The sequence below is a fragment of the Billgrantia sp. C5P2 genome, assembly GCF_051062895.2.
Window position 1 is genome coordinate 785167 of record NZ_CM128542.1, and the last position, 457861, is coordinate 1243027.

Genomic DNA, 457861 nt, shown 5'->3' on the forward strand with positions numbered 1-457861 from the left:
GGGAAGACAGCACTGACCGTGACCGGCACGTAGTCGATCGTTGCGTCGTGTCGGGCGGCGATTTCGCCGAGGCGGGCATGGCCGAGGTAGGTCCAGGGCGATACCGGGCTGAAGTAGTAGGTGATGCGCTTGGGCATGAGGGGCTCCTCTTATCCGCGTCGTACGGTTTTCAGAGGCTAGCTCGCCCGGGGCAAGGTGTCCCGTTTTTGTGTCCAAGGCAGCACGTCGCGACTGCACGCGGCACGGTGGCGCGAATACCAAGCTCTCAGTCGTTTTGACTACGTCTTTACACTCATGAAAGCACTATGGTCAGCCTTTGGTTCATCCTTCCTATAAAAAGAACGAGTCCCCTTCATGCGCTTACGATTCCGCTCCCTTCGACTGCTCGTCGTCGCCCTGGCCGGTGCTTGCCTTCTGGCCGTGACGGCCGCGCTGGTCGGCTATTCGCTGGTGTCCGCTTCGCGCACCCAGGACGTGGTGGCCGAACACACCCAGTCCCTGCTCGAGAGTGGCATCGACGAACGGCTCTCCTCGCTGGCCAACGCCGAAGCCGAGCGCATCCGCAACGAACTGGACCGGGCGCTGACCCTGGCCAGCCAATTGGCCCATACCAACGCTCTCATGGGCATACCGGGTGAGGATGGTCGCCCCCAGCTTCGTCTGAGCCGCAAGGAACTCTCCCAACTGGTGCGTCACACGGTGGTCGAGAATACCGAGCTGCTGGATGCCTATATCGGCTGGGAGCCCAACGCCTTCGGTGCCGATGCCAGATATGCCGACACCGGGTTTGCCGAGGGCAGCGGGCGCTTCCGCCCCTGGTGGGTCCGGGAGGCCGATGGCAGCATGCGGCTGGGCGTTCTCACCGAGGAGAACATGGAGAGCGAGGCACCGCTGGGCAACGGCATGCGCCGGGGCGAATACTATCTCTGCCCGCGCGATACCCTGGCGCCCTGCATCATCGACCCGGCAGCCTACGACTATGCCGGGGTCATGCGCATGGTCACCTCCTTCAACGTGCCGATCGTCGTGGAGGGTGAGTTTCGCGGCATCGCCGGCGTCGACATGTCGGTGGATTTCACCCAGGAGTTCCTGACCCAGGCCAACCAGGGGCTGTATGACGGCGCCGGTGAGATGGCGCTGATTGCCTCACTGGGCAGCGTGGCGGCCTATACCGCCGATGACGGCTCCCTGGGCGAAGCGGCCGGGCAGGTGATGGGCGATGCGGTACAGCAGCGCATTCTCGAGGCCCAGCACAGCGGGGAAATGCAGCGCATAGAGGATGCCGACGGCATGCTCGAACTCTACTTGCCCTTCAGCGTCAGCGACGACCAGGCCCCCTGGGTGCTGCTCACCCGCCTGCCGCGGGAGGTGGTGCTGGCCGAGTTGGGTGCCCTGCAGCGTACCCTGGGCGACCAGCGTCGCCAGCATTTGTGGGGCATGGGGCTGGTGGGGCTGCTGGTCGCCGGCCTCGGCCTGGTGGCGATATGGCTGGTGGGCGGTGGCATCGCCAGGCCGTTGCGGGAACTGGCCGGACGTATGCGCCAGATCGCCTCCGGCGACGGTGATCTTACCCAGCGTCTGCCGGTCGAGGGGCGCGACGAGAGCGCCGAGCTGGCCATTCAGTTCAATGCTTTCGCCGACAAGATCCATGACGTGTTGCTCGAGGTGCGCGTAAGCAGCGAGGCGGTGCGTGTTGCAGCCACCGAGATCGCCAGCGGCGGCCAGGATCTGTCGCGACGTACCGATACTGCCGCCGCCAGTTTGCAGCAGACCTCGGCTTCGATGGAGGAGATTACCAGTACCGTGGAGCACACCGCCGAGTCCGCACGTGAGGCCAATGCGCTGTCGCAGTCGGCCTCCGAGGTTGCCGCTCGCGGTGGCGAAGTGGTGTCTCGGGTGGTGTCCACCATGGATGAGATCAACGGCGCCTCGCGCCAGATCGCCGAGATCGTCACGGTGATGGATAGCATCGCCTTCCAGACCAACCTGCTGGCGCTCAACGCTTCGGTGGAGGCGGCCCGAGCCGGCGAGCAGGGGCGCGGCTTCGCCGTGGTGGCCGGTGAAGTGCGCCAGTTGGCCAGCCGCTCGGCGGCGGCCGCGCGCGAGGTAAAGGCCCTGATCGACGCTTCGGAGACCAAGGTACGCAGCGGCTCCGACTTGGTCACTCAGGCCGGCGCGACCATGGACGAGATCGTCACCAGCGTTTCCCGGGTGAGCGATGTGCTCCAGCAGATCAGTGCGGCCACCGGCGAGCAGAGCGACGGCATCGGCCAGGTCAATGTGGCGGTCGCCGAGCTGGACCGCATGACCCAGGAGAATGCCGCCCTGGTCGAAGAGTCGAGTGCCGCAGCCGAGCGGCTCGAGGAGCAGTCGCTGCGCCTGGCCGAGGTGGTGGGCGCCTTCACCCTGGCCGAGACGACCAGACCTCCGCTCCGGTCCCCTATCGCCTTGGCGGCAGCGACAGCCTCGCGGATCGAAGAGGATGCCTGTTATCGATAAGCCTCAGCCCAGCACCTTGCCTTCGCGCCAGTAGCCCATGCTGCTGACGTAGCGCTTGGGCAGCCCGCACTCGTTGACCAGATAACGGCGAATGCCGAGCGCCACCTTGCTCTCGGCGGCGATCCAGGCGTAGAAGGGAGCGCCATCGTCGGCCGTCGCGGCTTCCCAGAGCAGCTCGTCACCGGGCTCCTCATGGACATCGGCATTGGCGTCGACACTCTCGGGCTTGCCGCCGAGGCTTGCGACTTCAGCGCGCAGGTCGATGTCGCGCACGGCGCACAGCAGCCGCTCGCCGTGTGCGCAGCCGGGTGTGGCGTCGCGCGGCAGCCAACTGACCTTGGCCGTCGAAGGAAGCGCCTGGGTATCGTCGCCCAGCGGCACCTCGATCAGTGCTTCCACCTGCGGACGATCGGCACGCACGGCGAGTTCCTCCAGAATGCCGGCCGCCGCCGGCAGGGCGGTTTCGTCGGCCACCACCAGGATGCGCTTCACGCCGCGCGGCGGCTTCCACTCGTAGCCCACGCCGGCGCTCTCCACATCGGCGACCGGGGCGGTCATGGCCAGGCGATCGCCCGGCTGGGCGCGCATGGCCCAACGTGAGGCGGGGCCCTCGTCACCGTGCAGCACGAACTCGACGTCCACTTCGCCACGTTCGGCGCGCAGCTCGCGAATGGTGTAGGTGCGCATCGGCGGGCGCAGGGCTTCCGGCAGGGCGCGATAGGCGGCGTACCAGCCATCGGGCTCGCCAGCGACGCAATCGAACAGGGCCTCAAGGCTGCTTTGGGCTTCGGGAAAGAACAGCTTGATGCGCTGATCCGGTGCGTAGGTGGCCATGCGCGATACATCGGGGCCGGTGAAGGTGAACCTGACCAGCGAAGGGCTGACCTGGGTGCGGCGGGAAAGGGTGATGTCGAAGACTTGGTAGCTCTGCTTGGCCATGGTGCCGTGACTCCACGTAAGATGGCAGCAGGCTATCATTCACGATAATCATTCTCAATACAATTGCGCCGCTGGGTGCAGCCGAGGCGCGGCCGGCTTTATGCCGGCCGGCCGTGCCTGGTGTGGCCAACGTGTGGTCAGCGATAGGTGTCCTGATAGCGCTTGCGCAGCTCGTTCTTCTGCACCTTGCCCATGGTGTTGCGCGGCAGGGTCTCGGCGAAGAACACCCGCTTGGGCTGCTTGTACTTCGCCAGCCGCCCCTCGAGGTGGTCGAGCACCTGCTTTTCCTCGAGCGCGGCGCCCGGCTCCGGCACCACCACGGCGGTCACGCCTTCACCGAAGTCGGCGTGCGGCAGGCCGATCACCGCCGATTCCACCACGCCTTCCAGCTCGTCGATGACCTGTTCGACCTCCTTGGGGTAGACGTTGTAGCCGCCGGAGATCACCAGGTCCTTGTCGCGACCGACGATGTGCACGTAGCCCTGATCGTCGGTCATGGCCAGGTCGCCGGTGACGAAGAAGCCGTCTTCGAGGAGTTCCTCGCGGGTCTTCTCGGGCATGCGCCAGTAGCCGATGAAGACGTTGGGGCCGCGGATCTCGAGCATGCCGATCTCGCCCTGGGGCACCGGCTCGTGGGTCTCGCGGTCGGTGATGCGGTACTCCACTCCCGGCAGCGGCATGCCCACGGTGCCGGCACGGCGCTCGCCGTCGTAGGGGTTGGAGAGGTTCATGTTGGTCTCGGTCATGCCGTAGCGTTCGAGGATGGCGTGCCCCGTCTTTGCCGCAAAGGCCTGGTGGGTCTCGGCGGTGAGCGGGGCGGAGCCGGAGACGAACAGGCGCATGCTGGCGGTTGCCTCGGGAGTGAGGCGCTCGTCCTGGACCAGGCGAGTGTAGAAGGTCGGCACGCCCATCAGCACCGTGCCGAGGGGTAATTCCTCGAAGATCACGTCGGCGTCGAACTTGGGCAAGAACAGCATGCTCGAGCCGGCCATCAGGGTAACGTTGCAGCCGACGAACAGCCCGTGGGTATGGAAGATCGGCAGCGCGTGGATCAGACGGTCCTGAGCCGTGAAGCGCCAGGCTTCCTTCAGGGTGGCGGCGTTGGAGCCCAGGTTGCGGTGGGTCAGCATGGCGCCCTTGGAGCGCCCGGTGGTGCCCGAGGTATAAAGAATCGCGGCCAGGTCGTCGTCCTCGCGCGGTTCGATGCCCGCATACGAGGTGGCCTGTTCGGCCAGTGTCATCAGGCTGCCGTCGGCCTCGGTGCCGAGCGTCTTCACTGCCGGGCAACCGCTCTCGCCGGCCACTTGACGGGCCTCTTCCAGGGCGGCCGGGCGACACACGAACAGTGCCGGCTCGGCGTCGGTCAGGAAGTAGCGGATCTCGTCGGCGGTGTAGCCGGTATTGAGCGGCAGGTAGACGCCACCCATGCGCAGGCAAGCGAGGTAGAGCAGGATCGCCTCGGGGCTCTTGTCGACCTGCACTGCGACCCGGTCGCCGGGGGCCACGCCCAGCTCGACCAGGGCGCCGGCCAGGCGGGCGCTGGCGTCCAGGGTATCGCGATAGGAGTAGCGGCGGCCTTCGCGGGTAGTGATGAAATCGGCTTCGCCGCGGTCGCGCATGCGGACGGCGAAGGTTTCGAAGAGGTTGTGACTCATTTGGCAGGCTCTCCCTTGGCCATCTTCCGGGCGCGGCGGTTGAGGTCGCGGACCTCGTTGGAACAGACCACGGTGGCGTTGGCGGTGTAGTTTTCATGGTTGCGCTCGATGTCGTCGAGCACGTAGAGATAGTTGACCATGAGGCCGGCGGCCTGCTTCAAACCCTTGGGCGAGATATCGCCGAGCCAGTTGATGCGATGCAGCTCGGCGCCGTTGCCCAGATGGAAGCGTGCCACCGGGTTGAGCGGCAGGCCACGGGCATTCTTCTCCTCGACCAGATAGCGGGCCGCCAGCGGCTTGATTACGGCTTTGAGGCGTTCGCTTTGGGCGGGGTCGAGATGCCAGTCGGGGATGTCGAGCTCATGCAGTACCTGGCTCAGCTCGTCGGGCAGCGCGTCGTCGTCGCGCTGTTCGGCGAGCCAGTGAGCGAAGCCCGGCACCGGCGAGAGCGTGACGAAGTGCTTGAGCTGCGGCAGCTCCAGCTTGAGTTCCTGCACCACCTGCTTGATCAGGAAGTTGCCGAAGGAGATGCCGCGCAGGCCGGTCTGGCAGTTGCTGATGCCGAAGAAGGCAGCGGCATCGGCGGCTTCGGGGTCGTCGATGCTGCGCTCGCCGGCACTCTCTCCCGACAAGATGGGCTGGATGCGGTCGGGCAGGCCCCTGCACAGCGCGACCTCGACGAAGATCAGCGGCTCGTCGCCGATGGCGGGGTGGAAGAAGGCGAAGCAGCGACGGTCGCGGGCGTCGAGGCGTCGGCGCAGGTCGTCCCAGTCGCGGATCTCGTGCACCGCCTCGTAGCGAATGATCTTCTCCAGGATCGAGGCCGGGGTGTTCCAGTCGATGCGCTTGAGCATCAAGAAGCCGCGATTGAACCAGGAACCGAACAGGTGGGAAAAGTCGGCGTCGATGGCGTCGAGCTCCTGCCGGTCGTCGCCGTCCCTGTCGCGTAACCGGGCCAGCAGCCCTTCGCGCATGCGCACCAGCTCGTAGGTACCGTTGCTGGCCAGGTTGAGGCGTCGGAACAGCTCCTGGCGGCGTGGTTCGCAGGCGTCGAACAGGGTATGCAGGCTGGGGTTGTCGCGCCGCTCGCGATAGGCCTCGTAGGCCTCGTCAATGCGCGCCGGGTCGGCGGCGAATTCGCTGGCCAGGCCTTCGAAGAAGCGGGTGCGCTCGTCTTCCGTCAGCCGGTTATACATGGACAGCGCGCGGCTGGCCAGGCTGATGCTCGAGGCCTCGCCGTCGCTTTCCAGCAGCGCCCGGCAGGCCGCCAGCATCTGTGCGTGGTTGGGCGCGCTGAGCTCGCCCTGCCGGCGCCAGAGCCGGGCATCGCGCTGGGTGATGCTGTTGAACAGCTCCTGCAGGAAGGTCATGTTCATGATTCCACTCTCAGTCAGCCCATGATCAGGTTAGGCAGCCACAGGGCAATGCCCGGGAAGAAGCACAGCAGCAAGATACCGAGCACCATGCACAGGGCGTAGGGCAGGCTGCCCATGAGGATGTCGCGCAGCGAGATGTCCGGCGCGATGCCCTTGATGATGAACAGGTTCAAGCCCACCGGCGGGGTGATCAGGCCGATCTCCAGGTTGATGGTCAGGATCACCGCGAACCAGTAGGGGTCGAAATTGGCGGCCAGGATGATCGGCAGCAGGATCGGCGCGGTCATCACGATCACCGCCACCGGCGGCAGGAAGAAGCCGGCGACCAGCAGGAACAGGTTGATCACGCCCATCAGCACCCAGCGGTTGACCTCCAGCTCGGCGATGGCACCGGCCACGGTCTGGGTGATGAACAGCGAGGAGAGGGCATAGGCGAACACCTCGGCGCAGGCGATCACCAGCATGATCATCACGCTCTCGCGCAGCGAGTCGCGCATGATCAGCTTGATCGGCCCCACCTGCCACATGCGGTAGATGATCACGGCCAGCGCCAGGCACAGGAAGGCGCCGACACCGGCGGCCTCGGAGGGCGTGGCCACGCCGCCATAAAGGGCGAACAGTATGCCGCCGACTACCGCCAGGAAGGGCAGCACGCGCACCAGTGCCTTGAGGTTGGCGTCGACGTTGGCCTTGACGGTCTCCTTCATCTGGCCGGCGGCCTGCGCCAGCGGGTTGGCGTAACCTCCGGCCAGCCTGCAGGCGATCATCGTCCAGGCCATGAACAGCCCGGCCAGCATGAAGCCCGGTACCACCCCGGCGATGAACAGCCGCCCGATCGAGGTCTCGGTGGAGATGCCGTAGATGATCATGGTCACCGAGGGCGGGATGAGGATGCCCAGGGTGCCGCCGGCGGCGATGCAGCCCGCCGCGACGCCATCGGGGTAGCCGCGGGTGCGCATCTCGGGGATGCCCATCTTGCCGATGGCGGCACAGGTGGCCGGCGACGAGCCGGAGAGTGCGGAGAAAATGGTACAGGCACCGATGTTGGACACGGCGAGCCCGCCCGGCAGCCGGCCCATCCACAGGTCCAGCGAACGGTAGAGGTCGCGTCCGGTGGGCGACGAGGCCACCGCGGCGCCCATCAGGATGAACATGGGGATGGCGACGAAGCCGAACTCGGCGATGCGGTCGAAGAAGGTCTCGCCGAAATAGATGAGCTCGGGCAGGCCGCGGTCGTAGATCAATGCCAGCAATGAAACGCCGCCCAGGGCGAAGGCGATGGGCGTGCCGATCGCCATCAACACGATCAGGGCGACGGCGACGATTATCCCCAGCGTAGTCGGATCCATGCTCAGCCCTCCCCGCGCAGAATTTCAGCCACGTACTGCAGTGACAGCTGTGTGGTGCCAACGGCCATCGGCACCAGGCCGGGCCACAGCGGCGGGTTCCACACCGTGCCGGTGGTCCAGCCGCCCTCCCAGGCTTCCCAGACGTAGAACCAGGAGGCGGAGGCCAGGGCCGCGCAGAAAGCGAGGCCGCACAGGGCCGCGGCCAGCCGCATCAGCCGACGCGCGATGCCGCCCAGGGCGTCCGGCAGGATGGTGATCGCCACGTGGCCACCGGTCATCAGCACGTAGGGACTGCCCAGCAGCATGGCGGCGGTGACCGCAAGCACGGTGAACTCGGTCTGCCAGCTTGTGCTCATGCCGAGCACATAGCGCACGAACACCATCTGGCAGATCACGGTGACCCCGGCAATGAACAGGATGCCTGCCACATAGGCCAGCAGGCGTGAGAGTCGATCCATCAGGCCGATATAGGCGCCGACGACGCCGAAGCGTTGAGCAAGGGGCTGAGAGTGGGCCATGGCCATGCAGTCCTCCCGGGGGTCGAAATGGGGGGCCACCCGTTGCGGGTGGCCCGGCTCACGCAGGGAAGGGCTGGGCGTCACTCGACGGCCAGGGCCGCGTCGATGATCGCCTGGCCATTGGGCACGCTCTCGGCGAAGTTCTTGTAGGAGGTCTGGCGGGCGATCTCGAGCCAGGCGTCGTAGTCCTCCTTGCTCATGCGCACCACCTCGACGCCGTTCTCCTCATAGACCTTCACCATCTCCTGGTCGATGGCGGCGGCTTCGGCGGCGAAGAACTCCTCCGCGGCCTGGCCGGCCTCGGTCAGCGCCTGCTGCTGCTCTTCGTTGAGCTTTTGCCAGGTCTGTTCGGAGATCAGGATCGGCTCGTACATGAACCACAGCGCAAAGTCGCCTGGCTCGGTCAGGCAGTCGACCTGCTCGTAGAGGCGGAAGGAGATGAACGACATTGATGAGGTGTTGGCGGCGTCCAGTACGCCGGTCTGCATGGCGGTATAGACCTCAGAGGAGGGCATCGAGGCGATCGACGCGCCGGCCTCCTCCAGCATCTGCTCGAAGGCCGGGCCGGCGGCGCGCAGGTTTTGCCCCTGCACGGTGTCCGGCGAGGTGATGCACTGCTCGCTGGAGGCGAAGCCGCCCGAGAGCCAGGCGTCGGCCAGCACGCGCGCGCCGCCCTCCTGGATCACCTCCTTGATCATCTCCATGAATTCGGAGTCGTTGAGGCGCTGGGCGTGCTCATGGTTGCGCACCAGCCCCGGCATCAGTGTGGCGGAGAACTCAGGGTGGCGGCCGCTGGCGTAGTCGAGCGGCAGCGAGGTGATGTCGAGTCGCCCACGGGTCAGGGCGCTCCACTGCTCGTTGGCCTTGAACAGGGACTGGCCCGGGTGGACCTGGATCTCGAGGCCAACATCGGCCTCGGCTACCTGGCGGGCCATCATCTGCACCATCTCGTCGCGCACGTCGCCCTGGCCACCGGGGAACTGGTGCGAGGCGCGCAGCACGGTATTGGCGGAAGCGGCGCTACTGACGGCGAGGGCCAGTGCCAGGGCAGCGAGGGGTAGGGTATGGCGTTGCATATGGCGTCTCCACGAGGTTGTTGTTGTGTGCTTTCATGCTTGTGATGTTTATCAGCGACGCTGATGTATACTTCAATAGCTGTTGCGTATACTGATGTCAAATTCGTTACAGTGAATAGAAGGCCGACGCTAGCGGTCGATATCGAGGGAGGTATGCCCATGGCCAACGCCAAGCGCTCCAATGCGCAGCGACTGCGCGACTCGCTGGAGAACGCCATCATCAACGGGCGATTGGCGCCCGGCGAACGGCTCGACCCCGAGGCGCTGGGCCGCGAATTCAATGTCTCGCGCACGCCGGTGCGCGAGGCGATCCAGCAGCTCGTGGCCAGCGGGCTGGTCACGGTGATGCCGAAGAAGGGCACCTTCGTGGCGCGGGTGGGCATCAACCAGTTGATCGAAATGTTCGAAGTCATGGCCGAGCTGGAGGGTATGTGCGGACGCCTGGCTGCGCGGCGCATCAGCGACACGGAGCTCGCCGAGCTGCGCGGTGCGCTGGAGCGCTGCGAGGCCGCCGCCCTGGCCGGTGACACCGACGAGTACTACTACGAGAACGAAGCCTTCCACGACTGCATCTATCGCGCCAGCCACAACGGCTTCCTGCTCGGCGAGGCCCGCCAGCTCAAGCAACGGCTCAAGCCGTATCGTCGCCTGCAGCTCAAGGTGCGCCAGCGCATGCACAGTTCACTGCGTGAGCATCGGACCGTGGTGGCGGCCATCGAAGCCGGCGATCCGGCGGCGGCGGAGCATGCCCTGCGCGACCATGTGCTGATCCAGGGCGAGCGCTTCAGCGACTTCGTGGCCAGCATTCGCGAGTTCGAGAATCCCGCGACTGCCACCGGTTAGGGGTGCCAGCGGCGTACGAGAGGCGCCGCGCTCGATTTTCGACCTCTGCACGCCTAAAGTGACGGGCAGGAACGCCAGTGGAGCCGCCATGTTTCCCCCTTTCACTCTTCGCTATGCCCGCCTGCCGGAGCGCTTCTTCGAGCGCTTCGAACCGGTGCCCGTGCGTGAGCCGCACCTGGTCGCCTTCAATCGGCCACTGGCCGAGGCGCTCGGCTTCGAACTTTCCGCCTTCGATGCCGAAGAGGCGGCGGTATGGTTCTCCGGCAACGTAGTGCCGCGCGGCTCGGAGCCGCTGGCCCAGGCCTATGCCGGGCACCAGTTCGGTGGCTTCGTCCCGCGACTGGGCGACGGCCGTGCCGTATTGCTGGGCGAGGTGACCGACTGCGACGGCCGGCTGCGCGACATCCAGCTCAAGGGCGCGGGGCGCACGCCGTTCTCGCGCGGCGGCGACGGTCGTGCACCGCTGGGCCCGGTGCTGCGCGAGTACCTGGTCAGCGAGGCGATGCATGCCTTGGGCATTCCCACCACCCGGGCGCTTGCCGCGGTGACTACCGGTGAACGGGTGGTGCGCGGCATCCCCGAGCCGGGGGCCATCCTCACCCGCGTAGCCGCCAGCCACATCCGCGTGGGTACCTTCCAGTATTTCGCCGCTCGCGGCGACTTCGAGGGCGTGCGTGAACTGGCCGATCACGTCATCGAGCGGCACTATCCCGAACTCACTGAACGTGAGGGTGGCGAGCGCTACTTGGGGCTGCTGGAGGCGGTACAGGCGCGCCAGGCGGCCCTGGTCGCCAAGTGGATGGGCGTCGGCTTCATCCACGGCGTGATGAATACCGACAATACCTCGGTCTCGGGCGAGACCATCGACTTCGGGCCCTGCGCCTTCATGGAACAGTACGAGCCGCAGATGGTGTTCAGCTCCATCGACGAGGGCGGGCGCTACGCTTACGCCAACCAGCCGTGGATCGCCCAGTGGAACCTGGCGCGCCTGGCCGAGACCCTGCTGCCGCTGATCGACGAGGATAGCGACCGCGCGGTGAAGCAGGCCACCGAGCTGCTGCATCGTTACCCTGAGCAGCATGAGGCGGAATGGCTCGATGTGATGCGCGCCAAACTCGGCCTGCATCAGGCGCAGCCCGAGGACAAGACGCTGATAGAGGCGTTGTTGGCGTCCATGCATCGCGGCCGCGCCGACTTCACCCTGGCCTTTCGCCGCCTGGCGGATGCCGCCGAGAACGCCGAGGCGGAGGCTTCGCTGGTGGCCCTGTTCGAACGCCCCGAGGAGATCGCCGGCTGGCTCGAGGAGTGGCGCCAGCGGCTCGCCCAGGAGCCGCTGCCCGAAGGTGAGCGAACGCGCCAGATGCGTCTGGCCAACCCGGCCTTCATCCCGCGCAACCACCGCGTGCAGCAGGCGCTCACCGCGGCCATGGACGAAAACGACTTCGGCCCCTTCGAGACGCTGCTCGATGTCGTCACCCACCCCTTCGACGATCAACCCGGGAGAGAGGAGTACACGCGCCCGGCCGAACCCACCGAACGGGTCTTCCGCACTTTCTGCGGGACTTGATCGTTCAGCTCTCGCCGTGAAGGTCGTCTAGCGTGCGGGCCAGTCGCCTGGCGGCCGACGCCTCGGCTTCCCCCTGGCGCATCACCAGGTACCAGTTGAGATAGAGCCCCCGCTCTGTCAGGGCGACCGAGGCCAGCTCACCCTGCGCCAAGTGCGGTGCGAGCGTCCAGGCCGGCAGGATGCTCACACCCAGGCCGCCGCGCACCAAGGCCAGTACAGCGTCGGTCACGCCGGCGCTGATCACCCGTGCTGGTAGTACGCCGGCGGGGCTGAACAGCTGCTCGTACTCGCGCCCCTTCTCCGGGGTGGTGTGGTAGGCGACGTAGGGTTCGGCGGCCACCTCCTCGGCGCTGGCCCAGTCACGCTGGGCCAGGGCGTGGCCCCGGGGCACGACCAGGCGCAATTCGTCGCGGCGCAGCGAGACGGCCTCGAACCCTGTGGGCGGATGACTGCCGGCGACCAGGACCAGGTCCACATGACCCTGTCGCAGCGCCCGGCAGGGATCCAGCGAGACATCCGGCACGACTTCCACGCCGATACTCGGATGGCTTGCAGCAAAGGTGGCCAGGCAGCCGGGCAGCCAGTGGTAGCCGCCACATGCCTCGACTCCCAGACGCACTACCTCTTCGATGCCGACGGCCAAGCGCTGGATGTCCTGCTCGGTGCGCTCCAGTTCGGCCAGCACGCCGCGGGCGGCATGCAGCAGCCGCCTGCCCGCCTGCGTCGGGTTCAGCCGACGCTGGCCGCGGGTGAACAGTGCGGCCCCCAGCAGGCGCTCCGCCTCCTTGAGCCGGTGGCTGAGTGCCGATTGGGTCAAGCCGAGCTGCACGGCGGCATCGGACATGCTGCCGGCATCGGCGATGGCCACCATCATCTGCATCTGGCGAGTGCTGAGTCGCGTCGTCATATTATTTTATTTCATGGAAAGATGTCTTTTTATCAAATTTCAATGTCGCCAGCACCTTCGTACACTTACGGAAAGACGACGGTGGAGAATGACCATGGCCAAGCGGAAGGAAGAGCCGGCTCGCAGCGCCAGCGTGGATCTCTCGCAAGAGCAGGTGCACTGGGACCAGCCGATGAGCTACGGCGACTATCTGCAGCTGGGGCCACTGCTGTCGGCACAGCAACCGGGCACCGAAGAACATGACGAGATGCTGTTCATCGTCATCCATCAAGTCTCGGAGCTGTGGCTCAAGCAGTGCCTGCACGAGGCCCATGCGGCTGCCGCCCACATTGCTACCGATCGGCTGCGCCCTGCGTTCAAGATGCTCACGCGCGTGGCGCGGATCCAGGCGCAGATGATCAGTGCCTGGGAGGTGCTGGTGACCCTGACGCCGGCGGATTACGCGCGCTTTCGCGACAGCCTGGGGCAAAGCTCCGGTTTGCAGTCGTACCAGTACCGCGAGCTGGAGTTCCTGCTCGGCAACAAGAATGCCGCCATGGTCGAGGTTCACCGCCGTCATCCGGACCGCTACCAGCGACTCAGCGAGGTGCTGCATGCGCCGAGCCTCTACGACATCAGCCTGCAGCTGCTGGCTCGGCGCGGCTTCGAACTTCCCGCTTCGGTCGTCGAACGCGACTGGTCGGAGCCCTACCGGCCCTGCGAAGAGGTGGAGCAGGCCTGGGCGGCGATCTACCGCGACACCGAGCATCACTGGGAACTCTACGAACTGGCCGAGAAGCTGGTCGACACCGAGTACCACTTCCATCAGTGGCGCTTCAGCCACCTCAAGACCGTGGAGCGCATCATCGGCCAGAAGCCCGGTACCGGCGGTACCGGCGGGGTCTCCTTTCTGGCCAAGGCGCTGGACCTGCAGTTCTTCCCCGAGCTGTGGTCGGTGCGTACCACCCTCGAGGAGGGCGCCTCATGAGCCGGCTCTACGACATCTCCCAGCCGCTGCGGGCCGACATGCCGGTGTGGCCCGGTGACACGCCTTTCGCCCATGAGCCGACCTGGGTGCTCGGCGAGCAGTGTCCGGTCAACGTCTCGCGGCTGGTGCTTTCCACCCACACCGGCACCCATGCCGACGCGCCGAGCCACTATGCCGCCGAGGGACAGGCCATCGATGCGGTAGACCTGGCGAAATACATCGGCCCCTGCGTGCTGCTCGACGTGCGCCATGCCGGGCCGAGAGTCGAGCCCGAGCACCTGCTGCCTGAGCTGCCGTCTCGGGTCGAACGGGTACTGCTGCGCACCTGGGCGCGCTTTCCTCATGAGGAATGGCGCAGCGACTTCACCACGCTCGCGCCGGAGAGCATCGACCTGCTGGCCGAGCGCGGCGCCCGGCTGATCGGCGTGGACGCTCCCTCGCTCGACCCCGAGGTGGACAGCGCGCTGCTGGCGCACTGGCGCGTGCACCATCACGCCATGGCGATTCTCGAAGGGCTGGTGCTGGACGCGGTGCCGCCCGGTCACTACGAGCTGATCGCCGTGCCGCTCAAGCTGGCCGGGGCCGACGCCTCGCCGGTGCGTGCCATGCTGCGTGAGCTGGATTGACCCCGCCACCTTCCCCTTTTTCGATTATCGGAGCGCACCATGCCCGTGACCCTCGACGAGGTTCGTGAACTGGATCGCCAGGACCCGCTGGCCCCCTTTAAGGCCTGCTTCGCCCTGCCTGCCGGAACGATCTATCTCGACGGCAACTCCCTGGGGGCTCAGCCGAGCGCTGCGGTGGAAGCCGTCAATGGCCTGATGACACAGTGGCGCGATTCGCTGATCCAGGGCTGGAACCAGGGCTGGTTCGATGCCCCGGAGCGGCTTGGCGATCGGCTGGCGCCGCTGCTGGGGGGCGCACCGGGAGAGGTGCTGGTCACCGACACCATCACCCACAATATCTTCAAGCTGCTGGGCTATATCACCGAAGGGCAGGGAAGGGCACGGCCGGTAATCCTCAGCGAAGGGGGTAACTTTCCCACCGACGGCTACATCGCCCAGGGCTTCTGCCGCTTCGGTGGCTTCGAGCATCGGGTACTGCCGGAAGGCGAAGCGCTGGATGCGTATCTCGACGACCGGGTGGCGGTGGTGGTGCTCAGCCACGTGCACTACCGCACCGGCCGGCTGCGCGAGATGGCGGCAATCACTCGGCAGGTGCATGCCAGCGGCGCCGAGGTCATCTGGGACCTGGCCCACTCGGCCGGGGCACTGCCCGTCGAGCTGGCGGCCTGCGGGGTACGTTACGCTGTGGGCTGCACCTACAAGTACCTAAATGGCGGCCCCGGTGCGCCGGCCTTTCTCTATGTGCGCCGCGACTGCCAAGCGCTGGGCTGGCAGCCGCTCTCAGGTTGGCTGGGCCACGCTGCCCCCTTCGCCTTCGAGGCCGACTACGCGCCGGCGCCGGGCATCTCGCGGTTCCGTACCGGCACTCACTCGCCGCTGGCCTATGCGGCGCTGGAAGCGTCCCTTGCACTGTGGCAGGAGGTTGACCTCGCCCAACTGCGGCGCAAGAGCCAACGGCTGATCGAACTCTTCCGCGAGTCGCTTGGCGACTGTCTGGATGAACACGGTATCAGCGATATCACCCCGGACGAGACGCAGCGCGGCAGTCAGGTGGGGTTGGTGGCCCCGGACAATGGCTATGCCATCGTCCGGGCGCTGATCGCGCGGGGCGTGATCGGCGATTACCGCGAGCCGGGGCTGATGCGCTTCGGTTTTGCGCCGCTCTACCTGAGCCATGAGGACGTCTGGCAGGCGGCCCGGCACCTGCGCGAGGTGCTGGCGGAAGGCGAGTATCTGGCGCCGCGCTTTCAGCAGCGCGGGGCGGTGACGTGAGGGCTAGTTGATCATTCCGGGCAGCCAGGTCGCGATGCCGGGGAACACGATCAGGATGGCGACCAGCAGCATCGAGCAGAGTATGTACGGAATGGCGGCTGCGTAGATCTCGCGCATGGTGGTCCCCGAGGGCGCCACGCCCTTCATCACGAACAGCAGCAGCCCCAGCGGTGGCGTGGAAAAGCTGATCTCCAGCGCCAGCAGCATGATGATGCCGAACCAAATGGGATCGAAGCCGAGCACCTGGGCCAGCGGGAAGAAGAACGGCACCGTCAGCATCATGATCGAGATCTGCTCCATGAAGGTGCCGAGCACCAGCAATACCGCGAACATGGCCAGCAGCATCAGGATCGGCGCCAGGTCGAAGCTGGTGGCCCATTGGATCAACCCGCTCGAGGCGCCGGAGAAGGCCAGCAGCTGGCTGAAGGTGGCCGAGCCGAACACGATCAGGTAGGCCATCAGCGTGACCTTCAGCGCACCGATCACCGAGAGCTTGAACGCTTCCCAGGTCATGCAGCGAAAGATCACCGCCAGTACGATAGCGCCGAGGGCGCCGAACGCTGCCGCTTCCGAGGGCGTGGCGAAGCCCATCAGCATCAACGCCACGATGAATACCATCACGCTGATCATCGGCAGGATGTCGGTGAGTACCAGCAGCAGCTTCTGGCCGAGCGGCACCGGCTCGAGCTCGTAGTTGGGCGCCGCACTCGGGTCGAGCCGAGTCTGGATCCAGATCGTGGCCATGTAGAGTCCCGCCAGCACCAGGCCGGGCATGATGCCGGCGATCAGCAGGGCGCCGATATCGACCTTGGCCAGGGTGGCCAACAGCACCGCCAGCGCCGAGGGCGGAATGATGATGGCCAGCCCCCCGGTGCCCAGAATCGGGCCGATGGCCATGCGCTTGTGGTAGCCGCGACGCTCCATCTCCGGTACCAGCAGCGAGCCCATCAGGGCGGTGGAGCCCATCGACGAACCGCTCAGGGTGGAAAACCCGGTGCCGCCCACCACGGTGACGTAGGAGAGCCGCCCGGGTACCTTGCCCATCAGTTGATCGATGGCATTGAACATGCGCATGCCCAGGCCGGTGCGGAAGAACAGCTCACCCATCAGCAGGAACAACGGGATTGGCACCAGGTTGAAGCTGGAGAGCGCGCCGAAGCCGTTGTTGAGCAACTGAATGAGCCCATTCTGGCCGCCCATGAAGTGCCAGGCACCTATGACATTGGCGGCGAGGAAGGCCAGCGCGATTGGCGTGCCGATGGTCATGAAGCCGAGAATCAGGGCCAGCAGAAAGGCCAGGGCCAGATACCATTCCATTATTCCTTGATCCCCGCTTCGCCGCTGTGAAGGATGTCCCGCCCGATCACGAAGCGGGCGAATTCGATGGCCATCATGAAGAAGCACACCGGGTAGGCGATGGTGAGGATCCACTTGGGCACGAAGAAGGCGCGCACGTCGTAGTCGTTGCGCACAAGATTCATCGACACCAGGTCATAGCCCTTCCACGCCAGTACCACGCAAACCGCCACGCACAGCAGGGCGACCAGGCGGCTCAGGAACTGCAGTGCCATCGGCGGCAGGATCGAGGTCAGCAGCTCGATATGCACGTGGCCCTTGTGTCGGACCAGCCAGGGTGCGCCCAGCAGGGTCAGGTAGAACATGGCGTACTCGGTGGAGAGAAAGAACCATGCTGAGGGCTGCAGGCCCAGGTTGCGGATCACCACGGAGAGCACGATGGCGACCATCAGCCACACCAGCATGATGGCGGCGGCGAGGGCCATGCCGTTTAGTAGCAGCAGATAAGCTCGACTCGCGTAACGCATTAGGGGTACCTGGACGCGAAGGAGGGGGCGAAGCATCAGGGGGCCGACCGCCTGGCAGTCGGCCCGCTTTGCTTACAGGTCGTTGAACTTCTCGATCAATTCATCATAGTGCTCGAGACCCATGGGATGGCGCTCCATTTGACGGCGCATGCGTTCCCAGGTGGCTTCGCGGGCAGCCTCGGAGAAGCGCTCGCCGGCCTCGCCTTCCAGGCGGAAAACCTGCATGCCGTCGGCTTCCAGCTCGGCCTGCTGCTCCTCGGCCAGTACCTCGAAGCGCTCGGCGCTGGCGCGCTCGTGTTCGATGGCCACTTCCTGCAGGATCTCGCGCGCTTCCTCGCTCAGGCCGTTCCAACTGTCCAGATTGACGATCACGCCCATGTCGGTGGAGAAGAAGTCGGGATCGATGCGGTAGTTGAGGAAGCGGTCCCAGTTGAGGTCCTTCAGGCCGATCTGGGTCCAGCCTGTGGCGTTGACCACGTTGCGCTCCAGTGCCGAGTAGACGTCGGTGGTCGGCAGGCTGATCGGCTGGGCACCGAGGTAGTCCTGGAAGAAGGCGTCATACACCGGGTTGCTGCGCAAGGTCATGCCCGAAACGCTGAGATTGCCTTCATCGTCCAGCTGCGGTTCGTTGATGGTGTAGAGGTTGTAGCTCACACCGCTGTCGAACCAGCCCAGGTAGTAGACGCCCATCTTGTCCTGGTGGATCTGGTTGAGCAGGTCGATGCCGCCGTTCTCGCGGGCGAAGATGGCATCGGTATTGGATGCCACCATGGCGTCGCGCTCGGGCACGGTGCCGGCGTAGAAGCTCGCCGCGGTGTAGGCCATGTCGACCACCCCGTTGCGCACGGCGTCCGGCTGCTCGGAGAGTCCGATCACCTCGGGGCCACCGCGCACGTCGATCTGTACCACGCCTTCGCCGCGCTCGTTCACCTTGTCGACGAACTCGAGGAAGCTCTGGGTATAGATCAGTGACGGCGGAAAAGCGTGAACGGCGCTGATGCGCTCCACGGCCAGGGCATGGCCTGAAGCCAACAGGGTGGCCAGGCCGAGGGAAGCGATGAAAGGCTTGTTCATGGTTGTTCTCCTTGTGACAGCGGGTAGTCGTGTTGTGGCTTGTTATGAGCCCCTTGGAGCGGGAGGCGGGCCTCAGCCCCGTGAGATGACCTCCGGTGGCGTGGTGTCGAGCCAGGGGCGTTGGCTGGCATAGTCAGCGGCGAAGCGCCGTATCGTCTCCGCATGCTGCCGGGTCATGTCGATATCGTCCCAGCCGTTGAGCAGCTTGGTGCGCCAGGTCGGGGCGATGGTGAAGGCCACGCTCAGTACGCCGGCTTCGATGCGCTGCGCCTCCAGGTCGACGCGCAGCGGGCCGGGCGTATCGCCAAGGGCCGCGAGCAGGACTTCGGCGTCCTCCTCGCTGACCGTGGCGGGCAGCAGTCCGTTGTTGACCGCATTGGAGGCAAAGATGTCGCCGAAGCTCGGCGCAATCACGCAGCGAAAGCCGAAGTCCACCAGTGCATAGACGGCGGCCTCCCGCGACGAGCCTCCGCCGAAGTTGCGCCGTGCCACCAGCGTTTTCGCTTGCTCCGCCAGTGGGTGGTTGAGGATGAAATCTTCAAGCGGCCGGCCGCTATCGTCATGGCGCAGGTCGTGGAGCAGGAACTGACCGTAGCCGACGCTGCGCGGCTCCTTCATGAAGCGGGCCGGGATCAGCTGATCGGTGTCCACGTTGGTCAGCGGCAGCGGACAGGCTATGGCGTCGAGAATCTTGATCGGTTCCATCACATGGCTCCTGTCACAGCTCGCGCACGTCGGCCAGGCGGCCGGCGACGGCCGCCGCGGCGACCATGACCGGCGACATCAGGTGGGTCCTGGCGCCCGGTCCCTGGCGACCCTTGAAGTTGCGATTGGTGGTTGAGGCGCAGCGTTCGCCGGCCGGCACCAGGTCGCCGTTCATGCCCACGCACATGGAGCAGCCGGATTCGCGCCACTCCAGCCCCGCATCACGAAAGACGACGTCCAATCCTTCGGCTTCGGCCTGCCGTTTCACCTGGGTGGAACCGGGCGAGACGATGCCCGGCACCTTGCTGCGGCGGCCGCGCAGCACCTCGGCGGCGGCTCGCAGATCTTCCAGGCGAGCGTTGGTACAGGATCCGATGAAGACCCGATCGATGACGATGTCGGTCAGCTTCTGGCCGGGCTCGAGGCCCATGTAGTCGAGACTGTCGCGTATCTGGCGGGCCTTTCCGGCGTCGGTTTGCTCGGCTGGCTTTGGCACTCGGGCATCGATGGGCAGTGCCTCCTCCGGCGAGACGCCCCAGGTCACGGTGGGGGCGATCTCGGTAGCGTCCAGCGTCACTTCATGGTCGAAGTGGGCACCCTCGTCGCTCTTCAGCGTGTGCCAGTAGGCCAGCGCCTGCTCCCAGCGCTCACCCCGAGGGGCAAAGGGGCGGCCGCGCAGGTAGGCGAAAGTGGTGTCGTCGGGGGCGACCATGCCGCAGCGGGCGCCGCCTTCGATAGAGAGGTTGCACAGCGTAAGGCGCGCTTCCATGGAGAGGGTGCGGATGGTGTTGCCGGTGTATTCGATGGCGTAGCCGCGGGCGCCATCGGCACCCAGCCGGGCGATCCAGGTGAGGGCGATGTCCTTGGCGCCGATGCCCGAAGGCAGCTCGCCCTCGACGGTCAGGCGCATCTTCTTCGGGCGACTCTGCCATAGGGTCTGTGTCGCCAGTACATGGGCGACTTCCGAGGCGCCGATGCCGAAGGCGATGCTGCCGAAGGCGCCATGGGTGGAGGTGTGGCTGTCGCCGCACACCATCAGCAACCCGGGCTGGGTCAGACCCTGCTCTGGGCCGAGCACGTGAACGATGCCCTGGCGCGGGTCGTCGAGGCCGAACAGGGTGATGCCATGCTCGTGGGTATTATCCGCGAGCTGCTCGATCATGCCGCGCACCTTGGTATCGCCGATGGCGTCGAGGCGGCGGGTCAGGGTCGGCACGTAGTGATCGGCGATGCCGAAGGTCAGGTCGGGGCGAGCCACAGACAGGGAGCGCTCGCGCAGCTTGTTGAAGGCGTGAAAGGAACCTTCGTGCACGAAGTGCCGATCGATCCACAGCAGGCTCTGGCCGCTCTCGTCGCGGAGGATCTCGTGGGCATCCCACACCTTGTCGAACAGGGTTGTTGGCATCGTCATGTCGGTCGCTTACCGAGGCTGCATCACCCGAGGACGCCGCAGCATTCCTCGTATCGTCTTGATACAACTATCTCAGGCTGATGAACAGGTCAAATGTATTTTATTGTCTTTTTTATATGTACTAAAAATAGGACAAATGTTCATGCCTATCTCGCACCGGCTCATGCCTCCTGGCTTTCCGTCTCCCGGTGGTGCGGCTCTGGGGGCATCGGTTCCCAGTAGCGGGCCGCCTCGTCGCCGGTGCGATTGAGGTCAATCTGGATGCGGTAGCGATCGGGGCGGTAGAGCGCGTCGAGGTGTTCCACGCCGCGCCCCTCTTCGTCGTACACCACGCGGGTCAGGGCGATCAGCGGTGAGCCCACCGAGACGTCGAGCGCCTCGGCCACCTCATGGGTGGCCAGGGTCGCCGAGATGGTCTGGGCCGCATGATCGACCTTCACGCCGCTGCGCTCTAGCAGGGCGAACAGCGGGGTCTGCGACAGGTCCGCCTCGTTGTAGTGCAGGGCGATGTATTCCGGCACGTGAGTCACCAGGTAGGAGAACGGCTTGTCGTCCGCCATGCGCACACGGATCGAACGCTGCACGCGCTCGCCGTCGCGCAGCCCCAGGCTCTCGCGTACCGGCTCCGGCGGCTTGACGTAGCAGAACTCCAGCAGCCGTACCCGCGAGGCCTTGCTCATCTTGACCATGTTGGGCATCAGGTTGGCGACGCTGGCGGTCATCACCGTGGCGTCCAACGGCTGCTCCAGTACCACGGTGCCGAGCCCCGGCTTGCGTGCCACCAGCCCCGCTTCGTCAAGCGCCTGCATGGCGCGCCTGACCGTGACCCGTGATACGCCGTACTGCTCCGCCAGCTTCAGCTCGCCTGGCAGCTTGCGCCCTGGCGCCAACCGGCCGCTGAGGATTGCATCCTTGAGCAGCAGGTAGATGCGATGGGACTTGGTGCCGCCCACGGAGTTCGCATGCGTATCGTTCATGGTGAGTCCTTGGTCTTGTTGCTAATCATGGTGAGGCGCTTGACGCGATGCATGAAGTAGACATAGAAATGTATTATGCATAGGACAGGTTTGTGTGCCATGCAATTCGAAGAATAGCGTCAAACAACGACAAAGGCTTCCTTGGAGACCCCTATGTCTGCCGACATGCCTGCTGCGAGACTCGAGGAGGTCGTGCGTGACTTTCTCGCAGCCATGGAAGCGCGCGATCTCGAGCGCGCCGAAGCCCTGCTCGACGAGAAATTCACCATGGTCTTTCCCGGCAGTGGCGAGATGCATTGCCTTGAAGAATTGGTGGCCTGGGCCGCTAGCCGCTATCGCTTCGTGCGCAAGCGCATCGCCGGCTTCGACAGCTTCGCCGAGGGCGAGCATGCGACGGTGGTGTGCCACGGTGAACTCGACGGCGAATGGCCCGACGGGACACCTTTTGCCGGCGTGCGTTTCATCGATCGCTTCGAGCTGCGCTGCGGCAGGATCGTCCGGCAACAGGTCTGGAACGACCTGGCGCTGGTCCGGCGCTGAATCAGGTGTCACGCCGATTTTTCTTATTTCAATCGTTACCGAGGATCCCCAACGCCATGACTCTTCCTGCCATCGATCTGAAGGCCAGGCTGCACTCCCCTGAGATCGTCGTGGCGCCAGGCGTCTACGATGCCCTGAGCGCTTCGCTTGCCGCCGATGCCGGCTTCGACACCGTCTATCTCTCCGGAGCCAGCATCGCCTATACCCAGCTTGGACGCCCCGACATCGGCCTGGTCAGCGTGAGCGAGGTCAACGACGTGATGTCGCACATCCGCGAGCGTACCGAGCTGTCGGTGGTGGTCGATTGTGACACTGGTTTCGGCAACGCCATGAACGTGATGCGTAGCGTGCGCATGCTGGAGCGCGCCGGTGCCAACGCCGTTCAGCTCGAAGACCAGACCTATCCCAAGCGCTGCGGTCACCTGCGCGGCAAGACGCTGGTACCCGAGGACGAGATGGTGGGAAAGCTCAAGGCCGCGCTGGATGCTCGCGAAAGCGACTCGACCCTGATCATCGGCCGCACCGACGCGGTGGCGGTGGAAGGCACCGAACGAGCCATCGAGCGCGCCCACGCCTACCGCGACGCCGGCGTCGACCTGCTGTTCATCGAAGGCATTCGCAGCGACGATGATATCGCCAGCATCATGGCCGAGTTCCGCGGCAAAATCCCGATCATGGCCAACATGGTGGAGGGGGGCGACACGCCGCTGCAGAACGCCCAGGCGCTGCAGCGACTGGGCTTCTCTCTGGTGATCTTTCCCGGCGCCCTGGTGCGAGCCTTCACCCACATGGCGGGGCAGTTCTTCGACACCCTGCGCCGCGACGGCACCACCGATGCGTTCCGCGAGCGCATGCTCGACTTCGGCCAGCTCAACGAAGTGCTCGGCACCCGGGCCATGCTCGAGCTGGGCGAGAAGTACGACGGCCGCTGAGGCATGGAAGAATGCCTGGCAGCACGACAATTACAGCGACTGAGGAAGCGCTGATTTATGTCGCGAGCGAAGAGAGGCTGGTTGCCGCCGGAGCGCAAGAACCGGAGTTTACGCGGTGTAAATGAGGATTTTGACCGGGCTGGCGCACCAGCACCGCCGACAGCCAGGATATCAAGCGCAGCAATAAATCAGTGTTTCCCAAAGGAGAGCGCGCATGATCACGACTGATAAAACCGCCAAGGAGATTTTCTTCGAGGTGATGGCCAACCCCCAGCGCGTGCCGTTCGGCTTCGGCAACAAGGCGGTACTGGTCAACGTCGATCCGCAGAAGGCCTACACCCGCACCGACCTCTACAAGACCGCCTACGAAACCGACCCCAGCCAGCTCGACTACGTGAATCAGCTGGCACGTGGCTTCCGCCGGCTCGGCTGGCCGGTGGTGTGGACCCACGTGGCCTTTCTCGATTCCGCCGAGGATGCCGGCGTGTGGGGCACGCGTACCGATACTCCCGACTCGCTGCAGAACATCAAGTACGGCTCCGACCGCGCCGCCTTCGACGAGCGGGTCGAGATCGAGCAGGGTGACGTCGTCTACACCAAGCGCATGCCCTCGGCCTTCTTCGAAACGCCGCTGCAGTCGCTGTTGGTATGGCACAAGGTCGACACCGTGATCGTCACCGGTGGCTCCACCTCCGGCTGCATCCGCGCCACCGCGGTGGACAGCCTGTCGCGAGGTTATCGCACCATCGTCCCGATGGAGTGCGTGGCCGACAAACACGAGAGCTACCACTACGCCAACCTCACCGACCTGCACCTGAAGTACGCCGACGTGCTGAACGTGGCCGAGGTGCTGGCCTGGCTCGAGACGCGTGCGGCCGAGCAGGCCTGAGCCGCGAGGAGGCTGACATGAAGGCTGAGATGAAAGAGCGATTGGACGCCTACGACTACTGGCCCTACGAGGACCGACCCAGGATCACCTGGCCGAACGGGGCCCGAGTCGCGTTCTGGGTGGCCCCCAACATCGAATACTACGAACTCGATCCGCCGGCCAACCCGCAGCGCAAGCCGTGGCCCACGCCGCACCCTTCGGTGCCGGGCTTCAGCATTCGCGACTACGGCAACCGGGTCGGACACCAGCGCCAGATGGCGCTGCTCGACAAGTACGGCATTCGCGGTTCGGTATCGCTGTCGGTGGCGCTGTGCGAGCACCACCCCGAGATCATCGAGATGTGCCGCGAGCGCGACTGGGAATTCTTCAGCCACGGTATCTACAACACCCGCTACACCTACGGCCTGAGCGAGGAACAGGAGCGGGAGATGATCCGCGACGGAATCGAGACGATCCATCGCCACACCGGGCAGAAGTGCGCCGGCTACCTGGCGCCGGCGCTGTCCCACTCGGAGCATACCCTGGACCTGTTCGCCGAGGTGGGCCAAGAGCTGTTCGGCGAGGAGGGTGGCATCTACACCTGCGATCTGTTCCACGACGACCAGCCCACCCCGATCCGCCTGCGTTCGGGGCGTCGCTTCATCTCCATGCCCTATTCGCTGGAGATGAACGATACCATCGTCTATGCGGTGAACAAGGTGGAGCCGCGCCACTACCTGACCATGCTCAAGCGCCACTTTGACCGGCTCTACGCCGAGGGCGCGGAGTCGGGCACGGTGATGTGCATTCCGACCCACAACTACCAGATCAGCTGCCCGCACCGCATCAAGGCCTTCGAGGAGGCGCTGGAGTACATCACCGGTCACAGCGACGTATGGGTCGCCACCGGCCGCGAGATCGCCCAGCACTATCTTTCTCACCACTACGATGACGCCCTGCATGACATCGACGCCAAGGCCGCCGCGGCAGGGAGGAGCTGAGCCATGTCCCTCGAACCGGAATACCTGCACTACCCTTGGCGGCGCCACGGCTACGACCACGAGCGCTACGCCTGGTCGATGCTCGGTGATCGCCGGCCGATCCGCTGGCCCGGAGACAAGCCGCTGGCGGTATGGATCAACGTCGCGCTGCAGTTCTACCCGCTCAACCAGCGTGGCGTACCGTTCAAGGTGCCCAACGGCATGACCATGCCCTACCCGGACCTGCGTCACTACTCGCTGCGCGATTACGGTAACCGGGTCGGCATCTACCGCATGCTCGCGGCATTCGAACAACGCGGCATTCGTCCCACCTGGGCGATCAACGCTCAGCTCGCCGAGCAAACTCCCTACCTGCTGCAGCGCCTCAAGGCCTACGGCGGCGAGTTCCTGTGCCATGGCTGGAACATGGATCACCTGCACTACGGCGGCCAGGATCGTGACGAGGAGGCGGAGATCGTGCGCCGCTCGGTGACGATCCTTCGCGAGCTGACCGGGCAACCCGTTCGCGGCTGGCTGAGTCCGGCCAAGCACCAGAGCTGGAACACCCCTGAGCTGCTCGCCGAGAACGGTATCGAGTACTGCTGCGACTGGGTCAACGACGATCTGCCTTACCCCTTCTCCACCTCGCAGGGTGCGCTCACCATGATGCCGCTCTCCACCGAGGTCGAGGATCAATTCGTGATGTGTCAAAACCTGCACTCGGAGGAGAGCTGGGCGACTCAGGTAACGGACGCCTTCGACTATCTGCTGCGGGAGGGACGGGAGCAGGGCGGCCGACTGCTGGCGCTTAACCTGCACCCCTGGCTCGTGGGCCAGCCCCATCGCATCGGCTGCCTGGAGGCGGTACTCGACCATATCGTGGGGCATGCCGAAGTGTGGCAGGCCCCGGCGGGTGAGATTCTCGACGCCTACCGGGCTCAGACCATCAATGACTGAGGAGAGACGTCATGCCTATCGTGGCCTTTGGTAGCGGTGAGGCGTTCGAGGCGCATGTGCCGCTGGTGATCGTCGGGGCGGGCGCTTGCGGCCTGGTGGCGGCGCTTGCTGCCAAGGGGGCCGGCATGGACTCGGTAGTGCTGGAGCGCGATGCGCTGCCGCGGGGCAGCACCTCCATGTCGCAGGGGTTCATTCCGGCGGCGGGGACGCGCTTCCAGAAAGAGGCGAGTGTCGAAGACAGCCCGGAACTGATGGCCGAGGACATACAGCGCAAGAACGGCCACCAGGCTGACCCCGCTATCGTTCGCGCCCTGACCGAAGCCTCGGCCGGCGTGGTGGAGTGGCTGGCCGACGCTCACGGCGTGCCTTTCGACCTGGTGGAGGGCTTTCTTTACCCCGGCCACAGCCGCATGCGCATGCACGCCACCCCGCGGCGTACCGGAGAGGAGCTGATGGGCAGCCTGCTCAACGCGGTGGAGGCGGCGGGCATCGACCTGCTCACCGAAGCCCAGGTGGTGGATCTGCACGTGGACGACGCCGGCCGAATGCATGGCGTGACCCTCGAGCGCCCCGACGGCAGCCGGGAGACTATCGGCTGCGACGCACTGATCCTTGCCTGCAACGGCTACGGCGGAAATCCCGAGCTGGTGGCGCGTCACTTGCCGACCTTGAAGGATGCCCTCTACTTCGGCCATGAGGGCAACCAGGGCGACGCCTTGCTGTGGGGAGAGGCGATGGGCGCCAGCCTCAAGGACCTGGGCGCCTGTCAGGGGCACGGTTCGCTGGCGATGCCACACCAGACTCTGATCACCTGGGCGGTGATGATGCGTGGCGGGGTGCAGATCAACCGCGAAGGGCGACGCTTCTCCAACGAGCACGGCGGCTACTCGGAGCAGGCGGCCAAGGTACTCGCCCAACCGGGCGGGCTGGTCTGGAACCTGTTCGACCGGCGCATCCACCAGGCAGCGCTTGAATTCGAGGACTACCGTAATGCCCACATTGCCGGGGCGGTGCGCACCTTCGACAGCCTCGAGGCCATGGCAACGGTGCTGGCCCTGCCGCTGGAGGTCTTGCGCGAAACCTTCTCCGAAATGCACGCCCTGGCCGAGAGCGGTGAGGCAGACGACTTCGGGCGGAGTTTCAAGGCCGCGGATCTGTTGGAGGCGCCCTTTCACGCGATCAAAGTCACCGGCGCGCTGTTCCATACCCAGGGTGGGCTCGAGGTGGACACCCAGGCTCGGGTAGTACGGCGTGACGGCGCTACATTCCCCAACCTGTTTGCCGCCGGCGGCGCGGCGCGGGGTGTCTCCGGCTCGGGGGATAGTGGCTACCTTTCGGGCAATGGCTTGCTGAGTGCGGTGGTGCTGGGAGCTATCGCGGGTCGAGAGGCCGCTCGCCAGCTCGGCTGCGACTCTGCCGCCTGAGCGGAAGCCCAGGGCGTGGAGTAGGCTACTGATCGCCGGCCTCCGCCATCGCGACCAGTCGGACCATAGCGATTGCGGCTGACCGACTGAGCTCAGAGAGCGGGGCTCCGCATGTTTACGAGCCACTTGAAAAACATGGCATGATTTTACAATGTCGTGAATGACATTTTTTTACCGACTTGTTAATAAAGATAACGTTAATGGACCGTTAAGCTGCCACTCTATCGCTACACAGAGAAACAGGCCTTGCCTGAATCATGTATCGAAGAGAGGGCAGCTTGCCACAAGGTACGACTCGCGGCGCGCCATGGCGTCGCCTGAATACGTTGCAGAAGCGCTTGCTGGTTGGGTTGGTCATGACCTGGCTTGTCATCGTCGGGCTGCTATTGTTCGTTGCCTGGGGCAGTGGTCAGAGATTGCTGCACGAAGCCAACCTGTCTCACCTGGGGTATCAGGCGGAAATATTGAGTCGTGAATTACGCGATCGCCTGAATTTACGCTTTACCGCACTGGAGAGACTCTCTTCGCAACTTGCCGGTGTCCCGGGCGAGGAGGCCTCGCTTCTTCTACAGCATAATCCCAGCCTGCTGGCCTATTTCGAAGGCATCATCGTCAGCAATGCCGATGGCGAGCTTATCGCCGATCTGCCCGAGGTGCCGGGGCGCGTTGGCTTCGACATATCCGACACTGAATACTTCGATATGGTGAGCAATTCCCCCTGGCCTTATGTCAGCCGTCCCTTCTTTGGTCGGACCAGCCACCAGCCCTTGGTGATGCTACTGGTGCCTCGCCTGAATGACCAAGGGGAATTCGATGGAGTCGTCGGTGGGCTCCTGAACTTCGCCCATGGCCAGTTTTTCAACAGCATATCCTCGCTGACCTTTGAGCATAGTGGCCACGTAGCCATCTTCACCACCGACGGCGAGCCACTGTTCGTGCCTGGGTCCATAAGCCGATTCGTCGGATCCTTGCAGCGCCTCGACCCTCCGGATTTTCAGCTCGCCTTGGACGGGTGGCAGGGCGAGACACTCCATGAGTTGGATGGCGAGGCCGTGCTGGTGGGCTACCGCCAGGTGTGGGAAGCAGGCTGGGTGGTGGCCATGACAATGCCGCGCGAGTCGATGCTGGTGCCCTTTGAGGGCTTCCTGGAGCGGCTTTGGTGGACCTGGCTGGTGGCTGCACTGGTGCTGCTGGTCGTCATTCGCTGGCTGGTTGGGCACCAGCTCAAGCCGCTTCATCGGCTCGAACGGCAGATAGGAGAGATCGGCTCCGGTGCTCGGCACCAGTTGGAGCTCTCGACCAGCCTGAGGGAGCTGACACAAATCTCCCGTGCCTTCAACGGACTGGAGCAGGAGCGCAAGAAGGCCTTGCAGCACTCGAAGAACCGAGAGGCCTTTCTGGATGCCGTACTCGGCTCGACCCCAGTCGGTATGTTCGTTGCCGATCAAAAAGGCGACCTCATCTACCTCAACCCGGCCCTTTCGGCAATGTTGGGGCTTCGGGCCGATGCCTCGACAAATGATCTTTGGCAGCTCATTCATGAGAATGATCGCGAGGATGCTCACGACATGTGGCGGCATGCCATGAACCTGGGAAAGGAGTTCCTGCGCCAACTTCGGATGAGAGATGGCAAGGGCGCTTTGCTATGGGTCGAAATCCATGCCAGTCGGGTGCAGGGGGACGGCGATTCGCTGGGTATCGTGGGCACGATCAAGGACATCACCGAGCGGCAACACCAAGAAGCCTTGCAACGCTGGGAGGCCGAACATGACCCGCTTACAGGCCTGCTCAACCGCCGAGGTTATCAACGGCGTCTCGAAGACGCGATGGCTGATTTCACCAAACTCGGCACGCCTTCTGCAGTGATTCTCTTCGATCTGGATCGCTTTAAACCGGTAAATGACGAGGGTGGGCACGCGCTTGGCGATGAGCTGCTGCGCCGCGTGGCGCAGGTACTGGTATGGGAGGTGCGGCGCAGCGACCATGTCGCCAGGCAAGGGGGAGATGAGTTCGGCCTGCTGCTGCCGAGCTGCACGCTCAGCCAGGCCGTGACAATTGCCGAGTCACTGCGCGTTGCCATTAGCCAAGTCAGCGTCAGCCATGAAGGCAACGAGTACTTCGTGACGGCGAGCATCGGCCTCACCGCGTTCAATGAAGGGGATGAAAATCTCGATTCGATTCTGGCGCGGGCCGATGCCGCAAGTTACGACGCCAAGAAGCAAGGGCGCGACAAGGTCGTCGTGCACGACGGCGATGCCTCTGAAGGCCGCATATCGACCCCGACTGGCAGTAACGCGGCGGAATCAACCGAGAGAGGTGGGGAGCGTTAATCTGTCCGCCTCGCCCATCAACAGAGCACGATTGAGCTCCAGCGCCTCGCGCAGAAAGTCCCATAGTAGCCGCACCCGTGCCAGGCGGCGCTGCTCCTGGCGCGCGGTGATCCAGAACTGGCGCACGATCTCCACCTCGCCATTCAGCACGCTCTCGAGCCGGTCGCCGGTTTCGGCCATGAAGCAGGGCAGTACGGCGAGCCCGGCCCCCTGCAGGGTGGCGGCGTGCTGGGTGGTCACGCTGGTGCTGCGAATCGAGAAGTGCGGCGCCGTACCGACCACCGCGGGGTCGAGCAGCGGGTCGAGATAGCTCAACTGTTCGCTGAAGATCAGGTCGTCGACGTAGCCGATCAGTCGGTGTTGCCCTAGGTCGGAAAGTTTGGCAGGGCGGCCGTGGCGCTGAAAGTATCTCTGGCTGCCGTAGAGCCTTAGCCGGTAATCGCACAGCCGCGAGATGACCAGCCCCTGGCTCGCAGGGCGCTCCACGGTGATGGCGAGATCCGCCTCGTGGCGGCTCAGGTTGACCACCCGGGGCAGAGCCAGCAGATCCAGGGTTATGCCGGGATGACGCTCGCAGAAAGCCGAGAGCAGCGGGGCGATGACCCAGGTGCCGAATCCCTCGGTCACGCCCAGGCGGATCTGGCCGCCGAGCTGGCGATTCTGGTCGGAGAGGTTCTCACCCGCTTCGAAGGCGTGGCGGGCCATCTCCTCGGCGTGGGCCAACAGTTGCTGGCCGGCTTCGGTCAGGTGGTAGCCGTGGGTGCTACGCTCGAAGAGTTGGGTATTGAGTTTCTGCTCGAAGCGGCGGGTGCGCCGCGACAGGGTGGAGTGGTCCAGGCCCAGGCGCCGGGCGGCATCGGTGAGCCGCTGGCTGCGTGCCACTTCGAGAAAGATCTGGATGTCCTGCCAGTCGAGCATGGGGCCACTCTATAAGCGAGGCTGGTTGTGCATTCTTGCACAAATCTTGTGAAGAAGTACGCATTGTCATGCCTGTGGGCCTCTCTATAGACTCGAATTCATCAAGGTTCGTGTAAATCTACACATAAAGTCTAAGCCCGACTCAGCCTTATAACGACGACAAGCACGACAGGAGAATACCCGCCATGTCCGTTCGCGAAATTTCCATGTACATCGACGGCCAGGCCGTCCCGTCTCAGAGCCAGGAGTGGCGCGACGTCGTCAACCCGGCCACCCAGGAAGTGGTGGCGCGGGTGCCGTTCTGCACCGCCGAGGAGGTCGACCGCGCCGTGGCCAGCGCCAAGGAGGCGTTCAAGACCTGGCGCAAGACGCCGCTGTCCAAGCGCATGCGTATCATGCTCACGCTGCAGGCACTGATCCGCGAGCACACTGAGGAACTCGCTGCGCTGATCACCGAAGAGCACGGCAAGACCCTGCCCGACGCCGCCGGCGAAGTGGGGCGTGGTCTGGAAGTGGTGGAGCATGCCTGCTCGATCACCTCGCTGCAGTTGGGCGAGCTGGCCGAGAACGCCGCCAACGAGGTCGACGTCTACACCCTCAACCAGCCGCTGGGCGTGGGTGCTGGCATCACCGCCTTCAACTTCCCGATCATGCTGCCGTGCTTCATGTTCCCGCTGGCCATCGCCAGCGGCAATACCTTCGTGCTCAAGCCCTCCGAGCAGGACCCGAGCTCCACCATGCGCCTGGTCGAGCTGGCCCACGAGGCCGGCGTGCCGGCCGGCGTACTCAATGTGGTGCACGGCGGCCCCGACGTGGCCAACCAGATCTGCGACCATCCCGACATCAAGGCGCTCTCCTTCATCGGCTCCACCCATGTCGGCACGCACATCTACCGCCGTGCCTCCGAGGCTGGCAAACGCGTGCAGTCGATGATGGGCGCCAAGAACCACTGCGTGGTGATGCCCGACGCCAACCGCAGCCAGGCCATCAACAACCTGCTGGGCTCCGCCTTCGGTGCCGCCGGCCAGCGCTGCATGGCCAACTCGGTGGTGGTGCTGGTGGGCGAAGCCAATAAGTGGCTCGACGACATCGTCGAGGGCGCACGCAACATGAAGGTGGGCCCGGGCACCCAGCGCGACGCCGACCTCGGCCCGCTGGTTTCGCCTGCCGCCAAGGAGCGCGTGGAGCGCCTGATCGACGTCGGCGAGAAGGAGGGCGCCAGGCTGCTGGTCGACGGCCGCGGCTATCAGGTGGAAGGCTACCCGGACGGCAATTTCGTCGGCGCCACGGTGTTCGCCGACGTCAAGCCGGAGATGACCATCTACCGCGAGGAGATCTTCGGCCCGGTGCTGTGCGTGGTGAGCGTCGATACGCTGGATGAAGCGATCGCCTTCATCAACGCCAACCCCAACGGCAACGGCACCTCGATCTTCACCAACTCCGGCTGGGTGGCGCGCCGCTTCGAGAGCGACATCGACGTCGGCCAGGTGGGCATCAACGTGCCGATCCCGGTGCCGGTAGCCTACTTCAGCTTCACCGGTTCGCGTGGCTCCAAGCTGGGCGACCTGGGCCCCAACGGCAAGCAGGCAATCCAGTTCTGGACCCAGACCAAGACCGTGACCGCACGCTGGTTCGAGCCCGAGAACGTCTCCAGCGGCATCAACAGCACCATTTCGTTGGGCTGAACCGACACAGGCCGCAAGACGCACCCCCGCCGTTGCCGGCGGGGGTGCTTGCGTTTACAGGCGTTCACAGTTATTTACATCAAGATGCTAGAGTGACCTTGGATATCGGAACCTGACTCCGGAGACAAAGTGACAAGGTATCTTGCTATATGCCTTCCCTCCCTGTAACGGTGCTCGGGTTTCCCCCTTGGCTGCTGGCTTTGCTGTGTCTCGTCTCGCTCAACGCCCAGGCCATCGAGGTTGGCACTCTCAGCGAGGAGCGCAATCTGGGGCCGCACGTCGAGTTGCTGGAGGATGCCGGACGCCAATACGACATCGAGCAGCTGATGAATCGGGGGGATGCGCTGGCGTGGCAGGCGTCGAGGCAGGAGACCCTCAACTTCAGCTTCTCCGGTTCTGCCTGGTGGCTACGGCTGCGGGTCGAGAACGGCTCCAACGACGAAGTGCGCCGGCTGCTTGAGCTGGCCATGCCGCTGCACGACTATCTCGACGGCTACGTGGTGGACGAGCAGGGCGAGATCGTCAGCCAATGGCAGACCGGCAATCGCCGTAACTTCGATTCCCGCCCGATTGCCCACCGCACCTTCGTGCTGCCGGTCTATATTCCGCCCGGCGAGTCGCGAGAGATCTTCCTGCGGCTGGACACCCACGACGGGCTGTATGACGCCACGCCCCTCTACCTCATGAACGATGCCAGCTTCCTGGCCAAGGCCCAGCGCGAACTGATGGCCTTCAGCCTCTACTTCGGCGCGTTGATGGCCCTGCTGATCTACAATCTGCTGCTTTACATTTCCACCCGTGAGCGCTCCTTGCTGCTCTATGTGGCTTACCTTGGGTCCTTCTTCATTCTGATGTTCACGGCTCGAGGCTTTGCGTTCCAGTACTGGTGGCCAACACTACCGACATTCAACAATCAGATGGTGCCGATCAACATCGGTATCTTCGCCTTCTTGCTTGCTGTCTTCAGCGATAGTTTCTTGAGCCTGCGCCAGCACGCCCCGTGGGCGACCCGGGTACTTTTCGCGGTGGCCGGCCTGTGTCTGCTGAGTTCGCTACCGGCGCTACTGGGCCATTACGCTCCGGTGTTTCGTCTGATGATTCCTGCCGCCATCGTGCTCTCCTGCCTGTTGCTCGGTGTGGCGGTCTGGCGCAGCCTGCGCGGCGACACGCTGGCCAGGATCTATCTGGTGGCGTGGGGCGTGCTGCTGGTGGGCGTAGCGCTGTACTTCCTGCGAGTGGCCGGCATTCTGCCGTACAACATCGTCACCGAGTATGCCGTCCAGGTCGGTTCGGGAATCGAGTTCCTGCTGCTCTCCCTGGGGTTGGCCTGGAAGATCAACCAGTTCAAGAACGAGAAACTCGTTGCCGAGCGCGCCACCATCGAGCTGCAGCGCTCCCTCAACGAGCGCCTGGAAGACCAGGTGCAGCAGCGAACTCGCGAATTGGAAAGGGCCAACCGGCAGCTTACGATCCTGTCGCGCACCGATCCGCTGACCGGTTTGTTGAACCGCCGTCAGTTCCAGGAGCTGGTGGACCAGGAGCTGCAGCGGCGGCGACGCAACGGGCAGCCCTTGCTGTTCGCGGTCATGGATATCGATGACTTCAAACCCTACAACGACACTTATGGCCACCAGGCTGGCGACCAGGTGTTGATGCGGGTGGCAACGCTACTTCAGGACCACTTCCGGCGTGCCGGCGACCGGCTGTTCCGCCTGGGCGGGGAGGAGTTCGGCTTGCTGCTCGAGGTCGACTCCCTCAAGGCTGGCAAGCAGTTGCTGGAGCGGTATCGAGAGGCCCTCCAGGGGCTGGGAATACCGCATGAGGCGTCTCGGTATGGAGTGATCACGGCTTCCTTCGGTCTGGTGGCCTGCCAGGGATGCGAGGCAGTGCGCGATGTCCAGTCTCTCTATCATCTTGCCGACAAGGCCATGTACGAAGCCAAGGCGGGCGATCGCAACCGAGTGGTCACCTGTTCCCTGCTGCCTGAGACATGACGGAGGTTGCATGGACAGCGTCTTGACGTTGACGTTAACTGTGACGTGACAAGAGCGACAATATCCAGGAGAACGTCATGTCAGCCCCGCTCAGCCGCTTCCCCGTACCCGAATCGATCGACGACCTGCCGGAGGATGTTCGTGAGGCCATCCTGGCCGTGCAGGAGAAGGCCGGCTTCGTGCCCAACGTATTCCTGATGCTGGCACACCGCCCCGATGAGTTCCGCGCCTTCTTCGCCTACCACGATGCCCTGATGGAGCGGGAGTCCGACACGCTGACCAAGGCCGAGAAGGAGATGATCGTGGTCGCCACCAGCGCCCGCAACCGCTGCCTCTACTGCGTGGTGGCCCACGGCGCGCTGGTGCGCATCTACAGCAAGGACCCGTTGCTGGCCGACCAGGTGGCCATCAACCACCGCACCGCGCCGATCAGCGAGCGCCACCGGGTAATGCTCGACTTTGCCCTGTACTGCGGCCTGGAAGTGGGCGAACTCACCGACGAATGGCACGCACGACTCACCGAGGTCGGCTTCACCCACGACGACATCTGGGACATCGGCGCCATCACCGCCTTCTTCGGCCTCTCCAACCGCCTCGTCACCCTCACCGGCACCCCGCCCAACCCGGAGTTCTACCTGATGGGAAGGGTGCCGCGGGAGAAGAAGTGACTGGGTGTGTGATTCTGGTTCCGTTCAGGCGCGGCAGGCTTCCAACAGCATCCGCACCGGTTCCAGCTGGCTGACGTGCAGTGCTAGCACGCTGTCGCCGAGGGCGTCGTCGGTGGGGCGGATCACGGCGAATTCGCCTTCTTCGAGGTGGAATTCGTGGATTTCGCGGGGGCCTTCGGGTGTCCGGCAGTGGATGGAGCGGTAGGCGTCGTCCTCGCCGTAGGTCAGGCGGTGATAGACCTTGAAGAAGGTGTAGAGCGTGAGGCCTTGGTCGAAGGCAGGCCAGCGTGCAGGGATGGTGCGTGTCTCCTCGTCCAGCAACGGCCCCTTGGCCTCGGCGGCGGCGATGGCGTCGGCCAGCGGCTTGGCCAGCAGCGAAGCATTGTTGCGCGGCAGCGGGGCGGCATTGTCGATGGCTTGCTGATGCTCAGCGCTGACCCGGGCCAGGTCATCGAGCGATGCGATGCGGTAGTCGCCATGCGCCAGGTCGGCAGGCTCGAAGCCGCCATTTTCCCAGCCATGGATGACCCGCAGCGTCAGGCGGCCGCTTGCCATGGGCTCGCAGACCAGCGCCTGCAGGGCGACCCGCAGGTGCAATTGGCGCTCGATGGCCAGGTTATCGAACGCGGAATAGGGGTCGGCAAAGATCTGGTGAAGGTGCCCGGGGGCGTGTTCCTTGGCTTCGCTGAATGACATGGTAGGTCCCTGCGGGGGAGAAGTGTTCTGGTTTTGTCGTTGTTATATCATTCCAGGGGCTCCAGGTCATATCGGCCCGAAGGTGGCTGGCTTGAGGCCTGAAACGACAATTCATTCACCTGTCGCCAGGGGAGTCTCGCTGCGGCGAGGCTGAGAGAGCGCACGGCGCTGACCCTGGAACCTGATCCGGTTCATACCGGCGGAGGAAGTGCGACATGCCCTACCTGACGTCAGCCGTGCTCGGCGCGGCGCTTTTGTGCTTTGCTTTTCTGGGCCTGCGTGCCCGCCGGGCCGATGGCCCCCTCGACGACTACGTGACCGCGCGCAATTCCCAGTCGGCTTCGACCCTGGGGCTTTCGTTCCTGGCCTCGGGGATGGGCGCGTGGATTCTCTTCGCGCCGCCGGAGATCGGCGCCTTCGTCGGCCCCGTGGCGCTGGCGGGTTACGCCATCGGCTCGGCGCTGCCGTTCATCGTGCTGGGGCTCTACGGCCCGGCCATCCGCCGCCACCTGCCCGAGGGCCGCAGCATCGGCGAGTTCGCCGAGGCGTGTTATGGCGCCGGCGTGCGGCGCTGGGTGTCGCTGGTCTCGATCCTCTACATGGCCTGCTTCCTGGCTGCAGAGTTGACCGCCATCGGCGCGATCACCGCTCTGCTTTCCGACGTGCCCCCGGCGCTGGTAGTGGTCGGCGTGGCCCTCACCACGCTGCTCTACACCGCCGTCGGCGGCCTGCGAGCGAGCCTGGCCACCGACCGCTGGCAGGCGTGGCTGCTGATCGCCCTGCTGCTGGTGGTCGGTGGGGTTGCGCTTGTGCGCCTGCCCGAGATGCCCATCGAGGCGGCGCTGCCGCCGATCCCCGTGGGCAGTGCGTTGGGCGTGGCGCTGACGCTGATCATTGCGGTCACGGCCGCCAACCTGTTCCACCAGGGCTACTGGCAGCGGGTATGGGCGGCGCGTGACGACCATGCCCTCAACCGTGGTGCCTGGCTGGGCGGTGCGACTACCGTGGCGGTGGTGGCCCTGGTGGGCGGGCTCGGTATGCTGGCGGCGATGAGTGGCGTGGCCCTTGGCGAGCCGCCGATTCCCTTCTTTGCGCTTCTGGGCGAAGCACCGGGCTGGCTGGCGCTGCCGGCGCTGGTGCTGGCGGTTACGCTGGTAGCCTCCAGCGTCGATACGCTGCAGAACGGCATCGCCTCGCTGGTAGTGGCGGGCTCCGGCAGGCGCGGGCTCTCCATCGGTGCGGCCCGGTTGGCCACCGTGGCACTGATGGTGCCGGTGGTGGTCGTGGCGCTGCAGGGGCTCTCGGTACTGCGGCTGTTCCTGATTGCCGACCTGCTGTGCGCTGCCATCGTGGTGCCGGTGCTGCTCGGGCTGTGGCGGCGCATGACGCCGCTGGCCGCGGTAGCCGGGGGCGTGGCGGGCCTGCTCGGCGCGATCCTGCCGGGCTGGTTGGCCCAGGGTAGCCTGGTGGCCGGTGTGCTGGCGGCGAGCTTCCCGGGCAGCATTCCCACACTGCCGCCTTTTCTCGGCGCGTTGGCGGCCTCGACGCTGGTGAGCCTGGCCGTGGCCAGTGCGGTACCTCACGAGCGCGTCCGCACGCTGTGAGTCGGCCATGGCAGGTCTATGCTGCTAGAAGATCCTTGCGACCTAAGATTTCTTGTGTTGATTATTTTGATAAAGATGAGGTAAATATTTAACACACTCAACAACGACAATCGTGAGGATGGTATGACACAGGACTCCACGACAGCGCCGGGGCAGCTGGCTCGCGTGCTGGCCCGCAAGGATGTGTTGGCGCTGGCCTTCGGCGCCATGATCGGCTGGGGCTGGATCGTGCTGACCGGCAGTTGGATCCAGTCCGCCGGGAGCTTGGGTGCGATCACGGCCTTTCTGATCGGTGGGCTGATCATCGTGCTGGTAGGCCTCACCTATGCCGAACTCGCTTCCGCCATGCCCCAGGTAGGCGGCGAGCATGTCTACAGTTATCGTGCCTTGGGTCACTTCGCCTCCTTCCTGTGCACCTGGGCGATCACCCTGGGCTACGTCAGCGTGGTGGCCTTCGAGGCCGTGGCGCTACCCACCGTCGTCGAGCATCTCTTCCCCAACTATGCCGTGGGGCATTTGTGGACCGTCGCCGACTGGGACGTGCAGGCGACCTGGGTGGCCGTCGGTGTGGCCGGCTCGGTACTGATGATGTGGGTGAACTACGTGGGCATCCGCACCGCGGCACTGCTGCAGAAGCTGGTGACCCTGCTGATCCTGGTGGTGGGTATCATGTTCATCACCGGGGCGCTCTTTCAGGGCAATACCGCGACCATGGAGCCGCTGTTCTCTGTCGAAGAGGGCGTCGTAGGGGGCATCATGCTGGTGATCATCATGGTGCCCTTCATGTTCGTGGGATTCGATGTCATCCCCCAGGCAGCCGAGGAGATCAACCTGCCGTTTCGCGAGATTGGTCGAGTGTTGATGATCTCGGTGATCATGGCGGTGTTCTGGTATTCGTTCATCATCCTCGGCACCGCCTTGATGCTGAATCCCGACCAGCTGGCTACCAGCTCCCTGGCCGTACCGGATGCCATGCAGGCCGTCTTCCAGGCGCCATGGGCGGGCAAGTTGATGATCCTGGCCGGTATCGCCGGCATCGTCACCAGTTGGAACGCTTTCTACGTGGGTGGCTCGCGGGCGATCTACGCGCTGGCCCATTCCGGCATGCTGCCGGCCTGGCTGGCCAAGCTGCACCCCAAGCACCGCACCCCCACCAACGCTATCCTGGTGATGGGTATTCTCTCCTCGATCGCGCCGTTCTTCGGCCGCCCGGCCCTGGTCTGGCTGGTCGTGGCCGGCGGTCTCGGCATCGTCATCGCCTACCTGTTCGTGGCGATCTCCTTCGTGGTGCTGCGGCGTCGCGAGCCGGAGATGCCGCGCCCGTTCCGGGTGCGCCACGGCAAGCTGGTGGGCAGCCTGTCGATCCTGCTCTCTCTCGCTCTCATCGCCCTGTACATGCCCGGCAGCCCCTCCGCGCTGGCACCGGTCGAGTGGTTGATGTTCGCCGGCTGGATGCTGATCGGCCTGGCGCTCTATGCCTGGTCGAGGAAGCGCTATGGCATCGCCTACAGCGACCGCATGATGAAGCGCGAGCTGGCCGGAGCGGATCCCTACCCGGGTCGCTGAGGCATCGCTGCTGTCTTGCGAGGCCACGTCGGCGTGGCCTCGGTGGATAGCGGGACATTTGCCAGCTCGGCCTCGGGCGGCCACCCTCAGTAGATCACCCGATCGAAACGGAGACCGCCCCATGAGTGACACCTCGGACCCGCGCCGCCGCCATTCCGCCCCGGTGGTGGATGGCGTCGGCAAGTCGGCCAGCCGCGCCATGCTGCGCGCGGTGGGCTTCCACGATGAGGACTTCACCAAGCCCCAAGTGGGTATCGCCTCCACCTGGAGCATGGTCACGCCCTGCAACAGCCATATTCACGAGCTCGCCGAGCGTGCTCGCGACGGGGCCGATTCGGCCGGCGGCAAGGGCGTCATTTTCAACACCATCACGATTTCCGACGGCATCGCCAACGGCACCGAGGGCATGAAGTATTCGCTGGTCTCGCGCGAAGTGATCGCCGATTCCATCGAGACCGTGGCCGGCTGCGAGGGCTTCGACGGCCTGGTGGCCATCGGCGGCTGCGACAAGAACATGCCGGGCTGCATGATGGGCCTGGCGCGGCTGAACCGGCCAAGCGTGTTCGTCTACGGTGGCACCATCCAGCCGGGGGCAGGGCATACCGACATCGTCTCGGTGTTCGAGGCCATGGGTGCCCACTCGCGCGGCGACATGGACCTGATCGAACTCAAGCAGATCGAGGAGACGGCAATTCCCGGGCCCGGCTCCTGCGGTGGTATGTACACCGCCAACACCATGGCCTCGGCCATCGAGGCGCTGGGCATGAGCCTGCCGGGCAGCTCGGCCCAGGAGGCCGTGTCGCAGGCCAAGCGCGCCGACTGCGAGGCGGCGGGGGCAGCGGTGCTCGAGCTGCTTGCGCGCGACATCAAGCCCAGCGACATCATGACCCGTGAGGCCTTCGAGAATGCCATCACCGTGGTCATCGCCCTGGGCGGCTCGACCAACGCGGTGCTGCACCTGATCGCCATGGCCAGCACCGTGGACGTACCGCTTTCGCTCGCCGACTTCACCGAGATCGGTCGCAGGGTACCGGTGCTCGCCGACCTGCGCCCCAGCGGGCGCTACATGATGAGCGAGCTGGTGGCGATCGGCGGCATCCAGCCGCTGATGAAGATGCTGCTCGACGCAGGTCTCTTGCACGGCGATTGCCTGACGGTCACTGGCAGGACGCTGGCCGAGAACCTGGCCGGGGTCGAGTCGTATCCAGACGGGCAGACGATCATCGCGCCGTTGGAAGCTCCTATCAAGCGCGAGAGTCACCTGCGCATCCTCTACGGCAACCTGGCACCCGAAGGCGCGGTGGCCAAGATCACCGGCAAGGAGGGCACCCGGTTCACCGGCACCGCTCGGGTATTCGGCTCCGAGGAGGAAGCTCAGGTGCACATCAACGATGGCAGCGTGGTGGCCGGCGACGTCGTGGTGATTCGCTATGAGGGGCCGCGGGGTGGGCCCGGTATGCGCGAGATGCTCACGCCCACCTCGGCGATCATGGGGCGCGGGCTCGGCAGCGACGTGGCGCTGATCACCGACGGCCGTTTCTCCGGCGGCAGCCATGGCTTCGTGGTCGGGCATGTTTCGCCCGAAGCCTTCGACGGCGGGCCGCTGGCTCTGGTGCAGGATGGCGACGTCATCACCATCGACGCCGAGGCCGACACCCTTGAAGTACAGCTCACCGACGAAGAGTTGATACGTCGGCGTGCCGCGTGGCGCCGCCCCGCGCCGCGCTATACCCGCGGCGTACTGGCCAAGTACGCGCGCACCGTGAGTTCGGCCAGTACCGGCGCCGTCACCGACCTGGCCGAATGACGGGGCCGCGGCGCGTTTGGCAATGTCCGGGGTCTTGGCTAGGGTGAGGATGCACGGCGCAAAGGCGTCATTCCAATAGTCGAAGGCAACGGCAAGGAGGCAACATGCCCAAGAGCGGACCCAAGCAAGCCCGAATCGAGCCGATCCGCGATGCCGAGGACATCAACCTGCCGGTCACCGGCTGGCATGTGATCGACGAGACGGATCCCGGCAATGAGATCGTGGTCTCCGAGCACGAGACGGAAGTCGAGGCCCTCAAGGCGGCGGAAGAGCACGAGCAGCGCGAGCAGTGACGACTCAGGTGCCGGCCCCTGCTAACCAATCGGCAGGGGCATGACGCGGCGATAAAAAACGCCTCGCACAGTGGCGAGGCGTTTCGTATTCCGCCATATCGGCATGTCATCGCCGGCGTCGGCTAGTAGTTGAGCGCGCCGTCCGGATCGATGCTGTGGTAGACGAGCCGTAGCTCATCGAGAGAGAGGTGTTCGAGGCGGCCGGCCAGGAGATCGCTGATCTTTTGCGCCGGCAGCCCGGCCCTGCTTGCGATCTCGCGGCATCCGAGATCGGATACGGCGATCAGCCTTGTGACGATGCGCATCAGACGCGTGCGCTTTTCCAGGTCCCTGACGTCTAGGTCAGGGCATCTTCGCGGGGGGTCGAGGTATTCCGCGCTGATGGTATGTCGTGCCGTACTCATGATGCTCCAGTGGGCGATTGCGACAACCACATCATGGGGGCATTTCGCCATTTTTGCCAGTACCGTTTCGCGACTTTTTCGAGGTGCCGCGAAAGCCGCTGCCCGGCAGGCCGGATTGAGCCGGACTCGGCGGGATTGCCGAAAATTTACAAGAACGTAGAAACGGATGATTAGCCCCTTTGTGCAGGGTCATGCTAGTTTTTTCAGGTAAGCGGCCGGCTTTGCCCGGTACGTTCCCAGGAACAACCATAAACGATCCGGTTTCAGGACGGAGGAAATCCATGCGAGCTCTCAAATATGCTGCAGCCGCCTCGCTGCTAGCCGTAGCCCCGCTGGCGAGCGCCCAACAGCTCTCCATCGCGACCGGCGGTACTGGCGGTGTCTACTATCCGATCGGCGGCGGCTTCGCCGAGATCATCAACGACCATCTCGAAGGCTACGAGGCGAGTGCCGAGGTGACCGGCGCTTCGGTCGAGAACATGGGCCTGATCATGCGCGGCGACGCCGACCTGGCTCTGGTGCTGGCCGATACCGCCCAGCAGGCGTATGAAGGCGCCGGCGATTTCGAGGGCCGTCAGATCGAAAACACCCGGGCGCTGGCGTCGGTCTATCCCAACGCCGTGCAACTGGTGGTGCTGGCGGATTCCGATATCGAGTCACTGGAGGACCTGAAAGGCAAGCGCGTTTCCGTCGGTGCCCCCGGTAGCGGCACCGAGCTCAACGCCCGCGCGCTGCTGGAAGCCAACGGCATCACCTACGACGACATCACGCCGCAGCGTCTCAACTTCAACGAGACTGCCGACGCCATCCGCGACGGCGACATCGATGCCGGCTTCTGGAGCGTCGGGCCGCCCACCAGCTCGATCCTCAACCTGGCTGCCACCCGCGACATTCGCCTGATCAGTCTGTCGGACGAGGAGATCGCCAACGCCCAGGAGCAGGAGCCCGTCTTCGCCGCCTACGAGCTCAAGGCCGGCATGTACGACGGCATGGACGAGCCGGTGCAGACCATCAGCATCCCCAACGTTCTGGTGGTGAACGCCGACATGGACGAGGAGCTGGCCTACAACCTGACCAAGCTGCTCTTCGAACGCATCGACGACCTGATTGCGGTACACCCTGCGGCCAACGACACCACCATCGAGTTCACCATGGGCTCCACGCCGGTGCCGCTGCATCCGGGGGCGATCCGCTACTACGAAGAGGTCGATGCCGAGATTCCCGACAAGCTGCGTCCGTGACACGCAGTCGCGACAAGGGATGCGGCGCATGAGCGCCGCATCACTGTCGAGCCGGGCAAGGAAGCGCATGGCAGGGTGGGCGAGGACGCCCGCCCTGTCGTCGTGTTGCCGGCCGTATAATGGTTGGCTGCAACGCTGGTTGGCAGGAAGCTTCGCCGCGTGGTTCAGTCTGGGCGCCTTGGCGGACGGCGCTATCGGCGGGGCGAAGCTGGCCGTTCTGGATGCGGTGGGCGAAACCCTGGTCGAGGTGCCTCTCGAGCCGGGCATGCGCTGGTGCCTGGGCTGGAACCACTCGGTCAAGAAGTTCCCGGTGCTCGACTGCTATCGCTATCACCAAGGGCGGATGGTGCTGGAGCGCAGCCATCAGCCCGATTTTGCCGCCGGCCTGGGGCATACCCCGGGGCGCGGTATACAGGTTTCCGACGGGCAGGGCGGCTACTGGATCGAGAACATCGACGAGCCCGTGCCTGGAGACCGCTATACATTGCGGGTCGGTTCACCAGCCGTCGACCATCGCCTGCTTTGGCAGGCCGAAGGGGACGAACACAGGGTCAGCCTGAGTGAGCTGGCCGCCGGTGAGCGTGTCACCCTACAGCTCTACCCGCCTGAAGATCCCGGCAAGCCTGACGACGTCTGACGAGGAGACCGATGAACGAATCCAACAGCCCGCCCGTGATGATGCCCGGGGGCAATGCCATTCAGCCGCGCATGGTGTTGTGGCTGATCACCATCGTGGCGGTGGGGCTGTCCCTGTTCCAGCTCTATTCGGCGGGTATCCAGCCGCTGGGCCTGTTCTACCAGCGTGGCATCCACCTGATGCTGATCATGGTGCTGGCCTTCCTCATGTTTCCCGTCTTCGGCCCCAATCGCAAACGCGGCCTGGTCGGCTGGGCGATCGACATCGCCTTCCTGTGTGGCGCTCTGATCACCGGTGGCTACCTGGTCCTCTATCTTGACGAGATCGTCAGCCGTGCCGGCTTCTGGAGCGAGACCGACATCCGCGTCGCCATCATCGCCACCTTGACGGTGCTGGAGGCGAGCCGGCGCGCGGTGGGCCTGGGCATGACCGTGATCGGTGCGCTGGCCATCGCTTACGCCTTTGCCGGGCCGCGTGGCGAGCTGCCTTGGCTTGCCGACTGGATGCCCGGCATCATGAGCCACCGCGGCTATGGCCTGGACCGCGTGGCCGGCCAGCTCTACCTGGGGCAGGAGGGTATCTTCGGCCTGCCGCTGGGCGTGGCGGCCACCTACATCTTCATCTTCGTGCTGTTCGGCGCCTTCCTCGAGAGCACCGGCGCCGGCAAGTTCTTCATCGACCTGGCCTACGCCGCCACCGGTCGCCAGCGCGGCGGCCCGGCCAAGGCGGCCGTGCTCGCCTCGGCGGGGATGGGCTCGATCTCGGGTAGCGCCATTGCCAACGTGGTGACCACCGGCGCCTTCACCATCCCGCTGATGAAACGGTTGGGCTACAAGCCGCACCAGGCCGGCGGCATCGAGGCGGCTGCTTCCACCGGGGGCCAGATCATGCCACCGTTGATGGGGGCGGGGGCCTTCCTGATCGCCGAGTACACCAACACGCCCTACCTGGACGTGGTCAAGGTCAGCATTCTGCCGGCGATCATGTACTTCGCCACGGTTTACCTGTTCGTGCACATCATCGCGCTCAAGCAGGGCATGCAGGGCATGGCCAAAAGCGAGCTGCCGCAGATGCGCGACGTGATGCGCGACGGCTGGCACTTCCTGCTGCCGCTGGCGGTACTGGTGTGGCTGCTGGTGATGAGCATGTCGCCGATGCGCGTGGGCTTCTATGCGGTGGTGACCATGGTTGCGGTGGCGGTGCTGCGCTATGCCTTCTGGTTCCTGTTCATCGCCCCGCGCCAGGGGCAGAAGGTAACGCTGGCAAGCATTCGCGACGTGGTCTGGGCCGGCCTGGTCAAGCTGGTCGAGGGCCTCGAGCTCGGCGCGCGCAACGCCGTGGCCGTCTCCATGGCCTGTGCCGTGGCCGGGATCATCGTCGGTGTGGTCGGACTGACCGGGCTGGGGCTCAAGTTCTCCTCGATGATGATGGCCTTCTCGGGCGGCAACCTGCTGCTGGCCCTGGTGATGGTACTGCTGGCCAGCCTGGTGCTGGGCATGGGGTTGCCGGTCACCGCCAGCTATATCGTACTGATCGTGCTGGTGGGGCCGGCGCTGTCCAACGAGTTCGGCGTGCCGCTGCTGATCGCCCACCTGGTGGTGTTCTGGTATTCGCAGGACTCCAACGTCACGCCACCGATTGCCCTGGCCGGCTTCGCCGGGGCGGCGATCGCCGGCAGCAAGCCGATGGAAACGGGCATCCAGGCGTGGAAGTTCGCCAAGGGGCTCTATCTGATCCCCGTGTTCATGGTCTACAACCCCGAGCTCATCATGGGTGGCCCGGTGCTGGTCGTGGCCTGGAACGCCGTGATTGCGATACTGGCGCTGTGCGCCTTCGCCGCGGCGCTGGAGGGGTATCTCTTCACGCGCATGTCGTGGCTGCCGCGCATCGCCATCTCGGCCGCTATCGTGGCGGTGTTCTACCCCAATCTGATGGTGGAAGCGGCCGGCGTGGCGGTGATGATCGTGGCGCTCGGCGCCAACTGGCTGGCCAGCCGACGCGAGATCGGCGCCACCGGTACCGGTTCGGCCTGACTCGGCCGCCGCGCCTTCGGGAGCGGCGGTCTGTCCTGTTGGTCAAGATGACGGCGCCTGCGGGCGCCGTTAGAATACTTGCCCTTCAATTTGCGCGTCGTGTCTTTCGCGCCGCCTTTCCAGCGTCACTACGGGAGCCGTACATGCAGTCCTCCAACCAGCAGCCGCGCGTCGGCGTGATCATGGGGTCGAAGTCCGACTGGCCGGTCATGGAACACGCGGTGGCGATGCTCGAACGCCTGGGAGTGGCCCACGAGACGCGCGTGGTCTCGGCCCACCGCACGCCGGACCTGTTGTTCGACTATGCCAAGTCTGCTGCCGGACGCGGCCTGCAGGTGATCGTTGCCGGCGCCGGGGGGGCTGCCCACCTACCCGGCATGGTGGCGTCGCAAACGGCGTTGCCGGTGCTCGGCGTACCGGTGGAATCCAAGGCGCTCAAGGGGCTCGATTCGCTGCTCTCCATCGTGCAGATGCCGGGAGGTATCGCCGTGGGCACGCTGGCCATCGGCAAGGCGGGGGCGACCAACGCCGGCCTGCTGGCGGCGCAGATCGTCGGCCTGCAGGACGACAAGGTGCGCGCCGCCGTCGAGGCCTTCCGTGCCGAGCAGACCCAGACGGTGCTCGACAACCCCGACCCACGTCCCCCGACAGAATGAACCGCCGAATGAGCGAGAGCCGAATGAGCCAGCGAGAGGAGAAAACGACATGAACATCGGCGTGCTCGGTGCCGGCCAGCTCGGCCGCATGCTGGCCCTGGCCGGCTATCCGCTGGCCAACCGCTTTACCTTCCTCGATACCACCGGGCATCCCAGTGCGGGAATCGGCGAGGTGATGATCGACACCGACCAGAAGCACCTCGAGGCGTTCCTGGCCAAGGTCGACCTGGTCACCTACGAGTTCGAGCACCTGCCCGTGGCGCTGGTCCAGGCCATCGAGGAGGTCAAGCCGGTCTATCCTTCGAGCGAGGCGATTCGCGTCTGCCAGAACCGCGCCGAGGAGAAGGCGCTGTTCGATCGCCTGGGCATCCCCACGCCGGCCTACCGGCTGGTGGAGCATGCCGACGAGCTCGAGGCCGCAGCCCGCGAACTCGGTTGCCCGGTGGTGGCCAAGTCGGTCACCGAGGGCTACGACGGCAAGGGCCAGGCGGTGCTGCGCGACCCCAGCGAGGCCGCCGAGGCCTGGCGCAGCATCAACCACCCCCGGCTGATCGTCGAGGCTTTCGTCGACTTCGTGCGCGAGGTGTCGATCATCGCCGTGCGTGGGCGTGAAGGTGAGGTGGTCTTCTATCCCATGGCCGAGAATCTGCACGTCGACGGCATCCTGCGTTACTCGCTGGCGCCGATGCCGGATCTCGACGAGGCGGTGCAACAGACCGCTGATGGCTACATTCGCGCCCTGCTCGACGAGCTCGACTATGTCGGTGTGCTGACCCTCGAGCTGTTCCAGACCCGCGACGGCAAGCTGCTGGCCAACGAGATGGCGCCACGGGTGCACAACTCGGGTCACTGGACCATGGACGGCGCCGTGACCAGCCAGTTCGAGAACCACCTGCGCGCCATCCAGGGCCTGCCGCTGGGCGATACCTCGGCGCGCATGCCGACCTGCATGGTCAACGTGATCGGCCAGGAGGGCGATCCGGCCGCGATACTGGCGATCGGCGACGCCCACCTTCATCGTTACGACAAGAGCGAGCGGCCGGGACGCAAGCTGGCTCACGTCAATCTGCTGGCGGAAAGCCACGGCGCACTGTTAGAAAAGGTGCGTGCCTGCGCCGGGCTGCTGCCCGAGGCGCCGGAGCCCCGCTTCAGCTTCGAGGCCGAGCTCCGACAGGGCAACTGAGCAGGTAGACCGCAAGTTAACGCAGCGGGCCCCGCCATGACGGGGCCCGCTTTTTTTCTGCGCCTGATTCGCTCGCGCAGGTATTTGCCCTAGGTACCGATGATGCCGCCGTCTTCCCGCGTGATGACCAGAGTGGCCGAGTGCGGAATGGCACTGCCGCCCTCCGGCCAGTGGCTCGTCAGCCGGCCTTCGGCGAAATCCGCGGCCGAGGTGTTGGCGCCGGGATGCTGTACGTTGACGAACATGGTGCGCTGGTCCGGTGTGGTGACGACACCGGTGATCTCCTGACCCACGGGCCCGGTGAGGAAGCGCTTGAGCTCGCCGGTTTCCGGATTGGCGACGAGCATCTGGTTGTTGCCGAACGGTGCGTAGACGCCAGTATTGACCGCCGACTCGCTGATATCGGTCTGGATCCACACACGGCGGTCCGGATCGATCCATAGGCCATCCGGCGATGCCAGGATGGCGTCCGGGTCGAGGGGCTCGCCGTTCATGTCGCGGCCGCTCTCCTGGTCGCCCGCCAGCAGGAAGATATCCCACTGAAAGCGCTCCGCAGCATGGGTACCGTCCTCCTGCCAGCGGATGATATGGCCGAAGTGATTTTCGGCGCGAGGGTTGGCCGCGTCGAGTTGCTCCTCGTTGCGGCGGGTGTTGTTGGTCAGGGTGAAGTAGACCTGGCCGGTGGCGGGATCGACGGCGCCCCACTCGGGGCGGTCCATCTTGGTGGCCCCGACCTGGTCGGCGGCACTGCGGGTGTTGACCAGGATGTCGGCCAGGTCGGCGAAGCCATTCTCCGGCGTCAGGCCGTTCTCCCCCGGGGCCAGCGCCAGCCATTCGCCGCTGCCGTCGTCGTTGAACCTGGCTACGTACAGCGTGCCTTCGTCGAGCAGCGAGCCGTCGGCGCTGGCGGCCTGGTAGGGGCGGGCCGAGACGAACTTGTAGATGTACTCGAAGCGGGCGTCATCACCGGAGTAGCAGACCACCGGTTGGCCCTCCACGGCGGGGGCGAAGATCACGCCCTCATGGGCGAAGCGGCCCAAATGAGTACGTTTGACCGGCGTGCTCTCGGGATCGTAAGGGTCGATCTCCGTCATGTAGCCGAAGGTGTGGGGCTCGTTGCGATAGTCCTCGCGGGGCGAGGCACCGCGGGAGGTGGCGTCGAAGCGTACGAACTCGTCGGCGCCGCCTTCGGCACGATGCCATTGATAGCGCCCCTCGCTGCGCGTCTGGATGCCGAAGCGGGCCTGGCGCCGGTCGATCTCGGTATCCTCGTTGGCGAAGTAGCCCGACCAGTTCTCTTCGGCGGCGAGATAGGTATTCCATGGCGTGACGCCATGGCTACAGTTGTTCAGCGTGCCGCGGGTCATGCTGCCGTCGGGGCTGTACTTCGTTACCACGTGCTCGGTACCGGCCACGGGGCCGGCCAGGCGCATCGGGGTCAGGCCGGTGATGCGCCGGTTGCGTTCGTCCACGACCACTTGCCACTGAGCGTCGTCGCCTTCTTGAATGCGCACGATGGAGACACCGTGGGCGTTGAGTTCCTTGAGCACCTGGTCGGCGTCGCGGGTGCCGTCCTCGTGCTGCGGGAAGCCCTCGGAATCGAGCGCCAGGCCCTGGGCGGCGGCATGCATGAAACGCGGCTCGACGTATTCGTGGTTGAGCACCAGCAGGCCGTCGCGGGAACTGCCCTCGATCGGGAAGAAGTGCATGCCGTCGTGATGGCTGCCCACCTGGTGGGCCTGGTCCTCGCCGCCAGCTTCCAGGGAAGAGGCCGGCATGTTGCCGCTGATCGGTGTGCCCCAGGGAATGAAGGTCTGTACCCGGTAGCCTTCCGGCACCACCACGCTGTCGGCGGCGCTGACCGGAACCGCCTTGAAGCCGATGCTCGGGGCCGGGGCGACAGAGCCGGCGGCCAGGGCGCGGCCGAAGGGCAGGCTGGTCGCCATGGCGCTGGCTACCGCGACAGCCAGGCTGCCGCGCAGCAGCGTGCGGCGGCTCATGCGTGACTCCAGGACGTCGCCGAAGTATGCATTGCGCGATGCGTTGCTCGCCGGTTCGTCGCCGGCGGCGAGGATCGGATCAACGTGTCCGGGCGTATACGACTGCTTCATGAGTGGCCTCGTGCGGGATATAGAGATCGACGAAGCTCGATCTTGGTAGCGCCATGTTGCATCGGCATGAACGAATAAAGGCGGTTTCATGACATGCCGGCACCCTTAATGCGCTACGGATAACTGATCTGCATCAAGCCAGCGGTGGCGGATCCGAGCGTGTCATTGCACCAGACAGGATAACGGCAACAATCAGATATGAGGCCTCCCTGGAGGAAAGTGACGATGCCCTTACCGCGCCACCGTGGCGATCTCCTTCTGGTCGCGTTGGTCATGCTGCCGCTGGCGGTGGCGCTGCCACGACTGGGATTGCCCGGAAGTGTGGCGGAGGCTTGGCTGAACTGGCTGGGTCGAGCCAGCGGCATTCTCGGTTTGACCCTGATGCTGCTCGCGGCGGGGGTGAGCCTGCGCGTGCCCGGCTTCGACCGGCCCTTCGGGGGCCTGACCCGGCTCTGGCGCCTGCATCACTGGCTCGGCTTCACCGCTTTCATCATGGTCATGGTGCACGTTTTGGCGCTGGGGCTGGCGGCAGTGCCGGTATCCTTTGCCGTTGCGGTGGCCACCCTGTTCCCACCGCTGAGCCAAGGGGCGATATGGTTTGGCTGGCTGGCCTGGGTGGCGTTGGTCGTGTTCCTGGCGCCCACCTTCGGCTTCTTTGGCAAACCCCATTATCAGCGTTGGAAGCACCTTCACCTGGTCTCGGCGATGGCGTTGCTGCTTGGCCTTTGCCACGCACTGCTGCTGGCCGGGGAGGCCTGGCCGTGGTGGCTGCTCGGTATCGCTGGGCTGGGAGCCATCGCCTGGCGCAAGGGAGTGGCGCCGCACCGGCGGCATCCCTACCGGATCGAGGACGTGGTTCCGCTGGCCCGCGGCGTGGTGGAACTGGTGCTGCGCCCCGAGGGAGATGGTATTCGCCACGAGGTAGGACAGTTCGTCTATCTCACCCCACTGGATGAGCGGCTTGCCGCCGGGCGTGGCGAGGAGCATCCCTATACTATCGCCTCGGCGCCTTCGGATACTCGACTGCGTATCGGCATCAAGGATCTGGGCGATGCCAGCCACGCCCTGCAGACGGTGACGACGGAGACACGGGTACTGATCGAAGGGCCCTATGGGGAATTCTTCGGACGCCGTTTTCCGGCACGCGACATGCTCTGGCTGGGCGGCGGCATCGGCATCACTCCCTTCGTCGGCGGCGCCCGCGGTTTTGCCGCCGGAGCTGACCTCGAGGGGCACGTCCATCTGTTCTACCTGGCCAATAGCCCGGATCGCGCCTACTACCATGACGACTTCTGCAAGATCGCCGAGCGGGTCGAGGAGTTCGCCTATACGCAACACTACTACCGTGACCATGGGCCGCTTACCGAGGCCTTTCTGCGTGAACACTGTCCCGATTTCGTTGCGCGGGAAATCTATCTCTGCGGGCCACCGGGCATGATTGCCCACCTGCAACGGCTGCTGGCCGGGCAAGGGGTCCCCGCCTCACGTATTCACAGCGAGGTCTTCGACTTCCTATGAACAAGATCGCCTATTCCGCCTTCATTGCCTTCGTGGCCAGTCTCGCCACCTTGGTTTCGATATCCGCGCTCTCTAGTAGCGAGCATGACACGACCGGGGGTGAAAACCTCGAACCGATAACGTTGGAACAATTGGCCGAGCATGACAGTGCCGACAGCTGTTGGAAGGCCATCCACGGCCGGGTCTACGACATTACCGGATATGTACCCGACCACCCCACCGATGAAGAGGTCATTCTTGAATGGTGCGGCCGGGAGGCCTCCGAAGGCTGGGACAACAAGCGTCCCGGTGTGCCCCATAGCCCCCGCGCCCAAGAGCGGTTGGAGCGTTACCTGATCGGACGCCTGGTCGATGAAGAGGGCGAGCCGGTCGAGACAAGCGCGACAGCGCCTGTGGCAACCGATTTCCGCAGCGACACCGGCACCGCACAGGCGAGCCTTCCACCAGCCGAGGACGAGCGTCTGGCTCGTGCCATGCTGGGCTTGCCGCTGGATGGCCATTATCGCGGGGTCTTCACCGACCGGGGCAGCATTCAGGTCAACGTTACCTTCGACCTGCGAGAGGGGCGGATACATTCGCTGGAATATCGTCATCTGTCCTATCGGGGCGTGGATTATCTGGCCCTCGAGGAGAGCGACGAGCGGTATCCGGTCATGCTGCAATACCGTCAGATTGCCGAGCGCTTCGAAGGTGAACCGATCACGCGAATCTTCGCGCTTTACCAGCCGGAGCGGGTTGTGGATGACATCGATGGCTATAGCGGAGCCACCTTGAGGGGAGCCAAGGTGATCTCGGCGATCCGCGATGCATTGAACCGAGGCGTTTACGCCTGGCCCTAGGCCATGCAGGCTGCGTCGAGTCGCTGGGGGAAATCAATGGTGACCGAATTGCGTTGAGAGGCTGCCTCGCCAAACTGTGCGCTATCGAGTAAAGATAGAGCAGCGAAACGACAACAGATTCGGACCCCTGCATGTCCTTCCCCCTTCAGGATGAGCAAAGCGACCACGACGCGGCACCGCCAACGGACGTTTCCCGCCGCCGTCAGCTGGCCCACGAGCAGGTACGCCTGCTCTACGAGCGGCTGTGGCAGCCGATATTGGCCAGCGTCCTGGCGGCTTGTCTGCTGGTAGGCGCGATGTGGCCGATCATGCCGCAGGGCTACCTGGTGGGCTGGCTCGGTGCGCTGGTCGCCGTGTCGGGCGGGCGTTTGTGGCTGGCCTGGTACTACCATCGTCAACCGGCAAAACGGCGTCGCCAGCGGCGCTGGCTGTATCGCTTCGCCTGGGGCACCGGCATCGCCGGGGGGCTGTGGGGCGTGGCCGGCCTGACGATGTTCACCATGGAGCATCATGGTCAGTTGGCGGCGCTGGCGATCGTGCTGACGGGTATTGCCGCCGGCGGGGTCACCACGCTCTCCCCAGTGGCGTGGATGGCACCGCTGTTCGTTCTGCCCACCATGCTGCCGCTGCTGGCTCAGCTGTTGCTGCAGAACACCTCCCTCGCTCTGCTGCTGGCTGCCATGATCGTGCTGTTTCTGGGGCTGGTGCTCATCATCAATCGTCGCCTGCATCGCACCATTTCCGACAACATCGCCCTGCGCCTGATCGTCTCTTCACGCGAGCGGCAACTGCGCGTCAGCGAGGCACGTTACCGCGCCATCTTCCGCCATACGCCGCTGGGCGTGCTGCACTTCGACCGTGAGGGGCGGGTGGTCGACTGCAACGAGATGTGCCTCGACATCCTCGGCACCAGCCGGCAGCGCTTGCTGGGCATGAACCTGCTGACGCAGTTGAACGACGAGCGCGTGACCGGTGCGATACGCGATGCCCTGGAGAACGGTACCGGCTACTTCGAAGGCACCTACCGTACCGTGGTCAGCGGCAAGCAGACGCCTTTGCGCGCCTTCTACAGTGCCCTGCGCAACGAGTCGGGCGAGGTGGTGGGGGGGGTGGCGGTCATCGAGGACTTCACCGAGCGCAAGCTGGCGGAGGAGACCATCCATCGCCAGGCCTACTACGATCCGCTCACCGAATTGCCCAATCGACGCCTGCTGATCGAGACGCTGGCCTCTACCATTCGCGACCGCCGCGACGACGGGCGCGTCGGCCTGGTGATGTTCCTCGACCTGGACCGTTTCAAGATCATCAACGATACCCTGGGGCACGCGGTGGGTGACGAGCTGCTGCGTCAGGTCAGCAAGCGCCTGCTGCTGAGTCTCGATACGGATGCCGTGGCGGCGCGGCTCAGCGGCGACGAGTTCGTCGTGATGATGCCGGCCCTGAGCGCCGATCGCGAAGCCGAAATCAAGCGTGCCGAGCACCGTGCCGAGCGGCTGCTCTCGATCCTGCGCCGGGCCTACGACCTGGGCGGGCAGCGCATCAGCGTGACGCCGAGTATCGGCTATACCCTGTTTCCCCTGGGCGATGAGGACGTGGGCGACGTGCTGCGTCACGCCGACACCGCCATGTACCAGGCCAAGCTGAAGGGGCGGGCACAGATCTGTGGCTACGAGCCCTCCATGCAGACCCAGATGAGCTGGCGACTGGAAATGGAACAGGCGCTGCGTCGGGCCTTGGCGGAGAACCAGCTCAGCATCGCCTTCCAGCCCCAACTCGACGAACACGGCAGGGTCATCGGCGGCGAGGCGTTGATGCGCTGGCAGCATCCGCGCCATGGCTGGGTCTCGCCCGAAGTGTTCATCGCCATTGCCGAGGAGACCGACCTGATCGTCGAACTCGAGACCTGGATGCTGGATCGCTGTTGCGGGTTGCTGTCACGCTTGCCGGTCGAGGTCCTGCCGCGACTGTCGGTCAACATCAGCGTGCGTCACTTCACCCAGCCCGGTTTCGTCGAAGGGCTCACCTGGGCGACCGGTACCCATGGTATCGACCCGGCGCGGCTCGTCGTCGAACTGACCGAGAGCATCATGATCGATGGGCTGGAGGATGCCGTGGAGCGCATGCAGGCGCTCAAACGCCTGGGGGTGCATCTGGCCCTGGACGATTTCGGTACCGGTTTCTCGTCGCTCTCCTATCTCAAGTCGCTGCCGCTGGACGAGCTCAAGATCGACCGCAGTTTCGTCAGCAACCTCGATACCGATGGTAGCGATGCCGCCATCGTGGCGACGGTACTGGCCATGGCCCAGCATCTCGGCATCGACGTGGTGGCGGAAGGGGTGGAGAACGAGGCCCAGCACGAGTTCCTGCGGGAGCGCGGCTGTCGGTTGTTCCAGGGCTATCATTTCTACCGGCCCATGCCTGGCGAGGCGTTCGAAGCGCTGCTGGCCGGCAGGGAAGTGGAGCGGGCCGGCCAGGATCAGGCCTGATTCAGCCGAGCGCACCGCTGGCCCACAGCCACAGGGCGATCAGGGCGAAGTGGCCGGGGTACCACGCCAGCCACAGCCGGCGGGGCATGGCGGCAGGAACGACAGGCGTCAGGCGGTGGGCGCCGGCGGCCAGCCACAGCACCACGAGGCAGGTGGCGACGGTGAATGACTTGGCCATGTCGGAGCTGTTCATCAGCCCCGCCACGACCAGCAGCGGCACGGCCATGGCGACGGCGGCGAGGCGTTCGGCAAGCGTGACCCCGGCATGGTGCAGGTGATGCATCGCGAGCATGAACAAGGGAATCAGCAACAGCCCGCGGTGGCCGTACTCGACCCAGCCGCCGAGCAGGTACCAGACCGCCAGCGTGGCGGCCAGCGCCGCCCCCAGCCAGGCGCTGCCCAGGCTGCCGTGGCGATGCCGCGCGAGCAGCTCGCGCAGCCAGGCGCCCCAGGCCAGCCCCAGCGCCAGGGTGAAGCAGACATTGAGAATGAAGGCGTCGGTGGCCCTCGGCATCAGCATGTAGGGCAACTGGGCGGCCACACCAATGACCAGAATACGCCGGGCGTAGCGCAGCGGGTTGCGGGTATTGAACAAGCCGTGCCAGGCGACCATGGCGGCAAATAGTGGAAAGGCGATGCGGCCCAGCGACGAACCCGCCCAGCCGAGCTCCCAGCCGGCGGGCAGCACGTAGCGGGTCAGGTGATCGATGGTCATGGTGGCGAGTGCCAGCCACTGGCCCCAGCCGGTCCAGGTGGAAACGGGGCGCTCGGCTACCGCCCGGGCGGTGACCTCTGCGGTCATGGGACCTCCATGTCGTGGTGATGACAGCCTTTCTGACCGGTGCGCTGTGAGGGGAGTTCCAGTGCCCGGATGACGTAACGCGAGGACATACGGATGCGCAGCGGCTTCGGTTTCGATCTTCGCAGCATGGAGATCTTCGTCGAGACCCTGGAGCAGGGCAGCCAGAGCGCGGCGGCCAGGCGGCTGGGGCTCAAGCAATCCTCGGTGTCGCAGAGCCTGGCCAACCTGGAGGAGAGCATGGGCGTGACGCTGTTCAAGCGTCATTCCCGGCCGCTCGAACCGACCAGTGCGGGGCGCTTCTTCTACGACCGTGCCCGCCGCCTGCTCGACGATGCGCGCAACACCCGGCGCGAGTTGGTCAGCGGCGGCTTCGGCCAGCTCCACCAGGTACGCCTGGCGCTGGTCGATTCGCTGGCAACGGCGGTCGGGCAGCCGCTGGTCGAGCTGATCCGGCGCCATACCCGCGACTATACCCTGACGACCGGGCTGTCGCACATGCATGGCCACTCCCTGCTGACACGCCATGTGGATATCATCATTTCCGATGACCGGCTGGAGAACTACGACGGACTGGAGCGGCACGCCCTGCTGCGCGAACCCTTCGTGCTGGTGACGCCGCTTTCCTGGAACGGTCCGCTGGACAACCTGCGCTGGCTGTCGCGCCACCTCGACTTCGTGCGCTATACCCCGCAGTCGTTGATCGGCCAGTCCATCGAGCGCCACCTGCGATTGAACCAGCTCGAGCTGCCGGCCCGGCTGCATCTCGACAATACCTTCGCCGTGTTGCGCCTGGTCGGTGCCGGCGCGGGCTGGACCATCACCACCCCGCTGTGCCTCTACCAGGCCGGCCTCGACGACCTTCAGGTCGCGGTGGCGCCGTTGCCGCTGGCGCCACTGACCCGGGAACTGACGCTGGTGGCGCGGCGTGACGAGCTGGGCGAGTTGCCTGCGTTGCTGGCCCGTGACAGCCGGCGCCTGCTCGAGCAGCACTTCCGCGCCCAGCTGGAGCGAGCGCTGCCCTGGCTCTCTGCCGAAGTCGTCACCCCGACGTGAACTCTCCCTCCCCGACACAGCCCGCAACCGTGCACTGAGTGGGTGCGCGGGGCAGCGTAGCCGTACCCTTCTCGAGCACTATCGATTTCATCGATACTTAACGCGCCGCCGATACCGATGCTTGTTGCGCAATCCCGAATTACCTCCGAAGACTGGAGCGAAACCCAAGCGATCGGTGCTGGAAGATGCCAAGAATAATAACGCTCTACGTGCGTTGGGTGGATGCGTTCAACCGGGTGGTGGGGCGTATCGTCATGTTCCTGATTTTCGTGATGATCGGCGTCCTGCTCTACGCCTCAGTAGCGCGTACCGCCTTCAACAGCCCGCTGATCTGGAGCATCGAGGTTTCGCAGTTCATGATGGCCGCCTACTACCTGCTGGGCGGCGCCTACGCCATGCAGATGGGCGCCCATGTACGTATGGACCTGTTCTACTCGCGCTGGTCGGACCGCACCCGGGCCATCGTCGACGCCCTGACCATCGTGCTGCTGCTGGTCTTCCTCGGCGCGCTGTTTGCCGGCGGCATCTCCAGTACCGAGTACGCCCTGCGCTACGGCGAGAAGAGCTACACCTCCTGGGCGCCGCCCCTGGCGCCGATCAAGATCATCATGACCTTTGGCGTGCTGCTGATGCTGCTGCAGAGCGTCTCGACCCTGTTCAAGGACATCGCCCGGGCGCGCGGCGTGGTGCTGGAAGGCGTGGCGCTGGAAGGGGAGAATCTCGAATGAGCTACGAGATGATCGCCCTGACGATGTTCTCGACCATGATGCTGCTGCTGCTCACCGGGCAGCGGGTATTCGGCGTGATCGGCTTCGTCGGCGCCGCTTCGGCACTGCTGCTGTGGGGGCATGGCGGCGTTGAGATGCCGTTCAATGCCGCCATCCAACTGATGAACTGGTATCCGCTGCTGACGTTGCCGCTGTTCATCTACATGGGCTACATGCTCTCCGAGTCGGGCATCGCCAGCGAGCTCTACGAGATGTTCCACGTCTGGATGGGCTCGCTCAAGGGCGGACTGGCGGTGGGCACCATCGGCCTGATGGTGGTGGTCTCGGCAATGAACGGCCTGAGCGTGGCGGGCATGGCCATCGGCGCCACCATCGCTCTGCCCGAACTGCTGCGCCGCGGCTACGACAAGATCATGGTCACCGGCGTGATCCAGGCCGGTAGCTCGCTGGGCATTCTGGTGCCGCCCAGCGTGGTGCTGGTGCTCTATGGCATGATCGCGCGCCAGCCGGTCAGCCAACTGTGGCTGGCCGGTGCCATCCCCGGGCTGATCCTGGCCGCGCTGTTCGTGATCTATATCGTCATCCGCTGTCGTCTGCAGCCGCATCTCGGCCCGGCGCTGCCCGCCGAGGAGCGCCAGATGAGCCTGGCCGAGAAGCTCAAGCTGCTGCGTGCCGGCATCCTGCCGCTGCTGATCTTCTTCTTCATGACCGGGCTGTTCCTGATGGGGGTCACCAGCCTGGTGGAGAGCTCGGCGGTAGGGGCGGTATCCGCCACCCTGGCGGCGTTGGTCAAGCGGCGCCTGACCTGGAAGGTGATCGAGAGCACCGTGCACAAGACGCTGGGCATCAGTTGCATGTTCATGTGGATCATCCTGGCGGCGCTGTGCTTCGGCGCGGTATTCGACGGCCTCGGCGCGGTGCGTGCCATCGAGAACATCTTCCTCGACCGCATCGGCATGAGCCCGTGGCAGATCCTGGTGATGATGCAGCTCTCCTACATCCTGCTAGGCATGTTCCTCGACGACACCGCCATGCTGGTGATCGTGGCACCACTCTACGTGCCGTTGGTGATCAGCCTGGGTTTCGACCCGATCTGGTACGGCGTGCTGTACACCATCACCGTGCAGATCGCCTACATGACCCCGCCGTTCGGCTACAACCTGTTCCTGATGCGCGCCATGGCGCCGCCGGAGATCTCGCTGGGCGACATCTACCGCAGCGTCTGGCCCTTCGTCGGCATCATGCTGATCGGGTTGGCGCTGATCACAATTTTCCCGCAGCTGGCGCTGTGGCTGCCGCAGCTCTATCGCGGCTACTGACTCCCAGGAGGTGAACCACGGCACGACGATCGAATACCGCGATTCTTCCGACAACAAGCAAAAGAGCAGGAGAAGACCCATGAGCAATCGTCGCGATTTCCTCAAGAAGGCGGGCCTGGCCACCGCCGCTACCGTCGGGGCCACGACACTCTCGGCCCCATACGTCCACGCCCAGTCACGCAGCCCGATTCGCTGGCGCCTGCAGACCTATGCCGGGCCGGCACTCGCTGAGCACGTCATCAAGCCCTCCATCGACGCCTTCAACAAGGCCGCCAACGGCGAGATGGAGATCGAGCTCTACTACGCCGACCAACTGGTGCCCACCGGTGAGCTGTTCCGGGCCATGCAGCGCGGCACCATCGACGCCGTGCAGAGCGACGACGACTCGATCAATGCGCCCGTCGACGTCTCGGTCTTCGGCGGCTACTTCCCGTTCGCCTCTCGCTACAGCCTCGACGTGCCGGCGCTGTTCCACCACTACGGGCTCAAGGAGATCTGGGAGGAAGCCTACGGCGAGGTCGAGGGCGTCACCTGGCTGGGCTCGGGCGCCTGGGACCCGTGCAACTTCGTTACCCGCGAGCCGATCAGAAGCCTCGACGACCTGCAGGGCAAGCGCGTCTTCACCTTCCCCACTGCGGGGCGCTTCCTCAGCCGCTTCGGTGTGGTGCCGGTGACGTTGCCGTGGGAGGACATCGAGGTCGCCATGCAGACCCGCGAGCTCGATGGTATCGCCTGGGCGGGCATCACCGAGGCCTACACCGTGGGCTGGGCCGACGTCAGCAGCTATTACCTGACCAACAACATCTCCGGTGCCTGGGCGGGTTCCTACTTCGCCAACAGCGAGCGTTGGAGCGAGGTGCCCGAGCACCTGCAGACCCTGTTCAGGCTGTGCATGGACAGCTCCCACTACTACCGCCAGCACTGGTACTGGTGGGGCGAAGCCCACTACCGCACCACCGGCGGCAAGTTGGAGTTGACCTCGATTCCCGAGGAGGAGTGGCAGCGGCTCGAGGACGAGGCACTGGCCTTCTGGGACGAGATCGCCCAGGAGAGCGATCGCAGCGCCCGCGTGGTGCAGATCCTCAAGGACTATCGCGAGACCATGCAACAGGCAGGGCCTCCCTACCGCTACGGTTGAGAGAAGGACGGGAGCGCCGGGCTCGGCTCGGCGCTTCCGCCGGCTTTCATCGAACGGTTTCGAAGAACTGTTTTGACGAACAATGACAACGAAGGGTGTACGAGGAAGCGACCATGAGCCGACTCCAGGCGAGAGACGTGAAGAGTGCAGACGACGCCCGGCGTATCGTCGAACAACGCGGCCTCAGCCACGTCAAGGTAGGCATGTTCGACATCGACGGCGTGATGGTCGGCAAGTACATGCGACGCGACAAGTTCTTCCATGCCTTGAGCGAGGGCTTCGCCTTCTGCGACGTAGTGCTGGGCTGGGACAGCAAGGACGAACTCTATGACAACGTGACATACACCGGCTGGCATACCGGCTATCCCGATGCCGCGCTGCGGGTGGTTCCCGAGAGCTGTCGCGAACTGCCCTGCGAGGGCGACATGCTGCTGTTCCTGGCCGAGTTCACCGGCCCGGCCGAGACGATCTGCCCGCGCGGGCTGCTGCGTCGCGTGCTGGCCAAGGCCGAGGCGATGGGCTTTGCCGCCTGCGGCGCGCTGGAGTACGAGTTCTTCCTGTTCCAGGAGACCCCGGAGTCGGTGCGCGAGAAGGGCTTTCGCAACCTCAAGCCGCTGACCCCCGACATGATGGGCTATTCGATGCTCAGGAGCTCGGTGCATGGCGAGCTCTACCACGAGCTGCTGGAGATGGCCGAGACGATGGATTTCCCCATCGAGGGGCTGCACACCGAGACCGGCCCCGGCGTGCTCGAGGCGGCGATACGCGTCGACGAGGCGCTGGCCGCCGGCGACAAGGGGGCGCTGTTCAAGACCTTCACCAAGGTATGGGCGCAACGCCGCGGGTTGATGGCCACCTTCATGGCCAAGTGGTCGCCGGACTACCCCGGCCAGAGCGGCCATATCCATCTCTCGCTCAATCGGCTAGACAGTGGCGAGTCGGCTTTCTTCGACGCCGACAAGCCTCACGGCATGAGTGACGTCCAGCGCCACTTTGTCGCCGGCCAGCAGAAGCTGATGCCGGAGTTCCTGGCCATGTTCTCCCCCACGGTGAACAGCTACACCCGCCTGATCCCCGGCTTCTGGGCGCCGACTGATGCCACCTGGGGCGTGGAGAACCGCACCACGGCGCTGCGGGTGATTCCCGGCAGTGCCAAGTCGCAGCGGGTCGAGTATCGCCTGGGCAGCGCCGATGCCAACCCCTACCTGGCGCTGGCCGCGGCGATCGGCTCCGGCCTCTACGGCATCGAGCACCAGCTCGAGCCGGATGAGGCGGTGACCGGCAACGCCTACGAACTGGCCCACCCCGAGCACCAGGCGCTCGCGCGTACGCTGTGGGAGGCCGCCCAGCGCTTGAAGGCCTCCGAGGCGGCACGCAACCTGTTCGGCGACGCTTTCGTCGAGCACTTCGCGGCCACGCGGGAGTGGGAGGAGCGTCAGTTCCGACGCCACATTACCGATTGGGAGCTGGACCGCTATTTCGAAATTATTTGATCCGCACTGGCTGCGCGATCCGCAGGCTGTGTTGGAGCGAAAACTCGCGATGCTCATTGACTGGAGTCAACTCCGCTCGCTCCTTTCCGCTCCGCCTTGCCTGCGAACCGCTCGCTCAGTGCTCACCTTGGCGGAGCCAAGTCGCTCGGACTGAAAAGCGGAGCCGAGATAGCCGTTTGTCGGAATGGCTCCCGCTATTGGAAGGGATGAAGAAATGATGGCTATACAGAAGACGATTTCTCCGGTCGACGGTTCGGTCTACGTCGAGCGGGAGCTGGCCGACCCGGCGCGGGTCGAGGCGGCGCTGGAAAGGGCGGTGGCGGCGCAGCGCAAGTGGCGCGAGACGAGCCTCGCCGAGCGAGCGCGGCTGTGCTCGAAGATGGTCGATGCCTTCGTCGCCCGGCGCGACGAGCTGGCCCGCGAGCTGACCTGGCAGATGGGCCGGCCGGTCGCCGTAGCCGGCGGCGAAATTGGTGGTTTCGAGGACCGCGCGCGCACCATGATCGCCCTGGCAGAAGATGCCCTGGCACCGATCCGCCTGGCCGAGAAGCCGGGCTTCACCCGCTACATCACCCGCGAGCCGCTCGGAGTGTCGTTCATCGTCGCGCCGTGGAATTTTCCCTTCATGACCGCGGTGAATGCCGTGGTGCCGGCGATCATGGCCGGCAACGCGGTGATCCTCAAGCACTCCGCCCAGACCCCGCTGTGCGCCGAGCGTTTTCAGCAGGCCTTCGACGAGGCCGGCTTGCCGGCGGGGGTGTTCCAGCACCTGCATCTCTCTCATGAGGCAGCGGAAGCGGCCATCGGAGATGGTCGCATCGCTCATGTCTCCTTCACCGGCTCGGTGGCGGGCGGGGCGATGGTCGAGCGCAACGCCGCCGGGCGCTTCATCGCCACCGGGCTGGAACTTGGCGGCAAGGACCCGGCCTACATCCGTGCCGACGTGAACCTCGACGAGGCGGTGCCCGGCGTGATGGACGGCGCCTTCTTCAATTCGGGGCAGAGCTGCTGTGGCATCGAGCGCATTTACGTACACGCCTCGATCTTCGACGACTTCGTCGAGCGCGCCGTGGCCTGGGTGCGCCAGCTCCGGCTCGGCAATCCCACCGACCCCGAGACCACCCTGGGGCCGCTGGTGCGCCCCGCGGCGGCGGACTTCGTGCGCGTCCAGGTCGAGGAGGCGGTTGCCGCCGGCGCCAAGGCGTGGATCGATCCCGGCGACTTCCCGCTCTCGGTGCCGGGTAGCGCCTACCTGGCGCCGCAGGTGTTGACCGGCGTCGATCACTCGATGCGGGTCATGACCGAGGAGAGCTTCGGTCCGGTGGTCGGCATCATGCCGGTGGCGGACGACGACGAGGCCGTGCGGCTGATGAACGACAGTGATTTCGGCCTTACTGCTGCCGTCTTCACCCGCGACATCGCGGCGGGTGAGGCCATTGCCCGACGCCTCGATGCCGGTACCGTATTCACCAACCGCTGCGACTACCTCGACCCGGAGCTGGCCTGGACCGGGGTCAAGCAGTCGGGGCGGGGCTGTTCGTTGTCGCGCATTGGTTACGAGACACTGACCCGGCCCAAGTCATTCCACCTCAAACACGCCTGAGCTGGCCCAGGAGAACGCCATGAGCCACGACATGACCCACTACACCATGGGCTGGAACTACCCTTCGAACATCCTCACCGGGGCTGGGCGCATTCGCGACCTGCCCGAGGCCTGCAAGGCACTGGGCATGGGCGCGCCGCTGCTGGTTACCGACCCTGGGTTGGCGGCGCTGCCGATGGTGCAGGCATGCGTACAGGCCTGCCAGGATGCCGGCCTGCGCATCGCCGTGTTCAGCCAGGTCAAGGGCAACCCCACCGGGCGCAACGTGCTCGACGGCATCGCCGCCTTCCGCAGCGGCAGTCACGACGGCGTGATCGCCTTCGGTGGCGGCTCGGGGCTCGACGCCGCCAAGGCGGTGGCGCTGATGGCCAATCAGCGTGAGGGATTGTCGCTGTGGTCGTTGGAGGACATCGGCGACAACTGGAAGAATGCCGACGCCAAGGCCATCGCCCCCATCGTCGCCGTACCCACCACCGCCGGCACCGGCTCCGAGGTGGGACGTGCCTCGGTGATCACCGACGAGGCGGAGCACGTCAAGCGCATCATCTTCCACCCGGGGATGGTGCCGGCCACGGTGATCCTCGACCCCGAACTCACCGTGGGGCTGCCACCTGCAATCACCGCTGCCACCGGCATGGATGCGCTGTCGCACTGCATGGAGGCGTGGTGCTCACCGCTCTACCACCCTATGGCCGAAGGCATCGCCGTGGAGGGCATGCGCCGTATCGACCTCTACCTGCAACGCGCCTACAGCGATGGTGGCGACCTCGAGGCGCGCATGAACATGCTGGTGACGTCGAGCATGGGCGCGACCGCCTTCCAGCGCGGTCTGGGTGCCATGCATGCCCTGGCGCATCCGCTCGGCGCGCTCTACGACGCCCATCATGGAACCTTGAACGCGGTGCTGATGCCCTACGTGCTGCGCGCCAACGAGCGGGCCATCGGCGAGCCGATGGTGCGCCTGGGGCGCTATCTCAACCTGGACCAGCCGGGCACGGCGGCAGTGATCGACTGGGTGCTGGGCCTGCGCGAGCGGCTCGGTATTCCGCACACCCTGGCCGAGCTGGGCATCGATACGCGCCAGGCCGACAAGGTCGGGCGCATGGCGGTGGCGGATCCCTCGTCGGGTACCAACCCGGTCGCCTTCGAGACCGACGAGTACCGCGGTATTTTCGTGGCCGCCGTGGAGGGCCGCCTCTAGGCTTCGTCAGGAGTCTTCAGACGAAGTCCAAGGGCTTTTTTGGCTGGTGATGCCGCGGCTGGCGGGCCGGAGTCCAGGGAAGGTTCAATGAAAGGAGATCCACCAATGCGCATCGGGCTATTGCAGTGCGATGACGTGGCGCCGGAACTGCGCGAGGCCCACGGCAACTACCCGGAAATGTTCGCGGCCCTGTTCCAACGGGTCGACCCCACGCTGGAGTTCCAGGTCTGGCGCTGCCTGGATGGGGAGATCCCCGACGACATCGACGCCGTAGATGCCTGGATGACCACCGGCTCGAAGTACGGCGTCAACGATGGGTTGCCCTGGGTCGACGAGCTGTGCGACTTCGTGCGTCAACTGTGGCGGGCCGGCAAGCCGCTGGTGGGCATCTGCTTCGGCCATCAGTTGATGGCCAAGGCCCTGGGAGGCGAAGTGGTCAAGAGTGATCGGGGTTGGGGCGTAGGCATGTCGTTCAACCGCATCCAGTCACGCGCCGAGTGGATGGAGCCCTGGCAGCCGGGCCTCGACCTGCTGGTCAGCCATCAGGACCAGATCGAGGCGCTGCCGCCCGAGGCCACCGTCGTGGGCGGCAGCGATTTCTGCCCCCACTATCTGATGCAGATCGGCGAACATTTCCTCGGCGTGCAGGGCCACCCTGAATTCACCAAGGCATACTCGCGCGACCTGATGGCCCTGCGCCGCGAGCTGGTCGGCGACGAGCGCGTGCGCGAAGGCGAGACATCGCTCATCGCCGAGGTTGACGACACGCTGATGGCGCGCTGGATCGTCAACTTCATGCAGCGTGCCGTGGCCCTGCGCGACTGATCTTGAGCGCCTACCGCTTTCAACGAAAGCGACTGGCTGCGCAGTCCGCGAGCCACTTGGGCGCTTCGCCCTTGATGCTGTTCGCCAGCAGGCGGCCGGTGGTGGCGGCCAGGGTCAGGCCCAGGTGGCCATGGCCGAAGGCGTAGCTGACACCCGGCAGGGAGGAGGCAGGGCCGATCACCGGTAGCGAGTCGGGCAGCGACGGGCGCAGGCCAAGCCAGCTCTGGCTGGGCTCGCCGAGCGGGCCGAACAGTGCCTCGGCATGACGCTTGATGTAGTCGAGTCGCCTGGAGTTGGCGGGATCGTCAGGATGCCCCAGCTCGACCGTGCCGGCGATGCGCAGGCGGCCCGTCATCGGCGTGAGGTAGAAGGCGTTCTCGACGGGGCAGCAGGGGCGGCTGACCAGCTTACAGGCGGACGGAAACTCCAGATGGTAGCCACGCTCCGCCTCCAGCGGGATGCGGTCGCCGCCATCGCGGGCCAGGGGCTGTGACCTGATGCCAGCGGCAATCACCACGCGTTCGGCCTGCCAGGAACCTCGGTCGGTCGCGATATGCACGCCGCCGTCTTGTGCCAGGAGCCTCAGTGCCTTGGCCCGCACAAGGCGGGCGCCACGACTCACCAGACGCTCGGCCAGTCGCTGGGCCAGGGTCAATGGATCGCTCAGGTGGCAGGCGTCGGTAAACAGGATGCCGCCTTTGGCCAGGCCTTCGAGCGCCGGTTCCAGCGCCGCCACGCTGCGCGCGTCGAGACACTCTTGTGCAACGCCGAAGCGCTCGCGGGCGGCAATGTCGCGCTGCGCTTCGTGCCAGCCTTGGGCGCTGCGATAGAAGTACAGCGAGCCTCGTCGGTACAGGGTGACACCCTCGTCGTTGCCCGTCAGGTCGTCGAGTACCTGTTGCCAGTCGTCGACGGCGGGAGCGAGCAGTTCGCTCAGGACCCGGGTGGTGTGCTGGGCGCGGTGCGGGGTGGAAGCCTTGAGGAATCGCCACAGCCACGGGGCGAGCCTGGGCAAGTGCTGCCAGCGCAAGTGAAACGGCGATTGTGGCGACAGCAGCAACGCCGGTGCTTGCCGCCACAGCGCAGGCTGTGCAATGGGCTCGACGGCGTAGCTGGCGAGCGTGCCGGCGTTGCCGGACGAGGCCCCGCTGCCGGGCGGCTCGGGGTCCATCAGGATGAGCTCGAATCCCTGCTGCTGCAGATGCCAGGCACAGGCCAGGCCGACGATACCGGCGCCGATGACGACGACCTCGGCGTGTTGCGGCGACTCCATCAAGGCGCTCCTTATTGAGCCGTTCCTCTATCGAAAGTCTTATCATGCCTTAGATCATGCCGCTGCGGGTCAACGCCCGGCCGCCTGTCCTGGCGCAGCAGCCTCAGGCCGTTGGCCACCACGATCAGGCTGGCACCCATGTCGGCGAACACCGCCATCCAGAGGGTGGCGTGGCCGCTGAAGGCCAGCGCCATGAACACCGCCTTGAGGCCCAGAGCGATGGCGATGTTCTGCATCAAGATGCTGCGCGTGCGTCGCGACAGGCGCAGGAAGTCGGCCAGCCGGCGCGGGTCGTCGTCCATCAGTGCTACGTCAGCGGTCTCGATGGCGGCGTCGCTGCCCAGTGCGCCCATGGCGAAGCCGATGTCGGCGCGGGCCAGTGCCGGGGCGTCGTTGATGCCGTCGCCCACCATGCCCACCGGGCCTTGCTGAGCGCGGGCCTCGATCATGGCCAGCTTGTCCTCCGGCAGCAGCGAGCCGTGGGCCTCATCAATACCGGCCTGGGCGGCCATCGCGGCGACGCTTGCCGGGTTGTCGCCGCTCAGCATCAGCGTGGTCACGCCCAGGCGATGCAGCGCCTCGACCGCCTCGCGGCTCTCTGCGCGCAGCGGGTCGCCGACGGCGAACAGCGCCAGCGGCTGGCTTTCCTGCCCCAGGATCACCAGGGTCTCGCCGCGGGCTTCGTGCTCGGCCAGGTGGGCGTCGAGCGTGCCGTCTGCCGTTGCGAACTGCTGCATCAGGCGGCGGTTGCCGAGCCACACGCGGCGCCCGTCCTGCTTGGCGATCACGCCGCGGCCGGGCAGTTCCTGCACGTTGCTCACTTCCAGCGGAACGATGCCATCCGCTTCGGCGGCACGCGCCAGGGCCGCCGACACCGGATGCGAAGAGCGAACGGCGAGCCCTGTCGCAAGCCCGCGCAGCCGGGTCTGGGCTGATTCGTCCAGCGCCGGATCGAGCGGGTGCCAGGCACGCTGAGAGGGGCGGCCCTGGGTCAGGGTGCCGGTCTTGTCAAAGGCCAGGGTGGTCAGCCGGTGGCCCTGCTCGAGTATGTTACCGCCCTTGATCAGGATGCCCGAGCGGGCAGCGGCCGCCAGGCCGCTGACGATGGTCACCGGGGTGGAGATCACCAGCGCGCAGGGGCAAGCGATCACCAGCAGTACCAGCGCGCGGTAAACGCCCTCGAGCCAGCCGATGCCGAACAGTACCGGCAAGATGAGCGCCACCAGCAGGGCAAAGGCGAACACCGCCGGGGTATAGACGGCGGCGAAACGGTCAATGAAGCGCTGGGTGGGCGCGCGGCTGGCCTGGGCCTGCTCCACGGTATGGATGATACGAGCCAGGGTGGTGTCGCTCGCAGCACGGGTGGTGCGATAGAAAAACTCGCTGCCCTGGTTGACGCTACCGGCGAACACGGCCTCGCCCGGTGCCTTGTCCACCGGCAGGCTCTCGCCGGTAATGGGCGATTCGTCCAGTGCCGGATGGCCCTCGGCGACACTGCCGTCCAGCGCCAGGCGCTCGCCGGGGCGCACGCGCACCAGGCTATCGACGGCGACTTCACCGGCGGGAAGGGAACGGAAGCTGCCATCCGGCTGCCGCACGCTGGCGCTCTCCGGTGCCAGGTCGAGCAGCTCGCGGATGGCGTTGCGTGCCCGGCCCAGCGAGCGTGCCTCGATGCGCTCGGCCAGGGTAAATAGTACCAGCACCATGGCGGCCTCGGCCCACTGGCCGATCAGCAACGCACCGGTCACCGCCACGCTCATCAGTGCGTTGATGTTGAGGGTGCGGTGACGCAGGGCGATGAAGCCTTTCTTCCAGGTCGGCAGGCCGACCAGGGCGATGGCCGCCAGTGCCAGCGCGGCGGCAAGCCAGGGCTCCGCAAGTTCCAGCCAGTGGCTGGCCTCGGCGGCCAAGGCGAGCGTGGCGGCCACGCCGATCTTCCACCAGGGTTCCTCGGCGCTGGCTGCCGGCGCGGTGCGCTGGGTCGGGTCATCGCGTTCGGCGGTCATGCCGGTGGCGGCGATTCGGCGCCGAATGACTTCCTCGCCGACATCCCGGTGGTGCACGGTGAGCCGGCGGCCGATCAGGTCGAAGTCGAGCCGCTCGATGCCCGGCATGTCTTCCAGCGCTCGGCGCAGCAGCCCCTCTTCGGTGGGGCAGCACATCGCCTCGATGCGCAGGCGCAGCGACTGCGTGTCGGGGGAAGGATCGTCCCGCTTCGGCGGGGCCGGGGTCTCGACGGTGCAGCCGCCGCCGGAGCAGCAGGATCGTTCGGTCATGGTAGGACTCCGTGTCATCGCTTATGCTGATGACACACCCTGTAGCCACTACAGGGTCAAGCGAAATCGAGGAGGCGGATCATGAAGATCGGTGAACTGGCCACCCGCACGGGCTGCCCGGTGGAAACCATCCGCTACTACGAGCGCGAGGGGCTCTTGCCCGAGCCGGCTCGCAGCAGCGCCAACTATCGGCTCTATGCCGAGCCCCACGCCGAGCGGCTGCGCTTCATTCGCCACTGCCGCACGCTGGACATGACGCTGGACGAGATTCGTATCCTGCTCGACTACCACGACCACCCGCGCCAGCCATGCAATGCCGTCAATGGCCTGATCGACGACCACCTAACCCACGTCGAGGCACGCATCGAGCAGCTACAGGCACTGCGCCAGGCGCTGGCGACCCTCCGCTCGCGCTGCAACGGCGAGACCGACTCCAGCCAGTGCGGCATCCTCCAGGAGCTGGCCCAGCCGGCGCCGCGTGAACTGCCCGCCACGAACGCCGAGCCCAGTCACGTACCGGGGCCGCATGGCCACTGAATCTGGGGCGTTTCCTCAACCCTTTTGATACACCCGCCGACCCAGCGCCCAGACTTCGTCGATGGCCCATTCGCCTTCGGCGAGCACCAGCAGGTCGGCGTCACGGCCGGGTTCGAGTCGCCCCTTGTCGGGTAGACCGAGCGCATCGGCGGCATGGGTGCTGGCGACGCCGATCGCCTGTTCCAGGGGCACGCCGTGCTCGTTGATGCATTCGCCCAGCACCTCGAACAGGCTGGCGAGGCGGCCGGCCTCCAGCCCTATGAAGCGGCGCTGGGCGTCGAAGCGGGGCAGCGAGGCGTTGGCGTCCGATGACAGGGTGATCCGCGCGGGCTCGACGCGGGCATGCAGGGCGCGGGCCACGGCCTCGGCGGCGTGCACTTCGCCGCCGGTCAGCAGATCGGCGGTGGTGCTGGTGGTGAAGTCGATGCGTCCGCCCTCGCGGGCGAAGCGCAGGCCGTCCTCGAACAGTTCCGGGGTGCGGTTGATATGAGTGGGCAGGAACTGCGCGATGGGAATGGCGCTGTCTCGGGCTACCTCGCGCAGCGGTTCCAGGTGGGAGGAGGCATCGCCGGTGTGGATGAAAACGATGCCCGACTTGCCGGCCAGCATGCCGGCGGTACGTGCCTCCGAGGCCAGACGCGCGAGCTCGAAGGAGGAGGGCTGCGAGCCGCGATGGTCGCTGATCGCTACTTCGCCTACGCCGATGAATTCGGGGATGAACAGGATGTCGCTGCCTACCGAGCCGGTCAGCGTCACCGGCGGCAACTGGTAGGAGCCGGTATAGCAGTAGGTCGTCAGGCCGCCCGCGGCCAGTTCACGCGCCTTGCCCAGCAGGTTGGCCGGGGTGCGGGTCAGGGCGTCGGTACCCAATGCGCCGACCAGGGTGGTGACCCCAGATGCCACTGCGTCTGCCAGGGTAAGCTCGGCGGTACGCGTGCCGAACCCACCCTCGCCGCCGCCGCCGATGAAATGCACCAGCGGGTCCACCAGGCCGGGGATGACACGCCGCCCCTCTAGGTCGATCTCGGTAACGGCTTGCCCCATGGCGGGTAGTGCCTGGTCGGCAGGTACCACCGCGGCGATCCGTCGGTCGGCAATCAGCAGGTGGCACAGCCCCATGGCTCTTGGGGAATGCAGCAGTGCATTCTTCAGCAGGGTCAGCATTCTGGCTCCTCAGGAAAAGTGAACGCCGGCTCGCACCGGCGTTCGCGGGGTTGGCTCAGGCCGGGTTACAGCTTGATATCGTAATTGAAGTACTTCTCCATCAGTGCGTCGTAGGTGCCGTTCTCCTTGAGTGCCGCCAAGGCCTCGTTGAAGCGCTCGGCCAGTTCGCGGTCACGCTTGCGGAAGGCCACGCCCACGCCCTGGCCGAAGATATGCTGGGGTTCCTTGATGAAACCGCTGATGCGCTGGAAGTCGCTGCCCTTGGTGTCGATGGCGATGGTCGATTCGGCGACCGGGTAGTCCATGAAGGTCAGGTCGAGACGACCGGCGCGCAAGTCGGTAACCACGTCATCGGCGCTGGTGTAGCGGCGGATCTCCACGACGTCGCCGTAGAGCTCGGAGACGTAGTTGTCCTGTAGCGTGGCGCGCTGCACGCCAACCACCATGCCCTCGAGGCTCTCGCGATCCTCGACGTCGATGTCGCGGTCGTTGGCGGTGATCCAGGCGCTCGGCGTGGTGTAGTAGGGCTCGGAGAACAGTACCTGCTGGGCGCGCTCCTCGGTGATCGCCATCGAAGACATGATGGCGTCGTACTTGCGCGCCAGCAGACCGGGAATGATGCCGTCCCAGTCCTGCTCAACCCAGGTGCAGTTGGCTTCGAGGTAGTCGCACACGGCGTTGCCCAGCTCGATCTCGAAGCCGGTCAATTCTCCGTCCGGGGTGCGGTACATGAAGGGTTCGTAGGGCACATCGACGCCAAGGCGAATGTCGTTGTTATCGCTCGCCTGAGCGACACCGGTGAACAGGCTGGCGGCCAGGCCGGCGGCCAGGAACAGGTTGATATGACGCATGAGACTTCCTCCCGGGAAGGCATTTGTTGTGGTGTGTTGCGATTGCTATGGGATCGCCGCGCACGGGCGGCAGCTGTGCAGTCAGTCAGATGACCGAAATGCACCGGATGGCACGGGCGTGCCGGTACGGCCAGGAAGGCCGCAGGAAGGGCTTATTCGTCGAACCATTCGCTGAGGTAGAAGCTGTCGAAGAAACAGCGGTAGGCCTCGAGCGATTGGCGAATGTGGGCGGCGGAATCGATCATGGACGGGGTCCCGATGCGATATGTTTGACAGGACGACTGTCGTGCAGCTCGGCCTGGCTGTCAACCCTTCCCCGGCCACGCCGGGGAAGGGTGATGCGTACGCTTACTCTTCGAAGTAACGCTTGAAGATCTCGTCGTAGGTGCCGTCTTCCTTCAGCGTGGCGAGGGCCTCGTTGAAGCGCTCGGCCAGTGCCTCGTCGCGCGGGCGGAAGGCGATGCCGAAGCCGTCACCGAAGTACTCCTTGGGTTCGGTGATGGGTTCGCCGACGACCTTGTACTCGCGCTCCTCGCTGTCGAGCAGGGTGGACTTGCCGACTGGGAAATCCAGGAAGACGATGTCCAGACGCTCGGCCTCCATGTCCAGCACCATGTCGTCGGCGGTGGAGTAGCGGCTGATGTCGGCCACGTCGCCGTAATGATCGGTGACGTAGTTGTCCTGCAGGGTGCCGCGCTGCACACCGATGGTCATGCCGTCGAGCGCTTCGGTGCTGGGCTCGTCGATATCGGTATCCGCGGGGGCGAACCAGGCGGAGGGGGGCGTGATGTACTCATCCGAGAACAGTACGGTGGCGCGGCGCTCGTCGTTGATGGTCATCGAGGACATGATCGCATCGTACTTGCGCGACAAGAGGCCGGGAATGATGCCGTCCCACTCCTGCTCGATCCACTCGCAGGTCACGCCGATCTCTTCGCACAGGGCGTTGCCCAGCTCGATGTCGAAACCGGTCAGTTCACCTTCGGGCGTGCGGTATTCCATCGGCTCGTAAGGTACGTCGACGCCGAAGCGTACGTGATCGTAGTCACGGGCCTGGGCGGTACCGGCGGCGATGGCGACGCCCAGCAGGGATACAGTCAGCAGTTTTTTCATCATTTCAGTTCCTTGTTTTCGTTCGTGCACCGATCAGGTGACGTCGCGCCTGAATTTAGCGCAGCCGCGCCGGGGCTGAAAGTCCCCGAGCGCGCTTTTTCCAACGCCTGTTTGACGTTGATCAGTTCCCGCTCAGCGGCTTCAGGTGCGCCAGCAGCCGCTTCTCCAGGTAGCGGAAAAGATAGAGAATCATGAAGGTCAGGCAGAGATAGATCAGTGCGGCAAAGATGAACGCCTCGAAGGGCGCATAGTAACGCGCGTAGACGAAGCGAGCCGCGCCGGTGATGTCCATCAGCGTGACCACGCTGGCGATCGCACTCGCATGCAGCATGAAGATCACCTCGTTGCCGTAGGCCGGCAGGGCGCGGCGGAAGGCGCTGGGCAGGATGATGCGTCGCATCGTCAGCCCCGGCGACATGCCATAGGCCCGGGCCGCCTCGATCTCGCCGCGCGCAGTGGCCTTGATCGCGCCGTGGAAGATTTCGGTGGTATAGGCAGCGGTGTTGAGCGTGAAGGCGATCAGCGCCGGATAGAACGCCTCCTTGAGGAGGGGCCAGAACATGCTCTGCTGGATGCCATCCACGAACACCACGCCATAGTAGATGATATAGAGCTGGACCAGCAGCGGCGTGCCGCGAAACACGTAGGTATAGAAGTAGACCGGCAGCTTGATCCAGCGATGCTTCGAGCCGCGCAGGATCGCCAGCGGAACCGCCAGCACCAGGCCGATCAGCAGCGACAGGAACACCAGCTGTGCGGTGGTGACCAGTCCGGTCCAGTAATAGCCGAGGGTCTGCGGGGTGAAGATGACGTTGCCATCCAGCAGGGCGGCGAGCCATTGGTTCAGTTGTTCCATCTCAGTGCTCCCCGAAGCCGACGTTGTAGCGCTTCTGCAGGCGGGCGAAGATCCACTCCGACACGCTGGCGATCAGCAGGTAGATGGCCGCCACGGGGATCAGGAAGGTGAACGGCTCGTGGGTGGCGCGGGAGGCTTCGGCGGCGACGCGCACCATGTCGGTGAGACCGATCACCGAGACCAGCGCGGTGGTCTTGAGCAGTACCATCCAGTTGTTGGACAGCCCCGGCAGGGCGTGGCGCATCATCAGCGGGAAGCGAATGCGGCGGAATACCAGCCACGAACCCATGCCGTAGGCCTTGGCCGCTTCGACCTGGCCTTCATCCACTGCCATGAAGGCGCCGCGGAAGGTCTCGCCCATGTAGGCACCGAAGATGAAACCGATGGTGATCACGCCGGCGACGAAGGCGTTGAGATCGATATACCAGTCTACGCCGAACTGGTCGTAGAGCTTGTCGGTGATCAGGTTGAGCCCCATCTGGCCGCCGAAGAACAGCAGCATCATCAGCACCAGGTCGGGGACGCCGCGAATCAGCGTGGTGTAAAGCGTGGCCGTTCGATGCAACAGCCAGCTGCGCGACATCTTGGCGCTGGCGGTCAGTAGGCCGAGCAGGACGGCCAGCGCCAGTGACAGCACCGCCAGTTGCAGGGTGACGCCGGCGCCTTCGAGCAGGCGGGGGCCATAGCCTTGTAGATCGAGCATGGTGTCTCCCTCAGTACTTCGGCGCCAGGAACTGCTGGAGGCGCGGCGAGGTGGGGTTGACCAGTATGTCCTGGGGCGGCCCGGCTTCTTCGATCACGCCCTGGTGCAGGTAGATCACCTGGCTCGACACGTCACGGGCGAAACCCATCTCATGGGTCACCACGACCATGGTGCGACCCTCCTCGGCCAGGTCGCGCATGACCTTGAGTACGTCACCGACCAGCTCCGGGTCCAGCGCCGAGGTGGGCTCGTCGAACAGCATGACTTCCGGGTCCATGGCCAGGGCGCGCGCAATGGCGCCGCGCTGCTGCTGCCCTCCCGACATCTGTGCCGGGTAGGCATCGGCGCGTGCGGTCAGGCCGACCCGCTCGAGCAGGGCGCGGGCCTTCTCGATGGCCTCCTTGCGTGGCACGCCAAGCACGTGGATAGGCGCCTCGATGACGTTTTCGAGCAGCGTCATGTGCGCCCATAGGTTGAAACTCTGGAACACCATCGACAGCTTGGCACGCATACGCACCACCTGTTTCCAGTCGGCGGGCTCGCGGCCGTGTCGGGTCTGCTTGAAGCGGATCTCCTCGCCGTGAACGATCAGGTCGCCCTCGTCGGGCTGTTCGAGCAGGTTCATGCAGCGCAGGAAAGTGCTCTTGCCGGAGCCGGAGGCTCCGATCAGGGTGATGACGTCGCCCTTGCGAGCTTGCAATGAGAGGCCCTTGAGGACTTCGGTGTCGCCGAAGCGCTTCTTGATGTTGCGCACTTCGAGGGGAATCGAGGTATCGGCCATGAAACGGGCTCCAGATCGGGACGAGTCGCCAGGGGCGACGGGCCGGTTTAAGCGGGCAGGCGCGAAAAAGGGGCGATTCTAACAGGCCTTGACGCTTTGGTCAGAGCGAACTGAGGCTCGTGTCATGGGACGTTGGTCGATGAGGTGGAAGGGAAATGTCATGAAAAGACTCCTGGTTATTGTTTTAACGCGTCATTTTTTTGCTGGAATTTTGACTATGTCTGGGCTTTTCGTTTGCGGCCCTCAATGGGGAGCTGCGGCGGGGCGGGCCAGCAGCGCGGCGCGCGCGCCGAGCTCTACCGCGGCGTTGGGAAACACCACGCTGAGGGGTTCCTCTCCGACGACGAAAGGGCCGGCCTCGGCGTCTTCCGCGAGCCGCGAGCCGGGCGCGAACTCGGTGAAGTTCGGCGTGTCGTCGGCAAAGCACAGCCGAAAGTCGTCGGAATGGCGCATCAGTTCGTGGGCCACACGGAAGAACTTCATGCGTTCAGGGGCGTCGTCTGGTGGCTTGCGCCCTTCCAGCAGCGCCTCGAGCAGCCGCGCCATGGGCGCCAGCGGAGCGAGCTCGTTGTGACCGAAGGGCAGGGCGCGCCCCAGTTCCAGGGTGAAGGCCTGGGCCTGATGATAATGCTTGGAATAGTGAGAGAAGGTCCAACTGTGCTGATGCTGGTGCAGTACCGCCTGGATATCTGCCGCCGCCAGCCAGCGCCACTGTTCATGATGGGTGGCGGTATCGGCGAAGGGTTCGACCACGAAGCGCGGGTAGCGGCTGTCACGGATCGCCGTATGCAGGTCGTAGTGCAGGCGTTCTTGCCCGGGGTGGCCGGCGAAGAAGGCATCCACGGTGCGCATCAGCAGACGGGCGCGGTCCGGCTCCATGCCGTTCTCGTCCAGGTCGCGACGGAACAGTCGGTTGAGGTTGGTACTCACATAGCGCTCGGCGCGGCGGATCGCCTCGAGGTTGCCCAGGATCACCAGTACCGGTGCGCCGAGCGTCAGCAGGCCCGCTTCGAGTCGAGCGAGGCACTCGCCGAGCAGTTCGATGGGGGCGGTCTCGTTGCCGTGAATGCCGACCGAGAGCACGCAGGCATGCGCATCGTCGCGTCGTACGGCGGGTGTCAGTTCGAGAATGCCTGCCGCATGCAGGGTATAAGTACCGCCGGGAAGCTTGCCGCTACGTGACTTGGGCGTGGCGTCTTCCAGGCTGAGTTCGATCCATTCCGACAGCATGGGATGTCCGGGTCGGTTGTGAGTACGATGGTAAGACCTTGGCCACCATCCTGTGCAGGGGGCGACATCGCAAGATCGTGCGTCGGGCTGGTGAAAGCCCGGGTGCGATATTGAAACTGGGCGAGCCGACCTTTGGCCAATGGGGTCAGGGCCATGCCTAGCCTAAGCTGGCACCAGCCCATACCCATCATGGCCAGGAGCCCACCATGTCCGACGATCGAGCCGAGCCGGGGGTCGACGACTACGTCGAGCGGCTCAATGTGCACTACGATGGCGCTAGCGCAGGTGAGGCCCTGCTGGCGAGGCTGCAAGGGGCGTTCAGGGCTGCGGGATGCGACCCGAGTCGCCTGAATCTCGACGACGTGGCCGGGATCGACCAGTTGCATCTCGGCGGGCGCAGCGCCAGCCGCGCCTTGGCAGTACTAGGCGAACTCTCCAACGGCCAGCGGGTGCTCGACGTTGGTTGCGGTACCGGCGGTGCCAGCCGGTTGCTGGCCGCCGAGTTTGGCTGTGACGTGGTCGGGGTCGACATCACCTCAGCCTTCATCGAGGCGGCGAACTGGCTCAGCGCGGCCACCGGGCTGTCCGGGCGCACGCGCTTCCTGTGTGCCGATGCCGCCAGCGTGCCGCTGACGGCGGGCAGCGTCGACACAGTGTGGTGCCAGCATGCGTTGATGAACATGCCGCACGTGCCACGGGTGCTGGCGGAGTGGCAACGCCTGCTGATGCCGGGCGGCCGCGTGCTGCTGCACGAACTGGTGGCGGGCGACAACCCCGAGCCGTTGATGTTGCCGGTGCCCTGGGCGCGTACCCCGGCAACCAGCCACCTGCGAAGCCGGGAGCAGCTCGAGCGTGCCATGGCGCTGGCCGGCTTCGAACCGCTCGCGGTGGAGGACGTCACCGATGCCGCCCTGGCTTGGCGCCAGGAACACAGCCGGCGCGAGAGCCGACCCGACGAATCCGCTCGGGAGGCGATTGTGCCGGGGCCGGCGTTGATCTTCGGCAGCGACTTTACCCGGATGGGGCGCAACCTGCGCGACAATCTGGCCTCCGGCAAGGTGCGAGTGCTCACCGGGAGCTGGCGGCGTGCGCGACGATAAATTCGAAACACGCGGACGAAATGCTTCGCTTTTCTTCGTCGCCTTCCTTTCTATGCTGTAGACACTCGCTGGCGGTGCCGGCGTTTGGACGGCAATCAAGAAAGGAGGCGCAAGATGACCAAGGTACTCGTGCTCTACCACTCCATGTATGGCCATATCGACACCCTGGCCAAGGCCGTGGGCGAAGGCGTCCGTCAGGTGGAGGGAGCCGAAGTCGCGATCAAGCGCGTACCCGAAACCATGGATCCGGAGACCTTTGCCAAGGCCGGCGGCAAGACCTTCGATACTCCCGAGGCCAAGCCTCTGGAACTGGCCGACTACGATGCGATAATTTTCGGTACGCCAACACGTTACGGCAACATGACCGGGCAAATGCGCACTTTCCTCGACCAGACCGGCAGTCTGTGGGCCAAGGGCGCGCTGCGTGGCAAGGTGGGTAGCGTCTTCACTTCGACCGGCACCGGTGGCGGCAACGAAACCACCATTCTCTCCTCGTGGACCACGCTGGCGCATCACGGCATGCTGATCCTACCGATCGGTTATGGCCTCGAGTCGCAGTTCGACATATCGAGCGTGCAGGGTGGCTCGCCTTACGGGGCATCGACGCTTGCCGGGCCCGACGGCTCGCGCCAGCCAACCGAATATGAGCTGGAGTTGGCCAGAATGCAGGGCAGGAGCGTGGCCGAGGTCGCGGTCAAGCTCGCGGCCTGAGCCGTGAAAAGCCAAGCAGATACGAGAAGGCGCGGCCGAAGCCGCGCCTTTATCTTGCATGGCCATGGAAGCCATGACCTGGACCTTACGGCCTATGCCTAGTTGCTTTGCATGGCCTCTTGCAGGGTCTGGTTGTCATCGACTTCCTCATACTGGTCGCTACCGTAGTCGCCGGATTCGCCGCTATCGCTGGACGATACCACCAGCTCGCCCTCGCTGCGGATCTCCAGTTCGTCGACGGGGTAGCCCATCTCGTTCTCGCCGAAGCCGAGGAAGCCTCCTTCGGAAATCACGACATAGGTGTCGTTGCTCTGGGTGTCGCGAACCACGCGTTCGACGTCACCGATCTCTTCGTCGTCATCCCGGCTATAGACGGTCTGACCCTTGAGTTCGCTGACCTCCATACTCATCAGATCATTGCCTTGAGAGGCTTGTTCCTGGGAAGCCTCGTCCTGCTGCTCCTGCTCCTGCTCCTCCGGATCACGCAGCTCGGCTTCGGCCTCTTCGGCGGGTTGGACCTCGACGTCGGCCTCACCTGTTTCCTCGACCGTGACGTCGGGCTCGGCCTGATCCACTGTGACGTTGGGATCCTGCTGTTCGATGGTGACCTCGGGTGGATTCTGTTCGACGGTCACATCGGGCGGCTTCTGCTCGACCTGAACCTCGGCCGGCTCCTGCTCGACATTCACATCGGCCGGTTCTTCTTCGACGCGAACCTCGGCTTGGCTGCCCGACTGGCTCTGAGCATTATCTTCGCTCGTCTGCTGCTGTTCGGTCAGCGGTTGAGTCTCCTCGTCCTGGGTCTCCTGTGCCAGAAGTCCGTGACTCAGACCGGTGCTCAGGGCACCTACCGCAATGGCAATTGCTGTCCTTTTCATGCCGCTTCTCCTTACTCCATTGGCTTGCCTTGTGGGCTTGCCCTGATCAGGCTAGTCGACAAATCAGACTTAGGGACTGATCTTTACGAGGGGTAACGAAAACGAATCAGTCTGTGACCTGAAGGAGCTTTGGTTTCATCCGTCACTGTATGCGGTATATGCCCGGCTACCAGACGAGCCATGCAAAACCGGCCCTGACTGAGCCAGTGGCCGGCTTTGATGGAAACCATTGCGCCAAAGATCGAGAGCCAGGTCAGGCGAGGCGTTTGGCAATTGCCTGGCCCAGCGTGCTGGTGCTTCCCTGGCCGCGTAAATCGGGCGTGAGCACGCTTGTGTCGGCCTCCTCCAGTACCGCTTCGAAGGCGGTGACAATAGCGTCGGCGGCTTCCTTGTGGCCCAGGTGCTCGAGCATCATCGCGCCGGACCAGATCTGGCCGATGGGGTTGGCGATGCCTTTGCCGGCAATATCCGGGGCGCTACCGTGAACCGGCTCGAACAGGCTGGGGAACTTGCCTTCCGGGTTGATGTTGGCCGACGGGGCCACGCCGATGGTGCCGGTGCAGGCCGGGCCCAGGTCGGAGAGGATGTCGCCGAACAGGTTGCTCGCCACGACCACGTCGAACCAGTCGGGGTGCATGACGAAGTTGGCGGTGAGGATGTCGATATGGAACTTGTCGACGCTGATCTCCGGGTAGTGGCCCGACATCGCTTCGACCCGCTCGTCCCACCATGGCATGGTGATGGCGATGCCGTTGGACTTGGTGGCCGAGGTAAGCTTCTTGCGGGGGCGGGTGGCGGCCAGGTCGAAGGCGAATTTCAAGACCCGGTCGGTGCCGTAGCGAGTCATCACCGTCTCCTGGATGACGACCTCCCGCTCGGTGCCCTCGAACATCTTGCCACCGACGCTGGAGTACTCCCCCTCGGTGTTCTCGCGCACCACGTAGAAGTCGATGTCGCCGGGCTTGCGGTCGGCCAGCGGGCTCTTGATGCCGGGTAGCAGCTTGCAGGGGCGCAGGTTGATGTACTGGTCGAACTGGCGGCGGAACTGCAGCAGTGAACCCCACAGCGAGATGTGGTCCGGCACCTTTTCCGGCCAGCCCACGGCGCCGTAGAAGATGGCATCGAAGTCCTTGAGCTGGTCGAACCAGTCGTCGGGCATCATCTGGCCGTGCTTCTCGTAGTAATCACAGCAGGCGAAGTCGAAGTGGGTCAGCTCCAGGTCGATGCCGAAGCGCCTGGCGGCGGCTTCCAGGACGCGCAAGCCTTCCGGCATCACTTCGTTGCCGATACCGTCGCCGGGAATCACGGCAATGCGATGGGTCATGGTCGAATCCTCAGGTGGTGGTCATGAATTGGGTGATGCGTGTGGATAGCGCTTCTGGCGCTTCCTCGGGGATGTAGTGGCCGCAGGGCAGGGCCTCGCCCTCGACCCGTTCGGCCACGGCGCGCCACTCTGCCAGCGGGTCGAAGCAGCGCTCGATGATGCCGTGCCGGCCCCACAGCACGCTGACGGGGCAGGCTATGCGTCGCCCCGCCTTGCGGTCGGCGCGGTCGTGCTCCAGGTCGATGGTGTTCGCCGCGCGGTAGTCCTCGCACAGGGCATGGGCGGCGCCGGGCTGGGCCAGGCAGCGCTGGTACTCGGCGATGGCCGCCGGGTCGAAGGTGGCGAGGTCGGCATGCCGCCCACCCATAGTGCGGGTGATGTAGCCCGCAGGAGAGGCCTCGATCAGGGTTTCCGGCAGCGGCGACGGCTGGATCAGGAAGAACCAGTGGAAATAGGCGGTGGCGAAGGTGCGGTCGGTCTTTTCGTACATGGCAAGCGTGGGGGCGATGTCGAGCAGCATCAGCTTTTCCACCGCTTGGGGGTGATCCATGACCAGACGGTGGGCGACCCGACCACCGCGATCGTGACCGCAGAGGAAGAAGCGCTCGAAGCCCAGTTCGCGCATCACCGCGATCTGGTCGGCGGCCATGGCGCGCTTGCTGTAGTTGGCATGATCCGGCTCGCCGTGCGGCTTCGACGAGTCGCCGTAGCCGCGCAGGTCGGTGGCCACCACCGTGAAGCGACGTGCCAGCGGCTCGGCCAGGCGATGCCAGATCACGTGGCTCTGTGGATGACCGTGCAACAGCAGCAGGGGAGGACCCAAGCCGCCGATACGGCCATGGATCCGGATATCGCCATGGGCGATGTCGAATGTACGGAACCCTTCGAACATCTTCGTTCTCCCGGTTTTGCCATGCCCGCAGTCTAGCCCTTGGCTTTGCAGTAATAATCAGGCTGAATGGAAAGGTATTGTTAACTTCAAGTGGAGAGTACCTTGGCTCAGCTCGACGATCTCGCCTTCTTCCAGCAGTTGGCCCAGGCCGGCAGCCTGACGGCTACGGCACGCGAGCTGGGTCTGTCGCTGTCGGCGGTGAGCAAGCGGCTCAAGCAGCTCGAGGCACGCCTGGGGGTGGAACTGGCCAGCCGCACCACCCGGCGTTTCTCGCTGACGGCGGAAGGCGAGCGCTACCTGGAACGGGGGGCGGCCATCCTCGAGGAACTGGCCGAGCTGGAAGAGGCCCTGGGCGAGCAGCAGGCGGCGCTGTCGGGGCCCCTGCGGGTCAACGCCACCTTCGGCTTCGGCCGGCGCCACGTGGCGCCATTGCTGTCGGCCTTCTGCGCCCGGCATCCCGGCCTCGAGGGGGTGCTGGAACTCTCCAACTATCCCCTCAGCCTGGGCGAACAGGGCTTCGACATCGGCATTCGCATCGGTGAGCCGCCGGATTCGCGCCTGGTCGCCCGGCGGTTACTCACCAATCGGCGGGTGCTGTGCGCTTCCCCCGATTACCTGGCGCGCATGGCACCGCTCGTCTCGCCGGCCGATCTTGCCGCTCATGCCTGCCTGATCCTGCGTGAAAACGACAGCGACTATGGTGTCTGGCGTTTCTGCCGGCGTGACGACGATGCGGTCGAGCAGGCGGTGAAGGTCTCGGGCCCCCTGGCCAGCAACGACGGTGAAGTGATCGTGCAATTGGCCCTCGACGGTCACGGTATCGCGCTGCGCTCCTGGTGGGACATTCACCCGCACCTGATGGACGGCAGGCTGGTCGAACTGCTGCCCGAGTGGCGCGGCGTGCGCGCGGACTTCCATGTCGTCTACCAGCAGCGACGCCACGTGCCGGCGAGGATCCGTGCTTTCGTGGCATTCCTCGAGGAGCGGATGCCGGGCAGGGTACCGGCCATGGCGGGCGGAACCTGAGGTGCGATGCGTTCAGCCGCGGTGTCGGCGCCGCTGGCGTGCATCGGCATAGCGTTTCAGGCCGTACAGCAAGGCCAGGCCCGCGACGATGCCGCCGCCCGCCCAGGCCAGCTCCTCGCGATTCCCGGCGGTCAGCAGCGAACCGAGCTGGCTGCTGAGCAGGATGATGCCGGCCAGCCCCGGTGTGGCGCCGATCAGAGTGCCGAGCAGATAGTCGCGAAAGCGGATGTGAAAGGCGCCGGCGAGCAGGTTGGTCAGCGTATACGGCGCCAGGGGCAGGAGGTTGAGTATGGTCATGGTGCGCACGCCGCGTCCGGCCAGGTAGCGTGAAAGACCCAACAGCCGTCTGCCGCCGTAGCGCAGCAGGGCGTCGCGCCCCAGCCAGCGCCCCAGCCAGAAGGTGGCGATCGCGCCCCCGAGCGTGCCGATGAACGAATAGACGAAGCCCCACACCGGACCGAAGATCAAGCCCGCCAGTACCACCAGCACGCTCAGCGGGAACAGCACCATCGAAGCGACCACGAAGACTGCGATCACCACGCCACCGGCCCAGGGCTGGTCACGCCAGGCCAGCGAGCCCTGCAGGAGCGCATAGAGCGTATTGGCGTCGAACAGGTCGCGTGCGGCTAGCCACTGCCACAGGAAACCCAGCAGGGCAAAGGCCATGAGAAGAGCGAGGACGAGGAGGACCTTGCGGGACATGCGGGCGATCTGCGCAGGGACGTGGCTTCAGCATAGGTTGGCCCTGCTTCAGGGCCAACTCGGGAAGACCGCGTGGTTTACTCCACCACCTCCAATACACCGACCATGCCACGGTCGCGGTGACTGGATAGAAACAGCAGGCGCTTGTCACAATAGAACTCAACGCGCCCCGGTACCCTGGGGGTAAAGCGGATCGTCGTTGGCTCGGTCGTCAGTGAGGCCTCGATGTCGAGCCCCATTGGGATAGAGCGGATCACGAGGTTATGAGGCGTGAGGCCAGGCCGACGGCGCGCCTGCAATTCTACAGGCACGCCAGCCCGAACCACGATATGTTCGGGCTCGAAGTCATAGTTACCGCCCACCAACGTGATCCGTTGTACGCCATCATCGGAGGCAGGAGCCGCCTCGGTCGAAGTGTCGCTCTGCGCCTGGCTCCCGGCTACCCCTAGGCCAACGAATAACGTCAGCCATGCGCGGCGATGGAAGATCGTAATATTCATCAGATACCGCCTATCGTGGCCCAGCATGGCCTCGGGCAGCGCAGCGTCCGAAACCCCTTCATTAACATAACATAGCAGGTCTGCTCGTCGGCCCAGTAGTGCCGGCCCGTGCGTTCGAAATCGGCGCGTCGGCGCGATTTCGCGCGACCTCCGGGGTTTTGGAGGAGAGGAGTACGTTCGTGTTTGCTAGGTACTCTCGCCGACCAGCAACTCGAAGCCGACATCGTGCTGGCGAGCCTGCGTTCGCTTGCCTTCGAGCCGGCGGATCACCTCCGACGCGGCGAGCTGCCCCATGTGTCGGCGAGGCGAACGAATGGTGGTCAGGCGAGGCGTTACGTGTTGCCCGAGGGGCAGGCCGTTGAACCCGGCGATGGCGATGTCGTGGGGTACGCTGAGGCCGAGTCGCTGGGCATGTAGTAGCGCCCCGGTGGCCAGGTCGTCGTTGGCGAAGTGAATCGCACTGACGGCCGGATGATCGGCAAGTGCCCGTTCCAGCCCCGCGGCGCCGGCGTCCAGGCTGCCGAGCTGGTCGAGCTCCAGCAGTGGCGCCTCGAGCCCGGCCTGTTCCAGCATTTCGCGATGGCCGTGGTAGCGCAGGCCGGCGCGATAGTCGCTGGCCAGACGAGCGCCGACGAAGAGCAACCGGCGGTGGCCTCGCTCCAGCAGGTGGCGGGCCATGCAGCGGCCGGCTTCGGTGTGGTCCAGGCCGACGTTGAGGTCCAGCGCTTCGCCCAGCTCCATGACTTCCATGATCGGCTTGCCCCAGTGGTCGAGCAGGGTGCGACACGCCGGGTTGTGGCGCAGTCCGGCGGTCACCAGGGCCGAGCAGGACCAGCCGAGAAAGGTGCGAATCAATTGATATTCGCGCTCGAGGTCGTAGTCGGTGTTGCCCAGCAGGATCTGGTAGCCCTGCGCCTCGAAGGTTTCCTGCAACCCCTGGATCACCTCGATGAATACGGCGTTGGCCAGTGAAGGGACGATCACGGCGATGAATCGCGAGCGGGCCGAAGCCAGGCTGCCCGCCACCAGGTTCGGCACGTAGCCCAGCCGCTCCATGGCCTCGAGCACTCGCGCACGGGTCCGCTCGTTGACCTGATCGGGATTGTTCAGGGCGCGCGAGGCGGTGATCGGCGAGACCCCGGCGGCCTCCGCCACTTCCTTGAGCGTGGGCTGCTCCGAGCCGCGGCGTCTTTGTGGCGGTTGGGCTTCGTTAGACATTGGTCGCATCCTGTTGGCGGCTCCTTGCTGGGGCCCATTGAATCATCTACAACGATGATAGCGCTATCATGATAGCGCTATCATCGGCACGAATTTACCAAAAGATGATAGGCGCTGGAGCCGTCATTCAGCCGCACGCAGGTCAGGGGAGGCGCAGGTGAGCGACGACACGATAACACCGCGAGTGGGCGTCATCGGCCTGGGGGCGATGGGGCTGGGAACGGCAACGGCACTGCACGAGCGTGGCCTGTCGGTGGTCGGCTGCGACGTGGCCGAGTCGGCTTGCCGTGCCTTCGAGGACGTCGGCGGGCGCTGCGTGGCAAGCCCGGCCGAGTTGGCCGGGCAGTGCGACGTGGTGCTGGTGGTCGTGGTCAACGCCGTGCAGGTCGAGCAGGTGCTGTTCGGCGAACATGGCCTCGTCGATGCCTTCGCCCCGGGTGGGCTGGTGATGCAGTGCGCTACCGTGGCGCCGAGCCTGGCCGAGCGACTGGGAGCGCGCCTGGCCGAACGTGGCATCGCCGTGCTCGATGCGCCGATCAGCGGCGGGGCGGCCAAGGCGCGGGCGGGGCAGCTCTCGGTGATGGCCTCGGGCAGCGCGGATGCCTTCACCAAGGCCGCCCCGATACTCGATGCCATGGCGGCCACCGTCTATCGTTTGGGCGATGCCCCGGGCATCGGCTCGAGCATGAAACTGGTCAATCAACTGCTGGCCGGGGTGCATATCGCGGCGGCGGCGGAGGCCATGGCGCTGGGCATCCGCATGGGGCTAGAGCCGCGTACCGTCTACGAGGTGATCACCCATTCCGCCGGCAACTCCTGGATGTTCGAGAACCGCGTGCCGCACATCCTGAACGGCGACTATACTCCGCTCTCGGCGGTGGACATCTTCGTCAAGGATCTCAACATCGTGCACGAAACCGGGCGTGAACTGGCCATGCCCACGCCGATTGCCGCCAGCGCCCTGCAGCAGTTCACCGCCGCCAAGGGCGCCGGCTTCGGACGCGAGGACGACTCGGCGGTGATCAAGGTCTACCAGCGTCTCTCCGGCATCGCCCTGCCCGAGGCCGCCAACGACGTAGGCGAGTGAACATGGCGATCGTGCTCGGCGCCATCGCCGACGACTTTACCGGCGCCACCGACCTGGCCAACAACCTGGTACGCGGCGGTATGCGCTGCGTGCAGCTGATCGGTGTGCCCGAGCATGGCTTGGCCGGGGTGATTGATGACTCCGATGCCGTCGACGCGGTGGTGATCGCGCTGAAGTCGCGCTCATGCCCGGTCGGGGAGGCCGTGCGCGATTCCATGCATGCCCTCGAGTGGTTGCGCGAGGCGGGGGCTCGTCAATTTTTCTTCAAATACTGCTCCACTTTCGATTCCAGCGCCGAGGGCAATATCGGCCCGGTCAGCGACACCCTGCTGCAGCGCCTGGAGGCGCCCTTCACGGTGATGGTGCCGGCGTTTCCGGTGAATGGTCGCACCGTCTACCAGGGACATCTGTTCGTTGGTGATCGCCTGCTCAACGAGAGCGGTATGCAGCACCATCCGCTGACCCCCATGCGCGATGCCGATCTGGTACGAGTGCTGGCGCGGCAGAGCGAGCACCCGGTTGGCCTGCTGGCCTGGCACGAGCTGCAGCGAGGCGCGCAGGCGGCGCGATCACGGCTCGATGCGCTGGCCTCTCGAGGCATGCGCCAGGTGATCTGCGATACCTTGACCGAGGCCGATCTCGATGTCCTCGCCGAAGCGGTGGCCGACTTGCCCTTGGTAACTGGCGGCTCCGGGCTGGGCCAGGCGTTGCCGGCCCAGTACCGCCGCCTTGGCTGGCTCGCCAAGGTAGCCGAGGCGGGGGCTTTGGAGCCGGCTTCGGGTGGCGCCCTGGTGCTGTCGGGGAGCTGCTCGCGTGCCACCCTGGCCCAGGTCGGTGCCTTTCTCGAGCATCACCCTGGCTTTCGCCTCGACCCGCTGGCCCTCGCCGATGGCGAAGACCATCTGGAAGAGGCGCTGACCTTTGCCCGTGCCCGCCTTGCCGTAGGGGAGCCGGTGTTGATCTATGCCTCGGCCGCCGCCGAGCGCGTCCGTCGTTTTCAGGAAGCGCTCGGTCGCGACCACGCGGGAGAACTGGTGGAGCAGGCTCTGGGCTGGCTGGCTGTCGCCCTGGTCGATGAGGGCGTGGGGCGGCTGGTTGTTGCTGGTGGGGAGAGCTCGGGGGCGGTGGTATCGGCGCTGGGCGTGCGAGCCATGCGCATCGGGGAGCAGATAGACCCAGGCGTGCCCTGGACCCAGGCCACGCTGGCCGGCCGCAAGGCGCCGCTGTCGCTGGCGCTGAAGTCGGGCAACTTCGGCGGCGAGGATTTCTTCCTGCGCGCTTTCGACATCCTGCCGACCGTCGATGATAGCGGAGGGGGCGCATGAGCATGGCCGACCGTAACCGCCTGCGCGAGCAGATCGCCACGCTCGGCAAATCGCTGTTCGACCGCGGCCTGACGATGGGGTCGAGTGGCAACATCAGCGTGCGCCTGGACGACGGTGGCTGGCTGATGACACCGACCAACGCTTGCCTGGGCCGGCTCGACCCGGCGCGCATCTCGCGCCTCGACCGTGACGGTCGCCTGCGCGACGGCGATGCGCCGACCAAGGAGCAGTTCCTGCACATGGCAATGTACGCCGAGCGGCCCCAGTCCGGTGCCATCGTGCACTTGCACTCCACGCATTCGGTGGCGGTGTCTTGCCTGCCCGATATCGACCCCTGCGACTGTATTCCGCCGCTCACCGCCTATTATGTGATGCGGGTGGGGCGGTTGCCGTTGGTGCCCTATCACGTGCCGGGCGACCCCAAACTGGGGGATGCCGTGCGCGGGCTGGCAGGCAAGCACAGTGCCGTGCTGCTGGCCAACCACGGTCCGGTGGTGGCGGGCAGGAACCTGGAGGCGGCGGTCTACGCCACCGAGGAACTGGAGGAAACCGCCAAGCTCTACCTGCTGCTGCGTGGCCACAATCCGCGTGGGCTGACGCCCGAGCAGGTCGCGGAACTCGAAGCGCGCTTCCCCCGCGACTGACCCGACATGATGCGACCCGACATGAGACTCGAACGATGATCCAACTCGCCGCCAATCTCTCCATGCTGTTTACCGAGCATGACTTCGTCGATCGCATCCAGGCGGCCGCCGAGGCGGGCTTTCGCGGCGTCGAGTACCTGTTCCCCTACGATCATGCCCCCCAAGTGCTGGCGAGCGCGCTACGCGAGGCCGGCGTCGAGCAGGTGCTGTTCAACCTGCCGCCCGGTGACTGGGCAGCGGGGGAGCGCGGCCTGGCCAGCCTGCCCGGGCGCGAGGCCGAGTTTCGCGACAGCGTGATCGAGGCGCTGCGCTATGCCGAGGCGCTCGGCTGCCCGCGGGTGCATGCCATGGCCGGGCTGCTGCCGGAAGGTGCCGATGCCGATACGTTGAGGGCACATCGCGCCTCCTATGTGGCCAACCTGCGCTTTGCCGCCGCCGAAGCGGCCAAGGTGGGTCGGCAGGTGCTGATCGAGCCGATCAATACTCGCGACATGCCGGGGTTCTTCCTCTCGCGCCAGGACCACGCCATGGCGGTGCTGGAGGAGGTCGGTGCCGGCAACCTCAAGCTGCAGTTCGACCTCTACCACTGCCAGGTCATGGAGGGCGACCTGATCCGTCACCTGGAGCGACAGTTCCCCGCCATTGCCCATATTCAGATCGCCGGGGTGCCGGAACGTCACGAGCCGGATGTCGGCGAGGTGCACTACCCGGCGCTGTTCGAGCGACTCGAGCGGCTTGGTTATGCAGGCTGGATCGGCTGCGAGTACCGCCCCGCGGTGGCCACCCGTGAAGGGCTGGGCTGGGGTCGCGACTACGGGCTCATGACCTGAGCAAGCCGTACCAGGCGACCCTATAGCCAAGCGCATGTCTGCCGGATGATCATCCGCCAACAATGACAACAGGAACGAGAACGCCATGCATATCGTCATTACCGGCGCCGCCGGTTTCCTCGGCCAGCGCCTCGTCGCCCGCCTGCTAGAGCTCGGCGAGCTCAGGGGGCAGGCCATCCATCGACTGACGCTTGTCGATCAGGTCGAACCTGCGGTTCCCCCCAGCGGCACGGTCGAGGTCGAAGGGCTTGCCCTGGATATCGCCGAACTCGGCGCGCTCGACGAAGTGCTCGATGCGCGCCCCCAGGTGATCTACCACCTCGCTGCGGTGGTCAGCTCCGCTGCTGAAGCCGACCTGGACCTCGGCATGGAGGTCAATTTCGACGCCACTCGCGTATTGCTCGATGGTTGTCGCGAGCGGGGCCTGGCTGCCACCCGGCTGGTCATGGCCAGCTCGGTGGCGGCCTACGGTGGCGAGCTGCCCGCGGTACTCGACGACATGACTGCGCTGCAGCCGCAGAACTCCTACGGCACCCAGAAGGCCATGTGCGAGCTGCTGATCAACGACTACAGTCGGCGTGGCCTGATCGATGGCTGTGTGCTGCGCCTGCCGACCATCATCGTGCGCCCGGGACGACCCAACGCCGCTGCCTCGAGCTTCGCCTCGAGCATTCTGCGCGAACCGTTGAACGGTGAGGAGGCCGTCTGCCCCGTGCCCACCGAACTGGCCCTGTTCGTGATGTCGCCGGGAAAGGTGGTCGAGGCGCTGGTGCACGGCGCCGAGGTGCCGGGAGAGGCGCTGGTCCCGTTTCGCGCTTTCATGCTGCCAGGGATCACCGTCACCGTGGCCGAGATGCTGGAGACCCTGCGCCAGGTGGCAGGCGATGAAGCCCTGGCACTGGTGCGCCATGAGCGTGATCCCGCCGTCGAGGCGATCGTTGCCGGCTGGCCGGCTCGCTTCGATATCCGCCGTGCCCGGGAGCTGGGTTTCAGCGGAGATCGAGACCTGCACGAGATCGTATCGGCCTTCCTGCAGGAAAACAGTCGATAAAGCGTCACACAGGGTGGCCGTGGCTGCCGATAGCAAACCGAAGGTGTTTCACGACAGGAGGCAACAACAATGAAAACCCAGTTCGTACGCCATGCTCTCAGCGTCGCCATCGGCGGCATCACTGCCGCCGCGCTGGTCGCTAATGTCCAGGCCGCCCAGGAGGTCAGCCTGGGGCACACGCTCTCCTCCACCTCCCACTATGCCGTGGGTGCCCGGGCCTTCAAGGAGACGCTGGAATCGCTCAGCGACGGGGCCTTCGTTGTCACCGAGCATACCTCCGGGTCGCTGGGTGGCGAGCGGGAGATGATCGAAGGGTTGCAGATCGGCACCGTGGATATCGTCATTACTTCCACCGGCCCGCTCGGTAACTTCGTGCCGGAAACCTACGTGCTCGACCTGCCGTTCCTGTTCGAGAACTACGATCAGGCACGCTGCGTATTGGACAGCGAACTGGGCGACGAGCTGCTGGAGAAGATGAGCGAGCATGACCTGGTCGGCCTGGCCTGGTCGGAGAACGGCTTTCGCCACCTGACCAACAGCGAGCGCGAGGTAACCAGCCCCGCCGACACCCAAGGCCTGCGGGTGCGCACCATGGAGAACGAGGTGCATCAGGAAGCGTTCCGTCAGTTGGGGGCGCGGCCCACGCCGATGGCCTTCCCGGAACTCTTCACGGCACTGCAGCAAGGGGTGGTGGACGGCCAGGAGAACCCCATCACGGTGATCGTCGCTACCAACTTCTGGGAGGTTCAGGATCACCTGTCGCTCACCGGTCACGTCTATTCGCCGGCCGTGGTGTTGGGTTCGCCGCTGTTGCTCGACGGGCTCAGCGACGAGGAGCGCGAGTGGTTCCACGAGGCCGCGCGCGCCTCCGCCGAAGCCACCCGTGGCGAGGTCTCGCGGCTGGAGGAGGAGGGCGTGGCGCTGCTGCGCGAGAACGGCATGACGGTGAATACCGACATCGACATTGGCCCCTTCCAGCAGGCCGTGGAACCGGCCTACGAGATCTTCACCGACCAGTACGGCAGCGAGATGCTGGAGAGGGTGCAGGAGAAGGCCGGCAGCTGTTGACGGCAGGACCCCGACTCTCTCCGCTCAACTTGCCCCCGGCGCCATGCCGGGGGCATGCCTGAGGAATCGTGCGCTCATGGTGGATCTGTTTCTTCGTTTCGAGCATCAACTGACACGCCTGGCCATGGTCCTCGCGGTGGCCATGCTGGTGGTGTCGGTATCGTTCAGCTTCTATCAGGTGCTGACCCGTTTCATCTTCAACGCGCCTTCCACCTGGTCGGAGGTGGCCGCACGCACGGCAATGATCTGGTGCGTGTTCATGGCCGCGGCGGCAACCTTCCGTGGTGGCTACATGATGGCCGTGGAGGCGATCTACAAGGCGGTGCCGCAGCGCCTGGTGCTGGTCCTGGAGGTCGCGATCGTGCTGTGCTGCCTGCTGGTGTTGGCGGTATTGATCCACTTCGGCCTGCTGATGACCCTGCGGGTCAGCAACCAGACCATGTCGGGCATGAACATCTCCATGGCCTACGCCTATGCGGCCATTCCCATCGGGGCCGGCTTCGCCATGGTGGCGGTGCTGGCCCGCATCCTGGCGCAACTCACCGGGCGTGAGCCGGTCGGCCCCGACCTGGGCGACGCCTCGCCCGAAGTGGAGATGCGCGACCTGCGGCAGACGATGCCGGGGAGTGCCGGCGACGCCGACCAGGGAGGGCCGCGTCCATGAACCTGGCCATCGGTCTGTCACTGATCATCCTGTTCGCCTTCGGCGTGCCGATCGCCGTCTCGATCATGCTGGCCTCGATCATCGGCATCGAGTTCTTTACCCGGCTACCGCTGCTGTTGGTGCCGCAGCAGATGTTCATCGGCATCGACAAGTTCCCGCTGATGGCGATTCCGTTCTTCATTCTCGCCGGCAACCTGATGGCGGCGGGGGGCATCTCCCAGCGCCTGGTGGACCTGGCCAAGTCGATCGTCGGTGGCGTGCAGGGCGGGCTGGCGATGACCTGCGTGCTGACCTGCATGATGTTCGCCGCCGTGTCCGGCTCCAGTGTGGCCACGACCTTCGCCATCGGCGCCATCCTGATCCCGGCCATGGTGCGCCACGGCTATCCCAAGCCGCTGGCGGCCTCTATCCAAGCCTCCTCGGCGGAACTCGGGGTGCTGATTCCGCCTTCCATTCCGCTGATCCTGTTCGGCGTCAGCACCGATACCTCCATCGGCCAGCTGTTTTTGGCCGGGGTTGGGCCGGGGCTGTTGATCGGCACGGCGCTGATCCTGTTCCTCTACCTGTTCTGCAAGGTGCGTGGCTATGGCCTCGAGGATCACAAGGACAGCACCAGCTTCGTGATCTCGTTCAAGCGGGCCTGGGCGGCGCTGCTGATGCCGGTGGTGGTGATCGGCGGCATCTACGGTGGCGTGTTCACACCCACCGAGGCCTCGGCGGTGGCGGTGTTCTACGCCCTGGTGGTCGGCGGGTTCTACTACCGCGAGCTGAAGGCCGCCGACCTCTGGCCGATCCTGCGCCAGAGCGTGATCTCGACGGCAGCGGTCATGCTGATCATCGCCGCTGCCTCGTTGTTCAGCTTCCTGATCAGCCGCACCGGCCTGCCGGGCCACATCGCCGGCTGGGTCACCGAGGTGTTCGACAGCCCCATGACCTTCCTGCTGGCGGTCAACGTACTGCTGCTTCTCGTCGGCATGTTCATCGAGACCTCCGCGGCGATTCTGGTGCTGGCGCCGATCCTGACGCCGATCGCCATGCAGTTCGGTGTCCATCCGGTGCATTTCGGCCTGATCATGGTGGTCAACCTGGCGCTGGGCATGATCACGCCACCGCTGGGCGTCAACCTGTTCGCCGCCTGTGCGGTGGCGCGAATATCCATCGACCAGATGTTGCCTTGGCTTGCGCGCTTCGTGCTGGTGGTACTCGCCTGCCTGGTGGCGATCACCTATATGCCGTGGATCTCCATGGGACTGGTATGGCTGGTGTACTGAAGATGTTGTACCCGGGATAAGGAATGGCAATGCAATGGCGTGCCCTGCGTTACTTCGATACCGTGGCCCGTTGCCGGTCGCTGCGTCAGGCGGCGACGTTGCTGCATATCGCGCCGACGGCGGTCAGCCGCCAGATCGACCTGCTTGAGCACCACCTCGGGACCCCTTTGATCGAACGCGGCCCGGATGGCATCCGTCTCACGGCGGCCGGCGAATTGCTGGCCGCCCAGGCGCAGCGGACCCTGCGTGATTTCGAGCGGGTCGAGGCGCACATCGCCGACCTGCGGGGTCTACGCACCGGACGGATCGGCATCCAGGCGGCCGAGGGTATCGTGTCCGGCTTGCTGGCCCCGGCATTGGCGAGCCTGAGCCGCGAACACCCCCGGCTGCGCTTCGACATCTCGATCGCCAGTGCCGGCGGGGTCATCGACGCGTTGCGCCGTGGCGACGCCGATATCGGTCTGGCCTTCTTCATGCCACAGCGCGACGACATCGTCAGTGTGGCGAGCGCGGAGCTGACCCACTATGCGGTCATGGCCCCCGGCCATCCGCTGGCGACAGCCGAGTCGTTGTCGCTGTCGGATATCGCCGAGCATGCCTTGGCCCTGCCGGACGACTCCTTCGGGGTGCGCCAGGCGCTCGATCGCGCTGCCCGGGAGCAGGGGGTACGCCTGACCCCCAGCTTCCATACCTCCTCGCTGGAAACCCAGAAGTCCCTGGCCATGGCCGGGGGAGCGGTCCTGGTGCTGCCGCGGATGGCCGTGGCGCGAGAGTGCGAGGCCGGGCAACTGCGTGCCGTGCCGCTGAAGCAGACCGAACTGGCGGGGGCTAGGGTCGACCTCTGCCTCTATCGACATCGCCAGCGCAGCTTCGCCATGGAGGCGTGCCTGTCACTGCTCGTCGATGCCCTGGAGGGTTTGTCCGCCGATGAGCGGGAGGTGTCTTGAGTCGGGCTGAGTCGCAGTCGCCAGGTGCGCACAAATAGTGGACACCCTGGCGCCTGGATTGATGTGGTCAGGCGCACCGGGTCGCACCATGCTGAGAGGTACCAATAACAAGACCAAGTGATGCCCATGGATGAAGGCTTGATGCTGACGGCGACGGAGCTGCTCGAGGCCTACCGTCACAGACGATTTTCACCGAGCGAGTATGTCGAGGCACTGACGCGCCATATCGGGCGGTGGGAGCCGGCGCTGAATGCGCTCTACGCCTATGATCCCGATGGCCTGGCTCGAGAGGCCGAGGCTGCCACCGCGCGCTGGACTCGTGGCGAGCCGAAGGGAACCCTGGACGGCGTGCCGGTGACGCTCAAGGAGCTGATTGCGACCCGCGGTCTGCCGGTGCCCCACGGCACCCTTGCCGGCAAGCACCCGCCGGCTACCGAAGACGCCCCGCCGGCGGCCCGCCTGGCCGAGGATGGCGCCCTGCGTATAGCCAAGACCACTTGCCCGGACTACGGGATGCTCTCGTCCGGGCGCTCCTCCTTCCATGGCCTGACCCGCAACCCCTGGAACCTGGAGTGGAATCCCGGCGGGTCGAGCTCCGGTGCCGCCGCCGCAGCAGCAGCAGGGTACGGCCCGCTGCACCTGGGTACCGACATCGGCGGCTCGATTCGCCTGCCGGCGGCCTGGTGCGGCATCGTCGGCTTCAAGCCGACCCTCGGGCGGATTCCCATCGACCCCTACTACGTCGGCCGCTGCGCCGGCCCGATGACACGCAGCGTGGCGGATGCCGCCCTGATGATGGCGACCCTGGCGCGTACCGACCGCCGCGATGCCATGCGCCTGCCGCCCGAAACCATCGACTGGCAGGACCTTGCCATCGAGGTGCGCGGCCTGCGTCTGGGAGTGATGCTGGAGGCAGGCTGTGGCCTGCCGTTGGACGAAGAGATACGGGCCGCGGTCGAGGCCGCCGCCCGGAAGTTCGAGGCCGCCGGTGCCACCCTGGTGCCGCTGGCCCCGGTACTGACCCGCGAGATGCTCGATGGCTTGGATCGGTTCTGGCGAGCCCGGCAGTGGAGCGAGCTGGAGCCGCTGAGCGCCGAGGAGCGTGCCCGGGTGCTGCCCGAAATTCTCGCCTGGGCGGAGAGCGGGGCACGGCTCACCGGCGTCGAGGTGGTGCGCGGCTTTCAGCAGACCCTGGCCATGCGCCGGGCGACCGAGGCGGTGTTCGACGACGTCGATGCGCTGCTGTCACCAACGACGCCGAACCTGGCCTTTCCCGCCGACTGGCCTTCGCCGACCAACGACCCGCAGCGGCCCTTCGAACATATCGTCTACACCGTGCCATGGAACATGGGCGAGCAGCCGGCCATCTCGCTAAACGCCGGTTTCAGCCGCGCCGGGATGCCGATCGGGCTGCAGATCGTTGCGCCGCGCTTCGACGACCACCGGGTGCTGAAGCTGGCTGGGGCATTCGAGACGTGGCGCGGGCCGATGACATGGCCGTTACCGCCGGGGTGAGGGCGCTCCGAGGAACAAGACCCTGAGCACGCATTGCGGAGCGATTCATGCGCCCCGACTGACCCCAACTGCGAGATGAGGACCAGCGCCATGAGCCATCATGCACTGCCTGCCCTTCCCCCCTCCGGTGCCCTGATCGGCGGTGAATGGGTGCCGACCCAGGCATTGATCGAAGTCGAGACGCCTTCTAGTGGCCAGGTCATCGCCCAGATCGCCCGCTGTCAGACCGAGGAGGTGATGGTGGCGGTAGATGCCGCGCGACGCGCCTTCGCCGGCAGCGTGGGCGACTGGGCGCGCTGGTCGGCCCGGCGCCGCGGCGAGTGGCTGCTGGCCTTCGCCGATGCCATCGATGCCGACCGCGACAACCTGGCGGCGCTGGAGTGCGCCGACACCGGCAAGCCGATGACCCAGGCGCGAGGAGACATCGCCGCCTGCGCCCGCTATTTCCGCTTCTACGGCGGCGGTGCCGACAAGCTGCACGGCGAGACGATTCCCTTCGACGAAGGCTTCGCCGTGCTGACCCTGCGCGAGCCATACGGCGTCTGCGCGCAGATCATTCCCTGGAACTATCCGGCGCAGATCTTCGGGCGCTGCGTGGCGGCGGCCCTCGCCACCGGCAACACCGTGGTGCTCAAGCCTGCCGAGGATGCCTGCCTGAGCGTGCTGCGCCTGGCCCAACTGGCCCAGGAGAATGGCCTTCCTTCCGGCGTGCTCAACGTGGTGCCGGGGTTGGGCCGCGAGGCGGGGGCTGCGCTAGCCGCGCATCCCGGCATCGACCATCTCTCCTTCACCGGCTCGCCGGAGACCGGCACCCACGTGGCCCAGGCGGCGGCGCTACATCACGTGCCGGTGACCCTGGAACTGGGCGGCAAGTCCCCGCAGATCGTCTTCGCCGACGCCGATCTCGAGGCCGCACTCGAAGCCGTGGTGCGCGGCATCGTGCAGAACGCCGGGCAGACCTGCTCGGCCGGCAGTCGGCTGCTGGTGGAGGCCGGCTGCGCCGAACAGGTGCTGGGTGAACTGGCAGAGCGTTTCTCGGCGCTGCGCTGCGATGCCGGTGAGGCGGATGCCGACTGCGGTCCCTTGATCAACGCCCGCCAGAAGGCCAGGCTCGAGGCACGACTGGAGTCGGCCCGGGCCAGCGGCGTTCGCGTGGCGGCGCAGGGCCAACTGGCAGCAGGCGCCCCGGCGGGTGGCCATTTCGTGGTTCCCCAGTTGCTGACCGACATTCCCAACGGTCACGAGGTGCTGCGCGAAGAGCTGTTCGGCCCGGTGCTGGCGGTGCAGGTGTTTCGCGACGAGACCGAGGCCCTGCGCCTGGCCAATGCCACCGACTTCGGCCTGTGCGCCGGTGTCTGGACTCGCGACGGCGGGCGCCAGCTGCGCCTGGCCAAGGGCATCCGCAGCGGCCAGGTGTTCGTCAACAACTACGGCGCGGGGGGCGGTATCGAGCTGCCGTTCGGCGGTGTGGGACGCTCCGGGCACGGGCGTGAGAAGGGCTTCGAAGGGTTGCGCAGCTATACGCGCTTGAAGACCGTGGCGATCAAGCACGGCTGACCCCCTCATTCGCCAGCCAGAATTCGCCAGCAAGGAGAAGGACATGAAAGAGTCACGCAAGGTCGGCCTGGTCGGGGTCGGCCTGATGGGACATGGCATCGCCGCCAACCTCCTGCACGGTGGCCATACGCTGTGCTTCCTGGAGCACCCCGGCAACCAGCCGGTGGAGAATCTGCTGGCCGCAGGGGCCGTGGCCAAGGGCAGCGGACGTGAGGTGGCCGAGGCCGCCGAGGTGGTGCTCCTTTGCGTCACCGGTTCGCCCCAGGTGGAAGCGGTGCTGTTCGAACCGGGCGGGGTGCTCGAGGGGCTCTCGCCGGGAACTGTCGTGATCGACTGTTCCACGGCGCTGCCGAGTTCCACCGAACGGGTGGCCGAGCGAGTGGAAGCGGCGGGTGGTCGTTTCCTCGACGCGGCCATGACACGCACGCCCAAGGAGGCCGAGGAGGGGCGCCTGAATCTGATCGTCGGCGCGCCCGATGCGCTGTTCGCCGAGGTGCGCCCGCTGCTCGAATGCTTCGCCGAGAACATCGCCCACGCCGGGCCGGTGGGGGCAGGGCACACCCTGAAGCTGCTGCACAACTTTGTCTCGCTCGGTTTTACTGCGGTATTGGCGGAGGCTGCGGCGGCCTCGCGGCGGGCCGGCATCGATGATGCTGCCTTCCTCGACGTGCTGGGCAAGGGCGGTGGCGGCGGGGTGATCCTCGAGCGCCTGCGTCCCTTCATCGAATCTGGCGATCCCTCGGGCTTCCGCTTCAGCGTGGCCAATGCGCTCAAGGACATCGGCTACTACCGCACCATGAGCGAGGATCTCGCCGCCGAGCATGGCGTGGCGGAGGCGGTGCTCGCGCTCTATCGCCAGGCCAGCGATGCCGGCCATGCCGAACGCCCGGTGCCGGAACTGGTCAGCCTGCTGGAAGGGAAATGAGTTCAGGCTTCGGAGGCGTCGGCTTCGGGCAGGCGTCGTAGCGGATCCTGGCGGAAGTAGTGCGTGAGTAGCTCGTAGAGGTCGGGATAGGCGCCTCTGAGCACGTCGGGAGCGGAGAAGAAGTATTCGCAGCACACCGCGAAGCACTCGCCGGGGTGGGTGGCGGCATAGTCGTCGATGGGCGGTTCCTCGCCGCGTTCGAGGTACGCCTGCAGGTCGTCCCACACTGCCGTGAACACGCGGTGCCACTCCTTGGGGTCCACGTCACGCGGCAGCGGCGGGAAGCCGTCGACGTCCAGCGAGTTGCCCATGTCGAGCTTGTGGGCAAGCTCGTGGATCACCACGTTGAAACCGCTGAAATCGCCGCTCTCCATCAGGTCGGGAAAGGCCACCACCACCGGTCCTTGATGCGAGGTCTCGCCTGCCCGCTCGTCCTCATAGGCGTGCATCACGCCGAACTCGTCCAACTCCTCGACCTGGCGGTGGAAGGCGTCCGGCAGGATCAGGATCTCGTGGAAGCCGGAGAAGGCTTCGTCGTGGTCGTCGTCCGACCAGCCCAGCGTCAGCAGGCAGGCCTGGGCGGCCAGGGCCAGTTGCGCGGCCTCGTCGAACGGCGTGCTCTGGGCCAGCTCTGGGTGCATGCTGATCCGCTTGATGTGGAGGAAGCGCCAGGCGCGCCGTCCCAGCCGCTCCGCCTCGTCATCACCTAGAAAGGCCAGTAGCGGCAGCCGCGAACGTGCCTCGGCCCAGGCCTCCTGGGGAAACGGGTGGCGGGCCTCGAAGCGTTCGGCCCGCCAGCGACGCAGACGGCCAAGCATGGTTCAGCCCTCTTCCTGCCTGGCACCGGACTTCCACGACCAGTCGCGCCAGCGCAGGTCGAAGAGATCCTTGCGCCGGTCCTTGAGGTTGGTCACCGAGCCTTCGGCGCGCACCACGGTGAGGCGGGTGAGGTCGAGATCGGAGAAGATCACCATCTCGGTATTGGGCGTGGTCTCGGAGAGCACCGCGTCGTGGGGGAAGGCGAAGTCCGAAGGCGAGAACACCGCCGACTGGGCGTACTGGATGTCGAGGTTGCGGATCGACGGCACGTTGCCCACGCTGCCGCACAGCACCACGTAGCACTCGTTCTCTATGGCTCGCGCCTGGGCGCAGTGGCGCACCCGCAGATAGCCGTTCTTGGTATCGGTCCAGAACGGCACGAAGAGGATGTCCATGTCCTGGTCGGCCAGCAGCCGGCCGAGTTCAGGGAACTCCACGTCGTAGCAGATCAGGATGCCGACACGCCCGGCGTCGGTGTCGAACACGCGCAGCTCGTCGCCGCCCTCGATCACCCATTCGCGGCGCTCCTGGGGCGTGATGTGCAGCTTGGACTGGTGCTCCACGTCGCCGTCGCGGTGACACAGGTAGCTGACGTTGTAGAGCCGGCCGTCCTCACGCTCCTCGATCATCGAACCAGCGATGATGTTGATGTTGTAGGACACCGCCATGCGTGACAGCTCGTTCTTGAACTGCTCGGTGAAGCCCGCCAGATAGCGGATGGCAGCGATCTGGTCCTGCTGGGTGGCGCGGTCCTGCAGCCCCATAAGCGGCGCGTTGAACAGCTCCGGGAAGACGGCGAAATCGCTCTGGTAGCTGGAGATGGCGTCGACGAAATATTCCACCTGCTGCAGCACCGATTCCACAGACGCGCATTCGCGCATCTGCCACTGCACGGCGCCGACGCGTACCTGGGTGGGGCGGTTCTCCAGCACCCGCTCGGCGGGTTCATAGAGAATGTTGTTCCACTCCAGCAGGGTGGCGTAGCCCTGTGATTTCTCGTCCTCCGGCAGGTACTTGCGCAGCAGCCGCTTGACCTGGAAGTCGTTGGCCAACTGGAACGAGAGGATCGGGTCGTGGATCTCCTTGCGCGCCACCCGCTCGATGTACTCGGTGGGGCTGAGGTCCGGATATTCGTGATAGTTGGGGATGCGCCCGCCGGCGAGTATCGCGCGCAGGTTGAGCGAGCGACACAGCTCCTTGCGCGCCTCGTAGAGGCGCCGGCCCAGGCGGTAGCCGCGATAGTCGGGGTGGATCAGCACGTCCAGCCCGTACATGGCGTCGCCTTCGGGGTCGTTGAGAATGATCTCGCGATTGCCTACCAGGTCATCGTACTTGTGCGGGTTGGAGAACTCGTCGTAGTCGACCCGCACGGTCAGCGCCACGCCCACCAGCCGCTCGTCGTCCTCGATGGCGATCTGGCCGTCGGGGAACTCCTGGATCAGCCGATCGATGGTGTGCTGCGGCCAGGCGCCGCCAATGTCGTCGTAGACGGCATCCATCAGCTGCTTGAGCTGCGGGTAATCGTCCTGCGTCAGGTTGCGGAGGTTGAGGTGCAGGTCTTCAAGGGACATTGCGCTCGGTTCCTGATCAGGGTGAAGAACGAATTCTAGCACGCCGGGTAGAGGGCCCGATTGTTACCGTTCGGTCGCCATTTCGTCATCGCTCCGTCACCGAAAGACGCCAGGATGGCCGCACATCGTCGAAATTGCGGCTACGCTGAGTTCGGGAGAGTTGATGACAGCCATGCCACGCCTTCACGGGCAACGCGGACGCAGCATGAACCCAGACAACAATAAGCAGGCCCATAACCAGGCCCAGAGCGCGCACAGTCAGCCACCCGACCCATACGGAGGCTCGAGGGAGCGTCAGCGCATTCGGCTCGAGGCCGTGAGCAAGCGTTGGGGCGAGTCCACTGCCGTCGACGGCATCGGCTTCGACGTGACGCCGGGTGAGTTCGTCATCCTGCTCGGCCCCTCGGGCTGCGGCAAGTCGACCACGCTGCGCATGATCGCCGGGCTCGAACGGGCCAGCGCCGGGCGTATCCATATCGGTGAGCGCGACGTCACCCATCTGCCGCCGGGCGATCGGGGGCTGAGCATGGTGTTCCAGTCCTACGCGCTGTTTCCCCACTTGAGCGTGGCCGACAACATCGTCTTCGGCCTGCGCAGCCGCAAGGTGCCCAGGGCCGAGCAGCGCGAACGGCTGGCGCGAGTCGCCGAGCTGGTCGATCTCGAAGCCTTCCTGGAGCGCAAGCCGGCCCAGCTCTCCGGCGGCCAGCGCCAGCGGGTCGCCTTGGCCCGGGCGATCATTTCCGAACACCCCATCTGCCTGATGGACGAGCCGCTGTCCAACCTCGATGCCCGTCTGCGCGGCGAGATGCGCCGCGAGATCAAGGCGCTGCAGCGGCGCCTCGGCATGACGGTGATCTATGTTACCCACGACCAGGTCGAGGCGATGAGCATGGGCGACCGGGTGATCCTGATGCAGGACGGCCGCATCGTGCAGGACGGCACGCCCGACGAACTCTACGACCGGCCGGCGACGGCTTTCGCCGCCAGCTTCATCGGCAGCCCGGCAATGAACCTGGTGCCACTCGCTGCTGCCGCAGACGGAGCGGTGATCGAAGGCGAGCCGCACTGCAGCGTGGCGGCGCACGAGGCCAAGGGCCACTGGCTCGGCGTTCGCCCCGAGGATATCCACCTGCTGCCGGCCGACGCCTCCGGCGTGCCCGCCGAAGTGATCGATGCCGAGTACCTGGGGGCCGACAGCATCGTTAGGCTCCAGGTCGGTAGCCAGCAGCTGCGTGCGCGGATCGAAGGCAAGCCGGCGATGGCAGCTGGCGCTGCCTGCCGGCTGCAGTGGCGGCGAGAGGCCGCTCACTTCTTCGCTGCTGACGACGGCCGCCGCCTGGCGATCGTGGGGCACGACCTGTCCGCGCCGCCGGGCCGGCATCGTTTCGAGCCGCACCCGCAACACTCTCCGCTGCCGGGTGCGGCGGCTTCCGCAGTGCAAGACAACGAGGCCCGGGCCTCGTCCCATCATGCAGGGAACGACTCTTCAGGAGTGAACCGATGAACGCACGCTTCACACTCACAAAGGCCGGTAGAATGGGCGCAACGGCCATGGCCGGCCTGCTGGCCGCCGGCTCGCTGAATGCCCAGGCCCAGACCGAGCTGACGATGTACTACCCGGTGGCGGTGGGCGGCGCCCTGACCGACGTGATCGATGGCCTGGTGGCCGAGTTCGAGAACGAGCACCCCGACATCACGGTGAACGCCATCTACGCCGGCAACTACGACGACACCCGCGTGCGGGCAATGTCGGCTATCGAGGCGGGCGACGCGCCGCAGCTTTCGGTGCTGTTCTCCATCGACCTGTTCGACCTGCTGGAGCAGGACGCCATCGTCGCCTTCGACGAGGTCATCGAGAGCGACGAGGAGCGCGAGTGGCTCGACGGCTTCTACCCGGGGCTGATGGAAAATGGCCAGATCGATGGCCAGACCTACGGCATTCCCTTCCAGCGCTCTACCATCGTGCTCTACTGGAACAAGGACGCTTTCGAGGCCGCCGGGCTCGACCCCGAGACGCCGCCGGAGACCTGGGAGGAGATGGCCGAGATGGCCGCCGCGGTGCGCGAGGCCAGCGGCGGTGAGCAATGGGGTGTGATGGTGCCCTCCACCGGCTACCCCTACTGGATGTTCCAGGCCTTCGCCTTCCAGAACGGCCACCGGCTGATGAACGAGGAGGGCACCGAGGTCTATTTCGACGACCCTGCCGCCATCGAGGCGCTGGAGTACTGGGTCTCGCTCGCCGAGGAACACGAGGCCATGCCCGATGGCACCATCGAGTGGGGCACGCTGCGCCAGAACTTCCTCGAGCAGTCCACCGCCATGATGTGGCACAGCACCGGCAACCTCACCGCGGTGCGCAACGAGGCCTCCTTCGACTTCGGCGTGGCCATGCTGCCCATGAACACCCAGCGCGGCAGCCCCACCGGCGGCGGCAACTTCTACCTGTTCAAGGACACCAGCGAGGAAGAGCAGCGCGCGGCGATGACCTTCATCCGTTGGATGACCGACCCGGAGCGTGCCGCGGCCTGGTCGATCGAGACCGGCTACATGGGCGTAAGCCCCGCCTCCTACGAGACCGAGGCGCTGCGCAACTACGTCGAGGAGTTCCCGCCCGCGGCGGTGGCCCGCGACCAGCTCGAGCACGCCACCGCGGAACTGGCCACCTACCAGGGCGGACGCGTACGCCGGGCGCTGGACAACGCCGTGCAGGCGGCGCTGACCGGCCAGATGTCGCCCGAGGAGGCGCTCAAGCAGGCCCAGGCGGAAGCTGACGCGGCGCTGCGACGCTACGCTCGCTCACGTTGAGGCCAGACTTGGCGCATACGCAGGAGGGCGCCGGGGACAAAGGTCAATGAGGAGGCGCTGTGAATCCCTCCTTGGACGCTACATTTGCCATCCATGGCAAATGACCTCCTCATTGACCTATCCCCGGCGCCGACGCGGCGCAGGAGGCAAGCCATGCTGATCCACAATGCCGACCGACGCATGCAGATCTATGGCGCGCTGTTGCTGCTGCCGGCGGCGGTGCTGCTCGGCACCTTCGCCTACCTGCCCACCGTGGCTACGCTGATCAACAGCTTCTTCCTGCCCGGCTTTCGCGGTGCCGCGCCGGAGTTCGTCGGGCTCGAGAACTACGCCATGCTGGTCGAGGACGCCACCTTCTGGAAGGTGGCGCGTAACAACCTGATCTACGCGCTGGGCACCATCCCCACCTCCATCGCCCTGGCGCTGGGCATGGCACTGTTCGTCAACGCCCGCCTGCCGGGGCGGGGCTTCGTGCGCATGGCCTACTTTACGCCGACCATCCTGCCGATGATCGCCGCGGCCAATATCTGGATGTTCTTCTACGCCCCGCAGATCGGCCTGTTCAACAAGCTGCTCGGTGCGCTGGGGCTCTCCGGCGTCAATTGGCTGGGCGACCCCGGCGTGGCGCTGACCTCGGTGATCGTGATGACGGTGTGGAAGGAGGCCGGCTTCTTCATGATCTTCTACTTGGCGGCGCTGCAGAGCATTCCGCCCGAACTCAAGGAGGCCTCGGACCTGGAGGGCACCAGCCGCTGGAGCTTTTTCTGGCGAGTGACCTTTCCGCTTTTGATGCCGACCACGCTGTTCGTGCTGATCAATGCGCTGATCAATGCCGTGCGTGTGGTCGATCACCTGTTCATCCTGACCAAGGGCGGGCCCAACAACGCCACCAACCTGCTGCTCTACTACGTCTACGAGAACGCCTTTTCGTTCTTCGACCGCACCTACGCCGCCACCATCACGGTGGTGATCCTGCTGGTGCTGGCAGTGGTGGCCACGCTCAAGTTCACCGTGCTCGACCGCAGGACGCACTACCAATGAACCGGACCGTCAGCCCCGCTTTCGGACGCCGCCCGTTTGCCCTGCGGGTGCCGAGCCTCGAGACCACGGCCGCCTGGCTGCTGGCCATCGTCTGGATCTTTCCGCTGCTCTACGCGATCTGGGCCGCCTTCCATCCGCCGGCCTACATGGTGCGCTTCGATCTGTTCGCCCCGCTGACGCTGGACAACTTCGCCAATGCCTGGGCCCAGGCGCCTTTCGCGCGCTACTACTTGAATACCTTCCTGCTGGTTACCGGGGTGGTGCTGGCGCAGTTCGTGGTCTGCACCCTGGCGGGCTTCGCCTTCGCCCGCTTCCCCATTCCCGGCAAGGACATCCTGTTCATGCTGGTGCTGATCCAGCTGTTCGTCTTTCCCGAGGTGCTGATCGTCGAGAACTACCGCATCGCCAGCGGCCTGGGCCTGGTCGATACCATCACCGGCATCGGGCTGCCCTACGTCGCCAGCGCCTTCGGCATCTTCCTGCTACGACAGACCTTCAAGACCATCCCCCGCGAGCTGGAGGAAGCGGCAAGGGTAGAGGGCTGCGGCTGGATGGCGATCCTGCTCAAGGTCTACGTGCCCTTGGCCAAGCCCACCTACCTGGCCTACGGCCTGGTCTCCATCAGCCACCACTGGAACAACTTCCTGTGGCCGCTGGTGGTGACCAACTCGGTGGAGAGCCGCCCGCTCACCGTAGGGCTGGGCATCTTCTCGGCGCCGGAAACCGGCGTCAACTGGGCCACGGTCAGCGCCGCCACGCTGCTCAGCATCGCCCCGCTGCTGGTCGCCTTCCTGCTGTTCCAGCGCCAGTTCGTGCAGTCGTTCCTGCGGGCCGGGATTCGGTAGGAACCATGATAGGCACGAGTCACTGGCTGGGGCAGTGCCAGTAGGTCAGCGACGGGTGGGTGCTATCAGCGCTTCCAGCTCAAGCTCCGGATAACGACTGGCCACCTTGGCGACGTCGTGACGGGTTTCCTCGATGATCCAGTCGCGTATTTCGGCGGCGGCAGGGCTCAGCGGCTTCTTGCGTGAGTGGATGAGGTGACAGAGGCGTTCTGTCGCGATGGCGGTTGGCTTGGTGGTGGCCGGCACCAGCGCGCCGGTGTCCAGCCAATACGAGACGACGTTCATCCAGCCCACGGCAATGCCCTGGCCGAGCAGGGCAGCCTGCAACACAACGGCATAATCCGAGAAGATCAGCGAGTGCGTACTGCCCAGCGTTTCGCTCTGGAAGCTGGGGAACAGTTCGAACCAGTCGATGCGGCTGTCACTCAGGCTGATGAGCGTGACGCCTGAGTCGTGGTGTTCGCCAACCACATGCTGCTTGCGGTAGGCCGGGCTGCACACGGGTACCAGGATCTCGGGCAGAATCAGTGCCGCCTGGTGATGGACGTCCTCTCCGCTGACGAACCTCACGCCCAGGTCGACATCCTCCACCGAACCGCCCACCGAGCCGGAGATCAATTGGAAGCGCAGGTCGATGGAAGGAAACTCGGCCTGGAGCTTGTGCATGCGCGGCATCAGCCAATGGGTGGTAAAGGCAGTCGATACCGATAGCGTGACCGTCTCGAGCCCCGTGCTGCGGGCTCTGATCTCCTGAATTGCCCTCTCGATGTCCTGAAACCCATCGGTGATGCCCTGATACAGAATCTGGCCGTTCTCTGTCAGCACGGTGCCGTTTGGCGTGCGCAGGAAGAGCTGCACCTCCAGATGTTCCTCCAGAAGTGACAGCATGCGGCTGACTGCCGGCTGGGTGACGCCCAGTTCGGCGGCCGCCTTGGTGAAGTTGCCGCAGCGGGCGGCAGACTCGAAGACGAACAGGGCGTTGGCGCTGGGCAGTTGGCGGCGTAAGGTCGGCATGACTTCAAGTTATGCCAAGCCAAAGAATTTCGCAATTGCCGCCTATCTTTCGATCTGCTGTACTCAATTCCAATAGTGGTTTACACAATAATAAGACGGGATTTTCCATGAAAAAACGAGACAGTGTCGGCGTCTCTATCCGCTCGGTCAGTAAGCGCTATGGCGGAACGACAGCCCTAGACGATATAACCTTAGATATTGAGCCAGGTGAGTTCGTCTCGCTTCTGGGCCCCTCGGGTTCGGGCAAGACCACACTGCTTGGTGCTCTCGGTGGCTTCGTGTTGCCCTCGTCCGGCTCGGTGTGGGTCGGCGACCAGGACATGACCTACATGCCGCCCCACAAGCGCAATATTGGCGTTGTCTTCCAGAGCTATGCGCTGTTCCCACACATGACGGTCGGCGAGAACGTCGCGTTTCCTCTACGTGCCCGACGGCTTCCCAAGTCCACCTGGCCGGAGCGAGTGCGTCAGGCTCTGGCGATGGTGGAGCTCGACGGTTATCAGGAGCGTGGTATTTCGCAGCTTTCGGGCGGGCAGCGCCAGCGGGTGGCCCTGGCACGTGCCATGGTCTTCGAGCCTCGCTTGATCCTGATGGATGAACCGCTGTCGGCGCTGGACAAGCAGCTGCGCGAGACGATGCAGATCGAGCTGCGCCAACTGCACCGCAAGTTGGGCGCGACCATCGTCTACGTGACCCATGACCAGCGTGAGGCGCTGACCATGAGCGATCGAGTGGCGGTCCTCAAGGATGGTCGGCTGGTACAGATCGGTACCCCCGAAACGCTGCACAACGACCCCCAGAATGCCTTCGTGGCGAGCTTCATCGGCGACGCCACCTTGCTGCCGGTGACGCGTGTTGACGCACACTGCGTCAAGCTCGGCAAGCTCACCTTGCACTCGTCAAAGCTGTTGCCCCCGCATCCGGAACTGTTCCTCGCCATACAGACCGAGAAGCTGCTGATCGATGACGGGCGCCACGAAGCCGGGGTCAACCGCCTGCACTGCCGCGTGCGTGAGGTCGTGTATCAGGGTGACAGCCTGCGGCTCTTTCTCGAAATGGACGATGGCACCGCCATCAGCCTACGCCAACCCAGCCATCACCTGGGCCAGAAGAAGATTCCACCGATCGGCGAAAGCCTGACAGTGGTCCTGCATCCGGAGGACACCATCGTCGTGCCCCGTACCGGATGTCGACACCCGGCGGCACAAGTCGCCTGACTTTACCTCGAAGCACAAGAAACAGGAGTCATTGACGATCATGGAACTTTCCAACTTCAAAGTTCTGACTTTCGATGTCGTGGGTACGCTGATCGATTTCGAAACGGGTGTGCTGGAGGCGGTTCGTCGGCTGGGTGGAAGCGCGACCCTGGACCTGAGCGACACCGTTATCTTCGACGCCTACAAGCGTGGGCGCGACCGCTTCCCGGGACGCTCGAGCAGCGCCATGGCCGACGTCTACCGCTCGCTGGCCGAGGAGCTGAAATTGCCCGCTGATCCGGCAACCGCGGAAGCCTTCCAGATGGCGGTATTTCGCTGGCCGGCGTTCGAGGATTCGGTGGATGCCCTCAAGCGTCTGCGCAAGCATTATCGGTTGGTGGCCATGACCAATGCTGATCGCACCGCTTTCTCCTGCTATTCCCATACACTCGACGACCCATTCGACGACAGCGTCACCTGCGACGATACCGGGGTGGCCAAGCCCAATCCTCAGTTCTTTGCCTATAACCGGGGCCGCCAGGCGGCTCATGGCTACAAGTTTTCGGAAATCCTGCACGTCGCCCAGAGCCAATACCATGATATCGGCATTGCCAGGGAACTCGGCTACACCACCTGCTGGATCGAGCGGCGCCAGGGTCAGCAGGGTTTCGGCGGCACGCCCGAGCCCAAGCAGGTGACCAAGCCGGACTTCCACTTCGCCACGCTCAAGGAACTGGCCGACGCGGTGGAGGGGGTGTGACATGAGTGGGCCGCGGCCGGACGCCGGCATTGCCTCGCTATGGCGCGACACGGCGGACAGAAAGTCCGACCTGCCATGCCTGCGGGGTGATGCACAGGCCGATGTCGTCATCATCGGCGCGGGCTATACCGGCCTGGCAGCGGCCCATCGCCTGGCACAACGCGGCGTCGCTCCCCTGGTGTTGGATGCCAAGCCGATCGGCTGGGGGGCCAGTGGTCGCAATGGTGGCGTGGTTTCGGCCAAGTTCCGCCTGGCGTTTCCCACCATTGCCCAGGGCCATGGCATGGAGGTGGCGCGGCGCATGCATCGCCTCGCTCTTCAATCGGTGGACGAGGTGGAAGCCCTGGTCGAGGAATATGGCCTGTCAGGCGCTCGCTTCACTCGCTGCGGCAACCTGCGTTGTGCCCATACCGAGCGGGCGTTTGGCAACATCGCCGAGGAGGCGGAGTGGATGCGCCGCGAACTGGGCGATGACTCGCTGCGCAGCCTGTCGGCTGGCGAGGTGGCGGAGGAGACGGGGTCCCGTGCGTTCTTCGGCGGTGTCCTGAGTCGTGGCGTTGGCACCTTGCACCCCTTGAACTACGTGTGCGGCCTGGCCGAGGGCCTGACGAGACGCCATGGTGCCATCATCTTCGAGCGCACGCCGGTAACCGGCATCCATCGTGACGCTGACGGGGTTCGTGTCGTTACCACCCAGGGCGAGATACGGGCGCGCCAGGCCATCATGGCAACCAACGCCTACTCCGACCTTACCCCGGCCAGTGCCATGGTCAAGTCGCGACTGGTGCCGTTTCGCAGCTCGATCATTGCCACCGAGGCGCTGCCGACGGCATTGCAGGAGCGGCTGTTGATCAATGCCAGGAGCTATGGAGAGACGCGCCGCATGATGCGCTGGTTCCGCAAGGTAGACGGTCGCTTCGTGTTCGGAGGGCGCGGTGCCTTCGGCAAGCGTGATTCCAAGGCGGCTTTCGATGCCCTGCAGCGAGCGATGGTCTCGATGTTTCCCGATCTGGCGGGAGTCGCGATTACCCATCGCTGGTCAGGGCACGTCGGCATGACGATGGATGCACTACCCCATGTGGGACGTTTCGACGATCGACTGAGCTATGCGGCCGGCTACAACGGCGCAGGCGTGGCGATGTCCACCCTGCTCGGTCGATTGGCAGCGGATTTCGCCATTGGCGAGTCGCCGGACGTGGCTCTCCTGGAGGCGGGACGCCTCAAGGCCGTACCGCTCTATCCCTTACGTGAAGTGGCGGTTCGACTGGTAGCGGGTTGGTATCAGTTCCTCGATGCGATCGGGCGCTAAGCGCACACGGATCGCAAATGTCATCAGCAGCGGAGACAACAAGATGAAACAGACGCATTGCTTGAAGACTTTGGTAACCAGCGTGGCCTTGGCAGGAGCGATGGGAGCTTCCCATGCCATGGCCGCGGGGCAGATCACTTTCGTTTCTCAGGGGGGCGCCTACCAGGAGGCCCAGACGGTGGCCATCCTGGACCCCGTCGCCGAGGCGTTGGGTATCACCATTCACCAGGAGAGCGCCCCGGATGCCTGGCCGATGATCCGCACCCAGGGAACTACCGGCCAGGCCGTGTGGGATGTGGTCGACACCCCGCCACTGAACTGCGTACGCGGAGGCAACCAGGATCTGATCGAAACGCTCGATTACAGCCGGATCCCCAATGCGGAGTCGATGCCGGAGGAGTACAAGACGCCTTACTCCGTCGCCTATGAGTTCTACTCCAGTGTGCTGGCTTACAACCCTGACGCCTTCGACGGTAACCCGCCGCAGAGTTGGGAGGACTTCTGGAACGTCGAGGAGTTTCCCGGCACCCGCGCCTTGCGCAACCATCCCCTGGGAACGCTGGAAGCGGCACTCCTGGCCGATGGGGTGGCGCCGGAAGAGCTGTATCCGCTGGACGTCGATCGCGCCTTCGAGAAACTGGAGGAGTTGAAGCCGCACATTGCCACCTGGTGGACGTCGGGTGGCCAGTCTGCCCAACTGCTCTACGATGGCGAAGTCGACATGCTGATGATGTGGAACGGACGCGTCAGCGCCATCATGGGTGAGGGAGCGAAAGCCGATTTCACCTATAACGACGGCATCCTCCAGAATACGCACCTCTGCATCATCAAGGGCGCGCCCAACCTCGATACTGCGCTCGAGTTCGTCAACGCGGCCATCGATCCGCAATACCAGGCCAACCTACCGCTTCACATCGACTATGGCCCGGGCAATCCGGCCGCTTTCGACACCGGCAAGATCCCTGAAGAGCGCGCCAGGGAACTGCCGAGCTACCCGGAGAACGCCGAGCGCCAGGTGCTGATGTCCTACGAGTGGTGGTCCTCTTCGGAAGGCGAGCTGGCCGAGCGCCGCTGGCTCGAGTTCATGCAGCAATGAGAGCGCCGATGCCGCACACCCGGCGTGTGTGGCATCGGTTGTGTCGTCTCCGATTTCACGTCAGGAGAAGCGCCTTGAAAGCCACCGCGATTCATGACCGCTACGTTGCCGCAAGCGGTATCGATCCATCGCTACGCCATCGGCGCCGTGAGCATACACTGATGATGCTCTTGATGACGCCGGCCATGCTGGTGGTCTTTGCATTGCTCGTCGTGCCCTTGAGCTGGTTGATCGTCCAGTCCTTCTATGCCGATGGAGGGCTCAGCCTGGAGCACTATCGGCGGATCTTCACCGAAGGCATTTACTGGAACACTTTCCTTCTTACGTTTCGTATCAGTGTCATCGTAACCCTGCTGGCATTGCTGATGGGGTATCCGATTGCCTATGCCGCTTCGAGATTGCCGCAACGCTGGGCAATGCTGGTTCTGGCTCTCGTCATCCTGCCGTTCTGGACCAGTGTGCTGGTCAGGGCCTATGCCTGGCTGATCCTGCTGCAGCGTTCGGGCGTGGTCAATCAGACCCTGATGGCCAGCGGCATCACGGATTCTCCGCTGGCGCTGATGCATAACGAGCTCGGCACCATTATCGCCACCGTGCACATTCTGCTGCCGTTCATGGTCCTGCCGCTTTACGCCACCATGCAGAAGATTCCCCAGGACCTCGTGCAGGCGGGTGCCAGCCTTGGTGGAAGCCCGCTGCATGTCTTCATGCGGGTTTTCTTCCCCTTGTCGCTGAGCGGCGTACTGGCCGGCATGACGCTTGTCTTCGTGCTGTGCCTCGGTTTCTACATCACACCGGAGCTGGTGGGAGGGGGTCGCACAGTCATGGCCTCGATGCTGGTCAGCCGGAACATCCAGCTCTATAGCGACTGGGGCGCCGCCAGTGCCGTCAGCGTCGTTCTGCTGATCTGTGTACTGATCATCTTCTATGTGGTCAGCCGCCTGGTCCCCCTTGAGAAAATACTCGGTGAGAAATGAATAAATTATCCTTGGGTCGGATCGTCTTCATTGGCTACGTGGCATTGGTGCTGGTATTCCTGATCCTGCCGGTACTCATCGTGCTGCCCATGTCGTTCTCGGATAGCCGCTTCCTCTCCTTTCCGCCTTCCAGCTACTCGTTTCGCTGGTACGAGGCCTTCTTCGGCAATCCTGGCTGGATGGCGGCTGCCAAGACCAGCCTGATCGTGGCGTTTTCCACGGCCCTGATCGCCACGCCGATCGGTGTGGCGGCGGCCTATGCCATCAATTGCTCGACGCACCGGATGATGCGCTATCTGAAGGTTGTGCTGCTGCTACCGCTGATCGTGCCGATCATCATCGTCGCCACTGGCGTATTCTTCATCTATGCCCTGTCGGGGATGCTGTACACCATTCCCGGCCTGATCATGGCCGATGTGATGCTGGCGCTGCCCTACGTGATCACGGCGGTTACTGCAGGGCTGCATGGCTTCGATCAAACGCAAGAAATGGTGGCGAGAAGTCTGGGCATGAATCGCTTCCGCAGTTTCATGGTCGTCACCCTGCCGCAGATCATGCCCAGCGTGGTGACCGGGGCGATCTTCGCCTTCATCCAGGCGCTGGATGAAACCATGGTGGCGTTGTTCATCTCCGGCGGTCAGAACCAGACCCTGACGGTGCGCATGTTCACCGCGCTGCGTGACGAGATAGACCCGACCATTGCCGCCATCAGCACGCTGCTGACTGCCACATCATTCGCGCTGGTGATGTTGATGGTCATGGCGCGTAAGCGCTCGTCGGCCTGACACCGGAGAAGTCGCCATGAGCTTCGTCTACAACGCCGACCCCGAACGCGGTCGGGAGTGGCAGCGCCTGTTTGCGCAGCGTGCCCCGGATATCGATTTTCGCTTGTGGCCGGATATCGGCAGTGCCGAAGAGGTGCGCTATCTCGGTACCTGGGCACCGATGGAAGATCTGGCTCGTTTCCCCAACCTCGAAGTCATTTTCTCGCTCGGTGCCGGCGTCGATCAGTTCGATCTGGGCAGCATTCCCGACCATGTGCCGCTGGTGCGCATGCGGGAGCCGGGCATCGTCACCACCATGCAGGAATACGTGGCCATGGCGGTGCTGGCGCTGCACCGCAATCTGATCGACTACATCGGCCAACAGCGAGAAGCGACCTGGCGGGCCTTGCGTGTGCGCCCCGCCTCGCAGTGCCGCGTGGGCATCCTCGGCCTGGGGCAGTTGGGGAGCGCCGTAGCGCAGCACCTGACCGGCCTGGGTTTTGCCTGCCAGGGATGGGGCCGCACACGTCGCCAGCTCGAAGGCGTGGCATGTTTTGCCGGTGACGACGAGCTGGCGAGCTTCCTGGCCAGTAGCCAAGTGCTGGTCTGCCTGCTGCCGCTGACCGCCGAGACCCGCGGCATTCTAAATGCCAAGTTGTTCGCGCAGCTGCCACGCGGTGCTTCACTGATCAATGTCGGCCGCGGCCCGCACCTGGTCGCGGCAGATCTGCTCGCGGCGCTGGACAGCGGGCAGCTGTCGGCAGCAGTGCTGGACGTTTTCGATCCCGAACCGCCACCAGTGGATCATCCCCTCTGGCACCACCCGAGTGTCCTGATAACTCCCCACGTGGCCAGCATGACCCAGCCCGAGAGTGCGATCGAGAGGGTGCTGGATAACATTGCCCGACACCGCGCAGGGCAGGAGATGATCGGTACCGTAGATCGAAGGCGTGGATATTGAACGGTGCTAACGCTTTGTCAATCGGCAATAGATGCGCGCGAGCTGACAGGTGCCAAGTGATCTTCCTCTTGTGCCACCTGCCGCAGGCACACGATCGCCTGCTGGCAGGTCGGCGTCTTCATCCGAGCGCGCAGGGTAATGATCCCCACCGGCGGCAGTTCGATGGGGATCTCGAGTGGCAAGACCTTGAGTAAACACTGTGCTTCGAAGTGGCGTGCCACGCCGTGGGCCAGGTAACCGAGGGCGGGGCGTTGCTGAACGAAGGTCAAGGTGGCGAGGAACGAGGCCGTTTCGATCAGGTCGGCAGGCGGGTTGAGTCCATGCTTGTAGAACATCTGGTTGAGCTTGACCCGCGACGACGCCCACGGGGGTGGCACGACCCAGGGCAGCTCGGCGAGATCGGCCCACTGCGGGGAAGGATGTTCAGCGACGGGGTGAGCCGGGGAGGCGACCACGCACATCGCTTCGTCGTATAGGGCCTCCGTCTCCAGGTCCGGTGCTGCATAGCCGGGTTCGAGGCGGCCGACCAGCAGGTCGAGCTCACCCGTACGCAGGCGGGGCAGCAGGCGCTTGAGGTCGCCCTCCTCGACGAGTGCCGTGCTGTTGGGGGAGCGCGACTTGAGCAACTGCATGGCGTGGGCGAGCAGGCCCGGCGTTGCCACCACCATGGCGCCGATGCTGACGCGCCCGGCGGCGCCGCTCTCGACTGCGGCGATCTCGTCTTGGGTGCGGCTGTAGTCGGCCAGCACCGAGCGGGCGAAGCGCACCACCGTATCGCCATAGGCGGTGGGCTCGGTGCCGCGGGTCGAGCGCAGGAACAGCTTGAGGTCGAACATGCGCTCGATCTCGGCCAGCATCTTCGACACGGCGGGCTGGGTCAGTGACAGGAACTCGGCGACGCGGCCGATATGGCGGAATTCGTCCAGCGCGACCAGCAGCTGCAAATGGCGCAGCTTCAGGTTAGAACGCAGGACGCGATCGATATCGCTCATGGTGAGGCTCTCCCGCTCTTCATTCCTTTTGGGTTATGAAGAGAGTCTATTGTTTTATTTTATCGTCATGAAGAGGCGGCTCATACTCGGCGCAACGATGAATACAACGCCAGATGATGGAGCCAGGCCGCTGACCATGGAAATGTCCCCCCGCACGCTGATTCGGCTGCACGCCAACGACAATGTCCTGATTACCCGTGCCGTCGTCGGTCTCGGCCAGTGGCTGCCCGAGCTGGAGGTTAAATCCCGGGCCCAGGTGCCGGCAGGGCATAAGATCGCTGCCTGCGCGATTGCTGCCGGTGAAATGGTGAAGAAGTACGACACTGTGATCGGGGCAGCGAGCCGTGACATTGCCCCAGGGGAGCACGTGCACACCCATAACGTTACCCTGACCGAGATCGACCGCGATCCTGCCTTCTGTCAGGACGTGCGGCCTGTGGCGTATGTGCCGGAGGCCGAGCGCGCCACCTTTCAGGGCATCGTGCGCCCAGACGGACGGGTCGGCACGCGCAACTTCATCGGCATCCTCTCCTCGGTGAACTGCTCGGCCACGGTGATCAAGCACATCGCTGACCATTTCACGGCGGAGCGACTCGCTGACTACCCCAACATCGATGGCGTGGTGGCTTTCGCCCAAACCAGCGGTTGCGGGATGTCCTCGCCCAGCTACCACTTCGACCTGCTGAGGCGCACCCTGGCCGGCTATGCGCGACATCCCAACTTCGCCGGGGTGCTGATCGTGGGGCTGGGCTGCGAGCGCAACCAGGTGTCGGGCCTGGTCGAGTCCCAGGGCCTCGAAGTGGGAGCGAACGTGCGCACCCTGGTGATGCAGGAGAGTGGCGGGACCCGTGAATCCATCGCCGCTGGCATCGCCGCCATCGAGGCGATGCTGCCCGAGGCGAATCGTGTCGAGCGCCAACCGGTGAGTGCCAGCCACCTCAGCATCGGACTGCAGTGTGGCGGCTCGGACGGCTTCTCGGGGATCTCGGCCAACCCGGCATTGGGGGCGGCCATGGACATCCTGGTGCGCCATGGCGGCACCGCCATCCTGTCGGAGACTCCGGAGATCCACGGCGTCGAGTTCATGCTGACGCGGCGCGCGGTGTCGCCCGGCGTGGGCCAGAAGCTGCTCGATCGCTTGGCGTGGTGGAAGGAGTACACCCGCGGCCACAGCGGCCAGTTCAACGGCGTGGTGGGGCCGGGCAATCAGGCCGGTGGCCTGGCCAACATCGTCGAGAAATCTCTGGGCTCAGCGATGAAGGGCGGCACCACGCCACTGCAGGCGGTGTACGAATACGCCGAGCCGATCGATGCCAAGGGCTTCGTGTTCATGGACTCGCCGGGCTACGACCCGGTGTCTGCGACCGGCCAGATCGCCAGCGGCGCCAATCTGATCTGCTTTACCACCGGGCGTGGTTCGATGTTCGGCTCCAAACCGGCCCCCACCATCAAGCTGGCTTCCAACACCGCCATGTACGAGCGCCTGCGCGAGGACATGGACATCAACTGCGGCCAGGTCATCGATGGCAGCGCCACTATCGAGGCCATGGGCGAGCAGATCTTCGCGCATATCCTGCGGGTGGCCTCTGGGGAGCGCAGCTGCAGCGAGCGGCTCGGTCTTGGGGATCACGAATTCGTGCCGTGGCACGTCGGTATCGTCAGCTGATGGCAACGTCGGCCTAGAAAACGTTAGCCAACAGAGAGGAGTGCGTAAGCATGACCCTGACGCTGGAACGTGGTGACCTGATCCAGTCCCGTAACCATATCGCCGGGCACTGGTGCGATGCCGCAGATGGAGCCACGTTGACGGTATCCAACCCGGCTGATATGCAGTCCATCGCCGAGGTGCCCGACAGTGGCGCCGAAGAGGCACGAGCAGCGGCCGATGCCGCCCACCACGCCTTTGCCGACTGGCGCGCGACGCCGGCCAAGCGGCGTGGCGAACTGCTCAAGCGCTGGCATGCCCTGGTCATGGCCCATCAGCAGGATCTGGGGCGGCTCATATCACTGGAGCAGGGCAAGCCCCTCGCCGAAGGACAGGGTGAGGTGGGCTATGCGGCCAGCTATATCGAGTGGTTCGCCGAGGAGGCGCCACGCATTGCCGGGGAGGTGATTGCGCCGCCGGTCGCCTGGCGACGCATGCTGGCCGTCAAGGAGCCGGTGGGCGTGGTGGCGGTGATCACCCCCTGGAATTTCCCGGCGGCGATGATCGCGCGCAAGATCGCGCCGGCCCTGGCGGCAGGCTGCACGGTGGTAGCCAAGCCCGCCGAGGATACGCCGCTGACCTCGCTGGCACTGGTGCGCCTGGCCGAGGAGGCGGGCATTCCTCCTGGCGTGATCAATATCGTCTGCGCCTCGCGTGAGCGGACACCCGAGGTGGTTGACGCCTGGCTCAAGGATGCCCGGGTACGCAAGATCAGCTTCACCGGCTCCACTCCGGTGGGCAAGCATCTGGCCCGGGCGTCGGCCGATACCCTCAAGAAACTCTCGCTGGAGTTGGGCGGCAATGCGCCCTTCATCGTATTCGAGGATGCCGATCTCGACGCCGCCGTGGAGGGCCTGATGGCCGCCAAGTTCCGCAACGGCGGCCAGACCTGCGTCTGCCCCAATCGCGTTTATGTGCAGGAGGCGGTGTTTGATGCCTTCAGCGACAAGCTGGCCGCGCGGGTTGCCGCCTTGCAGGTGGGGCCGGCCAGTGACCTGGCAAGCCAGATTGGACCGATGATCAATGCTCGAGCCGTCGACAAGATCCTGGCGCATATCGATGATGCCCTGTCCCAGGGGGCACGCTTGCTGGTGGGTGGCGAGCGGGTTCGAGCCGACTTGGGGCCGAACTACGTGTCTCCCACGGTGCTCGCCGATGTCGCGCCTGGCACACGGTTGTGCCAAGAGGAGACCTTCGGGCCGCTGGTGCCGCTGCTGCGCTTCGCCACGGAAGAGGAAGTGGTCCTAGCCGCCAACGCCACCCCGTTCGGGCTCGCCAGCTACTTCTACTCGGAGAACGTAAGTCGCATCCATCGCGTTGCCGATGGGCTGGAGGCCGGCATCGTCGGCATCAACGAGGGTGCCGTGGCGTCCGAGGCAGCGCCCTTCGGCGGCATCAAGGAGTCGGGCTATGGACGTGAAGGCTCGGTCCATGGCCTCGACGACTATCAGCACATCAAGTACCTCTGCCAGGGCAATCTGCGCTGAGTCGGGGCCAATAGAACAACGATAGGAGCCGCCATGAACGCATCCAGCCACACCGGTCTAGTAGCGGGCAATCCGTTCAAGCAGGCCCTGGCCCAGGGCAGGCCCCAGGTCGGGCTATGGCTATCGATGGGCGATGCCTACAGTGCCGAGCTCTGCGCCACGGCGGGTTTCGATTGGCTGCTGATCGACAACGAACACGCTCCCAATGACGTACGCAGCACGCTTGCCCAACTGCAGGCGGTAGCCGCCTATGGCGGCCATCCCGTGGTGCGCGCGCTGCATGGCGAGGTCGCGTCGATCAAGCAACTGCTCGATATCGGTGCCCAGACCCTGCTGATACCGATGGTCGATACCCCGCAGCAGGCTGCCGCCATGGTCGCCGCGACGCGCTATCCCCCCGAGGGCATTCGCGGCGTCGGTGCCGGGGTCGCAAGGGTGTCACGCTGGAATGGCCGTCCTGACTACGTGCAGCACGCCAATCAGGAGGTCTGCCTGCTTGTGCAGGCCGAGACGACCATCGCACTCGACAATCTCGAGGCGATCTGCGCGGTGGAGGGCGTGAATGGTGTCTTCATCGGCCCGGCAGACCTGGCGGCCTCGATGGGGCATCTCGGCAATCCCGGCCATCCCGAGGTAAATGCGGCCATCGAGACGGCGATTCGCACCATCGTGTCCTGCGGCAAAGCCGCCGGCACCTTGACCAGTGACGTTGGCCAGGCGCGACGCTTCCTCGAGCTTGGCGCGACGTTCGTGGCAGTGGGGCTGGACGTCACGCTATTAGCTCAGGCGGTGCGCCAACGTGCTGCGGATTGCGGGCTGAATCTCGGTACGGAACCGAGAGGAGGGCCGTACTGAACCACTCGCCGACGCTAGCCTGGCCGCTCCGACGGCCATTGATTGATCGCATCAAATGATTAAAACAACGCACAGGAGCGCACGTCATGTTTCACAAGACCGCTAGACTCTCCATTTTCCTCGGTGGCTTGCTGGCTGCAGGTATCGCTACTGCGGATTACCCCACCAAGACCATTACCATGGTGATCCCTTACGGCGCAGGCGGAGGAACCGACGTGCTGGCGCGAACGCTGCAACCCGCCTTGGAGGAGGCCCTGGGACAAACCATCGTGGTCTCCAACGTGCCGGGTGGCGGTGGCATCCTTGGTTTCACCCAGGTGGCCAATGCCAGGCCTGACGGCTACACGGTAACCATCCCCAATAACGTGATCTTTGCCACCGAGGGAATGGGAAATGCCACCTACACCTATTCGGACTTCGATTACCTCGGCAACGTCATGACCGAGGACTACGTTGTGGCGGTTCGCGCCGACGGCCCCTGGGAGAGCTGGGAAGCGCTGGTCGAGGACATGCAGGCCAACCCAGGCACGGTGAGCTTCGGCTTCTCCGGTGCTGGTGGTTCGACGCACGTGGCGAGTGAGATCCTGGCCGATATGGTGGGCTACCGGGCTCGTCAGATCCCCCATGATGGCTCCTCGGATGCGGTGGCCGCCGCAATGGGCGGACACATCGATGCACTGATGCTCAATCTGGCCGACCTCGCCTCCGGCTTGCGCTCGGGCAGGCTCATACCGCTGGTCAGCCTCGGCACCGAGCGCCTAGCTGAGTATCCGGATGTTCCCACTCTTAGCGAACTCGGTCACGACCTGAACTTGACCAACTGGCGGGGTATTGCGGCACCGGCTGGCGTAGACGAAGAGGTCAAGGCCGCCTGGGCCGCGGCCCTTGAAGCGGCGACCAGCGATCCCAAGGTGCAGGAGGCGATCGCCAGCCAGGGGGCCGAGGTGGATTACATGCCGCCAGGAGAGGAGCTGGACGTGCGCATGGCGGAGCTGGCGGAGTCTTTCATCCGCACCGCACAGCGGCTCAAGCAGTAATGATCATGGCCGGCCCCTCTCAGGGGGCCGGGCTCGATGACAACAAGCGGAGCCCGCCATGACGCGAGTGACCGAGAAGCAGATATTCTACCTCTTGCTGATTTTGGGGGCCGGCTACTTCCTCCACCTGGCAAGTTCGATCCCGACGATGATGCGAGTGGTCGGCGACCCGGGGCCGGGATTCCTGCCTTTTTGGGTCAGCGCCATCATCATGCTGCTGGTGGGCTACCTGCTGGTCGTGGAAACCCTGATCAAGCGGGAACCCGATGGCGGTGTTCGGCTCGAGCGCCGTGAAGCCGTAACGCTGTTGGTGACACTGGCAGCGATCGTGCTCTACCTGATCATGCTGACGTTCATCGGCTTCTTCGTCAGTACCCTGGTGTTCCTGGGCGTCTTTCGCCTGCTCGTCGACAGGTTTCTCAACGATGCCTGGCCCTCACGTCGCTCGCTGCTGGCCTCCGGGCTGTTCGCAGTGATCGCGACCAGTGCCATCTATGTGGTGTTTTCTGTGCTTTTCGGACTATCCATGCCCTGAGGGGGAGTCGTCATGTTTTCCCATTTCGCCGAGGCGGCGACGCTGTTCGCCAACGGCTACATCTTCCTGGCGATTGCCGCCGGTACGGTACTCGGCCTGATATTCGGCTCACTACCGGGGCTGACCGCCACCATGGGGATCGCCCTGCTGCTGCCGCTGACCTTCGGCATGGAGCCGGTTACCGGCATGGGCATGTTGCTCGGGGTCTATTGCGGCGCCATCTCCGGTGGCTCGATTCCCGCCGCCCTGCTCAATATTCCCGGCACCCCCTCGTCGGTGGCGACCACCTTGGATGCCTTTCCCATGGCGCGCAACGGCGAGCCGGGTCGTGCACTGGGGCTGTGCATCGTGGCCTCCATGATCGGCGGCATGATCAGCGTGTTGATCTTCGCCTTCATGTCGCCGCTGATCGCCGAGGCGGCGTTGCGTTTCAGTGCCATCGAGTACGCCACGCTGGGCCTTTTCGGTCTCACAATCATCGCTTCGGTGTCGGACAAGTCGCTGATCAAGGGGATCGTGGCGGGCCTGATCGGGGTGTTGATTTCGCTGATCGGCATCGACTCGCTGACCGGCGTGGTGCGCCTGACCGCTGGCATTCCTGCTCTGATAGGTGGGGTCGATTTCATGGCGGCGTTGATCGGACTGTTTGCCCTGTCGCAGATCATCACCGACACCACCACGTCGCTCTCCGATCAAGCGAGCGAGGGGCGGGTACGTGTCAACAACGCCTACCCGCGCTTTCGCGAGACCTTCCGACGCTGGAAGATCTGGTCGAGCAGTTCGCTGATCGGTTCGCTGGTCGGGGCGATTCCCGGTGCCGGTGGCAGCATCGCCTCCTTCCTGGCCTACGACCAGGCCAAGCGCATCTCACGCACACCGGAGCAGTTCGGTAAGGGGCATGATGAAGGCATTATCGCCTGTGAATCGGCCAACAACGGCATGACCGGCGGGGCGCTGATCCCGATGATGACACTGGGCATTCCCGGGGATGCCTCGGCGGCGATCCTGATGGGCGGGCTCTTAATCCATGGGCTGCAACCGGGGCCCATGCTGTTCGATGAACAGGCCAATATCGCCTACGGCATCATCATCGCCTTTCTGGTCGCCAACGTTTTCATGTTCAGCTTCCAGTCGGTGGGCATCAAGCTCTTCGTCAGGGTGCTGCAGATACCGCGCACTTACCTGCTGCCGTTCATCATGGTGATGTGCATTCTTGGTGCTTACGGCATCACCGGTAGCCTGACCTCGGCCTGGATACTGCTGTTCTTCGGCATCTTCGGCTACTTCCTCAACCGCCACGGTTTTAGCGCCGCTCCGGTGGTGCTGGGGATGATCCTGGGTTACATGGTCGAGTCCAACTTCCGACGCGGCATGACCATGCACGACGGTGACTGGAGCGTCTTCTTCACCCGCCCGATCAGCCTGACCTTCGTTCTGCTTTCCGTGCTGGCGATTGCGCTACCGCTTTATCGCCATCACCGGAGCAGAAGAGCACGCAAGTATGCCAATCCATGATTGACGCCCTCTGCGTTCCCGATGACGAAGCCCGCTAACGATCTCACCAGTCGTCTCCGACGGCTGGTGGCCGTCAACCCGACGTGCCAACGACAGTTCGTGCAGTCGTTCCTGAGGGCCGGGATTCGCTGATAAAGGTCGATTGACTACCCTTGGGGTGAATGCATGGCCCAAGGAGAGATGTCATGGCTCAAGGACAGACGACGAGGAAGGGCAAGCAGGCCCAACTCTACCGCATGGTCATGGAGGAGCATCTGTGCCCCTTCGGCTTGAAGAGCAAGGACCTGTTGGAGCGCAAGGGATTCGATGTCGAGGATCACCACCTGACCACGCGGGAGGAGACGGAGGATTTCAAGGAAAAGCATGAGGTGGATACCACGCCCCAGGCCTTCATCGATGGCCGGCGCATCGGTGGTTACGACGAGCTGCGCGAGTATTTCGGGTTGGATTCGCCGGGTGAGGACGAGACCACCTACCAGCCGGTGATCGCGCTGTTCGCCACGGCTCTGCTGATGGGGTTCGCCGTGAGCTGGACTGCGACCGGCTCGTTGATCAGCGCGAGGATGCCGGAGTATTTCGTGGCCATCGCCATGGCCCTGCTGGGGCTGCAGAAGCTCAAGGACGTGGAGAGCTTCAGCACAATGTTCCTCAATTACGATCTGCTGGCTCAGCGTCAGGTGCGCTATGGCTACGTCTATCCCTACGCCGAGACGCTGGCGGGCATCCTGATGCTGGCCGGTGCCCTGGTCTGGCTTGCCGCGCCGGTGGCGCTGTTCATCGGTACGGTGGGTGCCGTCTCGGTGTTCAAGGCAGTTTATATCGACAAGCGCGAGCTCAAGTGCGCCTGCGTCGGCGGCGATAGCAAGGTGCCGCTGGGTTTCGTCTCGCTGACCGAGAACCTGATCATGGTCGGTATGGGTATCTGGATGCCGTTGCGCATGTACGTGCTGTAGCGCATCCCTCGAGAGCCGTATTTTCATCGCAGGCTGGAGCAGCCCGGCTCTAGTTTCGTGCGTCTAGACGGTGAGCGGTCCATCCTGCAGCGGCGCCAGCACGCTGCGGTTTCGCCCCGCACGCTTGGCCTCGAAGAGCGCCGCGTCGGCGATCGAGAGCAGCGTGGCGGGTTCCATCGATTGGTGAGGTCGCAGAGCGGCCGCTCCGATGCTTACGGTGATCACTCCCGGGCCTGCCTGGGGAATGGCGAGTGCCTCGATGCCCTGCCGGATGCGCTGGGCGGCGCGCATCGTCGAGGAAGCCGAGGCATTCGGCAGCAGCACGACGAATTCCTCGCCACCAAAGCGCACGACCAGATCGACCTCTTGGCGGATATGGTTCTGCATCTCCTGGGCGACCTGGCGCAGGCAGGCGTCTCCCTGCAGGTGACCGAAATGGTCGTTGTAATCCTTGAAGTGGTCGATATCGATGACCAGCATGCCAAGCACGGTGTTCTCGGCGAGCGCCTCGTCCCATCGCTGTTCCAGCATGGTATCGAAATGGCGCCGGTTGGCGACGCCGGTCAATGGGTCGGTAATGGAAATCTTGGTCAGGGCCTGGTTGTCATGAAGCGCGGCGTTGGCCCTGAGCTGCTCGCGTAGCAGCAGCAGGTAGGCTTGGCGCTCGCTGGCTTCCAGGCGAAAGTTGGCTACCAGCGTGAAGACGGCGCTCGAGGCAAAGACAACCAATGTATTGATTTTTACGGCATTGTCTGTGTAGTCGTAGGGCACCACGAAAGCCGTCATGATGATTCCGCAGAGTAGCGAAGAGACGAGAGCGAAGCTGAAGCGCAGTGAAAAGAGGATATTGCCCACCACCAGTATCAGGCCGAACGAGAAGGTATCGAGAAACGAATAAAGGGAATCGGACAGGAAGAAGATCAGGCTGGAACACAGCATCCCCAAGACCAGGGTGGCGGACATCGCCGCCTCCCGCATGGCCGGTGCCAGGCCGCGGCGCACCCAAAAGAGAGCGGCGATACCTGCAGGAGTCATCAGGCCGAAGCGGATCCAGGCAGCGGTCTGCATGGACTCCGGACGAATGACGTAGTCATTGAAAATGTAGAGGTCGTAGATGACCAGCGCCACGATGCCGGCGATCAGCAGGTGACGAGTGCGCCGAGCGGAGGTATCGGCCTCGAAGCGTGCCTCCACGGCGGAGCTGAAGCGCAGACGATACCAAGACCTCTTCAGGTCCGACTCAACGGCTTGCAGCAAGGTCTCTTTCACAGTCGGCCCCTTACGTAACTGGCACCTTTTTTGGTTTGGTGCTCTGGAAGGGGTATCGGCCGGCAGAGGCCTAACTTTACTTTTTCATGTCTCTTTTATGCTTCTTACCTGCGCCGCCAGGGCGGACACGTGCTCATCCTGTGCGCCGAGGTTCTCCAGCGCTTCAGCAAGGTGAAGCAAGTAGTCGCGATTGGCTCCGCTGGGGCCATGGGCGGTGGCGATCTGCCGGGCCATGGCCTCGAGCGGGGCGTCACCGAGGAAGGCGGCGTTGTCTTCTGTCGCGAGATAGATCAACCCTTCAGCGTGGCTGCCGTCGTGGAAGTGCAGGATCACCCGTTCGCGCAGGTAGCCATTCTTTTCACGACAATCCAGCGGGCCCAGGGTGTCGGCGTCGATACGGTAGGCCATGCCCTGGCAGATCGAATTGGGCGACTCGATCAGAGTGGCCACGCGGCCCGGTGCCTGTGGCGTGCCGCGGTGGTCGTGCGATCCCTGCCAGAAACGCCTGGCCCAGCCCTCGATATGGGCGGGGCGGCGTTCGTGGAAGGGAAACTCCGCCTTCCAGATCAGAGAGCCATAGCCGAACAGCCACAGTGTCTGGCTGGTGGGGAAGAAGTTTCTTTCCCGATTGAGCGAGGTGGTATCGACAGTCATATGTTGCGGGTGGCTCTGCGCACCAAGGGCTGAGTCAAGGTCTGGGCCATGACGACCCCAGCCAGGACCAGCGCGCCGCCCACCAGGTGGAACGCCGCGATGCGTTCACCAAGGAAGGCCATGGCGATCAGGGCGCTGAACAGCGGCATCAAATTGATGAAGATACTGGCCTGGCTGGCGCCGATCTGGCGGATGGCGCGCATCCACAGATAGGTCGTAATGATCGAGGCGGGGATGCCGGCATACAGGATCAGCCATACGTTCTGGCCGTCCACCGGGGTCATCGGCCCCATCAGGTAGGGCGGCAGCAGGAACAGCACGGCGAATACCACCTGGGCGTAGAGTACCACCCAGGGCGGCAGGCCCAGGGGCCAGCGCTTGAGCATCACGCCGTAGAGCGCGTAGCAGGTGGCGGCGACCACCATCAGCAAATCGCCCAGCGCCACTTCAAGGTCAAGCAATGCGAGCGGGTCGCCCCGCCCCAGCAGTACCAGCACGCCGAACAGCGCAAGCAGTCCGCCCAGGGTACCGCCGAGGCTGGGTGCCTCGCGCAGGATCAAGGCGCTGAGCAATACCGTCAACAATGGCACCATGGCGGCAAGGATGCCCATGTTGGTGGCCGTGGTGGTCTCGGCGGCAACATAGGCAAGCCCTTGCCACAGCCCCATGCCGAGCAGCCCCAGTACGGCCAGCTTGGGCCACTCGCGGCGCAGCGCTTCGCGGTGGCGCCAGGCGGCTGGCAGCAGGAATGGCGTGAGCACCGCCAACGCCAGTACCCAGCGAAGGAAGGCGATGCTGCTGGGCGCGATGGCGCCCACGGTGAGCTGATTGATGGTCATGTTGCCCGACCAGATCAGTACCGCACCGAGTGGGGCCAGGAAATAGAGCAGCGGCATGGAGGCCTCTCGAACGGATATGGCCCCGCTGCATCGGGGCTCGCGAAAGGCCACATGATATCGAGCTATCACACAGGTGAAAATGCTAAGGAGGCTAATAAATCCAGGCAGGACGCTCAGCGCAACTGGCTGTCCTTGCTGCCACGCCGGTTGTAACCGCTGTGGGAGGTGCGCTGCTTGTCGCGCTCGCTCTGGCAGGCGATGCACAGGCGTACGCCGGGCATGGCCTCGCGGCGCGCCTGGGGAATCGGCTCGCCACACTCCTCGCAGTGGGTCAGGCTCTCGCCCCGGGGCAGTTCGCTGCGCGCTCGCTGCAGGGCGTCCTCGACAGTGCTGTCGATCTGCTCTTGTACCGCTCCGTCTCGCGACCAGCCACCTGCCATGATGTCGACTCCTTCGGCTCTCGATGAGCCGTCTACTCATGCTGACAGTTTGGGCTATCCGAACGGTTTGGACCACTCTCCCCCGGGGCCCGTTGTCGGGCTCCGGGGGAGCGAGCCGTTGCAATGACGCATTCAGCGCCTTCAGGCGGCTTTACGGTGCGGCTGGCGCAATTGGCGCAGCTCGCCATTCAGCGCCCTGATGATGGAGTAGCACATCAACAGCATCACGATGGAGAACGGGATTGCCGTCGCCGTCACCCCGGCCTGAAGCGCCGACAGGCCGCCGCCGAGCAGCAGCACGATGGCAATCAAGCCTTCCACCGTGGCCCAGAACATACGCTGGGGCCTGGGTGCGTCGATCTTGCCGCCGGCGGTGATGGTATCGATGACCAGGGAGCCGGAATCCGACGAGGTGACGAAGAAGATCAGCGCCAGCACGATACCGAGGGTCGACATCAGTCCCGTCAATGGCAGCTCGTTCAACATGCCGAACAGCGACAGCTCGGGGCTGTAATTGTCGATCACGTAATCCTTGACCAGGCTGCCCGCGGGATCGGCATAGAGCTGATCGAGCGCGATGCCACCGAAGACACCCATCCAGATGAAGATGAACAGGCTGGGAATCACCAGTACACAGATCACGAACTCGCGAATTGTGCGGCCACGCGACACCCGGGCGATGAACATGCCGACGAACGGCGCCCAGCTGACCCACCAGGCCCAGTAGAAGACCGACCAGGCTTGACGATAGGAATCATCGTCACGACCGAAGGGGGCCGACAGCGGGACGAACTCCGTTACATAGGTGGAAAGCCCTGACCAGAACCCGTTCAGGCCCACCAATGTCGGGCCGGCGAACAGCACGAAGAAGAAGAACAGCACGGCCAGGATCATATTGATCTCTGAGAGTTTCTTCACGCCGCCCTCGAGCCCGCGCCAGACCGACACCAGTGCCACCGCCGTCACCAAAAGGATAACGATGACCTGGAAGGTGGTGCTGATCTCTATGCCAAAGACGAAATTCATCCCGGCATTGGCCTGCTTTGCGCCGAGTCCGAGCGCCGTGGCCAGGCCAAACAGGGTGGAGAACACTGCCAGGATGTCGATGGCATGACCCCACCAGCCCCACACGCGCTCGCCCAGGATCGGGAAGAAGGCCGAGCGAATGGAGAAGGGCAGGCCCTTGTTGTAGGAAAAAATGGCCAGTGCCAATGCCATGACCACATAGACGGCCCAACCATGGATGCCCCAATGGAGAAAGGTGCCGGCAAGCCCCAGAGCGCTGGCTGCAGGAATGGCCTCCGGGTTCAGTTCACCATCGGCCCCGAACGGGGAAGGAATGCCCAAGGGCAAGGAGACGTTGGCATGATAGACCGGCTCCAGCACACTGAAGAACAGCAGTCCGATACCGATGCCGGCGGTGAACAGCATCGCAAACCAGGACAGGTAACTGTGCTCCGGTCGGGCATCGGGCCCTCCCAGCCTGACCGACCCATAGGGCAGGACGACGAGCGCCAAGCAGAACAGAATGAAGAAATCCACCACGCCCATGAAATACCAGTCCAGCGTCCCAGTTGAAAAGCTGACAATGGACTGGAAAAGGCTCCCCGCCCTCTCCGGAAACAACAGCGTGAGTACGATGAAGACGACGGAAGCGAGCGCCGAGACGATAAAGACCCGATTGTGGATATCGAAGCCGATGGGTCCCAACTGTCCTTTGAGATTGTCTTGGCCGACGATGTAATCCGTTTGCATGTCGCTAGTCATGGGGGGCGACACTGGGTCGCTTGAGATAGTCATGGGAAATACTCCTTATTATAAGATGTAGGGCATTTAGGGTTTTGTCATAAGCCTACAATCTGGAGTCATGGAATAACCGCAGCATTTTTCTCATGTTCGAATCGTCTGTGTGTCATGGGGTTTCCTCTCATATTGTTATTGCTATTAACTTGTCATGGTGGCGGTCGTTATCGACGAAGCCGGCCCGTTGCAAGCGGGCCATGACGTCGGGTTTGGTCCAAGCCAGGTACAGCTTCCCGCCCCTGGCATGACAAAGGCGTGCCTGGCGCTGGAGGAGGTGGATACCGCTCAGGTCGATGAAGTTGATGCCAGCCGCCAGGATCACCAGGTTCGGACGGTCGCAGCGCTCGAGCCGTCGTGCGACCGACTCGCAGGCACCGAAGAACAGCGATCCGTCGATCCTGACGACGTTGCAGCCCGGCTCCTCCACGGCCTGCTGGATCGTTTGGGGAGCATGGGACAGCGTGCCTTCCACCACCGGCGGGCGGGTGGTGCGGCGCAGGTAGAGGGCCAACGAGGCCAGCACGCCGAAGTAGATGGCGAATTCCAATGCCAATAGCAGAGTGCTGAAGAAGGTGATCAGCAAGACGGCCATTTCCGAGCGGCTGGTGCTCAGTGCCTCGCGAATGCTGTGCCAGTCGATCAGCCGGGCGGCGACCAGCAGTAGCAGGCCCGCCATGGCCGGCAGCGGCACGTGATGCAGAAGCGGTGCCGCCAGCAGCATGAGCGGAATCAGAAACAGTGCCGATAGAACCGCCGCCATCGGCGAGCAGGCCCCGGCGCTGGCATTGAGGCCCGAACGGGTGAACGACCCCGACGAGACGTAGGCGGAGAAGAAGGCGCCGCCGATGTTGGATAGCCCCTGGCCGATGAATTCCTGATTGCCGTTCGGACGTTCGCCCGTGCGTACCGCCATCGCCCGGGCAATTGCCGTGGCTTCGACCAGGCCCAGCAGACCCAGGGCAATGGCGCCGGGCGTCAGCAGGCGCAGCGTGTCGAACGAGAGATCCGGCATCGAGAGCGGTGGTAGGCCGGCCGGGACCTCGCCGATGCGTGGGATCTCGGCGTGCCCGGGGTCGAGCCAGGCGGCCAGCAGCGAGGCAGCCATGAGTACCAGCAGCATGCCTGGCCAGCGCGGCAGCCAGCGCCGAAACGCCAGGCAGGCGACGAGCGTGAAGCCGGTGATCAGCACCGCATCGGGGCGGATGTCGCCGAGTCGCTCCAGCAAGCGTGGCCAGATAGCGAGAAAGCCGTTGTTCTCGATCGCGCTCAGACCCAAGGCATAGGGCAGTTGGCTGGTGGCGATGATCAGTGCGGCACCGGCGGTGAACCCCGTCACCACCGAATGCGAGACGAGATCGATCAGCACGCCCAGGCGTGCCAGGCCCAGCAAGAGCTGGAAGACGCCGGCGAGGAAAGTCAGCGTCAGCACCAATGCGATGAACGCGTCGCTACCCGCTTCGGCGAAGGGCTGCAGGGTGGCGAACAGGGCGATCGACAGTGCCGCCGTCGGCCCACTGACCATTTGCCGCGAGGCACCGAACAGTGCTGCCAGAATGGCCGGGACGATGGCGGTGTAGAGGCCATATTCCGGGGGTAGCCCGGCCAACAGCGCGTAGGCCACTCCCTGAGGCACGACCAACACCGCGCCGGTCAGCCCGGCAATGGCATCGGCACGCAGCGAACGCGAGCTCTGCTGCGGCAGCCAGCCGAGAAACGGCAACCAGCGTAGTCGCCTGGCCGGTTGCCGGTGCATGTCGGTCGGCGACGTCATCATGGCTATTCGACGGAGGCCGCCGGGAAGCGCGCGCGCCGCTCGAGATCGTCCAGATCGATGGTGTTGCGCATGTACTGGGTGCTGGCATCGAACGTCGGCTGGTGATCCCAGGGCGTGACCTTGCCTTTCATGAGCGCACGAGAGACCAGCTTGCGGCGCCGCTGGCTGGCGATCACCTCATCGTGCAGCCGCGCGTAGTCCCAGCGACGAGCGACCTCGTCGCGGAACTGCTTGCACAGGTCCAGGTGCGCGGGGTCCTGCGCCAGATTGTCGAGTTCCAGCGGGTCGGCTTCGAGGTCGAAGAGCTGGTCGGGGTCGGGCGCGCTGTGAACGTACTTGTAGCGACCGCGGCGGATCATCAGCAGCGGTGCGATGGCGCCTTCTCCAAGGTATTCGCCGATCACCTCGTCGTGGCCGCCTGTGCCGGTCAGATGTGGCAGCAGGCTGCGCCCGTCGATGGGCACGGCGTACTCCGGCGCGATACCGCCATGGGCGAGTTCGGCAAAGGTTGGTAGCAGGTCCATGGTCGACACCGACTCGCGCACCCGGCCCGGGGTGAAGCGACCGGGGGCGTGGACGATCATCGGGACGCGGGCCGAGTCCTCGAACCAGCTCATCTTGTACCAGAGGCCACGCTCGCCGAGCATGTCGCCGTGGTCGCCGGAGAAGACGATGATGGTGTTTTCGTCGAGGCCGGTCTCTTCCAGGGTTTTCAGCACGGCGCCGATCTGGTCGTCGACGTAGCTGAGTGCCCCGTAGTAGGCGTGCCGCGCGTTGCGGATCTGCTCGTCGCTGACGGTGTCCTCGTCGTGCTGATAGACATGACGCAGGCGCTTGGAGTGCGGGTCCATCAGTTCGCGCGAGTAGGGCACGCGGGGCATGTCGATGGCGTCGTGGTCGTAGCGGTCCCAGTACTCCTGCGGAATGGTGTAGGGGTCATGGGGGTGGGTCAGCGATACGGTCAGGCAGAAGGGACGCTGCTCGCCATTGCGCGCCGGGTTGTTGCGAACATAGTCGTAGAGGAAACGCTTGGCGCGGAAGGTGACTTCGTCGTCGAAATCGAGCTGGTTGGAGCGCACGCAGGGGCCGGCCTGAATCACCGACGACATGTTGTGGTAGTAGCTCGGTCGGGTCTTGAAGTTCTCCCAGTCGACGAACCAGCCGTAGTCGGCCGGGTAGATGTCGGTGGTCAGGCGTTCCTCGAAGCCGTGCAACTGGTCCGGGCCGCAGAAGTGCATCTTGCCCGACAGCGCGGTGGTGTAGCCGGCATCGCGCAGGTAGTGGGCGAAGGTCGGAATATCGGCGGCGAACTCGGCGGCGTTGTCGTAGCCGCCGATACGCGAGGGCAACTGGCCGGCCATCAGCGTGAAGCGCGACGGCGCGCACAGCGGACTATTGCAGTAGGCCGAGTCGAAGACCACGCCCTCGGTGGCCAGGCGCGACAGGTTGGGTGTCTTGACCAGCGGGTGGCCATAAAAGGGCAGCGCCGATGCCTTCATCTGGTCGGCCATCAGAAACAGGATATTGGGTCGTTTGCGGGTCATGGAGCCTCTTGCTTGTCGCTGCGCATTGGAATGTCATGCCGGAGTCAAACCGTGACTGGTTCTTGCGACAGTCTCTCTGCTAATCTCAAGGCCTGTAAACTCGCTAAATTTTTATGGGAGGCATTAGTTGATCTAATGTCGTGGATAGCTAGGTCGGCGTCGCCCAACAGCTTGCGGGTATTCGAGGCGGCAGCCCGTCACCTGAGCTTCACCGCCGCCGCACGGGAGCTGCGCTCGACCCAGTCGGCCGTCAGCCAGCAGGTTCGCGCCCTGGAAGAGCAGCTCGGCCTGTCGCTGTTCGAACGCATCTACCGTGGCGTGAAGTTGACCGAGGCGGGGCATGCGCTGTTCGTCAGCGTGCAGGAGGGCTTCGCGACCATCGATCGCACCATCGAGCGGCTACAGCACAAGCATCGCCATCCGCACGTGAACATCCTGACCGACTTCTCGTTCGCGGCGTATTGGCTGATGCCGCGGCTGCCGCGCTTCCGGGAACGTCATCCGCATATCGACGTGCGCATCGTCACCAACCAGGGCGTGCTCGACTGGCGGGCCCAGGAAGTCGACGTAGCGATCGTGTTCTGCGACGAGCGCGTGCTCGCCAGTGGCGTTCCGCTGTTGTTCCGTGAAGACGTCTTCCCCGTCTGCAGCCCGGGTTTCCTTCAGCAGTACGGGCCGATCCCGGATCTCGAGGCGCTCAGCCGGGCACCGCTACTGACGCTGACCGCCGAGCAAGGGCAGCGTTGGCTGGATTGGCCGAGCTACTTCGAGCAGCTTGGCGGTATGGCCCATCTCGAATCGTCGGAGCTGACATTCAACAATTACACCCTGCTGATCCAGGCGGCGATTGCCGGGCAAGGCATCGGAATGGGGTGGCATGGGCTGGTCGATGACATGCTGGAGAAGGAGATGCTGGTCGGCCTGCACGAGCTGCGCCTCCGCTCATCGCGTGGCTATGGGTTGGTCGATGCGCGGCCGGATTTTCCCGGCGAGGCGAAGCGAGCACTGCAGGAGTGGGTGCTGGAATGCGCAGAACAGGGGCAAGGAGGCTGAAGGGGCGGGACAGAAAATATGCCGGGCGCAGCGAGCCCACACCCGGCATAGGCATTAAACGCCGAGAATCTCCTTGGCCTCGTTCAGGGCCTCTTCCGACTGGGCATGATCACCGTCGTTATGGTATTGCTCGCCCTGCTCGCGCAGGTCGCGCACCCGAGCGAGATCCTCCTCGCTGAGCTGGGAGACTTTTTCCTCGTCCTCCAGCGCCTGGTCGATTTCCCCCATGAGCATCGGGCAACTGTTGGCCCAGGCGGGTGAAATGAAGGCCATCAGCACTAGTGCGGCAAAGAGCTTCTTGATCATTGTGGGTTCCTCCCGTTGGGCGCAGCCCCGTCGACTCCTCCCCGGACTGGCCGTGAATGCCTTTCGTCAGGTGCCTCGTCGCGCTCCAGTTATCAACAGCCGAGCGGCGGTCTGGCGCTGTCAAGTATAGATGGCCGTTGCCCTTCGCACAGAAGCGACTGCTCCGCGCTAGGTGAGCCGTGGGATGCCATTGGTAAGAACGGCCTGTCTGTTATACTCTTCATGAGAAAAATTCTAATTAATTCTTGATATTACAATCAGAGGGAGCTCCCCATGAGGACTCCGAACGATCCGGCTCCGCTCCCGGGAACGAGCGATATGCAAACGGACTACACCGTGGGCCAGGACAATATCGAGGGGCGGCTGGGGCCCATCGGTTTCGATATCCACAATCGGGTCTTCGTTGTCTCGGCGCTCGCTTCGGTGGTTTTCATCCTGCTCACCCTGCTGTTCCCGGAGAGGGCGGGAAGCATCTTTCAATCCATCGTCGGCTTCGCTACGGGGACGCTGGACTGGTATTTCATGCTGGTGGTGGATTTCTTCATCCTGTTCTGTGTCGCGCTCGTCGTCCTGCCCTATGGGTCGGTCAGGCTGGGCGGACCCGACGCACGACCGGATTACGGCTACCTCTCATGGTTTGCGATGCTGTTCGCTGCAGGTATCGGCATCGGCCTGCTGTTCTTCGGCGTACTGGAGCCGGTCTACCATGCCAACGTTTCCCTGCCACTGGGCGTGGCATCCCCTTTCGGAGCCGATGGCGAACTGAACCCTGAGGCCATTCCCCAAGCGACGGCCCTGGGTCTTGCCGGCACCTACCTGCATTGGGGGATCCATGGCTGGGCAGTCTATGTGGTGATGGCGCTGGCGCTGGCCATCTTTACCTACAACAAGGGGTTGCCGTTCTCCATTCGTTCGGCCTTCTTCCCGATCCTGGGCGAGCGGGTATGGGGCTGGTGGGGCCATGTGATCGACATCCTGGCGGTGTTTTCCACCCTGTTCGGCCTTGCTACGTCGCTGGGGTTGGGGGCGCAGCAGGCCAATGCGGGGATGAATTTCGTCTTCGGATTGGAGGTCAGCACCGCCGCTCAGGTCGTCATCATCCTGCTGGTGACGGCGGTGGCGCTGGTGTCGGTCTGGCGCGGACTCGAGGGCGGCGTAAAGAAGCTTTCCGAAATCAACATGGTCCTGGCCGTACTGTTCTTCTTCTTCGTGCTGTTCGCCGGCCCGACACTGGTGGCCCTGGGGGGATTCTGGACGGGTCTTGCGACCTACGTGAAGGAGTTCGTCCCGCTATCGGCGCCCTTCGGTCGTGACGACGACGCCTACCGTCAGGCGTGGACGATCTTCTATTGGGCCTGGTGGATCAGCTGGGCGCCGTTCGTCGGCATGTTCATCGCCAGGGTATCGCGTGGGCGCACGGTGCGGGAGTTCGTGACTTGCGTGCTGGTGATTCCCAGCCTGTTCATCTTCATCTGGATGGGTGTTTTCGGTGCTACTGCACTGGACCAGCTCTACGCCGACCCCGCCGGCAGCCTGGTCAAGGAGTACGTGATCGACAGCTACAGTCCTGAGCTGTCGCTGTTCGGCATGCTCAACGAGCTGCCGTTGACGGGGCTGATGTCGACCCTCGGTATCGTGCTGGCGCTGATCTTCTTCGTCACTTCGTCGGATTCCGGTTCGCTGGTGATCGATACCATTACCGCCGGCGGCAAGATCGATGCGCCCCGGCCGCAGCGGATGTTCTGGGCCACGGTGGAGGGCTTGATTGCCATCGTACTGTTGATTGGCGGCGGGCTTGCAGCACTTCAGGCCGGGGTGACGGCGACGGCGATTCCATTTTCCGTCGTGATGCTGTTGATGTGCTATTCCATCATCGTGGCGTTGAATGGTGAGCTGCGCCAGCTCCGCTCCAGGAGGGTTTGATCCGTTCGCAACGGCGCCGTAAATAAAGGCCGGCCGCGGCGACTGCTGTTGCAGCGCATTGCGGCCGGCCTTGTACGTTTCACCTCAAGCAACGGCGGCGATACCTGCCTTGGCGATCTGTACGTCCTGATCGGGCTTGACGCCCGAGACGCCGACGGTGCCCGCAACCTCGCCATCGACCAGCACCGGTACGCCGCCGGTGAGCAGGCCCGAGAGCGGCGCGGAGAGGAAGGCATTGCGTCCGCCGTTGATCATCTCCTCGAAGACCTGGGTCTCCTTGCGGCCAAGGGCGGCACTGCGTGCTTTCTGCGTGGCCACGTCCGGCGTCATCGGCGCCGCCCCGTCCAGGCGGCGCAGGCCGAGCAGGTGGCCGCCGTCGTCGGCCACGGCGATGGTTACCGCCCAACCGTTGGCTTCCGCTTCTTTCTGAGCGGCATCGAGGATGGCGTTGACGTCGGTCAGGGTGAGTACGGGTTTGGTCTTCATGGGGTTCTCCTTTTGAAATAAAAACAATGGCGATGCGGAGCTGGCAGCTCTCCCGGTGAAGCACGGGGCTGTTCCGGCGACAGGCCTGCGAGGAGGCGCTGTGAACCCGTCCCTGGGCGCTACTTTTGCCATCCATGGCAAAAGACCCTCGCTTTGGCTTGTCCCCGGCGCTCATCTGCTGCGTTGCTGAATACTCTTTAAGCGTTGCCCGCCGAGGAGGGCAACGCTTCATCGACAATCTCTATCCAATGCCTGACCGGCGTGCGCCCCGCGCCGTTGAGGTGCGTCTGGCAGCCGATGTTGGCGGTCACGATCGTCTCCGGGTTGCCGGCCTCCAGGGCGTTGAGCTTGTTGTCGCGCAACTGCATGGCGAGCTCCGGCTGGGTGATCGAGTAGGTGCCCGCCGAGCCGCAGCACAAGTGGGCGTCCTGGACCGGCGTCAGGGTGAAGCCGAGCTTGATCAGCACGCCTTCCACCGCGCCGCCGAGTCTCTGCGCGTGCTGCAGGGTGCAGGGGCAGTGGAATGCCAGCCGGCGGCCCGCGTCGACCTTGAGGTCATCCAGATCCTCGTCGCGCAGCACCTCGACCAGATCCTTGGCCAGTTCGCTCACGCGCTTGGCTTTCTCGGCGTAGGCTGGGTCGTGCTCGAGGATCTCGGCGTACTCCTTGACGAAGGCGCCGCAGCCGCTGGCCGTTTGCACGATCGCCTCACAGCCGGCCTCGATATGCGGCCACCAGGCGTCGATGTTGGCTCGCGCCCGGGCGCGGCCGTCGTCCTGGGCGTTGAGATGAAAGTCGACGGCGCCGCAGCAGCCGGCTTCGCTGACCGGCGTGAGGCCGATGCCCAGGCGGTCGAGCACCCGCGCCGTGGCGGCATTGGTATTGGGTGAGAGCCCCGGCTGTACGCAGCCTTCGAGGATCAGCATCTGCCGCGCGTGGCGCTTGTGGTCGGGGCGCGTGCCGGCATCCAACGGCTTGGGCGGCAGCTTGTCCTTGAGCTTGCCCGGCACCAGCGGGCGGAAGGTCTGGCCCAGCTTGAGCAGCGCCTGGAAGCGCTTGGGCTCCACCAGCGCCTTGCGCAGCGCGTAGCGCTGGGCGCGGTCGGCGGCGCTGCGCGGCACGCGGCGCTCGATCTCGGCGCGGCCGATATCAAGCAGCTTGTGGTACTCCACGCCGGAAGGGCAGGTAGTCTCGCAGTTGCGACAGGTCAGGCAGCGATCCAGGTGCAGTCGGGTCTGCTCGGTGACGTTCTCGCTGTCGTCGGGGTTCTCGAGCATCTGCTTCATCAGGTAGATGCGCCCGCGCGGTCCGTCGCGTTCATCGCCCAGCAGCTGGTAAGTGGGGCAGGTGGCGTTGCAGAAGCCGCAGTGCACGCAGCTGCGCAGGACGCGGTCGGCCTCCTGAATGTGCGGCTGCTTGAGGGCTTCCTCGGTGAAGTGCGTCTGCATGTCGAAATCCTGTGCGTCTCAGAACGCCGCGTAGAGCCGGCCGGGGTTGAAGATTCCCTTGGGGTCGAGCTGCGCCTTGAGGTTGCGATGGTACTTTGTCAGCACCTCGGATAGTGGCGCGAAGGGCTCGATCGCGGTCGGGCGCGGCCCGTAGCAGGTGGCGTGGCCGCCGGCGGCTTGGCACGCCTGGCGTACGGAGTCGGCATCCAGCTCGGTGCGCAGCCAACGCTGGGCACCGGCCCAGTCGTGAATCATCAGCCTCTCGTCGATACCGGGCAGGTCCAGCGTCGGCGCGCGGTGGGGCAGCGAGAGTCGCCACAGCGGCGCCTGGCCGGCACGGAAGAACGGCAATTGCTGGTCGCGCAGGGAGGGCCAGAAGGCATTGTCGAGCTCATCGCCGCCGATGCGCGCGCGGGTGGCGGCCACGGAGCTCGGACCGCCTTCCAGGCGCAGGTGCAGGGCTCCGTCGAGCCAGGCGGCGGCGCTGATGGGCAGCGGTTCGCGCCCCCATTCGGCCAGGCGCTGGCGGGCCTCGTCGAGCGGCAGTTCCAGGTGCAGGCTTTGGACGGCACCCGGGGCCGGCAGCACCTTGAACGAGACCTCGGTGATCAGCCCCAGGGTACCTTGGGCCCCGACCATCAGCCGCGACAGGTCGTAGCCGGCCACATTCTTCATCACCTCGCCGCCGAAGCGCTGCTCGATGCCTTCGTGATTGATCACCCGGGCACCGAGCACGAAATCGCGTACCGCGCCGGCCCACGGTCGCCGCGGCCCGGAGAGACCGCTGGCGACCATGCCACCCACGGTGCTTGCCTCGCCGTAGCGGGGCGGCTCGAAGGGCAGCATCTGGCCGTGCTCGGCCAGGGCCGCCTCGAGCGCGGCCAGGGGCGTGCCGGCGCGCACCGAAACCACTAGCTCCACCGGATCGTAGAAGCTGATGCCGCAGTGCTCGCGGGTCGAGAGCTCACTGCCCACCACCTCGCGACCATAGAAGAAGCGGGTGTCACCGCCGACGATGCGCAGTGGTGTACCGTCGGTGCTGGCCTGGCGGATGCGCTCGGCCAGGGCTTCGCTGGCGTCATGTTCATGGAGAGTCGTTGCGTTTGCCATGGTCACTCCAGCCCACCCTGCGCTGCGGTCGAGGCGGTATCGTCCGCCGCGCTCTTGATGGTACGGAACTCCGAGCAGCGCGCCGGGGTGGGGATGTTCTTGCCCGGGTTGAGCAACTCGCGGGGGTCGAAGGCGGCCTTGGCGGCGCGGAAGGTGGCCAGCTCGTCAGGACGGAACTGGGCGCACATCTGATTGATCTTCTCGCGGCCGACACCGTGCTCGCCGGTGATAGTGCCGCCCACGCGGACGCACAGCTCGAGGATCTCGCCGCCCAGCGCCTCGGCCACGGCCAGTTCGCCTTCACGGTTGGCATCGAACAGGATCAGCGGGTGCATGTTGCCGTCGCCAGCGTGGAAGACGTTGGCCACCTTCAGGCCATAGCGCTCGGAGAGGTCGCTGATGCCTTTGAGCACCCGCGCCAGTTCGCGCCGCGGAATAGTGCCGTCCATGCAGTAGTAATCGGGCGACATGCGGCCCACCGCGGGGAAGGCGTTCTTGCGGCCGGCCCAGAATTTGGCGCGCTCGGCGTCGTCGCGGGCCTGGCGGATGCCGGTGGCGCCGGCCTCTTCCAGCACCTGGCGCACGGTCTCGCAGTCGTCGTCGACGTCGGCCTCGACGCCGTCGAGCTCGCACAGCAGGATCGCCTCGGCGTCCACTGGGTAGCCGGCGCCGATGAAATCCTCGGCGGCGACGATGGCGAGCTTGTCCATCATCTCCAGCCCACCGGGAATGATACCGGCCTCGATGATGGCGCCCACCGCGTTGCCCGCTTTCTCGACATCGTCGAAGCTGGCCATCAGCACCTTGGCTATCTCGGGCTTGGGCAGCAGCTTGACGGTGATCTCGGTGACCACGCCGAGCATGCCTTCGGAGCCGTTGAACAGTGCCAGCAGGTCGAAGCCGGGGGCGTCGAGGGCGTCGCTGCCCAGCGTCATGCGTTCGCCCTCGATGGTAAGGACTTCCACCTTGATCACGTTGTGCACCGTCAGGCCGTACTTGAGACAGTGCACGCCGCCGGCATTTTCGGCCACGTTGCCGCCGATCGAGCAGGCGATCTGCGACGAAGGGTCCGGCGCGTAGTAGAGCCCATAGGGCGAGGCGGCTTCCGAGATGGCCAGGTTGCGCACTCCGGGTTCGACCCGGGCGGTACGCGCCTCGGGGTCGATCTCGATGATGCGCGAGAAGCGCGACATCACCAGGAGAACCCCATGCGTAAGCGGCAGTGCGCCGGCCGAGAGGCCGGTGCCGGCTCCGCGGGTCACCACCGGTACGCCGAGGCGATGGCACTCCTTGAGCAGCCGTTCGACCTGAGCCATGGAGTCGGGCAGCGCCACCAGCAACGGCAGGGTGCGGTAGACAGAGAGGCCGTCGCACTCGAAGGGACGCATGTCCTCCTCGCGGTGCAGCAGGGTCATGCCCGGAATGGCCTGGCGGAGCGTGTCGCGGATGGCAGCCCGGTCCAGCTCCGGAGCCGGACCGTCGAGTCGTTCATCGAAGAGGATGTTCATCTAGCGCCTCGTTGCGAGTCTTGGCGGCAGGGTTATCCTTGTGCAGGGCCCCAATGTGCGCCCTGTCAGCCGTCCTGTCCAGCCTCCGGTCCACTGGTATTACCAGTTGTTTCCAGCTATCTTGGAAATTATTTTCATTTCATACCATGGCGCAATCGCACGAAGGATACAAGCCGCTGCGTCGCGCCACGGAGGAGCCCCATGTTTAAAGATAGCGAACGGCTCTCGCCCACGCGCACGCCCGATGCGGTAGCGGCGCGCCTGGAGGAGCTGATACTCGACGGCGTGTTTCGCCCCGGGCAGTTGCTGCCTTCCGAGCGACGCCTGTGCGAGCGTCTCGGCGTTTCGCGGACCTCGCTGCGAGAGGGCCTGAGGGTGCTGCGCAGCAAAGGCATCATCGTGACACGGCAGGGGCGGGGCTCGGTGGTGGCGGAGCTGGTGGCGGGACGCGACGACAGCCCGCTGATGCACCTGTTTCGCGACCATCCGCGGACCCTTTTCGATTTGCTCGAGGTACGCTCATTGCTTGAGGGAGAATCGGCCAGTCTGGCGGCGGAGCGCGCCACGCCGGCCGACCGGGTCTTGATCCAGCGCCGCTACGAGGCCATGACGGCGTATGTGGAGAACAGCGGGAACATCGACGTGGAGCAACTGGCGCACCTCGATCATGCCTTCCATCTGGCCATCTGCCAGGCTTCACACAACCCGGTGCTGGTGCATACGCTGCAGTCGCTCACCGACCTGTTGTTGAGTTCCGTATTCGCCTCGGTGAAGAACCTTTATCACCGTGAGGCGCCAAGACAGATGATCAACCGTCAGCATGCACGGCTATATCGTGCGGTGATGGAGGGCAAACCCCAGGCCGCCCGACGTGCCGCGCTCGACCATCTCTCGGGTATCGAGCAGCAGCTGCGCGGGATCGAGACGGAGGATCGGCGACTGGAGCGCTCGGCCATGCGGCTCGGAGTATGGGAATAGGCTCAGGCGTTGGCGGCATTGAGCGCACCTTCATCCTCGACCACGCCGGCGAGCGAAGCGACTTCGAGTTTATTGCAAAGATGGTCGCGGAGAATCTGCCCCAGTCGTTTCCCATCACGCGCTTCGAGGGCAAGGATCATGTGCTCGTGGTCCTGCACGGCCCTGTGCCAGAAATCGTCGGTCATCTTTTTGGAGTAGCGGACCCGCTTCACGCGTTGGCTGAGGTTGCTGTACATCTCCTGCAGCACCTCGTTTGCCGAGGCGTCCAGGATTCCCTCGTGAATCTTCCGGTTGATTCGGAAGTACTCCGGCATGTTGCGGTCGCGGTAGTGCCGCAGCATTTCGTCATGCAGTGCACGAATGGCCTTGATTTCCTCGTCGCTGATGTTCTGACAGGCGAGTTCGCCGGATAGCCCCTCGAGGGCTCCCATCAGATCGTAGGTATCCTTAACCATCTTCAGCGTCAGGCGCATGACCCTGGCCCCGCGGTTGGGCAGCAGCTCGATCAGGCCCTCGGAGGCGAGAACCTTCAGCGCCTCCCGTAGCGGCGTGCGGGACACCCCGAAGCGCTCGCAGAGCTGCTTCTCCGATATTCGCTCACCCGGTGCGAGATCTCCCTGCTCGATGAGTTCCCGGACGCGGTCGGCCACTTCCAGATAAAGGCTGCGATGCTGGATTTTACTCATGGCATGAATTCCTAAGGCGATAGCGTCCCGATGGTCCCGCCCGGCGTTCCAGCCGTGTCGCCGGGCCTGTCGAGTTCATCCCGGCGGAAACGGGTCCGCCTGGCATTCGTTCACAGAAGGTATTATGAATTCAAAATTCAACTAATATCCACTATCCCACCATCATAAGGAGTCTCCCATGGCCGGCAAAGTCTTCCGCAGTCAGTTTCAGCTTGGTCGCTCCCAGGCCAGGGCCATTCTCGACGGGGCTTTCGCCAAGGCGCGCGATGCCTCGATGGAGCCTTTAACCGTAGTCGTGCTCGACGGCGGCGGACACGTCGTCGCTGCCGAGCGCGAGGACGGCTGTGCCCCACTGCGCTTTCCGGTAGCGCAGGGCAAGGCCTTCGCCGCCCTGGGAAATGGCGCATCGAGCGGCGTGGTCGGAGCCCGCAATGCCGAACGTCCGGCCTTCCTCGCCAGCGTGGCCGCTGCCTCGGGTGGGAACTTCGTCCCTGTTCCCGGAGGTGTACTGATCCTGGATGACGAGTCCCGTGTGGTCGGCGCCGTGGGTGCCAGTGGTGCATCCTCGGACGAGGATGAGGCCGCCGCGATTGCCGGTATCGAGGCCGCGGGACTGGCCTGGGGGTTAGAACCCGTTTGAGTCGGCGGAGTCAGCAGACAGGTGTGGGTCGACCAAAGTTTAATACCGAATAATGAATTTTGAATTCAAATTGAATTCGTAGCGGCTGGACTCAACGAGCCGCTTGATGGCCGAGGATGACTAGGACCGTCGGATAACTTGCCGCGGTCCCGGAGGAGCCACTACGGCTTGGAGACTGTCACCCGCGAGATGGCACGCCTGGGCAGCACACCTACAACAACAAGCCAGCACTGGAGTATCCGATGAAGACGATCAAGACGGCATTCGTGACTACCGCCCTGGCGCTGAGTCTCACGCCAGGGCTTGGTATGGCTCAAACCGAACTGCAATTCGGCCACGTGGGCAATCCCGGTTCGCTGTTCGATGTTTCCGCCAAGGAGTTTGCCGAGCGTGCCAACGAGCGGCTCGGCGATGACTACAGGGTAGAGGTCTACGGTTCGAGCCAACTGGGTGGCGACAGCTCCATGATGCAGAAGCTCAAGCTCGGCCAACTGACCTTCACGTTGCCCTCGACGGTGATGTCGTCGGTGGTGGACGAGTTCGGTCTGTTCGAGATGCCCTACCTGATCAAGGACAGAGAGCACATGAAGCGCGTCATCGAGGAGGTCATCGAGCCCGATCTCTACCCGCTGGTGGAAGAGGAAGGCTACAAGATCCTCGCCGTGTGGGAGAACGGCTTCCGTCAGATCACCAATAGCCGGCGACCCATCGAGACGCCCGAGGACCTGGAGGGCCTGAAGCTTCGGACCCCGGAGGGCAAGTGGCGGGTGCGCATGTTCGAGGAATACGGCGCCAACCCCTCGCCCATGGCGCTCTCGGAGGTCTTCACGGCGCTGCAGACCGGCACCATGGACGGCCAGGAGAACCCCCTGGTGCAGATTCACTCCCAGAAATTCCAGGAGGTACAGGACTACCTCTCCATGACCAACCACGTCTATACGCCGGCCTATGTGGTGGTCTCCAAGCGCCATTGGGACGACCTGCCGGAGGACGTGCGTGAGGTGCTGGAGGAGACTGCCCAGGAGGTGCAGGACTTCGTCTACGAGACCGCTGCCAGGCAGGACGAGGAACTGCTCGGCGAGATGGAAGCTGCCGGCATGGAAGTCAACGAGGCCGACCAGCAGGCCTTCATCGATGCCAGCGGCCCCATCTACAAGCGCTTCGACGAGGAAGTGGAAGGCGGCGGGGATCTGGTCGAGCGAGTCCTTGCGCTCAGCGAAGAAGAGTGACCCCTGCTACGTGATCCCGCGGCCGCCCCGTCCGGGGCGGTCCTTCCCATGCTCGATGGAGTCGATTGCATGTCCCTTGCGAAACTGCGAGCAGGTTTCGAGTGGCTGCTCGAGGTCATCACCATGCTGTTGGTGGTGGCCCTCACGGTGATCGTGCTGCTCGGTGTCTCCTTCCGCTATACCGGCAATTCGCTGAGCTGGTACGACGAAGTCGCTGCCGTGATGCTGGCCTGGGTGACCTACTATGGTGCCGCTCTCGCTTCACTCAAACGTGCCCATATCAGCGTCCCGGGTTTCGTCTACTCACGCCCCCGCGTCGTGCGCGTGACACTGGTGGCGATCGGCGAGGCCATCATCATCGCTTTCTTCGTGCTGCTCGCCTATTACGGCGTCTACGTCATCGGAGTGCTCGGTGGCTCGACTCTGGTCAGCGTGCCGATTCCGATCGCTGTCACCCAGTCGACCATCCCGATTGGCGCGGCACTCTATGTCATCGCCGAGCTGCTCAACCTCCCGGCCATCCTGCGTGAGGCCTGGGACGGCAAGCGGCCGCCCTCGGAGCAGGACATCGTGGAGGAGCTGCAATGACGACGGCACTGATCCTGCTGGCCGGGCTGGCCATGATCTTCATCAACATTCCCATCGCCGTGGCCCTGGGGGCGGTCTCCCTCGTCGCGATATTGGTCCTGCAGGGGCCGAACGGCCTGCTTGGCTTCCCGCTGGTGATGTTCGAGGGCTCGACCAAGTTCCCGTTGATCGCCATTCCGCTGTTCATCCTGGCCGGCGCCATCATGAACACCGGCGGTATCTCTCGGCGGCTGATCGACTTCGCATCCGCGTTGCTCGGCTTCATTCGCGGCGGGCTGGCCATGGTCAACGTCGGCACCTCGCTGTTCTTCGCCGAGATCTCCGGGTCCGCCGTGGCCGACGTGGCCGCCCTTGGGTCCATCCTGATGCCGGAGATGAAACGCAAGGGCTACCCCGCCCCATTCGCCGCCGCCATTACCTCCTCTTCGGCCTCGCTGGCGATCATCATTCCACCCTCCATCCCCATGATCCTGTATGCCGCCATGGCCGACACCTCGGTGGTGCAGCTGTTCGTCGCCGGTATCGTGCCCGGCCTGGTCGGCGGGGTCTTGATGATGGTGCTCGCCTGGTACTTCGCGGTCCGCTACAACTGGCCCGTGGAGCATACCTTTCAGCTGAAGCGGGTGTGGACCACCTTCAAGGCGGCGGGCCTTGCCTTCGTGTTGCCGCTGGTCATCCTCGGCGGGATATTCGGTGGCTTCATGACCGCTACCGAAGGTGCGGCCCTGGCGGTGCTGGCTGCACTGCTGATCAGCTTCCGCTACGGCGAGCTGCGGTGGGCGAAGCTGCGCGCGGCAATGGTCGAAGGTGGCGTTCAGACCGCCGTGGTCATGCTGCTGGTGGCGAGTTCGGCCCTGCTCGGCGATTTCCTCACCCGCGCCCAGCTGCCACAGATGCTGGCGATGATGATCAGCGACTTCACTGCCAACAAGTACATGGTCCTCGCGCTGCTGAACGTCTTCCTGCTGCTGATCGGTATGATCCTGCATTCGGCGGCGGCAATCATCCTCACCGTGCCCATCGTCATGCCGCTGGTGATGATGGTCGGCATCGACCCCGTCCACTTCGGCATGATCGTCACCCTCAACCTGGCGATCGGCCAGCAGACTCCACCGGTGGCCAGCGTGCTGATGACGGCCTGCTCGGTGGCCAAGGCCGACATCTGGGAGGTGTCGAAGGCCAACGTGCCGTTCGTCATCCTGCTATTCATCCTGCTGATGCTGGTGACTTACGTGCCGATCTTCCCGATGGGCCTGGTGGAGCTGTTCTACCGGTGAACCCAATCCACTGATGTGCCCGACGATTTGAGGAGGATTCATATGGCGGATTCCTTGATCTTCCGGCGCGAGGACAACCTCGCCTGGATCGGCTTCAACCGGCCCGAGAGCCGCAACGCCATGACCTGGGAGATGTACGACGCGCTCGAGGCCTGTTGCGACCTGCTGGCCGAGGACGGCGACATCCAGGCGGTGGTGCTGCATGGCGTTGGCGGCGAGGCCTTCGTCGCCGGCACCGATATCGCCCAGTTTGCCCACTTCGACGCTCCCGAGGACGCCATCGGTTATGAGCGGCGTATCGATCGGGTGCTGGGCAAGCTGGAGCGCTTGGCCAAGCCCACCATCGCCCTGATCGAGGGCGCCTGTGTAGGCGGCGGGGCAGCCCTGGCATTGGTCTGTGACTTCCGCTACTGCACGCCGTCGATGAAGTTCGGTGTGCCCATCGCCAGGACGCTGGGCAACACCCTGTCGATGACCAACGTCTCGCGGATGGTCGACATGATCGGCGTGGCTCGCACCAAGGAAGCGCTGATGATGGCCAAGCTGTTCGATGCCGAGGAGGCTCGGCAGGCGGGGCTGGTCAACGGCGTCTTCGCTGGCGAAACGATCGTCGAGGAGGTGACTGCCATCGCGGCCGAATTCGGCCGGCGCGCGCCACTCACCCTCCAGGCCAGCAAGGCGCTGGTGGGGCGGGTTCTGGAGGCGCGCAGGGCCGCCGCGGATGCCGGTGACGACTGGGTTACCACCTGCTACATGAGCGGCGATTTCCAGGCGGCAGTGAACAAGTTCCTGCACAAGACACCCTTCGAGTGGACCGGCCGCTGACATTGGCGCGTCGAGGCAGTCCCGCGAACACACAAGCGAGGTGAAGCCCATGCTTCCCCTGGAAGGACTCAAGGTACTGGACGTTTCCCAGATCATGGCCGGCCCCTACTGCACCATGGTGCTGGCCGACATGGGGGCCGAGGTGATCAAGGTCGAGAAGCTCAACGGCGGCGACGACAGCCGTCAGATGGGCCCCTACGTCAACGACGAATCGACCTGCTTTTCGCAGATCAACCGCAACAAGAAGAGCATCTCGCTGAACCTGAAGGATGAGCGGGCCAGGGAGATCTTCTATCGCCTGGCCAAGGACGCCGACGTCATCGTCGAGAACTATCGCACCGGGGTGACACGGTCGCTTGCGATCGACTACGACACCATCAAGGCGATCAATCCCGGCATCATCTACTGCTCGATCTCCGGCTACGGACAGACCGGGCCCTACAGCCATCGCGGCGGCTTCGACCTGGTTGCCCAGGGCATGACCGGCCTGATGTCGATGACCGGCGAACCGGGCCGACGGCCGCTGAAGACCGGCATCGCGGTTTACGACATCGGGGCGGGGATCACGGCCGTGTACTCGATCCTGGCCGCTTACATCCACAAGATGACGTCCGGCGAGGGGCAGCACATCGACATCGCCATCACCGAATGTGGCCTGCCCTGGTTCACCTGGGAGGCGGCTGCTTATTTTGCCGAGGGCAGAGTCCCTGGACCCACCGGTTGGCGGCATCGTGTATCGGCGCCCTATCAGGCGGTCAAGGCCAGCGACGGTTACATCATGCTGGGCTGTGCCAACCAGCGTACCTGGGAGCGCTTCTGCCGGGACGTGCTCGAGCGCGAGGACCTGATGGCCGAGCCGCGCTTCCTGACCAACCACGATCGTGGCCAGCACGTCGAGGAACTCGAGGCGGTGCTGGAGGAGATCATGGTCGAGCGGGACATGAACCACTGGCTGGCGCTGTGCGACAAGGCCGGCGTGCCGGCCGGACCGATCAATGACTTCGCCCAGGCCATGCAGGACGAACACTATCTGGCCCGCGGCATGGTGCAGGAGATGGAGCACCCGGTTATCGGCAAGATGAAGACCATCGGCTTTCCGAGCAAGTTCTCACGAACCCCATCGCAGATCCGGAGCCCGGCGCCGCTGTTCGGCCAGCATACCGACGCAGTATTGGCGGAACTTGGCCTCTCCGCGGAGCAACTCGAGACGCTGCGCGACGCCGGTTGCATCAAGTAGTTTTTTGCTGTCTGGAAGTGAATTCATTATCAAAAATGCAAAATTGTCTTCGGAGGTAGTCGCATGTTGAATCTCGATTTCCATCCATCCGGTCGTCACTTCCTGCAGATACCCGGCCCCTCGCCGGTGCCGGACCGCATCCTGCGTGCCATGAGCCTGCCGACCATCGACCACCGCGGCCCGGAGTTCGGTGCCTTGGGACGCACGCTGCTGGAAAAGATCAAGAAAGTCTTCAAGACCGAGAACCCGGTGATCATTTACCCGGCTTCCGGTACCGGTGCCTGGGAAGCGGCTCTCTCCAACACCCTGTCCCCGGGCGACCGGGTGCTGATGTTCGAGACCGGTCACTTCGCCACTCTATGGCACATGATGGCACGACGGCTGCAGCTAGAGCCCGAGTTCATCGGTTTGCCCGGTTATGAGGGCTGGCGCCACGGCGTCCAGGCCGACATGATCGAGGCACGCCTGAAGGAAGACACGGCCCATGAGCTCAAGGCCGTCTGCGTGGTCCACAACGAAACCTCCACCGGGGTGACCAGCGATATCGCCGCCGTGCGTCGCGCCATCGATGCTGCCGGCCACCCGGCGCTGCTGCTGGTCGATACCATCTCGGGCCTGGCCAGCGCCGACTATCGGCATGACGAATGGGGCGTGGACGTGACCATCTCCGGCTCCCAGAAGGGACTGATGTTGCCTCCGGGGATCAGCTTCAACGCCGTCTCCGAGCGGGCCATCGAGGCGAGCCGCCACAACCGCATGCCGAAGAGCTTCTGGGCCTGGGACGAGATACTCGAGGCCAACCAGAACGGCTACTGGCCCTATACCCCCAGCACCAACCTGCTCTACGGGCTCAACGAGTCGCTGGACATGCTGCTGGAGGAGGGGCTCGACCAGGTGCTGGCTCGCCACCAGCGCTGGGCCGTCGGCGTGCGCCAGGCGGTCGAGGCCTGGGGTCTTGAGATCCAGTGCCAGGATCCTGCCGTCTATTCACCGGTGCTGACCGGCGTGGTGATGCCCGAAGGTGTCGATGCCGACGCGGTGCGCAAGCTCATCTACGAGCGCTTCGATCTGTCGTTGGGCACCGGGCTGGGCAAGGCCAAGGGCAAGATGTTCCGCATCGGCCACCTGGGCGACTGCAACGACCTGACCCTGATCGCCACTTTGGGCGGCTGCGAGGCGGGCATGAAACTGGCCGGAGTAGAACTCAAGGAGAGTGGCGTCTGCGCCGCGCTCGATTACTTTGCCAGCCATCCGCTGAAAGGCGACCGTTGACCATCGGCTTTGATCAGCACGGCTAGGAGGGAAGCATGACGTCCCTGAAGGAGAACACCCGGTCTGGGGATGCCCGGATCAAGCCGGTCACCGATTTGGCCGCCCGGCTTTCCCGGGAGCTGCAAGGCGAAGTGCTGTTCGACCATGCATCGCGGGGCCGCTACTCCACGGATGCTTCGATCTACCAGGTGATGCCGATCGGGGTGGTGATCCCACGCGACCAAGAGGACCTGAAGCTGGCGCTGGACATTGCCCGCGATGCCCGGGTACCGGTGCTGGCGAGGGGAGCCGGCACCAGCCAGTGCGGCCAGACGGTTGGCGAGGCAGTGGTGATCGACAATTCCCGTTGGCTCAACCAGATCGTGGAGTTCGATGCCGAGGCGCGTACCGTGGTGGTCGAGCCGGGCGTCGTACTCGACCACCTCAATGCCTGGCTCAAGCCCCATGGCCTGTGGTACCCGGTGGACGTTTCCACCAGTGCCCAGTGCACCATCGGCGGCATGGCCGGCAACAACTCCTGTGGGTCGCGCTCGATCCGCTACGGCAACATGGTGCACAACGTACTGGGCATCGACGCCTGGCTCGCCGACGGCAGAGAAGGCGAGTTCGGCTTCCTCGATGAGCTCCCCGACAGCGGGCCGGTGCGGGAGCTGGCGGAGAGCGTCAAGGCGATCGCCGCGGGTGTGGCCCCGCAGATCCGCGAACACTTTCCCAAGGTGCTGCGGCGAGTGGGCGGTTACAACCTCGACATCTTTCAGTGCCAGAACCCCAAGCCCTACGATGCCGAGGGCCGCGCCAACCTGGCCCACCTGCTGGTGGGGTCCGAGGGCACGCTGGCGGTCAGCCGCCGCGTCACGTTGAGGCTCTCGCCGCTACCCGAGCACAAGGTACTCGGCGTGGTGAACTTTCCCACCTTCTATCAGGCGATGGATTTCACCCAGCATATCGTCAAGCTCGACCCCACCGCGGTGGAGCTGGTCGATCGCACCATGATCGAGCTGTCGCTGGAGAACCCCGCGTTTCGTCCGGTGATCGAGAAGGCTCTGATCGGCCGGCCCCAGGCGGTGCTGCTGGTGGAGTTCGCCGGGCCTGAGCGCGAGGCGCAGCTGGCATTGCTGGCACGCCTCAACGAACTGATGGCCGACCTGGGGCTGCCGGGGAGCGTGGTCGACATGCCCGAGCCGGCCGAGCAGAAGGCGCTGTGGAACGTGCGCAAGGCGGGGCTCAACATCATGATGAGCATGAAGGGCGATGGCAAGCCGGTCTCCTTCATCGAGGATTGCGCGGTGCCGCTCGAGCACCTGGCCGAGTATACCGACAAGCTGACCGAGGTATTCCATCGGCATGGCACCGAGGGCACCTGGTACGCCCATGCCAGTGTCGGCACGCTGCACGTGCGGCCGATCCTCGACATGCGCCGCGATGGCGCCGAGAAGATGCGCGAGATCGCCGAGCAGGCTTCGGCCCTGGTGCGCGAGTACAAGGGGGCCTACTCGGGGGAGCACGGTGACGGCCTGTGTCGCGGCGAGTGGGTGGCCTGGCAGTTCGGACCCACCCTCAACGACGCTTTTCGCGAGATCAAGCAGCTGTTCGATCCCGACAACTGCTTCAACCCGGGCAAGATCGTCGATACGCCGAAGATGGACGACGAGCGCTACTTTCGCTTTGCCAAGGACTATCAGGCGATTCCGCTGACCCCGGTACTCGACTGGTCGGCCTGGAACGTCAAGCGTGACCCGCTGACCGGCGAGCAGACGCCACCGGGCTCGGGTGGCGATGCCACTCATGGCCTCGCCATGGCGGTGGAGATGTGCAACAACAACGGCCACTGCCGCAAGTTCGATGCCGGCACCATGTGCCCCAGCTTTCGCATCACCAGAGATGAGCAGCATCTTACCCGCGGGCGTGCCAACACGCTGCGACTGGTGCTGTCCGGCCAGCTCGGTGACCAGGGCCTGGCCAGCGACGACGTCAAGGAAGCGCTGGACCTGTGTGTGTCCTGCAAGGGCTGCAAGCGCGACTGCCCGACCGGCGTCGACATGGCCAAGTTCAAGATCGAGGCGCGTACGGCTCGGGCAAAGGTCAGGGGGCTCTCGCTGCGCGATCGGCTGGTCGGCGAGATGCCGCGCTACGCACCCTTGGCGAGCCGGCTCTCTGGCTTGCTGGGAGCCGCCGAGCGGCTGGCCTTCGTCTCGCGGCGAGTCAAGCAGGCGCTGGGGCTGGCCGAGCAGCGCGACTTCCCCCAATTCCGTGGCAACTTCCTTGCCGAAGACCATGGCCGATCGGCGCAGGCGTCCCGTGAGGTACTGCTGTTCGTCGATACCTTCAACAATTACATGGAGAGCGAGAACGCGCGTGCCGCCAAGCGGGTGCTGGAGGAGGCCGGCTACCATGTGCATCTCAACGTCAAGCCGGGCGACCGCCCCTTGTGCTGCGGGCGCACCTACCTCTCCTCCGGCCAGTTCGACAAGGCCAAGGCCGAGGCGAAGCGCTCCCTCGACCATCTGCTGCCCTTCGTCGAGCGCGGCGTATCGATCGTCGGGCTCGAACCGTCGTGTCTGCTGAGCATGCGCGACGAGTTCCTGCAGTATGGCTTCGGCGATGCGGCACGGCGACTTGCCGAGTCGGCCCTGTTATTCGAGGAATTTCTGATCGAGGCGTATGACGCGGGCGAGCTGTCCCTTGAACTCAAGTCGGTCGGTCACACACGAGCATTGCTGCATGGCCATTGCCACCAGAAGGCCTTCGATGCCTTGCGTCCGGTCGAGCGGGTGCTCGCCTGGATACCGGGGCTCGAGGTCGAGACGATCGCATCCTCGTGCTGCGGCATGGCGGGCAGCTTCGGCTACGAGGCGGAGCATTACGAGGCCTCGATGAAGATGGCGGAGCTGACGCTGTTGCCGGCGATTCGTCAAGCCGACGACGATACCGTGCTGATTGCCGATGGCACGAGCTGTCGTCACCAGATTCGCGACGGCGGCGGACGCGAGGCGGTGCACCTGGCGCGTCTGCTGGAGAAGGCGCTGGCCTGAGGGAGGTGAGCATCCTTGTGCAGGGTGGTTTCGTCATGCGCGCCGTCTAGTATGGCTGTAGCACGAACCGGAATGAGGGAAAGCAATGGCAATCTACCAGTATGGCGAGCATCGGCCGCAGATAGGCGAGGAAGTCTACGTGGCCGAAACCGCCGACGTGATCGGTCAGGTGACGCTCAAGCGACAGGCCAGCGTGTGGTACCAGGCGGTGCTGCGCGGCGATACCGACCACCTCGAGGTCGGTGAACGCAGCAATATCCAGGACGGTGCTGTGCTTCACGCCGATCCCGGTTTCCCACTCAAGGTGGGCAATGACGTGACCGTGGGACACCAGGCGATGCTGCACGGCTGCACCGTCGGGGACGGCAGCTTGATCGGCATCCAGGCAGTGATCCTAAACGGCGCCGTTATTGGCAAAAATAGCCTCGTGGCTGCCGGGGCGGTGGTCAAGGAAGGGGCAACCTTTCCCGACAACTCGCTGATCGTCGGTGCGCCGGCCAAAGTGATCCGAGAGCTTTCGGCCGAGGCGGTCGAAGGGATGGCGAAGAATGCCTCGGGCTACGTCGAGCGCGGCAGCCGGCATGCACGCGAACTCAAGCGCATCGATTGAGCTTGGCAGAACACGAAAGAGCCCCGCATCCATAAGGACGCGGGGCTCGTGTTTGATACGGGTTTGTCAGCCGCCGACTTGCATCAGCGGATCCGATACCCCGAGGACATAGAAGGCTATCAGGCCGATCAGACCGGTGAAGATCAGGTAGTAGAGCGTTGGCAGGATCGTCTTGCGGATGGTCTCGCCCTCTCGGCCCAGCAGGCCGACGGTGGCCGAGGCCGCAACCACGTTGTGGATGGCGATCATGTTGCCCGCCGCGGCGCCGACGGCCTGCAGCGCGACCATCATCGCGGTGGAGACACCCAGCGCGCCGGCCACGTTGAACTGGAACTCGGCCAGCATCAGGTTCGACACGGTATTCGAGCCGGCGATGAAGGCACCCAAGGCCCCTACGGCGGGAGCGAAGAAGGGATAGACGTCGCCCACGCTGTCGGCCACGAACTGGGCCATGGCCACCGGCATCGACACCAGGTCGGCGGCATTGACACCGGAGTTGATCAGGATCCGCACCATGGGGATGGTGAAGATGAGCACGAAACCGGCGCCGAGCAGGGTGCGCGAGGATTCTCCGAAGGCCGCCCTGAGTTCGCCCAGGCGCATGCGATGCAGCACGGCGGTGACCAGCACCACCATCAGCAGGATGCCGCCCGGCAGGTAGAGCGGGGCGATGCTGCCGGAGACACCCGTTTCGCCGAGAATGTTGCTCCAGCCGAAGGCGAAGGCGTTGAGCGCCTCGCGCAGCGGGTCGATGACGCGCGAGGCCACCAGGAACAGGGCCAGCAGCACGTAGGGCAGCCAACCCATCCAGGTGGAGAGGGGCGTCTTGCCGGCGATGTCGTCGATCTTGATCTCGATCTTGCCGATCCAGCCGGCCGGCCAGGCGCTGCGTTCGGGGAAGTCCCAGGTATCCTTGGGCAGCAGGAAGCCGCGCCGCGCCGCCGGCACGACGATGGCAAGCCCTACCATGGCGCCGATCATCGACGGGAACTCCGGCCCCAGCAGTACGCCGGCCAGCATGTAGGGAACCACGAAGGCTACGCCAGTGAAGATGGCGAAGGGCGCAATGGAGAGACCTTCTTTCCAGGAGCGGTTGGCGCCGAAGAAGCGCACCATGATCACCACCATGATCAGCGGCATCAGGGTGCCGACGATGCCGTGCACAATGGCGACTTCCGCCGCGATCAGGCGGAAGTACTCGAGCCAGGTGTAGCCGCCGGCTTCGAGCTGCTCGGTGATGGCGCTGGCGTTGACGCCACCGGTGACGCCGACCACGATCGGCGTGCCCACAGCACCGAAAGAGACAGGCGTGGACTGGATCATCATGCCCACCACCACGGCGGAGAGAGCCGGGAAGCCGAGTGCGACCATCAGCGGTGCGGCCACGGCGGCGGGTGTACCGAAGCCCGAAGCGCCCTCGATGAAGCAGCCGAACAGCCAGGCAACGATCAGCGCCTGTACGCGGCGGTCGGGGCTGATGCCCGAGAAGCCGTTGCGGATGGCCGCGATACCGCCGGAGTGCTTCAGCGTATTGAGCAGCAGAATCGCGCCGAAGATGATCCACAGGATCGAGACAGTCAGGATCAGCCCCTGGAAGGTGGAGGCAAGCACACGGTTGAAGCTCATTTCCCAGGCGAACAGCCCGATCAGGGCCGTGACCACGAAAACGATAGGCATGGCGGTTCGGGCAGCCATACGAAAACCGATCAGCAGCACGCCGGCCAGTATCAGCGGCGTGAAGGCGAGTAGCGCTAGGGTCGTGTCCGTCATGACGTTTCCTCGGATGTCTCCTTGTTTGGGGCCGGCAGGCCAAGTCATCGGCAGGCAGGTGGAACAGTTGCCGATAGCGGAGGCAACGATACGAAGTGCGAACGGAAGTTGCCATCCTTGGGTAATTGGTCTTACCAATATGATTTCTGGGTTCCAGGCTGGTTGATCTCGTTTATCGCATTGAATTTAAAAAAGATGCGGGGCGAGCGAGAGAGTTTTACGGCCCTCGGAGGCCATTCGTTATTAGACTAATGGACAGGTTTTTCTCTGAGGAGTAGCCGGGTACGGCCTGGTTGGCATCCCACCGGAAGGCTGGCACTATCCGGTGACGACAAAATGACTTTCACCAGGAGGCGTCATGGCAAGGGTTCTCTTCGATCTCTGCGGCATCGACGAAGAATTGCGTTTCTCGCCCTACTGCTGGCGCGTTCGTTACGCGTTGGCCCACAAGGGGCTCGAAGTCGAGACGCGCGCCTGGCACTTCACCGACAAGGCAGCACTGGCCTTTGCCGACTACGACAAGGTGCCGGTACTGGTCGATGGCGAGGAGACGGTCACCGACAGCTACGCGATCCTGCGCTATCTGGACCGTGCTTACCCCGAGGCGCCCTTGCTGGGCGAAGGGGTGGCCGAGGCTCGGGCCCGCTTCTTCAAGCACTACGCCGAGCGTGCCCTGCATCCGGCCATGATGCGCACCATCATCATGGACCTGCTCAACGCCATCGATCCCAAGGATCGTGGCTACTTCCGCGAGACCCGCGAGAAGCGCTTCGGCAGAACTCTGGAGGAATTCCACTCTCCGGCCAAAGGGCTGGCTCAGCTCGACGCTGCGCTGGCACCTCTGCGTGGGCAATTGCAGGAGAGCGACTTCCTCGACGGTGACGCTCCGGCGGCGGCCGACTACATCGTGTTCGGCGGTTTCATGTGGGCGAGAGTGGTCTCCACCGCCGATCTGGTGTCCAACGCCGACCCGGTCCATGGCTGGGTCGAGCGCATGCTCGACCTGCATGACGGGCTGGGGCGAAGGGCGATGCGAATTACCGATCTCCAGGGGAGCTACCGCTGAGTCGGGGCAAGGGAGAACCCGCATGCTGCGTTGCAACAAAAAATGTTGCAACGCGGAAATCGAGCTGCTATGTTGCATTGCAACAAGGCGCATTCCTGCCTTGGCAACGCAACGTAGGAGGTGTTCCATGAGCAAGACTCAAGATAAGGCAACCCAGCAGTTGGAAAGCCTGTTCTTCGCCCCGGCGCGTGCCTATGGCTCGCTGACCCTGGAATATTACGAGAAGCTGCTGTCGGCACAGTTGGAAGCCTTCCGCAGCTACTCCGACCTGAGCCTGACCCAGGCCCGCGCATGGGTCGACGTCAAGGACTCCGAGGGCCTCAAGCAGGTCTTCGAGACCCAGCAAAAAGCCGCCAAGGAACTTGGCGAGCGTCTGCAGGGCGACACCAAGAAGGTCGTCGACCTGAGCCAGGAGTTCATGCAGAAGGGTCAGCAACTGGCCGAGCAGAACGTCAAGGCTGCCAGCGCCGCGACCAAGTAAGTCGCAGCCTGCGCTAGGCACGAGAAGGCCGCTACCCGCGAGGGTGGCGGCCTTTTCCTTTGCCGGCTCAATCAGTTTTCGAGTAGCTCCATCACCTCGTCTTCCTCGACCTGGCCGAAGTCGGCGTAGAACTGGCCGACCGCCATGAAACGCTGCGGGACATCCAGGCAGACGACTTCGTCGGCAACCTCCTCCAGCCGGGCGACGGCGCTGGGCGAAGCCACCCCCAGTGCGGCGACCAGGCGTTTGGCGCGCCCCCTCAGGGTCTTCAGCGCGGCTTCCATGGTGGCGCCGGTGGCGCTGCCGTCATCGACGATCACTACCACGCGGCCCTCGGGCGGAATCGGCGGGCGGACGGGGCTATAGCGTTGGCGTCTCTGCTCGAGCAGCTTGCGCTGCTGCTCAGCCTCGCGCTCCACCGCCTCTCTCGAGAAATGCGACGCGGCCTCGTCGAGCTTCATGGTGCCGTCCTCGCTGATGGCGCCGATGGCAAACTCGGGGTTCCCCGGGGCACGTATCTTGCGTACCAGCACCACATCGAGTTCCCCGTCGAGGGCATCGGCCAGGTAGCGTCCCATGGGCACCCCGCCGCGGGGTATGGCCAGCACCAGCGGATTGGAATCCTTCAGGTGGGAAAGACGCTCGGCAAGCAGTTCTGCCGCGTCCAGTCGATCACGAAACATGTCGCTCTCCTTCTCCTCCGCTCTCGAACTTCTCCCAGTGTAGCCGGACCTTTCTTGTGAGAGAGGCGGTACCGGACGGCAGGATCGGGAAAAGCGGGAGAAAGAGGTGGAAATAATTTCTGTATACAATAAATTAATGTACTGTCGCCTATTATGATGCGATTTGAAGTACATTTTTGACCAATCGGACAGGAAATACGAGTCGCAGCAAGCGCTGACAGCTTGGCATGTATGCGGAAAGCCTCTTGGCCGCAATTCAAACAAACAACGGCACCCTGGCTTTCCGTATACAGAAACACAACAACGACTGGATGGATCCATGCGAAAGATTCAGAACACTTCGATATTCGACTTCCATGGCCGGCCCTCACTGGCGAAGGCATTGCCTCTGTCGCTACAGCATGTGCTGGCCATGATCGCCGGGGTCATCACGCCTCCGATCATCATCGCTGGCGTGGTGGGCGCCACGCCGGAAGAAAAGCTTTTACTGATTCAGGTCGCGGTGCTGGCCTCGGGGGTCTGCACGCTGTTCCATCTTTATGGGGTCTGGAAATTCGGCGCACGGCTGCCGGCGATCTTCGGTGTGGGTTTTGCCTACGTGCCGACATTGATCGCGGTGGGTGCGCAGTATGGCATCGAGGGAATCCTCGGCGCCCAACTGATCGGCGGCATCACCATGATGGTGGTGGGTTATTTCATTCAGTACATCCGCCACCTCTTTCCGCCGGTAGTGGCGGGTACGGTGGTGCTGGTCATCGGCCTGTCACTCTACGATATCGCGGTGCGTTACATGGCCGGCAGTGGCAACGTCGACGCCCCCGATTTCGGCGATCCTCAGAACTGGATCGTGGGCCTGGTAACGCTGGCCACCGTGCTTCTTGCATCTCAGTTCGGCAAGGGCGTCATCAAGCTCTCGGCGATCATCGTCGGCATCCTCGTCGGCTACGGGCTGTCGCTGACGCTGGGCATGGTCGATTTTGCTTCGGTAGCCCAGGCCAGTTGGGTGTCGGTGCCCCAGGTCATGCCCTTCGCCATGGAGTTCCATGCTTCGGCCATCGTCGCCATGGTGGTCATCTGCGTGATCAATTCGGTACAGACCATCGGCGACCTGTCGGCGACCACCGTGGGCGGCATGAATCGCGAGCTGAAGACGCCGGAGCTGACCGGCGGCCTGCTGGGTAACGGCCTGACCACGATGGCGAGCGCCTTCTTCGGAGCTCTGCCCACCTCCACCTTCAGTCAGAACGTGGGCATCGTGGCCATGACCAAGGTGATCAGTCGCTTCGTGCTGGCGCTGGCCGGTGGCTTCATGCTGCTGGCAGGGTTCAGTCCCAAGTTCGGCGCGATCATGACCACCATTCCCTATCCGGTGCTCGGCGGGGCCACCATCACGGTGTTCGGCATGATCACCATGACCGGCATCAAGCTACTGATCAAGGATGAGCTCTCCGCCCGCAACATGACCATCGTAGGCCTGGCGCTGGCGCTCAGCCTGGGTATTGCCGAGGTGCCGGCGGCGATCGAGCGTTTTCCCGAGTGGTTGCAGAACCTGGTAGGCGGCGCACCCATCGTGGTGGCCGCCATTACCGCCTTCGTGCTCAACCTGCTGCTGCCGAACGTTACTCTTGAGGACGAGGCCAGGGAGCGCGAAGCCATGGCGCGTGCGGATGCCGGCAGTGCCAGCCCCACAAGCGGTCATCCATTGAAGGAGGCGGGGCAGGGTCGACACCATCGTCCCTCGGCGTGACCCGTCGAACCCGGAACGCAACGACCCGCGGCGCTCATCGCGCTGCGGGTCGTTGCATGAGTCGCAGTGTGGTTCAGGGCTGGGCGCGGTCTTCCAGGCGGAAGCGAGCGATGCGATTGATCTGCTCGATGGCGGTGCGACGCTCTTCTTCGGGGGAGTTTTCCAGGCGCGTCTCGAAGGCGGCGAGAATGGCGTGCCGGTCGCTGCCCTTCACGGCCATGATGAAAGGGAAGCCGAACTTCTCCTTGTAGGCCCCATTAAGGCGCTCGAAGCGGGCCATTTCCTCGGGCGTGCACTGGTCGAGCCCGGCGCCGGCCTGCTCGCGAGTGGAATCGTCGGTCAATTCGCCAGCGATGGCGGCCTTGCCGGCCAGGTCGGGGTGGGCGCGAATCACCTCGAGCTGGCGTTCCGGCGTGGCGCTGCGCAGCGTCTGGCCCATGGCATCGGCGAGGCCGGCCGGCGTGTCGTGCACGTCCTTCAGGCCCTGCTCCCAGGTCAGTTCGGCCACCCAGGGCGAATGCTCGTAGATGTCGCCGAAGCTTGCCACGAAGTCGTCGCGGTCGAGCGTGCTGGGGCGGGGCGCCAGTATCTTGTCGTTCATCCTGTTCTCCTTATTCAGTGCTGCAAGGCGATGCTCGAAGCGTGTCACGTAAAGTGTATACAAAAAATCTTTGAAATGTACTATCAGAAGAGCTAAAACTGTCTTCAGTGAGTTGCCGGAGTGGTAGACTCGCGCAAAATCGAATTCGGGGCGCAGCCTGCCCCGGCCAACCACGGGGAGACAGACACAATGGGACGACTGACCACGCACGTTCTGGATACCGCCCAGGGCCGCCCCGGCGAAGGCATCCGCATCGAGGTCTTGCGCCTCGAAGGCGACAAGCGAGTGCCAATCAAGACAGTGACGACAAACGACGACGGTCGCTGCGACGGTCCCATCCTGGAGGGATGTGACTTCACCACGGGCGAATACGAACTGGTCTTTCATGCCGGTGACTACCTGCGTCGGCAGGGTATCCAGGCAGACGAACCGCGCTTCCTCGACGTCATCCCGTTGCGCTTCGGCGTGGCCGACGACTCGCAGCATTATCACGTACCGCTGCTGCTTTCGCCGTATGGCTACTCCACGTACCGCGGCAGCTAGGGAAACGCTGATCAATGGCTGCGAGGGCGAATCACTGCGTTGCGCGGTGCCGAAGCGTCGGACCGTCGAAATCCTCACCTATACCCCATAGGCTCCGGTTTCTGCGCGCCGTGCGCCTTGTGCTTCATCCCGCTCGCAAAATTGATCAACGCTTCCCTGGCGCTTTATTTGAAAACTGGCTGCGCTCCGCGATGCGGCGTCAACAACAACTAAGCTGAGACAACCTGATGCAAGCTTACCTCCTGGATTTCGTCAACTTCATGCTGCGCTGGCTTCACGTCATCGCGGCCATCGCCTGGATCGGCGAGTCGATCTACTTCGTCATGCTGGACAACGGCCTGCGCAAGCCCAAGGCGGCTGAAGACCGTGACAAGGGCGTGTTCGGCGAGATGTGGGCCGTACACGGCGGCGGCTTCTACCACAATCAGAAGTACGCCACGGCCCCCGCCAAGCTGCCGGAGGACCTGCACTGGTCGTTCTGGAAGGCCTATACCACCTGGCTTTCCGGCTTTGCCCTGTTCGTGCTGCTGTACATGGCCAACCCCGGCTTCTACCTGGTCAACTCCAACAGCGACTGGGCATGGGCCGCCAACCTGAGCGGCTGGCAGGTCAACGTGCTGGCGCTGGCGTTCCTGCTCGGTGGCTGGGTCGTCTACAACGAGATGTGCAAGCGCATCAGCCCCAACATGGATCGCGACGGGATCCTGAGCCTGGCCGTTGCCGTGCTGATGGTCGTGGTTTCCTATCTCAGCGTAAACCTGTTCTCCGGTCGTGCTGCCTTCCTGCTCACCGGTGCCGTCATGGCCACCGCCATGTCGGCCAACGTGTTCTTCTGGATCATTCCCGGTCAGCGGCGCATGGTGAAAGCCATGAAGGCGGGCGAAGCGCCCAATCCCCTGGACGGCAAGCGCGGCAAGCAGCGCTCGGTACACAACACCTATTTCACCCTGCCGGTGGTGCTGCTTATGATCAGCAACCACTACTCCTTCGTGTACAACCACGAGTACGCCTGGGTACTGATGTCGCTGTTCATCTTCGCCGGTGCGCTGATTCGCCAGTTCTTCGTGCTGATGCACGCCGGCAAGATCCAGCCCGCCTACCCGGTGGCCGGTGTGGCGCTCATCGCCGTGGCCTTCTGGATTGGCATGCCATCCAATAACGCTTCGGTGGGTGCCGAAAGAAACGAGGGGCCGAGCCTGGCCGAGGTCGAGGCCATCATCGAGTCACGCTGCGCCTCATGCCATTCGGCCAGCCCGACCCAGGAGGGCTTCGGATCGGCACCGGCAGGAGTGATCTACGACACCACGGCGCAGATCGAAGGGCATCGCGAGAAGATCCAGGAGGTAGTGGCCAGCAAGTACATGCCGCTCGGCAATATGACCGGGATGACCGACGAGGAGCGCGAGACGATCGCTGCCTGGTCGGAGTAAGGCAAGGCCGGTTGCCCCTTTCGCCCCCAGCCCGCTTGTCGACGGTGCTGGGGGCGTCTCGATAGTTGGCGGAAGAAGCGTATACAATGATGGGCAGTGATGGGATGCGAGGAGGGCGACCATGAACCAGCGGCAGAGCCTGGCCGACGAAGGCGATTCGAGCAAGGCCAAGCCACGGCGCATGGGCAAGAACGGCGATGGGGCGGAGCGCCACGAGGCGATCTATCGCACGATCAGCGATGCCATCATCGAGCACCGTCTGCGCCCCGGGGCGCGACTGCGCGAGGACGCCCTGGCCGAGGTGTTCGGCATCAGCCGTACCGGCATTCGCAAGATTCTCCAGCGCCTGGCCCTGGAGCAGCTTGTCACCCTGACGCCACGGCGCGGCGCCAGCGTTACCCGTCCCACCGCCGACGAGGCGAAGGACGTGTTCGATGCCCGCCAGATGGTGGAGTGCGGCCTGATGCCCGAAGTGGCCCGCCGCATCACCGCCGAGGACGTGCGCGAATTGCGCGACATGGCCCGGCGTGAGCGCGAGGCACTCAGATCGGGTGAGCAGAGCCGCGCGATCAAGCTCTCCGCCGCCTTCCACGAACGCCTCGCCCAGCTCTCCGGCAATGCCACCCTGGCCGCTTTCGTCGGCCAGCTCTGCTCGCGCTCCTCATTGATTCTTGCGGTCTACGGCAGCTCGGGGCATCTGGGTTGCGAGTCCCACGACCATGACGACCTGATCGGTTTTCTCGAAGCCAAGAACGGTGAGCGGGCCACCGCCTTCATGAGCCGTCATCTCAAGGCCATCGAAGCCTCACTCTCGATCGTCGAGGAAGAAGAAGAGACGCCGGACCTGCAGCGGATCTTCGGCGCCTAGACGTTATTCAGACAAGACAATGGCGCCCCCGGCCAGGCCTGAGGCGCCATTCGCTGCAAGTGCTTTCGATCAGACTGCCGGCGTTGCAGCCGCCGGGCGATGGCTCAGCATCAAGCCGTAGTAGAAGGCACCGCCGAGCGCGGCGCCAATCATCCAGCCATAGCCGCCGAGGCTGGCCAGCGCCGGCACCAGCACGGTAGAGATCGAGAACAGCGCAGCGCAGCCAAAGGCCAGCAGTGCCCGATGGTTCCAGCCCTTGACGTAGTAGTAGGCACTACCCGGCTCGGAGGAGAACAGCTGCTGCATGTCGAGGTGCTGGCGCTTAACCAGGTAGTAGTCCACCACGATGATGCCGTAGAAGGGCGCGATGATGGCGCCGAGCGCGTTGACGAAGCCCGGCACCCCGATCTGACTGATCAGCGAGACCCACAGTGCACCGACGAAGAAGGCCACCACGGCGGTGATGAGCCCACCCACCTTGAAGCTGATCTTGCTGGGGAAGAGGTTGGCCAGGTCATAGGCCGGCGGGATGAAGTTGGCCACCAGGTTGATGCCGACAGTGGCGGCAAAGAAGGTCAGCGCGGCGACGATGGTCAGCGGCAGTGAGTCGACTCGCTCGACGATATCGGCCGGGTTGGTCAAAGCATCGCCGAACAGTACCAGGGTGCCGGCGGTGATGATCAGCGCGATGAACGAGAAGAAGGCCACGTTGAGCGGCAGCCCCAGCAGGTTGCCGAGCTTCATCTGGCGTTCCGTCTTCACGAAGCGGGTGAAGTCGCCGAAATTGATCACCACTGCGGCGAAGTAGGCCACCATGGTGCCGACGATGGCAAGGAAAGCGGCCACGGCGCTACCGCTGCGCTCCGCGTCGGCGCTGAAGATGGTGCTGATTGCCGGCAGCAACTCGTCGCCGGCCTGGTACCAGACCACGATCATCAGCGCCACCATCACCACGTAGACCAGCGGGCCCGCCCAGTTGAGGAAGTGCTTGATGCGTTCGATGCCCTGCCAGAAGATCGCGATCTGGAACAGCCAGACGATCACGAACGAGACCCAGGCCACGCCGGAAAGGCCCAGGAAGGTGGCCCCGTTGCCGGCGCCGAACAGCGCGGTGATCAACAGTGCTACCGCGGTGGAGGCGAAATAGGTCTGCACGCCATACCAGAAGATCCCGATGATCGCGCGCAGCATGGCCGGGAGGTTGGCGCCGCGCACCCCCATGCTGGCGCGGACCATGACCGGAAAGGGGATGCCGTACTTGACGCTGGGCTTGCCGGTCAGGTTGACCAGGAACATGACGATCACCCCGGCCAGGATAATGGCCGCCATTACCGCCCAACCGTTGAGCCCGTAGCTCAGGAACAACGAGGCTGCCAGGGTGTAGCCGAACAGGCTCTGGATGTCGTTGGACCAGACATTGAAGATCTCGAACGCTCCCCAGTTGCGGTCCTTGTGTTTCAGTGGGGCGAGGTCGGCATTGTAAAGCGTCGGGTCGATACGCTGGATGTCCAGCTCGTTGTCTTTCATCGTCGTCACCGTTGTTGTCATGGGGCGTCGCCCATCCGGCATGGCCGGAGGGCGACGGGGCAGCGATGGATCACTGGCGGAAGCGCTGGCAGGGGGCCCAGTGCTTCATCAGCAGATAATAGGTCAGTCCCGCCGGGATCAGGCTGGCGTACCAGGACACGGCGGAGAAGGACAGCGCCGCGACGATGCCCACGGCGGTGGCGATCAGCGCCGCTTTGTTGACGCCCTGGTAGGGGCCGTTCTCATCATAGAGCTTGCCGAGGTCCAGGGTGCGACGGCGGATCAGGTAGTAGTCGACCACCAGGATAGCGAAGATCGGCCCGAGGAAGGCGGAGTAGGTCTGCACGAAGAGCTGCAGGCCGGCGGCGGAGTCGGGCTGTACCAGTTTCCAGGGGAAGGTGGCGAAGGCCAGCAGGCCGACGATCACCGTGGAGGTGGCGAACTTCAGCTTGAATACGTCCATCAGCACGTAGGTCGGCGGCACCACGTTGTTGAGCACGTTGGTGGTGACCTGGGCGAAGGCGATGAACAGAAGCGTGGTCATCAGCAGCGGCGTGTTGTCCACGGCGTTGGCGAAGACCTGGATGGGGTCGGCGGTGCCGGTAGCCTCGGACACCATGTAGCCGATGAGACCCATGAACAGCGTGCAGGGCAGGATCGACATGGCGTAGATGGTGGTGAGAATTCCCTGGCCGGTGCCCTGCTTGTGCTCCCGCGAATAATCGCTGACGTTGAGCATCATGGTGCTGTAGATACCCAGGAACAGCATGGTGGCGCCCCAGAACGGCATGCCCCAGGAGCCTTCCATGGTCAGCAGGCTGGCCGAGAGTTCGTCACCGTAGCGCTGCACCGTGGCATAGAACATATAGACCAGCGAGGCCAGAATGAAGGCACTGCCGATGTTCTCCAGCCACTTGATGCCCTGGAAGCCCATCACCGACAGGCCGATCTGCAGGAACTGGAAGGTGATGAAGTAGAAGATCAGGTTGTCGAAGCCGAACAGAGTGGCCGAGACCATGTTAAGCGCCCCGGCGCCGATCCAGCTCTGAAAGCCATACCACACCACCGCAGGTACGGCCCGCACCAGGCCCGGCAGGCGGGTGCCGGCAAAGCCGAAGGCGCTGCGTGCCTGGACCATGAACGGGATGCCGTACTTGTAGCCGGCCGCACCGTTCAGCGCCAGCGCGATGCCGATCACGAAGCAGCCGATGGCGATGGCCAGGGTCGCCTGGATCAGGTTGAGGGTGCCGACCACGCTGGAACCCATGGCGAAGGTGCCGATCGACACGCAGCCACCGAACCAGGCCAGGAAGTAGGAGGTGCGCCCCATGATGCGGGTTTTCTGGGGCGCGAGCGACTCCTCCCCCAGCGCCTTGGTGGCGCCGGATTCGGCCGCCGCAAAGGAGGCTGGGTCGGCCGCCGTGCTGTGTGGGTTGGTGTGTTGCATGGGTCTGTCCTCGCAAGTCGTTGCTCTGTGTTGTGGTTGTGCCCGGTGTTGCTCTCGGGCTCTGTGGCGAGACGTGCTCAAGGCGTGTTGTTATGAGTGTCGTTGTCGGTCAGGGAGTCTCAGTGCTCGGGGGTGAGATTCGAGTACCTCTCGAAGCGTCCGCTGAAAGCCTTGGGGCGCGGGTATGCCAGGTCGCCATGCTTGCTGGTACCGAGCCCCAGGCCGACGAGGGCCTCGGCCAGCTTGACCGCGGCCGTGACGCCCTCGATCACCGGCAGGCCAACCTCGAGCGAAATGGTGTCGGTCAGGTCGGCCATGCCGCCGCAGCCCAGCACGATGGCGCCGATGCCATCCTCGTCGCGCGCCCGGCGACACTCCTCGATGATGCGCGAAAGCGCCGCCGAACCGTTCTCCTCCAGATCCAACACGGGGATCTCGGCAGCGCGGACCCGGCGGCAGTGATGGCGAAAACCGTACTGCTCCAGCAGGTGCTCGGCGATGATGGCAGTACGCGAGAGAGTGGTGACCACCGAGAACCGCGTACTGATCATGGTGGCGGCATGGAAGGCCGCCTCGGCGATACCGATGACCGGTGCGCGGGTCAGCTCGCGGGCCGCCAGCAGCCCCGGGTCGCCGAAACAGGCGATGACATAGGCGTCGGTGGCCTCCTTCTCCCCGGCCAGCACTTCTTCGACTACGCCCACCGCGCTGATGGCCTCGTCGAAGTGGCTCTCGATCGAAACCGGGCCATCCAGCGGCTGCGTCGCCACGATGGTTGTGTCTCTGGCCGCAACGCGTCGCGCCGCTTCGCCGATCTTGTGGGTCATGGCGACCGTGGTATTGGGATTGATGATGCGTAGACGCATGCGAACTCCGAAGCCTTCTTGTGAACAATAAAAAATCTCTTTGTACACAAAATAGGCGTTGGAAGCATTGAGCGCAAGCATTTCACTGAGTCCGCTGTCTTTGATAGAAATCTAATAATTTCAATGAACTGCAGAGACTTTGCGGCATCATGTGAAAAACCGCATGGCTAGACTTAGGTCGTAATCAATATCGTAATAGCTTCATTGACGACTGTTTCCTGGTAAAATTGTATACACTTTGACGGCTCTCTCCGATCCCTTGCATATCCCAAGGCGTTAGGAAGCAAGGCCTGCGGCCAAAAGAAGGAACAAGGTTGCAAGTAAGGGTGATTTTTGTATACAAAGTTAGTGAAGCATCGCTTGCCGCTTGTCGTGATGAGTCGCGATGAAGGTAGCGAGGCACTTACCAACCGCTAGCGATGCCTATGCAGGTCACCGTGGCGCTGTGCGAAGCCTGGTTGCAGCCGATCGGGATACAGTCTATCTTTCGTATTGTATACACTTTATGTTGCGCGAAACTGACGAAGCTGGATGCGTACCGCGCAACGGCAGTACAGAACAAGAGGAAGTGCTCATGAGCGTCAGTCCTGGCTACCCCCGTGATCTCATCGGTTATGGCCGCAATCCGCCCCATGCCAACTGGCCGGGGCAGGCGAAGATTGCCGTACAGTTCGTGCTCAACTACGAAGAGGGTGGCGAGAACTGCGTGCTGCATGGCGACGCCGGCTCCGAGCAGTTCCTTTCCGAGATCATCGGAGCCCCCGCCTTTCCCGACCGCCATCTCAGCATGGAGTCGATCTACGAATACGGCTCGAGGGCAGGTGTCTGGCGCATCCTGCGCGAGTTCGAACGGCGCGGCCTGCCATTGACGGTGTTCGGCGTGGCCATGGCGCTGGAGCGTCATCCGGAAGTAGCCCAAGCCTTCAAGGAGTTGGGCCACGAGATCGCCTGCCACGGCTACCGCTGGATTCACTACCAGGAAGTGCCGGAGCACGTCGAGCGCGAGCACCTGCAGCGCGCCATGGAGATCTTCCAGCGTCTCTATGGTGAGAAACCGCAGGGCTGGTACACCGGCCGCGACAGTCCCAATACCCGACGGCTGGTGCTCGACGAGGGCGGCTTCCTCTACGACAGCGATTACTACGGCGACGACCTGCCGTTCTGGACTCGTGCAGCGGACAGCCAGGGCAATGAGCACGATCACCTGATCGTGCCTTATACCCTGGACAGCAATGACATGCGCTTCGCCGCACCTCAGGGCTTCAATACCGCCGATCACTTCTTCACCTACCTGCGCGACGCCTTCGACGTGCTGTACGCCGAGGGAGATGAATCGCCCAAGATGCTCTCGGTGGGCATGCACTGCCGCTTGCTTGGCCGCCCCGGCCGCTTCCGTGCCCTGCAGCGTTTCCTCGACCATATCGAGGCGCACGACCGGGTCTGGGTGACACGCCGTGTGGATATCGCCAAGCACTGGATGGAGCACCATCCGGCGCCGGCGCGCTGAGGCTCAGCCGATGATGTTGCCCTGGGAGACGATCAGGCCCCGCCCGGACGCGTCGGGCAGGGCCTGGTGGCTGTGTGGAATGGCGTTCAGCCGATCAGCCGATCCATTGGGTGGCCTGGGCGAAAGCGAGGAAGCCCATGGAGATCAGTACCCAGACGCAGAACAGCGGGAAGAAGAACTTCACCCACTTCTGCCAGGGCACACCGGCGATGGCCAGGGTGGCCATGAAGTAACCGGACGTGGGAAAGAGGATGTTACCGACTCCGTCGCCGAGCTGGTAGGCCAGTACCGCGGTCTGGCGCGTTACGCCAATGATGTCGGACAGCGGTGCCATGATCGGCATGGTGACCAACGCCTGGCCGCTGCCGGAGGGCACCACGAAATTGAAGGCCAGTTGAGCGATGTACATGCCGATGGCCGACAACAGTGTGGGCAGTTCTCCGACCAGGTTACCGAGGCCGAAGACGAGGGTATCCATGATCTGGCCATCCTCGAGCACCACGGCCACGCCGCGGGCCACGCCGGCGATCATGGCGCCGACCAGCACGTCGCGAAAGCCCTTGTTGAAGGCCTCGCAGATGCTCTCGGTGGTCAGTCCTGCGATCAGGCCGACGACGATGCCCATCATGATGAACAGCCCGGCCATCTCCATCATGAACCAGCCCTGGCGCAGCACGCCGTAGACCAGCAGGCCGAAGAAGGCGAAGGTGGCGATGGCAGCCAGCTTCTGGCGGCCGTTGGCCATCAGAGCGCCTTCGTCGGTGGCATGCTGGTACAGCGAGCGCTTCTCGGCCTCGTCTGCGTCACCGGCCATCAGGCTCAGCTCGGGGCTGGCCTGGACCTTGCGGGCATAGCGCATGACGAAATAGATGCCGGCGCCGAGCACGACCACGAAGGCGGCGGCCCGCAGGCCGAAGCCGGAGTAGAGCGGCAGGTTGGAGAGTTGCTGGCCGAGCCCGGTGTTGATCGGGTTGAGGATGCCGGTGGTGAAGCCCGCGGTGGTGGCACACAGCGCCACGGCGGCGGCAGTCACCGAGTCGAAGCGCAGGGCGATCATCAGCGGCAGGATGACGGGCACGTAGACCAGTGCCAGCTCCTGAGTGCCGATGATGGTGGCGACCACGGCGAACACTGTCATCAGCACCGGGATCATCAGCAGGCTGCGGCCGGCAAACTGGCGGCTGAGCTTGTCGACGCCGATCTCGATGATGCCGGTGCGTCGCAGCACCATGAACATGCCGCCAATCATGAAGGTGAAGAAGACCACCTCCCCGGCGCTCATCAGGCCCTTGGGTATCGCCAGCATGAAGTCGACGATGCCGGTCGGGCTGGGCTCGACGTACTGGAAGGACTCGGCATCGATGGTGATGCGCCCATTGGGGCCGGGAATCCGCTCGAACTCGCCGGCCGGCACGAAGTGGGTCGCCACCGCCGCGATGGCGATGAAGACGAACAAAATGACGTAGATGTGCGGGATCTGCCAGTGGCGGCGTTTGGCGCCGGTGGCTTGGGTGGCCCGGGTGGTCTCGGAGGGTTGGGACATGGGGTGCCTCGCGTTGTTGTTGGCGATGTCGCTATAGTGGAGCGGCGCCGGAGCGCCCCGGCCGCGGTTGGCGCCGCAGTAGGGTTCGAGGCCGGGGGGAAGTTGCCTGGGGTGGCCATCTGCCGAGGGGAACTCCGGCAAGGAAGGTCGGCGACTGGCCTGGTGAAACGAATGGCGCTTGAGGGAGCGATGTTTCCTCGGCGACCGGAACAGTGGGAGACGTTTTCTTGCGCACGCAACAGGGCGGCATGAGGCCGCATATCGGCCAGCGGATCTCGGCGCAGTATGCCGACCTGACCGCCCAGGAGCAGCGGGTGGCGGCCTTCATCCTCGACCACTTCGACGACCTGGCGGTCTACAGTGCGGCCGACCTGGCTCGCTTGACGGGCGTCTCCAAGTCCACGGTCAGCCGCCTGTTCAAGCGTCTCGGGTTCGAGAGTTTCCAGGCCGTGAAGCGCCATGCGCGCGAGCTGCGCAGCCAGGGCGTGCCGCTGGTCACCGACCCCGAAGCCGTGGCGGGCAACGGGGAGCGTTTCAAGCGCCACCACGAGCGCGAGCGGCAGAACCTGCGCAGCGCCCTGGAGGGCATCGAGCCGGAAACCTTCGAGGCTGTCGTGGCGAGGCTGGATAGCGCGCGCCGAGTGGTCATCGTCGGCTTCCGCAACGGTTACCCGCTGGCCATCCATTTTCGACAACAGCTGATCCAGGCGCGCGGTGGGGTCAGCCTCGCTCCCGAGCCCAACCAGTCGCTGGCCGAGGAGTTGGTGGAACTGGGCGAAGACGACCTGGTCGTGCTGTTCGGCTTTCGCCGTCGCCCGAGCGGGTTCGATGCCCTGGTGCAGGAATTGACGGTGATGCCGTGTCGCGTCCTGCTGATCGCCGACGCCACGGCCGGTGGCTATGCCGAGCAGGCGGACTGGTGGATGGAGTGCCCGATCGACAGCGTCTCTGCCTTCGACAGCTATGCCAGTGCCATGAGCCTGATCAGCCTGCTGGCCAACGGGGCCCTGCATCACCGGCTCGCCCAGGGGCGCGCCCGCATCGATGCAGTGAGCGATCTCTACCACCGGCTCGATGAACTGTCGCCCTGATCGGGCGGGTGTCGTTCCGGGCCACATCGCTAAGCGTTCAGGATTCATGGCAGGACTCGGTTTTCGCTTATGTGTGAAACGAAAGTTCCTAGACACCGTACTCTTGAGACGTTAGTTTCACAAGTAGGATCGCTACGGTTTTTTGGCCTGTCTTAAGGCCAGACGTGTATATGAAGGAAGACATCATGACGACAAGAAAATACTACGCTCCCCACGGCGGACACCCGCCCCAGACCCAGCTGCTCTCCGACCGGGCGGTGTTCACCGAGGCCTACGCCTTCATTCCCAAGGGGGTGATGGGCGACATCGTGACCAGCAACCTGCCGTTCTGGGAGGAGACCCGGCTATGGGTGCTGGCGCGCCCGCTCTCCGGTTTCGCCGAGACCTTCTCGCAGTACATCATGGAGGTGAGCCCGGGGGGCGGCAGCGAGCGCCCCGAGCTCGACCCCGCCGCCGAAGGCGTGCTGTTTGTGGTCGAGGGCGAGATGACCCTGACCGTCGCCGGCGAGCGCCACGAGATGACGCCGGGCGGCTACGCCTTCCTGCCGCCGGGCTGCCACTGGCAGCTGCGCAATGAGTCCAATGCGCCGGTGCGCTTCCATTGGGTGCGCAAGGCCTACGAATACGTCGAGGGCATCGAGGTGCCGCAGGCCTTCGTGGTCAACGAGAACGATCTCGAGCCCAACCCGATGCCCGGCACCGAAGGTCGCTGGGCTACCACGCGCTTCGTCGACCCGGCCGACGTGCGCCACGACATGCACGTCAACATCGTCACTTTCCAGCCCGGGGCGGTGATCCCCTTCGACGAGACCCACGTCATGGAGCATGGTCTCTACGTGCTCGAGGGCAAGGCGGTCTATCACCTCAACCAGGACTGGGTCGAGGTCGAGGCTGGCGATTTCATGTGGCTGCGTGCCTTCTGCCCACAGGCCTGCTATGCCGGGGGTCCGGGGCCGTTCCGATATCTGCTGTACAAGGACGTGAACCGCCACGCGGCGCTGCGCTTGGGTGCTCGCTGAAAGGACCGTGACGCTAGAACCGCGACCTAGGGGCGCCGGGGGCAGGCCGAAAAGGAGGTCATTTGCCATGGATGGCAAATGTAGCGCCCAAGGATGGGTTCACAGCGCCTCCTCGCAGGCCTGCCCCCGGAACAGCCCCGGTGATTCAGGCTAACTGCCGAATAGACTTGAGGGGCTAACATGCTGGATCTTAAAGCCGAGCCGCTGACGCCGGAGGCCTTCGCGCCGTTCGGTGACGTCATCGACACGCGCACTGCCGATTACTTCCACATCAACGCCGGGCGCACCCGACGCTACCACGATCTGGCCAAGGTCGAGACCCTGGGCGAGCAGGCGAGGGCGCTGATCAGCATCTTCGTCAGCCAGCCGGTCTCGATCCCGCTGGAGCTCGATTTCCTCGAACGCCATCCCCAGGGCAGCCAGGCCTTCATGCCGCTGCACGAGGAGCGCTTCGTGATCGTGGTGGCACCGCCGGGCGAGACCATTGACCCCGCCGAGGTGCGCGCCTTCGTCACCGACGGCCGCCAGGGGGTCAACTATCGGGCGGGCACCTGGCACGCCATCCAGTCGGTGCTGGAGCGCGAAGGGGAGTTTCTGGTCGTCGATCGCGGCGGCGAGGGCAACAACTGCGACGAGTATCCGCTGGCGCTTCGGGTCGTTCTTGAATAAGGGGCCTGGGCTAACGATACGCACGTAGGGAACTCGGCGAGCCTTCTGGAGGCTCGCCGGAAACGTCAATGGCGGGGCCGATTGATGGCGGCGATGGCATCGCCGGTATGCTGGACGTGATCCGCCAGCAGGCGGCGGGCGAGATCGCTGTCCCGGGACTTGAGGGCCTCCAGGATATCGCGATGCTCACGCGTGGACTCCTCCCAGCGCCCGATATGATCCAGCGCCAGGTAGCGTGCCCGTTCCAGCCGCCCCAGCAGGCTGCGATGGGTCTCTTCGAGGACCGGGTTCTTGGCCCCGGCCACGATCAGTCCGTGAATCCGCTGGTTGAGTTCGAAGTAAGCGTTCCGGTCGCCCTTCTCCAGCAGCCGCTCCAGGCGTTCCTGAAGACTCTCCAGTCGCTTGAGTTCGGTATTGGTCATGCGCTTGGCTGCCAGGCTGGCGGCAAGACTCTCGAGCCCGGCCTCCACCTCGAAGAGATGCTCCAGCTCCTGCGGCTCGATCAGCGAGACCTGGGCATTGCGGTTGCGCCTCAGTGTCACCAGGCCGTCGGCGGCCAGCATCTTCAGGGCCTCGCGCAGCGGCGTGCGTGAAATGCCGAGCTGCTCGCACAGCTCCGGCTCGATCAGCCGCTGGCCGGGTGCCAGGCGGCCATGGACGATCAAGTCGTGCAGTGCCTCATAGGCTTCCTCTGCCAGCGAGGGGGTCGTGATGCGTCGTCGCCCGAGCAGGGCGGCACCTTCCATCGTCATGTCATCCATTCCTCTCTGCTGAGGAGACGAGCCGATTGTCTCCGAATTGTCGATCGGGACACAATCAGCCGACCGTTGACACGGGCTCGGCCGTGCTCCGTCCCACGAGCCTGGCAAGCGCCTCGGGAAGTCCCTGGCAGGGTTTCTCGGGAGGCGGTGCGAAGCTGCCGGCGGTGGGGGCGGCAGCGCCAAGATCGACCATGGCCTGGGCCTGTTGCAGGGCACAGGTGACGCCGTCCAGGGCCGGCACCGGCAAGCGATCGGCGACGCTGCGGGCCAGGCCTGCCAAGGGTGCCCCGGCGAGGATCAGCACGTCGGCCCCATCGTCCTGTACCGCCCGCTCTGCCAGGGCGATCAAGCGCTGGCCCTGGTCCTCCTGCACGCGGCCGATATGCGCCAAGGGCTCGTCGAGAGCACGAATGCTGGCCAACCGCTCGCTGAAACCGTAGGCGGCGATGGTTTCACGGTACCAGGCCTGGATGCGCTGAGAGATGGCGATCACGGAGAATCGGCTGCCTCGCTGGCAGGCGCTGACCAGTGCAGACTCGGTCATCCCCACCACCGGGATCGGCAGTATCTCACGCAGCGCCGCCAGGCCGGGGTCGCCGAAGGCCGCCACCACGACTGCATCATGCTCTGCATAGTGCTCGGCCGCCACCTGCATGGCGGCATAGCCACCGATCTGCGCCTCGGCGCGTGTTTCGATGTAGGCCACCCCGAACGGAGCGGTGGCCATGGTCAGCTCGGTCCCCGGCCGAATGCTGCGGCGCGCCTCGGACTCGATCAGGCGGGTCACGTCGCCTGAAATATTGGGGTTGATGACCAGCAGTTTCATGGCGTGTTCCTTCAATCGTTATGGTTATGGTGCGATGTCTCAGTAGCCCAGGGCGCGAGGCAGCCAGGTGACGAGGCCCGGGAAGGCGATGCAGGCGATCAGCACCGCGTACTGAAAGACGATGAAAGGCCATGCACTCTTCATCAGCTCGTTGAGGCTGATCTTGGAGATGCCGCACATCACGAACAGCAGCACGCCCACCGGCGGCGTCATCATGCCCACCACCAGGTTCATCACGAACAGGAAGCCGAACAGCAGCGGATCAATGCCGTAAGCCAGGGCGATCGGTGCCAGCAGGGGCACCAGCATGATGTAGGCGGCGTTGGACTCGATGAACATTCCTACGCCGATCAGCAGCGCCATCACCAGCAGCAGGAATACCAGCGGATCCTGAGTGAAATCCTGCAGCCAAGTGGTCAACTGCATGGGAATCAGGTCGAGGGTAAAGGCGAAGGTCATGGTGGAGGCGAAGGCGATCAGGGCGCCCACCATGGCGGCGGTGACAGCGGCGTTGAACATTGCCCGGGGAAGATCGGCGAGGCGCAGCTGACGGGTCACGAAGAAGCCGATCGCCAGGGCGTAGACCACGGCGATGGCGGCTCCCTCGGTGGGGGTGAACGCACCCGCCACGATGCCGCCGACGACCACGATCGGCATCAGCAGGATGGGCAGGGCGCGCCAGGTCTGCACCATTACGTGCTTGAGACCGATCACGCCTTCGGCGCCCAGTGGGTAGCGGCGACGCATGGCGATGAAGCTGGCCAGCCCCATGAAACCGAGTGCCAGGATGATCCCCGGAATCACGCCGGCCATGAACAGGCCGCCCACCGAGACCGAGGAGCCGGCCATCAGGGCATAGACGATCATGGCGTTGCTGGGCGGGATGATGGCCCCCAGGTTGGCCGCCGAGGCGACGACGGCGCTGCTGTAGCCGGTACCGTACTGCTGGCGCATGGACGGAACCAGGGAGCTGCCCAGGGCGCTGGCGCTGGCGACGGCGGCGCCGCTCACGGCGGCCAGCACCATGCCGGCGACGATGGCCACATGAGCCAGGCCGCCGTGGACACGGCCGACCAGCGAATTGGCGAAATCCACCAATCGCTGCAGGATGCCGGCCGCCACCATCAATTCGCCTGCCAGCATGAACAGTGGAATCGCCATCAGGGGGAAGCTATTGACCGAGTGCATCATGCGCTGGGGCAGGACCGTGAAATCCAGGCCCCCTACATACAGGCCCACCAGCGAGGCGACTCCCAGGGCGAAGGCCAGCGGCATGCGCAGCAGGGCGAGCCCCAGGAAGGAGAAGACGATGGCCGGGGTCATGAGGACACTCCTTCATATCGTTCGGGCGCGCTGGGAAGTGGCTCCAGGCGCAGGGCTTGGGCCATCAGATGCAGGCAGCTGTGGCCGGCGCAGACCACCACGGCGAGGTAGAAGACGGCGGCAGTGATCGGCAGCGTCGGCATCAGTTCCTGCCACTTGCTGATCGCGGCGGCGAGGCTGATCCAGAACAGGGCGGCCATCAGGGCGGCGCCCAGCCAGGCCATCAACTGGGCGAGCAGTCGTTGCAGCCAATCGGGGAAGTGGGTCACCAGTGCATCGATGCCCACGTGAATGCCGACCTTGATGCCGTGGGGAATGGCCAGGAAGATCGCCCACACGAAGCACAGCCGAGAGAGTTCATCGGCGGAATCGATGGAGCTCGACAGCACGTAGCGGCTGAATACCTGGGCCGAGACCAGCAGCGTCATCATGCCCATGGCGACCAGAATGGCGTAGTAGGATGTCCGGTCGAGAAGCGCCAGACCATGCAGGAAGTGGCGCTTGACCGGGCTGGAGGCACTTGCCTCCAGCCGTTGCCAGGCGGGTGTCATGCGTCGAGCTCCGCGAGGACGCGATCGACGATCTCGCTGCCGATCTTTTCGCGCAGGTCGCCGATGACGTCTTGGCTGGCATCGCGCAGGGCAGCGCGGGTCTCGTCGCTGATGGGGGTGAATGTCATGCCGCGTTCGATCAAGGTCTGACGCGCCGCATCGTCCTCCTCGGCGGCGGTCTGACGCTGCCAGGCGACCGCCTCCTCCATCGCCTCGCGTACCGCCTGCTGGTGTTCCTCGCTCAGGTTCATGAACGTGTTGCGGTTGGTCACGACCACGATGAAGTCGTAGAAATGCCCGCTGTCTGAGAGGTACGGCTGCACCTCGTCCATGCGCTTGGTGCTGATGATGCTGTAGGGGTTCTCCTGCCCATCCAGCACGCCCTGCTGCAGCGCGCCATAGACCTCGTTGATGTCCATCGACACCGGGCTCGCACCGATGGCACGGAAGGTGTCCAGGTGAGTCTCGTTGGGCTGCAGGCGGATCTTCAGCCCCTTGAAATCCTCGATGGTTTCGATCGGGCGTTCGCTATTGGTGACATGACGGAACCCCAGCTCCATGTAGCCCAGCGCGGTGAAGCCCTTTTCGGCCAGCTTCTCGTCGAGCATTTCCCCCACCTCACCGTCGATCAGCGCGAAGGCTTCTTCGCGGCTATCGAAGGCGAACGGCAGGCTCAGCGCTTCCAGCTCGGGCACGGTACGCGAGAGGTAGGAGATACCGATCCAGGTGCCGGCAATGGATCCCGTACTGACCTGATCGACATTCTCGCTGGCACCGCCCAGTTGCATGTTGGGAAACAGCTGGGCGTTCAGATCGCCTCCGGTGCGTTCGGCCAGGGCGTCGCGAAAGACCTCCATGGCACGGCTGCTGGAGTGATCGTCGGTGAAGTTGCCGCTGAATCGCAGGGTTTCGGCGCTGGCCAGTAGCGGGGCCCCAAGGCCCAGAGCCAGCAGGACCGCGGCGGAGCGACGGGCAAGGCGGGTTGTTGTTGTCATCCGAGCTTCTCTCTCTTCACGTTTGGGTGGACGCCGCCCGTCGATCCCGGGCGACTCTTTTGAACCTTAGGTCAAAACACATCGGAATACAAAATACTGGATACCGTATTTTTTATTATTGAGAAAATTCAATAAATTACGTATTAAAAATACATGCCTATTGGGAGTTTTTGGGATTTTTGGCTTGCAATCCTTGGCGGCTGTGCAAGGCTATGGTCGTGCCTGGATACAGTATACCGAATACCAAAAACAACCCGGAGTTCACCATGGAACGCACGCTGCTCGGCATGTTGACGCCGTCTTCCAATACCGTGCTGGAGCCCTTTACCGCAGCCCTCCTGCACGACCTCTTTCCCGATGTCACCGCACACTTCCAGCGCTTTACCGTCCGCGAGATTTCCATGCGCGATGAAGCCCTGGCCCAGTTCGACCCGGTGCCACTGCTGGAAGCAGCGGGGCTGCTCAACGATGCGCGCATGGATGTCATTGCCTGGAGCGGCACCTCGGCCAGTTGGCTGGGGTTCGAGACCGACCGCAGGCTGTGTGCCGCCATCACCGAGGCCACCGGGGTGCCCGCCACCACCAGCGTGCTGGCCCTCAACGAGGCCTTGGCGCGCACCGGCGTGACGCGGCTGGGCCTGGTGACGCCTTACCTGGACGACATCCAGTCGGCGATCGTCGCCAACTATGCCGCCGAGGGGGTCGAGGTGATCGCTGAGCGCCACCTGGGTGACCGCGGCAACTTCTCCTTCTCCGAGTACGACGAGACGACGCTGGCCGGGCTCGTGCGTGAAGTGGCCAAGGCAGAGCCCGAGGCCATCGCCATTCTCTGTACCAACCTGCGCGGGGCGGGAATCGTCCCGGCGCTGGAGCAGGAGATCGGCATTCCCATCTACGACTCGGTGAGCGTGACGGTGTGGAAGTCGTTGGCGCTGGCCGGGGTGGATCCCGCACGGATCACCGGCTGGGGACAACTGTTTCAGGACCCGCGCCTAGGCGCGTGAGGCTCAGGATTCGCGCCTCGTCGCACAAGGACAGGGACGACCGCATCGCAATGCAACGCATCGGCAACACCCACCAACAACAGCAATCATGAGGTGACACCATGCCCCGCAAGGCAACCATCAAGACCCTGGCGCTGGGGGTTTCCCTGGCCAGCGTACTGGCCGGCGGTCTGGCCCAGGCCGAAACGACCCTGCGCGTGGTCGGCAATTTTTCCGGCAACAAGCTGCACGTGGATGAAGTGGAGCGTCCCTTCTTCGAGGAACTTGGCGGACGCGACGACATGACGGTGGTCTACAACACCATGGATGCCATCGGCGTGGAGGCGGCGGATGCGCTGCGCAGCCTCCGTTCCGGCGCCTTCGACGTGATGTCGGTGCAGATCGGTATGGCGTCCCGCGACGAGCCCTTCTTCGAAGGCATCGACCTGGCCGGCGTCTCGCCGGACCTGGACGCCCAGCGCGAGGCCGTCGACGCCATACGCGAGGCATTCGACGCCCGGTTGCAGTCCCGTTTCAACGCCAAGCTGATGACGCTGTGGCCCTTCGGGCCGCAGATGATGTTCTGCAACGGCGACATCGACGACGTCGGCGATCTCTCGGGAAAGAAGGTGCGTGTCTTCACCCCGTCCATGTCGCGGCTGGTGGAAGGCCTCGGCGCCACCCCGGTCACGCTGCAGTTCAGCGAGGTCTACCTGGCACTGCAGCGCGGCGTGGCCGACTGCGGCGTCACCGCGCCTTCCGCCGGCAACAACGGCAAGTGGCCGGAAGTGACCGATACCTTCGTGCCGCTGCCGCTCTCCTACTCGGTGCAGGGTCATTTCATGAACCTGGACACCTGGAACCGCTTCGACGAAGCGCAGCAGCAGGCCTTGACGGAGGCCTTCGGGCGGCTCGAGGAGCAGATGTGGGAGCTGGCCTACGAGGTCAACGACGATGCCATCGCCTGCAACACCGGCCAGGCGGAGTGTTCGCGGCACGAAGCCTACGACATGACGCTGGTGGATATCGATTCCGAGTCGCGTGCGCTGGTGGAGTCGATCACCCAGGAAGCCGTCCTGCCCGTCTGGGCCGAGAGCTGCAGCGCTCAGTATGACGGCTGCGTCGAGGTCTGGAACGAGACGGTGGGGCAGGCCGCGGGCATGTCCGTTTCCCAGTAAGCCACTGCCTCGCCCCGGCTGCCTGAGGTGGCCGGGGCGACATGGAGAAATGCGATGGTTACACCGCATCCTTATCGTCTGGCCCGTGGGCTGGCTCATGGCGCCGCGATTGCCGCCGGCTATGCCGCGCTCGGATTGTCGCTGTTGATCACCTTCGAGGTGATCGCACGCAAGCTGTTCCACTACTCCCTGCAAGGCGTCGATGAAATCGGTGGCTACGTGCTGGCCATCGGCGTCTCGTTCAGCTTTGCCTACGCGCTGTTGCACCGCGCTCACACCCGCGTCGACGTGCTGCTGACCCGCTTGCCTCGGCTGCTGCAGGCGCCGCTCAACGTCGTCGCGATGGTAATGCTGGCGGCTTTCTCGTCCTTCATGCTGTGGCGCGCCGTCGAGACGCTCGAGGAGACGCTGGAATTCGGCAGTCTTGCCAGCACGCCGCTGCAGACGCCGCTGTGGATTCCGCAGAGCCTGTGGGTGGCGGGGCTCGGGGTGTTCTGTGTGCTGACCCTGCTGCTGGCCTTTCGCGCGCTGGTCCTGCTGGTCACCGGCCAGCTGGCCGCACTGGATCGGGAATACGGCCCGCGCTCCACCGACGACGAACTGAGCGAGGCGCGTAAGGATTACGCCGGCGATATCACCGCCGAACCGGGGAGGGCCACGTCATGATCGGCGCCTTCCAGGTAATGATCGGCTTTGTCGTCATGCTGGGCATGATGGCGGTCGGCATTCACGTCGCCGTGGCGATCTTCACCGTCGCCACCCTGGGTACCCTGATGTATCTGAGCATGCCGTTGCTCTTCTCCTTCGGCGACACGCTGTGGGGAACGCTCAACGACTTCATCCTGACGGCCATTCCGCTGTTCATCCTGCTCGGTGAGCTGCTCCTGCGCAGCGGCATCACCGAGCGCATGTACAGCGCCTTGTCGGTATGGCTCGATCGCCTGCCCGGTGGCCTGCTGCACACCAATATCGGCGCCTCTTCGGTCTTCGCCGCCATGTCCGGCTCCTCGGTGGCGACGGCTGCCACCATCGGTACGGTGGCGCTACCGGCCTTCGCCGAGCGCGGCTACAGCGAGCGGCTGGCGTTGGGCACCCTGGCTGCCGGGGCGACGCTCGGCATCCTGATCCCGCCGAGCATCAACATGATCATCTACGGCGCGATCACCAATACTTCGATCGGCAAGCTGTTCATCGCCGGGATCCTGCCGGGGCTGGCGCTGGCGGGCGCCTTCATGCTCACCATCATGGCCTTCGCCTTGCTGAGGCCCGGCGTGGTGGGGAAGGCTTCCGAGCGGGTGTCGCTGCGTGAGCGCCTGGCTTCGCTGGTGGACTTGCTGCCGCCGGCGTTCGTCTTCGCGATCGTCATCGGCAGCATCTACAGCGGCTGGGCCACGCCCACCGAGGCGGCTGCCCTGGGGGTGGTCGCCGCGCTGGGCCTGGCGGCTTGGAACCGCAAGCTGACCTTCCGAATGCTGCACGAGTGCTTCCTCTCCATGGCTCGCACCACGGCCATGATCATGCTGATCATCGTGGCGGCCTTCTTCCTCAACTACGTCGTCGGCATCCTGGGCATTCCCACCACCCTGACCCGCTGGGTGGCCGACCTGGGTCTCACGCCCTTCGGGCTGATCCTGGCGCTGGTGGTCTTCTACCTGGTGCTGGGCTGCTTCCTCGAGACTCTGTCGATGATGATCGCCACCGTACCGATCGTGGTGCCCATGGTCGTCCAGTTCGGCTTCGACCCGGTGTGGTTCGGCATCTTCCTCGTGGTGATGATGGAAATCTCGCTGATCACTCCGCCCATCGGCATGAACCTCTACGTGGTCCAAGGCGTGCGCGGGCGCGGCTCCATCACCGACGTGATGGTCGGCAGCCTGCCGTTCCTGGCCATCATGCTGCTGTTCGTGCTGCTGATCATTCTCTGGCCCGGCCTGGTGCTCTGGCTTCCCGAAGCCATGGGCTGACCCGGCGACAACGACAAGGTAGGTGACATGACACGCTTCGATACCCTGATCAAGAACGGCCGCATCATCACGGCGGCCGACAGCTACGACGCCGATATCGGCATCAAGGACGGGCGCATCGTCGCCCTGGGGCAGGGCCTGGAGGGGGCCGGCGAGGTCATCGACGCCCAGGGGCTGTGGGTGATGCCGGGGGGCATCGATGCCCATTGCCACCTGGACCAGCCCCTCGGCGACGGCGCGGTGATGGCCGACGACTTCCTGACCGGCACCCGCTCGGCGGCATGCGGCGGCACCACCACGGTGATTCCCTTCGCCGCGCAGCAGAAGGGCCAGAGCCTGCGCGCCGCGGTAGAGGACTATCACCGTCGCAGCGAGGGCAAGGCGATGGTGGACTACGCCTTCCACATGATCGTGACCGACCCTACCGAGACGGTGCTCAAGGAGGAGCTGCCGGCCCTGATCCAGGAGGGCTACAGCTCGTTCAAGATCTACCTGACCTACGACGACCTCAAGCTCAACGATCGCGAGGTGCTCGAGGTGCTGGCCATGGCGCGTCGCGAGGGCGGCATGGTGATGGTGCATGCGGAGAACGCCGACTGCATCGCCTACCTGACCGAACTGCTCGAGGCCCAGGGCAAGACGGCGCCGTACTTCCATAGCGAGGCCCACTCGGCGATCGCAGAGCGCGAGGCGACCCACCGCGCCATTTCCCTGGCCGAGCTGATCGACGTACCGATCCTGATCGTTCACGTCTCCGGCCCCGAGGCCATCGAGCAGATCCGCTGGGCCCAGGGGCGCGGCCTGCGGGTCTATGGCGAGACATGTCCCCAGTACCTGATGCTGACCGCCGCCGACCTGGACCAGGAAGGCTTCGAGGGGGCCAAGTGCGTGTGCAGCCCGCCACCGCGTGACGAGAAGGCGCAGGAGGCGGTCTGGCAGGCGCTGGAAAACGGGGTCTTCCAGGTCTTCTCCTCCGATCACGCCCCCTTTCGCTACGACGACCCAAAGGGCAAGAAACTGCATGGGGAGGATGCCGCCTTCCACCACGTTCCCAACGGCATACCGGGCCTGGAAACGCGCCTCGCGATCCTGTTCTCGGAGGGGGTCGTCAAGCAGCGCATCGACGCCACCCGCTTCGTGGCGCTCACCGCCACCAACCCAGCCAAGATCTACGGTCTCTACCCGCGCAAGGGCACCATCGCCATCGGCAGCGATGCCGACCTGACCCTGTGGGACAGCGAAGCGAAGATGACGGTGCGCAACGAAGCCTTGCACCACGCAGTGGATTACACCCCTTATGAGGGGGTGGAGCTCACCGGCCGGCCGGTGCTTACCCTGTGCCGGGGCCGAGTGGTGTCGCGTGGCGGCGAACCCATGGTGGACGCGGGGCACGGCCGCTTCCTCAAGTGCGACAAGCCGCAGCCCGCCAGGCCTCGCGGCTCGGCCAAGGGGTTCTGATTCAGTTGCCATCGGTAACGGGCATCGCTCCGCTCCCTGGGCCTCTCTTAGCCGGCTAGTGAGTTTTTTCGTTAGGCCAAGCTGTTAATTCAGCTTGGCTTTTTTGTTTTTCGTGAATTGTGTGAAAATATTTTCCATAAAATATTGACGGAACGCGTAACGGCTTCTAATCTCGGTATACAGAAATATTTTCCAAAAACAATCTGGTCGCCACTCACGGGAGGAACCGTCATGGCTCGAATGACCGCAGCAGAGGCCGCCGTTCACGTGCTCCGCAAGGAAGGCATCGACATCGCCTTCGGCGTGCCCGGCGCCGCCATCAATCCGTTCTATGCCGCCCTGCGCAAGATCGGCGGTGTCGATCACGTGCTGGCCCGCCACGTCGAAGGGGCCTCGCACATGGCCGAGGGCTATACCCGTACCAAGGCCGGCAATATCGGCGTCTGCATCGGTACCTCCGGCCCCGCCGGCACCGACATGATCACCGGCCTCTACTCGGCCAGCGCAGACTCCATCCCGATTTTGTGCATCACCGGCCAGGCGCCGCGCGCCAAGCTGCACAAGGAGGACTTCCAGGCAGTCGACATCCAGGCCATCGCCGGGCCGGTGACCAAGTGGGCGGTCACCGTGCTGGAGCCGGCTCAGGTGCCGCGCGCCTTCCAGCAGGCCTTCCAGTTGATGCGCTCTTCGCGCCCGGGACCGGTGCTGATCGACCTGCCGATCGACGTGCAGTTGAGCGAGATCGAGTTCGACCCCGACACCTACGAGCCGCTGCCGGCCTACAAGCCCAGCGCCTCGCGCGCCCAGGTCGAGAAGGCCATGGCCATGCTCGACGAAGCCGAGCGCCCGCTGCTGGTCGCCGGCGGCGGCATCATCAACGCCGACGCCAGCGAGCTGCTGGTCGAGTTCGCCGAGCTCACCGGCGTGCCGGTCATCCCCACGCTGATGGGCTGGGGCAGCATCGCCGACGACCACCCGCTGATGGCCGGCATGGTGGGGTTGCAGACCTCGCACCGCTACGGCAACGCCACCCTGCTCGAGTCCGACTTCGTGATGGGCATCGGCAATCGCTGGGCCAACCGCCACACGGGCAACCTCGAGACCTATACCAAGGGGCGCAAGTTCGTCCACGTCGACATCGAGCCGACCCAGATCGGGCGCATCTTCGGCCCCGACTACGGCATCGTTTCCGACGCCAAGGCAGCCCTCGAGCTGTTCGTCGAGCTGGCACGTGAGCGGAAGGCAGCGGGCACGCTCAAGGATCGCAGCGCCTGGGCCGAGTCCTGTCAGGAACGCAAGCGCACCCTGCTGCGCAAGACCCACTTCGACGACGTGCCGGTGAAACCGCAGCGGGTCTACGAGGAGATGAACAAGGTCTTCGGCAAGAACACTCGCTACGTCAGCACCATCGGCCTGTCGCAGATTGCCGGTGCCCAGTTCCTGCACGTGTACAAGCCGCGCCACTGGATCAACTGTGGCCAGGCGGGCCCGCTGGGCTGGACCATTCCCGCCGCGCTTGGCGTGTGCAAGGCCGACCCGGAAGCCGAGGTGGTGGCGCTCTCAGGCGACTACGACTTCCAGTTCATGGTCGAGGAGCTCGCCGCCGGCGCCCAGTTCAAGCTGCCCTACATCCACGTGCTGGTGAACAACTCCTACCTGGGACTGATTCGCCAGGCCCAGCGCGGCTTCGACATGGACTACTGCGTGCAGCTCTCGTTCGAGAACGTCAACTGCCCCGAGATCAACGACTACGGCGTCGATCACGTCTCGGTAGTGGAAGGGCTCGGCTGCAAGGCGCTGCGCGTGACCCAGCCCGACCGGATCGCCCCGGCACTCGAGGAGGCGAAAGCCCTGATGCGCGAACACCGGGTCCCGGTGGTGGTGGAAATCATCCTCGAGCGGGTGACCAACATCGCCATGGGCACCGACCTCGACGGCATCAACGAATTCGAGGCGCTGGCCGAGAACAGCGCGGATGCGCCGACCTCGATCGCGGCTCTCACGTAGCACACTGCGCTGCGTCATTGCGGGGACGATGGCGCAGCGCCGTCATATATCGACAACACAGATAGAGGGAGACCCAAATGCCCAAGTTTGCCGCCAACCTCAGCATGCTGTTCACCGAGGAGGAGTTCCTCGACCGTTTCAAGGCCGCCGCCGATGCGGGCTTCAAGGGCGTCGAATACCTCTTTCCTTACGATTATTCCGCCGTCGAAATCAAGGCGCGCCTCGACGAGCACGGCCTGACGCAGGTGCTGCACAACCTGCCGGCCGGCGACTGGGGCGCCGGTGAGCGCGGCATCGCCTGTCATCCGGATCGCGTCGAGGAGTTCCGCGCCGGCGTCGAGAAGGCCATCGACTACGCCACCGTGCTCGGCTGCAAGCAGGTCAACTGCCTGGCCGGCATCCAGCCCCAGGGCGTGAGCCTGGAGCAGGCGCGACGCACCCTGGTGGAGAACCTGCACTACGCTGCGGAGAAGCTCGAGGCCGCCGGCATCCTGCTGCTGGCCGAGCCGATCAACACCCGCGACATTCCGGGCTTCTTCCTCAATCGCACCGAACAGGCCCTGGCGATCTTCGACGAGGTGGGCAGCGACAATCTCAAGCTGCAGTACGACATCTATCATATGCAGATCATGGAGGGCGACCTGGCACCGACCATCGAGAAGCACCTGGATCGTATCGCCCACGTGCAGCTGGCCGACAACCCCGGCCGCCACGAGCCGGGCACCGGGGAGATCAATTACCCGTTCCTGTTCGCCCACCTCGACCGGCTGGGCTACGACGGCTGGATCGGCTGCGAGTACAAGCCGAAGACGACGACGAAAGAAGGGCTGGGCTGGCTGGATAGCATCCGCTGAGAGGAGCGGTAGGCACTTGGCCCGATGAGCTGTCCCGGCGGCAAGTCTGTGCGAGGGCGCTGTGAACCCATCCCTGGGCGCTACATTTGCCATCCATGGCAAATGACCCTCGCTGCGACTTGCCCCCGGCGCTCATCTCTCCAGCCGCTGGAAAGTGTGCCTTAGTACAGAAAGCATAAAGACAAGCTGAAAGGAGAAGCATCATGAGCAAGATCGGATTCATTGGCCTTGGCATCATGGGCCGCCCCATGGCGGGGCATCTGCTGGATGCCGGCCACGAACTCGTCACCGTCAAGCGCGGCACCCTGGATGCCACCCTGGCCGAGAAGGGCATGACCGAACTCGACAGCCCTCGCGCCGTGGCCGAGCAGGCCGAGGTGGTCATCACCATGGTGCCGGACACCCCCGACGTCGAGCAGGTGCTGTTCGGCGAGGGCGGCGTCATCGAGGGACTCAAGCCGGGTACCCTGGTCATCGACATGAGTTCCATCGCCCCCATCGCCACCCAGGGCTTCGCCAAGCGTATCCATGAGGCCGGCGGCGAATATGTCGATGCGCCGGTTTCCGGCGGCGAGGGCGGTGCCATCAACGCGGCGCTGACCATCATGGTGGGGGCCACCGAAGAGGGCTTCTCCCGTGCCAGGCCGATCCTCGAGGTAATGGGCAAGACCATCACCCACATCGGCGGTCATGGCGCCGGCCAGACCTGCAAGGTGGCCAACCAGATCGTCGTCGCACTGACCATCGAGGCGGTGGCCGAAGGCCTGCTGTTCGCCTCCAGGGCGGGCGCCGATGTGGCCAAGGTGCGCGAATCGCTGCTCGGCGGCCTGGCCCAGTCGAAGATCCTCGACGTGCACGGCGAGCGCATGATCAAGCGTACCTTCGACCCGGGGTTCAAGATCAAGCTGCACCAGAAGGACCTCAACCTGGCGCTGGAAGGGGCGCGCAGCCTCAACCTGGCGCTGCCCGGTACCGCCAACGCCCAGCAGCTGTTCCAGGCCTGCGCCGCGCATGGCGGCGGGGAGTGGGATCATGCCGGCATCCTGCGCGCGCTGGAGGCACTGGCCGACCACGAAGTGGGTAATTGATTCGCGTACGAAGGGGGCTTCATTCGGCCTGCCGGTCGCGCAGACGCTGAGCCGATATTTCCCTCCAGGTGGGCGTCGGGTCGTCGTCCACCATCAAGCCGCACTTGTGTGGCTTTTACCCGGCGGCGGGATCCCCGGCTGGACCCCGCCCGCCGTCGGGCTTTTTTCTCACCTTCCCGGCTGTTACCGTCGAAGCCTGTCGCCCTGCGAGGTGTGCCCAAGATGACTCCCGAACTCCCTCCCTTCGATACCGAGCTGGACGTGGCGGACTGGCTGCGCCGCCTCGCCGACATCGCCGTCGCCGCCGTGCATCCCGACACGCTGGTAGCGAACCTGCTGCCCGACCCGCCGCCGGGGCGCACCGTCGTGGTGGGAGCAGGGAAGGCGGCAGCGTCCATGGCCGCGGCGCTGGAGCGCGCCTGGCAGGCGCGCTGTCCCGATGCGCCGCTCTCGGGTCTGGTGGTCACCCGCTACGGCCATGGCGAGCCATGCAGCGTGATCGAAGTGCTCGAAGCTTCCCACCCGATGCCCGACGACCTGGGCGAAAGGGCAGCCCGGCGCATGCTCGAGGCGGTCGCGGATCTGGGCGAGGAGGACCGAGTCATCGCGCTGATCTCCGGTGGCGGCTCGGCCTTGATGACGCTGCCGGCGGAAGGCATCACGCTTGCCGACAAGCAGGCGATCAACCGTGAACTGCTGCGCTGCGGCGCGCCGATCGGTCAGATGAATACCGTGCGCCGCCACCTCTCGGCGATCAAGGGCGGCCGCCTGGCCGCGGCGGCGCATCCGGCCCAGGTCGTAACCTGGCTGATTTCCGATATTCCCGGCGACGTGGCCACGCAGATCGCCTCGGGGCCGACCCTGCCCGATCGCTCGACCCCGGCCGATGCCTTGGCGGTGCTCGAGCGCTACGCCATCGAGGTGCCGCCGCACGTACGCCAACACCTTGAACGGGACACGTCCGCTCCCTCACCCGACGACACGGCCTTCGAGCGTGACGACAGCGTGACCCTGGCGCGTGCACACGACGCCCTGGAAGCCGCCAGGAACGTGGTGGAGGAGGCCGGGGTAATGGTGCGCGTGCTGGGCGACGACCTGGAGGGCGAGGCTCGCGAATTGGGTCGTGCCCAGGCGCGCATGGCCCTGGAGGCACGCGAGGAGATCGCCTCGCCGCTGCTGATCCTTTCCGGCGGTGAAACCAGCGTCACCGTGAGCGGCAACGGTCGTGGCGGGCGCAACGTGGAGTACCTGCTGGGGCTGTTCGAAGCGCTGGAAGGCGCCGCGGGAGTTCACGCCCTGGCCATCGACACCGACGGCATCGATGGCTCCGAGGACAATGCCGGCGCGCTGTTCTCGCCCGACGACTGGAGTCGCGCCAAGGAACACGGCCTCGATCCCGCCGATTACCTGTCACGCAACGACGCGTATACTTTCTTTCAGGCGTTGGACCGGCTCATCGTCACCGGGCCGACCCGTACCAACGTCAACGACTTCCGTGCCATCCTGGTCTTGCCGAGGACACCATGACGCTTCCGCCCCATGCTCCCATTCACGACCCCATCCGCCGCACCAAGATCGTCGCCACCCTGGGCCCGGCCAGCGATCGCGAGGGCGTGCTGGAGGCGATGATCCGCACCGGCGTCGACGTGGTGCGCCTCAACTTCTCCCACGGCAGCGCCGCCGACCACCGCCGCCGACTGATCGCCGTGCGCGAGATCGCCGACCGCCTGGGGCGCAGCGTCGCCGCCCTGGGTGACCTGCAGGGGCCCAAGATCCGCATCGCCCGCTTCAAGGAGGGCGCGGTGGTGCTCGCCGAGGGCCAGCCCTTCGTCCTCGACATGGCCATGGACACCGAGGCCGGCGACGCCAGCCGCGTCGGCTGCGAGTACACCCAGCTGGCCGACGACGTCACCGCCGGCGACCGCCTGCTGCTCGACGATGGCCGCCTGGTGCTCGACGTCACCCGGGTCGAGGGCCAACAGGTCCACACCACCGTGGTCACCGGCGGCAAGCTCTCCAACAACAAGGGCATCAACAAGCAGGGCGGTGGGCTCTCGGCCCCGGCGCTCACCGACAAGGACAAGGCCGACCTTCAGACCGCCATCGAGATCGGCGTGGACTACCTCGCCGTCTCCTTCCCGCGCCACGCCGAGGACATGTTTGAGGCGCGCCGCCTGCTCGGCGACGCCGGCCGCGAGATCGGCCTGGTGGCCAAGCTCGAGCGCGCCGAGGCGGTGGCCGACGACGCCACCCTCGACGGCATCATCGAGGCCTCCGAGGCGGTGATGGTGGCGCGCGGCGATCTCGGCGTGGAGATCGGCGACGAGAAGCTGATCGGCATGCAGAAGCGCATCATCAAGCGCGCCCGCACGCTCAACCGCGCGGTGATCACCGCGACCCAGATGATGGAGTCGATGATCGGCTCGCCGCTGCCCACCCGCGCCGAGGTGTTCGACGTCGCCAACGCCGTGCTCGACGGCACCGACGCGGTGATGCTCTCGGCCGAGACCGCCGCCGGCGACTACCCGGTGGAGACGCTGGAAGCGATGCGCCGGGTGTGCCTCGGCGCCGAGCGCGAGCGCATCGCCCAGGAGTCGGGCCACCGCATCCACGAGGGCTTCTCGCGCATCGACGAGACCATCGCGCTATCGGCCATGTACGCCGCCAACCACCTCACCGGGGTGGCCGCCATCGCCTGCATGACCTCGACCGGCTACACCCCGCTGATCGCCTCGCGCATCCGCTCGGGGCTGCCCATCGTCGGGCTGGCCCACAGCCCCATCGCCCAGCGCCGCATGGCGCTCTACCGCGGCGTGGTCTCGCTGCCGTTCGACACCACCGCGATGGCCGCCGGCGAGCTCAACGACCGCGCGCTTTCGCTGCTGGTGGAGAAGGGGATTGCCGAGCCCGGCGATCATGTCATCCTGACCCGGGGCGACCACATGAACGCCCACGGCGGAACCAATACCCTGAAGATACTCGATGTTTCCGAGAAGCACCTGCGAGCCTGATTTTTGTATACAGAAGGCCGGCGTTCGTGTGGCCAGGATAGGCGAAACATGCGAAGGTAAGCTCATTAACGAGGGACGAGGGTTACCCATGAGCATGACCTGGCAGGACGAGATCGCCGCCGAGACACACGCCGGGAGACGGATCAGCGATCGCTTCATCGTCGACAAGGTGCGTGCTGCCGTGCTGACCCAGCGCCTGCCGCCCGGCACGCGCCTGCCGGAGGTGGCGTTGGGCGAGATCTTTGGTGTGAGCCGCTCGGTGGTGCGCAAGGCGTTGACCCGGCTGGCGGCCGATCATGTCGTCAGCCAGCAGCCCAACCAGGTGGCCCGGGTACGCGCACCGAGCATCGAGGAGACCCGCGAGACCTTTGCCGCCCGACGCCTGGTAGAGGGCGAGGTGGCCGCGCTGTTGGCCGGAAATCTCGATGAGGCGCCGCTCGAGGATATCGCCACCCTGGTCAAGCGCGAAGCCGAGGCGTACGCCCGTGGCGACGAGCCGGCACGTATCGAACACTCGCTCGCCATCCATCACCTGCTCGCCGAGCACTCGCCCAATCGGGTACTAGGCGCCATGCTCACCGACCTGATCCTGCGCACCTCCATCGTCATTGCCTTGTACAAGCGCGCGGGGCTGGCCAGCTGCTACCTGCCCGAGGATCATCCGGCCCTGCTTGCCCACCTGCGCAGCGGCGACGGCGAGGCGGCAAGGGGCAGCATCCATGAGCACCTTGAGGCACTGGAGGGGTTGCTCGACCTGTCCATCCGTGAAACGCGTATCGATCTGATGGCGATCCTCGGGCAGGGGGCAGGCGCCAGGATGAGTCTGAGCAAGGAGTGATATGACGCTGACCCTTCGTGTTTCATCTGCCATTCGGCTGGCGCAGGGCCTCGTTCTGGCCACGCTGCTGGCCTGGCAAATGCCGGCCGGGGCCGATGAGACCTCGACGCTCCAGCGTGTCCCGCTGGAAATTCACGCGGGTACCGAGCGCCACCGGCTTGAGGTGGAGCTGGCGCGCTCTTCCTCCGAGCGGCAGAAGGGGCTGATGGACCGTGACCATCTCGCTCCCGACGCCGGCATGCTGTTTCTCTACGAGGAGCAGCAGCCGGCCGCGGGTAGCTTCTGGATGTATCGCACCCGTATTCCGCTGGACATCGCCTTCATCGACGCAGACGGCCGTATCGCTGCCCTGCATACCATGCAGCCGTGCCTCTCGCGTAACCCCTACGACTGCCCCGTGACCGTCGCCGGTGCCGCCTATCACGCGGCACTGGAAGTCAATGCCGGTTACTTCGAAGAACGCGGCATCGAGGAGGGGGCCTGCGTTAGCTGGCCTGGGCGCCAGGGAGATTGCCCGTCAACGGCCCAATAGGGCCCGGAAACGAATCACGATCAATGCCACCCCGGCGATGACCATGGCCCCACCGAACGCGATATGCGCATTGAGGGTTTCTCCCAGCAGCACGATGCCCAGCACCACGGCGCCCGCCGGCACCAGCAGGCTCAGCGGCGCCAGACGGCTGACCGGATGTCGACGCAACAGGCCGTACCACATGCCGTAAGCGACGATCGACGACATCACCGCCGTATAGAACACCGCCCCCCAGCCGAACCAGCCGGCCGTCGCCATGGCGCTCATCTGGTCCTGCTCGAACCACCAGGAGCCGATTGCTACCTGTGGCACGGCGAACAGTGCCGTCCAGCCCGCCAGCGCCATGGGCGCCAGGTTGGGCCCTTTCTTGATCAACAGCTGCGACACCGCCCAGCCGAAGGCGCTGAGCAGCAGCAGGGCCATGGGCAGCGGTGAGGGCAAGCTGGGGCCGCCGGCCAGGACCACCACCCCACCGAACGACAGCGCGAGCCCGACCAGCCGTTTGGCGCTTAGCCTCTCGCCCAGGAAGATCACCGCCAGCAGCGTGGCGAAGGGGGTGCCCATCTGCACCAGCAATGCTCCGGTACCGGCCTCCGCCTGCCCCAGGCCGATGAACAGCAGGGCGAAGTGCAGGGTGCCGAAGGTCACCGACAGCAGCAGCAGAAAGGGCAATTGATGGCGTGCCACGGGATGGAAGGGCACCAGCAAGGTGGCCACCAGGAGGAAACGCAGGGTGGTCAACAGCAACGGCGGCAGCTCTCCGACGCCCAGCTTGATGACGATGATGTTCAGGGCCCAGATCGCCACGATCGAAAGGCCCAGCAGCAGGTCGCGCAGCGGCACGGCAGGTCCTTGGCAGTGGCCATGCCCACGAGCAAACCGCGAGTGTCCTGTGCATGGCAGATGAGTCAACGCATGTCGCTACCAGGGTGAGTAACTCACGAGGTAGGAGTGACATACTGGGTGGCTTCGGGCAATGGTAGCGGCTTTCCCTTTGAACAAGAACCGCTTTGTCGACTTGCATGATGCAATCATTGTATGTGAAACGATATTGCCATGTCTCAACAGAACGAATCACTCAAAAATGACAGCAGTCTTGGGGCAGCAGTCCGCTTGAAAGTGTGACGATCTGAACCACCCGCACTGATCGCCTATCCTTGGATGTTCTTCATTATCTCTCATATTAGACCAAAGTATACCATCCTTTTTTGTTACTGAAGCAAATATGAAAAAACATGAGCTTACTGCTTTTTTGTTAATCGTTTAAGCCGAAAAATGGAAATGGCACGCCAATATTTTTGATCGCAGCTTGCAGGCTTCTTGGCCTTGAACTAAAAAATGTAATCGATTGCATTGCAAGGGATGAGAGAGCTGAAAGCTCTCCTCATGCGAGATGGATTGGTAGTGCGTAACCGCCTTGTCCATCGTGTATCCCTGTGATTTCGGCTACCAAAAATCCACAATAACGAGGGAAAGAAACCCATATGGATAATCCCACTCTTCTTATCAAGTGGAAATTTCCCACCACGTTGATGGCAGGAATCATGGTGATCGGAGGTATGACTCAGTCCGCCATGGCACAGGAGAATACCGCAGAATTTCCGATTGCCGTGCAGATGTACACCTTGCGTGACTTCGGTGACCTGGAGGAGCAATTGGCCGCCGTGAAGCGGTCGGGTGTTCAAGCCATAGAGACCGTAGGGACCCAGGACGTGAGCGCAGAGGAGCTCGAGGCCCTGCTCGAGGAGTATGAACTGAAGGTGATATCGAGCCACGTACCGCTGGAAGACTTGAAGCATCGCCTGAATGAGACGGTCGCCTTCAATCGAGCGGTTGGCAACGACATGCTGACCTTGCCCTATCTGGACGAACAGGCACGACCCACCGATGCCGAGGGCTGGCAGGACCTGGGACGCGAGCTTGGCGATATCGCCTCCCGATTGAACGAGGAGGGTTTCCGGCTCGCCTACCACAACCATGATTTCGAAATGGAAGTCTTCGAGGATAAAACGGCGCTGGAGCACATGCTCGATGCCGCAGGACCCGAGCTGCTGCTGGAGCTGGACGTCGCCTGGGTCGACCGTGGCGGCCTGGATCCGGCCGAGTACGTAGCGCGCGTGGAGGATCGGTTATTTGCCGTGCACGCCAAGGACAACGCGCCCGAAGGCACTGCCGACGAGGAGGGCGGCTTCGCCACGCTGGGCCAGGGAGTACTCGAGTGGGACACGCTGCTTCCCGCCATCGAGCGAGCGGAGGTGGAGTGGTACATCATCGAGCACGACATGCCGCTCGATGCCGAAGCCGTCATCACGGAAGGCAACGACTTTCTGCGTAACGAACTCGCGACGCTTCATGGCGAGTGAGCCGTAACGCGCTACCACGAAGACGATCATGAGGCTTCGTCATGATGAGGAATCCCATCGACCGGCGCCGTCTGCTGCGTCATACCGTGACCGGCGTTGGCGGGTTGGCGGTAGCGCCCACTTTCGCCACCCGTGCGTTAGCCGGGACCGGCCACGCAAAACGTGAACTCAGGGGAAATATCCGCCACTCCGTGGCGCGCTGGACCTTCGACTTTCTCCCTCTCGAGGAGCTTTGCCAGCTGGCGAAACGGCTGGGTATCTCGGCCATCGACCTAGTGGGACCACAGGAGTGGTCGGTACTGAAACGGCATGGTCTCGACGCCTCCATGTGCAATGGAGCGGAGTTGAGCCTCGAGGACGGCTGGGGGGACGCCCGTTTCCACACGGCGTTGGTGGAGCGCTATCTCGACCATATCGACCGGGTCAGCGACGCGGGCTACACCAACCTGATCTGCTTCAGTGGCAATGCCCGCGGGATGGACCCGGAGCAGGGGCTGGACAACGCCGAGGCCGGACTGAGACGCATCCTCGGCCGGGCCGAGCAGAAGGGGATCGTGCTGCAGATGGAGCTGTTCAACAGCAAGATCGATCACCCCGACTATCTCTGTGACAACTCTGCCTGGGGAATCGAGCTGTGTCGCCGTCTCGATTCGCCCAATTTCAAGCTGCTCTACGACATTTATCACATGCAGATAAGCGAGGGCGACATCATTCGTACCATTCGCGACAACCATCGCTATTTCGGTCATTACCATACCGCCGGCGTGCCCGGTAGGCACGAGATAGACGACAGCCAGGAGCTCAACTATCCGGCTATCTGCCGTGCGATACGGGACACCGGCTACAGAGGATATGTCGCTCAGGAATTTCTTCCCGACCGTGAAGAGAGCCAAGAGAAATTCGAATCACTCCAGACGGCTGTGTATCTCTGCGACGTTTGATTCGACGTGCTTTTTACAATGCATTCTTACAAGAAAGGTATCACTCCATGGCTAATAATCACTACGACGCCATCGTGGTTGGTTCAGGCATCAGCGGCGGCTGGGCCGCCAAGGAATTGACCGAGAAAGGGCTCAAGGTCCTGCTGCTGGAGCGGGGCCGTAATATCGAACATGTCAAGGATTACCAGAACGCTGACAAGGAAGCCTGGGATTACCCGCACCGCGACCACGCCACTCAGGAAATGCGGGAAGCGTTTCCAGTATTGAAGCGCGACTATCCGTTGAACGAATCGACCATGGGGATGTGGGCGGATGAACAGGCCAATCCTTACGTCGAGGAGAAACGCTTCGACTGGTTTCGCGGCTATCATGTGGGTGGCCGCTCGCTGATGTGGGGTCGCCAGAGTTATCGATTCAGCCCCATGGACTTCGAGGCCAATCAGCGCGAAGGGATCGCCATCGACTGGCCCATCCGCTATGAGGACTTGGCGCCCTGGTACGACTACGTCGAGCGCTTCGCTGGTATCGCCGGGACGCGTGAAGGATTGGATATTCTGCCCGATGGTCAGTTCCTGCCGCCCATCGAACTCAACTGCGTGGAAAAAGACGTTGCCAAGCGTATCGAGAGTGCATTCGATGGCAGGCGTCGCCTGATTCACAGCCGGGTAGCCAACATCACCCAGCCGAAGCCGGAACAGAACCGAGTCGATTGCCAGTATCGCAACAAGTGCTGGTTGGGTTGCCCCTATGGTGCCTACTTCAGCACTCAGTCGGCCACGCTGCCGGCGGCGATGAAGACGGGCAACCTGACGCTGCGGCCCTTCTCCATCGTCAGCCAGGTGCTGTACGACAAGGATCGCCAGCGTGCCCGCGGCGTCGAGGTGATCGACGCCGAGAACCACCAGACCTACGAGTACACCGCCGACGTGGTGTTCCTGAACGCCTCGGCGTTCAACTCCACCTGGATCCTGATGAACTCCGCCACCGACGTCTGGGAGGGCGGCCTGGGCAGCAGCAGCGGCGAGCTTGGCCACAACGTGATGGACCATCACTTTCGCTGCGGTGCCAGCGGCGACGTGGAGGGCTATCTCGACAAGTATTACTTCGGGCGACGCCCCGCCGGCTTCTACATTCCCCGCTTCCGCAACGTCGGCGACGAGCAGCGGGATTACCTGCGCGGCTTCGGTTACCAGGGTGCGGCGAGCCGACTGGGCTGGGATCGCGAGATCGCCGAGCTCAACGTCGGTGCCGAGCTGAAGCAGGCCCTCAGCCAGCCGGGGAGCTGGACCATCGGCATGACCGGCTTCGGCGAGATGCTGCCCTACCACGAGAACCGCATCGCCCTCGACCATGGCGTGCGAGACAAGTGGGGCCTGCCGGTGCTCTCCGTCGACGTGGAGCTCAAGCAGAACGAGCGCGACATGCGCGCTGACATGGTTCAGGACGCCATCGAACTCTTCGAGGCCGCCGGGGTGAAAAACGTCAAGGGAGAGGAGGGCGACTATGCGCCGGGCATGGGCATCCACGAGATGGGTACCGCGCGCATGGGGCGCGACCCGTCGACCTCGGTACTCAACGGCTACAACCAGGTGTGGGATGCCCCCAATGTCTTCGTCACCGATGGCGCCTGCATGACGTCGTCGTCCTGCGTCAATCCATCCCTCACCTATATGGCCCTCACCGCCCGTGCGGTGGACCATGCGGTAGAGGAGCTCAAGCGGGGGAATCTCTCATGAACCGTCGTGAACTGTTGAAAATGATCGCCGTGGCGACCGGCACGGCGCTGGTCGGAGGCAACTCCCTGTTGGCTTTCAGTGCCCTCGACGAGTGCGACCGAGGCTTCAGCGCCGAGGATATCCAGCGCCTGGACGAACTGGCCGAGACCATCCTGCCGCGTACCGACACGCCCGGTGCCAAGGACGCCGAAGTCGGTGCTTTCATGACCGTCTTCGTCAGTGCCTGTTATACGCCGCAGGAGCGGGGCCTGTTCCATCAGGGCCTGGCGCAGCTCGACGCACGTAGCCGCGCGGCCTATGACCGCGACTTCCTGAGTCTGGACGATACGCAGCGGCATGACCTGATCGCAGAGCTGGATCGTGAGGCCCGAGCACAGGTCGAGGAGAGCGGTGAGCCTCATTATTTCACTCTGATGAAGCAGCTGACGCTGTTCGGGTTCTTCACCTCGGAGGTGGGCGCCACGCAGGTGCTGCGCTACGAAGCCGTACCGGGGCGCTACGACGGCTGCATGCCCTACGAGGAAGGGGAGCCTGCCTGGGCGACCTGACCCCGCGGAACCGACCGAGCCGGGTCGACACCCGACTCCTGGTGGGCGTGACGGTCGGAAGTATCCGTCGCGCCCTCAGTTCGAGACATTCTGAAGCGAGACATTCTGGAGCGAGACACGATGCAACGACCGATATCCGCGTTTCTGTCGACGACCCTGGCCTGGGTGACCGGCGCAGGCCTGATGACGATCCCATTTACCGCCATCAATGCCGACGACACAACGGAGGAGCCGCTCGAGCCCTGGCAGCAGGCCGAGAAGACCGAGGTCTGGGAACCCGTGCCGCCGGTCGTCGACACACCGGCGGGTGGCGTGCCGTCGGACGCCGTCGTGCTGTTCGACGGCAGCGACTTGAGCGCCTGGGAGGCCGAGGAGGGTGGCCCCGTGCCCTGGCAGCACGAGGGCGAGGCGATGACGGTGAAGCGCGGCGCCGGGGGGATTCGCACTCGGCAGGCGTTCTGCGACGTGCAGCTCCATCTGGAGTGGCGCACGCCCGTCGATATCGAGGGCATGGACGGCCAGGATCGTGGCAACAGCGGTGTGTTCCTGCAGGAGCGCTATGAGATTCAGGTACTCGATTCTCATGATAATCCCACCTACCCCAATGGCCAGGCAGCGTCGGTCTACAAGCAGCATATCCCACTGGTGAACGCCTCGCGCCCGCCCGGCGAGTGGCAGAGCTACGATATCCTCTATACCGCGCCGCGCTTCGATGAATCTGGAGCGCTGGAGTCGCCCGCCTACGTCACGGTGCTGCACAACGATGTGCTGGTCCAGCATCACGTGGAGCTCCAGGGCACCACCGAGTGGATCGGTGAACCCGACTACGAGGAGGCCCACGGCTGTGCCCCGATCTTCCTGCAGGATCATGATGCGGCGGTCAGCTACCGCAATATCTGGGTTCGGGAGTTATAGCCTGGTCTCACTCGACGACCTCGCTCGACGTGTCCTCCTTCCCTTCAACGCTTATCGCTTTACAATGCGATGGGACTTCACGATTCTCCCTGATACCAAGAATTAGCCGGCTCCCCGCGCGGGACTACGGCCAACGACCCAAGGACACGTCATGAACTCAGCAAGCCGTATCTCCCGTATCGCCGCGGCCCTGGCCGGTGCCGTCGTACTCTCTGCCTCGCTTACGGCGCAGGCACGCGAACTTTCCATTTCCACCGTGCTCTCCGATGCTTTCCCCTGGGGCCAGGCGGCGGAGAAGTGGGCCGAACTGGTGGAGGAGCGCACTGGAGGCGAACTCACGCTGCGCGTCTATCCCAACTCGCAACTGGTCAACGGCGATCAGACCCGGGAGTTCTCTGCCATGCGTTCGGGGCTGATCGACATGGCCGTCGGCTCGACCATCAACTGGTCGCCGCAGGTGCCCGAACTCAACCTCTTCTCGCTGCCGTTCTTCATGCCCGACGAGGCGGCCGTGGACGCCGTGACCGGGGGGGCCGCCGGCGAGATGATATTCGAGGCTATCGAAACGCGCGGCGTGATTCCCCTGGCCTGGGGTGAGAACGGCTTCCGTCAGCTCTCCAATTCACGCGGACCCATCGACGAGCCCGGCGATCTCGAAGGCTTGAAGATCCGCGTGGTGGGCTCGCCGCTGTTCCAGGACACCTTCACCGCGCTGGGCGCCGACCCCACCCAGATGAGCTGGACCGATGCCCAGCCGGCGCTGACCACCGGCGCCGTTGACGGCCAGGAGAACCCGCTTTCGGTATTCGACGTGGCGCGCATCGATCAGGCGGGGCAGGAGCACTTGACGCTGTGGAACTACATGAACGATCCGCTGATCTTCGCCGTCAACGAGCAGGTCTGGGGAACGCTCTCCGAGGAGGAACGCGAGATCCTGCGCGAGACCGCTATCGAGGCAGGCGAATGGGAGATCGCCATGACCCGCGAGCAGGAGAGCGAGCGGCTGGCCGCCATCCAGGAGCGCGGCGTTCAGGTCACCGAGCTCACCGAGGAGCAGCATCGCGCCTTCGTCAATGCCACCCAGAGCGTGCATGACAAGTGGATTCCGCGTATTGGACAGGACCTGGTCGATGCCGCGCGTGAGGCCATCGAGGCGCGTTGAACCCCTTCGTCCCCGTTGCTTGAAAGAGCCTGATCCCGGCGGCGCCTGCGACGCCGGGCCTGTTACCGCGAGGCTTCGATGAGACTCCCCCCCGATGCCAGGCCGGAGCGCTGGCTGGGCTCGCTGGCGCTGGCGATCATTTCACTGATCAGCCTGGGCAATGTCGTCACCCGCTACGTGACAGGCGGGTCGCTGGCCTTCACCGAGGAATTCTCGGTGTTCCTGCTGGTGGTGCTCACCTTCACCGGAGCCTCGGTGGCGCTGCGGCGCAACGGCCATATCCGCATCAGCCTGCTCGAGCGTGCCTTGCCGGCCGGGCCGCGTCTCGTGCTGATCCTGTTCCAGGGCCTGTGCGGGGCCATCGTGCTTGGGCTGATCACCTGGTTCGGCGCCAAGCTGACTTGGGAGGAGTACCAGTGGGAGTCGTTGTCGCCTGGACTCGGCCTGCCCCAGTGGTGGTATCTCGTATGGCTGCCGCTACTGTCGGCCGCCATGCTGGTGCGCCTGATACAGCAGATCGTAGACCGTCTGCGCGGGAGGCTCGACGATGAGTCCTGACCTGTGGATGATCCTGGCCTTCGCCGGGTTGTTGATCGCCGGCGTGCCGGTGGCCTTCTCGCTGGCCCTGGCCGGGGCGGTGGGCATCGTCTCCGGGCTCTCGCCGGCCATGCTGGCCACGCTAGGCACCAATACCTACAACAGCATCGCCAAGTACCCATTGATCGCCATCCCGCTGTTCATCCTGACCGGCTTGATCTTCGAGCGCGCCGGCGTGGCGCTGCGCCTGGTACGCTTCGCCCAGGCCCTGATCGGCCCGCGGCACGGCGGTCTGGCACTGGTGGCGGTGCTGGTGTGCATGATCATGGGCGGCATGAGCGGTTCCGGCCCGGCAGACGCCGCGGCAGTGGCCATGGTGATGCTGCCGAGCATGACCAAGGCGGGCTACCCCAAGCCCTTCTCGGCCACGTTGATCGCCGCATCCGCCTCCACGGCGATCCTGATCCCGCCTTCGGTGGCGCTGATTCTCTACTCCATCGTGGTGCCCGGGGTCGATCTGCGGGCACTTTTCGCCGCCGGGCTATTCCCCGGCATCCTGGCCGGCCTGGCACTGCTGGTACCGGCGCTGCTGGTGTCGAAGCGCTACGGCTGGGAAGGCGGCACGCCAGCGAAGGGTGCCGAACGCCTGGAAGTGGGCGAGACCTTCAAGCAGGCGCTACCGGCGCTGTTCGCCCCGGTGCTGATCCTCGGCGGGCTGCGCTCGGGGCTGTTCACGCCCACCGAGGCGGCCGTGGTGGCCGTGGCCTACGGCGCCCTGGTGGGGCTGTTCCTCACCCGCGAGCTCAACCTGCGCGACCTGTGGAATCTGCTCGGCGAGGCGGCGGTAATTTCCGGTGTGGTCATGCTGATCATTGCCCTGGCCGGGATCTTCGCCTGGGCCGGCACCATGCTCGGCACCTTCCGCCACTTGGCGGAATGGGTCATCGGCCTGTCCGACAACGGCACGCTGTTGCTGATACTGGTCATGCTGGCGGTGCTGCTGGCGGGCATGCTGCTCGACGCCATCTCGATCTATCTGATCATGATGCCGATCCTGATTCCGGTGATGCAGCACTTCGGCTGGAACCCGGTGTGGTTCGGTATCCTGCTGGCGATGAACATCGCCATCGGCCAGTTCACCCCGCCGGTAGCGGTCAACCTGATGGTAACCACCGAAATCGCAAGGATCCGGCTGGAGCAGACCCTGGGCTGGGCGCTGCTGTTCGTGCTGGCCATGGCCGGCGCACTGGCGCTCGTCGCGATCTTCCCGGAAATCGCCCTGTGGTTGCCGAGAGTCCTCGGCTACAACGTCTAGTTGAGTGAATCCAGCGTACGCTGGAAAACTTCGGCGCTGCCGGCATCGAACAGCACGAAGCGCACCCGCTCGATGCCGCGGCATTGGGGCAGCGTCTCGCGCACCGTCACGATGGCAATGCGGGCGGCTTCTTCCAGCGGATAGCCGAAGGCGCCCGCCGAGAGGGCGGGGAAGGCCAGGCTTGCAATTCCGTGTTGCTCGGCCAGCGCGAGCGCGTTGCGATAGCAGGCGGCCAGCAGTTCCGCTTCCGGCGTATCACGGCCATACACCGGTCCCAGGCAGTGGATCACATGACGGTTGGGCAGGCCGAAAGCGTCGGTGATCACGGCCTGGCCTGGTTCGATCGGCGCCAAAGGTCGGCAGGCCCGGTCGAGCTCCGGCCCGGCCGCCCGATGCAGGGCCCCGGCCACGCCGCCGCCGGACCTGAGTTCGGCGTTGGCGGCATTGACCACCGCGTCCATGTCGGGCTGGTTGGCGATGTCGCCTTGCCGGCATTCCAGTTGAGTTGGCATGGGCGTGCTCCTCTTGGCTGTGTTTTCAGTCTGGTGGCGGGGAGAGCGATCGTTCAAGGATGAGTCGCCATGGCTGGGGCGAACTGGCCGTCAACAGAGCGGTTATAAACGCTCATGGGGCATGCATATCAGGAATTAACGCACACTAAACGAAAAGGCAGACTAGAATTAGGCCAGGTTGAAAAAGACCCATCGTTCCGACGTTTTTTTCGCTAAAGTAGAGGGGAGCGGTAGTTTCCGCCAGCCGATGCATTCATCGCCTGGCTACTCAGGGATCTTGCTCGTCAGTAACGACAGCTAGCCAATAACGTCAAAGAGGTGTGTTAATGAAACGCCATGCTTTCTCCGCGGCAGCCTTCTCGGGAGCGCTTGTAGGCGCCGCCATGTTCTCCGCACCGGCCGTGGCCCAAGACCGCTTCATCACCATCGGTACCGGTGGCCAGACGGGTGTCTACTACGTCGTAGGCCAGTCGGTCTGTCGCATGGTGAATCGCGGCAGCGACGAGCACAACATTCGCTGTAATGCCCCGTCCACGGGCGGTTCCGTGGCCAACGTCAACGGCATGCGCAGCGGCGAACTCGACATGGGCGTGGTCCAGTCGGACGTCCAGTACCGCGCCTACCATGGCGAGGACAACTTCGAGTCCGACGGTGCCTGGGAAGACATGCGTGCGGTCTTCACCATGCACGGCGAACCGCTGACCGTGGTGGCGCGTGCAGACTCCGGTATCGAGCACTTCTCCGACTTCCCCGGCAAGCGCGTCAACATCGGCAACCCGGGCTCCGGTCAGCGCAACACCATGAACGTGGTGATGGAGGCCATGGGCTGGGATACCGACACCTTCTCGCTGGCTTCCCAGCTGGATGCCGCCGAGCAGGCCGCGGCCCTGGCCGATAACAATATCGACGCCATGGTCTACGTGGTAGGGCATCCCAACGGCTCCATCCAGGAAGCCACCACCACCATCGACGCTCGCCTCGTCCCGGTGACCGGCGACGAGATCGACGCCCTCATCGAGGAGCATCCCTACTACACCCGTTCGGTCATCCCCGGCGGCCTGTATCGTGGCAATGACGAGGACGTCGAGACCTTCGGCGTGGCGGCGACATTCGTGAGTTCCACCGCCGTCGATGAAGACGTTATCTACGAGACCGTCAAGGCGGTATTCGAGAATTTCGACCGCTTCAAGCGTCTGCATCCGGCATTCGAAAATCTCAATGAGGAAGACATGATTTCCGACGGCCTGACCGCACCGCTGCATGATGGTGCCGCTCGCTACTATCGTGAGCGTGGCTGGATCGAGTGAAATGTCGTTGAGGGGCACCGATTCCCTCTGGTGAGATGCGCGGACCCAAAGGGTCCGCGCATCTGTTTGGACCGACCACGGACCATTGAACGAACCGGCTTTTCCTAGAGCGGGCAATCTTCAAGAGCAGAAGCGATGGTGGGGCACGACGGCAATGACAAATGACAAAACGAATCAACAAAAGCCTGAGGTGGATCTCGAGGATCTGGTAGCCTCGAGCGACAGCGGGGCGCGTAAGCCGCTGGGTGTTCCAGGAAGGCTGCTGGTCGGCATCGCGGCCGCCTGGTCGCTGTTCCAGCTCTGGATTGCCTCGCCGCTGCCTTTTCTGCTCCGCTTCGGGGTGTTCAATGCCACCGAGGCGCGTTCGATTCACCTGGCCTTCGCCACCTTCCTGGCGTTCATGGCGTACCCTGCGTTCAAGCGTTCACCTCGCGACCGCATACCGATCCAGGATTGGGTGCTGGCGTTGGTGGGCGCTTTCTGCGCCGCCTATATCTTCCTGTTCTATGCCGAACTCTCCAGTCGCCCTGGGTCGCCGATTCTGCGAGACGTGATCGTTGGCGTCGTGGGCATTCTGGTGCTGCTCGAGGCAACCCGGCGAGCACTGGGGCCGCCGCTGGCGATCGTGGCCTCGTTGTTCATCATCTATACCCTGTTCGGCCCCTATATGCCGGGCATTCTGGCTCATCGCGGGGTCAGCCTGTACGGCTTGATCAACCACCAGTGGCTCACCACCCAGGGCGTATTCGGTATCGCCTTGGGGGTCTCCACCAGCTTCGTGTTCCTGTTCGTGTTGTTCGGCGCCCTGCTCGACAAGGCCGGGGCCGGCAACTATTTCATCAAGGTCGCCTTCTCGCTGCTCGGTCACTACAAGGGCGGGCCGGCCAAGGCCGCTGTCGTCGCCTCCGGCATGACCGGCCTGATCTCCGGTTCCTCCATTGCCAATACCGTCACCACCGGTACCTTTACCATTCCCATGATGAAGCGGGTCGGTTTCTCGGCCGAGAAGGCCGGCGCGGTGGAAGTGTCGTCGTCGGTAAATGGCCAGATCATGCCGCCGGTGATGGGGGCCGCCGCCTTCCTGATGGTCGAGTACGTCGGCATCTCCTATGTGGAAGTCATCAAGCATGCCTTCCTGCCGGCGCTGATCTCCTACATCGCGCTGGTCTATATCGTGCACCTCGAGGCGCTCAAGGCCGACATGAAGGGCCTTCCGTCGAGCAACCCGGCGCGTCCTCTGCTCAACAAGGTGATCGGTTTCCTGACCGGCCTGCTCCTGCTGATGGCGCTTTCGTTTGCCGTCTACTATGGCCTCGGCTGGCTCAAGCCGGTGCTGGGCGACGCCACGCCCTGGGTGGTTGGCGTGGTGCTGGCCGTCGTCTATGTAGGCCTGCTCAGGCTTGGCTCGAACTACCCGGAACTCGAACTCGACGATCCCAACTCGCCAGTGATCACTCTGCCGCAGACCCGTCCCACGGTAATGGTCGGGCTGCACTACATCCTGCCGGTGGTCGTGCTGGTCTGGTGTTTGATGGTGGAGCGCCTGTCGCCGGGGCTCTCGGCCTTCTGGGCCACCGTGTTCATGATTTTCATCATGATCACCCAGCGTCCCATTATCGCCCTGTTCCGCGGTCGCAGCCGGCTCGCGGGAGATGTCAAGGAGGGCTTCTTCGACCTGTGGAACGGCCTGGTGGCCGGTGCCCGCAACATGATCGGCATCGGTATCGCCACTGCCACGGCGGGCATCGTGGTGGGGGCGGTTTCGCAGACCGGCGTCGGCCTGGTGCTGGCCGACGTGGTCGAGATCCTGGCCATGGGCAACCTGATGCTGATCCTGCTGCTCACCGCCGTACTCAGCCTGATCCTCGGTATGGGGTTGCCGACCACCGCCAACTACATCGTCGTATCGGCGCTGATGGCGCCCGTCATCGTGCTGTTGGGCCAGCAGAATGGCCTGATCGTGCCCTTGATCGCGGTGCACCTGTTCGTGTTCTACTTCGGCATCATGGCCGACGTGACGCCCCCGGTGGGGCTGGCGTCGTTCGCAGCGGCGGCGGTCTCGGGCGGCGACCCGCTGCGCACCGGCTTCCAGGCCTTCTATTACAGTCTGCGTACCGCAGCACTGCCGTTCCTGTTCATCTTCAATACCGACCTGCTGCTCATCGACGTGGGTTGGCTGCAGGGCATCGTGATATTCATCATTGCGACGATCGCCATGCTCATCTTCGCCGCAGGTACCCAGGGCTATTTCCTGGTGCGCAACCGTTGGTACGAGTCGATCCTGCTGCTGCTCGTCGCTTTTACCCTGTTCCGCCCCGGGTATTGGATGGATCGCATTCACGATCCCTACCAGTCGGTGCCGCCGCAGCAATTCGTCGAGGCCCTGGGTAACGTCGACGAAGACAGCCAACTGAGGGTGCAGATCGAGGGCCTGAACCCCTACGGTGAGCCCATGAGCACCTACATCCTGGTGCCGGTACCGCGCGGCGACAGTGCCGAAGAACGCATGCAGAGCCTGGGCCTCGAGCTGTTGACCGAGGACGATCGGACCCTCGTCGATTTCGTCGAGTTCGGCAGTACCGCCGAAGATCTCGGCTTCGACTTCGACCAGGAGATCGTAGAGGTGCTGGCCCCGGTGGATCGCTGGGCCAAGGAGTGGATGTGGATTCCGGGCTTCCTGACCTTCGGCCTGGTAGTGCTGTTGCAGCACAGGCGGCGGCGTCAGCAGCAGCCGTCAACTGCCCACGTCGCTTGAGGAGGGGAAGATGTACAGCAAGATTCTGCTAGCGGTGGATCTCAACGAAGAGTCCTCCTGGGTCAAGGCGCTGCCCACGGCACTGACCTTGTGCCGTACCTTCGGCGCCTCACTGCATGTGGTGACGGTGCTGCCGGACTACCATATGCCGTTGGTCGGCTCCTACTTCCCGAGCGATTTCGCGGAGAAGGCGCATCAGGCCCTGTCCCAGGCGCAGCACCGTTTCATTGAGGAGCACGTTCCCGATGACATCGAGGTGCAGTCGGTAATCGTCGATGGCTCGCCCTGGGAGGCGATCGTCAAGGCAGCCAAGAAGCTCAAGGTCGACCTGATCGTGATGGCCTCCCACAACAAGCGTAAGTTTGCCGATTACGTGCTGGGTCCCAACGCCGAGCATGTGGTGCACCACTCGAAGATGTCGGTGATGATCGTGCGCTGAGTGGCTTCGGGGTATCAGGCCAGGGGGGTACCCCAGGTGTCCTGGCAGATCGCGTCGTACCAGCCGATGGCATACTCGGCTTCCAGGGCGCGGGTGGCTTCGGGGGCGTCCTGCGGACTCAGGCCGCCGGCCCCCTCGACCTCGGCAATGACGCCGTCCCGTACGCGATAGATGCCAATCTCCGAGATACCGTACTCGGGGCCCACCAGGCTGTAGCTGGCATGGGTCCAGTACGCTTCAGGAGCCGGGCGCGACTCCAGCGAGGCGGCGATGGCCGCCGCCACGACCTTGGCCTGGGCGTTGGCACAGAATCCCGATTTGGGCATTGGAGCGGCGACGGCAGCGTCGCCGATCACGAAGATATCTTCGACCAGCTGCGACTCGAAGGTTTCCGGCTTGACCGGTACCCAACCGGAGTCGTCGGTCACACCGGCACGCTCGGCGATTTGTCCGGCCTTCTGCGGTGGTATCACGTTGAGTACGTCGGCCTGGTGAACGGTTCCGCGCTCGGTCTCGACTTCCAGCCGTTCGGCGTCGACCCGGGTGACACGGCCGTCGCCGGAAAGTCCCACCCATTCGATGCGATCCCCGTAGAGCTGCTCCCAGCCCTCCATGAACAGCGCCTGCTTGGAGAAATCGTCCTTGGCGTCGAGGATCAGCACTTTGGATTTCGGTTTGTACTGAGCCAGGTAATTGGCCACCAGGCTGGCGCGCTCGTAGGGGGCGGGCGGGCAGCGGAAGGGGTTGCCCGGGGCCACCATGACGAAGGTGCCGCCGTCCTTCATTGCCAGCAGCTGGGAGCGTAGCAACTCCGTCTGCGTACCGGCCTGCCAGGCATGGGGCGCCTTTTCGGCCGCCTCCTCATCGTAGCCTTCCAATGCGTTCCAACGAAAATCGATACCTGGAGAAAGAATCAGTCGGTCGTACTCCAGCTCGCGTCCGGTGGAGAGCCGCACCGTATGGGCGTTGGCGTCGACGTTCTCCGCCATGGCTTGGATCACACGCACGCCGTAGCGGTCCTGCAGCTCGTCATAGCCATGGGCGAGGGTATCCATGCTGCGCAGGCCGCCCAGGTGCAGATTGCTGAAGGAGCCGGTGTGGAAGGTCTCGGCAGGCTCGACCAGGATCACCTCGATCGCCGGATTGGCTCGCTTGAGATACTTGGCTGCGGTGGCGCCACCGAAGCCGCCACCCACCACCACGACCTGACCGGCATGCTGGTTGCCGATGGTAAAGGGCGTGACACCGCCGATCAGCGGCAACAACGAGGCGGCTCCCAGCCCCTTGATCAGTCGCCGGCGATCGCGACCTGAACGTTGGGAGTGGTTCGTCATGGTGCGCTTCTTCACTCCTGCGGCTCCTGTTCCGTTTCCCCTGCCTCGTCGGCTTGCGGGTCGATGGCCGAAAAATGGCTGGCCAGGGCGGCGAGTTCGTCGTCTGTGAAGCCCTTGGCGATACGGTCCATGACCGTGGTATCGCTTATGTTGCCGTGCTTGAACGCGAGCAATCGTGATTCCAGAACGGCGGCGGGTCTCCCGGCGATGGTCGGCACACTGCCTACCAGCCGACCGTCGGTGCCGTGGCAACCGGCGCAGGTGCTGGCCATCAGGGCTGTCTGTTCAGAGGAAAAGGTGGCCTCGGCAAGGCTGGGGAGGGCGGCTGCCGATAACGACAGCGCGCCGAGCAGCGCCGAGGCCGCCATGGGAAGGGTCCGTTTCATAGGCGATTTCCTGGCTGCGTTCCTTCGTTGGACCACTTCCCTGGAGTGCGTGTTCATGACGACCGTCGAATCACCGCACGGTAGCTTCGCGAGGCCGTGGACAGGAGCCCGTGATTTGCTCATTGCGTTGACAACTTTGAGCAGCACTCTTGTGCACGGTCAACTACAGTAGGATTTGTAAGAAACAACAAGACGTCATCCGGACCTCCCGGCTGGAGAGACGCTCGCATCGTCCTTCTCATGGCGACCAAACGGGGTACGACAATGAATGCAGCCACAAGAAGTGCCGGACAGCCCTCCACTCCCAACGTCAAGATCATCATCAACCCGATCGGCATGGACAGGCCCAAGGCCTGGCTGGTGGCCGGCTTCGAGGACTTCCGGCAAGCCACGGCGGTCAGTCTCGCCTACGGCATGTTCTGGGTCGGTTTGAGCATTGCCATCACGGCAGGCGCCATCGTGCTCGACCTGTGGCACTGGCTGCTGCCACTGGTGGCGGGCTTCATGTTCCTGGGTCCGCTGGTAGCGGTTGGTTCCTACGGCATCAGTCGTGCTCTCGAGGACGGGCGTGTACCGCATCTGGGCGATGCCTTCGGTTCCTGGCGCCCGCATGCAGGGCAACTGGCGATGATGGGCGTGATGATGATGATCTTCTTTCTCGCCTGGATTCGACTGGCCACGCTACTGTTCGCCCTCTTCTTCGGTTTCGAGGCGCCCGGGGCGACGGAACTCTACGCTTCGCTGCTGACCACGCCGGATGGGCTTGGCCTGATAGCGGTGGGTACCGCAGTGGGCGCCGTACTGGCATTCGGCGCCTTTTCCATCAGCGTGGTGGCCATCCCGACCCTGATGGACCAGGACCTGACCTTCATGGAGGGCATCGAGGCCAGTGTGCGTACCGTGGCGCGCAATTTCCGCCCCATGTTGCTGTGGGCCGTCATACTGACCGCTTGCGTCCTGGTGGGTGTGTTGACCTTCTATATCGGCCTGGCATTGATCCTGCCGGTGCTGGGGCATGCCAGCTGGCACGCCTATGAGGATCTGGTGCGCTGTGAGAAGCAGAGCGTGGATTCGTGAGGAGGAGGGCGGCAGGCGCGCGTGTGCCTGCCGCCCGGCATCTTCGCTGCGCTACCTGACCTTTACCTGGGATTCGCGTAGGCTTGGGGCTTTGCAATGAACTTGGAAGCCCTTGATGTCCCTGTTTTGGCCCTGTCGCGCCGTCTTGACCTTCAGTCTACTGCTCTTTTCCAGCGCATCGTTGCCTGTGATGGCCGAACAGCTACCTCCCCCGGAAGGGGACGTGCTACTCCGGGTGACGGGCGATATCGAAAACACCAATGTTGGCGATGAGCTGCATCTCGATCGGAAGATGCTGATGTCGCTTTCCACGCGGGTGACCGAGACGAGCACCCCCTGGACCGAAGGCGTCGGTCGCTTCGAGGGGCCGTTGCTGCGTGCCCTGCTGGAGGCAGCCGGCATACGCAACGAGCATGTGCGGATCCAGGCCCTGAACGAGTACGAAACCGAAGTGCCGGTAGCCGACTTTCACGAGTATGACGTCATCCTGGCTCTCGAGCGCGACGGGGAGCCCATTGCCGTGCGCGATCTGGGGCCAATGTTCGTGCTCTACCCTTTCGACGAACATCCACAACTGCTCAACGAAACCATTCGCCATCGTTCGGTGTGGCATGTGGGCAGTATCCATGTTCCGTAACCTTTCTCGAGCCCAGGCATGCTGCGCTATCCGTTACGACTGAAGCTGGTGTCAGCGGCGGCGCTGATCTTCTTCACCGCGGCTCTGGTGGTGGTGGGATTGGCGGCCTGGCGGCAGGAGCAACTCCACCAGAGCGTGATCGAGGACGCGGCCTGGCACGCCTACAAGCTCGACCGGGACATTACCCAGCTGCGCAGCGACCTGGCCTTGAGGGCAGGGAACGCGAACTCCCTCGAAGCGCTGCGACTGCGCTTCGAGCTCATCTACAGCCGTATCAACCTGCTGCAGCGCGGCGACATCAACCGAGCGCTCGCCGAGGTGTCCCAGTCCGACCGGCTGCTGTCCGACCTGATCGTGCGCATCGACGACCTCGATCGCCTGCTTCAGGAGATCGGCCAACTGGAAGAGGAAGAGCGCTGGGTCTTGTCCGACCGGCTGGAACGTGTGGGAGGTCTGACCGAGCAGTTGATCATTGCCGTCAACGGTCATCTTGCCGAGTCGGCGACGCATGATCGCATGGTGCTGCAGACCCTCTATGCGCTGCTGCTGGCGCTGATCCTGGCCATGAGCCTGGCCGTTATGCTGGTGATCGTCTTCCTGGTGCGCGAGGCGCGCGACAATGCCCAGGCGCGTCGTTCGCTGGAATCCCTGAGTCGCAAGCTCCAGACCACTGCCAGCCGGGCCGAGGCCGCCAGCCAGTCGAAATCGGAGTTCCTGGCCACGGTCAGCCATGAGATCCGCACGCCGCTCAACGGCGTCATCGGCATGAGCGACCTGCTCCTGGACCAGCCGATCGATGCACAGTCGCGGGAATATGCCCGCACACTACACGTCAGCGCAGCTCGTCTACTGGAGCTGATCAACGACATTCTCGACTTTTCCAAGATCGAATCGGGCAAGCTGGAGCTCGAGCGACGTTCGTTCCGCCTGGCCGCGTTGATCGAAGATGCCTGCGGACTCTTTGCGCCCCGCGCTCGGGCCAAGGGACTGGAGCTTGCGGTCCAGGTGTCGCCGGCCCTGCCCGAGCAACTGATGGGCGATCCAACCCGGTTGCGGCAGGTACTGCTCAATCTGCTCTCCAATGCCATCAAGTTCACCGAGCATGGCGAGGTACGCGTCGAGGCAACGCAGAGCGCGACGGGGCGGCTGAACCTGGCAGTCTGCGATACCGGTCCGGGAATCGCTGAAGACAAGCTGGCCTGGCTCTTCGAGCCCTTTCGCCAAGGCGATGCCTCGACGGCAAGGCGCTACGGCGGTACCGGGCTCGGTCTTGCCATCAGTCGGCGCCTGGCGGAGGCCATGAATGGCACCATCGGCGTGGACAGCCGCCCCGGTCAGGGAAGTTGCTTCTGGATAGAGCTGCCGCTGGAACCGGCCCAGGGCGACCATGAGCCGGAAATGCCCGAGACGACGCTGTTGGAACCCGCGGTAGGTGGCCGGGTGCTGCTGGTCGAGGATGATCCGGTGAACCAGCAGGTGGCGGTGGCGTTGCTCGAGCGCCTTGGCTGCCACGTCAGTGTGGTGGACAGTGGAAGAAGGGCGCTGGCGCTGGCCGGCCGGGAAGCTTTCGATATGATCTTCATGGATGTGCAAATGTCTGGCATGGACGGTTTGGAAACCACTCGTCGCTTGCGGGCGGCTAGCGACTGGCGCGCCAGAGTGCCGGTCGTGGCGATGACCGCGGGCGGCCCGGGAGCCGAGCGGGAGCGTTGCCTGGCAGCCGGCATGACGGATTATCTGGTGAAGCCGCTGCGGCGCGGCGAGCTGGCGGCCTCGCTGCGACATGGCTTGGCCGGGAGGAGAAGTCCTCGCACGCCAGGCCTGCCGGTGGAGGAGGGCTCGCCGAGCGATCCCGTTGATGAGAGCGTGCTAGGCGAACTGCGTGAAACGCTGGGAGAGAAAGCGCTCGCGACCCTGTTTGCCGTGCATCGAGAGCAGTTGCAGCAGCATGCCGTAAACCTTCAGTCCGCCTGGGAGCAAGATGACATGGTGCAACTGGAGGAAGGCGCGCACCGTATCAAGGGCGAGTCGGGCAGCCTGGGGGGGCGCCGGCTGGCCGAAGTGGCCGGGCGCCTGGAGCGATTCGCGCATGCTAGGCAGCGCGACGAGGCGGCGACCGAACTCCAGGCCCTGCTGGCCAGCATCCCCGTCACGCTAGAGACGCTGGAAAGCTGGCTGACCGATCGACAAGGGGAACGCTAGGGAAGGTTGAATCCGGCCACCAAGAGTGGCAGCGCAACTTCCCGGTTGGCTCCAATGAAGGAGACGCTCTCCCTCCAAAGTACACCCCCCTGGAATCTTCTCGAATGCTTTACTGAGCTTGCGTCGTCGCCCCACGGCACGGCCGACACTCACGATACCAACAGGAGAGATGCCATGTGGACCAAGCCCAGCTTCCGGGATCTACGCCTCGGCTTCGAGGTCACCCTCTACATCGCCAACCGCTGATCGCCCTATCCAGAACGTACTACCGTCGAACGGGGCTGTAACGGCCTCGTTCGGTTAGAGGGAGGAGCCGTCATGCAGGTGTTGATACTCGGTTCGGCCGCCGGGGGCGGGTTTCCGCAGTGGAACTGCAACTGTGCCAACTGCTGCGGGGTACGCCAGGGGCGTGACGGCCTGAACCCCCGGACGCAATCCTCCATTGCCATAAGCATGGATAGTGAGCGCTGGCTGCTGTGCAATGCCTCGCCCGACATCCGAGCCCAGCTCAATGCCCATCCGAGACTCTTCCCCCGGCGTGGCCTACGCGACAGCGGGATCGCCGAGGTGCTGCTGGTGGACGCCCAGATCGATCACGCCAGCGGGCTGCTGTCGCTACGCGAGGGCTGTCCCATCGATGTCTGGTGCACCGCGAGCGTCCGCGACGATCTGACCGAAGGCTTCCCGCTGTTTCCCATGCTGTCTCACTGGAACGGCGGTCTTGCCTGGCGTGAGATTCCTCTGTCGGACATCTCTCGGCATTGCACCTTCGAAGTGCCAAGCTGCCCTGAACTGGAGGTCACGGCATTGTCGCTGCACTCCAATGCGCCACCCTATTCCCCACGCCGCGGCTCGCCGTCCGCTGGCGACAATCTGGGGCTGCTGTTCCGCGACAGGCTGACGGGCGGCACGCTCTTCTATGGCCCTGGCCTGGGGCAGCCGAGCGACGCGGCGAGGGCACTGATGGCCCAGGCCGACTGCGTGCTGGTGGACGGCACCCTGTGGCACGACGACGAGATGTCGCGCCTGGGAATTGCCGACACCACGGGACGTGAAATGGGGCACCTCGCCCTGGCCGGCGAGCGGGGCATGATCGCCGAACTCGATGCCCTGCCGGCTACCACCCGACGCATCCTGATCCATATCAACAACACCAACCCCATCCTGGACGAGGCCTCCGCCGAGCGCGCCGTGCTGGAGCGGCACGCCATCGAGGTCGCCCACGACGGCATGCATTTCGCGCTGTGAGCGCCAGGAGCCCCACTCGATATCATGCAGAGGACTCGCCATGAGCGCCGCACTCTCTCCCATCGCAGGCTCTTCCACTGCTGCCCTTACACCCGAGGCCTTTCGCCAGGCCCTGCTGGCCAAGGGCGACTATTACCATATCCATCACCCCTACCAGGTCGACATGGCCGAGGGGCGCGCCACGCCCGAGCAGATCCGTGGCTGGGTGGCCAACCGCTTCTATTACCAGGTGATGATTCCGCAGAAGGATGCGGCGCTGCTGGCCAACTGCCCCGATGCCGCCGTACGCCGCCGCTGGATCCAGCGATTGCTTGACCACGACGGCCATGCCGACGATGTCGGTGGCATCGAAGCATGGCTGGCGCTGGGAGAGGCGGTCGGGCTGGCCCGGGAGGAACTGCTGTCCCAGCGGCACGTGCTGCCGGGTGTGCGCTTCGCCGTGGATGCCTACGTCAACTTTGTGCGTCGGGCCAGCTGGCAGGAGGCGGCGATCTCTTCGCTGACCGAGCTGTTCGCGCCGCTGGCGCACCAGAGCCGCCTCGATACCTGGCCGGGTCACTACCCCTGGATCGACGGGGCCGGCTACGGCTACTTCCGCAAGCGCCTGAAGGAGGCGCGCCGCGACGTCGAACATGGCCTGGAAGTGGCGCTTGCGGTCTGCACGACCATGGAGACCCAGCAGCGTGCGCTGGAGATCCTGCAGTTCAAGCTCGACGTGCTGTGGAGCATGCTGGACGCCATGACCCTGGCCTACCAACTGGGGCGCCCGCCCTATCACAGCGTGACCGACCAGGCAGTGTTTCACCGGGGGCTGGCATGAACGCCCTGGCGGTGCCGACGTTGCGCCCCGGCTGGCGCCTGCAGTGGGAGCAGGCCCAGGGGCGGCATGTGCTGCTCTATCCCGAGGGCATGGTGCAGCTCAACGACAGTGCCGGGGCGATCCTGTCGCTGGTCGACGGTGAGCGCGATGTCGCCGCGCTGATCGACGAGCTCACCCGGCGCTACCCGGAGGCACCGAGCGAGGAACTCGCCCAGGATGTCATCGAGTTCTTCGTCGACGCCTTGCAGCAGGGCTGGATTCATCATGATTGATACCACTCGTTCCCAGGCCGGCGGGGGAGATGTCGGTCCCCCCCTGTGGCTGCTCGCAGAACTCACCTATCGCTGCCCGCTGCAGTGCGCCTACTGCTCCAACCCGCTCGACTTCGCCGCGGTGAAGGAGGAGCTAACCACCGACGAGTGGATCGAGGTGCTGACCCAGGCCCGTGCCATGGGGGCGGTACAGATGGGCTTCTCCGGCGGCGAGCCGCTGGTGCGCCAGGACCTCGAGACGCTGGTGGCCGAGGCGCGCCGGCTCGGCTTCTATACCAACCTGATCACCTCCGGGCTGGGGCTCGACGAGGCGCGCATCGCGGCGCTGCACGAGGCCGGGCTCGACCATATCCAGATCAGCCTGCAGGCCTCCGACCCCGAGGTCGCCGCGGCGGTGGCTGGCTCGCCCAAGGCTCACGCCAAGAAGCTGGCCATGGCGCGCGCGGTCAAGGCCGCCGGCTACCCCATGGTGCTCAACGTGGTGCTGCACCGGCACAACATCGACCGCCTCGACGACATCATCGCCCTGTGCGACGAGCTGGGCGCCGACGCCGTGGAGCTGGCCAATTGCCAGATGTACGGCTGGGCCCAGCTCAATCGCGAGGGGCTGCTGCCCAGCCGCGAGCAGCTCGAGGTGGCCGAGGCCACCACCGCCCGCTGGCGCGAGCGGCTGGCGGCGCAGGGGCGCGACATGCGCCTGCTGTTCGTGGTACCCGACTACTACGCCGAGCGCCCCAAGGCGTGCATGGGCGGCTGGGGCGCGATCTTCATGACCGTGGCGCCCGACGGCGCGGTGCTGCCCTGCCACAGCGCGCGGATGCTGCCGATGACGTTCCCCAACGTGCGCGAACGCCCGCTGCGCGAGATCTGGTACGACAGCGAGGCCTTCAACCGCTACCGCGGCGACGCCTGGATGAGCGAGCCTTGCCACAGCTGCGACGAACGCCACCAGGACGTCGGTGGTTGCCGCTGCCAGGCCTACCTGCTGACCGGCGATGCCACCGCCACCGACCCGGCCTGCTCGCTGTCGCCGGATCATCACCTGATCGAGGCCGCCCGCCGCGAGGCCGACGCCAGCGCACCCTCCATGGAGGCGCTGACCCCACGCAACGTGCACGAGTCGAAGGTGTTCTGCCGTCAGTGAAGGCTGAGACCATGGGCGTAGGGAAGCCGTCGGCGGCATCCGGTAATCTCATTGATGGTATCCATGACAACGACAACGAGGTACGGGCGCCATGTCCAGCAGCATCGCCCAGTTACGCAAGTTCGTGGCTCCTGAGATCATCTTCGGCGACGGCTCCCGTCACGCCGTCGCCAACTATGCCCAGACCTTCGGGGCGCATAACATCCTGCTGGTCTCCGATCCGGGTGTGCTGGCCGCCGGCTGGGTCGCCGAGGTCGAGGCCGACCTGGCTGCCTGCGGCATTCCCTGCCGCCGCTTCCTGCAGGTATCGCCGAATCCGCGTGCCGAAGAGGTCATGGCGGGGGCGCGGGTCTATCGCGACTTCGGCTGCGACGCCATCGTGGCGGTGGGGGGCGGCAGTCCCATGGACTGCGCCAAGGGTATCGGCATCGTGGTGGCCCACGACGGGCACATTCTCGACTTCGAGGGCGTCGACACCATCCGCGTGCCGATTCCGCCGCTGATCTTCATTCCCTCGACCGCGGGCACTTCGGCCGACGTCTCCCAGTTCGCGATCATCTCCGATCCCCAGCGGCGCATGAAGTTCTCGATCATCAGCAAGGCGGTCGTGCCCGACGTCTCGCTGATCGATCCTCAGGTCACGCTGACCATGGATCCTTTCCTGACCGCCTGCACCGGGGTCGACGCGCTGGTGCACGCTATCGAGGCCTTCGTCTCCACCGGCAGCGGGCCGTTGACCGACACCCATGCGCTGGAGGCGATGCGTCTGATCAATGCCAACCTCGTGGCACTGGTCGGCAATCCTCACGACGGCGAACTGCGCGCCCAGGTAATGCTGGGCAGCATGCAGGCGGGGCTGGCCTTCTCCAACGCCATCCTGGGCGCGGTGCATGCCATGTCGCACAGCCTGGGTGGCTTCCTCGACCTGCCGCATGGGCTGTGCAATTCGATGCTCCTCGAACACGTGGTCGCCTTCAACTTCGAGGCGGCGCCGGAGCGCTTCACCCGGGTGGCGCAGACCCTCGGCATCGACTGCCGCGGCCTGTCGCAGAGCATGATCAAGCAGCGGCTCATCGCGCATCTGGTCGAGCTCAAGCGGGCCGTGGGGCTCGACGGCACGCTGGGCAGTGCCGGTGTGCGTAGCAGCGACGTGCCGTTCCTGGCCGAACACGCCGTGGAGGATCCCTGCATCCTGACCAACCCGCGGCAATCCTGCCTGCGAGACGTGGCGGTGGTCTACGAAGAGGCACTCTAGCGCCTTGGGAGGCCTTTTGAAGAAACCCTCCGATCCCGATGGGCTCTCGGTCAGCGAGCTGATCGGCCTGGGCAGCCAGTCGGCGCGCAAGAGCTACTATCCCGAACTGACCGCGCGCATGGCCGAGCTCGAGGCCGAGCGCAACCGCTACAAGTGGTTGTTCGAAAATGCCCTGCACGGCATCTTCCAGGCGTCGCTGAGCGGGGGACTACGGGCCGCCAATCCGGCGCTCGCCAGCATGCTGGGTGACGACGACGTCGCCACCACCCTGGCGCGTTGTACGACCCTGGCGGCGCTGTTCGCCGATCCCCAGGACGCTCGCGAAGTGCAGCGGCGCGTCATCGCCGAAGGCCGGATCGTGGGCTATACCACCCGCCTGCGCGGCAGAGGGGGGCGCAGCGTGCCGGTGGCGATGACGGTGGTGAAGAAGCCGTCGAACGACGAAGAGCTGGTGGTGGAAGCCTTCGTTGCCGATATCACCGAGCGCGAGCAGGCGAGGCGCCGCCTCGAGCAGTTGAACGAGCAGCTCGAGGCGCGCGTTCAGGACCGCACACGGGCGCTCGAGCGGCTCAACGAAGAACTGCGCCAGGAGATAGGCGAACGCCGGCGCATCGAAGCCGAGCTGCGCGAGGCGCGCGACGCCGCACAGCAGGCCAACCGCAGCAAGGATCGCTACCTGGCGGCGGCCAGCCACGACCTGCTGCAGCCGATGAACGCCGCGCGCCTGCTGGTGGCCACCCTGCTCGAGCGACGCCTGGAGACGGAAGTGAGTGAGCTGGCCCAGCGCATTCACCTTTCGCTGGAGGGGGCCGAGGAGTTGTTGACCGACCTGCTGGACATCGCCCGTCTCGACCAGGACCGGGTCGAGCCTCAACTGGAGCCCTTCGCCCTGCGCGACCTGACCGACTCGCTGGCGGCGGAGTTCTCCTCGCTGGCCGCCGGCCAGGGCCTGGGATTTCACCACTGCGTGGCCGATGCCTGGATCGTCAGCGACTACCGGCTGCTGGCCAGGGTGCTGCGCAATCTTCTCTCCAATGCCTGTCGCTATACGCGAAAGGGTGGGGTGCTGCTGGGCGCGCGTCGCCGTGGCGAGGCGCTGTGGATCGAGGTGTGGGACAGCGGCGTAGGCATCCCCGTGGATCAGCTCGGGGCCATCTTTCAAGAATTCCACCAGGTCGGTGTGCGGCATGCCCGCGATCGCAAAGGAGTGGGGCTGGGCCTGGCCATCGTCGAGCGCATCGTCTCGCGACTCGGCCACGAAGTGACGGTACGCTCCTGGCCCGGACGGGGCTCCTGCTTCGCGGTGCGGGTGCCGCTGGGGGCGGCGGGCTGCCGGCAGCGCCTGACGGCGCTGTCTCCGGCACCTGAGACAGGCCTGAGCGGCTATCGGGTGCTGGTGATCGATAACGAGCCCAGCATCCTGACCAGCATGGAGGGATTGCTGGGCGGCTGGGGCATGGCGTGTTCGCTGGCGCTGGACGCCGAGGAGGCGCTCGCCGTGTCGCCGCAGCCGCCGGACCTCCTGCTGGTGGACCTGCACCTGGACGACGGGTTGACCGGCGACGAACTGGTGCTCCGGCTGCGCGAGCACTGGGGTTGCCCGCAGCTGCCGGCGGTCATCATCACCGCCGAGCGCAGCGACGCCTGGATGCAGCACCTGCGGGCGGCGAGTCTGCCGTATCTGAACAAGCCGCTGCGCCCGGGCAAGCTGCGGGCCGTGCTCAGTCAACTTCTCTCTCACTCGGACCAGGAATGAAGGCGAATACGCGGCCAGATGTTCTGCTTCAGTACGGGGCGTAAGGCTTCGGTTCTCGGGGCTGTACGGTGCGGAGACATCGAGCAGACCGACACCGTGGCACTAGGCGTGACCATGTCCTGGTAAGGCGTCTACTACCTAGGTATGCCACTGGGCGGAAAGGACACCACCCAAGTGGCATATCCCCGCCGGCGGGCGCTTCCTATACTTGAGGGGCCATTCACTGCGAGTGTCCCATGGATATCGAGCTCCCCATACCCTACGTCACCGAGAGCCCGGATCGCCACGAGGCGGTGCTGGTGGCCCACACCGGTTCCCGCGAGCCCGACATGGCTGCCCAGGACCTGGCGAGCCGGCTGCTGCATCCCTGGCTCGGCGGCGTGCTGTTCTTCTGTTCGGCGGAATATGATCTCGAGGCGCTCGGCCAGGCCATGGAACAGCACTTCGGTGGCGTGACCCTGTGCGGTTGCACCACTGCCGGCGAAATCACCGATGCCGGCTACAGCCGTGGCGGCATCACCGCCATCGGCTTCGATCAGCGCGACTTCGCCCTCGACCATGCGGTGCTCGACGACCTGGACCAGGTCTCGCTGCTCGCTGCGCAGCAGCTCACCGATGGGCTTCTCGATCGCTGCCGCCAGGCGAACATCGCCCCGATCAAGGGGCACACCTTCGCCCTGACCCTGCTCGACGGCCTGTCGGCCAGCGAGGAGCGCGTGCTGGCGACACTCAACGCCGCGCTCGGCAGCATTCCCCACTTCGGCGGCAGTGCCGGTGACGACAACCGCCTGTCCGGTACCCACGTCTACGGCAACGGGCGCTTTCGCACCGGTGCCGCGGTGGTGATCATGATCAACACTGCGCTCGATTTCGAGGTGTTCACCACCCATCACCTGCGCCCGCTCGACGACAAGCTGGTGGTGACCGCCGTGGATCGCGAGCACCGACGGGTCATCGAGCTCAACGCCGAGCCGGCCGCCGAAGAGTACGCGCGCCTGGTGGGGTGCCGGGTCGACGAGCTCGACGAGGAAGTCTTCGCCCGCCACCCGTTGGCGGTGCGCCTTCACGACCATGCCTATGTGCGTTCGATCCAGCGTGTCAACGAGGATCTCAGCCTGAGCTTCTACTGCGCCGTGGAGAACGGCATCGTGCTGACGGCCATGCGGGCCGCGCCCATTCTCGACGATCTTCGCGCCGCGCTCGACGACATCTGTGCACGCCTGGGAGCGCCGCGACTGGTGATCGGCTGCGACTGTTTCCTGAGACGTCTGGAGATCGAGGCCGACGCCGCCGGGGATGCCGCATCGGCACTGCTGCGTGACTACCGCGTGGTGGGATTCAACACCTATGGAGAGCAGTGCAATGGCATGCACCTCAACCAGACCTTCACCGGCGTCGTCATCGGCCAGCTGCGCCGAGGCAATGGCACCCGCTGAACGCGAGCGTGAGCTCGAACGCGAGATCGCCAAGCTCAAGCGCATCAATGCGGCACTGATCGAGCGCGTCGAGGCCAGCAATCTGCCGCGCAGCGCTCCCTATGCCGCCTTCGAGCATGCCGTGCTGCTTGCCGAGCAGGTGCGCGAGCGCACCCAGGCGCTCAACCAGACCACCCATGAGTTGCGCGCCAGCAACCGGCTCCTGGCCGAGGCGCGTGAGCGGGCGGAAGCCGCAGGGCAGTACCTGGCCGATGCCGTGGAGAGCATCACCGATGCCTTCGTGCTGTTCGACGCCGACCAGCGCATCCTGCGCTACAACAGCCGCTTCGCCGAGTTCTGGCGTCCGGCAGGCATCCGCATCCGTCAGGGCATGCAGCTCGAGGACCTGCGTCGCCTGGCACTGAACTCGGGGCTGGTGGTCAGTGAGCAGCTCGGCCATCGCGACCGGCGCACGGTCTACCGCCTGCACAACGACCGCTGGGTGCAGGTGCATCAACGGCCCACCCGCGGCGGAGGCCGCGTGTTCCTCTACGTGGACATCACCGAACTCAAGCGCCACGAGCACGCCCAGCGCGAGCATGCCCTGGCGCAGAAGACCCGGCTGCTGCAGGCCACCATGGACAGTCTGTCCCAGGGCGTGGCGGTGGTCACCGACAGCGGCGTGCTGGAGATGTGCAACCAGCGCTTCCGCGAGCTGACCGGGTTGGTGACGCTGGAGGTACCGCACGACCTGGCGGCGCTGTGCCGCCACAGCGAGCTGATCGATGCCGGCGACGCCCATGGCGTGACGCAGGCCTGCGAGCGGCATCTCGCCGACGGTCGGGTCGTGGAGGTGCGCGGCCATGCGATGCCCGGCGGTGGCCAGGTGCTCACCTTCACCGACGTCACCGAACGCATTCGTCACGCCGAGACGCTGCGCGAGCGCGAGCACTGGATTCGCACCATCACCGACGAACTGCCGGCAATGATCGCCTACCTCGATCGCGACCTGCGCTACGTGTTCACCAACCGAGTCTACGAGGAGTGGTACGGCTGGCCGCGCGACTTGCTGCTGGGCGGCGAGCTCGATGCCCTGCACAGCGCCGAGCATTGCGCCCAGTTGCGCCCCTACCTGACCCGCGCCCTGGCCGGCGAGAGCGTCTCCTTCGAATTCCCCGAAGTCAGCGGCAGCGGTGAGCGGCGAGTGCTGCTGCGCGCCTACGTGCCCCACTTCGACGGCGACGGCGAGGTGATCGGGCTGTTCGTGCTGATCCGCGACATCACCGAGCGGCGGCGCACCGCCGAGGCGCTGCATCAGGCGTATCAGAACCTGGAGCAGCGTGTGCGCGAGCGCACCGTCGAGCTGACGCAGGTCAACGGCCAGCTGCGCGAGGAGATCGCGGAGCGTGCCGTGATCGAGCAGCGCCTGCGCGAGGCCAAGGCGGAAGCCGAGGCGGCCAACCTGTCGAAGACCAAGTTCCTTGCCGCGGTCAGCCATGACCTGCTGCAGCCGCTCAATGCGGCCCGGCTGTTCATCGGTGCACTGAGCGAGCAGGACGTGGCACCCGAACATCACGAGCTGATCGAGCAGGCGGGACGCTCGCTCAAGGACGTCGAGAGCCTGCTCGGCACCCTGGTGGATATCTCCAAGCTCGATGCGGGAGTGGTGACCCCCGACCCCGATGCCTTCGCAGTCACGGATCTGCTCGACGGGCTGGCGCGCGAGTACCGCCAGGTCGCGGCCAGCGAAGGGCTCGCGTTTCACTACGTGCCGAGCCGCGCCGTGGTACGCAGCGACATCCAACTGCTGACGCGGGTGCTACGCAACTTCTTGTCCAACGCCATCCGCTATACCGGCGCGGGGCGCATCCTGCTCGGTTGCCGGCGTCGCGAGAAGGGGCTCGAGATCGTCGTGGGCGATACCGGCATGGGCATCGAGACCGATGAGCTAGGGGCGATTTTCCAGGAGTTCCGCCGCTCCCACGCCGCCGGCCGGCGGCAGGACCGCGGCCTCGGGCTGGGCCTGGCAATCGCCGAAAAGATCTCGCGCATGCTCGACCATCCGCTGAGCGTGGCCTCGGTCGCCGGCCGCGGCTCGTGCTTCAGCGTCCTGCTGCCTTACGCGGAGCTGGCGCCCCGCAGCCGGCCAGCCGAGCTTGCAGCGACCACGATCGCCGATGAAGGGGTGCTGGAGGGTAAGCGCATCTGGGTGGTCGACAACGACGCCGACATCTGCGAGGCGATGCGCGTACTGCTGTCGCGCTGGGGATGCGAGGTGTGCGTGGCCGACAGCGAGGCCGCCCTGGCGGCCCAGGTGGAGCCGGGCGAGACGTCGGCCGACGTGCTGATCGTCGACTACCACCTCGACGACGGCGATACCGGCCTGGCCCTGGCCGAACGTATCAATGCCCGCCGCCGCGAGCCGCTGCCGGTCATGGCGATCACCGCCAATCACAGTCATGAACTCAAGCAACAGATGCGTGAACTCGGCTATGTGCTGCTGCACAAGCCGGTCAAGCCGCTCAAGCTGCGTGTGGCGCTCAGTCGCCTGGTCGCGGACCACGCTTGTGGAAGACGCTGAAGTCGACGTCGCTGGCCGAGAGGATGGCCTGTACCCGATTGTGCACACCGAGCTTGCGCAGGATCGCCGAGACATGCGCCTTGACCGTGGTCTCGGCGATGTTCAGGTGGTAGGCGATCATCTTGTTGGATTCGCCCCGGGTCATGTGTTCGAGCACCTGTAGCTGCTTGCGCGTCAGCGTCTCCAGTTCGCGTGCGGTGACGCTCGGCTCGCCGCGGGTGGACCGCGACGCGCCACCACTGGAGCGAATGATGTCCGAGGGCAGGTAGATGTTGCCCTCCAGGATCTGCGCAATGGCCTGGGTCATCTGCTCGCGGGGAGACGACTTGGTGATGAAGCCGACCGCGCCGTAGGTGACCGCCTGCAGGATGACCTGCTTCTCCTGTTCCGCCGAGATGATCACCACCGGGATGGTCGGCGCCTCGTTGCGCAGTTGGATCAGCCCGGACAGGCCGTGCACGCCCGGCATGTTGAGGTCCAGCAGGATCAGGTCGATGTCCTCGTGCTGCTGCGCCAGGACCAGGGTCGACTCGAGGTCCTCGGTCTCGAGGACTTCGGCGTTCTCGAATCCGTCGCGAATCACGCGGCAAATGGCTTCGCGGAAGAGAGGGTGATCGTCGGCGATCAGCAACTTGTACATGGCAGGCCCCGAGAATTGTCGTTGTAGTCGTAGTTAGGCGCCGGACCGCTCGTTACGGCCCGGCATACTCCGCGAGCGCGGGTGTCGGCGCCGCGGGCTCGACCTCTTCCAGCGGTCGTCCCGAGGCTTCCCAGCCATCCACACCGTGCGGATACCATCCAACGCTGATGTAGCCGTGGCTCATTGCTCGCCGCGCTGCGTTCCAGGAAAGCCAGCAATCGCTGCGACACAGGAAGACCAGGGCGCGTTGCCGGTCGCCATCGGTGAGCCGGGCCAGATGATTCAGGAAATATTGCTCCCACGGCGGTGACAACTCACCGAGGCCGGTGTTGGGCAGCCAGGTGGCGCCCGGCAGCGAGGCGTGAGAGCTGGTGGCGATGAAGCGACCGGCCCGCCAGGTCAGATTATATACGTCGACCAGTAGCGGCGCGGCCTGGCTCTCCAACGCTTGGGCCAAGGATTCGGTATCCAGCACCTCGGCGCCTTCGAGATGCGACGGGGTGGGGCTGCGATAGCGATCGATGCGATAGCCGTCGGCGGAGAACAGGAGATCTCTGCCGTTGCGCAGGTCATCGTCCGCCAGACTCGTACCGCCGGTGGCGAAGGTGGCGGTGGCCAGCATCGTCAGGGCGAGGAGGATCCTGAACACCATGGATGCACCTCGTCGTATTGTGATGTTGCGTCCATTGAACGCTACGTATCGCACAACAGGGAATGCCACCATTGTCTCAACGTGGCCGGTACCAAGGTACTATTCTGGCACCGCCAAGCCCTCCGTATCGTGCAGGCATGAAGATACTTGCTCGCGCCTCATGGCCGCACCCGTTGCGTCATGCCCTTTGCCGACTCCTGCTCGCGTTGGGTTTAGGGGTGGGTCTCTTCCCGCTGCTTGGCAGCGTCGCACACGCCGAGGAGCCGCCGACGCTCCGGCTCAGCGTACTGCAGTCGGGTACGGCACATTGGGAGCTGGCGCACATGCAGCGGCGGGGCCTGGATCGTCAGGCCGGCTTCGCGCTCGAGGTACGCCTGGTGCCGCACCTGCCGGCCTCGCGCATCGCGCTTGCCAGCGGCGAGGTGGCGGGGGCCGTCGCCGACCTGCTCTGGGTCCAGGCGCGCTTCGAGCAGGGGGAACCCTACCTCTTCCTGCCGTTCTCCTCGCAGATCGGCGACATCCTTGTGGCGCCGGATTCGGACATCGCATCGCTCGAGGACCTGCGCGGCAAGCGCATCGGTGTGGCCGGCGGACCCGACAGCAAGGGCTGGATCCTGCTGCGCCGGGTGGCGGCCGAGCACGACCTCGATCTGGAGCGGGAGGCCGAAGTACAGTACGCGGCGCCGCCGCTGCTCAGTGAAGCGCTGCGCCGCGGCCGGGTCGATGCACTGGTCACCTACTGGCACTTCGCCGCGCGGCTCGAGGCGGCGGGGGAGGCCCGCCGGCTGCTGCAAATGGCGGACCTGCTCGACGCCCTGTCGCTCGAGCGCGACTTGCCGGTGCTGGGCTACGTGTTCCACGAAACCTGGGTGCGCGAGAACCGGACGCTGCTGGATCGCTTCGCCAGCGCGCTGGTCGAGACCAAGCGCTCGCTTGCCGAGAACGACGCCCACTGGGACGATCTGCGTCCGTTGATGCGAGTGGCAAGCGAGGCCGAGTTCGAAGCGTTTCGCCAAGGGTTCCTCGACGGCGTGCCCGCGCCGCTCGATGACAGGCGCATCGCCGATCTTCAGAGGCTGCTGCAGCTGGCCGGCACCGATGCGCAGCGGCGGCTGCCGTCGCGGCTGTTCTATCGCTACGCTGCGCCAACGGAGACGCCGTGAGCCTTCGCTCGCTGGCCGCCTGGGTCGGTCTGCCGACGCTGCTGCTCGTCTGGTGGCTGGTCGCCGGCCTGCTGGACAGCGCCCTGTTGCCCACGCCCGGGGTCGTGTTCGATACCCTGAGGGAGGCGCAGCGGGCGGGTGAGCTCTGGCATCACCTGGCCGTGACGCTGCGGCGGGTGGCGTTCAGCTTCGTTCTGGCCATGTTGCTGGGCACGCTGCTCGGGGTCTGGATGGGGCGCAGTCGACTCGCCGACGACCTGCTCGACCCGCTGCTGGTGGCGCTGCTCAACTTGCCTGCGCTGGTCACCATCATCCTGCTCTACGTGTGGTTCGGGCTGGTCGAGGCAGCGGCGGTGCTGGCGGTGGTGATCAACAAGGTGCCCAACGTGGCGGTCACGGTACGCGAGGGCGCCCGTAGCCTCGACGTGCGCCTCGAGCAGATGGCGGAGGTGTACCGTTTCGGCTGCGGAAGGCGCCTGGTTCACGTATGGCTGCCGCAGCTGGTGCCCTACCTGATGGCGGCGGCCCGCAGCGGCCTGGCGCTGGTGTGGAAGATCGTGCTGGTGGTCGAACTGCTGGGGCGCTCCGACGGGGTCGGGTTCCAACTGCACATGGCCTTCCAGGTCTTCGACGTGGCCACCATCCTGGCCTATAGCCTGGCGTTCATTGCCGTGGTGCAGTTGATCGAATGGCTCGCTCTGCGCCCGCTGGAGCGCCGCGCATCGCGCTGGCGCAGGGCCGGGGGAACGCAACATGCTTGAGCTGGACGTCGCGCATCACGGCACTCCTCAGCCGATCCTCGGACGCCTCTCCCTGAGGATTGCCGCGGGCGACCGGATCTGCCTGCTGGGGCCTTCGGGCATCGGCAAGACCACGCTGCTCAACCTGATCGCGGGTCTGGGCCAGCCGTCGGCGGGAAGCGGCGCGAAACGCGAGGCATCGCTGCGGATCGGCTACCTGTTCCAGGAGCATCGACTTCTCCCGTGGCGTACGCTGCGTCAGAACCTGATGTTGGTCGGCGCCGCGGCGGATGACGTCGACGCGCTGCTGGCCCGGGTCGGCCTGGCCGGCCACGGCGACTATCTTCCCGACCAGCTGTCGCTGGGCATGGCGCGCAGGGCGGCACTGGCGCGCTGCCTGGCCGTCGAGCCCGACCTGCTGCTGCTCGACGAGCCCTTCGCTTCGCTCGATTCGCGTCGCGCGCAGTCGCTGCGCGAATGCCTCGAAGCGCTGCTGGAGCAGTATCCGCACATGGCAATGATCTGCGTGACTCACGATGCGCAGGATGCGGCCCGCCTGGCCAATCGGGTGTGGTATCTCGCCGGTCGGCCGGCGCGGCTGCACTGGGACGCGCGGCTGGCGCATGGATGCGATCGCGTCGACGTGGTGCAGACCCTGACGAGGCTGGCCGATGCCACCTGAAGCAGGTGTCGAGCGGCAGGCCGTTGCGGCAAGATTCCCCCAGCGTTTCGTCTGCTCTTGTATTGTTTTTTCCGCTAAATGGCAGGTGGAAAAGCGGCTAAAGCAAGCCTTCTTGAGGCCCGTCAATAGCGCTTCCCTGTTCCGTGTTTTTCCTTGAAAAACGATAAAAATCAGCACTAAAGGCGTACTTTGTCGCGGCCAAAGTGCCATTCCCTCCGATTGATGATCCTCCTAGCCTCGATCAGGCAACGCTGTCGTTGCAGACAACGAATCGCATCATGGGAGGTGCCTTATGCAATGGGTTGATCCGGCATTCTGCGACTTGCGCCTGGGCTTCGAAGTGACGGCCTATGTCTATGTTCGCTGACTGAGCGTGAGCGGGAATGGCGGCTGTCATTCCCGCTTTATCGAGTGAGAAAGGGCGGTTCCGAGAGAAAAGGTCAGGAGAATTGGCGATGAGTGACCAAGCGAACACCGACATGACGACTCGCTATTCGATACATCCGACTTTCCTCTTTCGCTGGGAAGCGTCCCAGCATGCCCATGTCCTGCTCTACCCCGAAGGCATCGTCAAGTTGAACGAGACCGGCGGTCGCATCCTCGCGCAGTGCGATGGAGACACGACCGTGACCGCCATCGTCGATGAACTCGTCACACGCTACGATGCCGAGCGCGATGCCATCGCCAAGGGGGTCGTCAAATTTCTGGAGGTGGCCCATGCCAAAGGTTGGATCCGTGCCGAGCCTCGACGGTGAAGGCAAGCCCATCTGGGTGCTGCTGGAACTCACTTATCGTTGCCCGCTCAAGTGCGTTTTCTGCAGCAATCCTGTGGATTACGAGCGCTACGGCGAGGATGAGCTGAGCACCGCCGAATGGAAGCGGGTGATTCGCGAGGCCCGCGAACTGGGGGCGATGCAGATCGGCTTCTCCGGCGGCGAACCGACGCTGCGCAAGGATCTGGAGGAACTGGTCGCGGAGGCCAACGACCTGGGCTACTACACCAACCTGATCACCTCGGGGATCGGCCTGACCTCCCGTCGTCTGGCAGCGCTCAAGGAGGCAGGGCTCAAGCACATCCAGTTGGGCTTTCAGTCGAGCGACCGGCATACGGCCAACATGCTGGCCGGGGTGGAAAGCTTCGACCGCAAGCTGGCCATGGCACGCGAGATCAAGGCACACGGCTTTCCCATGGTGCTCAACGTACCGATCACCCGCCACAACATCGCGCAGATTCCCGAGATCATCGAGCTGGCCAGCTCGCTGGGCATGGAATACCTGGAACTGGCCAACGTCCAGTACTACAACTGGGCCTTGCTCAACCGGGACCGGCTGCTGCCCACCCGCGAGGAACTGGCCTGGGCCGAGGCCGAGGTCGCCAAGGCACGCCGCCGGCTGGGTGACTCGATGACCATCTTCTTCGTCATTCCCGACTACTACGAAGGCCGCCCCAAGGCGTGCATGAACGGCTGGGGCGCGATCCACCTGACCATCGCCCCCGACGGCGCGGCGCTGCCCTGCTCGCAGGCACGCACCCTCGAGACGCTGGATTTCCCCAGCGTACGCGAGCATAGCCTCGAGTGGCTGTGGCGGGAGTCACCCACCTTCCGCAAGTACCGGGGCGACGACTGGATGAAGGAGCCCTGCCGCAGTTGCGATGAGCGCGAACTCGACTTCGGCGGTTGCCGCTGCCAGGCGCTGCTGCTCACCGGTGACGCCGCCAATGCCGACCCGGCATGCAGCAAGTCGCCGCATCACGCCGTGATCCGGCAGGCCATCGCCCAATCGCAGGGGGCGGGCGGATGCGGCGAACTCATCGCTCGCCAGGGCGGATTGGCGCCCGAGGAGAGGAGCGCATGAAGCTCCCCCACGACTCGCTGGCCGGCACCATGTCGGCCGGCGTCGCCCTGACGGCCATGCTCTACCTGTGGCTGCGCATGCTGGTCTAGCGCTGCTTGGGCTGCGCAACCCTCACCAGAACGGGAGTTTCTCCATGTTGGCATCATTCCTCGATCTTCTGTTGCGCTGGTCGCACCTGCTGTTTGCCCTCGTCTGGATCGGGCACAACTACGCCAATGTCGTGAAGCAGCCGACGTTCAAGCCGTTCGGTGCGGAGCGCGACGAGCCATCGCGCAGCGCCGATCTTGAGGCGCGGATGCAGCGCGAGCACGGCACCTTCCGCTACGCCTCGATCGTGGTCTGGGCCACCGGCATGGGCATGCTGTGGTATCGCGGCTGGCTGCCGGACGCCCTGCTGCTGCAAGGGCCGCTGGCGGTCATCGGCATGGGCGCCTGGATCGGCACGTTGATGCTGCTCAACCTGTGGCTGGTGCTCTGGCCGCACCAGAAGAAGGTGCTCGGCTTCGTGCCGGCGCCGATGGAGGAGCGGGTACGCTGCTCGCGCATCACCTTCCTGTCGTCGCGTACCAACACCATCCTGTCGCTGCCGCTGCTGTTCCTCATGCTGGCCAGCGGCCATGGCCTGCAGTTCTTCTAGGCGCGCCACGATGCAGGCCCGGTCTGTCTACAACTTCGCCGCCGGCCCCGGCGTGATGCCCCGCGAGGTGCTGCTCGAGGCCCGGCGGGAGCTGCTGGACTGCCGTCGCAGCGGCATGTCGATCCTCGAGATGCCGTTCACCGGGGAGGAGTTCCAGGGTATCGTGCGCCAGGCGCGGTGCGATCTGCGTGAACTGCTCGGCCTGCCGTCGAACTACCATGTACTGTTCCTGCCGGGCGGTGCGTCGACCCAGTTCTCGCTGCTGCCGATGAACCTGCTCCCACCGGATGGTCGGGCGGACTACGCCGATACGGGGCACTGGTCGCGCAAGGCGATCGCCGAGGCTCGGCGCTACGTGCGGGTCAACCTGGCCGCCAGCGGTGCCGTTTACGGCTACCGTCGGTTGCCACGAGGCAGGGATTGGCGGCTCGATCCTCGGGCGGGCTACTGCCACATCACCAGCAACGAGACCGCCGACGGGTTGACGTACCACCGGCTGCCCGACGCGCAGGGCATTCCCCTGATCGCCGACATGACATCCGACTTCCTCTCCCGCCCGATCGACGTCGAGCGCTTCGGCGTGATCTACGCCGGTGCCCAGAAGAACATCGGCCCGGCCGGGATGACGCTCGTCATCGTTCGCGACGACCTGCTGAGACCGGCCTGGCCGGCGTGCCCCTCCACGTTCAGCTATCGAATCCAGGTCGAGAGCGACAACCGTTTCAATACGCCGCCGACCCACGCCATCTATCTCGCCGGGCTGGTCTTTCGCTGGCTACGGGCGCAGGGGGGCCTGGGCGCGATGGCCGCGCGCAACCGCCGCAAGAGCGAGAAGCTCTATACCTTCATCGACGCCAGTGAGTTCTATGCCTGCGAGCAGCAGGTGGCAGACAGGTCGCGGATGAACGTCTGCTTCCAGCTTGCCGTGCCGTCGTTGACCTGCGAATTCGTCGAGCAAGCACGTCGAGAGGGGCTGCTCAATCTGCAGGGTCATTCCGCCGTGGGCGGGCTGCGCGCCAGCCTCTACAACGCCATGCCCGAAGCGGGGGTCGATGCGCTGATCGCCTTCATGGAGGCGTTCGCCTTGCGTCACGGTCGAGCGCTCAGGCGCTTCGGCTAGCCGTCGTGCACCGATCCACCGGCATGTCCCGACGCCTGATGGGCGCCCTGATGCAGCGAACGCCGCGCCTGGGCCGGGGTGTCGCCTGTGCTCGCGCGCATCTGGCCGCTCGAATGCCCGATCCACCGGCGCTGATGGGCGGGGCTGGCGGCGCCGAGAGGCTGGCGCCAGTGCAGGCCATGGGTCTGACATTTCCCAATCCGCTGGGCATTGCGGCCGGCTTCGATCGCGGCGGGTGGCTGGGGCGCCGGGCGTCGGCGCTTGGCTTCGGCTGCATCGAGATCGGCTCGTGGTCGCCGCGACCAGGCAGAGCCATGAACCCTCTTCCGCAGGCGGGCGATGCCATCCTGGGCATCAATGTCGGCCTCGATCCACGCACCTCGACGGCACATGCTCCGGAAGAGCTTCTCGCCGGCCTGCGTGCGGCTTGGCGACATGCCGATTATATCGCCGTCAATCTCGGCAGCCCCCAGGCCGTGGCGTTGCAGCACCCCGCACGGCTGGGCGAGCTGCAAAGGCTGCTGAGCGCGTTGAAGCGAGAGCAGCAACGGCTGTCTGCCTGCACTGGCCGCCAGGTACCGCTGACGGTCAAGCTGCGCCTTGAGCGCGAAGCGACGGCGCCACCCGTCATCTTGCCGCATCTGGCGGGGCTGGGCTGCGAGGGGGTGGTCCTGGCGTGCGATGCCGGGCCGCCGGCCACGCCGAAGCGCTACGCCGAATGGCAAAGGCCGGAGTGTCAACGCCAGGCGTGTCGCCAGGTCGCCCAAGCCGTTGAGCTGCTGAAGGGTAGCCTGCCACTGATCTCGGTTGGCGGTGTCGCGACGGCCGAGCACGTCTCGGCGCGACTGGAAGCCGGCGCCGTGCTGGTGCAACTGCACGAAGCGCTGGTCTACGAGGGGCCGTGGATCGCCCATTGGCTATGTCAGCAGAATCGCTGCTAGGTCGCTGAGCCCTGGCGCAGCACGCCCTGGCCGCGCTGCAGGTTGAAGGTGAGCACCGCCACGGTGGCGAAAAGCGCGGTCAGCCCCAGGCACCACAGCAGCGGCTCCAGCGCGAGCCGTCCGTAGAGGGCGAAGCGCACCAGCTCCACGCCATGGGTGAAGGGATTGTTGGCGCACAGCCAGTAGAGCCAGGGCCCCGCCTCCTGCATCTTCCACAGCGGGTAGAGCGCCGATGAGAGGAAGAACAGCGGGAAAATCACGAAGTTCATCACGCCGGCGAAGTTCTCCAGTTGCCGCACGGCATTGGCCAGTACCAGCCCCAGGCTACCTAGCATCATCGCCACCAGCAGCAAGGCCGGCAGCACCGTGGCCAGGCCGAGCAGCGGCGGGCGAATGCCGTACCACCAGGCGATGGCGAGGAAGGCGTAGACCTGGACCAGCGACACCAGCGAGATCGCCAGTACCTTGCACAGCAGCAGGAAGGGCCGCGACAGCGGGCTCATCAAGAGTACCTTCATGCTGCCCATCTCGCGGTCGTAGACCATCGACAGTGAGCCCTGCATGCCGTTGAACAGTAGGATCATGCAGCACAGCCCCGGGGTGATGTAGACCTCGTAGACGATGTAGGTGCCGTAGGGCTCCATGATCGAGATGCCCAGCACGGCGCGAAAGCCGGCGGCGAAGACCACCAGCCACAGAAGAGGGCGCACCAGGGCACTGAAGAAGCGCGTGCGTTGCTGCACGAAGCGACGCCACTCGCGGCCGCCGACGCCGAGGAAACAGTACCAGTAGGCGGCAAGATTCATGTGCGCCCCTCCTCGTTGTCGGGGCCCTGCCCGCCGGTCAGGTGGCGGAAGGCATCCTGCAGCGTGGCACTGTGGGTCCGCGCGCACAGCGCTTGGGCCTGGCCGGCGGCCACCACGCTGCCGGCGCACAGCATCACCACGTTGTCGTCGGGGTCGATCTCGTCGAGCAGATGGGTCGTCCACAGCACCGTCATGTCGCGCTCACGGCACAGCGCGCGCACGTGCTCGTTGAGTGCCTGACGGCTGGCGGCATCCAGCCCGACGCTGGCCTCGTCGAGCACCAGCAGTGCCGGCTCGTGCAGCAATGCCCGGGCGATTTCCAGCCGGCGCCGGTGGCCGCCGTTGAGCTGGCGCACCCGTTCGTCGGCGCGCTCCTCGAGCCCTTGGCGGGCGAGTTCTCGGTCGCAGCGCTGGCGAGCCAGGCGTCGCCCCAGCCCGTGCAGCGACGCATGATAGAGCAGGTTCTGGCGTACGCTGAGGTCGAGGTCCAGCGTCGGCTGCTGGAAGACCACGCCGAGCTGGCGTCGCACCCGGCGCGGTTCGCGGGTCAGCGAATGACCGCCGATGCGGATCTCGCCGGCCTGGCTGCGCAGCAGGCCGGTCATCAATCCGATCAGGGTACTCTTGCCGGCACCGTTGGGGCCGAGCAGGGCATGGAATCCGCCGCGGAGGAGGGTGAAGCTCACCCCGTCGAGGGCGCGGCGAGCGCCGTAGCGATGCTCGATGTCGAGGGCCTCGAACATCGGCGCGTGAACGTCCTGGAGCGCGGCGTTCATGGTGCGACGACCACGCCCCAGGGATAGCGGCCGACCTCGATGGAGCGAGTCACGGCCAGCTGCTCGACGTCGATCACCGAAACGTCCCCGCTGATGCCGTTGGTGGTGAAGAGCAGGCTCTCGTCCTCGTTGAAGGCCAGTTGCCAGACGCGCCGACCCACCAGCAGGTAGTCGAGTACTTCGTAAGTCTGGGCGTCGAGGACGGCAACATGGTTGGCGGGGCCGAGCGCGACGAAGGCGTAACGGCCGTCGGAAGTGAGCGCGACCCCCACCGGCTGCACCTTGTCGCTGTTGACTCCGCGGATGGAGAACTCGAGCGTGGCGATCTCCTCCAGCGCCTCGACATCAATGACGTGGACGGTCCCGCCGATCTCGGCCGAGGCCCAGGCCACCTTGCCGTCGCTGCTGAACTCCACGTGGCGGGGACGCTGGCCGACCACCATGTTCTTCTTGATCTCGAAGTCCTCGGTATCGATCCAGTGCAGCATGCTGGTGGTCTCGCTGGTATTGACCGCCCAGCGCCCGTCGGGGCTGACAGCCATGCCCTCCGGTTCGATACCGACCTCGATCTGGGCCAGTACCTCCTTGGTCGGGACGTCCACCACGGTGACGATGGCATCGTCCTCGTTGGCAATGAACAACCAGCGATCGTTGGGGTGCAGCGCGAACTGCTCGGGGTCCTCCCCCGAGGGCAGGGTATCGACGATGCGGCGCGTCGCCAGGTCCATGATCTGCACGGTATCGTCGTCGCTGGCGCAGATATAGAGCTTGGTGTGGTCCTTGGAGAGCAGAATGCCGCGAGGGCGCTTGCCGACCGGGATCGTCTCGATGACCTCCAGAGAGTCGGTATCGATCACCGAAATGCTGTTGTCCTTCTCGTTGGAGACGTAGGCCAGGCCGGCCAGGGCGGGGGAGGCGAGGGCGAGCAGCGTCGCAGCCAGGGCGGTGCGCAGTAGCGGATTCATCGTCGGATTCCTTGTTGTTGGTAAGTTGTGTCGAATCGTCGCCGGGGCGGATGGCTGAGCAGGCATATGGCCTTCAAGGACGGATGCGGCAGTCGCTCTCGGCGGCGTCGTAGCCCAGGGAGTCGAGATCGGTGACCGGGTGCAGGAAGCCTTCGATGGGGGCGGTGATCACCAGCCCTTGGGGATGCACCAGCGGAATCGGCTGACGCAGTTGGCCGTTCCACGGTCGGTAGCCGAGACGGCGACCCTTGAAGGCGGCCAGTTGGAAGTCCTCGGAGAGGATGAAGTCGCGAATTGCCTCGCGGTCGGCCGCGCCGAGTTCGGTGACCGCCGTGCCCAGCGAGCGCACGCCCGCCCAGGCAGCGTAGTCCTCTCCGTTCATGTCGCGCCCGGCCAGTTCGCGGAACCGGTTCTGCAGTTGGGCGGCGCCCCAGCTTTCCACTACCCGATGCCAGGCCACCGGGCTCATGCCCTGGGTGCCCACCACGGGGCGCGGCAGCCAGGTGTTGAAAGGGACGTACTCGCCGAAGTCGCCGCGGGTATCGGCGACCACCACCACGTCATAGTCGTCCGCCTGGGTGAACAGCGGCAGCTCGCGCGACGCCGTGCGCCGCAGGTCGGCGTCGAAGGTCCAGGTCTTGTCGGCGACGAGCTCGATGCCGAAGCGCCCGGCCGAGCGGCGGAAGGCCTCGGCCCAGGCGCGGTCGTCGTCGGTCGGTCCGGCGATCAGGAAGGCCTGCTGCCAGCGCCGCAGGTTGAGCCACTGGGCAAGGGCGTCGGTCAGCATGGCGTAGCTCGGCTGGGTATGCAGGACGTGGGGGCGGCAATCGCCGGTGCGCAGCGAGTCCTCCTTGGCCCCGGCGTTGAAGACCAACGCCCGCTCGGTCGCCGCATCGGCCATGGTCACGAGCGTCTCGGCGGGGACGCGCAGCACGAACAGCTCGATGCCGTCGTCGAGCATCTGCTCGAAGGCCGCGTGTGCCTGCTCCTCGCTCTCGGCAACGTGCGACTCCAATGCATAGTGCTGGTCGAGGAAGCGCCCGCTGGCGTTGTTGTCGGCGGCGGCCAGCTCGGCACCGCGCAGACCGGCGTCCTCCGGGTCGGGAGTCACGTTCGACAGCACGGGACCGGCGTCCGGCACCCACTGGACGTAGCCGATGCGTACGTCCAGGGCCATGACCGCAGCAGGGAGTGCCAGCCAGAGGCCGAGGATGGTCGCGACTCTCGTGACGCGGATCGACATGAGTCATTCCCCCGGTTGGTGTCGTGTTCATGACCTTAGGCAAGGCAGGGGGAAGGGAGAATGTTTCCATGGTCGCAATGAGGCAGTACCAAAGCACTATACCCAAGGTCTCACAGTGAAATGGTTGCTACCAAGGGAGCGGTTTTCGCGGTCGAAAGTGCCATTCCTCGCGTGCCATCGGCTTCCTAGACTTGAACCAGATTCGCCGAGCTTGACCCCAATAGGCGACGACAAGCGTTCAACAAATCCAAGCCGGAGGCGACCGAAATGAAAGCCACTAGCCTGCTCAAAACCCGCTTTATCAGCACCGGCCTAGCGCTCGGTTTTTTCACTCTATCGGTCGTTGCCATGGGGCACGGCGACGTGACACCGCAGGAGGTCGATACCGGCAGTCTTCCCGAATTGGGGCCGGAGCCGCTGAGCGAGAACCCCTTCCGGCCCGGCAACGAGCATGGCGAATTCCACGACGAAGCCGTCAAGGTCGGGGAGAGCGGTTATGCCGGCAACTGCGCGGTTTGCCACGGCATCCAGGCCCAGTCCGGTGGCCTCACCCCGGACCTTCGCGAACTCGAGGAGTGGGACGACGAGTACTTCATCGGTCGCGTGCGCAACGGCACCGGTAAGGGAATGCCTTCGTTCAAGGACAATCTCGATCAAAACGCCATCTGGGCGATCAAGACCTACGTCGAGTCGGTCAAGGAATAGCCCCGGGACCAGGCGTGAGTTTATCGCCAATAAGGGAGGCGACATGAACGCGATCCGCTGGATTTTCATGCTGGCGCTGACCCTTGGCTCGCCCGTCCAGGCGAGCGACTCGGCCCTCGACCGTCCCCCTGAGCGGACCTACGATATCGTCGTCGAGTCGGGTTATCTCAACGTCGGTCTCTACCGCGACTTTCCACCCTATTCCTATCTAGAGGGCAGTGAGCCCGCCGGCGTCGATGTGGCGATCGGCCAACGTATTGCCGAGGAATTAGGGGTGGAGTTCCGCGTGCACTGGATCACCCCGGACGAGACCCTGGAGGACGACCTGCGCAACAACGTCTGGAAGGGCCATTACCTGGCGAAGCGGCGGATCGCCGACGTCATGCTGCGGGTGCCCTATGATCGGCGATTCGCCTACATGCGCGATTCGACCGGCGAAGTGATCAACGATCAGGTGGTGATGTTCGGCCCCTACCAGCAGGAGCGCTGGCAGATTGCCCACGATGCCGAAGCGCTCGATTCGGTATCGACGCTGGGCGTGTTCCAGTACCACCCCATCGGGGTGGAGATCGATACGCTGCCCGATACCTATCTCAGTTCCTCCTTCGGTGGCGCCCTGCGCGACAATACGCATCATTTTCGCGACGTCGGGCGTGCCTTCGAGGCCATGGCCGAGGGGCGGGTGCATGCCGTCATGGGCACCCGGGCCGAGATAGACCATCAGTTGGTGCGCCATGCCGATCGTCCCTTCCGGGCGGCGGACAACGGCTTCCCGGGCCTGGTGAAGCAGACCTGGGACGTCGGCATGGCGGTCAAGCACACCCACCGCGAGCTGGGGCATGTAATCGAGGAGGTCATTGATCGCCTGGTGCGCGAGGGGGAGATCGCCGAGATTTTCGCGCGCCACGGCCTGCGCTACAGCCCGCCGGCCTATTACGACGGTATCCTGGAAGGGGAGGAAGAGCCGTGACCTTGGGGCGCTGGTTATGTCTGGTGCTGGTGTGGGCGAGCGTCCTGGCACACGCCGAGGTGCCGGACGACCCCTTCCACTCTCCCATGTGGCGCTACAATCTTGAGCGCTACCTGGGCAGCGACATCGAGGTGCGGCACGACGAGCGCATCGACCTGCAGGTGCCCGCCTTTGCCGAGGACTCCGCGCAGGTTCCGCTGACGCTGGACCTGTCGCGCTTTCCCCACCGGCCGCGGCGGATCGTCACCTGGGTCGACCTCAACCCTGTGCCGCACCTGTTCTCCTACGACCCCGGCGAGCTCCCGCTGCGGGTCATCTCGTTGAACTTTCGTGTCCAGCAGGCGACCACGGTGCGTGCCGCCGTGCAGGACGAAGCGGGAACCTGGCACGTCGCCAGCGCCCACGTGGACGCCGCGGGCGGCGGCTGCACGGCACCCAGCCTGACGGCGGCCAATCCCGACTGGGAGCGCAGCTTCGGTACCATCTACGGCCGAGCCTTTCCCCGCGGCGACCATCTCCGTTACAAGACCCACGTCATGCACCCCATGGATTCCGGCATGGTGGGCAACGTTCCGGCCTTCTTCATCGACCGGGTGGAGCTGCGCGGGGCGGGAGAAACCAGCCCCTTGCTGAGCCTGACGCTGTCCGAATCCGCCGCCGAGAACCCGATGTTCGTCTTCGAGTTGCCTCAGCCGCCGTCTGCGCCGCTGCTGTGGATGCGCGACAACAACGGCAACGTCTTCGAGCGGCGCCTGGAAGGGGACGCAGAATGATCCGGAAGCTCATTGCGTGCTTTACTGCCGTCCTGCTCAGCTGCTTGTCGTTCTCGCCGGCCCAGGCCGAGCCGGATTATGCGCTGGAAGCCGTCGAGATAGAGCAAGGCGTGTGGGTGGTGGAGGGCAGCACGGCGAATTTCTCCCGCGAAAACGGCGGCAATATCGTCAATACCGCCTTTATCGAGACGGGCGAGGGGGTGGTGGTCATCGACACGGGACCGTCGAGGCGATATGGCGAAGCGCTCAGACGACTGATCGAGAAAACTACGCGCGAGGCCATCACGCATGTGTTGCTGACGCATCATCATCCCGACCACGTCTTCGGCAACCAGGCGTTCGATTTCGATTTTCTTTATATGCTCGAGGCATCGCAGGAACTGTTGAGACGAGATGGCGAGGCATTCGCCGATAACATGTACCGCCTCGTCGGCGACTGGATGCGCGGCACCGAGATCGTCATACCCGAAAAGTTGCTGCAACCCGGCGAATGGAAGGTCGGCGAGCGCCGCCTGGAATTGCTGGAGCTTTCCGGTCATACCGGCGCCGACCTGGCCATTTTCGACGAGACGAGCGGGGTGCTTTTTGCCGCTGACCTGGTGTTTCACGACAGAGCCCTGACCACGCCGCAGAGCCCCGGTCTCGAGGTATGGCTCGCCGATCTCGAGCGCCTGGAGGCGCTGCCGTATCGCTGGCTGGTGCCAGGTCACGGGGCGCCCGGCATGGGCGATGCTGCCCTTCAGCAGACGCGCGACTATCTCCTTTGGCTGGATGGCGCACTGACCCGAGCGGCGTCGCAAGGGCTAAGCATGACGGAAGCCGCCGCCATGGAGATCCCGCCAAGGTTCGACACGCTCGAAGGACGACGCTACGAGCTGACGCGAACGGTGACGCACCTCTATCCCGCCTACGAAAAGGCCGTGCTTGCGCTGCTTGAGTGAACGCTGGGATCGATTCTCTCGAGACAGGAAAGCCGCAGCATCGCTGCGGCTTTTTCGTGGGCGCAGGTCTTACTACCAAGGGACGAAGGAAGTCGTCCGAGAGGTTCATTGTCGATCGAGTTGCCCCCACCAAGAATGACGAAAGGGTTGGAAAGGCCTTGGGGCCTTCGGCAAAAACGCATGACACAGAAGCGAGAATACAACCATGACATATCGCTCGATCAGCACACGCTTTACCCTTGGCACCCTGACACTGGCCGTCTCCCTTGGCGCCCAGGCGGTGACCGACGAGGATCTCCTCAACGACCACGCCACTGCCGACGATGTGGTGACCTATGGCATGGGGCTTCAGGGCCAGCGCTATAGCGGCATCGACCTCCTGAATACGGAGAACGTCCGCGCCCTGCAGCCGGCCTGGGCCTTCTCCTTCGGCGGCGAGAAGCAGCGCGGCCAGGAGTCCCAGCCGATCGTCAAGGATGGGGTGATGTACGTCACGGCCTCCTATTCGCGCGCCTACGCGATCGATGCCCGCACCGGTGAGGAGATCTGGCAGTACGATGCGCGTCTGCCCGACGGCATCATGCCCTGCTGCGACGTGGTCAATCGTGGCGGTGCGCTCTACGACGACCTGTTCATCTTCGGCACCCTGGACGCCAAACTCGTCGCTCTGAACAAGGACACCGGCAAGGTGGTGTGGGTCAAGCAGGTGGCCGACTACCAGGAAGGCTACTCGATCACGGCGGCACCGATCATCGTCAACGGCAAGTTGATCACCGGGGTGTCGGGCGGCGAGTTCGGCATCGTCGGCAAGGTCGAGGCCTACGACCCACGTACGGGCGACCTGCTGTGGACGCGGCCGACCGTCGAGGGGCACATGGGCTACGTCTATCGCGATGGCGAAGCCGTCGAGAACGGCATCTCCGGTGGCGAGGCGGGGCTGACCTGGCCCGGCGACATGTGGGAGACCGGCGGGGCCGCCACCTGGCTGGGCGGTACCTACGACCCCGACACCGACACCCTGTTCTTCGGTACCGGCAACCCGGCGCCGTGGAATTCGCACCTGCGCCCCGGCGACAACCTGTTCTCCTCGTCGCGGGTGGCGATCGACCCCAACGATGGCAGCATCAAGTGGCACTTCCAGACCACTCCCAACGATGGCTGGGACTACGACGGGGTCAACGAACTGATTTCGTTCGACTACGAGCAGGACGGCGAACTCGTCAGGGCGGCGGCCACCGCCGACCGTAACGGCTTCTTCTACGTGCTCGACCGCACCGATGGCAGCTTCATTCGCGGCTTTCCCTTCGTCGACGAGATCTCCTGGGCCGAAGGACTCGACGACCAGGGACGTCCCATCTACACCGAGGGCGGGCGACCGGGCGATCCGTCCGCCACTGAGGAGGACAAGGGCGAGGCGGTGCTCGCGCGCCCGGCCTTCCTTGGGGGCAAGAACTGGATGCCGATGGCCTACAGCCAGGACACCGGCCTGTTCTACGTTCCCTCCAACGAGTGGTCCATGGATATCTGGAACGAGCCGGTCTCCTACAAGCGGGGGGCGGCCTACCTCGGCGCGGGATTCACCATCAAGCCGGCCAACGAGGAGTTCATCGGCGTGCTGCGCGCGATCGACCCGCGCACCGGCGAAGAGGTCTGGCGCCACGAGAACCGCGCGCCGCTGTGGGGTGGCGTGATGGCGACCGCCGGCAACCTGGTCTTCACCGGCACGCCCGAAGGCTACTTGAAGGCGTTCGACGCCCGCACCGGCGAGGAGCTGTATCGCTTCAATACCGGTTCGGGCGTGGTCGGCACACCGATCACCTGGACCATGGACGGCGAGCAGTACGTCTCCGTCGCCTCGGGCTGGGGTGGGGCGGTGCCGCTGTGGGGCGGCGAGGTCGCCAAGGTGGTCAAGAACTTCAACCAGGGCGGCATGCTGTGGACCTTCAAGCTGCCGAGCGAGCATGCAGCGCAGTAGCCTGCTTGTCTGCCGGGCTCCACACGGGTCCGGCAGACTACGACCAAAGACCCTCCCCAATGCCACCCAAGGGAGGATGAGGTACACACCCCAAGGTTATCTACACTGCGTACTGGGGCCGGCCAACACCACCTGGCATCACTGGCGCGCCGGATGAGAGAAGCGAGAGAGCCCATGTCGCAGACAGCATGTCGGTGACCGTGAAAGCCGCAGCCATCGCTGCCTTCCGCCATCACCGAGCAAAACAACGCAACCCAGGAGCATCGTCATGATCTACGCCAATCCCGGTCAGTCCGGTTCCGTCATCACCTTCGAATCACGCTACGGCAACTACATCGGCGGTGAGTTCGTACCCCCGGTGAAGGGTCAGTACTTCGACAACGTCAGTCCGGTCAACGGCGAAGTGTTCTGCCAGATCCCGCGCTCCACCGCCGAGGACATCGACAAGGCGCTGGACGCCGCCCATGCCGCCGCCCCCGCCTGGGGCAGGACCTCCGCCACCGAGCGCAGCAACATCCTGCTCAAGATCGCCGACCGCATCGAGCAGAACCTGGAACTGCTCGCCGTGGCCGAGACCTGGGACAATGGCAAGGCGGTGCGTGAAACCCTCAACGCCGACATCCCGCTGGCCGTCGACCACTTCCGCTACTTCGCTGGCTGCATCCGCGCCCAGGAGGGCACCGCGGCCGACATCGACGCCAATACCGTCTCCTATCACTTCCACGAGCCGCTGGGCGTGGTGGGCCAGATCATCCCGTGGAACTTCCCGCTGCTGATGGCGGTGTGGAAACTGGCCCCGGCGCTGGCTGCCGGCAACTGCGTGGTGCTCAAGCCCGCCGAACAGACCCCGGCCTCGGTCCTCGAGCTGATGAAGCTGGTCGGCGACCTGCTGCCGCCGGGCGTGGTCAACGTGGTCAACGGCTACGGCGCCGAGGCGGGCCAGGCGCTGGCCACCAGCAAGCGCATCGCCAAGATCGCCTTCACCGGCTCCACCCCGGTGGGTTCGCACATCCTCAAGTGCGCCGCCGAGAACATCATTCCCTCCACCGTGGAGCTGGGCGGCAAGTCGCCCAACATCTACTTCGCCGACATCATGGACGCCGAGCCGGCCTTCATCGAGAAAGCCGCCGAAGGGCTGGTGCTGGCCTTCTTCAACCAGGGCGAGGTATGTACCTGCCCGTCGCGGGCGCTGATCCAGGAGAGCATCTACGACGCCTTCATGGCCAAGGTCATGGAGAAGGTGGGACAGATCAAGCGTGGCAACCCGCTGGATACCGACGTCCAGGTCGGCGCCCAGGCCTCCCAGGAGCAGTTCGACAAGATCATGTCCTACATGGACATCGCCCGCGAGGAGGGCGCCGAGTTCCTCACCGGCGGCGACAAGGAGAGCTTCGACCCGGCCTACGACAAGGGCTACTACATCCAGCCGACGCTGCTCAAGGGCAACAACAAGATGCGCGTGTTCCAGGAGGAGATCTTCGGCCCAGTGGTGGCGGTGACCACCTTCAAGGACGAGGAAGAGGCCCTGGCCATCGCCAACGACACCGAGTTCGGCCTCGGCGCCGGCGTGTGGAGCCGCGACATCAACGTCGCCTTCCGCATGGGGCGCGGCATCCAGGCCGGCCGCGTGTGGACCAATTGCTACCACCAGTACCCGGCGCATGCCGCCTTCGGTGGCTACAAGAAGTCCGGCGTCGGTCGCGAGACCCACAAGGTGGCGCTGGAGCATTACCAGCAGACCAAGAACCTGCTGGTGAGCTACGACATCAATCCGCTTGGCTTCTTCTGAGCCGTCATGTTCTGAACCACTATGCCGCCCGGCCCGTCCGGGCGGCGTTTCCTGATTATTTCCGAGAGTGGCCAACCACTCCATCCCTGGCGATTCCGTACGAACTGTGGGCGACATCGTGCTGCCCGCTGAGCCCGGAGAGAGACATGGACAAGACGATGAAAGCCGCCGTGGTTCGCAAGTTCGGCGAGCCGTTGGCCATCGAGGAGGTCGAGGTACCGCGCCCCGGTCCCGGCGAGGTGCTGGTCAAGATAGCTGCCTCGGGGGTATGTCACACCGACCTGCATGCCGCCCACGGCGACTGGCCGGTCAAGCCCAGCCCGCCTTTCATACCCGGCCATGAGGGCGTGGGCCACGTGGCTGCCGTCGGGGCCGGCGTCAAGCACGTCAAGGAGGGTGATTGCATCGGCGTGCCCTGGCTGCATTCCGCCTGTGGCCACTGCGAGCACTGCCTGGGCGGCTGGGAGACCCTGTGCGAGTCGCAGCAGAACACCGGTTATTCGGTCAATGGTGGCTTCGCCGACTACACCCTGGCGGTGGCCGACTATGCCGGCCATCTGCCGGACAACGTTGGCTTCGTCGAAATCGCCCCGGTGCTGTGCGCCGGCGTCACCGTCTACAAGGGGCTCAAGGTGACCGACACCCGCCCCGGCCAGTGGGTAGTGATTTCCGGCGTTGGCGGGTTGGGCCACATGGCGGTGCAATACGCCAAGGCCATGGGCCTCAACGTGGCCGCCGTGGACATCGACGACGCCAAGCTGGCGCTGGCTGAGCGGCTGGGCGCCAGCGTCACCGTCAACGCGGCCAAGACCGACCCGGTGGCTTACCTCAAGAAAGCGATCGGTGGCGCCCATGGTGTACTGGTTACCGCGGTGTCGCCCAAGGCCTTCGAGCAGGCCCAGGGCATGGTGCGCCGTGGTGGCACCATTTCGCTCAACGGCCTGCCGCCCGGTAACTTCCCGCTGCCGATCTTCGAGACCGTGCTCAACGGCATCACCGTGCGCGGCTCCATCGTCGGCACCCGCCAGGACTTGCAGGAGTCGCTGGACTTCGCTGGCGAGGGCAAGGTCAAGGCCACGGTGAGCACCGATCGCCTGGAGAACATCAACGACGTATTCCAGCGCATGATCGACGGCAGGATCGAAGGCCGGGTGGTGCTCGATCTGGCCAGTTAGAAAAGTTGCTCTCTCGTCGTCAGCAATGGCGACTTCAAGCGCGGCGGTTGCCGCGCTTTTTTTGTCTGGAAGAACTCCGGTACAGGACGCTGGTGGCGCTGCCGTTTCGCTGTACGACCTGGAGACGACCGTGGACCGGATCGGGGATTAGTCCGACACTGAGGAGACATCAGATGGGTCAAAAGGACGTTGGCTTCGCCGCATTCAGGGAGAGTGGAAATGGAAGAGGTTGCTACGATCGACTGCGTGATCGTCGGTGCCGGTCCCGCCGGGCTGGCGGCCGGTATCTATCTTCGACGTTTCCTGCGTGACATTTGCATCATCGATGAGGGGAAAAGCCGTGCCGCGCTTATTCCGCGCACCTTCAATTACCCAGGTTTCGGGGAAGGCATCAGCGGTCTTGAGCTGTTGGAGCGGCTCCGGGCGCAACTTGGGGCAAATGGTGGGCGAGTGACGCCTGGGCGGGTAGAACGCCTGGAACGCACCGAGGATGGCCTGTTCAACGTCATCACCGAAACGGAAGTCTTCCGCTCACGGACGGTACTGCTGGCGACGGGAGTCGTCGATGTCGAACCCGAGATGGAGGGCTTCCAGGCAGTAAAGGAAGGTGGCTTGATCCGCTATTGTCCCATCTGCGATGGATTCGAGTACACCAAAGAGCGCATCGGCATCATTGCCCGAGACGCGAGTGGCGTTGGGGAGGCTGCGTTCATCAAGCGATTCAGTGCCGATCTGACGCTGATCGATATCGAAGGTGGTGCGTATATGGATAGCGCGTCGACGGAGCTCCTGACTCGCGAGAATATCGCCTTGGTGCAGGTAAAGGTGAGCGACATGTACGGCGATGCAGGTAAAGGCATCCACGTGCGCATGGACGATGGCACCGTGCATTCGTTCGATGCGGTGTATTGTGCCCTGGGAACGAAGGTTCGCAGTGAGCTGGGCACGAATCTGGGAGCGTTGAGGAATCCGCAGGGTTATCTGGTGGTGAACCCCCACATGCAGACGGGAATCGAAGGGCTATATGCAGCGGGGGACATGACCAACCAATTGAGTCAGCTCACGGTGGCCACCGGTCAGGCATCGATTGCTGCCACCGCCATTCACAATCGGCTGCAGAATCGCTGATTGACGATGGTGCGGGAGGAACCTGGCCTGCACCGACTTCATTTCAAACCCAGTACGTTCGTTTCCCACCTTCTACGCAGCACGATGTCCCAGACGACGCTGCCAGCCAGCAGTACGAAACCGCCCAACTCCACCAGCACGGAATAGTCGACGAAGAGTGCATACAGCACGAGAAACGTGCCGGCCAGGCTCACAAGCACGGGCCAGGGGCGGCGATGCAGGCGTAGGCCGCTTGCCACCACCGCCAGGGTGAGCAATACGAAGGCAGCGATGGCGCTGGCCCAGAGCCCTTCGTCCAGGGCCAGGTGTACACCCAGCAGCGGCAGCAGGGCGACCAGTGCCAGGGTGCCGTAGCAGCTCAGCAGGGCCAGCAGGAAAGCCAGCATGCCGAGCAGGCCGCGGCGATGCCATAGCCGCAGCCAGCGTCGTGGATCGAGGCGTCGGCGCCAGCGTTGCATCCAGCTCGGCGTGGTGCCGCCGCGGCGCATGCCGATCTCGACCGAGTGTGCGCCGAAGCCGGCGGCGACCTCGCGGGTCTGGGCGCTGGGGCTCAGGGCGAAGTAGTCATGGCTGCCGAGCACGGCGACCTCCTCGAAGCCGGCCTCCTCGAACAGGGCGATCAGCTCCTCCTTCACCGTGGCCCCGACCACGCACTCGACCCACAGGCGGGGATCCTCGTGGCAATCCACCGACACCGGGCGGTGAATCACCACGTCGGCCAGCTGCACGCGCCCGTGGGGCTTGAGCACGCGGAACATCTCGGCCACGGCCCGGCGTTTGTCAGGGACCAGGTTGAGAGCGCCATTGCTGCTGATGCAGTCGATGCTGGCATCGGGCAGCGGCAGTTGCTCGGCGGAACCCTGTACCACGCCGAGTCGTTCGAAGGAGTGACGGTCGCTGACCTGCTGAAGCCGGCGCGTCATGGCCGCGGTCAGGTCGAGGGCGATGACCCGCCCCTGGGGGCCGGTCAGTTGGCGTGCGATCAGGGCATCGCCACCGGCTCCGGCGCCGATGTCGAGCACCCGATCGCCGGGGTGTATGGCTTCGGCGCGAAAAGGGTAGCCGACGCCAGCGAAGGCATCGCGGACCTCCGCCGGCAACTGCGCGAGTTGCTCCGGGGGATAGCCCAGGCGGCGGCTGGCTTCGGCCCCGACGGGGAAGTGGAAGGGGGAGCCCGGGGCTTCCGCCACGGCGGTGTACATCTGCTGTACCGCCGCCAGGATCTGCGGGCGCGAATAGCCGAGAATGGCCACCATGAGCGTTCTCCTCACGGGTCAGCGGGTGGAATCGGACTCTTCGAAGCGGTCGAGCAGGGTCCGGATGCGCTGATGCAGCCGTGGCGGTGCCTTTGCCGTACCGGTGGCCGCCACTCTGGCTCGAAGTCGTCGTTCGAATTCGGCGCGTGTGAAACAGTCCCGGCACCGGTGCAGATGCCATTCGACGTCGCTCGCTTCCTGCGGGTCGAGTTCCCTGTCGAGGTAGTCGAAGAGCCTTTCGATGACCTCCTCGCAGCTCAATGCTCTTGGGCTCATTCCCGTGCACCTCCGTCGCCCTCGCCGGACACCATGCCCGCCTCCCTGGCCTGCTCCCAGAGCATTTTCTGCAGCTGCGAGCGCGCCCGGCTCAGGCGCGAGCGCACGGTGCCCAATGGAATACCGAGCAGGCTCGCAACCTCTTCATACGTATAGCCCTGCACTTCGACCAGCACAATCGTCACCCGGTAGGCATCGGGCAGTGCATCCAGCGCCTGCTCCAGGTCCTCCTGCAGCAGGCCGTTGAAGAACTGTTCCTCGAGGCTACCCCACCACAGCAGGAAGGGCTGGTGCAGTTGCTGGAACAACGTGAAACAGGCGCTGTCGAGCTCGCCGGGCTCGGTAGTGCCATCTCCGCCCGGCTGAGGTCGGCAACGGCGCCTGCGCCATTCGCTGATGAAGGTGTTGGTGAGGATATGAAACAGCCAGCCCTCGAAGCGCTGGGGATCGCGCAGCCGGTCGAGCTGTGTCCAGGCCTTGGTTACCGCCTCGGCGACGATGTCCTCGGCGTCGGCGGGGTGGCGGGTGAGCCTCAGTGCCGTGCCGTAGAGTCGGTCCATCAGCGGTGCCAGGCGCTGCTCGAACCACTCCCGCCGGCTGACGATTTCGTCGAAACGCATGCTGGCCCCCGTGGCGTTCCGGTATCGAGCGTGTGGCTGCGACCGTGGATGGTCAAGGAGTGAACCTGCCAACGACATGGCGACACCTCTTCGAGCATGGTCCGCTCGCCCTCGCTAGGCAAGTGATCGGACATGGGCAGGGACGCAGCAACGATGCCTTCGGTTCCCGTCGGGAACCCTTTTCGCGTGGACGGCGTCCTGGCGCACACGGCACCGTTCGGTGTCGTCGTGAGCAGCCAAGAGGAGAAAAGACAATGACAATCGCGGCAAAGCCCACCACCGCCGGGGTGGACAAGCAGGAGCTCGAGGCGCGCGTCAAGGCGATGTATCGCGAGGTGGCCGAAGCGCCGCAGGGGGAGTTCCATTTCGAGATGGGGCGCGCCCTGGCCGAGCGACTGGGCTACGACCCCCGCGCCCTGGATCGCATACCGACCGCCGCCATCGACTCCTTCGCCGGCGTCGGCCATTTCCTCGATCTGGCCGCCATCCAGCCCGGCGAGACGGTGCTCGACCTGGGCAGCGGTTCCGGCATGGACAGCCTGCTGGCAGCCCTGGCGACGGGGCCCGGCGGCCAGGTGCTGGGGCTCGACATGACCGCGGCCCAGCGCGAGAAGGCCGAGCGGCTGGCGCACGAGGCGGGTTTCGGCCAGGTCACTTTCCACGCCGGTTACATCGAGGCGCCGCCGTTCGCCGATGGCAGCATCGACGTGGTGATCAGCAACGGTGTGATCAATCTCTCGGCCGACAAGCCGAGGGTCTTCTCCGAGGCGGCGCGAGTGCTTCGGCACGGCGGACGCCTGGCGCTGGCCGATATCGTCACCGAAAAGCCCTTGCCGGAGAGCGTTTCCTGCAACGCTACCCTGTGGGCCGCCTGCATCGGGGGCGCCCTGCAGCAGGACGACTATCGCGCGGCCATCGAGGCCGCCGGCCTCGCGATCGAAACCTGGCGCGAACACCCCGAGTACCGCTTCTTGACCGATTCGGCCCAGGGCGCCAGTGCCACCTACGGGGTCAAGAGCATCTCGCTACTGGCGGTCAAGGCCTGAACGTAGAGGCCTTCACATTTGCAGATAGGAGTGAAACGTCATGAAAACCATCATCACATCAGCGGCGCTGAGCCTGGGGTTGATCGCGATCCTGCCCATTTGCGCAGCGCTTGCCCAGGACGATGCCCTGCCGGCAGGGTTCGAGACCCAACCGGTGTTGAAGACGACCGATACTCGTGACGGCGATGCCATCGCCTGGCCCGACGGGACGCCGGAAATCGTCTCCGTGATCGGCACCATCGAGCCGGGCGGACGGACGCCCCTGCATCAGCATCCAGTGCCCGTCTACGTCTATGTACTCGAGGGCGAAGTCGAACTGCGCACCGAGGGCGGTGATCCTCATACCTATGCTACGGGGGAGGCCTATGTCGAGGCCCTCAACCGGGATCACCAGCTCTTCAACGTGACCGACAGCGAGGCCAGGGTACTGGTGGTATTCGCCGCGGCACAGGGGCAGCCCACCACGGTGGCAAGCGAATAAACCGTATGCCATTCAACCAAGCCGCACGGTTGTTTGCCGTGCGGCCCTTTTCGCCGCCTCTACAAGTGCTGCATCATGCTTACAGCGCAATGGAGGAAAGGGAGGCATAACACTGGAGGACCTCGACCTTCACCAACAGCGATGGTTGCGAGTCGCATCCTTGCTGAAAGGGAGTGGCGCGCGCCGGGTGCTCGATCTCGGCTGTGGTTCCGGGGGGCTGCTGCAGTATCTGCTGCGCGAGCCTCAGTTCGAGCAGGTGGCGGGACTGGAACTGTCGGGGGAATTGCTGGCCCAGGCCAAGATGCGCCTGGAGCGGCTGCCAGCGGCGTGCCGTCAGCGACTCACACTGATCTGTGGCTCCTATGTCGAACCCCACGCTGCGCTGGTCGGCTTCGATGCCGCCGCGATGGTCGAGACCATCGAGCACGTACCTCCAGGCAACCTGTCCCGAATGGAGCGGGCCGTCTTCGGGGCGCTGCGCCCCGGCCTGCTCGTGCTGACGACTCCCAATCACGACTACAACCCACTCTTCGGGCTCGCCCGCGGCGAGTTCCGCGATCCCGACCACCGCTTCGAGTGGACGCGGGACCGCTTCCGCGACTGGGCTCGTGGTGTCGCCCATCGCAACGGCTACCGTGCCTCGCTCTCGGGCCTCGGCGAGTGGGATCCTGATCTCGGCCAGCCAACGCACCTGGCCCTGTTCGAACGCAAGGATTGAACCATCGAGGAGAGTGGAGCCATGTGGTATCAGCAGGAACTGAGCCTGGCACCGCGTTCGCGCGGTTTTCACCTGATCACCGAGGAAGTGACCTCGGCGCTGAGGGAGTTGCGTGAGGTGACGGTGGGGTTGCTGCACCTGCAACTGCTGCACACCTCGGCCTCGCTGACGCTCAACGAGAACGCCGACCCGGACGTGCGCCACGACCTCGACGCCTTCCTGCGTGAGCGTATCCCGGGCGACCTACCCTACTTCCGCCATACCCTGGAGGGGCCCGACGACATGCCGGCCCATGTCTGCGCCAGCCTGCTCGGCACCCAGCTCACCCTGGCGGTGCGCGACGGCAAGCTGGCACTGGGTACCTGGCAGGGTGTTTGGCTCGGTGAACATCGCGAGCGCGGCGGGGCGCGACGGTTGATCGCCACGCTGCAGGGGGAGTAGGGGCCTCAGGTGGCTGGCATTGCCAGCCAACGCTCGGCCAGCCGCCGGGCCCGGGCCGGGTGGCGGACGGCAGACAGGTGTCCCGACAGCCGCCTGACGCCGGCACGCCTGAGCTTGAGCACCATGCGCGCCGGCATGCCGATGAAGATCAGCCCGACCTGGCGTGCGCGTAGCTCCTCGACCAGCGTTTGCAGGGCGACGATGGCCGTGGCATCCAGGCTCGGCACGTCGCGCATGTCGAGCATCACCACTCTCACTTCCGGGTCCACCACCCGCAGAGACGATACGGCCTTCTCGGCCGCACCGAAAAACAGTGGGCCGTTGACGTCGTAGAGCGCCACCTGGCGGGGCAGGTCGCGGCTCTCCTCATCGCTGTCGGGTTCGAGACGGCGGGCGTGGGTCAGGTCGGCCATGCGGCGGATGAACAGCGCCGCCGCCAGGCCGATGCCCACCGCCACCGCCAGCACCATGTCGAACACCACCGTGAGCAGGAAGCAGATCACCAGTATCGCCACGTCACTGCCCGGCGCGCTCTTCAGGATATGGATGAAGTGGCGCGCCTCGCTCATGTTCCAGGCGATGATGAACAGCAGCGCCGCGAGTGCGGCCATCGGCACCAGGGCAAGTACCTCGGCCAATGCCACCACCGCCAGCAGCACCACCAGCGCATGGACGATTGCCGCCAGCGGCGAGAAGGCGCCGCTGCGGATGTTGGTGGCGGTACGCGCCAAGGCCGCAGTGGCGGTGATGCCGCCGAAGAAAGGGACGGCGATATTGCCCAGCCCCTGGCCGATCAGCTCGGCGTTGGGGTCGTGGCGGGTACGGGTCAGCCCGTCGGCCACCACCGCGCAGAGCAGTGACTCGATGGCCGCCAGCATGGCGATGGCCAGCGCCGGGCCGAGCAGCTCGCGAATCAGGGCGAAGTCCACCGTGAGCGGAGCCCCGTCTGCACCCGGCAGGCGCCAGGGCAACAATAGCTCGGGAGCGAAGGGCGGAATGCCGCTGCCCGTCTGGCCCTGGTATTCCCAACTGAAGCGCGAGGCGATGGTCTCGATCTCGACGCCCAGCGGGGCGACGGCGAGTGCCGCCAGCGTGCCCACCGCCAGACCGACCAGCGGCGCCGGCACCGGTAGCTTCAACCGTGGCCACAGGATCAGCGCGGCCAGCGTGATCAGTCCGATGCCGAGTTCGGCCGGGGCCAGCGTGGGCACGGCGCGGACGATCTCCGCCAGGTTGTGCAGCGTGCTGTCGCCGAGTGCAACGCCCTCTAGACCGAGGAAATCGGGCAGCTGCAGCAGGGCGATCACCACGGCGATGCCCGCCGTGAAGCCGAGCACCACCGGGTAGGGCACGAACTGGATCAGGTTGCCCAGCCGCGCCAGCCCGAGTGCCACCAGGATCAGCCCCGCCATCAGCGTGGCGATCAGGAGCCCGCCGAGGCCATGGCTGGCGACGATGGGAAACAGGATCACCACGAAGGCGGCGGTGGGGCCGGAGATGTTGAAGCGCGAGCCGCCGGTCAGCGCGATGATGGCCCCGGCCACGATGGCGGTATACAGGCCATGCTGGGGCGGCACCCCGGTGGCGATGGCCAGCGCCATGGAGAGCGGCACCGCGACGATGCCAATGGTCAGGCCGGCGAGCAGGTCGCGCTTGAGCTCGGCCAGGCCATAGCCCTGGCGCCAGGCGGCCAGCAGGGCGCTGCCGGGCAGGGGTGGCCGGTAGCGGGAACGGTGACGTGGACGGGGCATGGCGGTACCGGAAGAGGTGCAAGGTAACGCTAACGTTACTCCTGCATATTGCGTTGCCACAAGCCGGCCAAGGTCGATGAGCAAGAAAAACGGCGACACCCGAAGGGTGCCGCCGCGAGCGGAGCAAGAGAGCGGATCAGGCCGGGCTGGCATCCGCCGGGGGTTCGCCCACCGCGCCCGGCATGGCCTGCACGTTGCCGCCCTGGCCGGCCAGGGCCAGGAAGTGCAGGTGGCGCTCGTACTCCGAGAGCACGTCGGCGATCACCTGGCCACGGGTGAAGCCGTTGAGGTCCTTCTCCTGACCGCCTTCGGCCAGGTAGACGTCGAGTCGCACATAATAGTCGTCGTCCGCCGGCAGGAAGCTCGGCGTGCGCATGCGGTGCGGGCATACCTGGTAGACGAAGCTCGCCGCATTCTCCAGGTCCACCTGCAGGGTCAGGCAGGCTAGCGATTCACCCTCGAGCTGCTCCTCGGTCACGTTGGCCTCCTGGCCACGGCTCTCCAGTTCCTGGGCGAACTGGGTCAGCGCCGGGCGAATGGCGTGCTCGATGGTAGCCTCGGCACCCGCCCGGTTGGAGATGTCCAGGGCGCGGTCGAGGCGCTCGCGCCAGTCGCCGCCCGGTGCGGTGCCGGCGATGCGACGACGCGCCTCGGCCTTGCTGCCCTCCAGCTTGAGCGCCTTGTACATGCCGAGCATGATGGCGAATATCACCAGCGAGAAGGGCAGGGCGGTAATGACCACCGCGCTCTGCAGCGCCGCCAGGCCACCCGCCATCAGCAGCGCTACGGTGACCAGGCCGATCATTACCGACCAGAAGATGCGCAGCTTGATCGGCGCGTCATGATTGACGTCCGACAGGATCGAGGTGAAGTTCGCCAGCACCAGCGCGCCGGAATCCGCCGAGGTGATGAAGAACACGATACCCAGCACGGTGACTACGGCGGCGGTGACGCCGACCCACGGATAGTACTCGAGCAGCGTGTACATGGTGGTCTGCGGCGTGTTCAGCGCCTGCTCGCCGAGCTCGACAATACCCTGGTTGGCCACCAGCTCGATGCCGCTATTACCGAATACCGACATCCACACCATCATGAATGCCAGCGGAATGCCCAGCGCCCCGGCGACGAACTGGCGTATGGTGCGTCCGCGTGAGATGCGGGCCAGGAACAGGCCGACGAACGGCGTCCAGGCGATCCACCAGCCCCAGAAGAAGATCGTCCACCACATCTTCCACTCGTTGGCCTCGTCGCCGGCGAAGGCGTAGGTATCGAAGCTCTTGGCGACGAAGCTGGAAAAATAATCGCCAGCGTTGTTCACCACCATGTCGAGCAGCTTCAGGGTGTGACCCTGGAACAGCACGAACAGCAGCAAGGCCAGCGCCAGCAGCATGTTGAACTCCGACAGCCGGCGAATGCCCTTCTCCACCCCGCTGACCACCGAGATGGTGGCAAGCACCACCACCAGCACGATCAGGATGACCTGCACCGAGAGGCTCTCGGGCACGTCGAACATGTAGGCTAGCCCGTAGTTGAGCTGCATCACGCCAATGCCGAGGCTGGTAGCGATACCGAACACGGTGGAGATCACCGCGGTGATGTCCACCGCGTTACCGATGGGGCCGTGGATGCGCTTGCCGAGCAGCGGATAGAGCGCGCTGCGAATGGCCAGCGGCAGGCGGTGGCGATAGCTGAAGTAGGCCAACGCCATGCCCATCAGCACGTAGAGCCCCCAGCCGGAGAGCCCCCAGTGCATGAAGGTCTGCACCACGGCAGCGCGCATCGCCTCCTGGCTTTCGGGCACCATGTCCGGCGGCGCCAAATAATGGGCCACTGGTTCGGCGACGCTGAAGAACAGCAGGTCGATGCCGATGCCGGCGGCGAACAGCATCGCCGCCCAGGACAGCGTCGAGAACTCCGGCCGCGAATGGTCGGGGCCGAGGCGGATGCGGCCGAACCGCGACATGCCGATGGCGATGACGAAGACGAGATAGGCCACCACGGCGAGCATGTAGTACCAGCCGAAAGTTGCGCTGACCCAGGCCAGGCCGGCGTCGAAGAAGGCGCCAGCCTCTTCGGTGAAGGTCATGGTGAGAATGAGAAACACCAGGATGCCAGCCACCGAGCCGTGGAACACCACGGGGTTGAGCCGGTCGCGTCGTTCGGTAAGGGGTAGGTTACGCGCCATGCAGGCGAACTCCTTTCAGGGGTGAATGGCCCTTCCCGCCGATTCCCTGCCGAGACGCGCTGAGGATTGTTCCTCACAATCGAAAGCACGCCTGAAGATTGCCCAATGTTTCAGACCTGACGTAGCCAATCACGGCCATGAGGATGCGGAAGCCACGTGTGTCTGGGATGGCGTCAGGACTGACGACTCCGGCGGGAAGTCGTTCTTTGTTTTTTTGAATGAACGTTCAAGTAAAATACGCGCTTTGCTCCCACCCTTCAACCCTGCGTTAACAGATTCGGCAAGAACGTTAATGGAACATAGGAAACGATGCTTGCGCCTCCAGTTACCCCAGCTATACCTGATATAACCGACTTCGCCTAAGGGAAGGGAACACGCTGTGCCAGCACTGGCATGGAGGCTTTCGGGACGACTGCGTGATCGGCCTGTGTCGGTTCGCGCAGCCAGAAGTACAACGACAATAGTTTCTGGAGTATCCGATGGTTCATGACAAGAAAATGCCCAAGGCCCAGGCCGACGGGCAAACCGCCAGCGACAGCCAGTCCGCCAGCAGCCAGTCCACCAACACGTCGCGTCGCCGTTTCCTCACCGGTTCGGCAGCCGCGGTGGGTGCGGGTGCCGCCGCCGCGGTGGGCTTTCCCAGCATCGCCGTGGCCCAGACCACCACGCTGCGCTTCCAGAGTACCTGGCCCAACCAGGACATCTTCCACGAGTTCGCCGCCGATTACGTGCGCATCGTCAACGAGATGTCAGGCGGCCGGCTGCGCCTGAACCTGCTGCCGGCCGGTGCCGTAGTGGGCGCGCTACAGCTGCAGGACGCGGTGATCTCCGGGGCGCTCGACGGTGGGCACGGGGTCTGTGCCTACTGGTACGGCAAGCACAAGGCCTACTCACTGTTCGGCACACCGCCGCCCTTCGGCTGGGATGCCAACCAGTTCCTCGCCTGGTACTGGACCGGTGGTGGCATGGAGCTGTACACGGAACTGCTCGAGATGCTCGAACTGCCGCTGGTCGGCTATCTCACCGGTCCCATGCCCACCCAGGCGCTGGGCTGGTTCAAGGAGCCCATCAGGGGCGCCGAGGATCTGCAAGGGCTCAAGTATCGCACCGTGGGCCTGGCGGCCGACCTGATGCGCGAATTCGGCGCTGCGGTGACCATCATGGGAGGTGGCGACATCGTACCGGCCATGGATCGCGGCTTGCTCGACGGCGCCGAGTTCAACAACCCCTCCTCGGACCGCCTGCTCGGCTTCCCTGACGTCAGCAAGACCTGGATGCTGCGCAGCTACCATCAGGACTGTGAATCCTTCGAGATCATCTACAACAAGAACAAGCACGACAGCCTGCCGGAGGAGTTCCAGGCAATCCTGCAGTACGCCGCCAAGGCCGCGTCGTCGGAAATGTACTGGAAGGCCATGGAGCGCTATCCACGCGACCTGCAGGCCATGCGCGAGCAACAAGGGGTGCAGACCTACATCACCCCTGACTCGGTGCTCCAGGCCCAGCTCGATGCGTGGAACACGGTGATCGAGGCCGAATCCCAGGATCCCTTCTTCAAGAAGGTCATCGATCATCAGCGCGAGTACTGCGAGCGCGTGGTCGGCTGGCACCTCGAAGGCACGACACCCAAGACGCCGGCGTACCGCCACTTCTTCGGCAAGGAGCCGACCGACACCTCCACCATCCTGTGAGCCGCCGGGCCTGCCGGGCCCGGCCAACCATGTTGCCCCGGTGCAGGATGCTGCCGGGTTTCGTGTTCATCCCTGCGCCCCCGGCGGGTGGCGCAGGGAGGTGAGAGGTGATCATGCGTTTCGTGTTCTTCATCGACCATCTCAGCACGTGGGTGGGCAAGGCCTTCGCCTGGGCGATCCTGATCCTGACCTTCGTGGTGAGCTATGAGGTCTTCATGCGCTATGTCCTCAGGTCGCCGACCACCTGGGCCTATGACACCAGCTACATGCTCTACGGCACGCTGTTCATGATGAGCGGGGCCTATGCACTGGCCCACAACGCTCACGTGCGCGCCGACGTGGTGTCGCGCTACTTCCCCGCCCGTGTGCAAGCGGGGATCGAGCTGGCGCTCTACCTGCTGTTCTTCTATCCCGGCATCTTGGCGCTGGTGTGGAGTGGTTGGGATTTCTTTGCCGTCTCGTTCCGCCAGAACGAGCACAGCTCCTTCACCCCAGGTGGCCCGCCCATCTGGCCCTACAAGTTCGTGATACCCGTCTGCGCTTCCTTTCTGGCAATTCAGGGACTGGCAGAGGTGGCGCGTTGCTTCCTGTGCCTCAAGCACGGCAAGTGGCCGCGACGGCTGGAAGACGTCGAGGAGATCGAGATCCCCGTCAACAAGGAGGCCGAGATCAAGGCCGCCCAGCAGGAGCCAGGAGACAAGCAGCCATGAGCGAGCCGGAAATCGGAATCCTGATGCTGGGCATGCTGGTCATCTTGATCATGCTCGGCTTCCCCATCGCCTTTACGCTGATCGCCATGGGGATCGGCTTCGGCTACTTCGCTATCGGCGACATCATCTTCCCGCTGCTGGTGCAGCGGGCCTACGGCGTCATGTCCAATGACGTGCTGATCGCGGTGCCACTGTTCCTGTTCATGGGCTACATGGTCGAGCGGGCCAACATTCTCGATCGGCTGTTCGGCAGCCTGCAGCTCGCCGCGCGTGGCATGCCGGCCTCGCTCGCCGTGGCCAGCCTGATCACCTGTGCGTTATTCGCCACCGCCACCGGCATCGTCGGCGCGGTGGTGACCCTGATGGGGCTGCTGGCGCTGCCGGCAATGCTCAACGCCGGCTACGACAAGCGCCTGTCAAGCGGGGTGATATGCGCCGGGGGCTGTCTCGGTATCCTGATCCCGCCGAGCATCATGCTGATCCTCTACGGCGCGATGGCGGGCGTCTCGGTGGTACGCCTGTATGCGGCGGCGCTGATACCGGGACTCCTCTTGGCCGGGCTCTACATTCTCTACGTGATGGGGCGGGCGATGGTCAATCCGAAGGTCGCGCCCAAGCTGTCGGCGGAGAAGCTCGACGTGCCGCTCGGCGAAGTCTACTGGGGGTTGCTGACCTCGTTCGTGCCGCTGTTCGTGCTGATCATGGCGGTGCTCGGTGCCATCCTGTTCGGCCTGGCCACGCCTCACGAGGCGGCCGGTATCGGCGCGCTGGGTGCCATGATACTGGCGGCAGCCTACCGGCAGATGACCTGGCAGCGGCTCAAGGAGGCAGTCTTCCTCACCGCGCGTACCAGTGCGATGGTGTGCTGGCTGTTCGTCGGTTCGTGGATCTTCTCCTCGGTGTTCTCGCTGCTCGACGGCCACTCGCTGATCGAGCACTGGATCAGCGGGCTGTCGCTGACGCCATTGCAGTTCCTGCTGCTGGCTCAACTGATGATCTTCCTGCTCGGCTGGCCGCTGGAGTGGACCGAGATCATCATCATCTTCGTGCCGATCTTCCTGCCGTTACTGCATATGTTCGGCATCGACCCGCTGTTCTTCGGCGTGCTGGTGGCGCTCAACATCCAGACCTCGTTCCTCACGCCGCCCATGGCGATGTCGGCCTTCTACCTCAAGGGCATCGCACCCAAGAGCATACAGTTGGGCGACATCTTCATCGGTATCGCGCCGTTCCTGCTGATGGTGTTCGTGGCCATGTTCATTCTCTACATGGTGCCGGGCATCGTGTTCTGGCTGCCGGGAGTACTTTACAACTGAGGCCAGAACAACTGAGGCGAGAGGTTGAGTGGCGACGAAACGCATCGGGCCCGGCACAATGCCGGGCCCGATGCCGTCATGAGGTGCGCAGGATCAACCGCGGTGGTGCGCTCCGTGATGCCCGCCATGCCCCCTGGTGTGGCGGGGCTGCATGAAGGCCTCGAGGGCGGCCATCTGCTCCTCGGTCAGCACCTCGCCGAGGGCCTCCCGATGCTCGTCGCGCAGCGACTGCCACGCCTCGCGGCGCTCCTCGCGGGAGTCGAACTGCTGCCCGCGCAGGGCCTGCATGTCGGCATACAGGGATTCGCGCAGCTCGGTCAGGCGCTCGCGCTCCTCGTCGGAGAGCTCCCAGCTGTCGACCAGGGTGGTCAGACGCTCCTGCATGTCCTGATGACGCACACCGTGCATTTCCTGGCGCATCTCGCGCTTGGCCTCGAGCAGGGCTTCGCGCTGCTCCTCGTCGAGGATCTCGTCCATGCGCTCGCGGTGCTGTTCGTGTAGTTCGCGCAGGGCCTGGTGATGCTCGTCGTGGGCCTCTTCCAAGGCGTTGCGGGTCTCCTCGTCGAGGCCGGCGCGCTCGAACATGGCCTGGCGGCGCTCTTCGAAGCGCTCATGGCGCTGCTCGTGCCAGCCGCCATCGCTCTTGGTCGGGGCGGCGACGGCCGCCAGCGACATGGGTGCGATGGCCACGGCGAGCAGGGCGGGAATCAGCAGGTTGCGGTTGAGGTTTAAATTCATGGGGGCACTCCTTGGCGTTGGGTTGATGCTTGCAGTGTCGTACCCCCCTGTGCAACCAACTTGCAGCAATCGTGAAAGAAGCGAGGTCACTCTTCGGGTTGGTACTTGTACCCCACCCCATAGACAGAACGGATGATCTCGCGTTCGGGCCAGACGTCGGCGATCTTGCGTCTGAGTTTCTTGACGTGGCTATCGACGGTGCGCTCGGAGACGATGCGGTGGTCGCGATACATGCGATCCATCAACTGGTCGCGGGTAAAGATGCGACCGGGAGCCTGCATCATCACCTTGAGCAACTGGTATTCCACCGCGGTGAGGCCGAGGTCCTGCCCGTCGGCCAGCGCCCGCCAGCCCTCGTCGTCGAGAGCGAGCTGGCTGCCATTGACCGAGGCGGGGTCGCGTAGCGCCTGGCTGCGCCGCAGCACCGCCTTGACCCGGGCCACCACCTCGCGTGGGCTGAACGGTTTACAGATGTAGTCGTCGGCGCCGAGTTCGAGACCCAGCAGGCGGTCCACTTCCTCGACCCGTGCGGTGAGCATGATGATCGCCACGCCCGGCCAGCGCTGGCGAATCTCCCGGCACAGGGTGAGCCCGTCGATGCCGGGCAACATCAGGTCGAGCAGCACCAGCGACGGTAGTTGCTCGTCGACGTGCTGCTTCTGCAGCCAGGGCAGTACCTGATCGCCGTGGTCGATATGCTGGGTGGCGAAGCCGCTGCCCTCGAGGTAGTCGGCGACAAGGCGCGCGATCTTGGGTTCGTCCTCGACGATCAGCAGGGTGTCGCGTGGGGCTTCGGAATCTTGCATGGGCGCCTTTCCTCATGGGGTCCGTTCTTCGGCATCCAGGGCCGGAAACTCGAGGGTCCAGCATAACCCACCCAGGGGGGAGTGGGAGGCCTGCATGGTGCCGCCGTGACTCTTGACCAGGGCACTCGCGATGGAGAGACCCAGACCGCTGCCGCCGCTGGCGCGACTGCGCGAGCCCTCGACCCGGTAGAGCCGTTCGGTGAGCCGGCCAAGCGCGGCTTCGGGCACACCCGGCGGGCTGTCCTGCCAGATCACACGTACCCGGTTCGATTCCTGGACCAGGCGGACCTCGAGCAGCCCCGGCGAGGCGGTGTAGGCGCAGCTGTTGTCGAGCAGGTTGGTCCATAGCTGGCGCAGGCGCCTGGCATCGCCGCGGATCCAGGCCGGCCCCGGTATCGAGGTGGAAAGGGCCATGCCGCAGTCATCGAGCCAGCCGACGGCTTCCTCGAGGCGTGAGGTGAGGCTCGCTGCCAGGTCGAGCGGCGCAAGCTGTACCTCGAGCGCTCCGGCATCGCTCTGGGAGAGCAGGCGCAGGTCGGCCACCAGGCGCTCGAGCTGACCCACCTCCTGCGAGAGAGAGTGCAGATTATCCTGGTTGAGCGGACGAATGCCGTCCTGCATGGCCTCGATCTCGCCGCGCAGCACCGCCAGCGGCGTGCGCAGCTCATGGGCGATGTCGGAAACCCAACGATTGCGGGCCTCGCGGCTGGCCTCCAGGGTGGCGGCCAGCATGTTGAAGTCGCGCGCCAGGCGCGAGAGCTCGTCGCGGCCGCGCTCCGACAGCCTGGCACTGTAGTCGCCTTCGATCAGGCTGCGAGTGGCGAGTGCCATGCTTCGCGTGCGCCGCCCCAGCCACCAGGCCAGGCCCCCGGCCAGCAGCAGCGAGGCCAGGCCCAGGGCGGCGACGATGATGCCCAGGTTGCGCTGCTGGCGGGACAGGAAAATGCGGTCCATGCGAGCCATCAGCTGCTGCGGTGGGCGGTAGCCGAGGGTGCCGACGCGCTGGCCCTGATACTCGATGGGTAGCCAGTGCAGCTCGGCGGCCATTTCACGGTCGTCCGGGGGCAGGCCGATCACCGGCAGGCCATCGGCATCGTGCAGCACGAAGTCGCGGGCGTCGCCCAGACGGCGCTCGATGCCGTGGGGCGGCCGTTCGCCGGGCCACAGCTGCTGGCGGACCAGCCGCTCCCAGGCCGGTGGCGAATTGCGCAGCCACTGCCAGCCGTCGCGGCGCGCCCACTCCTGACCCAGCCCTTCGGCCAGCGTCTCGGCGCGGTTGGCCTGGGTGGTCTCGAGGTACTCGAGGAAACCGCGATCGAGGCTGCGCGAGACCGACAGGAACACCAGTCCGGCGATCACCACGTTGACCGACAGGATGATGGCAAACAGCTTGACGCCCAGGTGCGAGAAGGGCGGGCGGGGGAAGCGTGACCTCATCGAGTCGGCTCCTGGGTAGAGTGGGCGTTGGTCAGGTGTCCCCATCGTTCGCGCAGGCCTTCCAGCATCAGATACAGGCAGGGTACCAGTACCAGCAGGATCAGGGTGGCGAACAGCATGCCGAAGCCCAGCGAGATGGCCATGGGGATGATGAAGCGGGCCTGGCGCGAGGTCTCGAAGATCATCGGCGCGAGCCCCAGGAAAGTGGTCAGGGTGGTCATCAGGATCGGCCGCAGACGGCGGGTCGCCGCGGCGACGATCGCCTCGCGGGCACCGAACCCTTCGCGCCGCCGCCGGTTGGCATAGTCGATCAGCACCAGGGCGTCGTTGATCACCACGCCGGAGAGCGCCAGCATGCCCATCAGGCTGATGACCGAGAGGCCGAAGCCCATGATCGCATGGCCGGCCATGGCGCCGATGATGCCGAAAGGTATCGCAGCCAGTACCAGCAGCGGTTGCAGATAGCTGCGAAACGGAATCGCCAGGAGGGCATATAGCGCGATCAGTGTCAGCCAGGTGGCCTGGCTCAGTGCCGAGACGTTATCGGCGGTCTCCTGCTGACGGCCACCCAAGGTCAGCTCGAGGCCCGGCCAGGCGGCTCGCAGGGCGGGCAAGACCTCCGCCTGAAGGGTAGCCAGCACCTGGTTGATGCGGGCGTCGCTGTCGGTGTCGGCGGTGACGCTGATCTGGCGCCGGCCATCGAGCCGCTCCAGGGTGGTGGCGGCGCGGCCGAGGTGAATCTCGGCGATCCGCGCGAGTGGTATCTCCAGGCCCTCCGGCGTGCGGATCGGCAACTGGTAGAGATGCTTCAGGCTGTCGCGCTCTTCGCTCGGCAGGCGAACCGCGATACTGATCTCATGGCGGCCGACGAATTGCTCGATGGCCGTGACGCCCTGCAGCGGGCCGCGCAGTTGGGCGGCGAGGTCGGCGCCGGAGAGTCCCAGCGCGCGCCCCTCCGGCGACAGCCGCAGTTCGAGCTGCGGCTTGCCGTCGGCCAGGCCGCTGTCGATATCGGTCAGACCGTCGAATTCGGCCAGCTCGTCGGCGAGCCGGATGGCGGCAGCCTCCAGCGCGCGGCTGTCGGGGTGCGACAGGCGCAGGGTGAGCCCGGCGCCGGCGCCCGGCCCGCCGAAGTCCGACTCGAAACGCACCGCCTGGGCACCCAGGATGTCGCCGGCTTCCTCGCGCCAGGCCCGTGCCACTCGCGAAGGGGGCCAGGCGTCGAGGCTTTCGCGCGCGAGGGTCAGGCGCACGGTCAGGCGGTCGCCGTCCAACTGGGCGCGGGTGTCGGCGAGGCGCGGGCCGTCGTCGCGCTCTTCGAGCGCCATGGCAGCGTCGAGCAGCCGGTCGCGAATGCGCCGATCTTCGGCAATCGGGCTGCCCACCGGCAGGGTCACGGAGGCCTGGACTCGATCCGACTCCACCCGCGGCATCAGCGAGAAACCCATGCGACCGCTCATGCTCCAGGCAATGGCCAGGGCGAGCACGGCAATGGCCAGGCTCACCGTGAGCAGGCGCAGGTCGAGGGCGCGCTGCAGGAAGGGCTCGAAACGCCGCTGGGTAACGTGGGCAAGGCCGCCCTGCAGGGCACGGCGCAGGCGGTCCAGCGGCCTGAACCAGGGGCTCGGCTCGCGACCGCCGGCGCGGTGGGCCAGGTGTCCGGGCAGGATCAACAGTGCCTCCAGCCACGACACCAGGAACACCGTGACCACCACCAGCGGGACGACGGCGAAGATCATGCCGAGGAAGCCCGGCAGGAACAGCAGCGGTAGAAAGGCGACGATATTTGAAAGAATGGCGAAGCTGATCGGTACCGCCATTTCGCGGGCCCCACGCACCGCGGCTTCGCGCAGCGAATGGCCCTGCTCGCGGTAGCTGTGGATGTTCTCGCCGACCATGATGGCATCGTCGACCACGATGCCCAGCGCAATGATGAAGGCGAACATCGACATCATGTTGATCGACACGCCGAGCCACGGCAGGAACAGCATGGCGCCGAGGAAGGCGGTGGGAATGCCCAGGGTGACCCAGAACGCCAGGCGCGCCTCGAGGAACAGCGCCATCAGCACCAGTACCAGTGCCAGGCCCAGCCAGGCGTTCTTGAGCAGCAGGTCGAGACGGTCGCGGTAGATCTCGGAGCTGTCCTGGGACACGCTCAGGCTGACCCCCTCGGGCAGGCCGGCACGCAACCGCTCGAGCTGGGCGTGCACCGCATCGGAAATGCCGATCGGCGTCTGGTTGCCGACCTGGTAGACCTCCAGGCTCAACGCCGGGGCGCCGTTGAACAGCACTTCGTTATCGCTTTCGGCGAAGCCGTCGACGACCTGGGCGATGTCGCCCAGGCGCAGTTGGCCCCCGTCGGCAGTTCCGACCAATGGCAGCTCGGCGAATTCGCGGGCCTCGTCGCGCCGCCCCTGGTAGCGCACCAGCCACTCGCCTTCTGCTGTTGCCAGCCGGCCACTGGCGAGATCCAGCGCCTCGTCGGCGATTCGCGCGGCCAGGCCGCGGTGATCGAGGCCATGGCGATGCATCGCCTGCGCGTCGAGCAGCACCTGGATCTCACGCTCGCGATTGCCGGAAAGCTCGACTCGCGAGATGCCGGGGGAGGCTTGCAGATCGGCGCGCAGCTCCTCGGCGAGGTCGTGCAGCAGCCGCTCGTCGACCCAGCCGTGCAGCTGCAGGCTCATGACGCTGCGCGAGCGCCCGGCGAGGCTGAAGCGCGGCGGATCGGCGGCGGCGGGCAGGTTGGTGATGGCATTGATCGCCTGCTGGATCTCCTGGTAAGCGCGCATCACGTCGACGCCGTCGATCAGGCTCAGGGAGACACGTCCGGCGCCCTCGTTGGCGGTGGCGGTCATCTCGTCGATGCCGTCGACGTTGGCCAGGGCCGCCTCCATGGGCAGCAACAGGCTGCGCTCGACCTCCTCGGGCGTGGCGCCGGGGTAGCCGACCGCCACGTGAACGATCTCCAGTTCGAACTCGGGGAAGACCTCCTTCTTGATCGCCAGCGACGCCAGCAGGCCCCCGGCGATCAGCAGCACCATCAGCAAATTGGGGGCGACGCCGTGGTGAACCATCCAGGCAATGGGGCCGCGGCGCATCATGAGCGGCTCTCCTCGCGCTCACCGGCCGGTCGCTCGCGGTCGGCGATGCGCGAGCGCAGGCGCATGCCCTCGCGCGGCTGACCGAGCTGGGAAATCACCACCCGCTCGCCATCCTCGATACCGGCGCCGACCAGCACGCGCGTATCGCCGCGGTGTACCACCTCCACCGTGCGCCGGCGCAGGCGGTCGTCGTCGTCGAGCACCCAGAGCATGTCTCCGGGGCGCAGGGCGGTAGCGGGCAGGAGGAACACTCCTTCGCGGGAGCGAGTATCGAAATCCAGGCGTACTACGTCGCCCAGGCGCAGGGCCGGCGCACCGTTCCCCAGTCCCAGCGGGTCGTCGACCGCAACCAGCAGCTGGGCCTGGAGGCCCTGCTCTTCCAACGCCGGTAGCATGGCGATCACTTCGCCGTGTCGCGCTTCTCCGCCGGGCCAGGTGCGTGTCGACAGGCTCACCGCACTGCCGGGACCTTCGTCGTCGGCGACCTTGAGCCAATCCAGCGCTTCGCCGGGCAGAGAGACGCGCACCCAGAAGCGCGCAACGTCGACCAGATGGAGGATCTCGGTGCCGTTGGCCACCATGCTGCCCGCGCCCAGCAGCCTCGCCTGCACCATGCCGCGCCAGGGTGCCGTGATCGTGGCGCGCTCCAGCTCCAGCCGGGCCCGGTCTCGGGCGGCGCGGGCCCGCTCCACTTCCGCCTCGGCCTGGCGCAGCTGCGGCTCGCGCAATACCAAGGCACGGCGCTCGGCGGTCAGCTCGCGGCCGAAGCTGCGGTACTCGGTCTCGGCGCGCTGCTGCTCGCCGCGCTCCATGGCCAGTGCCGCCTCGGCCTGTGCCAGCGTGGCCTCGGCATCGCGCAGGCCGAGGCGCAGGTCGGCATCGTCGAGCCGCGCCAGGGGGGCGCCGGCTTCCACCACCCTGCCGGGCAGGGCCATTGGAGTGAACTCGATCAGTTCGCCGGCCACGCGGCTGGCGAGGCGCGCCTCGCGCTCGGCGACGACCCGGCCGAAGCCGTACAGCTCCGGGGCGGCGGCCTGACGCTGCGCCTGCACCGTGTCGACCAGCGCTGCCGGCGTCTCCACCGGCGTACGACGCTCGACGCGCGGCGGCTGCGAGAGCAACCACCAGGCGCCGGCCGCCGCTGCGGCCAGGATCAGTGTGGCGAGCAGGGCAGCGACAGTGAAGCGGCCGCGCTGGCGGGAGCAGGCGCCGAGGAGAGTGGGCGTGGAGAAACGAGAGGAGGCAGGCATCGAGGGCTCGTGACGGACTGTGGGCCCAGGCAGCATCGCGCAAGGCGATGCAGCCAATGGTCACGAAGCGTGCAAGCAGTGTGCAAGCGAAGCCGTAAGGTGGATCAGGAGCAGGTTTCGCCCAGGATCAGCTCGGTTCCCAGCAGGCGCGAATGGCCCGGCTCCAGGCCCAGGATCATGCGTGCCGCCAGGCGCCCCTTCTCGCCGCTCTCCTGGCGCACCGTGGTCAGGCGTGGGGCGCGGTACTGGCCCTCGGCGATGCCGTCGAAGCCGATCAGGCAGATATCCTCGGGAATGCGCAGGCCGCGGCTTTCGGCCAGGGTCAGCGCCGTCAGGGCGATGCGGTCGGACATGCACAGCAGCAGATCGGGGCGTTCGTCATCGGGCAGGTCGAGGATCTCCTCGATCACCGGGCCGCAGACCTCGAAGGTGTTCTCCTCCACGTTCCACATCGGCACCCGCTCGGCGGCGAAACCATGCTGGGCCAAGGCGCGATGGAAACCGGACAGGCGCGAGCGGGTAATGGTGAGTTCTGCCGGCAGCAGGGTGTACTCGGGGTCGATGCGGCCGTTGCAAGGTTCGCGCGTGAGGCGCAGGTTGACGATGGCCGGGCGCTGGCGAGGCATGACCGTCAAGGCGTGGTCGGCGATCTCGAAACAGGCCGGTTCGTTGTCGACGTGTACCGAAGGGTGGCCCGACACGTTGAAGTCGACCGCCACCAGCGAAGCGTTGAGCGGCAGTGAGTCGAACAGCTCGTCGGAGGGCATCAGGCCGTAGACGATGAAGCCGTCGGCCATGCTCGCCGAGTCGACCAGTTGACACTTGGTCTGGCGTGCGGAGAGCAGCAGCAGGGTATGGCCCTGGGTGTCGAGCACCTCGGTAACGCCCGAGAGGAACTCGCTGGAGACGGCATCGTTGAGGCTATAGGTGAGGCTTTCGGCCAGGATCACCGCGATGATACGCGAGCGCCCGGTGCGCAGGCTGCGGGCCTTGGCGTCGGGACCGCGATAGCCCAATCGCTTGGCCTCGGCAAGGATGCGTTCTCGCAGCTTGGGCGAGAGCTGGTCCGGCCGGTTGAAGGCATTGGAGACGGTGGCGGTGGAGACGCCGAGCTCACGGGCCAGGTCCTTGAGGGTGATGCGGCGGGCCGGTGGCGACACGTTTTATTTTCCTGCTAATGAGTACGCTTCCAAGGATACCGCCCCGGCCGTGGCCGGGACAGCCCTGCCACCATTTTAACCATGTTGCCGCTGCGTCAGGCGACGGCGCGTGCCGCCTTGACCGGTAGCGCCCGGTCGTCGGCGTCGAACAGGTGGACGTGCTCGGGGTCGGGGGCCAGCACCACGCGCTGGCCGATCGACCACTGGGTAGGAGCCTCGCCGCGCTGGATCAGCAGGGTGTCGCCCTGCTTGGGTTCGAGATAGACGTAGACCTCATTGCCCAAATACTCCACGTTGACGATCTCGAATCCCTCGTTGCCTTCGGCCGGGGTCAGGCGCAGGTGCTCGGGGCGGATGCCCAGCGTCAGGCCGTCCCCCTGGGCATGGCCCGAAGCGTCCTGGGGCAGTGCCAGCTCGGCCAGCCCGGCGGCGTCGACCCGGCAACCGGTGGCATCGGCGCCGAGCAGTCGTGCGGGCAGGAAATTCATCGTCGGCGAGCCGATGAAGCCGGCAACGAACTTGGTCGCCGGGCGCTGATAGAGCTCCTGGGGGCTGCCCACCTGCTCCACGCGACCGCCGTTGAGCACCACGATCTTGTCGGCCAGGGTCATGGCCTCGACCTGGTCATGGGTGACGTAGACCATGGTCGAGCCGAGCCGCTTGTGCAGGCGGGCGATCTCGTTGCGCATCTGCACCCTCAGCGAGGCGTCGAGGTTGGAGAGCGGCTCGTCGAACAGCAGGATGCTCGGCTCGCGTGCCATGGCGCGGCCCATGGCGACACGCTGACGCTGGCCGCCGGAGAGCGCCTTGGGCTTGCGCTCGAGCAGCTCCTCGAGCTGAAGGATGCGAGCCGTCGACATGACACGCTCGTGCACGGTCTCCTTGGCGGTCTTGGCCAGCTTGAGACCGAAAGCCATGTTCTCGTAGACCGTCATGTGCGGGTAGAGGGCATAGGACTGGAACACCATGCCCACGCCGCGCTCCCGCGGTGGCAGCTCATTGACCACCTTGTCGCCGATGGAGAGCTCGCCGTCGCTGATCGACTCGAGCCCCGCAATCAGGCGCAGCAGGGTGGACTTGCCACAGCCCGAGGGGCCGACGAAGACCACGAACTCGCCTGCGCCGATCGCCAGGTCCACGTCCTTGATGATGTGGGTGCTACCGAAGACCTTGTTGATTCTGTCGAGGGTGACGCTTGCCATTTGACCCATCCTCGGCCGTTCGCGGCCGGTCGTTGTTGTGCAGAGTTCTCGAAACGAAGTCTAGAGGCGGAAGTAGGCCGCCTGGTAGGGCGGAAGATGCAGCGTGCCGCCGCTGACCTCGTACTGGAAGCCGTGTTGCTGCAACGCCTCACGTACCTCGGGCAGCCTGGCGGTCTGGGGTTGGCCGGTGAGGTTGAAGACGCACAGCAGCTTGTCGCTGCCCCGTTGGCGGGTAAACGCAACCAGCGCTTCGCCCAGCTCGACCAGGGTCATGTCACCGTCGAACAGCGCCGGATGCTGGTTGCGGAAGCGCAGCAGGCGGCGGGTGGCATTGAGCATCGACTCGGGGTCGTCCTGCTGGCGTGCCACCGACAAAGGCAGATGCGGCTCGGCCACCGGCAACCAGGGCTCGATGGGCGAGAAGCCGGCCAGCGGCGTATCGTCCCAGGGCATCGGCGTGCGACAGCCATCGCGACCCTTGAAGTCGGGCCACAGCGGCAGGCCGTAAGGGTCCTGAATGCGCTCGAAGGGAACGTCTGCTTCGGGCAGGCCGAGCTCCTCGCCCTGATAGAGGCACACGCTGCCGCGCAGCGAGAACAGCAGGGCCAGCGCCACCCGGGGGTAAGCGAAGGCGCACTCCTCGCTGCCCCAGCGCGTGGCACTGCGCACCACGTCGTGATTGGACAGCGCCCAGCACGGCCAGGCATCGCCGGCGAACTGCTGGAAACTCTGCAGCACGCCACGAATGTACGCCGGCGAGCGCGGCGAGTTGAGCAGGTCGAAGGTATAGGCCATGTGCAGCTTGTCGCCGCCGGAGGTGTACTCGGCCATGCGCTCGAGAGGAGTGTCGTCGCCGATCTCGCCCACCGTGGTTGTGCCGGGGTACTCATCCATCAGGGCGCGCAGCTCGCGCAGAAACTCGACGTTCTCGGGTCGGCTGATGTCGTACACATGGCGCTGCCAGGTGTAGGGATTCTCCTTGGGCGCGCCCAGGGTGCGAGTGGCGTCGATGGTCAGTGCCGGATTGCTGCGCAGGTGCTGGTCATGAAAATAGAAGTTGACCGTGTCGAGGCGGAAGCCGTCGACGCCCATCTCAAGCCAGAAGCGCATGTTGTCGAGCTGGGCAGTGCGCACTTCGGGATTATGGAAGTTGAGGTCCGGCTGGCTCGACAGGAAGTTGTGCAGGTAGTACTGCTGGCGCCGGCTGTCGAAAGTCCATGCCGGTCCGCCGAAGATCGACAGCCAGTTGTTGGGCGGCGTGCCGTCCGGGTTAGGGTCGGCCCATACGTACCAGTCGGCCCGTGGATTGCTGCGGTTCATGCGGCTCTCCTGGAACCAGGGATGCTGGTCCGAGGTATGGCTGATCACCTGGTCGATGATCACCTTGAGGCCGAGCGCATGGGCCCGCTCCAGCAGTGTCTTGAAGTCGCCGAGGGTGCCGAACAGCGGGTCGACGTCGCGGTAGTCGCTGATGTCATAGCCGAAGTCACGCATCGGCGAGGTGAAGAAGGGCGATAGCCAGATACCGTCCACGCCCAGCGAGGCGACATAGTCGAGCCGTTCGGTGACGCCCGGCAGGTCACCGACGCCGTCGCCGCTGCTGTCCATGAAGCTGCGCGGATAGATCTGGTAGATGACGCCGCCGCGCCACCAGAAAGTGTTGTCTTGCATGAGTTTCCCTTGGTCAAGCCTCGATGGGTGCATGGTTCGTCAGGTGCGTGGTCGTCAGGTGCGAGCCGTCGTGGACAGTGCTGCTCGCACCGGGTTCAACCTGCCAGGTTCATCCCTTCACCGCGCCGGCCGTCAGTCCCGAGACGATGCGTCGCTGGAAGATGATCACCAGCACCACCAGCGGCACCGTGACCACCACCGAGGCGGCCATGATCGGCCCCCAGGGCAGCTCGTAAGCGCTGCCCCCGGAGAGCAGGGCGATGGCCACTGGCACCGTGCGCTGGCTGTCGGTCAGGGTGAAGGTAAGAGCGAAGAGGAATTCGTTCCAGGCGGCGATGAAGGCGAGCAGTCCGGTGGTGGCCATGGCGGGCCACATCAGCGGCAGGAACACCTTGGTGATGGTGACCCAGGGCGTGGCGCCATCCATGATGGCGGCCTCTTCGAGCTCCATGGGCAACTGACGCATGAAGGTGGTCAGCACCCATACGGTGAAGGGCAGGGTGAAGATGGTATAGCTCAGGATCAGCCCGCCCGGGTTGTTGTAGAGGTTGAGCGCCCGGATCACCTCGAACAGCCCCGACAGGACCGCCACCTGCGGGAACATGGAGACGCCGAGGATCACCAGCAGCACCGTGGCGCGACCGCGGAAACGTACCCGGCCCAGAGCGTATGACGCGGTGATGCCGAGCAGCAGGGCGATGAACACCACGCTGGTGGCGACTACCACCGAATTGAAGATCGCCTGCAGGAAGCTGCGCTGGGAGAAGATCTGCAGATAGTTGGCGAGCGTCGCCTGCGTTGGCCAAAGCTCGACCCGGAACAGCTCGCTCGACGGGGTGAATGAGGTCTTGATGGCGTAATAGAACGGGAATACCGCCACTACCACTACGAAGGCCACCAGTAGCCAGAAGCCGAGGCGCGCGGTGAGCTTGGAGAGTTGGCGCGAGGTCATCACTCACCTCCCAGTTGCAGTTGTTTGCGGCCGAGGTAGAGGTAGGCGATGGTGGCCAGGGCAATGACGAGGAACAGCAGGGTCGAGGCGGCGCTGCCGTAGCCTACGTCCTGAAACTCCACCAGCTGCTGACGCGCATAGATCGACATCGACATGGTGCTGGTCGAGTTGGAGGTCAACACGTAGATGACGTCGAACACGCGCAGGGCATCGAGCAGGCGGAAGATCACCGCCACCATCAGCGCAGGGGTGATCAGCGGCAGGGTGACGCGGAAGAACACCTTGAGTGGATGGATGCCATCTACCTCGGCGGCTTCATAGCAGTCCTTGGGGAGCATCTGCAGTGCGGCCAGCACCAGCAAGGCGACGAACGGCGTGGTCTTCCACACGTCGACCATGATCACCGCCCACATCGAGTAGCTGGCGTCGGCGGTCCAGGCAATGGGGCTGTCGATGAGGCCGATCCCCATCAGCAGGTGATTGATGATGCCGAACTGGTCGTTGAGCATCCATGCCCACATCTGTGCCGAGACGATGGTGGGAATCGCCCAGGGAATCAGCATGGCGGCGCGCACCAGGGTGCGGCCCTTGAACTCGGCGTTGAGGATCAGCGCCACGATGACGCCGAACACCACTTCAAGCGATACCGAGACCACCGAGAAGTAGACGGTGTTCCATACCGCCCGCCACCAGATGGGGTCGGCCAGCACGCCGAACCAGCGCCCGTCGTCGTAGACCAGGTAGTTCTCCAGCCCGATGAACAGGGTATTGCCCATGTCCGACAGCGAGGCGTCGGTGAAGCTGAAGTAGAAGGTGCGCAGCAGCGGCCAACCGGCCACCATGGCCAGGGTCACCAGCATCGGCGCCAGGAAGGTCCAGGCGGCGCGCACCCGCTGTCGACGCACCTTGGTGCTGCGATAGGTCGGCGGCAGGGGGCGCGCCGGGATCGGCGCGCTTTCGGTCACGGGAGTCGACATCTCGGGCTCCTGAGGGGTTACCAGTTGCGGCGCTTGAGGCGGGCCAGCTCACGGTCGAGGTCGCTGACCGCCTGCTCGCCGCTCCTGCTGCCTGAAAGCACGTCGTGGGTGGCGCTGAAGAAGGCGTTGCTGACGCGGCCGTAGGCGTCACCCGTGGGGGCAGACGGGCGTGCCACGGCGTTGACGAAGGTCTCGTAGAGTTCGCCGAAGAAGGGCACCGCCTCGAGTACCTCGTCGTCCTGGTAGAGCGATTCGAGGGTCGGATTGTAGGCACCCTCGATGGCGCGACGCTTCTGCTCCTCCTCGCCGGCGAGGAAGGCCACCAGTTCGGCGGCGAGCTCGGCGTTCTCGCTGTAGCGCGATACCGCCAGGTTCCAGCCGCCCAGCGTGGCGGCGCTGCTGTCTTCGCCGCTGTGGGGCAACTGGGTCACGCCCACCTTGCCGCGCACTTCGCTGCCTTCGCTCTGGGCCAGCGCCCAGGCATAGGGCCAGTTGCGCATGAACACGGCATTGCCGCCCTGGAACACGCCACGGGCCTCTTCCTCGGTGTAGTTGAGCACGCCGTCGGGAGAAATATCGCCGATCCAGGAAGCGGCGCGGTCGAGTGCGGCGGCTGCCTGCGGGTTGTCGATGGTGATCTCGCCGTCGGCGTCGACGAGGGTGCCGCCGCCATGGCTCGCCACCCACTCCAGGGCGTTGCAGGTCAGCCCTTCATAGGCGCGGCCCTGAAACACGAAGCCGTGCATGCGGTCGTTGCCCGCCTCACGCTCGGCGTTCTGGATCTCGCGAGCGATCTCGGTCAGCTCTTCCCAGGTCTGGGGCGGTTCGTGGCCGTACTGCTCGAGCAGGTCGGCACGGTAGTAGAGTACACCGGCGTCGGTGAACCAGGGCATCGCCACCAGGCGGTCATCGATGGTGTTGTTCTCGACGATGGCCGAGAAGTGGCCTTCGCCGGCGTCGTCGCCCAATACCTCACGCAAGTCGAGCAGATGGTTGGCAAGCAAGCCGGGCCATACCACGTCGATCTGCATGATGTCGATATCGGTGGAGTTGGCGGAGAGGATCTGCTGGTAGAGCGACAGGCGCTCGGTGGAGGAGTTGGGAGTCGAGACCACGTCGACGCTGTGGCCGGTCTTCTCCTCCCACGCCTGAACGCCTTGCTGACAGAGCTGAAGCTCGGCGCCAACCGCGCCGCAGGAGATGGTCAGGTCGGCGGCCTGGGCGTGGCCGATGCTGGTGGCTGCGACGACGAGAGTAGGGATCAACGACTTCTTTAACATTAGGAAATCCTTGTCGACTTGTTGTTATCGAGACCGAGTGTGAGATGACGTCAGTATGAACTTAAACGATTAAGAACATACGGCGCTCAGTTAGCCGTTTCTTTGATACGAGTTCAACCTAGACTTTCGGCTTAGAGGAGGCGTCGCAGCTGTCTCATGAGCATCGCCGAGGCTCTGGCTGTGTCTTACAGCGACAGGAAGAACAGGATCAGCGGCGGTGACAGTAGCGAGAGGATGAAGCCGCTGACCACGGCGATGGGCACGCAGGCCACTCCGCCGTGCTGCTGGATCACCGGCAGGGTGAAGTCCATCGAGGTGGCGCCGCCATAGCCGATGGCCAGCGGGGCATGGCGGCGAATGGTCAGCGGAATCAGGATGAAGGCCAGCAGCTCGCGGGTGAGGTCGTTGAAGAAGGCCACGCCGCCGAGCAATGGGCCGAGGCGGTCGCCGACCAGGATCGCCGAGAGCGAATACCAGCCGAAGCCGGATGCCAGTGCCAGGCCCTCGTTCCAGCGCAGGGCGAGCAGGGGAGCGGCGAGCAGTCCGCCGGCCAGCGAGCTGAGCGCCAGGGCCGTAGCGATGGCCAGGCCGTGGCGGTTGAGCAGGATCTGCTTCAGCGGCATGCCCGAGTTGCGCAGCTGGCAGCCGATCAGCGCCAGGAGCACGTAGAGTACCCACTCGGCAAGGCGTTCGGCATGCTGAAAGATGACGTCGCCGCCCAACCAGGCAAGTGCCAGACCGAGCAGGACGCCGCCTACCACCACCGCCACCAGCGACAGCGAGCCGAGCAGCGCGGCCAGCTTTGTCGTGGGGGCATTCGCCACCACCGGCGAGGGACCCATGTTCAGGCCCAGCCGGCGCGACAGCCACCAGAGTGCTAGCAGGTTGGCGGCGGTGACCACCGCGAACAGTGTGAAGGCCTGAGCGCCCATGCGCGCCAGCTCGTGGCCGAGTTCGTCGAGACCCGCCAGGCCAATACCCATCAGCAGCAGGATGGCATAGACCGAAGCGTTGACGCCGCGGTTGATGCCGGCCATGAGGCCCGCATGGCGAACCGGTACCAGATAGCCGAGCACCAGCGGCAGCAGCACGATCAAAAGCCCCGACAGCATTGTGATTCCCTTCACCGAGGCCGCCCATGGCGGCGAAAGCCGCCAACTTTATCAGGCTTTCACTCGCTGCGCCGCGGTGAGCGTCGTCATGGCATGCTCACCGGGACTCCGTTTCCAGTGCGGTAAGCGTCAGGCGGCTCTTGCGCTCGCCGTCGCGGCGGTAGTCCACCGCCAGCAGCAAGCCGGGGTATCGGGGATGAAAATGGAACAGCATCGTCTTCTCAGGCGTTTCCGGGTCGTTCACTTCGACCCTGACAGCCTCGAACTCGCCGGCGGGTAGGCTAAGCGTCTCCACTCCCAGCAGCCGATAGTCGAGGATCTCTTCGCGGCCGCGATGATCCTGATAGACCAGACGGCAGGCGTCGTTCTCGCAGCTGCCATTCAGAGCACGTCGCGAGAGTTCGACCAGGGCTGCCTGACGGTCGGGCAGGCTGGCCAGCTCGTTGCCGGCCAGCCGGTAGTTGCCACCCACGCCCAGCAGCGAATAAGCACTCGAATAGTTCACCGAGCGTACGCCCTGCGGCGTGACGATGAAACGGCTGCGTTCGTTGCCGCGGGCCACGGCGATGGCGGCCTGCATGCGGCTCTGCCAGTGGCCGCTCTCACGGGTCAGCCGATGCTGGATGGTGGCGTTGGGCCAGCCTTTCACCTCCAGGCGATAGCTGGCGCTGAAAGGCTGCATGAGGATTTCGGGCTCCGGCACGGCGGCCGCGGCCGCACCGTGAACCCAGGCCAGCAGCATGGCGAGTAGCGGCAGACGGGCAAGCCTTCGTAGGGGATGGTTCATGTCGAGGCACCGCTTGGCTGAAAGACGACAGTAGCTGTGAACCCGGACAGCCGCATGGGTTCCACGCTGCATGGTTGTTCCTCGGTTGCGGTGGGCTGCAGCAGCAGATTGCCCCAGCCACGGCAACCGCTATCGCGGGTCGAGGGCGCGTAGGGGGCGAAAGCGTGACGTCGATCAAGGATAGGCTCAAAGGCGCAGGGGAGGGCTCAAGCCTGGCGGCTTGCGGCCGAAACTATTCGCGTGATTGCTGATATAACGCATTCGCCACTAGGCCGACGGATATCACAACAACAACGGCTCAGCCACGCCAGCCATGTCCCGACACTCCGATATCACTGAGCTCGGCAGGATCATTGAACATGAAAAATTTTCTTCACCGTATTCCGGTGTCACGCAAGTTCATGCTGGCGCTGGCATTCCCCCTTTGCATCATCGTCTGGCTAGCCGGTAGCGGCGTCATGGACCGCCAGCGGCTGGCCAGCGACATGCAGCAGGTCGACCGTTTCACCGGGCTGTCGGCACAGCTGGGCGGTCTGATGCACGAACTGCAGGTTGAACGCGGCCTCTCTGTCGGCTTTATCGGCAGCCGTGGCGAGAGTTTCGGCAATCGCCTCGGGGCGCAGCGCGAGCGGGTCGATGAACAATTGACCGAATACCGCACTGTCCGGGAGGGGCTCGCTGCCAGCGGGGACCCCGACATCGAGCAGCGTCAGCAGGAGATCGTGGCAATGCTGGCCGATATCTCCGGTACGCGTCGCAAGGTCGATGCGCTGGAGATGGACGGCCTGGATGCGCTCGACTACTACACCGAGATCAATTCGCGCCTGGCCGAGGTGACCGGCAGGCTGAGTGCCCTCGGTAACGCCGGCGAGCTGACTCGCAGCCTGGGCGCCTACTACGCCCTGCTCGAGATCAAGGAGAGCGCCGGCATCGAACGGGCGCTGCTCGCCAGCGCCTTCGCCGCCAACCGCATGTCACCGGAGGTCTATTATCGCTTCCTGCGTCTGCTGGGTCAGGAGGAGGCCTTCGAGGAGAATTTCACCGTTCTGGCGAATCCGGACATCACAGTGCGCTACCGTGCCGCCACCACGGAGCACGAGGAGAACGGCCGCCTTTACATGATGCGCCAGATTGCCATGCGCCAGGGAATCGATGGAGGCTATGGCATTCAACCCGAGCGCTGGTTCGAAGCCCAGACCGGCAAACTCGAGCGTTTGCGCGAGGTCGAGCTCGCCATGGCCGGTGACGTGCAGGAGCGTGCCGCTGCGCTGGCGGCGGTGGCGCGCCTGGGACTGGTGACCTTTGCCGGGCTGGCGGCTTTGGCCATTCTCGTTGCCGTGCTGCTCTCCATCGCGCTGGTGCGCAGTATGGTGAGGCCATTGCGTCTCGCGCTCGCCCAGATCGAGGTGCGCGGAGGCGACCTGACCCAGCGCCTGGCCGAGCCCGGCAGCGATGAACTCTCTCAGCTCTACCGCGCCTTCAACGCTTCCACCGCCAGCATGGAGGCGCTGGTGGCATCGATCCAGCAGGGTGCACGCGGCGTCGGTTCGGCCAGTGGCGAGATCGCCCAGGGCAACGAGGACCTGGCGAGCCGCACCGAGGAGCAGTCCGCCTCGCTGGTGGAAACCGCCACCAGCATGGAACAGATGACCTCCACCGTGCGTCAATCGGCGGACAACGCGCACCAGGCCAGCGCCATGAGCGAGCAGGCCGTGGCGCAGGCGGAGCAAGCCAGTCGGGTCGCCGAGGAGGCGCGCCAGGCCATGCAACAGATCTTCGAGGCCAACCGCCAGGTCACGGATATCGTTGAGGCCATCGACGGCATCGCCTTCCAGACCAACCTGCTGGCGCTCAACGCCTCGGTGGAGGCGGCGAGAGCCGGCGAACACGGTCGCGGCTTCGCCGTGGTGGCCGGTGAAGTACGCAAGCTGGCCAGCCGTAGCGCCGAGGAGGCAGAGCGCATTCGCCATCTGATCGGCGACACCACCCGGCGCGTGGAAGTGGGCAACGGGCTAGTGGGTCAGACCTTCGAGGCGCTGACAACGATTTCCCAAGACGTGCGGCGGGTCGCCGACCTGGTCGCGGAAATCTCCTCGGCCAGCGGTGAGCAGTCGACGGGAATCGAGCAGATCAACCAGGCCGTGGCTCAGCTGGAAGCCACCACGCAGCAGAACGCGGCGCTGGTGGAGCAGGTGGCCACCGCCAGCCGCTCGCTGGATGACCAGGCTGGCGAGATGGCCAGGTTGATTGCGCGCTTCCGTGTGAGTGACAGCCTCGGGCAGCATGACCTGATCGAACTCGCGGGTGTACCCGAGTTCGGTGGGCGGGAAGTCAGGCGGCTACCGCAGCCGGCATGAGGCAATGACGAGATGGCAACGTGGCGGGCTCTGGCCCGCCGCTTGTGTTGCGCTGTTGAACCGAGCCGCTCAGTAACCCGCTTCGGGATCGACGGTGTCGAGCTCGTCGCCGTCCTCGAAGGCGCGGATCGCCTCGGCTACCTGGTCGACGGCCTCTCCCAGCGGCGTGGGGCCGGCCATGTGCGGGGTCACCCAGATGCGCGGGTGCGCCCACAGCGGGCTCTCTTCGGGCAGCGGCTCATCGGGAAAGGCGTCGAGCAGCGCACCCCGCAATCTGCCTTCGCTTTCTCCCTCGCCCAGCGCCTCTAGCAGCGCCGCCTCATCGATCAGGCTGCCACGGCCGGGATTGATCAGGCTGGCCCCCTCGGGCAGCTTGGCCAGCGTCCCGGCGTTGATTATGTGGCGGGTAGAGTCCGTGCCCGGCAGCAGCAGCACCAGGGTGCGCACCCGGCCGAGCAGCTCGGCGAGACCTTCGTCGCCGTGGTGACAGGAAATACCGTCGAGCGACTTCGGTGAGCGGCTCCAGCCGTGCACGGGAAAGCCATCGGCGGCGACCATGGCGGCTACCTTGCTTCCGATGGCGCCGAGGCCCAATACGCCCACCGGCCAGTCGCGCTTGTCCGCGAGGGTGTGCTCGCGCCACACGTGGCGGGCCTGCTGGCGCCGATAGCGGTCGAAGTCGCGCTGGAAGTGCAGTACCCCGTAGCGTACGTAGTCGCCGATCAGCTCGCTCATGCCGGCATCGCGCAGCTTGACGATGGGCACGCCCTCTGGGCGAGCGGGATTGTTCAGCAAGGCATCCACGCCGGCTCCCAGGTTGACGATGCCGCGGGCGCGGGTCTGCTCGCGCAGCAATGCTTCCGATGGCTTCCACACCGCCAGGTAGTCGGCATCGCGGCGACGCTCGGCGGGGTCGTCGGCGGTGACTATCTCGGCATCGGGCAGGCGTTCGGCCAGCGCGTCGCGCCAGGCCTCGATGTCGTCGATATGCAGGAGTATGCGCATAACGGTTCCTTTCTCTCGGTAGACGGTCTCAGTAGACGATCTGCATCATTGGCGGCGGTGCCTCGTCGAGCAGTACGCCCAGGCGCTTGAGCCCCTCCTCGAGACGGGCAATGTCCTGCTCGGCGCCAAGACTCACGCGGATGCGCCGCGGCGGCGGTGTCTGTTCCACCATGAACGGTACTGCGGTGGTGATCGCCAAGCCCTCCTGTTCGGCCTGCTGCTGCAGCTCCTCGGCGCGCCAGGCGTCGGGCAGAGATATCCACACGTGCAGGCTGGTGGGGCGCGACTCCAGGGCATGATGCCCCAGCAGCCGATGGGTAAGCTGCTGGCGTTCGCCGAGCAGGGTGCGCTGCTCGGCGGCCATGGCCTCGACGGTACCGTCGGCCAGCCAATGGTCGGCGATCTCGAATACCAGCGAGGTGGCCATCCATGTCGTGGCGCGCATGCGCGGCAGCACATGGTGCAACTGCCCGCGTGGCACGGTGAGGTAGCCGGCGCGCAGGCCCGGTACGGTCACCTTGGTCAGGCTGGTGACGTGGAAACTCAACTGTGGGATACGCGCCGTCACCGGCGTGAAGCCGGGCGCTTCCAGCAGGGCATGCACGTCGTCCTCGATCAACCATACCCGATGGCGCGCCAGCACCTCGGCCACCGCGTCGCGGCGAGCCTCGCTCATCGTCGCCCCGGTGGGATTGAGCTGGGTCGGCGTGAGGTAGAGCGCGCGCGGCTTGAAGCGCTGACAGGCCAGCTCCAGAGCTTCGGGCACGATGCCTTCGTGGTCGATGGCGATGCCACGTAGCTGGAAGCCCAGCGTGCGCGACAGGGCGATCAGGCCGTGGTCGGTCAGCGCCTCGGTCAGTACCAGGTCGCCATGCTGGACCACGCTCGAGATCGCCAGCATCAGGCCATGGGCGGCACCGTTGCAGAGGATCCGGTCATCCATCTCGCCGGGCACGTGCAGGCGCGACTGGAGCCAGACGCTGGCGCGTTCGCGCTGATGGGCGAGACCGGCAATCGGCCGGCAGGCGGTGATCACCTCGGGGCTGGCGTGTTCGGCCAGCTCCGCCAAGGCCTGCCGGAAGCGCAGGTGATGACCCGGTGGGCACACCGGATGGGCGATCGACAGATCGATGAGTGGGCTTTCCTGACGGGCCTCGTGAGCGCGCAGGTAGGCCGATTCGCGGGCATCGTCCAGGGCATTGATCCAGGTGCCGCTGCCGACCCGGGCCTGCACCAGCCCCATCTTCTCGGCCTGGGCGTAAGCCCGTGACACGGTCTGCACGCTCACCCCGAGATTCTCGGCGAGCTGACGGTGAGGCGGTAGCCGGGTACCGGGCGAAAGCTCGCCTTGACGCACCGCTTCCGAGAGGGCACGGGCAATGGCCAGGTACTTGGGGCCCGTATCCGTCAGGTACGGGGTTAGATCAATTGTCATGATTCAATAAAGCCTTTGACCGCCTGCCAAGGGTGAGTGCTACTATCAGCTTAGCGGCATTGGCTTGGTATTGTCATGCTTTTGGCTTGCATGAATCATGACAATTCTGGCCGCGGTCCCCTTTCACGACCGATGAATGGCCGACTACCCTTTGGCCCGGCCCTCTCGCTGTGTAGGTGGCTGGCTCTTGGTGATGCAATTGGCGAGTGGCCCAATGACTCAGGTATCCCTGCCCTTCACTCGTGAAGAATATGCAAGCCGGCTCTGGAAGGTGCGCGCCGAAATGGCCAGCCGCGGGATCGACGTGCTGGTGATCAGCGATCCCTCCAACATGGCCTGGCTGACCGGCTACGACGGCTGGTCCTTTTACGTCCACCAGTGCGTGCTGGTGGGGCTTGAAGGGGAGCCCGTGTGGTATGGGCGCCGCATGGACGCCAACGGGGCGCTGCGCACCTGCTGGATCGACCCCGACAACATCACTTACTACCCTGACTACTATGTCCAGAACCCGGACATGCACCCCATGGACTACCTGGCCCAGTCGATCATGCCCGACCGCGGTTGGCACGAGGGGGTGGTGGGGCTGGAGATGGACAACTACTACTTCTCGGCCAAGGCCTACCAGAGCCTGCTGCGCGAGCTGCCCCATGCGCGTTTCATGGATGCCAACTCGCTGGTCAACTGGTGCCGGGCGATCAAGTCCCCCCAGGAGATCGCCTACATGCGCATCGCCGGCAAGATCGTCGAGGGCATGCACTCGCGCATCCTCGAAGTGATCGAGCCAGGGCTGCCCAAGAGCAAGCTGGTCTCCGAGATCTACCGCGTGGGCATCGAGGGCTGGGTCGACGAACACGGCAAGGTCCATGGTGGCGACTATCCGGCCATCGTGCCGATGCTGCCCACCGGCAAGGATGCCGCCGCACCGCACCTGACCTGGGACGACACCCCGTTTCGCGAGGGGGAAGGCACCTTCTTCGAGATCGCCGGGGTCTACAAGCGCTACCATGCGCCCATGTCGCGCACCGTGTTCCTGGGCCGGCCGCCGCAGGATTTCGTGCGCGCCGAATCGGCATTGCTCGAGGGCATCGAGAACGGGTTGGCGATGGCCAAGCCCGGCAACCGTACCGCCGATATTGCCATGGCGCTGGGCGCGGCGATGGACAAATACGGCTTCGACCGCGGCGGTGCCCGCTGCGGCTACCCCATCGGCATCAGCTATCCGCCGGACTGGGGCGAGCGCACCATGAGCCTGCGTCCTTCCGATGAGACCATTCTCGAACCCGGCATGACCTTCCACTTCATGCCGGGCATGTGGCAGGACGAATGGGGGCTCGAGATTACCGAGAGCATTCTGATCACCGACACCGGCTGCGAATCGCTGGCCAGTTTCCCGCGCCAGCTGTTCGTGAAATGAAGAGAGAACCAAGATGAGCAAGCGACCCAGCCCGATCAGCGCCACCGTGGACTTCGATGCCGACGGCGTCCAGCACGGCTTCCTCAAGCTGCCGATCTCCACCGACGAATCGGCCTGGGGGGCGGTAATGATTCCGGTCACCGTGGTCAGGAACGGCGAGGGACCCACGGCGCTGCTGGCCGGCGGCAACCATGGCGACGAGTACGAAGGCATCACCGCACTGCTCAAGCTCGCCAGCGAGCTGCGCGCCGAGGACGTGCGCGGGCGGGTGATCATCGTGCCGATGATGAACATGCCGGCCGCCATGGCCGGCAAGCGTACCTCGCCGATGGATGGCGGCAACCTCAACCGCAGTTTCCCCGGCGACCCCGACGGCACGGTGACCGAGAAGATCGCCGACTACTTCACCCGGGTAATGGTGCCGATGTGTGACGTGGTGCTCGACCTGCACTCCGGCGGGCGCACCCTGGACATCATCCCCTTCGGCGCCTCCCACGTGCTCGACAACCCCGAGCAGCAGCGCCAGGCGCTGGAGGGCGCCAAGGCGTTCGGTGCGCCCTACGCCATGATGATGTTCGAACTCGATGCCGCGGCGTTGTTCGATACCGCCGTGGAAAGCCAGGGCAAGGTCTTCGTTGCCACCGAGCTTGGCGGTGGCGGCACCTCGACCCCCGAGAGCCTGGCCATTACCGAGCGTGGCGTGCGCAACTTCCTGATCCATTTCGGCCTGGTCGAGGGCGAGGTGGTGATGCCCGACGAGCCGCAGGTCTATCTCGACATGCCCGATGCCAGCTGCTACGTGCAGAGCGAGCACACCGGGCTGCTCGAGCTGACGCTGGCGCTGGGCGACAAGGTCGAGAAGGGGCAGGTCATTGCCCGGATCTACGACTTGACCCGCAGCGGCAGTGCACCGGTGGAGTATCGCGCGGGCCGCGACGGTATCCTGGCGGCGCGGCGGTTCCCGGCACTGGTCAACATGGGAGACACCATCGCGGTAATCGCCGAGGTGGTGGATTCGCTGGGCTGACGGCGATCTTCCGGCTGCGCCCGACTGAAGAAAGAGAAAACGATGAAGCTTGATCGCTATGACCTGAAGATACTCGAGATCCTGTCCCGCGACGGGCGCATCACCAAGTCGAAGCTGGCCGAGGCGATCAATCTCTCGGTCAGCCCGTGCTGGGAGCGGGTCCGGCGGCTGGAGAAAGCCGGCATCATCGAGGGCTACAGTGCCCGTATCAATCCCCATGCGCTGGTCAAGCGCACCCCGGTATGGGTGCAGATCGAGCTCAAGCAGCACAACGCCGAAAGCTTCGCACGCTTCGAGGCGCTGATACACGAGAACCCGGAGGTCACCGAGTGCGTGGCCGTGGGGGGCGGAGTGGACTATCTGATGAAAGTCGAGGCCGACTCCGTGGACGCCTACCAGCGTTTGATCGACGAGTGGCTGACCTCCGATGTCGGCATCGAGCGTTACTTCACCTATATCGTGACCAAGACAGTCAAGCGCCCCGCCCCAGGCCTGGGACAGGGCGACATTCGGGCCTGCTGACGCTAGGCCCGTTCAACTTCGATAGCCTATTTTTTCGTCTTCCAGGTATCCAGCCAGGCCTGGAGGCGAGTCCGTCTTGCCGAGATGGCGCTGCCGGCGGCATTCAGGCCATCCTCTACGCCTTCCAGCACGGGGTCGAGCCGGTTGCGCCGGAACCGACGCCAGCGCCAGTAGACGTACCCCACGCTCATCGCCAGAGTGGCCAGGAAGAGCGTGGTGAACCAGTTGAAGGGTTTGTCCTCGGGGCCCTCCACCGGTGTGATGGAGATGGCGTTGGGGAAGATCGAGAAGAACATGTTGCGCCAGCCGAAGTGCATGATTGCCACCCACTTCGGGTCGGCCTTGGTGGAGACGAGATCGCTGGCCTCGGTGTAGAGGTTCGCGGTGTCGAACTTGAAGTAGGGCGGCCAGCCCCAGCCAGTGTCCTCATTGCGGTAGACGATGGTGCGGCCATTGGGTCGTACCGCCTGGATGAACTGCACATCGCGGTTGACCAATCTCCGGGATTGCTCGTCCGGATCCGCCCAGAACATGCGTGTCCAGTCGTCGAGGTCCTGACGCTTCTCGTAGGTGTTGACGATGCGGACGACATCGTACTGGGGCAGGCTGTAATGCAGGAAGGCGCCAAGGAAGGCCCAGAGCATGATCCAGAACAGCCATTTCACGTAGATCATTTACCGATCCCTCACATGAAGTTGATGACGTAGATGATGAGCAGGATGACGCTCGGAGGAAGGACATAGACCAGGCGGATCAGCTTGCGCTGCCAGGAGCGGTCGTAGCGCTTCATGCCTTCCCGGTACAGCGCGGCCCGGTCATCGCCTGCCTGCTGCGTGTCCAGGTGCCGCCTGAGTTCGGCGCGGTAGCGCAGGCGCAGGTACAGCGAGAGGGTGTTGTAGAGCAGCGCCAGGATGACGACGAAGGTCAGGGCGAGCCGCAGGAAAGCCAGCATCTACCGCTCTCCTCGCGTGGCTCGCTCATGGCATCGACCAGGCCTGGGTATCATGCGAGCAGTGTGCCCTGGTCCAAGGCGCTGTCAGGAGCCTCGAGTCCCATATCGCGCCCGGCTCCAGGGACGTCGCCGCTCATGTCGGGCTCGTTGCCGAACAGGTACGCACGAGCGCCGGCCTTGTCCACGGCGTACTCACGCGCCAGCAAGTCTGCCACATAGGCTTTCTTGGCATGGGGCCAGGTGCGGTAGTGACGGTAGAACGCCTCCTTGTGACAGATGAACAGCTGGCGAACGTCAAGCACGGTCAGTTCGGCCAGGAGCATGTTGACCAAGTCCCTGTCGGGGGTATCCGTCGCACGCAGCAGGTAAAAATAGCTCGGGTGCTCCAGGCCGATCCTGGGCCTTGCGCCTCTCGTCTCGGCCCAGCGAACCATGGCGGCGAGGCCTTCGTACTCCTTGGGCAGGGTGTCGGCATGTCGGGCGGCAAGGCGGCGCATATCGGCGCGCGACAGGTTGGCAAGCTCCAGCCCCTCGTTGGCCAGGGCGCCGGCGATGATGAAGTCCATCTTCTGGCGCAGGATCGCCACTTCCTCGGCCCCGTGGCGCTTGACGATGGGTTCGGCGAGCCGGTTGTCCCTGAGAAATTTCGCGACTTGCTTGCGGTCGCCGAGGCTGAGGGTGGCGCTGATGGGCAGTCTTGCCTCCGGCTTGCTGGTGCTGGCGATCAGGGCCGGATGCTGTACGTCCTGGAACAGGTAGATGCCGCCGAAATGCGCCGTCCAGAAATTCTTCTGCTCGAACACCGCATGCTGCAGGCGCACCGGGTTGCGCGTGATGTCGCCGGTGAGCTTGGCCGTTTCCACCATCTCGCCGATCAGGGCATCGTCGAACCAGGCGTCTTCCTCGCCGAGGAAGCGCTCGATCAGCGTCTCCAGACGATCCGCGTGGGCAATGGTGCCGATGGTCGTATCGGCTTCGACGACGATACGCCGGATGTCAAACAGGTGTTCCGGGGACGAAGCCGTGAGCACCGAGTTCTCCAGTTCACCGGCCACGGCGTCCGTGGCCGTGAGGGCGAAGAGCTGTTGCTCGTTGGCATCGATGAAGCGGCGCAGAATGTCGCGGCTGGTAGAGAACTCCGCATTGAGCAGAGGGCAGCGTTTCTGCTCGGTCGAGAGCAGGATGAACTGTCGGTTCACGCCGCCGTGATTCAGGTAGTAATGATCGTCGAGCTCATCGCCGATCTCCGGGGAGTATCCGGAAATGTCGATATGGAACTCGGCCAGCTCGGTGGACATGCCCGTCAGGTGATGCAGGGCGCGGTTGTAACGCTCGACCAGGGCCGGCGAGTCGACGGCAAAGAGATTACCGAACATCAAGCCCTTCTCGATCAGGCGTTTCATGCCGTGCGCTCCTCCAGGTAGCGGCGCTTGGCCTCCTCCTGGCGTCCGAGGTCGCGCACCATGGCGTCGATCGCCGCCTCGTCCGACTTGCCGGCATAGCGGAACTCGCTGTCGGCATAGCGGTTGATCTCCTGGAGCACCATCTCCGTGGTGATGGGAACTCTCAGTTCGGCGATCATCGAGGCTTTGGTGTCGTAATCCTTGAACAGGAACAGTTCGGGGTTCTCCATCCACTCGTCCGGCAGTTCGAAATCCATCGAGCGTACTTTCACCGCATCGGTGATGTTCTTGATCGCGCGACCGGTGAAGCGCTCATCGGTTTCCTGGATCGCCTTCAGGTAGGTGCCGAGCTTGGCAATGGTGTCGAGCTCGCCGATTCGGGAATGCACGCGGTCGAACACCGCCAGCAGGGCGTCCTCCTGGGGGCGATTGTGGGATTCGAAGGAGCGCGCCACGGCTTTCCTGATTTCCTGGGCGGCATACAGATCGTGCTCGCCCAGGGCAATCTGGTGATTGCTGCCCAGCAGAAGATGCAGGACGTCGATATAGTCCTCCCGCGTCTGGGGCCCGTCGACCAGGAAGCGGGCGCCGGAGCGCTGTCGCAGTGCATCGTCGACGTTTTCGGGGTAGTTGGAGAACATGCCGAAGGTACAGTTGCCGCGAACCAGGGTATTGGCGCCGGCGAAGGCGTCCATGAGCACGGCGGTGACCTCCTGCTGGCCGGCAGACGATTGGCGGTCGCCGCGCTTGCCTGCGATCTGGTCGATGTCGTCCACGGTGCCGAAGCCGATCACGCCGGGGTCCATCACGGTGTCGATGAAGGCCCTGGCGTTCTGCCCCGACTTGCCCTGGTAGCTGTCGATGTTGTCGATGCCGAAGTTCTGGTAGCGAAAGGGGTAGCCTGCCACCTGGCAATAGTCGTGCAGCAGCCCCGCCATCATCTGGATCAGGGTGGTCTTGCCCGTTCCCGGCTTGCCGTCGCCCATGAAGGTGAAGATGAACCCGCCCATTTCGGCGAAGGGGTTCAGGCGCCGGTCGAAGTCATAGGCCATCAGCATCTTGGCCAGGCGCAGGGACTGGTACTTGGCGATGTGGTTGCCGACCACCTCGTGGGGTTTCTTGAACGCCATGACGAGAGAGGTGGACCTCGCCTTGGTCGCTGGCTCGAAACCGCGCAGGGTCAGGTCGTCGGCCTCGACGCGCCACACGGCATCGGTGAAGGGTGCCAGCCGCGGCGCGTTCTGGGCTCGCAGGGCGACCTTCTCCATGGTCTGCTCGGCAAAGGCGGAAAGAGTGGCCACCAGCCTGGCATCGTCATCGGCATAGGCGGCCAGCTTCTGGTCCAGCTCCCACAGCAACCCATGCAGCGCAAGCTGGGCGTTGTCGGTCAGCACCTCCTCGACCTCGCCGATCTCGACCTGGACTTCGCTGGCATGTGGTGCCAGCAGAAAGGCGGTAGCGTTGGCGAAGACATGCAGCACGGCCAAGGCCTCGGCAGCCAGCAGCTGCGTGAACTCGGCCTTGCGGGCGGCATCCAGGGTGCCGGCCAGGTTGGCGCGCTTCAGCTCGGCCAGGCCCGAGGAGGTGGAGTAGCTTTCGCCGACGGCCAGGCCGATGGCCAGCGCCCGGCGCAACTGATGCAGCGCGGTGGCTTGCTGAGGAGACATCAGCGGGTCGTCATCGACCGCCGCCTCGATCCGGGCACGCAGGTGAACGCCCTCGGGGCGGGCCGTGGAGCGAGTCACCAGCCCCGGCGTGGTGGAGCGGAAGCGGCGTGTACGGGCGATTCCCGGTGAGCGTTCCGGCTCCGCTGCCTCGGCCTGTGGCTTGGCGAGACGCGGCGTATGGTCGATCCCTTCCAGCATGGCCGTGGCGGCGCTGTAGTGCTTGCGGATCTCCTCTTCTCGAAGCTCCATCTGATCGCTGGTAAAGCTCATGGCATCCTCACTTCGGGGCGATCCTGCCCCCATGACGTAAACCGGCCTGCTCCGTCTTCACGCAAGCCTCAATAGCTCAATACCTGCCCACTGGGGCTGACCACGAACTTGCGCACGTCGGAGAAGCCGGGCGGTGCGAGTTCGGCCAGCGCCTGAAAGGGGCGCTGCGGCAGGATGATCGCTCGTTCGGTGCGGGTGGCGCCGGTGTCGGCGCCGCGCCCGCCGAAGGGGTCGAGGGCGAAGACCTCGCGCTCCACCTTGTTGAACCAGCCGACTCGCTCGGCGAGGACGTCTTCGCTCTCCAGTGCCTCCATGGTCCAGGCCAGCACCCAATCCTGCCCCTCGCCGCCGCCGGCTTCTTCCAGCACGCGGCGCAATGGACCGGACTGCTCGGTATAGGCCGAGGAGTACATGGGCCCGATGTGGAAGCGCAGCAGGCGCTTGGGGTGCAGGTGATGAAAGTCCTCGTCGAAGCCGCGGGCAATGGTCAGCAGCTTGAGGCCGGCCAGGGACTGGGCCATCAGGTGCTCCTGCACGTCCAGCCAGCGGATGAGATCCTGGGGCAGGGCGGTCTTGTCGCTGTCCTCGACTTCGGCCAGGTAGATCACCGGCAGGTTGATCTGGCTGTCGTAGGCGGCCCAGTGGAGCATGAACCGGCGCCGGCCCGTGTCGGTATTGCCGAGCCATTCGCACTCGGGGTGGTTCTGCGCCCAGAACAATTCGCCCTTGATCAGTTCTTCGTAATAGAGCCGCTGAGACAGGACATGCTGCAGCCGGGTCGGTGTCTTGCGCTCGCTGAGAATGGCGCGAACCATCTGCTCCTTGAGCTGGCTGGCGGAGGGCAGGTGGGACAGGTGCTTCTGGGCTTGCTGGGCATCGTTCGCCATATGCAGCAGCTCCAGCGCCAGCGGAAAACCGCTGTCGCTCCTGTCCACCGTCAGGCTGCTGGACAGGCGTGCATTGCCCTCCTGCCCGGCCAGCAGGTACTTCATGCTCAGCGCCTGGAAGCTGTAGTTGAGCTGTGTCAGGTAGCGAGTCAGTACCTTCACCTCGACCTTGCCGAGCTGCCCCTCCGAATGCATGGTGGCGGCGGTCCGTCTCAGGTGCTGGAGGATATGCTTGAACTTGCGGAAGTAGCGCCGCGAGGAAAAGGGATCTGTCAGGTCGCCATGCTCCAGACTGGGATCCGTCATCGATGTCTCTCTCCGGTTGCAGCGGGCTGCTCTGACGACCCGGACGTCCATGAAGCACAACCACCGGTGAGGGGCTTCACCAGTGGTTGGAGGTACTGTCGTCTGCGGGGGCTCGGTGTGAAACGTAGGTGTTGATCAGTTGCCGTACAGGTTCTTGTCGTGCTTCTCGACGATGGCGGCGAAGCGCCGGGCAAAACGCTCGTCCGCCTTCGCCTTCTTCTCGAGTACGTCGCGGGCGAACACCATGTGGCCTTCATGGGCCTCGAGCATGTCGGACATGCGTTGGTTCGTCGCGGTGCCGATCGCCGCCATGGCAGTCTGCGCCTCCTTGTCGGTTTCGACGCCGATTTCGTTGATGCGGTGGGCGACTTCCTGCTGCTGGGCCGTCTTCAGCGACTTGGTCAGTGCGTCGTAGAGCACTACGCGCTGCTGTGTGTCGGTCTGCAGCTTGTTGATCAGGACCATCTGGGTCGCCGCCTGATTCTGCAGGCTGTCGACCCAGGTCTTGCCCTTCTCGACATAGCGTTCCAGGGTCTGGGACTTGGCGATCTTGACCTGCTCCTCCTGGACCATGGCGTTGTACTTCTCGTTGACCTCGGCGAGCTCGGTTTCCAGCTTGGCTCTGCCGGCGGCGTCCTGCTCGACCGCAATCCGGTTCTCGAGCTCGACGATTCGAGGGTCCAACGCCATGATGTCGGCGCGTACGGCTTCCAGTTCATGTACCGTCGACTCCCTGTCATCCAGGGTCGCCGCCAGGTTCTGCTGCACTTTCTCGCGCTGTTCCTGAAGCGCTTCGAGCTGCTCCTGCAACAGTTTGACGATCACGTCGGACTTCGAGATCAGGTCCTGCAGCTTGTCATCGATATTGGCGGAGCGAATGCGCTCCTGACGCAGCGACTCCGATTTTCCCTTGCTGAAAATGCTGACGAAACTCTCCCAGCCGGTCTTGCCGCGCATCTCGTCGAAATCTTTCGAGAAGGCGGCCGTGGTGTCATCGAGGCCCATGATGAGCTCGGCGATGTTGGCGTTCATCAACTCGGCATGAGCCTGAACGTCATCGAGGGTCGCGTTCTCGATGTCGATGCTGGCATCCTCGCCCGCCTCGATCTTGTTGCGTGCCGACTCCATGCGGGAGGTAACGGCAGCGGTCCTGGCCTGCGCGTCCTTGACCTTCGCTTCGGATTCCTGAATCAGCTTGTCGAACTGCGAGGAACTCATGCATTCCCTTCCTTTAAAGACGATGGGCGGTCACCGGGGAGCGGCTTATTTATTGTGCTTTTCGATTCGGTGTCAAATCGTAAAGCTGGCGCGGGAATGCCGCTTTTTTGCCGGATCTCCGTGCCGAGCGAAGCCGCTCAATGCCGATAGTTGCCTGGGAAGAGCGGTATGTAACGAAATTTGGCCTCGCGGTCGTGTCACGGAAATGCGCCTCGATCGAGCCTGATGTTCTCAGGTCGGTTTTGCTTACACGCCTGTAGCGAATGTCTTACAGATTCGTGCGTGTTTTGCGTACATGAAAAGCAGACATGTCTCACATGCCGGAGCGGATTGAAGACGGTCAGGACTCAACGCGTCGCGGATCGTTGGCGCCGATCACGACTGTGGTGGCCATGGCCAAGACGCAAGCACCTCGGCTTACGGCTTCCATCGGCACGCCCGGCTCCCGTATGAAGCTTCCCGGAGGCCTGCCCCGCGTGGCGACCAACGAGAACTCAACGTTGATACCCGGGCGGTATCCATGGCATAAGCTAAAAGGTAAGGGTGAGCAGGAGCTCACCCGGCCGGGCGATCCCTCCGGCATGACGCAGCGGTGCCGGACGAGATGGTTGCGCCCTGAAACGAGATCGCCTGACGCAGAGAGATGCCCATGTCCTACTTCACCATCGCTGGGGTACAGATGCAGGCCCTGCATCACGGTGACAACACCGAGGCCATGCGCCACCGGGTCGATGTGCTGATGAGCCGCTTCCCACAGGTGCAGATGGTCCTGTTCAGCGAGCTGATGCCGTTGGGTGCCTCACCACACCATGCCCACCCGCTGCCGAGCCACGTGGAACAATTCTTCTGCCAGCTGGCCGAGCAGTACCGTATCTGGCTGATCCCCGGCTCGATGTTCGAGCAAACCGAGCACGGTATCTACAACACCCTGTCGGTGATCGACCCCCACGGCCAGGTAGTGGCGCGCTACCGCAAGATGTTTCCCTTCCGGCCCTACGAGGCGGGTGTGGAGAGCGGCAGCGAGTTCGTTCTCTTCGACGTTCCCAACGTCGGCCGTTTCGGCGTGTCGATCTGCTATGACATGTGGTTTCCCGAGACCACCCGGACCCTCGCCGCCATGGGCGCCGAGGTGATCCTCCACCCGACCATGACCGATACCATCGACCGCGACATCGAACTCTCCATTGCCCGTACCAACGCCGCGGTCAACCAGTGTTACTTCTTCGATATCAATGGTGCTGGCGCCATCGGCAATGGCCGCTCCATCGTCGTGGGGCCCTCGGGTGACGTCATCCACCAGGCCGGATCCGGCGAAGAGATCATGCCCATCGAGGTGGATTTCAGCCGCGTGAGGCGCGAGCGCGAGACCGGCCTGCGCGGCCTGGGCCAACCGCTCAAGAGCTTCCGCGATCGCCAGGTGGATTTCTCCGTCTACCGCTTCGAGCAGGGGCCCACGCCGTTTCTTGCCAGCCTGGGGGCGCTGGCCAAGCCGCAGCGCACCGATATCGAGGAGTACTGACCGCCACCCACCCCGTCTGCCATCGATGGAGCGAACACAATGAACAAGATCAAGAACATTGCCGATGTGCGTCGCCACTTTCGCAACAACAAGGAGCCTGTCTACTTCATCTCAGCCACCAACTTCAATCTGCTGGGCATCGGCGATTGGGTGGGTGGCTTCCGCCACATCAACTACATCGACTGTTTCGATGGTCAGCAGCGCAACGTCTTCGTACCCAAGGAGAAGTTCCCGCGCGATTTCGAGAGCATCGAGGACATCAACAACTACCTGCTGGAGCACAAGGAGGTGATCGACTTCATCGGTTCACGCGCCGATGGGGAGAGTGCCGGTGTGGCGGCGTTCCTGATGTTCGACGAGCACACCGAGGAAATCTGCAAACAGCTCGGATTGCGGGTCGCCTTCCCTCCGGCGGCGCTGCGCAGCCGGATGGACAACAAGATCGAGACGGTGCGTATCGGCAACAAGGCCGGAGTACCCAGCGTGCCCAACGTGCTGGCCAAGGTCGGCAGCTACCGGGAACTGCTCGAGGTGAGTCGTGAGCTGGGCGACGACCTGGTGGTGCAGACCGCCTACGGCGATTCCGGCCACACCACCTTCTTCATCGCCAGCGAGGACGACTACTACAAGCATGCCGAGGAGATCGAGGCCGAACCCGAGGTCAAGATCATGAAGCGCATCAACTGCCGCGGCTCGGCGATCGAGGCCTGTGCCACCCGCTGCGGTACCGTGGTGGGTCCCTTGATGACCGAACTGGTGGGCTTCAAGTCGCTGACCCCCTACAAGGGCGGCTGGTGCGGCAACGAGATGTTCGCCGGCGCCTTCAGCCAGGAGGTCCGCGACAAGGCGCGCGAGTACACCTTCAAGTTCGGCGAGGCGTTGCGCGAGGAGGGCTATCGCGGCTACTTCGAGCTCGACTTCCTGATCGACATGGACAACGGAGAGGTCTACCTGGGCGAGCTCAACCCGCGTGTCACCGGCGCCAGTTCGCTGACCAACGTGGCGGCCTTCGCCCACTCCGACATCCCGCTGTTCCTCTTCCACCTGCTGGAGTTCTCCGAGGTCGACTTCGAGCTGGACATCGAGGAGATCAACGAGCGCTGGTCGCATCCGGACAGCGTCGACAGCTGGAGCCAACTGGTGATCAAGCACACCGACGAGAGCGTCGACCTGCTGACCCAGGCGCCGCGCACCGGGGTCTGGAGGATGGCCGAGGATGGCAAGGTCGGCTACGACCACTACAGCTACCATCCCCATGCCGCCGAGAACGAGCACGAAGCCTTCTTCCTGCGCATCAGCGGGGCGGGAGACTTCCGCTACGAAGGTGCCGACCTGGGTATCCTGATCACCCGCGGACGCCTGATGGACGATGACTTCCAGCTTACCGAACGGGCCCGTGCCTGGATCGAGGGCATTCGTGGCGAATACGCCGGCCAGCCGCTGCAGGACCCGGCAGTGGAGGAGGTTGCCGTGACCCACGCCATCGGCGGCGGCAACTTCAAGATATTGTGAACGTCGAGGTCGAAGGGCATCACGAGGCGCGGCAGGTGGAAATGGAGAAATCGCTGGTGTTCCGTACCCTGCACGAGGAGGTGCCGGGACCCAAGTGGCAGTCGCTCTTCGACTACCACTGGCCGGCCTACGAGGCCTGGTACCTGGCCGAGGGCGAACGTGAGCGACCGGCCTACCTGAGCTGCTACAACGCCCTGCGCCAGCACATGCCGGAACTGCTGGAGACCTACCGTGCGCTCTGCGAGCTGGCCGGCGGCGGCGACCTGGCGGCGCGCTTCCTCAGCCTCTACCAGCCGCCTCCCTATATCACCGGCTGCTCCCAGGCGGTATTGGCTCGGCACGGCTCCAGCGTGCTGGCGCGCAACTACGACTACCCGCCGGAGCTGTGCGAGGGCACCGTGCTGCATACCCGCTGGAACGGGCGCGGCGTGATCGCCATGACCGATTGCCTGTGGGGAGTGCTGGACGGCATGAACGACCGCGGGCTTGCCGTTTCGCTGGCCTTTGGCGGGCGCAAGGCGGTGGGCGAGGGCTTCGGCGCTCCCATCATCCTGCGCTACCTGCTGGAGTTCTGCGACAGCGTTCCCGAGGCGGCCGAGGTGCTGGCGCGGGTGCCCACTCACATGGCCTACAACATCACCCTGACCGATGCCGCCGGACGCTACGTCACAGCGATGATCGGACCCGATCGTCGTGCCAGCATCCGCCGGGTGCCGGTGGCCACCAATCACCAGAAGAAGATCGAGTGGTATGCCCATGCACTGGCCTCGGAGACCCTGATCCGAGAGCGCCAGCTGTCGATCCTGGTGGACGACCCGGCCACCACCGAGGAACGCCTGCTCGAAGCCTTTGCCGCGCCACCGCTGTTTCGGCGCGACTACAGGCGCGGACTCGGCACCATCTACACCGCGGCCTACTGGCCGGGAACGGGTCAGGTGAGCTATCGCTGGCCGGGCGAGACGCTCGACTTGACCTTCGACCGCTTCCAGGAGAGAGAGCTGCAAGTTCGTTACGGCCACAGGTAGCCGGCACAGGCGGCCGTGTGCCGTCACCGGCAGAAAGATAATGAACAACGATGGAAGGGTGTCGCCATGCAAGAGAGCAGCCAAACCGAAACGCCCTACACGGCGCTGGGTTTCTACCACAAGATATCCCAGCTGCGTGCCGATACTTGGAATGCACTCAAGCGCGACCTGGGTCAACTGGTGCGGCTCGGTGACGAGAGCCGGGCGCGCAACCTGATCAAGGCGATCGACGTCAAGCTGACGCGGCTCGAGATCATCGAGGACTACCACGCTTTCCCTTCAAAGGAGGACTTCCGCCATCTCTGGACGCTGTTCGACCGCGAGGAGTACATGCTGCTCGAGAAGGTGGTCAAGCGACTGGTGCGGGCGCTGATCAGCGAATCCTATCGGCGTCGTCACGTGGACCTCTCCGAGACCGATGCCGACGCCGAGGATCTCGAGACCCTCGACGCCCTGGCCCAGCTCCGGCGCGGGCATCCCGCTTCCAACAGTTCGGCGCAGCCCTACTTCGAGCTGCTGATCGTCGACAACCTCTCGCCCCAGGAGGAGGAAGTCGTCCGCGAGGCGTTCCGCAACATGCGCCGTCCCGAGGATCGCTTCGTCTACGACGTGGTCACGGTACGCAGCTTCGAGGACGCGCTGATCGCGGTGCTGGTCAACCCCAACATCCAGGCCTGCCTGATTCGCTACGAGTTTCCCTACAAGTCGAAGTACAACCTGAGCGCCCTGCGCAACTACCTCGAAGGGCTGTCGGAGAAGGAGCTGGAACACCAGACCGAGGCCGAGCGCAGCATCCTGCTGAGCACGATGATCCACGAGCTGCGCCCCGAGATCGACCAGTTCCTGGTCACGAGCGGCGACGTCGAGGCCACGGCGAGCCGCGACATCCGCTACTTCAACCGCATCTTCTATCGCGAAACCGACTATATCGAGCAGCACCACACCATCCTGCGTGCCATCGACAGCCGCTATCGCACGCCGTTCTTCGATGCCCTGCGCGAGTACAGCCGCAAGCCCACTGGGGTCTTCCATGCCATGCCCATCTCGCGCGGCAAGTCGGTGACCCGCTCGCACTGGGCGGGGCACATGATCGACTTCTACGGCATCAACATCTTCCTTGCCGAGACCTCGGCCACTTCCGGTGGGCTCGACTCCCTGCTGCAGCCCTACGGGCCGATCAAGAAGGCCCAGGAGTACGCGGCCCGGGCCTTCGGCGCGCGCCAGAGCTTCTTCGTCACCAACGGCACCTCGACCGCCAACAAGATCGTGGTTCAGGCGCTGGTCAAGCCACGCGACATCGTGTTGATCGACCGCGACTGCCACAAGTCGCACCACTACGGCATGGTGTTGGCCGGTGCCCATGTCAGCTATCTCGACTCCTACCCGCTCAACGACTACTCGATGTACGGCGCGGTGCCGTTGCACGAGATCAAGAAGACCCTGCTCGAGTACAAGCGTGCCGGCGAACTCGACCGGGTCAAGATGCTGCTGCTGACCAACTGTACCTTCGACGGCGTGGTCTACAACGTGCGCCGGGTGATGGAGGAGTGCCTGGCGATCAAGCCCGACCTGGTGTTCCTGTGGGACGAGGCGTGGTTTGCCTTCGCCACCTTCAACCCCACCTATCGGCCGCGCACGGCCATGCATGCTGCGCGTACGCTGCGCGACCGCTATCGCAGCGAGGCCTACCGCGAGGAGTACGCGGCGTGGAAGGAGGAGTTCGACAAGCTCGACCCCGACGACGACGCCACCTGGCTCGAACGGCGGCTGATGCCCGACCCCGAGGCGGTGCGCATCCGCGCCTACGCCACCCACTCCACCCACAAGACCCTGACCTCGCTGCGCCAGGGCTCGATGATCCACGTTTACGACCAGGACTTCCGCCAGCGCGTGGAGGCCCCGTTCCACGAGGCCTACATGACGCATACCTCCACCTCACCCAACTACCAGATCCTCGCTTCGCTCGACGTGGGTCGCATGCAGGCGGAGATGGAGGGCTTCGAGCTGGTTCACGCCCAGGTGGAGACGGCGCTGTCGCTGCGTGAGCAGCTCTATACCCATCCGCTGCTGCAGAAGTATTTCCGTGTGCTCAAGAACAGCGACATGGTGCCCGCCGAATATCGCGAGTCGGGAGTCGAGTCATACTACGACCCGGTCACCGGCTGGAACCAGATGGAGGAGGCCTGGGCGCGGGACGAGTTCGTGGTCGACCCCACCCGGGTGACCATTGCCATCGGCAATACCGGGGTGGACGGCGATGCCTTCAAGAACGAGTACCTGATGAACAAGTACGGTATTCAGATCAACAAGACCTCGCGTAACACGGTGCTGTTCATGACCAATATCGGCACGACTCGCGGCTCCATCGCCTACCTGCTCGACGTGCTGATCAAGCTGGCCAAGGAGTTCGAGTACCGCTGGGAGGAGAGCAGCCGTCCCGAGCGCAAGATCATCGAGCGCCGGGTGCACTCGCTGACACAGGAACTGCCGCCACTGCCCGATTTCAGCCGCTTCCACGATGCCTTCCGCCAGTGCAGCGAGACGCCCCAGGGCGACATCCGCCGCGCCTATTTCCTGAGCTATGACGAGGAGAACACCGAGTACTTGCGCTTCGACAATGGCGAACTCCAGGTCGAGATGCGCGGCGGTCGCGACGTGGTCTCGGCGAGCTTCGTGATTCCCTATCCGCCGGGCTTCCCGGTGCTGGTGCCGGGGCAGGTGATCAGCGAGGAGATCCTGGTCTTCCTGCAGGCGCTGGATGTCACCGAGATCCACGGCTACCGGCCGGAGCTCGGCCTGCTGGTATTCACCGAGGAGGCATTGGCCGCCCCGCCGGAGACCTGAGCACCGCGCGCAGAAAAAAACGCAACTTCCCCCGGGAGGACAAAAAAAAGCACATGCCTCCCGCGGGCTAACGAAAAGTCCCGCCCCGGGTTTCCCCTTACCCTGTATCCATCGAGCAGCCGCCGGCTGCTCTGTCGTTTTTGCAACAGTCGGCCCCGCAAGTGAGCCGATGTCAGGGGAGGTGCCCATGAAACTGTCCAAGACGCTGACCGCTCAGCTCGACGATCCACGCCTGTTCCGCGAACATGCCTATGTGAACGGCAAGTGGACCCACGGCGAAGGCGGCCGTGAGGAGACGGTGATCGACCCTGCCACCGGCGAGGCCATCGGCTACATTCCCTGGCTCGAGGCGCACCAGATCCGCGAAGCCGTGGACGCCGCCGACGCGGCTTTCGGCCACTGGCGCGCACTGCGCGCCGACGAGCGCTGCGAGCGCCTGCTGGCGTGGCACGATCTGCTGCAGGCCCATCGTGAGGATCTCGCCACCATCATGACCCTGGAGCAGGGCAAGCCGCTGCCCGACGCCCGCGGCGAAGTTGAGTACGGTGCCAGCTTCGTGCGCTGGTTCGCCGAGGAGGGCAAGCGCACCTTCGGCGAGACCATTCCCAGCCACATCCCCAACGCCGCGCTGGGCACGATCAAGGAGCCGGTGGGGATCGCCGCGCTGATCACGCCGTGGAACTTCCCGCTGGCGATGATCACCCGCAAGGCTGCCGCCGCCATGGCCGCCGGTTGCCCGGTGATCGTCAAGCCGGCCGGCGAGACGCCGTTCTCGGCGCTGGCACTGGCCGAGCTGGCCGAGCGTGCCGGCATCCCGGCGGGCGTATTCAACGTGGTACTGGGCGAGCCGGCGGAAGTCTCGAAGATTCTGTGTGCCGAGGAGCGTGTCAAGGCGTTATCCTTCACCGGTTCTACTCGCGTCGGCCGGCTGTTGCTGGAACAGAGCGCCCAGACGGTCAAGCGCGTGTCGCTGGAGCTGGGCGGCAATGCGCCCTTTATCGTCGGCCCGGATATGGATCCCAAGGAGGCGGCTTTTGCGGCGGTGGCGGCAAAGTTCCAGACCGCCGGCCAAGACTGCCTGGCGGCCAACCGCATCCTGGTGCACGAGTCGATCCACGACGAGTTCGTCGAGCACTTCGCCGAGCGCATGGCGGCTTTGACCGTGGGCAACGGCATGGAGAGTGAGGTCGACCTGGGGCCGCTGATTCACCGCCAGGCGGTGGACAAGGCCGCCGCCATCGTCGATGACGCCATCTCGCGTGGCGCCACGCTGGTGGCCGGCGACCAGACCCAGGCGCCGGGCGAGAACTTCTTCATGCCCGTGCTGCTCACCGGGGTGACGCCGCAGATGAAGGTGTGGCGCGAGGAGAACTTCGCCCCGGTGGCGGGCGTGACCGCCTACCGCGACGACGATGAAGTGATCGCCATGGCTAACGATACCGAGTACGGCCTGGCGGCGTACGTGTATACCCACGACATCCGCCGCATCTGGAAGCTGCTGCGGGCGCTGGAGTACGGCATGGTCAGCGTCAACTCGGTGAAGATGACCGGCCCGCCCGTGCCCTTCGGCGGCGTCAAGCAGTCCGGCCTGGGCCGCGAGGGCGGTATCACCGGCATCGACGAGTATCTGGAAACCAAGTATTACTGCCTGGGGGCCTTGGGCTCCGTTTCAGGCAGCTGAAGCGACAGGAAACGCCAGCGCATCCCGTCTCGCGATGCCCAAGGGCGAAACCCTGACGCTGCGTTTGCGGCTTGCGCGTCGGACCGGAACAAGGTCCCTCTTGCCGGTCCTCGATCGACTTCCCTGTCGATCGCCGCGCGCCGCTGCACTTGCGCCAGCGCCCTTGGGTAGATATCGCTCGATGGTCTGCCCTGGCGCCAGGCCATCGGCGTCATAACGAATTGAACATCTCCCCGCCGAGGCGGGGACCTGAAGAGAAGAGAGAACACAATGAGCCAGCAGCACCGCGATCTGATCGAGCGCGACCGCAAGGTCACCTTCCACGCCTCCACCCACCTGCGTGACTTCGCCCATGGCGATGCGCCGGGCCGCGTGATCACTGGCGGCAAGGGCATCCATATCGTCGACAAGGATGGCCGCGAGTTCATCGACGGCTTCGCCGGCCTGTACTGCGTCAACATCGGCTACGGCCGCACCGAGGTGGCCGAGGCGATCTACCAGCAGGCGCTGGAGCTCTCCTACTATCACACCTACGTGGGCCACTCCAACGAGCCGCAGATCGCGCTGTCCGAGAAGATCATCGAACTCGCTGGCCCCGGCATGTCCAAGGTCTATTACGGCCTCGGCGGCAGCGACGCCAACGAGACCCAGCTCAAGATCGTGCGCTACTACAACAACGTGCTCGGTCGTCCGCTGAAGAAGAAGGTGATCTCGCGCCAGCGCGGCTACCACGGCTCCGGCCTGGCCACCGGCTCGCTGACCGGCCTCAAGGCGTTCCACGATCAGTTCGACCTGCCGCTGGCCGGTATCCTGCACACCGAGGCGCCTTACTATTACCACCGTGCCGCCGAGCAGGAGGGCATGAGCGAGCGCGAGTTCTCCCAGTTCTGCGCACGCAAGCTCGAGGAGATGATCCTGGCCGAAGGTCCCGACACCGTGGCCGCCTTCATCGGCGAGCCGGTGCTCGGCACCGGTGGCATCGTGCCGCCCCCGGAAGGCTACTGGGAAGCGATCCAGGCGGTGCTGGCCAAGTACGACGTGCTGCTGATCGCCGACGAGGTGGTGTGTGGCTTCGGCCGTATCGGCGCCGACTTCGGCAGCCACTACTATGGCATCAAGCCCGACCTGATCACCGTCGCCAAGGGCCTGACCAGCGCCTATCAGCCGCTCTCCGGCGTGATCGTCGGCGACCGCGTATGGAGCGTGCTGGAGCAGGGCACCGCCGAGTACGGCCCCATCGGCCACGGCTGGACCTATTCCGGCCACGCCCTGGGCTGCGCCGCGGCGTTGGCCAACCTGGCGATCATCGAGCGCGAGGGGCTGACGCAAAACGCCGCCGAGACCGGCGCCTACCTGCAGCAGCAGATGCAGGCCGCCTTCGGCGACCATCCCATCGTCGGCAACGTGCGCGGCGTGGGCATGCTGGCGGCGCTGGAGTTCTCCGTCAACCCGGCCAAGCGCCAGCACTTCGATGCCGCGCACAAGGTCGGTGCGCGCATCGCCGCGGCGACGCTGGACGAGAATCTGATCGCCCGCGCCATGCCCCAGGGCGACATCCTCGGCTTCGCCCCGCCGCTGGTGGCCACCCGCGCCGAGGTCGACGAGATCGTTGCCCGCGCCGAGCGCGCGGTGAACAAGGTCACCGACCAGTTGGTCCGCGAAGGTGCCGTCAAGGCCACCATGTCGGTCGGCTAATCCAGCCAAGCTGAACCCAAAGGCCGCGGGGATCGAACCTGCGGCCTTTTTCTTGGCCCTTCTCGGTAACCTTTTCTAGTCTGGAAAAACTTCATCCCTGCAACGAGCCGCTGAGTCTGCATCACCATGTCGCAATTCCCGCACGGTATTTCCCTCGCTTCCGTGTACCAAGCGCGTCGTCGCATCGGCGGACAGGCGGTGCGTACGCCGCTGATCCGTTCCCATGCGCTCTCCCAGCGTTTCGATGCCGAGATCCTGCTCAAGCTGGAAACCCAGCAGCCGACCGGCGCCTTCAAGCTGCGCGGCGCCGCCAACATGATCGCCGCGCTGATCGAGCACCACGGCCGCCACACCCTGGCCGCCGGGGTCGTCACCGCCTCCACCGGCAACCATGGGCGCGCGGTGGCGTATGCCGCGGCCCGTCTCGGCGTGCCGGCGGTGGTTTGCCTGTCGCGACTGGTGCCGGCCAACAAGGCGGCGGCCATCGAGGCGCTGGGCGCCGAGGTTAGACGCGTGGGTGAGAGCCAGGACGAGGCCTTCGGCGAGGTCGAACGGTTGGTGCGCGAGCGCGGCATGACCCTGATCCCGCCCTTCGACGACCCGCTGATAGCGGCCGGGCAGGGCACCATCGGCCTGGAGCTGATGGAGGACGCGCCGGACCTCGACCGGGTCATCGTCGGGCTTTCCGGCGGTGGGCTACTGGGCGGCATCGGCGTGGCAGTAAAGGCCATTCGCCCCGAAGCACGCGTGACCGGGGTGAGTCTCTCCCACGGTGCGGCCATGTGGGAGAGCCTGCGGGCGGGCCGGCCCGTACAGGTAGAGGAGGTCGAAAGCCTGGCCGATTCGCTGGGCGGCGGCATCGGCCTCGACAATCGCTGTACCTTCGCCCTGGTACGCGAAGTGATGGACGACCATTTCCAGGTCTCGGAGAAAGCCATCGCTCACGCCATGATCGATATCCTCGAAAGCGAGAAGCTGCTGGTGGAAGGCGCCGCCGCGGTGGGGCTGGCCGCGCTCGCCGAGCATGGCATCGACGTGAGCGGCCAGCGGGTGGCGTTGATCCTCTCCGGCAACGGCGTGGCGCTGGAGACGCTGGATCGGGCGCGCCAGCTTGCCGGTCGTTGAGTCCCTTATTCGTTTCCAAGGAGGAGAGATGAAGCTCTATCAACGTGACGAGATCGAAGCCGTGGTCGGCATCGACGAGGAGGCCCTGCGCCAGGTCGAGGCGGGCTTCGCCGCCTTGGGCCGCGGCGAGGCAGTGCAGCCGCCGATCCTCTCCATGGCGATGGAGGAATACAATAGCGAGGTCGACGTCAAGACGGCGCACATCAAGGGCTGGGAGCGCTTCGCCATCAAAGTCAGTACCGGCTCCTTCGACAACCCCAAGCGCGGCCTGCCGAGCCTCAGCGGCCTGATGATGCTGTTCTCCGCCGAAACCGGACGGGTCGAGGCGGTGCTGTTCGACGAGGGCTACCTGACCATGGTGCGTACCGCCGTGGCGGGTGCCATCGCCGCCAAGCACCTCTCGCGTGTGGACAGCCGGCGGGTGGCGGTGATCGGTGCTGGCGAGCAGGCCCAGCGCCAGGTCGAGGCACTGCGTCTGGTACGCAACGTCGATACCCTGGACGTCTGGGCGCGCCGCCCCGAAGGCGCCGAGGATTACGCCGATCGCATGCGCAGCCGGGGGCTCACCGTCAGCATGCACGACAGCATCCATGCCGCCTGCGCGCAGGCCGACATCATCATCACTGCCACGCCCTCACGGGAGCCGCTGCTGCAGGCCAGCGATCTGCCCGAGGGCGTCCACGTCACCGCCATGGGCTCGGACAGTCCCGACAAGCGTGAGCTAGACGAGTCGGTGCTGACCCGGGCCGATGCCTTTGTCTGCGACAGCCGTGCCCAGAGCGAGCACAACGGCGAACTCAAGATCTTCGCCAATGAAGGGCGCGAGCCGCCGTTCAAGGTCCATGAATTGGGGCGGTTGATAGAGCGCGGCGAACGCCTGCGGGTATCGAACGCCGCGATCACAGTGTGCGACCTGACCGGTACCGGGGTGCAGGACACCGCCATTGCCAGCTTCGCGCTGTCGCGGCTAGCCCGGTAGGGCCGCCGCGTCCTTGAGCCCGGGAGCGAGAGCGCCCATGCTGAGGACTGGTCTAGTGAGACAAGGAGCTCAACAGATGGCAACGGTACTGGCCTTCGATGTCTACGGTACCCTGATCGATACCCACGGCGTGGTCACCGAACTGGAAGAGCGGCTCGGCAGGGGTGGCAAGGATTCGCTCGCTACCGAGTTCTCGCGTCGCTGGCGTGACAAGCAGTTGGAGTACAGCTTTCGTCGCAGCCTGATGGGGGCCTACGTGCCTTTCGGCCAGTGCACACGCGAAGCGCTGGACTTCACCGATCGTGCGCTGCAGGCCCAGCTGTCCGACGTCGACAAGGACCACCTGATGGCAGTCTATGCCCGCCTGCCGGCCTTTCCCGAGGCTGCAGGTGCCCTCGAAAGGCTGGCTGCTACCGGTATGCGCTGTGTGGCCTTTTCCAACGGCACTCGGGAGGCGGTCGAGGGCCTGCTCGAACAGGCCGGTATTCGCGAGCGCTTCGAAGACGTGATCAGCGTCGACGAGATCAAGCGATTCAAGCCCGATCCCGCCGTCTACGCGCATCTGCGCAACCGTCTGGAGGTGCCCCCCGGCGATACCTGGCTGATTTCGAGCAACCCTTTCGACGTGATCGGGGCTCGCCACGCCGGGCTGCACGCCGCCTGGGTACGGCGCAGCCTCGATGCTCCCTTCGACCCCTGGGGCATCGAGCCGGACCTGACCGTCACCGACCTTGAAGCGCTCGCAGAAAGGCTGAGTTAGGAGTCATGCGCCTTGGGCACGTCTGGATGAGTCGCTTTGCCCGTGCCCCACTGGGGTCAATCCGTCGTCAGGTGACCCGACAGGCGTTATCGCCGAGCAAGCCAGCTCAGGCTGGCTCGGCAGGTTTCAATATCACCACTGCCAGCGGCGGTAGTGTCATCGACAGGCTGGCGGTCTGGCCGTGAAGTGGCGCGTCCTCGGCTTCCAACTGGCCCATATTGCCCAGGTTCGAGCCGCCGTAACACTCGGCATCGCTGTTGAGGATTTCCTCCCAGCGTCCTGGCCGTGGCACGCCCAGGCGATACCCTTCGCGAGGAATCGGCGTCATGTTGGCGACGACCAGCAGCGGTGCTCCCGTAGCACTCCACCGCAGCCAGGCGAAGACGCTATTGGTGTCGTCGTTGCTCACCACCCAGGTGAAACCGTGAGGGTCGAAGTCGCATTCGTGCAGTGCAGGTTGTGCAACGTAGAGATGGTTGAGGTCGGTGAGCAGTCGATGAACACCGCTATGGCGTGGTTCGCCGAGCAGGAACCAGTCGAGTTCGCGGTCATGGCTCCACTCGCGCCACTGGCCGATCTCGCAGCCCATGAACAGCAGCTTCTTGCCGGGCTGTGTCCACATGGTGGCGAGATAGGCACGCAGGTTGGCGAACCGCTGCCACTCGTCGCCGGGCATCTTGCCGATCAATGACCCCTTGCCATGAACCACCTCGTCGTGGGAGATCGGCAGCACGTAGCGCTCCGAGAAGGCGTAGACCATGGGAAAGGTCATGTTGTGGTGATGATAGCGGCGATGGATGGGGTCCTCGCCGATGTAGCTCAGGGTGTCGTGCATCCAGCCCATGTTCCACTTGTAGGCGAAGCCCAGCCCGCCCTCGGCGGTGGGCTGGGTGACGCCGGGCCAGGCCGTGGACTCCTCGGCGATCACCACCGCGCCTGGGGCTTCCTCGCCGACGACATCGTTGAGATGGCGCAGGAAGTCGATCGCCTCCAGGTTTTCATGGCCGCCGTGCTTGTTGGGGATCCACTCCCCCTCGTTGCGCGAATAGTTGCGGTAGAGCATCGAGGCGACGGCATCGACACGCAGCGCATCGACGTGAAAGTGTCGCAGCCAGTGCAGTGCCGAAGCCAGCAGGAAGCCGTGCACCTCACGCCTGCCCCAGTTGTAGATGAAGGTATCCCAATCCTGATGGAAGCCCTCGAAGGGGTGCTCGTACTCGTATAGCGCGGTACCGTCGAAGCGTGCCAAGCCATGGGGGTCGGTGGGGAAGTGAGCCGGCACCCAGTCGAGTATCACGCCGAGGCCCGCCCGATGGCATTGGTCGACGAAATAGGCGAAGTCGGCGGGTGTGCCGAAGCGACCGCTGGGGGCGAACTGGCTCAAGGGTTGGTAGCCCCATGATCCGCCGAACGGGTGCTCCATGATGGGCAGCAGTTCGACGTGGGTGAAGCCCATTTCGAGCACGTAGGGGATCAGGTGCTCGGCCAGCTCGCGCCAACTGTAGAGCTCGCCGTTGTCGCCACCGTGCTTGCGCCACGAGGCGGCGTGTACCTCGTAGATGCTGATAGGCCGGTTAGGTGCATGCCTTTCGCCCCGATGGGCGAGCCATTCTTCGTCATGCCAGGTGAAAGGCCGGGTGTCGGCCACCACTGAGGCGGTATTCGGTGGGGTCTCGGTGGAAAGCGCCACGGGATCGGCGCGCAGGCCGAGGGCGCCCTGAGCATCGAGGATCTCGTACTTGTACGATTCTCCGGGCCCGAGGCGCGGCACGAACAGCTCCCACACACCTGAAGGATGACGCAGGCGCATCACGTGGCGGCGCCCGTCCCAACTGTTGAAGTTGCCCACTACCGAGACCCGTCGGGCATTGGGCGCCCAGACGGCGAAGCGCACGCCCTCCACGCCATCCACTTCCATGGGCTGGGCTCCCAGACACTGGCCCAGGCGGCGGTGAGTTCCCTCGCCGATCAGGTAGAGATCCATTTCACCGAGCAGCAGGCCAAAGCCGTAGGGATCTTCGGTCAGCTGCTCCCCGGAGGGCCAGCGGATACGCAAGGTGTAGGGAGCCGCATACGGCAGCCGGCCGGCAAACAGGCCGGGAATCTGCATGCCCGTCAGGCAGCAGCGAAAGCTACCGTCCTGGCGGTCGAGCACGTCGACGCCCAGTGCGCCGGGCAGGAAAACCCTCAGCAAGGGGCCGTCAACGCTTTCATGGACGCCGAGCACCGAGAACGGATTGCCATGAGTGCCGCGCGCCAGGGCCTCCGCTTCTTCCTCGGGCAGCCACAGGCTCGGGTCTGGCACAAGCCTGGCGGTGAGATCAGACATCGGGTTCTCCTTCATCCAACTGTTCGACTAGCGCCGCCAGGCCACGCAGCGGCACGCTCAGCCAGGCAGGACGATTGGATATTTCGTAGGCGATTTCGTAGGCGGTCTTCTCGAGGACGAACAGGTCGACCGCTGCGGCCGGACCGGCGTGATGCTTCCATTCGTGCGGCAGTGTCTGCGTGGCCTGCCAGTAGGCGTTGAGGAAGGCCTGGCGAGCACGAAGCAGGCAGCGCTCCGCCACTTCATGGCCGCTGTCGTCCTGCATCTCCTCGCTCTCGCCACCCGGAAGTACCTCATCCACCCTGGCAAAGGCATAGTCGAAGGAGCGCAACATCCCCGCGACGTCCCGCAGCGGGCTGTCCTTGGCGCGACGCTCCTCCAGCGGCCGGTCGGGCTCGCCCTCGAAATCGATGATGTAGGCATCGTGGTGTGCTACCAGCACCTGGCCCAGATGCAGGTCGCCATGGATACGCGTCAGCAGGCTGCCCTGGGCCAGCCCTGCGATGGAGTCGATGGCGGCCGTGAGCGAGTCGCGGCTTGCCATGATTTGTCCAATCAACTGTCGCTCGGCCTCGTCGCAGCGCTTCGCATGTTGCTCGAGCAGCGCCAGGGCTTCCTCGATGCGCTCGCGGACCCGGTGCGTCCATTGTTCGACATGGGCGTCTGAAGCGATTTGCGGGCGGAAGGCCGGGTCATCGCTGGGCGAGGCCAGGACGGCATGCATCTCGCCCAGGCGTTTGCCCAGAGTGGTGGCGAACGTCTCCAGCTCCTCGCAGGCGCCGTAACCCGTCTCTTCGAGGACTCCTTCATGACCCTGGTCCTGATCGAGCATGGCCTCGCGAACCGCACGTCCCAGCGTGGCACGGAACCATGCCCAGGCATCGCCCTGGTTGTCGATGAAGCTTTGCAGGACCATCAGCGTCTGGGGCGTTCCCTGCTCATCGTAACGGGCCGCTTCGCCTTGCAGCGCTGCGATATGGGGAAAGCCGTGCTCGGTGAGATAACGGCCGATTTCTGCCTCCGGGTGGACCCCCGCCTCCACCCTGCGAAATAGCTTGAGCACCAGCTGTCGGCCGATGATGACCGAGCTGTTGGACTGCTCAGCGCTCTGCTGCTCCACTTCGAGGGCTTCGGGCAGTTCCAGTTCGGTGAGTACGGCAGTGGGCAGGAAGCGGATCTCACCGCTGCTGCAGGGCAACTTGGCGCCTTGTCGCATGGCATCGAGAACCGCCAGGGCAAAGGCATCCAGCGTCAGTGCATCGGTCAGCAACCCCACTTCGTGGAAGCGGCGAACGCGAGCCATGGCGAGCTGCTGGGGCAGGGCGCTGGTCTGCTCCTCCTCGCCGAGAAACGCCAGCGGCAGCTGGTAGCGTTCGATGCCCTCGGCGTGGTGGACCTCGAGCTCGGAAATCAGCATGACGTGCTGGCTATGCTCGAGTCGGGCCACGTAGAGCATGCGTACCTGGTCGATATGGGCCTGCTTGGAGGCAAACCAGCGTCGCTTGGGCAGATAGCTTGGCAGGGTTTCGCGCTCGAGCAGCTGCCGCGCCGGGGCCTGGAAGATCTCCTCGAGACGCTTCTTGATGATCAGCGTGACGTATTCCGGCATGGGCTCGGGCGGCGGCACGTGCCATTCCGGCATGGCGGATTCCGGCGCCAGCAGGAACCAGAAGAAGCCATAGGGTGGCAGGGTGAGCAGGTACGGCGTCCGTCCGATCGGCGGAAAGGCACTGCCGCCGACCATCTCCACCGGCACCTGGCCGGCGAAGGCGGATAGGTCGAGTTCCACTGCCTGGGCGGTGCGGGCCATGTTGGCCACGCACAGCAGCGCCTCCGTGTCTCCATCGTCGAGCGTCATTTCGCGAAGGTAGGCGAGAATGTGGCGATTGGCCGGATAGAGGGGCCGCAAGGTGCCGCGGCTGAAGGCCCGGTGCTGGCCGCGCACCGCGAGCAGGCGGCGCATGGTGTTCAACAGCGAGTGCGGGTCGCGCAGCTGGGCTTCGACGTTCACGGCCTGGTAGCCATAGAGCGGGTCCATGATCGCCGGTAGCACGAGACTTGCCGGGTCGGCACGGGAGAAGCCGCCGTTGCGGTCCACCGACCACTGCATCGGTGTGCGCACCCCGTCGCGGTCGCCGAGATAGATGTTGTCGCCCATGCCGATTTCGTCGCCGTAGTAGAGCACCGGCGTGCCTGGCATCGACAGCAGCAGGCTGTTGAGTAGCTCGACACGTCTGCGGTCGCGCTCCAGGAGCGGTGCCAGGCGCCGGCGTATCCCCAGGTTGATGCGTGCCCGGCGGTCGGCAGCGTAGTGGTTCCAGAGGTAGTCGCGCTCCTTGTCGGTAACCATCTCCAGCGTCAGCTCGTCGTGGTTGCGCAGGAAGATGGCCCACTGGCAGTTGGGGGGGATTTCGGGGGTCTGGCGCAGGATATCGGTGATCGGAAAGCGATCCTCCTGGGCCAGTGCCATGTACATGCGCGGCATCAACGGGAAATGGAAGGCCATGTGGCACTCGTCGCCGTCGCCGAAATAGGGGCGGGTATCCTCCGGCCACTGGTTGGCCTCGGCGAGCAGCATGCGATCGGGGTAGCGCTCGTCGATCACCGCGCGAATCTTCTTGAGCACCTCGTGGGTCTCGGGCAGGTTCTCGTTGTTGGTACCCTCGCGCTCGACCAGGTAGGGAATGGCGTCCAGGCGCAGGCCGTCGACGCCCAGGTCGAGCCAGTACTCCATGACCATCAACAGCTCGTCCAGCACCTGAGGATTGTCGAAGTTCAGATCGGGCTGGTGCGAATAGAAGCGGTGCCAGTAGTAGGCGCCGGCCAGAGGGTCCCACGTCCAGTTGGACGCTTCGGTATCGAGAAAGATGATGCGAGTGCCGGGATACTTCAGGTCGGTGTCCGACCATACGTAGAAGTCCCGTTCCGGTGAGCCGGGCGGTGCCCGCCGGGCGCGCTGGAACCATTCATGCTGGTCGGATGTGTGGTTGATGACCAGCTCGGTCAGCACCCGCAGCCCACGGCGGTGTGCTTCGTCAATGAAGTGCCTGGCGTCCTCCAAGGTGCCATAGTCCGGGCTGACGCCGGTGTATTCGGCAATGTCGTAGCCATCGTCGCGGCGTGGCGAGGGGTAGAACGGCAGAACCCAGATGGTATTCACACCGAGACTGACGATGTAGTCGAGCTTCTGGATCAGCCCCTTGAAATCGCCGATACCGTCGTCGTTGGCATCGAAGAACGACTTGACGTGCACCTGATAGATGACGGCGTCCTTGTACCAGAGGGGATCATCGAGAAAGTCGAGGGTCTCGACGGCGTGCGATTCGCTGCTGGCGTCCATCATGGCCTTGCCCTCTTTGCTTGTGGGTACGCGTACTGTGGCTAATGAACCGGGCGGATGCGCCAGATGGCGAACGGCAGGTGCGCGGGATCGAGGCGCATCGACTGCCACTTGCCATGCCATGTCCAGCGATGTCCGCTCATGAGATCCTCTCCATGCAGTGCCGCATCGTCGGGCAGTCCGAACTCCCACAGCGGCAACTCGAACGTGCCTTCCTGGGGTTCGAACGGGTCGAGGTTGACGGCGATGAGAATGAAGTTGTCCCGCGTCTCGTTGCGCTTGCCGAAGAACAGCAGGCGGTCGTTGTGCACCGGATAGAAGGCGACGCCCAGGTGGGTCTGCAGCGCCGGGTTTTCGCGGCGAATGCGGTTGAGCTGGGCGATCTCGTAGGTGATGTTGCCGGGCGCGGTATAGTCACGCGGCCGAATTTCGTACTTCTCCGAATCGAGATATTCCTCCTTGCCCGGCACCGGTTCGCCCTCGCACAACTCGAAGCCGGAATACACTCCCCAGGAGCCCGACCCCAAGGCAGCGAGAGCTGCTCGCTGGAGGAAGCCAGGCCGTCCCGAGGACTGCAGGAAGTAGGGATTGATGTCCGGTGTATTGACGAAGAAATTGGGCCGGTAGCCCTCGCGCAGCGGTGATTCGTTGAGCTGGGTGAAGTACTCGGTCAGTTCCTGCTTGGTGTGGCGCCAGGTGAAGTAGGTGTAGCTTTGGTTGAAGCCCAGCTTGCCGAGTCGCAGCATCATCGCTGGTCGGGTAAAGGCCTCGGCCAGAAAGATCACCGACGAGTCGCGGCGGCGAATGTCGCCAATCAGCCATTCCCAGAAGGGCAGTGGCTTGGTATGGGGATTGTCGACGCGAAATATCCTCACGCCTTCGTCGACCCAGCCTTGCACGATGTCGCGCAGCTCGATCCAGAGCGAAGGGATTGCATCATCGGCATAGAAATCGACGTTGACGATGTCCTGATATTTCTTGGGCGGGTTCTCCGCGTAGCGGATAGACCCATCGGGACGCCATGAGAACCAACCGGGGTGCTCCTCGAGCCAGGGATGGTCGGGCGAGCACTGGATGGCGAAGTCCAACGCGACTTCCAGGCCATGATCGGCTGCAGCGCGTACCAGATCACGGAAATCGTCTCGCGTGCCAAGTTCCGGATGTATCGCTTCATGACCACCCTCCTTGCTACCGATGGCGTAGGGGCTGCCGGGATCGTCCGGCCCTGCTTCAAGTGAGTTGTTGGGTCCTTTCCTGTGCGTGCGCCCCACGGGGTGTATGGGTGGAAAATAGAGGACGTCGAAACCCATGTCGCGGATCAGCGGGAGGCGCCGGTGGACATCGTTGAACGTGCCGTGGCGTTCTGGGCTGTCAGTTTCAGAGCGGGGAAACAGCTCGTACCAGCTCGAAAAACGCGCCTCGAGGCGCTCCACCTCCAGGGGATAGAGGGCATCGCTTCGGGTCAGGTGCGGACGGGCATCTGCTTCGTGCATCAGCTGCGCCGTGTCGGCGTCGAGCAGCAGCGCGACCCGGTCGGCATCGGCTTCGAGCAACTGGAAGCGTTTATGAATGGCCCCAAGGGCCTCCCGGAGCTCGCCTTCACTGCGCTCGACCGCCCGGGCGATCTCGCGCCTGCCCTCCTCGAGTTCGAGGCCGACCGGCACACCGGCCTGGTGCTTCTTGGACAGTTCGTAGCGGTAGGTGGCGTAGATATCCCACCAAGCTTCGATGAGGAAGCGATGTCGCCCGATGCCACGCGGCGTAAAGCGCCCCTCGAAGATATCCAAGCCTGGAGGCTGTGTCGGATGCATGGGCGCGCGGTGCTGGTTGCCATCGGCGTCGAACCAGCACACCGAGGCTGCCAGGATGTCATGGCCGTCGGCGAAGATCCTGGCCGTGACGGTAACCGGCTCGTCGACGATGACCTTGGCCGCGAATCGCCCATGGTCCAGGGTCGGCTGCACCGATTCGATGGCGATGCGAGGTGCATGGATGGCCGTCAGGACTGGGCTCCGCTCTTGCTCCTGGGCTGAATCGTCGACTGGCGCCGTGTACGGAGTTGAACTCATCGCATGCTCCTCTTGTGTCGCAGATCTCGACCAGCAGCTGAACTCTCAGATGAATCTCATGCCGTGTGATCCAGGGGACCGGTGTCTTGCAACAGCTCGAACAGGACCAGCGTGCGGCCCTCCATCGCGTATTCGTCTCCGAAGTCGGCATGCAGGAGCTCATCGTCGAGGGATCGGCTGGTATCGAGCCGGCATACCCAGCCGATGCCGCGGGGCACCTCGGGCAGGCGGAATGCGATCGGATCGGGGTTGGCATTGAACAGGACGAGCAGTGAGCGATCGTCGCCGGCACGCCGAATGCCCGAGGGTCGAGCACGGCCGTCCAGCAGCACGCCGAGGCTGTCCGACTCGGGGTTCTCCCAGCGCTCGACATCCATCTCGCTGCCGTCGGCAGCGAGCCAGGTCACCTCTTTGAGCCCCATCTCCTCGTTGTACTCGCCGGATAGGAAGCGGCCGCGGCGCAGAATGGGGTAGTGCAGACGCAGGGCAATCAAATGGCGGACGTACTCGATCATGGCGTGGGCATCGCCATCAAGGTTCCAGTCGAGCCAGCTGATCTCGTTGTCCTGACAGTAGGCATTGTTATTGCCCTGCTGGGTGCGCAGCAACTCGTCGCCCGCCAGTAGCATCGGGGTGCCCTGCGAGAGCAACAGGGTGGCGAGAAGGTTTCGAATCTGGCGCAGGCGCAGCGATTGGATGGCCGGATCATCGGTGGGGCCTTCCTCGCCGTGGTTCCACGCCAGGTTGTGGTCGTGGCCGTCCTGGTTGTCCTCGCCGTTGGCCTCGTTGTGCTTGTCGTTGTAAGCCACCAGGTCGTACAGCGTGAACCCGTCGTGGGCGGTGACGAAATTGACCGAGGCGAAGGGGCGCCGGCCGCGCCGATCGAACAGGTCCGCCGAGCCCATCAGGCGCGAGGCCAACTCGGCCAGTTGGCCCTCGTCGCCACGCCAGAAGGCGCGCGTGGTGTCGCGGAAACGGTCGTTCCACTCCGCCCAGCCCGGTGGAAAGCCGCCTACCTGATAGCCACCGGGGCCGCAGTCCCAAGGCTCGGCGATCAGCTTCACCTGGCTCAGGATCGGGTCCTGGCGGCAGGAGTCGAGAAAGCCGCCGCCCTCGTCGAAGCCGTGGGGCTCGCGGCCGAGGATCGTCGCCAGGTCGAAGCGGAAGCCATCGACGCGCATCTCGGTGGCCCAGTAGCGCAGCGAATCAGTGACTATCTGCAGCACCCGGGAGTGGCTCAAGTTCAACGTATTGCCGGTGCCGGTGTCGTCGATGTAATAGCGCGGTTCGTCGGGCAGCAATCGGTAGTAGGAGGCGTTGTCGATGCCCTTCAGCGACAGCGTGGGGCCGAGCTCGTTGCCCTCGGCGGTGTGGTTGTAGACCACGTCGAGGATCACTTCGAGTTCGGCGGCGTGGTAACAGGCCACCATCTGCTTGAACTCGTTGATGTTGTCACCCGAGAGATAGTGCGCATCGGGCGCGAAGAAGCCCAGCGTGTTGTAGCCCCAGTAGTTGCGCAGCCCTTGTTCCAGCAGACGCTGATCGTCGAGGAAGGCGTGGATCGGCAGCAGCTCTACCGACGACACGCCCAGCGAACGAATGTAATCCACCACCTCGTTGACCATCAGCCCGGAGAAGGTGCCGCGCAGCGCATCCGGGACCGCCGGATGGCGCATGGTGAACCCGCGTACGTGGGTCTCGTAGAGCACGGTGCGGTTCCAGGGTTGCTGGATGCCGCGCGCCCGACCCCAGGTGAAGGCGGGGTCGATCACACGGCAGCGCGGTATGAAAGGGGCGCTGTCGCGTTCATCGAAGCTGAGGTCGCCGTCGGGGTGCCCGATGGTGTAGCCGAAGAGTGCCTCATCCCAGGCCAGCTCGCCGACGATCTGCTTGGCGTAGGGATCGAGCAGCAGCTTGTTGGGGTTGAAGCGATGCCCTGCCTCGGGCGCGTAGGGACCATGCACCCGGTAGCCATAGAGCTGGCCCGGGCGAGCATCGGGCAGGTAGCCATGCCACACCTCGTCGGTGTATTCGGGCAGCTCGATACGCTCGAGCTCCTGAGTCCCGCTGTCATCGAACAGGCATAGCTCGACCTTGGTGGCGTGGGCCGAGAACAGGGCAAAGTTGACGCCCAGCCCATCCCAGGTCGCGCCCAGTGGGAACGGCCATCCTTCGCGTATTCGGGAGCGGCGGATCACGCCAGGCTGCTCACTCGAGACCACGGCCCGCTCGCTCTCTTTCTCGGCTTCCCTCGTGTTCATTTGCACTCGTCCTTGATGCTTTGGGCGTCTTGCCCCGTGTCACTCAGCTCTTGGGTTTCGTCTTGCTGCTGCGACTCGTTGTCTTTCCGGCCTGGGATGCGGTCGACGATTCCTTCGTGTGCGTCTTGCCGCTGCCTGCCTTGGAGGTGCGCCTTGTGCTGGCGGACTTGGTCGTCTTGCCCGGTACCTGGGCTGTGTCGGTGGCATCGGGTTGGGTCAGGCCATCGTCGGCACGCCGTGGCTTGCGAGCGCGCTTGGCCGTGGCCGACTCCGGCGGCAACGGCTCCATCGGCCCTGGGCCGGGTTCCGGTGATGTGACTTGGGCATCCGGCCCGCCGCGGTTGGCGATATCCTGATCCTGGGCCCCGGTGCCGGTGGCCTGCTCGGTGGGTAGCGGGCATGTCGACGCCGCCGTGGGCTCGGGCTCGTCCGGGGCCGGGCCTGGGCTGGCGCGGTCCTGCACCGGCTCGTCCCGGGCCACGTCGCGGTCATCGCGATAGGGCAGTTCGCCGAAGTCCGGCTCGCCGTTGGGGGAATCCAGCGGCAGACGGTTCTCCTGAATGCCGGTCTCGTCATCCTCCAGCGGTAGATCGTCCTCGAGGATGGGCGGCTCATCCACCGGTTCGCCGACCTCGTCGAGCTCGACGTCGGTCCCTTCCTCCTCTTCGGCTATGACGATCCGCAGTGCCATGTCCCAGTGACGCTGCTGCTGTCCTTCGGGGCGCCCTTCCGATTCCCAGATCTTGTAGGCCAGGTTCCGTACTCGCTCTTCGTTAGCCATCCTAGCTCTCCCTATGCCTGCGCATGTCTCGTATATGGATACCGACGGGAAATGCCGACAGCAGTTCCCCGGCGGCAAGGCTTTCATCCGTTACTCTCAGGGTGGTACCGGTCAGCGCACTTTGCCAAGCGGAGCACGGCTCGCCGGGCATCCGCACCCGGGTATTGCCCCAGCGCGAAGGGGGCACATGGGGACGTTTGGCACCTTCGAGCAGCGCCGCGCACAGGCGTGGCACCGTCACCAGCAACTGCTGGTCGTCATGCTGGCGCAGAAAGGCGACGAGCCTGTCGCCGTGTTCGCCCTCCACCGCCACGGGGCGGTAGTCGCCGTGGGTGAACAGGTCGCGATGGGCGTGGCGCAGTGCCAGCAGGCGGGCCATCATGGCCTGCTTGACGCTGCCGTCCCGCCAATGTTCCAGCGCTGCGGCGGGCTCATGATCCTGCTCCAGAGCGGCCTGGCGCGCGGCATGGTCGACCGGGCGGCGGTTGTCGGGGTCGACCAGGCTGTAGTCCCAGAATTCACAGCCCTGGTAGAGGTCGGGAACCCCGGGCACGGTCAGGCGAAGCGACGTCTGCGCCAGGCCGTTGAGGGCCCCCGGCAGGTCCAGCTCGCGGGCTGCTTCTTCCAGTTCGCGGCACAGCTCGGGCGTGGTCAGCAGGCCCTGCAGGTATTCGCGGCAGGCCCGCTCGTAATCCGCGTCGGGCCACAGCCAATGCGTGCGCAGCTTGGCTTCGCGTAGTGCCTTCTGCTGCCACTGGGCCAGTCGTTCGGCAAAGCGCTGCATGGCATCGGTGTCGTCGCGGGCAAGCGTCGGCGGCCAGGCGCCGAGCAGCATCTGGTAGAGGATCAGCTCGTCGCCGGGCGCGGGGGCGGGCCCTTCGGGCAGTGCCTGGCGCAGCGGTGAGGCCAAGTCGCGCCAGCGTTCGACCCGGGTGGCGAAGGCGGTGGCGTTCTCGCTGAGCGCGGCCAGGCGGGCACGCACGTCCTCGCCGCGTTTGTGGTCGTGGGTGGCCGTGGCGACCATACCATGGGGAAAATGGCGTGCCCGCCAGGCGTTGGCTTCGTGAAACAGGCGCGGCGTGTGACTGAAGTGTTCGCCGTCGAAGCCCACATCGTTGCGCGAGATCAGCACCGCGCTGCGATAGCCGGCGGTATCCTCCACGGCCTTGGCCGCTACCGGCGAGGTGAGCTGCTGGAAGCGCACGATGGCGCGCTGGCGCAGCCAGCGCTCGTCGGCGTCCGCGGCATCGGCGGGTGCCACGCCGCCCAGCCAGCGTTCCAGCCATGCCAGCACGGCGGCATCGGGCGGGCTCAGTTCGCCGCGGGCGCCGACCATGGCCCGGTCGAAGAAGGGCGCATCGAGCTCGGGGCGGCCGCCGTCGTCGGCGTAGGTGCGGTAGACAGGGAAATGCACGATCAACGCCGTCAACACCCGGCGTACCGCCGCCAGGGTGATATCTCTGGTCGCCAGCGCGTGGCGGGCCACTGCATGCAGGGCGCGAGCGCAGGCCTCGTATTCGCTGGCCAGCAGAGTCGTGAGCACCTCGCGGCGGGCTCGGCGCACCTCGCCGGTAAAATCGTCCGTCCGACCGCTGACGTCACGCCACAGGTCCCGCAGCGGCTCGGCGCCGGCCGGGTCGTGCTGCAACCCGGAAACCTCGTTCATCAGCTCATAGCCGGTGGTGCCGTCGACGCCCCAGTCGCGGTGCAGGGTCTCGTCGGCAGCCAGGATCTTCTCGACGAAGATCGCCACGTGACGCACCACGCCTTCCGGGCGACGCTTCTGGCTCTCGCCCAGGCGAGCGCGCAGTCGGCGGCAATAGCCACGCGGGTCGGCCAGGCCGTCGACGTGGTCGACACGCAGGCCATCGATCCAGCCCTGTTCCACCAGGCGCAGCGGCAAGGCATGCACCGCATCGAACACCTCGGGCTGCTCGATGCGCAGCCCGCCGAGCTCGGTGATGTCGAAGAAGCGCCGCCAGTTGATCTCGTCTGCCCCCGTGCGCCACCAGGCCAGGCGGTAGGCCTGCTGCTCCAGCAGATCGTGCAGGCGAATGGCGCCGCCGCGAGTACTACCGTCGAACAGCGCCAGGGACCGCTGTAGTGCTTGCCCGGCGGTCGGGTTCGCCAACGCCTGGCGCAGTTCCCGGCGACACTCGGCCACTGCGGTATAGGCGTCGTCGCGCTGTTGCAGGGCATCGAAGTGTGGCGCCAGGTCCCGCAGGGTCCCGTGCTCTGCGAGGCGCAGGATATCGCCATAGCGGCGTGGGTCGAGGGGAAAGCGGTGCTCGTGATAGGCGAGCTCGATGCTTGTCGTGCCAGGGTCGTGGTACAGGACGAGATCGCCCGTATGCAGCGCCTCGGCATAGGGTTCGCCGAGAAAAGGCAGCAGCAGCTTACCGGCCAGCAGTGGATCGGGCGAGTGCCAGTCGATATCGAAGAAACCGGCGTAGGGGCTGTCCTGGCCCCAGGCCAGCACGTCCTGCCACCACGGGTTCTGCGAGCCCCCTACCGCCACGTGGTTGGGCACGATGTCCAGTACCAGCCCCATCCCATGTTCACGCAGTCGTGCGATCAGGCGCTCCAGTGCCGCTTCGCCGCCGAGTTCGGGGTCGATGCGGGTGGGGTCGATGCCGTCGTAGCCGTGGGGCGAGTCGGCCCGCGACATCTGCAGCGGCGAGGCATAGACATGGCTGATGCCGAGCCTGGCGTAATAACCCACCCATTCGGCGGCATCGTCGAGGGTGAAGCCGCAGTGGAACTGCAGACGAACGGTGGCGCGAATCTCACTCATCGCCATCCCCTCCCCGGGCGTCGTGGCGTGCTTCGCGTTGTGCTTCGTGGCGCGCTTCCGCCAGGGCAGCCAGACGACCCGCCACCTCGGGTGAGGCGAGCAGACGTTCGGTGTCATCCGGCAGGCGCCGCCGCCAGTTGGGGTGTTCGTCAAGGGTGCCCGGCAGGTTGGCCTGCTCCTCCAGCCCCAGGGCATCCTCCACCGGCAGCAGCGTGAGCGGCGCCGGTGTGAGCCCCAACTGGCGCACGGCGGCATCGAGCACCTGCGAGGCAGGCAGAGCGGCAGCGTCGAGAGGCGATTCCGGTACGTGGTCATCGACCAGATGCAGCGCACGAGCTAGTCGCGACCGCTCGACACGGCGCTCGGCATGCTCGCCGTGGGCATCCTGGTCGTCGGCCAGCAGGCCGAAGCGGTCGCGCCATTCGATGTCGCGCCCGGCCCACCAGCCGGCCAGCGTCGGCAGGTCGTGGGTCGAACTGGTGGCGATGGCGTGGCTGGACCACTGCTCCGGCGACAGGAAGCCACCCTCGTCGTCGCGCTCGAACCACAGCACGCGCATGCCGAGGATGCCATGGCGTGCCAGGCGCTCACGAAAGCCCGGGGCGACAGTGCCCAGGTCCTCGCCGATGACGATGGCGCGGTGGCGCCAGGATTCCAGCGCCACCAGCCGCAGCAGATCGTCGAGGGGATAGCGCACGTAGCCGCCTTCGGTGGGCGCGGCACCATGGGGGATCAGCCACAGGCGCAACAGGCCGAGAACGTGATCGATGCGCAGCCCCCCGGCGTGGACGAAGCCGGTTCGCAGCATGTCGATGAAGCTGCGAAATCCCGAGTTCACCAGCCCTTGGGGCGAGAAGGGCGCGAGCCCCCAATCCTGGCCGTGGACGTTGAAGGTATCGGGCGGGGCGCCGATCGACAGACCTTCCAGCATCTCGGACTGGCGGCTCCAGGCCTGGCTACCGGCGGCATCGGCCCCCACCGCCAGGTCGGCGATCAGCCCCACCGGCATGCCGGCCTCGCGCGCCGAAGTCTGGGCGCGGGCGAGTCCTTCGCTGGCGAGCCACTGCAGGAAGGCGTGAAAGCCGATTTCCTGCGCATATTCCTCGGCGAAGCGAGCCACCTCGGGGCTTGCCGGGTCGCGCAGCGCCGCCGGCCAGCGATGCCAGTCGCTTTCGCCCCGATGCTGGCTCAGCGCCTCGAAGCGACAGTGATTCTCGAGCATGGCCCCGCGCGCCCCGCGGAAAGCCGAGAGTGCCTGGCGGGTTTGCTGTGCATCGGTGTCTTCGCGCTGCATCAGCTCGTCGTAGAGAGCGCGGAGCCAGGCGAGCTTGATCTCTGCCGCGCGGGGCCAGTCGATCAGTTCCTGCGCTTCCAGCTGTGCCTTGACCTCGCCCAGCCCACAGCGTTCGACGGCCGCCGCGACCGCGGCTTCGCCGAGCAGCGCTTCGGGGGCGGCGTGCAGCGCGTGGTAGAGCAGGCGGCTCGATGGGGAATAGGGGCTGTAGCGCGTTACGTCGGCGCTGAACATGGCATGCGTCGGGCTCACGGCCAGCGCCGAGGCGCCGGCCTGAGCGGCGTGACGCACCAACTGCTCCAGCGCCAAGGTATCGCCGATACCGCCGTCGCCGGGGCGGCGCAGGGCGTAGAGTTGCACCGCCAGGCCCCACAGGCGTGGCGCTTCGCTACCCTCGGCATCGGCTGGAGTGAAGCAGCGCGGCGGGGCCACGGCCAGGGTCACCGCGTGGCCGGCGATCTGCAAGCGGTGGTAGCCCGCCACTCCGACCGGGGGGAGGCGACCGCGCTTGTCGAGTCGGTCGTGCAGCAGATCGCCCTGCTCGAGGTGCAGGGAGATTTCTGTGTCGGCAGGAAGCGGTGACGGCAGGTCGGTAGCGATGCCACGCTCGGCGGTGATCAGTGGCGGCCACTGTGTCGGCGAGGTGGGGCCGCGCAGCCGTTCCAGGCTGTCAGCGATTTCGGCCTCATCAGCGGCCGGGTAACCGAGGCGAGCCAGTAGTTCGCGCTGGATGGCAGTCGAGAGACGCTGTGGGCGTTCTTCGCTGTCTTCCCATTCGGTAATCAGGCCGGCAGCGTCGGCCAGTGTCTCAAGGCGTCCCTCGATCATGCGCAGAGCTCCTCGTCACCTGGTCCACTCCTTAACCAGGCCGCGGCACAGCGTGGTGGCAAGCTGCCGCTCTCGGTGGCGACTGCTGCGCCCTCGCGTGTTTCGTACAGGTGTCGTCCGACGCCGAAGGCCGTAGTCGCCGCAGGCCGCTCGCTCAGGTTCATGGCGATGACCAGTTGGGTCTCGTCGTTCATTTGCCAGCGGGCCACGACGGCGCCCTCGTCGAGAACTTCTGCGCCCAAGGCGCGGGCGCCATCGAGGCGTGGCACGATTTCGGCATGTCGAATTGCCAGCAGGTGGCGGACGAATGCCAGCCAATCGGCATGGGGGGCGGCCTCACGAGCCTCTATGTCGGGGCGCGAGGACTCGAAGGTGGTCGTGTCGTTGGGGTCGGGAATGGCGGCGCGCGAGGCAGGGTTCTGAAAGGCGCCGAACGCGGCGAACTCCGCCCGTCGACCTTCGCGGACGGCTTCGGCCAGCTCGGCGCGGTGATCGGTGAAGAACAGGAATGGCCGCTCGCTGGCCCACTCCTCGCCCATGAACAGCAGCGGCACCATGGGCGAGAGCAACAGTGCCAGGGTGGCGGCTGCCAGTGCCTGCGGTTCGGCGAGCCGAGTCAGGCGCTCTCCCATGGCGCGGTTACCGACCTGATCGTGATTCTGCAGGAAGGCGACGAAAGCGGTCGGCGGCAGGTGAGAGCTCGGGCTGCCGCGGGGAGACCCCTGTCGGGTGGCGTCGCCCTGGTAGATGAAACCCTCGCCCAGGCAGCGTGCCAGCTTCTCTGTCGAGGCCTCGGCGAAGTCGCCGTAGTAGCCTTCGCTCTCGCCGGTGAGCAGCACGTGCATCACATTGTGCCAGTCGTCGTTCCATTGCGCAGTGAACAGGCCCGGGCCGATCAGGGCGGCGTCGTTGTGCTCGTTCTCCAGTACCAGGTGCACGTAGCGTCGCGGGTCGATATGGCTGCGCAGGGCCTCGGCCAATTCGAGCAGGAAGTCGCGTTCAGTGATGGCGTGCACCGCATCGAAGCGCAGTCCGTCGAAGCGGTATTCATCGAGCCACATCAGAGCGTTCTCAATGAAGAAACGGCGCACCATGGGTCGGCGAAAATCGATGGCCGGCCCCCAGGGTGTTTGCCGGTCGTCGCGAAAGAAGGCGCCGGCATAGCGAGGCAAGTAGTTGCCGTCCGGGCCGAAGTGGTTGTAGACCACATCGAGGAAAACCATCAGGCCCAGGCCGTGGGCGTCGTCGATGAACGACTTGAGGGCTTCAGGTTCGCCGTAGGTCTCGTCCACGGCGTAGGGTAGCACCCCGTCGTAGCCCCAGTTGCGCTTGCCGGGAAAAGCCGCCACCGGCATCAGCTCGATTGCCGTGACGCCGAGTTCGGCCAGATAGGGCAGCCACTGGTGCGCTGCCGCCAGGCCGCCCAGCGTGCCCAGGTGCAGCTCGTAGAGCACCGTCTCGTGCCAGGGTCGACCGCGCCAGTCGGCATGGCGCCAGGCATGGCGGTAGGGATCGACCACCAGGCTCGGCCCATCGGCGCCGCCCGCCTGGGCGCGGGAGGCAGGGTCGGGAATGGCGAGGCCCTTGGGCGCATCGTCGACGTGCACGCGATAGCGGTAGCGAGCGCCATGGTCGCAGGCCGCCTCGCCGACGAAGCGCCCTTCGCCGACATGGTTCATGGCGATGGCGGCCAGGCCTTCCACTTCGAGGTCGACCCGGCTGGCGCTGGGCGCCCACAGTGCGAACTGTGTCCACTCCGGCCCCATCACCTGGGCACCAAAAGTGTATTGGAATCGCTCTGCTTCGTTCATTCCGCGGCCTGTGCCTCCACACCGGCTTCTGCGCTGATGCGTTGATAGAGTTGGGTATAGGGCGCTATCGACTGTCGCCAGTGATAGCGTCCGGTCATGGCCGCCCGGCGCATGGCGTAGAACAGCTCCGTGGAGTGGTAGACCGAGAACGCCTGCTGAATCGCCTGCATGAAGCTGGCCTGGTTGACCTCGTCGAAGAGAAACCCGGTGACCCCATCTTCGATGGTGTCGGCCAGCCCGCCGGTGCGGTGGGCGATTGGCAGCGAGCCGAAGCGCTGGGCGTACATCTGACTCAGCCCGCACGGTTCGAAGCGCGACGGCATCAGTAGGAAATCGCTACCGGCGTAGATGCAGCGCGCTTCTTCCTCGGCGAAGCCGATATAGGCGCCCACGGCCCCCGGATAGCGCTCGGCCAGCCTATCCAGTTGGGCTTCCACACGCTGCTCGCCGCTGCCAATGAAGACCAACTGGCCGCCAGCCTGGACGATGCTGGGTGCCGCCTCGATGACCAGATCGACCCCCTTCTGGTGCACCATGCGCGACACCATGGCGAACAGAGGGCCGGCACTCGGTGCCAGGCCGAAGCGATGGCGCACGTAATCGGCATTGGCTCGCTTGCCACGCCAGTCGTTGGCCGAGAAAGCCTGGACCAGGTGGGCATCGGTACGTGGATCCCAGGAGTCGTCGATACCGTTGGGAATACCGCTGAGCCGGCCCTGCTCCGCCTTGCAACGCAGCAAGCCGTCGAGTCCGCAGCCGAACTCAGGCGTGGTGATCTCCTGGGCATAGGTCGCGCTCACCGTGGTGACATATGAGGCGTAGACGATGCCTGCCTTCATGAAGGAGAGCTTGTCGTAATACTCGACACCTTCGATATGGAAGGCTGACTCGGGGATGCCCAGCGCCGCGCAGCGTGATTTGTCGTAAAGCCCCTGGTAAGCCAGGTTGTGGATGGTGAACACGCTGGGAACCGTATGCCCCAGCCAGCGCAGATAGGCCGGTGCCAGCCCGCATGTCCAGTCGTTGAGATGCAGAAGTTGGGGCTGCCAGTCGAGCCCGGCATGGCCGGCGGCGATCTCGGCGGCGGCCAGCGAGAGCCGGGCGAAACGGATGTCGTTGTCATTCCAGCCGCCACTGCCATAGCCGCCGGGCCCAGTGCCATAAGGGCCGCCTTCGCGCTCGTAGAGTTCAGGGCAGAGCAGTACGTAGATGATCAAGCCATCGGCACAGGTCATCTCGCCAACCTCGCAGGCTGGCAGGTCGGCATGTGCGGGCAGGCTGCCGACGCGGCGTATGGTCAGTCCCGAGTTGAGTACTTCCCGGTAGGCAGGAATGAGGATGCGAATATCGTGATGGGCTGCCAACGCCCGGGGGAGCGCCGAGGAGACGTCACCCAGTCCCCCGACTTTGACGAAATCAGCTATCTCGGGGGTTACGAACAGAATACGCTGCGATGGATGACTCGGCGTGGCGAGTACGGACGGTTCATCACGGTTCCTCTGAGTGTCGTGAGGAACGTCAAGCGTCAAGTCGCTGGCCGTGATGGTCATCGTGCGGCCCAGACTGTCATTTTTTGTTTCAGAACCGATGCCCTTCAGTGCCACATTGCCCATGTTGACAGACCTCCCTGTAGTGGCATGGTCAAGATGCCTTGACTGCTCTTCTGTCAGTGTAACGCGCTCCCTTCTGGCTGATCCTGGCCTGAAGTGAAGCTGGACAAAAGGTGGTATTGCATAGGTATAGACGATGAATCCTACTGCGGTGAAGTGAAATGCTCACATAACTTAGGTAAAGAAATTTTGAAGAGAAGAGGACCTGTTTCAGCCGGATTGCCCCCAGAAAAGCATCGTCGTGCTGTTTTCTCGGTATAGATGATGCGCTTAACTCAACGTTACAATTAAGTAGAATTTTTGTGCCAGGTTAGCAACATGTAAGGCTGGATTCCTATGAGGGTTTTGGAAAAATAATTCAGGATATTGGAGGAGATTCATGGAGTAATTTCTAATGCTCTTTTTAAGAAATTGCCATGGTCTCTGTAGGATTTTCCTGAGGAAGGTTGATGAAAAATAAGGAAACAGAACTGACTATCCTCCCGCTATTGGATTATGACCCTGCCGGCATACGTGCCAATCAGGCCCACCTGCCAAGTGCTAGGAAGAATGTTTTTCCTGAGGCTTCGGATCGAAGCGGTGGCCGGCACGATGCAGCAGCTCGAACTGCCGGCTGCAGTGGCTGCAGGTAGCACATGGCGAGAGAAAACGCGGTGCAGGGTGATCCCGCAGTGCATCCTGCACGGCATCCTCCGCAGCGGCACTCTACGCTTCGCTTTTGGCAGCGAAGCAGAATCGCGCCTCAGGCATCCGGTTTCCTTGCCAGTTAGAGTCACGCTCGGCTTGTACCTCCATGACTCAATTCGACCACCTGGCCTCCGGCATCATCGGCGTCCTCCGTGTCGTGGGTCACCAGCAGGCTGGGCAGCCCCGCTTCTCGTAGCCGACCGAACACCAGCCGGCGCATCTCCTGGCGCAAATGAGTGTCGAGGTTGGAGAAGGGCTCGTCCAGCAACACGGCCCGAGGTGCCGATAGCAGCAGGCGCATCAATGCCACCCGCGACTGCTGGCCGCCGGAGAGGGTGGCCGGGTCGCGCTCACCGAAGCCCGTCAGGCCGATCTCCGCCAGCGCCGTCTCGACCCTGGCAGCCTTGTCGGGCGTGGCGCGGGGCAGGCCGAAGCGCAGGTTGCCCGCTACCGAAAGATGCGGGAAGAGCAGCGGGTCCTGGAACAGCAGGCCGATACCGCGTTGCTCCGCCGGCAGCGCCGTGATGTCTTTTCCCCCCAGCAGGATACGTCCCGAAGCCACGAACGACGACGCCAGAAAACCGGCAGCGAAGGCCAGCAGGGTCGACTTTCCCGAGCCGGAGGGGCCCTTCACCGTGAGCACCTCGCCGGGACCGATGCGCGCATCGAGATGCAGCAGTGTCCGGCCGTGCAGGGTGATGTGGACCTTGTCGAACTCGAGGCAATCGTCGGTCATGGGGCTCCTCGCATTCCGCGGCGGTTGGACCAGAGCAGGCGGGGAACGCCCACGGCGATGATGAAGCCCACCAGTGGCAGGCTGGCTTGAACCAGTGCCCAGACACCGATCAGGCGGCGGTTGCCGCCGCCGGCCAGGGCCATCGCCTCGGTGGTCACGGTGGAGACTCGCCCAGCCCCCAGTAGCAGGGTGGGCAGATATTGACCGATGCTGACTGCCAGGCCTACCGCCATGGCAGTCAGCAGCGGTGCCAGCAGCATCGGCAGGCGCACTCGCCAGAAGGCGCCGTTGGGCGTGGCACCCAGTGTCAGCGCCACCCTCGACCAGCGCGGGTCGAAGCGCCGATAGGCTTCCGAGAGTGAAAGGAACACGTAGGGCAGCACGAACAGCAGATGCCCGAACGTCACCAACCAGAGGGTGGGGCGGGTTCCCACCGCTTCCATCACCACCACCAGGCCGAACAGGAAGGCAATTTGCGGCACGACCAACGGCAGATAGAGCAGGGTCAAAGCAGAGACGAGCCTGCCCTGGGCCGGGTGGCGGCCACTGCGCTGCTCGTTTTCCAGGGCGGCCAGGGCCAGCCCCAGGGCGAGTAGCGTTGCCAGCGTGGCAATCACCAGCGTGGCGGCGACCGGCCCGGCCAGCGAGGGCAGGGCCCGCTGCCAGTGCTGCAGCGTGAAGGTGGCAGGCAAGCTGTCGGGAAAGCGCCAGAAGCCGGCCAGGGAGTTGATGGCGAGGCCGGCGATACCGACCAGGGCGGTAATAGCAGCCAGCAGGATCAGTGTCTTTCCCGCCACGTGCAAGGCCAGCTCACCGCGGCGCCGCTGGCCACCTTCCACCCAGCACCGGCCCAGGCGCCGGGCCAGACACTCCAGCCCCCACCACAAGAGCAGCGCCATCAGCGTCACGCCCAACTGCAGCAGGGCGCCGGCCGAGGCCATGAAGCGTCGCGACAGGTCCGGGTCGTTGAACCAGGTGAGGATCGACACTGCCAGCGTGGGTGGCAGGGTCGGGCCGAGAATCATCGCCACGTCCACCACCGAGGAGGCGAAGGCGATGACCGCGAAGACCGGTAGTCGTATCAGAGGGTATAACGACGGCGCCACCACCTTCAGCCAGGCGATGGCCGGGCGATAGCCCAGCGAGCGGGCCATGGCCACACGCCGCTCGACGTCGAGCTGGTGCAGGGCGGCCAGGCTCATCAGCAGCAGGAAGGGAATCTCCTTGATGATGAGGCCCGCCATCAGCGAGAGCCCCCACGGGTCCTGGACGATCAGTGCATCCGGCGGGCGTTCCCAGCCGGTCAGACTGGGCGAGGCCAGCCGTGCCAATAGCCCCGAGGGGGCAATGAGGAAGGCCAACCCGAAGGCGGCTGCCGCGTGTGGAATCGACAGCAGCGGCGAGACCAGGCGGCGAATCCAGTGGTCCAGGCGGCTGCCGGAGGTGCCGGCCAGAAACAGCAGCACTACCGCCAGCGACACCGCGGTGGTCACCAGGCCGCTGGCGAGGCTGATACCCACCGAGCGAGCAAGGCCCGGCTGGGCGAGCAACTCCCGCCAGGGGGTCAGGCTCACTGTCTCACCGCCCAATGCCGGCAGATAGCCGAAGGCGGGCAGTGCCGCCATGGCCAGGCCTGCCAGAATCGGGCCGACCAGCAGGGTGACGATAACCACCGGAGCCAGGCGCAGCATCAGGGCTGGTCACCTCTCCCAACAAGGTGCCATTGGAAATGGCGGGGCATTTCTCGAGTTTCCCTAGCGGCCGACATAGCGTGCCTGCCAGGCTTCCTGCAGTGCCGACATCCAGCTCGGGTGCGGCTCAGGCAAGGTCTCGGTCAGCGCTTCCGGTGCCAGCAGGGCAGGATTGTCCGATGCCTGGACGAAGCGTGCGCGATCGTCGTCGTCGAGACGTGTTACGTCGAGTACGGTGGGGTCGCCCCATACCGTGAGATCCTGCTTGCGTGCCTGGGCCTCGGGTGAGAGCAGGAAGTTCGCAACCGCCATGGCGCCGGCCTGGTGGGGCGAATTGAAGGGGATGGCGACGAAGTGGACGTTGCCCAGGGTGCCGCCCTCGAGGATGTAGCTGCGGGTCGATTCGGGCAGTTCGTGATCGGCCACGGCGGCGGCCGGTTCCGCCGGGTTGAAAGTGAAGGCAAGAGCCAACTCGCCGTCTCCCATCAGGCGACGCAGTTCGGGGCCATTGGCGGGGAACTGTCGGCCGCTGCGCCACAGATGAGGATGCAACGCATCGAGATAATCCCATAGCGGCGCGGTAACGGCCTCGAAGTCGCTCTGCTTCACCGGGGCATAGAGTGCCTCGGTCTCTTCTGTCACGGCGATCAGCGCCTGCTTGAGGAAGGTGCTTCCAAGGAAATCGGGGATGCGCGGGTAGGTGAAGCGCCCCGGGTTGGCCTCGGCCCAGGCGAGAAGCTCTGACATGCTGCGTGGGGGGGCTTCCGCGAACTCCTCGGCATCGTAGTAGAAGGTGATTTGCGCCTTGCCCCAGGGCGACTCGAAGCCCTCGGTGGGCAGCGTGAAGTCGGTGACCACCTCGGGGTTATGCTCGGGATGGGTCAGCGCGAAGTTCGGCAAGCGTTCGGCGAAGGGGCCGAACAACAGCTCGTTCTCCTTCATGGTGGCGAAGTTCTCGCCGTTGATCCAGATCAGGTCCACGTTGCCGCCTTCGTGGTTACCGGCCTGCTTCTCGGCCAGCACTCGGGAGACGGCCGAACCGGTGTCGTCGATCTTGACGTGCACGAGCTCGATGTCGTGCTCGTCCCGTACCCGGCGCTTCACCCAGTCGAGATAGTCGTTGATCCGCGTGTCACCGGCCCAGGCGTGCCAGTAGACGGCCTGCCCGCGAGCTTCGTCCAGGATTGCTTCCCAGTCGCTGGCTAGAGCAAGACAAGGGGAGGAAAACGTCAGCACCAGAAGGGCGGCAAGGGAGCGGGGCATCGTCATCGTCGTCTTCCTTCGAAGCCTTGCGGTGGGTTCGGCTTTCTGTGTACGGCCTGCTAACCTGATTTCAGTAGAAACTGAAACACCAAGAGTGGGGTCTCAACAAGCATACCCGTATCACGACGCGAGGAAAGTTTGTCATGAGCGAGCGCCGTGTCGTCTGGTTTCACCGTCTTGTGCTGTGGGCAAGCTTCCTGTGCCTGGTTCTTGGAGGTGGCCTGTTGACATGGCAGAGCCAGGCCCAGGAGGACGAGCGCATCGCCCTGGTCATCACGGTGGAGGGTGCCATCGGGCCTGCCACCGGCGACTATTTCGCGCGCGGCCTGCGCCTCGCCGCCGAACGCAATGCCGAAATCGTGATCGTGCAGATGGACACGCCGGGCGGGCTCGATGCCGCCATGCGCAGCATGATCCGCGCCATGCTGACATCAGAAGTCCCCGTTGCCATCTACGTTTCTCCCAGTGGCGCTCGCGCCGCCAGCGCCGGCACCTACCTGCTCTACGGTAGCCATGTGGCCGCCATGGCCCCCTCGACCCACCTGGGCTCGGCCACTCCCGTGCAGATGGGCGGTGGCGGGCTGCCTGGCATGGACCCTCCCGAGGAAGAGCCGCCTGGCGATGACGAGGCCAACGGAGAAGAGGCGGGAAATGGCGCCGAGGAGGAGGCGGCGGATGCCGGGGATGAGCAGCCGGCCGATACCCGACGGCGCGGCGAGACCGCCATGGAGCGCAAGGTGCTCGAGGATGCCGTCTACTACATTCGCGGCCTGGCCGAGCGTCACGGGCGCAACGCCGACTGGGCCGAGGAGGCGGTGCGCGAGGCGGTCAACCTGACCTCGCGCGAAGCGCTCGAACAGGGTGTGATAGACGTGGTGGCGCGCGACATCGATGACCTGCTGGCTCAGATCGACGGTCTTGACGTAGTGATGGAGCGCGGCGAGCGCACCCTTGATACGGCCGATCTTGTCATCGAGCGCTTCGATCCCGACTGGCGCACCGAGCTGCTGCAGGTGATCACCAACCCCAATGTCGCCTACTTCCTGATGATCATCGGTTTCTACGGGCTGATCTTCGAGCTCTCCAACCCCGGGAGTCTGGTGCCGGGCACCATCGGCATCATCTCGCTGCTGCTGGCGCTTTTTGCCTTCCAGCTGTTGCCGATCAACTATGCCGGCCTGGCGCTGATTCTGGTAGGGCTCGGCCTGATCGTGGGCGAGGCGCTGATGCCGAGCTTCGGCATTCTCGGCATGGGGGGGATCGTAGCCTTCGTGATTGGCTCGGTGATGCTGATGGATTCCGATCAGATAGCCGTGTCGCTTCCCTTGATCGGCGGTATTGCCCTGCTGGCGGCAGGGGTCATGCTGTGGATCATGGTGCGTTTCGTCGGTCTACGCCGACAGCCGGCCCGCACCGGCCAGGAACAGCTCGTCGGCAGTCAGGCGGTAGTGCTGGAGGATTTCGAGCATGAGGGGCACGTGCGGCTGCGTGGTGAGCGCTGGAACGCGCGCAGCAGCGCTGCCTTGAAGCGTGGCCAGGAGGTCCGAGTGGTGGCGGTCGAGGGGCTGACGCTCAAGGTCGAGCCCGCCGAACGGTCGGAGCAGTGAACGTGACGGATTCGCGACAGGTGCAACCCAGCCGATGACATATCGAGGCCCGAAATATCAAGGAGTGTGCTCATGATGATTTCCTATCTCGTGCCGGTAGTGCTGCTGTTCATGTTGATCGCCGCGTCGATACGCATCCTGCCGGAGTACAAGCGCGGCGTGATCTTCTTTCTCGGTCGCTTCCAGGCGGTGAAGGGGCCCGGGCTGCTCATCGTGATCCCCGGCATTCAGAAGATGGAAGTCGTCGACCTGCGGGTGGTGACGATGGACGTGCCGGAGCAGGACGTTATTTCCCAGGACAACGTCACGGTCAAGGTCAACGCGGTGCTCTACTTCCGCGTGGTCGACCCCGAGAAGGCGATCATCCAGGTCGAGAACTTCACCATCGCCACCAGCCAACTGGCTCAGACCACGCTGCGCTCGGTACTGGGCAAGCACGACCTCGACGAGATGCTCTCGGAACGCGACAAGCTCAACGACGACATCCAGGAGATCATCGATACCCAGACCGAGGAGTGGGGCATCAAGGTGGCCAACGTCGAGATCAAGCATGTCGACCTGGACGAGAGCATGATCCGCGCCATCGCCCGCCAGGCCGAGGCCGAGCGCGAGCGGCGGGCCAAGGTAATCCACGCCGAGGGCGAGCTGCAGGCATCGAAGAAGCTGGTCGAGGCGGCCAACGTCATGGCCGAGAACTCCGCCGCGCTGCAGCTGCGTTACCTGCAGACCATGAGCGACATGAGCAACAAGAACGCCTCGACCATCGTCTTTCCGCTACCGATGGACATCATGGAGGCGTTCCGGCACATGAAGGCCTCGCCGGCCGCCCAGGCCAGAAACGCGGGAACGAGCAGGCCGGAGGACCTGGGCGAAGGCTGAGTTCGACGTGCCACGTCGATGCAGGCGTGGCATCCTGAGGCGACCTTACGGATGCCGAGGTCGCCTTGACTCATTCCCTCTCGCACCGTCAGCAGGGGCTACTGCTGACTGGCGGTGGTGCGCTGATCATTTCTCCCGACGCCCTGCTGATCAAGCTGATCGGGCTACCCGACAGCGAGATCCTGCTGTGGCGCGGGCTGCTTACCGCGCTGGGCTTCGTGGTCATAATGCTGGCACGGCATGGAGCCGGTACCCTTGCAGCCTACCGGCGATGCGGCTGGACCGGTATCGGCGTGGCGCTGCTGTTCAGTGGCTCCACCTTCGGCTTCGTGCTCGGCAACCAGTACACCAAGGGCGGTAACGTGCTGATGATCCTGGCCGGGGCGCCGCTGATTGCCGCGCTGCTCTCACGGCTGTTCCTCGGTGAACGCTTGCCGCGGCGTACCTGGCTCGCCATCTGGCTGTGCCTGCTCGGTACCTCGCTGATCGTGCTCGACGATGCCGGCGCCGGCTCGTGGATCGGCAACGGCTTCGCCCTGCTGGCGGCGACGGCACTGGCCGCCAACTTCACCCTCTGCCGTACCCGACCCGGGGTCGACATGAGCCCCATGCTCACGCTCTCCGGGCTGATCGTCGCGGCCACGGCGGCGCTGTTCGGCCTGGTCGGTGACGGCATTGCGCTGCCACCGGCCGACAGCTTGCTGCTGCTGGTACTGCTGTGCCTGGTGCTGCTGCCGCTAGGGTTCACCTTGATCCAGCGCGGGCCCCTCTACCTGCCGGCCGCCGAGGTGGGGCTGCTGATGCTGCTCGAGGTGGTGGTGGGCACCCTGTGGGTATGGTGGATTCTCGGCGAGCGTCCGGCGCCGGTGGCGCTGGTCGGCGGTGCCCTGGTGCTCGGCACGCTGCTGGTCAAGGGGCTTTACGAGCGTCGGATCGAGCGGCGCCTGCGGGGCCGAGGTGCAGCAAGCCGAGAGCTTTGTTAATATTCGGCCTCCAATTGGGCTTGAGCATTAGACGAAAGTCGATGACGCCCATGTTCTGGCCATGGATGCGACGCAACGTGCTGACTTCTCTTACCGGGCTGGCCACGCCGCCCTAGCGCTCCCTCTCCCCGGACGCTGCCTTTCATTGGCACGTCAACGCTCGACATCATGCTGATGTTCCGGGCTGCCTGACCGAATCCAGAGTTTCGAATGCGCCACTCTCAATGTTGCGCCGTCATTGACGCGTGGCCGGGAGAGTGTTTGAACGATCCCCCTGGCGCCATCCGGCATAACAACCCACACCACTGGACCGAAGAATGTTCCGATCCATCAAGCAAGACTGGTTTTCCAATATCAAGGGCGACTCCCTGGCCGGTATCGTGGTCGCGCTGGCACTGATTCCCGAGGCCATCGCCTTCTCCATCATTGCCGGCGTCGATCCCAAGGTGGGGCTCTACGCCTCCTTCTGTATCGCGGTGGTAATTGCCTTTACTGGTGGGCGTCCGGGAATGATTTCGGCCGCCACCGGCGCCATGGCGCTGCTGATGGTCACCCTGGTGCGCGACCACGGCCTCGAGTACCTGCTGGCTGCCACCCTGCTCACCGGGGTGCTGCAGATCGTTGCCGGCTACCTGAAGCTGGCCGAGCTGATGCGCTTCGTCTCGCGCTCGGTGGTGACGGGCTTCGTCAACGCCCTGGCGATCCTGATCTTCATGGCACAGCTGCCCGAGCTCACCGGTGTGACCTGGCATGTGTATGCCATGACCCTGGCCGGGCTCGGCATCATCTATCTGTTTCCCTACGTACCCAAGATCGGCAAGACGATACCTTCCCCGCTGGTCTGCATCGTGGTGCTGACTGCCGTCTACATGATCAGCGGCATGGACATTCGCAGCGTGGGCGACATGGGCGAGCTGCCCGACACCCTGCCCGTATTCCTGTGGCCCGACGTGCCGCTGACCCTCGAGACCCTGTGGATCATCCTGCCGACCTCCATCATGCTCGCCGTGGTGGGCCTGCTGGAGTCGATGATGACGGCTACCATCGTCGACGACCTGACCGATACCCCGAGCGACAAGAACCGTGAGTGCAAGGGGCAGGGCATCGCCAACATCGGCTCCGGCCTGTTGGGCGGCATGGCCGGCTGCGCGATGATCGGCCAGTCGGTGATCAACGTGAAGTCGGGTGGCCGTGGACGGCTCTCCACCTTCGTCGCCGGCGTGGTGCTGCTGATCATGGTGGTGTTTCTTGCCGACTGGGTGTCGCAGATCCCCATGGCCGCGCTGGTGGCGGTAATGATCATGGTTTCCATCGGTACCTTCAGCTGGGCCTCGATTCGCGACCTCAAGAAACACCCCATCAGTACCAACATCGTGATGCTGGCGACCGTGGCAGTGACCGTGGGTACCCACAACCTGGCGATCGGCGTGTTCGTCGGCGTGTTGCTGGCGGCGATGTTCTTTGCCAACAAGGTCGGCAACATTCTCTACATCGGCTCCGAAGAGGCTGACGGCGGCAGTCGCCGTATCTACAAGGTGGTGGGTCAGGTGTTCTTCGCCTCCTCCGAGCGCTTCGGCAGTACCTTTGATTTCAAGGAGACCGTGGAGAAGGTCACCATCGACCTGTCTCGTGCGCACTTCTGGGACATCACCGCCGTGCAGACGCTGGACCGGGTGGTGATCAAGTTCCGCCGTGAAGGCACCGAGGTGGAACTGATCGGGCTCAACGAGGCCAGCGCCACCATCGTCGACCGCTATGCCATCCATGACGACCCGGCTGCCGTCGAAAAGTTGATGGGTGGTCATTGACGCCGATCGTGGGCCGGTGCTCCTCTTGAAGGAGCCGCGGCCTGCTGGGTCGAATCGGGTCGCAGCGCTCTGAACGCGGCGACGACAAAGCCAGCTTGGGGAACGACACGATGACAGAACAGGTAATGGCCGCCATTGACGGCTCGCAGTTCTCTACCGGGGTGTGCGACTACGCCGCCTGGACCAGCCTGGCGCTCGGTGCGCCACTGACCTTCCTGCACGTGGTGGACAATCACCCCCAGACCGCCGAACCGGACCTCTCCGGCAACATCGGGCTGGGCTCCCGCGAGCACCTGCTGGAGGAGCTCTCGCAGCTCGACGAACAGCGCGCCAAGGTGGCCCAGGAGCAGGGCAGGTTGATGCTCCAGGCAGCCAAGGAGCGAGCCATCGAGGATGGCGTGGCAGAGCCTGCCACGCGGCAGCGTAACGGCACGCTGGTCGAGACCCTGGACGAACTGCAGGACGAGATCCGCCTATTGGTGCTGGGCAAGCGCGGCGAGACCGCCCACCAGGCGAGCGAGCACCTGGGGTCCAACCTGGAGCGGGTGGTGCGCACCCTGCACCGGCCGATCCTGATGGTGCCCGAGTCCTTCAAGCACCCGGAGAAGGTGATGATTGCCTTCGACGGCAGCAAGACCACCCGCAAGGGGGTCGAGATGCTGGCCAGGAGCCCGCTGTTCAACGGCATTCCGGTGCATGTGGTGATCGTCGGTGCCGAGACCGGCGACAACCGCTCGCAGCTCGACTGGGCGCTGGCCGCGTTGCGTGAGGCCGGCCACGAGGCCGAAGGAGCGATCCGTGCCGGCGAAGTGGAGGAGACCCTGCGGGGCTACAAGGAGGAGTGCGACATCGATCTGCTGGTGATGGGGGCCTATGGCCACTCGCGCATCCGCCACCTGCTGGTAGGCAGCACCACTACTGGCATGCTGCGGCGAGCCAGCGTGCCGGTGCTGCTGCTGCGTTGAGATGATCTCTTGCCAGCGCTGAAATATCCGGCGCTGGCGAGGAGTGGTAGCATCCAGCGGATGTTGTCCAAAGGAGGCCAGCGTGGCAGCCCCGTATCAGTCGACCCTCCGTCTGCGTATTCAGCTGGGGCATGCCATTGCCATTGGCCCGGGCAAGGCACAGCTGCTCGAGACCATTGCCGACACCGGTTCCATCTCCGCGGCGGCCCGCCGGCTGGGCATGAGCTATCGACGTGCCTGGCTATTGGTTGACACCATGAACCAGTGCTTCAAGGAACCCCTCGTAGCGACTGCGACCGGCGGCAAAGGCGGCGGAGGCGCACAGATCACCACTTTCGGGGAGGAGGTGCTCGAGCACTACCGAAGAATGGAACATACCGCCAGTGAAGCGGTGGTCGAAGAGATGGCCGCCTTCGGCACGCTCCTCGCTGAGTCGCCACCCGCGCCCGACCGTGAGCACTAAACTCGAGAGTGCGTCAGGACAGAGCCTTCCCAAGCAATTGAGCATATACGTGCTTGCCCGGGCTCAACGCCAGGCGCTCTGAGGCTTCGCGGGGGATGCGGGCGAGCAGCGTCTGGTCCTCGACCGCCAAGCGCACCAGCAGATGGCCGGGGTGGGGATCGTCGCTGGTCTCGACCACCCGCGCCGGCAGGCAATTGAGGGTACTGGAGTCCCGCGGCGGCGCCAGGCTGATCACCACGTCGCGGGCCTGGATACTGACGCGCAGCCGTTCGCCCGGCGCCGCCGAGCCCCGCGAGACCCAGAGCCGCCCGGCACCGCACTCCAGCTCGACGAGCTGCTGGTCGGCATCGTGTCTCACGACCCGGGTTTCCAATACCGCGGCGGCATTGTCGGCATGAGACAGCGGCAGGTCGCTGCGGACCAGCAGCTCATGCAAGGGTCCGGCGGCCAGCACACTTCCCGCCTCCAGCAGCACCATGTGATCCGCCAGGCGGGCCACCTCCTCGAGGGCGTGGCTGACGTAGACCACTGGCATCTCCAGATGCGCGTGCAACCGCTCCAGGTAGGGGAGGATTTCCGCCTTGCTCGCCACGTCGAGCGATGCCATGGGTTCATCCATCAGCAGCAGGCGGGGGCTGGCGAGCAGGGCCCGGGCGATGGCGACTCGCTGTCGCTGTCCGCCGGAGAGGGCCTGAGGATAGCGCTCCAGCAGCGCCTCGACGCCGAGTAGTTGCACCGTCTCGTCGAAGTCGACGTGGCGGCGACTGGCTTCGACCCGACGGTAGCCGTAGCGCAAGTTGTCGCGCACTCGCAGATGGGGGAACAGGCTCGCCTCCTGGAAGACATAGCCCAACGGGCGACGATGCACCGGCAGGAAATAATCCCGATCCTGCCAGCGACAGCCATTTACCGTCAGCCAACCATCGCCACGCTCCAGGCCGGCCAGGCAGCGCAACAGCGTGGTCTTGCCCGAACCGGAGCGGCCGAACAGGGCGATGACGCCACGTTCGGGAAGTTCCAGTTCGGCATCCAGTACGAAGTCGCCGCGTTGCAACCGCAGGGCGCCCAACACGCTCATGGCATGACTCCTGCCACCCTGAAGCGCTTGTTGAGGGCGTAGACGCAGATCAGCAGGGCGAAGGCCATCAGCAGCAGGAACAGCGACAGACGATGTGCCGATGCATGGTCGAAGGCCTCCACATGGCTGTAGATGGCGATGGAAGCCACCTGGGTCTGGCCCGGTATGCCGCCACCGATCATCAGCAGCACGCCGAACTCGCCCAGTGTATGGGCGAAGGAGAGTACGGCCGCGGTAAGCAGCCCCTGGCGCGACAGGGGCAGCGCCACCGAGACCAGGCGGTCGAGAGGCCCGGCCCGCAAGGTGGCGGCCACTTCCAGGGGGCGGCGTCCCATGGCCTGGAAGGCATTCTGCAGCGGCTGCACCACGAAGGGCAGCGAATAGATCATCGAGCCGATCACCAGCCCGGTGAAGGTGAAGGCCAGGTGGTTTGCCCCCAGCCGCTCCAGTGTGCCCCCTACGGCGCCGCGTGGGCCGAGCAGGATCAGCAGATAAAAACCGATCACCGTGGGCGGCAGCACCAGCGGCAAGGCCACCAGGGCCTCCACCATCACCTTGGCGCGCCGCTGGGTATGGGCCAGCCACCAGGCCAGCGGCAGGCAGAGCACCAGCAGCAGGGCGGTACTGATCAGGGCCAGCCTTAGGGTCAGCTGCAGGGCGGCCCAGTCTGCCTCGCTGATGCCAAGGAAGGTCATGGCGTTCTACTCACCCGGCAGCACGAAGCCATAGGCGCGCATGATGTCTCGCGCCTCCGGCGTCTGCATGGTTTCGGCGAACAACTTCGCGGCGGGATTGTCGCCGCCGTGCCGCGTGATGATGAAGCCCTGCTCGAGCGGTTCGTGGAGCGCATCGTCGATCAAGTAATAGTCCTCCCGGTCGAGCGCTTCCGGCTTGCGGGCCAATGCCAGGGCGATGATACCCACTTCGGCGGCCCCGCTCTGTACCAACTGCATGGTGTGGGCAATGTTCTCGCCGAAGACCAGCCGCGGCTCCAGCGCCTCCCAGAGACCGCTGGCGATCAGTGCCTCCCGGGCTCGGGCGCCATACGGGGCATGGCGAGGGTTGGCGATGGCGATGCGCCGGAAACGTTCATCGCCGAGAGATTCCAAGGTCAGCTCAGAGGCATCGATGCCATCGCTCCAGAGCACGATCCGCCCTTCTGCGTAGGGGATCACCTCACTTGCCGCGTGGCCGGCCTCTTCCAGCGCTCGGGGATAGGCGATATCCGCCGAGAAGTAGAGATCGAAGGGGGCGCCGTTCTCGATCTGGCTGCGGAAACGCCCCGAGGAACCATAGACGACCTCCACCGGATGCTCGGGATGGTCGGCGGTGAAAGTCTCCAGGATCTCTTCCAGGGCGAAGCGAAGATCCGAGGCCGCGGCAATGCGCATCGGCGCCTCGCTGGCCTGGGCCGCGGCCATTGCCAGGCTCAGGGCGAAGATGGCTATGCCCGCCAGCAAACGTTGGAGAGGATAGGGCACTGTCGATCTCCACTTTTGTGCCTTGGGATTCGTTCGGTGCAGGCAAGGTATCGTCATATATTTCCAGATATAACGATTCGTCGTATCTTGCCATACGCTACGTTGGACGTGCCATACCGCACGAGAGGTATCTCTGCTGTCCCAAGTGCGGAGCGAGGCTCAGCCGTTCTTATCGCTCACCAAGGTTTGCAGTAGACCCTGGGCCAGCCACCAGCCGAAGGCGAGAAAGACCAGCATGCCGCCGAGAATCAACGTGAAGTGCGCACCGAGATCGAGCGCGATGCCCAGCAACGCCGGTGCCAGCCCGGTGGGGAGAAGACCATGCCGGGTGTGAACCCGAGTCGTTCGCTGATGGGCGCCTGGAACAGGCCAATGAAGAAACTTTGGCCGAGGCTCGAGGTGAACATGGCCAAAAAGCAGATGCTCAGCAATCCCCGGTGATCCCGCAGCAGCGTGCGATAGCCCATGACGCCCTCCCTGAGCGATGGCAAGATGATTGGCAGAATCGAAAGCCGGCATGATAGCGGCTTCGCCGCATGGCGTTGGCGTCGCCTACGCTCATCAATGCGTTAGAATCGGCTGGTATCGGGCTCATGAATGGCCCTTTTTTGGTCGCTAGAGGCTCAAGGAGAGAAGAAATGACCATCGTTCGTCACGACACCAAGGCGCGCATGAGCCGCGCCGTAATCCACAACGATATCGCCTATCTATGCGGCCAGGTGGCCGGTCCCGAGGCACGCCACGGTGACATCACCGAGCAGACCGAGAGCATGCTGGCGCGTGTGGATGCGCTACTCGCCGAGGTGGGTTCCGACCGCGAGCACCTCCTCACAGCGACCGTCTATCTCAAGGATGGCAGCGATTTCGCCGCCATGAACGCGGTGTGGGATGCCTGGGTACCTACCGGTCACGCCCCGGCACGCACCTGCGTCTGTGCGCCCATGCCCGCCGATGAACTCAAGGTCGAGATCACCGTGACGGCTGCCATCGTGGCCGGCCGCGACTATCCCTACTGAGGAAGCCGTCGAGGTTCTTGGCGAGTGAAGATAGGCAGGTTGCCGCCAGCACGGAGTAACCGGAGTCGACTGCCTGCTCAATGAGGAATACGAGTACTGCCGGCGACCCGGATACCGAGTGCAGCAGAACCTCGTTGGTTTCCTAACGTATGCAGGGATCGTCGAGGGGCGCCTCTCGCGGCCTCAGCCGTCGCGAGAGGGCGTCCACGGCGATGTTCAGCATGGCGGTGACCAGCAGCAGGAAGAAGGCGACATCGAACATCAGGTAGTCGAAGCCTTCCTCGATATAGAAGCCCAGGGTGGCGACGCCCAGCATGCCGAGAATCGCCGTTTCGCGCAGGATCACTTCGGCACGGTAGTAGAGCAACGCCAGCAGCCCCGGATAGACCCGCGGCAGCAGTTCGTAGGCCAGCCGCCCGCTGGCGGGAAGCCCCGGCATGCCGGGCGTGATGGCGTCTGCATGGCGTGCCACCAGGAAGGCGATCAGGGCACCGTTGTGCAGTGCCAAGGCCAGCCACGCGGGCAGCAGCGAAGGGCCGAGCAGCAGCAGGAAGACGAACGCCAGCATCAATTCCGGCGTCGAGCGCAGGAAGATCAGTACTCCATGGCCGGCCAGGCGAGTGGCACGGTTGCCGAAGTGGCGGCTGGCCAGTGGCCATAGCACGAGCGCTACCAGTAGCGCCCCCACGGTACCGAGCAATCCCAGCAGCAGGGTGTTGCCGATGGCCGGCCCCAGCGCCGGGATTCGCGCCAGCCACCCGATGAACCCCGCCCAGTCACCGGCAAGCAGCGCCGCCGGCCAAATGTCCTCGGAGACGAAGCGCCACAGCAGCCCGCCGTCGACGCTCGGCCAGGGGCCCAGCAGCCAGGCGCCGCCCACCAGCAGCAGAGGAATCAGGCGCTTGTGGCCCCACCAGGGCAGGCTTGCGATCAGCAGGTAGAACAACCACAGCAGGGCGCCTGCCTCGTGGTAGCGCCCTTCGCGAAAGGCGGTTTCGAGGTGGAAACCCAGGGTCGGCAAGCCGACGAAGCCGAGCAGCACGCTGGCGCGCAAGCCGCACTCGAAGCGGTAGCGGGTATAGGCGGCAAGCTGGGCCCAGGCCAGCGGCAGCTCGGCATAGACGAAGCGCGCCAGCCGTCCGCTCCCGGGTGGCAGGGCATCGCGTGGCGCGCGTGGGGTCTGCTCGAGGATTTCGGCGTAGACCTTGGCGAAGATGCCGGCGTAGGGGATCGCCAGTGCCGCAAGGGCAGTGAGCGCCGAGAGCCCGAACACCTGCAGGAACAGCAGCGCCCAGAACAGCTCGTGGATGGCGCGCACGAAGGCGCAGCCGGCACGCACCAGGCGCGAGCGGGCGAACACCAGCGCCAATGGAAAGCCCAATATCACACCGGCCAAGGTGCCCCACAGCGCCACCGCCACGGTGAGACCCAGCGCCGACAAGGGCGACTCCAGCGCACCCCAGGCGGGCCAGGCCAGGCCCGCTGCCATGCGGCCGAGCTCGCCCCAGGGGTCGCGGGTGTGGATGGCAAGATCGGCGAACGGCACCAGCAGCACGGCCAGTGCCACCAGGCCCAGGGTGTGGCGGGCGAGGCGCAGGCCGGGCGAACCACCGCGCCACCAGCTCGGTGCCAACTCGCCGTGGCGCTGCGTCAGTCCATCCCTCACGGCCGCCCCCGGGCGCAGGGGAGCGCATCGACGTCCGGCAGGGTCTCGGCACCATCGTCTGGCGGCGGGCTGTGGTCAGGCCGGTCGGCATCGGGGTAGAGCGAGTCCAGCTCGGCCAGGGTGAGCTGGTCGGCTGGTGCATCTATCACCAGGCGGCCGTCACGCAGCCCCCACACGCGGTCGAAGTGGGTCAGTGCCAGCTCACGCTGATGCAGCGCAATCACAGAGGTGGTATGGCGACCGTCGATCAGGTCCAGCAGGCGCAGTGCCTGGTGGGGGTCGACGCTGGCTACCGGCTCGTCGCCGAGGAACAGCGGGCGCGCCTGGTAGAGCGCGCGGGCGATGGCCACTCGTTGGCGCTGGCCGCCGGAGAGCTCACCCACCGGCCGGCGCAGCAGGCCGGCCAGGCCCAGCTCGTCGCACAGCACGGCCACCTCGCGCCAGGGGACACGCAGGGGGCGCACCAGGTTCCACAGGTTGGCCAGCGCCGAGTGCTCCGGCAACCGACCCATGAAGACGTTGTGGTAAACCGCAAGTTGCGGCACCAGGCCATGATGCTGCGGGCACCAGGCGACCTGGCGGCCGAGCCTGGCACGCAGTTCGCCGAGCAGCGTCGACTTGCCGGCACCGCTCTGGCCGAGCAGGGCAACCCGCTCGCCTTCGTAGAGGGCGAGAGACAGATGCGGCAGGACGATGTGTTCGCCATGTCCCAGGTCCTCGCCATCGAAGCGAACCAGCGGGCGACGTTGCTCTCCCTCCATCAGCGCAGCAGGCCGAGCGCTTCGGCCACCTCCTCGATGGGGGCGTAGAGGTCGTTGTCGGCGGGGATGAACGCCTCGCGGGGGAAGGTGGCGAGCAGCTCCGGGTCGTCCATCTCCAGGAACGCTGCCTGGACCTTGTCAGTGAAGCCCTCGCCGAAGCGCTCGTCGGCGTCGCCACGCAGGGTCCAGTTGTAGTCGGGATAAGACGGCGTGGCCCAGATCACGCTCACCTTGTCGGTATCCACCCGGCCGTCCTCCACGGCGGCTTCCCATACTGTGTAGTTGACCGCACCGATGTCGTAGGTGCCGGCTTCTACCAGGGCGATGGTGCGCGAGTGATCGCCGGAATAGCCCACCCGGGAGAAGAAGTCCTCGGGGTCGGCATTGTCGAAGCGTTGGCGGAAGAAGTGCTCCGGCATCAGCCGGCCGGAGGTCGAGGTGCGCGAGCCGAAGGTCAGGCTCATGCCTTCGAGGTCGTCGGGCAGTTCGTCGGCGCGCGCAAGCCCTGTGGATTCATGGGCGATGAAGTAGCTGACGAAGGCGTTGTCCTCGCTGCCCTGGGCCAGTGCCTGGGAACCCGGCACCAGGCGGCGTGCCTGAACGCCTGAGAGCCCGCCGAACCAGGCAAGCTGCACCTGGTCGTTGCGAAAGGCGGTGACTGCGGCGCTGTAGGACTTGACCGGTACGTACTCAACCTCGACGCCGAGGCGCTCCTCCAGGTAATCGGCCACCTTGGAGAACCGCTCCACCAGGCGCGCCTGGTCCTCATCGGGAATGGCGGTGAAGCGGAAGGTCTCGGCGGCCGCGCCCTGCGCGAACAGGGTGAAGACGATGGCGGACAGGGGAATGGCAGAGAGAGCGATCCGGCGCATGAGGGCTCCTTGCGGGCGTGTGAGGTGGAGGCGCTATTGTTGTAGGCCGATGCGGCGCTGGCAAGTCTGCTGCCGCGCGAACCGCTTCTTACGGCCAACGATCTTTGGTGATCGCCAGCCGGGGAAGTGAATGGATGCCAAGCCCGCTCTCGTGGCTGCAGATGCTTAATGTCCAGCCGTCGTGTTGCCACTGCCAGGCATGGGCATCACCACCAGGAAGGAGCCGTGACAGGCGTGTTTTCAGCACATGGCTGAGAGTCAAGCCGGAGAGGCTGTCAAGCTTGAACAGGGCTTCGTGAAGTGTCCATGCGCGATAGAACGCCTCAAGTGGTCTGGCCGCCTCGAGTATGGCATGGCGTACCCGGGCTTCGGGCAGCAGGTCGACCAACTCCGCCAGGCGGGCCTCATGCCTGGGGCGAGAATGCTCGATGTCGATGCCGACCGGCACCGTGGCCAACCCCGCGACGACGCGTCGGCCACGATGACTGAGACAGGTCTGCCAGGGGAGAGGCAAAGATGAATGCTGTGGCGCCCCCTGGCCTCTGGGCGACCAGCCGCTCACGGGGCAGTCGATCCCATGGCGTGCAGCGAGCCGGGAGAGCGATTCTCTTCCCAGCTGCGACAGAAAAGCCCCGCTGCTGCCAGCGGGGGCTTGTACCAGGAGCAGGTCGAGACGAGGCGTCATTCCGCTCCATTCAGGGTCACGACATCGCCACGCAGGGCCACGCCCGCCATGATGGCGCCGGCATGGCATTCATATTCGCTGCTCGATGCCATGGGCTGGCGCTTGTAGTAGCTTTCGATGTTGATGACGGCATTGCCGCCTTCGGTCTTGACGCGATCCTGCAAGCTGATCAGCGCAGACAGCATGACCCATCGGCAGGCTTCTTCATCCGACTTGTTGAAGGCATTGGTCTTCTTGTTGGTGACGAAATTGCCGTGTTCTGCAATGACCTCGCCGTGAGGAGCATCGGCAAAGAAGAAGCGGATGTTCGGATCGAGCCGCTCCCTGGCCTCAGACGTGTTCATGGCCTCTTCGATGGAAAGCATGAGTGTGGTGTCGCGTGCATGGCTCGTCGTGGCCAGTAGCAGCGTTACGAGCAGCATACCCAATGAAAGCAGTCCCCGGGTCATGTAGCGTTCCTTCTTGTTGCTTGGTTTATGGTGCCTGGAGTTGGGCACCGTGAGCGGCACAAGAGAGTGCCTCAGGGCCAACGGCGAAATATCAGCGAGGTGTTGATGCCGCCGAAGGCGAAGTTGTTGCTCATCACGTACTCGCAGTCGATGTGGCGAGCTTCGCCGCATATATAGTCGAGATCCGCGCAAGCGTCGTCGGGTCGGCCAAGGTTGGCAGTGGCATGGAACCAGCCTTCGCGCATCATCTCGATGGCGACCCAGGCTTCCAGAGCGCCGCAGGCGCCCAGCGTATGGCCGGTAAAGCTCTTGAAGGCGCTGATCGGCAGCCTGGAACCGAATACGGCGTGGGTGGCGTGGCTTTCGGCGATATCGCCACGATCGGTGGCGGTGCCGTGGGCACTGACGTAACCGATCTGTTCCGACTCCACCCCAGCGTCATCGAGGGCTTGGCGAATGGCACGTTCCATCATGTTGGCATCTGGCTGGGTGACATGACGGCCATCGCTGTTGGTGCCGAAGCCCACCAGCTCGGCATAGATGTTGGCACCGCGCGCCGTGGCGTGTTCCAGCTCCTCGAGGATCAGGGTGCCGGCACCTTCGCCGATCACCAGCCCGTCGCGCTCGGCATCGAAGGGGCGCGGGGAGGTGTGCGGGGCGTCGTTGCGGGTACTGGTGGCGAAAAGCGTATCGAAGACGGCAGCCTCGGAGGCCGACAGCTCCTCGCAGCCGCCGGCGATCATCGCCGTCTGGCGACCGAAGCGAATCGCCTCATAGGCGTAGCCAAGACCCTGGCTGCCTGAGGTACAGGCACTGGAGGTGGTATGGATGCGCCCGCGCACGCCGAGGAATACACCGATGTTGACCGGGGCGGTATGGGCCATCATGCGGATATAGGAATTGGCGTTGAGCCCGTCGGTCGACTTGTTGATCAGCATGTTGCCGAAGTCGGCCACGGCGTCGGGCTCACCCGCCGATGCGCCGTAAGAGATCCCCATCTGACCGCTACCCAGTAGGGGGGAGTCGAGTAACCCTGCATCTTCCAGTGCCAATTCACTGGCTCGGGTGGCCATCTGAGCGCCTCGGCCCATGCTGCGCAGTGCCCGGCGGTTATAGTGGCCAGGGAGGCTGAAGTCAGGGACCGGCGCCCCCAGGCGGGTGTTGAGCCCCTCGTATTCGGACCAATCGTCCATGTGACGAACGCCGCTCTCCAGACGCTCGAGGCGAGCCCGTATGCTTGGCCAGTCATTGCCGATCGGGGAGAAGCCGGCCATGCCGGTAACCACCACCCGACGGCCGAGTCCATCCTTGCGCAGCGTGTCGTCCGCCATCAGCACATTCCTCCATTGACGGCGAAGACCTGCCGGGTGATGTAGCCGGCGTCGTGCGAGCACAGGAAGCCTACCGTGGCGGCGACCTCCTCGCTGGTGCCGGTGCGACGCATCGGAATCAGCTTGAGGGCTTCCTCGATGACCATGTCATCGGTCATGTCGGTGTCGATCAGCCCCGGCGCAACGCAGTTGACCGTGATCCGCCGCTTGGCCAATTCCACTGCGAGAGCCTTTGTCGCACCGATCAGGCCGGCCTTGGCAGCGCTGTAGTTGACCTGGCCACGATTGCCCATCAATCCCGACACTGAGGACATCACCACGATACGGCCCGGCGCGCGACGGCGGATCATCGGCATGACCAGGGGTTTGACCACGTTGTAGAAGCCGTCGAGATTGGTATGGATGACGCTGTCCCAATCCTCGTCGGAGAGGGCGGGAAAAGCCCCGTCGGCGGTAATGCCGGCGTTGCAGACCACCCCGTAATAGGCGCCATGCGTCTCGATGTCGGTTTCGATGGCTTGACGTGCCGCTTCCCGGTCGGCGACGTCGAAGCACAGCACACGGGCATTGCGCCCCTGGGTGCGAATGTCGTCGGCGACCGCTTCGGTCGCCTCCTTGCGCTGTCGGCAATGCAGCACGATATCGAAACCATCCCGCGCCAGGCGCAGGGCAATGGCACGACCGATGCCGCGGCTCGAGCCGGTGACCAGAATGGTATCGGTCATGGGTTGCTCTCCTGTTGGATGGCTTCCAGCGCGTCTCGCGATTCGGGCTGAAAGACGTTGAGCGTCGTGGTGGCGAGCTGATGGCCCTCGCCGTCGAGCAGTCGTCCGCGAAAGGCGCCCAGGCCGTTGTCGGCACGAAAATCGAGCTCGACCTCGATACGCACCGGTTGGTCGAACGGGAAGGTCGAAGTCTGACAGCGGTAGCGTCGGGTGCCGAGCAGGAAGCCGATTAGCGGTGCGCCACCATCCGCTACAGCCTGCACACCGGCCCAGGCGGCAACGGCCTGGGCGAGCCACTCAAGGCCCACCCAGCCGGGTACCCCGTCGCTGCCGGCAAACAGGTCGTTGCGGCGGGGGGTGACCTCGGCATGCAGGTACTCGTCGCCCACCTCGAGCAGCGTATCGAGCAGGCACATTCCATGGCGATGCGGTACGTAAGGGGCGATGTTGCAGGGCAGCTCGAGCTTTTGGGAGGTCGGGGAATCAGTCATCGCAACGCTCCAGCAGCAGGGCAATGTTATTGCCGCCGAAAGCGAAGGCATTGCTGAGCGCTCGGCAAGCGCTATGTTTCCCGGCCGAGGCATAGCACAGTGGCGGCAGTTGCGGGTCGAGTTGTCCATCGTGGACGTGAGGCGGCAACTGGCCGGCGTCGAGGGTCAACCAGCAGAATGCCGCTTCCAGTGCGCCACAGGCGCCCAAGGTATGGCCGGTCAAGGCCTTGGTCGAGCTGCATGGCAGCGTGTCGCCGAAGAGTTGGGAGATGGCCAGGGCTTCCATGCTGTCGTTTTGTCGGGTCGCGGTACCGTGCAGGTTGAGGTAACCGATGGCCGTAGTCGGGAGTCGAGCCATGTCCAGTGCCGCCTGAATCGCGGCGATGGCGCCCTGGCCATCGGGCCGCGGGGCGGAAATATGGTAGGCATCGCTGGTCTCGCCGTAGCCGCTGAGCTGGATGCCGCCGGTTTCGGCAGTGACCAGGAACAGTGCCGCGGCTTCGCCCAGATTGATGCCGTCACGATTGATCGAGAAGGGCTGGCAGGGAGCATCACTCAGCGCCTCGAGCGAGGCGAAGCCATTGACGGTAAGGCCGCAGAGGCTATCGGCACCGCCAGCGATCACCGCATCGCAGGCGCCACTTGCCAGCAGGCGCTTGGCACTGGCCAGGGCCCGGGCGCTCGACGTGCAGGCAGTGGACAGGGTGTAAGCCGGACCATCGAGGCCGAGCCACTCGATGACGAAGCAGGCCGGAGAGCCGATTTCATGACGCTGATAGTGAAAGTCGGCGGGCCAGTCACCTTCTCTCTGGCGCTTGGCCAGGGCAACTTCGGTCTCGCCGATACCCGAGGTGCTGGTACCGAGGACCACCCCGATTCGCGCCTGGGGGCAGCGCTGGCGATATGCCGCGAGTGTCGGCGCGAGCCGTTCCAGTGCCGCGGCCAGCAACTGGTTGTTTCGCGAGCGGTGTACCGCCGGTAAGCGGCTGGCATCGGGCAGGGGGCTGTTTACTCGTCCCAGCGGCAAGGGGCGGCCAGGGGTAAAGGCATCGTCGTGGACCAGGCCGCGGCGACCGCTGAAGAGAGCATCCGCGATCGTCTCCAGGTCGTCGCCCAGCGGGCAGACCAGTGCCGGAGGGGAGAGACGACAAGGCTGTTCTTGTATGGGGCTCAATCGGCTGGGCATGTGGTGGCTGTGCGCTCGGTTGCGTCGTCAAGTGGTGCGATAGTCAAGCGATAATCACCCTCGAAATCATCGATGATACGGCACTCGGCACTGCCGGTGACGTGAGCGATGACTTGGTTACGGTAGCGAATGGTACGCCCCTCGTCGTTCTCCTCCAAAGACCAGCCGGTTCCACCGAAGGCTTGGGTCAATGCCGACGACGGCCACAGGCCCCAGGCCAGACGATTGGCAAGCCACTCGGCCGAAAACGGTGGATCGAACGATGCACCGGCCAGGAGGCGTGCCCCCTGGTCGTCCTGAACCAAAGTCAGCAGACGCTGCCCTTGTGGGCTCAGCAGGGCCAGACGCAGCGACCGTGCGTCGTGGCGCAAGACGCCTATTAGTTCGTGGCGTTGGTCCTGTTGGTGAAACGTCAAGCGCTGCATACGCGTGCCCATCTCGGGAAGGGCTGCCAGATCGGGTAGCGGCGCATCGACTGGCCGACCGGCACAGCCGATCAAGAGTGCAAGGGCAGCGATCAAAGGCGCCCGAAACAGAAGGGAGCGTCGCACCTAGCCAACCTCACTGATGGTAGAGGGGGGATCGTCGCTGCACGCCTCGGCCAGACTGTTCAGACGGCGACGGCTGGCGGCGACGAAAGGATTGTTCACGTCCCAGGCATAGCCGGCAAGCACCGAACTGATCATTGCACGGATGCGCGGCGTCTGTTGTTCATTGAAGATGATGCGTGGCAGGCGTCCGTCGTACCAGGCATCGACGAACTCGCGGAAAGTGGCCACACCGCGCCTCAGCGGCTGCTCGAACTCTTTGTCCCAGTCGATGGTTTCTCCGGCGAGCTGACGCTCGACCAGGGGAGCGGCACGTAGCGCCGAATCCAGGGCGATGGTAACGCCCGAGGAGAAGACCGGGTCGAGGAATTCACCGGCGTTACCCAGCAGGGCAAAGCCGGGGCCGTGCAATCGCCGGACATCGGCGGAATAGCCTTCCAGGCGGCCGATGTCGCGAATGGCCTCGGCATCGGTGAGCAACTCGGCAAGCCGGGGTTCGGCACGGACGAAATGCCACAGGCGTTCAGCATCGTCGTTGCCGGCGACTTCGAGCGTCGCTCGGTCGCCGACCACGCCGAGCGAGGCACGTCCATGCCGGAAGGGAATCAGCCAGTACCAGACTCCCGGGTGCGTGGGATGCAGGCCGATCAGGATTTTCTCGCGGTCATATTGCGGACAGTCGATGCGATCCTCGACGTGGGTGAACAGGGCGCAGCGCGATTCCAGGGTCGAGGGCTGGGCAAGGTCGGCGAGGCGTGCCAGGACACGACCATAGCCGCTGGCATCGAGCACGAACCGGGCACTTAGCGAACGTTGCTCGCCATGGGGGCCGACCAGTGTCAGGCTGGGCTGCTCGGCATCGGTGACGAAAGCCTCGACGCGGGTGTCGAATTCGACCACGGCACCGGCCTGGCGAGCCCCTTCGATCAAGCGCTGGTCGAAATCGGCGCGCTCGACCTGCCAGGTGGCGCCGGGGCCGGGACTGAACTTGTCACGAAAATCGATGGCGGTGTCCCGGCCGCGCCAAGTGAAGGCCGCGCCGTTCTTGGGCTGAAAACTGCCGGCCTGGGCCGCCTCGAGCAGGCCGCAGGCCTCGAGATGCACCATGCATTGCGGCAGCAGGCTTTCGCCGATGGAAAAGCGCGGGAAGCGGCTGCGTTCGATGACCCGGACACGCAGGCCGCGTCGGGCCAGCCAGGCGGCTGCGGCGGCTCCAGAAGGACCGGCGCCGATGATGGCGACATCGGTAGTGTCATCCGATTCCATGCAGTCATGTCTCCTGTTGGCCATCATGGCCGTGTTCAGGTGCGGAAATGCGCCGATCGGTCTCCGCCCTGGCGAAGGGCACCAAGGCCCAGGTGGTGGCGAGCCCGATGAGGCAGGTCAGGCCGAGATAGTGCAATGCCGGTGTGGCGCTGAAGGACAACAAGCCGAAGGCCAACAGGCTCGATGCGCAGGACAGGCTTATCGCCAGCCAGGCCGCCGGACTGTCGGGATGCTCGGTGCTGAAAATGCCGGCGTCGAGGCCGATGCCCAGTACCAGCAGCAGCCCCAGTAGATGAAACAGCGTCAGGCCGATTTTCAGCGCGCTGAACAAGGCCAGCGTCGCGACCACCGCTCCCAGTGGGGGCAGCAGTACACGCCAGGCCCGAAGCCGATAGCGCCAGCCGAACAGTAGCGCCAACCCCACTACGGCAACCGCCAACCATAGGGCGATCTGGTCGCGCAGCCGTGCCAAATGCTTCGAGAGCGTTGCCACCCGATCCTGGTACTGGACATGCGCTGACGTCGCGAGCCGGCCGAGCGCTTCTTGCGCGACCCCATCAGCATCGCCCAGTGCGACCAGGGCGGCCAGTTGGGGAGTCGCGCTGTCTTGTGTGGAGTCATCGCCGAGCCACAGCCTGTTATCGGCACGTCCCGCCGGCATCTTTAACCAATGATCGAGAGTCATCTGCGGTACCGCGCGTAGCGGTTCGAGAGCGGTCTCCCGCAGCGCAGGAGGTAGGCCGGCTTGGGCAGTCAATTCGGGCAGGGCGGTGGCATAGGCCCGGCGCACCCGTTCCAGGTTGGCTCGTTGGGTTGCTGGCGAGGGTACCGCCTGGGCGAGATGCCGATAGTGGGATAGATGTCCCTGTGCCTGCAGCTCCGCGAGGGGGGCTTCCAGGGCTTCCAGTCGCTCCAGTAACTCGGCTTCGTGATCGGCGGTGACGACCAGGTAGCGGTTGCCGGACGGGCGTTCCAGTAAGGCCTGTACGCGCTGCTGCTCGGCGATCAATTCGGCGGGCGAAGGGTTGAGCTGACGCAGGTCGTCGCTGGCTGCCAGGCGTGTGAGAATCAATAGCCCCGCGCCTAACCCCAGCATGGCCAGCAGGCACCAGCGATAGGGCGCTCGAGACGGCAGACGCAACCTGTTCAGCCGAGTCGCTAGGTTTACTGTCATGGGATGAGGACGCGGGGAAAACCATGGTAGCCACAGCCGCACGGTCAGCCACGCGCCGATCAATCCCAACGCGGCGAAGGTGGCCATCTGGCGCAGCCCCGGCATGGGAGTGGCTAGCTGGGCGAGATAGGCAGCCAGGCTGGACACCAGACCTAGCAGTAGACCGGGCCAGAGGCGTGCCAGCGGTTGCTTGGGCGTCAGTTGGCGAGCGCACTGCAGGTGCAGGGCATAGTCGACCGCGATGCCGATCAAGCTGGCACCGAACGCCAACGTGAGCAGGTTGAGCGTGCCGAACAGCAGCCAGGTCAGTGGCAGTGCGAACAGCACGCCGCAGGCGACCGGCAGCAACAGGCTGGCGAGGATCGCAGCGCGTCGAAACGTGATCCACAGCAGCAAGCCGATACCCAGCAGCGACCCCAGCCCGATGGTGGAGATTTCCCGTTTGGCCTGTTGCGCCCCCGCGGCGGCATGGAATACCAGGCCGCTGCGCAACAATTCGGCCTCGGGATGAACAGCGTGAAAGCGCGACAGCGCCGTGGCAAGTCGCTGTTGCAAGGCCATGTCGTAGGGGCTGGCGGAGAGCTGGCCGCTGACGATGAACCAGTGTTTTCCGCCCTCGTTGACGGCAGGTAGGCCATCGACCAAGCGGACGGGAGTGTCGAAGCGTTGTTCCAGCCAGGCATCGAGCAGGCCGAAAGGATCGCGCCGCGGGTCGGCATCGCTGCCAGGGGTGAACAGCCGCGTCAGGCCGCGTCGCACCCAGGTCTCGCTATCGGCGCTGGCGAGGGGCTCGGCCAGCAGGCGATAGCGGTACGGCGCCAAGGCGCTGTCGGGCCGTTCCAAGTCGGTATCGTCGAAGCTACCGATGCTGGCGGATTCCCGTAGGCGGGCTTTCAGATCACTGACCAACCGATCCGGAGACTCGCCGCTGACCAGCAGAACGAAGTGGTCCTCGAAGGCCTGGGTCAGGCGCCGCTCGGCCCGTTCGATCAGGTCCGCCTGGTGGGTTTCTGGAAGCAGCGCGGTAATACGGGTATCCAGCGGTCTTCCCTGGCTCAGTAAACCGGCCAGCAGTATGGCGCAGCCCAGCAACAGCCCGGCCCAGCCCCAGGCGGCGAGCCATTCGACTCGATTGGAACGTTGCGCATCGCTCACGGCGCGGAATCACCCTCATCGAGTTCTTCACAAGCGGTCGGTGTCAGGGTCAGGTCGAGCCGGTCACCGTCGGTGAACTCGAGCTCGACTCGCTCCACCTGTCGGTTGCCGCTCACCCGCAGTTGCGCGAGTCGTTCGGCAACCGTCGTCTCGTTGGGCGTCAGGCTGGCCTGCCACTCTTCCAACTCGCCGCTGAGTTCGATCGTGAAGTGGCTCTCCAAGGCCCGCCAGTCGCCGGACACGAGACCGGAGAAGACCGGGGCGATGACCTGAAAGCCTCGCGGCAGATCGTCGTTGCCTTCACTCAGGACCACGCGATCATTCACTGGCGCTGTCGTCTGCCAGACGAGGCCGTCTTCGCGGCGTTGGAAATGGCCGCGGCTATCCAGTCGTGTGTCGAGATCGGCCAGCCAGCGAGACTGCTCGAAACGGCCGCATTGCGGGGCATGGGTGGCCAGGCGCTCGGCAAGCGCATCGTCACTCGGCGTCGCCCATACCGCGGCGGGGGTGAGCAGGCACAGGGCGGCACACATACGCCGTAAGAGATGACGCATCACGAATTGGCCTCCTGCCAGGCGAGTAGCCGCTCGACCAGCGGCGGTGGCGACACCAGGCGCATCTCGTGGTCGTCCAGCCCCACCGCGACCTGCACGCTCCAGGCCCGGGTCAGGCGCTTGCGCGTTTCGGCATCGCGGATGGTGTAGTCGATCTTGAGCCGATGTTCCCATTCGCTCATGCGTGCCTCGATGACGATCCGCTGAGCGAAGGTTATCGGGGCGGCATAGCGCAGGCGCAAGTCGATCACTGGCCAGGCAAACCCCGAGGCCTGCATCTGTGGATAGTTGTAATCGATGGCGTCGAGCAACTCGCAGCGGGCGATTTCCAGATACCGCACATAGTGGCCGTGCCAGGCCACCTGCATCATGTCGACATCATGGAAGGGTATCGTCAGCTCGGTTTCGCCGCTCGGCAGCGGGCGGTCGTCAGGCGTCATACAGGCTCCAGCGGCGTTGGCGAATCAGGTCGCACAGGGTGCGCAGTTCGGATTCAAGGGCGCGATCTTCGCCCAAGGCCGGAAAAATCTCCCGACAGGCATCGAGAAAGCCGGCCAGGCGCTCGGGAAGCGGGGGCGCATCGGCAAGATGGCTTCGCAGTTCGACGGCCTGGCAGGTGGCGTGCAGCGTGGCGGCGGCGACCTGTTCGACGAGAGTCAGTACACGCAGGGCATCGCGAGCGGCGATGGTCCCCATGCTGACCTTGTCCTGGTTGTGACACTCCGTGGAGCGCGAGAAGACGCTGGCCGGCATGGTCAGTTTGAGCGCTTCGGCGGTCCACGCCGAAGCGCCGATCTGCACGGCCTTGTAACCATGGTTGAGGCTGGCCCGCTCGGGGGCGGCGCCACTCAGGTTGCTGGGCAGGCCATGATTGAAGCGGGTGTCGACCAGCAGCGCCAGCTGGCGGTCGAGCAGGTCGGCCAGGTTGGCGCAGGCCTGCTTGAGACTGTCCAAGACGAAGGCGACATGGCCGCCGTAGAAATGACCGCCGTGCATGACCTTGCCGTGCTCGGCGTCGATCAACGGATTGTCGTTGGCGCTATTGAGCTCGTTCTCGAGAAACTGGCGCCACCAGGGCAGGGCGTCTTCCACTACGCCGATCACGTGCGGTGCGCAGCGTGTCGAGTAACGGTCCTGCAGGCGGGGTGAGTTGCGTGGCGTCTCGGGAGCATGCAGGTCGTTGCGCAGACGCTCGGCCACGCGATTCTGGCCGGGATGCGGCTTGGCGGCGAACAGGTCGGCATCGAAGTGGTAGGGATTGCCGTCCAGTGCATGCACCGACAGTGCCGTGATGCGTGTGGCAAGCAGCGCCAGATAGGTGGCCCGGGCGAAGGCGAACACGCCCAGCGCAGTCATTACAGCGGTTCCGTTCATCAGTGCCAGACCTTCCTTGGGCTTCAACCTATAGGGCTCCAGGCCACGTTCGGCAAAGACCTCAGAGGTCGCGCGGCGTTGGCCTTGGTCGAACACCTCACGCTCGCCACAAAGTACCGCAGCCAAGTACGACAGCGGCGTCAGATCGCCGCTGGCCCCTACCGAGCCCTCCTCGGGAATGACTGGCACGATATCGTGCTCGAGCAGCCAGGCCAGGCGTTCCAGGAGTTCGAGGCTGACCCCGGAGACACCGCGGCACAACGATACCAGGCGCACCATGACCACGGCTCGCGCGGCTTCCACCGACAGCACCTCGCCCAGGCCACAGCCGTGAAAGGTATACAGCTGGCGCGGCAACTGTTCCAGGTCGGAGGTCGGCACTTCGCGGGTGCAGGAGTCGCCGTAGCCGGTGGTGACGCCATAGACCACGCCATCTTCCTCCAGCAGGCGTTCGAGAAACGCATTGCCGCGGGCGATGCGCTCACGGAATTTGGGGGCTGACGACAGCACGACGCGACGTCGGCCTTCGGCAACGGCCAGTACGTCCTCGAGAGTGACGATCGAGCCATCCAGCGTGAGCGGTTCGCTGATGATGGGACCGGCAAGTGGGTCATGGAGAGTCGTCATGAAGGTATCCAGTGTCGTTCATCCAGAACGGATAGAAATTGAACCATTGCAGGGGATGACGCCGAACGCGCTCGGCCAAGTGGTCGGCATGACGCTGCATGGTGTCGGCAATCCATGCCTCGCGCTGACGGCGTGGCAGTTCCCCGGTGTCGTCGAGGGCCTCGAAGTCGATCCGAAACCTGTCACCCTCGCGTACGCAGGCGAGGGTGTACAGCGGGCAGCGCAGCAACGTGGCAAGCCAGAACGGGCCTTCGGGAAATCTGGCGTGATCGCCGAGGAACTCGAGACTCCGCGTTCTCCCCTCCGACAGGGAAAGACGGTCGGCGGCGATGACCACATAACCGCCGGTGTGAATGCGTTCGGCCAGCGCCTGGGCGGTGGCCGGCGTGATCTCGCTGACTTCGAGCACATGCGGGCGGGGTCGGCCGGTGACGCGCTCCAGCAGCGCATTGAACTTGCGTGCGTTGCGGGTATGCATCATCACCGTCAGTTCGAGCCCCGGGTGCCGCTCGGCGATGGCGTTGACCACATCGAGGTTGCCGTGGTGAGCGACCAGGATCAGGCCGCCCCGGCCGCCTTCGATGGCGGCACTGAATCGTTCGATGCCCGTGCCGGTCAGGCGCTCGTCGGCGATATCCCCGCTCCACGCCGCGACCTTGTCCATCAGCGCATCGCCGAAGGCGAGGAAGTGGCGATAGCTGTGCCACCAGCGGGCGAGCGGTCGTTGCACGAGATGAGGATAGAGGCGCTGTAGATAGGACTGGGAGGCCTGTCGCGCCGTGGCATGCGCCAGGAAGTACCACAGCATGACCGGCCATAGCACGAGCCTGAAGGGCCAGCGTCCCAAGTGGTGCTGTATCGACACCATCAGGGTCATGCCGGCAATGGTGCCGCGCTCACCGATCCGGGCCCAATGGCGATTCATGAGCCCTCCTCTGCAGGTATTCTTCGCAGACGTCGAGCCAGTAGACGGGGCAGTCGTAGCATCATGCCGAAGAACAGGCGGGTATGCATCATGGAGATCTGGCGATTGTCGCGCCACAGCGCGAAGTGGCTTATGCCATCGCGTGGGTAGTGTACCCGTACGGGGCGCTGCGTCAGGGCACCGCCAGCCCAGTGCCAACGCACCAGTACCTCGGTGTCGAAGGTCATGCGGTTGCCGCAGGGGTGGCGTGCCAGCAGACGGTTGAGCGCCGCGACCGGGTAGAGCCTGACGCCGCACATGGAGTCGCGGATTTCCAGTGACAGGGTATTGATCCACACCCACACATGGGTCGCATAACGGCCATAGAAGCGTGCCCGTGGAACGCTGGCATCATAGCGCGGGTAACCGACCACCAACGTTTCGGGAGCCGACTCCAGTTCGGCAAGAAAGGCCGGCAGGTCCTCGCAGGCATGCTGGCCGTCGGCATCCACCTGCAAGGCATGGGTGTACCCGAAACGCTGGGCCTGTTCGAGTCCGGCTCGCACCGCTGCACCCTTGCCCTGGTTGGTGGTCAGGCGCAGCAGGTGATGTCCCTTTCCGGCGAGGCGGTCGAGTTCGGCCGCGCATTCGGCATCACAGCCATCATCCACCAGCAGCAGCGGAAGCCCCAGGGCGGCCAGTTCGTCACATAGTGGGCCGATCGTGGTGGGATGGTTATAGACCGGAATCAGGATGCAGGGACGCGCCTCAGCCATGGCCCCCTCCGGGCCGGGTCAGCAGGCGCACATGCCCGGCGCAATGGCGGCCCTCGTGCGAGTCGATGGCGAAAGCGATGCCGTCATCGCGACGCGTCAACTGCAGCGTGAAGCGCGAGCCCGGGCGTAACACACGCTGGAACTTCAAGCGCTCGATACCCTTGAACTCGCCTGTCTCACCGAAGCTGTCGTTGGCGAGTTCGATGGCCCATTGCACCATGACCACGCCTGGCACCAGCGGGTACTCTTCGAAGTGTCCTTCGAGAAAGACCAGCCGTTCCGGCACTTCCAGGGTCAAGAGGCAGGTAGCGGGATCCGGGCGGCGCTCGCCCAGCCAGCGTGGTGTCTTGGTGTCGTCGAGATCGGCGAACAGCCGGTCGACCAGACCACGGTCGAGCTTGCCCTGGGCATTGCTTGGCAGGGCTTCGACGAAGCGCCAGTAGCGCGGAATGGCGACGCGCTCCAGATGACCCGACAAGTGCGTTCGCAGACGCTGAATCAGTTCATGGCGGGTATCGTGCCGGTGCGGTATGCATGCATCGCGCAGCGCGACCACGGCCCCCAGGCGTCCATCGGAGCGATCGAGATCGATACAGCGAGCCTCACTGACTTCCGGCAGGGCGGCGAGGCTCTGCTCGATATGATCCAGCGAGACGCGTTTGCCGGCGATCTTTACCAGCCGATCGGCGCGCCCCAGTAGCTCGAAGCCGGCGGCTGCCGGCGCTACACGGTCGGGCTGTTGCCACCAGCCTTGTGGGTCCTCCAGAAACGGCGAGCGCAGCGTCAGGCGTTCGTCCACGATCGATAGCTCCACACCGGGCAGGGCCTGCCAATTAGAGCCCTGCGTTTGCCGGCGCTGGGCGATTCCCCCGGTCTCGGTACTGCCATAAATCTCGATCACAGGTGCGTGCAGCAGGCTCTCGGCACGCCGGGCATGTTCTGTCGCGAGCGGGGCTCCGGAGGAGAACACGCGACTGGGTCGGGGTAAGCCGTTCCACGGGAGATGCTCCGGCAGACGTGAAAGCTGGGCGGGAGAGCTCACCACTACTGGCGCGAGGCCGGCATCGCCAGCTTCCTGTAGGCGTACGGCCAGCACTTCGGGATAACGGCACTCGTCGCCACAGAAAGGAACGCCGGCACACAAGGGGTGCAGCACGCCGGTAAGCAATCCATAGATGTGCTGGTGGCTGACCTGCGAGATGACACCGCTGTCGGCCAAGGGCCACAGCTCGGCATGGGCGGCCAGTTCCGCATCGAGCTGATCGAAACGCTTGACCAGTCGTACGGGGTCGCCGGTGGAGCCGGAGGTGTACAGCACGAATGCCGTGGCGGCGGGAGAAAGCGACTCGGGGATGGCGGGAGCAGTGGCCTCATTGACGCGCTGCTCTCCAGGAGTCTCGGGCAGTGTGCCGTCGACCTCCGCGGCTAGCCGTTCCAGCGTTGCGGGGCGATCGTCGGCCGGCAGCACTGCGATACGACCGCTTTCCCACAGCGCCGCCAGCCCCGCGCAAAATTCCTCGGGATTACGCTGACAGAGCAGCCAATGGCCAGCGGGTTGACTGGCCAACCAGCGATGCCAAGCATCGATACGCTGGATGAGCGAGAACGAATCGGCCCAGTGACTAGGGAGTGAGTGGCGGTTCGTGTTCGCTCTACGCCAGGGCAGTCGTGTTAGCGGGACGAATGTCACGAAAGACTCCTTCGCAACCGGTGACGCAGCAGCCATTCACCGGTAAACATCATGGCGATCAGGATGTAGCTGATGGCACCGTTGTACAGCGTCCAGGTCGCCAGGTCGGCATACAGGGCTGTCCAGCTGGCGATGGTGCCGTTGAAGACGAAGAAACCGCACCATGCCCAGGTGGCCCGGCGGGTATAGCGTATTCCGGCCGGTGACAGATCGGGTTCGCGCAGGCGCGCCAGGCGCTCTACGATCGGCATGCCCTGCCACAGGCTGGACAGGAAGGTGATCAGCATGACGACGCTGACGGCGACGGGATAGGCACGCATGCCGAGTTCGGCATGCCCCAAGCCTCCCAGCGCAAGCAGCAGTGCCGCCGCCAAGGTGGCAAGATAGCGAGCCTGCGGCATTCGCCAGGCGAGAAGTAAGGCACCGATCGCCAACAGTGGCCAGCTACCCAGGCGGTCATGCAGGACGAAGACCAGTACCGGCCAGGCGAGTGCCGTGCCGATGCCGAGCCACTTGATCGCTTGTCTCGGCATCGCTCAGCGTTGCATCAGGCGTTCGACGGCATTGACCACGTCATCGATCGTACGCACCGATTTGAAGTCGTCCGGGTTGATGCGCCGGCCGGTGAACTGCTTGAGCTCGACGACCAGATCCACGGCATCGATGCTGTCGATATCGAGGTCCTCGTAGAGTCGCGCTTCGGGGGTGATGTCAGCGGCGTCGAGGTCGAACAGTTCGACCAGGGTCTTGCGCACATGGGTCAATATTGCGGTGCGATTACCGGCGGCGATATCAGTTGACACGACGGGCCTCCACGAGTGAATGCAGGGCATTCAGGCTGGAGAAATGATGACGGGTTTCCTCGGCTTCGGCGTCCAGCTTGATGCCGTAGCGTTTTTGCAGTGCCAAGCCGAGCTCGAGAGCGTCGATGGAATCGAGCCCCAGCCCATCGCCGAACAGCGGGGCTTCAGCATCAATGTCCCCGGGAGTGATGTCCTCGAGCTCCAGCGTGTCGATGATCAGGCGCTTGAGTTCAAGTGTCAGGTCGCATGTCTTGTTCATGATGAAATCGTTCCAATTCCCTGTTGAAGTGATCGCTCAGCCGTTGTGTCAGTTGTCTGGCGAGCTGCCCGGTCGGCTGTTGTTTGTCGTCGTTGAGAGGCAGGTCGTCGAGAACGCGCAGTTCCATCCGTACCCTGCTCGCCGGGATATGGTACCAAGGCTCGCCCTTGGTCAGTGTGGTGGGAGTACAGCTTATCAGTACCGGCGTGATCTTCGTTCCCGTGCGCAGTGCGATATTGGCTCCCCCGCGCCTGAACTTGATCGGGCGCTGCGGCTTGGTGCGGGTGCCTTCTGGAAAGAGAATCAACGAGTGGCCTTTCCTGAGGCTCTCCCCGGCAGCTTCCAGCACCGCTTCGGGCTCGCTGTTGGTGATATAACCTGCCGCGCGGACCGGTCCGCGTGTAAACGGATTGTTGGCCAGCCGTCCCTTGACGATGCAGTTGGCATGGGGCATGTGCGCCAGCAGAAAGATGACATCGATCAGCGAGGGATGGTTGGCCAGCACCAGCAGGCCGGGGCGTTGCAGTCGTTCCTGATGGTCGAGGCGATAATCGAGCACGCCGAGGCCTTGCATCAGGTTGATGAAACACCGGAAGCAGCGCTGAATGAGGCATCTCGCCAGATAATGGCGTCGCTCGTTGTCGCGCACGCAAAGGCTCAATAGGGGGGCGACCACCAAGCCGATGAACAGGCCGCCGATGCCGAAGGCAATGAAGGAAAGAGCTGTGCCCAGGCCGCGCCACCATCTGTTCACGTTCATTCCGCACCCAGTTGCCACCGCTGCCGACCGGCGAGGAAGGGGCTGTCACCGCTCAGCCAAGCCATGACGTCGAGTGGAGAGGGACGGGAGCAGCCTGCCTGATCAGAGGCGGTGAGCATTCGCCCTCGATCCAGCGTCAGTCGCATGCCGATAGCGCAGGCGGTACCCGGGTGCTCTGTACGCCCCCGGTAAGCCGAGGGCAGCGGCCCTTCCGAGAGAACCGCGACGACGGCCCGGTGACCTTCCATGAGATACCCCCGGGCCTCGTGCAGAACGGCGTCGAACTCGTCGCCACAGGCGCCCAGTGCCTGCAAGGGGCGACGATGAGCGCACGAAATGGAGTGGACACCCAGAACTGCGTTGTGAACCGACATGGAAAAGCGTGTCGGGGAGATGGCCTCGCCACTCTCCAGTACTTCGAGCATGCCCAGGGTATGGGTGGTATCGCCATGTCGGGAAGCGTGTACCAACGGTAGGTCCGCTTCCGGATCCAGTTCGCCGAAGATCTCGCAGGTGGCGCGCCCGGTATCGTCGAGGCGCCGTCGCAGCATGGCCGGCAGGCTTTTTCCTGGCTGAGCCGAGATTCGTTGGCTCGGGCTGATGGCAACGACCTCTTCGGCAAGCCATCCCCGCCAGTCTTCGAGATATAGAGAAAAGGACACTATGCTCACGGACCATGCGCAAAAGAACGGATTTTAGCTCAATCGCGTGATCTGTGAAAGCGAGGTTACAAAAAGGGAGTCATGGGATTCGTGCTGAAAAATGCACAATATTGCGCTATCCGAGGTTCGCCACGCTTAAGTCTGTGCCTGCTTTGAATCATGTAAAGCTGATTTAAGGGTTCGATAACATTCCGTAGGTTTTTCAATGCTAAGGCGCGGCTGATGAGGTTGGGGCGAGGGCGCTCCCGGCGTGGCTCAATTCAGAGTTCTGTTCTTAATGCTATAAATTGAAGAAGTTCTATCGGCTTGTGATTGTGCCCAAGTGAAGTAGGAAAGATGATTAACCGGTGCACGGCAAAGTCGGAGTATCGCTGTCTAAGCTAAAGATAAAGCATGCGCGGCAAATTATTAAGTAACCTTTGAGTGCCTAGAGTCACATAACTCTTCAGGTTATTAGTTCAGGCAGGGTTTTGGTTGATGTGCGTATCCAGTGCTCATGAGATTTGTGCGGGAAAGAGTGCTGCCTGTCTATTTCCCGGCCGTGACAGAGCCGAAGCGCAGGGGGGGGCGTATCGGCTGTTTTAGGTAAATTTACTTAATTTTATATAGGTTATTAGACTAAAGGCGCATGTATCAGGCGCTTCGTTTGCCTAGAATGTAGTGAATTCATCAATGTCAGACATTTTGCTGACGCAACGGATTGCTCGCTGTCCGCAAGGGAGTGTACCTGCATGCATGCCTTGACCCTGTTGTCGTTCCTGTTCTTTACCGGCCTGGTGGCCCTCATCACCTGGCGCCTGACCCGACGCGACGATCATGAGAGTACCAGTGGCTATTTCCTTGCCGGCCGCTCGTTGACCTTTCCTCTGATCGCCGGCTCGCTGTTGATGACCAACCTCTCCACCGAGCAGATGGTGGGGCTCAACGGGGCGGCCTTCAGCGATGGCCTGAGCGTAATGGCCTGGGAGGTGGTGGCGGTCATCGCCCTGGTCGCCCTGGCGCTGTTCTTCCTGCCGCGTTTCTTGCGCAGCGGCATCGCCACTTTGCCGCAAATGTTATTGATCCGCTTCGACGCCGGTACCCAACTGATCTGCAACATCATCTTCCTGATCGCCTATGCGGTGATCCTGCTGCCGATCATTCTCTACTCCGGCGCCATGGGGCTGCAGGGCATGCTCGATCTCTCCGGCCTGACCGGGATCGAATCGTCGACGCTGCTGCTGTGGCTTACTGTCTGGGTGGTGGGAATCATCGGCTCCATCTACGCCCTGTTCGGCGGGCTGCGCACCGTTGCCGTGTCGGACACACTGAACGGTGTCGGGCTATTGGTCGGCGGCTTCGTCATTGTCTACTTTGGCCTGCAGGCGGTCAGCGACGACGGCGGCCTGCTCGAAGGCTGGAATATCCTCAAGGAGAGCGATCCGCAAAAGCTCAACTCGATCGGCGGCTCCGAACAGCAGGTACCGTTCTCCACCCTCTTTACCGGCGTGTTCCTGATCAACCTCTTCTACTGGACCACCAACCAGCAGATCATCCAGCGTACCTTTGCCGCCAAGAACCTCGCCGAGGGCCAGAAGGGCGTCCTGCTGACGGGCTTTTTCAAGCTGCTTGGCCCGCTGTACCTGGTGCTGCCGGGCATCATCGCCTACCACCTCTATGCCGATCAGGGCGTTCAGGCCGACGAGGCCTACGGTCACCTGGTGTTCAACGTGCTGCCGCCCTATCTCACCGGCTTCTTCGCCGCGGTGATGGTGGGCGCCATCCTGTCGTCGTTCAACTCGGCGCTGAACAGTACCACCACTATCTTCAGCCTGGGGCTCTATAAATGCGTGCTCAACAAGGAGGCCAGCGAAGAGCAGGTGGTCAGGTCGGGCAAGGTGTTCGGCTGGATCATGGCCATCGTCACCATGACCATCGCGCCGCTTCTGGCCGGTCAGGAGAGCCTGTTCGGCTACCTGCAGAAGATGAACGCCATTTATTTCATCCCCATCCTCGCGGTAGTGATCGTCGGCCTGCTCACCAAGCGGGTGCCGCCCATGGCGGCCAAGATTGCCCTGGTTGGCGGCTGCCTGCTGATTGCCGCGGGCTATTTCGTGCCGCCGTTCGATCGGCTTCCGCTGGTCATGCACGAGTTCCACTTCGTGGCCGGCGTGTTTGTGCTGCTGGTCGTCCTGATGCTGGTGATCGGCAAGCTGCGTCCGCGCGAGACCGACTGGGTGCACGAGGACAGCGGCGCCGTCGATCTCACGCCCTGGCGTGGCGCCGTGCCCGTGGGGCTCTTGCTGGTGGTGCTGGTGGTCATCATCTACGCCACCTTCGCCGGCGGTTGAGGCTGCGCGCGTAGAGGCGGGTCGTCAGGCTCGCCTCTTTTTTATTTGTGACGGCAAATGTCTGACATTTGCGGCGGCATTGTTCTATAGTCGCTGCACCACGTCATCATCAGGATCTTTCTCGGGAGGACTGCAATGACACTGGCTTCGCTGCCACGTCATCACGGCGGTGCCGATGGCCTGGCCAGATTGCTGGGTCAGGCGCTGTTGGCGGGTCACTGGCACCCCGGCGAGACGTTTCCCCGCGAACGCGACCTCTGCGAGCATTTCGAGGTCAGCCGCAACCAGGTGCGCAATGCCCTGGCGACTCTGGTTGCCCTCGGTCTGATCGAGCGCACAGCGGGGCGCGGCAGCGTGGTCTGCGAGATTGGCGAATGGCATCTGCTCGATCCGCTGGTCAGCACGTGGATGGCCGATATCGAAGCGCCCGATCCCCAGCTATTGCGCGAGATCTTCGCCTTTCGTTATTCGGCGGAACCGGCCGTCGCCCGCCTGGCTGCCCGCGCTGCCGAAGCGGAGGACCTCGAGCGCCTGGAAACGGCCTACCAGGGCATGCAGCATACCGCCGGCAGGCCGGAAGTCAGCGCGCAGCATGCGGAGCACGACGTGGCCTTTCACGACGCCATCTACCGCGCCAGCCACAACCTGGTGTGGCGCCAGATGGGCCATTTGCTGAGACCCTCGATCGTTGCCCTGATCCAGCGCTCCCAGGCCCATCTACCGCCTCAGCGAGACGGCCTGAAGGACAGCCTGGCGCGCCATGGTCGGCTGCTCGAGGCAATCCGTCACCGCGACGCGGACGCAGCCGAGGCGGCCGCCACCGATGTGCTGCGGCGTACCGCCGTCGACCTGGGCATCGTCGCCGGCGCAGAGACTGGATCCGTCCCGGCGTCGCTAGCCGAATTCCCTGTTCATGCCAAGGAGCGTTCCGAATGAAGATCACTCGACTCAAGACCTGGCAGGTACCGCCGCGCTGGCTGTTCCTCAAGATCGAGACCGACAGCGGCTGCTACGGCTGGGGCGAGCCGGTCATCGAAGGCCGCGCCGCCACGGTGGAGGCGGCGGTGCACGAGCTTGCCGATTACCTGGTCGGCCAGGACCCGCACCGCATCGAGCACCTGTGGAATACGCTCTACCGTGCCGGTTTCTATCGCGGCGGCCCCATCCTGATGAGCGCCATCGCCGGCATCGACCAGGCGCTGTGGGACCTCAAGGGGCGCGACCTGGGCGTGCCGGTGCATCAACTGCTGGGCGGCGCCGTGCGCGAGCGCATGCGCATGTACGCCTGGACCGGCGGCGATCGCCCCGGCGAGGTGGGGGCCGGGGCCCGGGCGCTGGTCGAACGTGGCTTCACCGCCTTCAAGATGAACGGTACCGCCGAGATGCAGATCGTCGACTCGCACCGCAAGGTCGACGAGGCGGTGGCGCGGGTGGCCGAGGCTCGCGAGGCGGTGGGCCCTGAGGTGGGCATCGGCATCGACTTCCACGGCCGGGTGCATCGCCCCATGGCCAAGGCGCTGTTGCGTGAACTGGAACCGTTCCATCCCATGTTCGTCGAGGAGCCGGTGGCCCCCGAGCATCTGCCGGCGCTCAAGCACATCGCCGGTGGCCTCGGCTATCCGCTGGCCACCGGCGAGCGGCTGCACACCCGCTTCGAGTTCCGCGACCTGCTCGCCGACGGCATGATCGACATCATTCAGCCCGACCTCTCCCATTGCGGCGGCATCAGCGAGGGGCTGAAGATCGCCGCCTTGGCTTCGGCCCACGACGTGGCCCTGGCGCCGCACTGCCCGCTCGGCCCGTTGACCCTGGCGGCCTCGCTGCAGCTGGATGCGGTGAGCCATAACGCCTTCATCCAGGAGCAGAGCATGGGCATTCACTACAACCAGGACAATGACGTGCTCGACTATCTGGTCGACAAGTCGGCGCTGGCCATCGAGGAGGGCTTCTGTGCCATTCCCCAAGGACCGGGACTCGGTGTGGAGATCGACGAGGCATTCGTCGAGGAGCGGGCCAAAGTGGGACACCGCTGGCGCAACCCGGTATGGAGCCATGAAGACGGCTCCATCGCCGAGTGGTGAGGAGAGTGGCCATGAGCGAGGAGGTGCGTAAGCGGCTGGCGTGGATCGCCGTGGACTGGGGCTCGAGCAACCTGCGCGCCTGGGCCGTGGACGGGCGCGGAGAGGTACTGTCTCGGGGCAGCAGTGACAAGGGCATGCTGGCTCTGGCAGCCGAGGGCTATGAGCCCGCGCTGCTCGAGACGATCGGTGACTGGTTGCCCGCTTCCGGCCGCGTGCCGGTGTGGGTCTGCGGCATGGCCGGTGCCCGCCAGGGCTGGCAGGAGGCGGCCTACCTGCCGGTGCCGGTGGGCCTGGGCGAGCTGGCGAAGGCCGCCGTGGCGCCTGTGGTTAACGAGCCGCGCCTGGACGTGCGCCTGCTGCCTGGGCTCTGCCAGCATGCCGACCCCGCAGGGCATGGTTTCGACGTGATGCGCGGCGAGGAGACTCAGTTGGCCGGCCTGGTGGCCCGGGAGCCGGGATTCTCGGGGATGGTCTGCCTGCCCGGCACTCACGCCAAGTGGGCCTGGCTGGAGGAGGGCGCGGTCATACGCTTCGCTACCCACCTGACCGGCGAACTCTATCGCCTGCTGGCGAGCCAGTCGGTGCTCAAGCACTCCGTGGCCGACGCCGAACTCGATGCGCCTGGCTGCCGCGACGCGTTCGTCGCCGCGGTGCGCGAGGCAAGTGCCGAGCCCGGGCGCTTCGGTCAGCAGCTATTCGGCCTGCGTGCCGCCGACCTGCTCGACGACGCGCTGCCCAGGGGGGTGGCGCGGCATGCCCGCCTGGGGGCTCGTCTCTCGGGGCTTACCATCGGCCTGGAACTCGCCGGCATGCGCCACGAGCTGTCCGGCGCAGCCGTCACCCTGATCGGCAGCCAAGCGCTGTGCTCACGCTACGCCCTGGCCTTGGAGGCGCTGGGTCACGACAGCCGACGCCTCGATGGCGAAGCGGCAGTGCTGGCCGGGCTGGGGCTGGCGCAGGCCGACCAACGACGTCTGCAAGGAGATGATTCATGACCCTGCCTTTGATCGGTATCTTACGTGGCGTTACTCCCGGCGAGGCGGTAGCGGTGGGCGAGGCGATACTCGCCGCCGGCATCACCACGCTCGAAGTGCCGCTCAACTCGCCCGAGCCGCTGGAGAGTATCCGTCGCCTGGTTGACGCCCTGGGGGATCGTGCGCTGGTAGGCGCCGGTACCGTGCTCGACCCGGGCCAGGTGCGGGAGGTGCATGCCGCCGGGGGGCGCCTGGTGGTGTCGCCCAACTGCCGCCCGACGGTGATCGAAGCCACGCGACGGCTCGGCATGCAGAGCTGGCCCGGCGTGCTGACCCCATCGGAGGCCTTCGACGCGCTTGAGGCCGGTGCCACCGGCCTCAAGCTGTTTCCCGCCGTCCAGGTGGGCATCGAGGGGATGAAGGCGCTACGCGCCGTGCTGCCGGGCGATACCCGACTCTATGCCGTGGGGGGCATCGGCGCCGACGACTTTGCCGCCTGGCGTGCTGGCGGTATCAGCGGTGCCGGCCTGGGAAGTGCCCTCTATCGCCCCGGGCAGGCACCCGAGCAGGTGGGCCGGCAGGCGCAGGCGCTGGTCGCGGCCTGGCAGGCTGCCGGTAGCAAGGCTGGGGCTTGAGGCATTGGCGTCACGCGGCGTTCAGCCGCGGGGCGGGTAGCGGGTGTCGCGCAGGCTATCCTTGATCTTCTTCAGGTGGGGCAGGAAATCCTCGCCGCGGCGCAGGGTGACGCCGGTGGCCAGTACGTCGATCAGGGTGAGTTGGATCATGCGTGAGGTCATCGGCATGTAGACGTCGGTGTCCTCCGGCGTGGGCACCTCGAGCGTCTCGGTGCACTCCGCGGCCAGCGGCGATCCGGGGGCGGTGATGCCCAGTACCACGGCACCGCTCTCGCGCGCCAGTTGGGCGATGTCGACCAGTTCCCGGGTGCGGCCGGTCCAGGAGATGACCACCACCACGTCACCGGTGTGGCAGGCCGAGGCGACCATGCGCTGCATCAGCACGTCGACGTAGGAAGTGACCGGCAGGTTGAAGCGAAAGAACTTGTGCTGCGCATCCTGGGCCACGGCACCGGAAGCCCCTAGGCCGAAGAAGTGGATCTGCTTGGCCTGGATCAGGTAGTCCACCATCCGCTCGATACGGGCCGGGTCGAGCGTGCGGCTGGCTTCGTCCAGGGCGGCGATGGTGGCGCCGAAGATCTTGCGCGTGTAATCCGCCGCCGCATCGCCAGGCTCCACCGACTGGCTGACATAGGGTGTGCCGCCGGCCAGGCTCTGGGCTAGCTTGATCTTGAAATCGGGATAGCCCTTGGCGTGGAAGTTACGGCAGAAGCGGTTGACCGTGGGTTCGCTGACCGACGCCGCCTGGGCCAGGCTGGCGATGCTCAGGCCGGTGGCCCGGGCCGGGTCGGCCAGGATGACGTCTGCTACCTTGCGCTCGGAGCGGTTGAGCTCTTCGAGGCGTTGCCGAATTCGTTGCAGCAGGTCGTGGGCCATGGTGGTTGAGACTCTCCTGAAATGATGATGTAGTGATTTAACAACATGATCGCCGGCTATCCTAGCGCGGAGTGTCGGTCGGGCGCGAATCCAGGTATAGGAAGAACCGATTCCGAGTGTAATATTACAAAAAATCGGTTGATGGCAGGTCGGTTTTTACGTATTTTTTGTGTAAATTAACCAGATGGGGGCGGACATGAATGCAACCAAGCGGTCAGAGGAAGAGAGTCGGCCGGTCATCGATCTCGCGCTGTTTGGTGCCTTGGGTGACCTGTCGCTGCGCAAACTCTATCCGGCGCTCTATCACCTCGACCGCGAGGGCCTGCTGCATGACGACACGCGTATCCTGGGGCTGGCCCGCCAGGAGCTGAAGTCCGATGCCTTTCGTCGGCAAATTGCCGACACCCTGCAGACCTACGTCAAGCCCGCGGAACTCGACCGCGAAGCCGTCAAGCGTTTCATCGCGCGTCTCGATTACCTGCAGCTCGATTTCGCCACCCCTGAAGGCTATCGCGGCATTACCGAGTGGCGTGAGGCCGTGCGCCATGACACCGTGGTCTGCCCCCTGGTCGTCTACCTGGCGGTGCCAGCGAGCCTGTACGGCGACATCTGCCGCAATCTACAGGCCGGTGAGTGCCTCGACGAGCTCTCCCGCGTGGTGGTCGAGAAGCCGATCGGCTACGACTTCGAGTCTTCCTGCGAGATCAACGACGCCATCGGCGAGGTGTTCCAGGAAGCCCAGGTCTATCGCATCGATCATTACCTGGGCAAGGAGACCGTCCAGAACCTGATTGCGCTGCGCTTCGCCAATCCCCTGTTCGGCACCCAGTGGAACCAGAACCACATCTCTCATGTGGAGATCACAGTCGCCGAGCAGGTCGGCATCGAAGGGCGCTGGGGCTATTTCGATCGCGCCGGCCAGTTGCGCGATATGGTGCAGAACCATTTGCTGCAGCTGGTCTGCCTGATCGCCATGGATCCGCCGGCCAACCTGGATGCCGACGCCATTCGCGACGAAAAGGTCAAGGTGCTCAAGGCGCTGCAGCCGTTCAGCGAAATCAAGCTCAACCGAGACGTGGTGCGCGGCCAGTACATCGCCGGCACCATCAAGGGCAAGGGCGTACCGGGCTATCTGGAGGAAGAGGGCGCCAACCGCGACAGCGACACCGAGACCTTCGTGGCCATAAAGACCGGCGTGTCGAACTGGCGCTGGGCCGGGGTGCCATTCTACCTGCGCACCGGCAAGCGGATGCCGGAGAAGCTGTCGCAGATCGTCATCCATTTTCGCCAGCAGCCGCACTATATCTTCGACCCCGACCAGCGCAACCTGGCGGCCAACAAGCTGATCATCCGCCTGCAGCCCGACGAGGGCATCGCCCTCGAGGTGCTGACCAAGGACAGCGGCCTGGACCGGGGCATGCGTCTGCGCCGCGGCCCGTTGCACCTGGATTTCGGCAGCGCCTTCCCCCAGACGCGAATACCCGATGCCTACGAGCGATTGCTGCTCGAGGTGATGAAAGGGCAGCAGTACCTTTTCGTGCGCCGCGACGAAGTGGAGCACGCCTGGCACTGGTGCGATAGCCTGATCGCCGCCTGGAAGGAAATGGGGGAGCCACCGCGGCGCTATCCGGCCGGCTCCTGGGGGCCGGTAGCCTCCATCGCCATGATCACCCAGGATGGGCGCAGCTGGTACGAGGACTACTGATATGACGCAAGCGAATGCCAGGCCGCGCGAGCAGCTCGCCGAGCAGCTCGCCGAAGCCACCAGCGAAGCGCTGCGCCAGGACTTGGCGCAGCAGGAGCGGGCCCTGCTGGTGCTTTCCGGCGGCTCGACGCCGGTGCCTTACTTTCAGGCCCTGTCTCGGCAGGAACTGCCCTGGGAGCGGGTCGACGTGACCCTGGCCGACGAGCGCTGGGTGAGCGAGTCGGACGAGGCGAGCAATGCGCGGCTGGTGCGCCACCACCTGCTGCAGGGCAAGGCGGCGGCGGCCAGCTTCGTCTCCCTGACCACCGCCGACGAAACCCCGGAGCAGGGTGTCGAGGCCGTCACCCGGCGCATCGAGGCACTGACCTGGCCCGCCAGTCTGGTGGTGCTGGGCATGGGCGGAGACGGCCACACCGCCTCACTGTTTCCCGATAGCCGCGAGCTGGAGCTGGGGCTGACCACCGACGCCCCGGTGCTGGCTGCGCGCACGCCCAGCCAGCCCCAGGCGCGCATCACCCTGAGCGCCGACCGGCTGCACCAGGCGCGACGTCACGTGCTGCACATTACCGGCGACGACAAGCGCAGCGTGCTGGCCCGGGCCATGTCCGGCGACGACTCGCGCGAGCTGCCGATCCGCGCCTTTCTTTCCTGCCCGCTGGCCGTTTACTGGGCCCCCTGAACTGGAGTCTGCTCATGACCATCGACAAACAGCTGCCGTCCACGCGTACCACTGAACTCGACAGCATCTGCCTCAAGGCCGAGGTTATCCCGGTGTTGGCCATCGAGCGGGTGGAAGACGCCGTGCCGCTGGGCCGCGCCCTGGTCGAGGGCGGGCTCACGGTGCTGGAAGTGACCCTGCGCACCGATTGCGCCCTCGAGGCGATACGTCGCCTGAAGGAAGCGCTGCCCCAGGCCAGCATCGGCGTGGGCACCGTACTGACCCCATCCCAGTATCGCCAGAGCGAACAGGTGGGGGCCGATTTCGTGGTGACCCCCGGCACCACCGAGGCGCTCTATCGCTACGGCGTGACCAGTCCCGTGCCGATGCTGCCCGGCGTGGCTACCGTGTCCGAGCTGATGACTGGCTGGCAATACGGCTATCGTCGCTTCAAGTTCTTCCCCGCCGAAGCCAGCGGCGGCGTCAAGGCGTTGAAGGCCTTCGCCGGCCCGATTCCCGAGGCGCGCTTCTGCCCCACCGGCGGCATCACTCTCGACAATGCCGAGGACTACCTGGCGCTGAAGAACGTGATGTGCGTGGGCGGCTCCTGGTTGACGCCGAAGTCCCTGGTCGACGCCGAGGACTGGACCGGCATTCGCCAGCTCGCCAAGGAGGCCGCTGAGCGTTTCCATCACTGAGTGTCGGTTTCGTAACGAATCTCGTTGTGCTCTCTCGACAGCCCGTTGCTGTCCTTGTGCCCGGCCTCTCGGCCGGGCTTTTTTTATCTGTCGGCCTGGGGCTGGTGCCGATGAAAAAAGCGCTGGTGCATGCCGCTCTTGTGCGGCATGCACCAGCGCTGGAACGCCTGCCAGGTAGGTATCAGGCGTTGGCGGCCACGGCCACCGGTGCCGCACCGCGCTTGATCGCGGCGTAGCCCAGGCCGGTGACCAGCGAGCCGACGACGATGGCGCCCAGGTAGAGCAGTACAGGGTTGATGGCGTTGGGTATCAGCAGCACGAAGATACCGCCGTGGGGGGCCATCAGCTGGGCGCCGACCAGCATGGAGAGGGCGCCGGTGGTTGCGCCGCCCAGCATGCAGGCCGGGATGACGCGCAGCGGGTCCTTGGCGGCGAAGGGGATGGCACCCTCACTGATGAAGCACAGTCCCAGCACGAACGACGCCTTGCCCGCTTCGCGTTCCGGTTCGGAGAACTTCTGGCGCGCGACGAAACTGGCGATACCCATGCCGATGGCCGGCACCATGCCGGCGGCCATGATCGCCGCCATCGGCGCGTAGGTCTGGGTTGAGAGCAGTCCGACACCGAAGGTATAGGCCGCCTTGTTGACCGGCCCACCCAGGTCGAAGCACATCATGGCGCCGAGCAGGATGCCCAGCAGCACGGCATTGGCCGAGCTCATGGCGGCAAGGAATTCGGTCAGGCCGGCGAGGATGGCCGCCACCGGCTCGCCGATGACATAGATCATGGTCAGCCCGGTGACGAGGCTTGCGATCAGCGGAATGAGCAGGATCGGCTTGAGCGACTCGACACTCTTCGGCAACTTGACGTGCCGGGTCACGGCCAGCGCCACGTAGCCGGCGAGGAAGCCGGCGAGAATGCCACCGATGAAGCCGGCGCCGATGTCCGCTGCCAGCATGCCGCCGATCATGCCCGGGGCAATGCCGGGTCGGTCGGCGATGGAGTAGGCGATGTAGCCGGCCAGTACCGGGATCATCAGGGCGAAAGCGGTGCCGCCGCCGATCTGCATCAGCGCCGCGGCCAGCGTACCCTCCTGTTCGAAGGCCTCGATGCCGAAGACGAAGGAGAGCGCGATGAGTAGGCCGCCGGCCACCACCATGGGCAGCATGAAGGAGACGCCGGTGAGCAGGTGCTTGTAGACACCCTTTTCCTTCAGGCTCTTGTTCGCCTCACTCCGGCGCGAGGCGCCGGCGGTGTCCTCGATCTCGGCCTCGGCCAGCGCCGCCTCGATGGTGGGGCGCGGCTTCTTGAGCGCGTTGCCGGTAGAGGTGCGGTAGATGCGCTTGCCGGCGAAGCGGGTCGGGTCGACCTCGATGTCGCAGGCCAGTATCACCACGTCGGCCGCGGCGATCTCCTCGTCGGTCAGCTTGTCCTGGGCCCCCACCGAGCCCTGGGTCTCGACGCGAATCGCATGGCCCAGGCTCTTGCCGGCCTCGCTCAGCGCCTCGGCGGCCATGAAGGTGTGGGCAACGCCGGTGGGGCAGGCGGTCACGGCGACGATGCGACTGCCGCTGACGGATGCCTGCTTGGCAATCGGCGCCGCGCTCATAGCGGGTGGTGTATATTCGCCGGCTTCACGCTGGGCGCGGGCGAGGAAGGCCTGGGGGTCGGGCAGTGCCTCGCCGATGGCGGCCTGGAACAGGTGCTTGCCGCGGAAGCGCTCGGCAGCAGGGACGTGGTCGGCGGCGACCACGATCAGCTCGGCTTCGGCAATGGCCTGGGCCGAGACGGGTTCGACGGCCTCGAGCTGACTGTGCATCTCGACGCTGGGTTGCCAGCCGAGGCGTCGGGCGGCCTGCTCGAGGCGGCGAGCGGCGAGAAAGGTGGTGGCCATGCCGCTGGGGCAGGCGGTGACGATGATCACGTTCATGCAAGGGCTCCCCCTGCGTCCACGTCGTTGAGGCGACGCACGCGGGTCTGTTGTTGGATGTGAGCGAAATCGTCGGCTCGGGCGTTGCCCACCCCGACGTGGCGAACCGATTCGGCGGAAAGCGCGGTGGCCAGACGCAGCGCCTGTTCCGGCGGGTGGCCCGCCAGCACGCCATGCAGCAGGGCGGCGAGCAGTGTATCGCCGGCACCCACGGTGCTGGTCACTGAAAGCCGTGGCGGCACGGCTTGCCAGGCGCCGCGATGGCTGACCCACAGCACACCGGCGGGGCCGGCGGAAACCACGGCCTCCTCGATGCCGGCAGCATACAGGCGCAGCGCCGCGGCCAGCCGTGACTCGGAGGTGTCCAGGGCGTTGCCGGCCCAGGCCGCGAGTTCCTGCTCGTTGGGCTTGACCGCGGTGGGGCGGGCATCGATGGCCTGGGCGAGGGCGTCACCGCTGGTATCTACCCAGACCGGCAGCCCGGCCTCTCGCAACCGGGCGGTCAGCTCGGCAAGATTGCCTGGCGTTACGCCCGGCGGTAGGCTGCCGGCGATCACTACGGCATCGGGGCGTCGCCGGGAATCGCCAATACGCGTGTCGAGTCCGTCGAGCAGCCGCTGCCAGGCCGTGGCATCGATTGCCGTGCCGGGGCCATTGATGTCGGTGACGCGGCCATCGGCCTCGGCGAGCTTGGCATTGATACGGGTCTCGCCGGGTACGCGCAGGAAGGCATCCTCCACTGCCATGGCCTCGAAGGCGCGCAGGAAGGGGCCGTCGTTGTCGGCGCCGAGAAATCCCGACACCGTCACGTCGTGTCCGAGGTCGGCCAACACCCGGGCCACGTTGACCCCTTTGCCGGCCGCCGTCAGGTGGGTCTCGCGGGTACGGTTGACCCTGCCCGGCACCAGCCGCTCCAGGCTTACGGAGAGATCCAGCGCCGGGTTGAGAGTGAGGGTGAGCACGCGGGCCATCAGCGCACCTCCAGGGCGTCGCGGACCGCTTCGCTGGTCGCCTGGCCAAGGGCCAGCTCGGCCTGGGCACGAGCCTCGGCCAGGTCGAACTCACGCAGCCTTGCCTTGACCAGCGGCACCTGCCGAGCGCTGACCGATAGCTCGTCGACGCCGAGGCCGACCAGCACCGGCACGGCCAGGGCATCGCTTGCCAGCTCGCCGCAAACCCCGACCCACTTGCCGTGGGCATGGGCCGCGGCCACGGTCATCTCGATCAGGCGCAGCACTGCCGGATGCAGCCCGTCGGCCTGGGCCGAGAGGGCGGGATGGTCGCGGTCGATGGCCAGGGTGTACTGGGTCAGGTCGTTGGTGCCCACCGAGAAGAAGTCGACCTCGGCGGCCAGCGTCGGGGCCAGCAGCGCCGCCGAGGGTACTTCGATCATCACGCCGAGCTGCACGTCCTTGGCGCGCTCGGCTTCGGGGATCTCTACCAGCAGTCGCTCGAAGATGGTCCGTGCCATGCGGAATTCACCCACGTCCTTGACCATCGGCAGCATGATGCGCAGCGGCCTTGGCGTTCCCTCCGCGTCGGGGGCCGCGGCCATCAGCAGCGCACGCAGTTGGGTCTCGAGTACCTCGGGGCGGGTCAGCGTCAGGCGAATGCCGCGCAGTCCGAGGAAGGGATTGTCTTCCTTCGGTACCGGCCAGTAGGGCAGCGGCTTGTCGCCGCCCACGTCGAGGGTGCGGGCCACCAACGGGCGGCCACCCAGGGCGTCGAGGGCCTCACGATACTCGGCGATCTGGGTGTCGAGGTCCGGCTCCTGGGCGTGGGCCATGAACAGGAATTCGGTGCGCAGCAGGCCGATACCCTCGGCGCCGCGTTCCACGGCGTCGGCGGCGTGGGCGGTATTGCCCAGGTTGGCGGCCACTTCCACGCGGTGCCCGTCACGGGTGTGCGCCTCCTCGAAGCGTGACTCCCAAGCCTCGGCTTCGCGGCGCTGGTGCTCGGCCAGGCGCTGCTCGGCAGCGGCGCGACGTTCAGTGGAAGGTGCCGGGATCACTCGGCCGCGCTCGCCGTCGAGGATCAGCTCACAGCCGTTGGCAAGGGTCAGCACCCGCTCGCCGGCGCCCACCACGGCGGGGATGCCCAGCGCCCGGGCGAGTATCGCGCTGTGGGCCGTGGCGCCGCCACGGGCGGTGAGCAGGCCGCGTACCCGGCGGGTGTCCAGGCGCGCCACGTCGGAGGGACCGATGTCGTCGGTCACCAGGATATAGGGCGTCTCCGGCGGCTCGGGCAGGCTCACCTGGCACAGGATGCCGAGCACGCGGCGGCCGACATCGCGCAGATCGGCGGCACGCTCGGCGAGCAGGCGGTCGGCGAGCATCTCCTGGGCATGGGCGGCGGTCTCGATGGCCTCCCACCAGGCGGCCTCGGCGGAACGACCCTCGTGGATGCCCTCGCGGGCCGCCTCGAACAGCTCGGGGTCTCGCAGCATCTCCTCGTGCATGGAGAGGATCTGGGCCACTTCGCCGCCGCGGGCTTCGCGTTCCAGCGCCTCGAGCTGGGCCACACCCTCGGCCATGGCGTCTTGCAGACGCCGCTGCTGCTCGCCCGGATCGGCGGCGCGCTCGGGATAGTCGAAGCGTGGGGTCTGAAGCACGAAAACCGGGGCGATGGCGAGCCCCGGCGACGCGGCTACCCCAAGGTGGGGCGCATCGTCGGGCAGCGGTTCGGCGGGCGTGGCGTCGGCCTGCGGCACGATACGCTCGCGGCTCTCGTCGAACGGCAGGACCTGTTCGCCGAGGCCATCGGTCACGGCCCGGCACACGGCGTCGAGCGCCGCCTGGGCGCTGTCGCCCTCGGCGGAGAAGGACAATTGCTGGCCGCGCCGGGCGCCGAGGTTGATCACCTTGGTCAAGCTGGTGGCGGATACCGCGGCACCGCCGCCTTCGGCCAGGCGCACCTGAATGGGGATGCCTTGCTGACGGACTACCTGTACCAGATGCTTGGCCGGACGGGCGTGCAGGCCGTGGGCATTGAGTACCCGGGCTAGCCGGGTATGGGCCGCGGCGGATTCGCCGGCCAGCCGCGCCAGCACCGTGGCAGCATCGGCATTGGACAGCTCGGCGGCGGCACCGCTGTCGAGCAGTGTCAGGATTCGCTCCAGCAGGCCGCGGTGGGTATCTCCCTGGGCGGCCAGGCAGAAGACGCCTTTTACCTCTTCGCCTTCGCTTTCCAGCTGCGCATCGGGTGTCGCCAGGGCCAGCGCGGGTGCCTCAACGCCCTGCTCACTCGCGGCCAGCCATAGCCCTTGGCCAAGCTGGATCAGCTCGCGCCCGGCGACATCGGCAATGAAGTTGCTGCCTACGCAGTCGAGCTGGCGCAGCCGGGCGGCACCGGCCAGGGCCAGCTCGCGCGCATCGCGAGCGGGAAAGCCGAGGCACAGGGTATCGGCATCCAGGCGAGCCTCCACCACCGTCTTCGACAGCAGGGTGGCCACTGCCGACGCCGAACGTGCGGCGGCCAGGCGTTCACCGACGCTGTCGTCATCCAGTACGTGGGTGAGCTGGCGCAGGATGTCGAGGTGCTCATCGCTCTGGGCGGCGATGCTGACCAGCACGTGGACGCGCTGGGCGTCATGCCACTCGACCCCGGCCGGGAACTGCAGCACGCGTACGCCGGTCTGGCGCACGTATTCGCGGCTCTCGGGCGTGCCGTGGGGGATGGCGATGGCATTGCCCAGATAGGTGGAGGACTGGGTCTCGCGCTGGAACAGGCCGTCGCGGTAGGCGGGAGCGGTCAGCCCTGCCTGGTGCAGCAACTCGGCGGCTTGCTCCAGTGCGTCGCGCCAGTCGGCTGCCTGGCAGTCGAGGCGGATGTCCTCGGGGCGTAGCGTGAGCATGTGAAATCTCCTGGGTGCGCGGAAGGTGACGTACAGCGCGGATTCAACCCTTAGTTGAGAGACTGTATTGCTGAATCGTGTCACCTTTCATCTTTTACATGCTGGATCGATTCATATGGTTTCGCAAGACGCTATTTCTTAGACTTTCGCAGGGGGCGGGGCAGGTCGCGTGTGACGTAGAATCGGCTCTGACACACAGAGGAATCTCATGACACTCGCTGAAATAGCCCGACTGGCCGGGGTCTCGCGTACCACCGCCAGCTACGTCATCAACGGCAAGGCCGCCGAACGACGCATCAGCCAGGACACCGTCGACAAGGTGATGGCAGTGGTACGCGAGCATCGTTACCGGGTCGATGCCCAGGCCGCGGGGCTGCGGCGCGGCTCGAGCCGCACGCTGGGGCTGATCGTGCCCGACCTGGAGAACGTCAGCTACGCGCGCCTGGCCAAGCGGTTGGAGCGTGGCGCTCGCGAGAGGGGGTACCAACTGCTGATCGTCGGTTCCGACGACCAGCCGGATACCGAGCGCGACCTGGCGCTGTCGCTGCGTGCCCAGCGCTGCGAGGTGCTGATTACCGCCAGCTGCCTGCCTATGAACGACCCTTTCTATGGCGAACTGCTGCAGGGCGGCCTGCCGGTGGTGGCGGTCGACCGCGGCTTCGACCCGGGGCGTTTTGCCAGCATAGTGAGCAACGACTGCGAGGCCGCCGAACAACTGACCCGCTCGCTGCTCGACGATTCGGTAAAGCGTATCGCCTGGCTGGATGCTGTGCCGACGCTCTCCATCAGCCGTGAGCGGCGGGGTGGTTTCCAGCAGGCGTTGGCGGGACACGGCGCCGAAGCGCTGGTCTATGGCGCCGAGCGCTACGATCGGGCGGATGGCGCCCAGTTGATGCGGGAACTGCTCGACCGCCACGGCTTGCCAGATGCCGTGGTCACGGCCTCGTATACCCTGCTCGACGGGGTCTTCGACGTGCTGCTGGAAGAGGGCGGTTTGCCGCAGACGCTGCGCATGGCGACCTTCGGCGACAGCCGGCTGCTCGACTTCCTGCCGCTGCCGGTCAACTCGGCGGTACAGGATCACGATCGCATGGCGTCGATGGCACTGGCCTGTGCCCTGGCGGCCTCGCAGGGCGATTACCGCGTGGGGCAGCAGGTCGTGCCACGAACCCTGAGGCGCCGGCTGCCGGCCAGGCTCACATCGTGAATTGCCTAGCCTCGCAGCCGGGCCAGGTCATCGTGGCTTGGCAGGGCAGCATAGGCGCCAGGCCGGGTCACGGCATGAGCGCCGCAGTTGGCGGCGGTACTCAGGGCGCGCTGCAGGAAGGCGTCATCCTGGTGCCAGCTCTCCTCGATGCCGTGTTCGGCCAGTTCGGCGAGCAGCCCTCCGATGAAGGCATCGCCACCGGCGGTGGTATCCACTGCTTCGACCGTAGGCGGCGTATGACGGAGCTCCTTGCCCACTCCCACGGCGCGTACCTCGCCGGGGCCATCCGTGATCACCAATAGCTTGACGCCGGCGGCGAGACGCTCGGCCAGCCAGGCATCGGCCGGGTGGTCGGCGCGCAGATAGTCGAGCTCGTCTGTCGACAGCTTGACCAGGCCGGCGCGGTCGATCAATTGGGTGACCAGGGCGATGTCGGCGTTGCTACCGGCCCAGAGATTGTGGCGCAGATTGGCATCGACACTGACCAGGCAACCGGCGCGGCCGGCCATCTCGGCCATGGCCAGGGTGGTGTCGGCGATCTCGGGTTCGGTGAGGCTGTTGCTGCAGAAGTGAACGATGGCGGGCTCGGCAAATACCCCGGCTGGCAGGTGCTCGAGGCGATAGAGCAGGTCGGCGGCGGGTGGGCGGTAAAAATCGAAGGTACGCTCGCCATCGGCATCGCGCGAGACGAAGGCCAGCGCCGTGCGCGCCTCGTCGGTGCGCACCACACCGGAGAGGTCGACACCGTGGGCGGCCAGCTCCGTGGCGAGGAAGTCGCCGAAGTGATCCGCGCCTAGCATGCCGAGGAAGCGGCTGGGCACGCCCAGGCGCGCGCAGGCCACCGCCACGTTGGCCGGTGCACCGCCGGCGTAGGGGGTGAAGGTTTCCGGGGCGCTGCCGGCCTGCTCGCCGAGCCGGCTGGAGAGCATGTCGACCAGGGCTTCACCGAAGGCGATCACGGATATCATGGGGGATCCTCAGTTGTCGTGGTGCATCCGTTCAGGCCACTTCGTGGCCACGGGCTGTCTCGAGCAGGGCGTACCAGGTGGCACGGTCGAGCGTTGCCTCGGCATCGGCTCGCAGGGCGGCGATGCGCTCGGCGCGCAGGCTGCCGATCACTGGGCGCGGCCGGCCCGGCAGGGCACGCAGCCACGCCAGCGCCAACCCGGCCGGGGTCATGCCGCGCTCCTCGGCGAGTCGGGCCAGCAGCCGTGCGGCCGGCCCCTGGAATACTCGCCCACCGCCCAACGGCGACCACGCGAGAGGCGTCAGGCCGTCCTCGAGCAGAGCATCGAAAGTGCCGTCGAACAGAGGTTGGGTGCGGTCCAGTGAGAGCTGCAGCTGATGCGCTGACAGACGGTGATGCATGGCCGCCTGCAGGCGCCGCCATTGGGCGGGCAGGAAATTGGAGACCCCGGCGGCGGCGATCTTGCCGGCATCGATGGCGTCGTCCAGTGCTCGGCCGGTGGCTTCGGCGTCCATCAGTGGGCTGGGGCGATGCAGCAGGAAATGGTCGAGACGCTCGACGCCGAGACGGGTCAGAGAGGCCTCGATGCTCCGGACGAGGTATTCCGGCGAGCTGTCGTAGTGCTTGACGCGAAACGGCGAGGCGTCCCGCTCGGGCGTGACGATGCTGGCCTTGGTGACCGTCCGGATTCGTGCAGCGAGCCCGGGGCGGGCGCGTAGGGCATCGCCGAACAGCGCCTCCCCACGTGTGTCGCCGTAGATGTCGGCGTGGTCGAACCAAGTGAGCCCCTCGTCGAGGCGCGCCTCGATCCAGTCGGCCAGGCGGGCGGGCGGGTGCAGCTCGGCCACTTCGTGCAGGCGCATCATGCCCAGCAGGAAGGGCGTCTCGAGCGATGTGGCGCCGCTCATCGTGCTTCTGCCTCGCAGGTCAGGGTGGTCCCCAGCAGGTGCTGGGCGCCGGGCACCAGCCACACCGGGTCGAGGCGGGTGTTGGCCGACTCTACACATAGGAAACAACGCGCGGCGGTGGGTGAAGTGTCGTCGGGCAGTGCCTCGCCCGGTTGCCACACCACCGCCGAGTCGCTGCCCTGGCGGGCGACGCGCAGGCGTCGGTGGCCGTCATCGAGGACCACCTCGGCATTGCTGTGGTAGATCCGGTCGAGCCCCCCGCGCACGGCCAGCTCGCCCTGCTGCTCACGCTCGGCGAAGCCGGCCAGCTTATCCAGGTAGCGCGCGCCGGCCAGTCCTTCGACACGGCAGGCGAAGCTGTCGGTCACGGCCAGATAGCTGTGCAGGGCACCGCTTAGCTTGATTGGCGTTTCACCTACGTGCTCGGTGATCAGCTCCACGTGGAGGCGCTGGGCATTGGCCTGGATCACGGTGCGGGGGGTCAACTGGCTGTGCAGGCGTTCGCTGGGCGAGAGGTGCAGTTCGACGCCACCCTCGTGTTCGTCGACCGCTTCCAATTGCCACTGCGCCTTGCGCGCCGGGCCATGCATGGGGCCGGAACGATCGGGGCTCTCGTCGGCGCCGCGTTCGTCGGCGAACCATGGCCAGCACAATGGAATGCCGCCGCGAATGGCGCCGGGCAGCGCCTGGGGCGTCGGCGTGACCCATAGCCAGCCGCCGGGCACTAGCGCCTCTTCCCCCTCGCCCATGGCTTCGGGCGCACTGGCACGCTCGTCTTCGGACCCGTTAGTACGCGCGGCGCCGGGCGCGTTAGGGAGCGAGCCCTCGGCATGCGCGGGGGTGGGCGCAGGTACTGGCGTGGCTTCGGACGCCGGTAGAAAGTGAAGCACCTGGGCGCCCTGCAGCGATACGGCAAGCTCCCCCCAGGGTTCGCGTGCCAGCCACACGCGGCGGCCGGCCCATTCGCACTCACGCTGGCCGTCGGTCTCGTCGAGCAGGGCTCGCAGGCTTTGCGGAATCATTCGCTCTCCTTAATCCTTGCTTCACTTCATTCCACTTCTTCGTTGCGCAGGGCCTCGGCGGCGCCCAACAGTCCCGGCCAGGCGGCAGTGACCACTTGTACCGGGATGGCGCGAGTGTAATCGCTCATGCGGCCCTTGGCGGTGAAGGCTTCCACGAAGCGGCTCTGGGGCAGCCAGTCCAGCAGCCGCGGCAGGATGCCGCCACATAGATAGACCCCGCCCCGCGCCCCCATGGTCAGTGCCGCATCGCCGCAGACGTCACCGAGGATCTTGAGAAACCGCAGCAGGGTATCACGCGCAATACCGTCGCCACCCGTGGCGGCGGCGGTGACCTCGGCCGGCATCTTGCAGCTGGGATTGACGCCCTTCAGCGAACAATGGGCGATATAGAGATCGAGCAGTCCCTGGCCGCACAGGATGCGTTCCACCGAGACCCGGCCGTAGCGGTTGCGGAAGTGGCGCAGCAGGTTCTGTTCGCGCTCGTCGGTCGGGGCGAAGGTGACGTGGCCGCCCTCGGCCGAGAGCGGAATCCAGGCTCTACGGCCCGGAAAGATGCCGCCCACTCCAAGGCCTGTGCCGGGGCCTATTACCAGGCAGGCGGCGTGTTCGCGCGCAACGCCCGGCTTGATCTCGACCAGCTCGTCGTGTGCGAGGTGCGGTACGCCCAGGGCCTGGGCGGTAAAGTCGTTGATGACCTTCAGCCGATCGAGAGCGAGCGCCGCTTGTGCTTCGCGGCGAGAAAACGACCAGTGGTTGTTGGTCATCGTCACCCGGTCGTCGCCGATGGGGCAGGCGAAGGCCAGGCACGCCTCGCGCGGTGCCGAGTCGGCATCCAGCCCGACCCGTGCCAGGTAGTCGCGCACCGCCTCGACCAGGCCGGGATAGTCGGCGCAGGGTAGCGCCAGGATGTCGTGGGGCTCGAACTCGCCGGGAGTGACCAGGGCGAAACGGGCATTGGTGCCCCCGATGTCGCCGATCAGGGCCGGTCGCGTCATTGATCCTCCTGCTCGATCTTCTCCAGTTCCCGCGACAGGACCTCGGCCTCGAAGCCGCCGAACACACCGGCTCCCAGTTCGGCGCTGGCGGCCAGATGGCGGAAGCTGCCGAACAGCTCACGGCCCAGGCCGAAGTGGTAGCGCTCCAGGTTGGGTTCGATGCAGCTGCGACTGGCGAACTCGGAGGCATCGACCAGAGCGGTCAGCTCACCGCGCTCGGCGTCCAGGCGTATCACGTCGCCGTCGCGCAGTCGTGCCAGCGGGCCGCGGTCGACGGCTTCAGGCGTGACGTGGATCGCGGCGGGTACCTTGCCCGAGGCGCCGGACATGCGCCCGTCGGTAACCAAGGCCACTTTGTAGCCGCGATCCTGCAGCACGCCGAGGAAAGGTGTCAGCTTGTGCAGTTCGGGCATGCCGTTGGCCTTGGGCCCCTGGAAGCGCACCACCACCACCACATCGCGGTCAAGGTCGCCGGACTCGAAGGCGGCCTTGACCTGGTTCTGGTCGTCGAAGATGCGCACCGGGGCCTCGACGATCCGATTGGCCTGCTTGACTGCCGAGACCTTGATCACGCCGCGGCCGAGGTTGCCGTCGAGGACCACCAGACCGCCAGTGGGGGCGAAGGGGTCGGCGACCGGGCGCAGTACGTCGCGGTCGAGGCTCTCCGTCGGCCCTTCGCGCCACACCAGCTTGCCGTCATCGAGGAACGGCTCCTGGGTATAGGCGGTGAGGTCGGTACCGAACACGGTGGGGATGTCGCCATGCAGCAGTCCGGCGTCGAGCAGCTCGCGGATCAGCAGGCTCATGCCGCCGGCAGCCTGGAAGTGATTCACGTCGGCACTGCCGTTGGGATAGATCCGCGTCATGCTCGGCACCACCGCCGAGAGCGCGGTGAAATCGTCCCAATCGATGGTGATGCCCGCGGCCGCGGCCATCGCCACCAGATGCAGGGTGTGATTGGTCGAGCCGCCGGAGGCAAGCAGGCCGATCATGGCATTGACGATCGCGCGCTCGTCGATCTGTTTGTAGAAGGGGCGGTAATTGCCGCTCTGCTCGGTATTGCGGACCGCCTGCTCGGCGGCGTAGCGGGTCAGCGCCTCGCGCAGCGGGGTGCCCGGGTTGACGAAGGAGGCGCCGGGCAGATGCAGCCCCATCATCTCCATCATCAGCTGATTGGAGTTGGCGGTGCCGTAGAAGGTGCAGGTGCCGGGGCTGTGATAGGAGCGCGACTCGGCTTCGAGCAGTTCCTCACGTCCCGCCTTGCCTTCGGCGTAGAGCTGACGCACGCGGGCCTTTTCGTCGTTGGGCAGGCCGCTGGGCATCGGGCCGCCGGGAACGAACAGCGCCGGCAGGTGGCCGAAGCGCGCCGCGCCGATGAACAGCCCCGGCACGATCTTGTCGCAGATGCCCAGGTAGAGGGCGGCATCGAACATGTTGTGGGAGAGCGCCACGGCAGTGGCCATGGCGATCACGTCACGCGAGAACAGCGACAGCTCCATGCCGGGCATGCCCTGGGTGACGCCATCGCACATGGCCGGCACGCCGCCGGCGAACTGGGCGGTGCTGCCCATGCCGCGGGCGGCCTGCTTGATGATCTCGGGGTAGCTCTCGAAGGGGCGGTGGGCCGAGAGCATGTCGTTATATGACGAAACGATAGCCAGGTTGGCGCTGTTGGTCAGCTTGAGGCGATCCTTGTCGCCGGCATGGTCACAGCCGGCAAAGCCGTGGGCCAGGTTGCCGCAGGAGAGTTCGCCGCGGTGCACGCCCTGCTTGTGCTGGGCCGCCATGTGCGCTTCGTAGAGCTTACGGCGTCCATGTGAACGTTCGCGAATGCGGTCGGTCACCTGCTCGACGGTGGGGTTTAGTGCGGTGGGGCGAGCCATGAGAGCACCTCGCGTCGTTGGAAGAATGTAAATTTACACAATTGTCTCCCATCGCATGGCAAATTTGAAGGCGCCTGGCCGAAAGTATGTAGTTATATTACGGCGATGGAAAAGGATCGGTGGGTCTGGGCACAATGTAGGCCGTCGTCGGCCGGTTGTCAGCCGACGCTTCGGTTACCTTCCCGACAGGAATGCCATGTCCGAGCTGATTCTCAAGCGGCTGCCTGCCATCGAGGCGGTGGCGGCGACGCAATGGAATGCCCTGGTCGGCGATGATCACCCATTCCTGCGCCATGAGTTCCTCCATGCGCTGGAGGCGAGCGGGGCGGTAAGCCGGTCGACCGGCTGGGTGCCGAACCATTTGACGCTGTGGCGTGGTGAAACCCTGGTGGGTGTCATGCCGCACTATCGCAAGTTCCACTCCTACGGCGAGTATGTATTCGACTGGAGCTGGGCCGATGCCTGGGAGGGGGCCGGCGGCCGCTACTACCCCAAGGGGCTCACGGCGATCCCCTTTTCCCCAGTGCCCGGCCCGCGGTTGGCGCTGGCCCCTGATGTCGACCCACTGGCGGCACGCGACGTGCTGGCCGAGGCGTGGGAGGACAGCACGCTGTCGAGCTGGCATCTGCTGTTTGCCGAAGACGCAGAGGTCGAGGCCTGGCTCGCGGCGCGGCCAGACCTGCTGGTGCGCCACGGCGTGCAGTTCCAGTGGAACGACCACGGCTACGGTGACTTCGAGGGCTTTCTCTCCGCCTTGACGGCGAAACGACGCAAGACGATCCGTCGGGAGCGCCGGAGGGTGGCCGAGCAGGGCTTGAGTCTGCATCGTCTGGCGGGCGAGGCGATCGGCGTGAGCGACCTCGAGCATTTCTTCCGCTGCTATGAAATCACCTACCTCGAACGCGGCCGCCATGGCTACCTCAATCTCGACTTCTTCCAGCGGCTGCGCCGCACCATGCCTGAAGCACTGCTGCTGATCCAGGCACGCCTCGATGGTCAGCCAGTCGCCGCTGCGCTCTGCCTGCAGGGCAGTCGCACACTCTACGGGCGCTACTGGGGCAGCGAGGTGCTGGCCGACTGCCTGCACTTCGAGGCGTGCTACTACCAGGGTATCGAGCACTGCCTGGCCCACGATCTGACCTGCTTCGATCCCGGCACCCAGGGTGAGCACAAGCTCACGCGTGGCTTCGCACCCAGGCGCCTGCGTTCGCTGCACTATATTGCCGATCCAGGGCTGCGCGATGCCCTGGATCGCTTCTGCGCCGAGGAGCGTCGTCACGTCGAGGCGTATCGCCGGGCTGCCGAGCGGGCCTTGCCCTTCAGGATGTGAGGCGTTCAGGGCGTGAGCCGGACCGGCGATGATGGCATAATGCCGGCCATTCAGAATCATGAGGACGTCAGCCGATGCTCAAGTGGCTTGCCATCGCCCTGCTCCTGCTGCTGGCGCTGCTGCAGTATCGCCTGTGGCTCGGCGCCGGCGGCATCGAAGAGCTGCGCGAGATTCGCGAGCGCGTAGCCGTTCTCGACGCCGCCAACAAGCCGCTGCGCGACCGCAACGAACGGCTGGCCGCCGAGGTGGTGGATCTCAAGACAGGGCTCGATGCCATCGAGGAGCGGGCGCGCAGCGATATCGGCATGGTGCGTACCGACGAGCAGTTCTACTGGGTGCCCGGCGTGGCGACCGAGGGTGGTGCGTCGGGCGTTCGCGCGGGAAACTCGAATGAATGAACGCCTGTGGCTGGTGGTGCCTGCAGCAGGCCGTGGACGGCGCATGGGCGCCGCGCTACCCAAGCAGTACCTGATGCTGGCCGGCCGGCCGGTGCTGGCGCACACGCTGGCACGGCTGCACCGGGCTTTTCCCGAGGCGCGGCTGTGCCTTTGTCTCGACCCGGACGATGCCCACTTCGACCCGGCCTGGGTGCCGTTCGCCCAGTGGGGGCGGAGCCCCGGCGGGGCAGAGCGCGCCGATTCGGTGCGACAGGCGCTGGCGTCCTTCGCCGACGAGGCGGAGGACGACGACTGGGTACTGGTCCACGACGTGGCGCGCCCCTGCGTGAGAGTCGATGATCTTACTCATCTTTACGCTGCCCTGAGGCAGGACCCGGTGGGCGGGCTGTTGGCGACTCCCGCGGCCGATACCATGAAGCGAGACGATGGCCAGGGGCGCGTGGCTCGTACTGAGGCACGCGTCGGATTGTGGCAGGCGCAAACCCCCCAGGGCTTTCGCTATGGCCTGTTGCGACGGGCACTGGGCGAGGCTGCCGCGAGCGGGCTCGAGATCACCGACGAGGCGTCGGCAGTGGAGGCCATGGGCCTCGCACCGCAACTGGTGCCCGGGCGGCGCGACAACATCAAGATCACTCATCCGGAGGACCTGGCGCTGGCAGGCCATATCCTGGCTGCACAGCGGGATGAACTCCTGTCAGGCCCCGGGCACGTGCACGAGGAGGCTCCCTGAATGCTGCGTATCGGCCACGGCTTCGACGTTCACCGTTTCGGCGACGGCGACCATCTGGTGATCGGTGGCGTTACCATCCCCTTCGGTCACGGTTTCGTCGCCCATTCCGACGGTGACGTCCTGCTGCACGCCATCAGCGATGCGCTGCTCGGTGCTTGCGCCCTGGGGGACATCGGCCGTCACTTTCCCGATACCGACCCGGCCTGGGCCGGTGCCGACAGTCGCGTCCTGCTGCGCCATGTGCTGACGCTGGTGCGTGAGGCGGGCTACCGGGTCGGTAACGTCGACGCCACGGTGATCGCCCAGGCGCCGAGGCTGGCGCCTCATGTCGCTGCCATGTGCAGCCATATCGCCGAAGATCTCGACCTTCCCCTGGATGGGGTCAACGTCAAGGCCACCACCAGCGAGCGGCTGGGCTTCACCGGCCGCGGCGAGGGCATTGCCGCCGAGGCCGTGGTACTGCTGACACGGGCGGGGGGCGCGGCGTGAGCGAGCCTTTCCGGCCGGACGACTGGCCCCGCGCCACCGAGGCCGAGTTCGGCTCCCCGCGTGCCGGGGAGTTCCGTGCCACACCCGAGGATTTCGTGGTCGAGGAGATCCTCGGCTTCGCCCCCGAGGGGCAGGGAGAACACCTCTGGCTGTGGATCGAGAAGCGGGGGCTCACCACCCTGGAGGCGGTGCGTCACCTGGCGCGGGCCTGCGGAGTGCCGGTGCGGGCGGTGGGCTACTCGGGCATGAAGGATCGCATCGCCGTGACCCGGCAGTGGCTCTCGGTACATTTGCCGGGGCAGCAGGCGCCGGACGACCTGGCCGAGCAACTGGCCGGCTGCGGCGTGCGGGTGCTCGAGCAGGTGCGTCATCCGCGCAAGCTCAAGCGTGGCGTGCACCGGGCCAATCGCTTCTCGCTGCGCATCTCGGGAGAGGCGACAAGCGATGACCTCGAGGCGCGCTGGGCCTGGCTGTGCCGCCATGGCGTGCCCAATCTGTTCGGTCCCCAGCGTTTCGGACCCGGAGGGCGCAATCTGGCCCGTGCGCGAGCTGTGCTGGCGCGTGGCTGGCGCAAGCGCGACGATCGCGAGGGCATGCTGCTTTCCGCCGCACGCAGCTATCTGTTCAACGAGCTGGTGACCATGCGCCTGACGGATGGCAACTGGCAGCGGCTGGTGCCGGGAGACGTGGCGATACTCGACGGCACCGCGAGCCAATTTACGGTCGAAACGCCCGATGCCGAGCTGGACGCGCGTGCCGACAGGCTCGACCTGCACCCTTCCGGCGTGCTGTGGGGGGTGGGCGCCTCGCTCGCCGCGGGCGAGGCCATGCACTATGAGCGCGCCATCGTTGAGCGCAATACAGAGCTTTGCCAAGGCCTCGAGCGGGCCGGCGTGAAGATGGCGCGGCGGCCCTTGCGCATGCGCCTGGACCAGCCGCGGCTCGCGATAGAAGAAAACATGGCGCGGCTCGACTTTCGTCTCCCTCGTGGCAGCTTCGCCACGGCGGTGCTGCGCGAACTCATCGAACATCCCACCTTGACGCTACCGGCAGAGGGCTAACAAATGCGCAGACTCCTGCTTTCCAACGATGACGGTGTGCATGCGCCGGGCCTTCGCGCCCTGTACGAGGCCCTGGAGTCTCATGCTCGGCTGCGCGTGGTGGCGCCCGATCGCGACCGCAGCGGCGCCAGCAACTCGCTGACCCTGAACCGCCCCCTGGCGTTGACCTCGCTGGACAACGGCTTCCACTGTGTCGACGGCACGCCGGCCGACTGCGTCTACCTGGGCGTGAACGGGGTATGGGACGAGCGCCCCGACCTGGTGATCTCGGGGATCAACCACGGCGGTAACCTGGGCGACGACGTGCTCTATTCCGGGACCGTGGCGGCAGCCATGGAAGGCCGTAACCTGGGCATGCCGGCCATTGCCATGTCGCTGGTGGGTTCGCGTCATTTCGACACTGCCGGTCGCGTGGCGGCCAGCCTGGTCGGCGCGGCCGACCAACTCTCGCTGCCGCCGCGCAGCCTGCTCAACGTCAACGTGCCGGACCTGCCCTGGGAGCAGATCCAGGGCTTCCGCGTGACTCGCATGGGCTACCGCGGCCCGGCGGAGCGGCCGATGGAGGTACGCGACCCACGGGGCCGTTTGCGCTACTGGATTGCGGCCGTGGGAGAGAATGCCGATGATGGGCCGGATACCGATTTTGCCGCCATCGAGGCGGGCTACGTTTCGATCACGCCGCTGCAGACCGACTTGACGCAGCGTGCGGCCATTGCGGATGTGCAGGGCTGGTTGGATGCATTCACCTGAGCAATTACCCGAGCTGTTGCGCGGCGTCGGCATGACGTCGCAGCGAACCCGCGACCGCATGGTGGCGCGCCTGGCCAGGCAGGGCATCGTCGACGAACGCGTGCTCCGCGTGATGGCCGCCGAGCCACGCCATTTCTTTCTCGACGAGGCGCTGGCCCACCGCGCCTATGAGGATACCTCGCTGCCCATCGGTCATGGGCAGACCCTGTCCCAGCCGTGGATGGTGGCGCGCATGACCGAACTGGTGATGAAGGAGGCGCCTGGGCGCGTGCTGGAGATCGGCACCGGCTCCGGTTACCAGACGCTGATCCTGTCGCGGCTGGTGCCGGAACTCTGGTCGGTCGAACGAATCAATGCCTTGCATCATCGGGCAGCCAAGCGGCTGCGTTTGTTGCAAGCGCATAATGCGCGTCTGCGCCTGGCGGATGGTGGCCATGGCTGGCAGGAGGCGGCGCCGTTCGACGTCGTGCTGCTCACCGCCTGTGCCCACGAGTTGCCCGAGGTATTGATCTCGCAGCTTTCCGAAGAGGGCGTGATGATCCTGCCGCTGGCCGATCCCAACGGCGAGCAGTGGCTGACCCGGGTGCGCCGCGCGGGTTCTCAACATGACGTTCAGCGGCTGGAGCGCGTGCGTTTCGTGCCGCTGCTGCAAGGAGTGATTCGTTGAAGCGACAATTCAGTGTCTTCCTCAAGGGCGCCGGCATGGGGGCGGCCGATGCCGTGCCCGGGGTTTCCGGCGGTACCATTGCCTTCATCACGGGCATCTACGAGGAACTCATTCATACCATCAAGCAGTTTGGCCCCAGCGCGTTCTCAGCCTGGCGCCGCGGCGGCCTGGCAGGGCTCTTCGCCCACCTCAACCTGGCCTTTGCGATACCGCTGCTGCTCGGTATCGGAGCCAGCCTGGTCAGCGTGGCGCATCTGGTCGTCTGGCTCATGGAGGATTACCCACTGCTGCTCAACGGCTTTTTCTTCGGCCTGGTAGCGGCCTCGGCCATCGTGGTGGGCCGTCATCCGGCAGACTGGAAGCTGTGGCACCTGATTCCACTGGTAATGGGTCTGGTACTGGCGCATGGACTGCCATCGCTGATGCCCCTTGTCACCCAACTGGGCAACCCATCGCTGGTGTTGGTCATCGGCGGCGCGATTGCCATCAGCGCCTTGCTGCTGCCAGGTGTTTCGGGCAGTTTCCTGTTGCTGACCATGGGGCTCTACGGCACCGTGATGCAGGGGATTCGCAGCTTCGACCTGGCGCTGCTCTCGACCTTCGCAGTGGGCTGCCTGATTGGCCTGTTCGGCTTCTCGCGGCTGCTCTCCTGGCTGCTGCGTCACTATCACACTGCGACCCTGCAACTGCTGGTCGGCTTCATCGTCGGCTCGTTGCCGGTACTGTGGCCTTGGCGCGAGCTGGTACGCTATCAGCTCGGTCCCGAGGGACAGGTGATCCCGCTCGATTACCGCTACCTGATGCCCGGGGACTACGCCAACCTGACCGGGGAGCCTGGCCTGCTGGTGCCCGTGGTGGTCGCCATGCTGGTCGGGGCGGCTCTGGTACTGGCACTGAGCCACCATTCGGGGGGCAGCGCACCCGGCAAGGCAGGGAACGGCTCTCACACATCGTCTGACAAGGAGGAGGGCTCCAATGCGTAAGGTATTTCTCGTCTCGGCCGTTGCCATGGCAGTGGCCGGCTGCGCCGTCCAGGAGTATTCCACTCCTCAAGTTCGTGATCTCTCGGTGAGTCGCGAGCGAGCATCGGCCAGCCATTACACTGTCGAGTCAGGCGACACCCTGTATGGCATCGCCTGGCGTCACGATATGGACTATCGCGACCTGGCCAGGCTCAACCAGATTGGCCCGCCTTACCGCATCGAGCCTGGACAGCAACTGCGCCTGGGCGAAGGAGAAGCCGCGCCCTCCGGCGGGGCCCGTTCCAATGAGCTGGGGAGCGCCCAGGTTGCAACGGCCACTGCTCTCGGCGGCGGTACCGCAACCGCAACCCAATCGGGCGACGACGACTGGCTGCTGCCGGATCAAGAGGCCATTGAGCGCAATCGAAGGCTGACGGCCGAACCTCTCGAAGGCGGGACGAGCGTACCCAGCGATACCGCGGTGGCTGGTGCGCAGAGTATCGCCCAGACCCAGACCCAGACCCAGACCCAGACGGAGCCGCAAGCCCAGCCGGAGCGTGAGCCGGAGCCCAGGGTAGAGCCCGAGGTGGCCATCGCCGCGCAGCCCGAGTCCGAGCCCGAGGCACAGCAGGAACCGGCGGCCCAGCCTTCGGCAGATGCCGGCACCCAAGTGGCAGGGGAACCGGAACGTCAACCCGAGAGCAGTGGTCGTACCTATACGCCGGTAGCTGAAGTCCCCTGGCAGTGGCCCGCCGACGGTGAATTGGTCGGCCGTTTCGGTGAAGGTGGAAGCATCACCGCCGGCATTGATATCGCCGGGCAAAAGGGGCAACCTGTGAGAGCAGCCGGACCCGGTATCGTGGTCTATGCCGGTAGTGGGGTGCGGGGCTACGGCAACCTCATCCTGCTCAAGCACAATGACCAGTACCTGAGCGCCTATGCCCACAACGACAGTCTTCGGGTAACGGAGAACGATGTGGTCGAAGCGGGTCAGGTGATCGCCACGATGGGCGATAGCGATGCTGAAAGTGCCAGGCTGCACTTCGAGGTGCGCAAGGATGGCCAGCCTCAGGACCCCCTGAAATTCTTGCCGGAACGGTAGTCTACATAGCGGTTGCCGTCATCGGACCATCAGGTGGGCATCGGTACCGTTGGTACCATGAGGAGTCATAACAATAGAACTCTGCGTGCTACAAGCCATGCCAGAGCAACAGGCATTTCAGGACGAAACCACGGGGTAGCAACCGATGAGCATACTTGAACGGGACCTTCAGGATGTGGATCTCGATGACGTCACCGAGGCGGAGCAGGACCTCGAGGCGGAATCGGACAATTCGGTCAGTGACGATGACGCTGCCTTCGAGAAGGCGCTGAGTCGCGAGGACAAGCACTACCATCATAGCCTAGACGCCACCCAGATATATCTCAATGAGATAGGCTTCTCGCCTCTGTTGACCCCCGAAGAGGAGGTCTACTACGGCCGCCTGGCTCAGAAGGGCGACCCCGCGGGCCGGGCCAGGATGATCGAGTCCAATCTCAGGCTGGTGGTCAAGATCGCCCGGCGCTATCTCAACCGGGGACTGACCCTGCTCGACCTGATCGAGGAGGGTAACCTCGGTCTGATACGGGCGGTGGAGAAGTTCGACCCCGAGCGCGGCTTTCGTTTTTCCACCTACGCCACCTGGTGGATCCGCCAGACCATCGAGCGGGCGCTGATGAACCAGACCCGTACCATCCGGCTGCCGATTCACGTCGTCAAGGAACTCAACATCTATCTGCGGGCGGCACGTGAACTGACCCAGAAGCTGGATCACGAGGCCACCCCGGAAGAGATCGCCGACCACCTCGACAAGCCGGTCGAGGCGGTGAAGAAGATGATGGGGCTCAACGAGCGTGTCTCCTCGGTGGACTACCCCATGGGCGGCGACAGCGACAAGCCGCTGATCGAGACCCTGGCCGACGACAATGAGCAGGGCCCCGAGTCGTCGCTGGTCGACATCGACGTCAAGCAGCATGTCGACGACTGGCTGGCGGAGTTGACCGAGAAGCAGATGGAAGTGGTGGTGCGCCGCTTCGGGCTGCGCGGCCACGAGGCGGCCACGCTGGAGGAGGTTGGCGACGAGATCGGTCTGACCCGTGAGCGGGTGCGCCAGATCCAGGTGGAGGCGCTGAAGAAGCTGCGCCGCGTACTCGAGAAGCAGGGCCTCTCGATGGACAACATCTTCAACGAGTAGCGGAATCGATGCGCCAAGATGCAGCCGGTCGGAAGGACCGGCTGCATATTTTCTGCATGCTGATGCGTTATCATTAGCATCCTTACCATGCAGGGTCGAACAAGGGAAAAGAACCAATGCTCCGCTCCCCCATCTCCAGGTGTTTTCGCCGCCACGGCCTGGCCGTATTCGTCGGTATGGCCATGGCCGCCAACGCCCAGGCTGCCGATCTCTGGACCATTGCCCAGGACGCGCTCGACAACGATGCCGAATTGAGCTCCACCCGAGCTGGCTTCAGGGCCACCGAAGCCGCACGGGACGTACAGCGTGGCACCCTGTTGCCCCAGATCTCCATTGGCGGTAACGCCGCCCATTCACGCGTCTATTCGAGCTCCTTTGAGGGCCAGGTGGGTGCTCAAGTGCCCGGGCAAGGGGGAGGAGACGCTGGGTTCGGCGCCGCCCAGGACGATACGGTCAACAGTGTCGGCCTGAGCCTGGATGCCGAGCAGGCTCTCTTCGATCCGACCCGTCGCGCCCAGCTCGAGCGGGCCGAGCGTGAGATCGATCGAGACGCCCTGGGGGTCGACGCGGCGGCTCAGCAGCTGCTCTTCAACGTGGCCAACGCTTACTTCGAGATTCTGCGGGCGCACGACGTACTCAGCGCGCGACGCGCCCAGGAGGCCGCCATCAGCCGGCAACTGGAGCAGGCGCAGGAGCGCTTCGAGGTGGGGCTGATCGCGATTACCGACGTCCACGAGGCCCAGGCCTCCTACGACCTGGCCCGCGCCCAGCGCCTCGCCGCGGAAGGGGCGATGCAGGTCAGCTTCGAGGCGCTGGAGCGACTGACCGGGCATCGCTACGACAGCATCGATGCGCTGGATGACGAAGTACCCATTGCCCGCCCCGTGCCGGCGGATCGCGAGGAGTGGGTGGAGCTGGCCATGGCCAACAGCCCCCTGGTGCTGTCGGCCGAGGCCGGCATCGAGGTGGCGCGTAGCAGCGTCGACGTGGCTCGGGCCGGCCAGTTGCCGGTGGTGTCGGCCTTCGCCAACTATGGCTGGTCGGATACCGATCGCACCGGGACCAATCATCAGTCGGAGAGCCAGGTCGGCCTGCGTGCCAGTCTGCCGCTCTACACCGGTGGCTCGACCCAGGCGCAGATTCGCCAGAGCGGCTTCCTGCTCGAGGCCAGCCAGTACGATTTCGAGGCCCAGCGGCGCGACACCATTCAGCAGGTGCGCTCGTTGTTCACCCGTGTGAACAACGACGTGGAAACGGTCGAGGCACGGCGTCAGGCGATCGTTTCCAACCAGAGCGCCCTGGAAGCGACGCGTTCGGGCTATGAGGTGGGCACGCGCAATATCGTCGATGTACTCAATGCCGAGCAGAACCTGTTCAATGCCATCGCCGAGCATGCCGAGGCGCGCTACGACTATGTCCTCGGTCTGTTGCAGTTGCAGCAGCAGGCAGGGTTGCTCGGGCCGGACTCGATCCAGGCCGTCAATGCCTGGCTCTCCGAGGAGGAGCGCGTGTTGCTGGAGCTCCCCGACGAGGTCAACGACGACCCCGTCATGAACATCGGTGAGCGCCCGCAGGCGCCTTCATGATGAATGGCTGATTTTTTGTTGAATTGTGGTGTTAAATTCCAGAAACCACCGAGAAATCGGTGGTTTTCTTCGTGAAATAGCTTCGAATATAAAAGATAATTTTGCGCTATTTCACCCATGGAGGTTGCCATGTCCAGGCCGCTGGTTGCCGATATCGATCTTGACGCCCTGCGTCACAATTATGCGCTGGCCCGAGAGCTGGCCGGCGACAGCCGGGCCTTGGCCGTGATCAAGGCCGATGCCTACGGCCATGGTGCCGCGGAGTGCGCCCGCGCCCTGGAGTCGCTGCCCGAAGGCCAGCGCCCGCCGGCCTTCGCCGTGGCCTGCCTGGAGGAAGCCGAGGCCTTGCGTGAAGGTGGTGTCGAAGCGCCGATCGTACTGCTCGAAGGTATCTTCGAGGCGCAGGAGCTGGCTCGTGTCGAAGCGTTGGGGCTATGGATGGCGGTGCACAGCGAATGGCAGGTGAGGGCGCTACTGGCGTATCGTCCGGCCAGGCCGATTCCGGTGTGGCTCAAGGTCGATTCCGGCATGCATCGGCTGGGTTTTCCTCCCGAGCAGGCGGTCGCGGTCTGGGAGCGACTGGCCGCCGCGCCCCCGTGTGTCACAGGCCTGATGCTGATGAGCCACTTCGCCACCGCCGACGCGCTCGACTCGACCTATTTCGACAGCCAGCTAGCGTGCATGCGGGCGCTGGCGAAGCGGCTCGACGCCCCGCTGTGCCTGGCCAACTCGCCGGCGACCCTGGCCTGGCCCCAGGCACATGGTAGTTGGGTTCGCCCCGGCGTGATGCTGTACGGCAGCGATCCGCTGGAACGGCCCAGCGAGGCCAGCCGCCGGCTCGAGCCGGTGATGACGCTGCGTTCCGAGATCATCGCCGTTCGCGACCTGGCCGTCGGTGAGCCGGTGGGCTATGCCGGCCGCTGGCGGGCGCCACGGCCTTCACGCATCGCCGTGGTGGCCTGTGGCTATGGCGATGGCTATGATCGGCATGCCGTCGATGGCACCCCGGTGCTGGTGGCCGGGCAACGCACGGTGCTGGCCGGCAAGGTGTCGATGGACATGCTGACGGTGGATGTCACCGACATCCCCGAGGCCGATATCGGCACCGAGGTGGTGCTGTGGGGGAGATCCCGTCATGGTGCGGTACTCTCGGTCGACGAGGTGGCCCGGCATTGCGATACCATCAGTTACACGCTGTTGACCGGCATTCTGCCGCGAGTGCCCAGACGCTATTCGCGGCACGTCTGAGCGCCACCGCCTACGCACAACTCGAGCTGAACGGAACCCCGCATGTCCAAGCGAAACTGGCCCGCTTCCTTCGCCCATCCTCGCTTCTGGCCGGCCTGGTTGGCCATCGGTTGCATGTGGGTCGGTGCTTGGCTGCCCTGGCGGCTCAAACTGGCGATAGGCCGTGGCCTGGGCCTGCTGGCTTGGCTTGCGGTGCCGCGTCGCCGACACATCGTCGATACCAATCTGCGGCTCTGTTTCCCAGAGCTCAGTGACGCCCAGCATGACAGGCTGATACGCGACACCTTCATGGCCAACGGCATCGGCCTTCTCGAGACCGCCACGGGATGGTGCCGCGACCCGCGACACCTGCGCCATCGGGTGACTTTCAAAGGGCGGCACCACATGGAGCAGGCCCGTGCCAGGGGCAAGGGCGTGTTGATCGTCGGGATTCACTTTTCAACGCTGGATCTGGGCGGGGCGCTGCACTCGCTCTACTTCACGGCCGATGCTGTTTACCGGCCGCATAACAATCCGCTGTTCGACCGCTTCATGACCCGAGGGCGTCGCCGTATCTTCGGTGAGACGATCGACCGCCACGACCTGCGCGGCGTGGTGCGTCGACTCAAGGAAGGGCACCTGGTCTGGTACTCTCCCGACCAGGATTTCGGCCGTGACGTCAGCGTCTTCGCCCCGCTATTCGGTGTCGAAGCGGCGACCATCCGTCTGACTGCCAAGATCGCGCGCATGACCGGCGCATCGGTGGTGCCGTTGATGTTCCATCGCAACCCCGACGACCGCACCTACACCATCGAATGCCGTCCGGCCCTCGAAGATTTTCCCAGTGGCGATGAAGTGCGGGACGCGACACTGGTCAACGCCTTCATCGAGCAGGCGATAGGCAAGCACCCGGAGCAGTACATGTGGCTCCATCGGCGCTTCAAGACCCGGCCGAAGGGGGAACCCGGCTTGTATTGAGCGGGCTCGAAGAGCGTACGTCGGGAAGGTGAGGATACAAGGTGTAACGTGCGGTAACTTGACGGTTCGTTCAGCTCACGCAAGGCTAAAAGTCACCTGATTGGGTAACTGCGCCTGGGATGGCGCCAAGACAGTCAAGGAGGTCTGTTATGCTCGGCAATGCAATGCTGTTCCTGATCATCGCCATTATTGCGGGTGTGCTGGGGTTCTCCGGTATCGCGGGAGCGGCTACCACCATCGCGCAAATCCTGTTCTTCCTGTTCATCGTGCTGTTCATCGTCTCGCTCATCACCGGACGGCGACCGTGACGAGGATGCCACTCAGCGATTATTCTCCTTTCTCGAAAGAAGCAACTGAAACGAACGAGGCCTCGCTGATCCGAGGCCTCGTTCTTTGCCGAATGGCGCCGTGAATCAGGCGTCGATGCGCTTGTACTTCATGCGATGCGGCGTATCGTTGCCGACCCGCTTGCGGTGATCCGCCTCGTAGTCGGTGTAGTTGCCTTCGAAGAAGACCACCTGGGAATCGCCCTCGAAGGCGAGAACGTGAGTGGCGATACGGTCGAGGAACCAGCGGTCGTGGGAGATCACCAGGGCACAGCCGGGGAAGGCGAGCAGGGCCTCTTCCAGGGCGCGCAGGGTCTCGATGTCCAGATCGTTCGACGGCTCGTCGAGCAGCAGCACGTTGGCGCCCTGCTTGAGAGTCTGGGCCAGCTGCAGCCGGCCACGCTCACCACCGGAAAGATCCTTGAGGAACTTCTGCTGGTCGTTGCCCTTGAAGTTGAAGCGGCCGACGTAGGCGCGCGAGGAGACCTCGTAGCCGTTGATGTTGAGAATGTCCTGACCGTCTGAAACTGCTTCCCATACCGTCTGCCTGTCGTCCAGCGCGTCGCGCAGCTGCTCGACGTAGGCGATATCGACGGTCTCGCCGACCACCACCTCGCCGCTGTCCGGCTGCTCCTTGCCGGTGATCAGCTTGAACAGGGTCGACTTGCCGGCACCGTTGCCACCGACGATGCCGACAATGGCGCCCTTGGGCACGGTGAAGGTGAGGTCTTCGTAGAGCAGCTTGTCCTCGAAGCGCTTGGACACGCCATGGAACTCGATGACCTTGTCGCCCAGGCGGGGGCCGGGCGGAATGTAGATCTCGTTGGTCTCATTGCGCTTCTGGAAGTCGCCGGACTGCATCTCCTCGAAGCGATTGAGGCGTGCCTTGCTCTTGGCCTGGCGGCCCTTGGCATTGCTGCGTACCCACTCCAGCTCGTGCTTGATCGCCTTCTGGCGCGAGGCTTCCTGCTTGGCCTCCTGCTCGAGACGCTTCTCCTTCGATTCCAGCCACTGCGAGTAGTTGCCCTCGAACGGGATGCCGTAGCCGCGGTCGAGTTCGAGGATCCAGCCGGCCACGTTGTCGAGGAAGTAGCGGTCATGAGTGATCGCCACCACAGTGCCCGGGTAGTCGTGCAGGAAACGCTCTAGCCAGGCTACGGATTCTGCGTCCAGGTGGTTGGTGGGCTCGTCGAGCAGCAGCATGTCGGGGCTGGAGAGCAGCAGCCGGCACAGCGCCACGCGGCGACGCTCACCCCCGGAGAGGTTGCCTACCTGGGCATCCCAGGGCGGCAGGCGCAGCGCCTCGGCGGCCACTTCCAGCTTGCGCTCGAGATTGTGGGCGTCGGCGGCCTCGATGATGTTCTCCAGGCGCGCCTGCTCGGCGGCCAGGGCATCGAAGTCGGCATCCGGCTCGGCGTAGGCGGCATAGACGGCGTCGAGCTTGGCCTGAGCCTCCTTGATCTCGCCCAGGGCCTCTTCCACGGTCTCGCGGACGTTCTTCTCGTCGTCGAGCTGAGGTTCCTGGGGCAGATAGCCGATGTTGATGCCGGGCATGGGGCGCGCCTCGCCCTCGTACTCCTTGTCGACTCCGGCCATGATGCGCAGCAAGGTCGACTTGCCGGCGCCGTTGAGGCCCAGCACGCCGATCTTGGCACCCGGGAAGAAGGACAGCGAGATGTCCTTGAGGATCTGCTTCTTGGGCGGAACGACCTTGCCCACCCGATTCATGGTGAAGACGTATTGCGCCATGGAATTCCACTGGGGTTGAGGGTTTCAGTGGCTCCGATGATAGTGGCCGTGCCGGGCAAAGGCCAGCGCTGCAGTGCAGGACCGCTTCGCGCTACGTCCCGTGTTGTGTTTCGGTGATGGACTTGCTTGACGAGGCACCCGGCGGATGCCTCGTGCAGGGGGAGCTTACTCCTCTTCCTCCTCCTCTTCGCCGAGCAGCATCCAGTCGTCTTCGATGGCGCGCTGCAGGCGTCGCTCTTCCAGCAGGGCCTCGACGCGGCGTCGAGCACGCAGGGTGTCGGCGCGGCTGGAGGCGCGAGGGCGAACGTACTCCTCGTCGTTCACTGCTTCGAGGAAGTCCTGGTCGTCGTCGTGAGTGTCGTTGACAAGGGGTTCATGGCTCATGCGAAATCCTCCCATGGCCCGGTGTCGACCGCCCTGCGATCGACGTGTCGCAAATTCGCTTCGCGTCCGAAGCGACGGACCTGAAGCGCCATCGGCACCAATGGCTGGCACCTGACGGCTATATATATCCGGGAGGAGCCGAGAGCAAGCCCTTGAGGAAATTTTTTACAACGCCGCAGCCAATCAGGAGCGGTCGTGCTCGGCCTTGAGCCGTTCCAGCTCCATCTGGGCCTCGACGCGTTCCGTGACGTCCTTCTGCACGCCGATGTAATAGGTCAGATTGTCGTCGGCATCGAAAACCGGTGTGATCGACAGCTCGTTCCAGAACATGGTGCCGTCCTTGCGATAGTTGCGCAGGACTTCGCGGCACGGGCGCCCCTCGCTCAGGGCCTTGCGGATATTGATCAGCGCTGGCTGGTCGCGATCATCTCCCTGCAGGAAGCGGCAATCCTGGTAGAGAATCTCGTCGGTACTGTAGCCGGTGAGCCGCTCGAAACCCTGGTTGACGTAGATGAGAATGTTCTCGTCACCCTCCTGCTCGGCGACCACGATGCCGTCCTCAGAGGCATCGACGATGCGTTCGAGCAGTTCCGGGCTGATCAAAGGGGTGCGTTTCATTCAGGCATTCCTGGCTGGGACTCGGCAGTTACGCTACGTCACTATGCTACATCATGGCCAGCCTTCGCCACGTTGACAACGCCGCAGGTTACTCGGCTTCCGGCAGGCGCGTGGCCGAGGCGGCAGCGGCCAGGCCCATGGCGGACAGCGCCACCAGTAGCCAGTCGGTACCCAGCCACTGTGCCAGCAGTCCCGTCATGCCGCCCACCAGCAGCATCATTGCGCCTGTAATGGTGTTGGACAGCGCTACGTAGAGCGCACGCCGGTCCTGGCCTGCCATGTCGACCAGGTAGGTCTTGCGGCCCAGGCGTACGCCGGCATGGACGATCACCAGCAGGGCGTAGACCAGCGCGTAGGGCCATACCGTGGCCGTCCACTCGCCGGGCAGCCAGGCAATACTTGCGCCAAGCAGGCAGCAGGCCGCGGCACCCAGGCCGGTATCACGCAGCACGCGGCGGCTCGAGGCGTCGGAGCGCTTGCCCCAGACGGGGCTTGCCACCATGCCGGCAAGGCCCGAGACCACGATCAGCACCCCCAGGCCGCCCAGCTCGGTGCCGCTCTGCTGCTGACCGAGCAAGGCCACGTAGGGCAATGCCAGGGCGCTGGCCAGCAATAGCGCGCGCGACAGGTTGAAGTGCAGGAAGTCGCGATCGTCGCGCAGCAGGCGCAGCCCCAGCTTGATACTGCTCCAGGCGTTCTCGCCACCCTCCACCGCGCCCGGCGCCTCTTCGATGCGCGCCGCGCACAGGGCATTGAGCGCCCAGCCCAGCGCGGCGACACCGAGCAGGGTTGCCAGGGCCAGCTCGCCGGGGCGATCCTCGAAAAGCATCAGTACGCCACCGGCCGCCAAGGTGACGGCGCCGGCCACGCTGCCACTCCAACCCATGAGATTGCCGCGGCGGCGCTTGGCAATGGTCTTGCCCAGCACATCCTTGGTGGCGATGGAAGAGAGCCCCCGCGCCAGCGACAGCGCCACCAGCGTGGCCAGCACCATGCCGCCGCCGAGGCCACCCTGGCCGAACAGCGCGAGCAGGGCCAGCATGGCAGCGGCCAGTGCCTGGAGGCTGCCGCCCGCCACCCACACCCACTTGCGCCGGGGCTTGAGACGGATGAAGCCGGCGACGAACAGTTGCGGGAGCAGGGCGCCCGATTCGCGAATCGGCACCAGCAGCCCGACCATCCACAGTGGGGCGCCGATCACCCCGAGCAGCCAGGGCAGCACCAGACGGGCACTGGAAAGCTCGTCGGCCAGCTTGTTGCCCAGCGCGGCGAACAGGTGCAGGAAGAAGTTGCGCGGCTGCTCCTGGCAGGCTTCGTCGGAGATGTCTCGACACATGCGGCTGTCTTCGTCGCCGGTCAGCCACTCGTACAGGCGCGCCTGACTGATCTCGCGCTCGGTCATTCGGGCTCCTTGGCTGCTATCATCGAGTTTTCATTGTTGCGACAGGGTCCTTGCATGTCACGTATCCGCATCCATTACTGTACTCAGTGCCAGTGGCTGCTGCGCAGTGCCTGGCTGGCCCAGGAACTGCTCTCGACCTTCGGCGAGGAGTTGGAGGAGGTGGCCCTGGTGCCTTCCCATGGGGGGTATTTCGAGATCTTCTACGATGAGGAGTCGCTGTGGGAACGCAAGCGCGACGGTGGCTTCCCCGACAGCAAGCAACTCAAGCAGCGGGTGCGTGACCGCCTCGCCCCGGGGCGCGACCTGGGGCACATCGACCGATGAGAGCGGAGGCAGCTAATGCCCAGGCGCTGAACCAGGATCGCCAGGCGATTCTGTTCGGTCTGGGGGCGGTGGCGCTGTGGTCCACCGTGGCCACCGCCTTCAAGGTGGCGTTGACCTACATGTCGCCGCTCGAGCTGATGTGGCTGGCGTCGCTGGTGTCCTGGCTGCTGATGGGCATGCTGGTGGTTCGCCAGGGCCTGCTGGGTGAGGCATTGCGCCGCGGCTGGCGCACCGCCGCCTGGGCCGGGCTGATGAACCCGGTGGCCTACTACCTGGTGCTGTTCGGCGCCTACGACCGCTTGCCCGGGCAGGAGGCCATGGCTCTCAACTACACCTGGGCACTGGCCATGGCCTTCCTCGCGGTACCCATCCTGGGCCAGCGCCTTACTCGCATCGACGTGCTGGCGGGGCTTGTCGCCTACTCGGGTGTGTGGGTGATCGCCACCCGCGGCCGGGTCTACGACGTGGCTTTTGCCGACCCGCTGGGCGTGGGTCTGGCGTTGGCCTCCACGCTGCTGTGGGCGCTCTACTGGCTGCTCAACGTGCGCGACCGGCGCCCGCCGCTGGTGGCGCAGTGGCAGAACTTCGGCGTCGGCCTGCCGGTACTCACGCTGCTGATGCTGTTCGGCCCCGGTTTCACCTGGCACGGTTGGCCGGCCTTGGGGGCTGGGGTCTACGTGGGGTTGTTCGAAATGGGGATCGCCTTCGTGCTGTGGCAACTGGCCGTGCATCGAGTGTCGCGTACGGCGCGGGTTTCCAACCTCATCTTCCTGTCGCCGCCGGTCTCGTTGCTACTTCTCTATCTGGTGGTGGGTGAACCGATCCTGGCCTCGACCCTGATCGGGCTGGTGCTGATTCTCGGCGGGCTCGGGCTGCAACAATGGCAGAAGAGCCCGAGCGCAGCGGATCAGTCGTGAGTGGCTTCGGCCAGCTCCACGCCGTTGCTCTCCAGCAGCGCGGCAAGCTCGGGCCAGACGTTGTCGAGGATGATCGGCTGGGCGTCGCGGGTGGGGTGGATGCCGTCGTCCTGCATCATGCCCTCCTCGAGCGCCACGCCTTCGAGCAGGAAGGGGATCAGTGGCGTATCGTAGGTATCGGCCAGGCGGGTGAAGACGTCCGTGAAGGCGCGACGGTAGGCCTGCCCGTAGTTGGGCGGTATGTCGATGCCGAGCAGCAGCACCTCGGCGCCAGCTTCCTGGCTGACCTCGATCATGTCGGCCAGGTTGGCTTCCAACTGGCGCGGCGGCAGGCCGCGCAGGCCGTCGTTGCCGCCCAGCTCGAGCAGAACGATGTCGGGGTCGTGCTGTCCGATTAGCTCGGGGAGGCGACTCGCACCGCCACTGCTCGTTTCGCCGCTGATGCTGGCGTTGACCACACGTGCGCTGCCGTCCAGTCGCTCTTCGAGCAGGCTGACCCAGCCTGCGTCCTGCTCGATGCCGTAGGCGGTGCTCAGGCTGTCGCCCATCACCAGCAGGACCGGTCGCTCATCGGCCAGAACGGCGGTAGTCGCCAGCCATAGGGTGAGCAGCAGCGTGCCGGCCATGCCGCCGGGGCAGGAACGCCACCGGGCGAGGCGGGCGTAACTCTCTCTTACCAGACCAATGGGGAAACCTTTCACCATGACCGACTCCTCGACTTCTGACGCTGTTACGCTTGCCCCCGCATCCGGGCGCGATGTCCAACCGATTCTACACGCTCGACAGCTGAGCAAGCAGGTCGTGAGCGGCGAGCGGCAACTCACCATTCTGAGTGGTCTGGAACTCGAAGTGTTCCCCGGGGAGAGCGTGGCGATCCTGGGGCAGAGTGGGGCAGGCAAGTCGACTCTGCTTGGCCTGCTGGCCGGCCTCGACCAGCCCAGCAGCGGCGAGCTTGCACTGTTCGGCAAGACTCTCGGCCAGCTCGACGAGGATGGGCGTGCACAGCTGCGGGCCGGCCGGGTCGGATTCGTGTTCCAGAACTTCCAGTTGCTGCCGACCCTGACGGCGCTGGAAAACGTGCTGCTGCCATTGGAGCTTTCACCGCTACCCGACGCTTCGACCCGGGCTCGTGACTGGCTGACCCGAGTCGGCCTCGGCGAACGACTGGAGCACCTGCCCAAGCAGCTCTCAGGCGGCGAGCAGCAGCGGGTGGCGCTGGCCCGCGCCTTCGTCACCGGGGCCGAGTTGGTCTTCGCCGACGAACCCACCGGCAACCTGGATCAGGCCACCGGGGGGCGCATCATCGAATTGCTGTTCCAGCTCAACCGTGAGGCCGGTACCACCCTGGTGTTGGTGACTCACGACCATGCGTTGGCGGCACGCTGCGACCGTTGCCTGCGGCTGGAGGAGGGGCGGCTGGTCGAGCTCGTGCGCGACGAGGTGGATGCATGAGCCGGCCGCCGTCCCGATCAGCCGGCGCCAACCTGCTGCGCCTTTCCGGGCGCGGGCTGCTGCGCGACCTGCGTGCCAGCGACGTACGCGCTCTGTTCGTCGCCCTGGCGCTGGCGGTGGCCGCCTCGACCATGATTGGTTTCTTCCTCGATCGCCTGGATCGAGGCCTGACCCGGCAGGCCGGGCAACTGCTCGGTGGCGACCTGGTGCTCGAACAGGGGCGCCCCTTCGACGATGAGCTACGCCGCACCCTGGAGGAGGCCGGCCTGAGCCTGAGCGACCAGATCGACATGGTCACCATGGTCAGCCTCGGCGAGGCCTTTCAACCGGCGAGCCTGAAGGCAGTCGACGACGCTTACCCACACTATGGCGGGGTCCAGGTCGACCGCGGCGAGGGCATCGAAAGCGTGAACCACGGGCCTGCCCCCGGCGAGGCCTGGTTGGCGCCACGCCTGGCCCTGCTGCTCGAGGCCGAGCTGGGAGATCGAATCCAGGTCGGCGAGAGTGAACTGACATTGACCGGCCTGGTCGAGCGCGAGCCGGACCAATCCGCCGGTTTCGGCAGTTTCAATCCGCGCCTGATGCTGCACGTCGAGGATCTCGATGCTACCAATCTGGTGCAGCCGGGCGCACGGGTGGAGTTCGAGCTGCTTGCCGCCGGCCCGCCCCAGGCGCTGGAATCCCTGGGGCCACTGCTAGAGCGGCTGCGCCGCGATGGCGTCGAGGTGCGTGACGTCAGGCGTGATCGACCGGGGCTCGGCAACGCGCTGGAGCGCGCCGAAAAGTACCTCAGCCTGGCGGGGCTCGCGGCCGTGCTGCTGGCCGGGGTGGCAGTGGCCATGGCCACGCGGCGCTACGTCGAGCGGCACCTCGATACCGCGGCGCTGCTGCGCTGCTTCGGCGCTACCCAGCGCGACCTGACCTGGCTCTTCGCGCTGCAGCTGATGTGGCTGGCGCTGGCGGCATCGCTGTTGGGGGCACTGCTGGGTCTGGCCGGGCAGGCTGCGCTGCTGGCGTTGTTGACGACTTTCCTGCCGCTCAGCCTGCCGTCGCCAGGTTGGTTGCCGCTATGGCTTGGCGTGCTGACGGCGCTGGCGGTGCTGGTCGGCTTCGCCGGCCCGACCCTGCTGCGTCTCAAGCGGGTCAGCGCGCTCAAGGTGCTGCGCCGCGAACTCGATCCGCTGCCGGCCTCGGCCTGGCTGGTGGTGCTGGTGGCCAGCCTGGTCTTCGGCGGCCTGCTGTGGCTCTACTCCGGTGATCTCGGCCTGGCGGCGTCGTTGCTGGTCGGCGGGCTGGTCATGCTGGTGGTGCTGTGGGGGCTGGGGTCGCTGATGCTCGGCATGGTGCTGCGTCTGGCGGCTCGCCTGCCCCAGGGCGGCGGGGGGCAGGGCGACCTGTCCCAGGCCGTACGCCTCGGGGGGCGTCAGTTGGCCCGGCGGCGCGCCGCCAGCCTGGGCCAGTTGCTTGCCTTCGCGGTGACCTTCTTTGCCATGGCGATGATCGCCCTGGTACGCGGGGACCTGCTCTCGACCTGGCAGGATCAGTTGCCCGAGGACACACCCAACTATTTCGCCATCAACATCCAGCCCGGTGAGCGCGACGCCTTTGTCGAGGCCCTCGAGGCCAATGCCGACGACCGCACGGCGCTGTATCCGATGGTGCGAGGGCGCCTTACCGCGATCAACGGCGAGCCGGCCCGCGAGGCCGTGCCGACGGAGTCGCGCGGTGATGGCTCGTTGCGCCGCGAACTCAATCTCACCTGGCAGGCCGAGCTGCCGGAGGGCAACCGGGTCGTGGCCGGCCAGTGGTTCGACGCGTTGCAGAATGGCGATGGGCAATCCGGCTGGCTCGGTGCCGTGGATGCCGAGCCCCTTGATCACGCGGTGCCGATCTCGTTGGAGGATGGCCTGGCCGAACGTCTGGGCCTGACGCTCGGTGATCGCATGGCCTTCACCATCGGCGGCGAGGAGATCGTCGCCGAGGTGGCGAGCCTGCGCAACCTGGACTGGGACAGCTTTCGGCCCAACTTCTTCGTGATCTTCCCACCCGGGGTACTGGAGCGCTTCGGCCATAGCTTCATTACCGCCTTCCACCTCGATCCCGGCGAGGGCGAGACGCTACGCTACCTGGTGCAGACCTTCCCCGGAGTCTCGCTGCTCAATATCGATGCCATCCTGGCCCAGGTGAGAGACGTAGTGACCCAGGTAACCCGGGCGGTGGAACTGGTGCTGGCCTTCGTGCTGCTGGCCGGGGTGAGCGTACTCTACGCGGCGCTGACGGCGAGCCGCCCGGCCCGGGCGCACGAGAGCGGCCTGCTGCGCGTGTTCGGTGCCGGGGGAAGCCTCATCTCCCGCGTGCAGGGGGCCGAGTTCGCCATCCTGGGGCTGGCCAGCGGATTGATGGGAGCACTGCTGGCCGAGCTGGCCACCGCCGGGATCTACGTCGCCTGGCTCGATCTGGCACCAAGACTGCATCCTTGGCTGTGGCTGGCATTGCCGGTCGGTGGTGCGTTGTTGATCGGTGCCATCGGTCATGCCCTGTCGCGTGGGCTGCGCAAGCAGGCGCCGGCGGCGAGCCTCGGTCTGCTGGGGGAGGCTTGACCTGATCGGCGGCGCCGGCCAGGTGCGTTGAACCGCCATTGGCCGGCGTCGCCCGCCGGCCCGCTGTGAGAGCACCTTTACGGTTACACTGTGTAATCGTGGCGCTGGCTGACATCGCCACCTGTCCTACCCCCAAGCCCGTTCACTGGAGGTGATGTCGATGTACGCACTTCGCTCCCAGGCGATTCGCCTGGGCCAGATGCTGACCTTCACTACGCTCATGGGCGCCTGCGGTGTCGCAGCCGCCGATGCCGAACGACTCGAGGCCGACCTGCGGGCGCTGTTCGGCGAGGGCGGCACCCTCTCGCTGGGCGAGGTCTCGAGTGGCATGCTGCGCTCCCGCGTCACTGCCGAGGACATCGTCTTCGAAGCCGAGGAGGGCGAGCGCCTGCTGATCGAGCGCTATATCGTCAGCGGTGACTACGACGCTCCCGACGAGGTGACGCTGGAGGGCATTCGTATCGAGGATAGCCTCACCGAACTGACCCTGATGAGTGCGGAACGCATCGTCATGGGGAAGCCACCGCGAGCCGTGTTTCCGCTGCGTGCGCAACTGGATCCGGAGGAGTTGCGCCTCGGCAGCCTGGCCGTCGACGGCATCGTGATCGAACTGGCTTCGGAGCTCGCCGAGGAACTCTTCTTCGACACGCCCCTGCAGCACGGCCAGGGTCGTATGACCATCGAACGGATACGCGGCGAATCGCTGTCCCACGACGCCATCGGTATGCTCGAGCTCACCGGCGTGGCCGGGGCGGCCGAAAATCTGGATGAGTTCGGCTCGGGCTCCTTCACCCTGGCCTCGCTGCGCCTCGAAGGGCTGACCGGCATTGATACCGAAGGCGAGGAGAAGCTGGCCTCGCTGTTGTTGAGCGACCTGGCCGTGGAGGCGCGTGAATTGGTAGGCAGCCTCGCCCTGCTCGATGTCGATGGCGATTTCGACGACGGCAAGGGCGGTTTGCGCCTCGAACGCCTGCACGTCGACCTGGCTCGGATGATCGAACTCGCTCCCGAGGAGGAGCGCACCCAGTTGCGCATGGCCAACAATGTGCTGACCGACGGCAGCGGCGAGCTGCGGCTGGATGCCGCCCTTCTCGGCAACTGGAAAGACGAGGGCGAACACAGCGTGCTGGTCAGCGACAGTCAGGTCGACGTTCAGGACGCCCTGCGCCTGTTGCTCAACATCAACCTGCCGGTGGTGCTGCCGTCGGGCGTGACACCGGCCGATGCCTTCGCCGATACCGAGTGGCTGGAGCGCGCAACCCTGCTAGGTGGCGACATGCGCCTGAACCTGTCCGACAAGGGGCTGTTTGCGCGCCTGGCCACCCTGGGGGCGGCCATGGAGGGCACTACCGAGGCGCAGTACATCGAGCAGGCACGCACCCAGGCCCAGGGCCTCGGCATGATGTTCGGCCCGGAAGTGCAGGCGATTCTGCTGGGGCTGGTGGAGTTGTTGGAAGGCTCTGCCAAGGAGCTCGAGGTGCGGGCGAATCTGCCTGCGGAGAGCGCCATGTCCAGCTATACGGACGATCCGCTGGGGGTGCCGAGTAAGCTCAACGTAAAAGTCGAGACCCGCTAAACCCAGCATGAGTATTTCTGCACGCGTCCATGACGGCCTTTCATGTGAAAGCCGTCATGGGCTGGGGTATCATGGCGCATCCCGATTCTCCCCGTGATGCGAGGTTTCCCGCCGATGTTCCGCCGTGACATGACGATTGCCGGTTTCGATGATGCCCTGTTCGATGCGATGCAAAAAGAGGTCGCTCGCCAGGAGGCGCACATCGAGCTGATCGCCTCCGAGAACTATGCCAGCCCCCGGGTGCTCGAAGCCCAGGGCAGCCAACTGACCAACAAGTACGCGGAAGGCTACCCCGGCAAGCGCTACTACGGCGGCTGCGAGTACGTCGACATCGTCGAGCAACTGGCCATCGACTACGCCAAGCAGCTGTTCGGTGCCAGCTACGCCAACGTCCAGCCCCACTCCGGCTCCCAGGCCAACGGCGCCGTGTTCCAGGCGCTGGTCAAGCCGGGCGACACCGTGCTGGGCATGAGCCTCGACGCGGGTGGGCACCTCACTCACGGCGCCAAGCCGAACTTCTCCGGCAAGCACTACAACGCCGTGCAGTACGGCATCGACGACACTGGCCGCATCGACTACGAGGAAGTGGCACGGCTTGCCCGCGAGCATCGGCCCAAGATGATCATTGCCGGTTTCTCCGCCTACTCCCAGATCATCGACTGGGCCAGGTTCCGCGAGATCGCCGACGAGGTAGGCGCCTACCTGCTGGTCGACATGGCCCACGTGGCCGGCCTGGTCGCCGCCGGGGTCTACCCGACCCCGCTGCCCCACGCCCACGTGGTCACGACCACCACCCACAAGACCCTGCGCGGCCCGCGCGGCGGCCTGATCCTGTCCAGCGAAGGCGACGCGGAGATCGAGAAGAAGCTGCAGTCCGCCGTCTTCCCGGGTGGCCAGGGCGGCCCGCTCGAGCACGTCATCGCCGCCAAGGCGGTGTGCTTCAAGGAGGCCATGGCGCCCGAGTTCAAAAGCTACCAGCAGCAGGTAGTCAAGAACGCCCAGACCATGGCCGGCGTGTTCATCGAGCGCGGTTATGACGTGGTCTCCGGCGGCACCGAGGACCATCTGTTCCTGCTCTCGCTGATCAAGCAGGGCCTGACCGGCAAGGACGCGGATGCCGCCCTGGGCCGAGCCCACATCACCGTCAACAAGAACGCCGTGCCCGGCGACCCGCAGAGCCCGTTCGTCACCTCCGGCCTGCGCATCGGCACCCCGGCGGTGACCACACGCGGCTTCGGCGAGAGCGAGTGCCGTGAGCTGGCCGGCTGGATCTGCGACATCCTCGATACCATGGCCAAGGGCGGGGATACCGCTGGTATCGAAGCGGAAGTGAAGGGCAAGGTCGAAGCCGTCTGCGCGAGTTTCCCTGTCTATCGCTGAATTTTTTGAGCTGAAAAGGCTCTTCTGCGCCCCGCGACGTTTTGAGCGACGCGGGGCGCAGCGTTTCCGGCAGCTTTTTACTTCGAATCTGACCAAAGCCGTGTTTTTGCCTCTGCTGAAACGCGCGGGGTTTCGGTAAGCTGGGAGCAGGAAAGCCACAGCGAAGGCCATCAGCTTATGTCGACATTGACGTTTCAGGGCGCAGTGGGAGAAGTCACCGGTTCGCGTTACCTGATCGAGGTGGAGAGCGAAGAACGCACCTATCGCATACTGCTGGAGTGCGGCCTGCACCAGGGAGGGAAGGAGGCGGACGCCGCCAATGCGACTCCCTTCGGCGCCTTGGCCAGACAGCTTGATGCGGTGGTGATCTCGCACGGGCACCTGGATCATGCCGGGCTGTTGCCCAAGCTGGTCCGCGAAGGCTATGACGGGCCGATCCACTGCACCCGCGGCACGCGCGACCTGCTCGATATCATGCTCGAGGATGCCGCTTTCATCATGGCCAAGGACGTCGAGTGGGAGAACAAGTGGCGCAAGCGCAACGACAGGCCCTTGGTCGAACCGCTCTATGAGCTTCAAGACGTGGAACGCACACTGGGGCTGTGCAAGTCCCACGGCTTCGGTCAGCCCGTACCACTACCCGGTGGCGTGTCCCTGACATTCCACGATGCGGGTCATATCCTGGGCTCGGGGATCGTCGAACTGTCGGTGCCCTCCGGGGGGAAGACGAAGCGTCTCGTTTTCTCGGGAGACCTGGGCAATGCCAGTTCGGTGCTGATGAAGGAACCGGTCAAGCTATACGATGCCGATCTGGTATTGATGGAGAGCACCTACGGCGATCGCGACCATCGACCTCTCACGGAGACGCTCGAGGAATTCGCCCAAGTGCTGGAAGAGGCTCATGCCAGTGGTGGCAACGTACTGATACCCGCTTTTGCCGTAGGGCGAACCCAGGAGATTCTCTACCACCTGAGCGTGCTCTACCACGAGGGTCGGCTGCGCCAGCAGATGGTCTTCCTCGACAGCCCCATGGCGATCAGGGTCACCGAACTCTATCACCGAGCACGCAAGTCGCTGGATGCCGATGATCTCAAGGTGCTCAATATCGCTGCCAGCGGCGACACCAGCCGTTACCTGCCCATTCTGCGCATGACGCGCACGGTCGAGGAGTCCATGGCCATCAACCGGATTCACGGCGGGGCGATCATCATCGCCGGGGCCGGCATGTGTACCGGAGGCCGCATCGTCCATCATTTCCGCTACAACCTCGAGAAGCCCAATACCCGGCTGGTGATCGTCGGCTTCCAGGCCGCCGGCACTCTGGGCCGCCAGCTCGTCGACGGTGCCGAGCGGGTGCGCGTGCTGGGCCAGGAGCTGACGGTGAAAGCCAAGGTGCACACTATCGGCGGTTTCTCGGCCCATGCCGGGCAGAGCCAACTGATAGGTTGGGCAGGGGCGTTCCGTGAACGCCCTCGTTTCTACTTGGTGCACGGCGAACCGGAAACCCAGCAGGTCTTGAAATCGGCCCTGGCCGAGAGCGGCATCGAGGCCGAGATCCCCGCCTTCGGCGACCGTATCGAGCTGTAAGGCCGACCCCGACCAAGATGCGACAAGTTGCCACATGCCGGGGTTATTCGACATGAGCTAGGCTTGTTCTGCTATTATGGTTATTAGCATATTCCTTAATATCATATATTGCCGATCAAGCCATGACATCACGAGGTGAGCGACCCATGTCCAAGCCAATCGTGACCCATTTCTTCGACGAATCTACCAATACCTTCAGCTATGTGGTGCAGGATCCCGATAGCAGTCGTTGCGCCATTCTCGACTCGGTCCTCGATTTCGATTACGCCGCGGGACGCACCGATACTCGCTCGGCTGACGAGATCGTCGCCTTCATTCAACGTGAGGGCCTGTCCGTCGAGTGGATTCTCGAAACCCACGTTCACGCAGACCATCTCTCCGCTGCGCCCTATCTCCATGAGAAGCTGGGGGGCAAGACCGGCATCGGTGCCAGGATCACCGTGGTCCAGGATGTCTTCGCCAAGGCCTTCAACGCGGGAACCGAGTTCGCCCGCGACGGCAGCCAGTTCGATCGCCTGTTCGAAGAAGGCGATACTTTTTCTATCGGCCATCTGGAAGGGCGAGTGCTGCATACCCCTGGCCATACGCCGGCCTGCCTGACCTACGTGATCGGCGATGCCGCCTTCGTCGGCGACACCCTGTTCATGCCCGACTACGGCACGGCCCGCTGCGATTTTCCCGGCGGTGATGCGCGCACCCTGTTCCAATCCATCCAGAAGGTGCTGGCGCTGCCGGGCGAAACCCGCCTCTTTCTGTGCCACGACTACAAGGCGCCGGAACGAGAGGAGTACCAGCACGAGACCAGCGTGGCCGAACAGCGCGCACACAATGTGCACGTGCATGAAGGTATCAGCGAGGATGAGTTCGTCAGGATGCGTACCGAGCGAGATGCCACCCTCGATATGCCGCAGCTGATCCTGCCGTCTGTGCAGGTCAACATGCGCGCCGGTCGTATGCCCCCGCCTGAGGACAATGGCCAGATCTACCTCAAGGTGCCGATCAATCTCTTCTAAGTGCGGTTGCGCCTGAATCTATCCAAGGAGAAAACGTGGATTGGAGCGCGAATTTGCAGGGGCTTGCCGGTGGCGTGCTCATTGGCCTCTCTGCCGTCTGGCTGATGGCCACGCTTGGCCGTATCGCCGGTATCAGCGGCATCGTCGGTAGCCTGGTGACGACCTTGCCCAAGGGCGACAGCGCCTGGCGCGTGGCCTTCGTGCTGGGCCTGGTCAGCGGCCCGCTGCTGCTCATATTGCTGGGCGGTGGTCTCGGTAATGTCGCCGGTGCGCCAGGCGAAGTGGTCGGTGAGCCCGCTGGCGGCGTGGGGCTCATGCTCGTGGCTGGCCTGTTGGTGGGAGTCGGAACCGGCCTGGGCAGTGGCTGCACCAGCGGTCACGGGGTCTGCGGCCTGGCGAGGCTGTCGCCCCGCTCGATGGTGGCCACAGCGACCTTCCTGGTATGCGCCATCGTCACCGTCTATGTGGTGCGGCACGTCATGGGAGATGGGGTATGAAGACGTTCATGGGCTATATCGCCGGACTGCTGTTCGGCCTGGGCCTGGCGCTTGCCGGCATGACCGACCCTGCTCGCGTACTGGGCTTTCTCGATCTTTTCGGCGCCTGGGACCCGACCCTGATGTTCGTTCTCGGTGGAGCCGTGATCACGACCTTCATCGGCTATCGAATCGTGTTCCGCCGAGAACGGCCAATGCTGGACGAGACCTTCCAACTCCCCACCCGTCAGGATCTGGATGGCCGCTTGATCGGCGGCGCTGCCCTGTTCGGTATCGGTTGGGGACTTTCCGGCTACTGCCCGGGGCCGGCCATCGCCTCGATCGCCGGGTTGACCGCACCGCTATTCGCCATGCTGATCGCCATGGTGGCCGGCTGGTTCCTGGCCAGGGCCGTTCCTGTCCGGGCATGAATGTCGTCGTGGCCGCCTCGTCGTCGACCACGAGGCGGCCGCATATGTCTCTCAGGGTGCCGCGCCACCCATCATTTGCACCAGACGCTCCTCGTCGGGCATGCCGTCCACGCGCTCCAGGCGTCCGTTGCGCTGGAAAAGCGTGGTTGGCGTGGCATAGAGGCCCAGTTCATCGAACAGTTGATTGTTCTGGTAGACCTGGTCCTCGATGGCTCGGGGCTGGGCCGAGGGGGCGACATCGTCGCCGCTGCTATGGTCGTGCAGGGCCGCCTCGGGATCATCGGCGCCCAGCAGGGCCGCTGCCTTGGCGGGGCTGTCCTGCTCGAGCACGCCGACCATGACGTGGCGCAACTGGACCTCGCCGGCATCTACCCAGGGTCGGGCGGTTTGCCAAAACTGACGACAGTAGGGGCAGTTGGGGTCGGTGAAGGTGTAGAGCACTCGGGGAGCTTCGGCGCTGCCATCGGCGATCCAGTGGCTCTGCTCCAACCGCTGCCAGAGCTCGTTCTCCTGAGGAATGCGCACCAGTTCTTCCAACGAGGCCTCGGAGACGTCGTTGCCTTTGGCATCGACCATGGTGCCGACCACGGCATATTCACCGTCGGCAGTGACGAACACGGTCATCTCGCGGCCCTGGTGGCTGGCGGCGTAGCCGGTAAGGCCCCCTGGTGCCTGGAACTCTCCGTGAATCTCGAGCCCCTCCTCGACTAGAGCGCGAACGGGCGCCGGCCAGTCGTCGGCTTGCAGCGTCGTGGCAAAGGTGGGAATGGCCAGGGCGGCAGTCAATAGCGTGAGGCGAAAAACCATGTTCGTTTCCTTGAGAGTGAGTTGCCCTGAAAAATTTGAAGCCGCCTCGGGTAAACAGCCGAGATGAGGCAGTCAATGGCTGCGAGGTGGTATGGGGTGTCGGGTTGACGCACCGGGCCACTGGCCTGCAAGCGTCGTAGTATGCTGTCGCTGCTAATCCATGACCAATGCTCAACGATACAACAAGGAGCCCCCATATGATGCTGCCCCGTGCGCTGCTGGCCGCTGTCGGTCTGTCGTTGGTATCGCTGTCGGCGCTGGCCGATCCGTTGATCGTCGAAGAGGCACAGGTGCGTGCCGTACCGCCCGGCTCACAGGCCACCGCTGCCTTCATGACGCTGCGCAATCCGGGCGAACGGGAGGTCGTCCTGGTGGCGGCGGAATCGCCGGCAGCAGAAGCAGCGGAGCTGCATAATCATGTGAACGTGGACGGGGTGATGCAGATGCGCCAGGTGCCGCAGATCGTCGTGCCCGCTGGAGGTAGCGCGGAGATGGCGCCGGGTGGACTGCACATGATGCTGATCGGGTTGACCGCACCGCTGATGGAAGGCGAGCCCGTCGAAATCGAGCTCAGGTTCGAATCGGGCGAGTCACAGCGGCTCGAAGCGCCGGTCAGGCGCATCGTCGTGGATGGGGAGGGCAGCCATGGGCATGACCATAGCGATGCCCATGGCGACAATCATGGGCATGGACACGACCACTGACGCCTTTCTGAGATCCGCCCGGCAGCATGGCGAATGCCTGTGCTGGGCGACCAGCAGGGGAGCGGGTACAATATCGGGTCAACAAGCTCATACTCATGACCATGCGCGACCAACGGGTCGCCCCGCTCCTCGTTCGGATCGATACCATGCATTGCCCCTTCTGTGGCGCCCATGATACTCGCGTGACCGACTCCCGCCTGGTGGCGGAGGGCGATCAAGTGCGCCGACGCCGCCAGTGCACCGATTGCGGTGAGCGCTTCACCACCTACGAGACCGCCGAACTGGTAATGCCCAGAGTGGTGAAATCCGATGGTTCCCGGGAAACTTTCGACGAGCACAAGCTGCGCGCCGGTATGCTGCGTGCCCTGGAGAAGCGCCCGGTAAGTGCCGAAGCCATCGAGGCGGCAGTGGAGCGGATTCGCCATCGCCTGCGGGCCACCGGCGAGCGCGAGATCCAGGCGCGCGATATCGGCGAGGCCGTGATGCAGGCACTCAAGCGCCTGGATCAGGTGGCCTACATTCGCTTCGCCTCGGTCTATCGACGGTTCCAGGATATCGACGAGTTTCGCGCCGAGATCGACCGTCTCTCCCAGGAGCCTGGTTTCCCGCCTGGTACCGCGGAAGACTAATGATATAGGAGAGATATGGCCAAGCCGACCGATACTGCCTGGATGGCCAGGGCGCTTCAGCTCGCCCGCCGCGGCTTCTATACCACCCATCCCAACCCGCGCGTGGGCTGTGTGCTGGTCAAGGACCGGCGCTTGGTCGGCGAAGGCTGGCACGAGCGCGCCGGCGAGCCGCATGCCGAGATTCATGCGCTGCGCATGGCCGGGGAGACTGCCCGTGGCGCCACCGCCTATGTGACACTGGAGCCCTGCTCCCATCAGGGACGCACAGGCCCTTGTGCGGTGGCGCTGATCGAGGCCGGCGTCGATCGCGTCGTGGTGGCCATGCAGGACCCCAACCCCGAGGTGGCCGGACGTGGCATCGCCATGCTGCGTGAGGCAGGCATCGAGGTGGAGGTGGGACTGCTCGAGGAGGAGGCGAGGTCACTCAATTCCGGCTTCATCTCGCGCATGACGCGCCTGCGCCCATACGTTCGCCTGAAAATGGCCATGAGTCTGGACGGCCGCACCGCCATGCAGTCGGGAGAATCGCAATGGATCACCGGGCCCCACGCCCGTGCCGAGGTGCAGCGGCTGAGGGCCAGCGCCAGCGCGGTCATGACCGGTATCGATTCGATCATCTTCGACAATTCGCGGCTGACGGTCAGGGCGGATCAGTTGGGCATCGACGATGCCGAGGCCATTGCCGAGCGCCAGCCGCTGCGTGTCGTTGTCGATACTCAACTGCGCCTGCCCCAGGCCGCCGCCTGCCTGCGCGAGCCGGGGCGCACCCTGGTGGCAACCGTATCGGGTTACGATTCGCAGCGTCGTGCACGCCTCGAGGCGGCAGGCGCCGAAGTGCTGGTGCTGCCGGCCGGCGAGGGAGGGCGCGTCGATCTACATGCGCTGCTGCGCTATCTGGCCGAGCAGGAGCTGATCAACGAACTGCTGCTGGAAACCGGCGCTACGCTTGCCGGCGCCATGCTGGACGCCGATCTGGTCGACGAGATGCAGTTGTTCGTGGCGCCGACCCTGCTCGGCGGCGAGGCACGCCCGCTGTTCGCCTTGCCGGGGCTGACGCGCATGTCACAGCAGCGCCCGCTGGAGATTCTCGACATCCGCGCGGTCGGCCGCGACTGGCGCATCACGGCGCGGCCGGAGCGCAGGCAGGAGTGAGGAGAAGGGGGCTCGCTACTGGCGCCCGAAGCCGTGCCAATGTACCTGCTACTGGCGCCCGAAGCCGCGCCAATGTACTCGCTACTGGCGCCCGAAACCGCGCCAATGTACTCGCTACTGGCGCCCGAAGCCGCGCCAATGTACTCTGACGCCCATTCAACGTGGTGCGATATCGGCTGCAACGTTCTGTTGCGGTGCACTGTCGCCCATGACGTCGTTCGAACATTCGGAGATTCCAGCGTGCAATCTTCCCCCGGGGGCCTGGCTCCCATCGAAGACCTGATCGAGGACATCCGTCAGGGCAAGATGGTGATCCTCATGGACGATGAGGATCGCGAGAACGAAGGCGATATCATCATGGCCGCCGAGAAGGTCGAGGCCGAGCATATCAACTTCATGGCGCGCCACGCGCGCGGCCTGATCTGCATGCCGATGACCCGCGAGCGCTGCGAGCGTCTCAAGCTGCCGCTGATGGTGAGCGACAACGGTTCAGGTTTCGGCACCAAGTTCACGCTCTCCATCGAGGCCGCGGAAGGCGTCACTACCGGTATCTCGGCCGCCGATCGGGCGCGCACCGTGCAGGTGGCTGCGGCGCGTAACGCCCGTGCCGAGGACATCGTCCAGCCGGGGCATATTTTCCCGCTGATGGCAGAACCAGGCGGCGTGCTGCGCCGTGCCGGCCATACCGAAGCAGCCTGTGATCTTGCCGCCCTCGCCGGTTTCGACCCAAGCGGCGTGATCTGCGAGGTCATGAACGACGACGGCAGCATGGCCCGTCGCCCCGAACTCGAGCGCTTTGCCGCCGAGCATGGCCTCAAGATGGGCACCATTGCCGACCTGATCCACTATCGTATCCACAACGAGCAAACGGTCGAGCCGGTCGAGTCCACGCCGGTCGATACGGCTGTAGGCAAGCTGACCCTGCACGTCTTTCACGACCGGATCCAGAATGCACACCATGTGGCACTGGTGAAGGGCGAGCCGAGCCCCGACAACCTGACCACGGTGCGCGTGCATCTGGCCGATGCCATGCGCGACCTGCTGGGTCTGCAGAAGGGCGAGAACCGCAACTGGACGACCCACAGCGCACTGGAAGAGATCGCCCGAGTCGAGCACGGAGTGTTCGTGCTGCTCGACGATGGCCGGCCGCATCAGGACTTCCGCGACCAGTTGGAAGTCTTCCTGGAGCGCCGCCGCCTGCCGCGTACCAGCGACTCCGACGGCGCCGGCAACTACCTCACCATCGGCACCGGCTCGCAGATTCTGCGGCACCTCGGGGTGGGGCGCATGCGGCTGCTCAGCTCACCGTGGAAGTTCTCGGCGCTGTCCGGCTTCGACCTGGAAGTGGTCGAGCTGATCGCGCCGGGTGAAGAGGGGACGTCCGCCCAGGACTGAGCCGAGGTTGCCAAGGTGTTGAAGGAGCCCGGCTTGTGCTGCCGGCCCGCTCGACTTCAGCAAGATCCGTATCATTCAGCAGGACCATTTTCAGGAATTAGCGATGCATACCCTGTCTCAACTGGAAGGCGACTTCGTCGACGTCAACGGTCGCTACGTGATCGTGGTGGGGCGCTTCAACCATCATGTTGTCGACAGCCTGGTCGAAGGCGCTGTGGATAGCCTGGTGCGTCACGGCGTGGATGCCGAGAATATCGATATCGTTCACGTGCCGGGTGCCTGGGAACTGCCGTTGGCGGTAAAACGTGCCCTTCAGGTGGTGCGCCCCGATGCGGTGATTGCTCTGGGGGCGGTGATTCGCGGCGGCACACCCCACTTCGAGTACGTGGCGGGCGGCTGCAATACAGCGCTGGGCAATTTGCAGCTCGAGTTCGACACGCCCATCGCCAACGGTGTGCTGACGGTCAACTCGATCGAGCAGGCCATCGAGCGCTCCGGCACGAAGGCTGGCAACAAGGGGGCCGAAGCCGCCATGGCCGCCATGGAGATGGTCTCGCTGATGCGCGGTTTCGGTGATGACGTTTTGCAGCGCGGAGAGCAGGCATGAGTGACTCGCGTCCGCAGCGCACCCCGTCGGCGAGCCAGCAGGCGCGACGCGCGGCCCGCGAATTGGCGGTACAAGGCCTCTACCAGTGGCACATGACCGGCAAGTCGGCGGCGGCCATCGAGGCCGAATTCCGCAGTCAGCAGCCCGATGACGACCTCGAAGACCACGAGAACTGGGCCAAGGTGATGCAGATCGCCGATCTGGCCCTGTTCCACGAGCTGCTGCACAACGTGGTGCGCCTCCGTGACGACCTGGATGCCTCCATCGCACCGCTGCTGGATCGCCGCCTGGTGGAGCTGGACCCCATCGAACTGGCCATCCTGCGTCTGGGTGCCTATGAACTCAGCCGCCGGCTGGAGGTGCCCTATCGCGTTGCGATCAACGAAGGCGTCGAGCTCGCCAAGTCCTTTGGCGCTACCGATGGACATAAGTACGTCAATGGCATCCTCGACAAGCTGGCCGCCCGGTTGCGAAGCGCCGAGGTCAGGGCGCGTCGCGGCTGAAGGTGTCATCGGTGGCCAGTGAATTCGAACTGATCGCCCGTCATTTCACTCCCGCTGCACCCGGCCCGGATGCGGGCGTGCCGCTTGGCGTGGGTGACGATTGTGCGCTGCTCGCCCCGCAGCCGGGACGGCAGCTGGCAGTCAGTGTCGACACCTCGGTAGCCAATGTGCACTTTCCTGCCGATGCACCGGCCGAGGCGATCGGCTATCGGGCCCTGGCGGTAAGCCTGAGCGACTTGGCGGCGATGGCGGCCGAGCCGCGCTGGTGCCTGATGGCGCTGGCGCTCGAGAACGACGACGAGGCGTGGCTGGCGGAATTCGCTCGCGGTTTCCACTCGCTGTGCCAGGCCAGCGGTACGGCCCTGGTGGGCGGCGACGTAACCCGTGGCGCACTCGCCGTTGGCGTTACCGTGATGGGCGAAGTGCCCGTTGGCGAGGCGCTGACTCGCGGCGGCGCATGCCCTGGCGATGTGCTGGCGGTGACGGGTGCTCTCGGTGGTGGGGCAGGGGGGCTGGCGCTCTGGCAGCGCGGCGAGCGCGACCTCGGCCATCCGCTGCTGGCCCGTTACCTCAGGCCCACGCCGAGACTTGCGGCCGGCCTGGCACTGCGCGGCTTGGCTCATGCCGCCATCGACATCTCCGACGGCCTGCTTGCCGACCTCGAGCACATCCTGGCCGCATCGGGCGTTGGGGCACGGCTCGAACCCGAGGCATTACCCCTGGCAGCGGGCTTGAGTGAGGTGCTGGGCGAGCCAGGGGCCTATCGCGCCGCGCTGTGCGGTGGCGACGACTACGAGCTGCTGGTGAGCCTGCCTGGCGAAGCCCTGGAAGAAGCCCAGCGGCGCTTGGCGGGGCAAGGCCTGACACTTACGGCAATCGGTACGGTCTGCGCTGATGCCGGTGTGTCGGGGGTCGACCTCGACGGAGCCCATGGCTGGCAGCACTTCCGCGGAGGTGAGTCATGAACCGCTGTCCGCAGAGCGTCTGGCGGCGCCCCGTTCACTTCTTCGCCTTCGGCCTGGGCAGCGGCGGCGTGCCTTGGGCGCCGGGCACCTTCGGCACCTTGGCGGCGATCCCCTTCTACTGGCTGCTCTCGGAGCTGCCGTTGGGCTGGTACTTGTCGCTGGTGACGGTTTCCTTCGTCGCGGGAGTCTGGCTATGCGACAAGACGTCCCGCGATCTCGGCGTTCACGATCACTCCGGTATCGTATGGGATGAGTTTGTCGGCTACTGGATCACCATGGCCGCCGTGCCGTTCTCCTGGGAAGCGGCACTGTGGGGGTTCGTGCTGTTCCGCATCTTCGACGTCTTCAAGCCGTGGCCGATCCGCTGGGCCGACCGGCGCGTAGCGGGTGGGTTCGGCATCATGATCGATGACGTTCTCGCAGCCATCTACGCCTGGAGCACGATGCACCTCTGGCTCTGGTTGCACTAGGTTACACTGCATCTTGGTCTGAACGGGCTGGCGCAAGCAAAAAACAGGGAGGCGAAAGCAATGCGCAAGGAACGGCTCATCGTCCCGCTGCTGTTCGTGCTGCTGCTTGCCTGGCTGGCAGGCCAGGCAGTCTCGAGCTGGCTGTTCGAGCGCGAGATGGTACGTACACTCGCCGACCTGGAAGCGCGTGGTGAGATCGACATCAAGCGCGTAGAGGTGGAGCAGGGCTGGCTGGCTTCGAGCGGGCGCATTCATCTGGCGCCGCTATTGGGCCAGACGTGGCAGTTGGAGCTGTCCTACCGTGCCCGTCATGGAATACTCAGCACGCATCTCGACGGTGAGGCGAAGCTGCGCCATGGCCCCGACGGGGTGCCTCTGTTCGGCGATTCACTGGTATCCTCTCCGCCCCAGTGGGAGGCCAGTTACCATACCCTGAATGGCATCTTCGAAGGCAGGATCGAGCTCTCTCCCCTGCGCATCACTCAGCAGGAGCGGGAACTCACCTTCGAAGGTGGACGCCTGCGCTTCAGTGGTGAACAGGGCAACTGGCGGCTGCGTGCCCAGCTCGAGTCGTGGACGCTCAGTGACGGTGCCGTCCGGTTGGAGATCGGCCCCGCCACTCTCAACAGCCAGTACGCCTACACCGAGGATGCGCACTCCTTCACCCAGGAGGATCGGCTGCAGATCGAATCGCTCTCCTGGCACCAGCCCCAACTGGAACTCGATACTACCGCCCTCCGCCTGGCGAATCGCATATCGCTGGACGATCAGGAACTTCGCATGCAGCTCGATCTCGACCTGGGCGAAATTCATACGGCTGAACAGGTCCTGTTGACCGGGCAGCTGGAAGCCGAGCTTTCACGCCTCAACGCCGATGCGATTCGTGACACCATGTTGCGGTTGCGTGAGCTGGCCGCCAGCGGTCGCCACGAGGGCGGCCGGGATGCCTTGCTGGCAGAGCTCGAACCCCACCTGCTGGCAACCTTGCAGGACTCGCCGCGTCTCGACCTGAAGCGCCTCGAGCTGGATAGCCCGATGTTGGGGTTGGCTGCACGAGTCGATGGCTCATTGTTCTTCGATGGACGCCGGTGGGAGACGCTCAGTCTGGCCGGGCTCGAAGAGCCAGTCGTCAGGGAGCGCTGGCGGCAGCGCCTCGATGGCGATTTCACCTGGCACGAGTTGCCCACCGTGGTTGCGTTATGGCTCGGTCTGCCGCTGGATACTCGTACGCTGGAGATCGACATCGGGCGGGGCCAGGTGCGCGTCAATAGTCGTCCGCTGCCTCCCTTGTGGCGCTAGCCTGCTGTCGCAGCAATCCTTATTGATCGCTCGGTATAGACCCGCGACTTGAAGTTGGCCGCTATCGCCCACATTGCTCAGCTCAGTGTGTATCCGGCTTTCATAGCTTCAGGACGAGGATTTCATGAGCGATCACGATCAGGACGAGCACAACTGGCAGCAGGCAAGGATGGATTCCGATGGGGCGCTGGGCTCCGATGGCGAAGTGGACCAGGTCGCCAACGCCGTCATTCCCGCCAGCGACTACCTGCCCGAGCGCATCTATTTGCTGCCGATCCACAACCGCCCCTTCTTCCCCGCCCAGGTCCAGCCGCTGGTCATCAACCGCGAGCGCTGGGAGGAAACCATGCGCCGGGTCGGCAACACGCCTCACCATACGCTGGGTGTGGCCTTCGTCGGTGACAAGGCGGTGGATGAGCTCGGTCATGATCATTTCCCCGAGATCGGCACGGCAGTAAAGGTGCACAAGATGCACGGCGAGGAGGGGCAGCTGCAGTTCATCGCTCAAGGCCTGCGCCGCTTTCGCATCCAGCGCTGGCTGTCGAAGGAGCCGCCGTACCTGGTCGAGGTCAGCTACCCGCGCGAGCCGGTCAAGGCCGACGAGGACGAGACCCGCGCCTATGCCATGGCAATCATCAACGGCATCAAGGAGCTGTTGCCGATCAACCCGCTCTACGGCGAGGAGTTGAAGCACTACCTCAACCGTTTCAGCCCTCACGAGCCGGGGCCGCTGACCGATTTTGCCGCTGCCATCACCTCGGCCAAGGGGCGCGAGTTGCAGACCGTGCTCGAGACCCTGCCGGTGCAGGCGCGCATGGAGAAGGTGCTGCCGCTGCTGCGCAAGGAGATCGACGTCGCCCAGCTGCAGACAGAGATCAGCGAGCAGGTCAACGCCCAGATGCAGGAGCGCCAGCGCGAGTTCTTCCTGCGCGAGCAGCTCAAGGTGATCCAGCGCGAGCTGGGTATCTCCAAGGACGACCGCGAGAACGACGTCGATACCTTCCGCGACCGCCTTGAGGGGCTGGTGGTGCCGCCCAAGGTGCTGACCCGTATCGAGGAGGAGCTCGACAAGCTTTCGGTGCTGGAGACCGGCTCGCCGGAGTACGGCACCACCCGCAACTACCTGGATTGGCTGACCTCGATGCCGTGGGGCGTGCGCAGCCAGGACCAGCTCGACCTCGCCCACGCCAGGACGGTGCTCGATCGCGACCACGACGGCCTCAAGGACGTCAAGGAGCGCATCATCGAGTTCCTCGCCGAAGGCACTTTCAAGGGCGATGTGGGCGGCTCGATCCTGCTGCTGGTCGGCCCGCCCGGGGTGGGCAAGACCTCGGTCGGCCGTTCCATCGCAGAGGCGCTGGGGCGGGAATTCTACCGCTTCTCGGTGGGCGGCATGCGTGACGAGGCCGAGATCAAGGGCCACCGCCGCACCTACATCGGCGCCATGCCGGGCAAGCTGGTGCAGGCGCTCAAGGAGGTCGAGGTAGAGAACCCGGTGATCATGCTCGACGAGATCGACAAGCTCGGCAAGTCGTTCCAGGGCGACCCGGCCTCGGCGCTGCTCGAGGTGCTCGATCCCGAGCAGAACGTCGATTTTCTCGACCACTATCTCGACGTGCGCCTGGATCTCTCCAAGGTTCTGTTCGTGTGTACCGCCAATACCCTTGACTCGATCCCCGGGCCGCTGCTCGACCGCATGGAGCAGATCCGCCTGTCCGGCTACATCGCCGAGGAGAAGGTGGCGATCGCCAAGCATCACCTGTGGCCCAAGCTGCTCGAACGCGACAAGATCCCGAAGAGGCGCATCAATCTCACCGATGCGGCGCTGCGCCAGGTGATCGAGGGCTACGCCAGGGAGGCCGGCGTGCGTCAGCTCGAAAAACAGTTGCACAGCATCGTGCGCAAGTCCGCGGTCAAGCTGCTCGAGGGCGATCAGGAGTCGGTGCGCATCTCGGTCAAGAACCTCGAGGAGTTCCTCGGCGCGCCGCTGTTCCGCCAGGAGCAGGTGCTCAAGGGCGAGGGGGTCGTTACCGGCCTGGCCTGGACCTCGATGGGCGGTGCCACCTTGCCCATCGAGGCGGGCAAGGTGCATTCGCTGACCCGCGGTTTCAAGCTCACCGGCAAGCTCGGTGAGGTGATGCAGGAGTCGGCCAATATCGCCTACAGCTATGCGTTGGGCCATCTCGCCGAATATGGCGTCGAAACCGATTTCTTCGACTCGGCCTTCGTCCACCTTCACGTGCCCGAGGGCGCCACGCCCAAGGACGGTCCCTCGGCGGGCGTGACCATGACCACGGCGCTGCTGTCGCTGGGGCGGCATCAGGGCATCGACCGGCCGCTGGCGATGACCGGCGAGCTGACCCTGACCGGACAGGTGCTGCCGGTGGGTGGCATTCGCGAGAAGATCATCGCCGCCCGGCGCAGCAAGATCTTCGAAGTGATCCTGCCGGAAGCCAACCGCCGCGACTACGACGAACTGCCCGACTTCCTCAAGGAGGACATGACGGTGCACTTCGCCAAGCGTTACCAGGACGTGGCCAGGATTGCCTTCCACTTGTGAACTGCAGCGGCGCTACCGGGAAGCGGCGTCCTTTCCCGGCGGCGCCCAATTCGCCAGTGACATGCATGGCGAAATACTAAATTTCCCTTGGGTCAGAAAATCGGCATTATAGGTTTTTCAGGATATTTCCCGATAACTGCACCATTCTTGTTCATTACAACAAAGACATCGCTCAGCGATGCCGGACACTCAAGGGAGAGTTTCATGCCGAACCGCAAGCACGTCTTCACCCGCACCCTGATGATATCTACTGCCGCCATGCTGATCGGCGTCAGTGCGTTTTCCGCCCAGGCCGAGACGCGGGTGACCTACAAGTCCGCCTCGGCGGGTACCGCCTACTACCAGATGGGGGTCGAGCTTTCCGAGGCGATTCGCCGGGGAACCGACGGTGACGTCGTGCTGACCCTGGAGGAGAGCCAGGGCTCGGTGCAGAACGTCATGGAGGTCATGGCGCGTCAGGGCAACTATGTCTTCACCACCCCGCCGGGATTGATCGATCAGGCCATGGCCGGCGAGGGGCCCTTCGCCGAACGCCAGAGCCCGCGCTTCCAGGAGATTCGCGGGCTATTCCCGATTCCCGCCATCACCATGCACTTCGTGGCGGCCGGCGACGAGGGCGTGATCGGCCTGGAGGACCTCGAGGGCAAGCACGTGCTGATCGGGCGTGGTACCTTCGGTGCCCGCGAGGCCGAGCGCTACCTGGAACTGTTCGACATGTTGGACAAGGTACGTGTCGCCAATGCCGAGATCGGCAGCGGCCCCGATGCGCTGAAGAACGGCCAGATCGACGCCTTCGTCACGGCGAGCTCTTATCCCACGCCCAACGTGATCGAGACCGCGGCCAGCATGCCGGTCAGTCTGGTCAGCCTCAGCGACGAGCAGATCGAGCAGACCGGTGCGGCGCGCCAGACCATCCCGGCCGGCACCTATGCCGGCGTCGACCAGGACGTGCACACCACCTCGCTGCCGGTGATCGCTTATACCACTACCGGCATGGATGACGAGACTGCCTACACCCTGACCAAGACCTTCTGGGAGCGGCGCGACGCCATGGCCGAGGAGACCGCCTGGTGGGGCAGCATCACCCATGACATGATCGGCAACATTGCCGGTACCCTGCACCCGGGCGCCGTGCGCTATTACGACGAAGCCGGCATAGAAATCCCCGACGAGTTGCGCTAAGAAAACGCTGTACAAATGCCTATGCGGGCAAATCGCTGCGTTGCGCGGTACTCGGAACCCCCACCTATACCGCATAGGCTCCGGTTCCTGCGCTCCGTGCGCCTTGCGCTTCACTCCGCTCGTCGATTTGTTCAGCATTTCCCTAACCCCGGCTTGCTGGGCTGGTCCGGTTGTCTGCCGTCGCCGGCCCTGAGCCAAAGGCTTGGTATGCAATCGATATTTTCCGCTTCACCGACGGCCGGCTCGGCCGTCGGCAACGACGCGCCGCGTCTTCATCCTATCTGGGTGCTCCTGGGGGCGATCACGGTCGCCTTCCACCTGGGGTTGATCTTTTATGGCCTGGCACCGGCCTTGGTCAGCCGGCCGATTCACATGGCGCTGGCGTTGCCCTGGATCCTGATCTTTTCCGCCCGCTCGCCCTTCGAGCGCTGGAGCGGCTGGCTGCTGACCGGGCTCGGCATTGCCGCCTGCGGCTATATCGCCTTCAACGAGGAAGCCCTGGCGACCCAGTACGGCTTCATCGACAACGATTTCCAGATGGCGATCGGTGCCTTCCTGATCGTGCTGACCCTGGAAACGGCGCGCCGAGCGATCGGTTGGCCGCTGCCGCTGGTGGCGGTGGCGGCGCTGGCCTATGCGGTATTCGGCGAGCACATTCCCGGCCAGTTCGGCCACCCGGGGCTGCCGATGCGGAGCTTCGTCGGCACTCTGACCATCGCCGAGAGCGGTCTGTGGGGTTCGCTCACCGGGGTCAGCGTGGGCGTGGTGGCGATTTTCGTCATCTTCGGCGCGGTGCTCAATGCCGGCGAAGCGGGGCGCGGCTTCATGAACATGGCCAGCGCCTGTGCCGGTCGTCTGACTGGTGGCGCGGCCAAGGTGGCGGTGATCTCCTCGGCGCTGATGGGTTCGATTTCCGGCTCGGCCTCGGCCAACGTGGCTTCGACCGGTGCCATTACCATTCCCTCCATGGTGCGGTTGGGTTACCCGCGAACCCTGGCCGGCGGCGTCGAGGCCGTGGCCTCCTCCGGTGGGCAGATCATGCCGCCACTGATGGGGGCGGGCGCCTTCGTCATGGTCGAACTCACCGGCACGCCCTACACCCAGATCATGGCGGCGGCGCTGCTGCCGGCGATTCTCTACTTCACCACCGTGTGGATGGGCATCAATGCCTATGCCACCCGCCACGACCTGCGCCCCATGGCGGCGGCAGACCGCGCCAGCGGCAAGGAGGTGATGATCACCTCGCTGTTCTTCGCCGTGCCCTTCGTGCTGCTGCTCGAGCGTATCTTCCTCGGCGGATTTACGCCCCAGTACGCGGCGAGTGTCGCCATCTTCGCCGGCATGCTGCTGCTGTTCTTCGACGTGACGCTGACCTTCTCCCTGCGCGGTTTTGCTACGCGAATGGCCGAGGCCGTGGTCACCGCCGGCCGCCAGGTGGCGGTAATCGGCGCCATCATCATCTGTGCTTCGCTGGTGATCGGTGTACTCTCGCTGACCGGGCTCGGCGTCAAGATCACCTCCGGCATCCTGTCGCTCTCGAATGAAATGCTGTGGCCGGCCCTGTTGCTCACCGCGCTGGCCTGCCTGGTGCTGGGCATGGAGGTGCCGACCACGGCGGCCTACGTGATCTGCGTCTCGGTGGCAGGACCTGCGCTCACCGCGCTGGGGCTCGAGCCGCTGCTGGCGCACCTGTTCGTGTTCTGGTTTGCCCTGCTCTCGACCATCACGCCGCCGGTGTGTGGCGGGGTGTTCATTGCCGCCGGCATGGTGGGAGAGAACTGGCTCAAGGTGGCGATGAAGGCCATGGCGCTGGGCATCGGGCTCTACATCATTCCGTTGGCCATGGTCGCCAATCCCGACGTGATCCGCCTGGCCTTCGACCCGCTCTGGGCGATCTTCGATGCGCTCAAGATCGCGCTGGGCCTCGCTGCTATCTCCTACGGGGTGATCGCACGTCGTGCCATCTGGCTGCGGCTGGTGCTGGTCGCAGCCGGGGCGCTGGTGATCTTCGTGTTTTGAGCTGAACTTCTGAGGAGGTGTAATGATCGTTGCGACGCTGGGTCCCGAGGCCAGCAACCACGTGCTGGTGTTGCGGCGCTACCTCGCGGCTCGCGGGCTTGCCGATGCGCAGGTGAGGCTGTTCGACGAGTTCACCGCGGCGTTCGCGGCGCTGGTGGCGGGCGAGGTGGATCGGGTATTGCAATGCACTGCCCACTTCAGCCATGCAGACTGCGTAGGGCGCTATATGCAGCGCGCCTTTCCGATGGACGCCTTCGTTGCCGGTAGCCACCCGCTGGCGCTGCTGGCGCGGCGCGAGGTCGCCGAGCCGCGGCAGGTGGCACGCCAGCCGGCCACTCGCTACTACACCGATCTTTCGTCTTTCGAAGTGCAGATCGATTCGCCCACCACCGCGGCGGTGGCCGAGGGGCTGCTGGCTGGCCGGTTCGAGGCGGGCATCTGCGCCCGGCAGGTATTCGAAGATCACTCAGATGAGCTGCGCCTGCTCGAGGACCTGGGGCCGGCGCTGGATGTCTGGGTGCTCTATGGTACCGAGCCGCTGGGCAACGATAGCCCTCTATTAATCTAATCTAGCCGCCCCGGCTCGTGCATGACAGAATCGGATTGATTTCAGACCTAGACCGTCGCCGCCCGCGGGTGGCAGAGACGGCGTTAACCGTATAGCGCGAACGCGCACGAAGAGGACACCATGCCCGAATATCGCTCCCGAACCACCACCGCCGGCCGCAACATGGCCGGTGCCCGCGCCCTGTGGCGTGCCACCGGCATGAAGGACGAGGACTTCCACAAGCCGATCGTCGCCGTGGCCAACTCCTTCACCCAGTTCGTGCCCGGGCACGTGCACCTCAAGGACATGGGCCAACTGGTGGCGCGGGAGATCGAGAAGGCCGGCGGGGTGGCCAAGGAGTTCAATACCATCGCCGTGGACGACGGCATCGCCATGGGCCACGACGGCATGCTCTACTCGCTGCCGAGCCGCGACATCATCGCCGACAGCGTCGAGTACATGGTCAACGCCCATTGCGCCGACGCCCTGGTCTGCATCTCCAACTGCGACAAGATCACTCCGGGGATGCTGATGGCCGCCATGCGCCTCAACATCCCGGTGATCTTCGTCTCCGGTGGCCCCATGGAAGCGGGCAAGACCAAGCTGCTCGACCACGGCCTCGATCTGGTCGATGCCATGGTCATGGCCGCCGACGACTCGGTGGACGACGAGACCCTGGCCGAGGTGGAGCGCAGCGCCTGCCCCACCTGCGGCAGCTGCTCCGGCATGTTCACCGCCAACTCGATGAACTGCCTGACCGAAGCGCTGGGCCTGGCGCTGCCGGGCAACGGCACCGTGCTTGCTACCCATGCCGATCGTCGTCGCCTGTTCGAGACCGCCGGCCATCGCATCGTCGAGCTGGCCAAGCGTTACTACGAGGGCGACGAAGCCCACTTGCTGCCCCGCGCCATCGGCTCCAAGGCGGCGTTCAAGAACGCCATGACGTTGGACATCGCCATGGGCGGTTCCACCAACACCATCCTGCACCTGCTGGCCGCCGCCCAGGAGGCGGAGATCGACTTCACCCTGGCCGACATCGACCGGCTGTCGCGGGAAGTGCCGCAGCTGTGCAAGGTGGCGCCCAACACCCAGAAGTACCATATCGAGGACGTGCATCGCGCCGGCGGCATCATGGCGATCCTCGGCGAACTCGACCGCGCAGGCGTGCTCGATACCCGCGTGCCCACCGTCTACGGCGATAGCCTCAAGGAGGCGCTGGACGAGTGGGACATCATGCGCAGCCCCAGTCCCGAAGTGGTGGAGTTCTTCAAGGCTGGCCCCGGCGGCGTGCCGACCCAGGTGGCGTTTTCCCAGAGCGCGCGTTGGCCGAGCCTCGACGGTGATCGTGCGGGCGGCTGCATCCGCGATCTCGAGCATGCCTTCTCCCGAGAGGGGGGGCTGGCGGTACTCTACGGCAACATTGCCGTGGACGGCTGCGTGGTGAAGACCGCCGGTGTCGACGACTCCATCCTGGTCTTCGAGGGGCCGGCCCATGTGGTCGAGTCCCAGGACCAAGCCGTCGAGCACGTCCTCGCCGGCCTGGTGAAGGAGGGCGAGGTCGTCGTCATCCGCTACGAAGGGCCGAAAGGTGGGCCAGGCATGCAGGAGATGCTCTACCCCACCTCGTATCTGAAGTCGAAGGGGTTGGGCAAGGCGTGTGCCCTGCTCACCGATGGCCGTTTCTCCGGCGGTACTTCAGGTCTTTCCATCGGTCACGTTTCCCCCGAAGCGGCAGCAGGCGGGGCCATCGGCCTGGTGCGGTCCGGAGACATCATCCGTATCGACATCCCCAACCGGCGTATCGACGTCAAGCTTTCCGACGACGAGCTGGCGGCGCGACGCGAAGCCGAGGAGGCGCGCGGCAATCAGGCCTGGAAACCCAGCATTGAGCGCGTGCGCAAGGTGTCGGCGGCGCTCAAGGCCTATGCCCTGTTGGCGACTTCCGCCGACAAGGGGGCGGTGAGAGATCTCTCCAAGCTCGATTGACGCGAGTGACGAACCGGGCTCAGGCCCGGTTCGTCACGGCGAGCTTTTTCATGCAGCAGTAAGGAACGATGACATGCGCAAGCAGACCTTCGGTGTCGGCCTGATCGGTTTTGGCACAGCCGGCCGGATCTTTCACGCCCCGTTGATCCAGGCCACGCCTGGGCTGGAATTGCTGGCCGTGGTCAGCAGCTCGGCCGAGCGGGTGCATGAAACGCTGCCCGAAGTCGAGGTGCTGCCCAAGGCTGCGGCGCTATTCGCCCGCCCGGATATCGACCTGGTGGTCATCGCCAGCCCCAACGAGACCCACTATCCGCTGGCCAAGGCGGCGCTTGCCGCCGGCAAGCACCTGGTGGTCGACAAGCCATTCACCGTCTCGCTGTCCGAGGCGCGGCTGCTCAAGGCCGAGGCCGACAAGGCCGAGTGCATGATCAGCGTGTTTCACAACCGCCGCTGGGATAGCGATTTCCGTACCTTGCATAAGCTGGTCGAGGAGGGCAGCGTGGGGCGACCGGTTTCGCTCGAACTGCGCTTCGACCGCTTCCGGCCCATGGTGGCCGATCGCTGGCGCGAACAGCACAAGCCGGGCAGCGGTATCTGGTACGACCTGGGCTCCCACCTGCTCGACCAGACGCGCACCTTGTTCGGTATGCCGCGTGCGATCCTGCTCGACCTGATGGCGGCGCGGGATGGTGCTCAAGTGGATGACGAGTTTCATGCGCTGCTGGAATACGACACGCTCCGGGTCACCCTGCGGGCCAGTTCGCTGGTGGCGGAACCGACGCCGCAGCAGGCCCTGCATGGTACCCGGGGCAGCTTCGTCAAGTATGGCCGCGACCCCCAGGAGAACTGGCTGAAGGAAGGCCTTATCCCCACGCGCGACTGGGGCATCGATCCTCGCCCCGGCCAACTGACATTGGCCGAGGACGACGACGGCAAGCTGGTTGCTCGCGAGCATCCGGGGCTGCCGGGCGATTACCTGGCCTACTACGCCGGCATCGTCGAGGCGCTGGTGAGCGGTGCGCCGGTACCGGTCAGCGTGGAGGAGGGAATCGAGGTCATGACTCTGCTGGAGGCGGGGCTTGACAGCTATCGCCAGAGCCGCTGGATCCGTCTCAAGGAGGGTAACGGCAATTTACGTCAGCTGCATCGTCACGGTTGAGCGCTCGGGCCGGCCCGACTACCAGCTCAGCGGTGCCTCCTTGCCGCGGCGTTCGCGCAGGGTGTCGCGGGCAATGAACAGCGCGGCGATGGCCCGCGCCTCGTGGAAGTCGTCGCGCATCAACAGGGCCGGCAGCTCCTCGAGGGCGTGGGTCTCGACCACCAGTGGTTCCGGCTCGTCTCCGGGCAGGCGCTTGGGATAGAGGTCGGTGGCGAGCAGCACCTGCATGCGGTGGCGCATGTAGTTGGGCGCCAGTGACAGTTCCACCAGCGGCTCGATACGCCGAGCGCCGAAGCCGCACTCCTCCATCAGTTCCCGATTGGCCGCGGTGACGATATCCTCGCCCGGATCCACCAGCCCTTTGGGCAGGGTCAGTACGTAATCCTCGAAGCCGGCGGCATACTCGCGAATCAACAGCACATGGTCCGGGTCGGGCATGGCGATGATCATCACCGCGCCCTGGTCGCTGCCGGTCAGGCGTTCGAAGGTGCGCTCGGCACCGTTGGCGAAGCGCAGCTCCAGGGCTTCGATATGGAACAGGCGGCTTCTGGCCACGGATTGGCGTGCCAGCACCTGGGGTTTCTGCAAGATCTTCTTCTCGGACATGGAAGCTCCGTTTCGTGCGGGCGGGTTCGGCACCTGCCGGGAATGCGCCGCCGGTATCCATTGAGTACAATACCACGCCTTCCACCGCTCAGACGTCACCGGGAGTCGCCCATGATCGACTGGCGCGCCATCGATACCGTTCTGCTGGACATGGACGGCACACTGCTCGACCTGCATTTCGACAGCCATTTCTGGCTGGAACACCTGCCGCGGCGCTACGTGGAGCTGCATCGCCTCGACGAGGCCAGTCAGGAGCAGTTACGTACCCGCATCCTGCGCGAGCGGGGCACCCTGAACTGGTACAGCCTCGCCTACTGGAGTCGCGAGCTGGGCGTGGACATCGTCGCCCTCAAGCGCGAAATCCAGCACCTGATCGGCCTGCGCGGCGACGCACTGGATTTCCTCAAGTGGCTCAGAAACGCCCACCCAAGAGTGGTGCTGGCGACCAACGCCGACCGCGAGAGTCTGGAGCTCAAGCTTCCGCTCACCGGCCTCGAGGCCTACCTGGACGCCATCGTCTCCTCGGCCGACCTCGGCGTACCCAAGGAGGCCCAGGAGTTCTGGTTCGCACTGCAGGAGGTCGAGCCCTTCGACCCGAAGCGCACCCTGTTCATCGATGACAACCCCGACGTGCTGGAGAGCGCACGAGAATATGGCATTCGTCACTTGCTCGGTATCAAGCAGCCTGATAGTACACGGCCGGAAAAGGAGCTTGAGGAGTTCATTGCCCTGGACCGCTTCGCCACGATTCTGCCCCAGGAGCTACCCTCGGAGGTACGCCGCGGCGAAGACGTGGGTGAAGGGCCGAGCCGAGACAGGAGGGAATGATGGATAGCGTACGACTCGACAAGTGGCTGTGGGCCGCCCGCTTTTTCAAGACCCGTGCGCTGGCCAAGAAAGCCATCGAAGGCGGCAAGGTGCACTACAACGGGGGGCGCGCAAAGACCAGCAAGAACGTCGAACTGGGCGCCCTGATTCGCGTGCCCCAGGGCTGGGACGTCTGGGAGGTGGAGGTCGTGGCGCTTTCCGACCAGCGTCGCGGTGCCCCGGAGGCCCGCGAACTCTATCGCGAGACGGCCGAAAGCGCCGAGCGCCGCACGCGAGAGGCCGAAGGCCGGCGACTGACCAACCAGGCCATGCAGCACCCACTCAAGCGGCCGGACAAGAAGCAGCGGCGCGACATTCAACGCTTCCAGCGCCAGCAGGACGAGTGAGCCTATGTCCCTGCTGGCCCATCCTGAATGACCTCATTTCGGAATCGATATGACCGACCAGATCCAGCGTTTCCTGTTCGAACGCACCAACGTCCGTGGCGAGATCGTCACCCTCGAGCAGGCCTATGGCGAGGTGCTCGAGCGGCATGGCTACCCCCCCGCCGTCAACCACCTGCTGGGCGAGCTGCTGGCTGCCGTGGCGCTGCTCACCGATATGGTCAAGCTCGATGGTGTCCTCAGCATCGAGGTGCGTGGCCAAGGGGCCTTGTCGCTGCTGATGGCCGAGTCCAACCCCGGTGGCGAGCTGCGCGCCATTGCCCGCCTGACGGAAAATGCCACCCTGCCGGAAGGGGAGGCGAACTTTCGCGAACTCGTCGGTGATGGCCATATCGTGATCACCCTCGATCCGCGCGAGGGTAATCGCTACCAAGGCATCGTGGCGCTCGACCACGACAGCCTGGCCGGGTGCCTGGAGGCTTACTTCGTCCAGTCCGAACAGCTACCCACCCAGCTGTGGCTGCGAGCCGACGGAGCGAGGGCCGGGGGGCTGATGCTGCAGCGGCTGCCGGACGAGTCGCAGAATCAGGACGAGGACGCCTGGGAGCGCACCGTTCAGTTGGCCCGCACTTTGACTACCGACGAGCTGCTGGGGCTCGATCAGCGCGAACTGCTGCATCGGCTCTACCATGAGGAGACGGTGAGGGTCTTCGAACCCAAGTCCCTGCGCTTCGGTTGTACCTGCTCGCGGGAGAGAATCGGCGATGCCTTGCTGACCCTTGGCGCCGACGAACTGCGTGGCGTGCTGGCCGAACAGGGGGAGATCGAGACCCAGTGCCATTTCTGCCATACCCATTACCGCTTCACTGAGAGCGAAGTCGAGGCGTTGCTGCTCGCCCAGGATGGTCCGCCTCCTACCCTGCATTGATGCGGGTAATTGCCGCAACGAACGAGACTGCCAGGTCATCTCGTTCGTTTATCTGAATTGCTGCAATGCACAAGCATGGATGTGGTCAACCTGCGGCGATATGTCCCGATGTAGTAGTAAAACTACAAGAACTTCGGTCAAAGTTAGCGTTTCCTGACGGCTCCCTTTTTGCCATAATGGCGCCGCCTCAAGGCCGATCGCCAGAAGACAAGACGGCATACATCCGCACACGGACGATCGGAAACGCAACGCAATGGCGTATGACGCCTGGCACACGAGAGAGAACCGGCCGCAAGGCCCAGGAAACGACATGACCACATCCCAAGCCGCTCCTCAAGCACACGTCAATCTCAGCAGCGCCGAACTCATCGAGCGTGCCGTGGCACGCGGAGAAGGCCATCTGGCCGCAAACGGCGCCCTGGTGGTGAACACCGGCCAGCGTACCGGCCGCTCGCCCAAGGATCGCTTCATCGTCGACGAGCCCTCCACCAGCGGTGAGATCGACTGGGGCAGCGTCAACCGTCCCTTCGACGCCGGGAAGTTCGATGCCCTGTGGACGCGGGTCGAGGAGTACCTGAGCAGCGGCGAGCATTTCGTTTCCGAACTCCACGTGGGCAGCGACCCGACCCACTATCTGCCGGTGCGTGTGACCACCGAGACGGCCTGGCACAACCTCTTCGGTCGCACCATGTTCGTGCGTCCCGAGGGCTACAACCCCGCGGTCAAGCAGGAGTGGACCATCCTCAACGCACCGCATTTCGAATGCGATCCGGACCGCGACGGCACCAACTCAGACGGCTGCGTGATCCTCAATTTCGCTCAGCAGAAGGTGCTGATAGCCGGCATGCGTTACGCCGGTGAAATGAAGAAGGCGATGTTCTCGGTGCAGAACTTCCTGCTGCCGGCCTCCGACGTGCTGCCCATGCACTGCTCGGCCAACGTCGGCGAAGATGGCGAGACCGCCCTTTTCTTCGGCCTCTCCGGTACCGGCAAGACCACGCTCTCCGCCGACCAGGCGCGCTACCTGATCGGTGACGACGAGCATGGCTGGGGCCCCGGCACCGTGTTCAACATCGAGGGCGGATGCTACGCCAAGTGCATCGATCTCTCCGAAAAGAACGAGCCGGTGATCTGGAACGCCATCAAGTTCGGAACCGTGCTAGAGAACGTAGTACTCGACGACCGCCGCGAGCCCGACTACACCGACGACAGCCTGACTCAGAACTCCCGGGCCGCCTATCCGCTTGAGCATGTCGGCAAGCGCGTGCCGGAGAATCGTGCCGGCGAACCCAATGCCATCATCTTCCTGACCTGCGACATGTCCGGCGTGTTGCCGCCGGTATCGGTGCTGTCCAAGGAAGCCGCGGCCTACCACTTCCTCTCCGGTTACACCGCCAAAGTGGGTTCCACCGAGATGGGCTCCTCCTCGGGCCTGGAGGCGACGTTCTCCACCTGCTTCGGCGCGCCGTTCTTCCCGCGCCCGGCCCGCGTCTACGCCGACCTGTTGATCAGACGCGTCGAGGCCAAGGACGCCCAGGTCTACCTGGTCAACACCGGCTGGACCGGGGGCGCCTACGGCGAGGGCGGTTCACGCTTCTCCATCCCCACCACCCGCGCCATCATCAGTGCCATCCAGTCCGGAGTGCTGCGTGAGGTCGAGACCAAGCGCATCGAGGGGCTCAACCTGGACGTGCCGGTTTCCGTGCCGGGCGTCGACTCGCGCCTGCTCGACCCGCGCGAGACCTGGGAGGACAAGGCTGCCTATGATCGCAACCTGCGTGACCTGGCGGCCAAGTTCGTCGACAACTTCAAGAAGTTCGAAGGCGTCAACGAAGCCATCACCAAGGCCGGGCCCAGCCTGACCTGAGGTGAACCCGCGGTTACCGCGACGGTCTGAACGGGGAAGGGGCATGCGCCTCTTCCCCGTTTCGCTTTTGACCTGGCCTGTCGGCTGGCTGACCAGGGGGGAGGGTCCAATGAAACGACGTCTTTTCCTGGGGTTGCTGGGTGTCGGCGGCGCGGCCGGCCTGATGCCCGGCGTTGGCTGGGGATTTCCCCGGCTCAGTCTCGAAGCCGCTCCGGGCCTCGAGCGTCTCGAGTTATCGCGCGACGAGTGGCGCGAACGCCTCACGCCCGAGCAGTTCGAGATCCTGCGCGACCATGGCACCGAACCGCCTTTCTCGAGCCCGCTCGACAAGGAGTGGGGCGAAGGCGAGTACCGCTGCGCCGGCTGTGACCTGCTGCTGTTCGAGAGTGCCATGAAGTACGACTCCGGCACCGGCTGGCCGAGCTTCTTCGAGCACGTCGAAGGGCACCTGCTCAGCGAACTCGACTTCAGCCTGGTATGGCCGCGGCGCGAGTACCACTGCGCCCGCTGCGGCGGCCACCAGGGTCATGTCTTCAGCGACGGCCCCGAGCCCACCGGGCTGCGCTGGTGCAACAACGGCCTGGCGCTGCATTTCGTGCCGGCGTAGCCAAGACCGTAGCTGCCACGGCTAGAACGACACTGCGGCCGGCAGCGCTTCCTGGCGACCGCGAGTTGTCGTGTGTTCACGCTTCGGGTTGGCCGGGGCAGGCAGCAAGGTCTGCTCCATGTCGGCGGCAGCGCTCAGGCGGAAGCTGGCGATCAGGTCGTTCAGGCGTTCGACCTGCTCGCGCATCTCGTCCGCCGCCGCACTGGTCTGCTCGACGAGAGAGGCATTGTGCTGCGTCATGTTGTCGAGTTCGGAAACCGCGATATTGACCTGGGCGATGCCCTGACTCTGCTCCTTGGCCCCGGCACTGATTTCGCCGATCACGCCGGTGATGCGCTCGATGCTGGCGACGATCTCCTGCATGGTCTTGCCCGTGCTCTTGACCAGGCTCGCTCCCGACTGGGTGCGTGAGACCGAGGTATCGATCAGCTCGCGAATGCCGCGAGACGCATCGCTCGAGCGGCTGGCCAGGGTGCGAACTTCCTGAGCCACCACGGCGAACCCGCGGCCATGTTCGCCGGCGCGCGCGGCCTCCACCGAGGCATTGAGGGCGAGAATGTTGGTCTGGAACGTGATGCCATCGATCAGGCCGATGAACTCGTTGATCTGCGTCGCGGAACGGCTGATATCGTCCATGGTGCTCTCGACCTGGGCCATGGCCTCCTGGCCGCGACGTGCGACGCCTACCGTCTCTTGCACCAACTGGTTGGCCTGCTGGGTGGCGTCGGAGGTATTGCTCACCGTGGCCGTGATCTCCTCCATGGAGGCGGAGGTCTCCTGCAGGTTGGCAGCGGTCTGTTCGGTACGCGAGGAGAGGTCCTGGCTACTCTTGGCAATCTCGTTGGAGGCGTTGTGCACGCTCAGGGTGCTGCTGCGTACGGTCTGCAAGGTGTGGTCCATACGCAGTATGAAGGCGTTGAACTGCTCGGCCAGCTCGCCCAGTTCGTCCTTGCGCTGGCTTTCGATACGCGCCGTCAAGTCGCCGTCACCCTCCGTGATCTCCCGGATGCGTCCTGTGATCTGGCGTATGGCGCGTGACATCAGCATCGGTCCGACCAGGGCAATGGCGACGGCGGCGAGAAACACCAGGAAGGCAAAGCCGAACACGCCGAACTGCTGCATGCGGATTCGCGCAAGCGTCAAGGCTTCGAGTTCGACGACCTTGGCGTCCGCCAGTTCACCGGCTTCGTTGTAGACGCCTCTCAGCTGCTTGAAGGCGGTGAGCGATGCTCCCTCGAGCTGCTCCCGGGCGGCGTCGGTATTACCGGCGGCGTGAAGGGCCAGCACTTCGCTGGATTGCGCCGACCACTGGGAAAACAGTGACTCGAAGCCATCCAGGCGGGCGATAATCTCCGGGTAGGCGTCGAGTAGCTGGGTAAACTCATGCATGCGGTCGTAGGCTTGCTGGGCATTCTCCTCGTAGTCCCCCCGCAGTGCCTGGGCCTGCTCGGAGCCGGTAGGCGCCTGCAGGTACTCCAGTTCGGCGACACGCGCCTGATAGAGGTCGCGATCGGCGTTGAGCACGGCCGAGATAGCGGCATTGAAGGTACCGCTGAACTCCGTCATGCGATCCCTGACGGAGTGCACCAGCAAAAGGTCGGCGATGACAACGACCAGAAGTGAGATTGCGACGCCAATAAAGGCGACGGCATATTTGACGCGTATCTTGTTCATGAAATTGCTGCGCATTGGTTGTGACTCCCTTGCCGGAGTGAGGCTGTTCGAGTGGCTGGTGCCATCGTAATAGTTATAAGTGGCGAGAAAGGCGCGCCTTGGAGGGTGGGACTCATAGATATCATCGGCATTTCGAGCCGAAACTTGAGCGCCAAGGCAAAAGCGGCAAGAGGATAAGCAGAAAAAGGAAAAATTAATTCCTGAGTTATTAATGTTTTAAATACGAATGATCGAGCGGCGAAACACGATCAAGCTTTGAAGCCCTCGATAATATGCTGTGCCAATCCGTCTACCGCCGGTGAGGCGGTGTCTGGTGAACGCAGCAGCACGATCGAGCCGTCCGGCAGCGGGGGAAAATCGTCCGCTTCGTCGAGGATGCGCATACCGGGAGTGACCAAGCTCTTCATCAGCGCCGAGACGGCAAGACCCGCGCCCACAACCGCCTGCAGGGTGGCCAGGCTGGGGCTCGAGTAGGCAATGCGGTACTGACGTCCGGCCCGAGTCAGGGCGTTGCAGGCGTGTTGGCGACAGAAGCAGGGTTCCTCGAACAGTGCCAGGGGCAGCGGCGACTGGCGATGAATGGCATGGCTCTCCGCCACCACCCACACCGTCTCCTCGCGGCGCAGGATGGTGCCGATCTCCTGACCCACCTGGCGGGTCACGATGCTGAGGTCGAGGCTGCCCTGCTGACGGCCGAGCAGTTCGGAAGAGGGGGCGCACTGCACTTCGACGTCGACCAGCGGCCAGGTCTGGGAGAAGGACTTGAGGATTCCTGGCAGGAAGCGCATGACGAAGTCGTCGGGTACGCCGATGCGTACCCTGCCCACCATCTCCGGCTCACGCAGCATGTTGAGCGCCTCGCCTTGCAGGTCGAGAATTCGGCGGGCGTAGCCGAGCAGGGTGGTGCCTTCGCTGGTCAGGTGCATCTGGCGCCCCTGACGCTCGAACAGCGGGCGCTGGATCACGTCCTCCTCGAGGCGCTTGATCTGCATGCTGACCGCCGACTGGGTGCGATTGACCGCCTGGGCCGCTCGGGTGAAACCGCCATGGTCGACGATGGCGACGAAGGTGCGCAGCAGCTCATGATCGATGGTATGCAGCATGGTCGATTCCCATCACAAATGGTGATGCTTGGCATCAGGAGTATTCGTTGGATTGATTCTAGCGTCTCGTCGAGACTTTCTCCATTGCCGACATGACTTGGAGGAAGTCTGCCATGAGAGCCCCCGCTACTTGCTACGATTCGTCATCCTGTGCTGCGTCCGAAGGCGGCCATCGAGCCTGGCCGGCCACCTCGCTAGCTTGGCACTGGATGCATCGCGTGAAGCATCTGCTGCAGCTGCGCCGCGAGCGCGCCCAATTGCATGAACTCAGCGACCGTCAACTGCGTGATATCGGTTTGACCCGTCAGCAGGCCACTCGCGAGGCGCGCCGCCACTTTTGGGACGACATCGGCTGGCGACGCTGATCCCGGCGGCGACGGGGTGGCGTTTGTGGTACCTTGGCGCGATCTTTCGTTGTCGCAACACCAAGGAAGTCATGGACGCCACGACCCGGATCATTTCGCGCCTCGCTGAGGAACTCGCCGTTCGCCCGCAGCAGGTGACAGCCACCGTGGAACTGCTCGACGGCGGCGCCACCGTGCCCTTCATCGCCCGCTACCGCAAGGAGGTCACCGGCGGTCTCGACGACACCCAGCTACGCAACCTCGACGAGCGCCTGCGCTACCTGCGCGAGCTCGAGGAGCGCCGCACCGCGGTGCTCGCTGCCATCGACGAGCAGGGCAAGCTGACGCCGGAACTCGACATGCAGATCCAGGCGGCCGATACCAAGCAGCGCCTGGAAGATCTCTACCTGCCCTACAAGAAGAAGCGCCGCACCAAGGCGCAGATTGCCCGTGAAGCCGGCCTCGAGCCCTTGGCCGATGCGCTGCTGGCCGATCCCACCCTGGACCCCGAAGCCGAGGCGGCCGGCTATCTGCGTCCCGCGGAAGGTGACATCCCCGCCGTGGAGGATGCCAAGGCGGCGCTGGATGGGGCGCGCCAGATCCTCATGGAGCGCTTCGCCGAGGACCCCGAACTGGTCGGCACGCTACGTGAGCGGCTGTGGCAGGAGGGCGAGCTCAGCGCCCGCTTGCTGCCAGGCAAGGAGCGCGAGGGCGCCAAGTTTTCCGACTACTTCGAGCACGACGAGTCGTTGGCCAAGACCCCTTCCCACCGGGCGCTGGCGATGTTCCGCGGTCGCAACGAGGGCGCGCTGACACTGGCCATCCGCCTGCCCGGCGAGGACGAGGCGCCGATTCACCCGGCCCAGGTCGCCATCGCCAGGCATTTCGGTATTCGCGACGAGGGGCGTGCCGCCGACAAGTGGCTGGCCGACGTGGTGCGCTGGACCTGGCGGGTCAAGCTCTACACTCATCTCGAGACCGAGCTGATGGGGCGGCTGCGCGAGCGTGCCGAGCTGGAGGCCATCGAGGTCTTCGCCGCCAACCTCAAGGACCTGCTGCTGGCCGCCCCGGCGGGGCAGAAGGCGACGCTTGCCATCGACCCGGGCCTGCGCACCGGCTGCAAGGTGGCGGTGGTGGACGCCACCGGCCAGTTCCTCGAGCACGCCACCATCTATCCCCATGCGCCGCGCAACGCCTGGGATGCCTCGCTTGCCGAGTTGGCCAAGCTGGTGGAGAAGCACGACGTGGCGCTGATCGCCGTGGGCAACGGCACGGCGAGCCGCGAGACCGACAGGCTGGCCGGCGATCTGGTCAAAGCCTTTGCCGGCAAGCGACAGCTTGCCAAGGTGATGGTCAGTGAGGCGGGCGCTTCGGTCTACTCCGCCTCGGAGTACGCCTCGAAGGAGCTGCCCGATCTCGACGTCACCATCCGCGGTGCGGTCTCGATCGCCCGCCGGCTTCAGGATCCGCTGGCCGAGCTGGTCAAGATCGAGCCCAAGTCGATCGGCGTGGGCCAGTACCAGCACGACGTCTCCCAACTGCAGCTGTCGCGGAGCCTGGAGGCGGTGATCGAGGATTGCGTCAACGCCGTGGGGGTCGATCTCAACACCGCGTCGAGTGCGCTGCTATCGCGGGTGGCCGGCCTCAACCCGGCGCTGGCCGAGGCCATCGTGGCCCGGCGCAACGCCGAGGGGGCCTTCGCCAGCCGCAAGCAGTTGCTCGATGTCGGCCGCCTGGGGCCCAAGACCTTCGAACAGTGCGCCGGCTTCCTGCGCATCATGAACGGCTCCAATCCGCTGGATGCCAGCGCCGTGCACCCCGAGGCCTATCCGGTGGTGGAGCGTATCGCCAGCCGCAGCGGTCGCCCGGTGGCCAGCCTGATTGGCGACAGCGCCACGCTCAAGGCGGTCAAGCCCGCCGAGTTCGCCGACGAGCGTTTCGGCGTGCCCACCATCAGCGACATTCTGAAGGAGCTCGACAAGCCGGGCCGCGACCCGCGTCCCGAGTTCAAGGCCGCCGAGTTCCGCGAAGGCGTCGAGACGCTCAAGGACCTGGAGCCGGGCATGATCCTCGAGGGCAGCGTGACCAACGTGACCCACTTCGGCGCCTTCGTCGATATCGGCGTGCACCAGGATGGCCTGGTGCATATCTCTGCACTCTCCGACAAGTTCATCGAGGACCCGCGTTCGGTGGTCAAGGCCGGCGACATCGTCAAGGTCAAGGTGATGAGCGTGGATCTCGAGCGCGCCCGCATCGGGCTCTCGATGCGTCTCGACGATCAGCCGGGCGAAGCCGAGGGTGGCAAATCGTCGCGTAGTGGCCAAGGCGAGCGGCGTGGCGGGCAGGGCAAGGCGCAGCGCAAGAGCGCGCCACGCGAGCAGGCCCAGCCCAACCAGATGGGTGCCCTCGGGGCCGCGCTGCTGGCGGCGAAGAAGGGCAAATCTTGATCCCGGCACGCCTCTCGCCATACTCTCGACAAAAACCGCATGACTGGCCGCCATGGGCGGCCGGCATGCTTCGACCGGGAGGCCCGTTGAAGGCCTCCGAGACATGGGGTCCACGCCTTGTCTGATTCATACACTGCCATCGTTTCGCATCTCGCCGGGCTTGCGACCCAAGGGTGCTTCGGGCGTCTGCGCCGCGGCCTGGAGAAGGAGGGGCTGCGCGTCGATCGCCAGGGGCGCATCGCCGCCACGCCGCACCCGTATGCGCTGGGCTCCAAGTTGACCCATCCGCACATCACCACCGACTACTCCGAAGCGCTGCTGGAGTACATCACGCCGGTCTACTGTCGCCCCGGCGACGCCATGGACTTCCTTGCCGACCTGCATCGCTTCAGCTACCGCTACCTGGACGACGAGCTGATCTGGCCCGCCAGCATGCCGGCCAGGCTCGACGGCAACGACAGCGTGACCATTGCCGACTACGGCAGCTCCAACGTCGGCACCATGAAGCATGTCTATCGCAAGGGGTTGGACGTGCGCTACGGCCGCATCATGCAGGCCATCGCCGGGATCCACTACAACGTCTCGCTGCCCGACGAGCTGTGGGCGGTGTTGCGTGAGCGCGACGGCGCCGTCGACATGTCACTCGACGATTACCGTTCCAGCCGCTACTTCGGCCTGATTCGCAACTTCCGCCGCCACAGCTGGCTCTTGCTTTACCTGTTCGGCGCCTCGCCGGCGCTGGACCGTAGTTTCCTGCCCGGGGGCAACGTTCCCGACAAGCTGCGCTCGCACGGTCGAGAGACTCTGGTCTCGCCCTACGCCACCAGCCTGCGTATGTCGGATCTCGGCTACCAGAACAAGGTGCAGGAGCAGCTCAAGATCTGTTTCAACTCGCTCTCCAACTACGTCGGCACCCTGCGTCACGCCATCTCCACGCCCTGGCCCGCCTACGAGGCGTTGGGGGTCCGGGACGGTCTCGACTGGCAGCAGCTCAACGCCAATATCCTGCAGATCGAGAACGAGTACTACAGCGACATCCGGCCCAAGCGCGTCACTCGTCACAACGAGACGCCGAGCCAGGCGCTGGAGGCACGCGGCGTGGAGTACATCGAGGTACGTTGTCTCGACCTCGACCCCTTCCTGCCGCTGGGCATCGACGAGACGCGCCTGCGCTTCATCGATACCTTCATGATGTGGTGCCTGCTCGCCGAGAGCCCCTGGATTCCCGACGAGGAGTGCGACCGGCTGGACGATAACCGGCGCCTGGTGGTCGAGCGGGGCCGCGATCCCGAACTCAAGCTGCTCCAGGATGGCAATCGCCGCTCCGTGGCCGACTGGGGCGGTGAAATCTTCGCCGAGATGGACCGGGCCGCTGAAGTGCTCGATGCGCTGGAGGAAGGCAACCCCCATGCACAAGCCGTTGCCGCCTTCGAGCCTTGGCTCGCCGACCCTGCGCTGACGCCCTCCGGTCGTCTGCTGGCGCGGCTCGAGTCGACCGGCGAGGAGTTCGTCGAGGCCATTCTGGCCCTTGCCGGGGAGCACGCCGATCGGCTGCGCCGCGAAGCCGTCAGCCCGGCGCGTGAGGCGACCTTCGAGCAGATGGTCGGTACCTCCCACCAGCAGCAGCACGATATCGAGGCCGCCGATACCCAGCGCTTCGAGCAGTTTCTCGAGCACTATTTCGCCAGCGCCCGCGAGCCCCGGGTCGCAGTGGCCAGCCAGGGGGGCGCTTGATGATTGCGCGTTTGCGGCAACTCTCCGTGCGCCAGTGGAGCCTGGCGGGGCTGGCCTTCTGCATCCTCATGATGCTTGTCGCCCTGGGGCTGGAGCATATCGGCGGGCTCGAGCCCTGCCCGCTGTGCATCTTTCAGCGAGTGGCGGTGCTGGCCGCTGCCGCGGTATTCATCGTGGCGGCCATTCACAACCCGCAGGGCCGGCTAGGCCCGGTGGTCTACGGCGGACTGTCGCTGACGGCGGTGCTCGGCGGCATCGGCGTCGCCGCCCGTCACGTCTGGCTGCAGTCGCTGCCGCCGGACCAGGTACCGAGCTGCGGTCCGGGGCTCGACTACATGATGGACATCCTGCCCATGCGCGACGTGGTCGCTACGGTGCTCTCCGGCTCAGGTGAGTGCGCCGATATCGATTTCCTGCTGCTGGGTATTTCGCTGCCGGGCTGGACGCTGATCGGCTTCGTCGTACTGGCGCTGGCGCCGTTGGGGATCCTGTTCCGTGCCGTCCGCGGTCTTTGGCCCTGAAGCGGGAGGACGACGGCATGCTCTACCGCGACTTCGCCACCCAGGAAGCGATCGATCTCGAATACGACCCCATGCGCGGACGCGACCCGGCCGCGCTGGTCGCCGACTGGCAGGCACGCAGCCAGGCTGTCCGCGAGCGCTGCCGCGTGTCGCTGGATGTCGCCTATGGCCCGACGCTGGCCGAGCGCATGGATGTCTACCACGCCGAGCGTGACGATGCGCCGCTGCATCTGTTCTTTCACGGCGGCTACTGGCGCTCGCTGGGTCATCGCGAGTTCGGTTTCGTTGCCGAGGGGCTGGTGCAGTCGGGCATCAACGTGGCGGTGGTCAACTATGCGCTGTGCCCCACGGTGGCGTTCGGGGAGCTGGTGCGACAGGCACGCGCCGCGGTGGCCTGGGCGTATCGCAACGGTTCGACGCTGGGTGTCGATTCGTCACGCCTGAGTGTCTCCGGCCACTCCGCCGGCGGTCACCTGGCCGCCATGCTGCTGGCCACCGACTGGCAAGGGAACTATGGGCTGCCCGACGACCTGATCGGCGGGGCGCTATGCATCAGCGGGCTCTACGATCTGCGCCCCTTTCCCTGGTCGTGGCTGCAGCCCAAGCTGCAACTGACCGGGCGTGACATCAACGACTACAGCCCGCTGTTTTTGCCATGCCGGGTGCCCGCGCCAGTGCACCTGGTCGCGGGCGGCGAGGAGTCTTCGGAGTTCGCGCGCCAGATGCAGGCTCACGCCGAGCATCTCGAGGCTCACGGCATGGCGGTAGGCGCCGAGCTCTTGCCCGGCGACGATCACTTCTCGATTCTGGATCACTATGCGCTGGGTGGACGTTTCGCCCAACGCATCGCCAACTTCCACGAGGTCTGATTAGACCTCTGGCAAGACCGCAGTGGCTTCAATCTCCACCTTGGCACGATCCTCGATCAGGTCGGCCACCTGCACCATGGTCATGGCGGGAAAGTGCTTGCCCATCACTTCTCGGTAGGCGGCGCCCACTTCCTTCAGCCGAGCCAGGTACTCCTGCTTGTCGGTGACGTACCAGGTCAGCCGCACCACGTGCTGCGGGCCGGCACCGGCTTCCTCGAGCACTGCGACGATGTTGGCCAGGGCCTGGTGCACCTGGGCGACGAAGTCGTCGCTCTCGAAGATCTGGTCGCCGTTCCAGCCGATCTGGCCACCGACGAAGATCGTGCGTCCGGAGGCGAGTACGCCGTTGGCGTAGCCCACCGCGGCCTTCCAGTGCGAGGGGTGAAGCAACTCGTGCGAGGTGGCGTCATTCATCTTGGTATCCTTGTAGGCAGTCCTTGGCGAAGTGCCGACGCATGGCATCGGGCCAGGGTAGGGGGCGGCCGCTGTCCAGGTCGACGAAGACCAGAGTGGAGTCGCAGGTCAGGCGCGGTTCTCCGTTGCAGTGGGCCACGGTGCGCAGGGCCAGGCTGGTGCGGCCGACGTCCCGGGTCGTGAGTTCGAAGGTAAGCGTCTCGCCCAGCCGGCTGGGCGCGTGGAAGTCGGTTTCGATGTGGGCCGTGGGCACTCCGGTACGGGATTCCACGTGCAGGCGGTTGAAGTCGTGGCCCACCGACTCGGCGAAATAATCCTCGACCACCGAGTTGAGCATCTCGTAGTAGCGCGGGTAGAAGACGATGCCCGCAGGATCGCAGTGCTGGAAGCGTACCTTGCGCTGGGTAATGAATGGCATGGCAGGCTCCTATACGCCGAGATAACGGTCGCGCAGGGTCTCGTCGAGCTCGCCTGGCTCGCCCGTCCATACCGTGCGTCCCTTTTCCAGGATGGTGCAGCGGTCGGCCACCGGCAGCAGCTCGGAGAGCGACTTGTCGACGATCAAGGTGGATTGACCCTGTGCCTTGAGTTCGCGAATGGCGGCCCAGATCTCCTGACGGATCACCGGGGCCAGGCCCTCGGTGGCTTCGTCGAGCACCAGCAACCGGGGGTTGGTCATCAGGGCACGGCCGACAGCAAGCATCTGCTGCTCACCACCAGAGAGGGTATTGGCCATCTGGCTGCGCCGCTCGGCCAGTCGGGGAAATAGCGCCTCCACGCGCGACAGGTTCCAATGACCGCCGCGGGCCGTGACCAGGAGGTTCTCGCGTACCGAGAGGTTGGGAAAGCAGCGGCGTCCCTCGGGCACCAGCCCGAGGCCGGCCTGGGCGATGCGGTAGGACGGCAGCCGGAGCAGGTCCTGCGACTCGAACTCGATGCTGCCGCTGCGCGGCGGGGTGAGGCCGAAGATGGAGCGGATGGTGGTGGTCTTGCCCATGCCGTTGCGCCCCATCAGGGCCACCAGCTCGCCGGCCTGGACGCTGAGGTCGACGCCGAACAGCGCCTGGGAGGGACCGTAGAAGGTTTCGATCGCGGTGACGTTGAGCATCTCAGTCCCCCAGGTAGGCTTCGCGAACTTGCGCATTACTGCGGATTTCGGCGCCATCGCCGTGGGCGATCACGGCGCCGGCCACCAGCACCGAAATACGGTCGGCGAGGCGGAACACGGCGTCCATGTCGTGTTCGATCAGCAGGATCGGCACCTCGAGCTTGAGCGCCTCGAGCAGCTCGGTGAGGCGCGCCGAACCCTCGGGGCCCAGCCCGGCCATGGGTTCGTCGAGCAGCAGGACCCGTGGCTTGAGCGCCAGGGCACAGGCCACTTCGACCTGGCGTCGCTCACCGTGGGAGAGCTCGGCCACCGGGGTGTCGGCACGATGCGCGAGCGCCATGCGCTCCAGCGCCTCCATGGCCGGCGTGAGCAGGCTCTCGTCGCGGTGCACCGGCTTCCAGAAGCGAAAGCTGTGTCCCTGTAGCGCTTGTACCGCGATCATCACGTTGCGCTTCACCGACAGCGGCTCGGCCAGCGATGAGACCTGGAAGCTGCGACCCAGCCCCAACCGAGCACGCTGGGCCACGCTGAGCGAGGTGATCTCCTGGCCGGCCAGCGCGATGCTGCCGGAATCTGGCTTGAGTCTGCCCGCTATCTGGCCGATCAGGGTCGACTTGCCGGCGCCGTTGGGGCCGATCAGGGCGTGGATTTCGCCAGGGCGCAGGTCGAGGGAAACGTTGCAGGTGGCCTGCAGGGCGCCGAAGCGCTTGTTGAGGTTGGCGAGTCTCAGTACGGCGTCACTCATCGCGCTCCCTCCCGGCCAGCCAGCCCATCACGCCGTGCTTGGCGAACAGCACCACCACCAGCAGCACCAGGCCGAGGAACAGCTTCCAGTATTCGGTCAGCCCGCCCAGCAGGGTCTCCATCATCACGAACAGGATCGCGCCAGCCAGGGGGCCGTAGAGGCGTCCCACGCCGCCGAGAATCACGATCACCATCAGTTCCCCCGACATGTGCCAGCTCAGCATGGTGGGGCTGACGAAGCCGTTGAGGTCGGCATACAGCGCCCCGGCCAGGCCGGTGATCATCGCCGAGATGACGAAGGCCACCAGGCGGATGGGGTAGGGGGCGATGCCGGCGGTGGCCAGGCGGGTATCGTTGAGCCGGGCCATGGTCAGGGCGGCGCCGAAGCGCGATTTCATGATGCGCGACGTCAGGGCAAGCGAGAGTATCAGCCCGCCGAAGCAGATCAGAAAGAAGGTCAGGGCATTGTTCGTATCCACCAGGGGCAAGCTGTTGCGCAGGTAGATCGGCAGGCCGTCCTCGCCGCCGTAGGTGGGCCAGGAGTTGGCGAAGTAGTAGATCATCTGGGCGAAGGCCAGCGTGATCATGATGAAGTAGACCCCGGTGGTGCGTAGCGAGACGGCGCCGATGGCCAGCGCCAGCAGGCCGCAGACCACGATCGCCGCGAGCCAGATCGCCAGCATGCTGTCGCTGCCCGGGATGGCTACCGGCCAGCCGATGACCGGCGTGAAGTCGAAGGCGTGGTAGGCGCTGATGCCGGCCACATAGCCGCCCAGGCCGAAATAGGCGGCATGCCCGAAGCTGACCATGCCACCGTAGCCGATGGCCAGATTGAGGCCCACCGCGGCCATGGCGATCAGGGTGATGCGTGAGGCCAGGTTGACGTAGTACACGTGGCCCAGGAAATAGGCCGCTAGCGGTGTGAGCAGCAGCAGGGCCAGCAGGCCGATCTGCACCAGCCCCTTGCGGTCGTGCCAGTTGGTCGTCTGCGTCGGCAACCCCGGCTGTGGGGCGAGGATTCGAGTGTCGGACTTAGTCATGGGCGGCAAACAGTCCCTTGGGTTTGAAGGCGAGTATCACGGCCATCAGGATGTAGATCAGCATCGCAGCGATCGCCGAGCCGACGCCGGCGGCCTCCGAGGGGCTCATGAACTGACGGAAGAAGGCCGGCAGGAATACCCGCCCCAAGGTGTCGACCACTCCCACCAGGATGGCGCCATAGAGCGCGCCCTTGATCGAGCCGATACCGCCGATCACGATTACCACGAAGGCGAGGATCAGCACCGGCTCGCCCATGCCCACCTGCACCGACTGCAAGGCCCCGACCATGGCCCCGGCCAGGCCGGCCAGTGCCGCGCCCATGGCGAATACCAGGGTATAGAGGCGGGCGATGTTGACGCCCAGTGCGCCGATCATTTCGCGGTCGCTCTCGCCGGCGCGTATGCGCATGCCGAGTCGCGTGCGCGAAATCAGCAAGTACATGCCCACCGCCACGATGACCCCCACGGCGATGATCACCAGCCGATAGGTCGGATAGCGCAAACCGCCCGGCAGGGTGACCGAACCCGACAGCGCCGCCGGCGGGTTGAGCCACAGCGGCGAGGAACCGAACAGCCAGCGGGTACCTTCCGAGAAGATCAGGATCAGGGCGAAGGTGGCCAGCACCTGGTCCAGGTGCGGGCGGTGATAGAGCCGGCGAACCACGATCAGTTCGACCAGCGCGCCAACCGCCGCGGCCACGGCGATGCCGGCCGCCAGGCCCACGAGGAAGGAGCCGGTGGCGGCACTGACCAGCGCCGTGGCATAGGCGCCGACCATGTAGAAGGAACCGTGGGCCAGGTTGATCAGCCCCATCACGCCGAACACCAGGGTCAGGCCGCTGGCCATCAGGAACAGCATGGTGCCGAGCTGTAGGCCATTGAAGAGCTGTTCGATGAAGAGGGTCATGTCATGAATAACCGTTGTGCGTTGCTGAAGAGCGGCCGACCCGGGAGGGCCGGCCTTGCCGGGTCACATCTCGCACTGGGTGTGATAGACGTCCTGAATGTCCTCGATGGCAATACCCACCAAGCGATTGGTCGGCTGGCCATCGTCGCCCTCTACCACCTCACGCACGTAGATGTCCTGGATGGGGTGATGATTGGGGCCGAAGCGGAAGTCGCCGCGCACCGAGTCGAAATCGGCCTCGCGTAGTGCCTCGCGGAAGGCGTCCTGATCGTCCGGGTGGGTCTTCTCCAGCGCACTCAAGATCAGGTTGGCGGTATCGTAGCCTTGGGAGGCATAGAGGGTCGGCGTACGGCCGTAGGCGTCGCGGAAGGCCTCGACGAAGGCGTGGTTGGCCTCGTTGTCGAGGTCATAGGCCCATTGCGAGGTGTTCATGGCGCCGATGGCCGCGCTGCCCACCGCCTTGATGATGATCTCGTCGAAGGAGAAGGCGGCGCCGAACACCGGCATGTCGACGCCCGAGTTCTCCCACTGCTTCATGAACGAGATGCCCATGCCGCCGGGCAGGAAGAAGAACAGGCTGTCGGCATCGCTGGCGCGAATCTGGGCGATCTCGGCGGCGTAGTCGGTCTGGCCCATCTGGGTGTAGAGTTCGTCGGCCACTTCGCCTTCGTAGAGATGCTTGAAGCCGGCCAGGGCATCGGTGCCGGCGGGATAGTTGGGAGCCATGATGATAGGGCGCTCGTAGCCCTGCTCGCGCATGTAGGCGCCCATGGCGCCATGCAGGTTGTCGTTCTGCCAGGCCACGTTGAAATAGTTCTCGTGGCACATGCGCCCGGCCAGGTCTGACGGCCCTGCGTTGGGCGAGATATAGAAGGTACCCTGACGCACCGCCGCCGGTACCACCGCCATGGCCAGGTTGGAGAAGATGATGCCGGTGAGAATGTCGACGTTGTCGCGCTGCATGAACTCGTTGGACAGGCTGCGCGCCAGGTCGGGCCGGTTGCCGTCGTCCTGCACCAGCACTTCGATGTCATCGCGGCCGGAGCGTTCGATGGCCAGCATGAAGCCATCGCGTACGTCCACGCCCAGGTGCGATCCACCGCCGGACAGGGTGGTGATCATGCCGATCTTGACCTCTTCGGCCTGGGCCGCCGCCATGGCGGTAGTCATCAACAGGCCAAGGCCAACGCTGGCTAGTCTCTTCATGGATTTTCCCTCTTCGTTCTCGTTTGTTGTGGTCTTCGGCGCCGTGTCCAGCGCTTGTGCCGTTGCTGCCCGTCAGGTGATGCCGTCGGGCCGATTCCCCGCTGTCAATCGGGATAATGCTCCTGGCGCAGCCGGAAGCGCTGTACCTTGCCGGTGGCCGTCTTCGGCAGCGTCTCGACGAAGCGAATCGAGCGTGGGTACTTGTAGGGCGCGATGCGTTGCTTGACGAACGCCTGCAAGCGTTCGACGCAGGCCGCGTCCGGCTCGACACCGGAAGACAGTACCACGAAGGCTTCGACGATCTGCCCACGCTCTCCATTCGGTGCGCCGATCACGGCACACTCGGCCACCGCTTCATGGGCGAGCAGGGCGGCCTCCACTTCAGGGCCGGCGATGTTGTAGCCGGACGAGACGATCATGTCGTCGTTGCGTGCGGCGAAGTGGAAGTAGCCCTCGTCGTCCTGGAAGAAGGCGTCGCCGGTGAGGTTCCAGCCCTGCTGCACGTAACCCCGCTGGCGCGCATCGGCCAGGTAGCGGCAGCCGGTGGGCCCGCGTACTGCCAGGCGGCCGATCTCGCCACGCGGCAGCTCATTCATGTCGGGGTCGACGATCTTGGCCTCGTAGCCCGCCACCGGTCTGCCGGTACAGGCCGGGCGATGGTCGTCGAGGCGGTTGGAGATGAAGATGTGCAGCATTTCGGTGGCGCCGATGCCGTCGAGGATCGGTGTGCCCGTCTTCTCGATCCAGTCGTGATAGATCGGCGCCGGCAGCGTTTCTCCTGCCGATACCGCCACGCGCAGGCTGGCCAGCGCCTCGCGGCTGTCCAGTGAGGCGAGCATGGTGCGATACGCCGTGGGCGCAGTGAATACGATGGTGGCGCGATGTTCGCGAATGATGTCCATCATGCTGGGTGGGGTGGCCTTCTCCAGCAGCACGGCGCTGGCGCCGAAGCGCAGCGGAAAGATGGCGAGTCCCCCCAGGCCGAAGGTGAAGGCCAGCGGCGGCGAACCGACGAAGACGTCGTCCGGTGTCACCTGCAGCACCTCGCGTGCATAGCCGTCGGCGATGATCAGCAGGTCGCGATGGAAATGCATGGTCGCCTTGGGCATCCCGGTGGTGCCGGAGGTGAAGCCGAGCAGCGCCACGTCGTCGGCGGCGGTGGCTACTGCCTCGAAGTCGGTCGGCTTGTCCAGCGCCAGGCGGTCGAGATCGGCGTCGTGATTCGCCGTGCCGTCGAAGCCCACCACGCGTTTCAGGTAGGCGCTGTCCGCGGCGCAGGCCTCGAGCTCTTCGAGCAGGCGGGTATCGCACAGGGCCAGGGCAATCTCGGCCTTGTCGACCACCTGGGCCAGCTCGCCGGCACGCAGCATCGGCATGGTGTTGACCACCACGGCGCCGGCCTTGGTGGCGGCGAGCCAGCAGGCGACCATGGCGGGGTTATTGGCCGAGCGGATCAGCACCCTGTGGCCGGGGCGAACGCCGAGGTCCTCCACCAGCGCATGGGCCAGGCGGTTGGTCCACTCGGCGAGCTCACGGTAGCTGCGCCGACGACCGTTGCCGATCAGCGCCACGCGTTCGCCGTGGCCGCGTTCTACCCAGCGGTCGGTGAGCTCCACCGCGGCGTTGAGGCGTTCGGGATAGTCGAAGCCGTCGAGCCTGAGCTCGGGCCATTCATGCACGGGAGGCAGGTTGTCCCGGGCGAAGGTATCGGCGTGGGCCGATGGTGCGTTCATGACCATTCTCCGTACATCGTTGTTGTTGTGCGGCGCCGAGGCGTCGACAGGGGAATACGGGGCTGGCGTGTCGTCAGTCGTTCTTCTATTGCGCTAGGCAGCTCCGGGCGATCACCACTTTCTGCACGTCCGAGGCGCCCTCGTAGATACGCAGTGCGCGGATCTCGCGATACAGGCTCTCGACGATATGCCCCTTGCGCACACCGTCGCCGCCGTGCAGCTGCACCGCCTTGTCGATCACGTCCTGGGCGCGGTCGGTGGCGTAGAGCTTGGCCATGGCCGCCTCGCGAGTGACGCGCTCGGCACCTTGGTCCTTGGTCCAGGCGGCGCGATAGACCAGCAGCGCGGCGGCGTCCACGTCCAGTGCCATCTCGGCCAGGTGACCCTGCACCATCTGCAGGTCGGCCAGGCTCGCGCCGAACAGCTCGCGACTTCTGGCGCGGTCGAGGGATTCGTCCAGCGCGCGGCGGGCGAAACCCAGGGCGGCGGCACCCACCGTGGAGCGGAATACGTCGAGCACGGACATGGCGATGCGAAAGCCCTGACCGGGCTGGCCGATCATGGCGCTGGCCGGCAGGCGCATGTCGCGGAAGCCGAGCCGCGCCAGCGGGTGCGGGGAGATGGTCTCCAGCCGCTCGCGAATCTCGAGCCCCGGCGTATCGGCGGGCACCAGGAAGCAGGAGAGCCCCTTGGCTCCCGGCCCCTCGCCGGTACGCGCGAACACGGTGTAGAGATCGGCGATGCCGCCGTTGGAGATCCAGGTCTTCTCGCCGTTGAGGCGATAACCGTCGCCGTCGCGCTCGGCCGTGGTGTCGAGCTGGGCCACATCGGAGCCGGAGCGCGGCTCGCTCAGGGCGAAGGCCGAAAGCGCCTCGCCGCGGCGGGTCTTGTCCAGCCACGCCTTCTGCTCGTCGCTGCCGAACAGGCTGATCGCCCCGGTGCCCAGCCCCTGCATGGCGAAAGCGAAGTCGGCCAGGCCGTCGTGACGGGCCAGGGTTTCGCGAATCAGACACAGGCTGCGCACGTCGATGGTGTCGCCCGCGGTGCCCTCGAGAAAGCCGGCCTGGCCCAGGTCGCGCACCAGTTGGATACAGGTGGCGTCGACGTCGGCGTGGTCACGGGGCAGCTCGTGCTGACACCAGGCCTCCAGGCGCTTGGCCAGGTCGCGATGGCGCGCCTCGAGGAACGGCCAGTCGAGAAAGCTCGTATCGCTCATCAGTCCCCCCCGAAGATCGGCTTCTGTTTGGCGGCGAAGGCGCGGTAGGCGCGCTCGAAGTCGCGGGTCTGCATGCAGATCGCCTGAGCCTGGGCCTCGGCCTCGATGGCCTGCTCCAGGCCCATCGACCACTCCTGGTTGAGCTGGGTCTTGGTGATGCCATGGGCGAAGGTGGGCCCTTGGGCCAGACGGGTGGCGTAGGCGATGGCCTCGGCTTCGAGAGATTCCGCTTCCACCAGTCGATTGTAGAAACCCCACTGGTGACCTTCCTCCGCGCTCATGCTGCGCCCGCTGTAGAGCAGGTCGGCGGCGCGGCCCTGGCCGATGATGCGGGGCAGCATGGCACAGGCGCCCATGTCGCAGCCGGCGAGGCCTACCCGGGTGAAGAGAAAAGCGGTGCTCGCCTGAGGTGTGGCGAAGCGGATGTCCGAGGCCATGGCAATGATGGCGCCGGCACCGACGCAGACGCCGTCGACGGCGCTGATCACCGGCTTGGTACAGTGGATCATCGCTTTGACCAGATCGCCGGTCATGCGCGTGAACTCGAGCAGTCCCTTCATGTCGCGCCCGACCAGCGGGGCGATGATCTCGTGAACGTCACCACCGGAGCAGAAGTTGCCACCGTTGGAAGCGAACACCACCGCCTTGACGTCCTCGGCGTAGACCAGGTCGCGGAAGGTATCGCGAAGCTCGGCGTAGCTGTCGAAGGTGAGCGGGTTCTTGCGCTCGGGGCGGTCGAGGCGGATCACCGCGACCTCGCCCTCCATGCGCCACTGGAAATGACGCGGCGTCAGGTTGGCCAGTTTCATCGTTCTCGATCTCCCGTATCGGCCGGCAAGCGGTGCAGCAGCTCGCCGATATGGTGGGCATCCTCTGCGCTGACGCCATCCAGCAGTTCGTTGACCCAGCGCTCGTGGGCCACTGCCATGGTGGTGAAGGCGTCGCGGCCGTCCGGCGTCAGTCTCACCAGCGTGGCGCGGCGGTCGCCCTCGATCGCGATGCGCTCGACCAGGCCGTCGTCGGCCAGGCGGTCGACGATGCCGGTGACGTTGCCGTTTGAGACGCGCAGCCGCTTGGAGAGCTCGTTCATCTTCAGGCCCTCACGGTCGCGAAAGAGCGCGGCCATGACGTCGAAGCGCGGCAGGGTGGAGTCGAACTCCAGGCGCAGCTTCTCGCGCAGCGCCGCCTCCACCTGGCGCGTTACCCGCAGCATGCGCAGCCACAGGCGCAGGCGCTCCTTGCTCAGGGTCTCCTGTCCCAACTGCGGGGCCGTCATGTCTCGCCTCCCGAGATCGAGATCGCCTGGCCGTTTATGGCGCCGCTGTGCGGGCCGCATAGCCACAGCGCCGTGGCGGTTACCTCGGCGGGCTGGACGAGCCGGCCGCTGGGATTGGTGGACTGCAAGTGAGCACGGGCCTGTTCCGCTGTCTGGCCGGTCTTGGCCACGATGGTGGCGACGCTGGCCTCGAGCAGTGGGGTCTCGGTGAAGCCGGGGCACAGTGCGTTGACGGTGATGTCGCGGCCCACCTCCTGGGCCAGGGCGCGCACCAGCCCCACCACGCCATGCTTGGCGGCGCAGTAGGGCGCCACGTAGGCGTAGCCCTTGAGCCCGGCGGTGGAGGCCACGGCGATCAACCGCCCGCCGTCGCGCAGGTGCTTCAACCCTTCGCGCAGGGTCAGGAACACGCCGGTCAGGTTGACCTCCAGCATGCGCTGCCACTGCTCTAGCTCGGTTCTGATCATCGGGGCGCTCTCGGCCGCTCCGGCATTGGCAATGACGATATCGACCTGGCCGAGATGATCGAACAGCGATGCCATGTCGTCTTCCTGGGTGACGTCTGCGACGGCGTAGGTGATCGCCGGGTGGCGAGCGGCCACCTCTTCGAGCGGCCCGGCTCGGCGCCCGGTGATGACGACATCGGCGCCCGTCTCGGCGAAGGCCAGCGCCATGTCGGCTCCGATGCCGCTGCCGCCGCCGGTGATTACCACGCGCTTGCCCAGCATCGCGGTGCTCCCGTGCAGGTTCATGACCAGCCCTCGCCGCGCTCGGCCAGGCGCTGCAATTGATCGCGCCCGGCGCGATAGGGTGCCGGCCAGTCGCACTCGCCGTCACCGATGCCGGCGGCGGCGTGCAGCGTCCAGTAGGGGTCGGCCAGGTGCGGGCGGGCCAGGCACACCAGGTCGGCGCGGCCGGCCATCAGGATCGAGTTGACGTGGTCGGCCTGGTAGATGTTGCCCACCGCCATGGTCGCCATGCCGGTCTCGTTGCGGATGCGATCCGAGAAGGGGGTCTGGAACATGCGGCCGTACATCGGCCGGGCGCGGGTAGAGGTCTGCCCGGCGGAGACGTCGACGATGTCGACCTCGGCGGCCTTCAACAAGCGAGCTATCTCGACGGCTTCGTCAGGCGTCACCCCCTCGTCGCCGACCCAGTCATTGGCCGAGATACGCACCGACAGCGGCTTGTGGGCCGGCCATGCCCGACGCACCGCACGGATCACCTCCAGCGGATAGCGCATGCGGTTCGTAAGCGAGCCGCCGTATTCGTCGTCGCGGTGGTTGGTCAGCGGCGTGATGAAAGAGGAGAGCAGGTAGCCGTGGGCGGCGTGTACCTCGAGCATGTCGAAGCCGGCGCGCTCGGCCATCTGCGCGGCAGCGACGAATTCGTCGCGCACCCGGTCCATGTCGGCGCGGTCCATCGCCTTCGGCACCTGGTTGCGCTCCGACCAGGGCACGGTGGAAGCCGCCATGATCGGCCAGTTGCCCTCGGCCAGCGGCGCATCCATCTCCTGCCAGCCGAGCTGGGTCGAGCCCTTGGGCCCGGAATGGCCGATCTGGGCACAGAGCTTGGCGGGGGTCTCGGCGTGGACGAAGTCGCACAGCCGCTTCCACGCCGCCTCGTGCTCGGGGGCATAGAGCCCCGGGCAGCCCGGCGTGATGCGCCCCTCGGGGGAGACGCAGGTCATCTCGATATAGACCAGCCCGGCACCGCCCTTGGCGCGCTCGGCATAGTGCACGAAGTGCCAGTCGGTGGGCCGTCCGTCCACCGCCTTGTACTGGGCCATGGGCGAGACCACCACGCGATTGGCCAGCCTCAGGTCTCGCAGTTGGAAGGGCGCGAACATCGGCGCCCGTGCGCTGCCTTCGTTACCGGCCTGGGCCTGGAACCAGCGCTCGGCGCTCGTGAGCCACTGCGGATCGCGCAGGCGCAGGTTCTCATGGCTGATGCGCTGGGAGCGGGTCAGCAGCGAGTAGTTGAACTGCACCGGGTCGAGATCGAGATAGCGCTCCACCTGCTCGAACCACTCGGTGGAGTTGCGTGCCGCCGACTGCAGGCGCAGCACCTCGGTGCGGCGCTCCTCCTCGTAGCGGGCGAAGGCGCTGGCCATGTTGGGTTCGCTGTGCAGATACTCGGCGAGCGCGATGGCGCTCTCCAGTGCCAGCTTGGTGCCCGAGCCGATGGAGAAGTGAGCGGTGGCGGCGGCGTCGCCCATCAGCACCACATTGTCGAAACTCCATTGCTCGCACAGCACACGGGGGAAGTTGATCCAGGCCGAGCCGCGGATGTGGTGGGCGTTGGTCATCAGCGCGTGGCCGTCGAGGTGACGGGCGAAGATTCGCTCGCACACGGCGATCGACTCCTGCTGGCTCATCTCGCCGAAGCCGAAGGACTGCCAGGTGGGCTCGCTGCACTCGACGATGAAGGTCGCGGTGTTCTCGTCGAACTGGTAGGCATGTGCCCATACCCAGCCATGCTCGGTCTTCTCGAAGATGAAGGTGAAGGCGTCGTTGAAGGTCTGGCGGGTACCGAGCCAGACGAACTTGCAGGCGCGCACCTCGATGTCGGGCTTGAAATGGTCGGCGTAGCGCTGGCGGGTACGCGAGTTGAGCCCGTCGGCGGCCAGTACCAGGTCGAACTCGCGGCGCAGGTCGTCGATGCGCTCCGCGGGTATGTCGCTTTCGAAGCGCAGTTCGATGTCGAGTTCCCGGGCGCGCTGCTGCAGCAGAAGGAGCAGTTTGTGGCGGCCGATGCCGCAGAAGCCGTGGCCGGTGGAAACCGTCTTCACGCCGTCGTGGACCACGGCGATGTCGTCCCAGTAGGCGAAGTGTTCGCGGATTCGCGTCGCGCTCACGGCGTCGTTGGCGGCCAGGTTGTCCAGCGTCTCGTCGGAGAGCACCACGCCCCAGCCGAAGGTGTCGTCGGGCCGGTTGCGCTCGATCACCACGATGTCGTGGGCAGGGTCGTGCAGCTTCATGCTGATGGCGAAGTAGAGCCCCGCAGGGCCGCCGCCGAGGCAAGCGATTCTCATGGTGAAGACCGTGACGTTGTTGTACTTGATTTCAGGCTAGTCTCGAAGTGCCAATAGTTCAAGCTTAAAATTTCAAGCTTGAACTTTATCGGCATGAAGTGAAATTTTTCGCTCGTCCAAGGATTGACAGGCTGGTTGGCAACGGCGAGTCTGGGGCATCAAGCTCGAAGCTCGGTGAGGTCCGGCGAGCTGCAACAGGCTTCATAAGGGAAGGAGGCTCACGATGCTGGAAGAGTGCAAGACAGCCAGGGAGCGCTGGGGTGGCGTGCATCAGCTGATCGACCGATGGCTCGATGAGCGTCGTGAACTGCTGGTCAACTTCCTTGAGCTCAAGGAAGCTTGCGATACCGAGCTGGAAGCTGTGGGCAAGCCGCAGATCGATCGCTTCAGCGAGTTGCTGATGGACTATATCAGCGCCGGTCATTTCGAGATCTACCCCCAGTTGCGCGAGGAGGCCAACGCCTTCGAGGATCATGAGGCCCAGCACGTCGCCGACAAGCTGCTGGAGCGGCTGGAGCTTTCCACCGAGCTGGTATTGGCGTTCGATGCCGATTATTCGACCCCGGTGCGTTGCCAGCACTTTCTGCCACGCCTGCCCGCCTGGCTCGACCGCCTGGCCAAGGGGCTGACCGAGCGCTTTGCCCTGGAAGACCAGCTCATCGCTCGCCTGCATGCGGCGCATACGCCACAGAAGGAAGTCCAGGCCGAATAGTCTCTTGCAGCCCAGGCCGATTTTTCCCGGCGCCGCCCCGAGCCAAGGTTCGGGGCGGCGTCGTTCCATCTGCTCCAGGTAAGGCTCTTCCAGGTAAGGCTCTTACGCCTCGGCAGGTTCGGCGGCTCCACGAGCCGGGCGGCGTTGCCACAGCACCAGCATGCAAGGAGTGAGCAGCAGCGTCAGCCCGGTGGCGAATATCAACCCACCGGCGATGGCGCTGGAGAGCTGGGTCCACCACTGGGTGGAGGGGGCGCCGAGGCCCAGGCTGGGAGCGAACAGATTGACGTTGATCTCCAGCACCATCGGCATCAAGCCGAGTACGGTGGTGATCGCGGTCAGCAGTACCGGGCGCAGGCGAAGCCCACCCGCACCCAGCGCCGCCTCGTACGGAGTGAGTCCTGCCTGGTGTAGCTCGTTGTAGGTGTCGATCAACACGATATTGTTGTTCACCACGATGCCCGCCAGGGCGATGATGCCCATGCCCACCATGACGATGCCGAACGGCTGGCCGTTGATCAGCAAGCCCATCAGCACCCCGGCGGTGGAGAAGACGATGGCGGAGAGCACCAGCATTGCCTGGTAGAGGCTGTTGAACTGGGTGACCAGTATCAGCAACATCATGCCGATGGCCACCAGGAATGCGGTGATCAGGAAGCGGCTGGCCTCTTCCTGGTCCTCCTGCTCGCCGGCGACGTTGACCCGTACGCCTTCCGGCGGAGGCCCCAGCTCTGCCAGCAGGGCGCGCAGGCGCTCGTCGGGCTGGTAGCCCTGGGTCACGTCCGCCTCCAGGGTGATGGCACGCTGGCCGTCGATACGATGCAGCGTGCCCACCCGGGGAGCCGGCTCCAGGCTGGCGAAGTGGGACACCGGTACCTGGCCGCGAGGGGTATTGAGGGTCAGGCGGTCCAACTGATCGATATGGCGCGAGGCCTGGGGGAAGCGCACCCGGATGTCGACCTCGTCGGTAGCATGGGCGGGGCGGTAGGTCGCCACTTGTAGCCCGTTGGTCACCAACTGCACGGCGCTGCCCACGGCGGCCACGTCGGCGCCCATTCGGGCGGCGGCGGCACGATCCACGTTGAGCCGCCACTCGATGCCGGGCAGGCTGCGGTTGTCCTCGATGTCGCGGAAGCCGCCGAGCCGCTCCATCGCGTGGCGAATTGCCTCCACCGCCGCTGCGCTGTCCGCCTCCTGTTGGGCGCTGATCTCGAGCACGATGGGTTTGCCTCCCCCCGGGCCCTGCTCCTGCTCGCGAAACTCCAGCACCACGCCCGGCAGGTCGGCGGTGCGCTCGGCCATCTCGCTCATGATCACCCGAGCCGGGCGGCGCTCCTGCCAGTCAATCAGTTGGAACTGCACCACGCCGATCACGTCGCTGCCGACTTGTTCGTTGGGTATGCCGTAGGAGCGGGCATAGAGCGCCTTCACCTCGCTCATGCCGGCGAGTCGCGCCTCGACCCGGCGCACGATGGCGTCTTTTTCCACGGCGGAGAAGTCGCCCCGGGCGCGTACCACCACCTGGGCGTTCTCCGGCTCGACCTCGGGAAAGAACTCCACCCCATGATTGAATCGACCGTAGCCGACGAAGATCAGTGCCATCAGCAGCAGGGCGATCAGTAGCGTCGTGCCGGGATGGGCCAGCAGCCGGGCGAGGGTGGCGCGATACAGCCGGCCACCGGCGGTGACCATTTCCTCGCTACGTCGGGTCTTGCCGGCGCGCACGCTGAATACGCCCCCCAGGGTCGGCAGGAAGATCAAGGCCATTGCCAGCGACGCCAGCAGGCACAGGATCACCGTGGCCGGCAGGTACTTCATGAACTCGCCCACCACCCCGGGCCAGAACAGCAGCGGGAAGAACACCGCCAGGGTGGTGGCGGTGGCGGCGATGACCGGCCAGCTCATGCGGGTCGCGGCGTGGATCCAGGCCGCACGGGGTGACTGGCCCTCGCGAAGGTTGCGGTCGGCGAGCTCGCTGACCACGATGGCGCCGTCCACCAGCATGCCGGCTACTAAAATGAGGGCGAACAGCACCACGATATTGAGGGTATAGCCGATCGCCCAGATCAGCAGGATTCCCGTCAGGAAGGCGCCGGGAATGGTCAGACCCACCATCAGCGCCGAGCGCACACCCATCGCCGCCAGGATCACGATCAGTACCAGTACCACGGCGGTAACGACGTTGTTGAGCAGCTCCGAGAGCATCTGCTCGACGGTCACCGACTGGTCCATGATGGTGGTAAAGGCGAGTTCGTCGGGCAGCAGCGGCGCGGCTTCGGCGAGGATGTTGCGTACGCCCTCGATGGTGGCGATCAGGTTGGCGCCGGCGCGCTTGGAGATTTCCAGCACCAGGGCCGGCTCGTCGTCGATACGGGCGAACCCCTCCGGATCCTTGAAGGTGGGGCGTATCCAGGCCACGTCGGCAAAGGTGACCACGCGGTCTCCGTCGACCTTCACCGGCATGTTCATGACGTCTTCTAGGGACTCGATTACGCCGGGCACCTTCACCGGTGTGCGGCCAGCGCCGGTATCGAGGCTGCCGGCCGCCACCAGTCGGTTGTTGCGCGTGACCAGGTTGAACAGGGTGTCGAAGTCCACGCCGTAGCTGTCGAGTACCAGCGGGTCGACGACGATCTCCAGCAGCTCCTCGCGCTCGCCGCCGATCTCGACCTCGAGCACTTCGGGTACCCCTTCGAAGGCATCCCGTAACTGACGGGCGATGGCGAGTCGGCGAGTCTCCTCGATCGGCCCCGAAAGGCCCACCGACAGCACCGGGAAGAGGCCGACATTGACCTCGAAGACTCGCGGCTCCTCGGCTTCGTCGGGTAGCGAGGCATTGGCGATGTCGACCCGCTCGCGCACATCGGCCAGCGCCTGGCGCGGGTCGAAGCCGGCGTCGAACTCCAGGGTGACCGCGGCATGTCCTTCGCTCGACTGGGCTGTCATCTTGCGCACGCCCTCGATGGTGCGCAGTTCCTGCTCCATGGGGCGCACCAGCAGCCGTTCGCCATCCTCGGGGCTCACGCCCTCGAGTGCCAGCGAGACGTAGATGATGGGAATGGGGACGTCCGGGTTGGCCTCCTTTGGCACCACTTGCCAGGCGGCGATGCCCGCCACCAGCAGGGCGAACAGCAGTAGCAGCGTCGTGCGCGACCGGTCCAGGGCGGCCTCGATCAGGGTGCGCATCTCACAGAGTCTCCCGTTTCTCGGCACTCACTTCGCTTGCGTCCGCAGCCGGTACGGCGACGACGGTATCGCCGGGGGCGACGAAGCCGCTGCCCAGGGTAATCAGGCGTATCGTCTCGGGAAGCCCGGCCACGCGGGCCTCACTGGCATCGGCGGCAACCAGATCGATCGGCGTACTGACCACCTGATCGTCGTCATCCAGGTGCTTGACCCGTAGCCGCCCCTCGTCATCCAGCTCGAGCAGGGCGGGGGAGAAGCGGTGCACCGCGCGCTCGGGCAGGGCAATGGCCAGGGTGGCGCTGCCACCGGCCAGCCGACGGCGCTCCGGATTGTCGAATTCGGCTTCGATATAGAACGAGCGAGTGGCCGTATCGGCACGGCTTGCGACATGGGTCAGCTCACCGCTCAGCCGGCTGCCGTCCAGCAGTCGGGCCTCGACGGCCAGGCCGGGGCTCAGGTCGTGGGCATCACGCTGGGCCACCCAGGCGCTGGCGATCAGGCGTCGGTCGTCGATCAGGCGGGCAAAGGGTTCGCCCACCTGGAGCAGCTCGCCCAGCTCCACGTCCAGGCGGTCGAGTACGCCATCGAAGGGGGCCGTGGGGCGTGTCTCGTCCAGGGCCTGGCGCAGCTCGGCCACTTCCGCCGCCGCCACGCTGACGCTGCTCTGCAGGCGCAGCAGCTCGGGTTGGGAAATCAGGTTGCGTTGGCGCAGGTCGGCGGCCCCGGCGAGTTCGGCCCGGGCAAGCTCGAGCTGGTCCTCGGCGCGTTCCAGTTGGGCCTCCAGAGCATCGCGTGAGAGCACCAGCAGGGGCGCACCGGTCTCCACTGGCGTACCCTGGGCTACTGGCAGTTCGACCACGCGGCCGCTGTGGCGACTGCGCAGCTCGACCTCGCGAAAGGCCTCCAACTGGCCTTGGACCATTCGCCGCGGCATGTAGGGTGTGGCCTCGCTGAGGCGGTATTCGACCCGTGGCAGGCGTTCCGCTTCGGGCGTTTCGGCGGGGGGCGCATCCTGTCGAAAGCGCTGCAGGTCGCCTAGCGCCAGCCACAGCAGAAGCGCCAGCAGCACCAGAGCGGCCAGCAGTGCGGAGATGGGGGGGCGTTTCGACATGCGGCCTTCCCTGGTTGATTCGGCATTAGCTTATTCGGCACAGCATGATAGCGCATGTGCCGAAGGGTATCAGTCGCCTCGCAGAGCTATTGTGCAGCGCTTTCCCCTAACCAGAGGTCGGATTGAGTTTTGTGCGGTGCAGGCATAACATCTTGGCGGTCCGGATTTCGGCCAGGGTGGATACGCATCCGCCAGGCTTATCCTCACGGCGACCTAATCGAAGGAGCAATGATGAAAGATCCCGTACGTATTGCCATTACCGGCGGTGCTGGCCAGATCAGCTACTCCCTTATCTTCCGTATCGCGGCAGGCGACATGCTGGGCCCGGATCAGCCGATCATTCTCCAGCTGCTCGAGATTCCCCAGGCGATGGACGCGCTCAACGGCGTGGTCATGGAAGTCAACGATTGCGCCTTCCCGCTGGTTCAGGGCATCGTTGCCACCGACGACCCCAACGTGGCCTTCAAGGATGTCGACTTCGCCCTGCTGGTCGGTGCCCGTCCGCGCGGCCCAGGCATGGAGCGCAAGGACCTGCTGGAAGCCAACGCGGCGATCTTCTCCGTGCAGGGCAAGGCGCTCAACGACAACGCCAGTCGCGATGTGCGCGTGCTGGTGGTGGGCAACCCGGCCAACACTAACGCCCTGATCGCCTCCTGCAACGCGCCGGACCTCAGCCCGCGTCAGTTCACCGCGATGACCCGCCTGGACCACAACCGCGCTCTGACCCAACTGGCGCAGAAGACCGGCAAGCGCGTCACCGACGTGGACAGCTTGATCATCTGGGGCAACCACAGTGCCACCCAGTACCCCGACCTGGCCCACACCAAGGTGGACGGCAAGCCGGCCTTCGACCTGGTCGAGCGCGACTGGTACGAAAACGACTTCATCCCCACCGTGCAGCAGCGCGGCGCGGCGATCATCAAGGCGCGCGGAGCCTCTTCCGCCGCTTCCGCCGCTTCTTCGGCCATCGATCACATGCGCGACTGGGCGCTGGGCACCGACCGGGTGGTGAGCATGGCGATTCCCTCGGACGGCAGCTACGGCATCGCCGAGGGCATCATCTACTCCTATCCGGTGCGCTGCCAGAACGGCGACTACGAGATCATCCAGGGGCTCGAGATCGACGAGTTCAGCCGTGCCAAGATGAAGGCTACGGAAGATGAGCTGCGGGAAGAGCGCGCTGCGGTCGAGCATTTGCTGGGCTAAGAGTTGAGAAATAAGACGTAAGAGATAAGAAAACCCCGAAGGGTCGCCTTCGGGGTTTTTTGTCTTACGACTCTGATCCGGGCCAAGCCCGGATCAGTCCCTCAGGCTCATGATCCGCCAGCCGCGCTTCTCGGCTTCCTCGCGCAGGGTGGGGTCGGGGTCCACCGCTACCGGGTGTTCTACCAATTGCAGCAGCGGCAGGTCGTTGTGCGAGTCGCTGTAGAACCAGGCGTCGTCCAGGGTCAGGTCCGTGCCCGCCAGCCACTCCTCGAGCCGCTTCACCTTGCCTTCGCGATAGCTCGGCGTGCCGCTGACCTTGCCGGTGTAGCGGCCATCCCGTACTTCCGGCTCCACGGCGATCAAGTGATCCACTCCCAGCCGCTGTGCGATGGGGCCAGTAATGAAGCGGTTGGTGGCGGTGATGATCAGCAGGGTGTCGCCACGGCTGCGATGGCGCGCCAGCAGCTCCTCGCCCTTGGCCAGGATGCTGGGTTCGACCTTGCTGGCCATGAACTGCTGGTGCCAGGCCGCGAGCTGCTCCGGGCTGTTCTCGGCCAGCGGCCTGAGCGCCACGGCCAGAAAGGCGTGGATATCCAGCGTACCCGCTTCATAGTCGGCCATGAAGCGGTCGTTGGCTTCACGGTAGGCCTCGGCATCCACCGCCCCCTGTTCGAGCAGGAATTCGCCCCAGGCGTGGTCGCTGTCGATGGAGAGCAGGGTGTTGTCCAGATCGAAGATGGCCAGACTCACAGCTTACCCCTTGCGATGTGGTGAGTTGTCGTAACGTCATGCTGCATTGCGTGAAAGCTGGCGATTATGTCAGACAACGCCTCGCGCTGCTAAGCCTGGCAGTGCTTTTTCTCTCGTCTGGCGCCGCCAGGCGAGAGCGTCCTGCCTGAACCTTGTATTGATGCGCTTCGCGCCATTGTGGAAGAATGCTCTCAATGACGTATTTCACAAGGTGACGTCCGTGATCGACGCTGACGGCTTTCGCCCCAACGTTGGCATCATCATCGCCAACGCCAGGGGGCAACTGCTTTGGGCGCGTCGGGTTGGACAGAATGCGTGGCAGTTTCCCCAGGGAGGCATCAAGTCAACCGAAACACCGCAACAGGCGCTCTATCGTGAGCTGGAGGAGGAAATCGGCCTGACCGCCGATGACGTCGAGCTACTGGCCTGTACCCGGGGATGGCTGCGCTATCGCCTGCCGCGACGCATGGTGCGCATGAATTCCAGGCCGGTCTGTATCGGCCAGAAGCAGAAGTGGTTCCTGCTGCGGATTCGCTGCCAGGAGAACCGCATCTGCATGGATGGCTCGGAAAAACCCGAGTTCGATAACTGGCGCTGGGTCAGCTACTGGTATCCGCTGGGCCAGGTGGTGCCATTCAAGCGCGAGGTATATCGCCGCGCGCTGAGCGAACTGTCCCCACGCGCGCAGCGACTGGCGCTCGAGGGCCGCTGATCGAGGGCGGGCCATGGGCACGACGACATGAGGGGCAACGCAGGGCCCCGCCAAGAAGCCCCGTCCAGCCCGGGCGACGGTGCTCGGTCTCGATTCCTCAGCCAGGCGAGGTAGACAATAATGGAAAGCAAGACGCCGATGCTGGAGGTGCTGCGCCGGGTCATACAGGAAGTCAACGGTGCCCGCAATCTCGATGCGGCGCTGGCGACCATGGTCCGGCGTATTCGCAAGGCCATGCATACCGATGTGTGTTCCTTTTATCTCCACGATGGAGAGACCCAGGAACTCGTCCTGATGGAGACCATCGGTCTGCACAGCCAGGCGGTGGGGCACGTGAGCCTGCGAGTGGGAGAGGGCCTGGTCGGCCTGGTGGCCGAACGTGAAGAGCCGCTCAACCTCGAGGATGCCCCCTCGCACCCACGCTTCCGCTACTTCGAAGCCACCGGTGAGGAGCGCTACTCCAGTTTCCTTGGCGTGCCCATCATCCACCAGCGCCGCATGCTCGGCGTTCTCGTCGTGCAGCAGGCGGAGAAGCGCCGTTACGACGAGGAGGACGAAGCCTTTCTCATCACCATGGGCGCGCAGCTTGCCGGCGTACTGGCCCATGCCCTGGCCACCGGCAGCCTCAATCGGCCTGCCCTGCCGGGAGGGCAGGCGCTGTTCACCGGCGTTGCCGCTTCGCCCGGCATGGCCATCGGCGAAGTGGTGGTGGTGGCGCCGCTGGCCGACCTGGACAGCGTTCCCGACCTGATCCCGACCGATGTCGAATATGAGATCGTGCGCCTCAAGGAGGCGATCGAGCGGGTGCGCGAGGAGATCCGCGCGGCGGGCGAACGCCTGGCCAGCCGCATCTCGGCACAGGAGCTGGCGCTGTTCGAGGTCTATCAGCAGATGCTCAGCGAGGCGGCGCTTTCGCAGGAGGTGGAGAAACGCATCCGTGAGGGCCAGTGGGCGCCCGGCGCCCTGGCCGACGTGGTGCGGCGCCACGTGCAGTACCTGGAACGGGTCGACGATGACTACCTGCGCGAACGGGCCGCCGATGTGCGTGACCTGGGCCGGCGAGTGCTGGCTCACCTTCAGGAGGAGACGCCGCAGATACCTCATGTCTTCCCCGAGAGCACCATCCTGGTGGGCGACGAGATCAGCGTCGCCACACTGGGCGAGGTACCCAGGGAGCGGCTTGCCGGGCTGGTGTCGGTGCGTGGATCGAGCACGTCCCACGTGGCGATCGTCGCCCGCGCCATGGGGGTTCCCACCGTATCGGGGATGGTCGACCTGCCGCTGCCGCGCCTCTCCGGCGCCGAGGTGGTGCTCGACGGGCACCGTGGCCGGCTGTTCGTACGCCCCTCGGACGAGCTCAAGACGCGCTATCAGAGCCTGATCGCCGAAGAGGCGGCGCTGGTCGAAGTGCTCGAGCACGAGCAGGACCTGCCCAGCGAGACCCCGGATGGCCATGTCATGCCGCTGATGGTCAATACCGGCCTGGCCATCGATACCTCGGTATCGCTCAAGAAGCGTATCAGCGGCGTGGGGCTGTATCGCACCGAGGTCCCGTTCATGATCGCCGAGCGTTTCCCGGGCGAACAGGAGCAGGCGCGACTCTACCGTGACCAGTTGGAGAGCTTTGCGCCGCTGCCGGTGGTGATGCGCACGTTGGATATCGGCGGCGACAAGGATCTGCCCTACTTTCCCATCGACGAGGCCAACCCCTTCCTTGGTTGGCGCGGCATCCGTGTCACCCTCGATCATCCCGAAGTACTGATGGTGCAGCTGCGTGCCATGCTGCGCGCCTCCCAGGGCCTCGACAACCTGCAGATTCTGCTGCCCATGGTGACCAACGTCGACGAAGTCGACGATGCCCTGCGCATGCTCGACCGCGCCATTCGCGAGCTGGGCGAGGAGGGCATCGTAACGCCGCGGCCCAAGGTGGGCGTTATGCTGGAGGTGCCTGCCACGCTCTACCAGTTGGACGCTCTGGCCGAGCGTGTCGATTTCTTCTCCGTGGGCAGCAACGACCTGACCCAGTACCTGCTGGCAGTAGACCGCAACAACCCTCGCGTGGCGAGCCTCTACGATGCCTGCCATCCCGCGGTACTGTGCGCCATGGCAAGGCTGGCCGAAGATTCCAAGCGGCTCAGGAAGCCAATCTGCGTATGCGGGGAAATGGCCGGGGATCCGGCCGGGGCGCTGCTGCTGATGGGCATGGGCTTCGATTCGCTCTCCATGAACGCGCCCAGCCTGCCGCGTGTCAGGGCTGCGATACGTCGGGTCTCCCTAGATGCCGCCAAGACGCTGGTGCTCGAGACCCTGGCCCTGAATACGCCTGGCGCAGTGCGAAGCCACCTGTTCGCGCGATTGAGCGAATGGCAGCTGGCGCACCTGCTTCCCCCGCGGGACTGAACGCAACCTCATGTGTCTCATCGCCTTCGATTTCCGCCCGGGTTCTCCCGTGCCACTGCGGCTGGTGGCCAATCGAGACGAGTTCCATCAGCGCCCGACGGCGCCGCTCCAGGCCTGGGAGGGAGCACCCGAGATCGTCGGCGGCCGCGACCTCGAGGCCGGCGGCAGCTGGCTGGCGGTGCATCGCCGTGGCCGAGTGGCCGCGGTCACCAACGTGCGCGATCCCGCACTCCGAGTGCCGGCCGAGGCGCCGAGCAGGGGCCAACTCGTGCGCGAGGCGCTCGAGAGCCACGACCTGGCCGGGTGGCTGGCCAGGCTGGCGGAGGGCGATGGCTGGCGCTATGCCGGTTTCAATTTGTTGGCTGGCGACGGCCGGCGGCTCTGGCATCTTCACCGCAGCCGCGAGCGACTGCTGCTTGTGGAGGTGAGGCCCGGTATCCATGGCCTCTCGAATGCCAGTCTCGACACCCCCTGGCCCAAGCTGATCGCCGTCCGCCAGGGGCTGCTGACCGCGCTGCGCCGAAAGTGGCCGGACGATGCCCTCAAGGCGATGAGCGACGATACCCCGGCGGACGACGCCCATCTGCCCGATACGGGCGTGGGGTTGGAACTGGAGCGCCGCCTGTCGGCGCCCTTCATCGTCGGCGAGCAGTACGGTACCCGTGCCACGACCTGGCTGGAGTGGAACGACGAGGCGGGCGCCATCGTAATGGAGGAGCATCGATACGGTCCCGGGGGCATGGCGCTTGGCAAGGCTCGGGAAAGAATTGCTCTACCGTGCACGCACTTAGGTGTCTCGAGCTGCCATGACAGCCGAGGTCCGTCGGCGTAAACTCACAGCCATATTGCCTGGCACAGGGACGCGAATGCCCGTGGGAACTCGCAAGGACCGCTTCTGGTCGCACCTGATCTGGCCGTTGCTCTGGCCGCTGCTGCTGGCCCAGGCTGCCCTGGTGGTACTTTGCCTGCTGGTGGGCGTGGTGCTGTGGGTGGCCACGCCCGACCCCTCCTCCTGGGCCGAGTCCGCCTGGCTGTTGCTGGCCTTGCTGGTCGGCACCGCCCTGACCGTCTCCGCGTTTCTCCTGCAGCTGCGTCACCGCATGCGCGAGTGCGAAGGCCAGATCGAGGGCCGCCTCGTCCGTATCGAGCGGTTGTTGCGGGAGACCGAAGAGTGCCTGCCGCGTTGGCTTGGGGGGCCTCGCCAGTCGTCGGGCTACGAGGGCTCGGTCATCGGGAGACTGGAGAGGCTGCATGACGGCATGGTCGAGCTGCAGTCCCGGCTGGGACTGGTGCCGAGCCTGGATGGCCTGCTGATGGCCAGCCAGCGCCCGGTCCTGCTGCTTTATCGTGGGCGAATCGTGGGCGCCAACCTGGCCATGGAGCAACTATTGGGAGAGAGCCAGGAGACATTGGCGGGACAGGATCCCGCGACTCGCCTGATCGCTACCGAGGCGGCAGGGAGCAAGCTGGTCGAGGTCCAGGTGCTGGATGGTGAAGGACGCTGGCGCTCCTATCAGGTGGAATGGCTGGATGCCTCCCCCTACCAGCTGTTGCTCTTCGAGCACGCCGGTACGCATGACCTCGGGGGGTTGCTGGCGGCTCGCGAACGTGCCCGCGAAGACTCGCGGCTCAAGTCGCGTTATCTGACCTTGTTACAGCGTGAGCTGGAGCCGCTGCTCTCCGAACTGGGCCGGGAGGTGCAGGGCGAAGGCGGCAGCGTCGATCCGCACCGACATGCACACCTGAGTGAGCGCATCGCCGATATTCTGCTGTTGATCAGCAGCCTGGCGGGCGAGCAGGGCGAAGCGGCGCTGCGCGACATGCGGCTTGCGTCCAGCCAGGCTGGTCCACTGCGCGTGCTGGTCGTCGACGATGGTCCGGTCAACCGCATGCTGGCCACTCAGGTCATGGAGCGGCAGGGTTTGCGTGTCGACAGCGTTGCCAGCGGCCTGGAGGCACTGGAGCAGCAGCACCGCCACGTCTACGACCTGGTGTTGATGGATATCTTCATGCCCGGCATGGATGGCGTGGAGGCTGCTCGGCGCTGGCGTGAGCAGGAAGCACAGCTGCCCGATGTCGGGCGCAGTATCCTGGTGGCCTTGACGGCCAACGCCACCGAGAGCGACCGACGGCGCTTCGACGATGCCGGCATGGACGACTACCTGGCCAAGCCCTACGGGCCACGCGAGTTGATCGAGCTTCTTCAGCGCTGGCGACCCGACGCGTTCGAGGAATCTCCCTCGACATGAGCGTCCTTTTCACTCTTCTCGGCTACCTGTTGGTGGGTGCGGCTGCCGGTACCATGGCCGGGCTGT

409 protein-coding genes and 1 riboswitch (2 of these 410 running past the window's edge) are annotated in these 457861 nt (G+C 65.0%); of the genes, 236 read left to right on the top strand and 173 right to left on the bottom strand.

Annotated elements, in window-relative coordinates; genetic code table 11:
- Positions 1–137 carry the 5' portion of a 2-hydroxychromene-2-carboxylate isomerase gene (locus ACRWQA_RS03765; RefSeq protein ID WP_263581118.1) on the bottom strand. The gene continues 466 nt to the left of window position 1, outside the view, so 137 of the gene's 603 nt are visible here — the first part of the coding sequence; it begins with the start codon at positions 135–137; its stop codon lies off the left edge, out of view.
- 217 nt (positions 138–354) lie between these two features.
- Between ACRWQA_RS03765 and ACRWQA_RS03770 the strand changes: the two genes are divergently transcribed.
- The gene (locus ACRWQA_RS03770; RefSeq protein WP_434230296.1) at positions 355–2499 is read left to right on the top strand and encodes a methyl-accepting chemotaxis protein; all 2145 of its coding nucleotides are present in this window, start codon (positions 355–357) and stop codon (positions 2497–2499) included.
- Between the two features lie 3 nt (positions 2500–2502).
- Here the strand turns inward: ACRWQA_RS03770 and ACRWQA_RS03775 are convergent, their stop codons facing one another.
- The 6 genes from ACRWQA_RS03775 to ACRWQA_RS03800 all read right to left on the bottom strand — a co-directional run bounded on the left by ACRWQA_RS03775 (position 2503) and on the right by ACRWQA_RS03800 (position 9412).
- Positions 2503–3438, bottom strand: coding sequence for a siderophore-interacting protein (locus tag ACRWQA_RS03775; RefSeq protein WP_434230297.1), 936 nt, complete (start codon positions 3436–3438; stop codon positions 2503–2505).
- A 137-nt stretch (positions 3439–3575) separates the two neighbouring features.
- Complete coding sequence (locus ACRWQA_RS03780) at positions 3576–5093, bottom strand: malonate--CoA ligase (RefSeq protein WP_434230300.1); 1518 nt, start codon at positions 5091–5093, stop codon at positions 3576–3578.
- The gene (locus tag ACRWQA_RS03785; protein WP_263581114.1) at positions 5090–6469 is read right to left on the bottom strand and encodes a malonyl-CoA decarboxylase; all 1380 of its coding nucleotides are present in this window, start codon (positions 6467–6469) and stop codon (positions 5090–5092) included. Before ACRWQA_RS03785 ends, ACRWQA_RS03780 begins: the two co-directional genes overlap by 4 nt.
- A 14-nt stretch (positions 6470–6483) precedes the next feature.
- Complete coding sequence (locus tag ACRWQA_RS03790; protein ID WP_263581113.1) at positions 6484–7818, bottom strand: TRAP transporter large permease; 1335 nt, start codon at positions 7816–7818, stop codon at positions 6484–6486.
- A 2-nt stretch (positions 7819–7820) separates the two neighbouring features.
- Complete coding sequence (locus ACRWQA_RS03795; protein WP_318153157.1) at positions 7821–8336, bottom strand: TRAP transporter small permease subunit; 516 nt, start codon at positions 8334–8336, stop codon at positions 7821–7823.
- 80 nt (positions 8337–8416) lie between these two features.
- On the bottom strand, positions 8417–9412 hold the full coding sequence (locus tag ACRWQA_RS03800) for a TRAP transporter substrate-binding protein (protein WP_263581111.1): 996 nt from the start codon (positions 9410–9412) through the stop codon (positions 8417–8419).
- A 159-nt stretch (positions 9413–9571) separates the two neighbouring features.
- On the opposite strand from ACRWQA_RS03800, the gene ACRWQA_RS03805 reads away from it, so the two are divergent.
- Positions 9572–10255: a GntR family transcriptional regulator gene (locus ACRWQA_RS03805; protein WP_434230304.1), complete on the top strand. Its 684-nt coding sequence runs from the start codon at positions 9572–9574 to the stop codon at positions 10253–10255.
- An 88-nt stretch (positions 10256–10343) separates the two neighbouring features.
- A complete protein-coding gene (locus ACRWQA_RS03810) occupies positions 10344–11822 on the top strand; it encodes a protein adenylyltransferase SelO (RefSeq protein ID WP_263581109.1) in 1479 nt (492 codons plus the stop codon).
- 4 nt (positions 11823–11826) lie between these two features.
- Here the strand turns inward: ACRWQA_RS03810 and ACRWQA_RS03815 are convergent, their stop codons facing one another.
- Positions 11827–12729 (bottom strand): LysR family transcriptional regulator, encoded by a 903-nt coding sequence (locus ACRWQA_RS03815; protein ID WP_434230308.1) that lies wholly within the window; start codon positions 12727–12729, stop codon positions 11827–11829.
- Between the two features lie 94 nt (positions 12730–12823).
- Here ACRWQA_RS03815 and kynA point away from each other — a divergent pair, with 94 nt between their 5' ends.
- The 3 genes from kynA to kynU are packed head-to-tail and all read left to right on the top strand — an operon-like array spanning position 12824 to position 15594.
- Positions 12824–13696, top strand: coding sequence for a tryptophan 2,3-dioxygenase (gene kynA, locus ACRWQA_RS03820; RefSeq protein ID WP_434230311.1), 873 nt, complete (start codon positions 12824–12826; stop codon positions 13694–13696).
- A complete protein-coding gene (kynB, locus tag ACRWQA_RS03825) occupies positions 13693–14322 on the top strand; it encodes an arylformamidase (protein WP_434230314.1) in 630 nt (209 codons plus the stop codon). The genes kynA and kynB overlap by 4 nt, the downstream gene beginning before the upstream one ends.
- A gap of 39 nt (positions 14323–14361) precedes the next feature.
- The gene (gene kynU / locus ACRWQA_RS03830) at positions 14362–15594 is read left to right on the top strand and encodes a kynureninase (protein ID WP_434230316.1); all 1233 of its coding nucleotides are present in this window, start codon (positions 14362–14364) and stop codon (positions 15592–15594) included.
- Between the two features lie 3 nt (positions 15595–15597).
- Here kynU and ACRWQA_RS03835 read toward each other — a convergent pair whose 3' ends face one another.
- The 6 genes from ACRWQA_RS03835 to ACRWQA_RS03860 form a co-directional block, all read right to left on the bottom strand.
- The gene (locus ACRWQA_RS03835) at positions 15598–16911 is read right to left on the bottom strand and encodes a TRAP transporter large permease (protein ID WP_263581104.1); all 1314 of its coding nucleotides are present in this window, start codon (positions 16909–16911) and stop codon (positions 15598–15600) included.
- Positions 16911–17417 (bottom strand): TRAP transporter small permease, encoded by a 507-nt coding sequence (locus tag ACRWQA_RS03840; protein ID WP_434230318.1) that lies wholly within the window; start codon positions 17415–17417, stop codon positions 16911–16913. Before ACRWQA_RS03840 ends, ACRWQA_RS03835 begins: the two co-directional genes overlap by 1 nt.
- Before the next feature lie 72 nt (positions 17418–17489).
- Positions 17490–18491, bottom strand: a complete 1002-nt coding sequence (gene dctP / locus ACRWQA_RS03845; RefSeq protein WP_263581102.1) for a TRAP transporter substrate-binding protein DctP — start codon at positions 18489–18491, stop codon at positions 17490–17492.
- Positions 18492–18563: 72 nt separating this feature from the next.
- A complete protein-coding gene (gene leuD, locus ACRWQA_RS03850; protein ID WP_434230321.1) occupies positions 18564–19196 on the bottom strand; it encodes a 3-isopropylmalate dehydratase small subunit in 633 nt (210 codons plus the stop codon).
- A 13-nt stretch (positions 19197–19209) separates the two neighbouring features.
- Positions 19210–20607: a 3-isopropylmalate dehydratase large subunit gene (gene leuC / locus ACRWQA_RS03855; protein WP_434230324.1), complete on the bottom strand. Its 1398-nt coding sequence runs from the start codon at positions 20605–20607 to the stop codon at positions 19210–19212.
- Positions 20608–20768: 161 nt separating this feature from the next.
- Complete coding sequence (locus tag ACRWQA_RS03860; protein ID WP_263581099.1) at positions 20769–21584, bottom strand: GntR family transcriptional regulator; 816 nt, start codon at positions 21582–21584, stop codon at positions 20769–20771.
- A 153-nt stretch (positions 21585–21737) separates the two neighbouring features.
- Between ACRWQA_RS03860 and ACRWQA_RS03865 the strand changes: the two genes are divergently transcribed.
- From ACRWQA_RS03865 to ACRWQA_RS03895, 7 genes are all read left to right on the top strand, one after another.
- Positions 21738–22124 carry a nuclear transport factor 2 family protein gene (locus ACRWQA_RS03865; protein ID WP_434230326.1) on the top strand — a complete coding sequence of 129 codons (387 nt, stop codon included), beginning with the start codon at positions 21738–21740 and terminating at the stop codon, positions 22122–22124.
- Between the two features lie 56 nt (positions 22125–22180).
- The gene (locus ACRWQA_RS03870) at positions 22181–23056 is read left to right on the top strand and encodes an isocitrate lyase/PEP mutase family protein (protein ID WP_263581097.1); all 876 of its coding nucleotides are present in this window, start codon (positions 22181–22183) and stop codon (positions 23054–23056) included.
- A gap of 214 nt (positions 23057–23270) precedes the next feature.
- Positions 23271–23945: an isochorismatase family protein gene (locus ACRWQA_RS03875; RefSeq protein WP_263581096.1), complete on the top strand. Its 675-nt coding sequence runs from the start codon at positions 23271–23273 to the stop codon at positions 23943–23945.
- 17 nt (positions 23946–23962) lie between these two features.
- Positions 23963–24925: a polysaccharide deacetylase family protein gene (locus ACRWQA_RS03880; RefSeq protein ID WP_263581095.1), complete on the top strand. Its 963-nt coding sequence runs from the start codon at positions 23963–23965 to the stop codon at positions 24923–24925.
- 3 nt (positions 24926–24928) lie between these two features.
- Positions 24929–25861: a polysaccharide deacetylase family protein gene (locus ACRWQA_RS03885; RefSeq protein ID WP_434230330.1), complete on the top strand. Its 933-nt coding sequence runs from the start codon at positions 24929–24931 to the stop codon at positions 25859–25861.
- An 11-nt stretch (positions 25862–25872) separates the two neighbouring features.
- Positions 25873–27285, top strand: coding sequence for an FAD-dependent oxidoreductase (locus tag ACRWQA_RS03890; protein WP_263581093.1), 1413 nt, complete (start codon positions 25873–25875; stop codon positions 27283–27285).
- Between the two features lie 278 nt (positions 27286–27563).
- Positions 27564–29615 carry a sensor domain-containing diguanylate cyclase gene (locus tag ACRWQA_RS03895; RefSeq protein WP_263581092.1) on the top strand — a complete coding sequence of 684 codons (2052 nt, stop codon included), beginning with the start codon at positions 27564–27566 and terminating at the stop codon, positions 29613–29615.
- Here the strand turns inward: ACRWQA_RS03895 and ACRWQA_RS03900 are convergent.
- The gene (locus ACRWQA_RS03900) at positions 29589–30533 is read right to left on the bottom strand and encodes a LysR family transcriptional regulator (protein WP_434230337.1); all 945 of its coding nucleotides are present in this window, start codon (positions 30531–30533) and stop codon (positions 29589–29591) included. The two genes, ACRWQA_RS03895 and ACRWQA_RS03900, sit on opposite strands and share 27 nt — an antisense overlap.
- 185 nt (positions 30534–30718) lie before the next feature.
- Between ACRWQA_RS03900 and ACRWQA_RS03905 the strand changes: the two genes are divergently transcribed.
- The 3 genes from ACRWQA_RS03905 to ACRWQA_RS03915 all read left to right on the top strand — a co-directional run bounded on the left by ACRWQA_RS03905 (position 30719) and on the right by ACRWQA_RS03915 (position 34880).
- The gene (locus ACRWQA_RS03905) at positions 30719–32218 is read left to right on the top strand and encodes a CoA-acylating methylmalonate-semialdehyde dehydrogenase (protein ID WP_434230340.1); all 1500 of its coding nucleotides are present in this window, start codon (positions 30719–30721) and stop codon (positions 32216–32218) included.
- A gap of 149 nt (positions 32219–32367) precedes the next feature.
- Entirely contained in the window at positions 32368–34212 is a 1845-nt protein-coding gene (locus ACRWQA_RS03910; protein WP_263581089.1) for a sensor domain-containing diguanylate cyclase, read from the top strand.
- Between the two features lie 77 nt (positions 34213–34289).
- Positions 34290–34880, top strand: coding sequence for a peroxidase-related enzyme (locus ACRWQA_RS03915; protein ID WP_434230342.1), 591 nt, complete (start codon positions 34290–34292; stop codon positions 34878–34880).
- A gap of 24 nt (positions 34881–34904) precedes the next feature.
- On the opposite strand, the gene ACRWQA_RS03920 is transcribed toward ACRWQA_RS03915, so the two are convergent.
- Positions 34905–35576: a hypothetical protein gene (locus tag ACRWQA_RS03920; protein ID WP_434230344.1), complete on the bottom strand. Its 672-nt coding sequence runs from the start codon at positions 35574–35576 to the stop codon at positions 34905–34907.
- 117 nt (positions 35577–35693) lie between these two features.
- Positions 35694–35802: riboswitch (TPP riboswitch) on the top strand.
- Here ACRWQA_RS03920 and ACRWQA_RS03925 point away from each other — a divergent pair.
- The 4 genes from ACRWQA_RS03925 (at position 35792) to ACRWQA_RS03940 (ending at position 40846) form a co-directional block, all read left to right on the top strand.
- On the top strand, positions 35792–37180 hold the full coding sequence (locus ACRWQA_RS03925; protein WP_434230346.1) for a sodium:solute symporter family transporter: 1389 nt from the start codon (positions 35792–35794) through the stop codon (positions 37178–37180). Its footprint overlaps the riboswitch before it by 11 nt.
- A 123-nt stretch (positions 37181–37303) precedes the next feature.
- Complete coding sequence (locus tag ACRWQA_RS03930; RefSeq protein ID WP_263581085.1) at positions 37304–38746, top strand: APC family permease; 1443 nt, start codon at positions 37304–37306, stop codon at positions 38744–38746.
- Positions 38747–38867: 121 nt separating this feature from the next.
- Positions 38868–40553 (top strand): dihydroxy-acid dehydratase, encoded by a 1686-nt coding sequence (ilvD, locus tag ACRWQA_RS03935; protein WP_434230349.1) that lies wholly within the window; start codon positions 38868–38870, stop codon positions 40551–40553.
- Between the two features lie 104 nt (positions 40554–40657).
- Positions 40658–40846 (top strand): hypothetical protein, encoded by a 189-nt coding sequence (locus ACRWQA_RS03940; RefSeq protein ID WP_263581083.1) that lies wholly within the window; start codon positions 40658–40660, stop codon positions 40844–40846.
- A gap of 122 nt (positions 40847–40968) precedes the next feature.
- Here the strand turns inward: ACRWQA_RS03940 and ACRWQA_RS03945 are convergent, their stop codons facing one another.
- Together ACRWQA_RS03945 and ACRWQA_RS03950 are read right to left on the bottom strand one after the other, a co-directional pair.
- On the bottom strand, positions 40969–41250 hold the full coding sequence (locus ACRWQA_RS03945; RefSeq protein ID WP_263581082.1) for an XRE family transcriptional regulator: 282 nt from the start codon (positions 41248–41250) through the stop codon (positions 40969–40971).
- A 31-nt stretch (positions 41251–41281) separates the two neighbouring features.
- Entirely contained in the window at positions 41282–41533 is a 252-nt protein-coding gene (locus tag ACRWQA_RS03950) for a hypothetical protein (RefSeq protein ID WP_263581081.1), read from the bottom strand.
- Here ACRWQA_RS03950 and ACRWQA_RS03955 point away from each other — a divergent pair.
- The 5 genes from ACRWQA_RS03955 to ACRWQA_RS03975 all read left to right on the top strand — a co-directional run bounded on the left by ACRWQA_RS03955 (position 41532) and on the right by ACRWQA_RS03975 (position 47000).
- The gene (locus tag ACRWQA_RS03955) at positions 41532–42491 is read left to right on the top strand and encodes a TAXI family TRAP transporter solute-binding subunit (RefSeq protein ID WP_434230352.1); all 960 of its coding nucleotides are present in this window, start codon (positions 41532–41534) and stop codon (positions 42489–42491) included. The genes ACRWQA_RS03950 and ACRWQA_RS03955 overlap by 2 nt on opposite strands.
- 28 nt (positions 42492–42519) lie before the next feature.
- Positions 42520–43128 (top strand): DUF1850 domain-containing protein, encoded by a 609-nt coding sequence (locus ACRWQA_RS03960; RefSeq protein ID WP_434230353.1) that lies wholly within the window; start codon positions 42520–42522, stop codon positions 43126–43128.
- A gap of 11 nt (positions 43129–43139) precedes the next feature.
- The gene (locus tag ACRWQA_RS03965; RefSeq protein WP_263581078.1) at positions 43140–45161 is read left to right on the top strand and encodes a TRAP transporter permease; all 2022 of its coding nucleotides are present in this window, start codon (positions 43140–43142) and stop codon (positions 45159–45161) included.
- 143 nt (positions 45162–45304) lie between these two features.
- Complete coding sequence (gene purE / locus ACRWQA_RS03970; RefSeq protein WP_197566323.1) at positions 45305–45817, top strand: 5-(carboxyamino)imidazole ribonucleotide mutase; 513 nt, start codon at positions 45305–45307, stop codon at positions 45815–45817.
- 49 nt (positions 45818–45866) lie between these two features.
- The gene (locus ACRWQA_RS03975) at positions 45867–47000 is read left to right on the top strand and encodes a 5-(carboxyamino)imidazole ribonucleotide synthase (RefSeq protein WP_263581077.1); all 1134 of its coding nucleotides are present in this window, start codon (positions 45867–45869) and stop codon (positions 46998–47000) included.
- An 89-nt stretch (positions 47001–47089) separates the two neighbouring features.
- On the opposite strand, the gene ACRWQA_RS03980 is transcribed toward ACRWQA_RS03975, so the two are convergent.
- Entirely contained in the window at positions 47090–49111 is a 2022-nt protein-coding gene (locus ACRWQA_RS03980; protein ID WP_434229326.1) for a PhoX family protein, read from the bottom strand.
- A 225-nt stretch (positions 49112–49336) separates the two neighbouring features.
- Between ACRWQA_RS03980 and ACRWQA_RS03985 the strand changes: the two genes are divergently transcribed.
- The 3 genes from ACRWQA_RS03985 (at position 49337) to ACRWQA_RS03995 (ending at position 53954) form a co-directional block, all read left to right on the top strand.
- On the top strand, positions 49337–50629 hold the full coding sequence (locus tag ACRWQA_RS03985) for a ferredoxin reductase family protein (protein WP_434229327.1): 1293 nt from the start codon (positions 49337–49339) through the stop codon (positions 50627–50629).
- On the top strand, positions 50626–51468 hold the full coding sequence (locus ACRWQA_RS03990; RefSeq protein ID WP_434229328.1) for a cytochrome b5 domain-containing protein: 843 nt from the start codon (positions 50626–50628) through the stop codon (positions 51466–51468). Before ACRWQA_RS03985 ends, ACRWQA_RS03990 begins: the two co-directional genes overlap by 4 nt.
- A gap of 131 nt (positions 51469–51599) precedes the next feature.
- A complete protein-coding gene (locus ACRWQA_RS03995; protein ID WP_434229329.1) occupies positions 51600–53954 on the top strand; it encodes a putative bifunctional diguanylate cyclase/phosphodiesterase in 2355 nt (784 codons plus the stop codon).
- A 1-nt stretch (position 53955) separates the two neighbouring features.
- Here ACRWQA_RS03995 and ACRWQA_RS04000 read toward each other — a convergent pair whose 3' ends face one another.
- On the bottom strand, positions 53956–54756 hold the full coding sequence (locus ACRWQA_RS04000; RefSeq protein ID WP_434229330.1) for a TraX family protein: 801 nt from the start codon (positions 54754–54756) through the stop codon (positions 53956–53958).
- A gap of 93 nt (positions 54757–54849) precedes the next feature.
- On the opposite strand from ACRWQA_RS04000, the gene ACRWQA_RS04005 reads away from it, so the two are divergent.
- The 8 genes from ACRWQA_RS04005 (at position 54850) to ACRWQA_RS04040 (ending at position 64116) form a co-directional block, all read left to right on the top strand.
- Positions 54850–55809 carry a LysR family transcriptional regulator gene (locus ACRWQA_RS04005; protein WP_263581071.1) on the top strand — a complete coding sequence of 320 codons (960 nt, stop codon included), beginning with the start codon at positions 54850–54852 and terminating at the stop codon, positions 55807–55809.
- A gap of 185 nt (positions 55810–55994) precedes the next feature.
- Complete coding sequence (locus ACRWQA_RS04010) at positions 55995–56537, top strand: TRAP transporter small permease subunit (RefSeq protein WP_263581070.1); 543 nt, start codon at positions 55995–55997, stop codon at positions 56535–56537.
- Positions 56534–57856, top strand: coding sequence for a TRAP transporter large permease (locus ACRWQA_RS04015; RefSeq protein ID WP_263581069.1), 1323 nt, complete (start codon positions 56534–56536; stop codon positions 57854–57856). Before ACRWQA_RS04010 ends, ACRWQA_RS04015 begins: the two co-directional genes overlap by 4 nt.
- 79 nt (positions 57857–57935) lie before the next feature.
- A complete protein-coding gene (locus ACRWQA_RS04020) occupies positions 57936–58994 on the top strand; it encodes a TRAP transporter substrate-binding protein (RefSeq protein ID WP_434229331.1) in 1059 nt (352 codons plus the stop codon).
- Between the two features lie 113 nt (positions 58995–59107).
- Positions 59108–60487 carry a glutamine synthetase family protein gene (locus ACRWQA_RS04025; protein ID WP_434229332.1) on the top strand — a complete coding sequence of 460 codons (1380 nt, stop codon included), beginning with the start codon at positions 59108–59110 and terminating at the stop codon, positions 60485–60487.
- Between the two features lie 217 nt (positions 60488–60704).
- Positions 60705–62090 carry an aldehyde dehydrogenase family protein gene (locus ACRWQA_RS04030; RefSeq protein WP_434229363.1) on the top strand — a complete coding sequence of 462 codons (1386 nt, stop codon included), beginning with the start codon at positions 60705–60707 and terminating at the stop codon, positions 62088–62090.
- A gap of 19 nt (positions 62091–62109) precedes the next feature.
- A complete protein-coding gene (locus ACRWQA_RS04035; RefSeq protein ID WP_434229333.1) occupies positions 62110–63291 on the top strand; it encodes an iron-containing alcohol dehydrogenase in 1182 nt (393 codons plus the stop codon).
- A 105-nt stretch (positions 63292–63396) separates the two neighbouring features.
- Positions 63397–64116, top strand: coding sequence for a glutamine amidotransferase-related protein (locus ACRWQA_RS04040; protein ID WP_263581064.1), 720 nt, complete (start codon positions 63397–63399; stop codon positions 64114–64116).
- A 19-nt stretch (positions 64117–64135) separates the two neighbouring features.
- Here the strand turns inward: ACRWQA_RS04040 and ACRWQA_RS04045 are convergent, their stop codons facing one another.
- Together ACRWQA_RS04045 and ACRWQA_RS04050 are read right to left on the bottom strand one after the other, a co-directional pair.
- Entirely contained in the window at positions 64136–65389 is a 1254-nt protein-coding gene (locus tag ACRWQA_RS04045) for an NAD(P)/FAD-dependent oxidoreductase (RefSeq protein ID WP_434229334.1), read from the bottom strand.
- Between the two features lie 11 nt (positions 65390–65400).
- Entirely contained in the window at positions 65401–67665 is a 2265-nt protein-coding gene (locus ACRWQA_RS04050; protein ID WP_434229335.1) for a heavy metal translocating P-type ATPase, read from the bottom strand.
- An 81-nt stretch (positions 67666–67746) separates the two neighbouring features.
- On the opposite strand from ACRWQA_RS04050, the gene cadR reads away from it, so the two are divergent.
- On the top strand, positions 67747–68202 hold the full coding sequence (gene cadR / locus ACRWQA_RS04055; protein ID WP_434229336.1) for a Cd(II)/Pb(II)-responsive transcriptional regulator: 456 nt from the start codon (positions 67747–67749) through the stop codon (positions 68200–68202).
- A 15-nt stretch (positions 68203–68217) separates the two neighbouring features.
- Here cadR and iadA read toward each other — a convergent pair whose 3' ends face one another.
- The 7 genes from iadA to ACRWQA_RS04090 form a co-directional block, all read right to left on the bottom strand.
- Positions 68218–69366, bottom strand: a complete 1149-nt coding sequence (iadA, locus tag ACRWQA_RS04060) for a beta-aspartyl-peptidase (protein ID WP_434229337.1) — start codon at positions 69364–69366, stop codon at positions 68218–68220.
- A gap of 65 nt (positions 69367–69431) precedes the next feature.
- On the bottom strand, positions 69432–70217 hold the full coding sequence (locus ACRWQA_RS04065; RefSeq protein WP_434229338.1) for a transporter substrate-binding domain-containing protein: 786 nt from the start codon (positions 70215–70217) through the stop codon (positions 69432–69434).
- Positions 70218–70565: 348 nt separating this feature from the next.
- Positions 70566–71330 carry a transporter substrate-binding domain-containing protein gene (locus tag ACRWQA_RS04070; protein ID WP_263581058.1) on the bottom strand — a complete coding sequence of 255 codons (765 nt, stop codon included), beginning with the start codon at positions 71328–71330 and terminating at the stop codon, positions 70566–70568.
- 121 nt (positions 71331–71451) lie between these two features.
- Positions 71452–72186, bottom strand: coding sequence for an ABC transporter permease (locus ACRWQA_RS04075; RefSeq protein ID WP_263581057.1), 735 nt, complete (start codon positions 72184–72186; stop codon positions 71452–71454).
- 1 nt (position 72187) lies between these two features.
- Positions 72188–72889, bottom strand: coding sequence for an ABC transporter permease (locus ACRWQA_RS04080; RefSeq protein ID WP_434229339.1), 702 nt, complete (start codon positions 72887–72889; stop codon positions 72188–72190).
- Positions 72890–72899: 10 nt separating this feature from the next.
- A complete protein-coding gene (locus tag ACRWQA_RS04085) occupies positions 72900–73670 on the bottom strand; it encodes an ABC transporter ATP-binding protein (protein WP_263581055.1) in 771 nt (256 codons plus the stop codon).
- A gap of 243 nt (positions 73671–73913) precedes the next feature.
- On the bottom strand, positions 73914–74900 hold the full coding sequence (locus tag ACRWQA_RS04090) for a succinylglutamate desuccinylase (protein WP_434229340.1): 987 nt from the start codon (positions 74898–74900) through the stop codon (positions 73914–73916).
- A gap of 206 nt (positions 74901–75106) precedes the next feature.
- Here ACRWQA_RS04090 and ACRWQA_RS04095 point away from each other — a divergent pair, with 206 nt between their 5' ends.
- Positions 75107–76000 (top strand): class I SAM-dependent methyltransferase, encoded by an 894-nt coding sequence (locus ACRWQA_RS04095; RefSeq protein WP_434229341.1) that lies wholly within the window; start codon positions 75107–75109, stop codon positions 75998–76000.
- A 114-nt stretch (positions 76001–76114) separates the two neighbouring features.
- Positions 76115–76711, top strand: a complete 597-nt coding sequence (wrbA, locus tag ACRWQA_RS04100) for an NAD(P)H:quinone oxidoreductase (protein ID WP_434229342.1) — start codon at positions 76115–76117, stop codon at positions 76709–76711.
- A 98-nt stretch (positions 76712–76809) separates the two neighbouring features.
- On the opposite strand, the gene ACRWQA_RS04105 is transcribed toward wrbA, so the two are convergent.
- The 3 genes from ACRWQA_RS04105 to ACRWQA_RS04115 form a co-directional block, all read right to left on the bottom strand.
- Entirely contained in the window at positions 76810–77589 is a 780-nt protein-coding gene (locus tag ACRWQA_RS04105; RefSeq protein WP_434229343.1) for a PRC-barrel domain-containing protein, read from the bottom strand.
- 253 nt (positions 77590–77842) lie between these two features.
- On the bottom strand, positions 77843–78913 hold the full coding sequence (locus ACRWQA_RS04110) for a tartrate dehydrogenase (RefSeq protein WP_434229344.1): 1071 nt from the start codon (positions 78911–78913) through the stop codon (positions 77843–77845).
- A 10-nt stretch (positions 78914–78923) separates the two neighbouring features.
- Positions 78924–79805, bottom strand: coding sequence for an alpha/beta fold hydrolase (locus tag ACRWQA_RS04115; RefSeq protein ID WP_434229345.1), 882 nt, complete (start codon positions 79803–79805; stop codon positions 78924–78926).
- Positions 79806–79907: 102 nt separating this feature from the next.
- On the opposite strand from ACRWQA_RS04115, the gene ACRWQA_RS04120 reads away from it, so the two are divergent.
- Positions 79908–80831: a LysR family transcriptional regulator gene (locus tag ACRWQA_RS04120; RefSeq protein WP_434229346.1), complete on the top strand. Its 924-nt coding sequence runs from the start codon at positions 79908–79910 to the stop codon at positions 80829–80831.
- A 12-nt stretch (positions 80832–80843) separates the two neighbouring features.
- Here ACRWQA_RS04120 and ACRWQA_RS04125 read toward each other — a convergent pair whose 3' ends face one another.
- From ACRWQA_RS04125 to ACRWQA_RS04135, 3 genes are all read right to left on the bottom strand, one after another.
- Positions 80844–81533: a TVP38/TMEM64 family protein gene (locus ACRWQA_RS04125; protein ID WP_434229347.1), complete on the bottom strand. Its 690-nt coding sequence runs from the start codon at positions 81531–81533 to the stop codon at positions 80844–80846.
- A 77-nt stretch (positions 81534–81610) separates the two neighbouring features.
- Positions 81611–82033, bottom strand: coding sequence for a cupredoxin domain-containing protein (locus ACRWQA_RS04130; protein ID WP_434229348.1), 423 nt, complete (start codon positions 82031–82033; stop codon positions 81611–81613).
- Positions 82034–82219: 186 nt separating this feature from the next.
- Positions 82220–83251 (bottom strand): LacI family DNA-binding transcriptional regulator, encoded by a 1032-nt coding sequence (locus ACRWQA_RS04135; RefSeq protein ID WP_263581045.1) that lies wholly within the window; start codon positions 83249–83251, stop codon positions 82220–82222.
- Between the two features lie 157 nt (positions 83252–83408).
- Between ACRWQA_RS04135 and ltnD the strand changes: the two genes are divergently transcribed.
- From ltnD to ACRWQA_RS04195, 12 genes are all read left to right on the top strand, one after another.
- The gene (gene ltnD / locus ACRWQA_RS04140; protein WP_487247144.1) at positions 83409–84338 is read left to right on the top strand and encodes an L-threonate dehydrogenase; all 930 of its coding nucleotides are present in this window, start codon (positions 83409–83411) and stop codon (positions 84336–84338) included.
- Between the two features lie 2 nt (positions 84339–84340).
- Positions 84341–85663 (top strand): 3-oxo-tetronate kinase, encoded by a 1323-nt coding sequence (gene otnK / locus ACRWQA_RS04145; protein ID WP_434229349.1) that lies wholly within the window; start codon positions 84341–84343, stop codon positions 85661–85663.
- Positions 85660–86307 carry a 3-oxo-tetronate 4-phosphate decarboxylase gene (gene otnC / locus ACRWQA_RS04150; protein WP_434229350.1) on the top strand — a complete coding sequence of 216 codons (648 nt, stop codon included), beginning with the start codon at positions 85660–85662 and terminating at the stop codon, positions 86305–86307. Before otnK ends, otnC begins: the two co-directional genes overlap by 4 nt.
- A gap of 35 nt (positions 86308–86342) precedes the next feature.
- The gene (gene otnI, locus ACRWQA_RS04155) at positions 86343–87137 is read left to right on the top strand and encodes a 2-oxo-tetronate isomerase (RefSeq protein WP_263581041.1); all 795 of its coding nucleotides are present in this window, start codon (positions 86343–86345) and stop codon (positions 87135–87137) included.
- An 85-nt stretch (positions 87138–87222) separates the two neighbouring features.
- Positions 87223–88188, top strand: coding sequence for a D-erythronate dehydrogenase (gene denD / locus ACRWQA_RS04160; protein WP_263581040.1), 966 nt, complete (start codon positions 87223–87225; stop codon positions 88186–88188).
- Between the two features lie 69 nt (positions 88189–88257).
- A complete protein-coding gene (locus tag ACRWQA_RS04165; RefSeq protein WP_263581039.1) occupies positions 88258–89256 on the top strand; it encodes a TRAP transporter substrate-binding protein in 999 nt (332 codons plus the stop codon).
- 76 nt (positions 89257–89332) lie between these two features.
- Positions 89333–89920 carry a TRAP transporter small permease gene (locus ACRWQA_RS04170; protein ID WP_263581038.1) on the top strand — a complete coding sequence of 196 codons (588 nt, stop codon included), beginning with the start codon at positions 89333–89335 and terminating at the stop codon, positions 89918–89920.
- Positions 89917–91191, top strand: coding sequence for a TRAP transporter large permease (locus ACRWQA_RS04175; protein WP_263581037.1), 1275 nt, complete (start codon positions 89917–89919; stop codon positions 91189–91191). Before ACRWQA_RS04170 ends, ACRWQA_RS04175 begins: the two co-directional genes overlap by 4 nt.
- 29 nt (positions 91192–91220) lie before the next feature.
- Positions 91221–92138 (top strand): LysR family transcriptional regulator, encoded by a 918-nt coding sequence (locus ACRWQA_RS04180; RefSeq protein ID WP_263581036.1) that lies wholly within the window; start codon positions 91221–91223, stop codon positions 92136–92138.
- A 126-nt stretch (positions 92139–92264) separates the two neighbouring features.
- Positions 92265–93653, top strand: coding sequence for an amidase (locus ACRWQA_RS04185; protein WP_263581035.1), 1389 nt, complete (start codon positions 92265–92267; stop codon positions 93651–93653).
- 90 nt (positions 93654–93743) lie between these two features.
- Positions 93744–95210, top strand: coding sequence for an aldehyde dehydrogenase family protein (locus ACRWQA_RS04190; protein ID WP_263581034.1), 1467 nt, complete (start codon positions 93744–93746; stop codon positions 95208–95210).
- Positions 95211–95253: 43 nt separating this feature from the next.
- The gene (locus tag ACRWQA_RS04195; protein ID WP_263581033.1) at positions 95254–96135 is read left to right on the top strand and encodes an NAD(P)-dependent oxidoreductase; all 882 of its coding nucleotides are present in this window, start codon (positions 95254–95256) and stop codon (positions 96133–96135) included.
- A gap of 2 nt (positions 96136–96137) precedes the next feature.
- Here ACRWQA_RS04195 and ACRWQA_RS04200 read toward each other — a convergent pair whose 3' ends face one another.
- Together ACRWQA_RS04200 and ACRWQA_RS04205 are read right to left on the bottom strand one after the other, a co-directional pair.
- Entirely contained in the window at positions 96138–96953 is an 816-nt protein-coding gene (locus ACRWQA_RS04200) for a M90 family metallopeptidase (protein ID WP_263581032.1), read from the bottom strand.
- Positions 96954–96956: 3 nt separating this feature from the next.
- Positions 96957–98525 (bottom strand): bifunctional GNAT family N-acetyltransferase/carbon-nitrogen hydrolase family protein, encoded by a 1569-nt coding sequence (locus ACRWQA_RS04205; protein ID WP_263581031.1) that lies wholly within the window; start codon positions 98523–98525, stop codon positions 96957–96959.
- Positions 98526–98730: 205 nt separating this feature from the next.
- On the opposite strand from ACRWQA_RS04205, the gene ACRWQA_RS04210 reads away from it, so the two are divergent.
- From ACRWQA_RS04210 to ACRWQA_RS04225, 4 genes are all read left to right on the top strand, one after another.
- The gene (locus ACRWQA_RS04210; protein ID WP_434229351.1) at positions 98731–100029 is read left to right on the top strand and encodes an ABC transporter ATP-binding protein; all 1299 of its coding nucleotides are present in this window, start codon (positions 98731–98733) and stop codon (positions 100027–100029) included.
- Positions 100026–101330: an ABC transporter substrate-binding protein gene (locus ACRWQA_RS04215; protein ID WP_434229352.1), complete on the top strand. Its 1305-nt coding sequence runs from the start codon at positions 100026–100028 to the stop codon at positions 101328–101330. Before ACRWQA_RS04210 ends, ACRWQA_RS04215 begins: the two co-directional genes overlap by 4 nt.
- 153 nt (positions 101331–101483) lie before the next feature.
- A complete protein-coding gene (locus ACRWQA_RS04220; protein WP_263581028.1) occupies positions 101484–102371 on the top strand; it encodes a carbohydrate ABC transporter permease in 888 nt (295 codons plus the stop codon).
- Positions 102368–103216 (top strand): carbohydrate ABC transporter permease, encoded by an 849-nt coding sequence (locus ACRWQA_RS04225; protein ID WP_263581027.1) that lies wholly within the window; start codon positions 102368–102370, stop codon positions 103214–103216. Before ACRWQA_RS04220 ends, ACRWQA_RS04225 begins: the two co-directional genes overlap by 4 nt.
- A gap of 45 nt (positions 103217–103261) precedes the next feature.
- Here the strand turns inward: ACRWQA_RS04225 and ACRWQA_RS04230 are convergent, their stop codons facing one another.
- Complete coding sequence (locus ACRWQA_RS04230) at positions 103262–104230, bottom strand: LysR family transcriptional regulator (RefSeq protein ID WP_263581026.1); 969 nt, start codon at positions 104228–104230, stop codon at positions 103262–103264.
- A 107-nt stretch (positions 104231–104337) separates the two neighbouring features.
- Between ACRWQA_RS04230 and ACRWQA_RS04235 the strand changes: the two genes are divergently transcribed.
- From ACRWQA_RS04235 to ACRWQA_RS04265, 7 genes are all read left to right on the top strand, one after another.
- The gene (locus tag ACRWQA_RS04235; RefSeq protein ID WP_263581025.1) at positions 104338–105447 is read left to right on the top strand and encodes an ABC transporter ATP-binding protein; all 1110 of its coding nucleotides are present in this window, start codon (positions 104338–104340) and stop codon (positions 105445–105447) included.
- Positions 105448–105487: 40 nt separating this feature from the next.
- Positions 105488–106186, top strand: coding sequence for an HAD-IA family hydrolase (locus tag ACRWQA_RS04240; RefSeq protein WP_263581024.1), 699 nt, complete (start codon positions 105488–105490; stop codon positions 106184–106186).
- A gap of 1 nt (position 106187) precedes the next feature.
- Positions 106188–107495, top strand: coding sequence for an NAD(P)/FAD-dependent oxidoreductase (locus tag ACRWQA_RS04245; protein WP_434229353.1), 1308 nt, complete (start codon positions 106188–106190; stop codon positions 107493–107495).
- 43 nt (positions 107496–107538) lie between these two features.
- Positions 107539–108591, top strand: coding sequence for an ABC transporter substrate-binding protein (locus ACRWQA_RS04250; RefSeq protein WP_263581022.1), 1053 nt, complete (start codon positions 107539–107541; stop codon positions 108589–108591).
- 74 nt (positions 108592–108665) lie between these two features.
- Positions 108666–109568, top strand: coding sequence for an ABC transporter permease (locus tag ACRWQA_RS04255; RefSeq protein ID WP_263581021.1), 903 nt, complete (start codon positions 108666–108668; stop codon positions 109566–109568).
- Positions 109565–110353, top strand: a complete 789-nt coding sequence (locus tag ACRWQA_RS04260; protein WP_263581020.1) for an ABC transporter permease — start codon at positions 109565–109567, stop codon at positions 110351–110353. The genes ACRWQA_RS04255 and ACRWQA_RS04260 overlap by 4 nt, the downstream gene beginning before the upstream one ends.
- Before the next feature lie 16 nt (positions 110354–110369).
- Positions 110370–111293: a 2-hydroxyacid dehydrogenase gene (locus ACRWQA_RS04265; protein WP_434229355.1), complete on the top strand. Its 924-nt coding sequence runs from the start codon at positions 110370–110372 to the stop codon at positions 111291–111293.
- Positions 111294–111310: 17 nt separating this feature from the next.
- Here ACRWQA_RS04265 and ACRWQA_RS04270 read toward each other — a convergent pair whose 3' ends face one another.
- Positions 111311–112285: a LysR family transcriptional regulator gene (locus ACRWQA_RS04270; protein WP_434229356.1), complete on the bottom strand. Its 975-nt coding sequence runs from the start codon at positions 112283–112285 to the stop codon at positions 111311–111313.
- 136 nt (positions 112286–112421) lie between these two features.
- On the opposite strand from ACRWQA_RS04270, the gene ACRWQA_RS04275 reads away from it, so the two are divergent.
- The 7 genes from ACRWQA_RS04275 (at position 112422) to ACRWQA_RS04305 (ending at position 120372) form a co-directional block, all read left to right on the top strand.
- Positions 112422–113951 carry a UxaA family hydrolase gene (locus ACRWQA_RS04275; protein WP_434229357.1) on the top strand — a complete coding sequence of 510 codons (1530 nt, stop codon included), beginning with the start codon at positions 112422–112424 and terminating at the stop codon, positions 113949–113951.
- A 50-nt stretch (positions 113952–114001) separates the two neighbouring features.
- On the top strand, positions 114002–115477 hold the full coding sequence (locus tag ACRWQA_RS04280; protein WP_434229358.1) for an NAD-dependent succinate-semialdehyde dehydrogenase: 1476 nt from the start codon (positions 114002–114004) through the stop codon (positions 115475–115477).
- Between the two features lie 33 nt (positions 115478–115510).
- Positions 115511–116332, top strand: a complete 822-nt coding sequence (gene hpaI / locus ACRWQA_RS04285; RefSeq protein ID WP_434229359.1) for a 4-hydroxy-2-oxoheptanedioate aldolase — start codon at positions 115511–115513, stop codon at positions 116330–116332.
- A gap of 86 nt (positions 116333–116418) precedes the next feature.
- A complete protein-coding gene (locus ACRWQA_RS04290; protein WP_434229360.1) occupies positions 116419–117369 on the top strand; it encodes a tripartite tricarboxylate transporter substrate binding protein in 951 nt (316 codons plus the stop codon).
- Positions 117370–117427: 58 nt separating this feature from the next.
- Complete coding sequence (locus tag ACRWQA_RS04295; RefSeq protein ID WP_434229361.1) at positions 117428–117904, top strand: tripartite tricarboxylate transporter TctB family protein; 477 nt, start codon at positions 117428–117430, stop codon at positions 117902–117904.
- Between the two features lie 12 nt (positions 117905–117916).
- Positions 117917–119419, top strand: coding sequence for a tripartite tricarboxylate transporter permease (locus ACRWQA_RS04300; RefSeq protein WP_434229362.1), 1503 nt, complete (start codon positions 117917–117919; stop codon positions 119417–119419).
- A 185-nt stretch (positions 119420–119604) separates the two neighbouring features.
- A complete protein-coding gene (locus ACRWQA_RS04305) occupies positions 119605–120372 on the top strand; it encodes a MauE/DoxX family redox-associated membrane protein (protein WP_434232704.1) in 768 nt (255 codons plus the stop codon).
- 63 nt (positions 120373–120435) lie between these two features.
- Here the strand turns inward: ACRWQA_RS04305 and ACRWQA_RS04310 are convergent, their stop codons facing one another.
- From ACRWQA_RS04310 to betC, 7 genes are all read right to left on the bottom strand, one after another.
- Complete coding sequence (locus tag ACRWQA_RS04310; protein ID WP_263581017.1) at positions 120436–121641, bottom strand: GGDEF domain-containing protein; 1206 nt, start codon at positions 121639–121641, stop codon at positions 120436–120438.
- Positions 121642–121725: 84 nt separating this feature from the next.
- A complete protein-coding gene (locus tag ACRWQA_RS04315) occupies positions 121726–122295 on the bottom strand; it encodes a gamma-glutamylcyclotransferase (RefSeq protein ID WP_263581016.1) in 570 nt (189 codons plus the stop codon).
- On the bottom strand, positions 122292–123191 hold the full coding sequence (locus tag ACRWQA_RS04320) for a DMT family transporter (protein ID WP_434232707.1): 900 nt from the start codon (positions 123189–123191) through the stop codon (positions 122292–122294). Before ACRWQA_RS04320 ends, ACRWQA_RS04315 begins: the two co-directional genes overlap by 4 nt.
- 116 nt (positions 123192–123307) lie before the next feature.
- Positions 123308–123574: a DksA/TraR family C4-type zinc finger protein gene (locus tag ACRWQA_RS04325; protein WP_263581014.1), complete on the bottom strand. Its 267-nt coding sequence runs from the start codon at positions 123572–123574 to the stop codon at positions 123308–123310.
- Positions 123575–123715: 141 nt separating this feature from the next.
- Positions 123716–125374, bottom strand: a complete 1659-nt coding sequence (locus ACRWQA_RS04330; protein ID WP_263581013.1) for a BCCT family transporter — start codon at positions 125372–125374, stop codon at positions 123716–123718.
- 127 nt (positions 125375–125501) lie between these two features.
- Positions 125502–127151, bottom strand: a complete 1650-nt coding sequence (locus ACRWQA_RS04335) for a SulP family inorganic anion transporter (protein WP_434230098.1) — start codon at positions 127149–127151, stop codon at positions 125502–125504.
- A 2-nt stretch (positions 127152–127153) separates the two neighbouring features.
- On the bottom strand, positions 127154–128695 hold the full coding sequence (gene betC, locus ACRWQA_RS04340) for a choline-sulfatase (RefSeq protein WP_434230100.1): 1542 nt from the start codon (positions 128693–128695) through the stop codon (positions 127154–127156).
- Positions 128696–128830: 135 nt separating this feature from the next.
- Between betC and ACRWQA_RS04345 the strand changes: the two genes are divergently transcribed.
- Positions 128831–129748, top strand: coding sequence for a choline sulfate utilization transcriptional regulator (locus tag ACRWQA_RS04345; RefSeq protein WP_434230103.1), 918 nt, complete (start codon positions 128831–128833; stop codon positions 129746–129748).
- Positions 129749–129802: 54 nt separating this feature from the next.
- Here ACRWQA_RS04345 and ACRWQA_RS04350 read toward each other — a convergent pair whose 3' ends face one another.
- Positions 129803–130054, bottom strand: coding sequence for a PA2433 domain-containing protein (locus tag ACRWQA_RS04350; RefSeq protein ID WP_434230104.1), 252 nt, complete (start codon positions 130052–130054; stop codon positions 129803–129805).
- Positions 130055–130327: 273 nt separating this feature from the next.
- On the opposite strand from ACRWQA_RS04350, the gene ACRWQA_RS04355 reads away from it, so the two are divergent.
- Complete coding sequence (locus ACRWQA_RS04355) at positions 130328–131977, top strand: BCCT family transporter (protein WP_434230105.1); 1650 nt, start codon at positions 130328–130330, stop codon at positions 131975–131977.
- 84 nt (positions 131978–132061) lie between these two features.
- Here ACRWQA_RS04355 and ACRWQA_RS04360 read toward each other — a convergent pair whose 3' ends face one another.
- The 4 genes from ACRWQA_RS04360 to glcD all read right to left on the bottom strand — a co-directional run bounded on the left by ACRWQA_RS04360 (position 132062) and on the right by glcD (position 136529).
- On the bottom strand, positions 132062–132463 hold the full coding sequence (locus tag ACRWQA_RS04360) for a GlcG/HbpS family heme-binding protein (protein WP_103969481.1): 402 nt from the start codon (positions 132461–132463) through the stop codon (positions 132062–132064).
- Positions 132464–132660: 197 nt separating this feature from the next.
- Entirely contained in the window at positions 132661–133911 is a 1251-nt protein-coding gene (gene glcF / locus ACRWQA_RS04365) for a glycolate oxidase subunit GlcF (protein ID WP_434230109.1), read from the bottom strand.
- Between the two features lie 18 nt (positions 133912–133929).
- Positions 133930–135021: a glycolate oxidase subunit GlcE gene (glcE, locus tag ACRWQA_RS04370; RefSeq protein ID WP_434230112.1), complete on the bottom strand. Its 1092-nt coding sequence runs from the start codon at positions 135019–135021 to the stop codon at positions 133930–133932.
- Positions 135022–135023: 2 nt separating this feature from the next.
- A complete protein-coding gene (gene glcD / locus ACRWQA_RS04375) occupies positions 135024–136529 on the bottom strand; it encodes a glycolate oxidase subunit GlcD (protein ID WP_434230115.1) in 1506 nt (501 codons plus the stop codon).
- 201 nt (positions 136530–136730) lie between these two features.
- Between glcD and glcC the strand changes: the two genes are divergently transcribed.
- Positions 136731–137507 carry a transcriptional regulator GlcC gene (gene glcC / locus ACRWQA_RS04380; RefSeq protein ID WP_434230117.1) on the top strand — a complete coding sequence of 259 codons (777 nt, stop codon included), beginning with the start codon at positions 136731–136733 and terminating at the stop codon, positions 137505–137507.
- A gap of 2 nt (positions 137508–137509) precedes the next feature.
- Here glcC and ACRWQA_RS04385 read toward each other — a convergent pair whose 3' ends face one another.
- A complete protein-coding gene (locus ACRWQA_RS04385) occupies positions 137510–138193 on the bottom strand; it encodes a GntR family transcriptional regulator (protein ID WP_263581003.1) in 684 nt (227 codons plus the stop codon).
- A gap of 178 nt (positions 138194–138371) precedes the next feature.
- On the opposite strand from ACRWQA_RS04385, the gene ACRWQA_RS04390 reads away from it, so the two are divergent.
- The 9 genes from ACRWQA_RS04390 to ACRWQA_RS04430 all read left to right on the top strand — a co-directional run bounded on the left by ACRWQA_RS04390 (position 138372) and on the right by ACRWQA_RS04430 (position 148903).
- Positions 138372–138833 (top strand): GlcG/HbpS family heme-binding protein, encoded by a 462-nt coding sequence (locus tag ACRWQA_RS04390; protein WP_434230119.1) that lies wholly within the window; start codon positions 138372–138374, stop codon positions 138831–138833.
- Positions 138834–139075: 242 nt separating this feature from the next.
- Positions 139076–140062: a TRAP transporter substrate-binding protein gene (locus ACRWQA_RS04395; RefSeq protein WP_263581001.1), complete on the top strand. Its 987-nt coding sequence runs from the start codon at positions 139076–139078 to the stop codon at positions 140060–140062.
- 69 nt (positions 140063–140131) lie between these two features.
- On the top strand, positions 140132–140650 hold the full coding sequence (locus ACRWQA_RS04400; protein WP_263581000.1) for a TRAP transporter small permease: 519 nt from the start codon (positions 140132–140134) through the stop codon (positions 140648–140650).
- Positions 140647–141927: a TRAP transporter large permease gene (locus ACRWQA_RS04405; RefSeq protein WP_263580999.1), complete on the top strand. Its 1281-nt coding sequence runs from the start codon at positions 140647–140649 to the stop codon at positions 141925–141927. The genes ACRWQA_RS04400 and ACRWQA_RS04405 overlap by 4 nt, the downstream gene beginning before the upstream one ends.
- A 42-nt stretch (positions 141928–141969) precedes the next feature.
- The gene (locus tag ACRWQA_RS04410; RefSeq protein WP_434230123.1) at positions 141970–142752 is read left to right on the top strand and encodes an enoyl-CoA hydratase; all 783 of its coding nucleotides are present in this window, start codon (positions 141970–141972) and stop codon (positions 142750–142752) included.
- Positions 142753–142801: 49 nt separating this feature from the next.
- Complete coding sequence (locus ACRWQA_RS04415; protein WP_263580997.1) at positions 142802–143989, top strand: CaiB/BaiF CoA transferase family protein; 1188 nt, start codon at positions 142802–142804, stop codon at positions 143987–143989.
- A 63-nt stretch (positions 143990–144052) separates the two neighbouring features.
- The gene (locus ACRWQA_RS04420) at positions 144053–145261 is read left to right on the top strand and encodes a pyridoxal-phosphate-dependent aminotransferase family protein (RefSeq protein WP_263580996.1); all 1209 of its coding nucleotides are present in this window, start codon (positions 144053–144055) and stop codon (positions 145259–145261) included.
- A 35-nt stretch (positions 145262–145296) separates the two neighbouring features.
- Positions 145297–148293, top strand: coding sequence for an FAD-binding and (Fe-S)-binding domain-containing protein (locus ACRWQA_RS04425; RefSeq protein WP_434230126.1), 2997 nt, complete (start codon positions 145297–145299; stop codon positions 148291–148293).
- An 85-nt stretch (positions 148294–148378) separates the two neighbouring features.
- Positions 148379–148903, top strand: a complete 525-nt coding sequence (locus tag ACRWQA_RS04430) for a gamma carbonic anhydrase family protein (protein WP_263580994.1) — start codon at positions 148379–148381, stop codon at positions 148901–148903.
- A gap of 66 nt (positions 148904–148969) precedes the next feature.
- Here ACRWQA_RS04430 and ACRWQA_RS04435 read toward each other — a convergent pair whose 3' ends face one another.
- Positions 148970–150673, bottom strand: coding sequence for an L-lactate permease (locus ACRWQA_RS04435; RefSeq protein ID WP_434230129.1), 1704 nt, complete (start codon positions 150671–150673; stop codon positions 148970–148972).
- 358 nt (positions 150674–151031) lie between these two features.
- Here ACRWQA_RS04435 and ACRWQA_RS04440 point away from each other — a divergent pair, with 358 nt between their 5' ends.
- Positions 151032–151739: a glutathione S-transferase N-terminal domain-containing protein gene (locus tag ACRWQA_RS04440; protein WP_263580992.1), complete on the top strand. Its 708-nt coding sequence runs from the start codon at positions 151032–151034 to the stop codon at positions 151737–151739.
- 127 nt (positions 151740–151866) lie between these two features.
- The gene (locus tag ACRWQA_RS04445) at positions 151867–152220 is read left to right on the top strand and encodes a phasin family protein (RefSeq protein WP_263580991.1); all 354 of its coding nucleotides are present in this window, start codon (positions 151867–151869) and stop codon (positions 152218–152220) included.
- Between the two features lie 71 nt (positions 152221–152291).
- Here ACRWQA_RS04445 and ACRWQA_RS04450 read toward each other — a convergent pair whose 3' ends face one another.
- A complete protein-coding gene (locus tag ACRWQA_RS04450; protein WP_434230132.1) occupies positions 152292–152903 on the bottom strand; it encodes a phosphoribosyltransferase in 612 nt (203 codons plus the stop codon).
- Positions 152904–153222: 319 nt separating this feature from the next.
- Here ACRWQA_RS04450 and ACRWQA_RS04455 point away from each other — a divergent pair, with 319 nt between their 5' ends.
- Positions 153223–154650: a uracil-xanthine permease family protein gene (locus ACRWQA_RS04455; RefSeq protein ID WP_434230134.1), complete on the top strand. Its 1428-nt coding sequence runs from the start codon at positions 153223–153225 to the stop codon at positions 154648–154650.
- Positions 154651–154723: 73 nt separating this feature from the next.
- On the opposite strand, the gene uraD is transcribed toward ACRWQA_RS04455, so the two are convergent.
- Positions 154724–155251 carry a 2-oxo-4-hydroxy-4-carboxy-5-ureidoimidazoline decarboxylase gene (uraD, locus tag ACRWQA_RS04460; protein ID WP_263580988.1) on the bottom strand — a complete coding sequence of 176 codons (528 nt, stop codon included), beginning with the start codon at positions 155249–155251 and terminating at the stop codon, positions 154724–154726.
- A gap of 189 nt (positions 155252–155440) precedes the next feature.
- Between uraD and uraH the strand changes: the two genes are divergently transcribed.
- The 3 genes from uraH (at position 155441) to ACRWQA_RS04475 (ending at position 158092) form a co-directional block, all read left to right on the top strand.
- Positions 155441–155794, top strand: coding sequence for a hydroxyisourate hydrolase (gene uraH / locus ACRWQA_RS04465; protein WP_434230137.1), 354 nt, complete (start codon positions 155441–155443; stop codon positions 155792–155794).
- 227 nt (positions 155795–156021) lie between these two features.
- Positions 156022–157224: a urate hydroxylase PuuD gene (locus ACRWQA_RS04470; protein ID WP_263580986.1), complete on the top strand. Its 1203-nt coding sequence runs from the start codon at positions 156022–156024 to the stop codon at positions 157222–157224.
- A gap of 181 nt (positions 157225–157405) precedes the next feature.
- Positions 157406–158092, top strand: coding sequence for a GntR family transcriptional regulator (locus ACRWQA_RS04475; protein WP_263584014.1), 687 nt, complete (start codon positions 157406–157408; stop codon positions 158090–158092).
- Between the two features lie 69 nt (positions 158093–158161).
- Here ACRWQA_RS04475 and ACRWQA_RS04480 read toward each other — a convergent pair whose 3' ends face one another.
- From ACRWQA_RS04480 to ACRWQA_RS04490, 3 genes are all read right to left on the bottom strand, one after another.
- On the bottom strand, positions 158162–159619 hold the full coding sequence (locus ACRWQA_RS04480) for an NCS1 family nucleobase:cation symporter-1 (protein WP_263580985.1): 1458 nt from the start codon (positions 159617–159619) through the stop codon (positions 158162–158164).
- 70 nt (positions 159620–159689) lie between these two features.
- A complete protein-coding gene (locus ACRWQA_RS04485) occupies positions 159690–161066 on the bottom strand; it encodes an NCS1 family transporter (protein ID WP_263580984.1) in 1377 nt (458 codons plus the stop codon).
- Between the two features lie 119 nt (positions 161067–161185).
- Entirely contained in the window at positions 161186–161932 is a 747-nt protein-coding gene (locus ACRWQA_RS04490; RefSeq protein WP_434230141.1) for an aspartate/glutamate racemase family protein, read from the bottom strand.
- Between the two features lie 574 nt (positions 161933–162506).
- On the opposite strand from ACRWQA_RS04490, the gene puuE reads away from it, so the two are divergent.
- On the top strand, positions 162507–163439 hold the full coding sequence (puuE, locus tag ACRWQA_RS04495) for an allantoinase PuuE (RefSeq protein ID WP_263580982.1): 933 nt from the start codon (positions 162507–162509) through the stop codon (positions 163437–163439).
- A 94-nt stretch (positions 163440–163533) separates the two neighbouring features.
- Here puuE and ACRWQA_RS04500 read toward each other — a convergent pair whose 3' ends face one another.
- Complete coding sequence (locus ACRWQA_RS04500) at positions 163534–164982, bottom strand: YfcC family protein (RefSeq protein ID WP_434230143.1); 1449 nt, start codon at positions 164980–164982, stop codon at positions 163534–163536.
- Between the two features lie 227 nt (positions 164983–165209).
- Here ACRWQA_RS04500 and ACRWQA_RS04505 point away from each other — a divergent pair, with 227 nt between their 5' ends.
- From ACRWQA_RS04505 to ACRWQA_RS04515, 3 genes are all read left to right on the top strand, one after another.
- Positions 165210–166073, top strand: a complete 864-nt coding sequence (locus ACRWQA_RS04505) for a MurR/RpiR family transcriptional regulator (RefSeq protein WP_434230145.1) — start codon at positions 165210–165212, stop codon at positions 166071–166073.
- Between the two features lie 185 nt (positions 166074–166258).
- Complete coding sequence (locus tag ACRWQA_RS04510) at positions 166259–167092, top strand: bifunctional allantoicase/(S)-ureidoglycine aminohydrolase (RefSeq protein ID WP_434230148.1); 834 nt, start codon at positions 166259–166261, stop codon at positions 167090–167092.
- Between the two features lie 180 nt (positions 167093–167272).
- Positions 167273–167761: an ureidoglycolate lyase gene (locus ACRWQA_RS04515; RefSeq protein WP_434230151.1), complete on the top strand. Its 489-nt coding sequence runs from the start codon at positions 167273–167275 to the stop codon at positions 167759–167761.
- 65 nt (positions 167762–167826) lie between these two features.
- Here ACRWQA_RS04515 and ACRWQA_RS04520 read toward each other — a convergent pair whose 3' ends face one another.
- The 5 genes from ACRWQA_RS04520 to ACRWQA_RS04540 form a co-directional block, all read right to left on the bottom strand.
- Positions 167827–168513 carry a GntR family transcriptional regulator gene (locus tag ACRWQA_RS04520; protein ID WP_263580979.1) on the bottom strand — a complete coding sequence of 229 codons (687 nt, stop codon included), beginning with the start codon at positions 168511–168513 and terminating at the stop codon, positions 167827–167829.
- A gap of 64 nt (positions 168514–168577) precedes the next feature.
- Complete coding sequence (locus ACRWQA_RS04525; RefSeq protein WP_434230153.1) at positions 168578–169348, bottom strand: aspartate/glutamate racemase family protein; 771 nt, start codon at positions 169346–169348, stop codon at positions 168578–168580.
- Between the two features lie 39 nt (positions 169349–169387).
- Positions 169388–170671, bottom strand: coding sequence for a TRAP transporter large permease (locus tag ACRWQA_RS04530; protein WP_263580977.1), 1284 nt, complete (start codon positions 170669–170671; stop codon positions 169388–169390).
- Entirely contained in the window at positions 170668–171222 is a 555-nt protein-coding gene (locus ACRWQA_RS04535) for a TRAP transporter small permease (RefSeq protein ID WP_434230155.1), read from the bottom strand. Before ACRWQA_RS04535 ends, ACRWQA_RS04530 begins: the two co-directional genes overlap by 4 nt.
- Positions 171219–172217: a TRAP transporter substrate-binding protein gene (locus tag ACRWQA_RS04540; RefSeq protein WP_263580975.1), complete on the bottom strand. Its 999-nt coding sequence runs from the start codon at positions 172215–172217 to the stop codon at positions 171219–171221. Before ACRWQA_RS04540 ends, ACRWQA_RS04535 begins: the two co-directional genes overlap by 4 nt.
- 266 nt (positions 172218–172483) lie before the next feature.
- Between ACRWQA_RS04540 and ACRWQA_RS04545 the strand changes: the two genes are divergently transcribed.
- From ACRWQA_RS04545 to ACRWQA_RS04600, 12 genes are all read left to right on the top strand, one after another.
- The gene (locus tag ACRWQA_RS04545) at positions 172484–173221 is read left to right on the top strand and encodes a maleate cis-trans isomerase family protein (RefSeq protein ID WP_263580974.1); all 738 of its coding nucleotides are present in this window, start codon (positions 172484–172486) and stop codon (positions 173219–173221) included.
- A 101-nt stretch (positions 173222–173322) separates the two neighbouring features.
- Positions 173323–174378 carry a TRAP transporter substrate-binding protein gene (locus ACRWQA_RS04550; RefSeq protein ID WP_434230158.1) on the top strand — a complete coding sequence of 352 codons (1056 nt, stop codon included), beginning with the start codon at positions 173323–173325 and terminating at the stop codon, positions 174376–174378.
- Positions 174379–174432: 54 nt separating this feature from the next.
- Positions 174433–175044 (top strand): TRAP transporter small permease subunit, encoded by a 612-nt coding sequence (locus tag ACRWQA_RS04555; RefSeq protein WP_263580972.1) that lies wholly within the window; start codon positions 174433–174435, stop codon positions 175042–175044.
- Positions 175041–176342 carry a TRAP transporter large permease gene (locus ACRWQA_RS04560; RefSeq protein ID WP_434230162.1) on the top strand — a complete coding sequence of 434 codons (1302 nt, stop codon included), beginning with the start codon at positions 175041–175043 and terminating at the stop codon, positions 176340–176342. The genes ACRWQA_RS04555 and ACRWQA_RS04560 overlap by 4 nt, the downstream gene beginning before the upstream one ends.
- Positions 176343–176369: 27 nt before the next feature.
- Positions 176370–177800 carry a dihydropyrimidinase gene (gene hydA, locus ACRWQA_RS04565; RefSeq protein WP_434230165.1) on the top strand — a complete coding sequence of 477 codons (1431 nt, stop codon included), beginning with the start codon at positions 176370–176372 and terminating at the stop codon, positions 177798–177800.
- 231 nt (positions 177801–178031) lie between these two features.
- The gene (gene gcl / locus ACRWQA_RS04570) at positions 178032–179807 is read left to right on the top strand and encodes a glyoxylate carboligase (protein WP_263580969.1); all 1776 of its coding nucleotides are present in this window, start codon (positions 178032–178034) and stop codon (positions 179805–179807) included.
- Between the two features lie 77 nt (positions 179808–179884).
- Entirely contained in the window at positions 179885–180661 is a 777-nt protein-coding gene (gene hyi / locus ACRWQA_RS04575) for a hydroxypyruvate isomerase (protein ID WP_434230168.1), read from the top strand.
- Positions 180662–180864: 203 nt separating this feature from the next.
- Positions 180865–181749 (top strand): 2-hydroxy-3-oxopropionate reductase, encoded by an 885-nt coding sequence (locus ACRWQA_RS04580; RefSeq protein ID WP_263580967.1) that lies wholly within the window; start codon positions 180865–180867, stop codon positions 181747–181749.
- Positions 181750–181971: 222 nt separating this feature from the next.
- Positions 181972–183276 (top strand): glycerate kinase type-2 family protein, encoded by a 1305-nt coding sequence (locus ACRWQA_RS04585; RefSeq protein WP_434230173.1) that lies wholly within the window; start codon positions 181972–181974, stop codon positions 183274–183276.
- A complete protein-coding gene (gene pyk, locus ACRWQA_RS04590; RefSeq protein WP_446326249.1) occupies positions 183273–184760 on the top strand; it encodes a pyruvate kinase in 1488 nt (495 codons plus the stop codon). The genes ACRWQA_RS04585 and pyk overlap by 4 nt, the downstream gene beginning before the upstream one ends.
- An 88-nt stretch (positions 184761–184848) precedes the next feature.
- Positions 184849–185598, top strand: coding sequence for a GntR family transcriptional regulator (locus ACRWQA_RS04595; RefSeq protein ID WP_263580964.1), 750 nt, complete (start codon positions 184849–184851; stop codon positions 185596–185598).
- 1 nt (position 185599) lies between these two features.
- The gene (locus ACRWQA_RS04600; protein WP_434231846.1) at positions 185600–186130 is read left to right on the top strand and encodes a DUF192 domain-containing protein; all 531 of its coding nucleotides are present in this window, start codon (positions 185600–185602) and stop codon (positions 186128–186130) included.
- Here the strand turns inward: ACRWQA_RS04600 and ACRWQA_RS04605 are convergent.
- Complete coding sequence (locus ACRWQA_RS04605) at positions 186116–186973, bottom strand: DMT family transporter (RefSeq protein WP_434231848.1); 858 nt, start codon at positions 186971–186973, stop codon at positions 186116–186118. The genes ACRWQA_RS04600 and ACRWQA_RS04605 overlap by 15 nt on opposite strands.
- Before the next feature lie 641 nt (positions 186974–187614).
- Here ACRWQA_RS04605 and ACRWQA_RS04610 point away from each other — a divergent pair.
- The 8 genes from ACRWQA_RS04610 (at position 187615) to ACRWQA_RS04645 (ending at position 195647) form a co-directional block, all read left to right on the top strand.
- Positions 187615–188493, top strand: coding sequence for a sugar phosphate isomerase/epimerase family protein (locus tag ACRWQA_RS04610; RefSeq protein ID WP_434231851.1), 879 nt, complete (start codon positions 187615–187617; stop codon positions 188491–188493).
- Between the two features lie 41 nt (positions 188494–188534).
- A complete protein-coding gene (locus tag ACRWQA_RS04615; protein ID WP_434231854.1) occupies positions 188535–189434 on the top strand; it encodes a hydroxypyruvate isomerase family protein in 900 nt (299 codons plus the stop codon).
- A gap of 47 nt (positions 189435–189481) precedes the next feature.
- Positions 189482–191170 (top strand): GMC oxidoreductase, encoded by a 1689-nt coding sequence (locus tag ACRWQA_RS04620; protein WP_434231857.1) that lies wholly within the window; start codon positions 189482–189484, stop codon positions 191168–191170.
- A complete protein-coding gene (locus ACRWQA_RS04625; RefSeq protein WP_263580958.1) occupies positions 191167–191718 on the top strand; it encodes a gluconate 2-dehydrogenase subunit 3 family protein in 552 nt (183 codons plus the stop codon). Before ACRWQA_RS04620 ends, ACRWQA_RS04625 begins: the two co-directional genes overlap by 4 nt.
- A 120-nt stretch (positions 191719–191838) precedes the next feature.
- Positions 191839–192633, top strand: coding sequence for a 3-keto-disaccharide hydrolase (locus tag ACRWQA_RS04630; RefSeq protein ID WP_434231860.1), 795 nt, complete (start codon positions 191839–191841; stop codon positions 192631–192633).
- Positions 192634–192784: 151 nt separating this feature from the next.
- Positions 192785–193795 carry a DctP family TRAP transporter solute-binding subunit gene (locus tag ACRWQA_RS04635; RefSeq protein WP_263580956.1) on the top strand — a complete coding sequence of 337 codons (1011 nt, stop codon included), beginning with the start codon at positions 192785–192787 and terminating at the stop codon, positions 193793–193795.
- A 78-nt stretch (positions 193796–193873) separates the two neighbouring features.
- On the top strand, positions 193874–194353 hold the full coding sequence (locus tag ACRWQA_RS04640; protein ID WP_263580955.1) for a TRAP transporter small permease: 480 nt from the start codon (positions 193874–193876) through the stop codon (positions 194351–194353).
- Positions 194343–195647: a TRAP transporter large permease gene (locus tag ACRWQA_RS04645; protein WP_434231865.1), complete on the top strand. Its 1305-nt coding sequence runs from the start codon at positions 194343–194345 to the stop codon at positions 195645–195647. The genes ACRWQA_RS04640 and ACRWQA_RS04645 overlap by 11 nt, the downstream gene beginning before the upstream one ends.
- Here ACRWQA_RS04645 and ACRWQA_RS04650 read toward each other — a convergent pair.
- Positions 195644–196159 (bottom strand): macro domain-containing protein, encoded by a 516-nt coding sequence (locus ACRWQA_RS04650; protein WP_434231867.1) that lies wholly within the window; start codon positions 196157–196159, stop codon positions 195644–195646. The two genes, ACRWQA_RS04645 and ACRWQA_RS04650, sit on opposite strands and share 4 nt — an antisense overlap.
- 326 nt (positions 196160–196485) lie before the next feature.
- Here ACRWQA_RS04650 and ACRWQA_RS04655 point away from each other — a divergent pair, with 326 nt between their 5' ends.
- From ACRWQA_RS04655 to ACRWQA_RS04665, 3 genes are all read left to right on the top strand, one after another.
- Positions 196486–197466: a TAXI family TRAP transporter solute-binding subunit gene (locus tag ACRWQA_RS04655; RefSeq protein ID WP_263580952.1), complete on the top strand. Its 981-nt coding sequence runs from the start codon at positions 196486–196488 to the stop codon at positions 197464–197466.
- Positions 197467–197620: 154 nt separating this feature from the next.
- On the top strand, positions 197621–200221 hold the full coding sequence (locus tag ACRWQA_RS04660; RefSeq protein WP_434231870.1) for a TRAP transporter permease: 2601 nt from the start codon (positions 197621–197623) through the stop codon (positions 200219–200221).
- A 10-nt stretch (positions 200222–200231) separates the two neighbouring features.
- Complete coding sequence (locus ACRWQA_RS04665; RefSeq protein ID WP_263580950.1) at positions 200232–200660, top strand: universal stress protein; 429 nt, start codon at positions 200232–200234, stop codon at positions 200658–200660.
- Between the two features lie 14 nt (positions 200661–200674).
- Here ACRWQA_RS04665 and ACRWQA_RS04670 read toward each other — a convergent pair whose 3' ends face one another.
- The gene (locus ACRWQA_RS04670) at positions 200675–202009 is read right to left on the bottom strand and encodes an FCSD flavin-binding domain-containing protein (protein ID WP_434231874.1); all 1335 of its coding nucleotides are present in this window, start codon (positions 202007–202009) and stop codon (positions 200675–200677) included.
- On the bottom strand, positions 202006–202380 hold the full coding sequence (locus ACRWQA_RS04675) for a c-type cytochrome (RefSeq protein WP_263580948.1): 375 nt from the start codon (positions 202378–202380) through the stop codon (positions 202006–202008). Before ACRWQA_RS04675 ends, ACRWQA_RS04670 begins: the two co-directional genes overlap by 4 nt.
- Positions 202381–202644: 264 nt before the next feature.
- Between ACRWQA_RS04675 and ACRWQA_RS04680 the strand changes: the two genes are divergently transcribed.
- The 12 genes from ACRWQA_RS04680 (at position 202645) to ACRWQA_RS04735 (ending at position 216787) form a co-directional block, all read left to right on the top strand.
- Complete coding sequence (locus ACRWQA_RS04680) at positions 202645–203457, top strand: DUF2189 domain-containing protein (RefSeq protein ID WP_263580947.1); 813 nt, start codon at positions 202645–202647, stop codon at positions 203455–203457.
- 115 nt (positions 203458–203572) lie between these two features.
- Positions 203573–204094: a putative pterin-binding protein gene (locus tag ACRWQA_RS04685; protein WP_434231877.1), complete on the top strand. Its 522-nt coding sequence runs from the start codon at positions 203573–203575 to the stop codon at positions 204092–204094.
- 18 nt (positions 204095–204112) lie between these two features.
- A complete protein-coding gene (locus tag ACRWQA_RS04690) occupies positions 204113–206296 on the top strand; it encodes an ATP-binding protein (protein ID WP_434231879.1) in 2184 nt (727 codons plus the stop codon).
- A 174-nt stretch (positions 206297–206470) separates the two neighbouring features.
- A complete protein-coding gene (pqqA, locus tag ACRWQA_RS04695; protein WP_010627037.1) occupies positions 206471–206542 on the top strand; it encodes a pyrroloquinoline quinone precursor peptide PqqA in 72 nt (23 codons plus the stop codon).
- Between the two features lie 72 nt (positions 206543–206614).
- Positions 206615–207544: a pyrroloquinoline quinone biosynthesis protein PqqB gene (gene pqqB / locus ACRWQA_RS04700; RefSeq protein WP_434231882.1), complete on the top strand. Its 930-nt coding sequence runs from the start codon at positions 206615–206617 to the stop codon at positions 207542–207544.
- A gap of 40 nt (positions 207545–207584) precedes the next feature.
- On the top strand, positions 207585–208364 hold the full coding sequence (pqqC, locus tag ACRWQA_RS04705; protein WP_263580943.1) for a pyrroloquinoline-quinone synthase PqqC: 780 nt from the start codon (positions 207585–207587) through the stop codon (positions 208362–208364).
- Positions 208361–208636 carry a pyrroloquinoline quinone biosynthesis peptide chaperone PqqD gene (gene pqqD / locus ACRWQA_RS04710; protein ID WP_434231885.1) on the top strand — a complete coding sequence of 92 codons (276 nt, stop codon included), beginning with the start codon at positions 208361–208363 and terminating at the stop codon, positions 208634–208636. Before pqqC ends, pqqD (ACRWQA_RS04710) begins: the two co-directional genes overlap by 4 nt.
- Positions 208629–209780, top strand: a complete 1152-nt coding sequence (gene pqqE / locus ACRWQA_RS04715; RefSeq protein ID WP_446326250.1) for a pyrroloquinoline quinone biosynthesis protein PqqE — start codon at positions 208629–208631, stop codon at positions 209778–209780. Before pqqD (ACRWQA_RS04710) ends, pqqE (ACRWQA_RS04715) begins: the two co-directional genes overlap by 8 nt.
- Positions 209781–209871: 91 nt before the next feature.
- Positions 209872–211035 (top strand): alcohol dehydrogenase-like regulatory protein ErcA, encoded by a 1164-nt coding sequence (ercA, locus tag ACRWQA_RS04720; protein ID WP_434229861.1) that lies wholly within the window; start codon positions 209872–209874, stop codon positions 211033–211035.
- 16 nt (positions 211036–211051) lie between these two features.
- Positions 211052–212791 (top strand): PAS domain-containing hybrid sensor histidine kinase/response regulator, encoded by a 1740-nt coding sequence (locus tag ACRWQA_RS04725; RefSeq protein WP_434229857.1) that lies wholly within the window; start codon positions 211052–211054, stop codon positions 212789–212791.
- 236 nt (positions 212792–213027) lie between these two features.
- The gene (nosP, locus tag ACRWQA_RS04730; protein ID WP_263580938.1) at positions 213028–214227 is read left to right on the top strand and encodes a nitric oxide-sensing protein NosP; all 1200 of its coding nucleotides are present in this window, start codon (positions 213028–213030) and stop codon (positions 214225–214227) included.
- On the top strand, positions 214214–216787 hold the full coding sequence (locus ACRWQA_RS04735) for a hybrid sensor histidine kinase/response regulator (RefSeq protein WP_434229855.1): 2574 nt from the start codon (positions 214214–214216) through the stop codon (positions 216785–216787). Before nosP ends, ACRWQA_RS04735 begins: the two co-directional genes overlap by 14 nt.
- On the opposite strand, the gene ACRWQA_RS04740 is transcribed toward ACRWQA_RS04735, so the two are convergent.
- Together ACRWQA_RS04740 and ACRWQA_RS04745 are read right to left on the bottom strand one after the other, a co-directional pair.
- On the bottom strand, positions 216747–217427 hold the full coding sequence (locus ACRWQA_RS04740; RefSeq protein ID WP_263580936.1) for a response regulator: 681 nt from the start codon (positions 217425–217427) through the stop codon (positions 216747–216749). The genes ACRWQA_RS04735 and ACRWQA_RS04740 overlap by 41 nt on opposite strands.
- A gap of 52 nt (positions 217428–217479) precedes the next feature.
- Positions 217480–218079 (bottom strand): rhodanese-like domain-containing protein, encoded by a 600-nt coding sequence (locus ACRWQA_RS04745; RefSeq protein WP_263580935.1) that lies wholly within the window; start codon positions 218077–218079, stop codon positions 217480–217482.
- A gap of 137 nt (positions 218080–218216) precedes the next feature.
- Here ACRWQA_RS04745 and ACRWQA_RS04750 point away from each other — a divergent pair, with 137 nt between their 5' ends.
- The 9 genes from ACRWQA_RS04750 to ACRWQA_RS04790 all read left to right on the top strand — a co-directional run bounded on the left by ACRWQA_RS04750 (position 218217) and on the right by ACRWQA_RS04790 (position 225219).
- Entirely contained in the window at positions 218217–219242 is a 1026-nt protein-coding gene (locus tag ACRWQA_RS04750) for an ABC transporter substrate-binding protein (RefSeq protein ID WP_434229852.1), read from the top strand.
- Positions 219239–220003: an ABC transporter permease gene (locus ACRWQA_RS04755; RefSeq protein WP_434229849.1), complete on the top strand. Its 765-nt coding sequence runs from the start codon at positions 219239–219241 to the stop codon at positions 220001–220003. Before ACRWQA_RS04750 ends, ACRWQA_RS04755 begins: the two co-directional genes overlap by 4 nt.
- On the top strand, positions 219996–220664 hold the full coding sequence (locus tag ACRWQA_RS04760; protein ID WP_263580932.1) for an ABC transporter ATP-binding protein: 669 nt from the start codon (positions 219996–219998) through the stop codon (positions 220662–220664). Before ACRWQA_RS04755 ends, ACRWQA_RS04760 begins: the two co-directional genes overlap by 8 nt.
- A 292-nt stretch (positions 220665–220956) precedes the next feature.
- Positions 220957–221031 (top strand): pyrroloquinoline quinone precursor peptide PqqA, encoded by a 75-nt coding sequence (pqqA, locus tag ACRWQA_RS04765; protein ID WP_114477445.1) that lies wholly within the window; start codon positions 220957–220959, stop codon positions 221029–221031.
- A gap of 88 nt (positions 221032–221119) precedes the next feature.
- Positions 221120–221419, top strand: coding sequence for a pyrroloquinoline quinone biosynthesis peptide chaperone PqqD (pqqD, locus tag ACRWQA_RS04770; RefSeq protein ID WP_263580931.1), 300 nt, complete (start codon positions 221120–221122; stop codon positions 221417–221419).
- Entirely contained in the window at positions 221382–222521 is a 1140-nt protein-coding gene (gene pqqE, locus ACRWQA_RS04775; RefSeq protein ID WP_434229847.1) for a pyrroloquinoline quinone biosynthesis protein PqqE, read from the top strand. Before pqqD (ACRWQA_RS04770) ends, pqqE (ACRWQA_RS04775) begins: the two co-directional genes overlap by 38 nt.
- Before the next feature lie 133 nt (positions 222522–222654).
- Positions 222655–223158: a urate hydroxylase PuuD gene (locus ACRWQA_RS04780; RefSeq protein WP_263580929.1), complete on the top strand. Its 504-nt coding sequence runs from the start codon at positions 222655–222657 to the stop codon at positions 223156–223158.
- A gap of 10 nt (positions 223159–223168) precedes the next feature.
- Positions 223169–224278 (top strand): 3-phosphoserine/phosphohydroxythreonine transaminase, encoded by a 1110-nt coding sequence (gene serC / locus ACRWQA_RS04785; RefSeq protein ID WP_263580928.1) that lies wholly within the window; start codon positions 223169–223171, stop codon positions 224276–224278.
- A gap of 23 nt (positions 224279–224301) precedes the next feature.
- Positions 224302–225219 carry a beta/alpha barrel domain-containing protein gene (locus ACRWQA_RS04790; protein ID WP_263580927.1) on the top strand — a complete coding sequence of 306 codons (918 nt, stop codon included), beginning with the start codon at positions 224302–224304 and terminating at the stop codon, positions 225217–225219.
- Here the strand turns inward: ACRWQA_RS04790 and ACRWQA_RS04795 are convergent.
- The 4 genes from ACRWQA_RS04795 to ACRWQA_RS04810 all read right to left on the bottom strand — a co-directional run bounded on the left by ACRWQA_RS04795 (position 225216) and on the right by ACRWQA_RS04810 (position 229009).
- On the bottom strand, positions 225216–226025 hold the full coding sequence (locus tag ACRWQA_RS04795; protein ID WP_263580926.1) for an ABC transporter permease: 810 nt from the start codon (positions 226023–226025) through the stop codon (positions 225216–225218). The two genes, ACRWQA_RS04790 and ACRWQA_RS04795, sit on opposite strands and share 4 nt — an antisense overlap.
- The gene (locus tag ACRWQA_RS04800; protein ID WP_434229842.1) at positions 226022–226801 is read right to left on the bottom strand and encodes an ABC transporter ATP-binding protein; all 780 of its coding nucleotides are present in this window, start codon (positions 226799–226801) and stop codon (positions 226022–226024) included. The genes ACRWQA_RS04795 and ACRWQA_RS04800 overlap by 4 nt, the downstream gene beginning before the upstream one ends.
- Entirely contained in the window at positions 226798–227766 is a 969-nt protein-coding gene (locus ACRWQA_RS04805; RefSeq protein ID WP_263580924.1) for a YVTN family beta-propeller repeat protein, read from the bottom strand. Before ACRWQA_RS04805 ends, ACRWQA_RS04800 begins: the two co-directional genes overlap by 4 nt.
- Before the next feature lie 73 nt (positions 227767–227839).
- On the bottom strand, positions 227840–229009 hold the full coding sequence (locus ACRWQA_RS04810; protein ID WP_434229840.1) for an ABC transporter substrate-binding protein: 1170 nt from the start codon (positions 229007–229009) through the stop codon (positions 227840–227842).
- Between the two features lie 267 nt (positions 229010–229276).
- On the opposite strand from ACRWQA_RS04810, the gene pedF reads away from it, so the two are divergent.
- The 8 genes from pedF (at position 229277) to ACRWQA_RS04850 (ending at position 238465) form a co-directional block, all read left to right on the top strand.
- Positions 229277–229714 carry a cytochrome c-550 PedF gene (pedF, locus tag ACRWQA_RS04815; RefSeq protein ID WP_263580922.1) on the top strand — a complete coding sequence of 146 codons (438 nt, stop codon included), beginning with the start codon at positions 229277–229279 and terminating at the stop codon, positions 229712–229714.
- Between the two features lie 43 nt (positions 229715–229757).
- Complete coding sequence (locus ACRWQA_RS04820) at positions 229758–230684, top strand: substrate-binding periplasmic protein (protein WP_263580921.1); 927 nt, start codon at positions 229758–229760, stop codon at positions 230682–230684.
- Positions 230681–231457 carry a quinoprotein dehydrogenase-associated SoxYZ-like carrier gene (locus ACRWQA_RS04825; RefSeq protein ID WP_434229837.1) on the top strand — a complete coding sequence of 259 codons (777 nt, stop codon included), beginning with the start codon at positions 230681–230683 and terminating at the stop codon, positions 231455–231457. Before ACRWQA_RS04820 ends, ACRWQA_RS04825 begins: the two co-directional genes overlap by 4 nt.
- Complete coding sequence (locus ACRWQA_RS04830; RefSeq protein ID WP_434229835.1) at positions 231454–232398, top strand: quinoprotein relay system zinc metallohydrolase 1; 945 nt, start codon at positions 231454–231456, stop codon at positions 232396–232398. The genes ACRWQA_RS04825 and ACRWQA_RS04830 overlap by 4 nt, the downstream gene beginning before the upstream one ends.
- Before the next feature lie 205 nt (positions 232399–232603).
- Positions 232604–234373, top strand: coding sequence for a PQQ-dependent methanol/ethanol family dehydrogenase (locus ACRWQA_RS04835; protein ID WP_434229832.1), 1770 nt, complete (start codon positions 232604–232606; stop codon positions 234371–234373).
- A 268-nt stretch (positions 234374–234641) separates the two neighbouring features.
- The gene (gene exaC, locus ACRWQA_RS04840) at positions 234642–236162 is read left to right on the top strand and encodes an acetaldehyde dehydrogenase ExaC (RefSeq protein WP_434229829.1); all 1521 of its coding nucleotides are present in this window, start codon (positions 234642–234644) and stop codon (positions 236160–236162) included.
- Positions 236163–236308: 146 nt separating this feature from the next.
- Entirely contained in the window at positions 236309–237337 is a 1029-nt protein-coding gene (gene adhP / locus ACRWQA_RS04845; protein WP_434229827.1) for an alcohol dehydrogenase AdhP, read from the top strand.
- 219 nt (positions 237338–237556) lie between these two features.
- On the top strand, positions 237557–238465 hold the full coding sequence (locus tag ACRWQA_RS04850; RefSeq protein ID WP_263580915.1) for an NAD(P)/FAD-dependent oxidoreductase: 909 nt from the start codon (positions 237557–237559) through the stop codon (positions 238463–238465).
- A 38-nt stretch (positions 238466–238503) separates the two neighbouring features.
- Here the strand turns inward: ACRWQA_RS04850 and ACRWQA_RS04855 are convergent, their stop codons facing one another.
- Genes ACRWQA_RS04855 through ACRWQA_RS04865 form a run of 3 tightly spaced genes read right to left on the bottom strand, consistent with a single transcriptional unit; the run spans position 238504 to position 240617 of the window.
- The gene (locus ACRWQA_RS04855) at positions 238504–239721 is read right to left on the bottom strand and encodes a MerC family mercury resistance protein (RefSeq protein WP_434229824.1); all 1218 of its coding nucleotides are present in this window, start codon (positions 239719–239721) and stop codon (positions 238504–238506) included.
- Positions 239722–239739: 18 nt separating this feature from the next.
- Positions 239740–239997: an anti-sigma factor family protein gene (locus ACRWQA_RS04860; protein WP_434229822.1), complete on the bottom strand. Its 258-nt coding sequence runs from the start codon at positions 239995–239997 to the stop codon at positions 239740–239742.
- Positions 239994–240617 (bottom strand): sigma-70 family RNA polymerase sigma factor, encoded by a 624-nt coding sequence (locus ACRWQA_RS04865; RefSeq protein WP_434229820.1) that lies wholly within the window; start codon positions 240615–240617, stop codon positions 239994–239996. The genes ACRWQA_RS04860 and ACRWQA_RS04865 overlap by 4 nt, the downstream gene beginning before the upstream one ends.
- Before the next feature lie 254 nt (positions 240618–240871).
- On the opposite strand from ACRWQA_RS04865, the gene ACRWQA_RS04870 reads away from it, so the two are divergent.
- The 4 genes from ACRWQA_RS04870 (at position 240872) to ACRWQA_RS04885 (ending at position 243303) form a co-directional block, all read left to right on the top strand.
- On the top strand, positions 240872–241663 hold the full coding sequence (locus ACRWQA_RS04870; protein WP_434229817.1) for a methyltransferase domain-containing protein: 792 nt from the start codon (positions 240872–240874) through the stop codon (positions 241661–241663).
- A gap of 40 nt (positions 241664–241703) precedes the next feature.
- The gene (locus ACRWQA_RS04875; RefSeq protein ID WP_434229815.1) at positions 241704–242144 is read left to right on the top strand and encodes a cupin domain-containing protein; all 441 of its coding nucleotides are present in this window, start codon (positions 241704–241706) and stop codon (positions 242142–242144) included.
- Between the two features lie 160 nt (positions 242145–242304).
- Entirely contained in the window at positions 242305–242862 is a 558-nt protein-coding gene (locus tag ACRWQA_RS04880) for a methyltransferase domain-containing protein (RefSeq protein WP_263580909.1), read from the top strand.
- Positions 242863–242883: 21 nt separating this feature from the next.
- Entirely contained in the window at positions 242884–243303 is a 420-nt protein-coding gene (locus tag ACRWQA_RS04885) for a secondary thiamine-phosphate synthase enzyme YjbQ (protein WP_434229812.1), read from the top strand.
- 5 nt (positions 243304–243308) lie between these two features.
- On the opposite strand, the gene dauA is transcribed toward ACRWQA_RS04885, so the two are convergent.
- Positions 243309–245054 (bottom strand): C4-dicarboxylic acid transporter DauA, encoded by a 1746-nt coding sequence (gene dauA, locus ACRWQA_RS04890; protein WP_434229809.1) that lies wholly within the window; start codon positions 245052–245054, stop codon positions 243309–243311.
- A gap of 136 nt (positions 245055–245190) precedes the next feature.
- Positions 245191–247239: a choline BCCT transporter BetT gene (betT, locus tag ACRWQA_RS04895; protein WP_434229808.1), complete on the bottom strand. Its 2049-nt coding sequence runs from the start codon at positions 247237–247239 to the stop codon at positions 245191–245193.
- Positions 247240–247718: 479 nt separating this feature from the next.
- Here betT and ACRWQA_RS04900 point away from each other — a divergent pair, with 479 nt between their 5' ends.
- The 3 genes from ACRWQA_RS04900 (at position 247719) to ACRWQA_RS04910 (ending at position 250956) form a co-directional block, all read left to right on the top strand.
- Positions 247719–248930: a TRAP transporter substrate-binding protein gene (locus ACRWQA_RS04900; RefSeq protein ID WP_434229805.1), complete on the top strand. Its 1212-nt coding sequence runs from the start codon at positions 247719–247721 to the stop codon at positions 248928–248930.
- A 113-nt stretch (positions 248931–249043) separates the two neighbouring features.
- The gene (locus tag ACRWQA_RS04905; protein ID WP_434229863.1) at positions 249044–249640 is read left to right on the top strand and encodes a TRAP transporter small permease subunit; all 597 of its coding nucleotides are present in this window, start codon (positions 249044–249046) and stop codon (positions 249638–249640) included.
- Entirely contained in the window at positions 249637–250956 is a 1320-nt protein-coding gene (locus tag ACRWQA_RS04910; protein WP_263580904.1) for a TRAP transporter large permease, read from the top strand. Before ACRWQA_RS04905 ends, ACRWQA_RS04910 begins: the two co-directional genes overlap by 4 nt.
- A gap of 93 nt (positions 250957–251049) precedes the next feature.
- Here the strand turns inward: ACRWQA_RS04910 and ACRWQA_RS04915 are convergent, their stop codons facing one another.
- The 13 genes from ACRWQA_RS04915 to ACRWQA_RS04975 all read right to left on the bottom strand — a co-directional run bounded on the left by ACRWQA_RS04915 (position 251050) and on the right by ACRWQA_RS04975 (position 267432).
- A complete protein-coding gene (locus tag ACRWQA_RS04915) occupies positions 251050–251694 on the bottom strand; it encodes a hypothetical protein (RefSeq protein WP_263580903.1) in 645 nt (214 codons plus the stop codon).
- A gap of 86 nt (positions 251695–251780) precedes the next feature.
- Complete coding sequence (locus ACRWQA_RS04920) at positions 251781–252500, bottom strand: response regulator (RefSeq protein ID WP_434229800.1); 720 nt, start codon at positions 252498–252500, stop codon at positions 251781–251783.
- A 12-nt stretch (positions 252501–252512) separates the two neighbouring features.
- Entirely contained in the window at positions 252513–253937 is a 1425-nt protein-coding gene (locus tag ACRWQA_RS04925; RefSeq protein ID WP_434229798.1) for an ATP-binding protein, read from the bottom strand.
- Positions 253934–257041, bottom strand: coding sequence for an efflux RND transporter permease subunit (locus tag ACRWQA_RS04930; protein WP_434229796.1), 3108 nt, complete (start codon positions 257039–257041; stop codon positions 253934–253936). The genes ACRWQA_RS04925 and ACRWQA_RS04930 overlap by 4 nt, the downstream gene beginning before the upstream one ends.
- On the bottom strand, positions 257038–258291 hold the full coding sequence (locus ACRWQA_RS04935; RefSeq protein ID WP_434229793.1) for an efflux RND transporter periplasmic adaptor subunit: 1254 nt from the start codon (positions 258289–258291) through the stop codon (positions 257038–257040). Before ACRWQA_RS04935 ends, ACRWQA_RS04930 begins: the two co-directional genes overlap by 4 nt.
- A gap of 104 nt (positions 258292–258395) precedes the next feature.
- Positions 258396–259451 carry a LacI family DNA-binding transcriptional regulator gene (locus tag ACRWQA_RS04940; protein ID WP_263580898.1) on the bottom strand — a complete coding sequence of 352 codons (1056 nt, stop codon included), beginning with the start codon at positions 259449–259451 and terminating at the stop codon, positions 258396–258398.
- 95 nt (positions 259452–259546) lie between these two features.
- The gene (locus ACRWQA_RS04945) at positions 259547–260653 is read right to left on the bottom strand and encodes an ABC transporter ATP-binding protein (protein ID WP_434229791.1); all 1107 of its coding nucleotides are present in this window, start codon (positions 260651–260653) and stop codon (positions 259547–259549) included.
- A 60-nt stretch (positions 260654–260713) separates the two neighbouring features.
- Complete coding sequence (locus tag ACRWQA_RS04950) at positions 260714–262324, bottom strand: alpha-glucosidase family protein (RefSeq protein WP_263580896.1); 1611 nt, start codon at positions 262322–262324, stop codon at positions 260714–260716.
- Positions 262325–262433: 109 nt separating this feature from the next.
- On the bottom strand, positions 262434–263276 hold the full coding sequence (locus ACRWQA_RS04955; protein ID WP_263580895.1) for a carbohydrate ABC transporter permease: 843 nt from the start codon (positions 263274–263276) through the stop codon (positions 262434–262436).
- Positions 263276–264253, bottom strand: coding sequence for a carbohydrate ABC transporter permease (locus tag ACRWQA_RS04960; protein WP_263580894.1), 978 nt, complete (start codon positions 264251–264253; stop codon positions 263276–263278). The genes ACRWQA_RS04955 and ACRWQA_RS04960 overlap by 1 nt, the downstream gene beginning before the upstream one ends.
- Positions 264254–264270: 17 nt before the next feature.
- The gene (locus ACRWQA_RS04965) at positions 264271–265533 is read right to left on the bottom strand and encodes an ABC transporter substrate-binding protein (protein WP_434229786.1); all 1263 of its coding nucleotides are present in this window, start codon (positions 265531–265533) and stop codon (positions 264271–264273) included.
- Positions 265534–265718: 185 nt separating this feature from the next.
- Entirely contained in the window at positions 265719–266645 is a 927-nt protein-coding gene (locus tag ACRWQA_RS04970) for a LysO family transporter (RefSeq protein ID WP_263580892.1), read from the bottom strand.
- 97 nt (positions 266646–266742) lie between these two features.
- Positions 266743–267432 carry a hypothetical protein gene (locus tag ACRWQA_RS04975; RefSeq protein WP_434229784.1) on the bottom strand — a complete coding sequence of 230 codons (690 nt, stop codon included), beginning with the start codon at positions 267430–267432 and terminating at the stop codon, positions 266743–266745.
- A 359-nt stretch (positions 267433–267791) separates the two neighbouring features.
- Here ACRWQA_RS04975 and ACRWQA_RS04980 point away from each other — a divergent pair, with 359 nt between their 5' ends.
- A complete protein-coding gene (locus tag ACRWQA_RS04980; protein WP_434229781.1) occupies positions 267792–269789 on the top strand; it encodes a methyl-accepting chemotaxis protein in 1998 nt (665 codons plus the stop codon).
- A 69-nt stretch (positions 269790–269858) separates the two neighbouring features.
- Here ACRWQA_RS04980 and ACRWQA_RS04985 read toward each other — a convergent pair whose 3' ends face one another.
- Together ACRWQA_RS04985 and ehuR are read right to left on the bottom strand one after the other, a co-directional pair.
- Positions 269859–270794, bottom strand: coding sequence for a 2-hydroxyacid dehydrogenase (locus ACRWQA_RS04985; protein WP_434229778.1), 936 nt, complete (start codon positions 270792–270794; stop codon positions 269859–269861).
- A gap of 28 nt (positions 270795–270822) precedes the next feature.
- Positions 270823–272229, bottom strand: coding sequence for a MocR-like ectoine utilization transcription factor EhuR (gene ehuR / locus ACRWQA_RS04990; protein WP_263580888.1), 1407 nt, complete (start codon positions 272227–272229; stop codon positions 270823–270825).
- 214 nt (positions 272230–272443) lie between these two features.
- Here ehuR and doeA point away from each other — a divergent pair, with 214 nt between their 5' ends.
- The 3 genes from doeA to ACRWQA_RS05005 are packed head-to-tail and all read left to right on the top strand — an operon-like array spanning position 272444 to position 275192.
- Positions 272444–273643, top strand: a complete 1200-nt coding sequence (gene doeA / locus ACRWQA_RS04995; protein ID WP_263580887.1) for an ectoine hydrolase DoeA — start codon at positions 272444–272446, stop codon at positions 273641–273643.
- Between the two features lie 13 nt (positions 273644–273656).
- Positions 273657–274670: a N(2)-acetyl-L-2,4-diaminobutanoate deacetylase DoeB gene (gene doeB, locus ACRWQA_RS05000; protein ID WP_434231644.1), complete on the top strand. Its 1014-nt coding sequence runs from the start codon at positions 273657–273659 to the stop codon at positions 274668–274670.
- 42 nt (positions 274671–274712) lie between these two features.
- The gene (locus ACRWQA_RS05005; RefSeq protein WP_434231641.1) at positions 274713–275192 is read left to right on the top strand and encodes an Lrp/AsnC family transcriptional regulator; all 480 of its coding nucleotides are present in this window, start codon (positions 274713–274715) and stop codon (positions 275190–275192) included.
- 26 nt (positions 275193–275218) lie between these two features.
- On the opposite strand, the gene ACRWQA_RS05010 is transcribed toward ACRWQA_RS05005, so the two are convergent.
- The 6 genes from ACRWQA_RS05010 to ACRWQA_RS05035 form a co-directional block, all read right to left on the bottom strand.
- Entirely contained in the window at positions 275219–275866 is a 648-nt protein-coding gene (locus ACRWQA_RS05010; RefSeq protein WP_263580884.1) for a DUF1523 family protein, read from the bottom strand.
- Between the two features lie 11 nt (positions 275867–275877).
- Positions 275878–276144: a hypothetical protein gene (locus ACRWQA_RS05015; RefSeq protein WP_434231638.1), complete on the bottom strand. Its 267-nt coding sequence runs from the start codon at positions 276142–276144 to the stop codon at positions 275878–275880.
- A 50-nt stretch (positions 276145–276194) separates the two neighbouring features.
- On the bottom strand, positions 276195–277547 hold the full coding sequence (locus ACRWQA_RS05020) for a DUF6638 family protein (RefSeq protein ID WP_434231636.1): 1353 nt from the start codon (positions 277545–277547) through the stop codon (positions 276195–276197).
- A complete protein-coding gene (locus tag ACRWQA_RS05025) occupies positions 277544–279484 on the bottom strand; it encodes an AAA family ATPase (RefSeq protein WP_434231634.1) in 1941 nt (646 codons plus the stop codon). Before ACRWQA_RS05025 ends, ACRWQA_RS05020 begins: the two co-directional genes overlap by 4 nt.
- A 68-nt stretch (positions 279485–279552) precedes the next feature.
- On the bottom strand, positions 279553–280677 hold the full coding sequence (locus tag ACRWQA_RS05030) for a hypothetical protein (RefSeq protein WP_434231631.1): 1125 nt from the start codon (positions 280675–280677) through the stop codon (positions 279553–279555).
- 135 nt (positions 280678–280812) lie between these two features.
- Positions 280813–281895, bottom strand: a complete 1083-nt coding sequence (locus ACRWQA_RS05035; protein ID WP_263580879.1) for a coiled-coil domain-containing protein — start codon at positions 281893–281895, stop codon at positions 280813–280815.
- A 649-nt stretch (positions 281896–282544) separates the two neighbouring features.
- Between ACRWQA_RS05035 and ACRWQA_RS05040 the strand changes: the two genes are divergently transcribed.
- From ACRWQA_RS05040 to ACRWQA_RS05080, 9 genes are all read left to right on the top strand, one after another.
- Positions 282545–283414, top strand: a complete 870-nt coding sequence (locus ACRWQA_RS05040) for a carbon-nitrogen hydrolase family protein (protein ID WP_263580878.1) — start codon at positions 282545–282547, stop codon at positions 283412–283414.
- Positions 283415–283453: 39 nt separating this feature from the next.
- On the top strand, positions 283454–284926 hold the full coding sequence (locus ACRWQA_RS05045) for a biotin carboxylase (protein WP_434231628.1): 1473 nt from the start codon (positions 283454–283456) through the stop codon (positions 284924–284926).
- Complete coding sequence (locus ACRWQA_RS05050; protein WP_434231625.1) at positions 284923–285951, top strand: C45 family autoproteolytic acyltransferase/hydrolase; 1029 nt, start codon at positions 284923–284925, stop codon at positions 285949–285951. Before ACRWQA_RS05045 ends, ACRWQA_RS05050 begins: the two co-directional genes overlap by 4 nt.
- A gap of 66 nt (positions 285952–286017) precedes the next feature.
- On the top strand, positions 286018–288795 hold the full coding sequence (locus ACRWQA_RS05055; RefSeq protein ID WP_434231622.1) for an aminotransferase class I/II-fold pyridoxal phosphate-dependent enzyme: 2778 nt from the start codon (positions 286018–286020) through the stop codon (positions 288793–288795).
- 187 nt (positions 288796–288982) lie between these two features.
- Positions 288983–290476: an NAD-dependent succinate-semialdehyde dehydrogenase gene (locus ACRWQA_RS05060; RefSeq protein WP_263580874.1), complete on the top strand. Its 1494-nt coding sequence runs from the start codon at positions 288983–288985 to the stop codon at positions 290474–290476.
- A gap of 270 nt (positions 290477–290746) precedes the next feature.
- Positions 290747–292171: an aminotransferase gene (locus tag ACRWQA_RS05065; RefSeq protein WP_434231620.1), complete on the top strand. Its 1425-nt coding sequence runs from the start codon at positions 290747–290749 to the stop codon at positions 292169–292171.
- A 126-nt stretch (positions 292172–292297) separates the two neighbouring features.
- Complete coding sequence (gene eutB / locus ACRWQA_RS05070; RefSeq protein ID WP_434231617.1) at positions 292298–293296, top strand: hydroxyectoine utilization dehydratase EutB; 999 nt, start codon at positions 292298–292300, stop codon at positions 293294–293296.
- 28 nt (positions 293297–293324) lie between these two features.
- Complete coding sequence (locus tag ACRWQA_RS05075) at positions 293325–294275, top strand: cyclodeaminase (protein ID WP_263580871.1); 951 nt, start codon at positions 293325–293327, stop codon at positions 294273–294275.
- A 76-nt stretch (positions 294276–294351) separates the two neighbouring features.
- The gene (locus ACRWQA_RS05080; protein ID WP_434231615.1) at positions 294352–295035 is read left to right on the top strand and encodes a haloacid dehalogenase type II; all 684 of its coding nucleotides are present in this window, start codon (positions 294352–294354) and stop codon (positions 295033–295035) included.
- Positions 295036–295141: 106 nt separating this feature from the next.
- On the opposite strand, the gene glgB is transcribed toward ACRWQA_RS05080, so the two are convergent.
- The 12 genes from glgB to ACRWQA_RS05140 form a co-directional block, all read right to left on the bottom strand.
- Entirely contained in the window at positions 295142–297364 is a 2223-nt protein-coding gene (gene glgB, locus ACRWQA_RS05085; RefSeq protein WP_434231613.1) for a 1,4-alpha-glucan branching protein GlgB, read from the bottom strand.
- Positions 297357–300707 carry a maltose alpha-D-glucosyltransferase gene (gene treS, locus ACRWQA_RS05090; RefSeq protein ID WP_446326251.1) on the bottom strand — a complete coding sequence of 1117 codons (3351 nt, stop codon included), beginning with the start codon at positions 300705–300707 and terminating at the stop codon, positions 297357–297359. Before treS ends, glgB begins: the two co-directional genes overlap by 8 nt.
- Positions 300708–300745: 38 nt before the next feature.
- Positions 300746–302773: an alpha-1,4-glucan--maltose-1-phosphate maltosyltransferase gene (locus ACRWQA_RS05095; protein WP_434232535.1), complete on the bottom strand. Its 2028-nt coding sequence runs from the start codon at positions 302771–302773 to the stop codon at positions 300746–300748.
- Between the two features lie 56 nt (positions 302774–302829).
- The gene (gene glgX, locus ACRWQA_RS05100) at positions 302830–305034 is read right to left on the bottom strand and encodes a glycogen debranching protein GlgX (protein WP_434232532.1); all 2205 of its coding nucleotides are present in this window, start codon (positions 305032–305034) and stop codon (positions 302830–302832) included.
- A gap of 43 nt (positions 305035–305077) precedes the next feature.
- Positions 305078–305815: a DUF2934 domain-containing protein gene (locus tag ACRWQA_RS05105; protein ID WP_434232529.1), complete on the bottom strand. Its 738-nt coding sequence runs from the start codon at positions 305813–305815 to the stop codon at positions 305078–305080.
- 1 nt (position 305816) lies between these two features.
- Complete coding sequence (gene treY / locus ACRWQA_RS05110) at positions 305817–308609, bottom strand: malto-oligosyltrehalose synthase (protein ID WP_434232526.1); 2793 nt, start codon at positions 308607–308609, stop codon at positions 305817–305819.
- Complete coding sequence (gene malQ, locus ACRWQA_RS05115; protein ID WP_434232524.1) at positions 308602–310731, bottom strand: 4-alpha-glucanotransferase; 2130 nt, start codon at positions 310729–310731, stop codon at positions 308602–308604. Before malQ ends, treY begins: the two co-directional genes overlap by 8 nt.
- A complete protein-coding gene (treZ, locus tag ACRWQA_RS05120) occupies positions 310728–312542 on the bottom strand; it encodes a malto-oligosyltrehalose trehalohydrolase (protein WP_446326252.1) in 1815 nt (604 codons plus the stop codon). The genes malQ and treZ overlap by 4 nt, the downstream gene beginning before the upstream one ends.
- On the bottom strand, positions 312539–314092 hold the full coding sequence (gene glgA, locus ACRWQA_RS05125) for a glycogen synthase GlgA (RefSeq protein WP_446326253.1): 1554 nt from the start codon (positions 314090–314092) through the stop codon (positions 312539–312541). The genes treZ and glgA overlap by 4 nt, the downstream gene beginning before the upstream one ends.
- Before the next feature lie 832 nt (positions 314093–314924).
- A complete protein-coding gene (locus tag ACRWQA_RS05130; protein WP_434230429.1) occupies positions 314925–315575 on the bottom strand; it encodes an ATP-binding cassette domain-containing protein in 651 nt (216 codons plus the stop codon).
- Positions 315572–317266, bottom strand: a complete 1695-nt coding sequence (locus tag ACRWQA_RS05135; RefSeq protein ID WP_434230432.1) for an ABC transporter permease — start codon at positions 317264–317266, stop codon at positions 315572–315574. Before ACRWQA_RS05135 ends, ACRWQA_RS05130 begins: the two co-directional genes overlap by 4 nt.
- Positions 317267–317329: 63 nt before the next feature.
- Positions 317330–318529 (bottom strand): ABC transporter substrate-binding protein, encoded by a 1200-nt coding sequence (locus tag ACRWQA_RS05140; protein WP_434230543.1) that lies wholly within the window; start codon positions 318527–318529, stop codon positions 317330–317332.
- Between the two features lie 143 nt (positions 318530–318672).
- Here ACRWQA_RS05140 and ACRWQA_RS05145 point away from each other — a divergent pair, with 143 nt between their 5' ends.
- From ACRWQA_RS05145 to ACRWQA_RS05170, 6 genes are all read left to right on the top strand, one after another.
- Positions 318673–320136 (top strand): NfeD family protein, encoded by a 1464-nt coding sequence (locus tag ACRWQA_RS05145; RefSeq protein ID WP_434230435.1) that lies wholly within the window; start codon positions 318673–318675, stop codon positions 320134–320136.
- 72 nt (positions 320137–320208) lie between these two features.
- Positions 320209–321015 (top strand): slipin family protein, encoded by an 807-nt coding sequence (locus tag ACRWQA_RS05150; protein WP_263580856.1) that lies wholly within the window; start codon positions 320209–320211, stop codon positions 321013–321015.
- Between the two features lie 65 nt (positions 321016–321080).
- Positions 321081–321998, top strand: coding sequence for a DMT family transporter (locus ACRWQA_RS05155; protein ID WP_434230438.1), 918 nt, complete (start codon positions 321081–321083; stop codon positions 321996–321998).
- A 317-nt stretch (positions 321999–322315) separates the two neighbouring features.
- Positions 322316–323806, top strand: coding sequence for a SulP family inorganic anion transporter (locus tag ACRWQA_RS05160; RefSeq protein ID WP_434230441.1), 1491 nt, complete (start codon positions 322316–322318; stop codon positions 323804–323806).
- 110 nt (positions 323807–323916) lie between these two features.
- A complete protein-coding gene (locus tag ACRWQA_RS05165; RefSeq protein WP_434230443.1) occupies positions 323917–324771 on the top strand; it encodes a universal stress protein in 855 nt (284 codons plus the stop codon).
- Positions 324772–324853: 82 nt separating this feature from the next.
- On the top strand, positions 324854–325234 hold the full coding sequence (locus ACRWQA_RS05170) for a winged helix-turn-helix domain-containing protein (protein ID WP_434230445.1): 381 nt from the start codon (positions 324854–324856) through the stop codon (positions 325232–325234).
- A 13-nt stretch (positions 325235–325247) separates the two neighbouring features.
- Here ACRWQA_RS05170 and modC read toward each other — a convergent pair whose 3' ends face one another.
- The 4 genes from modC to ACRWQA_RS05190 form a co-directional block, all read right to left on the bottom strand.
- The gene (modC, locus tag ACRWQA_RS05175) at positions 325248–326312 is read right to left on the bottom strand and encodes a molybdenum ABC transporter ATP-binding protein (RefSeq protein ID WP_434230448.1); all 1065 of its coding nucleotides are present in this window, start codon (positions 326310–326312) and stop codon (positions 325248–325250) included.
- The gene (gene modB, locus ACRWQA_RS05180; RefSeq protein WP_434230450.1) at positions 326309–327007 is read right to left on the bottom strand and encodes a molybdate ABC transporter permease subunit; all 699 of its coding nucleotides are present in this window, start codon (positions 327005–327007) and stop codon (positions 326309–326311) included. Before modB ends, modC begins: the two co-directional genes overlap by 4 nt.
- Positions 327008–327013: 6 nt before the next feature.
- Complete coding sequence (modA, locus tag ACRWQA_RS05185; protein WP_434230451.1) at positions 327014–327793, bottom strand: molybdate ABC transporter substrate-binding protein; 780 nt, start codon at positions 327791–327793, stop codon at positions 327014–327016.
- Between the two features lie 159 nt (positions 327794–327952).
- The gene (locus ACRWQA_RS05190) at positions 327953–328312 is read right to left on the bottom strand and encodes a hypothetical protein (RefSeq protein ID WP_434230454.1); all 360 of its coding nucleotides are present in this window, start codon (positions 328310–328312) and stop codon (positions 327953–327955) included.
- Between the two features lie 119 nt (positions 328313–328431).
- On the opposite strand from ACRWQA_RS05190, the gene ACRWQA_RS05195 reads away from it, so the two are divergent.
- On the top strand, positions 328432–328809 hold the full coding sequence (locus ACRWQA_RS05195) for a RidA family protein (RefSeq protein WP_263580847.1): 378 nt from the start codon (positions 328432–328434) through the stop codon (positions 328807–328809).
- 142 nt (positions 328810–328951) lie between these two features.
- On the opposite strand, the gene ACRWQA_RS05200 is transcribed toward ACRWQA_RS05195, so the two are convergent.
- The 23 genes from ACRWQA_RS05200 to ACRWQA_RS05310 all read right to left on the bottom strand — a co-directional run bounded on the left by ACRWQA_RS05200 (position 328952) and on the right by ACRWQA_RS05310 (position 349536).
- Complete coding sequence (locus tag ACRWQA_RS05200) at positions 328952–330475, bottom strand: PhnE/PtxC family ABC transporter permease (protein WP_434230457.1); 1524 nt, start codon at positions 330473–330475, stop codon at positions 328952–328954.
- Positions 330472–331236: an ATP-binding cassette domain-containing protein gene (locus tag ACRWQA_RS05205; RefSeq protein WP_434230460.1), complete on the bottom strand. Its 765-nt coding sequence runs from the start codon at positions 331234–331236 to the stop codon at positions 330472–330474. Before ACRWQA_RS05205 ends, ACRWQA_RS05200 begins: the two co-directional genes overlap by 4 nt.
- Entirely contained in the window at positions 331236–332108 is an 873-nt protein-coding gene (locus tag ACRWQA_RS05210) for a putative selenate ABC transporter substrate-binding protein (RefSeq protein WP_434230463.1), read from the bottom strand. Before ACRWQA_RS05210 ends, ACRWQA_RS05205 begins: the two co-directional genes overlap by 1 nt.
- A gap of 88 nt (positions 332109–332196) precedes the next feature.
- On the bottom strand, positions 332197–332793 hold the full coding sequence (locus tag ACRWQA_RS05215) for a 4'-phosphopantetheinyl transferase family protein (protein ID WP_434230465.1): 597 nt from the start codon (positions 332791–332793) through the stop codon (positions 332197–332199).
- Entirely contained in the window at positions 332790–333302 is a 513-nt protein-coding gene (locus ACRWQA_RS05220) for an excinuclease ATPase subunit (protein ID WP_434230468.1), read from the bottom strand. The genes ACRWQA_RS05215 and ACRWQA_RS05220 overlap by 4 nt, the downstream gene beginning before the upstream one ends.
- Positions 333303–333313: 11 nt before the next feature.
- The gene (locus tag ACRWQA_RS05225; RefSeq protein WP_434230471.1) at positions 333314–334573 is read right to left on the bottom strand and encodes a beta-ketoacyl-ACP synthase; all 1260 of its coding nucleotides are present in this window, start codon (positions 334571–334573) and stop codon (positions 333314–333316) included.
- Positions 334573–335298: a 3-oxoacyl-ACP reductase FabG gene (gene fabG / locus ACRWQA_RS05230; RefSeq protein ID WP_434230474.1), complete on the bottom strand. Its 726-nt coding sequence runs from the start codon at positions 335296–335298 to the stop codon at positions 334573–334575. The genes ACRWQA_RS05225 and fabG overlap by 1 nt, the downstream gene beginning before the upstream one ends.
- Complete coding sequence (locus tag ACRWQA_RS05235; RefSeq protein WP_434230475.1) at positions 335295–335789, bottom strand: hotdog family protein; 495 nt, start codon at positions 335787–335789, stop codon at positions 335295–335297. Before ACRWQA_RS05235 ends, fabG begins: the two co-directional genes overlap by 4 nt.
- Positions 335782–336975, bottom strand: a complete 1194-nt coding sequence (locus tag ACRWQA_RS05240; protein ID WP_434230478.1) for a beta-ketoacyl-ACP synthase — start codon at positions 336973–336975, stop codon at positions 335782–335784. The genes ACRWQA_RS05235 and ACRWQA_RS05240 overlap by 8 nt, the downstream gene beginning before the upstream one ends.
- Complete coding sequence (locus ACRWQA_RS05245) at positions 336960–337526, bottom strand: DUF3261 domain-containing protein (RefSeq protein WP_434230479.1); 567 nt, start codon at positions 337524–337526, stop codon at positions 336960–336962. Before ACRWQA_RS05245 ends, ACRWQA_RS05240 begins: the two co-directional genes overlap by 16 nt.
- Positions 337527–338789 carry an NAD(P)/FAD-dependent oxidoreductase gene (locus tag ACRWQA_RS05250; protein ID WP_434230481.1) on the bottom strand — a complete coding sequence of 421 codons (1263 nt, stop codon included), beginning with the start codon at positions 338787–338789 and terminating at the stop codon, positions 337527–337529.
- A gap of 4 nt (positions 338790–338793) precedes the next feature.
- Positions 338794–341118: an MMPL family transporter gene (locus ACRWQA_RS05255; RefSeq protein WP_434230483.1), complete on the bottom strand. Its 2325-nt coding sequence runs from the start codon at positions 341116–341118 to the stop codon at positions 338794–338796.
- A complete protein-coding gene (locus ACRWQA_RS05260; protein ID WP_434230545.1) occupies positions 341115–341672 on the bottom strand; it encodes a LolA family protein in 558 nt (185 codons plus the stop codon). The genes ACRWQA_RS05255 and ACRWQA_RS05260 overlap by 4 nt, the downstream gene beginning before the upstream one ends.
- Positions 341672–342112: an acyl-CoA thioesterase gene (locus ACRWQA_RS05265; RefSeq protein ID WP_434230485.1), complete on the bottom strand. Its 441-nt coding sequence runs from the start codon at positions 342110–342112 to the stop codon at positions 341672–341674. The genes ACRWQA_RS05260 and ACRWQA_RS05265 overlap by 1 nt, the downstream gene beginning before the upstream one ends.
- The gene (locus tag ACRWQA_RS05270; RefSeq protein WP_434230488.1) at positions 342102–343673 is read right to left on the bottom strand and encodes an HAL/PAL/TAL family ammonia-lyase; all 1572 of its coding nucleotides are present in this window, start codon (positions 343671–343673) and stop codon (positions 342102–342104) included. The genes ACRWQA_RS05265 and ACRWQA_RS05270 overlap by 11 nt, the downstream gene beginning before the upstream one ends.
- Positions 343657–344598, bottom strand: a complete 942-nt coding sequence (locus ACRWQA_RS05275) for a lysophospholipid acyltransferase family protein (protein ID WP_434230491.1) — start codon at positions 344596–344598, stop codon at positions 343657–343659. The genes ACRWQA_RS05270 and ACRWQA_RS05275 overlap by 17 nt, the downstream gene beginning before the upstream one ends.
- Entirely contained in the window at positions 344595–345353 is a 759-nt protein-coding gene (locus tag ACRWQA_RS05280; RefSeq protein WP_434230493.1) for a glycosyltransferase family 2 protein, read from the bottom strand. The genes ACRWQA_RS05275 and ACRWQA_RS05280 overlap by 4 nt, the downstream gene beginning before the upstream one ends.
- Positions 345346–346920 carry an ApeI family dehydratase gene (locus ACRWQA_RS05285; protein WP_446326254.1) on the bottom strand — a complete coding sequence of 525 codons (1575 nt, stop codon included), beginning with the start codon at positions 346918–346920 and terminating at the stop codon, positions 345346–345348. The genes ACRWQA_RS05280 and ACRWQA_RS05285 overlap by 8 nt, the downstream gene beginning before the upstream one ends.
- A gap of 119 nt (positions 346921–347039) precedes the next feature.
- Positions 347040–347576, bottom strand: coding sequence for a COG4648 family protein (locus tag ACRWQA_RS05290; RefSeq protein ID WP_434230499.1), 537 nt, complete (start codon positions 347574–347576; stop codon positions 347040–347042).
- Between the two features lie 3 nt (positions 347577–347579).
- On the bottom strand, positions 347580–347846 hold the full coding sequence (locus tag ACRWQA_RS05295; protein WP_434230502.1) for an acyl carrier protein: 267 nt from the start codon (positions 347844–347846) through the stop codon (positions 347580–347582).
- The gene (locus tag ACRWQA_RS05300) at positions 347836–348105 is read right to left on the bottom strand and encodes a phosphopantetheine-binding protein (protein ID WP_434230505.1); all 270 of its coding nucleotides are present in this window, start codon (positions 348103–348105) and stop codon (positions 347836–347838) included. Before ACRWQA_RS05300 ends, ACRWQA_RS05295 begins: the two co-directional genes overlap by 11 nt.
- Positions 348077–348865, bottom strand: a complete 789-nt coding sequence (locus tag ACRWQA_RS05305; protein ID WP_446326255.1) for a lysophospholipid acyltransferase family protein — start codon at positions 348863–348865, stop codon at positions 348077–348079. The genes ACRWQA_RS05300 and ACRWQA_RS05305 overlap by 29 nt, the downstream gene beginning before the upstream one ends.
- The gene (locus ACRWQA_RS05310; RefSeq protein WP_434230511.1) at positions 348862–349536 is read right to left on the bottom strand and encodes a beta-ketoacyl synthase chain length factor; all 675 of its coding nucleotides are present in this window, start codon (positions 349534–349536) and stop codon (positions 348862–348864) included. The genes ACRWQA_RS05305 and ACRWQA_RS05310 overlap by 4 nt, the downstream gene beginning before the upstream one ends.
- Before the next feature lie 722 nt (positions 349537–350258).
- Here ACRWQA_RS05310 and ACRWQA_RS05315 point away from each other — a divergent pair.
- From ACRWQA_RS05315 to ACRWQA_RS05335, 5 genes are all read left to right on the top strand, one after another.
- The gene (locus ACRWQA_RS05315) at positions 350259–351857 is read left to right on the top strand and encodes a solute:sodium symporter family transporter (RefSeq protein WP_434230513.1); all 1599 of its coding nucleotides are present in this window, start codon (positions 350259–350261) and stop codon (positions 351855–351857) included.
- A 135-nt stretch (positions 351858–351992) separates the two neighbouring features.
- Positions 351993–352793 (top strand): FadR/GntR family transcriptional regulator, encoded by an 801-nt coding sequence (locus ACRWQA_RS05320; RefSeq protein ID WP_434230515.1) that lies wholly within the window; start codon positions 351993–351995, stop codon positions 352791–352793.
- Entirely contained in the window at positions 352790–353938 is a 1149-nt protein-coding gene (gene dgoD / locus ACRWQA_RS05325; protein WP_434230518.1) for a galactonate dehydratase, read from the top strand. The genes ACRWQA_RS05320 and dgoD overlap by 4 nt, the downstream gene beginning before the upstream one ends.
- Before the next feature lie 11 nt (positions 353939–353949).
- Positions 353950–354933 (top strand): 2-dehydro-3-deoxygalactonokinase, encoded by a 984-nt coding sequence (locus ACRWQA_RS05330; protein WP_434230520.1) that lies wholly within the window; start codon positions 353950–353952, stop codon positions 354931–354933.
- Positions 354930–355547 (top strand): 2-dehydro-3-deoxy-6-phosphogalactonate aldolase, encoded by a 618-nt coding sequence (locus ACRWQA_RS05335; RefSeq protein WP_263580839.1) that lies wholly within the window; start codon positions 354930–354932, stop codon positions 355545–355547. Before ACRWQA_RS05330 ends, ACRWQA_RS05335 begins: the two co-directional genes overlap by 4 nt.
- Positions 355548–355568: 21 nt before the next feature.
- Here the strand turns inward: ACRWQA_RS05335 and ACRWQA_RS05340 are convergent, their stop codons facing one another.
- Positions 355569–356423 (bottom strand): MurR/RpiR family transcriptional regulator, encoded by an 855-nt coding sequence (locus ACRWQA_RS05340; RefSeq protein WP_263580838.1) that lies wholly within the window; start codon positions 356421–356423, stop codon positions 355569–355571.
- Positions 356424–356619: 196 nt separating this feature from the next.
- Between ACRWQA_RS05340 and zwf the strand changes: the two genes are divergently transcribed.
- Genes zwf through ACRWQA_RS05355 form a run of 3 tightly spaced genes read left to right on the top strand, consistent with a single transcriptional unit; the run spans position 356620 to position 359484 of the window.
- Positions 356620–358128, top strand: coding sequence for a glucose-6-phosphate dehydrogenase (zwf, locus tag ACRWQA_RS05345; RefSeq protein WP_434230525.1), 1509 nt, complete (start codon positions 356620–356622; stop codon positions 358126–358128).
- Position 358129: 1 nt separating this feature from the next.
- Entirely contained in the window at positions 358130–358807 is a 678-nt protein-coding gene (pgl, locus tag ACRWQA_RS05350; protein ID WP_263580836.1) for a 6-phosphogluconolactonase, read from the top strand.
- A 14-nt stretch (positions 358808–358821) separates the two neighbouring features.
- Entirely contained in the window at positions 358822–359484 is a 663-nt protein-coding gene (locus ACRWQA_RS05355; protein WP_263580835.1) for a bifunctional 4-hydroxy-2-oxoglutarate aldolase/2-dehydro-3-deoxy-phosphogluconate aldolase, read from the top strand.
- A 181-nt stretch (positions 359485–359665) separates the two neighbouring features.
- Here ACRWQA_RS05355 and ACRWQA_RS05360 read toward each other — a convergent pair whose 3' ends face one another.
- From ACRWQA_RS05360 to ptsP (ACRWQA_RS05370), 3 genes are read right to left on the bottom strand one after another with little or no spacing between them, the layout of a single operon-like run.
- Positions 359666–361414 (bottom strand): PTS fructose-like transporter subunit IIB, encoded by a 1749-nt coding sequence (locus ACRWQA_RS05360; RefSeq protein WP_434230527.1) that lies wholly within the window; start codon positions 361412–361414, stop codon positions 359666–359668.
- Positions 361411–362385, bottom strand: coding sequence for a 1-phosphofructokinase (gene pfkB, locus ACRWQA_RS05365; protein WP_434230530.1), 975 nt, complete (start codon positions 362383–362385; stop codon positions 361411–361413). Before pfkB ends, ACRWQA_RS05360 begins: the two co-directional genes overlap by 4 nt.
- On the bottom strand, positions 362385–365267 hold the full coding sequence (gene ptsP / locus ACRWQA_RS05370; RefSeq protein WP_434230532.1) for a phosphoenolpyruvate--protein phosphotransferase: 2883 nt from the start codon (positions 365265–365267) through the stop codon (positions 362385–362387). The genes pfkB and ptsP (ACRWQA_RS05370) overlap by 1 nt, the downstream gene beginning before the upstream one ends.
- 208 nt (positions 365268–365475) lie before the next feature.
- Here ptsP (ACRWQA_RS05370) and cra point away from each other — a divergent pair, with 208 nt between their 5' ends.
- Positions 365476–366474 (top strand): catabolite repressor/activator, encoded by a 999-nt coding sequence (cra, locus tag ACRWQA_RS05375; protein ID WP_434230535.1) that lies wholly within the window; start codon positions 365476–365478, stop codon positions 366472–366474.
- A gap of 5 nt (positions 366475–366479) precedes the next feature.
- On the opposite strand, the gene ACRWQA_RS05380 is transcribed toward cra, so the two are convergent.
- The 5 genes from ACRWQA_RS05380 to edd are packed head-to-tail and all read right to left on the bottom strand — an operon-like array spanning position 366480 to position 372249.
- Positions 366480–367442 carry a carbohydrate kinase family protein gene (locus ACRWQA_RS05380; RefSeq protein ID WP_434230537.1) on the bottom strand — a complete coding sequence of 321 codons (963 nt, stop codon included), beginning with the start codon at positions 367440–367442 and terminating at the stop codon, positions 366480–366482.
- Between the two features lie 31 nt (positions 367443–367473).
- Positions 367474–368349: an aldo/keto reductase gene (locus tag ACRWQA_RS05385; protein ID WP_434230540.1), complete on the bottom strand. Its 876-nt coding sequence runs from the start codon at positions 368347–368349 to the stop codon at positions 367474–367476.
- Complete coding sequence (locus ACRWQA_RS05390; RefSeq protein WP_434230548.1) at positions 368346–369371, bottom strand: aldose epimerase family protein; 1026 nt, start codon at positions 369369–369371, stop codon at positions 368346–368348. The genes ACRWQA_RS05385 and ACRWQA_RS05390 overlap by 4 nt, the downstream gene beginning before the upstream one ends.
- 26 nt (positions 369372–369397) lie before the next feature.
- A complete protein-coding gene (gene glk, locus ACRWQA_RS05395) occupies positions 369398–370366 on the bottom strand; it encodes a glucokinase (protein ID WP_434228831.1) in 969 nt (322 codons plus the stop codon).
- Positions 370363–372249: a phosphogluconate dehydratase gene (gene edd / locus ACRWQA_RS05400; protein ID WP_263580827.1), complete on the bottom strand. Its 1887-nt coding sequence runs from the start codon at positions 372247–372249 to the stop codon at positions 370363–370365. The genes glk and edd overlap by 4 nt, the downstream gene beginning before the upstream one ends.
- A gap of 196 nt (positions 372250–372445) precedes the next feature.
- Here edd and ACRWQA_RS05405 point away from each other — a divergent pair, with 196 nt between their 5' ends.
- The 14 genes from ACRWQA_RS05405 (at position 372446) to ACRWQA_RS05470 (ending at position 384969) form a co-directional block, all read left to right on the top strand.
- A complete protein-coding gene (locus tag ACRWQA_RS05405; protein WP_434228829.1) occupies positions 372446–373579 on the top strand; it encodes a GNAT family N-acetyltransferase in 1134 nt (377 codons plus the stop codon).
- Between the two features lie 74 nt (positions 373580–373653).
- The gene (gene ftsB, locus ACRWQA_RS05410) at positions 373654–373977 is read left to right on the top strand and encodes a cell division protein FtsB (RefSeq protein WP_434228827.1); all 324 of its coding nucleotides are present in this window, start codon (positions 373654–373656) and stop codon (positions 373975–373977) included.
- On the top strand, positions 373970–374707 hold the full coding sequence (gene ispD, locus ACRWQA_RS05415; protein ID WP_434228826.1) for a 2-C-methyl-D-erythritol 4-phosphate cytidylyltransferase: 738 nt from the start codon (positions 373970–373972) through the stop codon (positions 374705–374707). The genes ftsB and ispD overlap by 8 nt, the downstream gene beginning before the upstream one ends.
- Complete coding sequence (ispF, locus tag ACRWQA_RS05420) at positions 374708–375196, top strand: 2-C-methyl-D-erythritol 2,4-cyclodiphosphate synthase (protein WP_263580823.1); 489 nt, start codon at positions 374708–374710, stop codon at positions 375194–375196.
- On the top strand, positions 375193–376257 hold the full coding sequence (truD, locus tag ACRWQA_RS05425) for a tRNA pseudouridine(13) synthase TruD (RefSeq protein WP_434228824.1): 1065 nt from the start codon (positions 375193–375195) through the stop codon (positions 376255–376257). Before ispF ends, truD begins: the two co-directional genes overlap by 4 nt.
- 3 nt (positions 376258–376260) lie before the next feature.
- On the top strand, positions 376261–377007 hold the full coding sequence (gene surE, locus ACRWQA_RS05430; RefSeq protein WP_434228822.1) for a 5'/3'-nucleotidase SurE: 747 nt from the start codon (positions 376261–376263) through the stop codon (positions 377005–377007).
- Positions 376994–377674: a protein-L-isoaspartate(D-aspartate) O-methyltransferase gene (locus tag ACRWQA_RS05435; protein WP_263580820.1), complete on the top strand. Its 681-nt coding sequence runs from the start codon at positions 376994–376996 to the stop codon at positions 377672–377674. The genes surE and ACRWQA_RS05435 overlap by 14 nt, the downstream gene beginning before the upstream one ends.
- Positions 377671–378657 carry a DUF368 domain-containing protein gene (locus ACRWQA_RS05440; RefSeq protein ID WP_434228821.1) on the top strand — a complete coding sequence of 329 codons (987 nt, stop codon included), beginning with the start codon at positions 377671–377673 and terminating at the stop codon, positions 378655–378657. Before ACRWQA_RS05435 ends, ACRWQA_RS05440 begins: the two co-directional genes overlap by 4 nt.
- Positions 378650–379738, top strand: coding sequence for a peptidoglycan DD-metalloendopeptidase family protein (locus ACRWQA_RS05445; RefSeq protein ID WP_434228820.1), 1089 nt, complete (start codon positions 378650–378652; stop codon positions 379736–379738). Before ACRWQA_RS05440 ends, ACRWQA_RS05445 begins: the two co-directional genes overlap by 8 nt.
- A 145-nt stretch (positions 379739–379883) precedes the next feature.
- Positions 379884–380870, top strand: coding sequence for an RNA polymerase sigma factor RpoS (gene rpoS, locus ACRWQA_RS05450; RefSeq protein ID WP_263580817.1), 987 nt, complete (start codon positions 379884–379886; stop codon positions 380868–380870).
- A 116-nt stretch (positions 380871–380986) separates the two neighbouring features.
- The gene (locus ACRWQA_RS05455; RefSeq protein WP_434228818.1) at positions 380987–382456 is read left to right on the top strand and encodes a TolC family outer membrane protein; all 1470 of its coding nucleotides are present in this window, start codon (positions 380987–380989) and stop codon (positions 382454–382456) included.
- A 129-nt stretch (positions 382457–382585) separates the two neighbouring features.
- Positions 382586–383704, top strand: a complete 1119-nt coding sequence (gene alr, locus ACRWQA_RS05460; protein WP_434228816.1) for an alanine racemase — start codon at positions 382586–382588, stop codon at positions 383702–383704.
- Between the two features lie 42 nt (positions 383705–383746).
- Complete coding sequence (lpxL, locus tag ACRWQA_RS05465; protein ID WP_263580814.1) at positions 383747–384661, top strand: LpxL/LpxP family Kdo(2)-lipid IV(A) lauroyl/palmitoleoyl acyltransferase; 915 nt, start codon at positions 383747–383749, stop codon at positions 384659–384661.
- A 149-nt stretch (positions 384662–384810) separates the two neighbouring features.
- Positions 384811–384969: a DUF1328 domain-containing protein gene (locus ACRWQA_RS05470; protein ID WP_104202220.1), complete on the top strand. Its 159-nt coding sequence runs from the start codon at positions 384811–384813 to the stop codon at positions 384967–384969.
- A 105-nt stretch (positions 384970–385074) separates the two neighbouring features.
- Here ACRWQA_RS05470 and ettA read toward each other — a convergent pair whose 3' ends face one another.
- From ettA to ACRWQA_RS05490, 4 genes are all read right to left on the bottom strand, one after another.
- Positions 385075–386736, bottom strand: a complete 1662-nt coding sequence (gene ettA / locus ACRWQA_RS05475) for an energy-dependent translational throttle protein EttA (RefSeq protein ID WP_434228814.1) — start codon at positions 386734–386736, stop codon at positions 385075–385077.
- A 165-nt stretch (positions 386737–386901) separates the two neighbouring features.
- Complete coding sequence (locus ACRWQA_RS05480; RefSeq protein ID WP_263580812.1) at positions 386902–387120, bottom strand: PA3496 family putative envelope integrity protein; 219 nt, start codon at positions 387118–387120, stop codon at positions 386902–386904.
- 183 nt (positions 387121–387303) lie between these two features.
- On the bottom strand, positions 387304–387738 hold the full coding sequence (locus ACRWQA_RS05485) for a PAS domain-containing protein (RefSeq protein WP_263580811.1): 435 nt from the start codon (positions 387736–387738) through the stop codon (positions 387304–387306).
- Between the two features lie 88 nt (positions 387739–387826).
- A complete protein-coding gene (locus ACRWQA_RS05490; RefSeq protein ID WP_434228811.1) occupies positions 387827–389140 on the bottom strand; it encodes an MFS transporter in 1314 nt (437 codons plus the stop codon).
- A 54-nt stretch (positions 389141–389194) separates the two neighbouring features.
- Between ACRWQA_RS05490 and ACRWQA_RS05495 the strand changes: the two genes are divergently transcribed.
- Together ACRWQA_RS05495 and ACRWQA_RS05500 are read left to right on the top strand one after the other, a co-directional pair.
- The gene (locus ACRWQA_RS05495) at positions 389195–389464 is read left to right on the top strand and encodes an Rdx family protein (RefSeq protein WP_263580809.1); all 270 of its coding nucleotides are present in this window, start codon (positions 389195–389197) and stop codon (positions 389462–389464) included.
- Positions 389465–389490: 26 nt separating this feature from the next.
- A complete protein-coding gene (locus ACRWQA_RS05500; protein WP_434228834.1) occupies positions 389491–390381 on the top strand; it encodes a DMT family transporter in 891 nt (296 codons plus the stop codon).
- On the opposite strand, the gene ACRWQA_RS05505 is transcribed toward ACRWQA_RS05500, so the two are convergent.
- Positions 390372–391085: an arylesterase gene (locus ACRWQA_RS05505; RefSeq protein WP_434228809.1), complete on the bottom strand. Its 714-nt coding sequence runs from the start codon at positions 391083–391085 to the stop codon at positions 390372–390374. The genes ACRWQA_RS05500 and ACRWQA_RS05505 overlap by 10 nt on opposite strands.
- Here ACRWQA_RS05505 and ACRWQA_RS05510 point away from each other — a divergent pair.
- The 8 genes from ACRWQA_RS05510 (at position 391084) to ACRWQA_RS05545 (ending at position 400896) form a co-directional block, all read left to right on the top strand.
- Complete coding sequence (locus ACRWQA_RS05510) at positions 391084–391833, top strand: ABC transporter ATP-binding protein (protein WP_263580808.1); 750 nt, start codon at positions 391084–391086, stop codon at positions 391831–391833. The two genes, ACRWQA_RS05505 and ACRWQA_RS05510, sit on opposite strands and share 2 nt — an antisense overlap.
- Positions 391830–394433, top strand: a complete 2604-nt coding sequence (locus ACRWQA_RS05515) for an ABC transporter permease (RefSeq protein WP_434228807.1) — start codon at positions 391830–391832, stop codon at positions 394431–394433. Before ACRWQA_RS05510 ends, ACRWQA_RS05515 begins: the two co-directional genes overlap by 4 nt.
- Before the next feature lie 160 nt (positions 394434–394593).
- The gene (locus ACRWQA_RS05520) at positions 394594–396009 is read left to right on the top strand and encodes an aq_1923 C-terminal domain (protein WP_434228805.1); all 1416 of its coding nucleotides are present in this window, start codon (positions 394594–394596) and stop codon (positions 396007–396009) included.
- A gap of 114 nt (positions 396010–396123) precedes the next feature.
- On the top strand, positions 396124–397389 hold the full coding sequence (gene glyA / locus ACRWQA_RS05525) for a serine hydroxymethyltransferase (protein ID WP_263580805.1): 1266 nt from the start codon (positions 396124–396126) through the stop codon (positions 397387–397389).
- Positions 397390–397566: 177 nt separating this feature from the next.
- A complete protein-coding gene (locus ACRWQA_RS05530) occupies positions 397567–398976 on the top strand; it encodes an MBL fold metallo-hydrolase RNA specificity domain-containing protein (protein ID WP_434228804.1) in 1410 nt (469 codons plus the stop codon).
- Between the two features lie 146 nt (positions 398977–399122).
- Positions 399123–399989 carry an MBL fold metallo-hydrolase gene (locus ACRWQA_RS05535; RefSeq protein WP_263580803.1) on the top strand — a complete coding sequence of 289 codons (867 nt, stop codon included), beginning with the start codon at positions 399123–399125 and terminating at the stop codon, positions 399987–399989.
- A gap of 35 nt (positions 399990–400024) precedes the next feature.
- Positions 400025–400486, top strand: coding sequence for a YeeE/YedE family protein (locus ACRWQA_RS05540; RefSeq protein WP_263580802.1), 462 nt, complete (start codon positions 400025–400027; stop codon positions 400484–400486).
- On the top strand, positions 400483–400896 hold the full coding sequence (locus ACRWQA_RS05545) for a DUF6691 family protein (protein ID WP_434228801.1): 414 nt from the start codon (positions 400483–400485) through the stop codon (positions 400894–400896). Before ACRWQA_RS05540 ends, ACRWQA_RS05545 begins: the two co-directional genes overlap by 4 nt.
- 51 nt (positions 400897–400947) lie before the next feature.
- Here ACRWQA_RS05545 and dsbG read toward each other — a convergent pair whose 3' ends face one another.
- Positions 400948–401703, bottom strand: a complete 756-nt coding sequence (gene dsbG, locus ACRWQA_RS05550; RefSeq protein ID WP_434228799.1) for a thiol:disulfide interchange protein DsbG — start codon at positions 401701–401703, stop codon at positions 400948–400950.
- A 197-nt stretch (positions 401704–401900) separates the two neighbouring features.
- Here dsbG and ACRWQA_RS05555 point away from each other — a divergent pair, with 197 nt between their 5' ends.
- From ACRWQA_RS05555 to ACRWQA_RS05625, 15 genes are all read left to right on the top strand, one after another.
- Positions 401901–402407 (top strand): copper chaperone PCu(A)C, encoded by a 507-nt coding sequence (locus ACRWQA_RS05555; protein WP_434228797.1) that lies wholly within the window; start codon positions 401901–401903, stop codon positions 402405–402407.
- 146 nt (positions 402408–402553) lie between these two features.
- Positions 402554–403036 carry a transcriptional regulator NrdR gene (gene nrdR, locus ACRWQA_RS05560; RefSeq protein WP_263580798.1) on the top strand — a complete coding sequence of 161 codons (483 nt, stop codon included), beginning with the start codon at positions 402554–402556 and terminating at the stop codon, positions 403034–403036.
- 15 nt (positions 403037–403051) lie between these two features.
- Positions 403052–404188 (top strand): bifunctional diaminohydroxyphosphoribosylaminopyrimidine deaminase/5-amino-6-(5-phosphoribosylamino)uracil reductase RibD, encoded by a 1137-nt coding sequence (ribD, locus tag ACRWQA_RS05565; protein WP_434228795.1) that lies wholly within the window; start codon positions 403052–403054, stop codon positions 404186–404188.
- Between the two features lie 240 nt (positions 404189–404428).
- Positions 404429–405583 (top strand): bifunctional 3,4-dihydroxy-2-butanone-4-phosphate synthase/GTP cyclohydrolase II, encoded by a 1155-nt coding sequence (ribBA, locus tag ACRWQA_RS05570; protein WP_263580796.1) that lies wholly within the window; start codon positions 404429–404431, stop codon positions 405581–405583.
- A gap of 103 nt (positions 405584–405686) precedes the next feature.
- On the top strand, positions 405687–406190 hold the full coding sequence (gene ribH, locus ACRWQA_RS05575) for a 6,7-dimethyl-8-ribityllumazine synthase (RefSeq protein WP_434228793.1): 504 nt from the start codon (positions 405687–405689) through the stop codon (positions 406188–406190).
- A complete protein-coding gene (gene nusB, locus ACRWQA_RS05580; RefSeq protein ID WP_263580794.1) occupies positions 406187–406693 on the top strand; it encodes a transcription antitermination factor NusB in 507 nt (168 codons plus the stop codon). The genes ribH and nusB overlap by 4 nt, the downstream gene beginning before the upstream one ends.
- Before the next feature lie 11 nt (positions 406694–406704).
- A complete protein-coding gene (gene thiL / locus ACRWQA_RS05585) occupies positions 406705–407658 on the top strand; it encodes a thiamine-phosphate kinase (RefSeq protein ID WP_434228790.1) in 954 nt (317 codons plus the stop codon).
- Positions 407655–408128: a phosphatidylglycerophosphatase A family protein gene (locus ACRWQA_RS05590; RefSeq protein ID WP_263580792.1), complete on the top strand. Its 474-nt coding sequence runs from the start codon at positions 407655–407657 to the stop codon at positions 408126–408128. The genes thiL and ACRWQA_RS05590 overlap by 4 nt, the downstream gene beginning before the upstream one ends.
- Positions 408129–408188: 60 nt before the next feature.
- Entirely contained in the window at positions 408189–409427 is a 1239-nt protein-coding gene (locus tag ACRWQA_RS05595; protein WP_434228788.1) for a DUF945 family protein, read from the top strand.
- A 124-nt stretch (positions 409428–409551) separates the two neighbouring features.
- A complete protein-coding gene (gene lon, locus ACRWQA_RS05600; protein ID WP_412031177.1) occupies positions 409552–411987 on the top strand; it encodes an endopeptidase La in 2436 nt (811 codons plus the stop codon).
- Between the two features lie 204 nt (positions 411988–412191).
- On the top strand, positions 412192–413169 hold the full coding sequence (locus ACRWQA_RS05605; protein ID WP_434228787.1) for a TAXI family TRAP transporter solute-binding subunit: 978 nt from the start codon (positions 412192–412194) through the stop codon (positions 413167–413169).
- A gap of 207 nt (positions 413170–413376) precedes the next feature.
- A complete protein-coding gene (locus tag ACRWQA_RS05610) occupies positions 413377–415188 on the top strand; it encodes a TRAP transporter permease (RefSeq protein ID WP_434228786.1) in 1812 nt (603 codons plus the stop codon).
- A gap of 22 nt (positions 415189–415210) precedes the next feature.
- Entirely contained in the window at positions 415211–415756 is a 546-nt protein-coding gene (locus ACRWQA_RS05615; protein WP_434228784.1) for a hypothetical protein, read from the top strand.
- A gap of 120 nt (positions 415757–415876) precedes the next feature.
- Positions 415877–417721, top strand: a complete 1845-nt coding sequence (ilvD, locus tag ACRWQA_RS05620) for a dihydroxy-acid dehydratase (protein ID WP_263580787.1) — start codon at positions 415877–415879, stop codon at positions 417719–417721.
- Positions 417722–417794: 73 nt separating this feature from the next.
- Positions 417795–418880: an oxidoreductase gene (locus tag ACRWQA_RS05625; RefSeq protein ID WP_434228782.1), complete on the top strand. Its 1086-nt coding sequence runs from the start codon at positions 417795–417797 to the stop codon at positions 418878–418880.
- Between the two features lie 18 nt (positions 418881–418898).
- Here ACRWQA_RS05625 and nudE read toward each other — a convergent pair whose 3' ends face one another.
- Positions 418899–419486 carry an ADP compounds hydrolase NudE gene (nudE, locus tag ACRWQA_RS05630; protein WP_263580785.1) on the bottom strand — a complete coding sequence of 196 codons (588 nt, stop codon included), beginning with the start codon at positions 419484–419486 and terminating at the stop codon, positions 418899–418901.
- 111 nt (positions 419487–419597) lie between these two features.
- Here nudE and yrfG point away from each other — a divergent pair, with 111 nt between their 5' ends.
- The 5 genes from yrfG (at position 419598) to msrB (ending at position 424099) form a co-directional block, all read left to right on the top strand.
- Positions 419598–420314: a GMP/IMP nucleotidase gene (gene yrfG, locus ACRWQA_RS05635; RefSeq protein WP_263580784.1), complete on the top strand. Its 717-nt coding sequence runs from the start codon at positions 419598–419600 to the stop codon at positions 420312–420314.
- Complete coding sequence (gene hslR / locus ACRWQA_RS05640; protein ID WP_263580783.1) at positions 420311–420700, top strand: ribosome-associated heat shock protein Hsp15; 390 nt, start codon at positions 420311–420313, stop codon at positions 420698–420700. The genes yrfG and hslR overlap by 4 nt, the downstream gene beginning before the upstream one ends.
- Before the next feature lie 49 nt (positions 420701–420749).
- Positions 420750–421625 carry an Hsp33 family molecular chaperone HslO gene (gene hslO / locus ACRWQA_RS05645; RefSeq protein ID WP_434228780.1) on the top strand — a complete coding sequence of 292 codons (876 nt, stop codon included), beginning with the start codon at positions 420750–420752 and terminating at the stop codon, positions 421623–421625.
- 310 nt (positions 421626–421935) lie between these two features.
- On the top strand, positions 421936–423492 hold the full coding sequence (locus ACRWQA_RS05650) for a phosphoenolpyruvate carboxykinase (protein ID WP_434228778.1): 1557 nt from the start codon (positions 421936–421938) through the stop codon (positions 423490–423492).
- Between the two features lie 109 nt (positions 423493–423601).
- Positions 423602–424099, top strand: a complete 498-nt coding sequence (gene msrB, locus ACRWQA_RS05655) for a peptide-methionine (R)-S-oxide reductase MsrB (protein ID WP_263580780.1) — start codon at positions 423602–423604, stop codon at positions 424097–424099.
- Between the two features lie 21 nt (positions 424100–424120).
- Here msrB and ACRWQA_RS05660 read toward each other — a convergent pair whose 3' ends face one another.
- Together ACRWQA_RS05660 and ACRWQA_RS05665 are read right to left on the bottom strand one after the other, a co-directional pair.
- Complete coding sequence (locus ACRWQA_RS05660) at positions 424121–425773, bottom strand: methyl-accepting chemotaxis protein (protein ID WP_446326256.1); 1653 nt, start codon at positions 425771–425773, stop codon at positions 424121–424123.
- A gap of 248 nt (positions 425774–426021) precedes the next feature.
- Positions 426022–426876 (bottom strand): LysR substrate-binding domain-containing protein, encoded by an 855-nt coding sequence (locus ACRWQA_RS05665; RefSeq protein WP_263580778.1) that lies wholly within the window; start codon positions 426874–426876, stop codon positions 426022–426024.
- 218 nt (positions 426877–427094) lie between these two features.
- Here ACRWQA_RS05665 and ACRWQA_RS05670 point away from each other — a divergent pair, with 218 nt between their 5' ends.
- The 5 genes from ACRWQA_RS05670 to ACRWQA_RS05690 all read left to right on the top strand — a co-directional run bounded on the left by ACRWQA_RS05670 (position 427095) and on the right by ACRWQA_RS05690 (position 432791).
- On the top strand, positions 427095–427241 hold the full coding sequence (locus ACRWQA_RS05670) for a DUF1127 domain-containing protein (RefSeq protein WP_434228774.1): 147 nt from the start codon (positions 427095–427097) through the stop codon (positions 427239–427241).
- A 71-nt stretch (positions 427242–427312) separates the two neighbouring features.
- On the top strand, positions 427313–429667 hold the full coding sequence (locus tag ACRWQA_RS05675) for a Tex family protein (RefSeq protein WP_434228772.1): 2355 nt from the start codon (positions 427313–427315) through the stop codon (positions 429665–429667).
- 117 nt (positions 429668–429784) lie between these two features.
- Positions 429785–431401 (top strand): glutamate--cysteine ligase, encoded by a 1617-nt coding sequence (gshA, locus tag ACRWQA_RS05680; RefSeq protein ID WP_434228771.1) that lies wholly within the window; start codon positions 429785–429787, stop codon positions 431399–431401.
- The gene (locus ACRWQA_RS05685) at positions 431401–431922 is read left to right on the top strand and encodes a disulfide bond formation protein B (protein ID WP_263580774.1); all 522 of its coding nucleotides are present in this window, start codon (positions 431401–431403) and stop codon (positions 431920–431922) included. Before gshA ends, ACRWQA_RS05685 begins: the two co-directional genes overlap by 1 nt.
- A 17-nt stretch (positions 431923–431939) precedes the next feature.
- Entirely contained in the window at positions 431940–432791 is an 852-nt protein-coding gene (locus ACRWQA_RS05690) for an alpha/beta hydrolase (RefSeq protein ID WP_434228770.1), read from the top strand.
- Here the strand turns inward: ACRWQA_RS05690 and ACRWQA_RS05695 are convergent, their stop codons facing one another.
- The 13 genes from ACRWQA_RS05695 to ACRWQA_RS05755 all read right to left on the bottom strand — a co-directional run bounded on the left by ACRWQA_RS05695 (position 432792) and on the right by ACRWQA_RS05755 (position 445469).
- A complete protein-coding gene (locus ACRWQA_RS05695; protein ID WP_434228769.1) occupies positions 432792–433205 on the bottom strand; it encodes a RidA family protein in 414 nt (137 codons plus the stop codon).
- Positions 433198–433623, bottom strand: coding sequence for an acyl-CoA thioesterase (locus ACRWQA_RS05700; protein ID WP_263580771.1), 426 nt, complete (start codon positions 433621–433623; stop codon positions 433198–433200). The genes ACRWQA_RS05695 and ACRWQA_RS05700 overlap by 8 nt, the downstream gene beginning before the upstream one ends.
- A 9-nt stretch (positions 433624–433632) precedes the next feature.
- The gene (locus tag ACRWQA_RS05705) at positions 433633–434313 is read right to left on the bottom strand and encodes an ABC transporter ATP-binding protein (RefSeq protein WP_434228766.1); all 681 of its coding nucleotides are present in this window, start codon (positions 434311–434313) and stop codon (positions 433633–433635) included.
- A 1-nt stretch (position 434314) separates the two neighbouring features.
- Entirely contained in the window at positions 434315–435058 is a 744-nt protein-coding gene (locus ACRWQA_RS05710; protein WP_434228764.1) for an ABC transporter ATP-binding protein, read from the bottom strand.
- Entirely contained in the window at positions 435051–436097 is a 1047-nt protein-coding gene (locus tag ACRWQA_RS05715) for a branched-chain amino acid ABC transporter permease (protein ID WP_434228763.1), read from the bottom strand. Before ACRWQA_RS05715 ends, ACRWQA_RS05710 begins: the two co-directional genes overlap by 8 nt.
- Positions 436090–437004 (bottom strand): branched-chain amino acid ABC transporter permease, encoded by a 915-nt coding sequence (locus ACRWQA_RS05720; RefSeq protein ID WP_263580767.1) that lies wholly within the window; start codon positions 437002–437004, stop codon positions 436090–436092. The genes ACRWQA_RS05715 and ACRWQA_RS05720 overlap by 8 nt, the downstream gene beginning before the upstream one ends.
- Positions 437005–437067: 63 nt before the next feature.
- Positions 437068–438210, bottom strand: coding sequence for an ABC transporter substrate-binding protein (locus ACRWQA_RS05725; protein ID WP_434228762.1), 1143 nt, complete (start codon positions 438208–438210; stop codon positions 437068–437070).
- Between the two features lie 104 nt (positions 438211–438314).
- Positions 438315–439943, bottom strand: coding sequence for a benzoate-CoA ligase family protein (locus ACRWQA_RS05730; RefSeq protein WP_263580765.1), 1629 nt, complete (start codon positions 439941–439943; stop codon positions 438315–438317).
- An 85-nt stretch (positions 439944–440028) separates the two neighbouring features.
- Entirely contained in the window at positions 440029–441159 is a 1131-nt protein-coding gene (locus tag ACRWQA_RS05735; protein ID WP_263580764.1) for an acyl-CoA dehydrogenase family protein, read from the bottom strand.
- On the bottom strand, positions 441159–441968 hold the full coding sequence (locus tag ACRWQA_RS05740) for an enoyl-CoA hydratase family protein (protein WP_263580763.1): 810 nt from the start codon (positions 441966–441968) through the stop codon (positions 441159–441161). Before ACRWQA_RS05740 ends, ACRWQA_RS05735 begins: the two co-directional genes overlap by 1 nt.
- On the bottom strand, positions 441965–442435 hold the full coding sequence (locus ACRWQA_RS05745; RefSeq protein WP_434228760.1) for a MarR family winged helix-turn-helix transcriptional regulator: 471 nt from the start codon (positions 442433–442435) through the stop codon (positions 441965–441967). Before ACRWQA_RS05745 ends, ACRWQA_RS05740 begins: the two co-directional genes overlap by 4 nt.
- The gene (locus tag ACRWQA_RS05750; RefSeq protein WP_434228758.1) at positions 442432–443187 is read right to left on the bottom strand and encodes an SDR family NAD(P)-dependent oxidoreductase; all 756 of its coding nucleotides are present in this window, start codon (positions 443185–443187) and stop codon (positions 442432–442434) included. The genes ACRWQA_RS05745 and ACRWQA_RS05750 overlap by 4 nt, the downstream gene beginning before the upstream one ends.
- Positions 443184–445469 carry a bifunctional salicylyl-CoA 5-hydroxylase/oxidoreductase gene (locus tag ACRWQA_RS05755; RefSeq protein WP_434228756.1) on the bottom strand — a complete coding sequence of 762 codons (2286 nt, stop codon included), beginning with the start codon at positions 445467–445469 and terminating at the stop codon, positions 443184–443186. Before ACRWQA_RS05755 ends, ACRWQA_RS05750 begins: the two co-directional genes overlap by 4 nt.
- Before the next feature lie 223 nt (positions 445470–445692).
- Here ACRWQA_RS05755 and rsd point away from each other — a divergent pair, with 223 nt between their 5' ends.
- Complete coding sequence (gene rsd / locus ACRWQA_RS05760; protein ID WP_434228755.1) at positions 445693–446181, top strand: sigma D regulator; 489 nt, start codon at positions 445693–445695, stop codon at positions 446179–446181.
- A gap of 102 nt (positions 446182–446283) precedes the next feature.
- On the opposite strand, the gene ACRWQA_RS05765 is transcribed toward rsd, so the two are convergent.
- Both ACRWQA_RS05765 and ACRWQA_RS05770 read right to left on the bottom strand, forming a co-directional pair.
- Positions 446284–449367, bottom strand: a complete 3084-nt coding sequence (locus ACRWQA_RS05765) for an efflux RND transporter permease subunit (protein ID WP_434228753.1) — start codon at positions 449365–449367, stop codon at positions 446284–446286.
- 1 nt (position 449368) lies between these two features.
- Positions 449369–450478 (bottom strand): efflux RND transporter periplasmic adaptor subunit, encoded by a 1110-nt coding sequence (locus ACRWQA_RS05770; protein ID WP_434228751.1) that lies wholly within the window; start codon positions 450476–450478, stop codon positions 449369–449371.
- A gap of 231 nt (positions 450479–450709) precedes the next feature.
- Here ACRWQA_RS05770 and ACRWQA_RS05775 point away from each other — a divergent pair, with 231 nt between their 5' ends.
- Complete coding sequence (locus ACRWQA_RS05775; RefSeq protein ID WP_263580756.1) at positions 450710–451684, top strand: malate dehydrogenase; 975 nt, start codon at positions 450710–450712, stop codon at positions 451682–451684.
- 93 nt (positions 451685–451777) lie between these two features.
- Here the strand turns inward: ACRWQA_RS05775 and ACRWQA_RS05780 are convergent, their stop codons facing one another.
- Positions 451778–452434, bottom strand: a complete 657-nt coding sequence (locus ACRWQA_RS05780; protein WP_263580755.1) for a histidinol-phosphatase — start codon at positions 452432–452434, stop codon at positions 451778–451780.
- 220 nt (positions 452435–452654) lie between these two features.
- Here ACRWQA_RS05780 and ACRWQA_RS05785 point away from each other — a divergent pair, with 220 nt between their 5' ends.
- From ACRWQA_RS05785 to ACRWQA_RS05805, 5 genes are all read left to right on the top strand, one after another.
- Complete coding sequence (locus ACRWQA_RS05785; protein ID WP_197566048.1) at positions 452655–453146, top strand: RNA pyrophosphohydrolase; 492 nt, start codon at positions 452655–452657, stop codon at positions 453144–453146.
- A 138-nt stretch (positions 453147–453284) separates the two neighbouring features.
- Positions 453285–455546 carry a phosphoenolpyruvate--protein phosphotransferase gene (ptsP, locus tag ACRWQA_RS05790; RefSeq protein WP_263584009.1) on the top strand — a complete coding sequence of 754 codons (2262 nt, stop codon included), beginning with the start codon at positions 453285–453287 and terminating at the stop codon, positions 455544–455546.
- Between the two features lie 10 nt (positions 455547–455556).
- Positions 455557–456378, top strand: a complete 822-nt coding sequence (locus tag ACRWQA_RS05795; RefSeq protein ID WP_434228749.1) for an NRDE family protein — start codon at positions 455557–455559, stop codon at positions 456376–456378.
- A gap of 40 nt (positions 456379–456418) precedes the next feature.
- Positions 456419–457795: a response regulator gene (locus ACRWQA_RS05800; protein ID WP_434228747.1), complete on the top strand. Its 1377-nt coding sequence runs from the start codon at positions 456419–456421 to the stop codon at positions 457793–457795.
- Positions 457792–457861: the start of a sulfite exporter TauE/SafE family protein gene (locus ACRWQA_RS05805; RefSeq protein WP_434228745.1), read on the top strand. 725 nt of this gene lie beyond the right edge of the window; 70 of the gene's 795 nt are visible here — the first part of the coding sequence; its start codon is at positions 457792–457794; the stop codon falls past the right edge of the window. Before ACRWQA_RS05800 ends, ACRWQA_RS05805 begins: the two co-directional genes overlap by 4 nt.

Coding starts and splice junctions, on each gene's coding strand:
- ACRWQA_RS03900 (WP_434230337.1), bottom strand. CDS start 30,533: ATGCTCGACTGGCAGGACATCCAGATCTTTCTCGAAGTGGCACGCAGC.
- ACRWQA_RS04440 (WP_263580992.1), top strand. CDS start 151,032: ATGGCAAGGGTTCTCTTCGATCTCTGCGGCATCGACGAAGAATTGCGT.
- ACRWQA_RS05315 (WP_434230513.1), top strand. CDS start 350,259: ATGCATGCCTTGACCCTGTTGTCGTTCCTGTTCTTTACCGGCCTGGTG.
- ACRWQA_RS03995 (WP_434229329.1), top strand. CDS start 51,600: ATGTCCTTCCCCCTTCAGGATGAGCAAAGCGACCACGACGCGGCACCG.
- ACRWQA_RS05250 (WP_434230481.1), bottom strand. CDS start 338,789: ATGGAATCGGATGACACTACCGATGTCGCCATCATCGGCGCCGGTCCT.
- ACRWQA_RS05555 (WP_434228797.1), top strand. CDS start 401,901: ATGATGCTGCCCCGTGCGCTGCTGGCCGCTGTCGGTCTGTCGTTGGTA.
- ACRWQA_RS05515 (WP_434228807.1), top strand. CDS start 391,830: ATGAGCCGGCCGCCGTCCCGATCAGCCGGCGCCAACCTGCTGCGCCTT.
- ACRWQA_RS04795 (WP_263580926.1), bottom strand. CDS start 226,025: ATGAATCTTGCCGCCTACTGGTACTGTTTCCTCGGCGTCGGCGGCCGC.
- ACRWQA_RS04805 (WP_263580924.1), bottom strand. CDS start 227,766: ATGAATCCGCTACTGCGCACCGCCCTGGCTGCGACGCTGCTCGCCCTC.
- ACRWQA_RS04850 (WP_263580915.1), top strand. CDS start 237,557: ATGGAAGAGGTTGCTACGATCGACTGCGTGATCGTCGGTGCCGGTCCC.
- ACRWQA_RS05770 (WP_434228751.1), bottom strand. CDS start 450,478: ATGTCGAAACGCCCCCCCATCTCCGCACTGCTGGCCGCTCTGGTGCTG.
- glcC (WP_434230117.1), top strand. CDS start 136,731: ATGTTTAAAGATAGCGAACGGCTCTCGCCCACGCGCACGCCCGATGCG.
- doeB (WP_434231644.1), top strand. CDS start 273,657: ATGAGCAAGCGACCCAGCCCGATCAGCGCCACCGTGGACTTCGATGCC.
- ACRWQA_RS03990 (WP_434229328.1), top strand. CDS start 50,626: ATGAACAAGATCGCCTATTCCGCCTTCATTGCCTTCGTGGCCAGTCTC.
- ACRWQA_RS05470 (WP_104202220.1), top strand. CDS start 384,811: ATGCTCGGCAATGCAATGCTGTTCCTGATCATCGCCATTATTGCGGGT.
- ACRWQA_RS04900 (WP_434229805.1), top strand. CDS start 247,719: ATGGTTCATGACAAGAAAATGCCCAAGGCCCAGGCCGACGGGCAAACC.
- ACRWQA_RS05745 (WP_434228760.1), bottom strand. CDS start 442,435: ATGACGGCCCCGCAGTTGGGACAGGAGACCCTGAGCAAGGAGCGCCTG.
- ACRWQA_RS03770 (WP_434230296.1), top strand. CDS start 355: ATGCGCTTACGATTCCGCTCCCTTCGACTGCTCGTCGTCGCCCTGGCC.
- ACRWQA_RS05675 (WP_434228772.1), top strand. CDS start 427,313: ATGGACGCCACGACCCGGATCATTTCGCGCCTCGCTGAGGAACTCGCC.
- ACRWQA_RS04470 (WP_263580986.1), top strand. CDS start 156,022: ATGCAAGCTTACCTCCTGGATTTCGTCAACTTCATGCTGCGCTGGCTT.
- ptsP (WP_434230532.1), bottom strand. CDS start 365,267: ATGCTCACGCTACGCCCCGAGGACATCCGCCTCGACTGCCAGGCAGCC.
- ACRWQA_RS05650 (WP_434228778.1), top strand. CDS start 421,936: ATGACCACATCCCAAGCCGCTCCTCAAGCACACGTCAATCTCAGCAGC.
- ACRWQA_RS04240 (WP_263581024.1), top strand. CDS start 105,488: ATGGAACTTTCCAACTTCAAAGTTCTGACTTTCGATGTCGTGGGTACG.
- hydA (WP_434230165.1), top strand. CDS start 176,370: ATGACACGCTTCGATACCCTGATCAAGAACGGCCGCATCATCACGGCG.
- ACRWQA_RS04205 (WP_263581031.1), bottom strand. CDS start 98,525: ATGTCCCTTGAAGACCTGCACCTCAACCTCCGCAACCTGACGCAGGAC.
- ACRWQA_RS04580 (WP_263580967.1), top strand. CDS start 180,865: ATGAGCAAGATCGGATTCATTGGCCTTGGCATCATGGGCCGCCCCATG.
- ACRWQA_RS05665 (WP_263580778.1), bottom strand. CDS start 426,876: ATGCTGCATACCATCGATCATGAGCTGCTGCGCACCTTCGTCGCCATC.
- ACRWQA_RS05065 (WP_434231620.1), top strand. CDS start 290,747: ATGAGCCAGCAGCACCGCGATCTGATCGAGCGCGACCGCAAGGTCACC.
- ACRWQA_RS04685 (WP_434231877.1), top strand. CDS start 203,573: ATGTCCCTGTTTTGGCCCTGTCGCGCCGTCTTGACCTTCAGTCTACTG.
- ACRWQA_RS05260 (WP_434230545.1), bottom strand. CDS start 341,672: ATGCGTCATCTCTTACGGCGTATGTGTGCCGCCCTGTGCCTGCTCACC.
- iadA (WP_434229337.1), bottom strand. CDS start 69,366: ATGCTGACCCTGCTGAAGAATGCACTGCTGCATTCCCCAAGAGCCATG.
- ACRWQA_RS04955 (WP_263580895.1), bottom strand. CDS start 263,276: ATGACCTCGCGCCAACTCTCCAAGCTCACCGCGCGCCTCGGCTTCTGG.
- ACRWQA_RS05530 (WP_434228804.1), top strand. CDS start 397,567: ATGTCGACATTGACGTTTCAGGGCGCAGTGGGAGAAGTCACCGGTTCG.
- glcD (WP_434230115.1), bottom strand. CDS start 136,529: ATGAACATCCTCTTCGATGAACGACTCGACGGTCCGGCTCCGGAGCTG.
- ACRWQA_RS05405 (WP_434228829.1), top strand. CDS start 372,446: ATGTCCGAGCTGATTCTCAAGCGGCTGCCTGCCATCGAGGCGGTGGCG.
- kynB (WP_434230314.1), top strand. CDS start 13,693: ATGAGCCGGCTCTACGACATCTCCCAGCCGCTGCGGGCCGACATGCCG.
- otnK (WP_434229349.1), top strand. CDS start 84,341: ATGGCGATCGTGCTCGGCGCCATCGCCGACGACTTTACCGGCGCCACC.
- ACRWQA_RS04835 (WP_434229832.1), top strand. CDS start 232,604: ATGACATATCGCTCGATCAGCACACGCTTTACCCTTGGCACCCTGACA.
- ACRWQA_RS04445 (WP_263580991.1), top strand. CDS start 151,867: ATGAGCAAGACTCAAGATAAGGCAACCCAGCAGTTGGAAAGCCTGTTC.
- ACRWQA_RS04950 (WP_263580896.1), bottom strand. CDS start 262,324: ATGCAAGACAACACTTTCTGGTGGCGCGGCGGCGTCATCTACCAGATC.
- ACRWQA_RS03985 (WP_434229327.1), top strand. CDS start 49,337: ATGCCCTTACCGCGCCACCGTGGCGATCTCCTTCTGGTCGCGTTGGTC.
- ACRWQA_RS05490 (WP_434228811.1), bottom strand. CDS start 389,140: ATGACCGAGCGCGAGATCAGTCAGGCGCGCCTGTACGAGTGGCTGACC.
- ACRWQA_RS05025 (WP_434231634.1), bottom strand. CDS start 279,484: ATGAGCTTTACCAGCGATCAGATGGAGCTTCGAGAAGAGGAGATCCGC.
- ACRWQA_RS04735 (WP_434229855.1), top strand. CDS start 214,214: ATGGCACCCGCTGAACGCGAGCGTGAGCTCGAACGCGAGATCGCCAAG.
- ACRWQA_RS04165 (WP_263581039.1), top strand. CDS start 88,258: ATGAAAACCCAGTTCGTACGCCATGCTCTCAGCGTCGCCATCGGCGGC.
- msrB (WP_263580780.1), top strand. CDS start 423,602: ATGAAACGACGTCTTTTCCTGGGGTTGCTGGGTGTCGGCGGCGCGGCC.
- dgoD (WP_434230518.1), top strand. CDS start 352,790: ATGAAGATCACTCGACTCAAGACCTGGCAGGTACCGCCGCGCTGGCTG.
- ACRWQA_RS04925 (WP_434229798.1), bottom strand. CDS start 253,937: ATGAGGTCACGCTTCCCCCGCCCGCCCTTCTCGCACCTGGGCGTCAAG.
- ACRWQA_RS04905 (WP_434229863.1), top strand. CDS start 249,044: ATGCGTTTCGTGTTCTTCATCGACCATCTCAGCACGTGGGTGGGCAAG.
- ACRWQA_RS05390 (WP_434230548.1), bottom strand. CDS start 369,371: ATGATTCCGCAAAGCCTGCGAGCCCTGCTCGACGAGACCGACGGCCAG.
- ercA (WP_434229861.1), top strand. CDS start 209,872: ATGTCCAGCAGCATCGCCCAGTTACGCAAGTTCGTGGCTCCTGAGATC.
- ACRWQA_RS04195 (WP_263581033.1), top strand. CDS start 95,254: ATGAAAGAGTCACGCAAGGTCGGCCTGGTCGGGGTCGGCCTGATGGGA.
- surE (WP_434228822.1), top strand. CDS start 376,261: ATGCGCAGACTCCTGCTTTCCAACGATGACGGTGTGCATGCGCCGGGC.
- lon (WP_412031177.1), top strand. CDS start 409,552: ATGAGCGATCACGATCAGGACGAGCACAACTGGCAGCAGGCAAGGATG.
- ACRWQA_RS03805 (WP_434230304.1), top strand. CDS start 9,572: ATGGCCAACGCCAAGCGCTCCAATGCGCAGCGACTGCGCGACTCGCTG.
- ACRWQA_RS04625 (WP_263580958.1), top strand. CDS start 191,167: ATGAACCGTCGTGAACTGTTGAAAATGATCGCCGTGGCGACCGGCACG.
- ACRWQA_RS04860 (WP_434229822.1), bottom strand. CDS start 239,997: ATGAGCCCAAGAGCATTGAGCTGCGAGGAGGTCATCGAAAGGCTCTTC.
- ACRWQA_RS04485 (WP_263580984.1), bottom strand. CDS start 161,066: ATGCAACACACCAACCCACACAGCACGGCGGCCGACCCAGCCTCCTTT.
- ACRWQA_RS05030 (WP_434231631.1), bottom strand. CDS start 280,677: ATGACGGATCCCAGTCTGGAGCATGGCGACCTGACAGATCCCTTTTCC.
- dsbG (WP_434228799.1), bottom strand. CDS start 401,703: ATGGTTTTTCGCCTCACGCTATTGACTGCCGCCCTGGCCATTCCCACC.
- ACRWQA_RS04480 (WP_263580985.1), bottom strand. CDS start 159,619: ATGAAAGACAACGAGCTGGACATCCAGCGTATCGACCCGACGCTTTAC.
- ACRWQA_RS05095 (WP_434232535.1), bottom strand. CDS start 302,773: ATGAGTTCAACTCCGTACACGGCGCCAGTCGACGATTCAGCCCAGGAG.
- ACRWQA_RS04040 (WP_263581064.1), top strand. CDS start 63,397: ATGCGCATCGGGCTATTGCAGTGCGATGACGTGGCGCCGGAACTGCGC.
- ACRWQA_RS05195 (WP_263580847.1), top strand. CDS start 328,432: ATGACCATCGTTCGTCACGACACCAAGGCGCGCATGAGCCGCGCCGTA.
- ACRWQA_RS04490 (WP_434230141.1), bottom strand. CDS start 161,932: ATGCGTCTACGCATCATCAATCCCAATACCACGGTCGCCATGACCCAC.
- purE (WP_197566323.1), top strand. CDS start 45,305: ATGCAGTCCTCCAACCAGCAGCCGCGCGTCGGCGTGATCATGGGGTCG.
- ACRWQA_RS05080 (WP_434231615.1), top strand. CDS start 294,352: ATGGCAACGGTACTGGCCTTCGATGTCTACGGTACCCTGATCGATACC.
- ACRWQA_RS03930 (WP_263581085.1), top strand. CDS start 37,304: ATGACACAGGACTCCACGACAGCGCCGGGGCAGCTGGCTCGCGTGCTG.
- ACRWQA_RS04270 (WP_434229356.1), bottom strand. CDS start 112,285: ATGAGCGATATCGATCGCGTCCTGCGTTCTAACCTGAAGCTGCGCCAT.
- ACRWQA_RS04525 (WP_434230153.1), bottom strand. CDS start 169,348: ATGAAACTGCTGGTCATCAACCCCAATATTTCAGGCGACGTGACCCGC.
- ACRWQA_RS05690 (WP_434228770.1), top strand. CDS start 431,940: ATGCTCTACCGCGACTTCGCCACCCAGGAAGCGATCGATCTCGAATAC.
- pqqE (WP_434229847.1), top strand. CDS start 221,382: ATGCCAAAGGTTGGATCCGTGCCGAGCCTCGACGGTGAAGGCAAGCCC.
- ACRWQA_RS04555 (WP_263580972.1), top strand. CDS start 174,433: ATGGTTACACCGCATCCTTATCGTCTGGCCCGTGGGCTGGCTCATGGC.
- ACRWQA_RS04085 (WP_263581055.1), bottom strand. CDS start 73,670: ATGGCCGATACCTCGATTCCCCTCGAAGTGCGCAACATCAAGAAGCGC.
- ACRWQA_RS05615 (WP_434228784.1), top strand. CDS start 415,211: ATGATCGTTGCGACGCTGGGTCCCGAGGCCAGCAACCACGTGCTGGTG.
- ACRWQA_RS03910 (WP_263581089.1), top strand. CDS start 32,368: ATGCCTTCCCTCCCTGTAACGGTGCTCGGGTTTCCCCCTTGGCTGCTG.
- ACRWQA_RS03950 (WP_263581081.1), bottom strand. CDS start 41,533: ATGGATTTCCTCCGTCCTGAAACCGGATCGTTTATGGTTGTTCCTGGG.
- kynA (WP_434230311.1), top strand. CDS start 12,824: ATGGCCAAGCGGAAGGAAGAGCCGGCTCGCAGCGCCAGCGTGGATCTC.
- ACRWQA_RS04315 (WP_263581016.1), bottom strand. CDS start 122,295: ATGACTGTCGATACCACCTCGCTCAATCGGGAAAGAAACTTCTTCCCC.
- ACRWQA_RS05190 (WP_434230454.1), bottom strand. CDS start 328,312: ATGCCGGCTTTCGATTCTGCCAATCATCTTGCCATCGCTCAGGGAGGG.
- treY (WP_434232526.1), bottom strand. CDS start 308,609: ATGAGTGAGATTCGCGCCACCGTTCGTCTGCAGTTCCACTGCGGCTTC.
- ACRWQA_RS05075 (WP_263580871.1), top strand. CDS start 293,325: ATGAAGCTCTATCAACGTGACGAGATCGAAGCCGTGGTCGGCATCGAC.
- ACRWQA_RS05495 (WP_263580809.1), top strand. CDS start 389,195: ATGTCACGTATCCGCATCCATTACTGTACTCAGTGCCAGTGGCTGCTG.
- ACRWQA_RS05335 (WP_263580839.1), top strand. CDS start 354,930: ATGACCCTGCCTTTGATCGGTATCTTACGTGGCGTTACTCCCGGCGAG.
- ACRWQA_RS04210 (WP_434229351.1), top strand. CDS start 98,731: ATGAACCCAGACAACAATAAGCAGGCCCATAACCAGGCCCAGAGCGCG.
- ACRWQA_RS03860 (WP_263581099.1), bottom strand. CDS start 21,584: ATGAACGATACGCATGCGAACTCCGTGGGCGGCACCAAGTCCCATCGC.
- treS (WP_446326251.1), bottom strand. CDS start 300,707: ATGATGGACGCCAGCAGCGAATCGCACGCCGTCGAGACCCTCGACTTT.
- ACRWQA_RS03865 (WP_434230326.1), top strand. CDS start 21,738: ATGTCTGCCGACATGCCTGCTGCGAGACTCGAGGAGGTCGTGCGTGAC.
- ACRWQA_RS04945 (WP_434229791.1), bottom strand. CDS start 260,653: ATGGCAAGCGTCACCCTCGACAGAATCAACAAGGTCTTCGGTAGCACC.
- ACRWQA_RS05045 (WP_434231628.1), top strand. CDS start 283,454: ATGAACAAGATCAAGAACATTGCCGATGTGCGTCGCCACTTTCGCAAC.
- ACRWQA_RS05140 (WP_434230543.1), bottom strand. CDS start 318,529: ATGCCCCGCTCCCTTGCCGCCCTTCTGGTGCTGACGTTTTCCTCCCCT.
- ACRWQA_RS03905 (WP_434230340.1), top strand. CDS start 30,719: ATGTCCGTTCGCGAAATTTCCATGTACATCGACGGCCAGGCCGTCCCG.
- ACRWQA_RS04390 (WP_434230119.1), top strand. CDS start 138,372: ATGGCCGGCAAAGTCTTCCGCAGTCAGTTTCAGCTTGGTCGCTCCCAG.
- ACRWQA_RS04325 (WP_263581014.1), bottom strand. CDS start 123,574: ATGGCAGGTGGCTGGTCGCGAGACGGAGCGGTACAAGAGCAGATCGAC.
- puuE (WP_263580982.1), top strand. CDS start 162,507: ATGAGCGTCAGTCCTGGCTACCCCCGTGATCTCATCGGTTATGGCCGC.
- ilvD (WP_263580787.1), top strand. CDS start 415,877: ATGCCCGAATATCGCTCCCGAACCACCACCGCCGGCCGCAACATGGCC.
- hslR (WP_263580783.1), top strand. CDS start 420,311: ATGATGGATAGCGTACGACTCGACAAGTGGCTGTGGGCCGCCCGCTTT.
- ACRWQA_RS04395 (WP_263581001.1), top strand. CDS start 139,076: ATGAAGACGATCAAGACGGCATTCGTGACTACCGCCCTGGCGCTGAGT.
- ACRWQA_RS05275 (WP_434230491.1), bottom strand. CDS start 344,598: ATGAATCGCCATTGGGCCCGGATCGGTGAGCGCGGCACCATTGCCGGC.
- ACRWQA_RS05610 (WP_434228786.1), top strand. CDS start 413,377: ATGCAATCGATATTTTCCGCTTCACCGACGGCCGGCTCGGCCGTCGGC.
- ACRWQA_RS05795 (WP_434228749.1), top strand. CDS start 455,557: ATGTGTCTCATCGCCTTCGATTTCCGCCCGGGTTCTCCCGTGCCACTG.
- ACRWQA_RS03945 (WP_263581082.1), bottom strand. CDS start 41,250: ATGAGTACGGCACGACATACCATCAGCGCGGAATACCTCGACCCCCCG.
- ACRWQA_RS04740 (WP_263580936.1), bottom strand. CDS start 217,427: ATGTACAAGTTGCTGATCGCCGACGATCACCCTCTCTTCCGCGAAGCC.
- ACRWQA_RS05590 (WP_263580792.1), top strand. CDS start 407,655: ATGAACCGCTGTCCGCAGAGCGTCTGGCGGCGCCCCGTTCACTTCTTC.
- ACRWQA_RS05605 (WP_434228787.1), top strand. CDS start 412,192: ATGCCGAACCGCAAGCACGTCTTCACCCGCACCCTGATGATATCTACT.
- modC (WP_434230448.1), bottom strand. CDS start 326,312: ATGAGCGTGTTGGGCGCCCTGCGGTTGCAACGCGGCGACTTCGTACTG.
- ACRWQA_RS04045 (WP_434229334.1), bottom strand. CDS start 65,389: ATGGAGTCGCCGCAACACGCCGAGGTCGTCGTCATCGGCGCCGGTATC.
- ACRWQA_RS04920 (WP_434229800.1), bottom strand. CDS start 252,500: ATGCAAGATTCCGAAGCCCCACGCGACACCCTGCTGATCGTCGAGGAC.
- ACRWQA_RS04820 (WP_263580921.1), top strand. CDS start 229,758: ATGAACGCGATCCGCTGGATTTTCATGCTGGCGCTGACCCTTGGCTCG.
- ACRWQA_RS04130 (WP_434229348.1), bottom strand. CDS start 82,033: ATGAATATTACGATCTTCCATCGCCGCGCATGGCTGACGTTATTCGTT.
- ACRWQA_RS04560 (WP_434230162.1), top strand. CDS start 175,041: ATGATCGGCGCCTTCCAGGTAATGATCGGCTTTGTCGTCATGCTGGGC.
- ACRWQA_RS04865 (WP_434229820.1), bottom strand. CDS start 240,617: ATGCGTTTCGACGAAATCGTCAGCCGGCGGGAGTGGTTCGAGCAGCGC.
- glk (WP_434228831.1), bottom strand. CDS start 370,366: ATGACGCGACCGGCCCTGATCGGCGACATCGGGGGCACCAATGCCCGT.
- lpxL (WP_263580814.1), top strand. CDS start 383,747: ATGTCCAAGCGAAACTGGCCCGCTTCCTTCGCCCATCCTCGCTTCTGG.
- nrdR (WP_263580798.1), top strand. CDS start 402,554: ATGCATTGCCCCTTCTGTGGCGCCCATGATACTCGCGTGACCGACTCC.
- ACRWQA_RS04265 (WP_434229355.1), top strand. CDS start 110,370: ATGAGCTTCGTCTACAACGCCGACCCCGAACGCGGTCGGGAGTGGCAG.
- pqqE (WP_446326250.1), top strand. CDS start 208,629: ATGATTGATACCACTCGTTCCCAGGCCGGCGGGGGAGATGTCGGTCCC.
- ACRWQA_RS05130 (WP_434230429.1), bottom strand. CDS start 315,575: ATGACCGACGATTGCCTCGAGTTCGACAAGGTCCACATCACCCTGCAC.
- ACRWQA_RS04035 (WP_434229333.1), top strand. CDS start 62,110: ATGAGCCACGACATGACCCACTACACCATGGGCTGGAACTACCCTTCG.
- otnI (WP_263581041.1), top strand. CDS start 86,343: ATGATCCAACTCGCCGCCAATCTCTCCATGCTGTTTACCGAGCATGAC.
- ACRWQA_RS03890 (WP_263581093.1), top strand. CDS start 25,873: ATGCCTATCGTGGCCTTTGGTAGCGGTGAGGCGTTCGAGGCGCATGTG.
- ACRWQA_RS04630 (WP_434231860.1), top strand. CDS start 191,839: ATGCAACGACCGATATCCGCGTTTCTGTCGACGACCCTGGCCTGGGTG.
- ACRWQA_RS05215 (WP_434230465.1), bottom strand. CDS start 332,793: ATGACGCCTCGTCTCGACCTGCTCCTGGTACAAGCCCCCGCTGGCAGC.
- ACRWQA_RS04175 (WP_263581037.1), top strand. CDS start 89,917: ATGAACCTGGCCATCGGTCTGTCACTGATCATCCTGTTCGCCTTCGGC.
- serC (WP_263580928.1), top strand. CDS start 223,169: ATGCAGGCCCGGTCTGTCTACAACTTCGCCGCCGGCCCCGGCGTGATG.
- ACRWQA_RS04640 (WP_263580955.1), top strand. CDS start 193,874: ATGAGACTCCCCCCCGATGCCAGGCCGGAGCGCTGGCTGGGCTCGCTG.
- ACRWQA_RS04455 (WP_434230134.1), top strand. CDS start 153,223: ATGCGAAAGATTCAGAACACTTCGATATTCGACTTCCATGGCCGGCCC.
- pfkB (WP_434230530.1), bottom strand. CDS start 362,385: ATGGCCCGCGTGCTCACCCTCACTCTCAACCCGGCGCTGGATCTCTCC.
- ACRWQA_RS05210 (WP_434230463.1), bottom strand. CDS start 332,108: ATGCGCCGGATCGCTCTCTCTGCCATTCCCCTGTCCGCCATCGTCTTC.
- glgB (WP_434231613.1), bottom strand. CDS start 297,364: ATGTCTGATCTCACCGCCAGGCTTGTGCCAGACCCGAGCCTGTGGCTG.
- ACRWQA_RS03810 (WP_263581109.1), top strand. CDS start 10,344: ATGTTTCCCCCTTTCACTCTTCGCTATGCCCGCCTGCCGGAGCGCTTC.
- ptsP (WP_263584009.1), top strand. CDS start 453,285: ATGCTGGAGGTGCTGCGCCGGGTCATACAGGAAGTCAACGGTGCCCGC.
- ACRWQA_RS05750 (WP_434228758.1), bottom strand. CDS start 443,187: ATGAACCTGCACGGGAGCACCGCGATGCTGGGCAAGCGCGTGGTAATC.
- ACRWQA_RS05010 (WP_263580884.1), bottom strand. CDS start 275,866: ATGATCTACGTGAAATGGCTGTTCTGGATCATGCTCTGGGCCTTCCTT.
- ACRWQA_RS04800 (WP_434229842.1), bottom strand. CDS start 226,801: ATGAACGCCGCGCTCCAGGACGTTCACGCGCCGATGTTCGAGGCCCTC.
- ACRWQA_RS04135 (WP_263581045.1), bottom strand. CDS start 83,251: ATGTCTAACGAAGCCCAACCGCCACAAAGACGCCGCGGCTCGGAGCAG.
- ACRWQA_RS04225 (WP_263581027.1), top strand. CDS start 102,368: ATGAACCGGACCGTCAGCCCCGCTTTCGGACGCCGCCCGTTTGCCCTG.
- ACRWQA_RS05740 (WP_263580763.1), bottom strand. CDS start 441,968: ATGAAACTGGCCAACCTGACGCCGCGTCATTTCCAGTGGCGCATGGAG.
- yrfG (WP_263580784.1), top strand. CDS start 419,598: ATGATCGACTGGCGCGCCATCGATACCGTTCTGCTGGACATGGACGGC.
- ACRWQA_RS04545 (WP_263580974.1), top strand. CDS start 172,484: ATGGAACGCACGCTGCTCGGCATGTTGACGCCGTCTTCCAATACCGTG.
- ACRWQA_RS05485 (WP_263580811.1), bottom strand. CDS start 387,738: ATGAAACGCACCCCTTTGATCAGCCCGGAACTGCTCGAACGCATCGTC.
- ACRWQA_RS04220 (WP_263581028.1), top strand. CDS start 101,484: ATGCTGATCCACAATGCCGACCGACGCATGCAGATCTATGGCGCGCTG.
- ACRWQA_RS04305 (WP_434232704.1), top strand. CDS start 119,605: ATGGCTCAAGGACAGACGACGAGGAAGGGCAAGCAGGCCCAACTCTAC.
- ACRWQA_RS04875 (WP_434229815.1), top strand. CDS start 241,704: ATGAAAACCATCATCACATCAGCGGCGCTGAGCCTGGGGTTGATCGCG.
- cra (WP_434230535.1), top strand. CDS start 365,476: ATGACACTCGCTGAAATAGCCCGACTGGCCGGGGTCTCGCGTACCACC.
- edd (WP_263580827.1), bottom strand. CDS start 372,249: ATGGCTCGCCCCACCGCACTAAACCCCACCGTCGAGCAGGTGACCGAC.
- ACRWQA_RS03795 (WP_318153157.1), bottom strand. CDS start 8,336: ATGGCCCACTCTCAGCCCCTTGCTCAACGCTTCGGCGTCGTCGGCGCC.
- ACRWQA_RS05660 (WP_446326256.1), bottom strand. CDS start 425,773: ATGAACAAGATACGCGTCAAATATGCCGTCGCCTTTATTGGCGTCGCA.
- glgA (WP_446326253.1), bottom strand. CDS start 314,092: ATGACCATCACGGCCAGCGACTTGACGCTTGACGTTCCTCACGACACT.
- ACRWQA_RS05535 (WP_263580803.1), top strand. CDS start 399,123: ATGTCCAAGCCAATCGTGACCCATTTCTTCGACGAATCTACCAATACC.
- ACRWQA_RS04025 (WP_434229332.1), top strand. CDS start 59,108: ATGAGCCGACTCCAGGCGAGAGACGTGAAGAGTGCAGACGACGCCCGG.
- ACRWQA_RS04680 (WP_263580947.1), top strand. CDS start 202,645: ATGAATGCAGCCACAAGAAGTGCCGGACAGCCCTCCACTCCCAACGTC.
- ACRWQA_RS04610 (WP_434231851.1), top strand. CDS start 187,615: ATGGATAATCCCACTCTTCTTATCAAGTGGAAATTTCCCACCACGTTG.
- ACRWQA_RS04870 (WP_434229817.1), top strand. CDS start 240,872: ATGACAATCGCGGCAAAGCCCACCACCGCCGGGGTGGACAAGCAGGAG.
- ACRWQA_RS04065 (WP_434229338.1), bottom strand. CDS start 70,217: ATGCGTCATATCAACCTGTTCCTGGCCGCCGGCCTGGCCGCCAGCCTG.
- ACRWQA_RS03780 (WP_434230300.1), bottom strand. CDS start 5,093: ATGAGTCACAACCTCTTCGAAACCTTCGCCGTCCGCATGCGCGACCGC.
- ACRWQA_RS03955 (WP_434230352.1), top strand. CDS start 41,532: ATGCGAGCTCTCAAATATGCTGCAGCCGCCTCGCTGCTAGCCGTAGCC.
- ACRWQA_RS05520 (WP_434228805.1), top strand. CDS start 394,594: ATGTACGCACTTCGCTCCCAGGCGATTCGCCTGGGCCAGATGCTGACC.
- ACRWQA_RS04430 (WP_263580994.1), top strand. CDS start 148,379: ATGGCAATCTACCAGTATGGCGAGCATCGGCCGCAGATAGGCGAGGAA.
- ACRWQA_RS05510 (WP_263580808.1), top strand. CDS start 391,084: ATGACCGACTCCTCGACTTCTGACGCTGTTACGCTTGCCCCCGCATCC.
- ACRWQA_RS04215 (WP_434229352.1), top strand. CDS start 100,026: ATGAACGCACGCTTCACACTCACAAAGGCCGGTAGAATGGGCGCAACG.
- exaC (WP_434229829.1), top strand. CDS start 234,642: ATGATCTACGCCAATCCCGGTCAGTCCGGTTCCGTCATCACCTTCGAA.
- pqqD (WP_263580931.1), top strand. CDS start 221,120: ATGAGTGACCAAGCGAACACCGACATGACGACTCGCTATTCGATACAT.
- ACRWQA_RS03840 (WP_434230318.1), bottom strand. CDS start 17,417: ATGCGTTACGCGAGTCGAGCTTATCTGCTGCTACTAAACGGCATGGCC.
- ACRWQA_RS04280 (WP_434229358.1), top strand. CDS start 114,002: ATGACCCTGACGCTGGAACGTGGTGACCTGATCCAGTCCCGTAACCAT.
- ACRWQA_RS05320 (WP_434230515.1), top strand. CDS start 351,993: ATGACACTGGCTTCGCTGCCACGTCATCACGGCGGTGCCGATGGCCTG.
- ACRWQA_RS05005 (WP_434231641.1), top strand. CDS start 274,713: ATGAAGCTTGATCGCTATGACCTGAAGATACTCGAGATCCTGTCCCGC.
- ACRWQA_RS05505 (WP_434228809.1), bottom strand. CDS start 391,085: ATGGTGAAAGGTTTCCCCATTGGTCTGGTAAGAGAGAGTTACGCCCGC.
- ACRWQA_RS03920 (WP_434230344.1), bottom strand. CDS start 35,576: ATGTCATTCAGCGAAGCCAAGGAACACGCCCCCGGGCACCTTCACCAG.
- dctP (WP_263581102.1), bottom strand. CDS start 18,491: ATGAACAAGCCTTTCATCGCTTCCCTCGGCCTGGCCACCCTGTTGGCT.
- ACRWQA_RS04250 (WP_263581022.1), top strand. CDS start 107,539: ATGAAACAGACGCATTGCTTGAAGACTTTGGTAACCAGCGTGGCCTTG.
- ACRWQA_RS04350 (WP_434230104.1), bottom strand. CDS start 130,054: ATGATCAAGAAGCTCTTTGCCGCACTAGTGCTGATGGCCTTCATTTCA.
- denD (WP_263581040.1), top strand. CDS start 87,223: ATGCATATCGTCATTACCGGCGCCGCCGGTTTCCTCGGCCAGCGCCTC.
- ACRWQA_RS04550 (WP_434230158.1), top strand. CDS start 173,323: ATGCCCCGCAAGGCAACCATCAAGACCCTGGCGCTGGGGGTTTCCCTG.
- glyA (WP_263580805.1), top strand. CDS start 396,124: ATGTTCCGCCGTGACATGACGATTGCCGGTTTCGATGATGCCCTGTTC.
- ACRWQA_RS04190 (WP_263581034.1), top strand. CDS start 93,744: ATGAGCCATCATGCACTGCCTGCCCTTCCCCCCTCCGGTGCCCTGATC.
- ehuR (WP_263580888.1), bottom strand. CDS start 272,229: ATGACAATTGATCTAACCCCGTACCTGACGGATACGGGCCCCAAGTAC.
- ACRWQA_RS04030 (WP_434229363.1), top strand. CDS start 60,705: ATGGCTATACAGAAGACGATTTCTCCGGTCGACGGTTCGGTCTACGTC.
- hyi (WP_434230168.1), top strand. CDS start 179,885: ATGCCCAAGTTTGCCGCCAACCTCAGCATGCTGTTCACCGAGGAGGAG.
- glcE (WP_434230112.1), bottom strand. CDS start 135,021: ATGGCAAACGCAACGACTCTCCATGAACATGACGCCAGCGAAGCCCTG.
- ACRWQA_RS04515 (WP_434230151.1), top strand. CDS start 167,273: ATGCTGGATCTTAAAGCCGAGCCGCTGACGCCGGAGGCCTTCGCGCCG.
- ACRWQA_RS05270 (WP_434230488.1), bottom strand. CDS start 343,673: ATGACGACTCTCCATGACCCACTTGCCGGTCCCATCATCAGCGAACCG.
- ACRWQA_RS03815 (WP_434230308.1), bottom strand. CDS start 12,729: ATGACGACGCGACTCAGCACTCGCCAGATGCAGATGATGGTGGCCATC.
- ACRWQA_RS03975 (WP_263581077.1), top strand. CDS start 45,867: ATGAACATCGGCGTGCTCGGTGCCGGCCAGCTCGGCCGCATGCTGGCC.
- nosP (WP_263580938.1), top strand. CDS start 213,028: ATGGATATCGAGCTCCCCATACCCTACGTCACCGAGAGCCCGGATCGC.
- ACRWQA_RS05735 (WP_263580764.1), bottom strand. CDS start 441,159: ATGAGCGATACGAGCTTTCTCGACTGGCCGTTCCTCGAGGCGCGCCAT.
- ribH (WP_434228793.1), top strand. CDS start 405,687: ATGCATACCCTGTCTCAACTGGAAGGCGACTTCGTCGACGTCAACGGT.
- ACRWQA_RS04410 (WP_434230123.1), top strand. CDS start 141,970: ATGGCGGATTCCTTGATCTTCCGGCGCGAGGACAACCTCGCCTGGATC.
- ACRWQA_RS04185 (WP_263581035.1), top strand. CDS start 92,265: ATGGATGAAGGCTTGATGCTGACGGCGACGGAGCTGCTCGAGGCCTAC.
- dauA (WP_434229809.1), bottom strand. CDS start 245,054: ATGCCCCGTCCACGTCACCGTTCCCGCTACCGGCCACCCCTGCCCGGC.
- ACRWQA_RS04330 (WP_263581013.1), bottom strand. CDS start 125,374: ATGACTATCTCAAGCGACCCAGTGTCGCCCCCCATGACTAGCGACATG.
- ACRWQA_RS05355 (WP_263580835.1), top strand. CDS start 358,822: ATGACCATCGACAAACAGCTGCCGTCCACGCGTACCACTGAACTCGAC.
- ACRWQA_RS05040 (WP_263580878.1), top strand. CDS start 282,545: ATGTCCTACTTCACCATCGCTGGGGTACAGATGCAGGCCCTGCATCAC.
- ftsB (WP_434228827.1), top strand. CDS start 373,654: ATGCTCAAGTGGCTTGCCATCGCCCTGCTCCTGCTGCTGGCGCTGCTG.
- malQ (WP_434232524.1), bottom strand. CDS start 310,731: ATGATCGAGGGACGCCTTGAGACACTGGCCGACGCTGCCGGCCTGATT.
- ACRWQA_RS05015 (WP_434231638.1), bottom strand. CDS start 276,144: ATGCTGGCTTTCCTGCGGCTCGCCCTGACCTTCGTCGTCATCCTGGCG.
- ACRWQA_RS04230 (WP_263581026.1), bottom strand. CDS start 104,230: ATGCCGACCTTACGCCGCCAACTGCCCAGCGCCAACGCCCTGTTCGTC.
- ACRWQA_RS05695 (WP_434228769.1), bottom strand. CDS start 433,205: ATGAATGACGCCACCTCGCACGAGTTGCTTCACCCCTCGCACTGGAAG.
- ACRWQA_RS05385 (WP_434230540.1), bottom strand. CDS start 368,349: ATGAGCGGCGCCACATCGCTCGAGACGCCCTTCCTGCTGGGCATGATG.
- ACRWQA_RS04650 (WP_434231867.1), bottom strand. CDS start 196,159: ATGCCAACTCAACTGGAATGCCGGCAAGGCGACATCGCCAACCAGCCC.
- ACRWQA_RS05135 (WP_434230432.1), bottom strand. CDS start 317,266: ATGCTGCGCCTGGCTCCGGTGGTTATCGTCACCCTGCTGGTCGGCCCG.
- treZ (WP_446326252.1), bottom strand. CDS start 312,542: ATGAACGAAGCAGAGCGATTCCAATACACTTTTGGTGCCCAGGTGATG.
- ACRWQA_RS04690 (WP_434231879.1), top strand. CDS start 204,113: ATGCTGCGCTATCCGTTACGACTGAAGCTGGTGTCAGCGGCGGCGCTG.
- ACRWQA_RS04010 (WP_263581070.1), top strand. CDS start 55,995: ATGCCAAGAATAATAACGCTCTACGTGCGTTGGGTGGATGCGTTCAAC.
- ACRWQA_RS04235 (WP_263581025.1), top strand. CDS start 104,338: ATGAAAAAACGAGACAGTGTCGGCGTCTCTATCCGCTCGGTCAGTAAG.
- ACRWQA_RS04655 (WP_263580952.1), top strand. CDS start 196,486: ATGAAACGCCATGCTTTCTCCGCGGCAGCCTTCTCGGGAGCGCTTGTA.
- ACRWQA_RS04260 (WP_263581020.1), top strand. CDS start 109,565: ATGAATAAATTATCCTTGGGTCGGATCGTCTTCATTGGCTACGTGGCA.
- ACRWQA_RS03960 (WP_434230353.1), top strand. CDS start 42,520: ATGAGCGCCGCATCACTGTCGAGCCGGGCAAGGAAGCGCATGGCAGGG.
- ACRWQA_RS05165 (WP_434230443.1), top strand. CDS start 323,917: ATGACAGAACAGGTAATGGCCGCCATTGACGGCTCGCAGTTCTCTACC.
- ACRWQA_RS05290 (WP_434230499.1), bottom strand. CDS start 347,576: ATGCCGAGACAAGCGATCAAGTGGCTCGGCATCGGCACGGCACTCGCC.
- ACRWQA_RS04750 (WP_434229852.1), top strand. CDS start 218,217: ATGAAGATACTTGCTCGCGCCTCATGGCCGCACCCGTTGCGTCATGCC.
- ACRWQA_RS04335 (WP_434230098.1), bottom strand. CDS start 127,151: ATGATGACGTCGCCGACCGACATGCACCGGCAACCGGCCAGGCGACTA.
- ACRWQA_RS04170 (WP_263581038.1), top strand. CDS start 89,333: ATGGTGGATCTGTTTCTTCGTTTCGAGCATCAACTGACACGCCTGGCC.
- ACRWQA_RS04645 (WP_434231865.1), top strand. CDS start 194,343: ATGAGTCCTGACCTGTGGATGATCCTGGCCTTCGCCGGGTTGTTGATC.
- ACRWQA_RS04355 (WP_434230105.1), top strand. CDS start 130,328: ATGAGGACTCCGAACGATCCGGCTCCGCTCCCGGGAACGAGCGATATG.
- ACRWQA_RS04475 (WP_263584014.1), top strand. CDS start 157,406: ATGGGCAAGAACGGCGATGGGGCGGAGCGCCACGAGGCGATCTATCGC.
- ACRWQA_RS04245 (WP_434229353.1), top strand. CDS start 106,188: ATGAGTGGGCCGCGGCCGGACGCCGGCATTGCCTCGCTATGGCGCGAC.
- ACRWQA_RS05775 (WP_263580756.1), top strand. CDS start 450,710: ATGAAAGATCCCGTACGTATTGCCATTACCGGCGGTGCTGGCCAGATC.
- eutB (WP_434231617.1), top strand. CDS start 292,298: ATGTCGCAATTCCCGCACGGTATTTCCCTCGCTTCCGTGTACCAAGCG.
- ACRWQA_RS03785 (WP_263581114.1), bottom strand. CDS start 6,469: ATGAACATGACCTTCCTGCAGGAGCTGTTCAACAGCATCACCCAGCGC.
- ACRWQA_RS04435 (WP_434230129.1), bottom strand. CDS start 150,673: ATGACGGACACGACCCTAGCGCTACTCGCCTTCACGCCGCTGATACTG.
- ACRWQA_RS04960 (WP_263580894.1), bottom strand. CDS start 264,253: ATGTCGACTCCCGTGACCGAAAGCGCGCCGATCCCGGCGCGCCCCCTG.
- ACRWQA_RS03800 (WP_263581111.1), bottom strand. CDS start 9,412: ATGCAACGCCATACCCTACCCCTCGCTGCCCTGGCACTGGCCCTCGCC.
- ACRWQA_RS03870 (WP_263581097.1), top strand. CDS start 22,181: ATGACTCTTCCTGCCATCGATCTGAAGGCCAGGCTGCACTCCCCTGAG.
- ACRWQA_RS05330 (WP_434230520.1), top strand. CDS start 353,950: ATGAGCGAGGAGGTGCGTAAGCGGCTGGCGTGGATCGCCGTGGACTGG.
- kynU (WP_434230316.1), top strand. CDS start 14,362: ATGCCCGTGACCCTCGACGAGGTTCGTGAACTGGATCGCCAGGACCCG.
- ACRWQA_RS05595 (WP_434228788.1), top strand. CDS start 408,189: ATGCGCAAGGAACGGCTCATCGTCCCGCTGCTGTTCGTGCTGCTGCTT.
- cadR (WP_434229336.1), top strand. CDS start 67,747: ATGAAGATCGGTGAACTGGCCACCCGCACGGGCTGCCCGGTGGAAACC.
- pqqC (WP_263580943.1), top strand. CDS start 207,585: ATGAGCGCCGCACTCTCTCCCATCGCAGGCTCTTCCACTGCTGCCCTT.
- adhP (WP_434229827.1), top strand. CDS start 236,309: ATGGACAAGACGATGAAAGCCGCCGTGGTTCGCAAGTTCGGCGAGCCG.
- hpaI (WP_434229359.1), top strand. CDS start 115,511: ATGAACGCATCCAGCCACACCGGTCTAGTAGCGGGCAATCCGTTCAAG.
- ACRWQA_RS04520 (WP_263580979.1), bottom strand. CDS start 168,513: ATGACGATGGAAGGTGCCGCCCTGCTCGGGCGACGACGCATCACGACC.
- ACRWQA_RS04975 (WP_434229784.1), bottom strand. CDS start 267,432: ATGAACCATCCCCTACGAAGGCTTGCCCGTCTGCCGCTACTCGCCATG.
- ACRWQA_RS03885 (WP_434230330.1), top strand. CDS start 24,929: ATGTCCCTCGAACCGGAATACCTGCACTACCCTTGGCGGCGCCACGGC.
- betC (WP_434230100.1), bottom strand. CDS start 128,695: ATGACCCGCAAACGACCCAATATCCTGTTTCTGATGGCCGACCAGATG.
- ACRWQA_RS05625 (WP_434228782.1), top strand. CDS start 417,795: ATGCGCAAGCAGACCTTCGGTGTCGGCCTGATCGGTTTTGGCACAGCC.
- ACRWQA_RS03875 (WP_263581096.1), top strand. CDS start 23,271: ATGATCACGACTGATAAAACCGCCAAGGAGATTTTCTTCGAGGTGATG.
- ACRWQA_RS05035 (WP_263580879.1), bottom strand. CDS start 281,895: ATGAGTTCCTCGCAGTTCGACAAGCTGATTCAGGAATCCGAAGCGAAG.
- pqqD (WP_434231885.1), top strand. CDS start 208,361: ATGAACGCCCTGGCGGTGCCGACGTTGCGCCCCGGCTGGCGCCTGCAG.
- ACRWQA_RS04360 (WP_103969481.1), bottom strand. CDS start 132,463: ATGAAGACCAAACCCGTACTCACCCTGACCGACGTCAACGCCATCCTC.
- pyk (WP_446326249.1), top strand. CDS start 183,273: ATGACGCTTCCGCCCCATGCTCCCATTCACGACCCCATCCGCCGCACC.
- ACRWQA_RS04970 (WP_263580892.1), bottom strand. CDS start 266,645: ATGCTGTCGGGGCTTTTGATCGTGCTGCTGCCGCTGGTGCTCGGCTAT.
- ACRWQA_RS04855 (WP_434229824.1), bottom strand. CDS start 239,721: ATGGTGGCCATTCTCGGCTATTCGCGCCCGCAGATCCTGGCGGCGGTA.
- ACRWQA_RS04615 (WP_434231854.1), top strand. CDS start 188,535: ATGATGAGGAATCCCATCGACCGGCGCCGTCTGCTGCGTCATACCGTG.
- ACRWQA_RS04535 (WP_434230155.1), bottom strand. CDS start 171,222: ATGACACCCGCCTGGCAACGGCTGGAGGCAAGTGCCTCCAGCCCGGTC.
- nusB (WP_263580794.1), top strand. CDS start 406,187: ATGAGTGACTCGCGTCCGCAGCGCACCCCGTCGGCGAGCCAGCAGGCG.
- ACRWQA_RS04020 (WP_434229331.1), top strand. CDS start 57,936: ATGAGCAATCGTCGCGATTTCCTCAAGAAGGCGGGCCTGGCCACCGCC.
- ACRWQA_RS05055 (WP_434231622.1), top strand. CDS start 286,018: ATGCAAGAGAGCAGCCAAACCGAAACGCCCTACACGGCGCTGGGTTTC.
- ACRWQA_RS04415 (WP_263580997.1), top strand. CDS start 142,802: ATGCTTCCCCTGGAAGGACTCAAGGTACTGGACGTTTCCCAGATCATG.
- ACRWQA_RS05060 (WP_263580874.1), top strand. CDS start 288,983: ATGAAACTGTCCAAGACGCTGACCGCTCAGCTCGACGATCCACGCCTG.
- ACRWQA_RS04090 (WP_434229340.1), bottom strand. CDS start 74,900: ATGCTGTCGGAATGGATCGAACTCAGCCTGGAAGACGCCACGCCCAAG.
- ACRWQA_RS04180 (WP_263581036.1), top strand. CDS start 91,221: ATGCAATGGCGTGCCCTGCGTTACTTCGATACCGTGGCCCGTTGCCGG.
- ACRWQA_RS04830 (WP_434229835.1), top strand. CDS start 231,454: ATGATCCGGAAGCTCATTGCGTGCTTTACTGCCGTCCTGCTCAGCTGC.
- ACRWQA_RS04790 (WP_263580927.1), top strand. CDS start 224,302: ATGTCCCGACGCCTGATGGGCGCCCTGATGCAGCGAACGCCGCGCCTG.
- ACRWQA_RS04510 (WP_434230148.1), top strand. CDS start 166,259: ATGACGACAAGAAAATACTACGCTCCCCACGGCGGACACCCGCCCCAG.
- ACRWQA_RS04500 (WP_434230143.1), bottom strand. CDS start 164,982: ATGTCCCAACCCTCCGAGACCACCCGGGCCACCCAAGCCACCGGCGCC.
- ACRWQA_RS05700 (WP_263580771.1), bottom strand. CDS start 433,623: ATGCCATTCATTACCCAGCGCAAGGTACGCTTCCAGCACTGCGATCCT.
- ACRWQA_RS04595 (WP_263580964.1), top strand. CDS start 184,849: ATGAGCATGACCTGGCAGGACGAGATCGCCGCCGAGACACACGCCGGG.
- ACRWQA_RS05380 (WP_434230537.1), bottom strand. CDS start 367,442: ATGATATCCGTGATCGCCTTCGGTGAAGCCCTGGTCGACATGCTCTCC.
- ACRWQA_RS05765 (WP_434228753.1), bottom strand. CDS start 449,367: ATGCGCACCCTGATCGAGGCCGCCCTGGACCGGTCGCGCACGACGCTG.
- fabG (WP_434230474.1), bottom strand. CDS start 335,298: ATGACCGATACCATTCTGGTCACCGGCTCGAGCCGCGGCATCGGTCGT.
- ACRWQA_RS05710 (WP_434228764.1), bottom strand. CDS start 435,058: ATGAGTGACGCCGTACTGAGACTCGCCAACCTCAACAAGCGCTTCGGC.
- ACRWQA_RS03980 (WP_434229326.1), bottom strand. CDS start 49,111: ATGAAGCAGTCGTATACGCCCGGACACGTTGATCCGATCCTCGCCGCC.
- ACRWQA_RS04420 (WP_263580996.1), top strand. CDS start 144,053: ATGTTGAATCTCGATTTCCATCCATCCGGTCGTCACTTCCTGCAGATA.
- ACRWQA_RS04200 (WP_263581032.1), bottom strand. CDS start 96,953: ATGCTTGGCCGTCTGCGTCGCTGGCGGGCCGAACGCTTCGAGGCCCGC.
- ACRWQA_RS03775 (WP_434230297.1), bottom strand. CDS start 3,438: ATGGCCAAGCAGAGCTACCAAGTCTTCGACATCACCCTTTCCCGCCGC.
- ACRWQA_RS05730 (WP_263580765.1), bottom strand. CDS start 439,943: ATGAACGCACCATCGGCCCACGCCGATACCTTCGCCCGGGACAACCTG.
- hslO (WP_434228780.1), top strand. CDS start 420,750: ATGACCGACCAGATCCAGCGTTTCCTGTTCGAACGCACCAACGTCCGT.
- ACRWQA_RS04810 (WP_434229840.1), bottom strand. CDS start 229,009: ATGTCGATCCGCGTCACGAGAGTCGCGACCATCCTCGGCCTCTGGCTG.
- ACRWQA_RS05300 (WP_434230505.1), bottom strand. CDS start 348,105: ATGAACAAGACATGCGACCTGACACTTGAACTCAAGCGCCTGATCATC.
- ACRWQA_RS04015 (WP_263581069.1), top strand. CDS start 56,534: ATGAGCTACGAGATGATCGCCCTGACGATGTTCTCGACCATGATGCTG.
- alr (WP_434228816.1), top strand. CDS start 382,586: ATGTCCAGGCCGCTGGTTGCCGATATCGATCTTGACGCCCTGCGTCAC.
- wrbA (WP_434229342.1), top strand. CDS start 76,115: ATGACCAAGGTACTCGTGCTCTACCACTCCATGTATGGCCATATCGAC.
- ACRWQA_RS04300 (WP_434229362.1), top strand. CDS start 117,917: ATGTTTTCCCATTTCGCCGAGGCGGCGACGCTGTTCGCCAACGGCTAC.
- ACRWQA_RS04295 (WP_434229361.1), top strand. CDS start 117,428: ATGACGCGAGTGACCGAGAAGCAGATATTCTACCTCTTGCTGATTTTG.
- ACRWQA_RS04405 (WP_263580999.1), top strand. CDS start 140,647: ATGACGACGGCACTGATCCTGCTGGCCGGGCTGGCCATGATCTTCATC.
- ACRWQA_RS03915 (WP_434230342.1), top strand. CDS start 34,290: ATGTCAGCCCCGCTCAGCCGCTTCCCCGTACCCGAATCGATCGACGAC.
- ACRWQA_RS04915 (WP_263580903.1), bottom strand. CDS start 251,694: ATGAATTTAAACCTCAACCGCAACCTGCTGATTCCCGCCCTGCTCGCC.
- ettA (WP_434228814.1), bottom strand. CDS start 386,736: ATGGCGCAATACGTCTTCACCATGAATCGGGTGGGCAAGGTCGTTCCG.
- betT (WP_434229808.1), bottom strand. CDS start 247,239: ATGGCGCGTAACCTACCCCTTACCGAACGACGCGACCGGCTCAACCCC.
- ACRWQA_RS04980 (WP_434229781.1), top strand. CDS start 267,792: ATGAAAAATTTTCTTCACCGTATTCCGGTGTCACGCAAGTTCATGCTG.
- ACRWQA_RS03925 (WP_434230346.1), top strand. CDS start 35,792: ATGCCCTACCTGACGTCAGCCGTGCTCGGCGCGGCGCTTTTGTGCTTT.
- ACRWQA_RS05545 (WP_434228801.1), top strand. CDS start 400,483: ATGAAGACGTTCATGGGCTATATCGCCGGACTGCTGTTCGGCCTGGGC.
- ACRWQA_RS04095 (WP_434229341.1), top strand. CDS start 75,107: ATGTCCGACGATCGAGCCGAGCCGGGGGTCGACGACTACGTCGAGCGG.
- ACRWQA_RS05020 (WP_434231636.1), bottom strand. CDS start 277,547: ATGAAACGCCTGATCGAGAAGGGCTTGATGTTCGGTAATCTCTTTGCC.
- ACRWQA_RS05265 (WP_434230485.1), bottom strand. CDS start 342,112: ATGACGCCTGACGACCGCCCGCTGCCGAGCGGCGAAACCGAGCTGACG.
- ACRWQA_RS04385 (WP_263581003.1), bottom strand. CDS start 138,193: ATGAGTAAAATCCAGCATCGCAGCCTTTATCTGGAAGTGGCCGACCGC.
- ACRWQA_RS04780 (WP_263580929.1), top strand. CDS start 222,655: ATGTTGGCATCATTCCTCGATCTTCTGTTGCGCTGGTCGCACCTGCTG.
- ACRWQA_RS04005 (WP_263581071.1), top strand. CDS start 54,850: ATGCGCAGCGGCTTCGGTTTCGATCTTCGCAGCATGGAGATCTTCGTC.
- pqqB (WP_434231882.1), top strand. CDS start 206,615: ATGCAGGTGTTGATACTCGGTTCGGCCGCCGGGGGCGGGTTTCCGCAG.
- ACRWQA_RS04290 (WP_434229360.1), top strand. CDS start 116,419: ATGTTTCACAAGACCGCTAGACTCTCCATTTTCCTCGGTGGCTTGCTG.
- ACRWQA_RS04635 (WP_263580956.1), top strand. CDS start 192,785: ATGAACTCAGCAAGCCGTATCTCCCGTATCGCCGCGGCCCTGGCCGGT.
- ACRWQA_RS04760 (WP_263580932.1), top strand. CDS start 219,996: ATGCTTGAGCTGGACGTCGCGCATCACGGCACTCCTCAGCCGATCCTC.
- ACRWQA_RS05725 (WP_434228762.1), bottom strand. CDS start 438,210: ATGAAGAGACTAGCCAGCGTTGGCCTTGGCCTGTTGATGACTACCGCC.
- ACRWQA_RS04660 (WP_434231870.1), top strand. CDS start 197,621: ATGACAAATGACAAAACGAATCAACAAAAGCCTGAGGTGGATCTCGAG.
- glgX (WP_434232532.1), bottom strand. CDS start 305,034: ATGAACACGAGGGAAGCCGAGAAAGAGAGCGAGCGGGCCGTGGTCTCG.
- ACRWQA_RS05145 (WP_434230435.1), top strand. CDS start 318,673: ATGAGCGAGCGCCGTGTCGTCTGGTTTCACCGTCTTGTGCTGTGGGCA.
- leuC (WP_434230324.1), bottom strand. CDS start 20,607: ATGACGATGCCAACAACCCTGTTCGACAAGGTGTGGGATGCCCACGAG.
- ACRWQA_RS04910 (WP_263580904.1), top strand. CDS start 249,637: ATGAGCGAGCCGGAAATCGGAATCCTGATGCTGGGCATGCTGGTCATC.
- ACRWQA_RS04745 (WP_263580935.1), bottom strand. CDS start 218,079: ATGGTGTTCAGGATCCTCCTCGCCCTGACGATGCTGGCCACCGCCACC.
- ACRWQA_RS05360 (WP_434230527.1), bottom strand. CDS start 361,414: ATGAACGTGATCATCGTCACCGCCTGCCCCAGCGGCATGGCCACCACC.
- ACRWQA_RS04540 (WP_263580975.1), bottom strand. CDS start 172,217: ATGACAACAACAACCCGCCTTGCCCGTCGCTCCGCCGCGGTCCTGCTG.
- ACRWQA_RS05225 (WP_434230471.1), bottom strand. CDS start 334,573: ATGGCGGACGACACGCTGCGCAAGGATGGACTCGGCCGTCGGGTGGTG.
- ACRWQA_RS04105 (WP_434229343.1), bottom strand. CDS start 77,589: ATGAAAAGGACAGCAATTGCCATTGCGGTAGGTGCCCTGAGCACCGGT.
- ACRWQA_RS04000 (WP_434229330.1), bottom strand. CDS start 54,756: ATGACCGCAGAGGTCACCGCCCGGGCGGTAGCCGAGCGCCCCGTTTCC.
- ACRWQA_RS03940 (WP_263581083.1), top strand. CDS start 40,658: ATGCCCAAGAGCGGACCCAAGCAAGCCCGAATCGAGCCGATCCGCGAT.
- ACRWQA_RS04320 (WP_434232707.1), bottom strand. CDS start 123,191: ATGCCGCTGCTCTATTTCCTGGCCCCACTCGGTGCGGTACTGATCTGG.
- ribD (WP_434228795.1), top strand. CDS start 403,052: ATGGCCAAGCCGACCGATACTGCCTGGATGGCCAGGGCGCTTCAGCTC.
- rsd (WP_434228755.1), top strand. CDS start 445,693: ATGCTGGAAGAGTGCAAGACAGCCAGGGAGCGCTGGGGTGGCGTGCAT.
- ACRWQA_RS04620 (WP_434231857.1), top strand. CDS start 189,482: ATGGCTAATAATCACTACGACGCCATCGTGGTTGGTTCAGGCATCAGC.
- ACRWQA_RS05305 (WP_446326255.1), bottom strand. CDS start 348,865: ATGAACGTGAACAGATGGTGGCGCGGCCTGGGCACAGCTCTTTCCTTC.
- ACRWQA_RS05715 (WP_434228763.1), bottom strand. CDS start 436,097: ATGACTAAGTCCGACACTCGAATCCTCGCCCCACAGCCGGGGTTGCCG.
- ACRWQA_RS04585 (WP_434230173.1), top strand. CDS start 181,972: ATGACTCCCGAACTCCCTCCCTTCGATACCGAGCTGGACGTGGCGGAC.
- glcF (WP_434230109.1), bottom strand. CDS start 133,911: ATGCAGACGCACTTCACCGAGGAAGCCCTCAAGCAGCCGCACATTCAG.
- ACRWQA_RS03790 (WP_263581113.1), bottom strand. CDS start 7,818: ATGGATCCGACTACGCTGGGGATAATCGTCGCCGTCGCCCTGATCGTG.
- ACRWQA_RS05480 (WP_263580812.1), bottom strand. CDS start 387,120: ATGAGCCATGAACCCCTTGTCAACGACACTCACGACGACGACCAGGAC.
- ACRWQA_RS04965 (WP_434229786.1), bottom strand. CDS start 265,533: ATGTTAAAGAAGTCGTTGATCCCTACTCTCGTCGTCGCAGCCACCAGC.
- gcl (WP_263580969.1), top strand. CDS start 178,032: ATGGCTCGAATGACCGCAGCAGAGGCCGCCGTTCACGTGCTCCGCAAG.
- ispF (WP_263580823.1), top strand. CDS start 374,708: ATGCTGCGTATCGGCCACGGCTTCGACGTTCACCGTTTCGGCGACGGC.
- ACRWQA_RS04600 (WP_434231846.1), top strand. CDS start 185,600: ATGACGCTGACCCTTCGTGTTTCATCTGCCATTCGGCTGGCGCAGGGC.
- ACRWQA_RS05705 (WP_434228766.1), bottom strand. CDS start 434,313: ATGCTCAACGTCACCGCGATCGAAACCTTCTACGGTCCCTCCCAGGCG.
- nudE (WP_263580785.1), bottom strand. CDS start 419,486: ATGTCCGAGAAGAAGATCTTGCAGAAACCCCAGGTGCTGGCACGCCAA.
- ACRWQA_RS04425 (WP_434230126.1), top strand. CDS start 145,297: ATGACGTCCCTGAAGGAGAACACCCGGTCTGGGGATGCCCGGATCAAG.
- ACRWQA_RS04080 (WP_434229339.1), bottom strand. CDS start 72,889: ATGCTCGATCTACAAGGCTATGGCCCCCGCCTGCTCGAAGGCGCCGGC.
- pedF (WP_263580922.1), top strand. CDS start 229,277: ATGAAAGCCACTAGCCTGCTCAAAACCCGCTTTATCAGCACCGGCCTA.
- ACRWQA_RS03880 (WP_263581095.1), top strand. CDS start 23,963: ATGAAGGCTGAGATGAAAGAGCGATTGGACGCCTACGACTACTGGCCC.
- ACRWQA_RS05720 (WP_263580767.1), bottom strand. CDS start 437,004: ATGACCCTCTTCATCGAACAGCTCTTCAATGGCCTACAGCTCGGCACC.
- pgl (WP_263580836.1), top strand. CDS start 358,130: ATGACGCAAGCGAATGCCAGGCCGCGCGAGCAGCTCGCCGAGCAGCTC.
- ACRWQA_RS04110 (WP_434229344.1), bottom strand. CDS start 78,913: ATGACCCATCGCATTGCCGTGATTCCCGGCGACGGTATCGGCAACGAA.
- ACRWQA_RS05455 (WP_434228818.1), top strand. CDS start 380,987: ATGCTCCGCTCCCCCATCTCCAGGTGTTTTCGCCGCCACGGCCTGGCC.
- doeA (WP_263580887.1), top strand. CDS start 272,444: ATGACTCAGGTATCCCTGCCCTTCACTCGTGAAGAATATGCAAGCCGG.
- ACRWQA_RS03965 (WP_263581078.1), top strand. CDS start 43,140: ATGAACGAATCCAACAGCCCGCCCGTGATGATGCCCGGGGGCAATGCC.
- ACRWQA_RS05105 (WP_434232529.1), bottom strand. CDS start 305,815: ATGGCTAACGAAGAGCGAGTACGGAACCTGGCCTACAAGATCTGGGAA.
- zwf (WP_434230525.1), top strand. CDS start 356,620: ATGAATGCAACCAAGCGGTCAGAGGAAGAGAGTCGGCCGGTCATCGAT.
- ACRWQA_RS04935 (WP_434229793.1), bottom strand. CDS start 258,291: ATGCCTGCCTCCTCTCGTTTCTCCACGCCCACTCTCCTCGGCGCCTGC.
- ACRWQA_RS04665 (WP_263580950.1), top strand. CDS start 200,232: ATGTACAGCAAGATTCTGCTAGCGGTGGATCTCAACGAAGAGTCCTCC.
- ACRWQA_RS04070 (WP_263581058.1), bottom strand. CDS start 71,330: ATGAAAAAACTGCTGACTGTATCCCTGCTGGGCGTCGCCATCGCCGCC.
- ACRWQA_RS04675 (WP_263580948.1), bottom strand. CDS start 202,380: ATGAAACGGACCCTTCCCATGGCGGCCTCGGCGCTGCTCGGCGCGCTG.
- ACRWQA_RS05205 (WP_434230460.1), bottom strand. CDS start 331,236: ATGGAGGGAGAGCAACGTCGCCCGCTGGTTCGCTTCGATGGCGAGGAC.
- ACRWQA_RS05160 (WP_434230441.1), top strand. CDS start 322,316: ATGTTCCGATCCATCAAGCAAGACTGGTTTTCCAATATCAAGGGCGAC.
- leuD (WP_434230321.1), bottom strand. CDS start 19,196: ATGGAACCGATCAAGATTCTCGACGCCATAGCCTGTCCGCTGCCGCTG.
- ispD (WP_434228826.1), top strand. CDS start 373,970: ATGAATGAACGCCTGTGGCTGGTGGTGCCTGCAGCAGGCCGTGGACGG.
- ACRWQA_RS03835 (WP_263581104.1), bottom strand. CDS start 16,911: ATGGAATGGTATCTGGCCCTGGCCTTTCTGCTGGCCCTGATTCTCGGC.
- ACRWQA_RS04075 (WP_263581057.1), bottom strand. CDS start 72,186: ATGGAACAACTGAACCAATGGCTCGCCGCCCTGCTGGATGGCAACGTC.
- modB (WP_434230450.1), bottom strand. CDS start 327,007: ATGACCTTCCTTGGCATCAGCGAGGCAGACTGGGCCGCCCTGCAGCTG.
- otnC (WP_434229350.1), top strand. CDS start 85,660: ATGAGCATGGCCGACCGTAACCGCCTGCGCGAGCAGATCGCCACGCTC.
- ACRWQA_RS05435 (WP_263580820.1), top strand. CDS start 376,994: ATGCATTCACCTGAGCAATTACCCGAGCTGTTGCGCGGCGTCGGCATG.
- ACRWQA_RS05340 (WP_263580838.1), bottom strand. CDS start 356,423: ATGGCCCACGACCTGCTGCAACGAATTCGGCAACGCCTCGAAGAGCTC.
- ACRWQA_RS04885 (WP_434229812.1), top strand. CDS start 242,884: ATGTGGTATCAGCAGGAACTGAGCCTGGCACCGCGTTCGCGCGGTTTT.
- ACRWQA_RS04275 (WP_434229357.1), top strand. CDS start 112,422: ATGGAAATGTCCCCCCGCACGCTGATTCGGCTGCACGCCAACGACAAT.
- rpoS (WP_263580817.1), top strand. CDS start 379,884: ATGAGCATACTTGAACGGGACCTTCAGGATGTGGATCTCGATGACGTC.
- ACRWQA_RS04050 (WP_434229335.1), bottom strand. CDS start 67,665: ATGACCGAACGATCCTGCTGCTCCGGCGGCGGCTGCACCGTCGAGACC.
- ACRWQA_RS05685 (WP_263580774.1), top strand. CDS start 431,401: ATGATTGCGCGTTTGCGGCAACTCTCCGTGCGCCAGTGGAGCCTGGCG.
- ACRWQA_RS05445 (WP_434228820.1), top strand. CDS start 378,650: ATGCGTAAGGTATTTCTCGTCTCGGCCGTTGCCATGGCAGTGGCCGGC.
- ACRWQA_RS05240 (WP_434230478.1), bottom strand. CDS start 336,975: ATGCCCAGCCGATTGAGCCCCATACAAGAACAGCCTTGTCGTCTCTCC.
- ACRWQA_RS05150 (WP_263580856.1), top strand. CDS start 320,209: ATGATGATTTCCTATCTCGTGCCGGTAGTGCTGCTGTTCATGTTGATC.
- ACRWQA_RS04530 (WP_263580977.1), bottom strand. CDS start 170,671: ATGACCCCGGCCATCGTCTTCTCCTTCCTGGGGCTCGCCCTGCTGCGC.
- ACRWQA_RS04930 (WP_434229796.1), bottom strand. CDS start 257,041: ATGATGCGCCGCGGCCCCATTGCCTGGATGGTTCACCACGGCGTCGCC.
- ACRWQA_RS04115 (WP_434229345.1), bottom strand. CDS start 79,805: ATGTTCGAAGGGTTCCGTACATTCGACATCGCCCATGGCGATATCCGG.
- uraD (WP_263580988.1), bottom strand. CDS start 155,251: ATGAACGACAAGATACTGGCGCCCCGCCCCAGCACGCTCGACCGCGAC.
- ilvD (WP_434230349.1), top strand. CDS start 38,868: ATGAGTGACACCTCGGACCCGCGCCGCCGCCATTCCGCCCCGGTGGTG.
- ACRWQA_RS04985 (WP_434229778.1), bottom strand. CDS start 270,794: ATGCGCATACTCCTGCATATCGACGACATCGAGGCCTGGCGCGACGCG.
- uraH (WP_434230137.1), top strand. CDS start 155,441: ATGGGACGACTGACCACGCACGTTCTGGATACCGCCCAGGGCCGCCCC.
- ACRWQA_RS05235 (WP_434230475.1), bottom strand. CDS start 335,789: ATGACTGATTCCCCGACCTCCCAAAAGCTCGAGCTGCCCTGCAACATC.
- ACRWQA_RS05280 (WP_434230493.1), bottom strand. CDS start 345,353: ATGGCTGAGGCGCGTCCCTGCATCCTGATTCCGGTCTATAACCATCCC.
- ACRWQA_RS05755 (WP_434228756.1), bottom strand. CDS start 445,469: ATGAGAATCGCTTGCCTCGGCGGCGGCCCTGCGGGGCTCTACTTCGCC.
- ACRWQA_RS04450 (WP_434230132.1), bottom strand. CDS start 152,903: ATGTTTCGTGATCGACTGGACGCGGCAGAACTGCTTGCCGAGCGTCTT.
- ACRWQA_RS04345 (WP_434230103.1), top strand. CDS start 128,831: ATGTCGTGGATAGCTAGGTCGGCGTCGCCCAACAGCTTGCGGGTATTC.
- ACRWQA_RS04125 (WP_434229347.1), bottom strand. CDS start 81,533: ATGTCCCGCAAGGTCCTCCTCGTCCTCGCTCTTCTCATGGCCTTTGCC.
- ACRWQA_RS04400 (WP_263581000.1), top strand. CDS start 140,132: ATGTCCCTTGCGAAACTGCGAGCAGGTTTCGAGTGGCTGCTCGAGGTC.